General features: G+C 63.0%; 350 protein-coding genes, 2 tRNA genes, 12 pseudogenes and 1 riboswitch (2 of these 365 only partly in view). Of the genes and pseudogenes, 188 read left to right on the forward strand and 176 right to left on the reverse strand.

The annotated features are described in order from the left end of the window. The 4 genes from HCN58_RS22140 to HCN58_RS22155 all read left to right on the forward strand — a co-directional run. Positions 1-547: the 3' portion of a heme/hemin ABC transporter substrate-binding protein gene (locus HCN58_RS22140; RefSeq protein ID WP_171581506.1), read on the forward strand. The gene continues 407 nt to the left of window position 1, outside the view; 547 of the gene's 954 nt are visible here — the last part of the coding sequence; the start codon falls outside the window, past its left edge; its stop codon occupies positions 545-547. After that, a complete protein-coding gene (locus tag HCN58_RS22145; RefSeq protein ID WP_171581507.1) occupies positions 544-1,635 on the forward strand; it encodes a FecCD family ABC transporter permease in 1,092 nt (363 codons plus the stop codon). Before HCN58_RS22140 ends, HCN58_RS22145 begins: the two co-directional genes overlap by 4 nt. Continuing rightward, complete coding sequence (locus HCN58_RS22150; protein WP_171581508.1) at positions 1,632-2,438, forward strand: heme ABC transporter ATP-binding protein; 807 nt, start codon at positions 1,632-1,634, stop codon at positions 2,436-2,438. Before HCN58_RS22145 ends, HCN58_RS22150 begins: the two co-directional genes overlap by 4 nt. 108 nt (positions 2,439-2,546) lie before the next feature. Beyond that, positions 2,547-3,899, forward strand: coding sequence for an esterase-like activity of phytase family protein (locus tag HCN58_RS22155; RefSeq protein WP_171581509.1), 1,353 nt, complete (start codon positions 2,547-2,549; stop codon positions 3,897-3,899). Between the two features lie 169 nt (positions 3,900-4,068). Here the strand turns inward: HCN58_RS22155 and HCN58_RS22160 are convergent, their stop codons facing one another. Continuing rightward, positions 4,069-4,932 carry a hypothetical protein gene (locus tag HCN58_RS22160; RefSeq protein ID WP_171581510.1) on the reverse strand — a complete coding sequence of 288 codons (864 nt, stop codon included), beginning with the start codon at positions 4,930-4,932 and terminating at the stop codon, positions 4,069-4,071. 298 nt (positions 4,933-5,230) lie between these two features. On the opposite strand from HCN58_RS22160, the gene HCN58_RS22165 reads away from it, so the two are divergent. Together HCN58_RS22165 and HCN58_RS22170 are read left to right on the forward strand one after the other, a co-directional pair. Then, positions 5,231-5,800: an alpha-ketoglutarate-dependent dioxygenase AlkB gene (locus HCN58_RS22165; RefSeq protein WP_171581511.1), complete on the forward strand. Its 570-nt coding sequence runs from the start codon at positions 5,231-5,233 to the stop codon at positions 5,798-5,800. Between the two features lie 56 nt (positions 5,801-5,856). After that, positions 5,857-7,095, forward strand: a complete 1,239-nt coding sequence (locus HCN58_RS22170; protein WP_171581512.1) for a DUF763 domain-containing protein — start codon at positions 5,857-5,859, stop codon at positions 7,093-7,095. Positions 7,096-7,241: 146 nt separating this feature from the next. On the opposite strand, the gene HCN58_RS22175 is transcribed toward HCN58_RS22170, so the two are convergent. From HCN58_RS22175 to HCN58_RS22230, 12 genes and pseudogenes are all read right to left on the reverse strand, one after another. Continuing rightward, positions 7,242-8,909, reverse strand: a complete 1,668-nt coding sequence (locus HCN58_RS22175) for a mucoidy inhibitor MuiA family protein (protein WP_171581513.1) — start codon at positions 8,907-8,909, stop codon at positions 7,242-7,244. A gap of 168 nt (positions 8,910-9,077) precedes the next feature. Further along, positions 9,078-9,536: pseudogene (locus HCN58_RS22180) on the reverse strand (methyl-accepting chemotaxis protein); the annotation flags it as partial. 264 nt (positions 9,537-9,800) lie between these two features. Next, on the reverse strand, positions 9,801-11,390 hold the full coding sequence (gene serA, locus HCN58_RS22185) for a phosphoglycerate dehydrogenase (protein WP_171581514.1): 1,590 nt from the start codon (positions 11,388-11,390) through the stop codon (positions 9,801-9,803). Between the two features lie 165 nt (positions 11,391-11,555). Further along, positions 11,556-12,728 (reverse strand): phosphoserine transaminase, encoded by a 1,173-nt coding sequence (locus HCN58_RS22190; RefSeq protein WP_171581515.1) that lies wholly within the window; start codon positions 12,726-12,728, stop codon positions 11,556-11,558. 79 nt (positions 12,729-12,807) lie between these two features. Beyond that, positions 12,808-13,002 carry a hypothetical protein gene (locus HCN58_RS22195; protein WP_171581516.1) on the reverse strand — a complete coding sequence of 65 codons (195 nt, stop codon included), beginning with the start codon at positions 13,000-13,002 and terminating at the stop codon, positions 12,808-12,810. Between the two features lie 230 nt (positions 13,003-13,232). Then, positions 13,233-13,703, reverse strand: a complete 471-nt coding sequence (locus HCN58_RS22200) for a GNAT family N-acetyltransferase (protein WP_171581517.1) — start codon at positions 13,701-13,703, stop codon at positions 13,233-13,235. 17 nt (positions 13,704-13,720) lie between these two features. Next, complete coding sequence (locus tag HCN58_RS22205) at positions 13,721-14,311, reverse strand: glutathione S-transferase family protein (protein WP_171581518.1); 591 nt, start codon at positions 14,309-14,311, stop codon at positions 13,721-13,723. 84 nt (positions 14,312-14,395) lie between these two features. Next, on the reverse strand, positions 14,396-15,220 hold the full coding sequence (locus HCN58_RS22210; protein ID WP_171581519.1) for an outer membrane protein: 825 nt from the start codon (positions 15,218-15,220) through the stop codon (positions 14,396-14,398). Between the two features lie 202 nt (positions 15,221-15,422). Beyond that, positions 15,423-16,265 carry an outer membrane protein gene (locus tag HCN58_RS22215; RefSeq protein ID WP_171581520.1) on the reverse strand — a complete coding sequence of 281 codons (843 nt, stop codon included), beginning with the start codon at positions 16,263-16,265 and terminating at the stop codon, positions 15,423-15,425. 301 nt (positions 16,266-16,566) lie between these two features. Next, a complete protein-coding gene (locus tag HCN58_RS22220; RefSeq protein WP_171581521.1) occupies positions 16,567-17,826 on the reverse strand; it encodes an MFS transporter in 1,260 nt (419 codons plus the stop codon). Between the two features lie 145 nt (positions 17,827-17,971). Then, a complete protein-coding gene (gene glmM, locus HCN58_RS22225; RefSeq protein WP_171581839.1) occupies positions 17,972-19,318 on the reverse strand; it encodes a phosphoglucosamine mutase in 1,347 nt (448 codons plus the stop codon). A 207-nt stretch (positions 19,319-19,525) separates the two neighbouring features. Further along, positions 19,526-19,705: a hypothetical protein gene (locus HCN58_RS22230; protein ID WP_171581522.1), complete on the reverse strand. Its 180-nt coding sequence runs from the start codon at positions 19,703-19,705 to the stop codon at positions 19,526-19,528. A 110-nt stretch (positions 19,706-19,815) separates the two neighbouring features. Here HCN58_RS22230 and HCN58_RS22235 point away from each other — a divergent pair, with 110 nt between their 5' ends. Next, a complete protein-coding gene (locus HCN58_RS22235; protein ID WP_171581523.1) occupies positions 19,816-20,952 on the forward strand; it encodes an alpha-hydroxy acid oxidase in 1,137 nt (378 codons plus the stop codon). A gap of 170 nt (positions 20,953-21,122) precedes the next feature. Here the strand turns inward: HCN58_RS22235 and HCN58_RS22240 are convergent, their stop codons facing one another. The 9 genes from HCN58_RS22240 to HCN58_RS22280 all read right to left on the reverse strand — a co-directional run bounded on the left by HCN58_RS22240 (position 21,123) and on the right by HCN58_RS22280 (position 30,115). Continuing rightward, positions 21,123-21,722 (reverse strand): hypothetical protein, encoded by a 600-nt coding sequence (locus tag HCN58_RS22240; protein ID WP_376701207.1) that lies wholly within the window; start codon positions 21,720-21,722, stop codon positions 21,123-21,125. Between the two features lie 191 nt (positions 21,723-21,913). After that, a complete protein-coding gene (locus HCN58_RS22245) occupies positions 21,914-22,492 on the reverse strand; it encodes a hypothetical protein (protein WP_171581840.1) in 579 nt (192 codons plus the stop codon). Positions 22,493-22,625: 133 nt separating this feature from the next. Beyond that, the gene (locus HCN58_RS22250; RefSeq protein ID WP_376701208.1) at positions 22,626-23,465 is read right to left on the reverse strand and encodes a shikimate dehydrogenase; all 840 of its coding nucleotides are present in this window, start codon (positions 23,463-23,465) and stop codon (positions 22,626-22,628) included. Positions 23,466-23,591: 126 nt separating this feature from the next. Then, a complete protein-coding gene (locus tag HCN58_RS22255; RefSeq protein ID WP_171581526.1) occupies positions 23,592-25,640 on the reverse strand; it encodes an elongation factor G in 2,049 nt (682 codons plus the stop codon). 194 nt (positions 25,641-25,834) lie between these two features. Further along, positions 25,835-26,455, reverse strand: coding sequence for a TetR/AcrR family transcriptional regulator (locus HCN58_RS22260; RefSeq protein WP_171581527.1), 621 nt, complete (start codon positions 26,453-26,455; stop codon positions 25,835-25,837). Next, positions 26,448-27,326 (reverse strand): class I SAM-dependent methyltransferase, encoded by an 879-nt coding sequence (locus tag HCN58_RS22265; protein ID WP_171581528.1) that lies wholly within the window; start codon positions 27,324-27,326, stop codon positions 26,448-26,450. The genes HCN58_RS22260 and HCN58_RS22265 overlap by 8 nt, the downstream gene beginning before the upstream one ends. Before the next feature lie 92 nt (positions 27,327-27,418). Beyond that, positions 27,419-27,898 (reverse strand): DUF992 domain-containing protein, encoded by a 480-nt coding sequence (locus HCN58_RS22270; RefSeq protein ID WP_171581529.1) that lies wholly within the window; start codon positions 27,896-27,898, stop codon positions 27,419-27,421. 278 nt (positions 27,899-28,176) lie between these two features. Continuing rightward, complete coding sequence (locus HCN58_RS22275; protein ID WP_171581530.1) at positions 28,177-28,692, reverse strand: DUF992 domain-containing protein; 516 nt, start codon at positions 28,690-28,692, stop codon at positions 28,177-28,179. Positions 28,693-28,912: 220 nt separating this feature from the next. Continuing rightward, positions 28,913-30,115 carry a pyridoxal phosphate-dependent aminotransferase gene (locus tag HCN58_RS22280; protein WP_171581531.1) on the reverse strand — a complete coding sequence of 401 codons (1,203 nt, stop codon included), beginning with the start codon at positions 30,113-30,115 and terminating at the stop codon, positions 28,913-28,915. Between the two features lie 682 nt (positions 30,116-30,797). On the opposite strand from HCN58_RS22280, the gene HCN58_RS22285 reads away from it, so the two are divergent. The 3 genes from HCN58_RS22285 to HCN58_RS22295 all read left to right on the forward strand — a co-directional run bounded on the left by HCN58_RS22285 (position 30,798) and on the right by HCN58_RS22295 (position 33,049). Beyond that, positions 30,798-31,451, forward strand: coding sequence for a glutathione S-transferase family protein (locus HCN58_RS22285; protein WP_171581532.1), 654 nt, complete (start codon positions 30,798-30,800; stop codon positions 31,449-31,451). A gap of 192 nt (positions 31,452-31,643) precedes the next feature. Then, entirely contained in the window at positions 31,644-31,817 is a 174-nt protein-coding gene (locus HCN58_RS22290; protein WP_171581533.1) for a hypothetical protein, read from the forward strand. A gap of 71 nt (positions 31,818-31,888) precedes the next feature. Next, positions 31,889-33,049 (forward strand): PQQ-dependent sugar dehydrogenase, encoded by a 1,161-nt coding sequence (locus tag HCN58_RS22295; protein WP_171581534.1) that lies wholly within the window; start codon positions 31,889-31,891, stop codon positions 33,047-33,049. A gap of 31 nt (positions 33,050-33,080) precedes the next feature. Here the strand turns inward: HCN58_RS22295 and HCN58_RS22300 are convergent, their stop codons facing one another. Both HCN58_RS22300 and HCN58_RS22305 read right to left on the reverse strand, forming a co-directional pair. Beyond that, complete coding sequence (locus HCN58_RS22300) at positions 33,081-34,331, reverse strand: M20/M25/M40 family metallo-hydrolase (RefSeq protein WP_235983793.1); 1,251 nt, start codon at positions 34,329-34,331, stop codon at positions 33,081-33,083. A gap of 154 nt (positions 34,332-34,485) precedes the next feature. Then, a complete protein-coding gene (locus HCN58_RS22305; RefSeq protein WP_171581536.1) occupies positions 34,486-34,839 on the reverse strand; it encodes a DMT family protein in 354 nt (117 codons plus the stop codon). A gap of 200 nt (positions 34,840-35,039) precedes the next feature. Here HCN58_RS22305 and HCN58_RS22310 point away from each other — a divergent pair, with 200 nt between their 5' ends. The 3 genes from HCN58_RS22310 (at position 35,040) to HCN58_RS22320 (ending at position 37,910) form a co-directional block, all read left to right on the forward strand. Then, positions 35,040-35,852, forward strand: coding sequence for a PAS-domain containing protein (locus HCN58_RS22310; protein WP_171581537.1), 813 nt, complete (start codon positions 35,040-35,042; stop codon positions 35,850-35,852). Positions 35,853-35,968: 116 nt separating this feature from the next. Beyond that, on the forward strand, positions 35,969-36,430 hold the full coding sequence (locus tag HCN58_RS22315) for a GNAT family N-acetyltransferase (protein WP_171581538.1): 462 nt from the start codon (positions 35,969-35,971) through the stop codon (positions 36,428-36,430). Positions 36,431-36,971: 541 nt separating this feature from the next. Then, positions 36,972-37,910: an aldo/keto reductase gene (locus tag HCN58_RS22320; RefSeq protein WP_171581539.1), complete on the forward strand. Its 939-nt coding sequence runs from the start codon at positions 36,972-36,974 to the stop codon at positions 37,908-37,910. Positions 37,911-37,928: 18 nt separating this feature from the next. On the opposite strand, the pseudogene HCN58_RS22325 reads toward HCN58_RS22320, so the two are convergent. Further along, a pseudogene (locus HCN58_RS22325) lies at positions 37,929-39,143 on the reverse strand (DUF1501 domain-containing protein); the annotation flags it as partial. A gap of 17 nt (positions 39,144-39,160) precedes the next feature. After that, the gene (locus HCN58_RS22330; protein ID WP_171581540.1) at positions 39,161-40,717 is read right to left on the reverse strand and encodes a DUF1800 domain-containing protein; all 1,557 of its coding nucleotides are present in this window, start codon (positions 40,715-40,717) and stop codon (positions 39,161-39,163) included. Positions 40,718-40,816: 99 nt separating this feature from the next. Here HCN58_RS22330 and HCN58_RS22335 point away from each other — a divergent pair, with 99 nt between their 5' ends. Then, positions 40,817-41,020 carry a cysteine-rich CWC family protein gene (locus HCN58_RS22335; protein WP_171581541.1) on the forward strand — a complete coding sequence of 68 codons (204 nt, stop codon included), beginning with the start codon at positions 40,817-40,819 and terminating at the stop codon, positions 41,018-41,020. Beyond that, positions 41,017-41,706, forward strand: coding sequence for an HAD family hydrolase (locus HCN58_RS22340; RefSeq protein WP_171581542.1), 690 nt, complete (start codon positions 41,017-41,019; stop codon positions 41,704-41,706). The genes HCN58_RS22335 and HCN58_RS22340 overlap by 4 nt, the downstream gene beginning before the upstream one ends. 232 nt (positions 41,707-41,938) lie before the next feature. On the opposite strand, the gene HCN58_RS22345 is transcribed toward HCN58_RS22340, so the two are convergent. Both HCN58_RS22345 and HCN58_RS22350 read right to left on the reverse strand, forming a co-directional pair. Continuing rightward, positions 41,939-42,580, reverse strand: coding sequence for a VOC family protein (locus tag HCN58_RS22345; protein ID WP_171581543.1), 642 nt, complete (start codon positions 42,578-42,580; stop codon positions 41,939-41,941). Between the two features lie 116 nt (positions 42,581-42,696). After that, positions 42,697-43,290: a TetR/AcrR family transcriptional regulator gene (locus HCN58_RS22350; RefSeq protein ID WP_171581544.1), complete on the reverse strand. Its 594-nt coding sequence runs from the start codon at positions 43,288-43,290 to the stop codon at positions 42,697-42,699. Between the two features lie 88 nt (positions 43,291-43,378). On the opposite strand from HCN58_RS22350, the gene HCN58_RS22355 reads away from it, so the two are divergent. Then, positions 43,379-44,170, forward strand: a complete 792-nt coding sequence (locus tag HCN58_RS22355; RefSeq protein WP_171581545.1) for a crotonase/enoyl-CoA hydratase family protein — start codon at positions 43,379-43,381, stop codon at positions 44,168-44,170. Here the strand turns inward: HCN58_RS22355 and HCN58_RS22360 are convergent. Both HCN58_RS22360 and HCN58_RS22365 read right to left on the reverse strand, forming a co-directional pair. After that, complete coding sequence (locus HCN58_RS22360; protein WP_171581216.1) at positions 44,155-44,382, reverse strand: hypothetical protein; 228 nt, start codon at positions 44,380-44,382, stop codon at positions 44,155-44,157. The genes HCN58_RS22355 and HCN58_RS22360 overlap by 16 nt on opposite strands. A 176-nt stretch (positions 44,383-44,558) precedes the next feature. Continuing rightward, positions 44,559-45,251, reverse strand: coding sequence for a glutathione S-transferase family protein (locus tag HCN58_RS22365; RefSeq protein ID WP_171581546.1), 693 nt, complete (start codon positions 45,249-45,251; stop codon positions 44,559-44,561). A 105-nt stretch (positions 45,252-45,356) separates the two neighbouring features. Here HCN58_RS22365 and HCN58_RS22370 point away from each other — a divergent pair, with 105 nt between their 5' ends. Further along, positions 45,357-45,500, forward strand: a complete 144-nt coding sequence (locus HCN58_RS22370; protein ID WP_171581547.1) for a hypothetical protein — start codon at positions 45,357-45,359, stop codon at positions 45,498-45,500. A gap of 327 nt (positions 45,501-45,827) precedes the next feature. On the opposite strand, the gene HCN58_RS22375 is transcribed toward HCN58_RS22370, so the two are convergent. From HCN58_RS22375 to HCN58_RS22385, 3 genes are all read right to left on the reverse strand, one after another. After that, positions 45,828-46,535, reverse strand: a complete 708-nt coding sequence (locus HCN58_RS22375) for a glutathione binding-like protein (protein ID WP_171581548.1) — start codon at positions 46,533-46,535, stop codon at positions 45,828-45,830. A gap of 129 nt (positions 46,536-46,664) precedes the next feature. Beyond that, complete coding sequence (locus HCN58_RS22380; RefSeq protein ID WP_171581549.1) at positions 46,665-46,913, reverse strand: hypothetical protein; 249 nt, start codon at positions 46,911-46,913, stop codon at positions 46,665-46,667. Between the two features lie 12 nt (positions 46,914-46,925). Further along, entirely contained in the window at positions 46,926-47,687 is a 762-nt protein-coding gene (locus HCN58_RS22385; protein ID WP_171581550.1) for a TSUP family transporter, read from the reverse strand. A 499-nt stretch (positions 47,688-48,186) separates the two neighbouring features. Here HCN58_RS22385 and HCN58_RS22390 point away from each other — a divergent pair, with 499 nt between their 5' ends. The 17 genes and pseudogenes from HCN58_RS22390 (at position 48,187) to HCN58_RS22465 (ending at position 61,634) form a co-directional block, all read left to right on the forward strand. Continuing rightward, positions 48,187-48,633, forward strand: coding sequence for a YybH family protein (locus HCN58_RS22390; RefSeq protein WP_171581551.1), 447 nt, complete (start codon positions 48,187-48,189; stop codon positions 48,631-48,633). 121 nt (positions 48,634-48,754) lie between these two features. Further along, positions 48,755-49,660 (forward strand): LysR substrate-binding domain-containing protein, encoded by a 906-nt coding sequence (locus HCN58_RS22395; protein WP_171581552.1) that lies wholly within the window; start codon positions 48,755-48,757, stop codon positions 49,658-49,660. Further along, on the forward strand, positions 49,650-50,870 hold the full coding sequence (locus HCN58_RS22400) for an NAD(P)-binding domain-containing protein (RefSeq protein WP_171581553.1): 1,221 nt from the start codon (positions 49,650-49,652) through the stop codon (positions 50,868-50,870). The genes HCN58_RS22395 and HCN58_RS22400 overlap by 11 nt, the downstream gene beginning before the upstream one ends. A gap of 242 nt (positions 50,871-51,112) precedes the next feature. Then, positions 51,113-51,325, forward strand: coding sequence for a hypothetical protein (locus HCN58_RS22405; protein ID WP_171581554.1), 213 nt, complete (start codon positions 51,113-51,115; stop codon positions 51,323-51,325). 71 nt (positions 51,326-51,396) lie between these two features. Further along, a complete protein-coding gene (locus HCN58_RS22410; protein ID WP_235983794.1) occupies positions 51,397-51,561 on the forward strand; it encodes a hypothetical protein in 165 nt (54 codons plus the stop codon). A gap of 116 nt (positions 51,562-51,677) precedes the next feature. Beyond that, positions 51,678-54,749 (forward strand): excinuclease ABC subunit UvrB, encoded by a 3,072-nt coding sequence (gene uvrB, locus HCN58_RS22415; protein ID WP_171581555.1) that lies wholly within the window; start codon positions 51,678-51,680, stop codon positions 54,747-54,749. Between the two features lie 330 nt (positions 54,750-55,079). Then, positions 55,080-55,133, forward strand: a pseudogene (locus tag HCN58_RS37160) (hypothetical protein); the annotation flags it as partial. A gap of 55 nt (positions 55,134-55,188) precedes the next feature. Next, complete coding sequence (locus HCN58_RS36795) at positions 55,189-55,728, forward strand: DpnI domain-containing protein (protein ID WP_283814614.1); 540 nt, start codon at positions 55,189-55,191, stop codon at positions 55,726-55,728. Positions 55,729-55,737: 9 nt separating this feature from the next. After that, positions 55,738-56,013 carry a hypothetical protein gene (locus HCN58_RS22425; protein WP_171581556.1) on the forward strand — a complete coding sequence of 92 codons (276 nt, stop codon included), beginning with the start codon at positions 55,738-55,740 and terminating at the stop codon, positions 56,011-56,013. 777 nt (positions 56,014-56,790) lie between these two features. After that, entirely contained in the window at positions 56,791-57,276 is a 486-nt protein-coding gene (locus tag HCN58_RS37165; RefSeq protein ID WP_171581557.1) for a GreA/GreB family elongation factor, read from the forward strand. A gap of 16 nt (positions 57,277-57,292) precedes the next feature. Beyond that, a complete protein-coding gene (gene rnk, locus HCN58_RS22435) occupies positions 57,293-57,706 on the forward strand; it encodes a nucleoside diphosphate kinase regulator (protein ID WP_171581558.1) in 414 nt (137 codons plus the stop codon). 515 nt (positions 57,707-58,221) lie between these two features. Next, complete coding sequence (locus HCN58_RS22440; RefSeq protein ID WP_171581559.1) at positions 58,222-58,671, forward strand: nuclear transport factor 2 family protein; 450 nt, start codon at positions 58,222-58,224, stop codon at positions 58,669-58,671. Between the two features lie 214 nt (positions 58,672-58,885). After that, positions 58,886-59,152 (forward strand): hypothetical protein, encoded by a 267-nt coding sequence (locus HCN58_RS22445; RefSeq protein ID WP_171581842.1) that lies wholly within the window; start codon positions 58,886-58,888, stop codon positions 59,150-59,152. A 173-nt stretch (positions 59,153-59,325) separates the two neighbouring features. Next, positions 59,326-59,748: pseudogene (locus HCN58_RS22450) on the forward strand (nuclear transport factor 2 family protein). Between the two features lie 76 nt (positions 59,749-59,824). Next, positions 59,825-60,739 carry a hypothetical protein gene (locus tag HCN58_RS22455; protein WP_235983795.1) on the forward strand — a complete coding sequence of 305 codons (915 nt, stop codon included), beginning with the start codon at positions 59,825-59,827 and terminating at the stop codon, positions 60,737-60,739. 183 nt (positions 60,740-60,922) lie between these two features. After that, positions 60,923-61,339, forward strand: coding sequence for a hypothetical protein (locus tag HCN58_RS22460; RefSeq protein WP_171581560.1), 417 nt, complete (start codon positions 60,923-60,925; stop codon positions 61,337-61,339). A 157-nt stretch (positions 61,340-61,496) separates the two neighbouring features. Beyond that, the gene (locus HCN58_RS22465; RefSeq protein ID WP_171581561.1) at positions 61,497-61,634 is read left to right on the forward strand and encodes a hypothetical protein; all 138 of its coding nucleotides are present in this window, start codon (positions 61,497-61,499) and stop codon (positions 61,632-61,634) included. A gap of 34 nt (positions 61,635-61,668) precedes the next feature. On the opposite strand, the gene HCN58_RS22470 is transcribed toward HCN58_RS22465, so the two are convergent. The 3 genes from HCN58_RS22470 to HCN58_RS22480 form a co-directional block, all read right to left on the reverse strand. After that, complete coding sequence (locus tag HCN58_RS22470) at positions 61,669-61,812, reverse strand: hypothetical protein (RefSeq protein WP_171581562.1); 144 nt, start codon at positions 61,810-61,812, stop codon at positions 61,669-61,671. A gap of 182 nt (positions 61,813-61,994) precedes the next feature. Further along, the gene (locus tag HCN58_RS22475; RefSeq protein WP_171581563.1) at positions 61,995-62,474 is read right to left on the reverse strand and encodes a MaoC family dehydratase; all 480 of its coding nucleotides are present in this window, start codon (positions 62,472-62,474) and stop codon (positions 61,995-61,997) included. A gap of 2 nt (positions 62,475-62,476) precedes the next feature. Beyond that, positions 62,477-62,938, reverse strand: coding sequence for a MaoC family dehydratase (locus tag HCN58_RS22480; protein ID WP_171581844.1), 462 nt, complete (start codon positions 62,936-62,938; stop codon positions 62,477-62,479). 207 nt (positions 62,939-63,145) lie between these two features. Here HCN58_RS22480 and HCN58_RS22485 point away from each other — a divergent pair, with 207 nt between their 5' ends. Further along, positions 63,146-63,439 carry a DUF4282 domain-containing protein gene (locus HCN58_RS22485; RefSeq protein ID WP_025590606.1) on the forward strand — a complete coding sequence of 98 codons (294 nt, stop codon included), beginning with the start codon at positions 63,146-63,148 and terminating at the stop codon, positions 63,437-63,439. Between the two features lie 138 nt (positions 63,440-63,577). On the opposite strand, the gene ychF is transcribed toward HCN58_RS22485, so the two are convergent. From ychF to HCN58_RS22505, 4 genes are all read right to left on the reverse strand, one after another. Further along, the gene (gene ychF / locus HCN58_RS22490; protein ID WP_171581845.1) at positions 63,578-64,675 is read right to left on the reverse strand and encodes a redox-regulated ATPase YchF; all 1,098 of its coding nucleotides are present in this window, start codon (positions 64,673-64,675) and stop codon (positions 63,578-63,580) included. 108 nt (positions 64,676-64,783) lie between these two features. Beyond that, positions 64,784-65,398, reverse strand: a complete 615-nt coding sequence (gene pth / locus HCN58_RS22495; RefSeq protein ID WP_171581564.1) for an aminoacyl-tRNA hydrolase — start codon at positions 65,396-65,398, stop codon at positions 64,784-64,786. A 21-nt stretch (positions 65,399-65,419) separates the two neighbouring features. Beyond that, positions 65,420-66,142, reverse strand: coding sequence for a 50S ribosomal protein L25/general stress protein Ctc (locus tag HCN58_RS22500; protein ID WP_171581565.1), 723 nt, complete (start codon positions 66,140-66,142; stop codon positions 65,420-65,422). A 342-nt stretch (positions 66,143-66,484) separates the two neighbouring features. Further along, complete coding sequence (locus HCN58_RS22505; protein ID WP_171581566.1) at positions 66,485-66,778, reverse strand: accessory factor UbiK family protein; 294 nt, start codon at positions 66,776-66,778, stop codon at positions 66,485-66,487. Between the two features lie 185 nt (positions 66,779-66,963). Here HCN58_RS22505 and HCN58_RS22510 point away from each other — a divergent pair, with 185 nt between their 5' ends. The 6 genes from HCN58_RS22510 to HCN58_RS22535 all read left to right on the forward strand — a co-directional run bounded on the left by HCN58_RS22510 (position 66,964) and on the right by HCN58_RS22535 (position 72,471). After that, on the forward strand, positions 66,964-67,698 hold the full coding sequence (locus HCN58_RS22510; RefSeq protein WP_171581567.1) for a dienelactone hydrolase family protein: 735 nt from the start codon (positions 66,964-66,966) through the stop codon (positions 67,696-67,698). 15 nt (positions 67,699-67,713) lie between these two features. Then, complete coding sequence (gene lgt, locus HCN58_RS22515; protein ID WP_171581568.1) at positions 67,714-68,556, forward strand: prolipoprotein diacylglyceryl transferase; 843 nt, start codon at positions 67,714-67,716, stop codon at positions 68,554-68,556. An 8-nt stretch (positions 68,557-68,564) separates the two neighbouring features. Then, positions 68,565-69,692, forward strand: a complete 1,128-nt coding sequence (locus HCN58_RS22520) for a class I SAM-dependent methyltransferase (protein ID WP_171581569.1) — start codon at positions 68,565-68,567, stop codon at positions 69,690-69,692. Further along, entirely contained in the window at positions 69,689-70,456 is a 768-nt protein-coding gene (gene pgeF / locus HCN58_RS22525) for a peptidoglycan editing factor PgeF (protein WP_171581570.1), read from the forward strand. The genes HCN58_RS22520 and pgeF overlap by 4 nt, the downstream gene beginning before the upstream one ends. Before the next feature lie 275 nt (positions 70,457-70,731). Continuing rightward, positions 70,732-71,346: a hypothetical protein gene (locus HCN58_RS22530; protein WP_376701202.1), complete on the forward strand. Its 615-nt coding sequence runs from the start codon at positions 70,732-70,734 to the stop codon at positions 71,344-71,346. A 171-nt stretch (positions 71,347-71,517) separates the two neighbouring features. Further along, entirely contained in the window at positions 71,518-72,471 is a 954-nt protein-coding gene (locus HCN58_RS22535) for a ribose-phosphate pyrophosphokinase (protein ID WP_171581572.1), read from the forward strand. A 170-nt stretch (positions 72,472-72,641) separates the two neighbouring features. Here HCN58_RS22535 and HCN58_RS22540 read toward each other — a convergent pair whose 3' ends face one another. Continuing rightward, on the reverse strand, positions 72,642-73,451 hold the full coding sequence (locus HCN58_RS22540) for an SDR family NAD(P)-dependent oxidoreductase (RefSeq protein WP_171581573.1): 810 nt from the start codon (positions 73,449-73,451) through the stop codon (positions 72,642-72,644). 133 nt (positions 73,452-73,584) lie between these two features. Then, positions 73,585-74,163, reverse strand: a complete 579-nt coding sequence (locus tag HCN58_RS22545) for a 6,7-dimethyl-8-ribityllumazine synthase (protein WP_171581574.1) — start codon at positions 74,161-74,163, stop codon at positions 73,585-73,587. 76 nt (positions 74,164-74,239) lie between these two features. After that, a riboswitch (FMN riboswitch) is annotated at positions 74,240-74,392 on the reverse strand. Positions 74,393-74,402: 10 nt separating this feature from the next. Between HCN58_RS22545 and HCN58_RS22550 the strand changes: the two genes are divergently transcribed. The 3 genes from HCN58_RS22550 to HCN58_RS22560 all read left to right on the forward strand — a co-directional run bounded on the left by HCN58_RS22550 (position 74,403) and on the right by HCN58_RS22560 (position 77,313). Continuing rightward, positions 74,403-74,555, forward strand: coding sequence for a hypothetical protein (locus HCN58_RS22550; protein ID WP_171581575.1), 153 nt, complete (start codon positions 74,403-74,405; stop codon positions 74,553-74,555). A gap of 19 nt (positions 74,556-74,574) precedes the next feature. After that, positions 74,575-75,552, forward strand: a complete 978-nt coding sequence (locus HCN58_RS22555; RefSeq protein ID WP_171581576.1) for a Bug family tripartite tricarboxylate transporter substrate binding protein — start codon at positions 74,575-74,577, stop codon at positions 75,550-75,552. 132 nt (positions 75,553-75,684) lie between these two features. Beyond that, positions 75,685-77,313: a glycosyltransferase 87 family protein gene (locus HCN58_RS22560; protein WP_311966852.1), complete on the forward strand. Its 1,629-nt coding sequence runs from the start codon at positions 75,685-75,687 to the stop codon at positions 77,311-77,313. 21 nt (positions 77,314-77,334) lie between these two features. Here HCN58_RS22560 and HCN58_RS22565 read toward each other — a convergent pair whose 3' ends face one another. Next, positions 77,335-77,670, reverse strand: coding sequence for an LON peptidase substrate-binding domain-containing protein (locus tag HCN58_RS22565; RefSeq protein WP_171581577.1), 336 nt, complete (start codon positions 77,668-77,670; stop codon positions 77,335-77,337). A gap of 329 nt (positions 77,671-77,999) precedes the next feature. On the opposite strand from HCN58_RS22565, the gene HCN58_RS22570 reads away from it, so the two are divergent. Then, positions 78,000-78,500 (forward strand): type III secretion system chaperone family protein, encoded by a 501-nt coding sequence (locus tag HCN58_RS22570; RefSeq protein ID WP_171581578.1) that lies wholly within the window; start codon positions 78,000-78,002, stop codon positions 78,498-78,500. Positions 78,501-78,649: 149 nt separating this feature from the next. Next, the gene (gene proC / locus HCN58_RS22575; protein ID WP_171581847.1) at positions 78,650-79,516 is read left to right on the forward strand and encodes a pyrroline-5-carboxylate reductase; all 867 of its coding nucleotides are present in this window, start codon (positions 78,650-78,652) and stop codon (positions 79,514-79,516) included. A gap of 110 nt (positions 79,517-79,626) precedes the next feature. Here the strand turns inward: proC and HCN58_RS22580 are convergent, their stop codons facing one another. The 5 genes from HCN58_RS22580 to HCN58_RS22600 form a co-directional block, all read right to left on the reverse strand. Next, a complete protein-coding gene (locus tag HCN58_RS22580) occupies positions 79,627-80,022 on the reverse strand; it encodes a thioesterase family protein (RefSeq protein ID WP_171581579.1) in 396 nt (131 codons plus the stop codon). 152 nt (positions 80,023-80,174) lie between these two features. Then, entirely contained in the window at positions 80,175-80,381 is a 207-nt protein-coding gene (locus HCN58_RS22585; RefSeq protein ID WP_171581580.1) for a tautomerase family protein, read from the reverse strand. A 116-nt stretch (positions 80,382-80,497) separates the two neighbouring features. Continuing rightward, positions 80,498-82,042 carry a histidine--tRNA ligase gene (hisS, locus tag HCN58_RS22590; protein ID WP_171581848.1) on the reverse strand — a complete coding sequence of 515 codons (1,545 nt, stop codon included), beginning with the start codon at positions 82,040-82,042 and terminating at the stop codon, positions 80,498-80,500. A gap of 198 nt (positions 82,043-82,240) precedes the next feature. Continuing rightward, positions 82,241-83,131, reverse strand: coding sequence for a branched-chain amino acid aminotransferase (locus tag HCN58_RS22595; RefSeq protein ID WP_171581581.1), 891 nt, complete (start codon positions 83,129-83,131; stop codon positions 82,241-82,243). A gap of 126 nt (positions 83,132-83,257) precedes the next feature. Continuing rightward, positions 83,258-84,334, reverse strand: a complete 1,077-nt coding sequence (locus HCN58_RS22600) for a branched-chain amino acid aminotransferase (protein WP_171581582.1) — start codon at positions 84,332-84,334, stop codon at positions 83,258-83,260. A 343-nt stretch (positions 84,335-84,677) separates the two neighbouring features. Here HCN58_RS22600 and HCN58_RS22605 point away from each other — a divergent pair, with 343 nt between their 5' ends. From HCN58_RS22605 to HCN58_RS22615, 3 genes are read left to right on the forward strand one after another with little or no spacing between them, the layout of a single operon-like run. After that, positions 84,678-85,226 carry a MarR family winged helix-turn-helix transcriptional regulator gene (locus HCN58_RS22605; protein WP_171581583.1) on the forward strand — a complete coding sequence of 183 codons (549 nt, stop codon included), beginning with the start codon at positions 84,678-84,680 and terminating at the stop codon, positions 85,224-85,226. Then, complete coding sequence (locus HCN58_RS22610) at positions 85,223-85,963, forward strand: response regulator (RefSeq protein WP_171581584.1); 741 nt, start codon at positions 85,223-85,225, stop codon at positions 85,961-85,963. Before HCN58_RS22605 ends, HCN58_RS22610 begins: the two co-directional genes overlap by 4 nt. Before the next feature lie 8 nt (positions 85,964-85,971). Then, on the forward strand, positions 85,972-87,357 hold the full coding sequence (locus HCN58_RS22615; RefSeq protein ID WP_171581585.1) for an ATP-binding protein: 1,386 nt from the start codon (positions 85,972-85,974) through the stop codon (positions 87,355-87,357). Positions 87,358-87,505: 148 nt separating this feature from the next. Here the strand turns inward: HCN58_RS22615 and HCN58_RS22620 are convergent, their stop codons facing one another. Both HCN58_RS22620 and HCN58_RS22625 read right to left on the reverse strand, forming a co-directional pair. Continuing rightward, entirely contained in the window at positions 87,506-88,039 is a 534-nt protein-coding gene (locus HCN58_RS22620; RefSeq protein ID WP_171581586.1) for a DUF3617 domain-containing protein, read from the reverse strand. A 106-nt stretch (positions 88,040-88,145) separates the two neighbouring features. Further along, positions 88,146-88,451, reverse strand: a complete 306-nt coding sequence (locus HCN58_RS22625; RefSeq protein WP_171581587.1) for a hypothetical protein — start codon at positions 88,449-88,451, stop codon at positions 88,146-88,148. 165 nt (positions 88,452-88,616) lie between these two features. On the opposite strand from HCN58_RS22625, the gene HCN58_RS22630 reads away from it, so the two are divergent. From HCN58_RS22630 to HCN58_RS22645, 4 genes are all read left to right on the forward strand, one after another. Then, positions 88,617-89,078 carry a hypothetical protein gene (locus HCN58_RS22630; RefSeq protein WP_171581588.1) on the forward strand — a complete coding sequence of 154 codons (462 nt, stop codon included), beginning with the start codon at positions 88,617-88,619 and terminating at the stop codon, positions 89,076-89,078. A 120-nt stretch (positions 89,079-89,198) separates the two neighbouring features. Then, positions 89,199-89,879: a ribonuclease T2 family protein gene (locus HCN58_RS22635; RefSeq protein ID WP_171581589.1), complete on the forward strand. Its 681-nt coding sequence runs from the start codon at positions 89,199-89,201 to the stop codon at positions 89,877-89,879. 243 nt (positions 89,880-90,122) lie between these two features. Then, the gene (locus HCN58_RS22640; protein WP_171581590.1) at positions 90,123-90,983 is read left to right on the forward strand and encodes a 23S rRNA (adenine(2030)-N(6))-methyltransferase RlmJ; all 861 of its coding nucleotides are present in this window, start codon (positions 90,123-90,125) and stop codon (positions 90,981-90,983) included. A gap of 265 nt (positions 90,984-91,248) precedes the next feature. Then, a complete protein-coding gene (locus HCN58_RS22645) occupies positions 91,249-91,464 on the forward strand; it encodes a cold-shock protein (protein WP_028350729.1) in 216 nt (71 codons plus the stop codon). A gap of 60 nt (positions 91,465-91,524) precedes the next feature. Here the strand turns inward: HCN58_RS22645 and HCN58_RS22650 are convergent, their stop codons facing one another. Together HCN58_RS22650 and HCN58_RS22655 are read right to left on the reverse strand one after the other, a co-directional pair. Next, positions 91,525-92,361 (reverse strand): class I SAM-dependent methyltransferase, encoded by an 837-nt coding sequence (locus HCN58_RS22650; RefSeq protein WP_171581591.1) that lies wholly within the window; start codon positions 92,359-92,361, stop codon positions 91,525-91,527. Between the two features lie 102 nt (positions 92,362-92,463). After that, positions 92,464-93,083, reverse strand: a pseudogene (locus HCN58_RS22655) (outer membrane protein). 223 nt (positions 93,084-93,306) lie between these two features. On the opposite strand from HCN58_RS22655, the gene uvrC reads away from it, so the two are divergent. The 8 genes from uvrC to HCN58_RS22695 all read left to right on the forward strand — a co-directional run bounded on the left by uvrC (position 93,307) and on the right by HCN58_RS22695 (position 101,865). Continuing rightward, on the forward strand, positions 93,307-95,373 hold the full coding sequence (gene uvrC, locus HCN58_RS22660; protein WP_171581592.1) for an excinuclease ABC subunit UvrC: 2,067 nt from the start codon (positions 93,307-93,309) through the stop codon (positions 95,371-95,373). Between the two features lie 110 nt (positions 95,374-95,483). Further along, positions 95,484-96,098, forward strand: a complete 615-nt coding sequence (gene pgsA, locus HCN58_RS22665; RefSeq protein WP_171581593.1) for a CDP-diacylglycerol--glycerol-3-phosphate 3-phosphatidyltransferase — start codon at positions 95,484-95,486, stop codon at positions 96,096-96,098. After that, positions 96,095-96,346 (forward strand): molybdopterin converting factor subunit 1, encoded by a 252-nt coding sequence (gene moaD / locus HCN58_RS22670; RefSeq protein ID WP_171581594.1) that lies wholly within the window; start codon positions 96,095-96,097, stop codon positions 96,344-96,346. Before pgsA ends, moaD begins: the two co-directional genes overlap by 4 nt. Positions 96,347-96,354: 8 nt before the next feature. Further along, entirely contained in the window at positions 96,355-96,822 is a 468-nt protein-coding gene (locus HCN58_RS22675) for a molybdenum cofactor biosynthesis protein MoaE (RefSeq protein ID WP_171581595.1), read from the forward strand. Then, positions 96,822-97,784 (forward strand): 50S ribosomal protein L3 N(5)-glutamine methyltransferase, encoded by a 963-nt coding sequence (gene prmB / locus HCN58_RS22680; RefSeq protein ID WP_171581596.1) that lies wholly within the window; start codon positions 96,822-96,824, stop codon positions 97,782-97,784. The genes HCN58_RS22675 and prmB overlap by 1 nt, the downstream gene beginning before the upstream one ends. Positions 97,785-97,889: 105 nt before the next feature. Continuing rightward, positions 97,890-99,236, forward strand: a complete 1,347-nt coding sequence (aptA, locus tag HCN58_RS22685; protein WP_171581597.1) for an omega-aminotransferase AptA — start codon at positions 97,890-97,892, stop codon at positions 99,234-99,236. Between the two features lie 307 nt (positions 99,237-99,543). Further along, positions 99,544-100,995 (forward strand): EAL domain-containing protein, encoded by a 1,452-nt coding sequence (locus HCN58_RS22690; RefSeq protein ID WP_171581598.1) that lies wholly within the window; start codon positions 99,544-99,546, stop codon positions 100,993-100,995. A gap of 15 nt (positions 100,996-101,010) precedes the next feature. After that, positions 101,011-101,865 (forward strand): TIGR01459 family HAD-type hydrolase, encoded by an 855-nt coding sequence (locus HCN58_RS22695; protein WP_171581599.1) that lies wholly within the window; start codon positions 101,011-101,013, stop codon positions 101,863-101,865. Positions 101,866-102,016: 151 nt separating this feature from the next. On the opposite strand, the gene HCN58_RS22700 is transcribed toward HCN58_RS22695, so the two are convergent. Beyond that, the gene (locus tag HCN58_RS22700; RefSeq protein ID WP_057835874.1) at positions 102,017-102,412 is read right to left on the reverse strand and encodes a response regulator; all 396 of its coding nucleotides are present in this window, start codon (positions 102,410-102,412) and stop codon (positions 102,017-102,019) included. A gap of 206 nt (positions 102,413-102,618) precedes the next feature. On the opposite strand from HCN58_RS22700, the gene HCN58_RS22705 reads away from it, so the two are divergent. From HCN58_RS22705 to arfB, 8 genes and pseudogenes are all read left to right on the forward strand, one after another. Next, positions 102,619-103,590: a bifunctional riboflavin kinase/FAD synthetase gene (locus HCN58_RS22705; protein WP_171581600.1), complete on the forward strand. Its 972-nt coding sequence runs from the start codon at positions 102,619-102,621 to the stop codon at positions 103,588-103,590. After that, entirely contained in the window at positions 103,587-104,141 is a 555-nt protein-coding gene (locus tag HCN58_RS22710) for a sugar O-acetyltransferase (protein WP_171581601.1), read from the forward strand. The genes HCN58_RS22705 and HCN58_RS22710 overlap by 4 nt, the downstream gene beginning before the upstream one ends. Positions 104,142-104,336: 195 nt before the next feature. After that, positions 104,337-107,387: pseudogene (gene ileS / locus HCN58_RS22715) on the forward strand (isoleucine--tRNA ligase); the annotation flags it as partial. A 570-nt stretch (positions 107,388-107,957) separates the two neighbouring features. Beyond that, positions 107,958-108,428 (forward strand): signal peptidase II, encoded by a 471-nt coding sequence (gene lspA / locus HCN58_RS22720; protein WP_171581849.1) that lies wholly within the window; start codon positions 107,958-107,960, stop codon positions 108,426-108,428. Between the two features lie 93 nt (positions 108,429-108,521). Next, positions 108,522-109,238, forward strand: coding sequence for a hypothetical protein (locus tag HCN58_RS22725; protein ID WP_171581602.1), 717 nt, complete (start codon positions 108,522-108,524; stop codon positions 109,236-109,238). A 158-nt stretch (positions 109,239-109,396) separates the two neighbouring features. Next, complete coding sequence (locus HCN58_RS22730; protein ID WP_376701203.1) at positions 109,397-110,788, forward strand: M16 family metallopeptidase; 1,392 nt, start codon at positions 109,397-109,399, stop codon at positions 110,786-110,788. Then, the gene (locus tag HCN58_RS22735) at positions 110,710-112,155 is read left to right on the forward strand and encodes a M16 family metallopeptidase (protein ID WP_171581603.1); all 1,446 of its coding nucleotides are present in this window, start codon (positions 110,710-110,712) and stop codon (positions 112,153-112,155) included. The genes HCN58_RS22730 and HCN58_RS22735 overlap by 79 nt, the downstream gene beginning before the upstream one ends. 193 nt (positions 112,156-112,348) lie before the next feature. Continuing rightward, positions 112,349-112,765, forward strand: coding sequence for an alternative ribosome rescue aminoacyl-tRNA hydrolase ArfB (arfB, locus tag HCN58_RS22740; protein WP_171581604.1), 417 nt, complete (start codon positions 112,349-112,351; stop codon positions 112,763-112,765). 17 nt (positions 112,766-112,782) lie between these two features. On the opposite strand, the gene HCN58_RS22745 is transcribed toward arfB, so the two are convergent. The 3 genes from HCN58_RS22745 to HCN58_RS22755 all read right to left on the reverse strand — a co-directional run bounded on the left by HCN58_RS22745 (position 112,783) and on the right by HCN58_RS22755 (position 113,987). Then, the gene (locus HCN58_RS22745; RefSeq protein WP_171581605.1) at positions 112,783-113,316 is read right to left on the reverse strand and encodes an RNA polymerase sigma factor; all 534 of its coding nucleotides are present in this window, start codon (positions 113,314-113,316) and stop codon (positions 112,783-112,785) included. Further along, positions 113,313-113,519, reverse strand: a complete 207-nt coding sequence (locus tag HCN58_RS22750; RefSeq protein ID WP_171581606.1) for a YgaP family membrane protein — start codon at positions 113,517-113,519, stop codon at positions 113,313-113,315. The genes HCN58_RS22745 and HCN58_RS22750 overlap by 4 nt, the downstream gene beginning before the upstream one ends. 180 nt (positions 113,520-113,699) lie before the next feature. Continuing rightward, positions 113,700-113,987 (reverse strand): hypothetical protein, encoded by a 288-nt coding sequence (locus tag HCN58_RS22755; RefSeq protein ID WP_171581607.1) that lies wholly within the window; start codon positions 113,985-113,987, stop codon positions 113,700-113,702. Positions 113,988-114,291: 304 nt separating this feature from the next. On the opposite strand from HCN58_RS22755, the gene mutL reads away from it, so the two are divergent. Continuing rightward, positions 114,292-116,103, forward strand: coding sequence for a DNA mismatch repair endonuclease MutL (gene mutL, locus HCN58_RS22760; protein ID WP_171581608.1), 1,812 nt, complete (start codon positions 114,292-114,294; stop codon positions 116,101-116,103). Positions 116,104-116,233: 130 nt separating this feature from the next. Here the strand turns inward: mutL and rsmD are convergent, their stop codons facing one another. Both rsmD and HCN58_RS22770 read right to left on the reverse strand, forming a co-directional pair. Then, entirely contained in the window at positions 116,234-116,797 is a 564-nt protein-coding gene (gene rsmD, locus HCN58_RS22765) for a 16S rRNA (guanine(966)-N(2))-methyltransferase RsmD (protein ID WP_171581609.1), read from the reverse strand. A 220-nt stretch (positions 116,798-117,017) separates the two neighbouring features. Beyond that, positions 117,018-119,069: a pseudouridine synthase gene (locus HCN58_RS22770; RefSeq protein WP_171581610.1), complete on the reverse strand. Its 2,052-nt coding sequence runs from the start codon at positions 119,067-119,069 to the stop codon at positions 117,018-117,020. 153 nt (positions 119,070-119,222) lie between these two features. On the opposite strand from HCN58_RS22770, the gene HCN58_RS22775 reads away from it, so the two are divergent. After that, positions 119,223-119,681, forward strand: a complete 459-nt coding sequence (locus HCN58_RS22775) for a nucleoside deaminase (RefSeq protein ID WP_065731443.1) — start codon at positions 119,223-119,225, stop codon at positions 119,679-119,681. Positions 119,682-119,771: 90 nt separating this feature from the next. On the opposite strand, the gene HCN58_RS22780 is transcribed toward HCN58_RS22775, so the two are convergent. Continuing rightward, complete coding sequence (locus HCN58_RS22780) at positions 119,772-120,677, reverse strand: alpha/beta fold hydrolase (protein ID WP_171581611.1); 906 nt, start codon at positions 120,675-120,677, stop codon at positions 119,772-119,774. A 218-nt stretch (positions 120,678-120,895) separates the two neighbouring features. On the opposite strand from HCN58_RS22780, the gene HCN58_RS22785 reads away from it, so the two are divergent. After that, a complete protein-coding gene (locus HCN58_RS22785) occupies positions 120,896-122,128 on the forward strand; it encodes an acyl-CoA dehydrogenase family protein (RefSeq protein ID WP_171581612.1) in 1,233 nt (410 codons plus the stop codon). A gap of 124 nt (positions 122,129-122,252) precedes the next feature. Here HCN58_RS22785 and purD read toward each other — a convergent pair whose 3' ends face one another. Beyond that, entirely contained in the window at positions 122,253-123,533 is a 1,281-nt protein-coding gene (gene purD / locus HCN58_RS22790) for a phosphoribosylamine--glycine ligase (protein ID WP_171581613.1), read from the reverse strand. 168 nt (positions 123,534-123,701) lie between these two features. Between purD and xseA the strand changes: the two genes are divergently transcribed. Continuing rightward, the gene (xseA, locus tag HCN58_RS22795; protein WP_171581851.1) at positions 123,702-125,318 is read left to right on the forward strand and encodes an exodeoxyribonuclease VII large subunit; all 1,617 of its coding nucleotides are present in this window, start codon (positions 123,702-123,704) and stop codon (positions 125,316-125,318) included. Between the two features lie 107 nt (positions 125,319-125,425). Here the strand turns inward: xseA and HCN58_RS22800 are convergent, their stop codons facing one another. Then, positions 125,426-126,259: a dienelactone hydrolase family protein gene (locus HCN58_RS22800; protein WP_171581614.1), complete on the reverse strand. Its 834-nt coding sequence runs from the start codon at positions 126,257-126,259 to the stop codon at positions 125,426-125,428. A gap of 187 nt (positions 126,260-126,446) precedes the next feature. Here HCN58_RS22800 and HCN58_RS22805 point away from each other — a divergent pair, with 187 nt between their 5' ends. Continuing rightward, positions 126,447-126,674 (forward strand): DUF2093 domain-containing protein, encoded by a 228-nt coding sequence (locus HCN58_RS22805; protein ID WP_171581615.1) that lies wholly within the window; start codon positions 126,447-126,449, stop codon positions 126,672-126,674. Between the two features lie 95 nt (positions 126,675-126,769). On the opposite strand, the gene lpxK is transcribed toward HCN58_RS22805, so the two are convergent. The 6 genes from lpxK to HCN58_RS22835 all read right to left on the reverse strand — a co-directional run bounded on the left by lpxK (position 126,770) and on the right by HCN58_RS22835 (position 132,327). Next, positions 126,770-127,789 carry a tetraacyldisaccharide 4'-kinase gene (lpxK, locus tag HCN58_RS22810; RefSeq protein WP_171581616.1) on the reverse strand — a complete coding sequence of 340 codons (1,020 nt, stop codon included), beginning with the start codon at positions 127,787-127,789 and terminating at the stop codon, positions 126,770-126,772. Next, on the reverse strand, positions 127,782-129,068 hold the full coding sequence (locus HCN58_RS22815; protein WP_171581852.1) for a 3-deoxy-D-manno-octulosonic acid transferase: 1,287 nt from the start codon (positions 129,066-129,068) through the stop codon (positions 127,782-127,784). Before HCN58_RS22815 ends, lpxK begins: the two co-directional genes overlap by 8 nt. 10 nt (positions 129,069-129,078) lie before the next feature. Beyond that, a complete protein-coding gene (locus HCN58_RS22820; protein ID WP_171581617.1) occupies positions 129,079-129,792 on the reverse strand; it encodes a lysophospholipid acyltransferase family protein in 714 nt (237 codons plus the stop codon). Continuing rightward, positions 129,789-130,037, reverse strand: coding sequence for a DUF4170 domain-containing protein (locus tag HCN58_RS22825; RefSeq protein ID WP_171581618.1), 249 nt, complete (start codon positions 130,035-130,037; stop codon positions 129,789-129,791). The genes HCN58_RS22820 and HCN58_RS22825 overlap by 4 nt, the downstream gene beginning before the upstream one ends. A 93-nt stretch (positions 130,038-130,130) precedes the next feature. Continuing rightward, complete coding sequence (locus HCN58_RS22830; protein ID WP_171581619.1) at positions 130,131-130,940, reverse strand: inositol monophosphatase family protein; 810 nt, start codon at positions 130,938-130,940, stop codon at positions 130,131-130,133. Continuing rightward, a complete protein-coding gene (locus HCN58_RS22835) occupies positions 130,927-132,327 on the reverse strand; it encodes a TldD/PmbA family protein (RefSeq protein WP_171581620.1) in 1,401 nt (466 codons plus the stop codon). Before HCN58_RS22835 ends, HCN58_RS22830 begins: the two co-directional genes overlap by 14 nt. A gap of 274 nt (positions 132,328-132,601) precedes the next feature. On the opposite strand from HCN58_RS22835, the gene HCN58_RS22840 reads away from it, so the two are divergent. Next, a complete protein-coding gene (locus tag HCN58_RS22840) occupies positions 132,602-133,129 on the forward strand; it encodes a DUF6101 family protein (protein ID WP_171581621.1) in 528 nt (175 codons plus the stop codon). Between the two features lie 803 nt (positions 133,130-133,932). Here HCN58_RS22840 and ubiA read toward each other — a convergent pair. Both ubiA and HCN58_RS22850 read right to left on the reverse strand, forming a co-directional pair. Continuing rightward, on the reverse strand, positions 133,933-134,862 hold the full coding sequence (gene ubiA / locus HCN58_RS22845; protein ID WP_171581622.1) for a 4-hydroxybenzoate octaprenyltransferase: 930 nt from the start codon (positions 134,860-134,862) through the stop codon (positions 133,933-133,935). Between the two features lie 10 nt (positions 134,863-134,872). Continuing rightward, positions 134,873-135,526: a hypothetical protein gene (locus tag HCN58_RS22850; protein ID WP_171581623.1), complete on the reverse strand. Its 654-nt coding sequence runs from the start codon at positions 135,524-135,526 to the stop codon at positions 134,873-134,875. Positions 135,527-135,732: 206 nt separating this feature from the next. Here HCN58_RS22850 and HCN58_RS22855 point away from each other — a divergent pair, with 206 nt between their 5' ends. From HCN58_RS22855 to HCN58_RS22880, 6 genes are all read left to right on the forward strand, one after another. Beyond that, complete coding sequence (locus HCN58_RS22855; RefSeq protein ID WP_171581624.1) at positions 135,733-136,479, forward strand: 16S rRNA (uracil(1498)-N(3))-methyltransferase; 747 nt, start codon at positions 135,733-135,735, stop codon at positions 136,477-136,479. A 414-nt stretch (positions 136,480-136,893) separates the two neighbouring features. Beyond that, a complete protein-coding gene (locus HCN58_RS22860) occupies positions 136,894-138,060 on the forward strand; it encodes an ATP phosphoribosyltransferase regulatory subunit (RefSeq protein ID WP_171581625.1) in 1,167 nt (388 codons plus the stop codon). Next, positions 138,057-139,034, forward strand: a complete 978-nt coding sequence (gene hisG / locus HCN58_RS22865) for an ATP phosphoribosyltransferase (protein ID WP_171581626.1) — start codon at positions 138,057-138,059, stop codon at positions 139,032-139,034. The genes HCN58_RS22860 and hisG overlap by 4 nt, the downstream gene beginning before the upstream one ends. A gap of 75 nt (positions 139,035-139,109) precedes the next feature. After that, positions 139,110-140,156 (forward strand): glycosyltransferase family 2 protein, encoded by a 1,047-nt coding sequence (locus tag HCN58_RS22870; protein ID WP_171581627.1) that lies wholly within the window; start codon positions 139,110-139,112, stop codon positions 140,154-140,156. Next, positions 140,153-140,998, forward strand: a complete 846-nt coding sequence (locus HCN58_RS22875; RefSeq protein ID WP_171581628.1) for a ChbG/HpnK family deacetylase — start codon at positions 140,153-140,155, stop codon at positions 140,996-140,998. The genes HCN58_RS22870 and HCN58_RS22875 overlap by 4 nt, the downstream gene beginning before the upstream one ends. A 131-nt stretch (positions 140,999-141,129) precedes the next feature. Then, positions 141,130-141,939, forward strand: coding sequence for a DUF2076 domain-containing protein (locus HCN58_RS22880; RefSeq protein WP_171581629.1), 810 nt, complete (start codon positions 141,130-141,132; stop codon positions 141,937-141,939). A 153-nt stretch (positions 141,940-142,092) separates the two neighbouring features. Here HCN58_RS22880 and HCN58_RS22885 read toward each other — a convergent pair whose 3' ends face one another. Beyond that, positions 142,093-142,896 carry a L,D-transpeptidase gene (locus HCN58_RS22885; protein ID WP_171581630.1) on the reverse strand — a complete coding sequence of 268 codons (804 nt, stop codon included), beginning with the start codon at positions 142,894-142,896 and terminating at the stop codon, positions 142,093-142,095. A gap of 307 nt (positions 142,897-143,203) precedes the next feature. Between HCN58_RS22885 and HCN58_RS22890 the strand changes: the two genes are divergently transcribed. Next, positions 143,204-143,974, forward strand: coding sequence for a protein phosphatase CheZ (locus HCN58_RS22890; RefSeq protein WP_171581631.1), 771 nt, complete (start codon positions 143,204-143,206; stop codon positions 143,972-143,974). Between the two features lie 183 nt (positions 143,975-144,157). Here HCN58_RS22890 and HCN58_RS22895 read toward each other — a convergent pair whose 3' ends face one another. Continuing rightward, the gene (locus tag HCN58_RS22895; RefSeq protein ID WP_171581632.1) at positions 144,158-144,673 is read right to left on the reverse strand and encodes a hypothetical protein; all 516 of its coding nucleotides are present in this window, start codon (positions 144,671-144,673) and stop codon (positions 144,158-144,160) included. A gap of 341 nt (positions 144,674-145,014) precedes the next feature. On the opposite strand from HCN58_RS22895, the gene HCN58_RS22900 reads away from it, so the two are divergent. The 4 genes from HCN58_RS22900 (at position 145,015) to HCN58_RS22915 (ending at position 149,621) form a co-directional block, all read left to right on the forward strand. Beyond that, positions 145,015-145,311, forward strand: a complete 297-nt coding sequence (locus HCN58_RS22900) for a co-chaperone GroES (protein WP_171581633.1) — start codon at positions 145,015-145,017, stop codon at positions 145,309-145,311. A 133-nt stretch (positions 145,312-145,444) separates the two neighbouring features. Next, positions 145,445-147,091 (forward strand): chaperonin GroEL, encoded by a 1,647-nt coding sequence (gene groL / locus HCN58_RS22905; protein ID WP_171581634.1) that lies wholly within the window; start codon positions 145,445-145,447, stop codon positions 147,089-147,091. A 518-nt stretch (positions 147,092-147,609) separates the two neighbouring features. Further along, positions 147,610-148,809 (forward strand): hypothetical protein, encoded by a 1,200-nt coding sequence (locus HCN58_RS22910; protein WP_171581635.1) that lies wholly within the window; start codon positions 147,610-147,612, stop codon positions 148,807-148,809. Between the two features lie 167 nt (positions 148,810-148,976). Further along, positions 148,977-149,621, forward strand: coding sequence for a hypothetical protein (locus HCN58_RS22915; protein ID WP_171581636.1), 645 nt, complete (start codon positions 148,977-148,979; stop codon positions 149,619-149,621). A 9-nt stretch (positions 149,622-149,630) separates the two neighbouring features. Here the strand turns inward: HCN58_RS22915 and HCN58_RS22920 are convergent, their stop codons facing one another. Both HCN58_RS22920 and HCN58_RS22925 read right to left on the reverse strand, forming a co-directional pair. Next, positions 149,631-150,041 carry an META domain-containing protein gene (locus tag HCN58_RS22920; RefSeq protein WP_171581637.1) on the reverse strand — a complete coding sequence of 137 codons (411 nt, stop codon included), beginning with the start codon at positions 150,039-150,041 and terminating at the stop codon, positions 149,631-149,633. A 265-nt stretch (positions 150,042-150,306) separates the two neighbouring features. After that, on the reverse strand, positions 150,307-151,971 hold the full coding sequence (locus HCN58_RS22925) for an L-lactate permease (protein WP_171581638.1): 1,665 nt from the start codon (positions 151,969-151,971) through the stop codon (positions 150,307-150,309). Positions 151,972-152,256: 285 nt separating this feature from the next. Between HCN58_RS22925 and HCN58_RS22930 the strand changes: the two genes are divergently transcribed. Next, positions 152,257-153,999: an ABC transporter ATP-binding protein/permease gene (locus HCN58_RS22930; protein WP_171581639.1), complete on the forward strand. Its 1,743-nt coding sequence runs from the start codon at positions 152,257-152,259 to the stop codon at positions 153,997-153,999. A gap of 13 nt (positions 154,000-154,012) precedes the next feature. Here the strand turns inward: HCN58_RS22930 and HCN58_RS22935 are convergent, their stop codons facing one another. The 6 genes from HCN58_RS22935 to HCN58_RS22960 form a co-directional block, all read right to left on the reverse strand. Further along, positions 154,013-154,525: an HPP family protein gene (locus HCN58_RS22935; RefSeq protein ID WP_171581640.1), complete on the reverse strand. Its 513-nt coding sequence runs from the start codon at positions 154,523-154,525 to the stop codon at positions 154,013-154,015. A 67-nt stretch (positions 154,526-154,592) separates the two neighbouring features. Further along, on the reverse strand, positions 154,593-155,606 hold the full coding sequence (locus tag HCN58_RS22940; protein ID WP_171581641.1) for a TorF family putative porin: 1,014 nt from the start codon (positions 155,604-155,606) through the stop codon (positions 154,593-154,595). A gap of 405 nt (positions 155,607-156,011) precedes the next feature. Next, entirely contained in the window at positions 156,012-156,380 is a 369-nt protein-coding gene (locus HCN58_RS22945; protein WP_171581642.1) for a histone, read from the reverse strand. A 215-nt stretch (positions 156,381-156,595) separates the two neighbouring features. After that, positions 156,596-157,906, reverse strand: coding sequence for a glycolate oxidase subunit GlcF (gene glcF, locus HCN58_RS22950; RefSeq protein ID WP_171581643.1), 1,311 nt, complete (start codon positions 157,904-157,906; stop codon positions 156,596-156,598). Next, positions 157,903-159,141, reverse strand: coding sequence for an FAD-binding protein (locus HCN58_RS22955; RefSeq protein WP_171581644.1), 1,239 nt, complete (start codon positions 159,139-159,141; stop codon positions 157,903-157,905). Before HCN58_RS22955 ends, glcF begins: the two co-directional genes overlap by 4 nt. Before the next feature lie 355 nt (positions 159,142-159,496). After that, complete coding sequence (locus tag HCN58_RS22960; protein ID WP_171581645.1) at positions 159,497-160,990, reverse strand: FAD-linked oxidase C-terminal domain-containing protein; 1,494 nt, start codon at positions 160,988-160,990, stop codon at positions 159,497-159,499. 232 nt (positions 160,991-161,222) lie between these two features. On the opposite strand from HCN58_RS22960, the gene cycA reads away from it, so the two are divergent. Further along, positions 161,223-161,615, forward strand: a complete 393-nt coding sequence (gene cycA / locus HCN58_RS22965; RefSeq protein WP_171581646.1) for a cytochrome c-550 CycA — start codon at positions 161,223-161,225, stop codon at positions 161,613-161,615. A gap of 300 nt (positions 161,616-161,915) precedes the next feature. Here the strand turns inward: cycA and HCN58_RS22970 are convergent, their stop codons facing one another. Both HCN58_RS22970 and HCN58_RS22975 read right to left on the reverse strand, forming a co-directional pair. Then, on the reverse strand, positions 161,916-162,209 hold the full coding sequence (locus HCN58_RS22970) for an antibiotic biosynthesis monooxygenase (protein WP_057841446.1): 294 nt from the start codon (positions 162,207-162,209) through the stop codon (positions 161,916-161,918). 186 nt (positions 162,210-162,395) lie between these two features. Then, complete coding sequence (locus HCN58_RS22975; protein ID WP_171581647.1) at positions 162,396-163,358, reverse strand: alpha/beta fold hydrolase; 963 nt, start codon at positions 163,356-163,358, stop codon at positions 162,396-162,398. A gap of 263 nt (positions 163,359-163,621) precedes the next feature. Between HCN58_RS22975 and HCN58_RS22980 the strand changes: the two genes are divergently transcribed. Next, entirely contained in the window at positions 163,622-163,801 is a 180-nt protein-coding gene (locus HCN58_RS22980) for a hypothetical protein (protein ID WP_065731481.1), read from the forward strand. A gap of 49 nt (positions 163,802-163,850) precedes the next feature. On the opposite strand, the gene HCN58_RS22985 is transcribed toward HCN58_RS22980, so the two are convergent. The 5 genes from HCN58_RS22985 to HCN58_RS23005 form a co-directional block, all read right to left on the reverse strand. Then, on the reverse strand, positions 163,851-164,117 hold the full coding sequence (locus tag HCN58_RS22985) for a hypothetical protein (RefSeq protein ID WP_311966853.1): 267 nt from the start codon (positions 164,115-164,117) through the stop codon (positions 163,851-163,853). A 100-nt stretch (positions 164,118-164,217) separates the two neighbouring features. Next, on the reverse strand, positions 164,218-164,817 hold the full coding sequence (locus tag HCN58_RS22990; RefSeq protein WP_376701210.1) for a tetratricopeptide repeat protein: 600 nt from the start codon (positions 164,815-164,817) through the stop codon (positions 164,218-164,220). A 147-nt stretch (positions 164,818-164,964) separates the two neighbouring features. Beyond that, positions 164,965-165,090, reverse strand: coding sequence for a type B 50S ribosomal protein L36 (gene ykgO, locus HCN58_RS22995; RefSeq protein WP_002718645.1), 126 nt, complete (start codon positions 165,088-165,090; stop codon positions 164,965-164,967). Positions 165,091-165,431: 341 nt separating this feature from the next. Continuing rightward, the gene (locus tag HCN58_RS23000; RefSeq protein ID WP_171581649.1) at positions 165,432-165,881 is read right to left on the reverse strand and encodes a MaoC family dehydratase; all 450 of its coding nucleotides are present in this window, start codon (positions 165,879-165,881) and stop codon (positions 165,432-165,434) included. A gap of 14 nt (positions 165,882-165,895) precedes the next feature. After that, positions 165,896-166,372: a MaoC family dehydratase gene (locus HCN58_RS23005; RefSeq protein WP_171581650.1), complete on the reverse strand. Its 477-nt coding sequence runs from the start codon at positions 166,370-166,372 to the stop codon at positions 165,896-165,898. 107 nt (positions 166,373-166,479) lie between these two features. Here HCN58_RS23005 and HCN58_RS23010 point away from each other — a divergent pair, with 107 nt between their 5' ends. The 4 genes from HCN58_RS23010 to HCN58_RS23025 are packed head-to-tail and all read left to right on the forward strand — an operon-like array spanning position 166,480 to position 169,471. Next, positions 166,480-167,364 carry an amidohydrolase family protein gene (locus tag HCN58_RS23010; RefSeq protein WP_057841450.1) on the forward strand — a complete coding sequence of 295 codons (885 nt, stop codon included), beginning with the start codon at positions 166,480-166,482 and terminating at the stop codon, positions 167,362-167,364. A 36-nt stretch (positions 167,365-167,400) separates the two neighbouring features. Further along, complete coding sequence (locus HCN58_RS23015) at positions 167,401-168,237, forward strand: dienelactone hydrolase family protein (protein ID WP_171581651.1); 837 nt, start codon at positions 167,401-167,403, stop codon at positions 168,235-168,237. Continuing rightward, positions 168,234-168,980 carry a haloacid dehalogenase type II gene (locus HCN58_RS23020; protein WP_171581652.1) on the forward strand — a complete coding sequence of 249 codons (747 nt, stop codon included), beginning with the start codon at positions 168,234-168,236 and terminating at the stop codon, positions 168,978-168,980. Before HCN58_RS23015 ends, HCN58_RS23020 begins: the two co-directional genes overlap by 4 nt. Before the next feature lie 5 nt (positions 168,981-168,985). Then, the gene (locus HCN58_RS23025; protein WP_171581653.1) at positions 168,986-169,471 is read left to right on the forward strand and encodes a YbaK/EbsC family protein; all 486 of its coding nucleotides are present in this window, start codon (positions 168,986-168,988) and stop codon (positions 169,469-169,471) included. Here HCN58_RS23025 and HCN58_RS23030 read toward each other — a convergent pair. The 3 genes from HCN58_RS23030 to HCN58_RS23040 form a co-directional block, all read right to left on the reverse strand. Further along, positions 169,468-169,827 carry a hypothetical protein gene (locus tag HCN58_RS23030; RefSeq protein ID WP_171581654.1) on the reverse strand — a complete coding sequence of 120 codons (360 nt, stop codon included), beginning with the start codon at positions 169,825-169,827 and terminating at the stop codon, positions 169,468-169,470. The genes HCN58_RS23025 and HCN58_RS23030 overlap by 4 nt on opposite strands. A 135-nt stretch (positions 169,828-169,962) precedes the next feature. Next, positions 169,963-170,952 (reverse strand): tripartite tricarboxylate transporter substrate binding protein, encoded by a 990-nt coding sequence (locus HCN58_RS23035; protein WP_171581655.1) that lies wholly within the window; start codon positions 170,950-170,952, stop codon positions 169,963-169,965. Between the two features lie 182 nt (positions 170,953-171,134). Then, complete coding sequence (locus tag HCN58_RS23040; RefSeq protein ID WP_171581656.1) at positions 171,135-172,043, reverse strand: LysR family transcriptional regulator; 909 nt, start codon at positions 172,041-172,043, stop codon at positions 171,135-171,137. A gap of 115 nt (positions 172,044-172,158) precedes the next feature. Here HCN58_RS23040 and HCN58_RS23045 point away from each other — a divergent pair, with 115 nt between their 5' ends. The 4 genes from HCN58_RS23045 (at position 172,159) to HCN58_RS23055 (ending at position 174,809) form a co-directional block, all read left to right on the forward strand. Then, positions 172,159-172,857 (forward strand): pirin family protein, encoded by a 699-nt coding sequence (locus tag HCN58_RS23045; protein ID WP_171581657.1) that lies wholly within the window; start codon positions 172,159-172,161, stop codon positions 172,855-172,857. A gap of 130 nt (positions 172,858-172,987) precedes the next feature. Then, entirely contained in the window at positions 172,988-173,587 is a 600-nt protein-coding gene (gene wrbA / locus HCN58_RS23050) for an NAD(P)H:quinone oxidoreductase (protein ID WP_171581658.1), read from the forward strand. Between the two features lie 70 nt (positions 173,588-173,657). After that, a complete protein-coding gene (locus HCN58_RS36805; protein WP_283814615.1) occupies positions 173,658-173,789 on the forward strand; it encodes a hypothetical protein in 132 nt (43 codons plus the stop codon). Positions 173,790-173,861: 72 nt separating this feature from the next. Further along, entirely contained in the window at positions 173,862-174,809 is a 948-nt protein-coding gene (locus HCN58_RS23055) for a DUF5996 family protein (protein ID WP_171581659.1), read from the forward strand. Positions 174,810-174,919: 110 nt separating this feature from the next. Here HCN58_RS23055 and HCN58_RS23060 read toward each other — a convergent pair whose 3' ends face one another. The 3 genes from HCN58_RS23060 to HCN58_RS23070 form a co-directional block, all read right to left on the reverse strand. Beyond that, entirely contained in the window at positions 174,920-175,111 is a 192-nt protein-coding gene (locus HCN58_RS23060) for a hypothetical protein (RefSeq protein ID WP_171581660.1), read from the reverse strand. Positions 175,112-175,280: 169 nt separating this feature from the next. Further along, the gene (locus HCN58_RS23065; protein ID WP_171581661.1) at positions 175,281-176,465 is read right to left on the reverse strand and encodes a GNAT family N-acetyltransferase; all 1,185 of its coding nucleotides are present in this window, start codon (positions 176,463-176,465) and stop codon (positions 175,281-175,283) included. 12 nt (positions 176,466-176,477) lie between these two features. Beyond that, the gene (locus HCN58_RS23070) at positions 176,478-177,410 is read right to left on the reverse strand and encodes a cupin-like domain-containing protein (protein WP_171581662.1); all 933 of its coding nucleotides are present in this window, start codon (positions 177,408-177,410) and stop codon (positions 176,478-176,480) included. A gap of 231 nt (positions 177,411-177,641) precedes the next feature. Here HCN58_RS23070 and HCN58_RS23075 point away from each other — a divergent pair, with 231 nt between their 5' ends. Beyond that, complete coding sequence (locus HCN58_RS23075; protein ID WP_171581663.1) at positions 177,642-178,757, forward strand: glycosyltransferase family protein; 1,116 nt, start codon at positions 177,642-177,644, stop codon at positions 178,755-178,757. Between the two features lie 74 nt (positions 178,758-178,831). Here the strand turns inward: HCN58_RS23075 and HCN58_RS23080 are convergent, their stop codons facing one another. From HCN58_RS23080 to HCN58_RS23095, 4 genes are all read right to left on the reverse strand, one after another. After that, the gene (locus HCN58_RS23080) at positions 178,832-180,145 is read right to left on the reverse strand and encodes an O-antigen ligase family protein (protein ID WP_171581664.1); all 1,314 of its coding nucleotides are present in this window, start codon (positions 180,143-180,145) and stop codon (positions 178,832-178,834) included. Next, positions 180,142-181,191, reverse strand: a complete 1,050-nt coding sequence (locus HCN58_RS23085; protein WP_311966854.1) for a glycosyltransferase family 2 protein — start codon at positions 181,189-181,191, stop codon at positions 180,142-180,144. Before HCN58_RS23085 ends, HCN58_RS23080 begins: the two co-directional genes overlap by 4 nt. Positions 181,192-181,405: 214 nt before the next feature. Continuing rightward, positions 181,406-182,392, reverse strand: a complete 987-nt coding sequence (locus HCN58_RS23090; protein WP_171581665.1) for a glycoside hydrolase family 26 protein — start codon at positions 182,390-182,392, stop codon at positions 181,406-181,408. Further along, positions 182,350-182,898 carry a hypothetical protein gene (locus HCN58_RS23095; RefSeq protein ID WP_171581666.1) on the reverse strand — a complete coding sequence of 183 codons (549 nt, stop codon included), beginning with the start codon at positions 182,896-182,898 and terminating at the stop codon, positions 182,350-182,352. Before HCN58_RS23095 ends, HCN58_RS23090 begins: the two co-directional genes overlap by 43 nt. Before the next feature lie 70 nt (positions 182,899-182,968). On the opposite strand from HCN58_RS23095, the gene HCN58_RS23100 reads away from it, so the two are divergent. From HCN58_RS23100 to galE, 7 genes are all read left to right on the forward strand, one after another. After that, entirely contained in the window at positions 182,969-184,477 is a 1,509-nt protein-coding gene (locus HCN58_RS23100) for an oligosaccharide flippase family protein (RefSeq protein ID WP_171581667.1), read from the forward strand. Then, positions 184,477-185,685 (forward strand): hypothetical protein, encoded by a 1,209-nt coding sequence (locus HCN58_RS23105; RefSeq protein ID WP_171581668.1) that lies wholly within the window; start codon positions 184,477-184,479, stop codon positions 185,683-185,685. Before HCN58_RS23100 ends, HCN58_RS23105 begins: the two co-directional genes overlap by 1 nt. Before the next feature lie 40 nt (positions 185,686-185,725). Continuing rightward, positions 185,726-186,520 carry a class I SAM-dependent methyltransferase gene (locus HCN58_RS23110; RefSeq protein ID WP_171581854.1) on the forward strand — a complete coding sequence of 265 codons (795 nt, stop codon included), beginning with the start codon at positions 185,726-185,728 and terminating at the stop codon, positions 186,518-186,520. A gap of 4 nt (positions 186,521-186,524) precedes the next feature. Next, a complete protein-coding gene (locus tag HCN58_RS23115; protein WP_235983797.1) occupies positions 186,525-187,277 on the forward strand; it encodes a polysaccharide deacetylase family protein in 753 nt (250 codons plus the stop codon). Positions 187,278-187,433: 156 nt separating this feature from the next. Further along, positions 187,434-189,725: a GumC family protein gene (locus HCN58_RS23120; protein WP_171581669.1), complete on the forward strand. Its 2,292-nt coding sequence runs from the start codon at positions 187,434-187,436 to the stop codon at positions 189,723-189,725. Then, on the forward strand, positions 189,718-190,542 hold the full coding sequence (locus HCN58_RS23125) for a WecB/TagA/CpsF family glycosyltransferase (RefSeq protein WP_171581670.1): 825 nt from the start codon (positions 189,718-189,720) through the stop codon (positions 190,540-190,542). The genes HCN58_RS23120 and HCN58_RS23125 overlap by 8 nt, the downstream gene beginning before the upstream one ends. Then, the gene (galE, locus tag HCN58_RS23130) at positions 190,539-191,549 is read left to right on the forward strand and encodes a UDP-glucose 4-epimerase GalE (protein ID WP_171581671.1); all 1,011 of its coding nucleotides are present in this window, start codon (positions 190,539-190,541) and stop codon (positions 191,547-191,549) included. Before HCN58_RS23125 ends, galE begins: the two co-directional genes overlap by 4 nt. 102 nt (positions 191,550-191,651) lie before the next feature. On the opposite strand, the gene HCN58_RS23135 is transcribed toward galE, so the two are convergent. Further along, on the reverse strand, positions 191,652-192,254 hold the full coding sequence (locus HCN58_RS23135; RefSeq protein WP_171581672.1) for a 3-keto-disaccharide hydrolase: 603 nt from the start codon (positions 192,252-192,254) through the stop codon (positions 191,652-191,654). 442 nt (positions 192,255-192,696) lie between these two features. Here HCN58_RS23135 and HCN58_RS35345 point away from each other — a divergent pair, with 442 nt between their 5' ends. The 3 genes from HCN58_RS35345 to HCN58_RS23150 all read left to right on the forward strand — a co-directional run bounded on the left by HCN58_RS35345 (position 192,697) and on the right by HCN58_RS23150 (position 193,679). Continuing rightward, positions 192,697-192,942, forward strand: a complete 246-nt coding sequence (locus HCN58_RS35345) for a cupin domain-containing protein (protein ID WP_210266104.1) — start codon at positions 192,697-192,699, stop codon at positions 192,940-192,942. Positions 192,943-193,034: 92 nt separating this feature from the next. Continuing rightward, positions 193,035-193,274: a DUF2171 domain-containing protein gene (locus HCN58_RS23145; RefSeq protein ID WP_171581673.1), complete on the forward strand. Its 240-nt coding sequence runs from the start codon at positions 193,035-193,037 to the stop codon at positions 193,272-193,274. A gap of 60 nt (positions 193,275-193,334) precedes the next feature. Beyond that, the gene (locus tag HCN58_RS23150; protein ID WP_171581674.1) at positions 193,335-193,679 is read left to right on the forward strand and encodes a hypothetical protein; all 345 of its coding nucleotides are present in this window, start codon (positions 193,335-193,337) and stop codon (positions 193,677-193,679) included. On the opposite strand, the gene HCN58_RS23155 is transcribed toward HCN58_RS23150, so the two are convergent. Continuing rightward, entirely contained in the window at positions 193,653-197,741 is a 4,089-nt protein-coding gene (locus HCN58_RS23155) for a bifunctional diguanylate cyclase/phosphodiesterase (protein ID WP_171581675.1), read from the reverse strand. The genes HCN58_RS23150 and HCN58_RS23155 overlap by 27 nt on opposite strands. A 378-nt stretch (positions 197,742-198,119) precedes the next feature. Here HCN58_RS23155 and HCN58_RS23160 point away from each other — a divergent pair, with 378 nt between their 5' ends. From HCN58_RS23160 to iaaH, 4 genes and pseudogenes are all read left to right on the forward strand, one after another. Beyond that, positions 198,120-199,172, forward strand: coding sequence for an Ldh family oxidoreductase (locus tag HCN58_RS23160; RefSeq protein WP_171581676.1), 1,053 nt, complete (start codon positions 198,120-198,122; stop codon positions 199,170-199,172). A gap of 31 nt (positions 199,173-199,203) precedes the next feature. After that, a pseudogene (locus HCN58_RS23165) lies at positions 199,204-200,566 on the forward strand (LLM class flavin-dependent oxidoreductase). A 14-nt stretch (positions 200,567-200,580) separates the two neighbouring features. Next, complete coding sequence (locus HCN58_RS23170; RefSeq protein WP_171581677.1) at positions 200,581-201,366, forward strand: fumarylacetoacetate hydrolase family protein; 786 nt, start codon at positions 200,581-200,583, stop codon at positions 201,364-201,366. Positions 201,367-201,654: 288 nt separating this feature from the next. After that, positions 201,655-203,082 carry an indoleacetamide hydrolase gene (iaaH, locus tag HCN58_RS23175; RefSeq protein ID WP_171581856.1) on the forward strand — a complete coding sequence of 476 codons (1,428 nt, stop codon included), beginning with the start codon at positions 201,655-201,657 and terminating at the stop codon, positions 203,080-203,082. 188 nt (positions 203,083-203,270) lie between these two features. On the opposite strand, the gene HCN58_RS23180 is transcribed toward iaaH, so the two are convergent. Then, positions 203,271-204,302, reverse strand: coding sequence for a tripartite tricarboxylate transporter substrate binding protein (locus HCN58_RS23180; RefSeq protein WP_171581678.1), 1,032 nt, complete (start codon positions 204,300-204,302; stop codon positions 203,271-203,273). Positions 204,303-204,432: 130 nt separating this feature from the next. On the opposite strand from HCN58_RS23180, the pseudogene HCN58_RS23185 reads away from it, so the two are divergent. After that, positions 204,433-204,884, forward strand: a pseudogene (locus HCN58_RS23185) (carboxymuconolactone decarboxylase family protein). Between the two features lie 127 nt (positions 204,885-205,011). Here the strand turns inward: HCN58_RS23185 and HCN58_RS23190 are convergent. The 5 genes from HCN58_RS23190 to HCN58_RS23210 all read right to left on the reverse strand — a co-directional run bounded on the left by HCN58_RS23190 (position 205,012) and on the right by HCN58_RS23210 (position 209,284). Further along, positions 205,012-205,869, reverse strand: a complete 858-nt coding sequence (locus tag HCN58_RS23190; protein WP_171581679.1) for a D-amino-acid transaminase — start codon at positions 205,867-205,869, stop codon at positions 205,012-205,014. 185 nt (positions 205,870-206,054) lie between these two features. Continuing rightward, a complete protein-coding gene (locus HCN58_RS23195; RefSeq protein WP_171581680.1) occupies positions 206,055-206,786 on the reverse strand; it encodes an amino acid ABC transporter ATP-binding protein in 732 nt (243 codons plus the stop codon). 6 nt (positions 206,787-206,792) lie between these two features. Continuing rightward, positions 206,793-207,485: an amino acid ABC transporter permease gene (locus HCN58_RS23200; RefSeq protein WP_171581681.1), complete on the reverse strand. Its 693-nt coding sequence runs from the start codon at positions 207,483-207,485 to the stop codon at positions 206,793-206,795. Between the two features lie 2 nt (positions 207,486-207,487). Continuing rightward, positions 207,488-208,219, reverse strand: a complete 732-nt coding sequence (locus HCN58_RS23205) for an amino acid ABC transporter permease (protein ID WP_171581682.1) — start codon at positions 208,217-208,219, stop codon at positions 207,488-207,490. A gap of 213 nt (positions 208,220-208,432) precedes the next feature. Further along, positions 208,433-209,284 (reverse strand): amino acid ABC transporter substrate-binding protein, encoded by an 852-nt coding sequence (locus HCN58_RS23210; protein ID WP_171581857.1) that lies wholly within the window; start codon positions 209,282-209,284, stop codon positions 208,433-208,435. Positions 209,285-209,778: 494 nt separating this feature from the next. Here HCN58_RS23210 and HCN58_RS23215 point away from each other — a divergent pair, with 494 nt between their 5' ends. From HCN58_RS23215 to HCN58_RS23230, 4 genes are all read left to right on the forward strand, one after another. Further along, positions 209,779-209,937 (forward strand): hypothetical protein, encoded by a 159-nt coding sequence (locus tag HCN58_RS23215; RefSeq protein WP_171581683.1) that lies wholly within the window; start codon positions 209,779-209,781, stop codon positions 209,935-209,937. Between the two features lie 346 nt (positions 209,938-210,283). Continuing rightward, positions 210,284-211,255 carry a Bug family tripartite tricarboxylate transporter substrate binding protein gene (locus HCN58_RS23220; protein ID WP_171581684.1) on the forward strand — a complete coding sequence of 324 codons (972 nt, stop codon included), beginning with the start codon at positions 210,284-210,286 and terminating at the stop codon, positions 211,253-211,255. A 146-nt stretch (positions 211,256-211,401) separates the two neighbouring features. Continuing rightward, entirely contained in the window at positions 211,402-211,887 is a 486-nt protein-coding gene (locus HCN58_RS23225) for a tripartite tricarboxylate transporter TctB family protein (RefSeq protein WP_171581685.1), read from the forward strand. Between the two features lie 7 nt (positions 211,888-211,894). Beyond that, positions 211,895-213,403, forward strand: coding sequence for a tripartite tricarboxylate transporter permease (locus HCN58_RS23230; RefSeq protein WP_171581686.1), 1,509 nt, complete (start codon positions 211,895-211,897; stop codon positions 213,401-213,403). 173 nt (positions 213,404-213,576) lie between these two features. Here the strand turns inward: HCN58_RS23230 and HCN58_RS23235 are convergent, their stop codons facing one another. Continuing rightward, on the reverse strand, positions 213,577-214,962 hold the full coding sequence (locus tag HCN58_RS23235) for a M20 family metallopeptidase (RefSeq protein WP_171581687.1): 1,386 nt from the start codon (positions 214,960-214,962) through the stop codon (positions 213,577-213,579). Between the two features lie 186 nt (positions 214,963-215,148). On the opposite strand from HCN58_RS23235, the gene HCN58_RS23240 reads away from it, so the two are divergent. After that, complete coding sequence (locus HCN58_RS23240) at positions 215,149-216,537, forward strand: LLM class flavin-dependent oxidoreductase (protein ID WP_171581688.1); 1,389 nt, start codon at positions 215,149-215,151, stop codon at positions 216,535-216,537. A 138-nt stretch (positions 216,538-216,675) separates the two neighbouring features. Here the strand turns inward: HCN58_RS23240 and HCN58_RS23245 are convergent, their stop codons facing one another. Beyond that, entirely contained in the window at positions 216,676-218,340 is a 1,665-nt protein-coding gene (locus tag HCN58_RS23245; RefSeq protein WP_171581689.1) for a thiamine pyrophosphate-binding protein, read from the reverse strand. A gap of 987 nt (positions 218,341-219,327) precedes the next feature. On the opposite strand from HCN58_RS23245, the gene HCN58_RS23250 reads away from it, so the two are divergent. Beyond that, complete coding sequence (locus HCN58_RS23250; protein WP_171581690.1) at positions 219,328-220,095, forward strand: SDR family NAD(P)-dependent oxidoreductase; 768 nt, start codon at positions 219,328-219,330, stop codon at positions 220,093-220,095. 241 nt (positions 220,096-220,336) lie between these two features. Here HCN58_RS23250 and HCN58_RS23255 read toward each other — a convergent pair whose 3' ends face one another. The 3 genes from HCN58_RS23255 to HCN58_RS23265 all read right to left on the reverse strand — a co-directional run bounded on the left by HCN58_RS23255 (position 220,337) and on the right by HCN58_RS23265 (position 223,929). After that, complete coding sequence (locus tag HCN58_RS23255) at positions 220,337-220,849, reverse strand: GFA family protein (protein WP_171581691.1); 513 nt, start codon at positions 220,847-220,849, stop codon at positions 220,337-220,339. A 196-nt stretch (positions 220,850-221,045) separates the two neighbouring features. After that, positions 221,046-222,170: an alkene reductase gene (locus HCN58_RS23260; RefSeq protein ID WP_171581692.1), complete on the reverse strand. Its 1,125-nt coding sequence runs from the start codon at positions 222,168-222,170 to the stop codon at positions 221,046-221,048. 262 nt (positions 222,171-222,432) lie between these two features. Further along, positions 222,433-223,929 (reverse strand): aldehyde dehydrogenase family protein, encoded by a 1,497-nt coding sequence (locus HCN58_RS23265; RefSeq protein WP_171581693.1) that lies wholly within the window; start codon positions 223,927-223,929, stop codon positions 222,433-222,435. A 191-nt stretch (positions 223,930-224,120) separates the two neighbouring features. Here HCN58_RS23265 and HCN58_RS23270 point away from each other — a divergent pair, with 191 nt between their 5' ends. After that, positions 224,121-224,972 carry an SDR family NAD(P)-dependent oxidoreductase gene (locus HCN58_RS23270; protein WP_171581694.1) on the forward strand — a complete coding sequence of 284 codons (852 nt, stop codon included), beginning with the start codon at positions 224,121-224,123 and terminating at the stop codon, positions 224,970-224,972. Positions 224,973-225,139: 167 nt separating this feature from the next. Here HCN58_RS23270 and HCN58_RS23275 read toward each other — a convergent pair whose 3' ends face one another. The 7 genes and pseudogenes from HCN58_RS23275 to HCN58_RS23305 all read right to left on the reverse strand — a co-directional run bounded on the left by HCN58_RS23275 (position 225,140) and on the right by HCN58_RS23305 (position 229,933). After that, the gene (locus HCN58_RS23275) at positions 225,140-225,346 is read right to left on the reverse strand and encodes a hypothetical protein (protein ID WP_171581695.1); all 207 of its coding nucleotides are present in this window, start codon (positions 225,344-225,346) and stop codon (positions 225,140-225,142) included. A 94-nt stretch (positions 225,347-225,440) separates the two neighbouring features. Beyond that, positions 225,441-226,640, reverse strand: coding sequence for a hypothetical protein (locus HCN58_RS23280; RefSeq protein ID WP_171581696.1), 1,200 nt, complete (start codon positions 226,638-226,640; stop codon positions 225,441-225,443). Beyond that, positions 226,637-227,677 (reverse strand): hypothetical protein, encoded by a 1,041-nt coding sequence (locus HCN58_RS23285; RefSeq protein ID WP_171581697.1) that lies wholly within the window; start codon positions 227,675-227,677, stop codon positions 226,637-226,639. The genes HCN58_RS23280 and HCN58_RS23285 overlap by 4 nt, the downstream gene beginning before the upstream one ends. A gap of 209 nt (positions 227,678-227,886) precedes the next feature. After that, positions 227,887-228,163 (reverse strand): annotated as a pseudogene (locus HCN58_RS23290) (YiaA/YiaB family inner membrane protein). Between the two features lie 219 nt (positions 228,164-228,382). Beyond that, entirely contained in the window at positions 228,383-228,826 is a 444-nt protein-coding gene (locus tag HCN58_RS23295) for a hypothetical protein (RefSeq protein WP_171581698.1), read from the reverse strand. Between the two features lie 92 nt (positions 228,827-228,918). Beyond that, a complete protein-coding gene (locus tag HCN58_RS23300; RefSeq protein ID WP_171581699.1) occupies positions 228,919-229,194 on the reverse strand; it encodes a YiaA/YiaB family inner membrane protein in 276 nt (91 codons plus the stop codon). A gap of 43 nt (positions 229,195-229,237) precedes the next feature. Further along, positions 229,238-229,933: a PspA/IM30 family protein gene (locus tag HCN58_RS23305; RefSeq protein WP_171581700.1), complete on the reverse strand. Its 696-nt coding sequence runs from the start codon at positions 229,931-229,933 to the stop codon at positions 229,238-229,240. A 102-nt stretch (positions 229,934-230,035) separates the two neighbouring features. Between HCN58_RS23305 and HCN58_RS23310 the strand changes: the two genes are divergently transcribed. Then, positions 230,036-230,644: a TetR/AcrR family transcriptional regulator gene (locus HCN58_RS23310; protein ID WP_171581858.1), complete on the forward strand. Its 609-nt coding sequence runs from the start codon at positions 230,036-230,038 to the stop codon at positions 230,642-230,644. Between the two features lie 117 nt (positions 230,645-230,761). Here HCN58_RS23310 and HCN58_RS23315 read toward each other — a convergent pair whose 3' ends face one another. From HCN58_RS23315 to HCN58_RS23325, 3 genes are read right to left on the reverse strand one after another with little or no spacing between them, the layout of a single operon-like run. Then, entirely contained in the window at positions 230,762-231,175 is a 414-nt protein-coding gene (locus tag HCN58_RS23315; RefSeq protein WP_171581701.1) for a Rieske (2Fe-2S) protein, read from the reverse strand. A 17-nt stretch (positions 231,176-231,192) separates the two neighbouring features. Further along, the gene (locus HCN58_RS23320; RefSeq protein WP_171581702.1) at positions 231,193-232,305 is read right to left on the reverse strand and encodes an amidohydrolase family protein; all 1,113 of its coding nucleotides are present in this window, start codon (positions 232,303-232,305) and stop codon (positions 231,193-231,195) included. 17 nt (positions 232,306-232,322) lie between these two features. Beyond that, the gene (locus HCN58_RS23325) at positions 232,323-233,384 is read right to left on the reverse strand and encodes an amidohydrolase family protein (protein ID WP_171581703.1); all 1,062 of its coding nucleotides are present in this window, start codon (positions 233,382-233,384) and stop codon (positions 232,323-232,325) included. Positions 233,385-233,622: 238 nt separating this feature from the next. Here HCN58_RS23325 and HCN58_RS23330 point away from each other — a divergent pair, with 238 nt between their 5' ends. From HCN58_RS23330 to HCN58_RS23350, 5 genes are all read left to right on the forward strand, one after another. Next, a complete protein-coding gene (locus HCN58_RS23330) occupies positions 233,623-235,332 on the forward strand; it encodes an FAD-dependent oxidoreductase (protein WP_171581704.1) in 1,710 nt (569 codons plus the stop codon). 65 nt (positions 235,333-235,397) lie between these two features. Continuing rightward, positions 235,398-235,862 carry a hypothetical protein gene (locus tag HCN58_RS23335; RefSeq protein WP_171581705.1) on the forward strand — a complete coding sequence of 155 codons (465 nt, stop codon included), beginning with the start codon at positions 235,398-235,400 and terminating at the stop codon, positions 235,860-235,862. A 122-nt stretch (positions 235,863-235,984) separates the two neighbouring features. Beyond that, positions 235,985-237,493: a glucan biosynthesis protein G gene (locus HCN58_RS23340; protein ID WP_171581706.1), complete on the forward strand. Its 1,509-nt coding sequence runs from the start codon at positions 235,985-235,987 to the stop codon at positions 237,491-237,493. Next, positions 237,481-239,625: a glucans biosynthesis glucosyltransferase MdoH gene (gene mdoH, locus HCN58_RS23345; protein ID WP_171581707.1), complete on the forward strand. Its 2,145-nt coding sequence runs from the start codon at positions 237,481-237,483 to the stop codon at positions 239,623-239,625. The genes HCN58_RS23340 and mdoH overlap by 13 nt, the downstream gene beginning before the upstream one ends. Positions 239,626-239,751: 126 nt before the next feature. Next, the gene (locus tag HCN58_RS23350) at positions 239,752-241,518 is read left to right on the forward strand and encodes an adenylate/guanylate cyclase domain-containing protein (protein ID WP_171581708.1); all 1,767 of its coding nucleotides are present in this window, start codon (positions 239,752-239,754) and stop codon (positions 241,516-241,518) included. Between the two features lie 189 nt (positions 241,519-241,707). Here the strand turns inward: HCN58_RS23350 and HCN58_RS23355 are convergent. Then, positions 241,708-241,782 (reverse strand) — tRNA-Val (locus tag HCN58_RS23355). Between the two features lie 135 nt (positions 241,783-241,917). Then, a complete protein-coding gene (gene cpdR / locus HCN58_RS23360; protein WP_027539837.1) occupies positions 241,918-242,277 on the reverse strand; it encodes a cell cycle two-component system response regulator CpdR in 360 nt (119 codons plus the stop codon). Between the two features lie 321 nt (positions 242,278-242,598). Here cpdR and HCN58_RS23365 point away from each other — a divergent pair, with 321 nt between their 5' ends. From HCN58_RS23365 to HCN58_RS23385, 5 genes are all read left to right on the forward strand, one after another. Further along, positions 242,599-243,486 carry an N-formylglutamate amidohydrolase gene (locus tag HCN58_RS23365; protein WP_171581709.1) on the forward strand — a complete coding sequence of 296 codons (888 nt, stop codon included), beginning with the start codon at positions 242,599-242,601 and terminating at the stop codon, positions 243,484-243,486. A gap of 591 nt (positions 243,487-244,077) precedes the next feature. Further along, positions 244,078-244,857 (forward strand): histidinol-phosphatase, encoded by a 780-nt coding sequence (gene hisN, locus HCN58_RS23370; RefSeq protein WP_171581710.1) that lies wholly within the window; start codon positions 244,078-244,080, stop codon positions 244,855-244,857. Between the two features lie 22 nt (positions 244,858-244,879). After that, a complete protein-coding gene (locus HCN58_RS23375) occupies positions 244,880-245,407 on the forward strand; it encodes an isochorismatase family protein (protein WP_171581711.1) in 528 nt (175 codons plus the stop codon). 97 nt (positions 245,408-245,504) lie between these two features. After that, entirely contained in the window at positions 245,505-246,473 is a 969-nt protein-coding gene (locus HCN58_RS23380; RefSeq protein WP_171581712.1) for a Bug family tripartite tricarboxylate transporter substrate binding protein, read from the forward strand. A gap of 132 nt (positions 246,474-246,605) precedes the next feature. Continuing rightward, entirely contained in the window at positions 246,606-247,571 is a 966-nt protein-coding gene (locus HCN58_RS23385; RefSeq protein ID WP_171581713.1) for a Bug family tripartite tricarboxylate transporter substrate binding protein, read from the forward strand. Between the two features lie 44 nt (positions 247,572-247,615). On the opposite strand, the gene HCN58_RS23390 is transcribed toward HCN58_RS23385, so the two are convergent. After that, entirely contained in the window at positions 247,616-248,509 is an 894-nt protein-coding gene (locus HCN58_RS23390; protein ID WP_171581714.1) for a LysR family transcriptional regulator, read from the reverse strand. A 187-nt stretch (positions 248,510-248,696) separates the two neighbouring features. Here HCN58_RS23390 and HCN58_RS23395 point away from each other — a divergent pair, with 187 nt between their 5' ends. Beyond that, entirely contained in the window at positions 248,697-249,449 is a 753-nt protein-coding gene (locus HCN58_RS23395) for a sulfite exporter TauE/SafE family protein (protein WP_171581715.1), read from the forward strand. A gap of 4 nt (positions 249,450-249,453) precedes the next feature. Here HCN58_RS23395 and HCN58_RS23400 read toward each other — a convergent pair whose 3' ends face one another. Continuing rightward, the gene (locus HCN58_RS23400) at positions 249,454-250,098 is read right to left on the reverse strand and encodes a LysE family translocator (protein ID WP_171581716.1); all 645 of its coding nucleotides are present in this window, start codon (positions 250,096-250,098) and stop codon (positions 249,454-249,456) included. A 187-nt stretch (positions 250,099-250,285) separates the two neighbouring features. Between HCN58_RS23400 and HCN58_RS23405 the strand changes: the two genes are divergently transcribed. Beyond that, the gene (locus tag HCN58_RS23405) at positions 250,286-252,097 is read left to right on the forward strand and encodes an adenylate/guanylate cyclase domain-containing protein (RefSeq protein WP_171581717.1); all 1,812 of its coding nucleotides are present in this window, start codon (positions 250,286-250,288) and stop codon (positions 252,095-252,097) included. Positions 252,098-252,253: 156 nt separating this feature from the next. Next, positions 252,254-252,886 (forward strand): annotated as a pseudogene (locus HCN58_RS23410) (di-heme-cytochrome C peroxidase); the annotation flags it as partial. A gap of 174 nt (positions 252,887-253,060) precedes the next feature. On the opposite strand, the gene HCN58_RS23415 reads toward HCN58_RS23410, so the two are convergent. Next, entirely contained in the window at positions 253,061-254,008 is a 948-nt protein-coding gene (locus HCN58_RS23415; RefSeq protein WP_171581719.1) for an alpha/beta fold hydrolase, read from the reverse strand. A gap of 218 nt (positions 254,009-254,226) precedes the next feature. On the opposite strand from HCN58_RS23415, the gene HCN58_RS23420 reads away from it, so the two are divergent. Both HCN58_RS23420 and HCN58_RS23425 read left to right on the forward strand, forming a co-directional pair. After that, positions 254,227-254,694 (forward strand): Hsp20 family protein, encoded by a 468-nt coding sequence (locus HCN58_RS23420; RefSeq protein WP_171581720.1) that lies wholly within the window; start codon positions 254,227-254,229, stop codon positions 254,692-254,694. A gap of 194 nt (positions 254,695-254,888) precedes the next feature. Beyond that, entirely contained in the window at positions 254,889-255,656 is a 768-nt protein-coding gene (locus tag HCN58_RS23425; protein WP_171581721.1) for an alpha/beta fold hydrolase, read from the forward strand. Positions 255,657-255,795: 139 nt separating this feature from the next. Here HCN58_RS23425 and HCN58_RS23430 read toward each other — a convergent pair whose 3' ends face one another. After that, positions 255,796-256,536, reverse strand: a complete 741-nt coding sequence (locus HCN58_RS23430; RefSeq protein ID WP_171581722.1) for a hypothetical protein — start codon at positions 256,534-256,536, stop codon at positions 255,796-255,798. 484 nt (positions 256,537-257,020) lie between these two features. On the opposite strand from HCN58_RS23430, the gene gltB reads away from it, so the two are divergent. Both gltB and HCN58_RS23440 read left to right on the forward strand, forming a co-directional pair. Beyond that, on the forward strand, positions 257,021-261,754 hold the full coding sequence (gene gltB / locus HCN58_RS23435) for a glutamate synthase large subunit (protein ID WP_171581723.1): 4,734 nt from the start codon (positions 257,021-257,023) through the stop codon (positions 261,752-261,754). 142 nt (positions 261,755-261,896) lie between these two features. Next, positions 261,897-263,354, forward strand: coding sequence for a glutamate synthase subunit beta (locus tag HCN58_RS23440; RefSeq protein WP_171581724.1), 1,458 nt, complete (start codon positions 261,897-261,899; stop codon positions 263,352-263,354). A 137-nt stretch (positions 263,355-263,491) separates the two neighbouring features. Here HCN58_RS23440 and HCN58_RS23445 read toward each other — a convergent pair whose 3' ends face one another. Beyond that, a complete protein-coding gene (locus HCN58_RS23445) occupies positions 263,492-265,195 on the reverse strand; it encodes an outer membrane beta-barrel protein (RefSeq protein WP_171581725.1) in 1,704 nt (567 codons plus the stop codon). Positions 265,196-265,385: 190 nt separating this feature from the next. Here HCN58_RS23445 and HCN58_RS23450 point away from each other — a divergent pair, with 190 nt between their 5' ends. Then, complete coding sequence (locus HCN58_RS23450) at positions 265,386-266,399, forward strand: KpsF/GutQ family sugar-phosphate isomerase (RefSeq protein ID WP_171581726.1); 1,014 nt, start codon at positions 265,386-265,388, stop codon at positions 266,397-266,399. Between the two features lie 107 nt (positions 266,400-266,506). Here HCN58_RS23450 and HCN58_RS23455 read toward each other — a convergent pair whose 3' ends face one another. The 4 genes from HCN58_RS23455 to hemH all read right to left on the reverse strand — a co-directional run bounded on the left by HCN58_RS23455 (position 266,507) and on the right by hemH (position 269,855). After that, complete coding sequence (locus HCN58_RS23455) at positions 266,507-267,064, reverse strand: carboxymuconolactone decarboxylase family protein (protein ID WP_171581727.1); 558 nt, start codon at positions 267,062-267,064, stop codon at positions 266,507-266,509. Positions 267,065-267,162: 98 nt separating this feature from the next. Next, positions 267,163-267,609, reverse strand: a complete 447-nt coding sequence (locus HCN58_RS23460) for an NfeD family protein (protein WP_171581728.1) — start codon at positions 267,607-267,609, stop codon at positions 267,163-267,165. Positions 267,610-267,643: 34 nt separating this feature from the next. Next, positions 267,644-268,645, reverse strand: coding sequence for an SPFH domain-containing protein (locus tag HCN58_RS23465; protein WP_171581729.1), 1,002 nt, complete (start codon positions 268,643-268,645; stop codon positions 267,644-267,646). A gap of 172 nt (positions 268,646-268,817) precedes the next feature. Beyond that, a complete protein-coding gene (gene hemH / locus HCN58_RS23470; protein ID WP_171581730.1) occupies positions 268,818-269,855 on the reverse strand; it encodes a ferrochelatase in 1,038 nt (345 codons plus the stop codon). Between the two features lie 92 nt (positions 269,856-269,947). On the opposite strand from hemH, the gene HCN58_RS23475 reads away from it, so the two are divergent. Next, positions 269,948-270,346, forward strand: a complete 399-nt coding sequence (locus HCN58_RS23475; RefSeq protein ID WP_171581731.1) for an MAPEG family protein — start codon at positions 269,948-269,950, stop codon at positions 270,344-270,346. 865 nt (positions 270,347-271,211) lie between these two features. Here the strand turns inward: HCN58_RS23475 and HCN58_RS23480 are convergent. From HCN58_RS23480 to HCN58_RS23495, 4 genes are all read right to left on the reverse strand, one after another. Next, entirely contained in the window at positions 271,212-271,649 is a 438-nt protein-coding gene (locus tag HCN58_RS23480; RefSeq protein WP_171581732.1) for an acyl-CoA thioesterase, read from the reverse strand. A gap of 116 nt (positions 271,650-271,765) precedes the next feature. Next, positions 271,766-272,827, reverse strand: coding sequence for a nickel/cobalt transporter (locus HCN58_RS23485; RefSeq protein ID WP_171581733.1), 1,062 nt, complete (start codon positions 272,825-272,827; stop codon positions 271,766-271,768). Positions 272,828-272,865: 38 nt separating this feature from the next. Beyond that, positions 272,866-273,531, reverse strand: a complete 666-nt coding sequence (locus HCN58_RS23490) for a DUF1007 family protein (protein WP_171581734.1) — start codon at positions 273,529-273,531, stop codon at positions 272,866-272,868. 107 nt (positions 273,532-273,638) lie between these two features. Continuing rightward, positions 273,639-275,729 (reverse strand): M3 family metallopeptidase, encoded by a 2,091-nt coding sequence (locus HCN58_RS23495; RefSeq protein ID WP_171581735.1) that lies wholly within the window; start codon positions 275,727-275,729, stop codon positions 273,639-273,641. Between the two features lie 174 nt (positions 275,730-275,903). Here HCN58_RS23495 and HCN58_RS23500 point away from each other — a divergent pair, with 174 nt between their 5' ends. The 7 genes from HCN58_RS23500 (at position 275,904) to HCN58_RS23530 (ending at position 281,263) form a co-directional block, all read left to right on the forward strand. After that, a complete protein-coding gene (locus HCN58_RS23500) occupies positions 275,904-276,164 on the forward strand; it encodes a hypothetical protein (RefSeq protein WP_171581736.1) in 261 nt (86 codons plus the stop codon). A 654-nt stretch (positions 276,165-276,818) separates the two neighbouring features. Continuing rightward, on the forward strand, positions 276,819-277,961 hold the full coding sequence (locus tag HCN58_RS23505) for a type III PLP-dependent enzyme (protein ID WP_171581737.1): 1,143 nt from the start codon (positions 276,819-276,821) through the stop codon (positions 277,959-277,961). A 139-nt stretch (positions 277,962-278,100) separates the two neighbouring features. Beyond that, complete coding sequence (locus HCN58_RS23510) at positions 278,101-278,700, forward strand: GNAT family N-acetyltransferase (protein WP_171581738.1); 600 nt, start codon at positions 278,101-278,103, stop codon at positions 278,698-278,700. A 5-nt stretch (positions 278,701-278,705) separates the two neighbouring features. Then, positions 278,706-278,867, forward strand: coding sequence for a hypothetical protein (locus HCN58_RS23515; RefSeq protein WP_171581739.1), 162 nt, complete (start codon positions 278,706-278,708; stop codon positions 278,865-278,867). Positions 278,868-278,965: 98 nt separating this feature from the next. After that, complete coding sequence (locus tag HCN58_RS23520; protein WP_171581740.1) at positions 278,966-279,355, forward strand: RidA family protein; 390 nt, start codon at positions 278,966-278,968, stop codon at positions 279,353-279,355. A 42-nt stretch (positions 279,356-279,397) separates the two neighbouring features. Beyond that, positions 279,398-280,828 (forward strand): homospermidine synthase, encoded by a 1,431-nt coding sequence (locus HCN58_RS23525; RefSeq protein ID WP_171581741.1) that lies wholly within the window; start codon positions 279,398-279,400, stop codon positions 280,826-280,828. Between the two features lie 207 nt (positions 280,829-281,035). Next, complete coding sequence (locus tag HCN58_RS23530) at positions 281,036-281,263, forward strand: hypothetical protein (protein ID WP_171581217.1); 228 nt, start codon at positions 281,036-281,038, stop codon at positions 281,261-281,263. 24 nt (positions 281,264-281,287) lie between these two features. Here the strand turns inward: HCN58_RS23530 and HCN58_RS23535 are convergent, their stop codons facing one another. The 18 genes and pseudogenes from HCN58_RS23535 to HCN58_RS23620 all read right to left on the reverse strand — a co-directional run bounded on the left by HCN58_RS23535 (position 281,288) and on the right by HCN58_RS23620 (position 295,651). Further along, positions 281,288-282,025 (reverse strand): ABC transporter ATP-binding protein, encoded by a 738-nt coding sequence (locus tag HCN58_RS23535; protein ID WP_171581742.1) that lies wholly within the window; start codon positions 282,023-282,025, stop codon positions 281,288-281,290. Next, positions 282,015-282,752 (reverse strand): ABC transporter ATP-binding protein, encoded by a 738-nt coding sequence (locus HCN58_RS23540; RefSeq protein WP_171581743.1) that lies wholly within the window; start codon positions 282,750-282,752, stop codon positions 282,015-282,017. The genes HCN58_RS23535 and HCN58_RS23540 overlap by 11 nt, the downstream gene beginning before the upstream one ends. After that, positions 282,749-283,714, reverse strand: coding sequence for a branched-chain amino acid ABC transporter permease (locus tag HCN58_RS23545; protein WP_171581744.1), 966 nt, complete (start codon positions 283,712-283,714; stop codon positions 282,749-282,751). Before HCN58_RS23545 ends, HCN58_RS23540 begins: the two co-directional genes overlap by 4 nt. Continuing rightward, positions 283,711-284,577 carry a branched-chain amino acid ABC transporter permease gene (locus tag HCN58_RS23550; protein ID WP_235983835.1) on the reverse strand — a complete coding sequence of 289 codons (867 nt, stop codon included), beginning with the start codon at positions 284,575-284,577 and terminating at the stop codon, positions 283,711-283,713. Before HCN58_RS23550 ends, HCN58_RS23545 begins: the two co-directional genes overlap by 4 nt. A gap of 51 nt (positions 284,578-284,628) precedes the next feature. Continuing rightward, positions 284,629-285,873 (reverse strand): amino acid ABC transporter substrate-binding protein, encoded by a 1,245-nt coding sequence (locus tag HCN58_RS23555; RefSeq protein WP_171581746.1) that lies wholly within the window; start codon positions 285,871-285,873, stop codon positions 284,629-284,631. An 82-nt stretch (positions 285,874-285,955) separates the two neighbouring features. Then, on the reverse strand, positions 285,956-286,897 hold the full coding sequence (locus tag HCN58_RS23560; protein WP_171581747.1) for a dioxygenase family protein: 942 nt from the start codon (positions 286,895-286,897) through the stop codon (positions 285,956-285,958). Positions 286,898-287,131: 234 nt separating this feature from the next. Beyond that, complete coding sequence (locus HCN58_RS23565; protein ID WP_171581748.1) at positions 287,132-287,470, reverse strand: hypothetical protein; 339 nt, start codon at positions 287,468-287,470, stop codon at positions 287,132-287,134. Between the two features lie 90 nt (positions 287,471-287,560). Next, positions 287,561-288,565, reverse strand: coding sequence for a WD40 repeat domain-containing protein (locus HCN58_RS23570; protein WP_171581749.1), 1,005 nt, complete (start codon positions 288,563-288,565; stop codon positions 287,561-287,563). A 10-nt stretch (positions 288,566-288,575) separates the two neighbouring features. Beyond that, entirely contained in the window at positions 288,576-289,646 is a 1,071-nt protein-coding gene (locus HCN58_RS23575) for a CobW family GTP-binding protein (RefSeq protein ID WP_171581750.1), read from the reverse strand. Positions 289,647-289,756: 110 nt separating this feature from the next. Further along, positions 289,757-290,626, reverse strand: coding sequence for a metal ABC transporter solute-binding protein, Zn/Mn family (locus HCN58_RS23580; protein WP_171581751.1), 870 nt, complete (start codon positions 290,624-290,626; stop codon positions 289,757-289,759). A 2-nt stretch (positions 290,627-290,628) separates the two neighbouring features. Beyond that, a complete protein-coding gene (locus HCN58_RS23585) occupies positions 290,629-291,498 on the reverse strand; it encodes a metal ABC transporter permease (RefSeq protein WP_171581752.1) in 870 nt (289 codons plus the stop codon). Next, positions 291,498-292,253, reverse strand: coding sequence for a metal ABC transporter ATP-binding protein (locus HCN58_RS23590; protein ID WP_171581753.1), 756 nt, complete (start codon positions 292,251-292,253; stop codon positions 291,498-291,500). Before HCN58_RS23590 ends, HCN58_RS23585 begins: the two co-directional genes overlap by 1 nt. A gap of 2 nt (positions 292,254-292,255) precedes the next feature. After that, positions 292,256-292,435: a hypothetical protein gene (locus HCN58_RS23595; RefSeq protein ID WP_171581754.1), complete on the reverse strand. Its 180-nt coding sequence runs from the start codon at positions 292,433-292,435 to the stop codon at positions 292,256-292,258. 383 nt (positions 292,436-292,818) lie between these two features. Beyond that, positions 292,819-292,998 carry a hypothetical protein gene (locus HCN58_RS23600; protein ID WP_171581755.1) on the reverse strand — a complete coding sequence of 60 codons (180 nt, stop codon included), beginning with the start codon at positions 292,996-292,998 and terminating at the stop codon, positions 292,819-292,821. A 222-nt stretch (positions 292,999-293,220) separates the two neighbouring features. Further along, positions 293,221-293,661: a hypothetical protein gene (locus tag HCN58_RS23605; protein ID WP_171581859.1), complete on the reverse strand. Its 441-nt coding sequence runs from the start codon at positions 293,659-293,661 to the stop codon at positions 293,221-293,223. Between the two features lie 59 nt (positions 293,662-293,720). Next, positions 293,721-294,314 (reverse strand): permease, encoded by a 594-nt coding sequence (locus HCN58_RS23610; protein ID WP_171581756.1) that lies wholly within the window; start codon positions 294,312-294,314, stop codon positions 293,721-293,723. A 144-nt stretch (positions 294,315-294,458) separates the two neighbouring features. Continuing rightward, positions 294,459-294,832 (reverse strand): annotated as a pseudogene (gene crcB / locus HCN58_RS23615) (fluoride efflux transporter CrcB). A gap of 216 nt (positions 294,833-295,048) precedes the next feature. Next, positions 295,049-295,651: a superoxide dismutase gene (locus HCN58_RS23620; protein ID WP_171581757.1), complete on the reverse strand. Its 603-nt coding sequence runs from the start codon at positions 295,649-295,651 to the stop codon at positions 295,049-295,051. Positions 295,652-295,826: 175 nt separating this feature from the next. On the opposite strand from HCN58_RS23620, the gene HCN58_RS23625 reads away from it, so the two are divergent. The 3 genes from HCN58_RS23625 (at position 295,827) to HCN58_RS23635 (ending at position 298,360) form a co-directional block, all read left to right on the forward strand. Next, positions 295,827-296,366, forward strand: a complete 540-nt coding sequence (locus tag HCN58_RS23625) for a GNAT family N-acetyltransferase (protein WP_171581758.1) — start codon at positions 295,827-295,829, stop codon at positions 296,364-296,366. An 86-nt stretch (positions 296,367-296,452) separates the two neighbouring features. Next, complete coding sequence (locus tag HCN58_RS23630) at positions 296,453-297,835, forward strand: MATE family efflux transporter (RefSeq protein ID WP_171581759.1); 1,383 nt, start codon at positions 296,453-296,455, stop codon at positions 297,833-297,835. An 81-nt stretch (positions 297,836-297,916) separates the two neighbouring features. Then, entirely contained in the window at positions 297,917-298,360 is a 444-nt protein-coding gene (locus HCN58_RS23635) for a DUF2147 domain-containing protein (RefSeq protein ID WP_171581760.1), read from the forward strand. 217 nt (positions 298,361-298,577) lie between these two features. On the opposite strand, the gene HCN58_RS23640 is transcribed toward HCN58_RS23635, so the two are convergent. The 4 genes from HCN58_RS23640 to HCN58_RS23655 all read right to left on the reverse strand — a co-directional run bounded on the left by HCN58_RS23640 (position 298,578) and on the right by HCN58_RS23655 (position 305,454). Continuing rightward, the gene (locus HCN58_RS23640) at positions 298,578-299,732 is read right to left on the reverse strand and encodes a DUF3095 domain-containing protein (RefSeq protein ID WP_171581761.1); all 1,155 of its coding nucleotides are present in this window, start codon (positions 299,730-299,732) and stop codon (positions 298,578-298,580) included. Between the two features lie 74 nt (positions 299,733-299,806). Then, the gene (gene htpG, locus HCN58_RS23645) at positions 299,807-301,675 is read right to left on the reverse strand and encodes a molecular chaperone HtpG (protein WP_171581762.1); all 1,869 of its coding nucleotides are present in this window, start codon (positions 301,673-301,675) and stop codon (positions 299,807-299,809) included. A 90-nt stretch (positions 301,676-301,765) separates the two neighbouring features. After that, positions 301,766-303,745: an HlyD family type I secretion periplasmic adaptor subunit gene (locus HCN58_RS23650; protein WP_171581763.1), complete on the reverse strand. Its 1,980-nt coding sequence runs from the start codon at positions 303,743-303,745 to the stop codon at positions 301,766-301,768. Continuing rightward, entirely contained in the window at positions 303,742-305,454 is a 1,713-nt protein-coding gene (locus HCN58_RS23655) for a type I secretion system permease/ATPase (RefSeq protein WP_171581860.1), read from the reverse strand. The genes HCN58_RS23650 and HCN58_RS23655 overlap by 4 nt, the downstream gene beginning before the upstream one ends. Positions 305,455-305,632: 178 nt before the next feature. Between HCN58_RS23655 and HCN58_RS23660 the strand changes: the two genes are divergently transcribed. The 4 genes from HCN58_RS23660 to HCN58_RS23675 all read left to right on the forward strand — a co-directional run bounded on the left by HCN58_RS23660 (position 305,633) and on the right by HCN58_RS23675 (position 310,885). Further along, positions 305,633-305,989: a hypothetical protein gene (locus HCN58_RS23660; RefSeq protein ID WP_171581764.1), complete on the forward strand. Its 357-nt coding sequence runs from the start codon at positions 305,633-305,635 to the stop codon at positions 305,987-305,989. Positions 305,990-306,036: 47 nt separating this feature from the next. Further along, positions 306,037-307,647 carry a hypothetical protein gene (locus tag HCN58_RS23665; RefSeq protein ID WP_171581765.1) on the forward strand — a complete coding sequence of 537 codons (1,611 nt, stop codon included), beginning with the start codon at positions 306,037-306,039 and terminating at the stop codon, positions 307,645-307,647. 265 nt (positions 307,648-307,912) lie between these two features. Further along, entirely contained in the window at positions 307,913-309,796 is a 1,884-nt protein-coding gene (locus tag HCN58_RS37170) for an ethylbenzene dehydrogenase-related protein (RefSeq protein WP_171581766.1), read from the forward strand. After that, positions 309,797-310,885: a 2Fe-2S iron-sulfur cluster-binding protein gene (locus tag HCN58_RS23675; protein WP_171581767.1), complete on the forward strand. Its 1,089-nt coding sequence runs from the start codon at positions 309,797-309,799 to the stop codon at positions 310,883-310,885. It abuts the gene before it with no gap. 40 nt (positions 310,886-310,925) lie between these two features. Here HCN58_RS23675 and HCN58_RS23680 read toward each other — a convergent pair whose 3' ends face one another. The 4 genes from HCN58_RS23680 to HCN58_RS23695 all read right to left on the reverse strand — a co-directional run bounded on the left by HCN58_RS23680 (position 310,926) and on the right by HCN58_RS23695 (position 316,559). Continuing rightward, the gene (locus HCN58_RS23680; protein ID WP_171581768.1) at positions 310,926-311,732 is read right to left on the reverse strand and encodes an MBL fold metallo-hydrolase; all 807 of its coding nucleotides are present in this window, start codon (positions 311,730-311,732) and stop codon (positions 310,926-310,928) included. A 69-nt stretch (positions 311,733-311,801) separates the two neighbouring features. Further along, positions 311,802-313,424: a gamma-glutamyltransferase gene (ggt, locus tag HCN58_RS23685; protein ID WP_171581769.1), complete on the reverse strand. Its 1,623-nt coding sequence runs from the start codon at positions 313,422-313,424 to the stop codon at positions 311,802-311,804. Positions 313,425-313,450: 26 nt separating this feature from the next. Next, positions 313,451-314,536, reverse strand: coding sequence for a TRAP transporter substrate-binding protein (locus HCN58_RS23690; protein WP_171581770.1), 1,086 nt, complete (start codon positions 314,534-314,536; stop codon positions 313,451-313,453). 46 nt (positions 314,537-314,582) lie between these two features. Further along, on the reverse strand, positions 314,583-316,559 hold the full coding sequence (locus HCN58_RS23695; RefSeq protein ID WP_171581771.1) for a primary-amine oxidase: 1,977 nt from the start codon (positions 316,557-316,559) through the stop codon (positions 314,583-314,585). 143 nt (positions 316,560-316,702) lie between these two features. Here HCN58_RS23695 and HCN58_RS23700 point away from each other — a divergent pair, with 143 nt between their 5' ends. Continuing rightward, positions 316,703-317,668: a helix-turn-helix domain-containing protein gene (locus tag HCN58_RS23700; protein WP_171581772.1), complete on the forward strand. Its 966-nt coding sequence runs from the start codon at positions 316,703-316,705 to the stop codon at positions 317,666-317,668. Here the strand turns inward: HCN58_RS23700 and HCN58_RS23705 are convergent. From HCN58_RS23705 to HCN58_RS23725, 5 genes are all read right to left on the reverse strand, one after another. Further along, positions 317,665-318,681, reverse strand: a complete 1,017-nt coding sequence (locus HCN58_RS23705) for an NAD-dependent epimerase (RefSeq protein ID WP_171581773.1) — start codon at positions 318,679-318,681, stop codon at positions 317,665-317,667. The two genes, HCN58_RS23700 and HCN58_RS23705, sit on opposite strands and share 4 nt — an antisense overlap. Positions 318,682-318,724: 43 nt before the next feature. Further along, a complete protein-coding gene (locus HCN58_RS23710) occupies positions 318,725-320,044 on the reverse strand; it encodes a UDP-glucose dehydrogenase family protein (protein WP_171581774.1) in 1,320 nt (439 codons plus the stop codon). 63 nt (positions 320,045-320,107) lie between these two features. Continuing rightward, on the reverse strand, positions 320,108-320,896 hold the full coding sequence (locus HCN58_RS23715; RefSeq protein WP_171581775.1) for an FkbM family methyltransferase: 789 nt from the start codon (positions 320,894-320,896) through the stop codon (positions 320,108-320,110). A gap of 88 nt (positions 320,897-320,984) precedes the next feature. Next, positions 320,985-322,418, reverse strand: coding sequence for a mannose-1-phosphate guanylyltransferase/mannose-6-phosphate isomerase (locus HCN58_RS23720; protein WP_171581861.1), 1,434 nt, complete (start codon positions 322,416-322,418; stop codon positions 320,985-320,987). 39 nt (positions 322,419-322,457) lie between these two features. Further along, positions 322,458-323,153: a sugar transferase gene (locus HCN58_RS23725; protein WP_376701211.1), complete on the reverse strand. Its 696-nt coding sequence runs from the start codon at positions 323,151-323,153 to the stop codon at positions 322,458-322,460. A gap of 600 nt (positions 323,154-323,753) precedes the next feature. Here HCN58_RS23725 and HCN58_RS23730 point away from each other — a divergent pair. The 10 genes from HCN58_RS23730 to HCN58_RS23775 all read left to right on the forward strand — a co-directional run bounded on the left by HCN58_RS23730 (position 323,754) and on the right by HCN58_RS23775 (position 335,534). After that, positions 323,754-323,897 (forward strand): hypothetical protein, encoded by a 144-nt coding sequence (locus HCN58_RS23730; RefSeq protein WP_171581777.1) that lies wholly within the window; start codon positions 323,754-323,756, stop codon positions 323,895-323,897. A 79-nt stretch (positions 323,898-323,976) separates the two neighbouring features. Then, on the forward strand, positions 323,977-324,711 hold the full coding sequence (locus HCN58_RS23735; protein WP_171581778.1) for a metallophosphoesterase family protein: 735 nt from the start codon (positions 323,977-323,979) through the stop codon (positions 324,709-324,711). A 143-nt stretch (positions 324,712-324,854) separates the two neighbouring features. After that, positions 324,855-325,442, forward strand: a complete 588-nt coding sequence (locus HCN58_RS23740) for a polysaccharide biosynthesis/export family protein (RefSeq protein ID WP_171581779.1) — start codon at positions 324,855-324,857, stop codon at positions 325,440-325,442. 299 nt (positions 325,443-325,741) lie between these two features. Continuing rightward, on the forward strand, positions 325,742-327,163 hold the full coding sequence (locus HCN58_RS23745) for an outer membrane beta-barrel protein (protein ID WP_171581780.1): 1,422 nt from the start codon (positions 325,742-325,744) through the stop codon (positions 327,161-327,163). Further along, positions 327,144-329,456, forward strand: a complete 2,313-nt coding sequence (locus HCN58_RS23750) for an AAA family ATPase (protein ID WP_171581781.1) — start codon at positions 327,144-327,146, stop codon at positions 329,454-329,456. The genes HCN58_RS23745 and HCN58_RS23750 overlap by 20 nt, the downstream gene beginning before the upstream one ends. Next, a complete protein-coding gene (locus HCN58_RS23755) occupies positions 329,453-330,847 on the forward strand; it encodes a VpsF family polysaccharide biosynthesis protein (RefSeq protein WP_311966855.1) in 1,395 nt (464 codons plus the stop codon). The genes HCN58_RS23750 and HCN58_RS23755 overlap by 4 nt, the downstream gene beginning before the upstream one ends. A gap of 19 nt (positions 330,848-330,866) precedes the next feature. Further along, positions 330,867-331,940, forward strand: coding sequence for a glycosyltransferase (locus HCN58_RS23760; protein WP_171581782.1), 1,074 nt, complete (start codon positions 330,867-330,869; stop codon positions 331,938-331,940). Next, entirely contained in the window at positions 331,933-333,039 is a 1,107-nt protein-coding gene (locus HCN58_RS23765) for an acyltransferase family protein (RefSeq protein WP_171581783.1), read from the forward strand. Before HCN58_RS23760 ends, HCN58_RS23765 begins: the two co-directional genes overlap by 8 nt. Next, complete coding sequence (locus HCN58_RS23770; RefSeq protein ID WP_235983801.1) at positions 333,039-334,091, forward strand: acyltransferase family protein; 1,053 nt, start codon at positions 333,039-333,041, stop codon at positions 334,089-334,091. The genes HCN58_RS23765 and HCN58_RS23770 overlap by 1 nt, the downstream gene beginning before the upstream one ends. A gap of 3 nt (positions 334,092-334,094) precedes the next feature. Beyond that, complete coding sequence (locus tag HCN58_RS23775; RefSeq protein ID WP_171581784.1) at positions 334,095-335,534, forward strand: lipopolysaccharide biosynthesis protein; 1,440 nt, start codon at positions 334,095-334,097, stop codon at positions 335,532-335,534. Positions 335,535-335,556: 22 nt separating this feature from the next. Here HCN58_RS23775 and HCN58_RS23780 read toward each other — a convergent pair whose 3' ends face one another. Then, a complete protein-coding gene (locus HCN58_RS23780; protein ID WP_311966856.1) occupies positions 335,557-336,585 on the reverse strand; it encodes an endo-1,4-beta-xylanase in 1,029 nt (342 codons plus the stop codon). Positions 336,586-336,754: 169 nt separating this feature from the next. Here HCN58_RS23780 and HCN58_RS23785 point away from each other — a divergent pair, with 169 nt between their 5' ends. From HCN58_RS23785 to HCN58_RS23800, 4 genes are read left to right on the forward strand one after another with little or no spacing between them, the layout of a single operon-like run. After that, positions 336,755-337,657, forward strand: a complete 903-nt coding sequence (locus tag HCN58_RS23785) for a WecB/TagA/CpsF family glycosyltransferase (protein WP_235983803.1) — start codon at positions 336,755-336,757, stop codon at positions 337,655-337,657. Next, positions 337,654-338,931: a glycosyltransferase gene (locus tag HCN58_RS23790; RefSeq protein ID WP_171581786.1), complete on the forward strand. Its 1,278-nt coding sequence runs from the start codon at positions 337,654-337,656 to the stop codon at positions 338,929-338,931. The genes HCN58_RS23785 and HCN58_RS23790 overlap by 4 nt, the downstream gene beginning before the upstream one ends. A gap of 10 nt (positions 338,932-338,941) precedes the next feature. Continuing rightward, on the forward strand, positions 338,942-340,123 hold the full coding sequence (locus HCN58_RS23795; RefSeq protein ID WP_171581787.1) for a glycosyltransferase family 4 protein: 1,182 nt from the start codon (positions 338,942-338,944) through the stop codon (positions 340,121-340,123). Beyond that, on the forward strand, positions 340,120-340,530 hold the full coding sequence (locus HCN58_RS23800) for a hypothetical protein (protein WP_171581788.1): 411 nt from the start codon (positions 340,120-340,122) through the stop codon (positions 340,528-340,530). Before HCN58_RS23795 ends, HCN58_RS23800 begins: the two co-directional genes overlap by 4 nt. A gap of 23 nt (positions 340,531-340,553) precedes the next feature. Here the strand turns inward: HCN58_RS23800 and HCN58_RS23805 are convergent, their stop codons facing one another. Further along, complete coding sequence (locus HCN58_RS23805) at positions 340,554-341,375, reverse strand: class I SAM-dependent methyltransferase (protein WP_171581789.1); 822 nt, start codon at positions 341,373-341,375, stop codon at positions 340,554-340,556. Between the two features lie 558 nt (positions 341,376-341,933). On the opposite strand from HCN58_RS23805, the gene HCN58_RS23810 reads away from it, so the two are divergent. After that, positions 341,934-342,284, forward strand: a complete 351-nt coding sequence (locus tag HCN58_RS23810; protein ID WP_171581790.1) for a hypothetical protein — start codon at positions 341,934-341,936, stop codon at positions 342,282-342,284. A 19-nt stretch (positions 342,285-342,303) separates the two neighbouring features. Here the strand turns inward: HCN58_RS23810 and HCN58_RS37175 are convergent, their stop codons facing one another. Further along, positions 342,304-344,625, reverse strand: coding sequence for a glycoside hydrolase family 113 (locus HCN58_RS37175; RefSeq protein ID WP_171581791.1), 2,322 nt, complete (start codon positions 344,623-344,625; stop codon positions 342,304-342,306). Between HCN58_RS37175 and HCN58_RS23820 the strand changes: the two genes are divergently transcribed. After that, on the forward strand, positions 344,619-344,912 hold the full coding sequence (locus tag HCN58_RS23820; protein WP_171581792.1) for a hypothetical protein: 294 nt from the start codon (positions 344,619-344,621) through the stop codon (positions 344,910-344,912). The genes HCN58_RS37175 and HCN58_RS23820 overlap by 7 nt on opposite strands. 64 nt (positions 344,913-344,976) lie before the next feature. On the opposite strand, the gene HCN58_RS36815 is transcribed toward HCN58_RS23820, so the two are convergent. The 3 genes from HCN58_RS36815 to HCN58_RS37490 all read right to left on the reverse strand — a co-directional run bounded on the left by HCN58_RS36815 (position 344,977) and on the right by HCN58_RS37490 (position 346,899). Continuing rightward, positions 344,977-345,237: a DUF4167 domain-containing protein gene (locus HCN58_RS36815; RefSeq protein ID WP_171581793.1), complete on the reverse strand. Its 261-nt coding sequence runs from the start codon at positions 345,235-345,237 to the stop codon at positions 344,977-344,979. Positions 345,238-346,313: 1,076 nt separating this feature from the next. Further along, positions 346,314-346,390, reverse strand: a tRNA-Met gene (locus HCN58_RS23830). A gap of 290 nt (positions 346,391-346,680) precedes the next feature. Continuing rightward, entirely contained in the window at positions 346,681-346,899 is a 219-nt protein-coding gene (locus HCN58_RS37490; RefSeq protein ID WP_376701212.1) for a hypothetical protein, read from the reverse strand. On the opposite strand from HCN58_RS37490, the pseudogene HCN58_RS37495 reads away from it, so the two are divergent. The 4 genes and pseudogenes from HCN58_RS37495 to HCN58_RS23845 form a co-directional block, all read left to right on the forward strand. Next, positions 346,843-347,013, forward strand: a pseudogene (locus HCN58_RS37495) (GMC family oxidoreductase N-terminal domain-containing protein); the annotation flags it as partial. The gene HCN58_RS37490 and the pseudogene HCN58_RS37495 sit on opposite strands and share 57 nt — an antisense overlap. A 20-nt stretch (positions 347,014-347,033) precedes the next feature. Further along, complete coding sequence (locus tag HCN58_RS37500) at positions 347,034-347,369, forward strand: GMC oxidoreductase (protein ID WP_376701204.1); 336 nt, start codon at positions 347,034-347,036, stop codon at positions 347,367-347,369. A 235-nt stretch (positions 347,370-347,604) separates the two neighbouring features. Continuing rightward, positions 347,605-348,387: an SDR family oxidoreductase gene (locus tag HCN58_RS23840; protein WP_171581794.1), complete on the forward strand. Its 783-nt coding sequence runs from the start codon at positions 347,605-347,607 to the stop codon at positions 348,385-348,387. After that, complete coding sequence (locus tag HCN58_RS23845) at positions 348,384-349,388, forward strand: NADPH:quinone reductase (RefSeq protein WP_171581795.1); 1,005 nt, start codon at positions 348,384-348,386, stop codon at positions 349,386-349,388. Before HCN58_RS23840 ends, HCN58_RS23845 begins: the two co-directional genes overlap by 4 nt. On the opposite strand, the gene HCN58_RS23850 is transcribed toward HCN58_RS23845, so the two are convergent. Beyond that, entirely contained in the window at positions 349,351-349,806 is a 456-nt protein-coding gene (locus HCN58_RS23850) for a DUF3775 domain-containing protein (protein ID WP_171581796.1), read from the reverse strand. The two genes, HCN58_RS23845 and HCN58_RS23850, sit on opposite strands and share 38 nt — an antisense overlap. A gap of 117 nt (positions 349,807-349,923) precedes the next feature. On the opposite strand from HCN58_RS23850, the gene HCN58_RS23855 reads away from it, so the two are divergent. From HCN58_RS23855 to HCN58_RS23880, 6 genes are all read left to right on the forward strand, one after another. Continuing rightward, positions 349,924-350,772, forward strand: coding sequence for an MBL fold metallo-hydrolase (locus tag HCN58_RS23855; RefSeq protein ID WP_171581797.1), 849 nt, complete (start codon positions 349,924-349,926; stop codon positions 350,770-350,772). Positions 350,773-351,009: 237 nt separating this feature from the next. After that, the gene (locus HCN58_RS23860) at positions 351,010-351,852 is read left to right on the forward strand and encodes a fumarylacetoacetate hydrolase family protein (RefSeq protein ID WP_171581798.1); all 843 of its coding nucleotides are present in this window, start codon (positions 351,010-351,012) and stop codon (positions 351,850-351,852) included. Between the two features lie 145 nt (positions 351,853-351,997). After that, entirely contained in the window at positions 351,998-352,612 is a 615-nt protein-coding gene (locus HCN58_RS23865; RefSeq protein WP_171581799.1) for a glutathione S-transferase family protein, read from the forward strand. Positions 352,613-352,633: 21 nt separating this feature from the next. After that, positions 352,634-353,821 carry a serine hydrolase domain-containing protein gene (locus tag HCN58_RS23870; protein WP_171581800.1) on the forward strand — a complete coding sequence of 396 codons (1,188 nt, stop codon included), beginning with the start codon at positions 352,634-352,636 and terminating at the stop codon, positions 353,819-353,821. A 30-nt stretch (positions 353,822-353,851) separates the two neighbouring features. Then, positions 353,852-354,721 carry an MBL fold metallo-hydrolase gene (locus tag HCN58_RS23875; RefSeq protein WP_171581801.1) on the forward strand — a complete coding sequence of 290 codons (870 nt, stop codon included), beginning with the start codon at positions 353,852-353,854 and terminating at the stop codon, positions 354,719-354,721. Continuing rightward, on the forward strand, positions 354,718-355,521 hold the full coding sequence (locus HCN58_RS23880; protein WP_171581802.1) for an enoyl-CoA hydratase/isomerase family protein: 804 nt from the start codon (positions 354,718-354,720) through the stop codon (positions 355,519-355,521). The genes HCN58_RS23875 and HCN58_RS23880 overlap by 4 nt, the downstream gene beginning before the upstream one ends. A 6-nt stretch (positions 355,522-355,527) precedes the next feature. Here HCN58_RS23880 and HCN58_RS23885 read toward each other — a convergent pair whose 3' ends face one another. Next, positions 355,528-356,070: a methylated-DNA--[protein]-cysteine S-methyltransferase gene (locus tag HCN58_RS23885; protein ID WP_171581803.1), complete on the reverse strand. Its 543-nt coding sequence runs from the start codon at positions 356,068-356,070 to the stop codon at positions 355,528-355,530. A 189-nt stretch (positions 356,071-356,259) separates the two neighbouring features. Between HCN58_RS23885 and HCN58_RS23890 the strand changes: the two genes are divergently transcribed. Both HCN58_RS23890 and HCN58_RS23895 read left to right on the forward strand, forming a co-directional pair. After that, complete coding sequence (locus tag HCN58_RS23890; protein WP_171581804.1) at positions 356,260-357,084, forward strand: alpha/beta fold hydrolase; 825 nt, start codon at positions 356,260-356,262, stop codon at positions 357,082-357,084. 5 nt (positions 357,085-357,089) lie between these two features. Next, positions 357,090-357,914, forward strand: a complete 825-nt coding sequence (locus HCN58_RS23895; protein ID WP_171581805.1) for an alpha/beta fold hydrolase — start codon at positions 357,090-357,092, stop codon at positions 357,912-357,914. Between the two features lie 16 nt (positions 357,915-357,930). On the opposite strand, the gene HCN58_RS23900 is transcribed toward HCN58_RS23895, so the two are convergent. Both HCN58_RS23900 and HCN58_RS23905 read right to left on the reverse strand, forming a co-directional pair. Beyond that, positions 357,931-359,664, reverse strand: a complete 1,734-nt coding sequence (locus tag HCN58_RS23900) for an adenylate/guanylate cyclase domain-containing protein (RefSeq protein ID WP_171581806.1) — start codon at positions 359,662-359,664, stop codon at positions 357,931-357,933. Between the two features lie 164 nt (positions 359,665-359,828). Beyond that, positions 359,829-360,284: a carboxymuconolactone decarboxylase family protein gene (locus HCN58_RS23905; protein ID WP_171581807.1), complete on the reverse strand. Its 456-nt coding sequence runs from the start codon at positions 360,282-360,284 to the stop codon at positions 359,829-359,831. Positions 360,285-360,402: 118 nt separating this feature from the next. On the opposite strand from HCN58_RS23905, the gene HCN58_RS23910 reads away from it, so the two are divergent. After that, positions 360,403-361,263, forward strand: a complete 861-nt coding sequence (locus tag HCN58_RS23910; protein ID WP_171581808.1) for a sigma-70 family RNA polymerase sigma factor — start codon at positions 360,403-360,405, stop codon at positions 361,261-361,263. A 9-nt stretch (positions 361,264-361,272) separates the two neighbouring features. Here the strand turns inward: HCN58_RS23910 and HCN58_RS23915 are convergent, their stop codons facing one another. Next, complete coding sequence (locus HCN58_RS23915; protein ID WP_171581809.1) at positions 361,273-362,085, reverse strand: class I SAM-dependent methyltransferase; 813 nt, start codon at positions 362,083-362,085, stop codon at positions 361,273-361,275. A gap of 145 nt (positions 362,086-362,230) precedes the next feature. Between HCN58_RS23915 and HCN58_RS23920 the strand changes: the two genes are divergently transcribed. From HCN58_RS23920 to HCN58_RS23935, 4 genes are all read left to right on the forward strand, one after another. After that, the gene (locus HCN58_RS23920; protein WP_171581810.1) at positions 362,231-362,905 is read left to right on the forward strand and encodes a GntR family transcriptional regulator; all 675 of its coding nucleotides are present in this window, start codon (positions 362,231-362,233) and stop codon (positions 362,903-362,905) included. A gap of 113 nt (positions 362,906-363,018) precedes the next feature. Then, positions 363,019-363,819 (forward strand): phytanoyl-CoA dioxygenase family protein, encoded by an 801-nt coding sequence (locus HCN58_RS23925; RefSeq protein ID WP_171581811.1) that lies wholly within the window; start codon positions 363,019-363,021, stop codon positions 363,817-363,819. A gap of 148 nt (positions 363,820-363,967) precedes the next feature. Further along, complete coding sequence (locus HCN58_RS23930) at positions 363,968-365,281, forward strand: NAD(P)H-dependent oxidoreductase (RefSeq protein ID WP_171581812.1); 1,314 nt, start codon at positions 363,968-363,970, stop codon at positions 365,279-365,281. Between the two features lie 439 nt (positions 365,282-365,720). Next, on the forward strand, positions 365,721-366,083 hold the 5' end (the start) of the coding sequence (locus tag HCN58_RS23935; protein ID WP_171581813.1) for a TRAP transporter substrate-binding protein. 726 nt of this gene lie beyond the right edge of the window; only the first 363 of its 1,089 coding nucleotides appear in the window; it begins with the start codon at positions 365,721-365,723; its stop codon lies off the right edge, out of view.

The following is a 366,083-nucleotide window of genomic DNA, read 5'->3' on the forward strand; positions in this document are numbered from 1 at the left end:
AGGCCTGCTCGACAAGATCAGGTTGGTCGGGCATGCCATGGGCGCGGACAAGCGCGGCGAATGCCTGACCGCTGCGGTGTCGGACGATCTGGCGCAACTGCGCGAGCTGCGCGCCAAGGTCACGAAGCCGCTGCGCGTGATGTTCGTGATGTCGCTGCTGAACGGCCGGGCGATGGCCGCCGGAAAGAACACCGCGGCGAACGAGATCATTGCGCTTGCCGGCGGCGTCAACGCCATCGACGGCTACGAAGGCTACAAGATCATCAACGACGAGGCGATTGTCGCCGCAAAGCCCGATGTGGTGCTCTCGATCCAGCGCAGCAAGGATTCGCTGGATGCGGAGACGGTATATCTTCACCCAGCCTTTGCCCTGACCCCTGTCGCAGCCAACAAGACCTTCGTCTCCATGGAAGGTCTCTATCTGCTCGGCTTCGGGCCACGCACGGCGGCCGCCGCCCGCGATCTCTCGATCAAGCTTTATCCGGCGCTGGCACCGCAGGCCGAGAAATTCAAGCCTGCGGCACTCACCGCCGATTGCCGGACATGACCGTCCTGACCGATGGCAGCGCCAAGCGCCGCAGCGGATACGCGTTGCGCCCTCCCGCCTCGCTGACCCTCATCTGCCTGTTCGCGGCGCTGGCCGGCGCTGCGCTGATCGCATTGACGGTGGGCGCCGCCGGAATTCCGCTGGCACGGCTGCCGGCCGCGCTCGGCCTGTCGGGCGACGCCGCGGCCGGTCCTAGCCTCGCGCGCGACCAGCTTGTGCTGTGGTCGATCCGTATTCCGCGGATCGGCGCGGCGGCGATGGTCGGCGCACTGCTCGCGGCATCGGGCGCCATCATGCAGGGGCTGTTTCGCAATCCACTCGCCGACCCCGCACTGGTGGGCGTTTCCTCCGGCGGCGCGCTGGCGGCAGCGGCTGCTATTGTCTTCACCGACAGCCAGATCGGCCAGAACCTCCGCTTCATGCAGCATCAATTGCTGCCGATCGCGGCCTTCCTCGGTTCGCTGGCGACCACCGTCATCCTTTATTCGATCGCGAGCCGCTCGGGGCGAACATCAATCGCGATTTTCCTGCTGGCCGGCATTGCCATCGCCGCAATCGCCAATGCCGGTATCGGGCTCCTCGTGTTCATCGCCGACGATCGCCAGTTGCGCGACATCACGTTTTGGATGCTGGGGTCGCTGAGCGGCGCGACCTGGCCCAAGCTCGCCACGCTGGCGCCGGTGCTCGCGATCGCTGCGATCGCCTGCCTCTCGATCGCGCGTGGGCTCGACGTGCTGGTGCTCGGCGAGGCCGAGGCGTTCCATAGCGGCGTCGATGTCGAACGCTTAAAGCGGATTTCGATCGTGCTGGTGTCGGCGATGACGGGCGTGGCGGTCTCGGTCTGTGGCGTCGTCGGCTTTATCGGCATCGTGGTGCCGCATTTGCTACGGCTGGTGATCGGGCCGGCGCACCGGTTGCTGCTGCCCGCTTCCATGCTGCTGGGCGCGGTGCTGCTGGTGGGTGCCGATACGCTGGCCCGCACCATCGTGGCGCCCGCGGAAATGCCGATCGGTATCCTGACCGCGGCGATCGGCGCGCCGTTCTTCTTAGGCATGCTGTTGCGCCAGCGCGGGCTCGTTTCGCAATGACTGCCATTCTCGAAGCGCAGTCGGTCTCGATGGTCGTTGGCGGCGCCACGCTGGTCGACGGCATTGATCTGCGTGTCGCCCCCAGCGAAATGGTCGCGATCGTCGGCCCCAACGGCGCCGGCAAATCGACGCTGCTGCGCATATTGTCCGGTGATCTCCGCCCGACGCGCGGCCAGATCAAACTGAAGCAGCGCAACATTCGCACCTATCCGCCGCGCCAACTCGCGTTTCACCGGGCGATGCTGTCGCAGCATGTCAACGTCACCTTCCCCTTCACGGTCGAAGAAATCGTCCATATGGGTGCGGGCGATGCCGGCCGCGCCGCCGCGCAGCGGCTGGTCGATGCGGCACTCGGCGAGGTCGATCTGGCGCATTTCAGTCACCGGCAACTGCCGACGCTTTCGGGCGGCGAACAGCAGCGCGCGCATTTCGCCCGCGTGCTGGTGCAGCTCGCCTGCGGCGAGGCGCAGCATGGGCCGGGCCTCTTGCTGCTGGACGAGCCGACCTCGAGCCTCGACATGCGCCACCAGATCGACCTTGTAGAAACGGCGAAGCGGCGCGGGCAGAACGGCACGGCTGTCATCGCCGTGCTGCACGACCTCAATCTCGCCATGCGGTTCGCCGACCGCATCGTGCTCTTGCATCGCGGCCGGCTCGCCGTCGATGGCGGCCGCAGCGAGGCGATCACGGCCGAGACCATCCGCCGGATTTTTGAGGTAGATGTGAAGATCGACTACACCGATCAGGGAGTCCCGTTCCTGTTGCCGCAAACCATGCGGCCCGCCGGCGCGCCCACGGCATAACGCCGCAACTATTATCCAACGGCGTTACATGTTCTTCACGGAACTGTCAGCTAACTGTAACAGCCGCTGCGCAAGACACTCCGCATCATCATCTACAGGAGATCCGCCATGCGCGTGTCATTGCTCTGCGCCGTCGCGTCCATGTTTCTGGCCGGCGCTGCCTTCGCCCAAGGTGAAGGCGAGTTTCCCGCCACACTGAAGGGTCACGCCGTGCTGCCGGCGCAGACCTTCATCGACGCGCCCGCTGATGCGCCTGACGATCTCAAAACATCGGGCAAATACACCACCGGCCGCCGCGTCGACGCTGTGGGCACCGTGATGGGCAAATCCTACGAACGGCCGACCGGCGTGTCGCTGCCGTTCAAGGGCCAGCCGCTGCAGGGCCATTCCGGCATCAAGGTGATGCCGGACGGTTCGTTCTGGGTTCTCACCGACAACGGCATGGGCTCGCGTTACAACTCGGCCGATTCGATGCTCTACCTCAACCGGCACAAGATCGACTGGGCGAGCGGCAAGATCGAGCGGCAGGAAACGCTGTTCCTGCACGATCCCGACAAAAAAGTGCCGTTCCGCATCCTGCATGAGGACACCGCAAAACGCTATCTCACCGGCGCCGACTTCGACACCGAAGGCTTTCAGATCATCGGCGACACCTTCTGGATCGGCGACGAGTTCGGGCCCTATGTGCTGAAGGCCGACAGGATGGGCAAGATCCTGGCCGTGTTCGAAACCACCGCCGACGGCAAGCCGGTGCGCTCGCCCGATCATTGGTCGGTGCAGTCGCCGGCAGCGCCGGGCGCGACCTACACCACGGTCAATCTGCGCCGCTCCAAGGGATATGAAGGATTTGCCGCCTCGAAGGACGGCAAATTCCTCTACGGCCTGCTCGAGGGCCCGCTGTGGGACGCCGAGAAGAAGGATTTTGAAAAGGTTGACGGCAAGGAAGCCTCGCGGATTCTCGAATTCGACGTTGCCGCGGAGAAGTTTACCGGCCGTTACTGGCAATATGTGTTCGAGCAGAACGGCAACGCCATCGGTGACTTCAATATGATCGACGCCACTAGCGGCCTGATCATTGAGCGCGACAATAGCGAAGGCACCGCGGACAAGGCCTGTCCGGCCGGCCAGCGCGGCGAGAACTGTTTTGCGGACCTCGCAAAATTCAAGCGCGTCTACAAGGTCGAACTCTCCGACGCCAATGTCGGCAAGCCGGTGCGCAAGATCGCCTATATCGACCTGATGAAGATCAAGGATCCCGACAACAAGGCGCGCAAGCCGCTCAACGACGGCGTGCTGACCTTTCCGTTCTTCACCATCGAGAACGTCGACCGCGTCGATGAAGCGCATATCGTCGTCGGCAACGACAACAATTTGCCGTTCTCGTCGAGCCGCGATCCCAACAAGGCTGACGACAACGAGTTCGTGCTGCTGGAGGTGGCCGAGTTTCTGAAGGCGAAGTAGGTCATCTCCCTCTCCCGCCTTTCGCGGGGAGAGGGTCTGGGTGAGGGCTGCTTCCGCGTAATCACTGCCTTTTCCCGTTCTTGGAGATAGCCCCTCACCCCCTGCCCTCTCCCCGTAAGAACGGGGAGAGGGAGAAGAGACCCGCGAAGAGCGAGGATTGAGGGAGAAATCAGCGCTGCCGCATCACCGTCTCGCGCCGCCCGATCGCATCGGATCGTGACATCCACTCCGGCAGCGGCGCACCATCGCGATGCCGTCCGCCGGCGCAAGCTGCGGCCCAGGCGGCCACGGCGCCGAGCAGGATGGCGGTCGCGACCGAGAAGGCCAGAATGATGCTGCTTCGCCGTGATTTCGTAATTGCGCTCTTGGCGCTGGCGACGACGCTATCGACCCGCCGCTCGGCGTCGGCTGCGGAAAGGCCCGTGAGCGTCCCGACTTGCTGAATCAGATAGGTGCGGTCGTCTGCGCTGAGGCCGCTGTGGCTCGACGTGGTGAGCAGGATGCGCCCGGCTTCGGCCCGCTCCGCGCTAATATCGACATTTGCTGCGCGGCGGCCGGCGCGAAACAGCCGGTCCAGCTCATAGCTCAACAGTGGCTCCGCCGTACTGGCCTGCGCAGAACTGCGCATCGAGGGCGTCCGGCTGATCGTGGCCACGCTGACCAGGGCGGCGAGCAGCACTCCCAGGATAACGGCGAGCGACCAGACGCCCAGACCATGGACGCCGTCTGCCCGTTCGGTGTCCTCCACGGCTGCCGCACCGGTCGCGGTGCGAACGCGGCCGGCGACATAGCCGCCAAGGCCGAAGCTCACGATGGCCTGCAGGATGAGGTAGATACCCGACAGGATCGCAAGCGCCGCGGACGCATCGCGCCAGGTCGGCGCGGTCGATGTTACGCCGAGACCAATCGTGGCGCCAAACGTCAGCAGCACGGACGATAGCGCCGTCGCCGCAAACGCGCCGAGCACGATTGGCGACCACTGCAGGAGACGCGGCGCGATATCGCTACGCACCGCGGGAGAGACGTTTTCCATCGACCCCTCCATGCGCTAGCGAAGGCCGAAGAAGGACAGGATCGCCAGGATCACGACGATGAGGCCGACGAGATAGATGAGACCATGCATGGTTTCCTCCATGTGCCCCGCCGCCATTTCTCAACCGACAATCGGTCGGCATTGGCAAAGTTCCTCCCGTTGACAGGAAAAAGATGCAATCGACGCGGCGCAGCAGAGATCCTTTGCTCGCTGAAAGCGCAATGCCCACCCGTCGACACTTTGCCCGCCGCGCTCGCCTCCCCATATTCGGTGCAAACCCAAAGCACTGGAAGCAAGGTTGACCGGACAGCTCGCACTATTTCCCGAAGATCGGCCCGGTGGCCTGCAATACGCGGCCGAATTCATCTCGCCCGTGCTTGAGCACGAGCTCATTGGACAGGTCTCGGCGTTACCGCTGCAGCCGTTCCAGTTCGGCGCGTTTGAAGGCAAGCGCCGGGTGGCGTCGTTCGGGCTCCGCTACGATTACACGCTGCAGCGATTGCGGCCGGCGGAGCCGATTCCGCGATGGCTCGATCCACTGATCGAAAAGGTGGAGGCATATGGCGGGCCGTCGACGCAAATCGCGCAGGTTCTCTGCACCGAATACGAAGTCGGCGTCGGAATCGGCTGGCACCGGGACAAGCCGCACTTTGACCGGATTTTCGGCCTCTCGCTGGGATCGCCGTGCAAGTTCCGCTTCCGGCGCGAGGTCGGCGAAAAATGGCAGCGCTATACGCTCAAGACCGCACCGCGCTCGCTTTATATGATGTCGGGCGAATCCCGACGGATTTGGGAACACAGCATTCCCGCCGTTGAGGCGCCGCGTTACTCGATCACCTTCCGTACGATGGCTGACAGAAAGAGCTAGCGGCGCCGGTTTTCAGCTCTGCTAGACTGGAATTCCGTTCAGAATCGCAGGAGCCAATGGCAAGACGTACCGGCAGTGCCGACTTACCCCTGCATGGCGGGCGCGTACCCGCCTGGCTCGGGGTACGCATGTCCTCGCTCGGCGCGATCATCACCGAGGCGATCGTGCATCATTACGGCCGCGACGAATTCCTAAGGCGGCTGTCGCATCCGTTCTGGTTTCAGTCGTTCGGCGCCGTGATGGGAATGGACTGGCATTCGTCCGGCATCACCACCAGCGTCATCGGCGCGCTGAAGCGCGGGCTCAAGCCACTGGAGACTGAGCTTGGCATTCACGTCTGCGGCGGCCGCGGCCAGCACTCGCGAAAGACGCCCGACGAGCTTCGCCTCCTCGGCGAACGCACCGGCTTCGACGCGCCCCAATTGGTCCGCGCCAGCCGTCTCGTTGCCAAGGTCGACAGCGCCGCCGTGCAGGACGGTTTTGATCTCTATCTTCACGGCTTTTTCGTTACCGATGACGGTAAATGGACCGTCGTGCAGCAGGGCATGAACGGCGATAAGCGGCAGGCGCGGCGTTATCACTGGCACTCCGAACAGCTCGCCAGTTTTGTCGACGAACCGCATAGCGCGATCGACGGCCCGGCGCAGGGCGAGATCGTCAACCTCACCGATCACCGCGCCGGGCGGTCGCGCACGGCGCAGCTGGAACTGCTGAGCGAGCTGGGGCCGGATCGCATCGTCAATGAACTGGCGGTCATCGAGCGGAAGGAGCCGGCCCAAGCCTTGTTGCCGCATCTGGTGATGCCGGCGCATCACGATGTCAGATCGAGCGATGTGTTCAGCCGGCGCCTGCACGGCACGCTCGCGGCCGCCGCCGAACGCGGGCCGGTCGATTTTCCGGAATTGCTGCTGACGCCTGGCGTCGGCCTGCGAACGGTGCGTTCACTGGCGATGGTCGCGGAAGTCGTCCACGGCGCGCCGTACCGGTTCAGCGACCCGGCGCGCTTCTCGCTGGCACATGGCGGCAAGGACCGCCATCCCTATCCCGTCCCGATCAAGGTCTATGACGAGACCATTCGCGTGCTGAAATCGGCGGTGCAGAATGCAAAACTCGGACGCGACGAGGAAATGCAGGCGTTGAAGCGGCTCGATGACCAGTCGCGCCGGCTCGAAGGTTCTGCGGAGGGGCCGTCGCTCGGCACGTTCATCGCCGGTGAACGCGCGGCTTCGCCGGGTCTCGACGGCCGCTCGGTATTTGGATGGGAAGCGGAGCTGAAGGCTGGCGAGGCCAAGTAGATCGCCTTCCAGTTCAGCCGTCATCGCCCGCGAAGGCGGGCGATCCAGTACGCCGCGGCGCTATCGTGCATACATTCTGACGCCGCGGGTTACTGGATGCCCGCCTTCGCGGGGCATGACGAGAAAATGCGAGCTACTTTCTAACCTCACCCCGCCGGGACCATCACCACGCCCTTGTCCTTGGGCCAGCGCATCCGCCAGGTGAAGTTGATGTCCCTCACCTCGCCCGGCTTGGCCTCGAACGCCCATTCCAGCACGCCGCGCCTGTCGCGGACGTTGCTTGCGGTCGGTGGCGTCGTCGACGACAGCATTTCGACCTGGATTTCCTCGTTCTCGCTGACCGGCAACTGATCCTCGATCGCGATCCGAAGCGGGAAATCGTGGCCGTTGCGCACGGTCGTCTTGAACGCGCGCTCGTCGGTCTTCGACGTCGTCACGATCAGGCCGGCCGATCCCTCGTTGCGCTTGAGAACCGCGCGTTCGATCTTGATCTTGTCGTCGGCGCCGAAGCCGAGCCGCACGGTCTCGTCCTTGGCCGCAGCGGCCATCTGCCCGCGGCCGACGAATACGCCGTCGCGGTAGATCGAGGCCCGGCCAGGCAGCAGCGGCGCGTCCTCGTTCTGCTTGAAGCTCGCTTCGAGAAATGCGGTCGGGTCCTTCACCGGCACGGCGCGTACCGCAAGATCGGGCGCAATGGTCGCGCTAGAGACACGCAGGCTCTTGGCGCCTTCGCTGGCACCCAGGCTGACGCGGCCGGGAATCTTGAACACCACCTGGAAGCCGCTGACATCAGCCATGGCCTGCTGCTCCTCGGCGCGCTCGGCGACCGATTCCGCCATCTTGGATGCCGGAGCCGGTGCCGCGCGCAATAGCATCCTGTTGCTGTCCATCGCGCCGCTGACGGACGCCTGAGGCCGCGGCAGTTGCGGATATTGCACGATCAGCGAATTGAGTTCGGGCGCGCTGCCGCCGCGCGCCGTGCGCACGGTCGAGACGCTGAGCGCGACGTTGGACCAGTCCTCGCCGGTGGCCTGCGTGATTTCGGCGCGGCGCACCAGTTCGAGCGCGGGTTTGCGATCTTTCGCGCCGGTATCGAGCCTGATGTCATAGAGCGGCGTCCAGCGCGCACTGCGCACCGCATAGGTCACCCGCAGCGTCGCCTTGGTCGCCGCCGCCGCAGCGAGCTCAATCCGGACTTCCAGCTTGCTCGGCGGCTTCTGCGCCTTGTCCTGTTCGAGCCGCGCGATTTCGCGGTCGAGGTCGCGCTGCTTGCGCTCGGCATCGCGGATAGCGGCTTCAGTGCTAGCGACTTCCTCGCCGACCGCGGCAAAGGCCGCACGCCATTCGGATATCGGCCGCGCCTCGCCCTTACCGCCGATCCCTGCGGGGGCGGTATCCGCAAATCGCTCGGCGAATTTGCGCCGCGCGGTAGCCGCATCGATCGCGCCCTGCAGGTTGACCCGCTCGTCCTTCAGCGCCTCGATCCGCTTGTCGAGTTCGGGCAGATTGACCGGCGGGGCCGCACGCGGCGGCTTAGCGTCGATCGCGCCGATCGTGAGCTTTGCGCCGGCCTCACCCTCGACCCGCAGCGAGGTTGGGTCGAGCGTGAGCGGAAAATCCTTGAGCACAGCGGAATTCTCGCCGGCCGGCAGATCGAGCGTGACGAGGCGCGTCACGCTGGCGCCATCGGGATAGACGATGACGGTATCCACCGCCGAGCTCGCGTCCATGTCGGCGGCCCGCGCCGGCATAGCGGCCATCGTCGTCAGAACGATGAGGCTTGTCGTCAAAAAACTGTTCGCAATCAATCGCATGGATACCCTCCTGAACCGTTCGCCGGATAGCGACGCGGAAAAGCCGCCCACCACTCCCGGTCATGAGACGCGGCGAGAGGGGAACCGGTTCGATGCAGGAATGACGCGGCTACGGCGCGATGGGACCGTAGCAACGGCAAGCGGAGGCAGTCCCAGTACCCGTGGCCGTCAGGCGGCCCACACTGAATTCAGCAATTTGCCGACCTCGAGCTTGAGGCGATTGCTGTCGCCGGACAGCGACTGCGCCGCCGAGAGCACCTGGGTCGAGGCCGACCCGGTTTCGCAGGCGCCCTGCCGGACGTCAGCAATATGGGCGCTGATCTCCGTTGTGCCGAGCGCGGCCTGCTGGACGTTGGGGGAAGTTTCCTGCCTCGCCGCGCCCTGTTCTTTCACCGCGGCGGCAATGGTCGAGGAAATCTCCGAGAGCTTCTCGATCGTGCCGCTGATCTCCTTGATGGCGGTCACGGAACGGTCGGTGGCAATCTGAATGCCCGCGATCTGCCGGCCGATATCACCCGTCGCCTTCGCCATCTGTTCGGCCAGCGCCTTGACTTCGGACGCCACCACCGCAATCTGCTCCAGTTCGGCGTTGGCGGCATCCGCAATGACGGCTTTTTCGATGCCAGCGACGACTCTGCATTCCGCTTTTTCATCTCGTCGTGGGTCAAACGCAATGAGAGAAGCCGCATGATGGATGGTCTAAACGGTCAAAATACACCGTTCCGGGTAGACCACCGGCTTGCAAGTTTTGGCTAAAATCCTAACAACGTAAAACTACGGGAATATGCACGTTAGCAGAACAGTGCGGCATCATACGCGCGCGAGCTTGACGCGCCGGGGCGATCCTCGACTTGACCGTCGAGGTTCGCTCAGGCGTCTGCGCGATGCTTTTTAGAACGCCAGCGCCTTGGCCTGCTTCACCTGCGGCAGCGCCTGCACCTTGGCAAGCACTTCGGCCGGCACGGGGCCGTCGATCTCGACCAGCGCAATGGCGTCGCCGCCCTGCTTGACGCGGCCGAGATGGAAGGTGGCGATGTTGATCTTGGCGTCGCCGAGCAGGCTGGCGAAGCTGCCGATGAAGCCGGGCTTGTCCTCGTTGGTGACATAGATCATCGACTTGCCGAACTCGGCATCGACCCGAATGCCCTTGATGTCGACCAGCCGCGGCTTGCCGTCGTGATAGACGGTGCCGGACACCGAGCGTTCCTGCCGTTCGGTGACGACGGTCACCGTGATCAGGCTCTCATAGTCGCTCTGCGCCGCGCGCACGATCTCGTCGACCACCATGCCGCGCTCTTTGGCGACGACGGGCGCCGAGACCACGTTGACCTCGCCCAGCATCGGCCGCAGTAGGCCCGACAGCACCGCTGAGGTGATCGCCTTGATCTTCATCTCGGCGACATTGCCCTCATAAGTGATCTGGACTTTCAGGATGCCGCTCTCGGTGAGCTGGCCCGCAAACGAGCCGAGCTTTTCGGCGAGCTCGATGAAGGGCTTCAGCTTCGGGGCCTCTTCCGCGGTGATCGACGGAAAATTCACCGCGTTCGAGATCGCGCCGGTCAGAAGATAGTCCGACATCTGCTCGGCGACCTGCAGGGCGACGTTCTCCTGCGCTTCCGTGGTGGAGGCACCGAGATGCGGCGTGCAGATCACGTTGGGATGGCCGAACAGAACGTTCTTGGTGGCGGGCTCCTCGACGAAGACGTCGAAGGCTGCGCCGGCGACATGCTTGGAATTCAGCGCGTCGAGCAACGCCTGCTCGTCGACCAAGCCGCCGCGCGCGCAGTTGATGATGCGCACGCCCTTCTTCATTTTCGCAATCGCCGCCGCGTCGATGATGTTCCTGGTCTTCTCCGTCAGCGGCGTGTGCAGCGTGATGAAATCTGCGCGCTTGAGCAGCTCATCGAGTTCGACCTTCTCGACTCCGATGTCCTTGGCGCGCTCCGGCGACAGGAAGGGATCGAACGCGACCACCTTCATTTTCAGGCCGAGGGCGCGGTCGGCGGCGATCGAGCCGATATTGCCGCAGCCGATCACCCCTAACGTCTTGCCGGTGATCTCGACGCCCATGAAGCGGTTCTTCTCCCACTTGCCGGCCTGGGTCGAGGCGTCGGCCTGGGGAATTTCGCGCGCCAGCGCCAGCATCAGCGTGATCGCGTGTTCGGCGGTGGTGATCGAATTGCCAAACGGCGTGTTCATCACGATGATGCCCTTGGCGGTGGCCGCGGGAATCTCGACATTATCGACGCCAATGCCGGCGCGGCCGATCACCTTCAGATTCTTGGCCTTGTCGATGATCTTGGCGGTAGCCTTGGTCGCGGAGCGGATCGCAAGTCCATCGTAATTGCCGATGATCTCGGCGAGCTTGTCCTTGTCCTTGCCGAGATTGGGCTGGAAGTCGACCTCGACGCCGCGGTCTTTGAAGATCTGCACGGCAGCGGGAGATAGCGCGTCGGAAATGAGAACTCTGGGTTTGGTCATTTGAATGTTCCTTCACCCTCCCCTGGAGGGGGAGGGTCGGCGCGTGGCGCCGGGGTGGGGTGAAGCTGTCGATTTGAAATTCGCTGTGCGCCGGATTGAGGGACTTTCACCCCACCCGCCGCACCTACGGTGCGTCGACCCTCCCCCTCAGGGGAGGATCAAGCATCAAGCCGCCTTCGGCAACGCCGCCTTGGCCTCGGCAAAGGCCCAGTCAATCCACTGCGTCAGCAGCGCGACGTCGGAGGCTTCTACCGTGGCGCCGCACCAGACCCTCAGGCCCGCGGGCGCATCGCGGTAATAGGCGAAGTCGTAACCGGCGGCTTCCTTCTCGACCAGCGCAACCAGCTTCTTCGAGAACTCGGCCTGCGCATCCACTGTCAGCGAGGTGATCGCGGGATCGATGAACTTCAGGCATACCGAGGTGTTGGAACGGATCGACGGATCCTTGGCCAGGAAGTCGATCCACGGCGTCTTCGCCTTCCAGTCCGACAGCACCTTGGTGTTGGCGTCGGCGCGTGCGATCAGGGCTTTCAGGCCGCCGATCGATTTCGCCCAGTTCAACGCATCGAGATAGTCCTCGACGCACAGCATCGACGGCGTGTTGATAGTCTCGCCCTCGAAGATGCCCTGGTTGAGCTTGCCGCTCTTGGTGAGGCGGAAAATCTTCGGCAGCGGCCAGGCCGGCTTGTAGGTCTCGAGCCGCTCCACCGCGCGCGGTGAGAGGATCAGCATGCCGTGCGCGGCCTCGCCGCCCAGCGCCTTCTGCCAGGAGAACGTGACCACATCGAGTTTTGCGAAATCGAGCGGCTGCGCGAATGCGGCCGACGTCGCGTCGCAGATCGTGAGGCCTTCACGCGTCGCGCTGATCCAGTCGGCATTGGGCACGCGGACGCCCGAGGTGGTGCCGTTCCAGGTGAAGACAATATCGGACGCCGGATCGGCCTTCCTCAAATCAGGAAGATCGCCATAGCCGGCGTGCAGCTTGGTGACGTCCTTCAGCTTTAATTCCTTGACGATGTCGCTGACCCAGCCCTCGCCGAAGGATTCCCAGGCGATCGTGGTGACGGGGCGCGCGCCGAGCAGCGACCACAGCGCCATTTCGACCGCGCCGGTATCGGACGCCGGCACGATGCCGATCTTGTAGTCGGCGGGAACTTCAAGCACCTCGCGCGTCAGCTCGATCGCGAGCTTGAGCTTGTTCTTGCCGATCTTCGCGCGATGCGAACGGCCGAGGGCAGCGTCCTTGAGATTTTGGGGATTCCAGCCGGGGCGCTTGGCACAGGGGCCGGAGGAAAAATGCGGCACGTTCGGCCGCGAAGCGGGCTTCGCTACGGTCATGATCTATCCTTCCAGATAGTAAGCCTCCCGTTGGGGGGAGGTGTCCCGCCGCGGTCATTAGGGGAATCGGGCCCGATCGTCAAGGAACTTCGGGCGCCTCACGCTCGGTTGATGTGGGCTCGTCCGCGCAGGGAGCCAGCTCCTGCTGCAGAAGTTCGGCTGCATCGGTGACCAGCTTGGCCGCCTCCCGCCGGCTTGAGACCTTCAAAATGCTGGTCTTCCCGGCCTGCACGACATATTCACTTCCGATCCGGACGATCGAATATTTTTTCATTGGAAATCCCCAAGCTCTACCCAAGCCCCTTGGGAGACGCCGGCATAGCGGAGACGTTCCTGTCCGTAAAATCACGGACGCACGCGTAGTTTACCGGTTGTTAACCGGATCGCACAGTGACGACTACCTCAGGCATTCGTCGCAAACGCGCTTCAACCGCAGTTGGCTGACTTTTTACGCGTTTTCTTTACGCGAACCGGATTCCACTTCGCTTGAAAACGCTATAGCGATCAAAATCGCACGGTCATGCCGACATGGCTGCGCGCAAAGCCGAGCCGCTCGTAGAACCGCTGCGCATCGACGCGGGTGTGATGCGTCAGCAGTTCGACCAACTTGCAGCCCCTGGCGCGCGCTTCCGCAACCGCCCACTGCACCATCTGCTCGCCGATGCCCCGGCTGCGACGGTGTTTGGCGACGCGAACATCCTCAATCAGGCCGCGCGAAGCGCCCTGCGAGCTCAGCCCCGGCAGAATGCATAACTGCAGGCAACCGACCACAGTGCCCTCGCCGTCCTCGGCGACGACGAGAAGGACGTTCGGATCGTGCTGCAGCCTTTCAAAGGCCGTGAAATAGGATTGCGGCAGCGGATCTTCGATCCGCTCACGCGCGCCGCCGAGTGGATCGTCCGCCAGCATGGCGATGATGGTGCCGACGTCCTCGCGGCGCGCGGCGCGGATGGTGACCTTCGCAATCTCAGTCATGATGCATTCCGGTGAAGTCAGCGCGCCGGCGGGAGGGCGAGGAATTTTTCGATCTCGCTGATCCAGCGGCGCACCGCGGCGTAGCCGTCGAGATGGAAGCCGCCTTCGTGCGCCACGCGGGTATAGCCCAATAGCGATATGTCGGCGAGCGTGACGGTATTGCCGACCAGGAACGGCGTCAGCGCAAGCTGGTGCTCCATCCGCGCCAGCGCCGCATAGCCGCGCTTGACCTTGTCGGGGTCGAGATCAGAGGCCGACTTCTTCAGGTAGAACATCTGGAAGCGGCAAACGGCGATGTAGGGCTCGTGACTGTATTGTTCCCAGAACAGCCATTCGTCCATCTTCGCTGCCGCGAACGCATCGCTTGGAATGAGATGCGAACCGCGGGCGAGATAGCGGATGATGGCGTTGGATTGCGCCAGCGTGCGGCCGTCGTCGAGTTCGATCGTCGGCACCTGGCCAGCACCATTGAGCTTCAGGAATTCCGCCGTCCGCGTCTCGCCCTTGAGCGTATCGACCGCTATCCAGGTGTAGGGCAGCGCGAGTTGATCGCATACCCACTTCACCTTCAGGCAGTTGCCGGAATTGGTATCGCCGTAGACCTTCATGCGCCGTCCTCGTGACGGCGCCACTGCAACAGGCGGCGGCAATTCTGTCAACGGCGCCGGATCGGCGCTGCCGCCGTGGCGGGATCAGAATTTGTAGCCGAGGCCGGCGCGGACCGTGTTGATGCTGGTGTCAACCGAAGAGGTAAAGCGCACGTATTCCCATTCCGCGCGCATGAACAGATTCGAGATCAGCATTATTTCGGTGCCGAGACCGAACGAATAGCCGTAGATCAAGTGGCTATACTGGCCGTCGGTTGCGCTGATGTCGAATGGCACATTATTGAAAGGCGGCGCGACGGCCGTATTGACCTGAGTTCCGAAAACACGGGCGGTGCGAATGATGTCGGCCTGCCCGAGTGCGATGCCGGCAAACATATAAGGGAGGAACGAGCCATACGCATAGCCGCCGCGGACCCGAAGCGTTCCCATGTCGGAAATATTCATCCGCGCAGTCCCTTCATAGGTGGCGCCAACCGTGTACCCGGAAGGAAGCGAGAAGAACCGCGACATGCTGCCGGTCTGCGAGCCGCCGAACTTGCCGTGCGTGTAATTCAGTTCAACGCCTACCACGACGTCGGTCCACTGGAAGTTGTAGCCGACGAATCCGCCGAACCCCTCTCCGTGGGCCGAAACTTTTCCCATGATCGGCCACTCCGATATTCGCTGGACGCTCTCCATCTCCGTGCCGTCCAAGAGGCGCGCCGCGATGGTCCTCGTCGAATTCGCAAAATTCATGTTGGAAGTGCCATAGGCGGCATGTCCACCGATGTAGCCGCCTTGCCAGTTCACTGTGCTGGTGCTCAGCCCGTCGGTGAAGCCGCCGCGGAGAAACGGCAGGTCCGGCATATCGGCGGCTCGCGCGCCCGTCACCGCTCCACACATCACAGCCACCAGCAACAATCGACGCATCGCAACGCTCCATTCCGAAACTCTGAACTTGGCGCCGATCATCGCCTGTTAACCTTAACCAATGGTTGTCGCGCCTTCCGATTGGCGCAATCTTGCCGAAAAGCGGACGAACATTTTTCTTCGGCCAATCGCCGACGCCAAAAGCAAACGGCGCGGGAATGCCCCGCGCCGTTCGGCAATTGTTAGCGAATGGAAGTCGCGATTAACCTTTGCGGATCAGCGGCGGCGGCGCGTAGACTTGTGGGTTGTCCAGATTCCAACGCACGCCGAGCTTCAGGTCATGCGAGGTGATGTCCTTGAACCTGAAAACATTGTTGGTCGTCGCCCCGGTGAAGTCCGAGAGAATGCCGGTCTGTCCTTCACCCAGATTGACATAACTGTAGGCAAGTTCGAGCACGAGATTCGGATTGACGTTATAGGCAAGGCCAGCGTGTGCTGCCCACGCGAAATTCCACTTCGAGCCGGTCGGCGCGCTCGCGAAACTCGTGGCTGTGAATGGCAGGTTGTTCGTACCCGTATCCGTAAAATTCGAGATCGTCACGCGCGCGCCCCCGACGCCGGCACCGATGAACGGGGTAATGCACCACCAGGTGCCGAGATCGACATAGGCATTGGCCATCACCAGCCACTCGGATTTGCTGCCACCGTAGTTGTCAATCCCATTATAAGCGACGCCCCCGGCAGTTCCGGTGAAGCGGTCGGTCGCTTTAAAATTGGCGTTGCCGCGATACTGCCCGGTCAGGTCAGCCCGGAACCAATTGTTGAGCCGGTACCCGACACCGACTCCATAGATGCCAGCAGTGTCGAATGCAGACTGCTGCTCGAACGAGGTGAGCTGCGAGTAGGCGGATTCGCGGCCATAGTGAACGTCCTTCACTCTCTGATTGCTGAAGCCGATGTCGCCGCGCAGATACCAGCCGCCGAAATCCTCGACCACCGGGGCCGGAGCATAAGGAGGCGGCGCAATCGCCATGTCGGCAGCAAACGCCGCCTGGGACAACAAAGTGGCCGCACCGGCGGCAATGAAAGACTTAACGCTACGCATGGGTTCGTCCTTTTGTCCGGTGAGGCTGACTGCGAAAAAGGCCCCACTTCAAAAACTCACGGGTGGACGATGCCATTAAATGCTTAAGCGGCGCTTAACCCTAATTTTTAAGGTTGACAAACTCTGAGTTATTTTTTTGTGCAGGTGTTCGCGACGCAAGAGCTGATGCATCCGCAGCACAGAAACGGCGAAAGCTGCCACACGTTCTAACGATGTGTTGACGAAAATTCCCTCGCCACCGTGTCGTTAAGATTTTGTTGACGCAGCGCCGCTCGCCCGCGGCACGTGTTAGCGCGCGTGCTCAACGCACGACTTTGGGCATCTTCGGCAGGAACACCGCGAGCAATCCGAGCGCCGGCAGGAAGGCGCAGAGGTGATAGACGAAGGCGATCCCGGTGTGGTCGGCTAGCCTGCCGAGCACCGCGGCGCCAAGTCCGCCGATGCCGAAGGCGACGCCGAAGAACACGCCGGAGATCATGCCGAAGCGGTGCGGCATCAGCTCCTGCGCGAACACGATGATCGACGACGTCGCCGACGAGATGATCAGGCCGATGAACACCGTCAGCACGGCGCTCGCGTAGAGGCCGGCATAGGGCAGCGCCAGCGTGAACGGCAGCGCGCCGAGGATCGAGAACCAGATGACGTATTTGCGCCCGAAGCGATCCCCGAGCGGTCCGCCGAAGAACGCACCCACCGCATTGGCAGCAAGAAACAGGAACAGATAAAGCTGGGCCGCCTGCGTCGACACACCAAACCTGTCGATCAAATAGAAGATGTAATAGCTCGACAGGCTCGACACGTAGAGCTGTTTCGAGAACAACAGCGCGACCAGCACCGCGAGTGCGATTCTGACCCGCCGGGAATCCGGCAGGTCGGGATGACGTTCGACCGCAGCCGATTTCTTTATCGTGATCTGCGGCTTGTACCAGACGCCGATTCGCCACAGGATCACGATCGCCAGAAACGCGATCGACGAAAACCAGGCGATCGAGGGCTGGCCGAACGGCACCACGATCAGCGCCGCCAGCACCGGTCCCATCGACGTGCCGAAACTGCCGCCGAGCTGAAACACCGATTGCGCGAAGCCGTAGCGTCCACCGGAAGCCAGGCGCGCGATCCGCGCCGACTCCGGATGAAACACCGCCGAGCCAAGCCCGACCAGTGCTGCCGCGATCAGGATGATCGGATAGAGATGCGCGACGCTGAGCAGCAGCAAGCCGAAAAATGTAAAGCCCATCCCGATCGCAAGCGAGAACGGCTGCGCCTTCTTGTCGGTGAAGTGCCCGACGACCGGCTGCAGCAGCGACGCGGTGAACTGGAACGCCAGCGTGATCATGCCGATCTGCGCATAGTCGAGTGCGTAGGCGTCCTTCAGGATCGGATAGACCGAGGCGATCAACGACTGCATGGTGTCGTTGAGGAAATGCGAGAAGCTGATGCCAGCGAGCACGATATAGGCCGGCCCCGCCACGGCCGCTTTCGCCGCGAGGCGCGGCGCAGCGTCCGACACGACAACCGGCGCGTTCAGCGTTTCCTCTGAGACGATGACGGGCTTGTTCAACGGCGCCTTCCCGAAAAGATTCGTTTGCGGCAATGCTGGTTTTTACGGCGCAAGTACGGTGACGACCAGCAGCAATAGCCGATGGCTGCGATGCGCTGCTGCGCACCGTCGATCAGCAATCATTCGTCCTTCGGATAAAGCGTGCTTATGCCGCTGCAGCGTGACCGAGCGCGTTGACGATCTGGTCGACCACTTCCTCGACCAGCACGCGGTCGTCGCCCTCGCCCATCACGCGGATCACAGGCTCGGTGCCGGACGAACGGACCAAGAGCCGGCCGTGGCCGTTGAGGCGATTCTCGCCGTCCATGATCGCCGATTTCACCTCGGCGTGGTCGAGCGGCTTGCCGGAGCGATAGCGCACGTTCTTCAGGATCTGCGGCAGCGGATCGAAGCGATGGCACACTTCCGACACCGGACGGCGAAGTTTTTGCACCACGGCCAGCACCTGCAGCGCGGCGACGAAGCCATCGCCTGTCGTGGCGTAGTCGGAGAGGATGATGTGGCCCGAGGGCTCCCCGCCGAGATTGTAGCCCTGCGTCAGCATCTGCTCGAGCACATAACGGTCGCCGACTGGCGTGCGCACCATGCCGAGGCCCTGCCCTTCGAGGAAGCGCTCGAGCCCGAGATTCGACATCACGGTGGTCACGATGCCGGGCTTGGCGAGCCGGCCCTCTTCCTTCCAGCTTTGCGCGATCACCGCCAGCAACTGGTCGCCGTCGACAATGTGGCCGCGCTCGTCGACCAGGATGACGCGATCGGCGTCGCCGTCGAGCGCAATGCCGATATCGGCGCGCATTTCACGCACCTTCTTGCTCAAGGCTTCCGGCGAGGTCGAGCCGCATTCCTTGTTGATGTTGAATCCGTCCGGGTCGACGCCGATCGCGATGACGTCGGCGCCCAGTTCCCACAGCGCTTCCGGCACCACCTTGTAGGCTGCGCCGTGCGCGCAATCGATCACGACGCGCAGGCCGTCGAGCGAGAGCTCGCGCGGCAGGGTGCGCTTGGCGAATTCGATGTAGCGGTCATGGACGCCGTCGATGCGGCGAGCGCGCCCTAAGCTGGCGCTCTGCGCCAGGCGTCGATCGATCGGCTCGTCGAGCAATTGCTCGATCTGCTTTTCGACGTCGTCGGAGAGCTTGAAGCCCTGCGGGCCGAACAGCTTGATGCCGTTGTCCTCGAACAGATTGTGCGATGCTGAAATCATCACGCCGAGATCGGCGCGCATCGACTTGGTCAGCATCGCGACCGCCGGCGTCGGCATCGGGCCGAGCAGCAGCACGTCCATGCCGACCGAGGTAAATCCGGCCACCATGGCATATTCGATCATGTAGCCTGAGAGCCGCGTGTCCTTGCCGATCACGACGCGGTGGCGGTGATCGCCGCGCTGAAACACCAGGCCGGCCGCCTGCCCCACCTTGAGCGCGAGCTCCGGCGTGATCAAACCATTGGCGCGGCCCCGAATTCCGTCGGTACCGAAATATTTGCGGCTCATGTGACCCCCAGCCATTCCGGGTCTTCAGGCCTTGCGGCAAGAATCCCGAACGCCTCCATCGTAGCGTGCTGGGGGTTATAATCCTTCGCCCGCTAAAATGGCTTCAAAAAATATGATGAATCATTACGGCCATCAGTGCTAGCACTAACGCATAAGCCTTTGTAATAACTTGATATTATTGTAGGAACACCGGGCCGGGTCAAGGCGCTAGCCGCCCCTCTTGACGTGACGGTCGCCCTTCGAGGGCGCCGGCTGGGTGACATTGACCGGGTCGGATGCCGGAAAGGTCTCCTCCAGCCCTTCCTCCAGGGCGTCATCGAGCCTGCGCTTTTCCTCGTGATCGGCCGAGCCGGTGTCGGTTCGAGTGGTCGTGCGCAGTCGGGCCATGGCATGTCCTTAGCGTGGGGAATGGCGCCCAAGAGAGGCGATTTGGCTCGCCATCCAACCATGCTAGATGACGACACCACCGCGACATTCAAGAAGGGGCCGGGACGTCCATGAAGCATATCACCTGCATTGAGGATCTGCGCCAGTTGCACAAGCGCAGGGTTCCCAAGGCGTTTTTCGACTACGCCGACCGCGGCTCCTACACCGAGGACACACTGCGCGCCAATTCCGAGGATCTGCGGCAGATCAAATTCCGCCAGCGCATCCTGGTCGATGTCTCCAAGCGCGATCTCTCCACCACGATCCTCGGCGAACCCGCCGCGATGCCGCTGATCCTGGCGCCGGTCGGCCTGCTCGGCATGCAGCATGGCGACGGCGAGATCCATGCCTGCCGTGCCGCGCAGGCCGCCGGCATCCCCTTCACCCAGAGCACGATGTCGATCTGCTCGATCGAGGATATTGCGGCCAGCGTCGACAAGCCGTTCTGGTTCCAGCTCTATGTCATGAAGGACCGCGGCTTCATCAAATCGCTGATTGAGCGCGCCATTGCGGCGAAATGCTCGGCGCTGGTGTTGACGGTGGATTTGCAGGTGATCGGCCAGCGCCATCAAGACATCAAGAACGGCATGACGGTGCCGCCGGAATGGTCGCTGTCGAAGCTGCTCGACTTCGCCAGCAAACCTTCATGGGTCGCGGGCGTGCTGCGCGGCAAGCGTCGTACCTTCGGCAACATCGTCGGTCACGTCAAAGGCACCGAGGATCTCACCAAGCTCTCGGAATGGACCGCGTCGCAGTTCGATACCTCGCTGAACTGGAAGGATCTCGATTGGATCCGCTCGATCTGGCCGGGCAAGCTGATCCTCAAAGGCATTCTCGACGTCGAAGACGCCGAGGAAGCGGTCAAGACCGGCGCGCAGGCGATCGTGGTTTCCAACCATGGCGGCCGCCAGCTCGACGGCGCCCCGTCGTCGATCGAGGTGCTGCCCGGAATCGTCGATACTGTCGGCTCGAGAATGGAGATCATGTTCGACGGCGGCATCCGCTCCGGCCAGGACGTGGTGCGCGCCCTCGCGCTCGGCGCCAAATCCTGCATGATCGGCCGCGCCTATGCCTATGGTTTAGGGGCCGGCGGCGAGGCCGGCGTCGCCAAGGCGCTCGACATCATCGGCAAGGAAATGCTCACGACGATGGGGCTGTGCGGCGTCAACACGATTGCCGAAATCGACGATCGCGTGCTGGCGGTTTGATCCGCTGTTAGTGCGAATACCTCCATATGTCGTCCCTGCGAACGCAGGGACCCATGACCACCGATGTTTGTGATGCGCGACGCTGGAGCCCCCAGCTTTCCTCCAACAACTAGCATTAGTGGTTATGGGTCCCGGCGTTCGCGGGGACGACGTGTGGAGCGACGCAAAACTCACATCGGCGGCATGATTCCGTCGCGGCCGACATTAATGCGCGATGCTTCCAGCGTGCCATCGTCCTTCTTCACGGCGCTAAAGATGATCACCTTGGCGCCCGGCTTCAGTTCGGACTTGTCACCGGCGACGAAGGTGACGATCGGCGTATCCGGCGGCACGACGACTTTCTTTTCGCCGTCCTTGTATTTGACCAAAATATTCTGGCCGTCGGTGCCCTTCACGGTCTGGGCGACGGTGGCATTGGTCATGGTCGAATTCGGCCGCTGGTCCCAGGGCCGAAAGCCTTCGGCCGCGCCGCGCTGGTTCTCCGGGAAGATATGCACCGCGACCGCTTTCTGCGTACCATCAGGCTCCGGCATGCCGGTGACGCCGATATAGGAGCCTTCCTTGATCTCGGACAGTTCGGTCTTGGCCACACCGAACACGGCAACATTGTCGGTCATTCGCACTTTCATGTCGGTACCCTCGCGCGATTTGATCGACAGCATGGGCCCATCGACGGCTTCGATGGTGCCGCGAATTCGGACCATCGGTGGCTGTTGTGCCGAGGTTTCCGTTGCAAACAGAGCGACAAGGCCCAGCGAGGCCACGAGCATCCGCGGCCATGAAGAAGATTTCAGCATGGTATTCCTCCCGAGATGTATTTGGCGCCCAACTCAATGCAAACACCGCACGGGAGTAGCTATTCCGTAGCGCCAACTCTTCTCTTCCCTTCTCCCCTTGTGGGAGAAGGTGGCCATAGGCGGCCTTTGGCCGCCTATGCCTCTCAAGGGGAGAGGGAAGAAGGTCACATCGGCGGGGTCAGCCCATCGCGGCCGACGCTGACGCGGCTGGTCTCGAGCGAGCCGTCCGGCAGCTTCTTCATGAAGGCGATCACCTTGGCGCCGGGCTTGAGGTCGGACTTGCCGGCGGGAACATAGGTCACGACCGGCGTCTCCGGGGAGACCACGACTTTCTTCTCGCCGTCTTTATATTTGATCGTGAGGGTATGACCGTCATTGCCGACCACGGACTCCGCCACCGTCGCGTTGGTCATGGTGGAGTTGGGACGGAGGTCATAGGGCCGCGAGCCCTCGCCGGTGCCGCGCATCGCTTCCGGAAACACGTGTACTTCCACCGCGTTCTGGCTGCCGTCGGGTCCCGGCACCGTGGTGGTGCCAATGAAGGATCCGACCTTGATGTCGGATAGGGAGATCTTGCTGATCCCGACGACATTGACGTCGCCGGTCATGTGCAGCTTGACGTCCTCGCCGCCGCGGGACTTCACGGCGAGCACGTCACCATCGACGGCTTCGATGGTTCCGCGAACGCGCGTCGGCGTCGGTGGCTGCTGGGCGATCGCGTAAAGCGTGGAGCCGGCCACCATCGCGACGGCGGCAAGCGGGCGAACGAGCTGAAAATGGCGGACGGGCATGCTGGGGTCTCCGGTGGCGGCACTGACGTAGCCATTGACACCGGCTTTTCAAAAAAATTCCGGCTCAAAATCCGCGATCAGCCGATCATGTCTTCGTGAGATCGGCTTCGACAAGCGCGCGAAGCTCTGGCGTCACCTCGGGGCGCCGTCCGAACCACAGTTCGAACCCCCGCACCGCCTGATGCAGCAGCATTCCGAGTCCGTCGGCGGTCTTCAGCCCGCGGGCGCGCGACGCGGTCAGCAATGGCGTGTCGAGCGGCACATAAACGAGATCCGCGACGACGGCCTGCGACGGCAACAGCCCGATATCGATTTCGAGCGGCGGCTGACCTTTCATGCCGAGCGAGGTCGTATTCACCAGAAGGCCGGCGCGCGGCAGGAGATCGCCGAGTGCACCCCACGCCACGGGCAAAACGCTCGCGCCGAACTGATCCGCCAGCGCGCTCGCGCGCGCCATGGTGCGATTGACAAGATGAATACGCTTGATGCCGCGTTCGCGTAGTCCGAACACGACGGCGCGCGACGAACCGCCGGCGCCCAGCACCAGTGCATCCTCGCAGTTATCCCAGCCGCTGGCGCAGGCCTCGAGATTGTTGATAAAGCCTTCAACGTCGGTGTTGGTCGAGCACAGTTCGCCATCCGCGAACCACAGCGTATTGGCGGCGCCGACCGCGCGGGCGCGCTCGTCCGGCTTCGACAGCGCAAGCGCGCGCTCCTTATGCGGAATGGTGACGTTGGCGCCGACAAAGCCCCGCAACGACAGCCGGAAGACGAAATCCTGAAACTCATCGGGCGGCACCGCCTCGATCACGTAACCGCCCTCGATGCCCAGCGTCCGCAGCCAGTAATGATGGATCAACGGCGAACGCGAATGCGCGGCCGGCCATCCGATCAGGCAGGCGGCGGGGGGTTTAGGCACGGCAATAGCCTCCTCCAAAGACGTCGATGGCCGGTATAAACCCGGCCACGACCATCAATTTATCTTCCGCTGAAATGAGTCAAGCCGCGCGCCTGCCGCCGCAGACGGAGCCACGACGGCCAGGCCGGCCAGCTACGCCGCGACGCGATGCGCGGCGATGATCTGGTCGGCGGCGCGGCCGGTAACTTCGGCCATGCGGTCGAACTGGCGGGTGAACCCGCCGGCGCCGGCGGTGGCCGAGCGCAACTCAACGATCAAATCGCCGATCTCCGCCTCCGGCATGGTGGCGCGGACGCAGTCCCATCCCGGCCAGCCCTCGCGGGTGTCGAAGCCGAGGATCTGGCCGCGCCGCGCAGACAGGATGGCATTGATCTTCGCCGTCGCTTCCGTCGGGCAGACGATCTCCACCATGTGGATCGGCTCCAGCAGCACCGGCTGGCACTCCGGCAGCGCCTCGCTCATGCCGATTCGGGCCGCGGTGCGGAACGCGAGATCGGATGAATCGACGCTGTGATAGGAGCCGTCGATCAGCGTGACCTCAACGTCAATGACGGGAAAACCGAGCGGGCCCTTGGCAAGGCCATCGACCACGCCCTCTTCCACCGCGCCGATATAATTTTTCGGCACCGCGCCGCCGACCACCTTTTCGTGGAACTCGAAGCCCGAGCCGCGCGGCATCGGCTTGATTTCCAGCACCACGTCGCCGAATTGGCCGTGGCCGCCGGATTGCTTCTTGTGGCGGCCGCGCTGGGTGATCGATTTGCGGATGGTCTCCTGATAGCCGATCGCGGGCGGCTGCGATTTGACGTTGACGCCGAAACGATCGCGCAAGCGCTCGAGCGCGACGCGCAGGTGCATTTCGCCCTGCCCCCACAACACGATGTCATGGGTGCGCTGGTTCTGGATCATCGTCAGCGACGGGTCCTCCTCGTTCAGCCGCAACAGCGCCTGGCCGAGCTTGACGTCATCCTTGCGATCGGCGGCCGACAGCGACATCGCCAGCACCGGCGGTGCCGGCGCGATCTGCACCAGCGCCGCCGGCGCGGTCTTGCCGCCGGACAGCGTGTCGCCGGTCTTGATCGCGTCGAGCTTGCCGAGCGCGATCGTCTCGCCGGCTTCAGCCGCGGCGCGCTTGGTATCGTGCGCGCCGTTGACCGCGAGAATGCCGGATACCCGCCCGGCTTCGCCGGAGGAGGATTGCAGCGTCGCGCCGTCATCGAGATGGCCGGCGAGCAGCCGTACCAGCGAGAGCTTGCCGCCGTGCTGCAGATGCAGCGTCTTGAACACATAGGCCAGCGCTTCCTTTTGCGACGGCGCGCCGAGGCGTTTCGCCGTTTCGACGACGCCGGGCGATTCATGGCGCAGCGCCTTCATCAGGCGCAGCACACCGTTCTCGCGCGCAGCAGCACCCAGCAGCACCGGGCAGATCAGGCCTTCGCGGAGTTCGCGGGCGAGATCATCGAACACCGCGTCGCGCGGCGGCTGGATGTCCTCCAGCAACTGCTCCATCAGCGCGTCGTCATGGTCGGCGAGCTTTTCAAGCATCGAAAAGCGCGCTTCCTTCTCGCGGTCGAGATCGCCGCCTTCCAGCGTGATCACTTCGGAAGGCTTGTGCTCGCGGTAGACGAAGGCGCGTTCGAGTGCGAGATCGACAAAGCCTTCGATCAACTCGTCGTTCCAGATCGGAATCTGCCGCAGCACCAGCGGCACGCGCGAGGCCGGCTGCAGGGTCGCCAGCGTTTCGCGGATGCGCTTGTTGGCGCGATCGATCTTGTTCAAAAACAGAAAACGCGGAATACCGAGATCTTCCAGCTCGCGCAGGATGATCTGCAGTTGCGGCAGCTTCTTCTCGTCCGCCTCGCAGACCACGACCGCGGCATCGACTGCGGGCAACGCGGCGCGCATGTCATGCGCGAACTCGACCGAGCCGGGACAATCGATAAAGGTGTAACTATCGCCCATGAAGGTGGTGGTGGCAGCGCTTAAGCCCACGCCCATCTTGTGATGGCGCGCCTCGGGGCTGGCATCGCCGACGGAAGTTCCGGCATCGACGCTGCCGGCATTTTTAATGGCGCCCGTTCGCGCCAGTATGGCTTCTAGAAGTGTGGTTTTACCGCTCTGGAAAGGGCCCACCAGCGCAATGCACCGTGGACCTTGGGGACTTCTGACGTCTTGTCCCATTGCCGCCTCCTTGTTTGGAGCTCGGCCCGTGATTGGGTCGGCGACCTCTGATGCTCCGCCTGTCGTGACGATTTGGCAAGCGGGAAAACGTCGCTGCGGTGCATCCAGTCGAAATGTTGACGTCGACCTCAGCCACGCCGGCTCTTGGGTCCGCTCACCCTCTCCCAATTTGGAACTCAAGAGTTAATTCCCGCTCAGCCGGTCGCGGCAATCGATCCGTCCGAACGCGGATCGAGCATGATCCGCAGCGCGAAGGCGAAGCGCTCGATATCGACGCGCTCGTCCCAGGCAAGCTGTAGCGAAATGCCTTGCAGGACCGCGACCATGACGCGGGCGGCCGAAGGTGGATCGAGATGCCGCGGCCAACGCCCCTGTCGTTTCGCCTGCGCGATCATCGGCGTCAACACGTCCACGGCCTGGGAAACCCCCGCAAGCGCTTCGCGCTTCAATCGTGGATTGGAGAGGCTCTCCGCCCAAAGCTGCACCGCCAGGTGGCGCCATCGCCTTTCCTTGGGATTGCGCAATTCGAGCACGAATCCTTCGACGAGGCGCCGCAGGCCGGTGTCGATATCCGGCGCGGCCAGCGCAAATTCCATGCGCCGACGTTCCATCGCGTGGCGTTCGGAAGCGATCGCCGTCGCGATCTCCATCTTGCCTTTGAAATATCCGTAGATCGCGCCGGGACTGAGCCCCGACTCCTCGACAATGTCCTGCACGGTTGCCGCATGAAAACCTTCCCGCGCAAAGCATGTCAGCGCGGCATCGAGGATGCGCCCGCGCTGCTCGTTCGCGCGTGCCGCGGTGATCCTAGGCATCGCCGACTTCCGCTAGCACTGTGTGATAGAAGCTGTAGCCCTGCATGTGCCGGCCGGGTTGCCCCATCACCCGTTCCCGGTATTGATCGGCGCCGAGATCGCTCACCAGCCTCAGCCCGCGCTCGCGCAGGAAGTCCGGCAATTCGTTGGGCAGCAGACCGAACCGCCAAGGTTCGCCCGAGCCGTCGACCTTGGCGATGACCTTGTCTGCGCCATCAAACGCGACGCTACCGTCGATCGCGCCCTCATGAACATAGGTGAAGATGAACCGGCTGCGTGGCGCAAGCCGGCCCGCCCAGCGCATTACGCCGCACACCGCGTCGCCCGTCAGATACTGGCTGACGCCTTCCCACACAACAATCGTTCGCCGCCCCGGATCGAAGCCGGCATCGCGCAGATGCTGTTCGAAATCATCAATCTCGAAATCGACCGCGACAAAGGTCACCCGATTCAGGTCGGCTCCGGCAGCCTGCAGTCGCTCCCGTTTCACCTTTGCTGTTGCAGGGTGATCCACTTCAAAAACCTTTACGGAATCGAGCGCGGCCAGCCGCCAGGCCCGCGTGTCGAAACCCGCACCGAGCAACACAACCTGCTCGGCCTGTCCGATCGATTCCTCGATCCAGTCGTCGATCAGCCGCGTGCGCGCGATGCCGGAGGTTCGCGCGCCCGGCCATCGCCGGTCGATATAGCGAGTAAGCATTTTGCCGAACGGACGTACCGCGAGCAGTTTAGCGGGTAGCCGCAAGCTTCCCGGCAATAGCGCAACGGCCAATGGGTCGGTAAACACGCGTCGTCCGGCCCCTTTCGCATGCTCGTACGCCCGGAACATTGCCATGTATTCGGCGGTCCGGCTTGGCTGATGCTGCAGCAATTCGCGGCCTCCTCAAAAAGAACGCTTATTCTTTTTAAGGCCAGCCACCGTCGCGGGTCAAGAGCCCGCGGCGAAAATGGAATGCGGTTAGCTCAGCGCCCCGGGCGGAGCTCCAGGCTTTCCAATCCGGCAGCAATGCTGACCCCTACCTGGCCCTGCACGCTCAGAGGCTGCAGCGCGATCGAATTCGCGGAGCCACCGACCAATACGTTGCCGCCGACACCGACGCCTAGCGTCGCGCTGCCCTGCGCGCCGACATAGTCGCCAGACAGACCGCCCGGCCCGATCCGCGCCACCGGTGCGAACACGCCCCACGCCAGCGCCGATTCCTGCGTGATGCCGAGATCGAGTCCGACCTTGCGGATGGTGGCGATGTAACGATCCTCCGGCATCCCTTCGGCGCGCAGCACGCAGCCGAGATTGGTAACGGATCCGACGACAAATCCGACGCTGGCGCCGCCGCGGCACTCCAGCACGCCGACCTGCACCCGCTGCACCTGCTGCGCATTGGCATCGCCGATGGATGAAGCCAGCATGGCGCAAGCGGCGGCGGCAAGGATGAGGAAACGCATGAAGAAATCTCCGGCTGAAAAACTGTGATGCGAGCAGAGAATGGAAATCAGCGCCGTGCCCGCGGCGCCTGGTGGTCTATGCCATAACATCCCAGATTTCACCACTACCGTCATTCCGGGGCGCGCAAAGCGCGACTATGGCGCGGAATTGCGCACCTGAGAATCTCGAGATTCCCACGTGCGCAATTGCGCACCGTAGTTCGATGCTGCGCATCGCCCCGGAATGACATTAACAAAAAAGGCCCGCTTGCGCGGGCCCTTTCCTCAACATGTCATCCTCAGCCGCGGTGACGATGGCGCCGCACGTGCCGGCGCGGACCGTTGCCGTAGAATGGCTGCAGTTCGAGGCCGGCGATGCCGGCCGCGACATTCAGCCCGGTCTGGCCCTGCAGGCTGATCGGCTGCAGCGCGTAGGCGTTGGCGGGACCGCCCACCAGGAAGTTGCCGCCGCCGCCGACGCCGATCGATGCATTGGCGCCGACGCCGCCATAGCTGCCGGCGAGCTCGCCGCGCCCGAGCCGGCTGTTCGGCGCGTTGACGGCCCACGACAACTGGGTCTGCTCGGTGACGCCGAGATCGAGACCGATGCGCTGCACCTTGGCGATGTAGGGTTCAGGCCGGCGGCCTTCGCTACGGAACACGCATTCGAGGCTCGTCACCGAGCCGACCACGAAGCCAACATTCTGGCCGCCCTGGCATTGCAGGATACCGGCGCGAACCGGCGGCGCCGCGTCAGCGCTTGCGATCGGCGCGATCAGTGCCGCCGTGGCGAGTGTCAATGTCAGGAGTCGCATGTGTCCCAGTCTCCGCATGATGATGAACAAATTTAGCGGAGCGGACAGGATGGAAGCGCAGTGTCGAAAACATGGCGCTTCATCGAGAAGCCGTCAAAACATTGCGTGTTCGTTCAAGCGCGATGTGATTTGACAGCCGTCCTTTTGACGCGATTGCTCGTGCGAACCGCAACCCGCCCCGCATCAAGTACGGAACGGGCCTGTGCCGCGAAAGCGTGTCTTATCTCAAATTGCCGCAAAAGCGCTGGATGCGCTTGCAGGCGTCTTCGAGGTCGGAGGTTTTGGTCGCGTAGGAAATGCGGAATGCCGGGCCGAGGCCGAACGCGGAACCCTGCACGACGGCAACGCCTTCGCTCTCGAGGAGTTCGGTGACGAAATCCTCATCATTGGCAATCACCTTGCCTGACGGCGAGGTCTTGCCGATGGTGCCGGCACAGGACGGATAGACGTAGAACGCGCCCTCGGGCCGCGGGCATTCGATGCCCTTGGCCTGGTTCAGCATCGACACCACGAGGTCGCGCCGCTCCTTGAACACCTTGTTGTGTACGGGGATGAAGTCCTGCGGACCGTTCAGCGCCTCAACCGACGCCCACTGCGCAATCGACGACGGGTTTGAGGTCGACTGCGACTGGATCGTCGCCATCGCCTTGATCAAGTCGGCGGGACCGCCGGCATAGCCGATGCGCCAGCCGGTCATGCAATAGGCTTTCGACACGCCGTTCACTGTCAGCGTGCGCTCGTAGAGTTTCGGCTCGACCTGCGCGGGCGTTGCGAACTGGAAGTCGTCATAGACCAGGTGCTCGTACATGTCGTCGGTCATCACCCAGACATGCGGATGCTTCACCAACACGTCGGTGATCGCCTTCAGCTCGCTGCGCGTATACGCAGCGCCGGTCGGGTTCGATGGCGAGCACAGGATGATCCATTTGGTCTTCGGCGTGATCGCCTTTTCCAGATCCTCGGGCCGCAGCTTGAAACCGCTCGACGCCGGGCAGACCACCGGCACCGACTCGCCGCCGGCCAGCGCCACCATCTCGGGATAGCTGACCCAGTACGGCGCGGGGATGATGACCTCGTCGCCGGGATTGAGGGTCGCCATCAGCGCATTGTAGAGCACCTGTTTGCCGCCGGTGCCGACGATGATCTGGTTCGGCTTATAGGTGAGCCCGTTCTCGCGCTGGAACTTGGCGATGATGGCTTCCTTCAGTTCGGGAATGCCGCCGACGTCGGTGTACTTGGTCTTGCCGGCCTCGATGGCGCGGATTGCCGCGAGCTTGATGTTGGCGGGCGTGTCGAAGTCCGGCTCGCCGGCGCCGAGGCCGATGACGTTGCGGCCCGCCGCTTTCAGCGCGCGCGCTTTATCCGTGACCGCGATCGTCGCGGACGGCTTCACACGGGCGAGCGAGGCGGACAGGAAGGGCATCATGATCTCCTGGCAAACGTCGTGAGCTCAAGAATTCACGACTCTTTTTGATGGGAACGCCGCACCCTAAGGCGCTGCGCGCTGCATCGCAAGAAGCTTGGCCGGATACCGGTTAAACTTTGGGAATGCCGAGCAGGCTCGGTACGATCGGAGCAATGCCCGCGCAATATTTGCAAAGTTCCGCGGGCCGAATGACTCATATCTGACAAGCCGCGGGTCGGGCAGAGGGGGCACAACTCCGGAGCGGCTAACGGCCGAGCGCCACCGCCGCTAGAGGGCCATAGCGAAGCCGCACGATTCAACGTCAAGCTGTCTCGCCGCGATCTGCATCCGCCGTCGATCATGGCCCGCGAAGTCGCTTTCGGACGTATGATGGACACCGTCCCCGATCCTGGGTCCCGGCTCTGCGCCGGGTCCACAGTTGTCACCCCGAGGCGGGAGGCCGTCAGCTTCGTCGCGCAGGATTGAATCGATCCGCTCATTCGCTCTCGACCACGTGATCTCTGCGCCGTGGCATGGCATGCTGCGCGCGTGCAGCGCAGTAGAGGTTTTCGACTTTTTCCATTCTGCGGGTCTTGCGACGCATTCGTATCGGCATCATTGTTTAGCCGCGTTGCGGCGCGAAGGCTTTCCGCAGTTCTTGCCCCGCGTGCGCCTCTCGACCCCTGTGAAGCCAACGACGATGTACAAGCTCTATTCGATGCAGCGCTCCGGCAACAGCTACAAGGTCCGCCTTGCGCTGGCGCTGCTCAACGCGCCCTATGAGGCGATCGAGGTCGACATTCTCCGCGGCGAAAGCCGCACGCCGGAGTTTCTGGAGAAGAACCCCAGTGGCCAGGTGCCGCTGCTGGAAGTCGCCGAAGGACGCTATCTCGCCGAGTCCAACGCCATCCTCTGGTATGTCTGCGGCGGCACTTCGCTCGCGCCGGAGTCGCGTGTCGAGCGCGCCGAAGCGCTGCAATGGATGTTCTTCGAACAGCATGCGCTGGAGCCCAATATCGGCGCCGCCTATTTCTGGCTGTCGCTGGTCAAGGGCGGACGGGACCTGCAGACGCATGCGCTGGAGGACTGGATGGAGCGCGGCTATGCCGCGCTTCAGGTGATGGAAAATCACCTCAAGACCCGCGCCTATTTCGCCGCGGGGCAACTGACGGTCGCCGACATCGCGCTGTACGGCTACACCCATGTCGCCGACCGCTGCGACTACGACCTCGCGACCTTCCCGGCCATCCGCGCCTGGCTGCGGCGGGTCGAACAGACCCCCGGTTTCGTCACCATGGACTGGCAGCCGGAGACCGAGGTCGACGACCAGGCCGGCATCGCCGCCGGCGTATAGCCACCCGTTGTCCTTCTCACTTTCGCGCGAGCACGCCGCCAAAAGTTAATAATAGCGGGTATAACGTTAACCTTTGCCGCGATTCCGCCATTTTCAACGCCTGATCGCCGCAATGTTGCCGGTGATCGTTGCAAGATTTTCCTGACGTCGTGAGTCGCGGGTGATTCGTCCCGCGTTGCAAGGATTCAGACCATGATGCGGTCACCCGGCGCGGTCGGCTTCGAAAGCAGCCGCACGCCCGTCGCTTCTTCCCGATTGCTTGGTGCCATCGCCACCTCGCTTGCGATCGGCACGCTATCGCTTTGCCTCGTGGTCACCCTGACGGTGCTGTCGATCACGGCCACCGTCGCGATGCCCATTCCGTGACAGGTCCAGCCTTTTTGTTTGCATCATTGGACTAGCGAACGCGCGATGATCGGCATCGCGATTGGACTGGAATGAAGACACCCGTCGGCCTTGTGACCGTCGCCTTGACGGTAGCGATCCTGCTCGCCGTCTCCTTCCTGATCGCCACCGGCACGCGCGGCGAAGAGCCGGCGTTCGACTCGTCGGCGGGCGAACTCGAGGTGCGAACCATCGCGAGGGGCCTCGCCAATCCGTGGGCGCTGGCGTTCCTGCCCGATGGGAAGATGCTGGTGACCGAGCGTCCCGGCCGCATGCGTATCGTCACGGCAGAAGGGCAAGTCTCTCCGCCGCTCAAGGGCGTGCCTGACGTGTGGGCCTCAGGCCAGGGCGGCCTGCTTGACGTTGTCACCGACAAATCCTTTGCGCAGAACCGGACCATCTACTTCTGCTTCGCCGAACGGGCCGACGGCGGCGGCCGCACCACGGCCGCGCGCGCGAAACTGAGCGACGACAATGGCCGTCTCGACGAGGTCAAGATCATCTTCCGCCAGCAGGGGCCGCTGTCGTCAGGCAATCATTATGGCTGCCGCATCGCGCAAGCCGACGACGGCAATCTGTTCGTGGCGCTCGGCGATCATTTCACCTATCGGGACCAGGCGCAGAATCTCGGCAATCATCTCGGCAAGCTGATCCGGATCGCGCCCGACGGATCGGTACCCCCAGGCAATCCGTTCGCCGGCCGCGCCGACGCCAAGCCGGAAATCTGGAGTTACGGGCACCGCAACGTGCAGGCGCTCGCGATCAATCCGGCGAGCGGCGAACCCTGGGAAATCGAGCACGGGCCGCGCGGCGGGGACGAGGTCAACCTCGTCGGCAAGGGCAAGAATTATGGATGGCCGGTGATCGGCTACGGCATCGATTATTCCGGCGCGAAAATCCACGAGAGCACGGCCAAGGACGGCATGGAGCAGCCGCTCAAATACTGGGTGCCGTCGATCGCGCCGTCAGGCATGGCCTTCTACACCGGAAAGCTGTTTCCGAAATGGAACGGCAGCCTGTTCACCGGGGCGCTGCGCGGCGCAATGCTGGTGCGGCTGACGCTGAACGGCAGCGCGGTGACATCAGAGGAACGCCTGCTGCAAAACCTGCACGAACGTATCCGCGATGTCCGCCAGGGCCCGGACGGCGCGCTGTGGCTCTTGACCGACAGTTCGGCAGGACGCGTGTTGCGGGTGACGCCCGCTGCGAAATGATGCCGCGTCTGCGCGCCAAGCGCCGGCCGGCTTACTTCAGCTTGCCGGTGGACAGGTCCATGATCAGGCGCGTGGCGAGATACAGGCGCGGCACGATGGTGTCGATCTTCACGTACTCGGCATCGTTGGAGTGCGCGCCGTAGCTCGACAGGCCCATGCCTTCCACCACGGCCCCTTTCGCCTTGAGACCGGCGAACGCAGCGTCGGTGCCGCCGCCCGTGGCCTTTTCGGCCACATTGAGCGACATGCCCAGTTCCTGATAGATCGTCTTGCCGTGGGCGGCCACGCGGCGCGATGCGTCGTTGGCCTCTAATGGCGGGCGGCGCAGCTCGAATTTCACCTCAACCTTGGAGTCGGGCAGCAGCCTCGTCTTGATCTTGTCCTGCAGGGCCGTCTCGATCCCGTCGAAATCCGCAACTTTAAGCGCGCGCGCATCGGCCTGCGCTGTGGCTTCGGCGGGGATCACGTTGCGGTTGGTACCGGCTTTGGCGACGGTCCAGTTCAGCTTCAGGCCCTGCTCGGGCCTGGACAGGTCCTTCATCTGCAAGAGCTGGTGCGATAGCTCGTAAAGCGCGTTCACGCCGTCTTCGGGCCTGGCGCCCGCATGCGACGCCTTGCCCTTGACCGCAAGATAGGCCGAGCCGATGCCGCTGGTGGCGAGGCGCAGCGTACCGTCGGTGCCGCCGCCTTCGAACGAGAACACCGCATCCTGCTCTGCGGCGACGCGCGTGATGGTGCTGCGCCAGCCGGGCGAGGAGATCTCCTCGTCGCCATTGATGAGCACCGTGAGCTCGCCGTACTCCCGAAAATTCAGCTTCTGCAGCAGGGCTACGGTGTGGATGATGGTGGCGATGCCCTGCTTGTCGTCGGCAATGCCGAGGCCATAGGCCTTGTCGGCATCGACGCGCAAGGGTTGATCTTTCAGCATGCCCTTGAGGTACACCGTGTCCATATGCGCGATCAGCATGATCTTCATGCTGCCCGTCCCCTTGAAGACGGCCTGCACGGCCGGGCCGACCTTCTCCGGCGTGTCGTCCAGGCGATAGACGTCGCTCGGCTGCAGCACTTCCACGGCGCCGCCGAGCTGCGTGAGCTGGCCGGCAATGCGGTCGGCAATCTGGCTCAGGCCTTCGATGTCCTTGCTGCCGGATTCGATCTGCACGAGGTCGCGCAGCGTATCGAGCAGCGGCTTTCGCTCCTGCTCCGCCTGCGCGTGAACATCGGCCACCGGCGCGGCGTGCGCCACGGCAGCAGCCAACGCCAGCGTGAGCAATGCGATCAAGGGGCGAACGAAGGAGGCAGTAACCTGCGGATGGGGCATAGCGCGGCAGCCTGCGAGTTGTAAGAAAGACGCGATGATGGAGCACTGAAGCATCGTGGCAGGCAGGCCACAACCCCGTTCAGCATCCTTTTCCGAATGCGAAGCAAAGCGGCACTCACGCCCATTTGTGGAAGATCAGAAACGCGCCGATCGCGATGAAAAGAAAGCCGAGCGCGTGATTCCACCCTAGCGGCTCCTTCAGGTAGAGCACCGAGAAGCAGGCAAACACCACCAGCGTGATCACTTCCTGCATGGTCTTGAGTTGCGCCGCCGAATACACCACGCTGCCCCAGCGGTTGGCCGGCACCGCCAGCCAGTACTCGACGAAGGCGATCCCCCAGCTCGCCAGCACCACCATTGGCAGCGAGATTTCCTTGAATTTCAGATGGCCGTACCAGGCAAAGGTCATGAAGATGTTGGAGGCAAACAGCATCAGGATCGGCAGCAGCGTCGGCGAAACAGTGGGCATCGATGTCCTCTTGAAAAATGGCGTGCGCCAATCGTCGGGTGCGGTACGGCGTTCCTTAACTCGATATCACTTGATTTCAAAAGTGCGAAAGTCTTACGCGTGCAGGCAACGCTCTCTTAAGACTGGTGGCAGAAAGGCGTGCACAATCGCAACAATCAGGCATGCTTGGGTCTTATTCCCGGCAAGCGGCGAGAACGGGCATGCAGTTAGACTGGCGCGTAATTTCCGGTCCGGCTCTCACGACAGCGACGGCGTTGATCGCCTTCCTCGTCGACCGACAATTCGTTCCCGTTCCCAATCCCGCGCCGCTGTTCGTCTGCATCGTCGCCTTTGCCGCGTCCGTCAGCGGCATCACCTCCGGCATGGTCAGCGCCGTCATTGCGGTGGCGTCGTCAGCGCTGTTCTTCCTCAACCATCGCGCTACCCCGGGTTACGACATGTCGGACCTGGCGCGCATGCTGCTGCTTGCGGCTACCGCCGGCGGCACCGCGCTGATCACCGGCCTGTTGCGGAAGAAATGGATCGATGCATTCGCGTGGGAGAAGAAGCATCATGCCACGGCCGAACGGCTATCGGCCGCGCTCGATCAGGTCGACATCGGCATCGTGCTGCTCGATTCCGACACCCGCGCGGAATTCATCAACCGCGCGTTCCGCGATTATTTCAAGCTGTCCGACGAGCAGGCCGACAGCAAGCCGCCCTTCATTGCGCTGATGTATCACGGCCGCGATACCGGCGCCTGGCAATTGCCCGAGGAGGAGTTGAGTGCCTTCATCGCCAAGCGCACCGAGATGATCCGAACCGGCGATTCCACGCCGATCAACCTCGACCTCGCCGACGGCCAGGTGCTGCGCTTCACCTGCACGGCGCTGCCCGATGGCGGACGCATGCTGAGCTATACGCCGGTCACCGACCTCGTCCGCCACAGCGACGATCCCGGCAGCGCGGCGTATTATCGTGCGCTGCGTGGCAGCCATCGCAGCCTTGCGAGGCACCTCGGCGCGGCGGAGTAGAAGCGGTAGCGCAATTCCCTAGCGATATTGATCGCCGGCTCTCGTGTCTGTAGTAATGACAGATACCCTCATTCGCGCCTCCAGCGCGTCACCTCCCAGCAACACGGAATCGCTTAATGTCCGGCGACCTCACCATCCGCTTCGTCACCCGTCAGGACTACGCGCAATGGCTGCCGCTGTGGGACGGCTATAACGCCTTCTACGGCCGCTCGGGCCCGACCGCGCTGGCGCCTGAGATCACGGCGATGACGTGGGCGCGCTTCTTCGATGCCTATGAGCCGGTGCATGCGCTGGTCGCAGAGAGCGGCGGCGAACTGCTCGGGCTGACGCATTATTTGTTTCACCGCAGCACGACCCTGATCGAGCCGAACTGCTATCTGCAGGATTTGTTCACGAGCGCCGCCGCACGCTGCAAGGGCGTCGGCCGTGCGCTCATCAATGGCGTGTACGAACAGGCAAAGCTCGCCGGATGCTCCCGTGTCTACTGGCAGACGCACGAGACCAACCACACCGCGATGCAGCTTTACGACAAGGTGGCGGAGCGTTCGGGGTTCGTGGTGTATCGCAAGATGTTCTGACGCGCGGTTTCAGCAGGGCGATCACATCGCTCCTCGTTGTAGCCCCGCACGTCAGCGGCATGCACCGCTGCGTTCCCTTCCACTTGCGGGGAGGGCTAGGGAGAGGGGTGGCGGCATCGGCGGTGCTTGTTGTTCAACCAAAATCCTGTTGGCAGACTGTCGGCACTCTGGCTCGTCTGTGCTCCCGGAGAGAATCCCTCTCCCCAACCCTCCCCCCGCAAGGGGGGAGGGAGCTCACCGCCCGTGTCATGAGATATTCCGTTCAAAGGCGCTGTGGAAACTCGCTGTGGAATTCTCTTCCCTTACCGCTGCCGTCACGCAGACGTAACAAAGCGCAGCTAGCCTGCCCCTGCGTCTGATCAGGCCCCCTGTCTCAGATCACGCGCCCCAGCGGTCCCCGTCAGTCGCCGCGTCTGACCGGGGCCGCATTTTTTTGTGCCGCATGGCTGCCAAGCGCGGGCGCCGGTCCCCCTTTCCTTGCGGGCCAGAACCGCGCGCGCCACAATGCGCCCTGCTCCCGCTCGTCCCACAGGATCGATCCATGCAAATTCGCAACTTAGGCGGCTCCGGCCTGCGGGTTTCCGCCGTCGGCCTCGGCTGCAACAATTTTGGCCAGCGCACCGACCTGGAGACTTCGCGCAAGGTGATCCACAAGGCGATCGACCTCGGCATCACCCTGTTCGATACCGCCGACATCTACGCGGGCATGGGCGGCTCCGAGACCGTTCTCGGCACCGTCCTCGGCGACCGCCGCAAGGACATCGTGCTGGCGACGAAATATGCCAAACCCATGAGCAATGACGGCACCAAGCAGGGTGCCTCACGCCGCTACATCATGTCCGCGGTCGAGGCCAGCCTGAAGCGGCTGAAGACCGATTACATCGATCTATACCAGCAGCATGAGTTCGATCCCCTGACGCCGATGGAAGAGACGCTGCGCGCGCTCGACGATCTCACCCGCCAGGGCAAGGTCCGCTACATCGGCAATTCGAACTTTCCGGCCTGGCGCATCGCGGAGGCGGAAGTGATGGCGCGGCAGATGAACGTCAACCGCTTCGTCTCCTGCCAGGACGAATACAGCCTCGTGGTGCGGGGCATCGAGAAGGATTTGCTGCCGGCCGCAACAGAATACAGGCTCGGGCTATTGCCGTTCTTCCCGCTGGCGAGCGGCCTTCTCACCGGCAAATACAAACGCGGCAGTGATGCCCCTGCCGATACCCGCTTCGCCAAGGCGCCGGTGCTGAAGGATCGCTACGTCACGGCACGCAATGAGGACATCGTCGAAAAACTCCAGGCGTTCGCGCAAGCGCGCGGCCACACCATGCTCGAACTCGCCTTCTCCTGGCTGGCCTCCCGCCCGCAAGTCGCCAGCGTCATCGCCGGCGCCACCCGCGTCGAACAGGTCGAGCAGAACGTGAGGGCGATCGGCTGGATGCTGAATGCGGAGGAACTGGCGGAGGTGGATCAGATTACGAAGTAGATTTCGGTTGCCGTCGTCCAATCCCTGCATCGGCTTCACCGCCGCGCTGTCCGGAAACACGCTCTCCGCCAACACCCGTTCCGCCAGCCCGAACTGATCCTTCAGCACGCCTTTCATCGCTGCGCGCAGATCGGTGGTCGGCGCGAGATCGCGGCCTTGATAGAGACTCGCCGGCTTCAGCCCCGGCCAGTCCGCGATAACCCGGCCGCCGTTCACTGCGCCGCCGGCGAGCAGCGCCACCGTGCCGGTGCCGTGATCCGTTCCCTGCGTGCCGTTGACGCGCGCGGTGCGGCCGAATTCGGTGGCGACGACGATCACGGTGTCGCGCCAGCGCTCACCCAGTCCTGTTTCGAACTCCGCCAGCGCGCCGTCGAGGCCGCCGAGCAGTTGCGCCAGCCGGCCGACCGGACCGCCTTCATTGGCATGCGTGTCCCAGCCGTCGAAGGCGAGCGCACCGATCCGCGGGCCGTTATCGGCCGCCATCAGCCGGGCCGCGCCGCGCGCCGCCAGCCGCATCGCCGCCACGCCGCCAGCGCCTGTTTTTGGTTTCATGTCGTCGCCCTGCGCGGCCTTGTCGAGCGCGAGGCCCTGCTTCAGGGCCGAGCCCAGCGCGGCATCGCGGTGTTGGTAGAGTTCGAGAAGCCGCATCGCGGTGTCCTCGCTGGCTTGCGGCAGCACGAGCGGCGCCCAGCCGACAGTCGGCGCCGCGCCGCGCAGCACCAGCGGCGTGGTCGGGCCGACCGCGAGCGCGCTCGTCACCCGCTCGCCCTTCGGCAGGCCTTCCAGCGCGCGGTTGAGCCAGCCGGATTGCACCCGGCCGGGGCCGGCAAAGCCGCTTTCGAGCACGTCCTGCCCGTCGAAATGTGAACGGTCGCGGTAGGGCGTCGCCACCGCATGGATCACTGCGGCCTTCTTCTCGCGATACATCCGCGAAAATTCCGGCATCGCCGGATGCAGCGAAAAGAAATTGTCAAGCGGCAGCGCGGCATTCGGCCCGCTCGATGACAACGCGATCGAACCGTGCAGGCCGGCATAATCAGGATCGCCTGTTGGCGCGACGGTGGCGAGCCCATCCAGCGCGCCGCGCAGGATCACGACCACCAGCCGCGGATCCCGGCCGTCAGCGGCGCGCGCGAACTTCGGCAAGTATGCCCATGCCGCAAAGGAGGCGCCGCCGAGCAGCACGGCACGCCGCGACGTCGACAATGATCGGATTTCCTCGCAGCAACCCATTGTCGTTTCCATTGCTGTCATCTCCTCTGGAATTCCGGCGACATCAACAACAGCGCCAGCGCCTGCTGCCGCGATTCCGCGCGCTCGACGGTCCGCCGCGTCTCGGCCGAAGCAGTGTCGGCAGCTGCGAGCTCAAGCAGGTCGCGCGGATCGACGCTCTCGGCAAGCTTCGATGCAATCTGGGTGGCGATATCGAGGCGCAGCTTCATGCCCTCCGGCGCCAGCCATGCGGCGTTGCTATCGGGAAAACCGTTCGGCCCGGCCGGCGACCATAGTGGCTGGCCAAGCGTCTTTAAGCCGCCAAGATAGAGGCTCGGATTGTTCGGAATCTGCGCCAGCAGCCGGCCGGCCGCGATCAGGAATTCGTAAGGCGAGCGGATCTTGGTGAGTGGCGTCTTCCAGGCCTCGTCGGAATCGACCAGCGCCAGCGCGAGCGCCTTCAGATCGCCGTTGGTTTTCGTGAAGACATCCGCGAGCCGCGCCACCAGCGCCGGTGGCGGATCGTCTGATACGAAATGGCGCGCGAATTTGATCGCGATGAATTTCCCGGTGGAAGGGTGACGCGCGAGATCCGCCAGCACCGCTTCGCCCTGCGCTACGGTTTCGGCGTCGTAGATCTTGCCCATCACCCGCTGCGCGCCCGGCTGGTGCGCATTGGCGTTGAACACGAAGCTGCCGGGCGCGCCGAGCTGGCCCAGCCTTCCGGCATAGGTCCAGCCCGTGATGATGTTCGCGAGCGCGGTGACGTCGTCCTGCGAATAGCCGCCGCCGACGCCGAGCGTATGCAGTTCGAGAATCTCGCGGGCGAGATTTTCATTCAGCCCGCGATTACGATTCTTGCCGGCGCGCGAATCCGGGCCCAGCGATTGCTGGTTGTCGAGGAAGAACAACATCGCCGGATGTTGCTCGACCGCCTTCAGCATATCGCCGAAGCGCCCGAGCACATGCGGCCGAATCGCCTCGCGCTCGAACGAGCCCGCCCACATCCGCGCCGGCCCGCCCTTGTTGGCGGAGATGCAGAAATGATTGGACCAGAACAGCACAAGCCGCTCGACGAATCCGCAATCGGTGATGACGGCGCGTTGCAGCCGCGCCAGCGCCTCGGCGCGAAAGGTTTTCTGGATGATGTTGAGCGGTTGCGGCGGCAGCTTTTGCGCATTGGGCTGCATCGCTTCCGCCGGTGTCATCGTGCCGGGATTTTCCGCAGGCTTGGCCTGCGGCTCCTTGGGCGCCATCTCCATGGCGATGCCGTTGAGTGACAGGTTTCGCCGCTGGCCCTTGGCCGCCGGCCGCGGCGACGCGCCTTCGCCTGTAGCCGACGGCGCGGCCGATCTGGCGGCGGCATCGCGAGCCTGCTGGATTTCGAACTGATAGTCGAACACTGCCTTGCCGAGCGCGGGCGTCGACTGCAACCCCGGCACTTCAAGCAGCGCGCCATTGGGACGGCCGAGTTCCGTCTTGACGAAGCCGCGCGGATCGGACGCGGCATTGAGAAAATCGCCCGAGGCCCCGCCGCGCGCGCCGAAACCGAAGCGATTGAGCGCAACGAGGGCGGCTTGCGGATCGCGGGCCATCGGATTTCCCTTAGGTTTTCGCGGGGCGTATAGTGGCGAACTATAACGCGCTTCGGCGTGAACCCGGGATTAATTCCGCGTCAGGATTCAGCCTCGTTGATGACAAATCGTTTGGAAAATGCGCCCACGCGGCGCCTCGCCTGCGCAGGCTGCGGCACCGAATTCGGCTGCAACCTGTCCGGCCCCTGCTGGTGCAACGACGAGGCGTTCCGGCTGCCGATGCCGATGGACGGCAGCGATTGTCTCTGCCCGGACTGCCTGCGCAAACTGGCTAACCAGCGCGCCGGTGCGGGTGCGGCGTGACCGGGAAATGGAATGTCAGCGCCGTCCTGCTCGACATGGACGGCACACTGCTCGACACCGAGCGGGTCTATTTCGACAGCCTGGTCGCAGCGCTCACCGCGCATGGCTTCACCGACGACACCGTAACGCTGTGCCAGGCGATGGTCGGCCTGCCCGGTCCGGAGTGCGAGGCCCTGCTGCATGCCCGCTACGGGGCAAACTTTCCGCTTGCGGAGGTCAGCCGTGCGTTCGTCAGCAACCGCGATGAGATTCTCGGCGCAGGCCTTCCGCTGAAGAGCGGCGCGATCGAACTCTTGGATGCGCTGCGGGCGGCTGAATGTCCGATGGCAATCGTCACCTCCTCGTCGCTGCGCACGGCGGACGAGCATCTAAAGCTCGCGGGTATCCGTCACCGTTTCGAAACGCTGCTGACCTGCGACGACGTCGCGCGCGGCAAGCCGAGTCCCGACCTCTATCTGCTCGCGGCATCGCGGTTCGGCCTGAAGCCGGAGGCTTGCGTGGCGGTGGAGGATTCCAACCACGGCGTGACCGCCGCACATGCCGCGGGCGCGATTACCATTATGGTCCCCGACATGGTGACGCCGACGGAAGAGTCGCGCGCGCGATGCGCGGCTGTGGTGCCGGATTTGAATGCCGTGCTCGAGATACTGCACGAGCGTGGGGCTTTTGGGCACCGCTCTCTCTAGCCGCCATTGCGAGGAGCAGAGATTCGTAGGGCGGGCAAAGGCGCCCTTGCGCCGTGCCCACCGAAATACGATAACGAAGATGATGGTCGGCACGCTTCGCTTTGCCCACCATCGTGTCAACGTGAGACGCTTGGCACCGTCATTGCAAGGAGCGCTTGCGATGAACCAATCCATCTATCCCCGCGCGGCGAGGTGATTGCTTCGCTGGCGCTCGTAACGATGCCGGAGAGTGTTACTCCGCGGGACCGGCAAATAGCAGCAGATTTCCGTCGGGATCTTTCACGATGAAATTGCGCGCACCCCAGGGCTCGCGCCTCAGCGTCTGGAAGAAGGTGACGCCCGCCGATTGATACGCGAGGAAGAGTTGCTTGATCTCTTCCGCTGTCGCGACCGTGAGCGAAGCGGCGAGCAACTCTTCGCGGTCCCGCAGATCGGGATCCATCGGCGGTTTGGCGACGCAGCGCAGGTTGATCCGCGCCGCGTCGCGCGCGACCTGCGCGTAGAATGGCGGCTCGCCGTATGTGAAGACGATGGTAAAGCCGAGCTTGCCTCTGAAGAAATTGCAGGACGCTTCGATATCGCCGACGAAGAGCTGCGGCTCGGCAGCGGTGATGACGGCTGAAGTGGAGTCTGCATGGTCCGACATGGTGGACAATCCTGTCTTGAGCGCCTGCCAACTTTCCAAACCATGCTGCCGCGCGACCAACTCCTGCGCATCGCTCAGGCGAAAACTGTGCGTGAGGATCTCAGGATCAGTCATCTGGCTGAAGCGGGGCAAGCCCGACCTGATCTGGGCCGCGACCGGATAGTATCGGTCACGATGCCAGCGCAGGATCAGCTTGGCCTGTTTGCGAAGGTTTTCGAAATTGCGCATGGGGGCAGCTACGGTTGACGTCGCATAGGTGGGCACTGCCCCTTCGGCCCACGGCCGATGCGCCCTACATGCAGCGGGTTCAGGATGCCGGGCCGTTTCATGGCTGTCAATCGGTGCTAGCGCCGGCTGCGCCGCTGCGCCATTGCCGCGCCAATCAGCGAAGACGCCGCCTCGCCTGCCGTTTCCATATAGCTGGGATCGCGATGCAGCAGGACGACGGCGAACGAGCCGTCGAGCAGCAGCAGGATTTGCCGCGAGAGCTGCGCGGCTTGCGCGATGCCGGCCTCCGCAAAAGTCGCGCGCAGCCATTCCTCGAACTTCTTCTTGTGCGCGGCGCCGATCCTGATCGCGGGATGTCCGGGCAGGTTGGCAAGTTCGGCGGAAGTGCGCAGGAAGCCACATCCCTTCCACTTCGGATGCCGCGCCGAGCGGGCGAGATTGCGAAAGATCGCTTCGACCTTGGCAGGCAGACCGCCCCGGGCTTCCGAAAACCATTTTCGGAACAACGCAAGATTTGGCTGATCGCGCCCGGCCAGATAGGCCGCGACCAGATCGTCCTTGCTCCTGAAATGATAGTACAGCGTGCGCTTGGTGACGCCGGCCTTCTCGGCCACGGCGTCAACGCTGACGCCTCGGATGCCGTCATTATAGAACAGCGCATTGGCCGCTGAGATGATGCGTTCGCGCGTCGGAATATCGGGTCGTGCCATCGCGCCTATGTATACTAACCAGTGAATATACACAACACAGCCGGACTTCTAGGCTATCCGCAATCAAGAACTTTGCGGAGTCTTTAAAATGTCTGATCCCATCATGCTCGAAATCAACGACGGCATCGCGCTGATCACGCTAAACCGCCCGGACAAGCTGAACGCACTGAACTACGCATTGATCGACCGTCTGATGGCGGCGCTGGATGCAATCGAGACGGATGACAGCGTGCGCGCCGTGATCCTCACCGGCGCGGGGGAGCGCGCCTTTTCCGCCGGCGCCGACATCCACGAATTTGCAGGCAGTGTCCGCCGCGGCCGCGATACCGCCGTCCGCGACTTCGTCCGGCGCGGACAGACCATGACCGCCCGGCTGGAGGCGTTCAGGAAACCGGTGATCGCAGCGGTCAACGGGCTGGCGTTCGGCGGCGGGTGCGAGATCACGGAAGCCGTGCATCTCGCCGTCGCCAGCGAGCGCGCGCGTTTCGCCAAGCCGGAAATCAATTTGGGCATGCCGCCGACCTTCGGCGGAACGCAGCGGCTGCCGCGCCTGGCCGGGCGCAAGCGCGCGCTCGAACTGTTGCTGACGGGCGATCCTTTCTCGCCGCAGCGGGCGCTGGAAATTGGCCTCATCAACATGATCGTGCCGCATTATGAATTGCTGCCCGCGGCACGCCAGCTCGCAAACCGTATCATACGGCATTCGCAGCTTGCGGTCGGCAGCATCATCACCGCGGTCACCCGCGGACTGAACACGGCCATTGCCGAAGGGCTGCAGGTCGAGAGCGAGCAGTTTGCCGCGCTGGTGCCGAGCCAAGATCTCGGCGAAAGCATCAATGCATGGATCGAACGCCGGCCGCCGCTCTATCGCGGCGGCTGACCCAAGGCCAGGATCCTGCTGCCGGCTCCCTCCGGCCGGCTAAGCGGCGTCCTTGCGATCACCGTCCGGATGTCGTCGGCCAGTTCGCGGTAATGCAAGCCGAGCCGCAGATATAGCTCGCGCTTCGCCCCATCCGCGGTCAACTTGCCGATCAATTCGCATTCGGCAGCGAGAGTCTCAAACCGCTCCAATTTGGCTTCAAGATCGGTCATGACGCGTCTCCCCTAACGGCCACCAGGGGGATCAGCTTACGCCTGCATTTTACGTCACGACTAACATCGTTATCGGATAGAACTAATTTACAGCCTCTGCGATAGCGCGGGCAGGCGCGCAATCATTGCCTGCTCATTTTGGCCAAGCGAAGCTCATCACTCGCCGGCCGCTGATGTCAGGCGTGATAGCTCTGCGATTTCCGCGCCAGGCCATCGAAGGCGTCGAGCAGCCGCTCGCGCCAGGCATAAACCGGATCGTCTTCCATCAGCAGCCTGAACGGGCTGACCACGCGCGCCCACTGGAACGCGCCGAACACGATGTAGTCCGCATAGTTTGCTGCCGCGCCGCCGAGGAACGGCTGTGTCTTCAGCGTCAGCCGCAGCGGGTCAAGCGATTTGCGAAAACCTTCGACGGCCTTGTCGCGGCCCGCCATGATCTCTTCCAGTGTCTTGCCGAAGCGCGCCTCGCGCGAGGTGCGGAAATAGGCGGCGTCCTCCGGCTTCAGGTTGAGCGGGATGTCGGCGATGATCAGCGGAAACATGCCGCCGATCACGCCGTCGCCCCACCAGTTCAGCATCCGCCCCGTGGCGCGGCCGCCCTCGCCGCCGAACAGTGACGGCCGGTCCGGATATTTGTCCTCGAGATAATTGGCGATGGTCCAGGAATCGACGACCGCGGTATCGGCGTCGAGCAGCACCGGCACTTTTTCCGATCCGTGCGGCGCGATCGCGCTCTTCTCGGTGAAGCACCACGGGATCGTCTCCGCCGACAGGCCCTTGTGCGCCAGCGCCATCCGCGTCCGCCAGCAGAACGGACTGAACGGGCGGGATGGATCGGTACCGACGAGTTCGTAGAGTTTGAGGGGCATGCCGCTATTGTGTGCGAACAGCAGCCAGCGCGCAAGCTCCCATCATTGCGAGGAGCGCAAGCGACGAAGCAATCCATCTCGCCGCAAGCGGAGGCATGGATTGCTTTGCTGTCGCTCGCAATGACGGTGGAAGCGGAATTCGCCGGCGAAAACCTCTCTGAAACGTCTGCGGTTGCGCAGCTCGGCGCCGCGCAAGCGCAGGCGGTGCCGAAACGCCTGGACCGTCGAGACGCCGTCGATCGGGGCTGATATCACCGACAAACCGCAGCAGATCGGCCATGGTGAAATCGCCAGGAGTCTGGGACGGCAGCGTCGGCTTCCAGTTCTTGCCCTTCAGCCAAAGATACGACTGGTGGTCGCCGTGGACGAGGCCGACGAACACTTCCGCCACGATCGTAGCGCCCACCGGCCCCAGCTTCTCCCCGCCGCGTTGCTCCGCCTCCTTGAGGATGTAGTATCATTGCGTCTTTGGGATGGATGTCCGGGATATGGCGGAATCCCATCTATCCGCCGGAAAGGTGGACACGCGGGCCAAGCCCGCGTCTCCACGGGTGCGTTCGCCACCCGACCTTGACCCTACCGCACCACAGCCGCGGTTTGCCCGAACAGGATTCTCCGCTCCTCCTCGGTGCGATTCACCGGCTGGCCGAAATTCGGATTGACCTCCTTCGCCTTGGCATAGGCCCGCTCGGTGGCGGGGCGGGCGCGGATGGTTTCCAGCCAGCGCTTCAGATGCGGGAAGTCGTCGATGTTCTGACTCTGGTTCTTGTAAGGCACCACCCAGGGATAGCTCGCCATGTCGGCGATCGAATAATCACCCGCGATGAATTCGCGGTCCGCGAGGCGCTTGTTGAGCACGCCGTAGAGGCGGTTGGTCTCGTTCACATAGCGATCGATGGCGTATTTGATCTTCTCCTGGGCGTAGTTGGAGAAGTGATGGTTCTGCCCGGCCATCGGGCCGAGATTGCCCATCTGCCAGAACGTCCACTGGATCGCGTCGTAGCGGCCGTAGAGATCTGCGGGGAGAAATTTTCCGGTCTTCTCGGCGAGATACAGCAGCATCGCACCCGACTCAAAGATCGAGATCGGCTTGCCCCCGCTCTTTGGCTCGTGATCGACCATCGCCGGAATCCGGTTGTTCGGCGCGATCGCCAGAAACTCCGGCTTGAACTGCTCGCCCTTGCCGATGTTGACCGGAAAAATCTTGTAAGGCAGCCCGGTCTCTTCGAGGAACATCGTGATCTTGTGGCCGTTCGGCGTGGTCCAGTAATGGAGATCGATCATGAGACGATCCTTGCTGTGCGTGATTTGTTGTTTTTCGCCAAGAAAGATGCGACTGCATGAATTTGATCGGACCAGTATCCCAAGTCAATGCAGGCCGACGGCGTAGCGCGGAAATGTGATGGCGCGGGACTAGCGTTGCGGCACGCCGATGCGGCCGTGTTCCCGCAGCAATTTTTCGCCTGATGCGGTGACGGTCACCATCAGTCCGGTTCCGGCGATGGTTTCGCGTACGACATAGCCTCGGTCGGAAGCGTCTTCCCAGATCGTCAGGCGCGGACAGGAGGTCCGCCAGGTCGCAACCACTTCCGCGTAATTCCGCGGCTCCCGGGCGATCCATTCGACGAAGTCGAGCACCAGTGGATCCGCAGCATCCGACATCAGCCCTCTCCTTCAGAACGAAGCCGCCGAGCCGCGAACCAGCAGCAGCCAGCTTCCATAGAGGATGTAATAGCCCGCCACCGTCGTGATCAGCCGATTCGCCCAGGTACGAAACTGCGCATCGCTCATCGCTTCCAGAATGCGCCGCGCCAGTGTGGTGCCGAGCATCGAGGCCACGATCGCGACCGCAGCCAGCGCCGGATCGAGCGTCGCCGCCTGGTCGATGATGCCGCCGAAATAGATCAACTTGGTGAGATGGCTGGCGACCTGGCAGGTCGCTTTGGTGGCGACCACCTCGCGGCGACCGAAATTGCCGCCGAGAAAGAACGTATCCATTAAGGGACCGGAGACGCCGGTCATCAGCATCAGGCCCATGCAGATGAAGCCGTAGGACGAGCCCTGCCAGATGCTGTCCGGATCAGGCTTGAGGTTCTTCGGCATCAGCCGCGCCATGAACGGCGTCACCCCAAGCAACAGCAAGGCAGTGGGCTTGTCTGGCACGTAGCGGGTGAGCGACCAGAGGCCGAGCGCGAGTCCGCAGCCGATCAGATAGACGAACACCGGCCGCCAGCGGATATGCGCCCGCCACAGAAAGGCGCGCCAGCCGTTGGACGCCATCTGCGTGATCGCGTGCAGCACCATCGCGGTGGGCAGCGGCATCAGCATCAACAGCACGCCGATCAGGATCATTCCGCCGGCCATGCCGAACAGGCCCGACAGGAACGCCGTCGCGACCATTAGGGCACCGAGGGCTGCAATCATCAGCGGCGTCACGCGAGGTCTCCTGCATCGGCGGTTGAAGCGCGGGGCACTGCCTCTGCTCCCTCTCCCCCTTCGCGGGGAGAGGTCGGGGTGAGGGACTGCTTCCGCGAATTCGACCGTCACCGTACCCGCGGAAGCAGCCCCTCACCCGGCGCTTCGCGCCGACCTCTCCCGCCAAAAGCGGGCGAGGTCAGAAAGAGACTGCCGGGCGATTCAACCTGAAGCTACGACGGCATCTTGTGCCCTGCTTGCGACGCTCACGCAAACCGAGTTATCTTGCCCTGGCATCAGTTTTCCTGATGGTCATGTGCGGCGGCTCTTCCCTCGACGAAGGCGTCCCGGGGGCCGCGGCGTGCCCAATTGCCTCAAGCGACTTCCACTTACTATATCGTGAGCAGGAAGGGAGCGCCGACAGTGAAATTCGCACTTGGAGCTCGCACTCGTCACGGCTTGCTTGCGCCGGCCCGATGAAGCGAATGTCTGCAATACAACCCTAAGCGCGAGGAAAACTATGACCATCGAAGAAAACAGAAACAAAAACGAAGCCGTAATCCGAGAGCTGATAGAAGGTTTTGCAAGGGCGCTAGGCGCCAAAGACGTCGACGGATGCATGTCTGTTTTTGCCCCGGAAATCGTTTCGTTCGACATCCTTCCCCCGCTGCAAGCGGTCGGTGCCGAGACGTTTGTGAAACACTGGCAGGAGTTTTTCGAATCCTATCAAGGTCCACTCTACGTCGAGTTTCCCGATGTAAGCGTCACTGCAGGCGACAACGTGGCATTCAGCTATTGCCTCCACCGGATAGTTGGAACGCTGAAGAATGGTCATCAAACTGATTTTTGGCTGCGCTGGACCGCTGGTTGGCGTAAGACCAATGGCAAATGGCTGATTGTCCACGAACAGGTTTCAGTTCCTGTTGACTTGGCAAGCGGCAGGGCCCTGCTGGATCTAAAGCCGTAACGTTCGATCATGCTGTGTGACGGCCGAGCGCGCCGCCTGTGCACCGATCATGGCGAGCCTTGCTTGTGAATGCCCAGCAAATCAAGCTATCTTGCATGACATCAGTTTTCCTGAGGGTCATGTGCGGCGGCTGCTCTTTCTCAACGGCATCAAGGCGTTCGAAGCGGCGGCGCGCACCGGCAGCTTCGCTGCGGCCGGCGCCGAGCTCAACGTTTCGGCCGCCGCTGTCAGCCGGATGGTACATCTCTTGGAAGAGCGGCTGGGGGTGGCGCTGTTCGAGCGCAAGGCCAACCGCCTCGTCACCACCGCGGCGGGCCGCGCCTACCAGAACGGGCTGACGCCGATCTTCGACGCGCTGGCGAGCCTGACCGCGCAGGTGACCGCGTCCTCAAGCGTGCGCGTGCTGACCATCGGCGTCGGTCCGACCTTTGCGATGAAGTGGCTGATTCCGCGGCTGGCGGATTTCCGGAAGGAAGAACCGGATATCGACGTCCGCATCACCACCGGCGGCGCCGCGGTGCCGTTCGGCGAGGATTGGAGCTGCGGCATCAAGCTCGGCCATGGCGAATGGCCCGGCCTGACCGCCGAGCCGTTGTTTGCCGCCGATCTGCTGCCGGTCTGCGCGCCGCGCCTTGCGAACGCGCTCAAACGTCCCGGCGATCTGAAGGGGCTGACGCTTCTCCGCGTCGCGCATTCGCCCGACGATTGGCCGTCATGGCTCGAGGCCGCCGGCACCGCCCGCATCAGCGCCCGCGGCCCGGAGTTCGAGTTTTACGGCCAGGCGCTACAGGCAGCCGTCGACGGCCTCGGCATCGCCATGGGCATCCGGCCCTATATCGACGACGACCTCGCCGCCGGCCGGCTGGTCGCGCCGTTTGCGTTAAGTGTGCCGAAAGGCATGCGCTGGTATCTGGTCTATCGCGGCTTCAGCACCGCCCAGCGCGATTTCGCCGCGTTCCGGCGCTGGATCATTCGCGCGGCAGCCGAGCCCGCCGCACGCCGCAGGGGCCACAGACATGCCGGATGAGAAGATCGAAACACTGGTGATCGGCGGCGGCCAGGCCGGCCTCGTGATGAGCCACCGCCTCAAACAGCGCGGGCTGTCGCATCTGGTGCTCGAGCGCAACCGGATCGCCGAACGCTGGCGCAGCGAACGCTGGGACGGTTTGAAATTCCAGTTTCCGAACTGGTCGGTGCGGCTGCCGGAATTTCCGTTTCCGCACAGCGACCCGGACGGATTTTCCGATACCGCCACCATCATCAAATTTATCGAGGCCTATGCTGATTTCGTCGCGCCGCCGATCCGCTGCGGTGTCACCGTAACGCGGTTGTCGCAGCGCGAGGGCGGGGGCTTTATCGCTGACACCACCGACGGCACGATCGAAGCCGCCAATGTCGTCGTCGCCACCGGTCCCTACCAGCGCAGCGCCATCCCGGACCTGTTGCGCGAACTTCCCGTGTTTCAGGTTCATGCCTCGGCTTACAGGAATCCCGAACAGCTTCCGCCCGGCGCGGTGCTGGTGGCCGGCGCCGGCGCTTCCGGCGCGCAGATCGCGGAAGAACTGCTTTACGCCGGCCGGCGCGTCTATCTCTCGGTCGGACGGCACCGCCGCCTACCGCGTCGCTACCGCAGCCGCGACCTGATCTGGTGGCTCGCCGAGATGCAGCTCGACCAGATCACGCCGGAGGAGCGCGGGCCCGCGCGCCTCGGCCCGGTCATTTCGGGCGCCTATGGCGGCCGCAGCATCGATTTCCGCGACTTCGCCGCCCGCGGCATGATTTTGCTCGGTCGTCTCAATGCCGCGGATGGCGGCGTGCTCGACATCGCGCCGGGCCTCGACAAGAGCCTTGGCGACGGCGACATGGCCTTCACCACCTTCCTCGACACCGTTGATGAATATGTGAAGCGGCGGCGCCTGGACCTGCCGGAAGAACCCGGCGCCCGCGTGACGCTTCCGGACCCTGCTTGCGTCTCCACGCCGCTCACGCGTCTCGACCTCGCCGCAGAAGGCATCTCGTCGATCATCTGGGCCACCGGCTACGGCGTCGATTTCGGCTGGATCGATATCCCGGTCCTGGACGCCCGCGGCGAAGCGGTCCACCGCAACGGCATCTCGGCCGTATCAGGCCTGTATTTCCTCGGCCTGCAATGGCTGTCGAAGATGAACTCCTCGTTCCTGTCAGGCGTCGGCGACGACGCCGTGGTGCTCGCGGATCATATTCTGGGACGGCGCTGAGAACTCTCGTGTCCCGGACGCGGCGCAGTGTGCAACACTGCGCCGCAGAGCCGGGACCTACGCCTCGCACCACACAGATGGACCCCGGAACAGCAGCGCACCGCTGGCGCACTGCGCAGCATCCGGGGAACGCCGGCCCGGGGCAACGCTCTCCAAAAAATGCCTCAGATGTGAACCCCTTCACATCCGCCTTCCCCGCGCCGTGCTCTGCTCGCGCCATGCGCAATTCCGGGGGACACGCCATGATCTATAGCGGCTTTGAAATTCAGTCGTTCGAAGCAGGGAGAGGGCTATGGCACGCCAGGATTCAGCGGGCCGACCAGGCGCCGGTGGTGATCGATGGCCTGGTGTTTCCGACACTCGAAGTCGGCTTCGCCTGGTCGGATCCGGAAGCTGCGATCGCGGATGCGAAAGCTCATATCGATCGCTTCATGCCACGGTTCACGAATCCGTAAGTGCCGTCGGCGCGCTGGCCGGCCGAATCTCGTTACCCCTCCCGAACAGACCCCCGCAGGCGACGCTGGTATTGTCGACCTGCCCGGATTGCTCGGCCGCACTCGCGGTCCTGCGCATCATCCCCGGCCGCGCCGACACCGAATACTGGACCATGCGCTGCACACGCTGCGGCGGGATTCATCTGATCGTCAAGTCAGCGCCGGTCAGAGCTGATAATGGCGACCTTCGCCTCTGAAGCGCGCGACGGTTCCGAATCCTGGTCTTGCTGACATCTGCTGACAGGCGGCACCGCGCGCTTTCGCGCGGCCATTTGCCCTTTTCTCACCGGCTGACTCGTCCCATATTCGCCGGATGGCGAAGAAACCAGACGCTCCCAAAAAATCAGGCAAAACCCCGAAATCCAAGGCGCACCGGCCCGACGTGCAACCAATCGGGCCTGCGCTGGCGGAACTGCTCAATCCCGCAATTAACCGCGGCGATGCCGGCATGGGCTCGGGCACCGGCCTGCAGCCGCCGCCGGACAATTCCTGGGACCGCCGGGCCGGCGGCGAGGCGGCAGCGCATCGCGCGCGGGCTTCGACCAAGGGAGTGAGCAGCGATGTGGCGAGGCGGGATACGTCTGGCAGCGCATCGCGGGGCTTTCCCCCACCCAACCTCGAGAGCGAGCTTCGCTCGCCTCGAGGTTGGGATGGGGGTGCCTCCACGAGTCCCAGCCTCGACGAGGCCCGCAACGCCGGCCTCAACGAATCCCCCCAAGCCAACTACGGCACCGCGGCCACGATCCCAACCCTCGACCCCGAGCTCGCGCGCCAGCTCGGCCTGCCGACCGCGGAAGACGACGAGGAAGCCCTCGCCCGCCCGCCGCGCAACAAGATGGAAGCGCTCGGCGTCAAAGCCACGGCCGACGCGCTGGAGAATCTGATCCGCGACGGCCGCCCCGAATTCCGCGGCGCCGACGGCGCGCTGAAAGTCTGGACCCCGCACCGGCCGCCGCGCCCGGAAAAATCCGAAGGCGGCGTGCGCTTCGAGATCAAGTCCGAATACGAGCCGAAGGGCGACCAGCCGACCGCGATCGCCGAACTGGTCGAAGGCATCAACCGCAACGACCGCACGCAGGTGCTGCTCGGCGTCACCGGCTCTGGCAAGACCTACACCATGGCCAAGGTGATCGAGGCAACGCAGCGTCCTGCCCTGATCCTGGCGCCGAACAAGACGCTGGCCGCCCAGCTCTATGGCGAGTTCAAGAACTTCTTCCCCGACAACGCGGTGGAGTATTTCGTTTCCTACTACGATTACTACCAGCCCGAAGCCTATGTGCCGCGCACCGACACCTACATAGAAAAGGATTCTTCGATCAACGAGCAGATCGACCGCATGCGCCATTCGGCGACGCGCGCGCTCTTGGAGCGCGACGACGTCATCATCGTCGCCTCCGTCTCCTGCATCTACGGTATCGGCTCGGTCGAGACCTACACCGCGATGACCTTTGCGCTGAAGAAGGGCGAGCGCATCGACCAGCGCCAGTTAATCGCCGATCTCGTGGCGCTGCAGTACAAGCGCACGCAGGCTGATTTCACCCGCGGCACCTTCCGCGTCCGCGGCGACGTCATCGACATCTTCCCGGCGCACTATGAAGACCGCGCCTGGCGCGTGAACCTGTTCGGCGACACCGTGGAAAATATCGAGGAGTTCGATCCGCTCACCGGCCACAAGCAGGACGATCTCGAGTTCATCAAGATCTACGCCAACTCGCACTATGTGACACCGCGGCCGACGCTGGTGCAGGCGATCAAGTCGATCAAGAGCGAGTTGAAGCTGCGACTCGACGAGCTCAACAACCAGGGTCGCCTGTTGGAAGCGCAGCGGCTGGAGCAGCGCACCACCTTCGATCTCGAAATGATGGAGGCGACCGGAAGCTGCGCCGGCATCGAGAACTATTCGCGCTATCTCACCGGCCGCCGCCCCGGCGAGCCGCCGCCGACGCTGTTTGAATACGTGCCCGATAACGCGCTCGTCTTTGCCGACGAAAGCCACGTCACCGTGCCGCAGATCGGCGGCATGTTCCGCGGCGATTTTCGGCGTAAGGCGACGCTCGCCGAATACGGTTTTAGGCTGCCCTCCTGCATGGACAACCGTCCGCTGCGGTTCGAGGAATGGGACATGATGCGCCCGCAGACGGTCGCGGTCTCCGCGACGCCGAGCGGCTGGGAGCTGAACGAAAGCGGCGGCGTGTTCGTCGAGCAGGTGATCCGGCCCACCGGCCTGATCGATCCGCCGGTCGACATCCGTCCGGCGCGCACACAAGTAGACGATCTCGTCGGCGAAGTCCGCGCGACGGCTGCCGCCGGCTATCGCTCGCTGATCACGGTGCTGACAAAACGCATGGCGGAAGACCTCACCGAATATCTGCACGAACAGGGCATCCGCGTGCGCTATATGCACAGCGATATCGATACCATTGAGCGCATCGAAATCATCCGCGACCTTCGCCTCGGCGCATTCGACGCGCTGGTCGGCATCAACCTGTTGCGCGAGGGCCTCGACATTCCCGAATGCGCGCTGGTCGCGATCCTCGACGCCGACAAGGAAGGCTTTTTGCGCAGCGAGACCTCGCTGATCCAGACCATCGGCCGCGCCGCGCGCAACGTCGACGGCAAGGTGATCCTTTACGCCGACCAGATGACTGGCTCGATGGAGCGGGCCATCGCCGAAACCAACCGCCGCCGCGAAAAGCAGGTCGAGTACAACACGGCCAACGGCATCACGCCGGAGAGCGTGAAGAAATCGATCGGCGACATTCTCAACTCCGTCTACGAACGCGACCACGTGCTGGTCGAAATCGGCGACGGCGGCATGGCCGACGACGTGATCAGCATCGGCCACAATTTCGAAGCCGTCCTGAACGACCTCGAAACAAGAATGCGCGAAGCCGCCGCCGACCTGAACTTCGAGGAAGCCGCCAGACTCCGCGACGAGGTCAAGCGCCTCCGCGCGACGGAAATGGCCGTGGTCGACGACCCCACCGCCAAACAGCGCGCCGTGCAAGGCAAGGCGGGGGCTTATGCCGGGACAAAGAAATACGGCGAGGCAGCGAACCTGCCGACATCAGCGATGAAGAAGCGCGGCGCCTCTTCACCCTCCCCTGGAGGGGGAGGGTCGACCGCCGCAGGCGGTCGGGGTGGGGTGAGCCGCAGTGGCGGTCCTTCCACCTCCAAAATCCACAAGCCCCATCTCGACGAAATGCACGGCCCCGAGTCCCTGCCCTACCGCCCCGCCAGCGCCAAACCGCGCAAGCCCGAGATCGCCAGCGGCAGCAAAATCTTCCAGCCCACCGACTCGCGGCAGTCAGGGCCGGAATTCGGGCCGGCGCCGCGATCCAGCGGCGGTGCGCCGGGGCACCGGGGCGGGTGGAAGAAGAGATAGAAAGTTCCGGCGTCAACGGCCGTCGTTGAGAGCGCAGCGACTCGTCCGCCGTAGCTCGAAAAGCGAAGGCGGAAGCAAGCCCTCTCACCGGAACCGGGCGCATGGATTGCTTGGTCGTTAGGTTCCTCGCAATAGCACAACATCCGCCTCCTGATACAAGGCAAGAGACGCGCACTGGCAATCCGGACTGATTGCGTTACGCTGGCGTCATGAAACTCGGCTTCGAAGAATCCCAATTGTCCTACACCAGCGGCTCACAAAGTGCCCGCGCATGGACCGAAGCCTGGGTAACGGCTTGGGCCTGTTGCCCGCACTGCGGCAACACCAAAAATTTCATACTTCCCCAACAACTCGCCATTAGCAGACTTCTTCTGTCCTTTCTGCAACGAGGAATTCGAACCCAAGAGCCAGCAGGGAAAATTCGGAACGCGCGTCGTCGATGGCGTCCTTCAAGACCAGGTGCGAACGCCTCGCCGCCAGCAACAATCCGAATCTGCTGCTGATGAACTACGAGCTCAAATCGCTTGCGGTCGTGAACCTGTTCATCGTGCCCAAGCACTTCTTCGTTCGCGAGATCATCGAGGAGCGAAAGCCGCTGTCGCCCACCGCGCGACGGGCCGGCTGGATCGGCTCCAACATCCTGCTCGGTCGAATTGCGGACTCCGGAAAGATGCATATCGTCCAGAACAGCGTCGTTCGTGCGAACGAACTCGTCCTCACCAATTGGCAGAAGACACTCTTCCTCAGAAACGAATCTCCGGAAACCCGCGGCTGGTTGCTGGACGTGATGAAGTGTGTGGAGTCGCTCGGCAAGCGGGACTTCACGCTCGACGAAGTCTACGCTTTCGAACGGCACCTCGGCGATCTCTATCCCGGCAACCAGAACGTCAGGCCGAAGATTCGGCAACAGCTTCAGCACTTGCGGGATCGCGGATTTGTTGAATTCGTCTCTCGTGGAAATTACCGTTTGCGATCGTAGGAGAATCCCATGGCATGGTTTCTCAATCTCTACAAATGCGATCGTTGCAGGCGCCGATGGGCCGATGAATGGTCCTGCATGTGCGACGACGAGTGCCCTCATTGCGGCGCACGCGACATGACTCCATACGCGAGCGAAGAACTGACTACGTTGATTGAGGAAGAACGCGGCGAGTTCGTGGTGCTTTGGTCACCGGAGACCGCCGAGCACGATCCTGACTACCGGGAGCTCGGGCGTTTTCCGACCCGCGAAAAGGCGCTGGAGTTTTTGGCCGCGGACGGCTGATCGGAATTCCCGCCATTCCGTGATCACTGCTTCGGCGCGCCGGAATGACCGTTCGTTACCGCCAACCAGCTACTCCCTAAAAATAGTAATGTCGGCTGGACCCGTCGTAGGCTCCAGACTGCATGCTCGACATGGGTTTCCGAAGGGAAGAACTTCCGCCGCTTACGCGTTGTGCTGAAAGCTGGGGAGGTTTTCGAGATCGAGATGCTTACGCATGACACTCCTACATTGTTTCTGGCCACGGCCTGTTGCCGCGTGGCGTAGCTAAGATAGTTATTGAGATGGCAAACTCGTTCATCCCGGGCCGCCGAGCAGCGGCTGTCCTGAATCCATACTCCCGATCGTGGTTAGCGATTCCTTGATGCGCATTGCGCATCAAAGCTCGCCGCTTTCGCGTCTTCCCGGGATGACGTGCGGAGTATCAACTCCCGCTCACTTCAAAGGGGTCCGCAGTCCTGCTGGACGCCTAGGCCGGTAGAACGCTCTCCCTGCGTTGGACGGGCCCCTCGGCGATCATCGGGAGTCTAGGACGTCCTGAGGGGATGTGTGCTCTTTGGTCGCGTTACAGGGCACGGCGGGAGGTCCTATGATAGCCGTGACATGATCCTCGTCCTCCAAATCGATCCGCGCATTGCGCGGCGTTGCTTGCACGCCGGACGCCTCCAAGCAGGAGCTTAGCCGGACGGTCGTTGGTGCCGTCCGGATACCCCTTCCTTCATCAAACGGATTTGGTGTGTGGCTCTCCCGCGAGGGAAGCCCCAAAAAAGGAGGCATGTCGTGAACGACCCCTCTATCCCGGAAATCACTCTTCCGGCGTCTGACCATCGCCGCTTGGAACGGCTCGCGCAGGTGGGCGCAGATCAAGGCGACGTGGACGCACGTTTTCTGTTGCGTGAGATCAACCGTGCCGAAGTCGTCCCTGATCGCGCAGCCAGATTGGACAGCATCGTCACCATGGGTTCGTGGGTGACGTTCTGGATCAACTGGGGCTTCCCTCGCGAGACGAGACAACTCGTGTACCCCGACGACTACACATCCGAGCGAACCCAAATTCCCGTGATGTCACCGTTGGGCGCAGCGTTGGTGGGACTGAAGGTCGGAAGCGAAATCCCCTTCTTCACCGCTGGGCGCACCAATGTCGTCAGGATCGAACGCGTCAGTCGAGGTGATCCGAATGATGTTGTCAGGGCTCTGTTTTGCAATCCGGTGGTCAAGGGCAAGGAGCTCTTTGATGACGATGATCCGGGACCATCGGCCGCTTAGAAAAGGAGAGAAGGTAATGAGCAAGACTGATCGCAAGAGCAAGCCTGAAATCGTGCTGCCGCCAATCATGGTAATGGAGGATGAGGCTAGGCGTCTAAACGCCCTGGCCAGTTCGTGCGCGATGCTTTTCCCGCGCGTGGCCCATTTCCTTGCACGGGAGATGGAGCGTGCAAGCGTCGTGGCGGACAACTCCGATTTGGGCGGCGTGGTCCGAATGGGCTCGCAGGTCCGGTACTGCGATGACAAGACCGGTGAAGTCCGGGACGTGGTGTTGGTGTATCCGCACGAAGCGGACATAACGCTAAAGCGCGTCTCGGTTCTTACGCCGGTCGGAGCTGCGTTGATCGGCCTGTCGGTTGGCCAGGCAATCGAGTTTCAAACGCCGGGCCACAACAAGCGATCCTTGACGGTACTAGGCGTGTCGAACTGAAGGAGGCTTTGATATGCGCGACGTTTCAACTAAACAGGCCGCCTTAACGGTGATCGGTATCACCGTCGTTTTGGCTGCCGTGTTCTATCGTGCGAGCGTCTTCAAGGCTTGAAGGCCCAACTCTAAGGGGCCCTCTCGGTTTATGATCGAGCTGGGCCCCCTCAACTGCCACCTCAGCTGTTTCAGGCGCACCATAGGGAACTATTCAGGTCACCTCCAAGGCAGCCTATAGGGTAATCGCTGGCGTCTCTGGAATACTGTGTCACCCGCCGGAGCCTGTCATCGGGCGCGCATTCGCGCGACCCGGTGGAGGGTGACGACACCCGATGTGCTGTTTGACATTCAAATCCGAAAAGCGCCGCCACGCAGCGCGTCGCCGCCGTATCGCAGGCTGCAATGAACCTTTTGGAAACTACCGCGTCACATAGTGTAGGTCCTTTTGCTGATTGATCCCGCCGCCGTTCCCTTCACAATGAATCGGGCCGTGCGGGTCGAACACAGGCGGGGAGCGACGGATGACCGAGGAATCAAATCGTCAGCGCGTGCTGGATTTCCTCGATGTCCTGTATTCCGGCGACGTCGAAGGTGCGCTGGAGCGCTGCACCGACGACATCGAATCCCTCGCCAATGCCCCGATCGACATCTTGCCGCATATGGGCCATCGCCGCGGCAAGGCCGAAATGCGCGAGATGTGGAACGCGGTGCGCGCCCGCTATTCCGAACTGCGCTGCGAGGTGCCGATCCTGGTCGTCGAGGGCGACAGGGCGGCCGCGTTCATCCGCGTGTTCTTCCGCAAGAGCATCAATCAGCGCATGGTGCAGTTCGATATCGCCGGCTTCTACACGCTGCGCGACGGCAAGATCAGCCAGATCAGGGAAATCATCGACACCTTCGATCTGGTCCAGCAGCTGCTCGAACGCGACGTTGCCGCAATCCTGACCGGCCGGCGGCCGGAGCCGATCTAGCGTTTGCTGGCCGTCATCCGGGGCGCGTCGAATGCGCGAACCCGGAATCTCGAGATTCTCGGGTGCGCAATTGCGCACCATAGTTCGATGCTTACGCATCGCCCCGGAATGACAGAAGAAATGCGGAACGCTTCGCCGCCTGTTTCCCCGCGCTATGAACCTGATCGCGCCGGCCGCGACACACTACGAGGCTATTTGCGGACCAGAAGATTATATGAAGATCGCGTTGCTGGCTTTGCTTGGTTTGGCGTTGGGAGCGCTCGGAGGCGCGGCACTGGGCATCGGGGCGGGTCTCGCCTGGGTAGAAATCTTCAAAACCACGAGTTTTGAAGGCTATAGCGGCATGCTGGTATTCTTCACCTTCATGCCGCTCGGGGCCGCGATCGGCGGTATCGGCTGTGCCCTGCTGTTCGCCATCATCGCCATTCGCGACGCCGAGATCGCCATCGAACGCGAGCCGGTGCGCCGCCACGATCCGTAGTTCGGCCGAAACAGCCGCATTTGTGCAATGCAAAAACGGCAATTGTGTTTCGGCCAAACTCCTCTATTTCTGGCTGCAACAGTGAAGGTCAGCATTTCGGCCCGGCGTCGATGAAGGCGCCCATTTGGGCGCGATTGCTGTTCTGAAAATCCAGTTTCGAGGACCAAATCAAAATGACAGAGCATAGTCTCTGGCGTTTTCGCGCTCGTTGCATCGCGCGCTCAATGAACGCCAGCCCGCCGATCTCGAAGCCTTGCTCGACGAGGACGTCGACTGGGCGATCTTTTGGCCGATCGACCTGTATCCGTTCTTCGGCCAGCGCCGCGGTAAGGCAGCCGTGGTCGAGGTGATCAGGCAGATCGCGGACAATTTTCGCGTCCACCGCTTCGACCGCGAATCGATCATGCTGGGGGTGGATTCGGCCGCCTCGATGATGCGCTATTCGCTGACTGCGCTGGATTCGAACAGGCCGATCAGCCCATTTCGCCCAGTTCAGGGCCCGCCGCTTGACCAATCTCCGCGTGCTGGTCGATAACTTCGATCTGGTCGAGCAGACCGTGGGCTATCCGATTCACCTGCCGCGGATGGCGGTGTAGCGATCGTCATTGTACCCGCCATAATTTCGCAACAGAGCGAACGCATTCTTGGCGCGACTTGGAATGCGGGCGGGCGATGATTCCCAAAATTCGATTTGGCTGGGCGCGGCTGCCAATGCTGGCGGCCGGCGCAAGTTTGGCTTCGATGCTGGCTGTGGCGGCACAAACACCGCCGCCAAGCGACGAGCCGGAGATACAGGAGCCTGAAGAAGCCGAGGTGACGCCCAGCGTCAACGACGCCGATATCATGAAGGACATCGACGTCGAAAAGCTCGACTGGAGTCAGCTCAATGTCGACGTATCGACCCTCACCGGTCCGCCGCCGAAGGGAAGCGCCGCGTCGAAAGGCGCTGCCAGCGCGGAGGCGTCCTGGTCCGCCAAGGAGAGACCGAACGGCACCTCCGCGGTGTCGGTCAAGCAATCCATCTCGCCGTTCTGGGATACGCGCATCGGCGCCGACATGACCGTCGCCCGGCAAGGCACGGCGACGACGTCCGAACTGCTCTCGGAAAAACTCGCCAATGGCGGCAGCCTGCCGCAATCGTCCGGCACCGCATGGGCGGCGATCACGGCCCCCGGCGTTGCTTCGATTTGGGACAAGACCGCGGTCGAGGCCCGCGTCGATCCCGGATCAGAGCAGAGCAAGCTCGGCACCTCCTTGAGCAAATCGCTGCCGCTGGACGAGCAATATTCGTTGACGCTGAGGAACGACTACAACCTGATCCAGCAGGGCATCATGCCGGTCCCGGGCTTCGTCAACCATCCCTCGCGCAGCTACGAGACCGATCAGTCGGCAAGGCTGAGCATCCTCGATACCGGCACCAGTCTGATCGCGGGCCAGACGCTATCGACTTCCGATGACAAGTGGCTGCGCAAGGTCGGCGCCGAGCAGAAGCTGTTCGACGGCGTCACCATCTCCGGCTCGATCGGCGAAACGCCCTCGGGCGCCGCCAACAAGAGCCTCAGCGCAGGCTTCAAGCGTAGCTGGTGAGAGCCGAAGTCGTCCCAATTTGACGCGCTTTCCGGCCTCAAGTGCGCCGCCCCCGAGAAAGAACGACCATTGCCGCAGATTGGCCCAGATGCGGCCAAAATCGGTGGGACAGATGGGACCCGCTCCACTTCGTCGTGCGGGGGACGTCCGCGCTCGCCTGAAAGCGAAACAGAGGAATAGCCGATGAACGCCACTATTCGTTCCGAACAAGTTGATTCCAACCCGGAGGTCGACAGCGATCTCGCCGCCGTATCCGAAGTCGAGGCCGGCATCCGCGATTTCGTTCGCAACGACATCGCCTATCTGCGCCGGCCCGCAGTGGCCCCGGATACTGTGCCGCTCGACACCAACGCGGAAGCCACCGTCAACAACGTCAATTCGCTGATCCAGCGTGTCGCGGGTACTTCGCTTGCGGAAATCGAGAAGCTGATTTCCGAACTCGAAAGCCTCCGCGACCTCCTGCATGCCGAAGGCCAGCGGGTTCAGCGCGAGATCTCGGGCTATGCGCAGCTCAGCCAGGCTGCGATGAAGTCGACGCGCATGATCGCCGACAACGTCACGCAATGGAAGCGCGCCGCCGACGGTCTGCGCAACAGCTGATCCCGATCGTTGCAAAAATCTGACACTCCGCCGCGTTCCGTACGGGAGCGCGGCGGTTTTGTTTGGCAGGGTTCGATCTGAACTTTATAAGCACGGTCGCGTCCAAGGACGGATGTCGTCACGTGACGGCAGGCACCTTTTTAAGGACACACCGGCGATGCAAAACGTTCAGCCAGACAACATGGATTCAATGCCGTTGCGGCAATCCTCGCATGGCGTGGGCACGATCGTGATCCGCTTCGTCGGACTGCTGACGCTTGCGGTCGTTGCAATGACGCTGATCTGGAGCCGCTGAACTTCTTCAGCGCTAATTGCTGCGCGATCCGCAACTACTGGCGGACGAACGCTGTGTCCTCGATCGTGTAGACGCCGTCGGCATAGGATTTCACCACCATGGTGGCGGTCAACATCACCGCCAGCGTGATAGTTGCAAAGACAAAGCCGACGAATTTCAGGCCGCTGCGATCTGCCATTTTCATCCCCTCGGTACTTCCCCTGAGACGCATTTGGCAGGCAGAAAGTTCAAATTGCGTTAGCAAAAATTCGGTTTCGCGGAGTCATGGATTACGAAGCGCTAACGAAACAATTGGCTAACCATGTTGCCACGGACAGGGGCACGTAGCAGGCGGCTCAGATGAGCCGCCGGGACTCTGAATTAATCTTTGTTCCGCCGCGGCACGAACGCTGTGGCGAGGAATGAGAACACGACTTCGCCACGCTGGTTGATTCCGGTATTGCGGGCCTGGAGGATGCCCCATTCGGGACGCTTCTCGGACGTCCGCTTGGTCTCGACCTGATTGGAAAAGCGGATGGTATCGCCCGCCAACACCGGCCTGATCCAGCGCAATTCACGAAACCCCGGCGACGGCCCCCAAACCGCGACCTTCTCACCGCGCGCCGCGGCCTCTGTCGACAGACGCTTGCCATCAGCAACCAAGAGCTTCATGCACACTGCGGCGACGTGCCAGCCCGATGCGGCCAACCCCCCGAACAGGGATTTGCGGCCCTCCTCCTCATCGAGGTGAAAGCGCTGCGGATCGAACTGCGCGGCAAACCTCTTGATGTCTTCAGCGGTGAAGGTGAACGAGCCGAACTCGCGCCGCGCGCCGATCTCGATGTCCTCGAAGAAATGCATCGCTACTCCGCTCCCGATTCAAGGCGCCGGCGCACGATGATCGGGGACTCCATCTCGCACAGAACAATCCCGGCCGCGTTGCGGATCGTACCCTTGAAGGTCACGATGCCGGTCTCGGGCCGGCTCTTCGAAATCCTGGCCTGCGCAACGCTGACATCCAGCATCAGGTCGTCGCCTGGACGCAGCGGCGCCAGCCAGCGCATTTCGTTGACGCCGGGCGAGCCGAGCGAGGCGGTGCGGCCGATAAAGCTGTCGAACAGCATCCGCATCATGAGCGAGCCGAGGTGCCAGCCCGAACCGGACAGACCTTTGAGCATCGATGCGTTAGCCGCGGCCTCGTCGAGATGCATCGGTTGCGGGTCGTATTCGGCGGCGAAGGCCAAAATCTCATCACGCGTGACGTGGCGCGGTCCGAACGTGCCGAAATGGCCGGGCGTGAAGTCTTCGAAGGTTAGCGTTGTCATCGATTGAGGATTTGGATTTGAGGATAAGCTGTGGAGAAGCCTGAATGTGGCCGTTATTTGCGGCAATCTCAACCCGCCCACCCGCATGGCTCGTTCGCCGACGGCGAGTACCGCGCCCGGCACTCGCCCCTGACTTGCCCGAAGCAATTTTCGGGGCTAGCCCTGTGCCATCTGGGACCAGGTTTTTGACTCGCCGGAGAACCATCGATGTTAGATTTTCAGGATCTGTTTCAGTGGGATCGCTTCATTACGCCCACGATCATCAAGACTTTCTACTGGCTGGTCATCGGCTTGATCGTTCTGTTCGGCCTATCCGGAATTTTTTCGGCACTCGCCGCGATGGCGATCAGCCCGTTCGGCGGATTCATTCTGCTGTTGTCCTCGATCGCCGGCGTCGTGGTCGGCGTGGTGTTTTCGCGCATCGCCGCGGAATTCATCCTGATCGTCTTCCGCATCAACGAGCATCTCGGCGCAATCCGGGATCAGGGACAGATGCGGTGAAATCTCGCCTCTACGCGTCGTAGTCGAGTCCGTCATTCCGGGATGGTGCGCACGCACCAGACCCGGAATCTCGAGATTCTCAGGTGCGCGCGCACCATAGTTCGACGCTGCGCGCCGTCCCGGAATGACGTCGGCAGTTTACGTATTAAACCTGAAATGCATCACGTCGCCGTCGGCGACGACATATTCCTTACCTTCCAGCCTGAGCTTGCCGGCGTCGCGGGCGCCGGCTTCGCCGTTCAGCGCGACATAATCGGCATAGGCGATGGTCTCGGCCCGGATAAAGCCCTTTTCGAAATCGGTATGGATCACGCCGGCCGCCGCGGGCGCCTTGGTGCCGCGGTGGATCGTCCAGGCACGGGCCTCTTTCGGGCCCACGGTGAAATAGGTGATGAGGTCGAGCAGCTGGTAGCCGGCGCGGATCAGGCGGTCGAGGCCGGCCTCTTCCAGGCCGAGCGTCTCCAAAAACTCGGCGCGCTCCTCGCGTGACAGGGTCGCGATCTCGGATTCGATCTTGGCCGAGATCACCACCGCGACCGTCCCTTCCTTCTTGGCGTGCTCGAACACCTGTTTTGAGAAGCTGTTGCCCTCCTTGGCCGAACCTTCCTCGACATTGCAGACATAGAGCACCGGCTTGGAGGTCAAGAGGCCGAGCATGCCGAAGGTGCGCTCTTCCTCCGGCTTGCGCTCCAGTGCCCGCGCCGGTTTGCCCTCGCGCAGCAGCACCAGGGCGCGATTGACAAGATCGAGCTGCTCCTTGGCATCCTTGTCGTTGCCTTTGGCCTTTTTCGCGAGATTGTCGACCCGCTTCTCGAGGCTGTCGAGATCGGCGAGCATCAGTTCGGTTTCGATGGTCTCGATATCCGCCAAGGGCGCGATCTTGCCCTCGACATGAGTGATGTCGGAATCCTCAAAGCACCGCACGACATGCGCAACCGCATCGACCTCGCGGATGGTGGCGAGGAACTGGTTGCCGAGGCCCTCGCCCTTCGATGCGCCGCGCACCAGCCCTGCGATATCGACGAACGTCAGCCGCGTCGGGATAATCTGCGCCGAGCCTGCGATCGCCGTCAGCTTGTCGAGTCTCGGATCAGGCACAGCGACCTCGCCGACATTCGGCTCGATCGTGCAGAACGGATAATTCGCCGCCTGCGCCGCTGCCGTCTCGGTCAGCGCGTTGAACAGCGTCGACTTGCCGACATTGGGCAGGCCAACGATACCGCATTTGAATCCCATTTCGTCCTCAATCTCAGTGTTCGTCATGCCCGGCCTTGTGCCGGGCATCCACGTCCTTTTCAGCAGCAAGGACGTGGATGGCCGGGACGAGCCCGGCCATGGGAGAGGTCATGCCGGCTTTTCGCCGTTGTCCTCATTTGACGGAAAGATTCCCTTGGCCTGCAGCGCCAGATGCACCTTGTTCTGGAACGAGGAGTTGTGCCCTGCCGCCAGCAAGCCCGCATTCTCGGCCACCGCGGCGCACAGGGCTTCCACCCAGGCGCGGTCGCTCTTTGCGAAATCAGAAAGCACGTGGCCGTGCACCAACTCCTTGATGCCGGGATGGCCGATCCCGAGCCGCACCCGGCGATATTCGTTGCCGATATGCGAGGAGATCGAACGCAGCCCGTTGTGGCCGGCGATACCGCCGCCGACCTTGACGCGAACTTTCGCCGGCGGCAGTTCGAGTTCGTCCTGAAACACGGTGATGTCGGAGGCTACGAGCTTGAAAAAGTTCGCCGCTTCCTGAACCGCGCGCCCGGACTCGTTCATGTAGGTGGTCGGCCGAAGCAGAACGACCTTCTCGCGATCGAGCGTGCCTTCGGATGTCTCGCCCTGAAAACGGCGGCGCCACGGTGTAAAACCGTGACGCCGCGCAATTTCATCGACGGCCATGAACCCGATGTTGTGCCGGTTGTTCGCGTATTTCGAACCGGGGTTACCTAGACCGACAAACAGGCGCATGACGCGGCATCCTGCCGCTGCTTACTTCTTCTTGTCGCCACCAGCCGGCGCCTTCGCGCCAGCCGCCGGAGCCGCAGCGCCCGCCGCAGGCGCGGCAGCAGCAGCCGGAGCGGCACCCGCCGCCGGCGCGGCCGTCCCTGCAGCCGCGGCAGCCGCCGCAGCCTTCTGTTCTTCGGCGTAGCCGGACGGCGGCACGATGGTCACAAGCGTCGGATCCTCACGCAACAACGATTTCACGCCGGTCGGCAGCTTGATGTCAGACAGATGCAGCGAGTGGCTGATTTCCAGCCCGCCGACATCGGCCTCGACATACTGCGGAATGTTGTCGACCGAGCATTCGAGTTCGATGGTGTGGGTAACGATGTTGACGGTGCCGCCGCGCTTGACGCCCGGCGAGGTTTCGCCGTTCACGACGTGCAGCGGTACGCTGACGCGGATGGTGGCGCCTTCGCCGAGGCGCAGGAAGTCGACATGAAGCGGGAAGTCCTTCACCGGATCGAGGTGGAAGTCGCGCGGAATCACGCGGTGCTTCTTGCCCTCGAGATCGATGTCGTAAATCGTGGTCAGGAAACGGCCGGCCAGGATGCGCTGGCGCAGTTCCTTGTCGTCGACCGAGATGGTCACGGGGGGCTGGTTGTTGCCGTAGATCACTCCGGGCACTCTCCCGGCGCGACGCTCTGCCCGGGCGGCCCCCTTGCCGCTCTGCGGACGCGCGGTCGCCTTCAATTCCTTGACGGTCGCCATCGTGTTAAGTCCTTGTTTTCTAAAAAGTTAAAGGCCGCATCGCGGCCCGTTGGCGTCCCACAGCAAGCCTCCAGGGGTGCGGGGGCTGCAGACGTGCCGGGCTTTTAGCCCCAAAGGGGCGAAATGACAAGGAAATGAAGGGATTTTTCTTAGGTTAGCACCCTCCCCTGGAGGGGGAGGTCGGCACGGATCGAGCGAAGCGAGGTGCGTGACGGGGTGGGGTGATCTCTCTCAACTCGGGCACTGTTCGGGAGGAAAGACCGTCACCCCGCCCGCCGCGCGGCGTCGACCCACGAGCGAGCTTCGCTCGTCTCGGCCCCCTCCAGGGGAGGGTAAGGGGCCCTACCCATCCGCCCTCATGCTGCCGGCATCCGGTGCCGCCGGCGCAATGCCCAGCTTGGCTTCCAGCGCAGCAATCCGGCTCTTGAGCGCCTCATTCTCCTCGCGCGCCAGGCGGGCCATGTCCTTGACCACGTCGAACTCCTCACGCTTGACGACATCAAGATCGCGCAGGATGCGCTCGGCCTGGTTGCGCATGACCGTATCGACCTCGCGCTTGACGCCCTGGGCGGCGCCGGCGGCGTCGTTCATCAGACGGCCGATCTCGTCGAAAAACCGATTGCTGGTCTGGGTCATCTAGAACGCTCCGGTCGCTGCAAATTGATCGTGACGGCAAGACAATGGCAATCCCAAGGGAAACGTTCAAGAGCGCCGTTCAAGGCCAACGCGACAGCCGCTCGTCTTGTCATGCTGCGGTTTCCTTGCAATCGTATCGAACATCCAGCCGGACACCAGAATCACAAAGCAAAAAAGCAACGCCCATGATCGACCAGCAGATCGATATTGCGACCAAGGACGGCAAGACCACGACCTTCATTACCCACCCCGAGCGCGGCGGCCCCTTTCCGGTCATCATCTTTTACATGGACGCGCCGGCGATCCGCGAGGAACTGCGCGACATGGCGCGGCGGCTCGGTACATCGGGTTACTACGTGATGCTGCCCAACCTGTATTACCGCTCCGGCGTCATGGAGCTGGGGCCAGTCCCGCCGGATCCCGAGGCGCCCGAGCGCAAGCGGATGTTCGGCTTCATGAACTCCATCGATATTCCCATGGTGATGGAGGATACCAAGGCGCTGCTGGCTTATGCAGAGACTCAGCCTGCTGCAAATACGAAAGCCGTCGGCACCGTCGGCTACTGCATGAGCGGCCGATACGCTGTCAACGCGGCGACGCATTTCCCGGATCGTGTGAAGGCGGCGGCGTCCATTTACGGGACACATCTCGCGACCGACCAACCCGACAGCCCGCATCTTGCCGCGTCGAAAACCAAGGCCGAACTCTACTTTGCCTGCGCCGAGACCGACATCTATGCACCGCAGGAGATCATCGACAAGGTGAAGAAGGCAATGGAAGGCACGAAGAACGAGGTCGAGATCTATCCCGGCACACATCACGGATTCGCCTTTCCGAAGCGCCCGGTCTATCGCCGCGACGCCGCCGAGCGGCATTGGGAGCGGCTATTGGCGCTCTATCGCCGCAACCTCGCGGCCTAGGAGGCATCGCACCTGATGCCCTTCCTCACCATCGCTTTTCCGGTATTCGACCCGATCGCCATCTCGATTGGGCCGATTGCGATCCGCTGGTATGCGCTGGCCTATATCGGCGGCATTGTGCTGGGGTGGATTTACGCCCGCTCGTTGCTCAAGAGCGAAAAACTCTGGGGCGGGCCGGCGCCGATCACGCTGGCGCAGCTCGACGACTTTATCCTGTGGGTCACGATCGGCATCATCGTCGGGGGCCGCACCGGTTACGTGCTGTTCTACAATCCCGCCTTCTTCATCCAGCATCCGGCCGAGATCTTCCAGTTGTGGAATGGCGGCATGTCATTTCACGGCGGCTTCCTCGGCTGTGTCGCTGCGGTGATGCTGTTCGCCCGCCTGAACAACATCCCAATCCTGTCGCTTGGCGACATCACGACCGCGGTTGCGCCGATCGGGCTGTTCCTCGGGCGGCTGGCAAACTTCATCAACAGTGAACTCTGGGGCCGGGAGACGGACTCCAGCGTGCCTTGGGCGATGGTGTTTCCCAACGGCGGGCCGGAGCCGCGCCACCCCAGCCAACTCTACGAAGCCGGGCTCGAGGGCATCCTGCTATTCGTTCTCCTGGCGGTAATGATCCGAATGGGCGCATTGAGGCGACCGGGCCTGATCCTCGGCAGCTTCATCACGATCTACGGCCTTGCCCGCATTACCAGCGAATTCTTCCGCGAACCTGATCCCCAGCTCGGCTTTTTGTGGGGCGGACTGACCATGGGCATGCTGTTGTCGGTACCGATGATCATTGCGGGAGGCATCCTTATTGTGATGGCATGGCGCCGCAAGACGCCGCAGCATATAGAGAGGTCGATTTAAGGCAGGCCGTGACCGAATTTTCGCCGTTAGAGTCGGAGATCCACAAGCTGATCAGATCGTCAGGACCGATGCCGGTCTGGCGGTACATGGAGCTGTGCCTGATGCATCCCGAGCACGGCTACTACGTGTCGCGCGATCCGTTGGGCCGCGAGGGTGATTTCACCACCGCGCCCGAGGTTAGCCAGATGTTCGGCGAGCTGCTCGGCCTATGGACGGCCTCGATCTGGAAAGCGATCGGTTCGCCGCCGACGCTGCGGCTGGTCGAGCTCGGCCCCGGCCGCGGCACCATGATGGCGGACGCGCTCCGCGCGGTTCGGGTGCTGCCGCCGCTTTATCAATCGCTCCACATCGATCTCGTCGAGATCAATCCGGTGCTGCGCGAGAAGCAGCGGTCGACGCTATCCGGCGCGCGCAACATCACCTGGCACGACAGCATCGACGACGTGCCCGAAGGCCCCGCGGTCATTCTCGCCAACGAATATTTCGACGTGCTGCCGATCCATCAGGTGGTCAAGCGCGAAACCGGCTGGCACGAGCGCGTCGTCAACCTCGATGCCAATGGCAACCTGGTATTCGCGGCCTCCGATGACCCGATGCCCCGCTTTGAAGTGCTGCTGCCGCCGCTGGTGCGCGCGGCCCCCATCGGCGCCGTGTTCGAATGGCGGCCGGATACCGAGATCATGAAGATCGCCGCGCGGGTGCGCGACCAGGACGGCGCGGCGCTGATCATCGATTACGGCCATCTGCGCAGCGACGCCGGCGATACCTTCCAGGCCATCGCCCGCCACAGCTTTGCCGATCCCCTGAAAAATCCGGGACAGGCCGACGTCACCGCCCACGTCGATTTCCAGGCGCTGGCCCGCGCGGCGGAAGACGTCGGCGCGCGCGTTCACGGTCCGGTGACGCAGGGTGAATTCCTCAAGCGGCTCGGCATCGAGACCCGGGCCGTCACGCTGATGGGAAAAGCCACCGCGGAAGTTTCCGCGGATATTTCCGCCGCGCTCAAGCGCCTCACCGACAGCGGCCGCGGCGGCATGGGATCGATGTTCAAGGTGCTTGCGGTTACCGAGCCAAACCTCACCTCGGTCGCAGGCCTCAGCGACGAACCGCCGGCGCGGAGAGACGAAACAGCATGACCTTCGGATCGTCGCTGCTGTCAGCCATTCCCGGCCTGCGCCACGCGTTCTTCACCCGCGAGGGCGGGGTATCGGGTGGAATTTATGAGGGCCTCAATGGCGGATTAGGCTCGAATGACGATCCGGCCAGTGTCGCCGAAAACCGCCGCCGGATGGCCGAGCGGATGGGCGTTGCGCCCGAGCACTTGCTCAGCGCGCACCAGATCCATTCGCCCGACGCCGTGGTGGCGACCCGACCTTGGCAAGGCGACAAGCCGCGCGCGGACGCGCTCGTCACCCGCACGGAAGGCATTGCCATAGGCGTCACCGCCGCCGATTGCGGCCCGATCCTGTTCGCCGATCCGGCCGCCCGCGTGATCGGCGCCGCGCACGCCGGCTGGAAGGGTGCGCTGACCGGCGTGCTGGAATCCACTATCGAGGCGATGGAAAATCTCGGCGCGGACCGTGGCGGCATCGTCGCCGCCATCGGTCCGCTGATCCGCCAGCACTCCTACGAAGTCGGCAGCGAATTCGTCGAACGCTTCCTGGATGCCGACGCCGAAAATGGCGTGTTCTTTATTCCTTCGGTTCGGTCAGGCCATGCCATGTTCGACCTCGCCGGCTTCATCCGTATGCGGCTGGAGAATGCCGGCGTGCTGATGATCGACGATATCGGCGTCGATACCTATTCCGACGAGCGCTTCTACAGCTACCGCCGCTCGGTGCACCGCAAAGAGCCGGACTACGGCCGCCACATTCACGCGATCGCGTTGGTGAGCGAGTAATTCCTTACCTGACATCACCTTACCCGGCGCCGCGATCGACCAGGCCGGCGATCTCGTGCAGTTGATCACCACTCGGCTCGGTGAGAAACCAGGAACAGGTCGCGCCGGCCTCGGCGCTCACGGCACTGACCTAGGATGGCACGGACCATCCTGCGCCGTTGGAGAATTCTGTCAACAACAAGGAGAAACGGGACGAGCTGGACGCGATCTTTTTGGCGAGCCTATCCACTCGCTGCCCTAGACCTTAACACATTTTAACGATATCGCAGGGAGCAATGAGGAACACCTTGATTGCTTCGTGCCAAGCCCCGCGCGCCATGATTGCCGCGGCGCTGTTTGTCGTTTCTTGCGCGCTCGGTGGCTGTGCCGGCGGCGGCGCGGGCAGCGGCTCGTATGCGATGGCGAGCGCGGGCGACGGTCCAACCGTGGCGTTCGAATCGATCGACGGTCCGCCGCCGCAGGTGTTCGACCGGATGGTAAGCGTGCTCGATAGCGAATCGAAGCTGCGCAACCTGTCGATCGTCTCCCGCGAGGGCGGCGCTTCCTACCGCGTGCGCAGCTATCTCTCGGCGCAGGTGGTTCGCGGCAAAAGCGTGATCGCCTGGGTCTGGGACGTCTATGACAACAACCAGCAGCGTGCGTTGCGGATTTCCGGCGAAGAGCCCGCCGGCAAGGCCGGACGCGACGCCTGGGCGGCGGCCGACGACCTCGTGTTGCGGAAAATCGCACAGGCCGGCCTCAGCGGTCTGTCCGGCATGATCAATGGGACCCCGGATGCAGCACCTGCGCCGGGCCCGGAGCGCCGCGGTCCCGCGGTCGCGAGTGCGGAAGAAACAGTACCCGCCCAGGATGCGGCGGGCATCACGGCGCTCGGTTTCAGCGCCCAATAAACAGCCTCGTAAAGTCCCGTATCGGCCGATTTTTGACCGGGAAAACGACATCAACGGGTTGCCAGCCGAGCCGCCCGCCTGATATCTCCTCGCTCACCAAAACGCGCCGGTTCCCGAGGACTTCTCGATATGCTGAACGTCGTATCCAGCAAGGCGCGAGGAGAAGCGTTGATGGCGGCCAAGAACGGCTCAATCAAGCTGGTCGCCGGCAATTCCAACCCCGCGCTGGCCCAGGAAATCGCGAACTGGCTGCATCTGCCGCTGACCAAGGCGGTGGTCCGGCGCTTCGCCGACATGGAAATCTTTGTCGAAATCCAGGAGAACGTCCGCGGATCGGACGTCTACATCATTCAGTCGACCTCGTTTCCGGCCAACGATCACCTGATGGAACTGCTGATCATCACCGATGCGCTGCGCCGGGCCTCCGCGCGCCGCATCACCGCGGTCATCCCCTATTTCGGCTACGCCCGCCAGGACCGCAAGGTCGGCTCGCGCGCACCGATTTCCGCCAAGCTGGTCGCCAACCTGATTACGCACGCCGGCGTCGACCGCGTGATGACGCTCGATCTACACGCCGCTCAGATCCAGGGCTTCTTCGATATTCCGGTCGACAATCTCTTCGCCTCGCCGGTGATGGTGCGCGACATCAAGGAGCGCTTCGACCTCGGCAATGTGATGGTGGTGTCGCCCGACGTCGGCGGCGTGGTGCGCGCCCGCGGACTGGCCAAGCGCATCAACACGCCGCTCGCCATCATCGACAAGCGCCGCGAGCGCGCTGGTGAATCCGAGGTCATGAACGTGATCGGCGACTGCGCCGGCCACACCTGCATCCTGATCGACGACATCGTCGATTCCGGCGGCACGCTGGTGAACGCGGCTGACGCGTTGATCGCGAACGGCGCCAAGGAAGTCTACGCCTATATCAGCCACGGCGTGCTCTCCGGCGGTGCTGCCGCGCGCATCGCCTCGTCGAAGCTGAAAGAGCTCGTGATCACCGACTCGATCCTGCCGACGGAAGCGGTCAACAACGCCGCCAACATCCGCACGCTGTCGATCGCCCCGCTGATCGCCGAAGCGATCAGCCGCACCGCGTCGGAAGAATCGGTGTCGAGCCTGTTCGATTGAAAGGCTTCGTAGGGTGAGCAAAGCGCCGCGTGCCCACCGCGCAAAGTGCGAGACCTCATCCTGAGGAGCACGAAGCGCGTCTCGAAGGATGAATGGCACCAGCGGGGCCTCGTGGTTCGAGACGGCGCTAAAGCGCCTCCTCATCATGAGGGTTTAATAGGCGCCCCTCGCTACTCAAATCCCGGCCGCGGCACCAAATTCATCAGCATGTTGGCGTAGCCGCCATCGACCATGATCTCCTCGCCGTTGATATAGGACGCGCGGTCGCTGGCGAGAAACAATATCGCATCGGCCATGTCCTGCGGCATGCCGACCCGCCGCAACGGCACCACGGCGGAGCGCCGCTCGGTCACGCCAGGCGTATCGTAAAACGACTGGCTCATCGGCGTGATCACCATGCCGGGACTGACGACATTGCTGCGGATGCCATGCGGCCCCCACTCGTTGGCGAGTTGCCGCGACAGCATGATCACGCCGGCCTTGCTGACGCTGTAGGCGCCGCTCTGCCCCTGCGCGTTGCTGCCGGCAATCGACGCCACGTGAACCAGGCTGCCGCGGCCAAGCGCGCGCATCTGCCGGCCGCATACCTGCGCGCAGAGAAAATATCCTGTCAGGTTGACCGACAGAACGGCATTCCATTCGGCGAGCGACAACGTCTCGAGCGCGCCGGGCCGCAGCACCGCGGCCGTATTGACCAGCACCTCGCAGGGCCCGAGCGATTTTTCGATCGTCGCGGATGCGGCGGTGACGCTCTCGAACTCCGTCGTATCACAGCGCGCGATGAAATGGTCAGCGCCGAGCTTGCCGAGCTCCGCGCGCGTCACCTCGAGACCGCGGTCATCGAGATCGATCGCGGCGACGCGCGCGCCGGCCTGAGCAAAACTGAGCGCAACAGCGCGGCCGATCCCGCCTCCGCCACCCGTCACCACGCAGACGCGGCCTGACAGGCCGAGCCAATCGGAAGGTTGTTGTTCGGCCATGATCCGTTGCTCCGATGCCGCAAACGACACCGGCAGCGTAACCGAAAGTCATGGCGCGATCGAACGCTATTCTTCCGCGCGTACGAAGCAATCCTGCATGGCCGGATTGCTTCGCTCGCAATGACGGGACTTATTACCCCACAATCCCCGCCGCGACCTGTCCGCGCAGCCGCTCCAGGCTGTGCAGGGTGTTGGCGCAGGCTTCCGCGACCTCGATGCCCTTGATGACGAAATGCTTGCGGAAGAATTCGTGGTGCACGGCGCTGTCGTGGAATTGTTGCGGCGTCAGTACCGCCGAGAATACCGGCACTTCGGTCCTGAGCTGCACGTCCATCAGCGCCTTGATCACGGTGTCGGCGACGAATTCGTGGCGGTAGATGCCGCCGTCGACCACGAGGCCGGCGGCCACGATCGCGGTGTAGCGCCGCGTCTTCGCGAGCAATTGCGCATGCAAGGGGATCTCGAACGAGCCTGGTACCTCGAACAGATCGACCTGCGCGCGCGTGATATGGCGCGCCTCGATCTCTTCAAGGAAGGCAATGCGGCATTCCTCGACCACGTCGCGGTGCCAGGACGACTGCACGAAGGCGACGCGTTGCGGCTTGACGAAACGCGGATGCACCGGCGCCGGCGGACGCTCGGGGACGTCAGGAACGTGATGGGCTTCGGCTGGTTGGGATTGGACTTCAGGCTCTTGCAACATCTGATTCATGGCTTTCCTCTTTCAGGACCAGAATCAGGGCATACGGACGACGCCGGCCCACGCGCAAACGTGCGAGGCCGCCGCAAACCGTTCTCTTTCATCCGGACTGTAACCGTCGGCTTCGGAGTCACACCGAATCTGCTGACCCTTCTCCTCGGGAGAGAAGAAGGCGCTCGCGGGCTTGGGCTACGTCACCCTTACCGCCGGTGGGGATTTTCACCCCGCCCTGAGAACATCGGCCGCCCGGAATGGACGACCTGCTGAAGAATATGACCAACGCCGGGGCGGCAGCAAGCGCCTTCGGCATGGGGAATCGGCATGTCGCCATGCCGCCGGGACAGGGCATGCGGCCAGCAATCACCGCCTTTACTCAAGCCGCGGCGATTGGGATAGCTTGCTAAAAACAGGGGGACGCGCAGCATGAAACTTCTTCGTCGGAATTTCCTCAAACTTGCCGGCGGACTGATCGCCGCGCCCGCCTTGCCGCGGCAAGCAGCCGCGCTCGATTATCCGACGCGGCCGACGAAAATAATCGCTGGCTTCGCCGCCGGCGGTGGCGTCGACATCACGGCTCGGCTCATCGGCCAGTGGCTGGCGGACCATCTCGGGCAGCCCTTCGTGGTCGAGAACCGGACCGGCGCCGGCGGCAATATCGGCACCGAGGCGGTCGTGAACGCGGCGCCCGACGGCTACACGCTGCTGCTGGCGACCGTCCCGAATGCCGTGAACGCCTCGCTCTACGAAAAGCTCAGTTTCAATTTCGTCCGCGACATCGCGCCGGTCGCCGGCGTCATTCGCGTGCCGATGGTGGTGCTGGTCCACCCCTCGGTGCCGGCGCAGACGTTGGCCGAATTCATCGCCTACGCCAAAGCCAATCCCGGAAAGGTCAACATGGCCTCGGCCGGCAGCGGCAGCGCGCCGCACATGGCGGGCGAGTTGTTCAAGATGATGACCGGCGTCGACATGGTGCACGTGCCCTATCGCGGCCAGGGCCCGGCGCTGACGGATCTGATCGGCGGCCAGGTGCAGATCCTGTTTGCGGCCGCGCCCGGCACCGCCGACCACATCAAGACCGGCAAGCTGCGCGCACTCGCGGTGACGACAGCTGCGCGTATGGCGGAGCTGCCGGAAGTTCCGACGGTAGGCGATGTCGTGGCAGGCTATGAAGCCAGCCAGTGGTACGGCTTTGCGGCGCCGAAAAACACGCCGGCCGAAATCATCGAAAAACTCAACAAGGAAATCAATGCAGCGATCGCCGATCCCGGCATGAAGGCCCGGCTTGCCGCCATCGGCGGCGAGCCGATGCCGGGATCATCAGTCGATTTCGGCAAGCTGATCGCAGACGAGACCGAGAAATGGGGCAAGGTGGTCCGCGCAGCCGGCGTCAAGCCGGAGTAAGACGGCGGCTGCCGAACGGTCCGGGAGGTACCGATGCAGCGCGAAGACATTCACGAATCCTTAAAGCCGGCCTCCTAGAGGTATCTGTCGTGCCCAACTTCAGATCGCCCGGGCGACGCACATGGAACAAGCGTGACAGAGGCCGCTGACGTCGCCGGCGCGGATGCAGGAAGGCCCGCGGATCGGGCCTGGCAAACGCCGATCCTTCAGACCAATGTCCTGGTGCCGATGGCCATCGCGCTCGGCTCGCTGCTGGCCGGCGCGATCTACACCTGGTTTGCCGGCGAGGACGTCAACTGGGATTGGCAAAATTATCACGAGTACAACGTCTGGGCCGTCATCAACGATCGCTACGGCATCGATGCCTTGCCGCCCGGCTTTCAGACCTATTTCAATCCGACCGTCTATTTCCCGGTTTACTATCTGCGCCACCTGCTGCCGCTGCCCTGCGGCCTGATGATCATCGGCGCGGTGCATGGCCTCAATCTGCTGCTGATCTATTTTCTCGTCCGCGTCCTGCTGCGGGAAGCGGCAACGGCAAGCGCGATCGGCGCGGCAATCCTGATTGCGGCCGTCGGGCCGATGACGGTTTCGGAAGTGGGCACGAGCTTCTCCGACATCCTCACCGCGCTTCCGATTCTTGCCGGCTGCATCCTGATCCTGTCGGCGGACGGATCGCGTCATGGCCGTTACGTCCTCGCCGGACTGTTGATCGGCGCCGCCGTCGGGCTGAAGTTGACCAATGTCGTCTATGCGCTGGGTGCCGCCGCCGCCGTGCTGGTTGCGGCCCGGCCGCTGCTGGCAACGCTGTGTCTCGGAGTTGGCGGGCTGATCGGCGCGCTGGCAACCGGCGGCGCGTGGGGGCTGATGCTCTGGCGCGAGATGGGCAATCCGATTTTCCCGCTGTTCAACGCAGTATTCCAGTCCAAAGAACTGGTACCGATGAACATCATGGACTGGCAGTTCATGCCGCGCGGCCTGCTGGACGCGCTGGCCTATCCGTTCTACTGGCTGGTCGGCGACAACAGGAGCTCGGAATATCCGTTCCGCGATGCGCGGTTTGCGGTCGCAACAGTGCTGATCGTGCTCGGCGTCGGCCGCGCGCTCATCATCCGCGCCACGATCTTGACGCGTCGCGACGTTCAGTTCCTGCTGTTCTTCGCCGTCTCCTATGCAACATGGCTCGCGCTGTTTGCGATCCAGCGTTACGCAATCGTGCTGGAGCTGTTATGCGCACCGCTGATCGTCCTGCTGATAGCGCGCTGCATGGCCGCGACACCGGGGGCAGCCTCGGGCCGCTTGTCCGCGCTGCCTGCCAATTCAGTGATGGTCGCGACGGCGTTGTGCGTGGCGTTGTTGTCGCAACCGGGAGACTGGTTCCGCCGCCCCTGGTCCAATCCATTCAACCCTGCCATTCCCAAGCAGCTTCACCAGCCTGCAAACTATCTCATTATCGACAAGCCGATCGCCTATGTCGCTCCGCTGCTGCCGCAGCAGTCGCGGTTCTATCAGATCGCCGACATTGCCTTGCCCATCATGCCCGATGGCAGGTTCGACCGCCGTATTCGCGCCGGGCTGAAATCTCCGTTGCCGGGCGGCATATGGGAATTGCATATGCGGGGGAAGCCGATCCGCGAACAGTTGCTGGAGCGGTATGGTCTCCGGGTAGATGCCGCAAAGTCATGCGTCGAAATCGAGGGCGCGCAGCTCGGGACTGCGATCGAGGCGTGCCCGCTAGCTGCGCGTGAGAGATCGGACTAAAGCGTTCCCGCCGCCGGTCCTTCAAGCCGCCTGTTGGCGGACTTTCAGCAACTCGAGAATCTTCTCGAGCCGTGTAACCACATCGCAGGCTTCCAGGAGATGCTGCCGCTGTTCGATTCCGGTCGACAGCAACGGAGCAACTGAAGCGGCCAGCATGCCGGGGTCTTCAATGTTTGGCAGGCGCAGACGCACCTGAAGCCGTTTTGGCATCGCGGCGTAATCGAGATTCGCATAGATCCGGTAGGCATCGATTGTGGCGCCGGACAGGGCAGCGGCCTCCGCCGTCTGGCCACGGCTCTCCTCGCATGGCCAATCTCCGCTGCCAAAAATTCTTCCTGCCTGCAGGCACCACGACATGAGGTCGCCCCGAGATATTAACCACAAATTAACCATTGTGGCAGACCCGCCCGATTTCGCCGGCGCGACGGACTCTGCGGTGCTCGAATCCGATTCCGGTTTGTTCTCAAATTAATAGCTTTGGCCGCGATCAACTGTGGACGACGCGGCTTTGGCCTGTGGACGGACTCAGGGGTCAGTTGCGCGGATTCCGCAAATCACATCACTTGAGCTCGGCAGGCCCCGGGATGATCCGCGAACGGGGGATTGCAGCCGGGGGCGCATCAGTTCAACGCGCGCCGTGCTCCGCGTGCGTATCAGAAGAATTCAAGGAACAGGGTCGAGACGGCATGTCCCTCCTCGAAAGCATTATTGATTCCCGGAATAACCCGCTCGCGGTGGTCGAGGACATTGCCGCCGATAACAATTGGGCGTTCGAGCGCTCCGGCGAAGACGAAGTCACGATCGTCTCCAGGGGGAACTGGACCGACTATCAGCTCTCCTTCACCTGGATGGCGGAGATCGAGGCGCTGCATCTCGCCTCCGCCTTCGACATGAAGATTCCGCCGGCGCGACGTGCGGAAGTGCAGCGGCTGATCGCCGCGGTCAACGAACAATTATGGATCGGTCATTTCGACATCTGGACCCACACCGGCATGATCATGTACCGGCAGGCGCTGGTGCTGCCGGGCGGGCTGACCGCCTCGACGGCACAATGTGAAGTGATGCTGGCCGGCGCCATCCACGCCTGTGAGCGCTACTACCCCGCGTTCCAGTTCGTGGTCTGGGCCGGAAAGAGCGCCGCGGAAGCCATGAGCGCGGCGATGTTCGACACCGAGGGCGAGGCGTAAGGTTCTTCTGTTCGTCATGCCCGGGCTTGACCCGGACAATCCATCAGAAAAGAACTCTTTGAAGGGATGGATTGCCGGGTCAGGCGCCCGGCAATAACAGCCTAGGTGCTTGTGGCCCCTTCTGAGCTTTACTAGAACCGCCAGTGGTTATGGGACCCTGCGTTCGCAGGGACGACAGCAGAATCCATGGTGACACCGTGAACACCGACACACTCCAAAATCTCCAGGGCACCATTGCGCTGGCCGGAGCCGGCAAGATGGGGGGCGCGATGCTGACTGGATGGCTGGCGGGCGGCCTCAATGCCAAGCGCGTCGTGGTGATCGACCCGCAGCCGTCCGCTGAGATCAGCGCGCTGCCAGCGCAAGGCATCCGCCTCAATCCGAAGAACGCGGGCACAGTCGATACGCTGGTCGTGGCGGTGAAGCCGCAGACGTTCCGGGAAGCAGGGCCGGCGCTGAACTCCTTCGTCGGAGCGAACACGCTCGTCGTCTCGATCATGGCGGGCACGACGATTGCGGCGCTTGAAGAAGTCTGCGGCGGCATGGTGGTTCGCGCGATGCCGAACACACCGGCCGCGATCGGCCGCGGCATCACGGTTGCAGTGCCTGCAAAGAATGTCAGCGCCGCGCAGCGCGCCACGGCCGATGCCCTGCTGCGGGCCACCGGCTCGGTCGAATGGGTCGAGGACGAAGGCCTGATGGACGCGGTGACCGCTGTGTCCGGCTCCGGTCCGGCCTACGTCTTCCTGCTCGCCGAGGAACTCGCGCGCGCCGGCGTCGAGGCCGGCCTGCCGGCGGAGCTTGCCACCAAGCTCGCACGCGAAACCGTCGCCGGCTCCGGCGAATTGCTGCACCGCTCCGAGCTTGCGTCGGCCACGCTGCGCCAGAATGTCACCTCGCCCGGCGGCACCACGGCCGCCGCGCTGGAAGTGCTGATGGGGAAGGACGGCCTGCAGCCGCTGATGATCCGCGCGATCGCCGCGGCAACGAAGCGTTCGAAGGAGTTGGCGAAGTAGTTCGTAGTTGCCGAGGGCGGGCAAAGCGAAGCGTGCTCACAATTGCAACATGATAGATGGTGGGCACGGCGCAAGCGCGCCTTTGCCCACCTACGGTTCGGCGCGTTCAGCTACTTCCCTGCAAGTCTTTTGGTGAACGTCTCCGCATTGACGAGGCCACGGGCGTGGCGGCCGTCGCCGATCTTTCGTTCACCCTCGAAGGCTTCGACCTCGAAGCGGATCACGCGGCGCTCGACGGCCGCGACCTTTCCCGTGACGCGCACCGTCGCGCCGACCAGCGAGGCGCCGAGATGGCGGATATCGACCTCGGTGCCGACCGTGATCCAGCCCGGCTGAAGATGGCTGCGGATGGCATCGCTTGACGCCATCTCCATTTCGAGGATCATCATCGGTGTCGCATAGACCATCGGCATGCTTGGCACGAAATACCCGACCGTGCGCTCGGCCGGCACCACGAGGATCCGTTCCGCGCTCATGCCGATTTTGATGAAGTCGCGTGCGTCCATGGATTATTTCCGCAAAACCGGTGTCGTCCCGGCCTTGCGCCGGGACCCATAACCACACATGTCCATAGCTACGGCAAGCTGGAGCTTCAGCTTCGCTCACCAATTAACTCTGGTGGTTATGGGTCCCTGCGTTCGCAGGGACGACGGGAGAGCTACTTCTTCGCAGCCGCCGCCGCGCGCTCCACAAAAGTCTTGCCGCCCTTCATCTTGTGGGCGAGCGGCGCTTCGTTGATCTGGATCACGACCGCATCGGCATCGACGCCGAGGTTTTTGACCAGCGCTTGGGTGATGTCGCGCATCATGCCGGCCTTCTGTTCGTCGGTGCGGCCGGCGGCCATGCTCACGGTGATCTCAGGCATTGGTAGTGCTCCCTTTGTTTTTGCTTACTCGCCAAACCGTAATTGCCGGGTGACCCGGCAATCCATCATTTTGAAAAGATGGATACGCGGGTCAAGCCCGCATATGACAAAATCAACTATGCCCACCTCACGTCATGGCGCGCGAGCACCTCGCGCACCTTCGCAACGATCTCGCCTTCGGCGCAGGAAAACTGTGCCGGGCGAGTCTCGCGCCATTCCTGATTGGATGCGATGGCGGCAGCCGCCTTCGCGCCCTCGATCAGATCCTTGATCTGGATTTCACCGCGCGCTTTTTCATCCGAGCCCTGGATGATCACGCAGGGCGAGTTGCGACGGTCAGCATATTTGAGCTGATTGCCCATATTTTTTGGATTTCCGAGATAGAGCTCGGCGCGGATGTTGGCGTGACGTAACTGCGCGACCATCTTCTGGTAGTCGGCAACACGATCGCGATCGAACACGGTGACGACCACGGGCCCGAACTCCGGCCGCGTGTCGAGCTTGCCGATCATGGTCAGCGCCGCCTGCAGCCGCGACACGCCGATCGAAAATCCCGTCGCCGGCACCGGCTCGCCGCGGAAGCGCGAGACGAGACCATCGTAACGCCCGCCGCCGCCAACGGAGCCGAAGCGGACGGAACGGCCTTTTTCGTCCCTGGTTTCGAGCGTCAGTTCGACCTCGTAGACCGGGCCGGTGTAATATTCGAGGCCGCGGACGACGGACGGATCGATGACGATGCGGCTCTCATCATAACCTGCCGCTGCAATAAGCTCTTTAATCGTTGCAAGTTCTGCAACACCTTCTTTTCCTAAAGCATTGTCTTCAACGACACTTTCGAAATTCGCCAGCGTCACAGCATTCGAACCCGCTTCACTTTTTGATCCGGACGAATCGCCTTTGTAACCCGTGAAGTTGATCACGCGCGATATTCCAACGGCGTCCAGTCCCGCCCCTTTGGTAAAATCGCCTTTGCCTTCTTCGCCGCCATCCCATCTGCCGGGACCAAGCAACTTTTCGATTTCCTCGACCGGAAATTTATCGAGCTTATCAATCGCTCTCAGGACAGTGAGCCGAGTACCTGCATGCTCCCCACCATCTAATCCTATGCTCTGCATCACCCCATCGAGCACCTTGCGGTTGTTCACCTTCACCACATAGCTGCCGCGGGGAATGCCGATCGCTTCCATCGTGTCGGCCGCCATCATGCACATCTCGGCGTCCGCCGCGGGCGAGGCGGACCCCACCGTATCGGCATCGAACTGCATGAACTGGCGGAAACGGCCGGGACCCGGTTTTTCGTTGCGATAGACGTAGCCCGCGCGGTAGCTGCGATACGGTTTCGGCAGCGCGTCGAAATTTTCCGCGACATAGCGCGCCAGCGGCGCGGTCAAATCGTAGCGCAGCGAAATCCACTGTTCGTCGTCGTCCTGGAACGAGAACACACCCTCGTTCGGCCGGTCCTGGTCGGGCAGGAATTTGCCGAGCGCGTCGGTGAACTCCATCGCCGGGGTTTCCACCGGCTCAAAACCGTAGCGCTCGTAGACCTCGCGGATTTTCTCGACCATCTGGCGCGTAGCCGCAATCGCAGCCGGGCCACGATCCTCCAGCCCGCGCGGCAGCCGCGCCTTCAGTTTCTGCGGTTTTTTGGGTTTTTCAGCCATGGCGGCTAGGTACCAGCCGAGGCGCGGCAGGGCAACCCGGGCCAATGCACCCTCTCTCCCCTTGTGGGTGGCTTCGCGCAGCGAAGCCGGATGAGGGGTTCTCACCGCGAAGGCATTTCTCTCAGCTCATTCGCGGAGAGGACCCCTCATCCGGCGCTTCGCGTCACCTTCTCCCACAAGGGAAGAAGGGAAGGAGATTCACGCCGCCACGGCCGTGCCCTTGGGCTGCACTTCGGCACTGTAGTCCGCCATCAACTGCTCGGAGATCTTGCCGGGCATGAACTTCCAGTTCGCGATCTCGGAGACCGGCGTGACTTCGGCGGCGGTGCCGGTGATGAAGCACTCGGTGAAGCCATCAAGTTCTTCGGGCATGATGCGGCGCTCGATCACCTCGATGCCACGGCGCCGGGCGAGGTCGATCGCGGTGGCGCGGGTGATGCCGGCGAGGAAACAGTCGGCGATCGGCGTGTGGATCTTGCCGTCCTTGATGAAGAAAATGTTGGCGCCGGTGCATTCGGCGATGCGGCCCTGCCAGTCCAGCATCATGGCATCCGCATAGCCGGCACGCTCCGCCCTGTGCTTAGAGATGGTGCAGATCATGTAGAGACCGGACGCCTTCGCCATCGCCGGGATCGTCGCCGGATCGGGCCGCCGGTATTCGGCCATGCACATCCGGATGCCCTTCAGCTTCTCGGTCGGATCGAAATAGCTCGGCCAGTCCCACGCGGCGATGGCGAGATGGATGGTATTGGCCGGCGCCGAGACGCCCATCATCTCCGAACCGCGCCAGGCGATCGGGCGCAGATAGGCGTCCGGCAGATTGTTCTTGTCGATCACGAGCTGCTTGGCGGCGTCGATCTCGGCGACCGAATAGGAAATCTCGAAATCGAGGATATTGGCCGAGGCCTTCAGCCGCTCGGAATGCTCGGTGCTCTTGAAAACCTTGCCGCCATAGGCGCGCTCGCCCTCGAACACGCAGCTCGCATAGTGCAGGCCATGGGTGAGGATGTGGACGTTGGCATCGGCCCACGGCACCAGCCTGGCATCGTACCAGATGACGCCATCGATCTTGTCGAACGAAACTCCCATGGCTTCTCTCCCGATTTGGCGCTGTTTCAATTAGCCGCGCGTCAGCCTCGCGCGACTCGACGAGACGCGTGCTACCGAGCGCCTAAAGTGATCTATCGTTTGAGCGGCGGATTAATCCGCCGCCGGTCACAGGACCTTTCTGATCCAGTCGTGCGGATCCGCCGCGCGACCGTACTGAATATCAACGAGCTTCTTGCGCAGCCCCATGGCAACGGGCCCGGCTACGCCGCCGCTGATCTGAAAATCGCCGCTGGCGGAGCACACCTTGCCGATCGGCGAGATGACGGCCGCGGTGCCGCAGGCGAACGCCTCTTTCAGCCTTCCGCTGGCAGCATCCGCACGCCACTGCTCGATGGTGTAGGCCTCCTCGCGCACGCGGGTGCCGGAATCCTTCGCCAGCGCGATGATCGAATCGCGGGTGATGCCGGGCAGGATCGTGCCGAGCGGCGGCGTCGAGAGCGATCCGTCGTCGAACACGAAGAAGACATTCATGCCGCCGAGTTCCTCGATGTAGCGGCGCTCGACCGCATCGAGGAAAACGACCTGATCGCAGCCATGCTCCATAGCCTCGGCCTGCGCGCGCAGGCTCGCAGCATAATTGCCGCCGCACTTGACGGCCCCGGTGCCGCCAATCGCGGCGCGCGTGTAGTTCTCCGACACCCAGATCGACACCGGCGCAGGTCCGCCCTTGAAATAGGAGCCGACCGGCGAGGCGATGACGGCGAAAATGTACTCCGCTGATGGCTTCACGCCGAGGAAGATCTCGCTCGCGATCATGAAGGGCCGCAAATAGAGGCTGCCCTCGCCGCCAGGTATCCAGGCGCTGTCGATGCGCACGAGCTGTTCGACCGCTTCGATGAAGATAGACTCGGGCAGCGGCGCCATGGCCATGCGCTCGGCCGAACTGTTAAAGCGCCTTGCATTGGCGTCGGGACGGAACAGGTTCACGCCGTTGTCGCGCTTGTAGGCCTTGAGGCCTTCAAAAATCTCCTGGGCGTAGTGCAGGACGGCTGTGGCCGGATCGAGCGGAAAATTCGCGCGGGATTCGACACGCGCGTCATGCCAGCCGTTCGCCTGATTGTTGCGGACGATGGCCATGTGATCGGTGAAAATCCGGCCGAAGCCCGGGTCCACGAGCTTGGCCGCGCGCTCCCTCTCAGGGGTTGGATTCGCCGCAGGCCGGATTTCGAATTTCAAACTCATTCCCTTGCTTCCCGCTATCGGAAATCGACGCCTACCGGCGCCTGCATGCCTCTCCAGGCCTGCCGGCTCAATAGGTCTGGACTTTACAGGTCTGGACTTCACCATCATCAGCCTTGCGGCCGGTTGCCGTCGCCTTCATGTCGGTCGAGGACATGCTTTTGCGGGATGCCGAAGTCCAGTATGTTTGCCGAAATGCCGCTCGACAATCGCACGGTAGTCCATTTGCGGCCGTTGCCGCCATCGCTGGCTTTTTCCGGCTGCCCGATACGTCACTTGGTTGGAAACGACCTAAAGTTTCGTCGTGATCTGCAGTTTTGTAACATTGAACCCAAGATATGTCAACATGACTGACGTAAATTTCTCGAAGAGCCCCACAGCCCCCGATTCGCAGGGGGCCGCCGGCCCTGTGCCGCGGGCCGGCGAGATGCGCTGGGACATTATCGAGCTGCTGTTCTTCGCCTACCGCGACTTTGTCGGCGATGCCGACCAAGAGCTCGAGGCTTTCGGGTTCGGCCGCGCCCATCACCGCGTGATGCATTTCGTCTACCGCTACCCCGGCCTCAAGGTCGCCGACCTCCTGGACGTGTTGCGGATCACCAAACAGTCGCTTGGCCGGGTGCTCAAGCAGTTGCTCGACGAGGGCTACATCATCCAGAAGACCGGCAATAACGACCGCCGGCAGCGCCTTCTTTACGCCACCCCGAAGGGCGAAGCGTTGGTGGCAAAGCTCGCAGGGCTCCAGACCGATCGCATCACCCGCGCGCTTCGGGACATCAATCCCGAAGGCGCCGCGGCGATCAGCCAATTCCTGCGCGCGATGATCGATCGCGACGACCCCGACAAGGTGTTAGAGGCGATCTTCGGGATCGGCAGCAAGAAGGTAAGGGAGTGATCGTGCCGCAAGGAGCAACCATCGCTGCAGCTACCACACGCACGCCGCGGCAATTGGCCGATGACGCCCCGCATCTGCTGTTGGTCGACGACGACCGCCGTATCCGCGATCTGTTGTCGCGGTTTCTGACTGGCGAGGGTTATCGTGTCACGACCGCCTCGAGCGCGACCGACGCGCGCGCAAAACTGCTCGGCCTGCATTTCGATCTGTTGATCCTCGACGTCATGATGCCCGGCGAAACCGGGTTCGACCTGGCGCGGTTCATTCGCACCTCTTCCTCGGTGCCGATCATCATGCTGACGGCGCGCCACGAGGCGGAGGCGCGGATCGAGGGCCTGCAGATCGGCGCCGATGATTATGTTGCGAAGCCGTTCGAGCCGCGCGAACTGATCCTAAGGATCGGCAATATCCTCAAGCGCTCCGCGCCGCCGCCGGTGGAGGCGCTGGAGCAGATCGCGTTCGGCCCTTATATTTTCCATCTCGATCGTGGCGAACTGCGCCAGGGCGACGAGATCATTCACCTGACCGACCGCGAACGAGAAATGCTGCGCATCCTGGCCGCAAGTCCCGGCGAAACGGTGCCGCGCGCGGCGCTGACCGGCGGCGGCACAGTGAACGAGCGCGCAGTCGACGTGCAGATCAACCGCTTGCGGCGCAAGATCGAGCGCGATCCCGCCAATCCGCTGTTCCTGCAGGCGGCGCGCGGCATCGGCTACCGCCTGGTCGCGTCGCCCTGAGCCAGCTCATGAGCACGCTCGACACCGGCCTGACGTTCATCCGCAACGCGTCGCAACGCGTCTCCAGGGCCAATGGCTGGATGGGCAATGCGTTCAAGAGCTGGATGCCGACCGGCCTCTACGCCCGCGCACTCCTGATCATGATCGTTCCGATGGTGATCCTGCAAACGGTCGTGGCGTTCGTGTTCATGGAGCGGCACTGGAACACGGTGACGCGGCGCCTGTCGGCCGCCGTCGTGCAGGACATCGCCAGCCTGATCGATGTCTACAAATTCTATCCGCAGGATAAGGACCGCGGGCAATTGCGCCGCATCGGACAGCGGCTGCAACTGGTCGTCGATTTTCTTCCCGTCGGAGACATGCCGCAACCCGGGCCAAAACCGTTCTTCTCGCTGCTCGACCAGACGCTTTCGGTGCAGCTCGGCCGCCAGATCGGCCGTCCGTTCTGGATCGACACCGTCGGCAAATCCAATCTGGTCGAAATTCGCATCCAGCTCGACGACGCCGTGATGCGCGTGTTCGCGCAGCGCAGCGCCGCCTATGCTTCCAATTCGGAGATTTTCATCTTCTGGATGCTAGGCACCTCCTCGATCCTGCTAATCGTCGCGGTATTGTTCCTGCGCAACCAGATCAGGCCGATCCTGCGGCTGGCGGACGCTGCCGAAAGTTTTGGCAAGGGGCGCGAGGTGCCGCATTTCCGTCCGCGCGGCGCGCGGGAGGTGCGGCAGGCGGCACAGGCATTCCTGGAGATGAAGGCTCGCGTCGAACGCTCGATCGATCAGCGCACCGCGATGCTGGCCGGTGTCTCGCACGATTTGCGCACCATCCTGACCCGCTTCAAGCTCGAGCTCGCGCTGATCGGCGACAGCCCCGAAGTCGACGGCATGCGCAAGGATGTCGACGAAATGTCCGGCATGCTGGAAGCCTATCTCGCCTTCGCGCGCGGCGACAGCGGCGAGATCGCGCAGCCGACCGACATGACGATGGCGCTGGAGGATTTGCGCAGCGACGCCGAACGCCACGGCCATACCGCAACCGTGACGTTCCACGGCCTGCCGGTGGTGACGGTAAAGCCGGCCTCGTTCAAGCGCTGCATCGCCAACCTCGTGTCCAATGCGGCGCGGCACGCCAACTCGGTCGCCATCACCGGCCACCGCGATCACCGTTACCTGACGGTGACGGTCGACGACGACGGGCCGGGCATTCCGGTCAACATGCGCGAGGAAGTGTTCAAGCCGTTCCTGCGGCTCGACGATGCCCGTAACCAGGACGAAGGCGGCACGGGCCTCGGCCTCGCCATCGCCCGCGACATCGCCCGCTCGCACGGCGGCGACATCACGCTCAGCGACAGTCCGATGGGCGGCTTGCGCGCGGCAGTAAGGGTGCCGGTCTGATCCTCCCTCGCCCCGCTCTTGCGGGGTCGAGACGAGCGAAGCTCGCTCTTAGAGGTCGGGGTGAGGGGCTGCCTCGGCAAATTCAAAAAGATGAGATTGCGCGGAGAGAGCCCCTCACCCGGCGCTTTGTTAGCGAAGCGCTACTTCCCTACTTCTTCGGGATCAGCGCCTTCAGCTTTTCCATATCCTTGATGTTCATCTTCATGCCGCCGGGCATCATGATGTCGCCGGCTTTCTGATCCGCCTTGCAGGCGCCGAGCCACTTGGCCTCGATCGTCGTGCTGTTGTCGCGCGCGGCGCCGGCCAGGCCACCCTCACTATGCGAGGTCGATTTCATGGTGTAGGCCGAATTGAAGTCACCGGTGATCTCGGCATGTGACTTGATCGTCATGCCGGCGACGCCGCAGACGGAATCCGTGACATAGCCGGTTGCTGTCTTCTGGATGTCCTGCTTCGAGCAGATATCCTTGGCCACCGGCGACATTGCGGTGCTCATGTCCTTGTCGGTGGTCTCGTCGGTGCATTGCTGCATGGTCATCTCGGGCGTTGACCCGCCGCTCAGCACCTTCATCTCCCACAGGCCGGCCTTGCGCACTGGAAGCTCGACCGCGACGGCGCGACTTGCCGGCAACAGAGCAAACACACCGACGGCCGAACAAGACACAAGAAGCAGTCGTCTCATGCGTGGGCTCCCGCTGAATTCTTCCAGACATCGTCTCTTCGCGCGAATGAACACACGCTCCGCGTGGCGAAAGCATGTCCCGCCGAAAATCAGGAAGCGGCAGCGCTCAGTAAAGCGTGCGCAGCGGCCGTTCAGCGGCGCCATAGGGCACCCAGCGGCAGGCAAAGGAAACATAACCGCCGTAATTCGGCTGCACGCCGAGGAATTTCACCACCTTGCCGTAGCGGGCGCAGTGATCGACGGCGAGCTGGCGTGCATCAGCCTGCATCGCGAGCGGATAGGCGATGATGCCGCCGGTGTCATTGCCCTTGAACGGCGGCACCGTATCGATATCCCACCACTGCGCCTGCGCCGGCGCCCCCGCCAGCATCCCGCCCATGGCAATCAGGCACGCGGCCAGAATTCTTCGCATCGCAGACTCCATTTCGCTCGAAGCCCACCATAGTGCGCGCCGATGGCCGTGAAAAGAATGGTTGCGGCATTGGGCAGACTTGGCTGTCAGGTGTTGCCGCGCTGCACTTGACCTCGTCAGGGCTTCGCGGCACCGTCCCATGCGTTGACCTACTGGCGGATTCCCATGCGCAACCTGTTCACATCCTTGAGAGCACTCGGCCCGATGGCGGTGGCGCTCGCCCTGTTGGTCTCCAGCCATGCCGCCCAGGCCGCCAATCCCTTGGAATTGAATTTCTGGCTGTCAGGCCCGCGCTATGACGGCCGCGTCGCCGAATGCGAGCGGGCGCTGCCGACGATCACGTCGCAATTCCAGGAGAAGGAGGGCAAGTTCTGGAATTCGGCGCTGACAATCACCGCTTTTGGCAGGATCCACGAAACCGCGTTTCGGCCGTGGCAGTCCGACAACATTCCGCGCCGCTACTGCAGCGGCGAAGTGATGCTGAGCGACGGCAAGATGCGCACCGTGCACTACTCGATCATCGAGGATGGCGGCTTTGCCGGCTTCGGCCAGGGTGTCGAATGGTGCGTGACCGGGCTTGACCGCAACTGGGCCTACAGCCCGGGCTGCAGGGCCGCGCGGCCCTGATCTCTCGATTCTGTCAATTAAACGCCAGTCGACGGCTGGTGTTCGCGATCGTTGAATTTTGTTCTTGAAATGTTCCAGCTCCCTGCTAGGCTCCCGGTAGTGGGGTAGAGGGGGCGTTCGATGCACCGGTCCATCATTATTTCGCGGCTTCTGATTTCGCTGGCTCTTGTGGTCGTCCTGGCCGGAATGGCGTCCGCACAGGACCGCCGGCAGAATGCCCCTGGCGAGTTCGATTTTTACGTCCTGGCTCTTTCCTGGTCGCCTTCGTTCTGCGAGGCGGCCGCCGAACGCGGCAATAGCGGGCGTTCACAGGCCCAGTGCAGCCGGTCCTACTCCTTCGTGGTTCATGGCCTGTGGCCGCAATATGAGCGCGGCTTTCCCGAATATTGCCAGCGGCCGTCGCCGCGGCTCGATCGCAACATCATGACCTCGATGCTGGACCTGATGCCGGCACCTGGCCTGATCTTCAATGAATGGGACAAGCATGGCACTTGCTCCGGCCTCGGCGCGCGGGCCTATTTCGAGAGCATCCGAAAAGCGCGCGCGGCGGTAAAGATTCCCGAGGAATTCCTGCAATTGTCGGAAGAGAAGACAATCGCCCCGGGCGATCTCGAAGAAGCCTTCATCAAGATCAACCCGGGCTTGAGCAGTTCGGCGATTTCGGTGACCTGCTCGAGCCGCCGCCTCAGCGAGGTGCGGGTCTGCCTGAGCAAGGACATGCAATTCCGCGCCTGCGAGGAAATTGACCGCCGCGCCTGCCGGCGTGACGAAGTGGTGATGCCGCCGGTGCGGGGCGGCTGAAGACCATCTTGCCGTCATGCCAGGGCATGGCGGCCCTTCTTGCGCAGACTGCTCGAAGTTGTCTGCGTTCCCGGTCATCCACGGCTTTATCGTCATCTGCAAGACGCGTGGATGGCCGGGATCTATCTGCGCCAATGCACCTTTGCCGTTTCGCCCCGATCCTGAGGCATTTGCGAGCAGGACAAGCCCGGTCCTGACGAGTAGAAGACGGTTTCATCTTCTCCAATTGGTCGGCCGACTACCATGAACTACCGACACGCCTTTCACGCCGGCGGCTTTGCCGATGTCATCAAGCACATCGTGCTGGTGCGCATGCTGACCTATCTGCAGGAAAAGCAGGCCCCGTTTCGCGTCATCGACACGCATGCCGGCGCCGGACGCTACGATCTCACGGCTGAGGAGGCGCGCCGCGGCGGCGAATGGCTGACCGGGATCGCGCGGGTGATGCAGGCACGATTTTCGGAAGAAGCACTGCCGCTGGTAGCCCCGTATCTCGATATCGTCAGGGCATTCAACGCCCCGGGCAAGCTGGAGGCCTATCCCGGATCGCCCCTGATCGCCCGCGCGCTGCTGCGGCCACAGGACCGCCTCACGGCCTGTGAAATCGAGCCCGGCGCCCGCAGGCAACTGATCGATGCGCTGCGCCGCGACAGCCAGGCGCGGGTGGTCGATCTCGACGGCTGGACGGCATTGCCGGCCTTCGTGCCCCCCAATGAGCGGCGCGGTCTGGTGCTGATCGATCCCGCGTTCGAGCAACAGGACGAATTCGAGCGGCTGGCCAACGGATTCGCCGAAGCCTACGCCAAATGGCCGACCGGCAGCTATCTGATCTGGTATCCCGTGAAGAGCCGGCGCGCTACCGACACCCTGGCGCGCCTTGTCGCGGGCGCAGCCGCTGCTGCCAGGCCTGCCGGGAAATGCCTCCGGCTCGAATTCAGCGTTGCGCCGCAGGCGCCGGGTGGCCCCCTCGCCTCCGCCGGCCTCCTGATCGTCAATCCAGCGTGGACGCTGGCGGGCGAGTTGAAGACAATTCTACCCGAGCTCGAAAAACCGCTCGGCCAGGGCGGGGCTGGCCGGTTCAAGCTGGAGACACCCAAGTCCTAAGAAGGCCGGTCACAGCCGGTGAAAAGTGCGAATCGCCGTAGTCAATTTACGCGAAACCGTATTATGCTCAGTCCGTTGGGACTGGCTTTACGTTCCGCTTCCGCGAATGGTTGCGGCGGAGTGATCAAGGCCGAATAAAAAATCCGGGCTGTCGGCGGCGTGAACCCGATCGGCTCAGGTGGCCAAGCTTCCGGCAGCGAATGTCCGGTCGGCCGAAACGCGAGGTGCGCGTAGCGGCGGAGCAATACGGGGGAGGAGTTTCCCGATGGCCATGACTGGAACAGTCAAGTTCTTCAATGGAGAACGCGGCTACGGCTTCATCAAGCCCGATGATGGCGGCCGCGATGTGTTCGTGCACATCACCGCTGTCGAGCGGGCCGGATTGAAGGATTTGACTGAAGGACAGCGCATTACGTTCGAGGTCGAACCGGACAAGAAGGGCAAAGGCCCCAAGGCGGTCAACCTGGTGATTTCTTCGTGAGCTGACGCTCGCGTTTGAATACGGATTGCCTGCGATGCTCGACTGGTGCGGCATCGCCGCTCAAAGCGTTGATGCGTGCATGATATGGCCGCCGCGCGGGGCCGATTGTTCGGCATCCGGAAAGAAACGGTCTGCCAGTTCGGCTGGGCCAATATCTCGAATCTGCCGAAACCCTGTTGCGCGCATTCTTTCACATAGCGGCGCGGTGTCGAAATAGCTCTGGATCCGCTCGCCGATCGCCGCCACGCGCTCGGCCAGCGCCTGGTGCGCGGCGCGTCCGGCGGGCGCGATCGAAGCCGCCGGGTTGACATAGTCGAACACCACCTCGGCTCCGCCTTGCAGTTGCGCAAGATAGCCGAGCGTCGAGAAGATTGCCGGCTCGGTCAGATAAGGCACGACGCCAAGCCAGCTGAAAAGGCTGCGCTTATCGGCATCGAAGCCTGCAGCTTCGAGCTTTTCCGGCAGCCTCTCACGCTCGAAATCCACCGCGACGTAAGCCAGAGATTCCGGCACCATAATCGCTGCAGTGGCCAGCATTTTGCGCTTGCTTGCCTGCGTGGCCGGATGGTCGACCTCGAAAATGCGCAAACGATGCGCCAGCGGCGTCCGGTAGGCCAGCGTATCGAGCCCGGCACCAAGCACTACGAGCTGCGTCGCTCCGGCCTCCACCGCTGTATTCAGGGCATCCTCCGCAATCCGCGACCGTGCCGCTATGAACCATCGTAGGCGCGACCCGGATGCATGGGCCCGCGCATGATCGAGCGATATTTCAATATCGTCTCCAAGAATGCGCAATGCGAGCGGATCGACCAGGATCGAGGCGTTATCCAGCACCTGATGCGCCGCACGTAAGCGGGCAGCACCCAACGCGGTCAGACTTGGCTGTCCCGTCTGCATGACCTGTTTTATCGCAGATTTGAACCAGGCGCCCAGCTGACGATAAAAAAATCCCGGCGACTTGCTGCCGCCGGGAGGTGATAGCCAACGGTTTCTTTGTTCTCAGAAGCGCCAGTTCACGCCGGCCCGTATCAAGCCGAACCGGTAACCGTTCGACGCGCCTGTGATGACGAAGTTGCTGTTGGCCAGATCGACATAAAGATATTCGATCTTGGCGCTCCAGTTCGGGGCAAGGCCCACCTCGGCACCGGCGCCCAGCGTCCAGCCTGCATTGGTATGGGATTCCGTCAGGCCGAAGGTGGTTGCGCGCAGCTCGCCGAAGGCAAGACCGCCGGTGCCGAAGAACAAGATGTTGTTGAGCGCATAGCCGGCGCGGCCTCGAACCGTGCCGAACCAGGGATTGGAAAATTTCCAAGGCGCGAATGTTTCTTCGGCGCCGGTCGCCTGGATGTCTCCTTCGAGGCCGAACACCCACGGTCCGTTCTGCCAATTGTAGCCGGCCTGGATGCCGCCGACGAAACCGGACGGCTTGGTCGGATTGTTTGCGACCATCCCCAGGCATAGCCGAGATTGCCGCCGAGATAGGGGCCGGCCCAGCTGTAGGCGTTGAGCGGCTGGTTGACGGTATATGGTGCGCGCGATCCGTAGAGGTCGGCCGCCCGTGCCGAGGTGGTCCAGCCTGCAGCGATCAGCGCCAGCGCGCCCAACACCACCTTGCTCATTACGCAACTCCACGCATACCGCGCCCCGGCCGGTCGAAGAGGCCGGGCTGGTTACGGAACTCCACTTTTTTCGCTAAGATTTATCGAGAGTTTTAAGTTAAAGGGCTGTTAAGCCGCGTTACCGCCCGCTCGTCATTCTTAAGAATGCGTTACCGGCGCCCCTCCTCGGCGAGCGGCGCCGCGAGCGCTGGCGATGCCGTCTTGCAGCGCTTAATTTAGGCCCATGGATCACGATTCTACCGACCATCCGAAGCCCCCACGCAAGGCGCGGCGCGGTTCCCAGCCGGATTTGCAGCCACAGGACCTGATCGCCGCCGACGTCGATCCCGCGACATCAGCCGCGGAGGAGGACGACGAGGCACGCCTGCCGGAAGCGCCCGAGGAACCCAATGATGCGATTGCCGCGGGCCCGCTGGCGGTCGGCCACGCGGCCATCGAAAACGCGGTGCGGCTGGCGCCGACCTCCCCCGGCGTCTACCGCATGCTCAATGCCACAAGCGACGTGCTCTACGTCGGCAAGGCGAAAAACGTCCGTAAGCGGCTTGCTTCCTACGCCCGCGTCAACGCGCCCTTGCCTGCGCGCATCCTGCGGATGATCGCGGCGACCGTGACAGTCGAGATCGTCTCCACCACGACCGAGACCGAAGCGCTGCTCTTGGAAGCCAACCTGATCAAGCAGTTGCGGCCGCGCTTCAACGTGCAACTGCGCGATGACAAGTCGTTTCCCTACATCCTGATCACCGGCGACCACTGGGCGCCGCAGATCCTCAAGCATCGCGGCGCGCAAACCAGGCCCGGACGATATTTCGGACCGTTCGCATCCGCAGGCGCCGTCAACCGCACCATCACGGCGCTGCAGCGCGCGTTCCTGATCCGCTCCTGCACCGACGGCTTCTTCGAGAGCCGCACGCGACCCTGCTTGCTGTATCAGATCCGTCGCTGTTCAGGTCCCTGCACCCGCGAGATCGACTTTCCCGGCTATTCCGAACTGGTGCGTGAAGCGACCGCATTCCTGTCAGGCCGCAGCCATGCGGTGAAGGAGCTGCTCGCCGCGGAGATGGAGAAGGCATCTAACGAGCTCGAATTCGAGACCGCGGCGCTCTATCGCGATCGTCTCGCGGCGCTGTCGGCGATCCAGTCGCAACAGGGCATCAATCCGCGCACCGTGGAAGAGGCCGATGTGTTCGCCATCCATCAGGAAGGCGGCTATTCCTGCGTCGAAGTGTTCTTCTTCCGCACCGGCCAAAACTGGGGCAACCGCGCCTATTTTCCGCGCGCGGAGAAGTCGTTCACGCCGGAGGAAGTCTTGGCCTCCTTCCTCGCGCAATTCTACGACGACAAGCCGCCACCGAAACTCATCCTGCTGTCGCACGACATCGAGGAATGCCAATTGCTGGCCGACGCCCTTTGCGTGAAGGCTGGCTACAAAGTCGAAATCTCGGTGCCGAAGCGCGGCGAGAAAAAGGAATTGGTCACGCACGCACTGACCAATGCGCGCGAGGCGCTTGGCCGCAAGCTCGCCGATACCGCGACGCAGAGCCGGCTGCTGGAATCGATGGCGGCCACGCTCGGGCTGCCGGAGGCGCCGAAGCGTATTGAGGTCTACGACAACAGCCACATCCAGGGCACCAACGCCGTCGGCGCGATGATCGTGGCGGGACCGGATGGCTTCATCAAAAACCAGTACCGCAAGTTCAACATCAAGTCAGAGGGACTGACGCCGGGCGACGACTACGCGATGATGCGTGAGGTACTGGAACGACGGTTCAAGCGGCTGTTGAAGCCGCCGGAAGCCGACGCGGCCAAAGCCAAGGCTGACGATGATTCGTTTCCGCAATGGCCCGACCTCGTCATCATCGATGGCGGCCGCGGGCAGCTCAACGCGGTCAGGGAAATTTTCCAGGGTCTGGGGCTTACCCAGGTCTCCCTGATGGCCGTGGCAAAAGGCCCGGACCGCGATGCCGGGCGCGAGACCCTGTTCATGCCGGACCGCGAGGCCATCAAGCTCGAGCCACGCGATCCCGTGCTGTATTTCATCCAGCGGCTGCGCGATGAGGCGCATCGCTTCGTGATCGGCTCGCACCGCAAGCTGCGGAAAAAAGACATCAGGGAAGCCGGCTTACAGGAAATCCCGGGCATCGGCCCGTCACGCAAACGTGCCTTGCTGCATCACTTCGGAACGCTGAAGGAGATCGAGCGGGCTTCGATCGCGGACCTCGGCAAGGTTCCGGGCGTTAGCGCCGAAAGCGCCCGAAAGATCTTCGAGTTTTTCCATGCCCAGCCGGGTTAAGGGGACTTCGAGCCGGAAGGCATGTCATTTGGTCCTTTGGGCGTCGCCTGCGACAGATGATCTATGTCCGCACGGTTGACCTTCACGCTCCAGCGGTATTGGTAAGACGGATGAACATCGCGACAACCAGGGGGCAGGCCAAGACCCTGTCCATTCCGAATATCCTGACCTACGCGCGCATAGCCGCCATTCCGGTGGTGGTGGGCTGCGTGTTTGCCCAGTCGATCCTGGACGGCCCGCTGTGGCTGCGCTGGGTAGCGCTGGCGGTCTTCATCGCCGCCGCCGTGACAGATTACCTCGACGGTTACTATGCGCGAATTTGGGATCAGCAGTCCGCCTTTGGCCGGATGCTCGACCCGATCGCCGACAAGCTTCTGGTGGCGTCCTGCCTCTTGATGCTGGCAGCCGATAGCAGCATCCATGGCTGGACCCTGTGGGCCGCCATCGTGATCCTGTGCCGCGAGATCCTGGTCTCGGGCTTAAGGGAATATCTCGCGGCGTTGCGGGTCAGCGTGCCGGTGACCAAGCTGGCAAAATGGAAGACCACGATCCAACTGGTCGCGATCGGCTTCCTGATCGCCGGTGAAGCCGGCGAGCAGCTCCTGCCTGCGACCACTCTTATCGGCATCATCTTATTGTGGATGTCGGCGCTCTTCACGATCTACACCGGCTGGGATTATTTCCGCGCCGGCATTCATCACCTCATCAAGGAGGATGAGGGATGAAGGTCAAATATTTCGCCTGGGTGCGTGAGCGGGTCGGCGTGGCGGAAGAAGCCGTCGAGCCGCCAGCCGACGTGCGCACCGTGAGCGATCTGATCGGCTGGCTCTCCAGCCGCGGCGAGACTTACGCCCATGCCTTCGAAAAGCCGAAAGTGATCCGCGCCGCGATCGACCACGCCCATGTCAAGCAAGATGCCGTGATCGCTGGCGCGCGCGAGATTGCGTTCTTCCCGCCGATGACCGGCGGCTGAGCTTTCAGATGTCCGTCACCGCGACCATTCGCATCCAGGAAGCGGATTTCGACGCTGCGCAGGAGATCGCGGCGCTCACCAGAGGGCGGACCGATATCGGCGCCGTCGTCACCTTCAGCGGCATTTGCCGCGGGAGCGAGAATGGCGAACCGATCGCCGCCCTGACGCTTGAGCATTATCCCGGCATGGCCGAGGCCGAGATCGGGCGCCATGCCGACGAGGCGCTGTCGCGCTGGCCCTTGCAAGGCCTCACCATCATTCACCGGTTCGGCCGCATTGCGCCGGGCGAGAACATCGTGCTGGTGGTGACGGCGTCGCCGCACCGGCAGGCAGCCTTTGAAGCGGCGGAATTCCTGATGGACTATCTGAAGACCAACGCGCCGTTCTGGAAGCGCGAGGAAAGCCAAAAAGGCACGAGCTGGATCGAGGCGCGCGACCATGACGACGCCGCCGCCGCACGCTGGACCAAGTCCTGATGGCCAAGCGCACAAAACCGGCGAAGCGCAGCGCTGGCTCATCGAAATTTCCCAAGGTCGGCGCGGGCGAATTGCTGACACTGCTCGATTTCGTCCGCTATGCCGTCAGCCGCTTCGTCGAGGCTGAACTGGTATTTGCCCACGGCACCACCGATCCGCTTGCCGAAGCCGCCTTCCTGGTCTGTGAGGCGCTGCATCTGCACCCCGACCAGTTCGAGGCGTTCGCCACCGCGCGCGTTACGACGGCCGAAGGCAAGAAGATCCTCGATCTGATCGCGCGCCGCGTCACGACGCGAAAACCCACGGCCTACCTCGTCAACAAGATCTACATGCGCGGCCTGCCGTTCTATGTCGACGAGCGCACTATCGTGCCGCGCTCGTTCATCGGCGAATTGCTGGAGCAGCATTTCGGCGGTGACGGCGACGAGGAGGCCGGCTCGCTGATCTCGGATCCGGGGTTGGTCGAAAGCGTGCTCGACCTCTGCACCGGCTCAGGCTGCCTTGCCATCCTGGCCAGCCGGAATTTTCCGAATGCCGAAATCGACGCGGTGGATATTTCAAAGGATGCGCTCGAGGTCGCCGCGCGCAATGTCCGGGATTACGCCCTGGAGGATCGCCTCACGCTGTACCGCGGCGATCTGTTCAAGCCGCTGGGCGGCAAGCGCTACGACCTCATCATTTCCAATCCGCCCTATGTGGACGCACAGGGCATGGCCGACCTGCCGCGCGAATGCCGCGTCGAGCCGAAGCTCGCTTTCGACGGCGGCTTCGATGGACTCGACGTTGTCCGGCGCATCCTCGACGAGGCGGCCGGGCACCTGACGCCGCAGGGTGGCCTATTATGCGAAATCGGCCGCTGCCGACCGCAACTGGAAGCTGCCTATCCGCAACTGCCGCTGCTCTGGCTCGACACCGAGGATTCCGAGGGCGAAGTATTCTGGGTCGCCGCCTCTGATCTCTGAACAGCCCGATTGCGCGGAAATATCACTGCGTGTTGGCGTTCCCGTGTCGCGGCGAAACTGATACCTTGGGACAAACGCGACGCCCCAACCGAAAGGAGGCCACCCATGCTGGACAAGAGCCCCCGCCCCACCCCCGTCAACGTACCGAATGATCTCGCCGCGCACTGGATGCCGTTCACCGCGAACCGGGCGTTCAAGAAGAACCCGCGGTTGCTCGCCGGCGCGAAAGACATGCATTACTTCACCGTCGACGGCCGCAAGATCATCGACGCCGCCTCGGGCATGTGGTGCACCAATGCCGGACACGGTCGCACCGAGATTTCGTCGGCGATCGCCAAGCAGGCCGAGGCGCTGGACTATGCGCCGCCGTTCCAGTTCGGCATCCCGCAGGCGTTCGAACTTGCGAGCCGCATCGCCGAGCTGGCGCCCGACGGGCTCGACCACGTGTTCTTCTGCAATTCCGGCTCGGAAGCGGCCGACACCGCGCTTAAGATTGCGCTGGCCTATCACCAGATCAACGGCCAGGGCAGCCGCATCCGCCTGATCGGACGCGAGCGCGGCTATCATGGCGTCGGTTTCGGCGGCACCTCTGTCGGCGGCATCGTCGGCAACCGAAAGCTGTTCGGCTCGCTGCTGACCGGCGTCGATCATCTGCCGGCGACCTATGACCGCGAGAAGCAGGCCTTCAGCAAGGGCGAACCGGAATATGGCGCGCATTTCGCCGACGAGCTGGAGCGTCTCGTCAACCTGCACGGCGCCAACACCATCGCCGCAGTGATGGTCGAGCCGATGGCCGGATCGACCGGCGTGCTGCCGGCGCCGAAGGGCTATCTCAACCGGCTGCGCGAGATCACCCAGAAGCACGGCATCCTCTTGATCTTCGACGAAGTCATCACCGGCTACGGCCGGCTTGGCTTCGCCTTTGCCGCCGAACGCTATGGCGTCACGCCCGACATGCTGACCTTTGCCAAGGGCGTCACCAATGGCGCGGCGCCGATGGGCGGTGTGGTGGTGCGCGACACTATCCACGACGCCTTCATGAACGGCCCGGAACATGCCGTGGAACTGACCCATGGCTACACCTATTCGGCGCATCCGCTGGCCTGCGCCGCGGCTCTTGCCACCCTCGACATCTACCGCGACGAGAAGCTGTTCGAGCGTGCGCGTGAGCTCGAGCCTAAATTCGCCGACGCGGTAATGTCGCTGCGCAACGAGCCGGGCGTCGTGGATATCCGCACCGTCGGCCTGACGGCCGGCATCGATCTGGCGCCGGTCGCCGACGCGCCGGGCAAGCGAGGTTTTGCCGGGCTCAACAGCGCCTTTCACGACAACGACCTGATGATCCGGGTAGCCGGCGATACGCTGGCGCTGACCCCGCCCCTGATCGTCACCGAAGACCAGATCGGCGAGATCATGAATAAGGTCGCCAAGGTGATCCGCGCGACGGCGTAGGCCGTTCTTACTTACCTCGTCCCGCTTGCGGAAAGAGGTCGGATTGCATCGCAGATGCAATCCGGGTGAGGGGTACCGGCCCCTCCACATTCACGCTCGCGGTGAGGGCCCTCGCCCCCGCCCTCTCCCCGCAAGAGCGGGGCGAGCGAGTAGACACAGTTCCGACCGGTGTCCAAAGAACACTGCTCTGCGAATCAACATTGGTGCTAAGGTTGCGGCGCTGGGGAAAGTGCAAGTCAGACGATGCCTGGAACTTCCGTGTTTTCCCAGGGGAGCACAGTTTGGACCTGAAGGCGTAGCGCGCGACATGATTCGCATTTCGACGATTTTCATCGCCATCTGCATGGTACTGGTTGCCGCCTCCCTCGGCCTCGTCCTGCATGCGGTGGCGGGCTTCAACGGCACCGAATCCGCGATCGTGGCGCTTACCGCGCTGACCTTCCTGATCCTCTATAACGCCGTGTCGATGCGGCTGCGCGACCGCTCCGACGTCGGCGGCCAGATCGCCGATCTTTCCCGCGGCACCGCTGACCTCGCCCGCCAGGTCGCGGAATTCGGGCGACGGCTCGCTGCCGTCGAGGGCCGGGTGGTATCGGCGAATACTGCAAGCTCCGATCGCATCCAGGCGGTGGTCGGCGAGATCAATGAGCTCGGCGACCTCGTCAAGCAACTGGCCGTCTCGGTGGCGAGCCACGAGGATATGTTGGCCTCGGCGGCCCCTGCCCCGGCGGGCCGGCCGGATCCCGAACCGCAGAACGAACAGGCGGTCGCGGCGGAACAAGCGGTGCCCGCCGCCAAGCGCGCGGCGGCGGCTGCCGCAAAGCCGGCTGCAATTGCCGCGGAAGCCGCTGCGCCCTCGCGCAACCAGCCGCAACTGCTTGCCGCGGTAAAGAATGCCGTCGAGGAAAACCGGCTCGACATCTACCTGCAGCCGATGGTGACGCTGCCGCAGCGCAAGGTGCGCTTCTACGAGGCGGTGACGCGGCTGCGCGACGACAAGGATCAGATTCTCGCCGCTGAGGATTTCATCGCCACTGCCGAAGCCGGCGGGCTGATCGGCAAGATCGATCACATGGTGATGCTGCGCTGTGTCCAGGTGCTGCGCCGCCTGATGGTGCGCAACAAGGACGTCGGCGTGTTCTGCAACGTCTCGGCGGCGACGCTCGGCAATCCCGCCAATTTCGCGCAATGCCTGGATTTCCTCGAGGCCAATCGGGCGCTGGCGCCATCCTTCGTGCTCGAATTCAAGCAGGCGATGTTCCGTCACCTCCGCCCGACTGAAGTCGAGAATCTCGCCGCGCTGTCGCAGCGTGGGTACCGCTTCTCGATCGATCATGTCACCGACTTGCGGATTGAGCCGCGCGACCTCGCCGATCGCGGCGTCCGTTTCATTAAGGTGCCGGCGGCATTGCTGCTCGATCCCAAGCAGAGCTCGATCTCGGACATCCACCCTTCCGACCTTTCCGACCTGCTCGGCCGTTTCGGCATCGACCTGATCGCCGAGAAGATCGAGGGCGAGCGCGCGGTTGTGGACCTGCTCGACTACGACGTGCGGTTTGGCCAGGGTTTTTTGTTTGCGCCGCCGCGGCCGTTGCGGCCCGAGGGAGCATCTGCTACCGGCGGGGCAACAGCGAACAAGGAATCCGGCAGCCCCAATGGCTCCAGCAACACCATTCCCATGGCCAGCCAAACCGCAGAGCCTCCGATGCGCGCGACCGGCAATGCCGCACTGGCGCGCCGCGCCGCGGGACCGGGCTAACAGGCTTCCGAAATCATGACCTCATTGCGCTTCGTCGAGCGGCTGGGGGACCTCGTGGACGGCGTGGAGGTAATTCTCTCAGATATCTGGGGCGTGGTGCATAACGGGCTCGAGGCCTTCCCCGCAGCCTGCAAGGCGCTGCATACCTATCGTCAGCGCGGCGGCATCGTCATCCTGATCACCAACGCACCGCGGCCCGCGGATTCCGTGCAGCGGCAATTGCGCAAGCTCGGCGTCGCCGACGAAACCTACGATGCCATCGTCTCTTCCGGCGACCTGACCCGGCACTTCGTCGCCGATCACCCCGGCAAGAAGATATTCTGGGTCGGCCCGGAACGTGATTCTTCGATCCACCGCGGGCTCGATGCCGTGCTAGGGCCGCTGGAGCAGGCCGACTACATCATTTGCACCGGTCTGTTCGACGACGAAACCGAATCGGCGGAAGACTATCGCGCGATGCTGCTGCAGGCGCGCGAGCGCAAGCTGCCGCTGGTCTGCGCCAACCCCGATATCGTGGTCGAGCGCGGCGACCGGCTGATTTATTGCGCGGGCGCCATTGCCGAACTCTATCGTGAGCTCGGCGGCGAGGTGGTCTTCTACGGCAAGCCGCACCGCCCGATCTATGAGCGCGCGATGGTGCTCGCCGCCGAGCGCCGCGGTCGGCCGACATCGCTCGACCGCGTGCTGGCGATCGGAGATTCAGTGCGCACCGACCTCACGGGCGCCCTGGGCTTCGGGATCGATTGCCTGTTCGTGACCCGCGGCATCCATTCCGAGGAATTCGAGGGCATAGACCAACTCGACCCGGCCTCTGTGAAAGAGCTGTTTGGCCACCCACCCCGCGCACTGATGCGGGAGCTGCGCTGGTAGGGGTGCGTTCCCCGGACGCAGCGCAGCACGCAGTGGTGCGCTGCCTGAGCCGAGGTCCATTCTGTGGGAACAGTAGGTGTGTGGAAGCAGTAGCTCCTGGCTCTGCGGCGCATCGCCAGAGAGCGCCGCACCGCGTCCGGGACACGAAACCTTAGGCCGTCGCCATATCCGGGAAGACCGCCTCGATCTTGGTCTTCAGCGTCGCCGCGTTGAACGGCTTGACGATGTAATTGTTCACACCGGCCTTTTTGGCGGCGATCACGTTCTCGGTTTTGGATTCCGCCGTGATCATGATGAAAGGCGTGGTGGCGAGGTTGGGGTCGGCACGGACTTCTTTGAGCAGGTCGTAACCGGTCATCGGCTCCATGTTCCAGTCCGAAATCACGAGTCCGTATTTCTTGCCGCGCATCTTGTTAAGCGCCGCCGAGCCGTCGCTGGCATCGTCGATGTTGTCGAAGCCGAGCTGCTTCAGAAGATTTCGGATGATGCGGATCATGGTGCTGTAGTCGTCAACCACCAGAACCGGCATGGACAAATCAACCGCCATCTTTTCCCCCACTCAACGCGCCACAAAATATCGACAGGCCTGCGCGGCCCGCAGTCCTCCCCCCACCTCTAGCACCAGCCGTTAAACAGCCCGTTAACCGGGCCGCATCGGATTGCATCCGTTTTAGCCCGACCGGCCCGGCTTGACTTACACGGCGGCGCCGCGTCACCGTCCCGCCGCCTTCACCGAGACCAAGAATCCCTGAGATGACAACTGGTTTTACCGTTATCCGAGACACCACCCCTGCCGCCGATATTCCCCTCGGGGCGGTGGTCGCCATGGGCAATTTCGACGGCGTCCATCTGGGCCACCGGGCCGTGATTGACGCGGCCTTACGAATGGGCCGGGCCCACGGCAAGCCGGCCCTTGCCGTTACTTTCGAGCCGCATCCGCGCAGCTTTTTCAGCCCGAACAGCCCCCAGTTCCGCCTCTCCGACGAGGCCAACAAGCTGCGGCTCTTAGCCGGAACGGGGCTGAACGGCGCGGTCGTGATGACCTTCGACAAGACCCGCGCCGGAACCTCGGCGCAAGATTTCATTCACCATGACCTGATCGAGCGGCTCGGCGTCAGCGGCATCGCGGTCGGCTACGACTTTCATTTCGGCAAGGGCCGGGCCGGCTCGCCGAGCCTTCTGGTCAGCGAGGGGCCGCGGCTCGGCATCGAGGTCGACGTCCAGGCCCATGTCGATATCGAGGAGCGGCCGGTGTCCTCCAGTGCGATTCGCATGGCGCTGGCGGAGGGCCAGATCGACGAAGCCACCGCCATGCTGGGCGGGCCCTGGTTCGTCAGCGGCGCAGTGATCCATGGCGAGAAGCGCGGCCGCGATCTCGGCTACCCCACCGCCAACATCCGCCTCGACAAGAATTGCAGCCTGAAACACGGCATCTATGCGGTGCGGGTCGGCCGCGGCGCCGAACGGGTGGATGGCGTGGCGAGCTTCGGCCGCCGCCCGACCTTCGACAATGGCGCGCCGCTGCTGGAAGTGTTCCTGTTCGACTTCAAGGGCGACCTCTATGGCACGGTGCTCGACGTCGCCTTCATCGGCTTTATCCGCGACGAACTTAAATTCGACTCGATCGACGCGTTGATCCGGCAGATGGACGACGACAGCGCGCGCGCCCGCGCGCGGCTGGCCGCCGCGCCCGATGCGTTTCCGAGGCTCGGAGTAGTCGGTTGAGCAAGACTGAAAAGCAAAAGATGCTGGCCGGCGAACTCTATCGCCCCGGCGATCCGGAACTGCAGGAGGATGCCGCCGCCAACAAGGCCTGGCTCGCACGCTACAATGCGGCGCTGGCTGCGCCTGTATCGGAGCGGCACGCGCTGCTGTCGGCCCATCTCGGCCATGTCGGCACCGGCGCCGTGATCCGTCCGCCGTTCTTTTGCGACTATGGCTACAACATCCGGCTCGGCGACGAGGTGTTTCTGAACTTCAATTGCGTCATCCTCGACGTGGTCGAAGTCGCAATCGGCGATCGCACCCAGATCGGGCCGGCGACGCAAATCTATGCCGCCGATCACCCGCGCGACGCCGAGACGCGGCGGACCGGTCTCGAATTCGGCCGCCCAGTGCGGATCGGCAGTGACGTCTGGATTGGGGGCGGCGCCATCATACTGCCCGGTGTCACCATCGGCGATGGCGCCGTGATCGGCGCCGGCAGTGTGGTGACGCGGGACGTCGCACCGGGCGTAACAGTCGCCGGAAACCCGGCCCGCCCGCGTCCGGGGTAAACCTGTCCTGCGTGCCGCCGCCCTTTGCGATTTCCCCGGTTGGCTGCTATGGAAAGCCCCATGTTTGCGCGGCGCACCATCAGCATTAGCGGCCCGGCTTCCGCCTGAGCTTTGGCTCGGCGCAAGACCGGGATTTCCCTGTTCACCCCGCGATATCCGCTTTTCAGCGCCGTCTTCGAGCCAACCAGAGCATTCATGTCCCAACAGCCGCAAAAGTCCGACGTCACTGACTATTCAAAAACCCTGTTCCTGCCGCAGACGGAATTCCCGATGCGCGCCGGCTTGCCGCAGCGCGAGCCGGAGATCCTCAAATACTGGAACGAGATCGATCTCTATGGAAAGCTGCGCGAGGATGCGCAGGGCCGCGCCAAATTCGTACTGCATGATGGACCGCCCTACGCCAACGGCAACATCCATATCGGCCACGCGCTGAACAAGATCCTCAAGGACGTGGTGACCAAGAGCCAGCAGATGCTCGGCTTCGATTCCAACTACGTGCCGGGCTGGGACTGCCACGGCCTGCCGATCGAGTGGAAAATCGAGGAAGAGAACTACCGCTCCAAGGGCAAGCCGAAGCCGGACTTCCGCGACTCCACCGCGATGGTAGCATTCCGGAAAGAGTGCCGCGCCTATGCGACGCACTGGCTCAACGTGCAGCGCGAGGAGTTCAAGCGGCTCGGCATCATCGGCGACTGGGATCATCCATACGCCACCATGAGCTATCCGGCCGAAGCCCAGATCGCGCGCGAATTGATGAAGTTCGCCGCCAACGGTACGCTCTATCGGGGCTCCAAGCCCGTGATGTGGAGCGTGGTCGAGAAGACCGCGCTGGCCGAAGCCGAGGTCGAGTACGAAGACTACACCTCGGACATGGTGTGGGTGAAGTTTCCGGTCAGCCACGTACCAATGGAGGATGCCGATCCTGGTAAGCAGCCAACGTTTCATCCGCTCCTGCCGCCTAACACTTCAGTTGTTATTTGGACAACGACACCGTGGACACTTCCGGGTAACCGGGCGATCAGCTTTTCTCCCAAGATCGCCTACGGCCTCTATCGCATCACGGACGCACCTGCCGACAATTGGGCCAAGACTAATGACTTATTGATTCTGGCCGACAAGCTAGCTTCCGACGTCTTTAACCAAGCTCGAGTGACAGCATTTTCAAGGGTTGCCGACGTTTCTGCAGAAACCCTAGCTGCTTACGTTTACCGTCATCCGCTGGAACACTTAGCGGGAGGTTACGGATTTGACGTGCCAATGCTGGCAGGCGAACACGTAACCGACGATACTGGTACTGGCTTTGTCCATACCGCTCCCGGTCATGGCCGCGAGGACTTTGATGTCTGGATGGCGAACGCGCGCGAACTCAACGCACGCGGCATCAGTACCGCCATTCCTTACACCGTTGATGAGAACGGCGCATTTACCGTGCAGGCGCCTGGCTTCACCGGCAAACGCGTGATCAACGACAAGGGCGAAAAGGGCGACGCCAACGAAGCTGTCATCAAGGCTTTGATCGAGGCCGACAGGCTGCTCGCGCGGGGTCGACTGAAGCACCAGTACCCACATTCGTGGCGCTCCAAAAAGCCGGTAATATTCCGCAACACGCCGCAATGGTTTATCGCCATGGACAAAGAGATGCCGGAAGAAGGCATCGACATTGGCAGATTGGCGGCCTTGCAGCGCTATGGCGGCAACACGCTGCGCGGACGTGCCTTGCTTGCGATCGACGAGACTCAATGGGTGCCGCCGTCGGGACAGAATCGCATCTACGGCATGATAAAGAGCCGCCCCGACTGGGTGATCTCGCGCCAGCGCGCCTGGGGCGTGCCGATCGCCGTGTTCGTGCGCGAGAAAGGCGACGGCTCAGCCGAAATCCTGCAGGACGAGATCGTCAACCAGCGTATCGTCGAAGCCTTCATGGAGGAAGGCGCCGACGCCTGGTACATGGATGGCGCACGCGAACGTTTCCTCGGGGAGCGCGCCGGCGAAGACTGGAAAAAAGTCGACGACATCCTGGACGTCTGGTTCGATTCCGGCTCGACGCATGCCTTCGTGCTGGAGGATCGCCAGAATTTTCCCAATCTCGGCAACATCGTCCGCAAGGTCGATGGCGGCGAGGATACTGTGATGTATCTCGAAGGCAGCGACCAGCATCGCGGCTGGTTTCATTCCTCCCTGCTGGAAAGCTCCGGCACCCGCGGCCGTGCGCCCTATGACGTCGTGCTGACCCATGGCTTCACGCTGGACGAGAACGGCCGCAAGATGTCGAAGTCGCTCGGCAACACCGTCGAGCCGCAAAAGGTGATGAAAGATTCGGGCGCGGATATCCTCCGCCTCTGGGTCTGCGCCACCGACTATGCCGATGACCAGCGCATCGGCCCCGAAATCCTAAAAAACACCATCGAGACCTACCGCAAACTGCGCAACTCGATCCGTTGGATGCTCGGCACGCTGCATCATTTCAACCCGGCCGACGCCGTCGCCCATGGCGACATGCCCGAGCTGGAGCGCTTGATGCTGCATGAACTGGCAAAACGCGCGACAACCGTGCGCCAGGCCTACGCCGAGTTCGATTACAAGACGGTGGTCGCGACGCTGGCGGCGTTCATGAACAGCGAATTGTCGGCGTTCTATTTCGACATCCGCAAGGACACGCTCTATTGCGATCCGCCGTCCTCGCTCGCGCGCAAGGCCGCGCTGACCACGATCGATATCATCTGCGATGCGATCCTGCGGTGGCTGGCGCCGGTGCTCAGCTTCACGACCGAAGAGGCGTGGCGGATGTCCAAGCCGGTCGCGGAAGCCTCGGTTCACCTGACGCTGTTCCCGGAAGGTTTTGACCAATTCCGCGACGAGACGCTCGCCGCAAAATGGGAGATCATTCGCGACGTCCGCCGTGTCGTCACCGGCGCGCTCGAAGTCGAACGCGCTGCCAAGAACATTGGCTCGTCGCTCGAAGCATCGCCGCTGGTCTATGTGTCGGACAAGAACATCTTCAATACGCTGTTCGACGTCGATCTGGCCGAGGTCTGCATCACCTCGAACGCGATGGTAACCGACGACGACGCGCCGGCCAGTGCGTTCAGGCTCGCCGACGTCCCCGGCGTCGCCGTCGTGGTTGAAAAGGCTGTGGGCACCAAATGTGCGCGGTCGTGGAAGATCCTGCCGACCGTCGGCGAAGACGCCGAGTATCCCGACGTCTCCCCGCGCGACGCGCAGGCCTTGCGGGAATGGAAGGCGCTTGCCGAAGGCCACAAGCCGGCCGGTGCAAAGGCGGCTGGCTTGCCTGTCGCGTTGGTCGAGCAGCAACCTTTGGAGAAACCGCGACGAAAGGAGGAAGCGCCGGAGCAGGCCGGTTCAGGACAGGTGACGGCGGACACGGCTGACAAGAAGGTCAGAGCTAGGAAGACTTTGGAAGCCGCGCAGGCTGAGCAAGCCAAGAGCGAGGCGAAAGCCAAGAGGGCCCCCGAACCCAAGAAGGCCAAAGCAAAGAAGGCCAAGGCCAACAAAGCCAAGGCCAAGAAAACCGCGGTCAAGAAAGCCAAGTCCAACACAGCAAAGACCAAGAAAACAACGGCTAAGAAGACCAAAGCCAAGGCCGGGAAAGCCGCCAAATCCAAAAAAGCTGCTTCAGCAAATAAGCCGGCTAAGAAGGGAGCTAAAAGGAAAGCGGCAAAGAAGGCCACCAAGAAAATGACTGCCAGTAAGGCGGTAAGAAAGTCGTCTGCGACCGGACCGAAAAAGAAGAAAAAGAAGGCGAGATAAGTGTCTGGCCGCGAACGCTCGACAACCCCTCACCTCCGCGCCGGCGCCATGGTCGCGATCGCGACGCTGGCGTTCGACCAGGCCTCGAAACTCTGGCTGCTCTACGTGTTCGACCTCGCCCATCGCGGCGCGGTCCGGGTGACGCCGTTCTTCGACCTCGTGCTGGCCTGGAATGTCGGGATCAGCTTTGGCTGGTTCCAAAGCGATAACCAGCTCGCCCAGCTCGCGCTAATGGCGATCAAGGCGATTGCGGTGATCGTGCTGGGGATCTGGATGGCGCGCTCCAGCACCCTTATGGCGACGCTGGCGCTCGGATTGATCATCGGCGGCGCGGTCGGCAACGGCATCGACCGATTCGTGCACGGCGCGGTGGTCGATTTCGCCCTGTTCCACATCGAGATCGGAGGAAAAACCTTCAATTGGTACGTGTTTAACCTTGCGGATGTGGCCATTGTTGCCGGAGTAGCGGGCCTATTGTATGACTCGTTCCTGGGGGTACCCGCCGCAAAAGCGCCCTGATCCCGGCCGATACGGACCCCTGCGGTATGAAGCCGTTAGGGCCCTCAAGCCCGGCCCCCGCGTGTTGCAGAAATTGTGAATGGGAACAGCGCGATGCGCGAGACCGAAGCCCGCTTCTGGATGGTGCAGACCAACTCGCTGAGCCGGGCGCTGCGGTTCGCCGCGATGGCGCTGGGCATAGGCCTTGTGATGGCCGCCGGACCGGTGCACGCGGCTGACGACGAGGACGAAGACGACGACAAGACCTTCGAGGAAAAGATCATCGAAGGCATCATGCGCGGCATCGGCGGCACCAACATGGAAAATCGCGGCATCGAATACCGCGAGCGATCCCCGCTGGTGGTACCACCCAAGCTCGACTTGCCGCCGCCGGCCGCGACCGCCGCTGAGGCGAAGGCGCCGAACTGGCCAAAGGATCCCGACGAGCAGCGCCGCAAGGCGGCGATTGCGGCACGCAAGAAAGAGAACAAGGACCCGCGCGAAGCGGCCCGCATCCTGACGCCAGCCGAACTCGCGGTGGGCAAGACCGCGGCGCCCGCGCGCAAGGACAACGATCCGGTGCAGCCCGGTACCTCGAACAACAACCCGATCCTGAGCCCGTCGCAACTCGGCTATAGCGGCGGCTTCAGCGGCCTGTTCGGCGGCAACAAGACCGAGACCGCCCCATTCAAGGGCGAGCCGACACGTGAATCGCTGACTCAGCCTCCGCCCGGCTACCAGACGCCGTCGTCCAACTTCGCTTACGGCACAGGGCCGAAGGAATCGCTCAACAAGGAATACAATCCGGCCGCCGGCAAGTATGGCGAATAGTTAAGTTCATCTCTCGCCTTCGTGACGATTGTCGCTACCGGCGCGGTGTACGATGCCGCGGCTTGTTCCCGAACGTTTTGTCGGGTTACTTCTAACATTTGCGCGAATTCGTTTCGCAGGCCGGTAACCAGCTTTGCGGAACAAGCGCCAGATAGGTCATGATGTCCTCACACCGCTTTGCCGTTTCTGTTGTTGCAGCCTTCATCTCGACGTTTGCTTTCTTCGCCGGCAGCGCATTCGCCCAGACCACCGTCACGTCGGAACGTCCCGCCAGTTTCACTCTCGACAACGGCCTGCAAGTAGTGGTGATCCCCGATCACCGCACGCCCGTCGTCACGCAGATGATCTGGTACAAGGTCGGCTCCGCCGACGAGACGCCGGGCAAATCGGGACTGGCCCACTTCCTCGAACATCTGATGTTCAAGGGCACAGAGAAACATCCCGCCGGTGAATTTTCGCAAACCGTGCTGCGGATCGGCGGCAATGAGAACGCCTTCACCTCGCTCGATTACACCGGCTATTTCCAACGCGTGCCGCGCGAGCAACTGGCGAAAATGATGGAGTTCGAGGCCGACCGCATGACCGGCCTCATCCTCAAGGATGAGAACGTACTTCCCGAGCGCGATGTCGTGCTCGAAGAATTCAACATGCGGGTTGCCAACAATCCCGACGCCCGGCTCACCGAACAGATCATGGCGGCGCTGTATCTCAACCATCCCTATGGCCGACCGGTGATCGGCTGGCGCCAGGAAATCGAGAAGCTCGACCGCGAGGATGCGCTGGCGTTCTACAAGCGGTTCTACGCACCGAACAATGCGATCCTGGTGATCGCGGGCGACGTCGACGCCAAGGAAGTCCGCCAGATGGTGGAAAAAGCCTATGGCGGCATCCCGGCGCAGCCGGCCATTGCCGCGCATCGAATCCGCCCGCAGGAGCCGGTGCCCGCGGCACCGCGCACGGTGACACTTTCCGATCCGCGCGTCGAGCAGACCAGCCTTCGGCGCTATTACCTCGTCCCATCCTCCGCGACCGCTGCGGTCGGCGAAGGCCCCGCGCTCGACGTGCTCGCACAACTGATGGGCGGCGGCTCCAACTCCTATCTCTATCGCGCGCTGGTAATCGACCGGCAGCTCGCGATTAGCGCCGGCGCCGGCTACCAAGGCACCTCGCTGGACCCTACGCAGTTCTCGATCTCGGTTTCGCCAAAACCCGGCGTGGAGTTTTCGCAGATCGAGCAGGTGATCGACGGCGTGATCGCGGAGGTCATCCAGAATCCGGCCCGCGCTGAGGATCTCGAGCGGGTCAAGACCCAGTTGATTGCGGAAGCGATCTACGCCCAGGACAACCAGGCCACGCTGGCGCGGTGGTATGGCGGCGCACTGACCACGGGACTATCCATCGACGATATCAGGAGCTGGCCGGACCGGATTCGCGCCGTCACCGCCGAGCAGGTCCGTGATGCCGCGCAGAAATGGCTCGACAAGAAGCGCTCGGTGACCGGCTATCTGATCAAGGATACCGCGCAAAAACGCGAGGAGAAGCGCTCGTGATCCGTTTTTCAATTCCCGCGCAGCGCCTTGCATCCAGCCTGATCACCGGCGCTCTGCTGCTGGCGCTGGCGGCAACGCCATCGCATGCCGCAGCAAAGATACAGCGGCTGGTCTCGCCAGGCGGTATCGAGGCCTGGTTCGTGCAGGACGCCACCGTGCCGCTGATTGCGATGGAATATGCCTTCAGCGGTGGCGCTGCCCAGGATCCGTCAGGCAAGTCCGGCGTCGGCAACATGGTCGCCGGCCTGCTCGATGAAGGCTCCGGCGATCTCGATTCCAAAACCTTCCACGAGCGCCTCGAGCGCCGCGCTATCGAGCTGAGCTTCACGTCGACCCGGGATTCCTTCCGCGGCTCGCTCCGCATGCTCAAGGACAACAAGGACGAGGCTTTCGGCCTTCTCCATCTGGCGCTGACGTCGCCGCATTTCGACGCCGCAGACGTCGAGCGCATTCGCGCGCAGGTGCTCTCCGGGCTGCGCCGTGACACCACCAACCCGACCGCGCTGGCGAGCCGCAAGTTTTTGGAAGTGGCCTTTGGCGATCATCCCTATGGCCGACAGGCTAACGGCACGCTGGACAGCGTGCCGAAGATCGATGTCTCCGACATGAAGGATTACGTTCGCCGCGTGATTGCGAAGGATAATTTGCGGATCGCCGTGGTCGGCGATGTCGATGCCGAAACGCTCGGCAAGCTCCTGGACAAGACGTTCGGCGGATTGCCGGCCAAGGCCAGCCTGACGGCGATCGCCGAGGTCGAGGCCACCAAGCCGCCGCAGCGCGCGTTCGTGCCGCTCGACGTGCCGCAGACGGTAGTGACGTTCGGCGGCCCCGGCATTCGCCGCCACGATCCGAATTTCATGGCCGCCTATGTCGTGAACCACATCCTCGGCGGCGGCGGCTTGTCGTCGCGGCTCTACAAGGAGGTGCGCGAAAAGCGCGGGCTCGCCTATTCGGTCTATGAATCCCTGCTCTGGATGGATCGCTCTGCGCTGTTCATCGGCAATACCGGCACCCGTGCCGACCGTGCCGGCGAGACGGTGGACGCGATCGAGAAGGAAATCCGCCGCATCGCCGAGGAAGGTCCGACCCAGAAGGAACTGGACGAGGCCAAGTCGTACCTCAAGGGCTCGCAGATGCTGGCGCTCGATACCTCTTCGAAGCTCGCGCAGGCTCTGCTGCAATACCAGCTCGACAAGCTCCCGATCGACTACATCGAGAAGCGCAACGCCCTCGTCGACGCCGTCACCCTCGACGACGCAAAAAAAGCCGCGCAGAAGCTGTGGGGCCAGGGCCTCCTCACCGTGATCGTCGGCCGCGCCCCGCAAGCCGCCGCGCAACCAGTGGTGGCGCCGCCGAAGGCGAATTAGCCAAATGGCAAGCTGCGCCCTCTCCCCGCTTGCGGGGTAGAGTTGGAGCGGGGGCCGCCACAGGCACTGCCGTTGCGGCTTCCCCACCCTGGCCCTCCGCCGCAAGCGGGAGGGGGAATGGAAGCGCCACAGGGCAACCTCCCTATAAAACCGCTATGGTGCGTGCTGATTCTGCATCTCTCCGGTGAACGCCATGCTGCGGGTTTCCCGCGACCTCACGATCGACGAGGACGACATCGAGATCGGTTTTGTCCGCGCCTCCGGCCCGGGCGGGCAGAATGTCAATAAGCTCGCGACCGCAGCCCAGCTCCGCTTCGACACGCGCAAGATCGCGCTGCCGGAGGACGCGGCCGCGCGGCTGGTCCGGCTCGCCGGCCAGCGCATGACCAAGGAGGGCGTGATCGTGATCCACGCCCAGCGCTTCCGCACCCAGGAGCGCAACCGGGCCGACGCCATCGACCGCCTGCTCGAAATGCTGCGCGAAGCCATGATCCGCCCGACGCCGCGGCGGCCGACCAAGCCGACCTTCGGATCGAAGCAGCGGCGGCTGGAAGGCAAGAAGCGGCGCAGCGACATCAAGGCGAAACGCACTGGGCGCTTTGACGATTGAACTCCGATCACGACGTCTCAATCGCGGATCAGATATTCCCGGATCATGATCCGCGCGCGGTGGATGCGCGCCTTGACGCTCTCGCGTGTCAGCCCAAGAACGCCTACGATGTCGTCGATCGACAATTCCTCGATATCGCGCAGCAGGATCACCTCGCGGTAATGATCGGGCAGCGACTGGATGGCGCGGGAAAGGTCGATGCGAATGTCTTCCGGCGCCCGATGCGCCAGGCGCGCCTCCGCATCGTCGGCCGGCGCTTCCGCGCCCCCCGCCGCCCGACGCAGCAGGCGAAGGCAGGCACGGCGCGCCACCGCGAACAGCCAGGCCGAGAACGACGTCACAGCGCGCAGCGTACCAACCCGCCGGTACAGCAGCAGCAGCGTTTCCTGAACCGCATCATCGATATCGGCCGCGCGGCAGTTGCGCGCGGCATAGCGGCGGATGTCGGGCTGGGCTATCGCGATCAGCGCGACCAGCGCATCGGCGTCGCCGCTGCGCGCGGCTTCGATCAGCAAGGGGTCGCAGCGCCTCGCGCCGGCCAGCGCGGTCATGGCGAAGGCAGCCTCCGGCCGACCATGACGCACATCGGACAAAAGCCCAAAAACCCGGTTGCGATCGCGATCGCGCCAGTGCCCGCGATCAGATAACCGGCCATGGTGCCGGGCATGCCGAAAAGCCCATAGGCGATCATCACAACGCCCCCGATCGTCCGCATCGCCCGCTCCCAGGCCGGCAAATTCTTGTGATAAAGCATAACAGCTCCCTTTGATTTAACGAGAGAACCTCACCGTGTTCTCGTCAGATAGAGCCGCCCAGCCGGGCTTTCGGTTCGCGGACTCGGGCCAAGGCACAAAAAACTCCGGCCGCGTATCGCGGCCGGAGTTCTGTTTGGAGAACAACCCGGCGGAGGAGACAGGTGTCCTCCGGGTGGTTCTTACCGGCTAGTCGCTGGAGGGGTAGCCGCCCCGCCGGTCGTCTTCGTGCCGCTGCCGGCTCCGACGGTGCCCTTCATCCCGCTCTTCGCGCCAGCCCTCTGGCTGGCGGCGCCCGCCGGTGCGGTGGCATCCTCGTCCATGCTGCCCGACGCGCCGCCCTGCATCTGGGTTGTGCCCTTTGCTCCGCCGCGGATCTGGCTGTCGGATGAGGCGCCTTGCGCCAGTACCGGACCTGCAAGCAGAGCCGAGATTGCAACCGCGATCGCCGAGGTTTTCACTAGCTTCATCCATTTCTCCAAGGTTTTGTTGACGACGAACAGTTCGGCTTCTTTAGGCACCGTTCACAACCCGAACATGTTCATCGCCGGATCAGTCGTTATCCGCGAACGGCGCGTTCGCCATGCAAGCCGCGCGATGTGGTGATCGTGCAGGGATTTCGGGGTCATTTTGCGAATCCTTGGCCACACACAGACCGCATATACGGCGCCCCCCGCAGCTTCCGGAAAGTTCCGTAAAAATATTTTGAACACATGCATTTGACTCGGTAGCCGCGTAAAATCGTCGTCCAGCCTCGAATCGATCCGAGAACGCATGCCCGTCCGCCAACTCCCTGAACAGGTCGTCAACCGCATCGCCGCTGGTGAAGTGGTCGAACGTCCCGCGAGCGTGGTGAAGGAGCTCGTGGAGAACGCGATCGACGCTGGCGCCAGTCGTGTCGATATTTTCACCGACGGCGGCGGCAGGCGGCGGATTGGCATTACGGACGATGGCAGCGGCATGACCCATCGCGATCTTGCGCTCGCCGTCGATCGCCACGCCACTTCCAAACTCGACGACGAGGACTTGCTGCGCATTCGTACGCTCGGCTTTCGCGGCGAGGCCCTGCCCTCGATCGGCGCGGTGGCGAAGCTCGGCATCACCACGCGCCACGCCAGTGAGCCGCATGCCTGGTCGCTGTCGGTCGAAGGCGGGATGAAATCGCAGATCATGCCGGCCGCGCTGTCGCACGGCACCCGCGTCGAGGTCAGCGATCTCTTTTACGCGACGCCGGCGCGACTGAAATTCCTCAAGACCGACCGCACCGAGGCTGAAGCGATCCGCGAAGTGGTGCGGCGGCTGGCGATGGCAAGGCCCGACATCGCTTTCACGCTGGCCGGCGAGGAACGCGCGCCGGTGACCTGGGCCGCGGCGCTGCCGGGTGCTGCGGGCCGGCTGACGCGGCTCGGCGATATTCTGGGCAGCGATTTTCGCTCTTCTGCCATCGAAGTGCGCGCCGAGCGCGAAGGCGTTGTGCTCGAGGGCTTTGCCGCCGCGCCCTCGCTGACCCGCGCCAATGCGCTCGGGCAATATCTGTTCGTCAACGGCCGCCCGGTCCGTGACAAGCTCATCCTCGGCGCGGTGCGCGCGGCCTATTCCGACTATTTGCCGCGCGACCGGCATCCCGTGGTGGCGCTGTTCGTGACACTGGAGCCGCAGGAGGTCGATGCCAACGTGCATCCGGCCAAGACCGAGGTGCGATTTCGCAACGCCGGCCTCGTTCGCGCGCTGATCGTGCATGCGCTCAAAGATGGCCTAGCCCGCGAGGGCAGGCGCACTGCAGCGAATACCGACGGCGCGGCGCTGTCGGCGTTCCGCCCGTCCTTTGCGTCGCGCCCGACCAACTGGGACTGGCGGAGTTCGCCGGCTTACCCCGTCAGGCCCTCGTCCTCGTTCGAAGGCGCGGCGGCAACGGCGCTCGCCGAAGCCGGGCAAGCCGCGTTCGATGTCGGCGCGCCAACCGCTGACGTGCGCTTCGAGGCGCAGCCATCCGCCGATCTGCTCGACCGTCCGCTGGGCGCTGCGCGCACGCAAATTCACGAGACCTACATCGTCTCGCAGACCCGCGACGGCCTCATCGTCGTGGATCAGCACGCTGCGCATGAGCGCATCGTCTACGAGAAGCTCAAGGCATCGCTAGCGAAAAACGGTGTGCAGCGGCAGATTCTTCTGATCCCCGAGATCGTAGAGCTCGATGAAGCCACCGTGGAAAAACTGCTGGTGCGCGCCGACGAACTGGCGTCATTCGGGCTCGCGGTCGAATCCTTCGGCCCCGGTGCGGTCGCAGTGCGCGAGACGCCGTCGCTGCTCGGCAAGGCGAATGCCGCCGGATTGCTTCGTGATCTCGCCGAGCACATGGCCGAATGGGACGAGGCACTGCCGCTGGAGCGCCGCCTGATGCATGTCGCGGCCACCATGGCCTGCCACGGATCGGTCCGCGCCGGGAGACGCCTCAAGCCGGAGGAGATGAACGCGCTGCTTCGCGAGATGGAAGACACGCCGAATTCCGGCCAGTGCAACCACGGCCGCCCGACCTATGTGGAATTGAAGCTCGCCGATATCGAGAAGCTGTTCGGGCGGCGGTAGGTTTTGCGCAGCGCTTGCCCACACTCGATGTCGTCGCCCGTGAAGGCGGGCGATCCAGTATTCCAGAGACGTCAGTAGTTGAGCCGAGAAGCCGCGGCGTACTGGATGCCCCCTCGCGGGGCATGACAAATCAGGGATTGGTAACGGCTCGCAAGAACACAAACTCCGTATCGTCATACGTGCGCCGCTCCAGCTCCTTGAATCCTTCAGGCGCCGCGAACGTCACAGCCTTCGCCTCCTCCACTACGAGCAGCGCACCGGGCGTCAGCCAGCCGCCATCGCGCAGCGAGACCAGCGCCTTCTCCGCGAACCCCTTGCCATAAGGCGGATCGAGGAACACCAGCGAAAACGGCTCGACCGGATGCGCCGGGCCGAGATTGGTGGCATCGCGGCGATAGACTTTTGTCACGCCGCCGAGCCCCAGCGCTTCGACATTGTTCCGCAACAACGCGCGCGCCTCTGCGCCGTTGTCGACAAACAGCGTGAAGTTAGCGCCACGCGACACCGCCTCGATGCCGAGCGCGCCGGTACCGGCGAACAGGTCGAGCACGCGCGCACCCTCGATCGGGTTGTCGTAGGCGTGGATCAGGATGTTGAACACGGACTCGCGCAGGCGATCAGCAGTCGGGCGAATGTCCCGCGAGGATGGTGAGGCCAGATTGCGGCCCTTCAACCGTCCGCCGACGATACGCATTAATGAGCCCAGTTTCTTGATGGAGCCCGGATGCCTGCAGCACCGGTGGTGCGCTCCCCTCCCCCTTGCGGGGAGGGGCGGGGGAAGGGGGTGCCACACGGGCAGACTTCCCGTGGGGCACCCCTCTCCCTGTCCCTCCCCCGCAAGGGGAGAGGGAACGGAGAGAGTGCCCGTGTGAGTGGACGAGATGAAAGCGAAGGCCCGAACCTCATCAGTCGCCCTACTCGTCCCGCGGCTTCAGGTCGCGCTTGCCGTGATAGCCGCGTCGCGGGCGGCGTGGCGGGCCGTAACCGTTGGCCTCTTCCTCGTTGCGCGCGCGGGCTTCCTCACTGCCGGTGCGCTGCACCAGCACGCGGCGGCCCTTGCGGTCGGCGATCAGTGCGCTTTTGCCGGCCGGTTTGAACGTTTTTTTGGCGCGCGGCGCGTCGTCCTCACTATCGGCTTTCTCGCCCGGCATCGGCCGGTTGAAATCGGCGCCGGCGAGCGCCGCGATCTTCTCGCCGAGTTGCTCGCGCAGCACGCGGGTCTTGACCTCCTCGACCTGTCCTTCTTCGAGTTCGCCGAGTTGGAACGGCCCGTAGGAGACGCGGATCAGCCGATTCACCTCGAGCCCGAGATGCGCCATGACGTTGCGCACCTCGCGGTTCTTGCCTTCGCGGATCGCAAACACCAGCCAGACATTGGCGCCCTGGTCGCGCTCCAGCGTCGCATCGATCGAACCGTATTTAACGCCGTCGACCTCGACGCCCTTTTTTAGCTCATCGAGTTGCGCCTGAGTGACCTCGCCGTGAGCGCGGACGCGATAACGCCGCAGCCAGCCGGTGTCGGGCAGTTCGAGCGCGCGCGCGAGCCCGCCGTCATTGGTCAATAGCAACAGCCCCTCGGTGTTGAAGTCGAGCCGGCCGATCGAGATCAGCCGCGGCAGGCCTTCGGGCAGATTGTCGAACACGGTCGGCCGCCCTTCGGGGTCGGCATGCGTCGTCATTAGGCCGCGCGGCTTGTGATACATGAACAGTCGCGTGCGCTCGCGCGGCGGCAACACCTTGCCATCGACAGCGATCACATCATTGGCGGTGACGTCGAGCGCCGGCGAATTGATGACGCGGCCGTTGACGGTCACGCGGCCCTGCGTGATCCACTCCTCGGCATCGCGGCGCGAGGCAAGGCCTGCGCGTGCCACCACCTTCGCAATGCGCTCGCCGGCCTTCTTCGGTTTCGGCTCTGCGCGCGGCGCGCGCTTGTCGAAATCGGTCGGGCGCTCGCGATAAGCCCCGCGGCCGCCGAACGCGGGACGTTTTGCAAAAATCCTGCTGTCGTCTTCATTGTCCCGGCGGGGGCGGTCGTCGCGCGATTCACTACGCGGATGTTCCTGCCAGTCCGTGCGGCCCTCCGATCGCTGGCGGGGGCGGTCGAATTTCGGGCGGTCCTCACGCGAGCGGGAAAACCGCGGACGCTCGTCGCTGCCGCGGTCGTCGCGCGAGCGATCAAAGCGCGGCTTGTCGAAATTGCGTGCACCATCGCGCGGGGGACGGGCGTCGCGTCCTCCACGATCATCACGCTTTTGCCACGGCTTGTCCTCGCCACGCTCGGGACGGTCGCCAAAATCCTTGCGCGGTCCGCGGTCAGGCGCACCGCGAGCGAACTTCCTGTCGCCGCCAAATTTTCTGTCCGGCCGATCACCACGAGGCCGGTCGCTGTCTTTCCGGAAACCTTCACCGCGCGGCGTGTAAGGCCGCTTCTCGCCGCCGCCCTCCCGCGGAGTATAGGGCCGCTTCTCGCCAAACTTCCTATCGGAGGAACGCCCGGCGGGACGCACATCGTCGCGGTCGCGGCGCGGCGGTCGGTCGTCGCGATTGTAATTCGGCCGGTCGCCACGCGGTTTGAACGAACGCTTTTCGCCGTCACGATCCTCGCGGGGACGAAAGTCCTTCCGCGGGCCACGGTCTGGACGGTCATCACGGGGACGGTCGTCCCGGTTGAAGCGCTGCGGCCGATCGCCAAAATCCCGACGCGGCGGTCGGTCATCATCGCGGCGGTACGAAGCACCTTCCGGCTTGCCGGCGTAAGGCTTCTTGCCGAACGATATCGCCCCCTCGGATTTCGCGGCATAGGGACGCCGCTCACCGCCACGTTCATCGCCATCCCGGGCACCGAAGCCGCGTTTGGCAAACTTCTTCTCGGGCCCCCTCGCCGCTCCCGAGCGGCCCTTGCCGCCACCGGGACGGTCCCGCCGGCCGCGGGAATCGTTGTTTTTGTCGTTATCGCGGGGCATGAATGTTCTCTTGGGTCCGAATAAAATGGCCATCAGGCGGATCAGGATGGGCTGTCATAGCGATAACGCGCGCGCACTTCGCTCAAGGCGCATTCTCACGCAAAACCGGCATCCACGTTTGCTGAAGGCGGCCCTCATAGCAGGTTTATTCCAATGATACGAGGCATGACTGCCCCTTCTTTCATGGATTTGGCACTGAAAACGGCCGAAAACGCCGGAAAAGCCGGCGAAGTTCCGATCGGCTGCGTGATCGTGAGGGATTACGAGGTCATCGCCACCGCCGGCAACCGGACGCTGACCGACCGCGATCCGACCGCGCATGCCGAAATCCTGGCGATCCGGCAGGCGGCGGAGGCCATCGGCACCGAACGGCTGGTCGATTGCGACCTCTACGTCACGCTGGAGCCCTGCACGATGTGTGCCGGCGCGATCTCGTTTGCGCGGATCCGGCGGCTCTATTACGGCGCCGCCGATCCCAAGGGTGGCGCGGTGGATTCGGGCGTGCGGTTCTTCGCGCAACCGACCTGCCATCACGTGCCGGAAGTCTATTCGGCCGTCGGCGAGAGCAAGGCCGCGGCGCTGCTGCGGGAGTTTTTCAGGGAGCGGCGGTAATGGGCTCGCAGCCCGGATGGAGCGAAGCGCAATTCGGGGCCAACGCGTGCGGCACCCCGGATTTCGCTGCGCTTCATCCGGGCTACGAAATCACCCCGCCGTAAAAAACTCCCGCAGCAACTTCGCCGTCACGTCCGGATTTTCCTCCGTGAGAAAGTGCCCGCAATCCACTGGTGCTCCCCTGACATTCGTCGCCCATTTCTTCCACGCATCGATCGGCGTCGTCGCAGCAGGCGCGACGCCGGCATCGCCCCACAGCGCCAGCATTGGAATTGTGATCTTCTTGCCGGCGTCGAAATCGGCCTTGTCGATTTCATAGTCGGCATAGGCACCGGCGCGGTAGTCTTCGCACATCGCATGCACGCGGGCGGGATCACGGAACGGCGCCAGATAGTGCTCCAGCGCGCGCGGATCGATCGCATCGAGCGTCTTGCTCTTGGTCTGGCTCGCCATCTTTGCCTTCAGGAAGAACTCTCCATGGCCTGAGATCAGGGTCTCCGGCAGCGGGTAAGGCTGCGCCAGAAACGCCCAGTGGTAAATCTTCAGCGCGGAAAGCCGGTTCAACTTCTCCCAATAGTCATAGGTCGGCGCGATATCGAGCACCGCGAGCTTCGACAGCCGGCCGGGATGATCGAGCGCCAGCCGATACGAGACCCGTCCGCCGCGGTCGTGACCGGCGAGTGCAAAATGCACGTGGCCGAGTTGCTCCATCGCTTCTACCATCGCTTTCGCCATTGCGCGCTTGGTGTAGGGCGCATGATTCTCGTCGCTATCAGGCATATCCGACCAACCATAGCCCGGCAGGTCGGCAATGATCAGCGTGAACTGGTCCGCCAGTTGCGGCGCGACCTGGTGCCACATCACATGAGTCGATGAAAACCCGTGCAGCAGCAACAGCGGCGGCCCCTTGCCGCCGACGCGGGCGAAGATGCGTCCCGACGAAGTATTGATCCATTCGGAAGCGTATCCGGGAAACAAATCGGCAAGATCGGGCATCTTCGTACTCTCCCGTCATCATCCGCGAAGGCGGATGATACAGTAAACACCAGCGCCAGGGGTCAACAACAGGCGCCTCGGCGTACTGGATACCCCCCATGCGCGAGGTATGACAGCCTTGGCTGCTTCAAACTTTGTTTGCCGTTGCCGCTGGCAGACCGCAGGTTTATGCCATCCCTCAAGTCCGACCAAGAGCAACAAGATGCGAGGAACCAGCGATGTCGATCGATTTCGAAATTCCGGCCGAAGCCAAGGCGATCCGCGAGAAGGTCCGCAAATGGGTGCAGGAGGAATGCATTCCCGCGGAGAAGGAACTGGATACCAAGCCGCTCGCCGAGGTGCTCGGCCCGCTCCGCGCCAAGGCCCGCGCGCGTGGGCTGTGGTGCCCATGGGTGCCGAAGGAATATGGCGGCATGGGCCTCGGTCCGCTCGCCAATGCGCTGGTGCAGATGGAGCTTGGCGAAAGCATGCTGGGCGCACTGTCAATGAACACGCAAGGTCCCGACGACGCCTCGATGATGACGATCCTCGCCCACGGCACGGAATACCAGAAGGAGAAGTTCCTTAAGCCGCTGCTCAACGGCGAGAAGCGCATCTGCTTCTCGATGACGGAAAAGGCTGCCGGCGCCGACGCCACCGGAATGCAAACCACGGCAGTCAAGGACGGCAACGAAAATTATATACTCAACGGCGAAAAATGGTTTTCCTCTTCCGCCAGCGTGGCCGACATGGCGCTGGTGATGGCCAAGACCGATCCGAACGCGCCACGGCACAAGCAGTATTCCACCTTCATCGTGGAGTTGCCGAACCCCGGCTACAAGATCAAGCGGAACGTCGCCAACATGGCGATCGAGGGGCCGCACGATGATGTGCTGCACGGCGGCCACTCTGAGATTGAGATCAGGGATCTAAAGGTGCCGGCCGACAATCTGCTCGGCGGCGAAGGCAACGGTTTTGCGATGGGTCAGCACCGCCTCGCCTATGGACGCCTGCGCCACGGCATGCACAACGTCGCCAAGGCGCAGCGCGCGCTCGACATGGCGGCCGCCCATGTCACCAAGCGCTCGACCTTCGGCAAGCTGCTCGCGGACCGGCAGGCGGTGCAGTTCATGCTCGCCGATTGCGCCAGCGAACTCTATATCGGCCGCCTGATGCTGCTGCACATCGCCTACAAGGCGGAAAAGGGCCTAGATATCCGGCAGGAAAACTCGATCGCAAAGATCTTCCATGCGCACATGGTGCACAAGGTGATCGACACTGCGATCCAGCTTCACGGCGCGCTCGGCTTCAGCCAGGATACGCCGCTCGCCAAATGGTACACCCAAGTGCGCTCGCAGCGGCTGGTCGATGGTCCCGACGAAGTGCACAAGTGGAAGATCGGCAAGAACGTCATCAAGGCGTTCCGCGAGCATGGCACGACCGCGAGCGCCGCGGGTGGGGATTTGCTGTGAGCCACATCCGTCATTCCGGGGCGGCGCAACGCGCCGAACCCGGAATCTCGATATGACTTAAAGAGGAGCTCACCACATCGAGATTCCGGATCGACGCGCACGGCGCGTCGTCCGGAATGACCGACTAACCCGCCTTCTCCGCCTCCACCGCCTGCCAGGCGATGTCACGACGGCAGAAACCATCGGACCATTTGATACGGTCGACGGCCTGATAGGCACGCTCTCTCGCCTCGGTGACGGTCTTGCCCATCGCGCAGACGTTCAGCACGCGGCCGCCATTGGCGACAATGCCACCGTCCTTTGCCACCGTACCGGCATGGAAGATTTCGACACCGTCGATCCCAGCCGCGACATCGAGCCCATCGATGCGCGTGCCCTTCTTGTAGTCACCGGGATAGCCCTTCGCCGCCATTACCACCGTCAACGCAGGCTCGGGATACCAGCGTAGATCAAAGTTCTTCAATTGCCCGTCGCAGGCGGCCAGGAACGCCGGCACGATGTCGGACATCATCCGCAACATCAGCACCTGGCATTCAGGGTCGCCGAAGCGGACATTGTATTCGAACAGTTTTGGCCCCTTCTCCGTCAGCATCACGCCGGCATAGAGCACGCCGCGAAACGGCGTGCCGCGCTTCTTCATGCCCGCGACGGTCGGCAGGATGATGCGCGCCATGATCTGATCGTGAATTTCAGCCGTCACGAACGGCGTCGGCGAATAGGCGCCCATGCCGCCGGTGTTCGGTCCCTCGTCATGGTCGAACACGCGCTTGTGGTCCTGCGCCGAGGCCAGCGGGATCGCGGTCTCGCCGTCACACAGCGCGAAGAAGCTGATCTCGCGGCCGGCGAGGAATTCCTCGATCACGACCTCCGCTCCCGCCGCGCCGAACGCGCCGTCGAACATCATGGCGATGGCAGCTTCGGCTTCGGCCAATGTTTTTGCCACCACGACGCCCTTGCCGGCGGCCAGCCCATCGGCCTTGACCACGATCGGTGCGCCCTGCGCGCGCACATAGGCCAGCGCATCATCGGCGGTAGTGAAGCGGCCATAGGCGCCGGTTGGAATATCGAATTCGCTACAGAGCGCTTTGGTGAATCCCTTGGAGCCCTCGAGCTGAGCAGCCTGTTTGCTCGGCCCGAATGCCTTGATGCCGGCGATGGCGAGGTCGTCGACGATGCCGGCGGCGAGCGGCGTCTCCGGCCCGACCACAACGAGATCGACGGCGTTGCTTTTGCAGAAATCGATCACCGCCGGATGGTCTGCGATATCGAGCGCGACGCACTCGGCCTCACGCGCAATACCGGCATTGCCCGGCGCACACCACAACTTGGTGAGCAACGGGGAAGCGGCGATCTTCCATGCGAGAGCGTGTTCGCGGCCGCCGGAACCGAGCAGGAGAATGTTCATTCGGAGTGCAGCCAAGTGGAGGGGTTGCCGGCCATTGTGCGAGGGTTTAGCACGGCAGGAGCCCGCCGCAACAACGTGTCCATTTCCGTGTGGATATGTGCCATGGCTCCCCGCACACGGCCTCGGCACCTTGCGGAAGCGCCGGAAAAGGCCGATTCTATCCCTGATATGCCAGCAGATAACCTGATCAACGCGCCTGAATTTACCGTCTCGGAGCTCTCCTCCGCCCTGAAGCGGACGGTCGAGGACCGGTTTGGTCATGTCCGCGTCCGCGGCGAAATCTCCGGCTTTCGCGGGCCGCACTCCTCCGGCCACTGCTATTTCGCGCTGAAGGACGAGAGCGCCAAGATCGAGGCGGTGATCTGGAAGTTCGCCCATGCCCGGATGCGGTTCAAGCCACAGGAGGGGCTCGAGGTCATCGCCACCGGCAAGCTCACGACTTATCCAAACTCCTCGAAATACCAGATCGTCATCGACTCGCTGGAGCCTGCTGGCATCGGCGCGCTGATGGCGTTGATGGAGGAGCGCAAGCGGAAGCTCGCCGCCGAAGGCCTGTTCGACGAGACGCGCAAGCAGTTGCTGCCCTGGCTGCCGGAAGTGATCGGCGTGGTTACCTCGCCGACCGGCGCGGTTATCAGAGATATCCTGCACCGGCTGCAGGATCGCTTTCCCCGCCGGGTGCTGGTGTGGCCTGTGAAGGTGCAGGGCGACGGCTCGGCCGAACAGGTCGCGGCGGCCATCCGGGGCTTCAACGCGTTGCCGGAAGCGGGACGAATCCCGCGCCCCGATCTGCTGATCGTCGCACGCGGCGGCGGCTCGCTGGAGGATCTGTGGTCGTTCAACGAGGAGATCGTGGTCCGCGCTGCCGCCGACAGCATGATCCCGCTGATCTCGGCCGTGGGCCATGAAACCGATATCACGCTGATCGATTTCGCCGCCGACAAGCGCGCCCCGACGCCGACCGCGGCGGCCGAAATGGCCGTTCCCGTGCGCAGCGAACTGTTCGCCGAGGTGGAAAGCCTGGCGCGCCGCACCATGGTGTGCTGGCAGCGCGGCCAGGAGAGCCGTCGTAATGAATTGCGCGCCGCCGCCCGAGCGCTGCCGAGTTTGAGTGAACTGCTCGCGATTCCAAGGCAGCGGCTGGACCATCTCGGCGCCGCCCTGCCCCGCGCATTGAAGGCCAATACCCACGCCCACCACCGCCGCTTTTCGCATCTCAGCGCCGGCCTGACGCTGAAGGTTTTGCGCGGACAGGTCGCGCAGGCCAACCACCGCCTCACGGTATCGGGCGAACGCATTCGCCTGTCCGCCCGTGCCCTGCTGCGCAACCGGCGCGAACGCTTCGCCGGCTTGGAGATCAGGCTCAAGGCCTCAAAGCTCTCGAATGCCCAGGCGCAGCGCAATACCATTGCGCGCGACCGTGAGCGCACACAACGGCTGGCAGAGCGCGCCCGCCGTGCGATCGAGACCGCGATGCAGCGGCTCGACGCGCGGGTCGCCCATAGCGGACAATTGTTGTCTGCGCTGTCCTATCGCGGCGTGCTCGCCCGCGGCTTTGCCCTGGTGCGCGACGAACACGGCCACGCCGTCCATGCCGCCGCTGCAATAGAGCCGAACGCACGTCTTTCCATCGAATTCGCCGACGGCCGCGTCGGCGCCACCGCGGATGCGGATCGGCCTCAGGCGACGGCTTCGGCCTCAGGCGCGCCGAAAGCGGCGCCGCGCGAGCCCAAGCCGGCGCCGAAGCGCGTGCCAAAGCCGGTCGATCAGGGAAGCCTGTTTTAGCGAACACTTCTCCGCCGTCATGCGCGGGCTTGTGCCGGGCATCCACGTCTTGGTGGCATCAAGATAGAACGTGGATGGCCGGGACCAGCCCGGCCATGACGAACACGTCAGCGCGCCAGCCATTCCGTGACGCGCTGCTGCGAGTCCCTGCGCGCATCCGCGTCGGTGCCGATATGGCCACGTTCGGGCAATTCGGCGTCGGCGCCTGCGATCGCCCGCAGCGGAAGGTTGGCGAGGTCGAAATCGTGAGCCGCGCCGGGATAGACCACGATTCGCGCCAGCGCACTGCGGCCGCGGGCACCCTCCACCACCTGACGGCAGGCCGACGGCGAACTGACGTCGTCCTTGGCGCCGATCAACAGCAGCGTCGGCACGCGCGTGCTCCAGCCAAGGCCGGAGGAGATCCGGCAATCCGGATAGAACGCGATGGCCGAGCGGAAATCCGGATCGGTCCCGCGCGATGACGATTGCGGACGCACCGCCCACAACAGTGCGCTGGCGCCGTTCGCCCATCCGATCAGGCTGATGCGGTCGCGCGCCACCCAAGGCTGCTGCAACAGCCATTGCCGCGATGCGTTGACATCGGCCACCCGCTCGCGGCGGGCCAGCACGCGGCGCTCCTTGACGCGGCATTGCGGGCCGAGTTCGCGCGAACCGTAACTGTCCGGCAAAAGCACGGCATGACCGGACTTCAACAGCTGTTCCGCCCAGTCGCGGTAGCGCGGCAGCACGGCTTCCGAATGCCCACTCAATCCGCCGCAGCCGTGCAGCGCAATTACGGTGGGGAACGGACCGTCACCATCAGGCTTATAGAGCTGCGCGTGCAGGGTCAGACCGGTCGCGGGGATATCGACCCGGTGCGGGGCCGGCAACGGCGCGGCACCGGCCGTACAAGCGGCAGCCAGGAGCGTCAGGGATAGCGTTGCTGACAACAGGCGCATCGGTCTCTGTCGGATCGGTATAACGCTGCGGGCACGATAGAATTCACGCTATCATGCACCTTGGCACAAAATCATCACAAGTCGGTGGGTTTCCAGGGCGGACAGCACGACCTATTTATGATAAATCGAATCCGGAAAATACACTTAAGGCACGCCCGGGCGGGCCGTCCCATCGGAGAGTTTGACGGTGCTCAATAAATTCGGCCCCTCGGGCCATGGCGAAGCGCAGGTGCAATATCTGGACGGCGATTTCCGCGTGATCTCGCCAGGAACCTATGTGCGCTGCGCCGTCACTGACGTGCGGATCCCGCTCGACGAATTGAAGTACTGGAGCGTCGATCTGCAGGAGGCCTATTCGGTTCCGAGCGCCGTGCTGCAGCGGCACTTTCCGGGGGCGTTGAAGACGCAGGGTTAGAATCGCTTCTTGTAGCCCGGATCGAGAGGAGCGAAATCCGCGACCGGCGCGCGTGATTGAACAGGTGTCCCGGATTGTGCTTCGCTTCATCCGGGCTACGGTTCTTTCCTCTCACGCGCCTTGAACAGCCGGTCGGCGACGAACTTCCGCAAGCGCGCAGGATCCTCGAATTCGAGCGTCACGCCGAACGGTACGATCTGTTTCGCCCACTCCGACAAGCCGTCGCCGCGCCGCAGCCGCGCCAGATCCTTCTCCGTCGTCACCAACGCCAGCCCGTCGCGCCGAGCCTCGGTAATCAAGCCTTCGATCTCACTCTGCGAATACGGATGATGATCGGCGAAGGCCTGCTGCCTGACGACATCAATGCCGCTGGCGCGCAGCGTGTTGAAAAAGCGCGCGGGATCGCCGATGCCGGCAAATGCCAGCACGCGCTTGCCTCGAAACGCAGCGACCTGCGCGTTATCCGGCTTCAGATGCGCACGTAGCGCCGGCTTGCCCTGTGCGGCAATCTCGGCGGCCACCGGCTCGGCAGCGGTGCCGCCGCCGACGATGATCAGCGCGTCGGTGCGCGCCAGTTGCGGCCGCAGCGGCGCGCGCAGCGGGCCTGCGGGAAATACCTTCCCGTTGCCGAGCCCGCGTTCGCCGTCGATCACGATCAGGGAAGCGTCCTTGACGATCGAAGGATTCTGGAAGCCGTCGTCCATCAGGATCACGGTCGCGCCTTGCGAGCGCGCCAGCGGCACCCCGTCGGCGCGTTTGCGCGACACCACGACCGGCAGATAGCCTGCCAGCATCAGCGGTTCGTCGCCCACATCGGCCGCCGCGTGCCGCTCCGGGTCGACCCGGACCGGCCCGCGTAATTCGCCGCCATAGCCGCGGCTCAGCACGACCGGCGTCTCGCCGAGCTCGCGCATGAGCTTCGCCAGCGCCAGCACGGTCGGCGTCTTGCCGGCGCCGCCGACGTTGTAATTGCCGACGCAGAGCACCGGAATGCCGGCATTCAATCCCTTGCGACGCAGGCGCTGTGCGGCGACGGCGCCATAGAGCGCGCCGAGCGGTTGCAATAGATGCGAGTTGAGCGAAGCAGGGCCGTGCCAGAAGCCCGGCTCACGCATTTCCGGCTCCCATCTCGATCCGCAATTGCAACAGATACGGCTCGAGCGCCGAGAGCGTTCGCTCCAGCGCACCGCCGAGCTGACCGACGACGCGCTCGGATGCGGTGAGCACGGCTTCACGCGCGTTCGGATCGGCCAGCATCTGCCCGAACTGCTTGACCAGCGCTTCCTGCGTATCGGCGCGTCGCGCGCCGCCCGCCGAATCGAGGGCTTCATAGACGTCGGTGAAGTTGAAAACGTGAGGGCCGTGGACGATGGAGGCACCGAGCTTGATCGCCTCGATCGGATTCTGCCCGCCGTGCTCGACCAGCGATCCGCCCATGAACACGATCGGCGCCAGCCGGTAGAACAGTCCCAGTTCGCCCATGGTGTCGGCGACATAGATGTCGGTCGTGGCGGTCGGCAAGTCCTCGTGCGAGCGCAGGGTCGGATTGAGGCCCGAAGCGGCGATCATACGCGCGATAGCCTCGCCGCGATCGGGGTGCCGCGGCACGATCACGGTCAGCAGCCCCGGGAAGAATCCGGCGAGCGTCCGGTGGGTCGCGGTCACGATTTCTTCTTCGCCGGGATGGGTGGAAGCCGCGACCACCACCGGGCGGCCGCGTGTCATCGACATCAGCATATCCAGCTTGTTGCCGTCGGCCGGTGGCGCGGGAACGTCGAGCTTGAGGTTTCCAGTGACCACGACGTTTCGGCTGCCCAGCGCGGCAAAGCGATCCGCATCGGTCTGCGACTGCGCTAGGCAGACGTCGAACTTGTCGAGCAGCGCCGAAATAGTGCCGGCGACCCGACGCCAGCGCGGAAACGAACGCTGCGACATCCGGCCGTTGATCAGCACCATCGGCAGCCGCCGCGCGGCGCTCGACAGGATCAGGTTCGGCCACAGGTCGGACTCGATGAACAGCGCCAGCGAGGGGCGCCAATGATCGAGGAACCGCGCGACGTAGCGTGGCGAGTCATAAGGCACATATTGGTGGATGACATCGGGCGGAAACCGCTTGGCCACGATCGCAGCCGAGGTCACCGTACCCGAGGTCAGGAGGATGCGCAGGTCCAAGGCCCGCAGCCGCTCGATCAGCGCAGCCGCCGCCAGCACTTCGCCGACGCTGGCCCCGTGAATCCACACCAGCGGACCCGCGGGGCGAACATCGGCGCTCATGCCGCGGCGCTCGCCGACGCGCGCCGGATCTTCCTTGCCAAGTTTCAAGCGCCGGCTGATGAGCGCAGGCGACAGCGGCACCATCGCGGACGACAGTTTCCGGTAGACGCGCAACGTCATCGGCAGCGAATTAGCCAAGGGCGGCCTCCGGACGCCCGACGGCCTTATAGGCGCGACGGGTCGCTTCGTTCAGATATGCTTCTACCTGAAGCCGCAGCTTTTCCATAGTCTCGGTATCGGCATCTGGCGGCACATGAACCGCCTCGATGCCGACCACCGCACCGCGTCCGAACGGCAAATTGATGGTGGTAGAGTCCCAGTTTTTCAACCGGATAAACCGGCTGGTCACCATTGCAAAGGGCATGATCGGCCGGCCGGACTCCCGCGCCAGCATGATCACGCCGAGCCCGCTCACGCGGGCGCGCTTAGGCACGTCGGCAGTGGTCGCAACGTTCCAGCCATCTTCCAGCGCCTGCAGCATCTCGCGGAACGCGCCGACACCGCCCTTGCGGTGAAAGGCGCCGCCGTGGTCGCCGGAACCCCTGATGGTTCCGATACCTAGTCGCTCGGCGGCGATGGCATTGAATTCGCCGTCGCGGTGCCGCGAGATCAGGACCTTGGCGCGGTGGCTCTCCTTGGTCTTGATGAACGGCGTCATGAAATGCTGGCCGTGCCAGAACGCGAAAATCGCCGGCTGCTCCGGCTCGACGATATCGTAGACGTTGGCGGGGTCGTAGCTGAAGCGGTTGGTCAGCCAGACCAGCCGCAAATATTCGGCCGCGAGCACCCCCAGCGCGCGCTGAACCCAGGTGCTGCGCAGCAAATCGCGAAGGAGCCGTTTCAACTGGAGGACTTCGTGTCTTGACCTGGATCGAGCAGCCGGTGGAGGTGAACCACGAAGTAGCGCATGTGGGCGTTGTCCACGGTCTGCTGCGCCTTCGCCTTCCAGGCCGCGTAAGCCGATGCGTAGTTGGGATACACGCCGACGATGTCGACCTGGTCGAGGTCCTTGAACGTGGTGTGTTCGAGATCGGTCAACTCGCCGCCGATGACGAGATGCAGCAATTGCTGCGGGGCACTATCTGGCATGATGGTCTTTCCTAACGAGGTGCCCGGCAAGCAAGAACGATATTGTGAATCGCGGCATGAACGGGATGATTTGGGGCACGGATTTCGACCGATTCAGGGCGACCGACGATGCCGGAAATGCTCGACAATGCGCGCATGCCGATCGTATCCCGCCGCCACCAGCACCCCGTGCACCACCTCGCGGCGATTATACTCAATCGCATCCCCCGAGAGCGCGGTCATTCTACCATTCGCTTCCTGCACGATCAAATTCGCCGCGGCAAGGTCCCAATCGCGGCTTTGGCCGCCTGCAAAAGCGGCATCGAGACTGCCATCGGCAACCCGGCACAGCCGCAGCGCCAGCGATCCGATTCGCGGATGCAGCGTGATGTCGTCCGGTGACGGGCTCAGCCGCTGCACCAGCGGTTTTGGGCCGGCCATGCGGGAAAAATCCAGCTCCGTTCCTGCAGATGCACGGACCGGCTTTTCGTTCAGCGTGGCGCCCTTGCCGCGGACCGCGAAGAAGAATTCGTCGCTGGCGGGCGCGAACACCGCCGCCACTACCGGGGTTGACCCCGCCACCAGCGCCACGCTCACGCACCAGTCTTCGCGATGCGCGAGATAGGCACGGGTGCCGTCGATCGGGTCGACGATCCAGACCAGCTCCTTGCCCAGGCGCGCATCGTCGTCGACGCTCTCTTCCGACAGCCAGCCATAATCTGGCGTCGCCGCGCGCAGCCGCCGCTCGATGAGCTCGTTGACGGCGATATCGGCCTCGGAGACCGGCGACGAGGCGCCCTTGATCCAGTTCTTCAACTCGGTGCGAAACAGCGACAGCGCCAGCGCGCCGGCTTCGCGCACGGTGTCCTTCAGCAGCGCGACATCGCGCGCCCAGATCCTGTCGGCGGTATCAACGTCCGCCAAGCGTCAGGCCCTCGATGCGCACGGTCGGTGCGTTGACACCATAGCGGAATTCCAGATCGTTGGCGGGAACGAGCGATTTGAACATCGCCAGCAGATGGCCGGCGATCGTCACCTCGCTGACGGGGTAGGTGATCTCGCCGTTCTCGATCCAGAAGCCGGAGGCGCCGCGGCTGTAATCGCCGGTCACGCCATTGACGCCGGAGCCGATCAGGTCGGTGACGTAAAAGCCCTGCTTGATGTCGGAGATCAATTCTTTCGGCGTCATCGCGCCGGGTTCGAGATGCAGATTGTACGATCCCGGCGACGGCGACGACGACACGCCGCGATGGGCATGTCCGGTCGTGACCATTCCGAGCTCGCGCGCGGTGGCGCAGTCCAGCAGCCAGGTGGTCAGCACGCCCTCGTCGATGAGCGCGAGCTTCTTTACTCTGACGCCCTCGGCGTCAAAGCTCTGCGAGCGCAGGCCGCGGACACGCAGGGGGTCATCGATGATGCGGATGCTCTTCGAAAACAACTGCTCGCCGAGCCTGTCCTTCAGGAAGCTGGTCTTGCGCGCGATCGAGGCGCCGTTGACGGCGCCGACCAGATGGCCGACCAGCGAGCCCGAGACCCGGGGATCGTACACCACCGGCACCTTGCAGGTTTCGACCTTGCGCGGATTGGCGCGCGCCACGGTACGCTCGCCTGCCCTGCGGCCGACGCGCTCGGGAGGATCGAGGTCGGACGCGTGCGGGGCCGAGGTGAAATCGTAATCGCGCTCCATGCCGGTGCCTTCGCCCGAGATCGCGGTCATCGAGATGCCGTGGCTGGAGCGCAAATACGAGCCGTGGAAACCGGTCGAGGTCACCAGCACCATGCCACCGATGCCGCTCGAAGCGGAGGCACCGCCCGATTTGGTCACGCCCTTGACCGCAAGGCCCGCGGCTTCCGCTTCGCAGGCGCGACGCTCGAGTTCGCTTGTGGTCGGAATATTGCGGTCGAGCAGATCGAGATCGGCGAACTCGCGCGCCAGCAGCGAGGGATCGGCGAGGCCGACATATTTGTCGTCGGGCGCGACACGGGCCATCGCGACGGCCCGCTCGGCAAGCTTGGCAATGCCGTCGCCGGAAATATCGTTGGTCGATACCACCGCCTGGCGCTGGCCGACCAGCACGCGCAATCCGACGTCGTCGCCTTCGGAACGCTCGGATTCCTCAACTCGGCCATCACGCACTTCGACGCCTTGCGAAACCCCGCGCACCGCAACCGCGTCGGCGGCGTCCGCCCCGGCACGCTTGGCGGCCTCGACCAGTCGCTGCGCCAGCGTCGAAAGCGCCGATTGATCGAACAGGTCGGAAGTTGCGGGAGCCTTCGAAAGCGGCGAAGCCGTGGATGGTGAAGAGTTCACAAACAAAATCCCTGACATTGAAGGGGTTCGGACGCCGAGCGGCAAGGCCCTGAGATGTGCCTGATTCACAGCGATTTCAAGCATTTTGCGACGCCAAATGCCAAACATTTTCGGCATTGCGGCAAGGTCTCGTCAATCATGTGAGCCAAGGTCTTGTCAATCATGCTGGCGGGTGACTTCGGGTTAACCAGGCTTTTTAAGGCGAAACGGAAATCGCTCGGCTAAGGTCTCGCCTATCGACCGGGAACATAATCCCGGCGGGGAGATGAGAGCCGTGAGGCGTCAAACAGCAACAAGCGGGATCAATCCCGCCGGGTCGAGCCGTGCACTGCGGCTCGACCCTCTTTCTCTGCCGCTCAGCTTTAATGCGCACGACACCCGCGCAGACGGCGGCGTGCGGAGGATCGAACTTCATCGCGAACGGGTCGTACTGCACCGTGCCGTCAAGGGCATGCGGATGGCGATCAACGTCCGCGTCAGCGATTTTCTCGGCGTGGCGCTGCGCGGCCTCGACGACGACGCACAGATGCTGGTGCTGGCGCATCGCGACCCGTCCTTAAACATTCCCTTGTGTGTGAGCTCCGACCACGAGGAGATCGCTTCCGCCTGGCAGATGTGGAGCGACATCTTCGCGCTGCCGCTGTTGGCGGAAGATGAACACCGCGAACCGGCCGCCCGGCGCCGCCGCCATAACACAATCCGCGCCCGCCGCCCGAAATTCCTGGTACGCCGCCGCCTCGGCAACCTGCTCAACACCCAGACCGTTCACCGGGACGAACCCGAGATCATCGCGCGGGATTGAGTTGGCCGAGTCGATCGCCACACAATGACTGTCGTCCCCCGCGCATGCGGGGGATCCAGTACGCCGCGGCTTCTCGGTTCAATCACTGGCGTCTCTGGGATACTGGGTCACCCGCCTTCGCGGGTGACGACGACTGAATTGGGTTCGCGATCTCGCGACGCACTGCGCCCGAGCTTTGCATCAACTTCCCGCCCTCTCATTCAGAGGGCGCAGGGAAGACCGGGTGCTTGCTGCACCCGCGGTCTCGTGTGCAATTGCGCATAAGGAGAACGCACACGAGCATACAGGTACAGCGGGAGCATCCCGGCCTTCCCTGCGCAATGGCTTTACGGCTTACTTCGAGCTCTTCCCGGTGAACGGCTTTCTTGCCACCGTCGCCTCCGAGAAGCTTCGCTTCTCTCGGACTTAACGCCAGCACCGCGGCGCCAGAACCACACGACTTCGCCCTACACGATTGCCACGCACGTCAGTCATGGCTCTCGTGTCCATCGCATCTCACCGCACGTTCGTGACGATCGCGACCCGCCCCTCAATCGGGTGAGACGGGCGGAGTTATGCCGCTGATTTGCCTCTCGCGTTAAGCGAAATTTTTTTGTTTCCCGGGCTTGACACAATTTCGGAAAATCAGAAGTGAGTTGCCTGTCGTGCCAATTGGTCGCAGCCGCGCATTGAAATTCGCTTGTGCGCGCGAAGTAAATCAGTTCGCAGAACCGTTAGGGTGGGCAAAGCGACAGCGTGCCCACCATCACGAGGCGCGCTCGACGATAGATGGTGGGCACGGCGCAAGGGCGCCTTTGCCCACTCTACGAGCGCATCAGCGCGTCCGCGAGCAATCCCGCAAACAGCAACAGCCCCGCATCGCGGTTGGATTTGAAGAGGCGCAGGCACAGCGCGGGATCGCTGATATTCAATCGCCTGATCTGCCAGACCAGATGCGCGGCGAACGCGGCGAGGCCGATCCAGGCGGGCCAGCGCACACCGCCCAGCGCGAGCGCGGCGCCGATCAGAACCACCGCCAGCGAGTAAAACACCGAAAGCGCCCGATGGGTGCGCGCGCCGAACAGGCGTGCGGTAGACTTGATGCCGATCAGCGCGTCGTCCTCGGCGTCCTGATGCGCGTAGATCGTGTCGTAGCCGATCACCCAATTGATCGAGCCGGCATAGAGCACGAGCGCGGTGAGATCGATCCGCCCGAGCGTGACCGCAAATCCCATCAGTGCGCCCCAGGAGAACGCCAGCCCCAGCACGACCTGCGGCCACCAAGTGATGCGTTTCATGAAGGGATAGACCGCAACGATGACCAGCGAGGCGATGCCGGTCAGAATCGCGAAGCGATTGAATTGCAGCAGCACCGCGAGCCCGATCAGCGCCTGCAACACCAGAAAGGCAAACGCCTGCCTCACGCTGATCTGACCAGCGGGCAGCGGCCGCGAGCGCGTGCGCTCGACCCTGGCGTCGAGGTCGCGGTCGGTGATGTCGTTCCAGGTGCAGCCGGCGCCGCGCATCACGAACGCGCCGATGAAGAACAGCACGATCACGAGCGGCAAGTGCGAGATGTCGCGCGCGATGGCGGCGGCCAGCGCCGCCGACCACCAGCACGGCATCAGCAACAGCCACGAGCCGATCGGCCGGTCGAAACGGGAAAGCCGCAAATAAGGCCGCGACCAGGATGGCGCACGCGTGTCGACCCAGTTGCCGGTCGCGTCGGCAACGCGGGCGGTCGCGTCGCTCATCGGATCGCAGTCATCGCGCGAGAACGTTGCCGTTCAGCGTATCGAAGGTGCTGCCGCCCTTCTTGACCGGCTGCGCCTCGGGAAGCGCCGCCGAAGAGCCGAGCACCTCGCTCAGGCTCGGACCGGCCGGCCCACGGGCCTGCGCCTGCTGCGCAACCGCACAGACCTGCTTCTGCATCTTTTCGGTGTTCTTGTGGCCGTTCCTGAGCTGGTCGGCGATCTGCGGCGGAATTCCGCATTTAGCCGAATTGGTCTCGACGTACTTGATCATCTTCAATTCGGCCTGGCCGAAATTGCCGATCAGCTTGCAGGCCTCGTCCGGCGGCGCCTTGCGGTCGCTCGCGGCCTTGATCAGCTTGCCGCGCCGCTCGGCTTCCTCGCGCAAGGGAACGAACCCCTTCATGCAGGCGTCCGCCGGACCGCTCGCCTGCGGCGGCGGCCCGCTAAATCCGCTGGAAACCGGGGCAGCGCCCTGCGACGGGAACGGCGACGGGGCGCCGACCGAGGCCGATGGCGCTGCGCCATTCACCGGCGGAAACGGCGAATTCGCGGGTGCGGCGCTCTGGTTCGGCAAGGGCGCTGGAAACGCGCCCTGCGCAAACGCGTGGCCCGCATGAACGGTCACGACGGCAGCGGTCAGCGGCACAATCAGGCGGCGCATCATCAAGGGTGTTTCTCCGACAAGTCCAGGCAGCCCAAAAGGCTTCGAACGAAGCAGATTTGAGACAGGGCGTTTTACGATTCCCGCCGGCCCTTAACAACCCGTGGATTAGGGCAGCAGCGCGGCGTGGGCCGACCCCCAAAGTTAAAAATAGCGTCCGGATTCTAGCGCTTTAGGCTAAAAGCGGCGCGGAAACGGAACATTTACGGATGCCTGAACTCGATTTTCGCGCGCCCCGCCTGTTTGTCGATGCCCCGTTGCGGGAGGGCGAACGAATCGCGCTGGAGCGCAACCAAAGCAATTATCTGGGCAACGTGCTGCGGCTCTCCGCCGGCCAAACCATTTTGGTGTTCAACGGCCGCGACGGCGAATGGCAGGCGGCGATCGAAGGCCGCAAGCGGGCCGAAGGGCTGACCGTCGTCGGGCAGACGAGGCCGCAGGACCGCCTGCCCGACATCGTCTATGCGTTTGCGCCGTTGAAACACGCGCGCCTCGACTACATGGTGCAGAAGGCGGTCGAGATGGGGGCCTCAAGCCTGCAGCCGGTGTTGACGCGGCACACCCAGGTCTCGCGTGTCAACGGCGAGCGGATGCGCGCCAACGTCATCGAGGCCGCCGAACAATGCGGGATCCTGAGTCTTGCGCACGTTGCCGAGCCGATCGCGCTGGACCGCTTTCTCGACAAGCGCGAAGCCCACCGCCTGCTGGTGTTCTGCGATGAGGCGAGCGACGCCGCTGGTCCGGTGCAAGCGCTGCAAGCGGCGCAGGCTGCAGGCTCGGGGATCGACGTATTGATCGGTCCCGAGGGCGGGTTTGCCGAAGAGGAGCGTGAGCTCCTGTTGCGCCAGCCGAGTATCCTCAGGCTGTCGTTGGGCCCACGGATTCTGCGGGCCGATACGGCAGCCGTGGCCGCACTGACGCTGGTGCAGGCGGCACTGGGCGATTGGCGGAGTTAGTTAGGGACGCACCGGCGGAAGGAAGGGTTCCCTCCCCCCTTGCGGGGGAGGGTTAGGGAGAGGGGTACCGCTTGCTACGCTGTCAGACGGGAGCGCGACCAGGCTCTCAGCGTGGGCGCGGTGCACCCAATGGTCTGGTACAGGACAGCCTGATTTTTTCGTTCGAGTGCGCGGCTACCCCTCCCCAATCCTGCCCCGCAAAGGGGGAGCCTGAACAGGGTCCTCACCTTACAAGCATCCAGTTCGTTGCCCCCTCCTGGCCAGCCCCAGCCACCGCCCATTAATTCAGTTGGCCATTCCCTGTCGAATCGCCGCCCCGGCCATGCTAAGGCCTGCGCCAGCGAGCCGCCCCGGAACCCCGTGGGAGCCCAAACCGACCTTGGAACCCGGCTTTTCCGGATATTTGGACGTAAGATGACCGCGACCGCTGCCGCCAAAGGTGCTGCCGGGTCCGCCGCCTGGGCGGACGCGCTGCTATTGTCGTTTGCACAAGGTGGCTACGTCCAGGCTCATCCGGCCATCCTGCAGCCGGCGGAGCCGTTTCTCGACCTCTCCGGCGAGGACATCCGCAAGAGCCTTTACCTGACTACCGACGCCTCCGGCGAGGAACTCTGCCTGCGCCCCGACCTCACCATTCCGGTGGCGCGGGACTATCTCGCCTCGGGACGCGCCGGCCAGCCGGCCGGGTTCAGCTATCTCGGGCCGGTGTTCCGCTATCGCGGCGGGCAGCCCAGCGAATTCCTGCAAGCTGGCATCGAGTCGTTCGGCCGGCAGGACCGCGCCGCAGCGGATGCCGAAATGCTGGCGCTGGCGCTGCAAGCGACCGCGGCGTTCGGATTGAAGGATGTCGAAATCCGCACTGGCGACGTCGCGCTGTTCAATGCGCTGATCGATGCGCTCGATCTCTATCCGGTGTGGCGGCGGCGGCTGATCAAGGACTTCAACCGCAAGGTCAGTCTCACCAAGGACATCGAGCGGCTGACGCTTGCGACCGCGCCTGGCCGCAACGAATATGAGGGCGTGCTGGCCGCGCTCGCCGGCTCCGACCGCAAGGCGGCGCTGGCGCTGGTCACCGACCTGATGTCGATAGCCGGCACCACCAATGTCGGCGGACGCACGGTCGAAGAAATCGCCGACCGCTTCCTTGAGCAATCGACGTTGAAGGGCGGCGCGCTGCCGCGCGACGCGCTCGATATCATCAAGCGCTTCCTGGCGATCGCGGGCGACCCCGATGAAGCGGTGGCGCAATTGCGCGCGCTCGCCGCGGACACCAAGCTCGACCTTGCAGCCGCGATCGACCAGTTCGAAAGCCGTGTCGGCTTCATGGCCGCGCGCGGCGTCGACACCAAGCTGACGCGGTTTTCCACCTCGTTCGGCCGCGGGCTCGATTATTACACCGGCTTTGAATTCGAGCTGCACGCCAAGGGCAATGGCGTCGAGCCTCTGATCGCGGGCGGGCGCTATGATGGCCTGATGACCCAACTCGGTTCACCGGCACCGATTCCGGCGGTCGGATTCTCGGTGTGGATCGAAGCGCTGACGCAACACGCTAAGCCTATTTCGGAAGGGAGCGCCGCATGACCGTCCCCTTCGTTCTCGCGGTCCCCTCCAAGGGCCGCCTACAGGAAAACACCGAGGCGTTTTTCACCCGCGCAGGCCTTTCGCTGGCAAAACCGCGCGGCGCGCGCGACTATCGCGGCACCATTGCAGGTCTCGACAATGTGGAGATCGCCTATCTCTCGGCGAGCGAAATCGCTTCCCAACTGGCGCGCGGCATGGTGCATCTCGGCGTCACCGGCGAAGATCTGTTGCGCGAAAGCATTCCCGATGCCGACAATCGCGTGCTGTTGATCGACAGCCTCGGCTTCGGCAGCGCGAATGTCGTGGTCGCGGTGCCGCAGGCCTGGATCGACGTCCGCACCATGGCTGATCTCGACGACGTCACCACCGGCTTCCGCGCCCAGCATAACCGGCGGATGCGGGTCGCGACCAAATACATCAACCTGACGCGCAACTTCTTCGCCGCCCACGGTGTGGTCGACTATCGCATCGTCGAAAGCGCCGGCGCTACCGAAGGCGCGCCCGCCGTCGGCACCGCCGAGATGATCGTCGACATCACGACGACCGGTGCGACCCTCGCCGCCAACGGGCTGAAGGTGCTCGACGACGGCGTGATTTTGCGTAGCCAGGCCAACCTGGTGGCCTCCCGCGATGCCGACTGGTCAGATGAGGCGCGCGAGACCGCGCGCGTGATCCTCGATCATATTGCCGCGCGCGCGCGGGCCAGCAAATATCGCGAGGTCCGCACCCGTTTCGCCGGCTGCAACGAGGCGCTGCTTAACGAGGCGCATAACCGTTTTGGCGTGGTGGCGCCGTTCGGCGGGCCGACCTCCTCGGGCATGCTCACGCTGCACTGCCCACCGCTGCAGCTCTATGCGCTCGGCAGTTTCCTGCGTGAGCATGGCGCCGACACGGTGTCGATCGCCTCGCTCGACTACGTGCTTGACCGGGAAAACCCGCTATTTGCCAGGCTCGAGGCGTTCCTGCGGCAATAAGGCTGCCGTTTCGTTCATCGTTGCGACAGCCTCTCGCAGGTAACATATAGGATTGGATAATCTGGGACCTGATCGATGACGTTCGGCTCTGACGTTTCCCGCCTGTCGACGACCGCAGCCAGTGCGGCGGCAAAGGGGCTATCGATCGTCGTGCCGTTGTACAACGAGGCGGCAGGGCTCGCGTTGCTGCACGAGCGGCTGATCGGCCTCGCCCGGACGCTGAAGTCGCGCTACGGGCTGGCCTGCGAGGTCGTCTATGTCGACGACGGCAGCGCCGACAACACGCTGGCGATCGCGCGCTCCCTTGCCGCCGATGCACTTGACGTGCAGGTCGTCTCGTTGTCGCGCAATTTCGGCAAGGAAGCAGCCCTGATGGCGGGGCTGGATCATGCCCGCCGCGGCGCTATCCTGTTCATGGACGGCGATGGCCAGCATCCGCCTGATCTGGTCGACAAGCTCGTCGCGCATTGGATCGAGGACGGCTACGACGTCGTCTATACGGCGAAGGCGCATCGCGACAATGAATCGTTCCTGCGCCGCCAGGCCGTCCACGGCTTCTACGCGCTGATCAACTGGGGCGCGCGGCAGAAAATCCCCGAGGACGCCGGCGATTTCCGCCTGCTGTCGCCGCGCGCGGCAGCCGCGCTGCGGCAGCTTCCCGAGCGCAACCGCTTCTTCAAGGGCCTGTCGAACTGGATCGGCTTCCGTCAGATCCGCGTCGACTACGAGCCGGCGCCGCGCGCGCATGGTGTCACGACGTTCAGCCCGGGCCGGCTGATCGGTCTCTCGATCGAGGGATTGACGTCATTCTCGGTGGCGCCGCTGCGCTTTGCCAGCCTGCTCGGCGTGTTGCTCGCCATCAGCGCCTTCATATTCGGCTTGACCATTCTCTGGGAGGTCTGGACCACCGGCAAGCAGGTCCCCGGCTATCCGTCGCTGATGATCGGGTTGATGACGATCGGCGGCGTGCAGCTCATCATGATCGGCATCGTCGGCGAATATATCGGCAAGATCCTCTCCGAGCTGAAGGCACGTCCGATCTATTTCGTCGCCGAGCACACCGAGAGGCGTGCCGATGGCGAGACGACGGCCAGCGCCAGCGAACGGACCGCCGCCGAATGAACGATGTCGCGCCGCCGCGCCGGATCTGGCTGTGCGCCGACGATTATGGTCTTAGCGAAGGCGTCAACCGCGGCATTCGCGACTTGATCTCCCGCGGCCGTCTCAACGCCACCTCTGTCATGGTGGTGGGACCTGCGATCGGGCGTGCCGAAGTCGCCGCCTTGCAGGAAGTTGCGGCGAACAGTCCGCGCTGCGCACTCGGGCTGCACGCGACGCTGACTGCGCCGTTTCGTCCGCTGACGATGCATTTTCGTCCCGTTGACGGCGGCCTGTTCCTGCCGTTTCCGAGATTGCTGCGCGCCGGCCTGTTGCGGCGGCTCGATCCCGAAATGATCGAAGACGAACTCGCAGCTCAGCTCGTGGCCTTCAAGGAGTTGTCCGGCCGCGCGCCCGATTTCGTCGACGGCCATCAGCACGCGCAACTCTTCCCTGGAGTGCGCGACGCTTTCCTGCGCGCGGTCAAGGAGGCAGCTCCCAGAGCCTGGGTCCGCCAGGGCGGACGCCTCAAACCATTGAGCCAACTGCTCGACGCGCCCAAGGCCTTGGTGCTCGACATTCTCAGCGCGCAATTTCGCACGCGCGCCGCCCACGCAAAAATCCCGTTCAACCCGGCCTTCGCCGGCGCCTATGATTTTTCGAAAGCGCCCGATTTCGGCGCGCTGATGGCTCAGTTCCTCGAAGGGCTGCCGGAAGGCGGGCTGGTGATGTGCCACCCCGGCTTTGTCGACGAAACGCTGAGGAGTCTCGATCCCCTCACCACCCAGCGCGAGGCGGAACACGCGTTTCTGGCCAGTGATCGATTCCCGACATTGCTGGCGGCGAATAAAGTTACATTGAGTTGATCAAATTCAGGAAATCCGCCCGGCGTTTTGTCGCATACCAAAATTTAATTCGGCCGGCCACTACTTGCGACACAAAGCCCTCCTTACATCCTTCCGCGCGTCGACGACTACCCGACGCGAGGGAGAAGGCCATGACACCGCAAGAACGCCAACTGATTGACGATCTTTTCGACCGGCTCGCCAAGCTGGAAAGCGCCAAGCGCGATCCGGAAGCGATGTCGGCGATCATGCAGGGCCTGCGCAACGCGCCCAATGCGGTGTATGCGCTGGTGCAGACTGCCCTGGTGCAGGACGAAGCGCTGAAGCGGGCCGACATGCGCATCCAGGAATTGGAAGCGGCGGCGGGCCAGCAAAATCAATCCGGCGGCTTCCTGGATTCGATGCGCGACGCGATTTTCGGGCAGAGCCAGCCGCAAGGATCGTCGCAGGGTTCGGTGCCCAACGTTCGCGCGCCCGAGATGGGCAACCGCCCGACCTGGAACAGCGGTCAGGTGCTGCAACAGAACCAGGCGCCCGGGCAGTACAATCAGCCCGGCTACGGCCAGTCCTATGGCGCACAGCAACCGCCGTTCGGCGGCGGTGGCGGCTCATTCCTTGGAACAGCGGCGGCGGCCGCGGCCGGCGTGGTCGGCGGATCGCTGCTGGCCAACAGCATTCGAGGCATGATGGGCGGCGGCAACCATCAGGCATTCGGCGATACGGCGAACCGCAGCGGCGGTGTCGAAGACCGCCGGCCGTGGGGCGATCAGTCCGGCGGCGATCTGGCGCGCGATGCCGGGATCAACGACATTGGTTCGTCGAGCCGGCGTGCCGACAACAATGATGATTCCGGTTCGCGGCAGGGATTTTTCGATTCCGCCTCGAATGACGATGACGATATGGACCACGATTCCGATGGTTTTGACGGTGATGGTGGCGACAGCGACAGCGATTACGCCTGAGCGGGATCGGAGTTAAAAAGAGAAACGGCCGCCCGTTCAGGCGGCCGTTTTGATTTTGTAGCCCGGATGGAGCGAAGCGCAATTCCGGGAATTGGTATCCACGCGTTTTACGGCCCCCGGGTTACGCTGCGCTTCACCCGGGCTACCAGAGCATTAGATCACCACGACCTTCGCGCCGACGCCGACGCGGCCATAAAGATCGATCACGTCCTCGTTGCGCATGCGGATGCAGCCGGACGAGACGTTGGTGCCGATGGTCCAGGGTTCGTTGGAGCCGTGGATGCGATAGAGCGAGGATCCTAGATACATCGCGCGCGCTCCGAGCGGATTTTGCGGGCCGCCTTCCATGTACCGCGGCAGATCGGGGCGGCGCGCCAGCATTTCCGGCGGCGGCGTCCAGGCCGGCCATTCCTTCTTCGCCGAAATCGTCTTGACGCCTGCCCAGGTGAAGCCGGGGCGACCGACGCCGACGCCGTAGCGCAGCGCCTTGCCGTCGCCCTGCACCAGGAACAGGAACTTGTTCGGGGTGTCGATCACGATGGTACCCGGGCTTTCCTTGCCGTAATACTCGACCACCTGCTTTTCGTATTTCGGATCGAGCCGGTGCTGCGCGGGATCGATCGCTTCCTCCTCCTCGCGCCGCATCGACTGCTGCGGATCGATGGGCGGCAGCAACGCACGCCGCCCGCCATAACCGTAATCGGGCTGCGGCTGATAGGCCTGCTCGCGCTGATAACGCCCGCCCTGCGGCGCATCGCCGAACAGGAATTCGATGAAGCCGCCGCCCATATTAGAGCGCTCGGCAGCGGCCATGCGCACCGGCGGCGGCGGCGCGGGCTGGCGGGCGTAGATCACGGTGGGCTCAGTTGATGATGAGGCGTCGATCGCGGCGGCCTCACTGGCAAAGCAAAGGCAAGACACGCTCGCGAGGAGCGCAACAAAGATTTTTCCGGACATCGACGTACTCTGTACTGTTCGTCACTGCGGGTTCGCGGGCGGCGGCGCGACGAACGCCGCTGCACGCGATTAATACAAATCAAAACCTAATCGGTTTGGTAAACAGATCGGGCGTTTCGATTCACCACGTCGGCGAACACGCGCGGATTTGTCAGGTAGCGTTTATTTTGCGTGAACGCCGCCACCTCATGGTTAATCGTTGGTGTGCGACTGCGGACAAACCGCCGCGACGGCGCATTCCGGCGTGAACCTCGCGTTAAATGGCATCGGTTAAAACACACTCGAAGTGAAGGGGTGGGAAAAACTCATGTCGGTCAATCGCAAACGCTTTCGTATCGAACAAGCCATTCTGGGCGACGCGCCAATTGTCATGCCGGAAGGCGGCGAGATCGGCCCGATGCATCGCGAGATCATGGCCGAGCTGCGCGCGATCCGCGCGCAGATGGCCAGCTTCGGCCACGTCCGCACCGCAGGCGCCGAGGTCGCGGACATCACGCGCGAGATTGCCGAATCCCACGCACTGCTGGAAACCTATCGCGCCCAGATCGAGCAGTGCGAGAAACTCAAAGTCGAGCTCGACCTGATTCACGATGCGATCAACCGCACCAAGCGCGAAATCGCAACCCTGCACGGCAAGAGCTTCGACGGCCAGGAGATGGCCAAGGTCAATGGCGAGCTCGGCGCCGTCGTCGGCGGCACCGAACAGGCCACCCAGCAGATCCTCGAGGCGACCGAAGCGATCGACCAGGCGGCGACCGCCTTGTCCAAGAACATCTCGGCCGACCAGCAGAAGCTGCTCAGCGAGGACATCCAGGAACGCGTCGTCTCGATCTTCGAGGCCTGCAATTTCCAGGACCTCACCGGCCAGCGCATCAGCAAGGTGATGAACACGATGAAGTTCATCGAGCAGCACATCAATGCGATGATGGACATCTGGGGCGGCGTCGACGCGATCAAGGCCCATGCCCAGCCGATCGTCGACACCCGCGAAGGCGACGCCAAGCTGCTCAACGGCCCGAAGCTCGACGGCGATGCCGGCCACGCCTCGCAGGACGACATCGACGCGCTGTTCGATTGATAGTGAACAGAGGGGCTAACAACAAAACGCCGGCATGATGCCGGCGTTTTTGTTTTCGCGTCGTTCTCCGCTGTCATCGTCCGCGAAAGCGGACGATCCAGTATTCCACAGACGTCAGCCCTTCAGCGGAGAAGCCGCGGCGTAGTGCATGCCTCGCTTCGCGGGGGCATGACGGCAGTTGCCTCACGCCCGCGGCGCGCAGCGGACATAGACCATGTTGCCGTAGCGGACCCCGGCGTCCTTGTCGATGAAGCGGGTGATCAGCACACGGCCGTCGAACGAGACGATCTCGCGGTCCTGTTCGCCGCCGGCGGGACCGGGCGGACCGATATAGTTCTTGCCGCTCGGGCTGCCCTTGAGGCGCAGTTCCTGTGGGGTGGCCTGGTCGGCCAGATGCATGACAACGCCGCCGCTCGCGCCGGCGCCTATCACATAGGGCTGCTTGCACTGCCCGCGTGCCGCGGCTTCGGTGCGGGCGCGGTCATTGGGGTTCTGGAACGAGGCGAGGCCCCATCGGCCGACGATCTCGTCGGAGCGGATGGTCGCGGGCATCTCGGGCGCAACGCCAGGCTCGGGCTCGGGCGCCGAACTGGACGACAGCGACGGCAGGCTCATGCCGCTGCACGCCGCCAGCAGAATCGAAAGCGCCGACGCGATCGCCAGATTGGCAACCGTACGCGCATTACGTGAGCTGATCATCGCATTCCCCCGAGCAATTACTTGGCCGCTCCCGTCAAGCAGCCAACCGCAAAAAGACTGCCGGAGCAATGACGTCGCTTGAAATTACGCCGCCGCCCCGGTTTGGTTTCCGAAGCACCATCCTATATTGGCTTCACCAAGGCCTTAACCCCCTTGTTTGCTTGACAGGATCGGCGCCAAGCCATATTCCCCGGCTCCACGTTTAGCACTCAAATACGACGATTGCTAAGGGTCGTGCTGTCCCGCCCGGGGCGGCGTCGAATACCCGGCATTCCCAGCCATTTTCGAGTGGCACAGACCCGAAACCTAAGCCTCCCAGAGGAACTTCAAGAGGAGACGTCATGGCTAAAACCAAATTCCGTCCACTGCACGACCGCGTCGTGGTCAAGCGTATCGATGCCGAAGAGAAGACCAAGGGCGGCATCATCATTCCCGACAGCGCCAAGGAAAAGCCGTCGCAGGGCGAAGTGATCGCCGTGGGTCCGGGCGGCCGCGACGAGGCCGGCAAGTTGATTCCGATCGACGTCAAGGTCGGCGACCGCGTGCTGTTCGGCAAATGGTCGGGCACCGAAGTCAAGCTCGAGAACGAGGAACTCCTGATCATGAAGGAGTCCGACATCATGGGCGTGCTGGCTTAACAGCACGCTCCCCCTCACCCTGAAGAGGCAGCGAAGCTGCCGTCTCGAAGGGCCACGCTTCATACATTCATCCTTTGAGACGCTGGCGATGCCCGCTCCTCAGGATGAGGACCATTTGCAAGGAGCAACTCACATGGCTGCCAAAGACGTTAAATTTTCCGGCGACGCCCGCGACCGCATGCTGCGCGGCGTCGACGTTCTCGCCAACGCGGTGAAGGTGACGCTCGGTCCGAAGGGCCGCAACGTCGTGATCGAGAAGAGCTTCGGCGCTCCCCGCATCACCAAGGACGGCGTCACCGTCGCCAAGGAAATCGAGCTCGAGGACAAGTTCGAGAACATGGGCGCGCAGATGCTGCGCGAAGTCGCCTCCAAGACCAACGACACCGCAGGCGACGGCACCACCACCGCGACCGTGCTGGCGCAGGCGATCGTGCGCGAGGGCGGCAAGGCGGTTGCGGCCGGCATGAACCCGATGGACCTGAAGCGCGGCATCGACATCGCGGTCCACGCCGTCGTCAAGGACATCGAGAAGCGCGCCAAGCCGGTCGCCGCCTCCTCCGAAGTCGCCCAGGTCGGCACCATCTCGGCCAACGGCGACACCGCCATCGGCAAGATGATCGCGCAGGCGATGCAGAAGGTCGGCAATGAAGGCGTGATCACGGTCGAGGAAAACAAGTCGCTGGAGACCGAGGTCGACATCGTCGAGGGCATGAAGTTCGATCGCGGCTACCTGTCGCCCTACTTCATCACCAACGCCGAGAAGATGACCGCCGAACTGGAAGACGTCTACGTGCTCTTGCACGAGAAGAAGCTCTCGGGCTTGCAGTCGATGCTGCCGGTGCTGGAAGCCGTGGTGCAGTCCGGCCGTCCGCTCCTGATCATCGCCGAGGACGTCGAGGGCGAGGCACTGGCGACGCTGGTGGTCAACCGACTGCGCGGCGGCCTAAAGGTCGCCGCCGTCAAGGCGCCGGGCTTCGGCGATCGCCGCAAGGCGATGCTGGAAGACATCGCGATCCTGACCGGCGGTCAGCTGATCTCCGATGAACTCGGCATGAAGCTCGAAAGCGTCACCATCAACATGCTCGGCCGCGCCGGCAAGGTGGTGATCGACAAGGAAAACACCACGATCGTCAAGGGCGCCGGCAAGAAGAAGGACATCGAATCCCGCGTCACGCAGATCAAATCGCAGATCGAGGAAACCACCTCGGACTATGACCGCGAGAAGCTGCAGGAGCGCCTGGCCAAGCTCGCCGGCGGCGTCGCGGTGATCCGCGTCGGCGGCGCGACCGAAGTCGAGGTCAAGGAAAAGAAGGACCGCGTCGAGGATGCCCTCAACGCGACCCGCGCGGCCGTCCAGGAAGGCATCGTCCCGGGCGGCGGCGTGGCGCTGCTGCGCGCCAAGAAGGCCGTCGGCCGCATCAACCATGACAATTCCGACGTCCAGGCCGGTATCAATATCGTGCTGAAGGCGCTGGAAGCCCCGGTTCGCCAGATCTCGGAAAACGCCGGTGTCGAAGGCTCGATCGTGGTCGGCAAGATCCTCGAGAACAAGTCGGAGACCTTCGGCTTCGACGCGCAGACCGAGGAATATGTCGATATGGTTGACAAGGGCATTATCGACCCGGCCAAGGTGGTGCGCACCGCGCTGCAGGACGCTTCGTCGGTCGCAGGCCTTCTGGTGACCACCGAAGCCATGGTCGCCGAACTGCCGAAGGAGCCGGCCCCGGCAATGCCCGGCGGTGGCGGCGGCATGGGTGGCATGGGCGGCATGGGGTTCTGAGCCCCCGGTTGTTCCAATCCGATAGATCGAAGGCCGCCTCCGGGCGGCCTTCTTTTTGGGCGATGACAAGTTGCGAGTAATACAGGCCGAGCGGCACGTGCAGGGCACGACCTGATCTCGTGTCATGTGAGCACGCTGTTAGGGCTCCCTCCCCCCTTGCGGGGGGAGGGTCGGTGAGAGGGGTAAGCCGCGCACTCGGACAGAAGATGCCCGGCCAACATCTTCCAAGCCATTGCGCGGTCAAACTGAGAGCCCTGTTCGCGCGTTCGTCAGGCAGCGGAGGAAGCGGCACCCCTCTCCCTAACCCTCCCCCGCAAGGTCCCCCGCAAGGGGGAGGGAACCCTTCCGCCGGCGCGTCCCTCACCGATTAGCCGTAACGCACGTGAGGTGAGCACGCGCGTCAATCTCCCTCCCTCGCGGAATACGAGCAAGCCTCCTCACGGCCTTCTTTTTGGCCAGAAGCTGCTAAGGTTTGCTACGTAGGGCGTCTCCGATACTGTGGTCTCAGGGAATTTCACATGCGCGCGTTTTCTCTTCTCCTGCTCGGTCTGGCGATCGCCTCCACGGACCTCGCCTTCGCCCAGATGAAACTTCCCTCCAAGACGGCGCCGGGCGCCATCGAGACGCGCTATTTCACCGCGATCGACGGCCTGATGGACGGCAATGCCGATGTCATCCTGAAGGAAACCCGCCAGGGCAAGAACGTCACCGCTGCCACCCTCGACGTCTGCTATCCCGCCACCAAGGGCGCCGACCGCAAGGACCGCTTCGTCGCCAACCTCACCGTCAACGGCCAGAACCTGACCGGCACCACGCAGAGCCTCGGTGACAAGCTGCCGGTCACGGTCAAGCTGGTGCGCAAACCTGTCGGCGACACCTTCGAATTCCGTGGCCAGATCAGCATCGGCCAGACCGTGACCGAGGTGACCTCGACCGACAATTCCGATCTCAGCGAGAAGGAGTTTTTGGACAACCAGACCAGCGACGACGGCATCACGCCGGCGCCAAAGGATTTTACCGACGTCTCGCCGGAAGCGATCGGCGTGCGGGTCAAAGTCGACGCCGCGCTGGACTTCCTCAAGAGCCTGAAGGGCGAGGCCGTCGAGGTCGGAGTTTCGAGCCTTTCGATCTCCTGCGACGCGCTGCGCGCCGGCGAGCAGACCATCAATCTCACGGCCGATCCGGAGCGTGCCGCGGCGCTGATTGCGAAAGCGAAGGCGGCGCCAGGCGTCGTCGCCGCGGGATGGACCAGCGGCACCGTCGAAATGGACCGCACCATCCGCTTTGCGGCCGCCGACTGGCGCGATGGCGACAAGATCAACAGGGACAAGATCGCCTCGGCCGTTTCAGGCGTGCTCGCGAAAACGCTGGCCGCCAAGGCCGCAGGCGCCGAATGGGACGCCAACACCGGAAAACTGAAGCTGAGCTTCAAGCGGCCGAGCCCGATCTATCCCGCGCTCGCGCTGACCGAAACTGTCGAGGTCACCGCGCTGGTCTCGCCGGACAAGCCTGGCGGATCGGACAGGCTGATGTTGTGGATTTCAAGCCCGGTGATTACGACCGCGGATGAAGGCACGGGTCCGAAACTGAGTTTGTCGGAAGAATCCACCGGCGATGAGGAAGGCGGCGAACCGAAGGACGACAATGGGTCGCTCGAAGCGCTGGCGAGGGAATTCAAGGGCCAGCGCTGGGATGCGGACAAGAGTATGTGGAAGTAGAATGTGATCCGTCACCTCAGGATGACGGAAATAATAGCTGAGCGCGCTACGGAGCTCGATTGTTAAGATTCGATTCAGTTTAAAGGAACATCATCGGCTAGCTGAACGTGGGCCACGCCATGCAAGACCGCGAGCCGAGTACCTTTGAGAGCATCTGGTCGAGGAATGTGATTGACGGCCGAGGACCGGAGCAGCCGGCGAACTCGTGGAATTTCCTCAGGCCCGATCGCGATGACGTATTGGTGGTACGGGAGTCATTTCGCGACCGGGCGCGCAATGCGTTGCTGGTCGTGGTGGCAGTGGCGGCAAGCTTTGGGTTGGGTTGGGCCGGCGGCCTGAATTGGCCGCAGTTCGCAAGCACGCTCGGCGTTGAAGCAGTGGCGCAGAAAGAAACGCCCTCGCCGCGCATTGCTGAAGCACGGTCGGGCGGCAAGATTGAAGGAACGCGAAAGGCCGCATCCGCGTCCGATTCGCCGGCGGTTGTCGGAAGCATTCCCAAGCCATCCGCTCTGTTGTCGGGCAGTGCACGTCCGCCTGCGGGCCCGGCCTCCCAGGCAAGTGCGAGCCCTTCCGCGGCGATCGCGATGCGGCCGCAGCCTTTGGTGGCGGCGCCGGAAACGAAGCCAACGACCATTTCCGGCTGGACGGTTGTCGATGTTCGGGACGGGACCGCCGTCCTCGAAGGTCCCGACGGCATAAGGATGGCCGCGCGCGGCGATACCATTCCCGGAATCGGACGCGTCGAGTCCATCGTGCGCTGGGGCGGCCGCTGGGTCGTTGCCACCGCCAGCGGCTTGATTGCGACGCCCTGAACTCCCGACCTAATTCGTGTTGATACGAAAGCGCAGCGTCTTCGCGCCGACGAACGACACGAAATCGCCCTGCCGCTTCCAGGTGCCTGCTTCCGCCAGAGCCGCGATCAGTTCGTCATCGGCTTGAGCCCTGTCCGGCGGACAGGGCCGGTTTTCCATCGCGCCGGCAACGAAAATCACGGTGTTGCCCGCGACCGAAAACTGGCCCTTGCCGCCCTTGCACCAGAGTTCGAGGACCACCTCGCCGGCATCGCCGATTTCCAGATTGGGAATCCGCTTGGATCCCGGCTGGCGACCGGTATCGAGCTGCATTTCCGTTCCGAACGGAAAGCCGTCATCGGCGAGCGACGGGCTGAAGGCCGCCCCGACCAGCAGGAGTGAAGCGGCGCCTGCACGGGCCGTACGCACGAATGAAATCATGTACCCTCTCGAAAATACCAATCTACCGCGCCGCGCGCCGTTCTATTGAACGGCGAGACGATTGGCTAGGGTGTGGATGCCGCGACCTGGATAGCCGGAAACTCTGAAATCCCTGGGACAACGGCCCCGGCGAATCTTGGTCAGGTACGCACTGGCGGAAGGGTTCCCTCCCCCTTGCGGGGGAGGGAGATTGACGAGCGTGCTCACCTCACGTTGCCTCACGACCTCGCGTTGCATTGCGTCACGGCCGCCTCGACCGGGGTCGCTATTGAAGTACCAGCATCGTGAAGGGATAGACGTAGGCCTGCAGCGTCACCAGCACGCCGACGAGGCAGGCCAGGACGATCGAATGCAGAAAAACATAGCGAAGGATCGAGCCTTCGTGGCCGTACCAGTTGGTCGCGGTCGAGGCGACGACGATCGACTGCGCGTCGATCATCTTGCCCATGACGCCGCCGGACGAGTTGGCGGCGGCCATCAAGACCGGCGACAGGCCGAGCTGTTCGGAGGTGATCCGTTGCAGATTGCCGAACAGCACGTTGGAGGCGGTATCCGATCCCGTCAGCGCCACGCCGAGCCAGCCGAGCAGCGTACCGAAGAAGGGATAGAGCACGCCGGTGGCGGCAAAGGCGAGGCCGAGCGTGGCATCGACGCCGGAGAGCCGCGTCAGCGTGCCGATGGCGAGCATCGCCGAGATCGTGATCAGCGAGATCGCGCACAGCCTGATGGTGCGGCCGTATTCGGCGATCATCTTGGCGGGCGAGAAGCCCATCAGGAAGCCGGAGATGATGGCGGCGATCAGCATGCCCGTGCCGGTGAACGACAGATAGGTGAAGGCGAACACGGCGGCTTCCGGCGTCGGCTTCGCGGCGACCGGCGGCACCTTGTTGATCATGTTGTGCAGCTCGGGCACCTGGTAATTCCAGGTGAAGATCGAATTCGCCCAGTTCTTGAACGAGCCGTTGCCCCAGACCAGCATCACGATGCAGACGATGATCCACGGCAGCAGCGCGCTCCAGAGCTGGGCCTGGCTGAGCTTGGCCGTATTCAGCGGCTTGGCCGGCGCCATGGTCGCCGCCGATTCATCGCGCCCGCGCAGCGCCGGCGAGGTCCAGAGCTCGCGCGGTTGCCAGACCTTGAGAAACAGGATCAGGCAGCCCATCGAGATCAGCGATGCGCCGATATCGACGATCCATGGGTTGATGTAATTCGAGATCACGAATTGCGGGACCGCGAAGGAGACGCCGGTGACGAGAATGGCCGGCCAGATTGCAATCATGCCGCGCCAGCCGGCAAACGCCCAGATCAGCCAGAACGGGACGATCAGCGAGAAGAACGGCAATTGCCGGCCGACCATGGCGCCGAGGATGTAGGGATCAAGGCCGGTCACCGACGCCAGGCCCTGGATCGGCGTGCCCAGCGCGCCGTAGGCGACCGGCGCGGTGTTGGCGATCAGCGAGAGGCCGGAGGCCGCCAGCGGCGAGAAGCCGAGCCCGATCAGGACGGCGCCGGTGATCGCAACCGGCGTCCCGAAGCCGGACGCGCCTTCGAAGAAGGCGCCGAACGCGAACGCGATCAACAGGAGCTGCAGCCGACGGTCGGTGGTGACGCCGCCGATCGCCCGCTGCAGCAGTTCGAACCGCCCGGTCTCGACCGTAATGCGGTAGAGGAAGATGACGTTGAGCACGATCCAGCCGATGGGAAAGAAGCCAACCACGACGCCCAATAGCGAGGCCCGGATCGACATGCCGGCGGGCATGGTGAAGATGCCGATGGTGATGATGTTGGCTGCGATCAGCGCAACAATGGCCGCGAGATGCGCCTTGACCTTGCCGCTCGCAATCAGCACCAGCAGCGTGACGACAGGTACGGCAGCGGCGATCGTCGACAGCGCGGTATTGCCAAGCGGATTATAGATTTGATTCCACATTTGCGGTTCTCCCCACATTGTTACTGACGTGCCTGCTGGTGGACGGTCAGGCACGTCATGCGCCTCGCGGGAGCACTGCTCGCTATGCAGGATTGGGCCGGTCTAGCATCCGCTCACAACCTCGCGAAGTTTGATGGCTGCCGCCCCTCGCCGCTATGACCATGCTAGGGTCTAGTCGGAGGCCGCGACAAGCCGCCGCAGGCCAGGCAGTCTACAACCTTAGTAGCGGCCAGAAATTCTTCCATTTTTACAGGGTGTTAAGCCCGATCCCGGAGACGGAAATCTGTGAAAAACATTCGTTCGACGCTCGCGACGGTATGGCGCATCTCGGCCCCGTATTTCCGCTCTGAAGACAAATGGGCTGGCCGCGGGCTGCTTGCCGCCGTGATCGCCATTGAGCTCGCCATCGTCGGCATCAACGTCCTGATCAATCAGTGGAACAGCCGTTTCTACAACGCGCTGCAAGAGCGTGACTGGGACTCGTTCGTAAGCGAGATCATCTATTTCAGCGTGCTTGCCGCCATCTTCATCGTGCTGGCGGTCTACCAGCTCTATCTCAATCAATGGCTGCAGATCCGCTGGCGGCGCTGGATGACCGCGCAATATCTCGGTGAATGGCTGCATGATGCCAACCACTACCGGATGCAGCTTCAGGGCGACGCCGCCGATAACCCCGACCAGCGCATGACCGACGACGTCAAGCTGTTCGTCGATCGCACCCTCAACATTGGCGTCGGCCTGTTGAGCTCGATCGTCACGATAGCGTCCTTCGTCACGATCCTGTGGGGGCTTTCCAATGCGGCGCCGCTGCACATGTTCGGGCAGGACATTGCCATCCCCGGTTATCTCGTGTGGGGCGCGCTGATCTATTCGGTGCTCGGCACCATCCTGACCCATCTGATCGGCTGGCCGCTGGTCGGAATCGACTTCCGGCAGCAACAATACGAAGCGGATTTCCGCTTCAACCTGGTGCGGGTGCGGGAAAACTCCGAACAGATCGCGCTATTGAACGGCGAAGCCGCGGAGCGCGAACGCCTGCTGGTTCGCTTCGGACGCGTGGTGGAGAACTGGATCGCCATCATGAACCGGACCAAGAAGGTGACGGCGTTCACGGCCAGCTATAATCAGGCTTCGGTGATCTTTCCCTATGTCCTGGTGGCGCCGGCCTACTTCGCGCAAAAGATCCAGCTCGGCGGCATGATGCAGACCGCATCGGCGTTTTCGAACGTGCAAGGTGCGCTGTCGTTCTTCATCACCATCTATCGCCAATTGGCCGAGTGGCAGGCCGTAGTCAACCGCCTCGACGGGTTCGAGGCGGGGATCGTGGTGGCACGCGAACTCGCCACCCGCGAGAACCGGGTTCACGTCGCCGAGGGAGGCGCCGGCGCCGTCGACCTTAAGGAGCTGGCCCTACTGCTGCCGAACGGAACGCCCCTGGTGAACGCGAATGGACTAAGTTTTCGCAAGGGCGAGCGCACGCTGGTGACCGGGCCCTCGGGCTCCGGCAAATCGACGCTGTTCCGCGCCATTGCCGGCATCTGGCCGTTCGGGACCGGCTCCATCACGATTCCGGCCGGGGCAACAATGATGATGCTGCCGCAGCGACCGTATTTCCCGACCGGCTCGCTGCGAGGCGCGATCGAATACCCCGCCAAGGAAGGGACATTCACCGATGATCAGATCGGCAACGCGTTGGAGCAAGTAGGATTGCCGAGGCTCGCGTCCCAACTCGACGAGCAAGGGCACTGGAACCGGACGCTCTCGCTCGGCGAGCAGCAGCGCCTCGGACTCACCCGCGCGCTGTTGCACGCGCCGCAGTACCTGTTCCTCGACGAAGCTACGGCGTCGCTCGACGAACCTTCAGAGGCAGCACTGTATCGTCTGATAGAAAAGAAGTTGCCGGCAACCACTATCGTCTCGATCGGCCATCGCTCGACGCTGGATGCCTTCCACCAACGGAATATCGTGCTCGCCCGTGACGGCGATCGATTCGCGCTGCAGAAGGGCAAGAGCGCCGCTGCGACGTAGGTTTGCACCTGATCTACAGCCAGCGCCGAGGCCATGACTGGCGGCGCACCCAGCGGTGCCAGAGATAGGAGAAGGCGGTCAGCAGCAGCGCGCCGGCCAGCACCGGCGCGAGCACGAACGTCCAGGGCAGATTGGCTGAAACCACCAGCAGCGGGTTGATGCCCGCCGGCGGGTGAAAGGTCCCGGTGACGTACATCGCCAGAATCGACAGGCCGACGGCGGCCGCCGCCGCCCAGGCCTGCGGTCCCGTCAGCTTCAGCACGGCGAGGCCGACCAGCGCCGACACCACATGACCGCCGATCAGGGCGCGCGGCTGCGCCGGCGCCACATCAGGCGATCCGATCACCAGAACGATCGAGGTCGCGAACGGAATCACCGCGAGCGGATAATGCAGGGCGAGCGAAAACCACTCCATGACGCCGATGGCGATCGCGCCGCCGAGGCCCGCGACCGCGCCCGCCATGACGTTGCGATGATCGTTGCGGGAAATCGCCCGATAGGCCGCGCGCCGCCAAAACCGTTTCATCCGTTCGACCTAAAAGAAAGGGGCGGCAGATCGCTCTGCCGCCCCCTTCGTCTCCGACAGGAAGATCTTACTTCAGGTTGGTCATCGCGGTCAGATCGGCCGACAGCTTGACGATGCCGGCGGCGCCGCACCAGTTCGAACCGACACCCGATGGATTGATCGGGGTGACGAAGGTGCCCGACGTTGGCGTGATGTTGCCGCGAGCCGAGAAGTCGCTGGTGAAGGCGTTGCAATCACCCTTCGACAGGTTGGTGTCGGAGTAACGGAAGTCGAGCGTGAACACCTTGTACGTGAAGCCGATGCCGATGTTCCAGGTGTTGTAGTCGGCATAGTTGATGCCGTTCGGGAAGATCGCGGTGCCATAGAACGAGTCCGATGTGCCGAGCCACTGGCGGCCGAACTCACCCGAGACGTACATGCCGATGCCGCTCGCGCCGAACCAGGCGCTCGGCGCGATCGCCTTGCCGACGATCGAGGCATAGGTGCCTTCGGCGCCGCTGTTCAGGAAGCTCGGCGTATAATAGACATTGCCGCCCAGCGAGAAGTTGTCGTTGAAAGTATAATTCACCTTGCCATAGACCTCGAAGAAGCTGAGGTCCTTTTTGATGACGTTGGCGTTGGTCAGAGCGTTGATTTGGCACTCGTTGCTGAGCGGGACGCCGGCAAAATCAGTGGTCGCGCCGAAGCCGTAATGGCAGGTGCCGCCCGGATAGAGATAGCCCCAGGCGCCGACGTCGAAGGCGAACTGCCCAACCGTCAGGCGGGCGCCGCCGTAGGCGTCGACTTCAGCCGCGGCACGATTCGGGAAGGAGATGCTGGCGCCGCCCAGGCCGACATAGAGCTGGAAGTCCTTGGTGACGTTGTAGCGCGGCTCGAAATAGACGCTGACCGAGGGCTTGTGGTTGGACTGGGTGATGCCGCGGAAGAGGTAGTCGTTGGCGATCGAGCTGCCGAAGGCGAAATCCCAGGGCTCGAACGGGGCCGGCGGCGGAGCCTTCACGGCCTTGACGGCCATATCCGCAGCGAGAGCCGAGCCCGATACCATTGCCAGCGCCGTTGCTAACAAAGCCAGTTTCTTCATGACGATCCCCATCACCCTTCTTAACAGTCCCGTCCCGGCGCCCCCCAGGGCAAGCGATAACCGACTGCGGCCAAATGTCTTAACGCGGTCACAGAGTGGGCTGCGGCGACATCGTCGTGAAGCAAAAAAGTCAAGCATGCGCCGCCTTTTTAGGCATTCGGCCGGTTTCGATAAATCTTCTCGGCGTGTGTTGCATTCTCACAACAATCTTAAGAGTTCCCGGCTCGTCCGGCGGGCGTACGAAATCGGGAACGGCGGCACGGGCGACACACTGGAGACGCCTTTTGCGAATCAACCTGCCCGTGAAAATGGCGCTCTTGGCGCTTCGCCAGTGTTTCCTGCGGTCCCAACGAAAAGGCCGCAGCGGATGGCTGCGGCCTCTCGAAGCACTGGTCGGCAAGCGATCTAATGCTGATCGCCGCCGTTGGAAGAGCTCGATCCCCATGACGGGTTGGACGGCTCCGGAGAAGCCCAGCTCGGAGCGGACGCTGCTTCGGTTTCCGGCTCTGGAGCTGCCGCCGGGGCTGGCGCGGGCTTCGGAGTAGCCGCCTTCTTTTTCTTCGCCGTGCTCTTCTTTGCGGCCTTTTTCGGTGCGGCCTTTGACTTCTTGGCCGCCGTCTTGGCGGATTTCTTCACCGCCTTCTTGGCGGATTTCTTGGCGCCCTTCTTCGCCGATTTCTTCGACGTCTTGGCGGACTTCTTCTTTGCCGCTACGGCCTTCTTGGCCTTCTTGGCCTTTTTAGCCTTCTTCGCCTTCTTGCTCTTCTTCGCCATCGTGGTCCTCCTGTTGCGCCTGTCCATGTCGAGCGCTTCGATAATCCGCAGGCTAGACCGGGACGACACTTCTTCGAAGTGCCCTCCCGCTCCATCCTTGTCTGGGCATGATCTCGGGCGAGACGCTTAGCGCGCCTGTCCCGAGGAAAACCGGATGCCGATCCGCCATCGAGGGGCGGAGCAGGCTTTCCGGATCATGCCCAAGGGCCGATCGATCAATTCAATCCTGGCCTGGGACCTCCCGTCGCCCAATCGAGAAGCTCAATCGTGTGCACCACAGGAACTGACGTACCGCCGGCAATTTGCACCATGCATCCAATATTGCCTGCAGCGATCATGTCCGGTTTGACTGTCGCAATGCTGGCGACCTTCCGATCGCGCAACTTGCTAGCAATGTCGGGCTGGAGAATGTTGTAGGTCCCCGCCGAACCGCAACACAAATGGCTCTCAGGCACATCTTTCACCACGAATCCATTCTTGGAAAGCAATTCTTTCGGAAGGGCTGTGATTTTCTGTCCATGCTGTAGCGAACAAGCCGAGTGATAGGCCACCGTTACGTCGCCTTTCTGGCTCGATGACATGAGCGAGATGCCGGCGAGATACTCCGTGATATCCTTTGCCAGCGCAGAGATTTGCGCTGCGGGGCTAGCGAAATCGCGGTCCTCGCGCAGCATGTAACCATAATCCTTGATGACCGTGCCGCAGCCGGATGCCGTGATCAGGATGGCGTCGAGGCCGCCTTGTTCCGCCTCTTTTATCCACACATTGATGTTGGCACGCGCTCGCGCCAGCGCATCGCCGTCCTGCCCCAGGTGATGGGTGAGCGCGCCGCAGCATTGCTCGTCCTTGACCAGCACGACCTCGATGCCGTGGCGCGTCAGGAGATTGATGGCGGCCTGGTTGATGCGCGGCGCCAGCACCTGCTGGGCGCAGCCCTGCAGCAGCGCGACCCGCCCGCGCTTCTCGCCCTGGGCCGGAAACACGCTGCCGCCCGAGGGTCCCCGCGCCGGGAGGCTTTTCGGCGCGAGCGCCAGCATCGCCTTGATCCGCCGCATCAGGCCTGGTGTCGCGGCCGCCTTCGCCGGCACCAGGGCCGCAAAGGGGCGGGCGAGTCGCGCCATGATCATGCTGGCGCGAAACAGGCCCGGCCGCGGCAGCACCAGCGCCAGCACCGCGCGCAAGGCCCGCTCGGCCAGCGGCCGCGAATAGTCCTTCTCGATCCGAACCCGCGCCTGATCGACCAGATGCATGTAGTGCACGCCGGACGGACAGGTCGTCATGCAGGCGAGGCAGGAAAGGCAGCGGTCGATATGTTTGACCACCTCCGCTGTCGGCGACTTGTCCTTTTCCAGCATCTCCTTGATCAGGTAGATCCGCCCGCGCGGGCTATCGAGTTCGTCGCCGAGCAGCACATAGGTCGGACAGGTCGCGGTGCAGAAGCCGCAATGAACGCAGGCGCGCAGGATCTTGTCGGCTTCGGCGATATCAGGGTCGGCGAGTTGAGTGAGGGAGAATTCGGTTTTCATGTCGCTGATACCCTCACCATTCGGCCGCGGTTGAGGATGATCTTGGGATCGAAGCTGTGGCGCACCCGCTCGCTCAAGGCGGCGATGCCTTCGGGTTGCGGATGGAAGACGTCGACATTCTGCCTGATCTGCTCGGACGCGCGGATCAGCGATGCGTGGCCGCCGGCCGCCTCGACGCGCTGGCGCACCATCGCCGCCTGCGCGTCCGGCTTGGGCGGTAAGGCCGCCCAGATCAGGCCGCCACCCCAATCATAAATCACGTCGCCCCCGGTCTCGCGCGCCAGCGCCTGTCCGAGCGCGCCACCGGACGCCGGCGGACAGACGATCCGCCACACGGGCCAGGCGCCGAGCGCCCGGTTTGCAGCGAACGGTTCAACGTCGCGGATCGCGTTCCAGAGTGTTGCCGAGGCAGCGTCCTCTAGCATTTCCACCGACCCGAACGGCGCAAGCGTCTTGCCAAGCGAAGTGGCGCGATCCACCACCGAAGCCGCGATGCCTTCGAGCCGCAGCAGGGTGACCGCCCGCCCCGGAGACGCAACATGCGCAAGCGCGCCAGTGGCGGGGCGGAACGCCGAGTTCGGCAGGTGCGCCGCGCCCGAGACGTCGAACGGCGAGCCGAGCGCCGTGGTCATCGCCCGATTCGCAGTCAGATCGTCGAGGTCTGCGAGCCGCAGCGTGCGCTCGCTCTCGGGCTTCGGCATCACCTTCAGCGTCACTTCTGTCATCACGGCCAGCGTGCCCCACGACCCCGTCAGCAGCTTGCAGAGATCGTAGCCGGTGACGTTCTTGACCACCTTACCCCCGGTCTTGAAGCTGTCGCCGAAGCCGGACACCGCATGCGCGCCCAGCAGGTGATCGCGGGCGCCACCGGCCTTGATGCGGCGAGGACCGGCGAGGCCTGAGCCGATCATCCCACCGATCGTGCCGTTGCCGGGCACGCCCGTCAGGGCGGAAGTATCCATCGGCTCGAAAGCGAATTGCTGGTTCTTGGAATCGATCAGTGACTGCACGTCGCCGAGCGGGGCGCCCGTCTGCACCGTTATGATCAGCTCGTTCGGTTCGTAGGAGGTGACGGCGTTCAGCGCCGATACGTCGAGTACGGCATTGGTCACCATCGGATGGCCGATGCCGCGCTTGGTGCCATGGCCGATGATTTCCAGCGGTTGCTCGCCGGCGATTGCCGCGCGCACAACCTCCTCGACGTCCTTGGTGTCACGGACTTTTAGCGTGTCCACGGCGCACCTGAATTGCACACGGCGTCCGCGGCGTGACTGCTGACTATCGCGCCGATTGTCGCCCGAAGTTTGCTGATACGGGATAGCTGCCTCTCTTCTGTCAGCGCCCGCGGCTCACCCCTCTCCCCAACCCTCCCCCGCAAGGGGAAAGGGACCCTGACAAGCGTGCTCACCTCACTTCGATCCACAGCTTCAGCGTATTGCGAACCAACGTGAGGATCACAATTCGTCAGGAATGCACGGGCGGATGGGCTCCCTCCCCCCTTGCGGGGGAGGGTTGGGGAGAGGGGTGAGCCGCACGGGTGGTGCTCTTGAGAGCGTCCTTCCAATGCGCGCGTGATATTGCGGTTCATCACTAAAATCTCGGAATATCCGAAAACGCCAGTCTGCCGGCGTGGACATGCATGCGGCCGAGTTCGGCGCAGCGGTGCAACGTCGGAAACACTTTTCCGGGGTTGAGCAGACCCTGCGCGTCGAAGGCGCATTTCAGGCGCTGCTGCTGGTTGAGGTCGATTTCGGAAAACATCTCGCCCATCAGGTCGCGCTTCTCAATGCCGACGCCATGTTCGCCGGTGAGCACGCCGCCGAATTCGACGCAGGCCCGCAGGATGTCGGCGCCGAAAGCCTCCGCCCGCTCGATCTCGCCGGGCTTGTTGGCGTCGTACAGGATCAAGGGGTGCAAATTGCCGTCGCCGGCGTGGAATACGTTGGCAACACGCAGATCGTATTTCGCCGACAGGTCGCGGATGCGCGCGAGCGCCTTCGGCAGCGCGCCGCGCGGGATGGTGCCGTCCATGCAGAGATAGTCCGGCGAAATCCGCCCTACGGCTGGAAACGCCGCCTTGCGGCCGGCCCAGAACAGATTGCGCTCGGCCTCCGATGTCGAAATCTGGCAGCTCGTCGAGCCGCAGCTTTGCGCGATCGCCTCGACGCGCTTGATCAATTCGTCGACCTCAACGCTCGGACCATCGAGTTCGATGATCAGAAGCGCCTCGACGTCGAGCGGATATCCGGCGTGAACAAAGGCTTCGGCGGCGTGGATCGCCGGCTTGTCCATCATCTCCATGCCGCCCGGAATGATGCCGGCACCGATGATCTCAGCCACGCACTCGCCGGCCGCCTCGACCTCGGCGAAGCCGACCATTAGCGCCCGGGCCGTCTCCGGCTTCTGCAGGATTCGCACCGTGATCTCGGTGATCACGCCGAGCAGCCCTTCCGAACCCGTGATGATGCCCATCAAATCGTAGCCGGCGTTCTCGGCGGCCTTGCCGCCGATGCGCAAAACCTCGCCGGACATCAGCACGATCTCGCAGCCCAGCACGTTGTTCGTGGTCATGCCGTATTTCAGGCAATGCACGCCGCCGGAATTCTCCGCGACATTGCCGCCGATCGAGCAGGCGATTTGCGAGGAGGGATCGGGCGCGTAATAGAATCCGGCATGCGCCACCGCCTGGCTGATGGCGAGGTTGGTGACGCCGGGTTCGGTCACCACCACGCGGTTATCGAAATCGATCTCGCGGATGCGCTTGAACTTGCCGAGCCCCAGCAACACGCCGTCCACGAGCGGCAGCGCTCCGCCTGACAGAGACGTGCCGGAGCCGCGCGGCACCACCTTGATGCCCTGCTCGAAGCAGTATTTGAGAACGCTGGATACCTGCTCCGTGGTGTCGGGCAGCACCACCAGCATCGGCGGCTGCCGGTAGGCGGTGAGACCATCGGACTCATAGGCCAGCATCTCGGCCGCGCTGTCGATCACGCCCTCGCCCGGCACGATGGCGCGCAACGCCGCCACGATTTCGCCGCGACGGCTGAGAACCGCCTGATCGGCAGCCGGCATCATGATGGCCATGCGTGTCCCTCCTGGGCCCGCGAATTAACGATTTGTGTTGGCAAATCAAGCACGTCTACAAAAGTTTGGGTAGGCCATCCGAAGGTCGGATTGCCACGGTTCAAACGATCAGTTCTCTCTGGGACAAGTCGGCAATGGTGAAACCTGTCAAGGTTTCGTGGCTTGTCCTATCCAACCGGGCCTGCCACAAGAAATCCGTCTCTCTGACCTGGGAAGAAACAAAGAGCACCACATGAAAACATCGACTTTGAGCGCGCTGGTTGTCGTTACTTCATTGACCGCAGCATCCAGCGCGCTGGCGCAGGACGCCGCCGCCGGCAAAACCTCGTTCAACAAATGCCTGGCCTGCCATGCGATCGGCGAGGGCGCCAAGAACAAGGTCGGCCCGGTGCTGAACGGGCTCGATGGCCGCAAGTCCGGCTCTGTCGAGGGTTATTCCTATTCGGACGCCAACAAGAATTCCGGGATCACCTGGGGCAAGGATGTGTTCCTCGAATACATCAAGGACCCGAAGGCGAAGATTCCGGGCACCAAGATGATCTTCGCCGGCATTAAGAACGAGAAAGAGGCCAACGACCTCTGGGCCTATGTCTCCTCGTTCGACAAGGACGGGAAGCAGAAGTGAGAGCTGGGCCTTATTCTGTGGCGATTTGAGTCCAGCATCTCGCGTCGCCTCACCCTCCCCTGGAGAGGTCCGAGACGAGCAAAGCTCGCGCGTGGGTCGGCTCAGATGGAGCGCAGTGGAATGTGAGACGGGGTGGGGTATCTCCCCACTCGGTAACTGTTGGCCGCGGAGAGACCGTCACCCCACCGCTACGCGGCGACCCTCCCCCTCCAGGGGAGAAGAAAAACGGCGTCCAGTCGGCCTTCCGCTTTGGCTGAGGAGCCCTGCTCTGATTGAGAGAGAGCTCCAGCACCCGCCCATTCAAGCGAGCGTGTGCACAATCACCGGTCCGGCGGTCGCGGTCGCTGGCCCGGTCAGTAGCGGCGCCAAATCGTGTTCGATCCACGCCAGCGCGCGCTTGTTGGACTCCTCGGCGGCCGCAAAGTTGTTGAACAGGCTAATCGCGATCACCGTATCGTCGGGCGCATAGACCACGTAATAGCCCATGAAGCCTTCGACGCCGCTGATGACGGGAATCGCGCCTTCCTTGATTCTGCGTGTCAGCTCTTCGGCCTTGCCAGCCTTGGCCTTGCCCTGACGAATGGCGGCGTACATGGGGCTCTCCCTCGAAGGTAAGCTGCCCGATATCACGACTCCTAAGGTTCATCCCTGGCGGGACGAGCAGCGGAATCCCGCGCGCACCGATCGTATCCCATCCGGAGCCGCCAGACCACGTGCGGTCTCATCGTCGGTGCCGAGTCGCGCGAGAACGCGTCGATAGGACCCGACGTCCCGCACGCTTCAATTGGCCGCCGCTGTCGCGCTCGATGCCATCGCTGATATCATCGCCTCGAGTTCGGCGATGACGAGATCGGGAACCGCATTCTGGATCATGTGTCCCACACCCGGCAACACGATCAGTTTCGCGCTCGGCGCCGCCGCCGCGAACGGCCGTGAGTGGATGTTGGTCGACACCATCTTGTCGGCGTCGCCGGTGATGATGGTGACGGGCGCCTTGATCTCGCGGTAGCGCGGCGCCTGCTCGGCGACCGCCGCTTTCAGCGTCACCAGATCGCGCGCATTGGCAATGAATTCGCGCGGACGCAGCAATAGCGGCGTAGCGGTGTTTTTGACGAAACCGTCCGGCATCGTCTGCGGCAGGAACACGCCGCGCGCGCCCGAATCCGCCAGCAGTAGCCCGAGCGGCAGCGTGATGGTGTAGGCGAACAGCGGGCCGATTACCGGCGTGGCGATCAGCCTGTTGTAGCGCCCGACGCCGCCGGGCCACGGATAGGCCACCGGCGCGAGCATCACCAGGCCGGCGACGGCCTGCGGGTAATCCAGAGCGATGCGCGCGCCCAGCGCGCCGGCCCAGGAATGTACCACAAAGATCGCACTGCCGACGCCGAGCTTGGCCAGCGCCTCTTCGATCATGCGGGCCTGAATTTCGGGCGTGGAGTCCTCGGGGCGGGCGCGGGTGCTCCAGCCGTGCCCGGGACGGTCGATCAGAATCACGCGGTGCTTTGCGGCAAGCCGCTCCCCGACCGGTTGCCGCATCACTTCCAGATTGGAACTTGCGCCATGCAGCATTACGATCGGTGGGCCGGCCGCCTCGCGCGGGCCGATATCGACGATATGGAGGGCCCCGCCCGCCACCTCGACCATCCCGCCTTGGGCCGGATGGGCCCGCTGGGCCAGAAAAACGCCGGCTTGCGTGACCAGGGCCAGCACCAGCAGCGCCGCCACTAAAATCACCACCACCATCGAGAATTTCCGGCTGATTTTTTGCACCAGCGAGCTACGGCCCGGATCGGTGCGGGTTTCGGAGGTTGTCCACAGGGGGCCGAGCCTGTGGATAGCGGGGTCATACTGACGTCATCAGCAAGTTTGTACAGTGACGTTGCCACTTTCGCCATGTGTGGGCGTGCCTGATTGGGGGGTAGCCGGGCGCCCGCATTGTACCCAACATCCACAGGAACAGGGGCGCTCACTACAAATTGTTCCAGCGTATCATCGGAGGACTATCCATGATTTCCGACGCAAGCGAAGCCGCCATCGATCAGATCGTAGCGAGTTGCAATGGCGACATCCGCGGCGCACTCAAGGCGCTACTGCGGGTCAACGAGCAGCTTGAGACGGAATTGGCGCAAATCTATGCGGCGGTAGGACTCGACAATCTGGCCCGCGGCAGCAACGCCGTACACTGAGGCGTTTGCAGGCCGCCGCGTTCTAAGACGCAAACGGCTCAAGAGCACGCTAGTTCGATTTGTCCTCTTCCGGCATCTCTGCGGCCGGCTCTTCCACCGCCGGGCATTGGCTGATGGTCGAACGGGCTTGTCGAGCGACTTGCAAGCTCCGGTTCCGAACCAGATGTTTCCGCCGACCCGGGCGTCGACGATGGGATTGCTCGTGACAATCTCGCATGTTGCGGTGGCGCGGTTGCCGACCACCCAATACAGCTTGGGCGAAAGCGCAGGTTCCGGTGGCGACCATCATCGCGCCGGCCAGCAGCAATGATTTCATGGCTCGATTCTGTGACGCAGTCAGCCAAACAATAGTGCACACCCGGCGCGACACTCCTGCCTGGTGCAAATCGTCGGAAGTCAGCGTTAAGCGCAAAAGCTCAGATATCGCGACCTTCGACCTTTTCGGTCAACGTCTTGACGAGTTCCGGCACCTTTTCGAGATGCGGATTGACGGCCAGCGCCTTGCGGAACGCTTCCAGCGCGCGCTTTTCGTCGCCAATGTCCTGCATGATCATGCCAAGCCCGGCCAGCGCGCCAAAATGCCGGGGCTCGCGGATCAGCACCTGCCGGATGTCCTCCAGCGAATGGGTATAATCGTTCTTCAGGTAATACAACGTGGCGCGGCGGTTCCATGCCTCGACGTAATCGGGACGCAGCTTGACGACGGCATCCAGCAGTTTCAGGGCGACGTCGATCTTCTGCGCATCCATCGCGGCCTTTGCGCGCAACATCAACAGCGCAGCCGTGTCGCTCGGGGTCTGCATCCACAGCGCCCAGATCCGCGCCTCGACGTGCTTGGCGCTGGCTTCATCGGGAGCCGCTTTCAGGGCACCGAACAAGAAATCCAGCCCGCGGGTGCGATCGGCGCCGACTTTGGGAAGCTTGCTCGGCGCTTCCGGCAATTTCTTCTCGGCTTTCGGCGGTGGAATGACCCTGGGGTCATTCTGGGCAAAAGCAGCGGCCGGCACGGCTGTCATGACAGCGGCGAGGACCACAATCCGGCAGTTACGGGCGCCCAGGAATCTCGAAATCATGGGGCAAGTCTAGACGCGCAAAATCGCGCCGCAAGCAGCAGATCGTCAAAGACCCGTGAAGCGAACATAAAAGCCGGCTCAGCGCCAAGCTCAGCCTTGGCGGGCCTTGAAGCGGCGCTGTACCTTGTTGATCACGTAAACCCGGCCCTTGCGACGGACCAGACGGTTGTTGCGGTGGCGGCCGCGCAGCGATTTCAATGAGTTACGGACCTTCATGGGACAATCCTGATGCTTTGAAAGGCCGTGCTGGAGGCCCGAACCTGAGCTACCCGAGAGTGGCAAAATGGGATTAATCCCGAAAGCGGCCAGCCGCCCGGGACGGGGCGGTTTCTAAGGCAAGGTGGCACCGGATGTCAATGCGGATAGGGCCGTTTCGGGGCCTCTTGCGCCGCTGGCTCCCCGGAAAATAGCCGTCATTCCGGGGCGATGCGCAGCATCGAACTAAGGTGCGCAACTGCGCATCTGAGAATCTCGAGATTCCCCGGTGCGCAATTGCGCACCTGAGGTCTGGTCCTTCGGACCATTCCGGAATGACGCTGTGGAAGCGGCCACCCGCCTCACTGGCAAAACAGATCGCGCGGGAATTCGACCAACGCCTCGCCGGTCGCGACCTTTTCGCCCGTCTGGTTCTTCACCACCACGTCGATCAATACCCAGCGGGATTTTTCAGTCACCTGCTTGGCCTTGATGATTCCCGTGGGCTGGATGGTGTCGCCCGGTCGGACCGGCTTGACCCATCGCGTCTCCAGCCGGCGGTGGATTGCGCCTGCAGGGTATGCCCAGTCGGTGATCATGCGCGAGATCAGGCCAAAATTGTTCATGCCGTGCATAATGATGCCGCCGAAATTGGTCTTGCCGAAACTGCCCTTCATGTACTCGTCATCGAGATGCAGCGGGTTGTAGTCGAGCGAGGCGTCGCAAAACAGTCGGATGGATTCGCGGCTCACCGCGAAGGCGGGACCGTCGATGGCATCGCCGGCTCTGAGCTTTTCGAACGTCGTGGCCATTGCAACCTCCCCGCTCACATCGGCCGAATCGTCCAGCCGCGGCCGGAACAGATTACGTCGCCCTTCTGATTAAAGAACACGTTGTCGTGCACCACGAACAACCGCTCGCGCTTGATGAACTTGTCGAGCGCGCGGGCCTGCAAGGTGACGACATCGTTCGGCCGCGCCGGAATGTTGTAGCTCCAGGATTGCCCGGCATTGACGGTGCCGGGCGAGCGCATCCAGTCATCCGCCGGCGTGCAGGAGAACATCAGGAGGATATGGATCGAAGGAGGCGCGATCAGCCCGCCATAGCGCGTGGTCTTCGCATAGGCCTCATCGAAATAGATCGGGTGATCCTCGCCGACCGATTTGCAGTACAGCTCGATCGCCTCTTTCGTCAGCGTGTAGGGAATGGTCTTGCGCGGCTCGCCGGGAACGATGTCGTCCCAGACCTTTCGCAGATTGGCGTCTTTCCAGAAATCGGTCTCGAAGGCCTGCGTTTGGGCCATGCCGCGCTCCCATATTTTCCGCCTTTTGTTTCTGCCGCCTTGCGGAATTTGTTATATAGTATAATCAATTTTTCAGACCCAAAAATCAAGCCGGTGGGAAACCCAGAATGACCAAGCTCAAGCTGCCCGATATCGAGAAAGTTGTCGCGATCGACATCCACACCCATGCGGAAGAGCCCTGCGGCCTGCATGGCGACGACGGCTATGACGATTTCCAGGAGCGCATGGCGGAGTACTTCAAATCGCCGCACAAGCATCCACCGACCGTGCCGGAGACCGCGGCGTATTACCGCTCGAAGAACATCGCGGCCGTGATCTTCCCGGTCGATGCCGAGCGCGAGACCGGCTTCCGCCGGTACAACAATTACGAGATGCTGGAAGTCGCCTCCGACCATCTCGACGTTTTGATCCCGTTCGTCTCGATCGATCCGCACAAGGGCAAGTTAGGGGTGCGCGAAGCGCGCAAGCTGATCGAGGAATATGGCGTTCGCGGCTTCAAATTCCATCCGACTATGCAAGGCTTTTATGCCAACGACCGCATGGCCTATCCGCTCTATGAAGCGATCAATGACGGCGGCGCGATCGCGCTGTTTCATACCGGCCAGACCGGCGTCGGCTCAGGCATGCCCGGCGGCATGGGGATGCGCTTAAAATATTCCAACCCGATGTACATGGACGACGTCGCAGCGGATTTCCCGGACCTCAAGATCATCCTCGCGCATCCCTCCTTCCCCTGGCAGGAAGAGGCATTGTCGGTCGCGACCCACAAGCCGAACGTCTATATCGACCTCTCCGGCTGGTCGCCGAAATATTTCCCGCCGATCCTGGTGCGCTACATCAACTCGATCCTGCAGGACAAGATGCTGTTCGGCTCGGACTGGCCGGTGATCACGCCGGACCGCTGGCTGGCCGATTTTGCAAAACTCGAGATCCGCGAGGAGATCCGGCCCAAGGTGATGAAGGCCAACGCAAGGAAGATTTTGGGCATATAAAGGGGTATCATCGCCGGCACACTTGCGAGGTAGTCCATGACGAACTTCGCCAGAATTGCCGCCCTCCTCGCTGTGCTTTCCTTCGGAAGCGCGAGCGCTATACTGGCAGCCGACAACCCTCCACGCCTCATCGAATTCGAAAGCCCGCTGGCAGGCCCGCAGGCGCTGCAGGGTTACTTGCGATTACCCGATGGCCCCGGCCCCTCGCCCGCGGTCGTGTTGCTGCATGGCTGCGGCGGAGCTTGGCGGGGGATCGACGAGCGCTGGGGTAAGCGGCTGGCGGATTGGGGCTATGTCACACTGACCATCGACCGGTTCGGGACACGCGGCATAACGAGCGCCTGCACCAGCGGAATGCCGCCTGCAACCCTGCATGATGCCTATCGCGCGCTGAACTTCCTTGCCGGACAGTCGTCGGTTGACCCGACCCGTGTTGCCGTGGCGGGATTTTCGCAAGGAGCCATGCTGGCGCTGCTCTCGGTCGAGCGCGGCGAGATCGAACGCAGCGCAAAAGAAAAATTTCGCGCGGCAATCGCCTTCTATCCGCCCTGCCTTGGCCTCAAGGGCAACATGACGGTGCCGACGCTGATCCTGATCGGCGAACTCGACGACTGGACTCCGGCGCAGGAGTGCCGCAATCTCGCCGAAGGCCGCGACGATTGGGGAGTTTCGCGCGAGAAGGGCAAAGGGTTTCCCATCGAAATCACCGTCTATCCCGGCGCCTATCACGATTTCGACGTGCCGAATTTCGCGACGCCCGTCAAAATGCACGGCCATCACCTCGAATTCAACGAGCAGGCGCGGGATCGATCCATCGACGCGCTCAGGAAATTCCTGTATGCGAACATCGGCGGAAAAGAGAAACCACCGTGACCATCAAAACCGTTGTCTTCGATGCCTATGGCACGCTTTACGACGTCCAGTCGGTGGCTGATGTTACCGAGGACGCGTTCCCGGGCTATGGCGGGATCATCACCCAAGTCTGGCGCATCAAGCAGCTCGAATACACCTGGCTGCGTTCGCTGATGGGACGCTACCAGGATTTCTCGGTCGCCACGCGCGACTCGCTGATCTACACGCTGCGCAGCCTCGGTCTGCAATACGATGATGATGCTTTCGCGCGCATTATTGAGAAATATCTGCACCTCGATCTCTATCCGGATGCGCTTACGGCACTATCGGCGATGAAGGATCGCAAGCTCGCAATCCTGTCCAACGGCAGCCCCGGCATGCTCAACGCGCTGGTGAAGAACAGCGGGCTTGATCGCGTGCTCGATGCGACCATCAGCGTCGATGCAAAAAAGATCTTCAAGCCAAGCCCCAAGGCATATGCGTTGATCGAGGAGGTGCTGAACGTGCCGCCTGCCGAGGTGCTGTTCATCTCCTCCAATCCCTGGGACGCCTGCGGTGCCAAGGCGTTCGGGCTGAACGTCGCCTGGATCGAGCGGGTGACGCCGGAAGCGATGGCGCTGGCCTGCCTCGAAAGCGAGACGCTGCCGCCCTTGACGATGTTCAAGATATTGCGCACCCAGATGGATGAGCTGGGATTTGAGCCCGATCATCGCATCCACAGCCTCTCCGAACTTCCCGCACTGGTATCTGCCCAAAGGTCCTGAACAAGATGAGTCTAGAGTCCGTGCGCGCCTTCTTTGCAGAAAAGGCGCCCGAAATTTCCGTGATGGAATCCCAGATGAGTTCGGCGACCGTCGCGCTGGCGGCAGAGGCTTACGGCGTTGAGACGGCGCGGATTGCGAAGACGCTGAGCTTGCGGATCGGCGAGCGCGTCGTGCTGATCGTCGCGGCCGGCACGTCGCGAATGGACAACAAAAAGGTGAAGGCGCTGTTCGGGGGAAAGCCGAAGATGCTCGGCCTCGAGGAGGTCGCCGAGATCACCGGCCACGAGGTCGGCGGTGTCTGCCCATTCGGATTGAAGACCCCGCTGCCGGTCTATTGCGACATGTCGCTGAAGGCGTTCGACATCGTGGTGCCGGCCGCGGGCTCGACCCACAGCGCGGTGAAGATCACGCCTGCGCGGATGGCGGAACTGACCGGGGCCGAATGGGTCGACGTCTGCGAGATCAGGGCCGAGCGCGAAGCTGTGGCCTAATCGTCGTTCTCATAATAGGGCGGAGGCTGTATCGGCCGCGGTCTTACCGCCTGCGGCTGCTGGCCTGGCTGCGGGGCGCGGGCACGGGGTGCGTTCTGCTGCAGTCCACGTGGCGGCTGCTGCGCGTCAGCCTGCGATTCGAATACCGCACGGCAATTGGTGGAGAGCTGCGGCGTGTTCTGCCGCAAACATGCCACGATCCGGCTGACATCCGGGATCTGGTCGCCGCAGAGCCGCCAGACGTCGGGTGTGCAGGCCATCTGCTGTTCCCAGGTTCCGCGATATTCCTGCGAGCATGCTGGAGCGATGCCGCCGATCGCGAGGGCAAGGCCGAGGACAATCCGTTGCGTTCGCATGCACGGGTCCTTTCTTTGTATTTTCTCTTCGTATTTTCGGTAGGCGCGGATTTCCGCGCGGCGAAGGCATTGAGCCTGCCGAATGAATGCGGCCACGCGACGTTAGTGCGAACAAAAAAATGTGAAGTGGGTTCCCTACTCCACCTTGCCGATCTTCTTCACCGCCGCGACCAGCCGCGCGCTGTCTTCGGCGACGAATTTTGCAAAGTCCGGCGCGTCCAAATAGGCGACGGGGCTGCCGGCGGTCTCATAGGTCCTGACCACCTCCGGCGCCTTCACCGCGTCCGCCATCGCTTCGCGCAAGCGCGTCGTGATCGGCGCCGGCAATGCGCTCTGGGCGAACAGTCCTGCCCAGATGTAGAACTCGACATCCTTGTAGCCGAGCTCGCGGAAGGTCGGCAGATCAGGAAAACTCTTGACGCGCTCGGCGCCCCAATTCGCGAGCACGCGCATCTTGCCGTCATCGACCTGCTGCTTCAGCGTGCCCGGCGCCGAGGCCACCGCCTGCACGGTGCCGCCGAGCAGCGCGGTCAACGCAGGGCCGGCGCCACGGAACGGTACATGCAGTAATTTGATGCCGGCGCTCGCAGCAAACATCTCCATCGCCACGTGCAGCGTGCCGTAGGGACCGGACGAGCCGTAGGGAATCTGCCCGGGACGCTTCTTGGCGTCGTCGACGAATTCCTGCAGCGTCTTCCACGGCGCGGACGCCGGCACCGCGAGCAGCGTCGGATCGGCGAGCACGCGCGCGATCGGCGCGAATTGCGAGACTTCATACGCCACCGGACGGTCGAACAGCCGGTCGGCTTCCGGCAGCACCGCGAGCGAGGACAGTGTCATCAATAGCGTATGGCCGTCAGGCTCGGCGCGCGCCGCCGCGGCGTTGCCGACCGATCCGCCACCGCCGCCGGCGCGGTTGTCGACGATCACGGGCTTGCCGAGGATCCGCTCCAGCGCCTGCGCGATCGGCCGCGCCGCCAAATCGGCCTGCCCGCCCGGCGGAAATGGCACGATCATGGTGATGTTGCGCGAGGGGTATGGGCCTTGCGCGAAGGCGGGGCTGGAGAGCGCGGCGTGCGCGAGCGGCAGTGCGGCGGCGGCCTTCAGGAGTTCGCGGCGATTCATGGGTAGCTTCTCCCTGTGATCTTGTTTTGATTATGGGAGGAAGCTAGCCGGAAATCGTAGGGTGGCAAAGCGAAGCCTGCCCACCCCTTGATGGAGTTCGCTGCCAGCGTCGGCCCAAATTTAAGGGCATCACACGAAGTGACAATGGTGGGCACGCTGCGCTTTGCCCACCCTACAGCACCTCACCGCTTCTTCGCTTTCGCAAAATGCTTCGTCAGAAACTCCGCCAGCACTTCGACGCGCGCAGGCCTTGGGCCGCCGGGCGGGGTTACCAGATGCACCGCGCCTTCGGGCTGGTGCCAGCCTTTCAGGATCACTTCGACTTCGCCCAATGCAATGGCGTCGCCAACGATGAAGTCCGGCAGGTCGGCAATGCCGAGACCTGCGATAATCGACGGCAACAGCGCCTCGCCATTATTGACGCGGAGCTGGCCCGCGGGACGCACGCTGGCCTGTTCGCCTGACGCATTGGTGTAGTGCCAGACGCCGGGTGTGGAGAGATAGGCGTAGCCGAAGCATTTATGCTCCGCCAAATGCATCGGATGCGTGGGCCTTCCGTGGCGCTTGAGATAGGATGGCGCCGCCACCGTGTAGCGCGGCATCGCGCAGAGCCGCCGCGCGATCAGCGACGAGTCCGGCAGGCGCGCGATGCGCAGCCCGGCATCGAAACCTTCGCCGATCAGATCAACGGTCGCGTCGCTCAAATGAAGATCGATCGAGACTTCCGGATAGGCTTCGAGAAACTCCGGCAAGATCGGCGCCACGGCTTTCACGCCGAACGTCATCGGCACCGCGAGCCGCACCAGCCCGCGCGGCGATATCGATTGCGACAAGGCTTCGTTCTCGGCGTCCTCGCCATCGGCCAACAGCCGCGCGGCGCGCTCGGCCAGTCTCTGCCCGGCATCGGTCAGCGCGAGCCGCCGTGAGGTGCGATTAAACAGCCGCGCGCCGAGCCGCTGCTCCAGCCGGCTGACCGCCTTGGACACGGTGGCCTTGGACAGCGCGAGCTCGGTCGCGGCTGACGCAAACGACCGCAGTTCCACGACTTTTGCGAAAATCGCCAGCGCCTCAAAATCCGGGAGTTTGGACATCGGTCCGGCTCCTGAGTCAATTCTAGAAACAATGAGTTTCAATAGTTTCTATTTCTATACCACGGTGCAAGGCATATCCAAGGGGCATCAAATCGAACCGATGAGGACCACTCCGATGATTGAACTCAGACCCTTTGCAAAACTCGGCAGCGCGGATCACGGCTGGCTGAAAGCAAAACATCACTTCTCGTTCGGCAGCCACTACGACCCCAACAATATGGGCCACGGCGCTTTGCGGGTGTGGAACGACGACGAGATCGCGCCGAATACCGGCTTTCCCGCCCATCCCCATGCCAATATGGAAATCATCACCTATGTCCGCGAAGGCGCGATCACGCACCAGGACTCGCTCGGCAACAAGGGCCGCACCGAGGCCGGCGACGTGCAGGTGATGAGCGCCGGAAGCGGCATCCGTCACTCCGAGTACAATCTGGAGCCTTCGAAGACCAAGATCTTCCAGATCTGGATCGAGCCGACGATCAGAGGCGGCCAGCCGACCTGGGGCGCAAAACCGTTTCCGAAGTCGGATCGCTCCGGCAAGCTCGTGACGATCGCGAGCGGCATTGAAGGCGACAAGGATGCGCTGCCGATCCGCGCCGATGCGCGGGTGCTCGCCACCACGCTCAAGGCCGGCGAGCGCGCGGCGTACGAGGCGACGAACGCGCGTCACCTCTATCTGGTGCCGGCGGCCGGCAGCGTCGAGGTCAACGGCGTGCGCGTCAACGCCCGTGACGGCGCTGCGATCCGCAACGAGGCGAAGCTGACGATTACCGCGCTGGAAGATTCCGAACTGGTGCTGGTCGACGCGGCGTAGTGCTCACCGGGTCTGACCCGGGCATCCATCCCTTCGCGAAGAGTCTTACGAAGTGCGATGGATTCCCGGGTCGAGCCCGGCAATGACACTTCCCCAAAACAACAATCTGCAAACTCGAAGGAAAAACATCATGACCAAAGTACTCGTGCTCTATTATTCCGCCTACGGTCACATCGAGGCGATGGCGAATGCCGTAGCCGAAGGTGCGCGCAAAGCCGGCGCCACCGTCGACGTCAAACGCGTGCCCGAGCTGGTGCCGGACGACATCGCGAAGGCTTCGCACTACAAGCTCGACCAGGTAGCGCCGATCGCAAAGATCGAAGACCTCGCCAATTACGACGCGATCGTCATCGGCACCGGCACCCGTTTCGGCCGAATGGCGTCGCAGATGGCGAACTTCCTTGACCAGGCCGGCGGGCTCTGGGCCAAGGGCGCTCTGCACGGCAAGGTCGGCGGCGCGTTCACCGCGTCGGCGACCCAGCACGGCGGGCAGGAAACCACGCTGTTCTCCATCATCACGAACCTGCTGCATTTCGGCATGACCGTGGTCGGCCTGAACTACGGCTTCGTCGGACAGATGAAGCTCGACGAGGTCACCGGCGGCGCGCCCTATGGCGCGACCACGATCACCGGCGGCGACGGCAGCCGCCAGCCGAGCGAAAATGAACTCGCCGGCGCGCGCTATCAAGGACGAGTGATCGCGGAGACCGCGAACAAGCTGCATGGCTGATACGATATGGGCGGCGTTCTCTTTGTTGAATGCCGCCCTATCTCGTCCTTCGGGGATGATGGATTGAACCATGGTCGAACTTCTCTTTATCGCTCAACTGGCGCGCCGGCCGCTGCAGGCCATGGCGCGGCGCTGGTGGTGCAAGAGCCTCTACCGCGCCTCACGTGGGCAGCGGCGTTGCCGGGAATGCACGAAATCGTGAGCCGCGGTTTTCAAGGGGCCTGGTGAATTCGTGATACCGCTTCTGCCTCACGGCTGGGCACAAGGTTCTGACATGAGCACCCATTCGCAAGCCCCATGGCCGGAATTGCCGACCGCGGCGTGGCGTGACACCTGTGCGACGCTGCATCTCTGGACGCAGGTCGTCGGCAAGATCCGGTTGACCAAATCGCCCTGGCTCAACCATTCCTGGCATGTGACGCTGTATGTCACGCCGCGCGGATTGACGACGTCGCCGGTCCCCGACGGCGCGCGAACCTTTCAGATCGATCTTGATTTGATCGACCACGCTCTGCACATCACAACAAGTGACGGGGCGCAGCGGCAGTTTGCGTTGCCAGGGCAATCCGTCGCCAGCTTCTACACTGTCATCATGGCCACACTTGCCGAGCTCGGCATTGCCGTTGCAATCGACGACATGCCGAACGAGCTGCCTGATCCGGTGCGGTTCTCGCTGGACACCGAGCACGCGTCCTATGATCGCGATGCTGTCGGGCGCTTCCTGCAAATCCTCGTCAATAGCGATCGCGTCTTCAAGCAATTCCGCACCGGCTTTCTCGGCAAGGCAAGTCCAGTGCATTTCTTCTGGGGCAGTTTCGATCTCGCGGTGACGCGCTTCTCGGGACGCCGCGCGCCGCGCCATCCTGGCGGCGTGCCGCATTTGCCCGACGCGGTGGCACATGAAGCCTATTCACACGAGGTCAGCAGCGCCGGCTTCTGGCCAGGCGGCGGCGCGATCGATTATCCTGCGTTCTATTGCTATGCCTATCCCGAGCCGGCAGGCTTCCGCGCGGCGAAGGTGCAACCGGATGCGGCGTTCTTCAGCGAAGCGCTCGGCGAATTCATTCTGCCCTATGACGCCGTGCGCACGGCTGCCGATCCGGACAAGACACTGCTTAATTTCCTGCACGGCACCTATAAGGCCGCGGCAATCGCGGCAAATTGGGATCGCGACGCGCTGGAATGCGATACCGGGCAGCCCGGCGTGGTGCGACAGGTTTGATGCAATGTAGGGTGGGCAAAAGCGCTTTAGCGCGGTGCCCACCATTACACGTACAGATGTCGGGAATGGTGGGCACGCTTCGCTTTGCTCACCCTACGAATTTCGCGCCCTCAATGCCGCAATTCCGGCTTTACAATGGTCTGCCGGACTTCGGCGCCGCAATCGGCGCATTCATAGGTGAAGTCAATCTTTGCCTGGTTCCAGTGCGGTTCGACGTCCCGCACGAACATCGGAAGCCCGACACAGCTCGGACAAATGACGAAACCCGGCTCAATGCCATCATGATGGATATAGGCTGGCATGTTGGCTCTCCCCACGGCAGCAATTCACGAGTAGCCCTTTCACCCGAAGCGCAGCATACGCGCGTGCGGCGAAGCCGATCATCAACTCTCGCGAACACAGGAAGAACGGCTGCACAATCCTGACATGTGTTGCAGATTTGCACGGCTGTTCCCGTGCGGCAACAATGTGTCAATTCTCTTGCGACAGTGGCTTGCCGAGCAGGCGCTTCACCTGGAAGTCGAGCCCCGGATAGTTGCGCAATTCGCGCACCGCGCGATCGCGCAATGCGGGGGGCCATCCGCGCCAGCTCAAGGCGGCGCTGATGTCGATCAGCGGCAGTCGCATGACGCCAAAGCGGCGCTTGTAGGCGTAATTGCCGACAGAGAAGTCGAACTCGCGTACGCCGTCTTTGTGCAGGGCGGCCATGGTGCGCTCGATGATCAGCCGGCCGGGCGAACAGTTCGACCATTTCTCGCCGGCATTGCTGATGCGGATCATCACATAACGTGAGCCGGTCCTGATGCCGAGCAGCGTCGCCACGACCTCGTCGCCGACGGTGAGTGCCGAGACAAGCGCATAGCCGTTGCCGACGCCGTCGCGTACCAGGTTGCGGTAGAACGCGGCGCAGGTCTCGTCATTGAGAATGTAGTTCAGCCCGAGGCTTAGCATCCGCGTGCCCTGCTGAACCTCGGTGGTCGAGAGAATCCGTAGCGCCTCATCGGTATCGGTGACGATCGCAAAGCACGCGGCCGGATCGCGTGTGAACACGCGCCAGCTCCGTTCCAGCTCCTTGCGCACGGTCTTTTCCAGCGTGTAGCGCCAGGCATCGTAATTCTCGCCGGTGGTGACGAGATTGCCGTTGAGCGAGCAGGCTCCGGCAGCGTCGAGCAAGGTCAACGGATTCGGCTTGCCGTCCAGATCGACCGGCACTTTGCGAAGGCGGATGAGATCGGCCGCGTCAGGCATCCGGCGCAGCGCCGACAACAGACTGCGCCAGAGCGCGCGCGCCGCCCTGGCATCGGGCGGCGCGGCGCTGCCGAGGATCGGTGCGTTGTAATCGGTCAGATCGAGATCGGCGAACTCGACGATGGCGATCCTGCCTTGCTGGCGGCGAATCAGCGGCAGCAGCAGCGCCGGTTCGCCAGTCGATGCATCCGTGACAATTGCGATCAATGGCGTCACGCCGTCGGCCCCGGCGAAGGCGCCATACCAGGCATCATACCATTGCGGATGCTGGAACGGTGTCGGCGGACTGATGTCATGCCAGCGCGTGAGTGCCTGGCGCCAGTCGCGCGCCAGTTCGACGCGGAATCCGGCCGCCTGGCTTGTTGAGCGCGCCGCCACTTGCTCCGCACTGGTCGTCAGCACCGTCATCGGCGTGGCGATTTATGCCGCCTTCGGCAGATCGACGATCTTGCCGGGTTCGTTTGCATCGAGGCGGAAATCGATCGCGCGGCGAGCGCTCCGCTCGCGCTTGACCCACTTGCTGTCGCGCGCCAGTTTCTGCAGCACCTTCTTGGCGAAGAACGACGGTCCGTGCAGATTGCTGGTCTTTGGCGTGTAGCCGAAGCGATGGCGCAGCAGGCCATTGGCGAGATGGATGATCTGGGCGCGGCGGATGTCGTAGTTGCCGTAGGACACCGTCATCGAGATGTTGACCGTGCCGAGATTCTCGACGCGGTGCGGCGCGTTGAGCGGCCAGTTCAGCATCTGGCCAGGCTCGAGATCGAACACCTGGGCATGCGCGTCGTACCAGGGCGCATAGGGCAGATCGACCTCCACATCGAACAGCGCGATGTCCTCAAGATGCTCCGGCTTGAGGAACGGCGGTGTATTTGGATAGACGTAGACCCGCTTGCGGCCTGCGATCTGGACCAGCCCCTGCCCCGGCAGATCGGCATGATAATAGACCTGCGCGTCCGGCGAGGAGACCAGAATGCCGGCCTGGTGATTCGGCACCACGAAGCCCGGAACCTTCGTCGCGATCTCCTCGAACATCCGGTCGATCAGCTTGCGATAGCGGCTGTCGACCGCGCCGACGTCGCGCATGTTGAGCCAGAGCCCGCCCCGGGAAATCGCTTCGATGACCTGCCGGCCGGAGAGGTTACCGATATCGCCCTCGCGCCACATCCGGCTGGAGCCCTTCGCGCCCGTCTTCACCAGGCTGTATTGCTCGCGCGGATAACTCTCGATCAGTCGCGCGAGTTCGTCCATCGAGAACGCGGGCGATTTGTGCATCTCGTGTTGCAGCCGGATCGGCTGATGGCTCCAAAGCTCGGAATGGGTGTCATCCCATGCGCTGAAGATCCTGCCCGTCATCGCCGCGCTCCTGCTGATTTCCCATTACTTCGGCCGCTGCCCATCCGGTTGTCCCGAAATTGCGCTGCCGCCATTGCCGTGACCGCCCGATGTCCCGTTATGAGACGGCCGGACGATTCTCATGGTTGGATTGGCAAGAACGGTGCCGGGCAGACGCTGCCGCTTACCGGAAGCTAATGTCTGGGATGTATGGCTAACGCCGATAGTCCCTGGAAACCCCGCCGCCGCACGATGACTGGAGAAACCCGATATCGGGCGCTGTTTCTCGGCGCGGGACCGCAGATGCATTGCGGCATCGGCCAGTTCACCCGGCTATTGCAGGAGACGATCGAAAAGCTCGAGCCTGGAGCTAGCGCCACGTTAACCCTGACGCGCAGCGAGAGTTCGCTCGCAGATATCTGGGGCGCGGTCGGCACGGCGCAAAGCGTGGTCTGTAATTTCCCCATCGTGGCCTGGAAACGCGTGATCTTCGCGCCGCTCGTGGCGCTGGCGATCGGCCGGCTGCGCCGGCGAAAAATTGTACTTATTCAGCACGAATGGGGCGGGCTGCATTGGCTGCGCCGCATCACCTACATTCCGGCGCTGCTGCTGGCCGACACCATTGTCATGTTCTCGTCGCTGGTCCGGCGCGAGCTGGCCGACGATCTCCTGCTCGGCTGGACCGCGAGAAAAAGCGTGCTGGCGCCACTACCGCCGAACATCGAAGCCCCGGCAGGCATTGAAGACTCGAAATTGCGCCATCGGCTCATCGCGGCGAAAGGGGACGGCCGGCTCTTGATTGGTCATTTCGGATCGATCTATCCGAGCAAGCAACCCAATGCGCTGCTCGAGATCGGCGCCATCCTGAAGCAACGCGGGCTCAAGCCGCTGATCGTCTATATCGGCTCCTTCATCCGCGGCGTCGACAAGGTCGAGGAGGAGTTTCATGCCCGCGCCCGAGAACTCGACATCGCTGAGGACGTGATCGTCTCCGGCTTCGTCGCCTCCGATCACGCGGTATTCGGCCTGTTCAGCGAGATCGACGTATTCTGCTATCCGCTCGATGAGGGGATCACCGCGCGGCGCTCGAGCATTCTCACCTGCGTGCAATCCGGCCGTCCGCTGATCGTCGCCGGACCGGCGCTGCCCGAGGAATTCGACCACCATCCGCGCTTCAAGGAATTGATCAGCCGCGGCGCCGTCGTGCTGGTCGCGCGCGGCTCGGATAACGAGGCCTATGCCGACCGGCTCGCCTCAGTTGTCAAACGGCCGCCGGTGTCGTTGCCGTTCGATTTCGACGGCTGGTGGAAGGACGTCGCCGAAGCGGTGCGGGCGGTCATTCCTGGGCGATGCGAAGCATCGAACTAAGGTGCGCGATTGCGCACCTGAGAATCTCGAGATTCCGGGTCTGGTCCTTCGGACCATCCCGGAAATGACGGCTACTATTTTGCCGCCCGGAACCGCGCGAGATAATGCAGGCCGAATACCGCCAACAGGAACGTGAACCACAGCGGATCGGAACGGTCGAGGAAGAAGCTTTCCATCGCCGACAGATAGAGGCCGAACAGCCAGATCCGCAGCAGCATCATGGCCAATGGACCGTTGTTGCCGCCCTCGTCGGCCTGCTGAAAATTCCGCAGGGGCAGGATCACAAGCACCAGCATGAGCAGGACAAGCCCGGGAACGCCCATGCCCAGCGCGGTGTCGAGATAGCCATTGTGGCTATGCGCGGCGAAGCCGGCCCACTCCTTGCCCTCGGGAAGATTTTGAATGGCGCTGCTGCCCCAGAAGGACGCAAAGCCATAGCCGGTGAGCAGCCGTGCACGGAGCGACTGCAGGGCAAACGCCCAGATGTCGGTGCGGCCGGTGAATGTCGAATCGAACGGCAGCAGCTTGGAAATTCCGGCGAGGCCTTCAAACATCACCGTGCCGATGCTCAAAAGGTTCAGCAACACGAGCGGCGTGAGCATGATGATCGCGCGAAGCCAAAACGAGCTGATGACTGAGGTGACCGATGTCAAGAGCAGCACTGCAAAGCACAAGGTCAGCGAACTTTTTCCGGCCGAATACAGCAGGAACAGCGAGGCAAGCGCGATAATGGCGGCGCCGGATATCCGTAGGCCGGAGCGGACAATGTAAACGCCGAGAAACAACACCATCACCATGATGGCCGCGGCCTGATTCTTATGACCGAACGCGCCGCGCCAATTGCCGGCCAGTCCCGGCTCCTGCGGATCGCTCGCCAGGTGAATCGAAAGATCCGGGGCCAGCAATATTCCGAGGTAACAGATAGCCAGCAATGCGAGCGCTGCGATCGTAAACCAATGCATCAATTGCTGCTGTGACCGTGGCAGCAGCATCAGCGAGGCGGCCACCGCGACAACGCAGATCGTCAGCGAAAGACGCTTGATCGACATTGTCGGATCGAACGACAACACGACGGTCACCAGCACCCAGGCGCCGAACACGACAAACGCCGGCGACAACAATGTCGCCAACCCCCTCGCGTCATTTCGCAAGGCGAGCGCGACCGTCAGCACGCTGAGCGCGCCGAATACCGCATAGGTCGCGAGCTCGTTGCCCGTGCCGACGTCGCCAATCTGCATGTCGCCGAGGCTGACGAACGGATGCAGTGAGATCCAGCCGAGCAGCAGCGTACCGACAAACGTCGCGCCGCGAACGATATCCATCACCTGCTGGCGCTCTATCCCGGCGGCAACGTTGCGGATTTCAGATGCGTCGATGAGCTGGCTCATGAGACGATCTTTGACGCCTTGTAGGGTTGGGGTTCGAGGCCGAACGCGGCCAGCAAGCTGCCGATCGCAACCGTGACGGGATGCATGGCAATGGTCCGCTCACGTTCAGTGAGCACCGCGTGCACGGCATAGCCAAGCGAAAGCGGCAAGGCTGCCAGCAGTTTGGCGGTCAACTTTGCCCGCAGCCAGACCGTCGGCGTCGCCTTGCGCTGGACGTGGTAATTGATTGCGCCGATCCGCAGGCCCCGCATCGCCAACCATTTCAGGCTGGTCCGGCTTTGCGGCACGGTCTCGCTGATCGCAGCTTCAGCCGCCCAGTGAAACCGCATGCCGAGCCTTCGACAACGGTAGAAGAAATCGGTGTCCCCGCCGCCCAGAAAATTGAAACGGAGGTCGAACGCCGGCATGCCCAACTGATCGAACACCGCGCGCCGGATCAGGCAATTGCCGCAGCCATAGATCACCGGCACCGGACCTGAGGCGTCGTAGGCCGGCGCAAACGCGGGGTGACGATGCAGTCCGCGCTTCCGTTCGTCATCGAATTCAGGGAATACCGGACCGCCGACGATGTCGGCGCCGGTCGCTTCCGCAGTCCCGATCATCTGCTCCAGCCAGTCCGGCGAAGCGATTTCGTCATCGTCGATCATCAGGAAGTTGTTAGCCAGCGGGAACATCTGCAGCGCCGTCTCGAAGGCCGCGTTGATCGCATAACAGTTTCCCTGCCGCGGCTCTATCACGCACAGCCCTGCAAACTTCCCCGACGCCAAGTATTCTGCGGCAACCGGCACGCTCTCGCTCTTCGACGCATCGTTCTCTACCATCACGACGGCGAAGCGACGGCTGGTGCGCTGAGCGGTAAGCGACTGCAGCGTCCGGCGCAGGTATTGAGGACGGCGAAAACAGGGAATGCAAACCACCGCTTCGATTCCCGGATCGAGCGCCGGCGAAGCCGCCACCAGCGCGCGCAGTGCCCTGACCGGCGGATCAGGCCTGTCGATCCTTATGTCGGCGGTCGAAATCTCTGCCATGAAAGTCTGGTTGTTCACGAATATTGTCTCATCGTCCCGAAACGGGATTGCCGGATTAATTCCGGCACACTTCCGTCTCGATAAGCCGCTCGCTCCGGGATTTATCCGGCCGTCGCGAACGTAATGCGCACGGTGGTGCAAAATTCGATCCGGCAGCGAAACGTGAGGCACCAAACTCCGACCACGGTTAATGGACGGGGTTAATCCGCGCTGAACGAACGCTGAGTGCAGATCAGCGGCTGAACAGTTTTCGGAACAGAAACTGCGATTTCGGAAACTGGCCGTTGTCGATCTGGGTGGGCCATGCCCCGTCGACGTCGAAATAGGCGGCGTAGGCAATCCTGTCTTCGTTCTTCATGAACCAGTCATGCATCTGCTGAACGAAGAAGGGATTGTCACCGGCATTGCCCACACCCCATTCGGGATAGCTCATGCGCTTGCCGTGCAGATGCGCAAACTCGCGGTGCCATTCGAGGCCGAACGGCGCCTTAATGTAAAAAGTGTTCCAGCGATCCTCGTCGGAGCCTTCATGCTTGAAGTCGTATACGTCGATACCGATGTAGTCGACGACATCGTCGCCGGGATAGCTCGCATCCGCCGGCGTGTCCTGCGGACCCCATCCCGGACACCAATCAAACTTGAAGCCGGTGGAGTGACGGCGGAATATCTCCACAACCCGGCGGAACGCCTCGATGTAATCGGCTTCATGCCCCTTCGCGAACCACGCCATTTCAGCCAAGTTCATTTCCCAGCCGAGCCGGATGATCGCCTGGGGATGCGCCTCTGAAATCGCCCGTGCCGCCGCTTCGAATTCGGCATCGTGCAAGCCTTCGGCAACGTCGGCGAGAGGCGTGCCCTTCATGGTGAGCGGGATCGACCAGACCACATTGCGCGCAGGGTTGAGCTTCTTCCAAACGCCGGGAACCCAACTCACTTTGGAGAAGTCCTCCCAGGTCGTTTGTCCATAGAAGTCGACGCCGAGCACCGAGGATGGCTTTTGCTTCAGCCATTTTTCCCACGCTTGCAGCGTATGCTCGCGTCCCGCGGGCCCCCAATTGACGAAGGCGCCCGCGAACTTCGACGGAGTGGACGTGGCGCGCGAGGCGGCATTGCTGTCGACGTGCGCCAACAGCAGCACGGTCAGGACGAAGGCCGCCAGGAACAGCATCAGCCGCTTCAGGCCGTGTTTCTTGCGCCGGCTCGGATCAATTCGAAACATCGCCCGTCCTCGCGTGCTTTCTGGCAAAGACCGCCGACACGGCGGTAACGCACCATAGGAAACGGTTGCGATGTTGAGCTCCCGCCGTCGCAAAAGGAGACGGGCCGGACAAGGCGGCTGTCCCAAAAGGAACAGGAGCCTCGCAGTGCCCACTTTGCGGAAACAGATGTTGTCGAAAAAAATATAGCCAAACGGTCATCAGCAATCCATTCGCCGAGAAGGCCGGCGATCTCGCTGACGAGCTTTGCAATATCCAGTCCACTGCGGCCACACGGGCGAACAGCGCGTCTGAAATGGTTACTGCGCAGCGAAAGCCGCAGCGGCGTGTCACAAATGCGGACAGCGCGGACAGGACGGATGTGCCGAAAATTGCCGGCCGCGCCGTTTATCCGCAAGAGACGGCTGAAAACCATCGGGTTAACCACGCTGGTGCGCCGCAAGACACGCCGCGACGGTTCGGCACCGATCTTGCTCCATGGGATGCGAAGGAGGTTTGCGCCGGACAACGGCGGGCCTCCGGCGGATTGTTGAGATGAATTGTGCCGTGTCGTTAACCCTGGACCTATTGCCGCAGTAATGCTCAGCCAGACCTTCCACTATTCGGTTGCGAGCGTCGTATCGGCCGCTATCGGCTTGCTGAACGCGGTCGTGTTCACGCGGCTGCTCGCTCCGGACGAGTATGGAGTCTATGTCGTCGGTCTCAGCACTGCGGGCATCGTCTCGGCGCTGCTGTTCACCTGGGTTCGCGTCGCCGCGCTGCGGTTTCAGTCGGAGGGCGGTGCGGTCGACGTCAGAAAGACCATTTTTCTCGCCTATCTCATCTCCGCGTTCGCCGCGCCCGTCGCACTCCTTGTTGCCACGCTGACGACGTCGGTATCGCTGGAACGAAATATCGCCGCCATCTTCTTTGCGCTGGGGCTCGGCCTGTTTGAACTCGGGCAGGAACTGCTCAAGGCACGGCTGCGATCGCTTGCATTCATGACAGCGTCGATCATCCGCGCCTGCCTGGCGTTCACGCTGTGTCTCGTCGCGGCGCTTCTGGGAGGCGGCGGACTGTGCCAGCTCGCGATGGTGGCCATCACCTATTTCGTCACGACGACGCTGTTTGCGAGCACGATCCTGCGCTCGCCGGTCGCGGGCCCAAGAATTTCCGATCTGCGGACGTTTGCAGCCTTCGGCATACCGATCACGCTGTCCGGCATCGTCTTCGCGATCCATGCCGCGCTCGACCGCATGCTGGTGTTTCACTTCATGGGCGACCACGCGGCAGGCCAGTATGGTGCTTCCGCCGATCTCGTCCGGCAGATCATCCTGATTCCGGCGGTAAGCATCGCATCGGCGACGATCCCGCTGGCGGTGCGCGCCTACGCCAACGACGGCGCCCGCGAGGCGCGGCGGCATCTGGAATTCAGCCTTGAAATCCTCTTGGCCGCCGTCCTGCCGGCCGTCGCCGGCGTAGCGCTGACCAGCAGCTATATCGCCGGCGTGATCCTCGGCAGCGAGTTCAGGGAGACCGCGGCACGGATCATGCCGATCCTGGCATTCGCCTGGTTGTTCCAGTCATTTTCCCAGTCCTATATTCACGCTAGCTTTCATCTCGCCAAGACGCCGTTCATGATGACGACGCAGAGCATCGCGATGCTGATCGCGAACCTCGCTGTCATGCCGGTTCTGCTCGCCCGATTTGGCCTGGTCGGCGCGGCATCGAGCCTTGTCATCGTCGAAGCATTCGGCGCGGGGTTCGGCTGGTATCTCACCCGGAAGGCGTTTCCACTTCCCTTCGACGCATTCCGGCTCATGCGCATCGTCGCGGCAACGGCGATCATGGCGGTGGTGCTGATGGTGCTCAAACCGCTGCTTCCGATCAGTGTGGTCTCGTTTGGCGTGCTGGCGGCAATCGGCTGCCTCGTATACGTCGCCGCGGCCTTCGCATTCGACATCGCCTACCTGCGGACGGCAGTGATCGCCTATGGCGCGCGGCGCAAGCTCTGGCCGGCCAGCCAATCGAAGCACGAAAGACTCGGCACCCCGTCCATCACCGCCCCGTCCACGGGATTACCCAACATGTCGATCAGAAAGCCATGATGCGGCTCGTCAGCAAGAATCCGGTCGTTACAGCCGACAATCGACATGTCATCCGGCGGACCAATCCGGTGTCGCTGTCGGACTTTACCGGCAAGCGGCGCGAGGCGACGCGCCCCATCGAGTTTCGCGGCGACAATTTCGACCGCGACTTCGACAGCAATACGCTGTTCTACGATGCGGTGCAGGTCAGCAACTCAAAGGTTGCGCTGTTTGCACCGCCGTTTTTCAACCTCGCCCGCGACGTGGCAGCGACAACCTTCATCAGCGGCGCCGGGACCTGCAAGGCGCGGATAAGGCACCTCGATCGCCACGCCCAGTTGTGGCTGGACATTCCCGAGAATGCTGGCCCGGTCCAGGCCTTGGGCGAACTGGGCAGCTTCGCGTTCTCGGTGTCGCCCAACGTGTCGGAAATGTTCCGGGATTGCCGTGTCATCTTCACGATGTCGAAGGACAATCCGATCGAATGGATTCTCGATTGGGTGCGGTTCAATCGGGACATTCACGGCGCGGATGCCGTCCTCATCTATGATAACGGCTCCAGCGCGTACGACAGCGCCACCTTGAGCGCGGCGCTTCGATCGATCGCGGGCATCAGATGCTCGGTCGTGATGGAGTGGCCTTTCAAATACGGCCCGCAGGGAGCGAATAGCTGGGACCACTGGGATTCCGATTTCTGCCAGTTGGGCGCCTGGGAGCACGCAAGGTGGCGATTCCTGCAGCATGCCCGAAGCGCCATGAACTCCGACATCGACGAGCTGGTGCTGTCGAATATTGGAAAATCGGTCTTTGAAGCCGCCGAACAATCGTGGACCGGGCTTGTTCGATATCGGGGACGATGGATCATCGGTATCGACGACGATCTCCGCGACGACCACGGCGGTCCTCATCGCCACGCCGACTTCTCGATCTTCATGCCGCCGAAATACCAGTTCTCAAGGCTCGTGACGCGGCGCGACGCCAACGCGTGTCTGCCGAAATGGACGGTGGTGCCCAGCCGGTGCCCGACGCATGCGCAATGGCACGTCCATTCGATCTTCTCCTGGTGGGCCTCGTATTTCTGCACCAAGGACTTTTCGTTCCGGCACTTCCGCGAGATCGGCAGCAACTGGAAATATCAACGCACCAATCGGGTGCCGTTCGATCCGTTGATTCACAAACAAGACCGGGCGTTAGTACAAGCGTTTCAGCGCGTCGATTGGGAAAACTAGAATGAACAAGGCAACCTCCACGTCGGAATGGATGAACTCGATGAACGAGGCAGTCACGATCGGCCACGCGCCGGCAGCCAATTCTCCGGAAGCCGTGCAGCATCCGCAGGCGCTGCTCGAGCTGGCCCATGGCGAGGCGCGGCACAGCCTCTTGACCGTTCATGCCATCCTCGAAGCGACTCTGCCTGAAGGCGAACTCTCGATTTACGAAGCCGGCGGCGGTTCGACCAGCTTCCTGCCGCTCAAGGTGCTGCACCGTGCCCACGTCACCGTGGTCGACATCGACGAGGATCAGATCCGCAACAACGATTATGCGCAGCAGGCGATTCTCGGCGACATCCAGACCTATCGCTTCCGGCCCAACAGCTTCGATCTGGTGATCTGCTACAACGTGATCGAGCACGTACCCGATGTCGAAGCCGCATTGCTGCACTTCTGCGAAGCGCTGAAGCCGAACGGCCTAATCCTGATCGGCGCGCCCAATCCGCGCTCGCTGTCCGGCTTCGTTACAAAGTACTCGCCGCATTGGTTCCATGTCTGGTTCTACCGCTACGTCCGCGGCGACAACAAAGCCGGCTTGCCCGGTCACGCACCATTCCCGACGCTATTCCATCCGCTGGTCACACTTTGCAATCTGGAGGCATTCGCCGAACAGCACGGCCTGCAGATGATCTATCGCAAGCAGTATGAGAGCCCGCGCTATCCGGAGATGCGGCTGCGCATGCCCGTGGTCGCAGCCCTGGTCGATGCCGCCGCGCGCGTGATGAACTTCTTCCTGCCGGGCAAGGCCGACGTTCGGCATGGCGACTACCACGTGATCCTGCGGAAGCGTTGAGACCATGAACGCGATGTTCTCAGAAGCAAGGGCGAAGGTCGGCCATCGGCTGGCGATGCACCTGCGCGTCGATCTGTTCCGGCTGCGCAACAGCACGCCGATGGTCAGCTTCACCTTCGACGATTTGCCAAAGAGCGCGGTGACGACCGGCGCTGCGATGCTGGAAGCGCATGGCGCGCGCGGCACGTTCTATGTCTCGGGCAGCCTGGTCGGCGCCGACGCACCGGACTGGGTCGCGGGCGATGCGGACGACGTGATTGCGCTTCACCGTCGAGGCCACGAGATCGGCTGCCACACGTTCTCTCATCTGCGCGCCTGCGACCTCGACGAGACCGCGATGCGACAGGAGATCATGCGGAACCGCGCTTACCTCCGCGCGCTCGATCCTTCGATCTGGGTCGATAGTTTTGCCTATCCGTTCGGCTACGGCTCCTACGCCCGGAAGTATCAGCTCAGGAAGGAGTTCCAGACCTGCCGCAGCATTGTCCAGGGCGTCAACAGCGGCGGCGTGGATCTGCAGTTCCTGCGCGCCGTGCCGCTGATCGATCGCGAGATGGATCGCGACGGCATCGACCGCGCGTTCGACGAAGCGCAAACCAATAATGGATGGTTAATTTTCTATGGCCACGACGTCATCGACCGGCCAAGCCCCTATGGCTGCTCGCCTGCCCTGCTCGCTCACGCGCTCGCGGCGGCATCGCGGCGGAAAATCCCGGTCCTGACAATGGCGGAGGCGATGCGATGCGCGCGCGGTTAAACGCTTTGTTTGCCATTTCGGTGAATAGTCCCTCCGTGAGTATGGTTAATTTTCCCTGTTGCGTTTTTTCAGCGCTTTTTTCCGGCGCGCCTGGCGTGACCCGAAGAGTAACCCCTCAGCCGATGCGTGCGGCAGTTCGAATGGAAGCTGGGGACGATGCTTATCTATGACCAGCCGATAAAGCCTGACGCCAGACCCGCCGCGGTGACCGCGCCGGCCGGCTTCAGCGTGCTCGATCTGGCCCAACTGCTTTGGCAACGGAAGGTCGCAATCGCATTAGTGGCGCTGATCTTCGCCTGTATTGCCGTTGCGGTCGGCAAGAGCCTGACGCCGAAATACACCGCCTCCGCCCAGCTCTACGTCGATCCCCGCGAATTGCAGCTGGTCGACCGCGAACTGACGCCCCGCGCCCAGGATATTTCCGGCCTTGCCATGGTGGTGGAGAGCCAGGCACGCGTCATCACCTCGAACAACGTACTGCTGCAGGTGATCCGCGATACAAATCTGGAAAAGGATCCGGAGTTCGGCGGCGGCGACGCCAAGGGCCTCCTCGGATCACTGCTCGGCCTGTTCGGAATCGAGCGGCGCCCGACCGCCGAGCAGCAGAAGCAAATTCAGATGGGCGCACTGGAAGCGCTCAATCGCCACATCAACGTCAAGAAGACCGACCGCACCTTCATTGTCGATATCGACGTCTGGTCGTACGAGCCGGACAAGGCGGCGATGCTCGCCAATGCGATCTCGAAAGCCTATTTGGCCGAATCCAAGCAGTCGCAGGCCGCCGCCGCGCGGCGCGCGACCACCGATCTTTCCGGCCGGCTGAAGGAACTGCAGGAGCGGCTTCGTAACGCCGAGAACACGCTTGCGGTCTACAAGGCGCAGAACAATTTCGTTGGCACCCAGGACACGCTGATCAGCGACCAGCAGCTCTCCGCCAGCAACCAACGGCTCGCCGCGGCACGTGCGCTGATGCTAGACGCGCAGGCCAAATACGATCAGATCGTAGCCAGCCGCAAGGCATCGTCCGACGCTGGCGCCATTCCGGAGGCGCTGCAGTCGCCGACCATCGCCAATCTGCGCGCGCAATATGCTGAGGCGCGCAAGCGCCAGGCGGAACTGCAGAGCGAGCTGGGACCGCGTCACCCGGCGCTGCGCCAGATGGAGCAGCAGGTGCAGGACCTGCGCCGCGCAATCAATGAAGAGGTCGATCGCTTCGCGCAGGCCGCGAAGAACGACCTGATCCGCGCCCGCGACTACGAAGCCTCGCTCAACAAGGCGCTGGAGAGCCAGAAGCGCCAGAGCGTGCAGATGAGCCAGGCCTCGGTGCGCCTGCGCGAGCTCGAACGGGAAGTGGAGGCGAGCCGCGACGTCTATCAGTCATTCCTGAAGCGCTCGCGCGAAACCGAAGAGCAGGAGAGCCTGAACACCTCGAACGCACGGATCATCGGCGAGGCCACCGTGCCGCAGCGGCGCACCTTCCCGCCAGCCATGAGCCTGCTCGCGATGATCGGCTTTGTTCTGGGCGGGCTTGCAGCCGCCGGCTGGACCGTCGCGGCCAATCAGTTGATGCCGGGCACGAACCCGCTTCAGCCCCGGGACAAGACGCCGTCGGAAATTTCGAAGGAGCCGGCCGCGCCTGAGGCTGCGACGGAGCCGCCCGTCTCTGAACTGCGGGCGCAACCCGCGGTCAGCCTGATCCAAAAGCCGTTGATCGCGCGCCTGCAGGAAGCCGACGTGATGCGCACGCTCAGTGGCATCCTTGCGACTGATGGCACCGCCGACGTCACTCGATTCGGTTGGCCGACGCTGCGCGCGGGCTTTCCGCTGATGACCGTCCTCAATGCCATGCGCGAGATGCGCACGGCGCTGGCCAAGCGCGCCGGGCAAACGCTGCCCGTGATGGCCGTGATCGGCGCCGGCCCGGATCAAGACTGCAGCATCGCCGCGCTGAACATCGCGCTCGCCGCAGCGCGCGACGGCGCCAAGGTGCTATTGATCGATGCCGACCTCAAGGGACGCGCCCTGTCGGGCAAGGTGGGCCATCTGGACAAGAGCGAGCCCAGCCGATTCGGCTGGCTCAACATCGTCGCCAAGGCACCCCGCGCGATTCAGACCGCCAACGGAATTTCGATCCTGCCGGCCATCAAGGCTACGGACGCAAAGGCGGGCGACGCCATTCGAAAGGCAATTGCACAGGCCCGTTCCACCGGCGGCCATGACCTCGTAATCCTCGACGGACCGGCGATGCCGTGGTGCCAGACCGACCGGAAATTGCTCGACTTGGCCGAGGGACTAGTTGCGATCCTCCCGGTACACCTCGATATCAACGATAGCATGGAAGACATCATCGCAGCCCTCGGCGGGGCCGAGCGCAAGCTGGTCGGTGTCGTCCTCAGCGAAGTCAACCCGGCGGCCGTCGGACAGCAGAGAGACAAGCAATATGCTTGAGCGCCGCGCAAATCCCGTCGGGCGAGCGGCCACGGCCGGCATACCACGCGTCACGCTCGGCGGGCTGCGGCTTGCTGTGCTGGATCTCGAGCAGACGGCGAACTTCATGATCGACGTGGTGTTCCCGCAGCGCCGCATCAATCGTCCGCTCTATCTGACCTCGGCCAATGGCGAGGTGCTGGCGCGCTGCTCGACCGAACCGATGACGGACCGGCTGTTCCGGACCGCCGATCTGATCAATGCCGACGGCCAGCCGCTGGTGACCGTGTCACGGTTCAAATCAAGGACACCGCTGCCCGAACGCGTCGCGACTACCGACCTGTTCCACGTGGTCGCACGCAAGGCGCAGGCGGCCGGCCTGACCTTCTACCTGTTCGGCGCGGACGAGACCGAGAATGCCGCCGCGGTCGCCAGCGTTCGCAGGCAGTATCCCGATCTCAAGATCGTCGGCCGTTGCCACGGCTATGTTCGGGGCGAGGCGTTGCGCGCCAAGGTCGCCGAAATCAACGCGCTGGCGCCGGACTATCTCTGGGTTGCGCTCGGCGTTCCCCATGAACAGGTCTTCGTCGAGGAATTCGCGCCCGCCCTCTCCAATGTCGGCGTCATCAAGACGTCGGGCGGGCTGTTCAACTTCCTGTCGGGCAGCCGCGCCCGCGCGCCGCTGTGGATGCAGCATGCGGGTCTCGAATGGGCCTGGCGCATCTGGCTGGAGCCGCGCCGCCTGTTCTGGCGCTATTTGACCACCAATCCGCGCGCGCTCTATCTGTTGCTGAACAGGAACCGATCGAAGCACATCAACGGGATACGGAACCGATGAGCAGCCGTCCAGCCATTCTCGTCACCGGCGGCGCGGGCTATATCGGCTCGCATTGCTGCCGGGCATTGGATGCGGCGGGTTATCAGCCCGTCGTCTACGACAATCTTTCGACCGGCCACCGCAGTTTTGCCGCGGGCACGCTGGTCGTCGGCGACATCGCCGACAAGGCCCTGCTGGCGCGGACGTTTGCCGAGCACAAAATCGAGGCGGTCATGCACTTCGCCGCGTCGAGCCTGGTCGGCGAATCCGTTGCCGATCCGCAGAAATACTACGTCAACAATCTCGCCGGCACGCTGTCGCTGCTCGAGACCATGCGCGCGGCCGACTGCAACCGCCTGGTTTTTTCATCGACCGGTGCGGTCTACGGCAACGCCGACAGCAAGGCGCTTCGCGAAGACTACCCCTGCGCCCCGATCAACCCCTACGGCGCCTCGAAATGGATGATCGAGCGTGTGCTGACAGATTATCGCACGGCCTATGACTTCGGCTCATTCGCGCTGCGCTACTTCAATGCCGCTGGCGCCGATCCTGTCGGCGGCATCGGTGAGTTGCGCGAGGTGGAAACCCATCTCATTCCCCGCGCCATGATGGCGCTGCAGGGACATGTGCCCGACTTTGCCGTGTTTGGCGACGACTACGAGACGCCTGACGGGACGGCGATCCGCGACTACATCCATGTCACCGATCTCGCGGCTGCCCATGTGCTTGCCCTCAAGCTATTGTTCGAGGGGCACACCGGCGGCGCCTTCAATCTTGGTACCGGTAACGGTTTTTCGGTGCGCGAAATCCTCGCGGCGATCGCGGCCGAGACCGGTCGCGAAGTGCCGCATGTGATCAAGCCGCGCCGCGCGGGTGACCCGACCTATCTGGTCGCCGATCCCTCCGCCGCACGCGCGACACTGAACTTCCGTCCCGCCCATTCGGATCTGGCGACGATCATCCGCACCGCCTGGGCGTGGCACAGGAAGGCTCACCCGCTGAAGACGGGTGCGCCTGGTCGGGATTGAGGCGCGGCAATCTTCCAACCACACGGACTATCCCGATGCGGCGGCACCCCCACCCGCCCTTCCCCGCAAGCGGGAGAGGGCGTCCACGATCACTCGACGGCCTTACAGCGGCTTGATCTGCACCTTGCGGAACTTGATCACCCCCGAACCGTATTGCAGCGCGAATGGGCCGCTGGCGTGTTTTGAATCCTGGACGTCGACGGTTTTCTGTCCGTTCAGCACGACGACGAGATGCGGCCCCTTGGCCGTGATTTCGTAGGTATTCCACTTGCCGCCCGCCTTCGGCATCGGGTCGACCTTGGCGACATCGACGATTGCGCCGGTGCCGTAGGTCGGATCGGGCCGTTTGTCGAAAATGTTGACCTCGTAGCAGATCTTGGCGTCGATCTTGGCCGACTGGTCGCAGCGAATGAAAATTCCGCTGTTGGCGTCATCGTCGGCCCAGAACTCCACCTTCATCTCAAAATCCTTGTAGGAGGCCTTGCTGACGAGATAGGAGGGATCCTTGCCCTCGGTGATCTTGTCTGCGACCAGCGCGCCGTCTTTCATCGCCCAATTGGCTTTGCCGACCTCGGTCCAGTCGCCCATCTTGTTGCCGTCGACGAGCGTCACCCAACCATCGCTCTGGCCGGACGCCACGCTGGAAATTTGAAGGGCGGCCGCGCCCATCAACAGGCCGGCCGCAAGTATCGACAAACGCTTCATGAAACTAGTCCTCCCATGGCTGTTTTCAGTTGGGCGGCAACCTAGCATCACAATGGCGGGCGTAAATCCGTTTTTCATGCTGCAGCTGCGTTGTAGGCATCATGCGTATCGCAGCCGCCGGTCACCATGCATATGCGCACCTTGCTTCCCGAGAACGGGACCAGTTGGGTGGACAGGCAGCAAAGATGAGCCGACTTAAACTGACGAGCCGATCGAGGGACGACTCCATGAAGCTGGCAAGGCGAGCTTGGCGACACCTCACGACGCTGCTGGCGCTCGCCGCGATGGCAGGCATCGGAGCCGCTGCGGAGCTCAATCCGGCCGCGGTCATCTACAAACTGCCGGACCAAATCCCCTGGGGTCCGGTCAATGCGACCGGCGCGCAAAGCGCGGTCGTGGTCGGCGATCCCGCAAAGCCCGGCTTCTACATGGTCTACAACAAGTGGGCCAAGGGCAATCATTTCTCCGCCCGCACTTCCATCCCAACGATCGCTACATCGTCGTGCTGCGGGCACGTGGTGGGTCGGTACGTGGTCAAAATTCGACGGCCAACACGACACCGATGCCGGCCGGCAGTTTCGTCACGCATTTCGGCAAGCAGGTGCATTGGGACGGCGCCAAGGATGAAGACACCGTGCTGATCATGGGCGAAGGTCCGGCGACCTCGACGGCGGCAGAAGAGAAGTGACCCCCGGCCTCGCCGGGTTCTATTCCCGCAGGCAACTATTTTGGGTGCGGCGCGTTTTTATGTGTCCTCCAACCATCTTAGGGATATAGGACATGGCTGTTACCGCGCAGATCAAGGAACATATGGACGTCATCTCGTCGGACAGGAAGACGGTCGGAAAAGTCGACCATCTCGAAGGAACCGACAAGATCAAGCTGACCAAACAGAGCTCGCCTGATGGTGAGCATCACCACTTCATTCCGGTGTCATGGGTCGATCACGTCGATCAGCACGTGCATCTCAATAAATCGGGCGCAGATGTGACCGCGCACTGGCAGCACGGCCGGCAATGACCGGCTGACACGCATTGCGCCGCGTGCGGATGCAGATATCATCTGATGACAGGAGATGGCATGCATCCGGCGGCGCGATTGCAGTTCGAACGCTTGATCGGCGAATACGCGCGCTGGCGGGCTGTTCCCGAAGCCGAACGATCGCCTGCCCCGGCATGGTGGTGGGGGCCGGCGATGGAGTTGCGCAAGGCGCCGCAATCGCTGCCGGCGGAATGGTGTGCCGAGCTTGGCCTGCCCAATCAGGCGACGTATGCCACCGCGGCAGAACTCCTCCTCAAAGCCTTCGCAGGGCAGACGTCCCTGCCCTGGCCGGACGACTTTCCCCGCAAGGCTGACGCTCCGGACGCAAAGCTCGCGCGTGAGCTGCACCCGCAGCCGTCAGCCGACGGTGCGTTTCAACCCTGACCCGGCTTCCGGTTGCAGCGGCGGCGAGGAGAGCCGCGGTTCGGCCCGAAGCAGATCAGCCATCTGCTTTGCGGGCAGCGGCTTCGAGAACAAGAAACCTTGCATCTCGTCGCAGGCGTGGTTGCGCAGGAAGACTTCCTGCTCGATAGTCTCGACCCCCTCCGCAATGACGGTCATGCCAAGCGCCTTGCCCATGCTGATGATCGCCTGCGCAATGGCCTGGTCTTCGGAATCGACAGGCAGGTCGCGGACGAACGAGCGATCGATCTTGATGGTATCGATCGGGAACTGCTTCATTAGTGACATCGACGAATAGCCGGTTCCGAAATCGTCGATTGCAAGGCGAATGCCGCGACTCTGAATCGCATCGAGAATCTTGATCGCGCGCGATACATTCCGCATCACCATGCTTTCGGTGACTTCGAGCTGCAGCAGCACCGGCGACATGCCGCTTGCCAACAGCGCCTCGTCGACGTCGTGCAGCAGATGCGGATCGGCGAATTGCCGCGGCGACAGATTGACCGCCATCGTCACCGGCCGCAGGCCGCGGCGCTGCCAGGCCATGTTCTGCGCGCAGGCTTCCTTGAGCACCCAGCGGCCGATTGGAACGATCGATCCTGTTTCCTCGGCGAGCGGGATGAATTGCCCTGGCGAGACCGTGCCGAGCTCGGGATGATTCCAGCGCAACAGAGCTTCGACGCCGGTGATCTGACGGCTCTCCATGTCGATCTTGGGCTGGTAGTGCAGCGAAAATTGGTCGCGCTCCAGTGCGCGGCGAAGCGCGCTCTCCAGCGTCAGGCGCTCGATCGACTGCGTCTTGATCTCTTTGGTGAAGAAGCGGAAGCCGTTCTTGCCGTCCTCCTTGGCGAGATACATTGCCATGTCGGCGTTCTTGGTCAGCGTCTGCATGTCGGCGCCGTCGGACGGGTACATCGCGATCCCGATCGAGGCGGTGGTTTGGCATTCGTGACCGCTGAGCTGCAGCGGCTGGCTCAGTATGGAGAGAAGTTCGCCGGCGATGCGCTCCACCTCGTGGCGCTCGGCTGTCTCCTCCAGAATGACCACGAACTCGTCGCCGCCGAGCCGCGCCACGATGTCGCTCGAACGCAGTGCGCGCCGCAGCCTGCCGCCGATCTCCACCAGCAGCATGTCGCCCGCGTCGTGTCCGAGCGAGTCGTTGATGACCTTGAACCTGTCGAGGTCGATGAACAGCAGCGCAAACTGCCGCTGGTAGCGCGCGGCGGTGTCGATCGCGCGGCGAAGCATGCTGCTGAACATTTCCCGGTTCGGCAGGTTGGTCAGGCTGTCGTGCGACGCCAGATATTCGATCCGCTCGTCCGCCCGGGTCCTCTCATCCGCGCGCTCGAAATTCTCCAGCGCAAAGGATACGTTATCAACGAGCCGCTGCAACAACTCGGCAAATTCGGTCGTGAAGGTATCCTTCTCGAGCGACATGAAAGACATCACGCCGACGGCCTTCCCATGCACCAGCAGGGGGAATGCCGCGCCGGAATTGGTACCATCAAGACGCGCTCTATGGTGAAACGCCTCGGCATTGGGATCAGCGAGGTAATCGTTGATGATGCAAGGCCGCTGCGAACGGATCGCCTGACCGCACAGCCCACGTCCCTCCGGGTGCGCTTCACTGGCCGATATCCTTGCCAGACGCGCGCTGAGGGCAGTCGGACCGGCGGCAGCGACCACGTCGAGATAATCGCTCTCGGGTTTCGCCAACACGATGGAGGTCAGGGTGAACTTGCCGCCGTTGGCCGCCGCCTCGCATACCAACTCGAAGAGTTCCGCCCGCGATGTCGCGCGGATGATCGCTTCATTGGTCGCGCTCAGCGCCGCCAACATGCGCGTCAAGCGCTCCTTCTGGATTTCGGTCCTCGCCTTGTCGTCGGCGCGGTCGAAATTCTCCAGCGCGAACGAGACATTGTCGGCCAATCGCTGCAGCAATTCGACGAATTCGGGGGTGAAGGTATCCTTGTCCAAGGACATGTAAATCATGATGCCAACGGGCTCGTCGCGCACCAAGAGGGGAAAGGCGGCGCCTGACTGGGCGCCATAGCTACCTACGACGGCCTGGAAGGCGGCAACGCGCTGGTCGCCACCATAATCATTGGTGATACACGGACGCCTGGTTCGGAACGCCGTTCCGCTGAGCCCCCGTCCCTCCGGACGGCTTTCATCCGTGGACAACCTGACGTGCCGCGTCGTCTCGGCTGCCGGGCCCGAGGCGGCCACGATTCTGAGAAGGTCGCTGCCCGCAGTAGCCAGCGCAATGGTAGTCGACGTGAATCTGCCGCCCTCTGCTGCAGCTTCGCACACGAGATCAAAGAGCTCGGTGCGGGACTTGGCCCGCATGATGGCTTCGTTGGTCCTGCTCAAAGCAGCGAACATCCGCGTCAGGCGCTTTTTCTGGCTTTCGGTCCTCGCCTTCTCGTCGGCACGGTCGAAATTTTCCAGCGCGAACGATACGTTCTCCGTGAGCCGCTGCAGCAGTTCGGCAAATTCGGGTGTGAACGTGTCCTTCTCGGACGAGATGAAGAACATCACGCCGACGGCTTGACCAGAAATGAGCAGCGGAAATGCAGCGCCCGACATAGCGCCATCGCTGTGAATGAACTGACGAAATGCAGATCCTCGCGGATCGGCTCGCAAGTCATTGGCGATGCAAGCGCGCCTGGAGCGGAACGCATTGCCGCAGAGACCGCGCCCTTCGGGTAGATCCGCGTTGGTCGAGACCTTGACCCGCCGCATGTTGTTTGCCGTCGGTCCCGCAACGGCCACCAGATCGACATCGTAGCTGTCAGGGCGGGCCAACAGGATACTGGTGGAGTTAAACCGGCCGCCCTTCGCCGAGGCCTCGCATACCAGATCGAACAGCTCCGCCCGTGAAGTTGCACGAACGATAGCTTCGTTGGTGGCGCTGAGCGCCGCCAGCATACGCGCCAGACGTTCCTTCTGGGCGTCGGCCCGCGCCTTCTCGCTGGCGCGCTCGAAGTTCTCCAGCGCGAACGAAACGTTCTCCGCGATTTGCGCCATTAGCGCGACGATCTCTTCGTCCTCCGCCCACAGCTTTCCGACGAAAAACAGCAGCACACCGATGCTCTCGTCCGCCTTGATCAGGGGAACGGCGACGCAGGCGGTAACGCCCGTCTCGCGGGCAGCCTGATGCCAGGGCTGCCCCTGCGTTGAACTGAGGATGTCGTTATTGACGGCCGGCTGCTGCGTCCGGAATGCCTTGCCGCAGACGCCGGTTCCATACGGATTGCCCGCGTCGATCGAGAACGGCGCGCGCATGATCTGTTCGACGATTGCGCCTGTCCCGGCGGCCGGCTTCAACCAGATCGAGTCCGGCTCTGCAAGCAGGACCACCGTGGCCGCGGATTTTCCGCTATGTACGGCGGCATCGCAGACGCGCTGATAGAGGTCCTGTTCAGTCTTGGCGCGAAGAATGGCTTCGTTGGTCGCGCTGATCGCGCCGAACATCCGGTTCAACCGCCGCATCGCGCGCTCGCCGTTCTTGCGCGCGGCCTCATGGTCGAAATTGTCAAGCGCAAACGAAACGTTCGCCGACACGCGCTCCAGCATCGAGACAAGTTGTCCGTCGATCGAGTGGGCCTGGGGCCGCGAAACGAGCAACACACCGACGCTCTCGCCATTGCAGAGCAGCGGCAGGGCGGCCGCCGCACCGACCTGGCCGGCCTTGGCGCCGTCGCGCCATGCCAGCGATCGCGGGTCGTTCAGGAAATCATTACTGACGCATACACGCCCGTCGCGGAAAGCCTGTCCGGCAACCCCGGATCCCTCAGGCGTACCGGCCGCGATCGAAATGTCGATGCTGCGCAGGCGAGGCACGTCATCGCCGCAGCCGGCGGCGAAGCGCAGGAGATTGCCTTCCCTCTCCAGCAGGAAGACCGCCACAGCCAGGAAGTCGCCGACCGAGAACGCGGCTTCGCAAACCTTCGCATACAGTTCTTCGGGCGACTTGGCGTACAGAATCGCTTCGTTGGTCGCATTCAACGCCGCGAGTGTGCGCGCGATATCGGTCTTCACCGTCCCCAAGCTCCCTTCCGGCAGCGCCGGGCTGCCCCCGCCGATTTATGCGTGTGGGAGGCCTAAATGCTCGTTATTGGCGGCCAGGAGTTGCGATTCAGAGTAAATGTCAGACCAACGACGAACGACGCCGCTCCGGAGAACTACGGCCCATTTACGATTTGTCAGCCATACCGCTGGCGCGCGCCGGCCGGGATGCGGGGCCCGCCGCAGCAATTTTCGAATTTTGCAGGATGAAATTCCTGATACGCGAGGGCCGTGCCGACAGCATGGCTAACAGGATATTTCCACGCTTGCCCTGTCGCCGCCGCTTTGAGAGCATGCCGGTACCAAGCAAGACCCGCGGTTCGCGTGGGCGTTCAAGGTGAGGAAATTCCGATGCCGATCGTCCATGCCGACCGTCTCACGCGAATCGGCGCGGCGCTGCTCAAGGCCGCCGGCGCGACTGAAGAGGAAGCCAGTGCGGTCGCCGTCGGCTGCGTCAACGCCAATCTCGCCGGCCACGACTCGCACGGCGTGATCGCGATCCCGACCTATATCGACCGCATCAAGGCCGGCCATATCGTACCCGGCGCCAAATGGACCATCGTCCGGGAATCGCCGACCACGACGGTGATCGACGGCCATTGGGGATTCGGCTTTCACGTTAACGCAAAGGCGATGGCGCTGACGATCGAGAAGGCGAAGACCGCCAACGTCGCCGCCTGTACCGTGTTCCGGCAAAGCCATGTCGGGCGGCTCGCGGCGTATCCGTTGATGGCGATGCGGGCGGGCATGATAGGAATTGCCGCTGCCGATTCCGGCCGTTCGCCAAAGCATGTCGCGCCGTTCGGCGGACGCGAGGCGAGGCTCGGCACCAACCCGATCTCGATTGCGGTGCCGTCCGACCTCGAGGCGCCGTTCTATCTGGACATGGCGACCTCAGCGGTGGCGGCCGGCAAGATTGCGCTGTCGGTCGCGCGCGGCGAACCGATTCCGCAAGGCTGGATCATAGACGCCGAGGGACGGCACACTACAGACCCCACGCAGTATCGCAAGGGCGGCGCACTGCTGCCGCTCGGTGGCAGCGAGGGCTACAAGGGTTCAGGCTTGGCTGCGATGGTGGAAGTGCTGTGCGGCCTGCTCACGGGCTTAGGCTTTGGCGTCGAGCCGACCGGCCGTCACAATGACGGATGCTTCATGGCGGTGTTTAACGTGGCGGCCTTCCGCCCCCTGAAGGATTTCGAGAAAGAGGTCGGCGAGTTCGCGCGCTATCTCAAGTCAACGCCGCCGTCGGAAGGCTCGCCCGGCGTGTTCTATCCCGGCGAGATCGAGCATATCCGCGAGCAACAGCGCAGGCGCGACGGCATCGAGGTCGAGCACGCCACCTGGGACAGATTGAAGGCGCTGGCGACGGACTACAAACTGCTCGCCGAACTCGACCTGAAATGAAATCCAATCCCGCCAGCACAAGGAGAACGGCATGACACGGCAAATGGCGCTGGTGGGATTTTTGCAGGCGCAGAACTGCACCAATCTGCCGAGCTCATGGCGGCACTCGGAATCGCGCGACGATTCGATGTCGGCCAATTACTACCAGGAGATCGCCCGGATTCTCGAAGCCGGCAAGTTCCACATGGCGTTCTTCGACGACCGCCTGGCGATGCCGGATCGTTACGGCAACGACCACGCCCATACCGTCGAATACGGCATCCGCTGCGTGAAGATGGACCCGCTGATCGTGCTGACCACGATGGGCATGGTCACGACGAAGCTCGGGCTGGGATCGACCTGCTCGACCACCTATTACGAGCCGTTCGACGTCGCCCGCCGTTTCGCCACCCTCGATCTGATGTCCGGCGGACGCGCGGGGTGGAACGTCGTCACTTCGCTCAATGACGGCGAGGCCCAGAATATGGGCAAGGATGCCCATCTCGAACATGACTTCCGTTACGATCGCGCCGACGAGTTTATGGAGGTCGTGCTCGGCCACTGGGACACCTGGGAAGACGGCTCGCTGATCATGGACAAGAAAAGCGGCCGCTTCGCCGATCCGGCCAAGGTGAAGCGGCTCGACCACAATGGACGATTCTTCAAGTCGCGCGGTCCGTTCACTGTGCCACGCTCGGCGCAGGGCCATCCCGTCATCATCCAGGCCGGCGCGTCCGGCCGTGGCCAGCGCTTTGCGGGGCGATGGGGCGAGGTGATCTTCACCGCCGCGCGCAATGTGGCCGCCGCCAAGGAAGGCTATGCGGCGGTCCGCAACGAAGCGGCGAAAGCCGGCCGCGATCCCGACCAGATGTTCCTCTGCAACCTCACCACGCCGGTCTGCGGCGCGACCAAAGCGGAGGCCGAGGACAAGATGGCGCTGATCAACAAGCTGCCGCTGGAAATCGATGCGCTGTCGCTGCTCGCGGAAGCGCTGAACTACGACTTTGCCGCCAAGCCGCTCGACGAGCCGCTGACGTTGGACGAGCTCAAGAGCATGCAGGGAATCCTGGGCATTCGCGACGGCGTGCTGAAGAATTCAGGCAAGACCAATCCCAGCGCGCGCGACTTCGTCACCTTGCCGCGGCCAGGTGCAGGACGCGATCGTCGGCGGTCCGAAGGAGATCGCGGACAAGCTCGAGGAGATGTTCGTCGAACGCGGCTGCGACGGCTTTGTCATCGCGGCGACCATCGTGCCCGGCTCCTACGCCGATTTCGTCAGGCATGTGGTGCCGGAATTGCAGCGCCGCGGCCTGTTCCACAAGGACTACGCCGGCAAGACGCTGCGCGAAAATCTCGGCTTGCCACGTCCTGCCGCCGGTGCCTGGAAAACCAATCCGCGGGCTGCGGCCGAATAACACGAGGACATTTCATGCGTTGGCTCAAATTCACCGCCGCAGGCAAGACATCCTGGGGCATCATCGAGGGCGAGCACGTGATCGCCGTCGAGGGCGATCCCTTCGGCGAATGGCGGCGCGGAACGCAGTCGCATGCGCTGAAGGACGTCAAGATCGAGCTGCCGCTGATCCCGCGCACCTTCTATTGCGTCGGGCTGAATTATCTCAAGCATCTCAAGGAAGCCGCCGATAGGGCCGGCACGGTGCCGAATGTGCCTGACCGGCCCGAGATCGGCTACCGCGCGCAAAACGCGCTGATTGCCCACGACGAGGACGTGGTGATCCCGGCGAGCGCGACCGAGAAGATTCATTACGAGGGCGAACTGGTGGTTGTCATCGGCAAGAAGGCAAAACACCTCACCGAGGCCAATGCGATGGATTGCGTGTTCGGCTACACGATCGGCAACGACGTCAGCGAGCGCACCTGGCAGAAGGCCGACCGCAGCCTGTGGCGTTCCAAGAATGCCGATACCTTCAAGCCGATGGGGCCGTGGATCGAAACATCAGTCGATCTCGAAAGGATGGAAACGGTGATCCGGGTCAACGGCCAGGAGACCGGCCGCTTCCGCACCAACGACATGATCTTCGGCATCGTGCCGTTTCTCGTCGAGCTCTCCAAGTATTTCGCGCTGTCGCCGGGCGATGTGATCTGGATGGGCACCGACGGCGCCTCGCCTGATTTGAAGTCCGGCGATGTGGTCGAGATCGACATTACGGGGATCGGCACGTTACGGAACAGGTTTGTGAAGGAGGAGGTCTGAGGCCTCCTCTCGTCCTTGAGGAACGCGGAACGCGCGTCTCGAAGGATGTGGGCCCGGCCGGTGGCCTCGCCCTTCGAGACGGCCGCTCCGCGGCCTGCTCAGGGTGAGAGGCTCGGAGGATTGGCGTCCTCAGAAATAAGGACAGGCGCGGGTGCCCGTAGCGGTTAAGGTTCGTCCTGCGGGGTACTAATCCAAGAAGGGATCATCATGGCTCGCAGCTCCATCCTGCTCGGCTCGGCGTTCATGGGCCTCGTTCTCGCGACGTCTCCCGCAACAGCCCAACCGGCGATCGATCTGGACCAACTCACGGCCACCCAGGCCGCCGCCGATCTCTGCGCCGGAAAAATCACCAGCAAGGCGCTGACCGCGGCGGCGCTGGCGCGCGCCAAGGCGCAGCCGGACCTCAACGCCTTCGTCACGCTGGATGAGGCCGGTGCGATGAAGGCCGCCGAAGCCTTTGACGCCGGGCGCAAAAAGGGCCCGTGCAAGCCGCTCGGCGGCGTGCCCATCGTCATTAAGGACAATATCGAGGTGGCCGGGCTCCCCAGCACGGCTGGAACGCCGGCGCTGAAAAATTTCGTGCCGAAGAAGGATGCACCGGTCGCGGCAAAACTGCGCGCGGCAGGCGCCATTATCATCGGCAAGACCAATATGCATGAGCTTGCCTTCGGCATCTCCGGCTTCAATGCTGGATTCAAGACCGGCTCGGAGCCAGGCGTGCGCAACGCCTACGATTCGACGAAGATTGCCGGCGGTTCGTCATCTGGAACGGGCGCGGCGATCGGTGCTCGGATCGTTACCGCGGGCCTCGGCACCGATACCGGCGGCTCAGTGAGAGTCCCCTGCGCACTGAACGGCTGCGTCTCGCTGCGTCCGACCGTCGGCAGGTATCCGCAAGGTGGGATCGCTCCGATTTCACATACCCGCGACACCGCCGGCCCGATGGCTTCCACCGTCGCCGACGTGGCGATCCTTGATCGTGTCGTCGCCGGCGGCGGCACGATTGCGCCCGCCGAGCTGAAGCAGGTGCGCATTGGGATCGACAACGCCATGTTGGCCAATCTCGACGGCGACACCGAAGCCGCATTCAAGGCCGCGCTGGAAAAGCTCAAGTCTAACGGCGTGACGGTGGTCGATGTTGAAATGCCAAAGCTCGCCGAGCTCAACGGCCAGGTCGGATTTCCGCTCGCGCTTTATGAAGCCTATGACGACATGGTGGCCTATCTCAAGAAGACAGGCAGCGGCGTCAGCATCGAGAATCTCGCCAAGGAGATCGCAAGCCCCGACGTAAAAGGCACCTATGACGGGCTGGTCATTCCGCGCAAGCTGCCGGGACCGGACAATACTGTCGCCGATGCCAAGCCGGCCTATGACGCTGCGATGAAAACCGCCCGGCCCGCACTGCAGGCGCTCTATCGCGATACGTTCGCAAAGAACAAGCTCGACGCCATCGCCTTCCCGACCGTGCCGAAGGTCGCGATTGCCTCAAATCCCGACTCGTCGAGCCTCGCCAACTTCCTGCTGTTCATCCAAAACACCGATCCCGGCAGCAATGCGGGCATCCCCGGTCTTCAGCTTCCGATCGCGCTGGGCGCTTCGAGCAAATTGCCTGTCGGTCTCGAGCTCGACGGCCCCGCGGGAAGCGATCGCCGGCTGCTGGCGGTCGGCATAGCGATGGAGAAGATATTCGGCCGGCTTCCGCCGCCGTCGCGTTAGGCTAGGGCTCGCGCGGCTAATGCCGTGCAAACAGGCTCGCGACGTCGCTGCGGCGGCAGACGCCGAGCTTGGCAAAAATGCGCTCGATGTGGGTATGGACGGTCGAGACCTCGACCTGCAGCGGTGCGCGATCTCCTTGTCGCTGAGATCGTCCGATATCAGGGAAATCGGGTTCGCGCCCCCCGCCGCTACTCGGCCTTGATGCCCGCCTCCTCGACGACCTTGCGCCAGCGCTCCACCTCGCTGCGATAGTAGCGGCCGAATTCCTCCGGCGACGCTGCGATCAGAACGAGGCCCTCATTGACGCTGAGCTTTTCAAAGGCGTCGGCTTGCACGGCCTTCGCCGCCGATTTGTTGAGGCGGTCGATGATATCAGGCGGCGTTTTTGCCGGCGCAAACACGCCGTACCAGGTTTCCGCTTCAAAGCCGGGAAAACCGGTCTCGGCGACCGTTGGTAGTTGCGGAAAGGCAGGCGAGCGTTCGGCTGATGTCACCGCCAGCGCGCGCAACTGACCGCCCTCGATCAGCGATGCTGCGCTTGCCACAGTCGTGAACATCACCTGAGTCCGCCCGCCGATCAGATCGGTGATGGCGGGCGCGGAGCCCTTGTAGGGGACCATCGTCATCTTGACGCCGGCCATGCGCTTGAACATTTCGCCTGCAAGATGCGCCGACGTTCCGATACCGAAGGTCCCGTAGGAGATTTTTTCGGGCTCGGCTTTCGCCGCTGCGATCAGATCGGCGATGGAGCGAAACGATGATTTCGGATTGACGACCACGATATTGGGAGAACGCGCCACCAGCGCGACCGGCGCGAAGCCCCTGTGCGGGTCGAACGGTAATTTGGCGTACAGACTCGGATTTGCCGCGTGGGCAAATGTTCCCATAAGCAGCGTGTAGCCATCGGCTTCGGCAGATGCGACCGCCTGCGCCCCAATAATGGTGCCGGCGCCCGGCTTGTTTTCGATGATGATGCTGCCGCCGAGCTCCTTTGCCATCTCCTGCGCCAGCACGCGCGCGATGGCGTCCGTGCCGCCGCGCGGCGCAAAAGGAACGATGATCTTGATGACGCGGTCCGGATAGGCGGCGAAAGCCATATGGCCCGAAAGCAGGGAGAGCAATACGGAGGCGAGCGCGAAGAGAAAGGCGATGCCATGTCGATCGATAGCGGTCAACGGAATCGCAAGGCGTTCTGTCGACACCCAATAGCCCGCAAACATCCGCAGCCCTCCCTGGTCTACTTCCGGTCACTTTATTGCACCGAACTGGATCGATCCAGATGGTGGCTATGCTCCGATCGGGATACACTTTGGACATTCGTTCAAATTGAAGGCGTCCAGAGAGGAGAACGTGCATGAAGCCCCGGATGAACTATTATCAGGCCCCGAAACCATCAAAGCGCTTGTCGCGGTGGAAGCCCAGATCGTCGCCTCGGGCCTCGAGAAATCGCTGATCGAACTGGTCAAGACACGCGCTTCGCAGATCAATGGCTGCGCCTACTGCATCAACATGCGCACCCAGGACGCCCGCAAGCTCGGCGAGACCGAGCAGCGGCTCTATTTGCTAAGCGCCTGGTGGGAGTCGCCGCTCTACACCGACCGCGAACGTGCCGCGCTGGCATGGACCGATGCGGTGATGCTGATCGCCGCCCCGACGAGCTCTACGAAGAGCTCCGCGCGCATTTCTCGGAAACGGAGATGGTCAATCTGACCATGCTGATTGGGGCCATCAACGCCTGGAACAGGATCGCGATCTCTTTCCGCGCGGTTCACCCGGTGAAGGCCAAGGCGGCGGTGGCTTAGTGACTTCACAGTGCATCAGCACTCGTCATGCGCGGGCTTGACCCGCGCATCCATCAAATAGGAAGATCTTTCAAGCGCGATGGATTGCCGGGTCAAGCCCGGCAATGACAACGCGAGAACTACCGCGCTACACCGCCGTAGCCTTGGCGAATTCCACATAGATCTCGCGCAGGCGGTTGGTCATCGGGCCGGGCTTGCCGTCGGCGACCTGCTTGCCGTCGATCGACACCACGGCCTGCACGAACACACTGGCGCTGGTGACGAAGGCTTCCTTGGCGGCCAATGCCTCCTCGACGGAAAATGCGCGCTCCTCGACGCGGAGCTGGCGCTCTTCGGCCAGCGCGACGACGGCTTTTCGGGTGCAGCCGGGCAGGATCTCGCTGCCGTTCTGCCGCGTCACGATCACGTCATCCTGGGTCAGGATGAAACACGACGACGAGCCGCCCTCGGTCACCTTGCCGTCCTCGATCATCCAGGCCTCGCCGGCGCCGGCCACCGCGGCGGCCTCCTTGGCCAGCACCTGCGCCAGCAGCGCGACGCTCTTGATATCGCGGCGGGCCCAACGCAGGTCGGGCACAGTGATCACGTTGATGCCGGTCTTGGCGGAGGGCGCGTTGATGATGTCCTTGGTTGAGGTGAACATGATCAACGTGGGCTTGACGCCCTTGGGAAACGCGAAGTCGCGTCCGGTGTCGGCGCCGCGCGTCACTTCCAGATAGACCATGCCATTGACGAGATTGTTGCGCGCCACCAGCTCTTTCTGAATCTCCTGGATGCGTGCTGTCGTCTCCGGCAGCGCCAGCTCGATCTCGCCGACCGAGCGCTCCAGCCGCGCCAGATGCGAGGCGTTGTCGATCAGCTTGCCGTCGAGCACGGCGGCGACTTCATAGATGCCGTCGGCAAACAGGAATCCGCGATCGAGGATCGAGACCTTCGCCTCTGAAAGGGGGACGAACGAGCCGTTGACGTAAGCGATCTGTTCCAAAGTAGAGTCTCCTGGAGGCGCTAAAGAGCTTGTGGCGGACGTTACATGCAATTTGTCAATGGCGAGGAACTCTCGCCGTCATTCCGGGGCGATGCACAGCATCGAACTACGATGCGCAATTGCGCACCTGAGAATCTCGAGATTCCGGGTTCGCCTCTGCGAGGCGCCCGGAACGACGGTGCTTGTTAATGCGACAGAATCTTCGACAAGAATTTCTGCGCGCGTTCGCTGCGCGGGCTGCCGAAGAAATCGGTCTTCAGCGCGTCCTCGACGATTTCGCCCTTATCCATGAAGATCACGCGATTGGCGACCTTGCTGGCAAAGCCCATTTCGTGGGTGACGACCATCATGGTCATGCCCTCATGGGCGAGATCGACCATGACATCGAGGACTTCGCTGATCATTTCGGGATCGAGTGCGGAAGTCGGCTCATCGAACAGCATTGCAATCGGATCCATGGCGAGCGCGCGGGCGATCGCGACACGCTGCTGCTGGCCGCCGGACAATTCGGCCGGATACTTGGTTGCATGCGCCTTCAGGCCAACGCGGTCGAGCAGCTTGTCGCCCTTGGCCATGGCCTCGTCATGCGAACGGCCCAGCACCTTCTCCTGCGCCAGACACAGGTTCTCGATGATCCGCAAATGCGGAAACAGCTCAAAATGCTGGAACACCATGCCGACGCGGGCGCGCAGTTTTGGCAGGTCGGTCTTGGGATCGTTGACCTTGATGCCGTCGAGAATGATCTGACCTTCCTGAAACGGCTCCAGCGCGTTGACGCATTTGATTAGCGTCGACTTTCCCGAACCCGACGGGCCGCACACCACCACCACTTCCCCCTTGGCAACGTTAGTGGTGCAGTCCTTCAGCACCTGGAAGGTCGGCCCGTACCATTTATTGACGTGGCTGATGTCGATCATGTGTCCTCACCGAACAATAGCAATGCGCGCCTGCAGGCGCCGGACGCCCCAGGACGCGAAACAGGAAATCGCGAAATAGACCGCGGCCGCGAAAAGATACATTTCGACCAGCCGGCCGTCGCGCTGCGCCACCTTGCTGGCCGCGCCGAGGAAATCCGGGATCGACAGCACATAGACCAGCGAGGTGTCCTGGAACAGCACGATGGTTTGTGTCAGCAGCACCGGCAGCATGTTACGAAACGCCTGCGGCAGCACGATGTAGCGCATGGACTGCGCGTAGGTCAGGCCGAGCGCGCTGGCGGCCGCCGGCTGGCCCCTGGAGATCGACTGGATGCCGGCGCGCATGATCTCGGAAAAATACGCTGCCTCGAACATGATGAAGGTGACGAGAGAGGAGGTGAACGCGCCGACGCGAATGGGGCGCGACGCTCCGGTTAGCCACTGGCCGATATAAGGCACCAGGAAATAGAACCAGAAAATCACCAGCACCAGCGGCAGCGAGCGCATGAAGTCGACATAGAGGCCGGCGATGCGGCCGAGCAGCCTATAGCTGGACAGCCGCATCAGCGCGATCAGCGTGCCGAAGATCAGGCCGCCCAGCGCCGACAACCCGGTCAGCATCAGCGTAAAACTCATGCCGTCCAGGAACAGGTAGGGCAGCGAGCGGCGGATGACATCGAAATCGAGAGTGTCGAACATCACTATTTCCCCGTGATGTAGCCGGGGATCGCCAGGCTGCGTTCGAGGAAGCGCATGCCGGTGACGACGACGATGTTGATTGCGAGATACATCGCGGTCGCGGCGGTGAAGGCCTCGAACACCTGGAACGAGAACTCCTGCATCGCCCGCGCCTGACCGGTCAGTTCGATCAGGCCGATGGTGATCGCGACGGAAGTATTCTTCACGGTATTGAGAAATTCGGACGTAAGCGGCGGCATGATGATGCGGAACGCCATCGGCAGCAGTATGTAGCGATAGCCTTGCGCCGTGGTCAGGCCGAGCGCGGTCGCGGCATTCTTCTGTCCACGCGGCAGCGAAGCGATGCCGGCCGCGAGTTGCACGGCAACGCGCGCCGACATGAACAGGCCGACCCCGATCGCCGCCGTCCAGAACGGCGCATTGGGAAGCTGCTTCAGCCACAGGCCGGCACTGCGCGGCAGTAGTTCGGGCAGCACGAAGAACCAGAGGAATAGCTGCACCAGCAGCGGCATGTTGCGGAAGAATTCGACGTAGCCAAAGCCGATCCAGGACGCGGTCTTCGACGGCAGCGAGCGCAGAATACCGACGATCGTGCCGAAGATCAGCGCGATGACCCATGCCAGCAACGCGGTCTTGATGGTCAGCAGCAGTCCCGACATCAACATGTCGAGATAAGTGCCGGCCCCGGTCGGGTTCGGCTCGAAGAAGATGTGCCAGTTCCAGTTGTAGTTCACGCTGCACCCTGCCCGAAAGTGCCGGTCAAGCTCTTGGTTACTGCTGCCTATGCAAATGTCCGGCCATTTTATTGCAAAATGGCCGGACTTGCTATCGCCTCTCATCCCTGCATAACGGCTTCGCCGTTATTGCTGGAGTCTCGAAGGATGAAGGCCCTTATCGTGGGCCTCATGGTTCAAGACGGCGCTGGCGCGCCTCCTCAGGTTTGATACTTACTTATACGAATCCGGATCCGGCGAGTCGGACGGCTTGGCGAATTCGTTCTTCAGCTCGCTGCTGATCGGCACGTTGAGGTTCAGTCCCTTGGGCGGGATCTTCTGCGTGAACCACTTGTCGTAAATCTTCTGGCCCTCGCCGCCCGTATAGAGCGCCGCAGTGGCCGCATCGACCACCTTCTTGAAGGCCGGATCATCCTTGCGCAGCATGATGCCGTAGGGCTCCGGCTTGGAAAACGCATCCTTGGAGATGACGTAATCGCCCGGCGCCTTTGAGCCGGCAACCAGGCTCGCGAGCAGGATGTCGTCCATCACGAAGGCCACGGCGCGATCGGTCTCGACCATCAGGAACGCTTCCGCATGATCCTTGGCCGGGATGATGTTGATGTTGAGGCCGCGTGCCGCATTGGCTTCGGTGAGCTGCTTGATGTTGGTGGTGCCGGCGGTGGAAACCACCGACTTGCCCTTGAGGTCGTCGATCGAATTGATCTTGCTCGCCTTCTTGGTGACGTAGCGGCTCGCGGTCAGGAAGTGGGTGTTGGTGTAGGAAATCTGCTTCTGGCGCTCGGTGTTGTTGGTGGTCGAGCCGCATTCGAGATCGATGGTGCCGTTGGCGAGCAGCGGGATGCGGGTCGATGACGTCACCGGGTTGAGCTTGACCTCGAGCTTGTCGAGCTTGAGCTCCTTTTTCACGGCATCGACGATCTTGTAGCAGATGTCCATGGCGTAGCCGATCGGCTTCTGATTGTCGTCGAGATAGGAGAACGGAATCGACGAGTCGCGGTAGCCGAGCGTGATGGCGCCGGTCTCCTTGATGTTCTTCAGCGTCCCGGTGAGCTCCTGGGCCATTGCCGGCCCGGCGCACAACGCACCCGCGATCAGACAGCCGATAATATGACGGTGTTTCACGTAACTTCTCCCTCCAAAGGTTTCAGATGATTGCTCATCCACCCTAACTCAGCAACTTGCCGGGCCGTTTGGCCGGCGGTCTCGAGCCTGTCCTGGCAAGACCGCCCCCGGCGTGCCCGGCACTATGCCTGCACAATTCGGACCAAAACAGATTTAGCGCCCCTTGACCATCATGCATTCGACCCCTGAATGCGACTAAAGACAAAGGCAACGCCCATTTGTCGCCGCCGATCGGGATCAGCCGTTTCCGGCCGGAAGCCGCCACGGTGCCCTCTGTTAACCAAGCCGCGCCGCGTCCGCTGAGCGTCATCCCGCACAGCACATCGGACATGTCGCTTTCGATGACCCGCACGCCAAAAATCTGGGGGTGCTCCAGGATGAGATCGACCAGCCGGGCGAGAAGACGCCGGGCGAATACGTAAAAGGAGGACTGGATGCGACGCCCGTCCCGGCAGCGAGGCGCCTCCCTTCGCGATCAGCGCCTCGCTGGCATAAGGCCGCAGAAATTCGGTGCCGAGCGTGACGCGTTCGTAGCGATCCGGATCGAGGTGGATCGGCTGCTGGGCGTGGTGGTAGCAGTCCATCAGGACTGACCGCGGACATGATCGATCGCAGACGATCGACGAGCGAGGCAGGTGCGTTTGCCCGGCGCCGCGCGGGCTAACTGTCGATTGTTGCAAACGAACCGAACCGACAGTCCGGTTCGGGTGCGTGGTTGCCCGAACATCCCATGGCGCGGCAGCAACCAAATTCCGTCATCCGGGATGCCGCGGCAGACCAATTGTCGCATGCGTCATTTTCCAGCTTGTTGCGGCGCGGATGGCACGAGCCGCCGCGGTCAACAAGCTTTTCTTCCAAGGCGATTTCAGGGAAGATCAAGCCCGGGAAAGAAAAACAAGCGGCTCCGGTATCAAGGGAAACCGCAGGGGAGTGTTGCATATGTTTCGACGTAGCCAGTTGACAATCGCCGTCGCTGCTTTCGCAGTGCTGATATCTTCAGCCGCCGGCGCACAGGAATATCCCACGAAACCGATTACGCTGATCGTACCCTGGCCTGCCGGCGGCTCGACCGACATCTCGATGCGCGCGATCGCCGAAAGCGCGTCCAAGGTGCTCGGACAGCCGATCGCCATCGACAACAAGGCCGGCGGCGGCGGCACCGTCGGCCCGGCCACCATGGCGGCCGCGGCCAAGCCTGACGGCTACACCATCGCGCAGATTCCGATCACCGTGTTCCGTCTGCCGCTGATGCAGGAAGTCTCGTGGAATCCCGACAAGGATTTCACCTACATCGTTCACCTCACCGGCTACACGTTCGGCGTCACCACCAGCGCCGAGTCGCCATTCAAGACCTGGCAGGACGTGATCGACTACGCCAAGCAGAATCCCGGCAAGGTGACCTATGCGACGCCGGGCGCCGGCACGTCGCTGCATATCGGAATGGAGCAGATCGCCTCCATGGCCGGCATCAAGCTGACGCAGGTGCCGTTCAAGGGCGGCGCGGAAACCAATGCCGCGGTGCTGGGGCAGCACACCATGCTGCAGGCGGATTCAACCGGTTGGCGCCCCTTGGTCGACGCCGGCAAGCTGCGGCTTCTGATGGTGTGGACCTCGGCGCGTTCGCCGAACTATCCCAATGTGCCGACGCTAAAGGAGCTCGGCTATCCCATGGTCTATGACTCCCCATTCGGCATCGCCGGACCGAAGGGCATGGACCCCAAGATCGTCGCCAAGCTGCACGATGCCTTCAAGAAGGCGCTGGAAGATCCGGCCGTGATCGCCACACTCGCCAAATTCGACATGGTGCCGAACTACAAGAATACGGAAGATTACAAGAAGTTCGTCGCCGAAGTGACCGAATCCGAGCGCAAGGTGATCGACAGGCTCGGGCTGGCGAAGAAGACGAACTGACCTCCGCCGTGTACCGGCGCGATGCAGCGCGCAAGCGCTGCTTCGCAGAACCGGGAACCATCGCGACCGCGGATGAATGGACCCCGGCCCCGCAACGCACCGCTTCACGCTGCGCCGCATCCGGGGAACGGCTGAGAGAGAAATCAATGAGTAATGACAGCAACGTCAAAATCCGCCTCAACAATTCCGAACTTTGGGGCGGGCTGATCGGGCTCGCGCTCGGCGGCTTCGTGATCTGGTCCGGGCTCAAGCTCAAGCTCGGCACCATCAACGACCCGGGGTCGGGTTACGTCTTGTTCTATACCGGCATCCTGATGTGCCTGTTCGCGGGCTCGATCATTATCGCCGCGCTCAGCGAGGGCGGGCCGACCTTTGGTTCGCGCTGGCAGAACACGCGCTGGACCAAGCCGGTGATCGTCATCGCCTGCCTCATCGCGTTTGCCTTTTCGCTTGATACGTTCGGCTTTCTGCTGTCGTCGATACCGCTGATGGTGCTGCTGTTGCGCCTGGTCGACCCGGTACGCTGGCCGCTTGCCATCCCGATCGCAGTGCTGGTTCCGCTCGGTATGTGGTGGATTCTCAAACGCCTGCTCCTGATCCAACTGCCCTCGGGCATCTTCGAAATCGGCTGACCGCTCCATGGAAACCCTTATCAACGTAGCCCATGGTTTTGGCGTCGCGCTTTTGCCGATCAACCTGCTCTATTGTTTCATCGGCGTCTTCATTGGCACGCTGGTCGGCGTGCTCCCCGGCATCGGCCCGATCTCGGCGATGTCGCTCCTGCTTCCGATTACGCTGTCAGGGACGCCGGAGTCCGGCATCATCATGATGGCCGGCATCTATTACGGCTCGATGTATGGCGGCTCCACCACCTCGATCCTGGTCAACATTCCCGGCGAGGCCGCTTCCGTCGTCACATGCATCGACGGGCATCAGATGGCGAAACAGGGCCGCGCGGGACCTGCGCTCGGCATCGCCGCATTCGGCTCGTTCATTGCCGGCACCTTCGCGCTGATCGCGCTGATGCTGGTGGCGCCGAAGCTCGCCAGCGTCGCGATCGCTTTCGGGCCTGCGGAATATTTCAGCCTGATGGTGCTAGGACTCGTGGTGCTGACCTTCCTGACGCAGGGCTCAATGGCGAAAGCGCTGCTGATGGCCTGCACCGGCGTTGTGCTCGGCTTGATCGGGCTAGACAGCATCACCGCGCAACCCCGCCTGACCTTCGGCCGGGTCGAACTGATCGACGGCATCGGGCTGGTCCCGGTCGTTATGGGTCTGTTCGGCATCGCCGAGGTGCTGCTCAACACCGAACAGGTCATCAAACGCGACATCATGAACACCCGGATCACGCATCTGCTGCCAAGCAGAGCGGACTGGAAGGCCAGCGCTGGCCCGATATCGCGCGGAACGATCATGGGATTCCTGCTCGGCATCCTGCCGGGCGGGGGCGCGGTGGTCGCCTCCTTTGGGTCGTATGCGCTGGAGAAGCGGCTGTCCAAGACACCGGAGCGCTTTGGCACCGGCGCAATCGAGGGCGTCGCGGGACCCGAAGCCGCCAACAACGCGGCCGCCGGCGGCGCCTTCATTCCGCTGATGACGCTCGGCATTCCGCCGAATGTGGTGATGGCGCTGCTGCTCGGCGCCTTCGTCATTCACGGGCTGCAGCCGGGTCCGCTGATGATCACGCAAAACCCGGGCCTGTTCTGGGGCATCGTCGCCAGCATGTATATCGGCAATCTGATGCTGCTGGTGCTCAATCTGCCGATGATCGGCATGTGGGTGCAACTTCTCAAGCTGCCCTACAACATCCTGTTCCCGCTGATCATCCTGTTCACCATCATCGGCGTCTATTGCAGCAGCAATAATGTTTTCGACGTCTATGTGATGATCGCGTTCGGCGTTATCGGCTATTTCATGCGCAAGCTCGGCTACGAGCCGGCGCCGTTGGTGCTGGCCTTCGTGCTGGGGCCGATGCTGGAGAACAATTTGCGCAAGTCGTTGATCCTCTCCCAGGGCGATTTGATGACCTTCGTCGAGCGGCCGATTTCGGCCGCGTGTCTTCTGTTCGCGGTCGCGCTGCTGATTGGCCCGTTGCTGCCGGCGCTGCGCAAGAAGCGCGAACTGGTCGCGCTGGATGAGGGGGCATGAACTCTCCCTCCCTCTCCCCACTTTCGCGGGGGGAGGGTCGGGGTGAGGGGCTCTATCCACGAGCGCTGCACACGGTGAACCTGTACCCCCTCACCCGGAGCGCTTCGTGCTCCGACCTCTCGCCGCAAGCGGAGCGAGGCTAGGTCCGATCCGATCTCTTATCTACGCAACAGCTAAAGTACCTTCTTCATCTCGCCGAGGTCCCAGAAGATCCCTGCCATGATCGCCAGCGCCTCTTCCGTCACCGGCAGCAGGATGTGCTCGTCCGGCGCATGCTGCGAACAACCGGGATAGGAATGCGGCACCCAGATCGTCGGTAGCCCCAGCCCTTCGGCGAACACGTCGTTGGGCAGCGAGCCGCCGAAATTCGGCAGGATCGCCGGCGCCTTGCCGGTGGTCTGCCGGATCGAGTTCGCGGTCCAGTTCACCCAGGGGCTGTCGACATCGGTGCGCGAGGCGGCGAAGCGCTGCGCGCCGCTGACTTCCACCATTGGAAAGCCGTTGGCATGCAGATGAGCGCGCACGGCGTCGATGACCTCTTCATACTTGGTGCCGACGACGAAACGGAGCTGCAGCACGGCATTGGCGCGCCCGGGAATGGCGTTGGCCGGTTTCTCGATACTGCCGGACGACATCGCCAGAACTTCCAGCGTATTCCAGGCAAACAGGCGCTCCGCCGGCGACAGCCCTTCCTCGCCCCAGTCTTGCGCCAGCGCCGGCTCGTCGGCGGTTGGCTCGACCTTCACATCCGCAAGTGCCGCGCGGACGGCGTTTGAGATCCGCGGCGGCTTGAGCGCGTCGAGCCTTATGCGTCCCTTGCCGTCGACAAGGCTTGCGATCGCGTTGCAAAGGATCGTCGCGGGATTGACGAGGACGCCGCCCCAATTGCCGGAATGGTGGCCGCCTTCGCGCAAATTGACATCGAGGTGAATGCGATTGCCGCCGCGGCAGCCGAGAAAGATCGTCGGCCGATCGGCCGAGAGCCGCGGCCCGTCCGACGCCAGGAACAGATCGGCCTTCAGCTCCTCGCGATGGGCTTCGCATACCTGCCGCAGATCGGGCGAACCGATCTCCTCGCCGGTCTCGATGATGAATTTGGCGTTGAAGCCGAGCCTGCCGCCGCGGGTCTCGCGTACGGCGCGCAACGCGGCGAGATTGATGCTGTGCTGCCCCTTGTTGTCGGCGGTGCCGCGGCCATAGACGCGCTCGCCCTTGGTCGTGACCTGCCACGGATCGAGATTGTCGCGCCATTCGCCTTCCATGCCGTCGACGACGTCGCCATGGCCATAGGTGAGCACGGTCGGCAGCGAGGCGTCCTCGCGATAGTCCGCCAGCAGATACGGGCCCTTGCCGGTCGGCGATTCAATCAGGCGGGTGGAGAAGTCGAGCGCGGCGAACGCCGGCTGAAGGTCATCGACGAGATAGGCGCGCAACGCCTCGCCGCTGCCGGGATTCTGGCTCTCGGTCCGATATCCAACCCTGCGGCCGAGCTCGGCGAGAAACGCGCCGGAATGAAGATGCTCACGTGCCCGCGCAATCGCGTCGGCTCTATCAGCCATATTTCTTTCCTTTGTTCGCTAACGTGTGGGGCGCAACCTATCGGGATAAGCCGCCCGCTGGAAGTGGCAGGGGCCCGCCGAATGGGCCTTGCTAAACGCAGCGAGGATGCAACAATTTCAGGCAACAGCCCGGCGCTTAACCGGGCAAATGCGCGAGGGAACTCTGCGCGCTTCGAGGTACGCGTCATGACAAAACAAATCCGGCTCAACGCCTTCGCCATGAATTGCGTGGCGCATCAATCGCCGGGACTCTGGACCCATCCGCGCGACCGCACCCTCGACTATAACCGCCTGCCTTATTGGCTCGATCTGGCGAAGACGCTGGAGCGCGGCCGGTTCGACGGGCTGTTTCTCGCCGACGTGCTCGGTGTGTACGACGTGTTCGGTAACAGCCCGGACGCCGCCCTGCGCAATGCCGCGCAGACGCCGGCCAACGAACCCCTGATGCTGATCCCGGCGATGGCGGCGGTCACGCAGAATCTCGGCTTCGGCGTCACCAGCAATCTTTCCTTCGAGCCGCCCTACCCGTTTGCACGGAGAATGTCGACGCTCGATCATCTCACGGAGGGACGCGTCGGCTGGAACGTAGTGACCGGCTATCTCGACAGCGCCGCCCGCGGCGCCGGCAAGGATAAGCAGACTGCGCATGACGACCGCTACGACATTGCGCATGAATACATGGAACTGGTCTACAAGCTCTGGGAAGGAAGCTGGGAAGACGACGCCGTGCTACGTGACCGCGCGCGCGGCATTTTTGCCGATCCGTCGAAAGTGCATCGGATTGAGCATGAAGGCGCCAACTACAAGCTCAACGCCATTCATTTGAGCGAGCCGTCGCCGCAGCGGACGCCGGTGCTCTACCAGGCCGGCACCTCGCCGCGCGGACGAAAGTTCGCAGCCCAGCATGCCGAATGCGTGTTCATGTCGGGCCCGTCGGCCAAGATCATCGGGCCGCGGGTTGCCGCGATCCGTACCCTGGCGCAGGAGATTGGGCGCAACCCCGCCGAAATCCTGATGTTCTCCATGATGACCATCATTCTCGGCCGCACCGAGGCAGAGGCAAAAGCGAAATATGCCGACTACCGCAAGCACATTGCCCCCGAAGGCGCGCTGGCGCTGATGTCGGGCTGGACCGGAGTGGATTTCTCGACCTACGACCTCGACCAGGAAGTGCGCCATGTCCAGAACGATGCCGGCCGCACCGCGCTGGACAACGTCACCCGCGCCGATCCTGATAGGGTCTGGACCGTGCGCGAAGTCGTCGAGCATGTCGGCATCGGCGGCGCCGGACCAGTCGTGGTCGGCACGCCCGAAAAGGTTGCCGACGACATCGAGGCCTGGTTTGAGCAGACCGATGTCGACGGCCTCAACGTCGCGTTCGCTACCTCGCCCGGCGATTTTGAGGATATCGCCGACATGCTGGTGCCTGAACTGACAAGGCGCGGCCGGTACAAGAGCGAATATGCGAAGGGAACGCTGCGCGAGAAGCTGTTCGGCACAGGCCGCGCACGGCTGACAGAGCAGCATCCGGCCGCGAGATTTCGCCCGCATGGAGCGGCGAAAGCGGCGGAGTAACTCGTAGAGTGGGAAGGCGCACTTGCGCCGTGCCCACCATCTACATCGTTTCTGAATGGTGGGCACGCTTCCGCCTTCGCTCGTTGAGCTACGGCGGACGGGGTCGCTTTGCCCACTCTACGATTTCGCAATAACGGCTCAGTTCACCGCATTGCTCACGACGATCTCGATCAGCTTTGCGCCGGGGCGGCTGAAGGCCGACGACAACACCGACTTCAACTGACCGGGATCAGTCACCTTCGTCGCTTCCAACCCCAGCGACTTCGCCACGCCCGTAAAATCCACCGGGGGATCGACAAAATCCATGCCGACATAATGATCATCGCCGTGAAAGGCGAGCAGCCGCTGCTTGATGATGCGGTAACCGCCATTGTTGACGATGACGAATGTCAGCGGCAGCTTGTGGTTCGCCGCGGTCCACAGCGACTGGATCGAATACATCGCGCTGCCGTCGCCGGAGTAACACACGACGGGCCGCTGCGGATGGGCGAGGCTGACGCCGACGGACGCCGGCAGTCCCCAGCCGATGCCGCCCGAGGCGAGCGCATGATAGCCATAGCGTTCGCGGTGCGGGCGTAGCGCGATCATCTGCCGCGACGACGTCAATCCTTCGTCGACCAGGATCGCGTTGTCGGGCATCGCCTCGACCACTTGCAGCGCCAGCCAGTCCGGATCGATCGGCGAGGTGTCGGCATGTTTCGCAATCTGTTCGACCAGCGGCTTGCGCCGGGCCGTCCAGTTCTTGGAGGCGAGTGCGTCCAATCCCTGCTTCGCGCGCGCCTGAAGCGCGCTGCCGCCCGAAGCCTTCAGTGCCGGCACCAGGACGCGCAAAGTTTCCCGCACATCGGCCTTGAGCGCGATGTCTGCGCCGTAGTTCCTGGCGAGGTCGTGATCGACGAGGCCAACCTGCACGATCGAAAGCCCGTCCGGCAACGGATCGACTTCGCTGTAGACGGACATCCGCAAGGGATCGCCGCCGAGCGCAATGAGGAGATCGTAGGGCGCGAGTGTATCGCGGGCGATCTTCTGGATGCGCGCCAGCGCGCCCATGAAGCACGGACTTTCGGACAAGAAATGCGCGCCATAGGGCGTCGACGACTGGTACGCCGGGCAGCCCAGCGTTTCCGCCAGTTGCGCTGCCTCCTGCAACGCATCGCTCTTGACGATCTCGTCACCGACGATGATCACGGGCCGCTCTGCTTTCAGGATGCGGCCGGTGAGCGTCTGCAGCGACTCTTCCGACGGCTTGACGCGGGTATCGACGCGGGTGGAGCGGCCAAGCTCGATGCCGGCTTCGGAATTAAGAATATCGCCCGGCAGCGAGATGAACACCGGCCCCGTCGGTGGCGTGGTCGCGATCTTGGCGGCGCGGCGCACAATCCGCGGCAGATCCTCCAGCCGCGTCACCTCCACCGCCCATTTCACCAGCGGCGCGGCCATCTGCACCAGCGGACCATAGAGCACCGGCTCCGTCAGGCCGTGGCCCTGCTCCTGCTGGCCGGCGGTCAGGATCAGCGGCGTGCCGGTAAAGCTGGCGTTGTAGAGCGAGCCCATGGCGTTGCCGAGCCCGGGCGCGACATGGACGTTGCAGGCAACGAGTTTTCCGGAGGCGCGGCTGAAACCGTCGGCCATGGCGACGACGAGGCTCTCCTGCATCGCCATCACATAGGTGAGGTCGGGATGGTCCTTCAGCGCGTGCATGATCGGCAGTTCAGTCGTGCCGGGATTGCCGAACAGATGCGTAACGCCCTCGTCTTTCAGCAATGCCAGGAATGCCGAACGGCCGGTGATCTTGTTCTTCATTTTTCCTCCCGCCCGCCGCTTCGATGACGTGCGGGGCGGAAGCAGAAGACCAAACTTGGCACGTGTAAGCAATGGAGGGCGGTCATGGCTGCTCTGCACAGACATTTTCCGTGTCGCGGGCGCCGTGTAGCGCGGCAGTGGTACACTGCGGGACTCAGACACAAATCGCGAAAACAACCCCATGCAAAGTAGAATGGGACCCGGCTCGCAGCACTCAGGCCGCTTGCGTCCGACGCACGAGATGGTCCGTCGTCACGGCCTCGTGCCGCTCTAGGCCGTGTACTCATTAAGCGACTGACTGATGTCCGCTCAACCTCAACAGCGGCGGAATAGCGGACACAGCCCGATGTCGCAGGAGGGCCAAAAGCAGTCCTGGTCAGTTGAGTTGCGCTATCGCGTTGTTTCCCGTTAAATCACAGGGCGTCAGTGCGACCGGAGTGCGGGCTGTGACAGACTACCTAAAAATTTCACTCATAATCGGTGCAATCGGATTGCTCGGACCGTCGATTGTGTTTTCGGTCGCTAGTGTGCATTGGCCGTTGCATAAAGCCGCCAACGCGACATTCCTGTTCAGTGGGGTAGTTCTGTGCGGCTGGCTCGCCTTTCTTGGCTTGGGCTTATATCAGGAGGGCGTCGGCGTGTTTCGATTTTTCATTCCATGCCTTCCGGTAATTTTGATCGGAGCCTATGGCGGGCTGGTGTACGTCTGTTCGTATCTTAATCCGTGCATGTAGTAATCTAGCCAGCGTCTGATTTGGGTCATGAGCGCCGTTTTGCCGGCCAAGCGGTCACTTCCGGTCTACCCTGAGTAGCAGACGTTGTGACCGGCTGTTTGCACGTCCCTGAAGGGCCAATAAGGGACGGCGGCGCCATCTCAATCGTGCTAAATTCACCTTTGTCCATCTGATGGCGGACGGGCCGAGCGTTGCAGCATCTTTTGACTATGGAGGAAACGTGGCAAATAGCCTTCGCGATCGAGCTTCCGCGATGCCGGCCTATCCAGATATGCAGGGGAAGGTTGTGCTTATCACCGGGGGTAGTAGTGGTATCGGTCTCGCCACAGCCGGCGCGTTTGCACGTCAGGGGGCAAAAGTTGTGATCGCAAGCCGGAGGGAAGCCACGGCCAAAACTGCGCTCAAGCAGCTTGCAGCGCTGGGCGATGCACACTGGTTTCCGGTTGATACGACTGATGGCAAGGCTGTCGGGCGTCTGATGGATGCGATCATGAAAATGCATGGTTGCCTCGACTACGCATTCAACAATGGCGGAAGTAGTGGACGATCGGCTCCGGTTGCTAAGATGTCGGAGGACGCCTGGCGCAAGACGATCGATGGATTCCTGACATCGGTGTTTTTGTGCATGAATGCCGAAATCGCAGCAATGATGGACCCGAGCAAATCCGTGATCGTCAACAATGCGTCGGTCGACGGATTGCGGGGCTATCCGTTTCCTGGCGGAGCAGCCTACTCAGCGGCAAAGCACGGCGTGATTGGCCTCACCCGCAGTGCTGCGCTGGAGCATGCCGCCCAAGGTCCTCGCATCTGCGCTGTTGCGCCCGGGTGGATAAACACCCCGCCCGTCGCGAATTGGATGAAGCGAGACGAGGACGTTGCCAAGGCGATCACGAAGCAAACGCCTCGTGGAAGCATAGGAACAGCGGATGAAGTAGCCGCGGCCGTGCTTTGGCTCTGTTCCGAGGCCAGCTCATTTGCTGTAGGAACGGTCTTAGCAATCGACGGCGGTTATCTTGCGTAAGCCAGGCCCAAGCCTGGCGGCTGCGGCGCGATGGTTCAGGCTATCTCACGTCCGTTGCGGGTCAAGAACGACAAAGCTCAGGGTGAGCATAATAGGTCCGCTTTCGGGTGCATAGCGTCCGACCCGCTCCTTGGCGGGCCACGTTGAGCCGGACTGTCTTGCCGTGATTCAAGCCCCTTATCGCCTTCGTCCAGTTCGCATCCATCCGGCTATGGCTGGCTGCGCGTAGTGGGTCCACGCTCTAGACCATCCCTTCACGATCCGCCCGCTTCTTCTTTTTCGAGCGCTGCCAGACCACGCCGGGATATCCCTTCAGCGGCACCAGCGGTTCGCCGGTATAGGCCCATTCCTGCAATTCCTCGATCGCGATGTGATAGAGCGGCTGGCGGCCAGTGCGGCCGGAGAACAGCGCGCGGGGGATGTTGACCATGTGCGGCGAGCGCGGACGCTCATAGACGATCGGCGTGCCGCAATTGGAGCAAAAACTGCGCACGGTCTTGGTGGCGTCGTCTTCGTACCGTGTGAGACTGGCCTTGCCCCTGGTGATGCGGAAGCGCTTGCGCCAGCTTCCGACATAGGTTGCGTAGGCCGCACCATGCGCGCGGCGGCTCGCGGGCGAATGATCGTGCCAGGCCCAGCGCGCCGGCACGTCGATCTCGATGGCGATCTTACCGCACAGGCATTGGCCGGCGGCAGGCTTGCCGAGTGATACGGCTTTGCTTTTCTTCTTTTCTGGTTCTTCTTCCGGAAACATTTTGTCCCTCTCGGCGAACATGTCGCCCGGATGAAGCGAAGCGACGAATATACCGTTATTCCGGGATGGTGCGTTAGCACCAGACCCGGACTCTCGAGATTCTCAGGTGCGCAATTGCGCACCATAGTTCGATGCTTCGCATCGCCCCGGAATGACGGTTTACTCTTCGCCTACGCTCATCCGGACTACGATCTTCTCACGCCTGCTCCAGTTCGCTGTGCTCCGGATAATCCGTATAGCCCGCCACGTCGCCGCCGTAGAAGGTGGCGCGGTTGTAGGGCGTCAACGGGAAGCCGTGCTGCAGCCTGCGCGGCAGGTCCGGATTCGAAATGAAGATGCGGCCGAACGCGACCGCGTCGGCGTGGCCATCCCGGATCGCCGCATCCGCGGTCTCGCCGGTAAATCCGCCGGCCGTAATCAGCACGCCCTTCCAGATCGGGCGGAACAGCACCATCGCCGACGGCACATTCTGGTGGTTGACCTCGGCGCGGCCGGCGCCGGAGGAGCGTGGCTCGATGAAATGCAGATAAGCGAGGCAAAGCGGGTTGAGCTGTTCGACCGCATACGTGTAGAGCGGCATCGGGTCCGGCTCGCCGCTGCCATTAGCGACACCATAGGGCGACAGCCGCACGCCGACGCGGTCGGCGCCCCAGACCTCGACCACGGCGTGCGTCACTTCCATCAGGAAGCGCACGCGGTTCGGAATCGAGCCGCCATATTGATCGGTGCGCAGGTTGGTGTGCGACTGCAGGAATTGCTCGATCAAATAGCCATTGGCGCCGTGCACTTCGACGCCATCGAAGCCAGCGGCAAGCGCGTTCTTCGCGGCCTCTCGATAGGCGTCGACCACGCCTGGAATTTCCGATGTTTCAAGCGCGCGCGGTGTCTCGTAAGGCACCGCCTTGCCGTCGGCGGTCCCGGTCTTCAAGTCCGCAATCGGTACTGCCGACGGCGCGACCGGCAGCACACCACCGGGCTGGAACGACGAATGCGAGACGCGCCCGACATGCCAGAGCTGCAGGAAAATGATTCCGCCTTTGGCGTGAACCGCATCGACCACCTCGCGCCAGCCCGCGATCTGCGCTTCCGTATAGATGCCGGGCACGCCGGGGCTGCCGAACCCCGTCGCCATCACGGGCGAGGCTTCGGCGATGAGCAATCCGCCCGGCGTCGCGCGCTGCGCGTAATACTCGGCGTTCAACGGGTGCGGCGCGAGCGATGGCTTGGCCGCCCGCATCCGCGTCAGCGGCGCCATCACGAGGCGATGCTGAAGTTGATAGGGACCAACCTTGAGCGGCGAAAACAACGATGGATAATTCATGTCTCTTCCAGAACCCCGTGTTGATACGGATATGTAACCGCTTCAGCTTGTTCGTAAAAGGTTTGGGACGCAACGCCGTTCGGGCTCTCGCTGGTCGCGCGCTACCGCAAGATCGAATGCACCGCCGCAAGGGCCGCGCGCACGGAATTGCAGGCGTTGCGCAAGGATAGGCGGCCAAGGAAAACCGCCAGCCAATAAGAAGCGCGATCACCGGACAACGGCGGCCGAAGCCGCCGTCATCGCATCCGCCGATCGAAGTATCTCAGGCCGTTTTGATCCAGACCGCCTTGACGTTGAGATATTCCTCGACGTGCTGCTTGCCGGACTCGCGGCCATAGCCGCTCATCTTGTAACCGCCGAACGGCACGGCCGGGTCCATCGCCTGATAGCAGTTCACCCAGACCGAGCCGGCGCGCAGCGCCTTCGCGACCTGGTGCGCCTTGCTGACATTGGTGGTCCAGACGCCGCTGCCCAAGCCGAATGTTGTGGCATTGGCGCGCTGGACCAGTTCGTCGGTATCCTCAAAGGAAATCGCCGAGATCACCGGACCGAAGATTTCCTCCTGCGCGATCCGCATATTGTCCTGCACATTGGCGAACACGGTCGGCTGCACGAAGAACCCCTTCGAGAGCGCGCCTTCGGTCAGGCGGCCGCCGCCGGCCACCGCCTTGGCGCCTTCCTTCTGGCCGATATCGAGATAATCAGAGACGCGATCCATCTGCTGCTGCGAGACCAATGGCCCGATCTGCGTGCTCGGATCGAGGCCGTTGCCGACCTGCAGCTTCTTGCCGAATTCGGCGACGCGGCCGACGAATTCGTCATAGACTTTCTGCTCGACGAACAGCCGCGTACCCGCGCTGCAGATCTGCCCGGAATTGGCGAACACCGCCATCGCAGCGCCCGGCACCGCCGCATCGAGATCGGCATCGGCGAAAACGATGTCCGGCGACTTGCCGCCGAGTTCGAGCGACACACGCTTGAGGTTGCCGGCGGAGGCGCGAATGATCGACTGTCCCGTGATGTGCGACCCCGTGAAGGCGATCTTGTCAACATCAGGATGCGAGGCGAGCGCCGCACCTGCCGTCTCGCCATAGCCGGGCACGACATTGACGACGCCAGGCGGGATGCCGGCTTCCATGCAGAGCTCGGCGAGCCGCAGCGAAGTCAACGGCGCTTCCTCGGCAGGTTTCAATACCACTGTGCAGCCGGTTGCGATCGCGGGACCGATTTTCCAGACGGTCGCAGCGAGCGGCCCGTTCCAGGGGATGATCGCTCCGACCACCCCGACGGGCTCCTTCAGCGTGTACGAGAAGATCTCGCCAGGCAACGAGTTCTCGATGGTTTCGCCGTGCAGCGCCGTCGCCTGCCCGGCGTAATAGCGGAGCATGCCGAGCACGCGCAGCCTGTTGCCGCGGGTACGGCTGATCGGCGCGCCCATGTCCATCGTATCAAGCTGCGAAAGCTCCTCGAAATGCTTCTCGACGAGATCGGCGAGCTTCAACAACAGGCCTTGCCGCTCATACGGCTTGACCTTGCTCCACGGCCCCTCGAAGGCGCGGCGGGCCGCCGCCACCGCGCGGTTGATGTCCTCCGCGTCACCCTCGGCGACGGTCGCGAGCAATTCGCCGGTCGCCGGATTGTGGGTCTCGAACCGCTTGCCGGAGGCGGCATCGATCCACTGACCGTCGATCAGCATCCTCTTATAGGAACCATCTGCGTAAGGATGGCGCGTGATCGGAATCGCCTGCGTGACAGCCATGTTTATACTCCTTGAAGCTGGTTGAAATCCTATGCCGCTATGTTTGTCTATCTATAACGGTGGCATGAAACCGCAATGCGGCCGAACCATTGCGGAAAGCAGCCGATACGAAAACCTCCCATACCGATTGGTACATGGTAGTCTAAGGTGTCGGCCTGCAAATACGTGCCTCATCTGTCCGGAGAACGACGATGCCCCATCCTGCGATGTCGCCAAATCATGTTGCAGTGATCACCGGGGGCGCCTCCGGCATCGGGCTCGCCGCGGCGATCCGTTTCGCCGGCTTCGGCATGAAGGTGTGCATCGCCGACATCGGCGCCGAGCGCCTCGCCGATGCCGCGGCACAACTGGCGTCTGTCGCGAAGGGCGGCGTCGCGGATGTCATGACCGCGTCCGTCGACGTCAGCCGGTTCGAGGATGTCGCAGGGCTGGAAGCCGCAGTGCAAAAACGGTTCGGCGGTACCGACATCCTGATGAACAATGCCGGCATTGGCCCCGACAGCAACAGTTTTGGTCCGCTGGAGAACTGGCAGCGCATTCTCGCGGTGAACCTGTGGGGCGTCATTCACGGCACGCAGGCTTTCGTGCCTTACATGACCGAACGCGGGCGCCACGGCCTCGTGATCAACACCGGCTCCAAGCAAGGCGTTACGACGCCGCCCGGCAATCCCGCCTACAACGTCTCAAAGGCCGGCGTCAAAGCGCAGACGGAGGCGCTGCAGCACGAATTGCGGAACCTGCCGGGCTGCAAGATCAGTGCGCATCTGATGATCCCCGGCCACGTCTTCACGCCCCTTACCGCGCGCGGCCGCACCGAGAAGCCACCGGGCGCATGGACGCCGGAGCAGACGGTGGATTTCATGATCGAACGCATCGACGCCGGCGACTTTTACATCCTCTGTCCGGACAATGACGTGCCCCGGCAGCTCGATGAGCGTCGGATGTTGTGGGCCATCGGCGACATCGTGGAAAACCGCCCCGCACTGTCGCGCTGGCATCCGGATTACGCGGAGGCGTTTGCGAAGTTTGTGAAGGGCTTATAGGCAGCCGTCATACCCCGCGAATGCGGGGTATCCAGTACGCCGCGGCCTTTCGAGTCCATGGCTGGCGTCTCTGGAATACTGGATTGCCCGCCGGAGCCTGTCATCGGGCGCGCATTCGCGCGACCCGTTGGCGGGCAATGACAGCTTTGATTAAGCTCACAGGAACCCTACAGCGTTTCCTGTTTGTGGCCGCATTGCTTGCAGGCGAACTTGACGCGCCTCGCACCCTTCTCGGCCTGGACGCGGTTCGGCGCGCCGCATTTGCCGCAGACCGCCTCGATCCTGGTATTTCCCTGTTTGACGACGATGGTCTTCCTTTCCATCGTCTCGCGGATCAGGCGCTCGGCCTCCTCACGCATCGCTTGCTTCGACATCGGCCGACCCCGTCATGAACCCGCTACGGCGGCGGTCTTATCACAGTCACGATGCATTTCGTACGTCGCGCGTGAAAAATCTCATGACCGAAACTCACGTCGTCTCCGGCGTCAACGCCAGCAGACGCCGCACCAGGGCCAGCGCCGTTTCCGTGGCCGGATCGGCCGAAGTCACGGGAACCGCAAGCGCGATGACGTCGATCGGGTCGTGCGATAGCACGATAAGATGCGTAGCGCTGTTGGCTGCCAGTAGCGACACCACGCGTTCGACGGCCGGATCGAACGATGTCAGCCCCCACGGCGCATCGGGCCGGCGCAGCACCCGCCGGGTCGAGAGAAAATCGCGCAGCAAGTGCGGATCGTAGGTCGAGAGTTCGCTCTCCCGATAACGCCGGGCGCTCTCGAAGATCGGATGACGCGCGAGTTCCGCGATCAGCGCGTCGCGCGTTCTGGCAGGCGAGGCCGCGACGGAATTGAGAACACCGGGAACGTGCGATTCGAAGTGGGCGCGCAGTGCATCCACCATCAGCCCGATGGTGAGAACGCCTGCGATGGCAATGGCGCCAAATCGCATTACTTGCGCCGCATCGACATCCGGCGCAACGAACGCCGCGGCAATACCGAGAAGCGCCGAGCTCGACAGCCGCAGTGCCGTCATCATCAACGCCTGACGCTGCGTTTCCGCGCCGTGGTCCGCGATCAGGATCGCGGTCACGACGAGCAGCGCCCCCAACGCCCCGAGCCTGACCGGAATATCCGGAATCAGCACCCTGAAACCTGTGATGATGAAGGGAATCACAAGGATGGCGCCGACGGCGAGACGGCCGACGATGCGATTCTCGGACGCCATCAGTGTGGCCCGGTCGCGCGTCGCCAGCAGCCAAGCGCAGATGGCGAAGCCGCCAAGCTGGAACAGCGCGAGCAGGATGGCGGCGGGCGTGGCCAGGGTCTCCGATCCTGCGGCGCCGGTGAGGCCGAGCGCGATCCCACCGCTCAGAATTGCGATCTTGGCTGGGCGCGGGGCATGACACCGCAGGATGCCTTCGGTGACGATCAATGCGCCGAGCGGGATCAGTGCGGCCGGAATTGCCGAGAGGTTGTTGAGCATCGCGCTGCCGCTCCACCACGCGGTGCCACGCACCAGGAACAGCAAGGCGATGATGCCAAGCGCCACCAAAAGACGCCGCGTCAGCGGGCCCTTCGGATCGCGCCGATGCAGCGAGACCATGGCGACGCCAAGCCCGATCGCGCCGCAGAGATTGACGATTGAATCGGCGATCATGCCCGGCGTCATCGGCCGTTCCCTCGCCAAGGCCGCAAGCTGCCGAACGGACGCGTGTCGTCGAACCAGTAAACCACCGGCAGTATTAGCCGCTGCAACGCCAGCACGGCGGAAGCGGCGAGCAGTGCCGGCAATGAACCGGTCGGCACATCCCGCTGAATGTAACGGCGCGCACCGGCGAGATCGATGCGGCCGAGCTGCAGCACGTCGTCGCCCCTGGCGTAATCGAGCACGCGCGCACACCAGGCGTTATATTGCTCATCGCGATGTTTGGGCGCGGCTTCGAAGGTTTTCTTCAGCGCCTCCGATCCGCCGGTATAGGCATTGGTGATGACAAACCGGGCCTCGTCGAAGCCGGCTTCCTCACCCACGCCGAACACGGCGCGGTGACAGGACATGATGCCGCGCGCCAATTGTAGATGGGCAAAACTCTGCCGTGAGTCCGGATGGGGCGAGGGAAAGACATCAGAAAAGGTCTGGCTGACCATGCCGACGACCGACGGCACCTGGGTGACGTTCGAGATCCATTTCGGACGCAGGCCGTCACGGGCAAACAGAACGAGCGCCGTCAGACCATAAAGCACCCAGGAAAGCCCCTGCCCCCGCTCGTCGGGGTCGACCATGACCAGCCCGAGATGCGTGACCTCCACCGGCTCGCCATCGAGCTCGACCTTCATGACCGACAGCGCGTTGAACGCGATCGGCCGCCCGGTCGCTTCCTCAGAGATCAGCGTGACGATGGCGCGCGACAGCCGTTCGCGCCCGCCGGAGAATATTCCGTAGGTGAGGCTCTCCTTCGGCAGCGTCTTCTCCGCCACGGTGCGCAGTTGGGAAACCAGTTCGTCGAGTTCGGTTTCGGAAAGCGACAGACCGGGGGATTCGATGATTCGCGTGATCAGCTCGGCGTGGGTGCGCAGGGTGAGATCGATGGTGGGCTGGCGCAACGCCTTCAGCCAGAAGAGGCCATATCCGCCCAGACGCGTAGCCGCGGAGCGGAGCTGCCCCAAGGCGTGACGGATCGCCGAATTATCGCTCCAGACAGACGCCATGCCGCTTTCCCACTCGGGGGCGGATTTATGCGCGCGGCCGTTAAGGAGCCATGAGCGCGACATGTTGCGGTCGCCGCAGGGTAAACGATGTGTTGGTGCAGTCAGACATTCCGAAGGAACAGGCAAACGGCGGATGCTGAAACATCCGCCGCCCGCCTTCCCCCAGCGCCGCGTCACAGGTTACGGGGTCTTGGAAATCAAGCAGATTTCTAAGCGGCTTTGGAAACTTCCATCAACAGCCGTTCGGGCTTGGCGTCTTCGATGCGGTTCACCAGCCGTTCGCTCTCGTGCATGTCGCGCACGGTCTTGGTCAGAGTGACGCAGGATTGGATCAGCATCACGATGCCGATATCGCAAGGTAACATTTGATCCAGAGATCGACGGGAAGAAAGTACAGGCCGACCGCGACCAGGACGCCCGAGATTGCGAAGAAGTGTAGGGGAAGGTGAGCCAGGCGTTGCTGTGATGCTGGACATTCTGATTCATGGCGCCATTGCTGGTGATGAAATTTCGACGAGGGACCGTTCGAACGGTTGCGCGTTTCGCTGCTGGTTCCGCTACCGCGTCCGTTACGGGTTTTTGCGCCCGCGCAATTAATAAGCAGTGACCTGAGCACCTTTAGGTTGCGGCAGAGTAAACGATACATTGAGCGGAGGCATCAAATGATTCATGACAAGCAACGGTGGGCGCTGGATGCTGGCCGGATCAAGCCTTCCTGCGGTAATAATAGTACGCGAGCAGCGAGCACGTGCCGGTATTGAGCGCTCCGATGACTGCTATCGGAATCAGCATGTGCAGCGGCGGCATCATCTTGCTCCCCAGCAGGATTCCCAGAAAGAGGCAGAGACCGACGGCAACGGCCGCCCCGACGATCATGGTCAAGGGCGCCCTCATGGAAATGGGCACAGCATAAGCCAAGACGCCATCAACAGGAGCGGTGATCGCGCATACAATCAGGCTGAAGAAAAACGCTATCGGAATGCCGTAAGAGTCGACGTGATATCCGCCGATCATGACGGTCACCACTGATAATGCAGCGAGAACTCCGAGTACCGGACCCAGCAGCATGAACACGAGCGCGCTTTGCAGCCCAGGCGAAATCGAAGGCCTGCTGCCGTTTTTATTTTCAGGAGGATTCTCAGGAGACATGAGCATTCCCTTGGACAAGCGAACGGCGGATGCGGAAACATCCGCCGCTCGACCTCGCCAGCACCGCGTCACAGGCTACGCGGCCTTGGAAATTAAGCAGCCTTGGAAACTTCCATCAGCAGCCGTTCGGCCTTGGCGTCCTCGATGCGGTTCACTAGTTTGCCGCTCTCGTGCATGTCGCGCACGGTCTTGGTCAGGGTGACGCAGGACTGCACCAGCATGACGATGCCCATCGCGAGATAGCCCTTGATCCAGAGATCGAGCGGCAGAAAGAACACGCCGATGGCGACCATGATGGCCGAGGCGGAAAACGAAGCATAGGTGAAGGTAACCCAGGCACCGCTGTGGGGTTGGACATTCTGGTTCACGATAATCTCCTGTTGATATGGGTTTAATCGAGCAAGTTGAGTGTCAGGCGGCTTGCGTGCGTTTGACGTTCAACCGCGCGAGCACGTCGTCCGCGGTTGATTTCAGGCGTGGCCCAAAGCCCTGTTCGGCGAGCTTTTCGGCGGTTGCCAGCGGACCGCTGGCAACATCGAGTTCGATCAGGGCGTCGGCGGCGGCCTGGGCCTCGATCTGCCGTTCACGCAGCCGCTTCAGCGTGTTCTCCGCTTCCGGCAGCGTGGATTCGTAAGGACGCGCGGCCTCGATGTCGCCTCGGCGAAGCGCGCGGACCGCTTCAGACGCACGAGCGATGCGACGGCCGCGGTCGAGTTCGGTGATCCGCGCCTCGGCATTGGAAACCTGGCGCTTCATGCGGGCGATTTCGGTCGCGAACAGGGTCCGCGCGGTCATCGCGGCATCGCGGTCGGCTTCGAGATTGGCGATCGCCTGCGCAGCCTCGCGGGCGAGATCTTCGCGACCGCCGTCGAGCGCGGCAGTGGCGCGGACTTCGAGATCGGCGATACGGGCATTGGTGGCGTCGAGACGGCGGCCCTCCTGCTGGTCGCCTGCGATTGCCAGCGCCAGCGAGCGCTTGGAACGTTCGACCGCCGCGGCGGCATCGCGCATCTGCTGGTCGAGAATCAGCAGCGCTGCGCGGTCTTCCAATTCTTCCCCCGCGGCAGCCACGCTGCCCCGGAAAAGCGTCAAAACAGTTTTGAACATTGGTAGCTCCCTGTGCTATGAGCATTGCTCACGAATTGGTTGTAGCAGGAGCGTGAGCATTGCTCAAGAATTGTTTTGAGCGGCGCTCAAGACTGAAAAATGATCTCTAAAGCATTGGAAAGACGGGATAAACTCCGGGAAGCCCTGATCGAAGCTGCGGAGCGACGGATTGCCGCAGGGGGGCTGGTTAGCCTGAAAACACGTGATCTGGCGCGGGACATCAGCATCGCCAACGGCGCGGTCTATAACCTCGTCGAAGACGTGGACGAACTGATCCTGCGCGTGGGGTCGCGCACGCTCGCGCGGCTCGACGCCGCGCTCACGACTGCCGAAGGCGATGGGCTGGCCTCTCCTCGTGAGACGCTGGTCCGCATAGCGGTCGCCTATTGCGATTTCGCCGCCGAAAATCTCGAACTGTGGCGCGCGCTGTTCGAGCATCGCATGGCGCCTGGCAAGCCGGTGCCGGAATGGGCGATCGATGAACAGATGAATCTGTTCCGACATATCTATCACCCGCTCGCCACGCTATTTCCAGAACGATCGCAGGGCGAATTGGGCGTGACGGCGCGCAGTCTCTTTTCGGCCGTGCACGGCATGGTGCTGCTCGGGCTCGAGCAGAAGCTGATCGCGGTGCCGGTCGGGGCGTTGCGCGAGGAAATAGCTGCGATTGTGCGCGCGATGGTCGACGGGCTTGTGGAGAAGGCTGGCTAGACCCTCATGGTGAGGAGCGCGACTTCGCGCGTCCTCGAACCATGAGCCACAGACGGGCCTTCATCCTTCGAGACGCCGCGCAAAGCGCGGCTCCTCTGGATGAGATCGAAAGCACAGCTACGTCTCAATGATGACGTAACTGTCTTCGACACGCACCGGAAACGTCTCGGCCACGTAAGGCCCCTTCTGCAATTCCTCGCCGCTCTCAATCGCGACCGGATAGGAGCGCACCTTCACGCGCTTGGGGTCGAACCAGGACTGCCCGTTGCGCATGTCGAATTCCCAGCCGTGCCACGGGCAGCGCAGGAGTTCGCCGACGCGGGAGCGATGATAGACGCCGGGCTCCGGCGAGGTCAGGCGCGCGACGCAGGCGGCCTTCTCCAGCGGCGCGCCCTCGTGCGGGCAGCGATTGAGCAGTGCGAAGAACTCGCCATTGACGTGGAACACGACGATGTCGCGGCCCTCGATGCCGAACACCTTGTTGCCGCCTGGTGGGATGTCCGAGGTGCGGGCGACGATGTGACGGGCCATGTTGTCCTTGTCGTAACTCAGAGCTTGTAGAGCGCACGCGCGTTGCCATTGAAGATTTTCCGGCGCTCGGTTTCCGTCAGCGGCGTTTTGAACGCGTAGCGCGGGTCGTCGAAATCCCAGTGCGGATAATCCGACGAGAACAGCAGGCGATCGGCGCCGACCCATTCGATCAGCGAGCGCAGATGCCTGGCTTCATCGGGCTCGTCGATCGGCTGCGTCGTGAACCAGAAATGCTCCTTCACATATTCCGAAGGCCTGCGCTTGAGATGCGGCACCTCGCTGCGGAAACTTGCAAAGTGCCGGTCCATGCGCCAGGTGGCGGACGGGATCCAGCCAAACCCGCCTTCGATGAACACGATCTTCAGGTTCGGGAATCGCTCAGGCACGCCTTCGAGCACGAGACTGGTGAGCTGCGCAGCCATAGTGTGCGCGTTCGACTGGTGCTCCTCGACATAATAAGACGGCCAGCCGCCGCCGGTCGGCGCGTGCCCGCCATAACCGCCGACGTGAATGCCGAGCGGCAGGCCGAGTTCCTGCGCGCGGGCATAGATCGGCCAGTAGCGACGGCGGCCGAGCGGCTCGTTGGCTCGCGGGCAGACGTTGATCTGCACATAGCGGCCGATTTTCGCGCAACGCTCGATCTCGGCAATGGCGAACTCTGTGTCGTCCTGGCCGGCGAGAATCGAGGCCTTCAGCCGCGGATCGCGGTCGGACCAGAACGCAAGCTGCCAGTCGTTGATGGCGCGCTGGATCGCAGCGCCGAATTCCAGGTTCTGCTGCGAGAAGATGAAGAGATCGAGCACCTGCAAAATACCGTACTCGATATCGAGCGGATCGAGGTGCTGCTTGCGCATGAAATCGAGATCGGAGCCCGGAGGCCCGCCGGTCGGCGGCCAGGCGTCGCGGCGCGCGATCAGCGGCGAGGAGCGCGGGTATGGCGTGGTGCCGATATAGGGCGTGCGCAGATGGCTGCCGTAGGTGCGCAAATGCTCCTGCCAGCGCTTCGGCAGGAACTGCTCGATGTCTGAATGCGCGTGAATGCTCGGATGCACGTCGCAATCGATGATGCGCAGCCGGCTTTGGGCGGCGACTTCCTCGCCGAGGATGGGGCGGTCGATGACATCACTCATGCGATCCTCCTTGGAAACTATGCAGCGAGCTTCAGCCGCGGAAACGTTTCAAGCGGATTGTCGGCGCACATTCGCGAGACAATGCTGGCCGGCAGATGCGGCGGCATCGGATCATCGCCGTCGAACTGCCAGTGCGGATAGTCGGATGCGAACAGGAACATCTTGTCGGAGCCGATCTGCTCGATGACGTCTGCAACGCCGGCCGCATCCGGCGGCCCGTCGAATGGCTGCATGGTGACGCGAATATGGTCGCGGATGATCGCGGCCGGCTCGCGCTCGACCCAGGGCACCTCGACGCGCACGCCGCGCCAGGTTTTGTTGGCGCGCCACATGAAGGCCGGCAGCCAGCTCACGCCTGATTCCATCAGCACGACCTTGAGATCGGGGAACTTGCCGAACACGCCCTCATAGATCAGGCTCAGCACCTGGGCCTGAAATGCCTGCGCTTCGGCCAGATAATATTCGTAGCGATAGGACGGCCAGCCGATCGAGCTCGGCGCCGTGCGATAGGCGCTGCCGGCATGGATCGCGACCGGCAGCTTGTGTTTCGCAGCCGCCTGCCACACCGGCCAGAAATGCCGGCGTCCGAGCAGCGTCTCGCCCTGCGCCAGCACCAGCACGGAGACGAAGCGGTTGTCGCCGGCTCTGCGCTCGATTTCCTCCACCGCGAGATCCGGCGCCTGCAGGGGCAGCACGATCGAGGCGCTCAGCCGTGAATCCTTCGATAGCCATTCGGCCGCAATCCAGTCGTTGATCGCCTTGCAGAAACCGGCCGCCATATAAGAATCGAACACGGCCTGTGCGCCGTACACCACGTTGCAGATCGCGTGGCTCGAACCGAGTTGATCGAACGCGCCGCGCTGCGCCAGCTTGAGATCGCTGCCCGGCTTGCCATTGGCCGGCCGCCAGTCGGCCCGGCCGGAGAACGGCATGTTGGGGGGATAAGAATTGAGATCGAGGCCGTCGATGGCCCGGCTGACGACCTGCTCTTTCCAATGATCGTCGAGATAGGGCAAGAGCGTGGTGCGGGTGCCGCCCACCGCGGGGTGGATGTCGCAGTCGATCCGCGTGGTCGCCATCAGGGTTCCTCGGATATTCGTTATTGGCGATCTTGATGTCGCGCTTGCAAATCTGCCGCCGATACCTGAGCGGCGCAAGCGCTTAACTGCGCAGCCGCTCTGCCTTGGATGCACGGCGGAGCTACGAGGCATCCCTCCCACAAGGGGAGAGGGAAGCAGGCACCATCGCCGCGATTGACAGACAAATCGATCCCCATCCAAATGTCCGCCCAAATCCGAAACAGCAGGCGGACGCGTAGTGCGCAACGAACAAGAGACTTACGAATGCGACGTGCTGGTGGTGGGCTCAGGCTGCGCCGGCCTGTCGGCGGCGGTCACCGCGGGCCACCACGGCCTCAACGTCCTCGTCGTCGAGAAGGAGCCGCGCTTCGGCGGCACCACCGCCCGTTCCGGCGGCTGGCTCTGGATTCCCGGTACCTCGCTGGCGAAAGCGTGGGGCATCGAGGAAAGCCCGGAGCAGGCGAAGACCTATCTGCGGCACGAGGCCGGCAACAGTTTTGACGCCGCGCGGGTCGATGCGTTCCTGAGCGAAGGGCCGAAGGCCGTCGATTTTTTCACCAACAACACCGCTGTTCGCTTCGACATGCCGCTGACCTTTCCGGATTATCACGCCGAAGCGCCAGGCGGGGCGCAGGGCGGCCGCTCGATGGTGACGCGGCCGTTCGATGGCCGCGAAGTCGGCGAGCATATCAGGGATCTCGGCAGCCCCCTGCCGGAGCTCACGGTATTCGGCATGATGCTGGGCTCCGGCAAGGAGATCATCCATTTTATGCGCGCGACCAAATCGCTGGCTTCGGCGATTTACGTGGCGAAGCGCCTGTCGAAGCACGCGATCGACGTGGTGCGCCACGGCCGCGGCATGACGCTGACCAACGGCAATGCGCTGGCCGGGCGTCTGGCGAAGTCCGCGTTTGACCTAAAAATTCCGCTGTGGCTGTCCTCGCCGGTGCATGAACTGATCGTCGAGAATGGCGCGGTGCGCGGCGCGATCGTCGAGCGCCACGGCAAGCTGGTGCGCATCACCGCGAGGCGCGGCGTGGTGCTCGCCTGCGGCGGCTTTCCGCATGATGCGGCGAGGCGCAAGGCGATGTTTCCGCATGCGCCCACGGGCGCAGAACATTTTTCGCCGGGCCCCGTCGGCAACACCGGCGACGGCCTGCGGCTGGCGGAAACCGCCGGCGGCCGCGTCGAGGATACGTTGCCGAACGCGGCGGCCTGGGTGCCCGTCTCCATCACCGAGCGCAAGGACGGCTCCAAGGGCGTGATGCCGCATTTCATCGATCGCGCCAAACCTGGCGTCATCGCGGTGATGCGCGACGGCGGGCGTTTTGCCAATGAAGGCAATTCCTATCATGATTTCGTGCAGGCGATGGTGAAGGCGGCAAAGCCCGGCGAGGAAATCACCGCGTTCCTGCTGTGCGATCACCGCGCGTTGCGAAAATACGGCCTCGGCTGCGTGCCGCCTTTTCCGATGCCGCTGCGCCATCATCTCGCCACCGGCTACCTCAAGCGCGGCGCCACGCTGGCTGAACTGGCTGATAGAACCGGCATCGATCGAAAAGGGCTCGAAGCGACGGTTGCCGAGTTCAACGCCTCGGCCGTGGAAGGTCGCGATCCTGCGTTTGGCAAGGGATCGCGCGCCTATAACCGCTATCAGGGCGATGCGCTGCACGGGCCGAATCCCTGCGTCGCGCCAATCAAGGACGGACCGTTCTATGCGATAAAACTGGTGGTCGGCGATCTCGGCACCTATGCCGGCATCAAGACCGACGCGCATGCGCGGGCGCTGGACGAACGCGGCCAGCCGATTACCGGCCTTTATGCCGTCGGCAACGACATGGCGAGCATCATGGGCGGCAACTATCCCGGCGCCGGTATCACGTTGGGCCCCGCGCTGACGTTTGGATACATCGCAGGCAAGCATCTCGCGGACGAAAATCCGCGATAGCCAACGCTCCCGCTGGAACGAACGTCGCTCGATTCGATTGTTTTGAGCGAACCGGAGAGCGTTCCATGCGTGCGCACAGATTGCTCGCCATCCTCGCCGTCGTCTTTGCTCCGGCGCTGGCCTTGGCCGATACGGAATGGCGCCGGTACGTGATCGCGAGCACCGGGGCCAGCGTCGACATGCCGGTCTCGATCTTCAGCGTCGACGCCGGGCCGCCGGAAGGCGGCACAGGACGGCGCTTCTTCACCGACGACCGCCGCGCCGACCTGACCGTGCAGTCCGTTCCCAATCCCCAAAACGATTCCCCGGCCACCTTCCTGGCCAAGAAGCGGCCGCCGGCCGGCATTATCTACAAACGGATCACGCCGAACTTCTTTGTGGTGTCGAGCATTCGCAAGGACCGGATTTGGTACAACCGATGCAACCGGGCGAGCGGCGCCATGAATTGCGTGCTGATCAACTATCCCGTCGCGGAAAAGCGCCAGTGGGACGATGTCGTCACAAGGATAAGCCATAGCTTGGCTAATTAGGCGGCCATCGCGCGGCCGGATTTTGGGCAGCCGGGAAAACGCAGCAATTCAGTTCCAAGGCGGAACCTCACGGTGTGCGCTGCGTTGCCCAACGTCGCCGTTAGTAACCGCGAGGTTGTTTCGTGAACCGCAGAGATTTCCTCGCTGCTTCCGCATTGCCATGGGTATCGGGTGCGGCATCCGGGTTTTTGTCCCGAGCACACGCGCAAGCCATACCTTTCGACAGAGCGATTGTGCGGCAAATGGCCCGCGAAATTGCCGGCAAGCCGTACAAGGCGCCAAGCGAGAAGCTGCCCGACAATCTCGCAAATCTCGACTACGATCATTATCGGGCAATCCGGTTCTTGCCGGAGCGCGCGCTCTGGCGCAGTGAAAAACTGCCGTTCGAGGTGCAGTTTTTTCATCGGGGATTTTTCTACAAGAACCGGGTCGACATCTTCGAGGTGAAGAATGGCCAGGCAGCACCGATCGCCTACCGGCCCGACCTGTTCTCATTCGGCGACCTGACGCCGCCCGGCCCGGCCGTGGATCTCGGCTTTGCCGGCTTCCGGCTTCACGCGCCGATCAACAAGCCCGATTATTATGACGAGGTCTGCGTGTTTCTTGGCGCCAGCTATTTCCGCGCGGTGGCGAAGGGCCAACTATACGGCCTTTCGGCACGCGGCCTGTCGATCAATACCGGCGAAGCCAAGGGCGAAGAATTCCCGTTCTTCAAGACGTTTTGGATCGAGAAGCCGGCAGCAGGCGCCAATTCCATCGTGGTGCACGCGCTGCTCGACAGCGAGAGCGCGGCCGCGGCCTACCGTTTCACCATCCGCCCCGGCGACACCACCGTGTTCGACGTCGAAATGGCAATCTATCCCCGCGTCGATCTGCAACAGGCCGGTCTCGCGCCGATGACCAGCATGTTCTTCTTCGGACCGAATGACCGCAAGGACGTCGAGGACTTCCGCCCCTCGGTCCATGATTCGGACGGGCTCGCGATATTCAACGGCCGTGGCGAGGAGCTTTGGCGGCCGCTGCATAATCCAAAAGATCTGCAGGTCTCCTCGTTTACCGATCTCAACCCGCGCGGTTTCGGCCTGATGCAGCGCCAAAAGGATTTTTTCGCCTACCAGGACCTGGAATCGAATTTCGAGCGCCGGCCAAGCCTTTGGGCGGAGCCGATCGGGGATTGGGGCGAAGGCGAGGTGAAGCTGCTCGAAATCCCGACGAAGGAAGAGATTCACGACAACATCGCCTTGTTCTGGCACCCCAAAGCGGCACTGGCCGCCAAAGGCGAGCACACCTATACCTATCGTTTGCACTGGGGACCTGACGCCCCCAAGCCGGCATCGCTGGCGCGATTTTCCCGGACCGGCATCGGCGCAAGAGGCGACAACGCTGCGCTCTTCGTGCTGGAGGTGACCGGCGAGAGGCTGAAGTCGGTTGATCCGAAATTCCTGCGCGGCGTCGTCACGGCCGAGAAGGCCAAAATCCAAAACATCGTCACCCGGCCAAATCCGGCGACGGGCGGCTGGCGACTGAGTTTCGAGTTGTTGAAGGAAAAGACCCCGGTCGAGCTCCGCGCATCGCTCGTGCAGAACGAAGAGGCGGTATCGGAGGTCTGGGTTTATCGATGGACACCTTAGCGAATACCCGCGGCTCGCGTGCGGCCCGCGCTATTCCATTGAACGAATTTCTTCCACCGGCATCGCCGATGGACATGGCGGCCCAGCCGTTGCGGCGGTTTGAGCCGCCGCCTGCTCCGCGCTTTGCGTCGATGTGGGCTCGGCGTGCATTCATCCTGGCGGGCGCCGCCGTTCTGACGTCGGCGGGCTGCTACGAGATGTATCGGGTTCTTCAGGTCGGCGGCATCACGGTCCTGGAATCGATCATCCTGGTGCTGTTCGTGCTGCTGTTCGCATGGATCGCCTTTTCCTTCATGTCCGCCCTTGCCGGCTTCGCCGTGCTGCTGACGCGAAAGAAGAACGAACTCGGCATTGACCCGGCAGCGCCCCTGCCCGCGATCCAAAGCCGAACCGCGATGCTGCTGCCGACCTATAACGAGGACCCCTACCGCGTGCTGGCGCGACTGCGCGCGATCTACGAATCGGTCGAGGAGACCGGATACGGTTCCGCGTTCGACTGGTTCGTCCTAAGCGACACCACCGACCCCGCGATCTGGATCGCCGAGGAGAAATGCTTTCTCAGGCTTCGACAGGACGTCGGCAGCACGGCTGCGATTTTCTATCGCCACCGCCCCGAAAACATCGCGCGCAAGTCCGGCAATATCGAGGAGTGGGTCAGAAGGTTCGGCTCCGCCTACGAGTGCATGCTTATCCTGGATGCCGACAGTCTGATGAGCGGCGATACGATCGTGCGCATCGTTGCCGCCATGCAAGAGCATCCGAAGGCGGCACTGATCCAGACGCTGCCGATTGTCGTCAACGCGAGATCTCTGTTCGCGCGGTGGCAGCAATTTGCAGGTCGCCTGTACGGTCCGATGCTGGCCGCAGGGATCGCATGGTGGCACGGTTCGGAAGGTAATTACTGGGGACACAACGCCATCATCCGCGTGCGCGCCTTTGCGCAGTGTGCAGGTCTCCCCAAACTCAGGGGCCGCAAACCGTTCGGCGGCCATATTCTGAGCCACGACTTCATCGAGGCCGCGTTGATGCGGCGGGGCGGCTGGGCCATCCACATGGCGCCGACGCTTCGAGGCAGCTATGAGGAATGCCCACCGTCACTTTCGGATTTTGTTGCCCGCGACAGGCGGTGGTGTCAGGGCAACCTGCAACACCTAGCATTGCTTCCCGCGCGCGGCTTTCACTGGGTGTCGCGGCTTCATCTGCTGACAGGAATTGGATCGTATCTCACCGCGCCGCTTTGGCTGATTTTTCTGATGTTTGGAATCCTGGTGTCGCTGCAGGCGCAATTCGTCAGGCCCGAGTATTTTCCAAAGGGGTATTCGCTGTTTCCGACCTGGCCGGCGCAGGATCCGATCCTGGCGGCGTGGGTGTTCGTTGGCACGATGGGAATGCTGATCGCGCCAAAACTGCTCGCCTTCATCGTGCTTCTCACTGATCGCAACACGCGAAACATGTTCGGCGGCGGTTTTCGGGTGCTGGCCGGCATCGTCACCGAGACGATCCTTTCGGGCCTGACTGCGCCGGTCATGATGATCTTTCAATCCTCTGCCGTTGCCGAAATCCTGCTTGGGCGCGACGCAGGGTGGCAGGTTCAGCGCCGGGAGGACGGCATGGTCTCACGCCGGGACACCGTCAACACCTATGCGGTGCCGACTTTATTCGGGATCGCAATGGCCGTCAGTGCCTACGCGGTATCGCTGCCGCTATTGCTCTGGATGATGCCGGTGATCCTCGGCCTGTTGCTTTCGATTCCGCTTGCCGTCCTGTCGTCATCGGCTGACCCGAACCGGGCGCCCAGATTGTTCAGAACGCCCGAGCAGACCGCGTCGCCGAGAGTACTGACGAGAGCCAATGAGCTGGCCAACGTGCCGCACTCGCCCCTGTCCTGCCCCCTGCGCGCGTTGCGCGGCGACGTCGATTTGCGCGAGGCGCATCTGAACAATCTTTCCGGCCAGCGGCCGCGAAACCGCGGCGACGTCGATCCCCATCTCGCGATCGCGCGCGCCAAGATCGAGGATGCTGAAAGTTTCGAGGAAGCAGCCGGATATCTGAGCCGTCGCGAGAAATTCGCGGTGCTCAATGCGCCGAGAATTCTTGCCGGTTTATTGGCGCTGCCCGACCATCGAGCGTGAAACGAACTACCTTCGAAATTTCACCTCATCGCAATCTAAAGTGGGTGATCGATTAGGATGAGGTTGGCAGCCGTCAGTCTTGGCCGGCGCGGCAAATCTGCTAGACTGCCTGTCAGCGAGGCGAAAATGGAAGCGCCCGGACCCGAGCGAAGACTCGCAGCGGTCCTTGCCGCCGACATGGTCGGCTACAGCCGGCTGATGGAGGTCGACGAGGCGGGGACACTCGCGCGTCTCAAGACGCATCGGCTCGAGCTGATCGATCCCTCGATTGCCAAGAACCGCGGCCGCATCATTAAGACCACCGGCGACGGCATGCTGGTGGAATTCCACAGCGTCGTCGACGCGGTGTCGTGCGCCGCAGAGATCCAGCGCCGGATGGCGCGGCGCAATGCCGACGTGTCGCCGGCGCGGTGGATCGAGTTCCGCATCGGTATCAATCTGGGCGACATGATCATTGAGGAGAACGATATTTTCGGCGACGGCGTCAACGTCGCGGCGCGCCTCGAGGTGCTCGCCGAGCCGGGCGGGATCTGCGTCTCAGGCGCCGTGCGCGATCAGGTCGGCGATCGGCTTGAGGACATCGCCTTTGAGGATCTCGGCAACCAGAACCTCAAGAACATCACCCGCCCGATCCACGTCTTTCGGGTGCGCCTCGAGCCGGATGCAGCCGAGGCGCATGCGAGCGGCAAGGACGGCACGGCAGCGATGATCACGACGCGAAAACCGTCCATCGCCGTGCTGCCGCTGGTCAACATGAGCGGCGATCCCGAACAGGAATTCTTTGCCGACGGCCTCACCGAGGACATCATCACCGAGTTGTCGCGCTTCCGCGACCTTCTCGTTATCTCGCGCAACTCGACCTTTGTGCACAAGGGCAAGGCGGTGAAGGTGCAGGAGGTCGCGCGCGAACTCGACGTGGAATATGTGCTCGAGGGTAGCGTGCGCAAGGTCGGCGATCGCGTTCGCGTCACCGTGCAGCTCATCGACGCGCAAACCGACCGGCACGTCTGGGCGGAACGATATGACCGCAAGCTCGAGGACATCTTCGCCATTCAGGACGAAGTGACCGGAGCAATCGTGGCCACCCTTCCCGGCCGCGTCGAGGCCGCCACGCACGAACGTGCAAAGCGCAAGCGGACCGACAATATGGCGGCCTACGAGTGCGTGCTCGCTGCCAAGGTGCTGCACCACCGCTCACAGCGCGAGGCCAACGCCGAGGCGCAGGCCCTGCTCGACCGCGCCATCGCGCTCGATCCGGACTATGCGCACGCCCATGCCTGGAAGGCGTGCGTGCTGGGCCAGACCTGGATCTATGGATGGTGCGAAGATCGCGACGCCACCTTCCAGGAGGTGGCTGCCGAGTTGCAGATCGCGCTGGCGCTCGATGACAATGACAGCGACGTTCACCGCATCCTGGCCGCGGTGAACCTGACGCGCGACGATCATGACAGGGCCGCCTACCATCAGGAGCGGGCGCTCGCACTCAATCCCAACTACGATCTGGTCGTGGTGCAGCAGGGCGAATTTCTGACCTGGCTAGGGCGGCCGGAAGAAGGGATCGACTGGATCAAAAAGGCGATGCGCCTCAACCCGTTCCACCCTGAACGCTTCTGGAACCACCTCGGTCGCGCGTATTATTGCGCGGAGAAATTTGCCGAAGCCGCCGAGGCGTTCGCGCGGATCACGCGGCCCGACTTCACCCATCACGCCTTCCTCGCCGCCATCTTCGCGCAGATGGGCGACACCGTTGCGGCCGCCGCCCATGCCGCAGAGGTCGTGAAGCTCGAGCCGGGTTTCTCGGTGGCCGGCTATCTCGCGACCCAGCACTACAAGCACGAGGCCGATCGGGCGCGTCATGAGGCCGGCCTGCTCAAGGCGGGGTTACCGGTCTGAGTTTGGCGGGATCAGACCGCAGACAAAGGAATTAATGCTTCGGAAGAAGTCAAAGGGTCTAGCGCCGAGCCGCAGCTCGCGGCACGAGCCGGCCTTCGCCAAGTGGCTTCGGCGCGGCACCCTCCGCTTGCTCGCTACGATGGGCTGAGTGCGGCTTGCCGAGCCGTAGCTTGCGAAGCAAGCGAAGGCTGGTGGGCGCGACAGGGATCGAACCTGTGACCCCTACCATGTCAAGGTAGTGCTCTCCCGCTGAGCTACGCGCCCCAGAATGGGATGACCTGTCATCCCGCTCCAGCCTTATTCGTATCGGGTGGGGTCCGTATATCGGCTCCAAAGCGCCCGGGCAAGGACGCTTGGCAGGAATTTCTGGCGTGATTTCGGACCAAAAAGGCCGCCGAATCAGGCCGCCAGCATCTTGTTCACTTCGCTGACCAGTTCGCGCAGGTGGACCGGCTTAGCCAGCACCTTGGCATTCTTGGGCGCCTCCGAATCGGAATTCAGGGCGACAGCGGCAAAGCCGGTGATGAACATGATCTTGATATCGGGGTCGAGTTCCGAGGCGCGGCGCGCCAGCTCGATGCCATCCATTTCGGGCATCACGATATCGGTCAGCAGCATCTCGAACGGCTCCTCGCGCAGCCGCTGATAGGCCGACATGCCGTTATCGTGAGGCGAGACCTGAAACCCGGCGTTTTCCAGCGCCTTGACCAGGAAGCGTCGCATGTCGTTGTCGTCTTCGGCGAGGAGGATTTTATGCATGGCGGTCAGTCGTCGAACCCAACTTGGAGGATCATTGCACCCACTAAGCCCGACAGAGGGTAAATTTCGGGTGAAAGGTAACGTCTTCTTGGCGGTGGCGGACGGCGCTATTTTTGTAGCGCCGCGCATCAGGATCGATCAACGCGGCGCTTTTCAGGCGTTTACGACACCTTCCAGGAGAACGGCGGCTTTTTTCGCTTGGCAGAATGATTACGATTACGGACAATGCATCCCTACAAAGCCCTGCCCCTTCCGGCAGAATCGGTCGCATGATCGGCCAGCCGAAGGGAAATGCGGACATTCAAGGGACGGCGCCCGACGATGACCCAGCTTGATGGCGAACTGTCGCCTCCGTTCGAGATCGTTGAGCCGGCCCACTGGCGGGCGCCGATCATCTTCAACTCGCCCCATTCCGGCTCCGTCTACCCGTCCGAATTCCTCAACGCCTCCCGGATTGACCTCGCCGCGCTGCGCCGATCCGAGGATTCGTTCATGGACGAATTGATCGGTGGCCTGAGCGAGCAGGGTTTTCCGACGGTGCGGGTCAATTTCCCGCGCTCCTATGTCGACGTGAACCGCGAGCCCTATGAACTCGACCCGCGGATGTTCACCGGCCGCCTGCCGAGCTTTGCCAATACCCGCTCGATGCGGGTTGCCGGCGGTCTCGGCACCATCCCGCGCGTGGTCGGGGACGGGCAGGAAATCTATCGCGAGCGGCTTTCCGTCGATGACGCACTGGGGCGGATCGAGGCGCTCTACAAGCCGTATCACCGCGCGCTGCGGCGGCTGATCAACAAGGCCCATCAGGCGTTCGGAACGGTGATCCTCGTCGATTGCCACTCGATGCCGTCGGTCGGCGTGTCCAGAGAGGAGCCGAGGCGGCCCGATATCGTGATCGGCGACCGCTACGGCACCAGTTGCGCGAGCCTGTTGCCCGATGTCGTCGAGCAAATCATGAGCGGGCTCGGCTATTCGATCGGCCGCAACAAGCCCTATGCCGGCGGCTTCATCACCGAGCATTACGGCAACCCGGCCAGCGGATTGCACACCGTGCAGCTCGAACTCAACCGCGCGATCTACATGGATGAGCGGCGGCGCGAGCGCAGCCCGCGCTTCGCACAGGTGGTCGCCGATTTCTCGGTGCTCGCGGACGCGCTGGCGCAGGTGCCGCTCGGGCATCTCGGGCCGTTCCAGGCGGCGGCGGAGTAGAGCGCACTTCTCCATCCGTCGTTCCGGGGCGATGCAAAGCATCGAACTATGGTGCGCAATTGCGCACCTGAGAATTTCGAGATTCCGGGTTCACGCGAAGACGTGCCCCGGAATGACGACTCAAAATTAAACATGACCAATAAGAAAAAAGGGCCGCTTGAATGAACAAGCGGCCCAAGTCTAGGGAGGAAACGCCCAAGGAGGGCAGCGATAGCGCGAGGCGCTACCGCACCGCAACAATATGCGACCGCGCTGCACAAAACGCAAGTGTTTTCGGATCTCTTCCGGTGCAAACCGAGTCAGTCTGGTGAATCGGCAGCACCGCCGAGACGGGACATTTACATCAGCAATATCAGAGACTTACGTAACGAGCTCAACTAGTTCCGTGCTCACTGCAGTGCTGGTATGCCAAAACTCGCGACTTCGTGATGGCCGGACTAACCAAAAATCCACGCCTCAAACGAAGCCTTTTCGAAAGCCGATTCGAAAGTCCGTTCGCAAGACGAACGGGAATAACGTGCCGTTGGCGGTGCGCGGCAGCCCGGATTGGGATAGGCAAGAGGCGACGTTTCTAGTCGGTAAGGGACAGCCGTGACGGTCATCGATTTCACAGCGTTTATCGGGCGCCTTGCGACTGCTTCGGGCGAGACCATCCTGCCGTTCTTCCGGACCTCCCTTTCGATCGACAACAAAAGCGCCAGCGATTTCGATCCGGTCACCGAGGCCGATCGCGCCGCCGAGGCGGTGATGCGCCGCCTGATCAAGGCCAATTTCCCCCAGCACGGCATCGTCGGCGAGGAATTCGGCAACGAGCGCGAGAATGCCGAATATGTCTGGGTGCTCGATCCGATCGACGGCACTAAATCCTTCATCGCGGGATTTCCGATCTGGGGCACCCTGATCGCGCTCCTGCACAAGGGCACGCCGGTGTTCGGCATGATGCACCAGCCCTATATCGGCGAGCGCTTTTCCGGCGATAGCGGTTCGGCGCATTATTCCGGGCCGTCCGGGGAGCGCAGGCTGACGGTGCGCCGCTGCGCGTCGCTGAAGGAAGCGACTTCCTTTACCACCAGTCCGCTGCTGATGAATGCCACCGATCGCGAGATCTTCGGCCGGGTCGAAAATGCAGTGAAGCTGTCCCGCTATGGCGGCGACTGCTATTCCTACTGCATGCTGGCAGCCGGCCATCTCGACCTCGTGGTCGAGACCGAGCTCAAGCCCTATGACATCGCGGCATTGATCCCGATCGTCACCGGCGCCGGCGGCGTCGTCACCAATTGGGAGGGTGCGCCCGCCCAGAGCGGTGGCCGCATCGTCGCCGCCGGCGACGCCCGTGTGCACGAGGCCACCCTCAAGCTGCTCAACGGCTAGAACCACAGCCACTCAGGCCCCGATGGATGCATTGATCGTCGTCGATATGCAGGTCGGGCTTCTTAACGGGAAGCCGAAGCACGATCTGGCCGGTGTCATCGAGCGCATCAACCGGCTCGCCGCCAGCGTCCGCGAACGGTCAGGCCTGGTGATCCTTGTGCAGCATTGCAGCGGCGCGGAAGACGATTTCGTGCCGGGCACGCCGGGCTGGGCGCTTCTCCCCGAACTGGACCGCGACGCTACCGACATCGTCATTCGCAAGACCCTGAACGATCCCTTCACCGAGACCGATCTCGCGACGCGCCTGAAGGAAATTGCGCCCGACCGGATCCTCATCACGGGATGGGCAACCGACCTTTGCGTCGATGCAACCGTTCGATCCGCTGTTTCGAACGATTACGACGTCGTGGTGGTGACCGACGGCCACACTCTGAACGACCGCCCTCACCTCGATGCGCCAAGCGTCATTCGTCACCATCACTGGGTCTGGAGCAATTTGATCACGCAGCGATCGGTCACGGTCGCGCGGACGGACGAACTCCTGAATTGACGGGGCCCCTGTCGCAACCGACAGGACCTTGCATCAAGCGGTTCATCGCGTACGATGTCGCCAACGCGCACAATAGATGCGCCATCGGGGAGTATTCATGAAGCTTCTGAGCAAGCTGGTTGCCGGACTGACGCTCCTGCTGTCACCGGCGTTAGCCTCGGCGCAGGATTTCCCCGCAAAGCCCATCAAGCTGATCGTGCCGTTCCCGGCCGGCGGCCCCAACGACATCATCGCGCGGGTGATCGGCCAGCGCATGTCCGAAATTATCAAGCAGCCGGTACTGATCGACAACCGCGGCGGCCAGGGCGGCGTGCTCGGCACCGACGCCGTCGCCAAGGCTCCGCCCGACGGCTACACCATCGCGATCTCAAGCGCGGGCGCGCTGGCCATCAGCCCGAGCATGGAAAAGGTCGCCTACGACACGCTGAAGGATTTTGCGCCGGTGACGCTGGTCGCCACCGTCCCCGAGATGCTGGTGGTTGCGACCAACGTCCCGGCCAAGGACATGAAAGAATTAATCGCGCTCGCGAAGGCGCAGCCGGGAAAACTGAATTTCGCCTCGTCCGGCCCCGGCAGCCTGCCGCATTTGGCGGGCGAACTGTTCAAGCTCACGGCCAACATCGATATCGTGCACGTTCCCTATCGCGGCGCGGCGCCGGCAGTGAACGATCTGCTCGGCCAGCAGGTGCAGATGACGTTCCTCGATTTACCGGTGCTGCTGCCGCAGATCAAGGCCGGCAGCTTGCGGCCGATCGCGATTGGCACGCTTGAGCGGGCGCAGACGGCGATAGAGGTGCCGACCACCGCGGAAGCCGGAATGCCCGGCATGATCGTCGAGAACTGGTACGGCATGGTGGCGCCCGCCGCCACTCCGCCGGCAATCGTCGCCGCCCTGCACAAGATAACGACCGAAGCGATGGCCGATCCGACCGTGAAGGAAAAGCTCGCAGCCCAGGGCGCGACGCTGGTCGGCGACAGCCCCGAGCATTTCCGCGGCTTCATCGACGGCGAAATCAAGAAATGGGCGAAGGTGATCAAGGACGCAGGAGTCGTGACGACGAGGTGAGTATCACGGCGTGGACAGCGCATCCCTGCTTATGGCTGCGCTAAAGACTGAATAACCGGAACATTGGCGCGATACTGCGCGTCGTGCAGGCCCGGCCAAGAGAAGTTACCTGACAAGTGACCGGAGGCTTTCATGAAGGCTCTTCGCGTGCTTCTCACCGGATTATCCGTGCTGCTTCCAGCCGTCGCGGCAGCGCAGGATTTCCCGAGCAAACCGATCAAGCTGATCGTGCCGTTCCCGGCCGGCGGCCCCAACGACATCATCGCGCGCGTGGTCGGCCAGCGAATGTCGGAAACCACAAAGCAGCCGGTCATCATCGACAATCGCGGCGGCCAGGCCGGCGTGCTCGGCACCGACGCGATCGCGAAGTCAGCACCCGACGGCTACACGATCGGAATCGTGAGTGCGAGCGCACTGGTCATCAACCCGACGATGGAAAAAGTGCCATACGACGTGGCGACGGATTTCGCGCCCGTCACGCTGGTGACGACGGTGCCGGAAATGCTGGTCGTCGCCAGCAACGTCCCTGCCGGCGACATGAAGGAGTTGATCGCGCTCGCCAAGGCGCAGCCTGGGAAACTCAATTTCGCATCCGCCGGCGTCGGCGGCATGCCGCATCTTGCCGGTGAACTGCTCAAGCTGACGGCGGGAATCGACGTCGTGCACGTGCCCTACCGGGGCGCTGCGCCCGCTATCAACGATCTGCTCGGCCAGCAGGTGGAGATGGCGTTCCTCGATCTGCCGGTGCTGCTGCCGCATATCAAGGCGGGCAGCCTGCGCCCGATTGCCCTCGGCGCTCCAAAACGCGCGCCCGCCTCACCCGACGTGCCGACCACCGCGGAGGTCGGCATGCCCGATCTCCTGACCGAAAACTGGTACGGCATGATTGCGCCGGCCGGAACGCCCGAGGCGATTGTCGCCACCCTGAACCGGGTCGCCAACGAGGCAATGAACGATCCGCAGGTGAAGCAGAAGCTTGCAAATCAAGGCCTGACGGTCGCCGGCAACACGCCGGCGCATTTTCGCGACTACATCGGAACCGAGGCGCGAAAATGGGCGCGCGTCATCAAGGCTGCCGGCCTCGCCACCGGCAAGTAACGTCGGGCTTCCCCAGACCTTCAGCATTCGCTCTCCTCGCATGTTCAACGTGGCGCAGATTTGCGGAGGTGCTCGGCCAGTTGTTGCGCGGGCTTGGGCAGCGCGCGAAAGCTCCGTGCACAGATCACGAGCCGCCGGTTGGCCCAGGAATCCCTGATCTTGATCACATTGATCTTCATCGATCGCGCGCATCGCTTTGCTGCGACTTCAGGCATCACGCCAATCCCGATGCCGGCGGCGACCATCTGGCCAATTGCATCGAAATTGTTCAGCCGCGCACGAAAACGCAGCCGCGCGCCAAGACGCGCCGCGTGTCCGCTGACATGGGTGTGCAGCGCAATCGAGCTGATCAGGCCGACGAAATCGCGCTCCACCACTTCGCCGAAATCAACCTGCCGCCGACTAGCCAATTCGTCGTTTCGCGCGGCAACCAGCACCAGTCGATCTTCGCTGAACGGCATCCGCTCGATATTGTCTGCAAGCGCGTGTTCGGCGGCAAGCCCGAGATCGGCGGCACCGACGACGATGGCGCGTGCAATGTCGCTGCTTTCGCGTTCCTCGACGTCGATTGAAATGTGAGGATGTGCAGCCAGAAAAGCCGCCAATGTCTTCGGCAGATATTCCGAAAGTCCCGATGTGTTGGCGAGGAAGCGGACGGTGGCCTTCATGCCGCGCGCAAATTGAGCGAGATCGCCGCGCATGGTCTCGATATTGTGGATCACGATCCTGGCATGGTCGAGCAGGCTTTCGCCGGCCGGTGTCAGTTCGACACCGCGGCGGCCGCGCGCCAGCAGTGAAACGCCAAGCGCCTCTTCCAGGCCCTTGATCCGCTCGCTCGCTGAGGCCAGCGCGAGATGGACCCGCTGCGCGCCGTTGGTGATGCTGCGGGCCTCGGCCACCGCAATGAAGAGCTGAAGATCGACCAGATCAAAGCGCATCGAGATTTCCTGCGAATCCATCATTGCGAGCGAAGCGAAACCATCCATCTCGTCGCAACGGGAAGAGTGGCTTGCTTCGTCGCTTCCGCTCCTCGCAATGACGGGGGAGGCAGCCTTCGCCTCCAGCGAAGGCTATCTCCGTAATCTCCAGATTGTGCCTGATACGCCGATAGGTCAATGTCCGCCCATGTTCGATTCCATGCTCATTCTGATCGCGTTCGCGTTCCTGCTGGCCGGCTTCATCAAGGGCGTGATCGGGCTCGGCCTGCCGACGGTATCGATGGGCCTGCTCGCGGTGACGATGCCGCCGGGGCAAGCGATTGCGATCGTGATCGTGCCGGCGATCGTCACCAATATCTGGCAAACCTTCGGCGGCCCGTATTTGCGCGACATCATGCGGCGGCTGTGGCCGCTGATGGTCGGCACCGTCGCCGGGATCTGGCTGAACGCGGGACTATTGACCGGACCCTATGCGCCCTACGGCACTGTCGTTCTCGGCACGCTGCTGGTGATCTACGCGATCCTGGGTCTCAGCAAGCTGAACTTCAAGGTCACGCGTCGCGACGAGAAATGGATCGGCGGCATCGTCGGCCTGATCACCGGCGTGGTGTCGGCCGCGACCGGCGTTCAGGTGATCCCGTCGATGCCTTATCTGCAGGCGATCGGCATGGAGAAGGACGAACTGGTACAGGCGCTCGGCGTGTTCTTTACCGTCGCCACGGTGGCGCTCGCCTTCAATCTCACCACCGCGGGCTTGCTAACGGTGGCGACCGCGCTGCCCGGCGCGATCGCGATGGTGGCGTCCTTTACCGGCATGTTCATCGGACAGGCGGTGCGCAATCGCATGCAGCCTGAAGTGTTCCGCCGCTGGTTCCTGATCGCGATGATCTTTCTGGGGCTCTATCTCACCGGCAGCGCTTTCGTGAAAATCCACGGTTGAAGCATCAGCGCGCCTCCAGCATCGCAACGCGGATGCCGAGATAGACGAACAGCCCGCCGAGCGCGCGGTTGATCCAGGCCACCGCGCCGGCCGATTGCCGGATCCGGCCGGCGGCCCGGGATGCGAAGGCGGCGATGCAAAAGCACCACAACGTGCCGCTGGTGATGAAGATCAGGCCGAGCATCAGGAAGGCCAGCGTCTTGTGGGTAGATTCCGCCGCCACGAATTGCGGCAGGAACGCCAGGAAGAACAGCGCCACCTTCGGATTGAGCACGTTGGTCAGGGCGCCCTGCCAGAACACGCGGGCAAGTGACGTCTCGTTGCCTGCCACGGCCGCCTCCACCAGCGGGCGCGAACGCGATAGCAGCATCTGGACACCGGTAAACAACAGATAGGCGGCGCCGACCCATTTCAGCACCGCAAAGGCTGCGGATGAGGCCATCAACAGCGCCGACAGGCCGATGGCGGCGCCGAACACGTGAACGAGACAGCCGACGCTGATCCCGGTCGCCGCCGCCGCCCCGCCGCGCCATCCGAACTGGATGCTGCGGCCGATAATATAGGCCGTGTCCGGCCCCGGGGTGATGTTGAGCAGCAGCCCCGAGAGGATGAACAGCCAGAGTTGGTGAATGCCGAGCGTCTCTGTCATTTTTTGGCGGTTCCCTTCGCCCCCTCAGTCCTATGGCGCGCATGCCAATCCCTGAGGGATTGCAGTACTATCATGAGCAAATCAGGCTTCCTCCAGATTGCGCATACCTTATAAACATTGGAATTGGTTGGCCGACCGCGTAGTGGTTATCCTGCCTATTCCGGTGCCATTGGGGATATAGTGGGAAATGGAGAGACGCCTGGCAGCCATTGTCTGCGCTGACGTCGCCGGCTATTCCCGAATGATGGGGGCCGACGAGGCGGGGACGCACGCCACGTTCAAGGCCCATCGAAGCGCGATCTATCCGCTCATCCTCAATCATGGCGGCCGCCTGGTGAAGAACACCGGCGACGGCTTCCTCCTGGAATTTCCGTCTATCGTCGGCGCCATCGAGGCCGCGGTCGCGATGCAGATGGTGATGGCGGAACGCAACGAACACCTGCCCGCCGATCGCGCCATGCAGTTTCGCATGGGAATCCACATGGGTGACGTGATGGCCGACGAGGACGAGGTGTTCGGTGACGACGTCAACATCGCGGTCCGCCTCGAATCGGTTGCCGCTCCCGGCGGGGTGGCGGTTTCGGGCAAGGCCTGTCATGAGGCCGGCAAGCGCCTCAGCGTCACGTTCGTCGATGCCGGCCCCTACCGGTTCAAGAACATCGAGGAGCCGATCCATGTCTGGACCTGGCAGCCCGAGGGTGCCGGCAGCGGCCCGGCACGGAAAACCGTATCCGAGACAGCGGTTACCAACCTGCCTGCCCAATATCGCACCGCCATCGTGGGCGTGCTCCCATTCGCGAATTTGAGCGAGAGTGCTGACGAGTATTTTTCCGACGGGCTGACCGAGGACCTGATCCACGCGCTCTCGCTGCAATCATTCTACCGGGTGCTGGGCCGGAACTCGACGTTCTCGTTCAAGGGCAAGAACGTGAGCACGCGCCTGATCGCGCGCGAGATCGATGCCACCTACCTGATCCAGGGCTCGGTGCGGCGTGCCGCCCACAAGATTCGCGTCACCGCCGAGTTGATCGCTCCCGAAACCGGCGAACAATTGTGGACCGGCCGGTTCGATCGCGACATGGGCGACCTGTTCGCGATGCAGGACGAGCTCACCACCAGCCTGTCCGCGGCGATCGCGGCCGAAATCTATCGGGCGGAAGCGTCCGCGCCGCCCCGCTCGACTTCGAACGACCTCACCGCATGGGATCGGTTCCTGAAGGGGCTGTCCTACTATTACCTGCAGACCAAGACAGATTTCGAAACCGCGATAGGCCTGTTCAGGGAAGCCATCGCGCTCGATCCGACGCTGTCGATCGCGCGCGCTTATCTCGCGACCATCCAGACCCAGGCCATCCATTTCGGTTGGATCAAGGGCACACGCGAAGTGTGGGACGGCGCGATGAGTCTTGCGGAGAGTAGCGTTCGGCTCGACCCTCGTTCGTCCTTTGCGTTTCAGATTCTCGCCTATCTGCACGCGCTTGAAGGGCATTACGAAGCTGCGATGGATGCCGCCAAGCGTGCGGTCGGCCTCAACCCCTACGACATGGGCGCCCGCGGCGTGCTGGGCGTGTGTCATCTCTACAGCGGCGAACACCGGCCCGCCGTCGAATTGTTTACGATGGCCGCGCAGCGCGGCAACAGCGACCCCCGATACCAATTTGCGGCGTTCAACGCGTTCAGCCATTACCTGCTCGGTCAATACGATGCCTCGCTGTCATGGGCCCGCGAGGCTCTATACGCCAATCCCAATCATCTGCAGGCGCTCGCGATACGGGCGGCGGCGCTTGCCCAGTTGGGACGAGCCGCCGAAGCAGCCAACGCTACTGAGATCCTGCTCGGCAACTATCCGACACTGACCGTCGAGCGGTTTTTGCGGAATTTTAACTGGAAGGTCCCGGCCGACATCGCTCATTTCCGCGACGGACTTTTGAAGGCCGGCATCCCCTTCAGCAAATTGACGCTGGTGGAATCCTCGCCAAAGCTCGCCGCGGATTCCTGAGCGTGTGTAAGCTGGTCGATTGACACGGCGTCGAATTCCGCCAAGACTGGCGTACACCCTGAAGTAGCGCGCCGCCAACTTCTTTTTCAAGATCGTCATCCGCATCGCATTGAAGGCGGACCGTTTCCATACTTTGCGCCTTTGAGGATTGAAGCCATGTCCGATAGCCCCATTGCGGGGATTCCCGTTTCACCCAATAATCCGTGCCCGTTCCTGCGTGCCTTGGTCGCCAACGGCTATGTCGAGGGCCACGTCGTGCCGCTTTCGCAACTGTCCGAAATGATCGGTTTCGCAAGCGGCGAAACCGGCTTACAGCAAAAGAAGGTGCGGATAGAAGCCTGGATGGTGGCCGTCATTGCGAACGGCCTCGGGCCGGCGCGCGTATTGAAGAGCGCGACCTCCGGCGCCGTGCTCGACGAACTGCGCAACGGCCCGCTCGACAAGCGTGGCGGCGGTTCGCGCATTCTCGATGCCGATGCGAAGGTTCACGAAGACCAAATCGAACGGCTCGCCAGCTTCGGCAAGCACTGCAAGGACCCGGCACGGGGCATCGAGATCGGGCTGACGGCGAAGGAGATCGAAACCTTCATGGCAGCCAATATCAAGCGCGACGGCGACGCGGCGCGCTGGTACTTCCCGATCCTGATGAAGGGCGAATGGCCGATCCTGCTGAAAATCCTCGGCAAGGGCGAAGGCGAGGCGCGCTACCTCAGCGTAGCCGAGGTCAGGACGCTGTTCGTCGAGCGGCGTTTGCCCGAGCGGATCACGGCACGGCTGCCGAAGCCGGCGGCTGCCTGAAGCCCAGAAGCTCCGCTGTGTCCCGGACACGGCGCAGCGCATAGCGGTGCGCCGCAGAGCCGGGACCAACTGCGGCACGGTATGACCCCGGATCAGCAGCGCACCACGCCGCTAGCGCGGCACGCTGCGCAGCATCCGGGGAACGCGAGCGGATACAAAAAGCAATCACTTGAACAACGGCGTGCCCGGCACAAAAGCATCGAACGCCGCCCAGAATTGCGCGCGGTAGCGGTCCTGCTCCTGCAGGATCTCGTGCTTGGAGCCTGCGATCACCAGATGCGAGCCGGCGCGCAGGTGATAGGCGAATTCCTCGATCGCCGCCGTTGAAACGATGGTGTCGTTGCTGGCGGCCAGCATCAGGATCGGCTGACGGATCTCGGACGGGTAGTTCACGCCGCGAAAGGTATGCATTGCCCTGAACGCGGTATCGGCCCAGGCGACCGTCGGCGAGCCGATGCCGAGCGTCGGGTCTTCTTCCAGAATCGCCGCGTTGCGGGCGTAGCGTACGGGGTCGCTGGTGAAGGGATTGTTGATAAAGGATTCCGTTCCGGTCAGCGCATCGCCGCCGCCGGGCACGTAGCGGCCGCCCTGCCCCATCAGCCGCATGATCCGAAGCAGCGCCCGCGTCGGCAACGACGTCGTGCGCCCCGGCAGGTCGATCATCGGCGCCGACAGCACCATGCGGTCGAACCAGCGTTTTCCCGCATGCGCCACCCGCAGCATGACCGCGCCGCCCATCGAATGCGCCAGCGCGAAATGGGGCGGCGGACAATCCGGCAGCACCACCTGCTGCACGAAGGTCTCGACGTCGATCTCGAAGTCGGAGAAGTCGCGGACATAGCCCTTGCGCGGATCGCGCAGGCGGCGCGACGAATGCCCCTGACCGCGCCAGTCGATCATCGCCACCGCAAATCCGCGATCGCGCAAGTCGCGCACCGTCTCGAAATATTTTTCGATCTGCTCGCTGCGCCCGGTGAAGACGCAGACGGTGCCCTTGCGCCCCGCCGGCGCCGCCCAGCGCGCGAACCTTAGTTCCGCGCCATCCGGGGTCTTGATGGTGCCCGAGACGACGTCCTCCGGAACCGGATTGGCAGGGATCGAGACGAGCGTCATGAGGGGAACCGGCTAGTAAGGAGGGACTGGAAATCAAGTCGGGAGGCGTCAAAAATGGCTCTATTTGGCCCCTCTTGAACGCCGTTTCACCCCTCCCATATCATCTCCGTGCAGGCCGCTACCAGTGTTTCGGAACCGAAACCTGAGGCTGCACAAGACTAAGCCCGGCCCGATGGCGGGCGGGTAATTGCAACAGTCGCTCAATGGAGGACTATCCTATGCGTACCTACGATCTCACCCCGTTTTATCGTTCCACCGTCGGCTTCGACCGCTTCTTCAACCTGCTCGATCAGGTGACGTCTGACGGCAGCCCCGGTTATCCGCCCTACAACATCGAGCGCACCGGCGAGAACGCCTACCGCATCAGCGTTGCGGTCTCCGGCTTCTCGCAAGGTGAGCTTTCGATCGTCGCGAAAGAAAACACGCTGACGATCAAGGGCGAGAAAACCGCCAACGAGAATGGCAAGGACAAATCCGAAGTGCTCTACCGCGGCATCGCCGCGCGCGCCTTCGAGCGCGTCTTCCAGCTTGCCGATTTCGTGCAGGTGAAGAACGCTTCGCTCGAGAACGGTCTGCTGCACGTCGATCTCGTGCGCGAGATCCCCGAGGCCAAGAAGCCGCGCAGCATTCCGATCAACTCGAGCGCGCAGGCTCCGCAGGTGGTCGACGCTTCCGTCGCCGCGTAACGCAGCGAGGCTTTCGGCCGATATTGGCTGACGCGAAAACGCCCCGGGAAACCGGGGCGTTTTTTGTGCGCGCAACCCAGATCCGCATTTTCGCGAGGCCTCGCGCGGGTCACGTCGGCGTGACAGCGGTAACGATGCCACCGCCTTCGTCGAAATTCGAAGCGGGCCGGGACACATGAATGTGGAGCAGATCGATGAAGATGTTGCGAACACTGACAATCATTGCCGGTGTCCTTGCCGGATCGCTCGGCGCACAAGCGGCGCAGGCCGCGGCACCGGTCAAAGTGAAAAATGTCGTGCTGGTGCACGGCGCGTGGGCCGACGGCTCGAGTTGGTCGGAAGTCATTCCGCGGCTGCAGGCCGCGGGGCTTCACGTCACCGCAGTTCAGAATCCGCTGACCTCGCTGAACGATTCCGTGGCTGCAACGCGCCGGGCGTTGGCGCAGCAGGACGGTCCGACCGTGCTGGTGGCGCATTCCTGGGGCGGCACCGTGATCAGCGAAGTAGGCACCGACCCGAAGGTCACGGGGCTGGTCTATATCGCGGCGCGCGCGCCCGATGCGGGCGAGGATTTCGTCGCGCTTTCGCAGAAGTTTCCGGCCGGTCCGGCGCGCGCCGGCGTCCAGGAACATAATGGTTTCACTACGTTGTCCGAGGACGCGTTCCTGAAATATTTTGCAAATGGGGTCGACCCCAAGACCGCGAAAGTTCTCTACGCCGTGCAGTGGCCGACCGCGACTTCCATCTTCGCCGGCCTCACCACCGCAGCCGCCTGGCGCAGCAAGCCGAGCTGGTACGCCGTGTCGAAGCAGGACTACACCATCAATCCCGATCTCGAGCGATTTCTGGCCAAGCGGATGAATGCCACGACGGTCGAACTGGAGGCCGGCCACCTGTCGCTCGTCTCACAGCCGGACAAGGTCGCCGATCTCATCCTGGCCGCCGCCCGCCAGCACGAATAATCCGCCAAAAGCGCCCCGGGGGTGTTTTTATTGGTGCGTAGCCCGGATGGAGCGAAGCGCACTCCGGTGTCTTTCGCGAGCGGATAAGGTCATCCCGGATTGCGCTGCGCGCCATCCGGGCTACGGCGCTACCCGCATCTCACTCCAGCCCCTGCACGTCAGGCATGTCCTGCGTCGGCGCAATCTGCGGGGCGGGCTTGGCCGGGACCGAACCCGTCACCGCCGGTGAAGCCGCAGCCTGAACCTCGGTCGGCTTCGGCGCAGGTGCCGCAGCCTGCTGGGCCGGCGCCGGCGCAGGCTTTGTGGCGATCGGACTGGCCTTCGGCACCGGCACGGTGCGACTAGCCAAACGGGAGGCCGGCCGCTGCGGCCGCGCCGCGGCCTGGACATTGGCCGGCGGGGCCGGCGCATGGGCCTGCGACGGCGGAGCCGCAGAGGGCCCGTGGAGAGCGCTCTGGTCTTCGTAGAAATTGTCACCCATGCGATAGGACGGCACGAAGCGAATAATCCGGCCGTTGCGTGCGTCGATCACGAGCCGGCCGTCCTCGCCGCCGCGGTCGATCGCCGCGATCGTGTAAACGAAGCCGCGCAACCTCGGGATACCGAGCGGCGAGAACCCATTGTCGCGCAGCACCGAATAGACTTCCGTCGACGGCAACAGTCCCGGACCGTATCCGTACTGCGGCGCGGCTCCGTAGCGCGGCCCGGGCTCGTCGTACGGCCCGGGGGCCGGCTGCGGCACCGCCGCATAGGGGGCGTCGAAATCCGATGCCGCCGCGTATGGCGAGCGCCCGATCTCATAGGGCCCGGGCACCTGCGCCTGCGCGCCGCCCGCCAGAAGGACCAGTCCCGCCGCCAAAGATCCCGTGAACAACTTCATTGTCGAAAGCTCCTGTAAGCCCCGCAGCCGCCAGACCGTAGCGGAAGCATTTTTGCTCGCTCGTCTGCCGGCCCAGGATCGAATTTCATTGGGAAATCCGGCGGTCCTTGGGCCGGATCGGGGCGCCGCTGCCGCAAACCCCGCGCGCGGTTATTTCCCCCGGGCCGCCAAGCGCCGATGCGCATGCGGGCGAGGACTTTCACGCGCTTGTGTGATAAAGAAAAATTTGGCATGGTCGAAGTTAGGACAGCATCGCTGTCTCAATTGCGGGGCGGTCCCGGCACAGGGATTGCAACGAAACCGTGGCGCTACGAGCTCCAGGGCAGTGCAGGCAAGGCCGTTCATCAGGGACGTTGAACGGGAAGGCCTGAATTTAAGAAATTGCGGCTCGCGGCGGACGAGCGGTGGCCCGGTGGGTGCCGCAAGCGTCCAAGGTGCGCCGACGATGCGGTGAGGCCCTTAGCCTTTTATTGAGAGGAATGAGATGAGCGGGTCGGAATTCGAGCGCGAAAATATCGTGACAGACACCCTGTCGGCGACCGCGGCTTCGAAACCGGCCGACACTGCGCGCGAACATGACTGGCGCCCGCCGGCCGAGGGTCTGTACGACCTTGGCATGGAGAAGGATTCCTGCGGCGTCGGCTTCATCGCCAATATCAAGGGCAGGAAGTCGCACCAGATCGTTTCCGACGCGATCAACATTCTCTGCAACCTCGAACATCGCGGCGCCGTCGGCGCCGACCCGCGCGCCGGTGACGGCGCTGGCATCCTGGTGCAGATCCCGCACGCGTTCTTTTCGCGCAAGGCGGCCGAGATCGGCTTCAAGCTGCCGGAGCCCGGCCACTACGCGATCGGCTCGCTCTTCATGCCGAAGGAGACGGCGTGGCGAAAGGTGATTCAGAGCATCATCGCCGAACAGATCAAGGAAGAAGGTCTCGTGCTGCTCGGCTGGCGCGACGTGCCGTCCGACAACGCTTCACTCGGCGAAACCGTCAAGCCGACCGAACCCTACCATATGCAGGTGTTCATCGGCCGCAACGGCACGGCGAAGTCCGAGGAAGAGTTCGAGCGCAGGCTCTACATCCTGCGCAAATCGATCTCGCAGGCGATCTACCAGCGCCGCGACCGCGGGCTCGCCGGCTATTACCCGGTCTCGCTGTCGTGCCGCACCGTGATCTACAAGGGCATGTTCCTCGCCGATCAGCTCGGCAAGTACTATCCCGATCTGCATGAACAAGATTTCGAGAGCGCGCTGGCGCTGGTGCATCAGCGCTTCTCGACCAACACCTTCCCGACCTGGTCGCTGGCGCACCCCTACCGCATGATCGCCCACAACGGCGAAATCAACACGCTGCGCGGCAACGTCAACTGGATGGCGGCCCGCCAGGCGTCCGTTCACTCGGAGCTTTACGGCAAGGACATCAACCGGCTCTGGCCAATCTCCTATGAAGGCCAGAGCGACACGGCCTGCTTCGATAACGCGCTCGAATTCCTGGTGCAGGGCGGCTACTCGCTGCCGCACGCGGTGATGATGATGATTCCGGAAGCCTGGGCCGGCAATCCCTTGATGGATGAGCAGCGCCGCGCCTTCTACGAATATCACGCCGCGCTGATGGAGCCGTGGGACGGCCCCGCCGCGATCGCCTTTACCGACGGCCGCCAGATCGGCGCTACCCTCGACCGCAACGGACTGCGCCCGGCGCGCTATCTCGTCACCAAGGACGACCGCATTGTGATGGCGTCCGAAATGGGCGTGCTGCAGATCCCGGAGGACCAGATCGTCACCAAGTGGCGGCTACAGCCCGGCAAGATGCTTTTGGTCGACCTCGAACAGGGACGGCTCATTCCCGACGACGAGATCAAGGCGAGGCTGGCCAAGAGCCATCCCTACAGCGACTGGCTGCATCGCACTCAGCTCGTGCTGGAAGAACTGCCCGACGCGCCCACCAAGGGCCTGCGCTCCAACCTGCCGCTGCTCGACCGGCAGCAAGCGTTCGGCTATTCGCAGGAAGACATCAACATCCTGATGACGCCGATGGCGGCCACCGGCGAAGAGGCCGCCGGCTCGATGGGCAACGACACGCCGATCTCGGCGCTGTCGGACCGACCGAAGCCACTCTTTACTTACTTCAAGCAGAATTTTGCCCAGGTCACCAACCCGCCGATCGATCCGATCCGCGAGGAGCTCGTCATGAGCCTCGTCTCGATCATCGGGCCGCGGCCGAACCTGTTCGACCTGCAGGGCATGGCCTCGACCAAGCGGCTCGAGGTGCGCCAGCCGATCCTGACCGATGCGGATTTGGAAAAGATCCGCTCGATCTCCGATGTCGCAGATACGCATTTCAAGTCGCGCACGCTCGACACCACCTTCCATGCCGGCTTCGGCGCGGCCGGGATGGAGCAGGTACTCGACGAACTCTGCGCGCGCGCCGAAGGCGCGGTGCGCGAAGGCGTCAACATCATCATCCTGTCGGATCGCATGGCGGGCACGGACCGGATTCCGATCCCCTCGCTGCTCGCCTGCGCCGCCGTGCATCATCATTTGATCCGCACCGGCTTGCGCACCTCGGTCGGCATCGTGGTCGAATCCGGCGAACCGCGCGAAGTGCATCACTTTGCGTGCCTCGCCGGCTACGGTGCCGAGGCGATCAATCCATATCTGGCGTTCGAAACCATCATCGCGATGAAGGACCGCCTGCCGGGCGCGCTCGACGACTACGAGATCGTCAAGCGCTACATCAAGTCGATCGGCAAGGGCCTGTTGAAGGTGATGTCCAAGATGGGCATCTCGACTTACCAGTCCTATTGCGGCGCGCAGATTTTTGACGCCGTCGGGCTGAAGGCCGATTTCGTCGCGAAGTATTTTGCCGGCACCCACACCCGCATCGAAGGCGTCGGCCTCGCCGAAATCGCCGAGGAAACCGCGCGACGCCATACGGACGCGTTCGGCGACGCGCAGGTTTACAAGACCGCGCTCGATGTCGGCGGCGAATACGCCTATCGCACCCGCGGCGAGGATCACGCCTGGACCGCGGAATCCGTTTCCACGCTGCAGCATGCCGTGCGCGGCAACTCGCAGGAGCGCTACCGCGCGTTCGCAAAGATCCTCAACGAACAGTCGGAGCGGCTGCTGACGCTGCGCGGCCTGTTCCGGATCAAGACCGCCGAGGACGAGAAGCGCAAGCCGGTGAAGATCGAGCAGGTCGAGCCGGCCTCCGAAATCGTCAAGCGCTTCGCCACGGGTGCCATGAGCTTCGGCTCGATCTCGCGCGAGGCGCACACCACGCTCGCAATTGCGATGAACCGGATCGGCGGCAAGTCGAACACCGGCGAAGGCGGCGAAGAGGCCGATCGCTTCAAGCCGATGCCGAACGGCGATTCCATGCGCTCGGCGATCAAGCAGGTCGCCTCAGGCCGCTTCGGCGTGACGACGGAATACCTCGTCAACTCCGACATGATGCAGATCAAGATGGCGCAGGGCGCCAAGCCCGGCGAAGGCGGACAACTGCCCGGTCATAAGGTCGACGCGACGATTGCGCGGGTGCGGCATTCGACGCCCGGCGTCGGCCTGATCTCGCCGCCGCCGCACCACGACATCTATTCGATCGAGGATCTGGCACAGCTCATCTACGACCTCAAGAACGTCAATCCGGATGGCCAAGTCTCGGTCAAGCTGGTGTCCGAAATCGGCGTCGGCACGGTGGCCGCGGGCGTTGCGAAAGCGCGTGCCGACCATGTCACCATCGCAGGCTTCGAGGGCGGCACCGGTGCCTCTCCCCTCACCTCGATCAAGCACGCGGGCAGCCCCTGGGAAATCGGCCTTGCCGAAACCCACCAGACGCTGGTGCGCGAGCGGCTGCGCAGCCGCATCGTGGTGCAGGTCGACGGCGGCTTCCGCACCGGGCGCGACGTCGTGATCGGGGCGCTGCTCGGCGCCGATGAATTCGGCTTCGCCACCGCACCGCTGATTGCGGCCGGCTGCATCATGATGCGCAAGTGTCATCTCAACACCTGCCCGGTCGGCGTCGCGACGCAGGACCCGGTGCTACGCAAGCGCTTCACCGGCCAGCCCGAGCACGTCATCAACTACTTCTTCTTCGTTGCGGAAGAAGTGCGCGAGATCATGGCGCAGCTCGGCTACATGAAGTTCGACGAAATGGTCGGTCAGACCCAGATGCTCGACCAATCCACGCTGGTGGCGCACTGGAAGGCCAAGGGGCTGGACTTCTCGAAGCTCTTCGTCCGTCAGAAGGAGGAGAAGGGTCAGAAGATCTATCACGCCGAAGCCCAGAACCATCATCTGGAGAAGGTGCTGGACCGCCGCCTGATCGAGAAGGCGCAGGCCGCGCTCGACCGTGGCGCGCCCGTGAAGATCGAGGAAGAGATCAACAATACCGACCGCTCCGCCGGCGCGATGCTGTCGGGTCAGGTCGCCAGGATCTACGGCCATGCCGGACTGCCGCATGACACCATTCATGTCAGCCTGAAGGGCACCGCCGGCCAGGCATTCGGCGCGTGGCTTGCCAAGGGTGTCACCTTCGATCTCGAAGGCGAAGGCAACGATTATGTCGGCAAGGGCCTTTCGGGCGGTCGCATCATCGTCAAGCCGCCGCGGAATTCCGGCATCGTGCCGGAAGAATCCATCATCGTCGGCAACACGGTGATGTATGGCGCGATCGAGGGTGAATGCTATTTCCGCGGCATCGCCGGCGAGCGCTTTGCGGTGCGCAATTCCGGCGCCATCGCGGTCGTCGAGGGCGCCGGCGATCACTGCTGCGAGTACATGACCGGCGGCATCGTCGTGGTGCTCGGCAAGACCGGGCGCAACTTCGCGGCCGGCATGTCGGGCGGCATCGCCTATGTGCTGGACGAGGCCGGCGACTTCGAAAAGCTCTGCAACCTCTCGATGGTCGAACTCGAGCCGGTGCTGTCGGAAGAGCTGATCAACGCCGGCACCTACAATCACTCCGGCGATCTCGAGGCACATGGCCGGGTCGATGTGTTCGCCAATCTGCTGGAGTCCGATATCGAGCGGCTGCACATCCTGATCACGCGCCACGCCAAGCTGACCGGCTCGAAGAAAGCGGCCGAGATCCTCGCTGACTGGAAGACGTGGCTTCAAAAATTCCGCAAGGTGATGCCGGTGGAATACCGCCGCGCGCTGAAGGAATTGAAGGCGAATGCCGACGCCGAGCCGAAAATCGCGATCGGGGCTTAGTTACACGAGCCCGTCATTGCGAGCGCAGCGAAGCAACCCATAGCGCCACAAGCAGAACCGTGGATTGCTTCGTCGCTCCGCTCCTCGCAATGACGGCGCGAACAGACATGAACGAACGAGAGATGCAGGGGCATCAGGTTTAATGGGCAAGATCACAGGTTTTCTCGAGATCGACCGCAACGAACGCAAGTATGCGCCCGTCGCCGAGCGGTTGAAGCACTATCGCGAGTTCGTCATTCCCTTAAGCGAGAAGGACACCCGCGACCAGGCCGCGCGTTGCATGAATTGCGGCATCCCCTATTGCCACGGCACCGGTTCGGTAGCGCCGGGCACGCCGGGCTGCCCGGTCAACAACCAGATCCCCGATTTCAACGATCTCGTCTATCAGGGCAACTGGGAAGAGGCTTCGCGCAACCTGCACTCGACCAACAATTTCCCGGAGTTCACCGGCCGCATCTGTCCCGCCCCGTGCGAGGCGTCCTGCACGCTCAACATCGACGACAACCCGGTCACCATCAAGACCATCGAATGCGCCATCGTCGACCGCGCCTGGGACAATGGTTGGCTGAAGCCTGAGATTGCGCCCGCCAAGACCGGCAAGAAGGTCGCGATCGTCGGCTCCGGCCCTGCGGGCCTCGCAGCCGCGCAGCAGCTCGCGCGTGCTGGCCATGACGTCCACGTCTACGAGAAGTTCGCCAAGGCGGGCGGGTTGCTTCGTTACGGCATTCCCGACTTCAAGATGGAAAAGCACATCATCGACCGTCGCGTGGCGCAGATGGAGGCCGAAGGCGTGACGTTCCATTACGGCGTCCATATCGGCGGCACCTCGCAAGGCGCGATCGATCCGCGCGAGTTGCTCAACCAGTATGACGCGGTGGCGCTGACCGGCGGCGCCGAAGCCGGCCGCGATCTGCCGATCCCCGGCCGCGATCTCGACGGCATCCATTTCGCGATGGACTTCCTGCCTCAGCAAAACCGCCGCGTCTCCTCCGAGCCGCTCGGCGACGCGAAGGAGATTCTCGCCGGCGGCAAGCATGTCGTCGTGATCGGCGGTGGCGACACCGGTTCCGACTGTATCGGGACGTCGTTCCGGCAGGGCGCAAAGTCCGTTACACAACTCGAAATCATGCCGGCGCCGCCCGAGCATGAGAACAAGGGCGTGACCTGGCCGAACTGGCCGTTGAAGATGCGCACCTCATCGAGCCAGGCCGAAGGCGCGAGCCGCGAATACGCGGTGCTGACGCAAAAATTCTCGGGCGTCGACGGCAAGGTGCAAAAGCTGCACTGCGTCAAAGTCGACGACAAGTTCAAGCCGATCGCGGGCACCGAATTCGAGCTCGAAGCTCAGCTCGTGCTGCTCGCCATGGGCTTCGTGCATCCGGTGCACGAGGGCATGCTGAAGACGCTCGGCGTCGACCTCGACCAGCGCGGCAACGTCCGCGCCAACATGGCCGACTACAAGACCTCACTGCCGAACGTCTTCTCCGCCGGCGACATGCGGCGCGGACAATCGCTGGTGGTGTGGGCAATCCGCGAAGGGCGGCTGTGCGCGCGGGCGATCGATCAGTATCTGATGGGGTCGACGACGCTGCCGCGGTAATTAGACGTGGAACGGGCCATGTTTGCAACTGTCATGCCCGGACTTGATCCGGGCACCCATCAATCTTCATGAGACGCTTTCGAAGGGATGGATTGCTGGGTCGAGCCCGGCAATGACGAGTTCGAACGACGGCTGCCTCAATGCTGCAGCCTCACCCCCAGCATCACTACCGTCGATGCCGTGCTGTTCCCCGGCAGGTTCGAATCCAGCCAGTCCCGCCGCAGCGTACCCCTGAGCCAGACGTTGCGGTTCATCTTGTAGATGGCCTCGCCCGAAACCGTGTAGATCTTGTCGCGCCTGGGATTCCCTTGATAGTCGAGTGAGCCCCAGGTGAACTTGCCGATCGCTGTCAGCCAGCGGCGAAAGTCGTGGTCGACTTCGACGGTATAGATGTGCGTTAGCACGCCCGACGTCCCGGGCAGCGTGGTCTCCGTGATCGTGGTGTCGGAATAGAACTTTGCCGTCGTCAGTGGCGTTGCGGTCCAGACCAGCGAGGACGACACGAGCAGGCCTTCCAGGCGGTCGAGCCTCGGATCGACATAGTCGCGCGCGGCGTAGCCGACGGCGATTTCGCCGGTCAACAGCCGCGAGAGCTCGAAACTGGTGCCGCCCTTTACGTAGCCGCCCGAGGAATCGCGCGCAAATCCGCTGCGGTCGATTCTGACATCATGCACGCGGCTGTCGCCTTGCACTTCCACGAACGGCTTTATGCCCGGCCTCAAATCATAGCTGACGCGGCCAACGCCGCCGTACTGGCTGAAATTGCGGTCGTCGTTGGCGGTCGACGTGCCGTCGGTGAGTTTCGAGTTGGTGTAGTCGGTGCGGTCGACGGTGGCGCCGGCGGAAACCTGCAGCCGGTTGAAGCTTTGGTCGACGCCGAGGGTGGTGCCCACCGTGGTGTAGATCGGATATCTGGCGAGGCCGGCCTGTACGTTCGGGCTGCCGGGATTGTCGGTCGAGACGAACAACCGGCCCTGCGCGGTCAGCCTCGTGTCGCGGCTGACATCGAGCCGCCCGTCGACATGGCCGATGAAATTGGGTCGATCGACATCCAGCGGCGCCGATAGCGGCGTGCCGTCGGGGTTCGGCGTGAGATTGCTGCCGTAGCCGGTGAACGAGCCGCGGAGATCGGCCACCAGCGCATGCCGTTCCCAGTCGGAGACCGCCAAAAATTCGGGCGCGATCACATAGAACGGCTTGCCTTGCGCGGCTGCGAGCCGACCGGGATTGGTGTCGTAGCCGCCCGAGAATTCGACCGCGGATTTGATCAGGAAGCTGCCGGCGTAATCGCCGACCGCGCCGAACGGATCATCGTCGATCCTGAGACGCTTGCGCGCTGGCTGACCCAGCACCGTGCCCGCCATTGCCGGCGGGATCGGGGTTTTGTGCGCCGACTCCGACGGGGGAATCGACAGCCGCAGCCGCGTATTCGACGCAATCGGCGGCGGACTGCCGGGACCGACCGGCGGCTTCGGCTTCGCCTGCGCCGGATAGTATTTCGGTTTCCTGCGCTTGCGGTTGAGCGAGTCATAGCCGAAATCGGCTGCGCCGCTCGCAGCCGGCAGGCCATATTTCGGGATCTGTCCGATCCGCGATGGCGCCTGCTTATCGCTCTCCTGCAGTTTCGGACTATTGAGGGAATCGTTCACCTCTGCCGCGGTCCGCCGCAGCGGCGAATCCGGCGGCGTCATCTGGCTGGTGCGCCTTGAGCTGAACAGGTCCGGCGTGACGGTTTGCGCTCGGGCGGTGGTTCCGGTCAGGGCGATCAACGCAAGGCACGGCAAGGCGGCGCGGAAGAGGCGCGCGCGGCTGTTCCGGCCCGTTGCTGGCCCCGCCCTCACGATAAAATATACTCCAACAAAAACAGATACTTGGTGGACGCACACCAAACAGCTCGCGGAACACGTCGTTAATGGAGTTAAAACAATTATGGTTAATGAGCCGTTGAAGGCCTCGCCGCCCGCGTCGCATCGCCCGACAGGCCATGCTATGGAGGGCTTCGGGCGAAACGCCCTCCTCCCTGGGACAGACATGGCCAATCCGAATCCGCTGATGGCACAATCATCCGGCTCCGATCCCGCGGATGCCGCCGTTCAATCGGCGCTGCGCACGCTCGACGCCGAGGGCAGCGGGATCGCTGCGATCACGGCGGCGCTGCAGTCCGATCTCCGCGCACCATTTGCCGCCGCCGCCGATCTGATCCGGAACGCCAACGGGCGGCTGATCGTCACCGGGCTCGGCAAATCGGGCCATATCGGCCGCAAGATCGCCGCAACCTTTGCCTCCACCGGCACGCCGGCGTTTTTCGTCCATGCCGCCGAAGCGAGCCATGGCGACCTCGGCATGATCACGCCGGACGATGTCATCCTGGCGCTGTCCTGGTCCGGCGAGCAGCCGGAGATGAAGAATCTGATCACCTATGCCAAGCGCTTCCGCATTCCCGTGATCGCCATGACCGCGGAGCGCGAATCTTCGCTCGCCAAGGCCGCCGACGTCGCGCTGACGTTGCCGAAGGCGCGCGAGGCCTGCCCGCACAACCTCGCGCCGACCACCTCCTCGCTGATGATGCTGGCGCTTGGCGACGCGCTCGCGATCGCATTGCTGGAAGGCCGCGGCTTTAGCTCGGTCGATTTCAGCGTGCTGCATCCCGGCGGCAAGCTCGGCGCACTCCTGAAATACACCCGCGATCTCATGCATACCGGCGACGCGGTGCCGCTGAAGCCGCTCGGCGCCAGCATGTCCGAGGCGCTGGTCGAGATGACGTCCAAGGGCTTTGGCTGCGTCGGTATCATCGATGCACGCGGCCACATCGTCGGCATTGTCACCGACGGCGATCTGCGCCGCCACATGGGGCCCGGCTTGATGTCGGCAACTGTCGACGAGGTGATGACGAGGAATCCGAAGACGATCGACCGCGACGTGCTGGCCGGCGAGGCACTGGAGATCCTCAATTCCTCGAAGATCACGACGCTGATCGTGACCGACACCAACAAGCCGATCGGCATCGTGCATCTGCACGATTTTTTACGGGCGGGCGTGGCTTAGGCCGGCGCCCAAACTCTCGACGTCATTGCGAGGAGCGCAGGGACGAAGCAATCCACCTATCGTTATGCCGCGACATGGATTGCTTCGCTTCGCTCGCAATGACGGGGTTAGGCCTGTGCTGGAAACCGCGCCGTGTTCTCCTCCAGCGGCAGCGCCAGTCCGTTCGCGAGATACGACACAGTGCGATAGAATCCGCACAGCAGGATGATCTCGAATATTTTCGCATTGTCGAAATATACCGACAACGCCGCGAATTCGGCGTCGCTGAGCGTGGCACGCTCGTGCAGCGCATCGACCGCGGCGATCAGGGCCTGCTCTGCCGGCGACCAGCATGTGTCGGTGGCCGCGCCCAGCACGGTGGCGCGGACCTGCTGCTCCGTCAAATGCGCGGCTTCCGCGAATGTCGTGACATGCACGCCCCATTCGTACTCGCAGCCGGTTCGCGCACAGGTGCGGTCGATGACGATCTCGCGCTCCCGCAAGCTGAGCGGCCCGCGATCCAGCAGACTGCCGGCGCGGAATTTCTCCCAGGCGCGGGCATTGCCCGCCATGACGCGAAACAGCACCAGCGGCGGCGCGCCGCGCATGATGCGGTCGAACTGCTCGGCAATGTCCGGCGCATAAGGCGGTTCAAGCGGCGCGATGCGCGGCGTGGTCTGTGCCACGGACAGCCCCTTTGCTACGAATACCGTAGCAGCATGCTACATTTTTCGTAGCGAAATGCAAGGAATCGAGGGAAAGTTTTCTGGGACGAGGAAGTCCCCTAAGCCGCCGCCACCGTCAGGCTGGCACCATCGACCTGTACCACCTTGACCCGGCTGCCGGCCGGCGCGTCGGGGCCGGCGACGCGCCAGATCGTATCGTCGATCCGGACGGTGCCGGTGCCGTCGACGATGGGCTTTTCCAGCGTGAATTCCCGGCCGACCAGCGCCTTGGTCCGGTTGTTGAGGAACGGATTGCTGACGCTGCTGCTGGAAGCGCTGCGTGCAAAATGCCGCCACGCCGGTACCGCGGCAACCGCGAACACCGCAAACATCAGGAGTTGCGTCTGCCAAGAGGGATTGATCGCAAACGACACGAGCCCGACCAGGAGCGCCGCGAGCCCGAGCCAGAACAAGAAGACGCCCGGCGCGAGCAATTCGAGCGCCATCAGGACGAAGCCGAAGATAAGCCAATTCCAGGTCCCTAACGTCGAAAACATCTCGGCCATGACGAACCTCTAATCAATCTTCCAGACCAAGCTCTCACCGCTGCGGCGTGACCGGCGGCGGGGTCGGGCCGGCGTTCGGCACCGAGCCTGTCCGCCGGGCGACAGCCGCAGCGGACGTCGCGGCTTCGCCGAAGGTCGCCTTGGCGATCTCGCCGATGCCGGCGAGCGAGGACAGCACGGAAGTTGCTTCCAGCGGAATCATCAGGATCTTCTGGTTCGGCGAATCCGCAAACTGTCCGAATGCCTTGATGTACTTGTCGGCGATAAAATAGTTCAGCGCGGCAACGTCGCCCTTGGCGATCGATTCAGAGACCATCTGCGTCGCCTTGGCTTCCGCTTCCGCCAGGCGCTCGCGCGCTTCGGCGTCGCGGAATGCGGCTTCGCGGCGGCCTTCGGCCTGCAAAATCTGCCCCTGTTTGGCGCCTTCGGCGCGCAAGATTTCCGACTGGCGCTGGCCCTCGGCCTGCAGGATGTCGGCGCGCTTGACGCGCTCGGCCTTCATCTGCCGCCCCATCGCTTCGACCAGATCGGCCGGCGGCACGATGTCCTTGATCTCGATGCGGTTGACCTTGAGCCCCCACGGCGACACCGCGGCGTCAACCACGCGGAGCAGCCGTTCGTTGATCTCGTCGCGGTGCGACAGCACCTGGTCGAGGTCCATCGAGCCCATCACCGAGCGGATGTTGGTCATGGTCAGCACGATGATCGCCTGCTCGAGATTGGCGACCTCGTAGCTTGCCTTCGCGGCGTCGAACACCTGGAAGAACGCGACCCCGTCCACCGTCACGGTGGCATTGTCCTTGGTGATTACCTCCTGCTCTGGGATGTTGATCACCTGCTCCATCATGTTCATCTTGCGGCCGACGCGGTCGAAATAGGGAATGATGAGATTCAACCCTGGCGCGAGCGTGCGGGTGTATTTTCCGAACCGCTCGATGGTCCAGTCATAGCCCTGCGGCACCGTCTTGACGCCCGCGAACAAAGTGACAATGACAAGCAGTACAAAGGCGATCGCGAAAACGTCGAAGCCACTCATAAAGTCCCTCCAAAGCCGGCAAGGTGCGTTGCCGGGCGCGGTCTCTCATTTGTCGGCAAAGGCGCGGCGCCGGTTCAGCCGGCTGTTCTCAAGTGATGTTATATAGCTAGGGAACGTTCTGCGGGCCACCAGATGTTCTTGGCTCCGAACGGCGAGTGGGTTGCTGAGGTGGTTAAATCCAGCCCTGCAACTCGCGCAAAACGAGCTGGCGGATGACGTCCATGCCGGGCTCGCTGTCGTTGAGGCAGGGAATCGCGGAAAACTGCTCGCCGCCATTGTGCCTGAAGATCTCGGCGTTTTCCTGCGCGATCTCCTCCAGCGTCTCCAGGCAATCGGCGGAGAAACCGGGGGTCACGACGGCAATGCGCTTCACACCATCTTTCGCCAGTTTTTCGATGGTCTTGTCGGTATAGGGCTGCAGCCACTCGTCGAAGCCGAAGCGCGATTGAAATGTAAGGATCAGCTTTGAGGCATCAAGGCCCAACCGCTTGCGCAAGCTTTCCGTCGTTGCGACGCACTGGGTATAATAGGGATCGCCCTTGTCGACATATTTCTGCGGCATGCCGTGAAACGACGCCACGATCAGCTCGGGCTGAAACGGCAGGGCCGCGAGATGTTCTGACATCGAGACGGCGAGCGCTTCGATGTAATCGGGATCGTCGTAATAAGGCGGGCTCACCCGCAGCGTTGGCTGCGCACGCATGTCGGCGAGCGCGCGAAACACCTCGTCGCAGACGGTCGCCGAGGTCGCCGCGGAATATTGCGGATAGAGCGGCACCACCAGCAGGCGATCGCAGCCTTGCGCAGCCAGGGCATCGATGCGCGAGCGGATCGACGGATTGCCATAGCGCATCGCCCAATCGACCACGACATGCTCGCGATCGGCGATCGCCTCCGCGAGCTTTTCGGCCTGCGAGCGGGTGATGGTCTTGAGCGGAGATTCGCCTCTCTCGGCGTTCCAGATCTTCTGGTAGTCGCGCGCCCTCCTGGCCGGGCGCACGCGCAAGATGATGCCGTTGAGGATCAGTTTCCAGACGAGGCCCTGGTCCTCGATTACCCGCGGGTCGGAGAGGAATTCCTTCAGATAAACCCGTACCCCCTGTGCATCGGCGGTATCGGGCGTGCCGAGATTGACCAGCAGCACGCCGATGCGTTGCGGCTGGGTTGCCGGCACAGGCTTCGCATTGCCGATGGGAACGACCACGGTCATGATTTCGATGGCTTCGCGCGTTGCACCATCCTTGTCAAGATAACCGCCGGTTCGCTACGCTTCTCAAATTGCCGCGGGGCGCGGGAGGAACCATGACGATCGCCGAATGGTGTGTTTTCGGAACGGTGCTGCTCTATCTGCTGACGATCGCATCGGTCAAATGGGCGGCCTACGGCCGTTTCGACAATGCCAAGCCGCGCGATCCTGCCTTCTACCAGGACCCGATCCGCACCCGTGCGCTCGGCGCGCATCAAAACGGCATCGAGGCGTTTCCGTTCTTTGCAGTTGCCGTGCTGCTGGCGGAGTTTCGGCTGGGACCGCAGCGCTTGATCGACGAACTCGCCATTCTCTTCGTGATCGTGCGGATCGCCTACGTTTTCACCTATCTCGGCAACCGCCCGACGCTGCGCTCGATTCTCTGGAGCCTCGGGTTCGCGATCAACATCGCGATTTTCTTTCTGCCGGCGATCAAGGGATATTTGGCGGTGTGAGTCGGCTTATCGCCTGATGACTTGCTGTCGTCCCTGCGAAAGCAGGGACCCATAACCACCTCGAAGGAAAGTCGTCAACCATCTTGCCAAGATAACGTCCGCCGCGGCGTATGGGTCCCGGATCGCGCTCGCTTCGCTCGCTTGTCCGGGACGACGGAGATGGGAGTAGCCGCGATACATAGCATGAATCCGCGTTCTCGCGGCGCGTTGCGCCCGAGGTTTGCTTTGAACCTCCCGCCCTCTCAAACAGAGGGCGCAGGGAAGACCGGGTGCTGGCTGCACCCGCGGTCTCGTGTGCCATTGCGCATAAAGAGAACGCACACGAGTATACAGGTACAGCGGGAGCATCCCGGCCTTCCCTGCGCAATGGCTTTACGGCTTACTTCGAGCTCTCCCCGGTGAACGGCTCTTTTGCCACCGTCGCCGACAGAAGCTTGCTTCCGCCGACTTAATGCCAGCACCGCGGCATCAGGACCACACGACTTCGCCGTACGCTTCCTGCGCGTACGTCTCGCGCATTCAGCGTCCACCGCATCTCACCGCACGTTCGTGACGATCGCGATCCGCCCCTCAATCGGATGAGACGGGCGGAGTCATGCCGCTGATTTGCCCGACATGTTAAGCGAAAAATTTTTGATTTCCGGGCTTGACACGATTTCTGAAAATCAGAATTGATTTGCCCGTCGCGTTATCTTGTCGCAGGCCGCTGCATGAGTGCACTTGCGCGCGCCGCAAATAGGTCGCAGTTCGTAGGTTGGGCAAAGCGACAGCGCGCCCACCATCAAGCAGCGCGGTGATAAATGGTGGGCACGGCGCTATTGCGCCTTTGCCCACCCTATGAGATCCTCGCGAGCGGACGAAGATCTCAAGCAGCCAGATGCTTCTCCCGCGTCGCGATCAGGTCGCGGATGGCCTTCGATATCGCGACCGGGCGATGGGTTTGCTGATCGGTGTTGACCCAGACGATCTCGCCGGTCACGAGCGCCTCATTGCCGCCTTTGAGGAAGATCGCAAGTTCGAAGGTCAGGCTCGAATTGCCGATCCGCGCCACCCGCGCGCCGACGTCCAATTCCCAGTCGAATCGGACCGCCGCCTTGTATTCGATGACGGATTTGACGACGTGGAAATCGACGCCGCTCTTTTTGGCGTCGGCGTACTGGTCATAGCCGAGCGCGCGAAAATATTCGGTGATAGTAGTGTCGAAATAGGTCAGGTAGTGCGCGTTGAAGACAACGCCCTGGCCGTCGATTTCGGAGTAGCGCACCCGGAACGGGTGAAAGAACCAGAATTGCTCGCGTGACATGGGATTCCCCGGCTATGCGTGTCCGATTTTCTGTAGCCTGGATGGAGCCTAGCGCAATCCGGGGGCCGTGGATCGACCATCCCGGGTTACGCTCCGCTTCACCCGGGCTACTGCGATCACAAGCACGTCGCGCGTTCGGCGGCGAGATAGCCGAACAACAGGCCCAAGCCGAACAAGAGCACCAGGCCGGCGGCGCCGAACTCGATGCCGCGCATGATCAGCGTGCCGCCGCCTTCGCGCCCGGCGCTCAGCCGTTTTGCCAAGCCTTTCGCCGATACGGCGATGATGGCGATGGTTGCGACAGTGATGGCGGTTCCGAGGCCCATCACGAAGGTCGCGGCGATGCCGGCCAGGAACAGGCCCTGCGCCAGCGAGAATACCAGCACCAGGATGGCGCCCGAGCAGGGCCGCATGCCGACGGCGAAGATCGTACCCAAACCGCGCCGCCAGCCGCCCGGACCGGCGAGCTGGTCCGGCGTCGGCCCGTGCGAATGTCCGCAATGCTCGTCATGCACATGGGCATGGCCGTGATCATGGTCATATCGATGGTCGTGATGAGAGCCATGGTCGTGATGATGGTGATGCCCGTGGCCATCATCATGATCGTGCTGATGGTGGGCTGTGGCCGCTGCCATCACCAGCGCCGGCTTCGCCTGCAGCGCGCGCATAAAACCGCCACCCTTGGTCCAGACCAGCCGGGCGCCAAAGGCCGCGATCAGGGCATAGCTGACGACCTCGATTGCCTTTTCCGCCGAGCACATCGTCTTGGCGGTGGAGGAGAGCAACCAGGCGAAGACGGCCACGATCGCAACCGCGACCAGCGCCTGCAGCAGCGCCGAGGCGAACGACAGCACCATGCCGCGCCGCGCGGTCTCCTCGTTAGCGACCAGATAGGACGAAATCACCGCCTTGCCGTGGCCGGGACCGGCGGCGTGGAAGATGCCATACGCAAACGAGATCCCAAGCAGCGTCCAGACTGCGCTGCCGTCCGATTTCGCTGCGCGAATGGTTGCCGACATTTCGCGGTAAAATTCAGACTGCCTGGCCAAAATCCATCCGATCACCCCGCCGACCTGCGGCTCGGCCGCGGGACGTGGACCGCCGAACGGATTTTGCGCCATCACCACGTGCAAGGCGGCATCGAAAATCACAACGGCCGCGATCGCCGCGGCCGTCATTGTGATACCTCGCGCGAGGCTTGTGCAGAGCGGCCGCCTCACGGGCAGTTCACCGTGATCTTGTTGGCGAACATCGCGCCATAATTGGAATTGTCGCCGTTCATGAAATTCTGCTCGTTCAGGCGCTGGGTGTTGGCGGTCTCGTCGTTCGGCCGCTGGAATTGCGTCTGGCAGGCGGCAGGCGCACCGATCAGCTTGATCGGGTCCTTGTCGTCGAATTTGAAGTCGATGAAGTAAGAGGGATCGAATACTTCCAGCGCCAATTGCTTCGACGTCGCCGGTGTCTTCAGCGGCAGCACGAAATGCAGTGTCAGCGCACTATCCTTGTATTCAAGGTAATAATCGATCGGCTCGTTGAATTTCGCCTTCTTGCCGTCGCTCTTGGCAAAGGTGAAGTAGGCGAACTCCTTCAGCGATTCGACATTGGTCTGAGCCAGCGGCGCCAGTTCCTCGCGGGTGTAGACGCCCTTGGTCTTGGTCGCGATGCCCTGCAGCGCGTAGGTCGAGAACATATCGTCGAACGTCCAGGCGTGGCGTACCCCCGTCATTGAGCCGTCGGCCGCGTAGACCACCTCGCTCTTTGCGGTGATCCAGACATGCGGATGGGCCTCGGCCGCCGCCGTGCCGAACAGCAACGCGACGATCAAGCCCAACAATCCGAACAGTACACGCAACACGTCGTCCCCGCGAACGCGGGGACCCATGCGCCGTGTCTTCTCCTTTAGGCAGTGTGGCAAAGACTTTTCCTTCACAACGAACACCGGGGTTATGGGTCCCTGCGTTCGCAGGGACGACACTTGGCGCCGGCTAATCAGGCCGCCGGCGTTGCTTCGAGCAGGCCGCGCCGGCGTAATAGCGCATCCGCCTCCGGCTCGCGGCCGCGGAATGCGACATAGGCGTCCTCGGGGTCGCGCGAGCCGCCCGACGAATAGATGTCGTCGTGCAGGCGTTTTGCCACCGCGGGATCGAAGATGTCGCCGGCCTCCTCGAACGCGCCGAAGGCATCCGCATCCATCACCTCCGACCACATGTAGCTGTAATAACCGGCCGCATAATGATCGCCGGAGAAGATATGGCCGAATTGCGTGGGCCGGTGCCGTAGCGCGATTTCCGCCGGCATGCCGATCTTCTCCAGCTCCGTCTTTTCGAACGCCGCGACGTCGCGGCTGGCGGTGGCCGGCTGGGTATGGAATTCCAGATCGATCAGCGCCGAGGAGACGAATTCAACGGTGGCAAAGCCCTGGTTGAATTTTCGCGCGGCGAGGAAGCGCTGCAGCAGGTCGTCCGGCAGCGGCTCGCCGGTCTGATAGTGCTTGGCAAACTGCCGGAGCACCTGCGGCTGCTCCTGCCAGTGCTCGTAGAGCTGCGAGGGCAGCTCGACGAAATCGGTGAACACGGATGTGCCCGACAGCGAGGGATAGGTGACATTGGACAGCATGCCGTGCAGGCCGTGGCCGAACTCGTGGAAAAGGGTGCGCGCGTCATCCGGCGACAGCAGCGACGGCTGGCCGTCTGCGCCCTTGGCGAAGTTGCAGACATTGATGATCAGCGGGGCGACCTCGACGTCGAGCTTCTGCTGGTCGCGTAGCGAGGTCATCCAGGCGCCGGAGCGCTTTGAGGGCCGGGCGAAGTAATCGCCGTAGAACAGCGCCTTGTGCTTGCCGGCGGAGTCCTTGACCTCCCAGACCCGGACGTCCGGATGCCAGACCGGGATGTCCTTGCGCTCCGAGAAGGTGATCCCGAACAGGCGGGTGGCGCAGTCAAAGGCGGCCTCGATCATGTGGTCGAGCACCAGATAGGGCTTTATCGCCGCGTCATCGAAATCGGCTTTCCGCTGCCGCAGCTTTTCGGCGTAGTAGCGCCAGTCCCAAGGGGCGAGGCTGAAATTGCCGCCTTCCTCCGCGATGAGCGCCTGCAGGGCGTCGCGGTCGGCGAGCGCCCGCTCCCGGGCCGGCTTCCAGACCCGCTCCAGGAGCCCGCGCACCGCCTCCGGCGTCTTGGCCATGGAATCCTCCAGCCGGTAGGCGGCATAGGTCGGAAAGCCCATGATCTTCGCGGCCTCCTCGCGGAGCGCGAGGATCTCGACAATGGTGGCGTTGTTGTCGTTGGCATTGCCATTGTCGCCGCGCGCGGTGAAGGCCTTGAAGACCTTCTCGCGCAAGTCGCGGCGGGAGGAGCTTTTCAGGAACGGCTCGACCGAGGAGCGCGACAGCGTCACGATCGCCTTTCCTGCCATGCCCCGCTCTTCGGCCGCCGCCTTGGCCGCAGCGACGAAGGCCTCGGGGAGGCCGGCACGGTCGTCCTCGCCGAGCTCCATGAACCAGTCCTGCTCGTCGCCGAGCAGATGATGGCTGAACGAGGTGCCGAGCTGCGCCAGCCGCTCGTTGATCTCAGCTCGGCGCTTCTTGGCGACCTCGTCGAGGCCGGCGCCGGCGCGGTAGAAGTTGGTGTAGGTGCGCTCCAGCAGCCGCATCTGTTCAGACGTCAGGCCGAGCGTGGCGCGGTTCTCGTGCAGCAGCGCGATGCGGCCGAACAGCACCGCGTTCATCATGATCGGGTTCCAGTGCCGCGCCATCCGCAAGGAGACCTCCTTGTCGATCTCCAGGATCGCGGGATTGGAGTGCGCCGAGACCAGGTCGTAGAACACGGCAGAGACCTTCGCGAGCAGCTTGCCCGAGCGCTCCAGCGCTGTGATGGTGTTGGCGAAGTCCGGCACTGAGGGATCATGGGTAATCGCCGCGATCTCGGCGGCATGGTCGGCAAAGGCCTGTTCGAAGGCCGGCAGGAAATGTTCCGGCTGGATCTCGCTGAACGGCGGCGTCTCGAACGGCGTCTGCCACGGCCGGAGCAGCGGGTTCTCGCCAGCTTCCGAAGGGGCCGCCGTCTGCAGGGTTTCCGACATCACAATTCCCGTTTTTGCCTCGTTTTCTTGGGCGGAAACCGGTACCGGTTTCGCTCGAAAACGCTCCAGAAGATGCGGCAATCTATAGCACGCGATGCGGCATTTTTGGGCCTTTTGCGCTTGATAGAGAGGGCCTTTTCGGAGAGATTGCGCCCCTTGAAAAGGACCTTTTCCATGAGCCCACAGCCCGCCTCCACCTCCTCCCGCAGGATCGTATGGCCGAGCGTCATCACCGTCATCTCGGCGGCGATCCTGATCGGCGCTGAAGTGTTCGGCGCGGCGTTTGCCGGCGGCTGGGCACTCGCAATCCTGTTCGGCCTCAACGACACCAGCGCGCACATCCTCCAGGCGGTGCTGTTCGGCGTCGGCGTGCTGATCATGGTGGCGTTCATCCGCGCCGCGCAACGCATCGAGCCGTTCTTCAAGCGCGCGTGACGCGCGTTCAATAAAGCGCTGCGGCACAGGTGCTGAAGCGTTCAACGCCGCCCAAGAAATCTTAACGTCCATTCATGTTTGTCGTGAGCCGTGCGCGCTTCGAACGCTTTCGTAAGCACACGTCGGGGAAATTTGTCCCCAGCCTAAAAAATTTCTTGCGAAGCAGAATCAAAAGTCTTATTTCCAGCCTTGCCCAATTTCGCACGTGCCTGTGGTCGTGTGTCAGTCGGTAGGTATCCGGACAAGAGGCCGGACAGCCGCCAAGGGATGAAGAACCGAGGGTCGCTCCTGTTCGAGTGGCCAGCATCTCTCTCAAGAGATGCCGTTGAAGGTCCCTTCCTCCTTTGCAACCGTGACTGGCAGCCGGAGGCGAACCGGTGCACCCCGCTCTCAACGGGGGACGCGACTTAAAGCAACGACGGATCGGGCTTTTTTGGTCTCTACCGGCATTCCACCGCCGGCGCGGGCTACTGAAAAGGCTTGTCCTTCATTGCCAGGTGTGCGGGCGGGAAAATTCCCAACCAATCCACGGCAGCACAATTCGGTTCTTGAGTTCGAGGCTTCGTCGCGTCTCCATCGTGCGGCAACGCCAAAGCACTCACGTCCGAGATCAAATTTGAACGGGACCCGTCGCTGGGCCGTTTGGAGGGTGCTATGACCGAACGTATTCAGGAATTCCTGCGTAACCGCCGCAGCGAGGGCCAGGACACCGAGCCGTGCCTCGTCGTCGACCTCGAAGTCGTGCGCGACAATTACCAGACCTTTGCCAAGGCGCTGCCGGACAGCCGTGTGTTCTACGCGGTGAAGGCCAATCCAGCGCCTGAAGTGCTGTCGCTGCTCGCCTCCATGGGCTCCTGCTTCGACACCGCGACCGTCGCCGAAATCGAAATGGCGCTGGCTGCGGGTGCGACGCCGGATCGCATCTCCTATGGCAATACGATCAAGAAGGAGCGCGATATTGCGCGCGCCTTTGCGCTCGGCATTCGCCTGTTCGCGGTCGACTGCGCCGCCGAGGTCGAGAAGATCGCCCGTGCCGCGCCCGGCGCCAAGGTGTTCTGCCGCATCCTCTATGACTGCGCCGGCGCCGAGTGGCCGCTGTCGCGCAAGTTCGGCTGCGACCCGGAGATGGCCGTCGAGGTGCTCGACCTCGCCAAGCGCGTGGGCCTGGAGCCGGTCGGCATCTCGTTCCATGTCGGTTCGCAGCAGCGCAAGGTGAAGGCGTGGGACCGCGCGCTGGCGATGGCCTCGACAGTGTTCCGGGACTGCGCCGAGCGCGGGATCAACCTGTCCATGGTCAACATGGGCGGCGGCTTCCCGACCAAGTACCTGAAGGATGTTCCTCCGGTCGTGCAGTACGGCCGGTCGATCTTCCGTGCGCTGCGCAAGCACTTCGGCAACCAGATCCCGGAGACCATCATCGAGCCGGGCCGCGGCATGGTCGGCAACGCCGGCATCATCGAGACCGAAGTCGTCCTGATCTCCAGGAAGAGCGACGAGGACGAGGTACGCTGGGTGTATCTCGACATCGGCAAGTTCGGCGGTCTCGCCGAGACGATGGACGAGTCGATCCGTTACGCCATCCGCACGCCGCATGACGGCGCGGAGATGACGCCGTGCGTGCTCGCAGGGCCTACTTGCGACAGCGCCGACGTGCTGTACGAGAAGCTGCCGTACCCGCTCCCGGTGACGCTCGAGATCGGTGACAAGCTGCTGATCGAAGGCACCGGGGCGTACACGTCGACCTACTCGTCGGTCGCGTTCAACGGCATCCCGCCGCTCAGGACCTACCACATCTGAGCCTTCTTACCTCTCCCGCTTGCGGGAGAGGAGCAAGAGAACCGGGAGCCGGTCCGCCGGCTCCCTCCCCTGCACAAGCGAATTCGAACACAACGCGTCGCGCGGCTCCCCTGCCGTGGCGAGCGGGGACTGACGTGCCATGGCTGCTTTGCGGAAGACCACCGTTGCCCTCACCCCCGATGCCGCTCCGTTCGCGATCCGCAGCGAGAGGGCCTCGGACCTCGTTGCGCGCGAGGCGCTGCTGGATGCCTGCTTTGGCGGCAACCGCCATGCCCGCACCTGCCAGCGCCTGCGCGACGGACGCGCGCCTGCCGAAGGCCTCAGCCTGTCGGCGGTGGCGCAGGGCCGCCTGGTCGGGACCGTGCGGTTGTGGCACGTCAGCGCCGGGGGTATCCCGGCGCTCATGCTCGGCCCGCTGGCGGTGGAGGTTTCCTCCCGTCAGCTCGGGGTCGGGGCTGCGCTGATGGACCACGCGCTCGCGGCGGCGAAGGCGCGTGGCCATCGCGCGGTAATCCTGCTCGGCGACGCGCCGTACTACGCCCGCTTCGGCTTCTCGGCCGCGAAGACCGGCGAGCTGTCGCTGCCGGGCGCCTTCGAGCGCGACCGGCTGCTCGGCCTGGAGTTTTGTGACGGCGCGCTCGACGGCGCCTGGGGGATGATCGTTCCAACCGGCGCGAAATTGCCGAAAACAAAGGCAGGGCGGGCCAGGAAGACGGCGCTCGTGCCGCGGGTGGCCTGAAGACCATGCCGGCGATCCTCCCCCGAGATGCGCGTCCGCGCCTGCGCAGTGCCATCACGACGGTGTTGTTGATCATGATTTCGGTCATGATCGTCCGGGACATCTTCGTGCGCCGCTGGGGCGGACCCACGACGCCTGCCCCCGACATCACCCGGCATTCCCGGTGACGCCGCCAGGGGTTGCGTGCGCCGGGGAAAAGCCCTTAAACCGCGCCCATCCCGCCGCCGGATCATTCCCCAGGATCGTTCCCAAGATCGAGGTTCCGATGCCCCGCCGCCTGATATCCACCGGCTCGCCGTTCGAGAAGACCGCCGGCTACAGCCGCGCCGTCATCGACGGCGATTTCGCCTTCGTCGCCGGCACCACCGGCTACGACTACACGACCATGGTCATTCCGGCCGATATCACGAGCCAGGCTCGCAACTGCTTTGGGAACATCGAAGCTGCGCTGAAGGACGGTGGGTTTGCGATGGCCGACATCGTCCGCGCCACCTACTACATCACCGACATCGCCGATGCCGACGCTTTCTTTGCGGTCTGCGGCGAAGTCTTCGGCGAGATCCGCCCGGCCACAACCCTTCTCGTCGTCGCCGGGCTCTACAAGCCGGAGATGAAGATCGAGATCGAAGTGACCGCGAAGCGCCGGACCGCCTGATTTCCCCTTCAACACAGATCGTACTTTTCCGGAGACGTACCTATGAGCCCGCCCTCGCAGATCCACGCCAAAATTTCCGGCCCCATTGTCATGATCGGCTTCGGCTCGATCGGCAAAGGCACGCTGCCTTTGATCGAGCGTCATTTCGACTATGACAAATCGCGCTTCGTCATCATCGATCCGCATGAGGACGGCGAGCTGGCCAAACAGCACGGCGTGCGTTTCATCAAGCAGGCGGTGACCCGCGACAATTACCGCGAGGTGCTGGTACCGCTCCTGACCGCCGGCGGCGGCCAGGGCTTTTGCGTCAACCTCTCGGTCGACACCTCGTCCGTCGACATCATGACGCTGTGCCGCGAGATCGGCGCGCTCTACATCGATACCGTCGTGGAGCCGTGGCACGGCTTCTATTTCGACAAGGCGATCGGCCCGGAGAAGCGCTCCAACTATGCGCTGCGCGAGACGTTGCTGGCGGCCAAGCACAAGAGCCCCGGCGGCACCACCGCGGTCTCCACCTGCGGCGCCAATCCCGGCATGGTGTCGTGGTTCGTCAAGCAGGCGCTGCTCGACATTGCCCGCGACACCGGCGTTGAGCTCAACGAGCCGAAGAGCAGGGAAGGCTGGGGCCAGCTCGCGCAGAAACTCGGCGTCAAGGGCATCCACATCGCCGAGCGCGACACCCAGCGCTCCAAGAAGCCAAAGCCGATGAACAAATTCGTCAACACCTGGTCGGTCGAAGGTTTCGTCTCCGAAGGCATGCAGCCGGCCGAGCTCGGCTGGGGCACGCACGAGAAATGGATGCCGGAGAACGGCCGCGAGCATACCGAGGGCTGTGGCGCCGCGATCTATCTCCTGCAGCCCGGCGCCAACACCCGCGTGCGCTCCTGGTGCCCGACGCCCGGCGCGCAATACGGCTTCCTCGTCACCCACAACGAGTCGATCTCGATCGCGGACTATTTTACGGTCCGCGACGGGGCGAAGGTGGTGTACCGCCCGACCTGCCATTACGCCTACCATCCGGCTAATGACGCCGTGCTGTCGCTGCACGAGATGTTCGGCGCCACCGGCCAGATGCAGCCCTCGTGGCACATCCTCGACGAGAACGAGATCGAGGACGGCATCGACGAACTCGGCGTGCTGCTCTATGGGCACGGCAAGAACGCCTATTGGTACGGCTCGCAGCTCTCGATCGAGGAAACCCGTCGCATCGCGCCCTACCAGAACGCCACCGGCATGCAGGTGTCCTCGGCCGTGCTGGCCGGCATGGTGTGGGCGCTGGAAAACCCCGATGCCGGCATCGTCGAGGCCGACGAGATGGACTTCCGCCGCTGCCTGGAAATCCAGATGCCCTATCTCGGCCCTGTGAAGGGCTTTTACACCGACTGGACGCCGCTGTCGGACCGGCCTGGCCTGTTCCCGGAAGACATCGACACCTCGGATCCCTGGCAGTTCAGGAACGTGCTGGTGCGGTAACGGCATAACACAGGCGCTGCAGCTCCTCCGCTGCAGCGCACAACATTCTCCCCACGGCCGCGAACGGCGTAGAACTACGCAGGAGAACCCGGTCCCTCGTAACAGTCGATTAATGCAATCGCGCCATCCTGAGGGGTGATTTTCTGCGAGGGCCCTGGGCCGTCGCCAAGCTTTTTGAGCGACGGCTCCCTCGGTGGAGCGAGCAACATGCGCAGCATCATTGCCATCGTGCTGTCGGCAGCGGCACTGGCGTCGTGCACGCCCGAGAGCAGCAGCAATGCTGACGTGACGGGCTCGATCGACAATTGCGTGCGCAAGCTCTACAGCCAGTACAATCCCAAGGACATGAAGCAGTGCGTCGCGGTGTGCATCACCTGCGAGCGCGGGGTCATGACGACCTGCTCGACCGCCTGCACGCTCAGGGGCGCACAATAGTCGCACGTCTACGGTGCGGCGCCGTCAGGCGACCCCACCGAGATAGAGCCGCTTGACGATGTCGTTGGCCTTCAACTCGTCGACCGACCTTGCAGCCACCGCGATCTCGCCGTGAACGATGATGTAGCCGCGGTCGGCGATCCTGATCGCCTGGTTGAAGTTTTGCTCCGCCATCAACACGGTCAACCCCACGCGCTGTTTGAGTTCGCCGATCTTGGAAATGGTCTGCGATACCAATAGCGGCGACAGCCCCACGGAAGGCTCGTCGATCAGCAATAGCCGTGGCGACGACATCAGCGCGCGGGCGATTGCGAGCATCTGCTGCTGTCCGCCGGACATGGTGCCGGCGAGTTGGCCGCGCCGCTCCTTCAGCACCGGAAACGTGTCGAAGACGAGCGCGAGATTCTGCTGGATGGCGCTGCGGGCCATTTTCCTGAACGCGCCGAGCATCAGGTTTTCCGTCACCGTCAGCTTGGGAAACAGCCGCCGCCCCTCCGGCACCAGCGCGACGCCGAGATCGACGATCGCCTCGGGCGAGAGTTTTGTCAGATCATGCGACACGCCGTCGATCGAAAGCGCAAGCCGGCCGCTGTCTGGGCGAACCAGGCCCATGACGCACTTCATCAGCGTGCTCTTGCCGTTGCCATTGGTGCCGAGCAAGGCCACGGTCTCACCGGCCTCGACATGCAGCGTGACGCCGCGCAGCGCCTTGACGGCGCCGTAGCCGGCATCGAGGCCCTCGATGGCAAGGCTAAGTGCCAAGATAGGCCTCCTGCACCCGCTTGTTGGCCATCACCTCGCTAGGCGCGCCGAGCGCGATGATCTTTCCGGCGTCGAGGCACATCACCCGTTCCGAAAAGCGCATCACCGCCTGCATGATATGCTCGATCATGATGATGGTGATGTCTTCCTCGCCAAGGCTGATCAGGAGATCCAGCACCTCGTCGACTTCGGAAGACGACAGCCCGGCCATCGCCTCGTCCGAAATCAGAAGCTTCGGACGCACCGCCATGGCGCGGGCAAGCTCCATCTTGCGCAGTTCGACCTGGCTCAACGTATCGCTCGGGGCTGCGGCCTTCGCGGCGAGCCCCATCCGCGTCAGGATCGACATCGCGATTTCTTCCTCCGCCGCGGCTGAACCGGCGGCGGCAAAGTCGAGCCCGACCATAAGGTTCTCCAGCACGGTCATGCTCCTGAACGGCCGCGGAATCTGGAAGCTGCGGGCGATGCCACGGCGCGCGCGCAAGTGGGGCGGCAATTGCGTGATGTTCTCGCCGCAGAACACCACGCTGCCCACCTGCGGCTTCAACGCGCCGGAGATACAGTTGATCAGCGTGGTCTTGCCCGAGCCGTTCGGGCCGATCAGGCCGAAGCGTTCGCCCTTCCTGATCTCGACACTGATATTGTCGAGTGCGGTGAAGCCGCCGAAGGTCTTTGTCAAAGTCCCTACCTGCAGCAGGGGTGCATCGGCTGCGGCCAACGTCGTCATTGCTTGCCTCCCGCGCGCAGACGATAGCGTGGCCGCAATAGGCCGATGATGCCTTTGGGCGCGCCGACTACGAACAGCACCAGCATGATGCCGAGCACCAGCACGTTGACCTCCGAGGAGATGGTCACGGCAAGAAGCTGCTGCGTCGAGCCGAGCAGGATGGCGCCGAGCACCGGGCCGATCCAGTGCGCGGTGCCGCCGATCAGCGCCATGGCCAACGCCGAGACCGAGTAGCTCAGGTTGAAGGCCGAGGAGGGATCGGCATATTGGAGATACATGGCGGCGGGCGCGCCGGCCGCGGAAATCAGCGCGCCTGAGATCATGCAGGCGATCAGTTTCAGCTTCAGCGTCGGCACGCCCGTGCATTCAGCCGCGAGTTCGTCGTCCCGGAGCGCCTGCAGGCCGCGGCCGATCCGGGAATTCTGGATGTAGCGTGCGGTCGCAACGGCGATGACCGCCAGCATGGCCTGTACGAAGAACAGCATCTTCACGTAGCTGTCGAACGGCGCCATCACCGGCGGCCGCTGGATCTGGATGCCGGCCGCGCCGCCGACGAACCGCCAGTTCATCACAAAGGTCTCGATGATGATCGCAAGCGCGATCGTCGCGATCGAGAAAAAGATGCCGCGCATCCGCAAGGTCAGGAGACCCACGCCAAAGCCGAGCGTCATGCCGACGACGGCGGCGGCTGCGATCTGCACCACGAGCGGCGCGCCTGTCGCCTTGAACAGGGCGACCGCCGTGTAGACGCCGACGCCGAAAAAGGCATTGGTGCCGAAATTGACGTAACCGGCATAGCCGCCGAGGATGCTCCAGGCAACGGCGAGCGCGATGAACTGCAGGATCACGTAGCCGGCAAAAAACGGATATTCGTTGCGGACGATTTGCGTCATCGTCAGCACGGCGACGAGGAAGACGGCGACGGCGGCCCAGAATGCGATGCTGTGGCTGCGCTTGTTCATCGGCCGAGCAGACCCTGCGGCCGGACGGCAAGCACGCCGAGCAGCATCGCGAACGAGATCGCCGGCGCCCAGGAGGCACCGAACAACGTCAGCACGATGGATTCGGCGACGCCGAGGATGATGGCGGCGATCAGCGTACCGCTGATGCTGCCGAGCCCGGCCATGACAACAACGCAGAATGTCCGCCCGATATAGGCGCGGTCCAGTGTCGGCTCGACCGGGGCTACGATGATCAATAGCGCGCCGGCGATGCCGAGCACGGCAGTGGCGATGCCGAAGGCAAATTGCTTGATGCGGACCGGATTGGCGCCCATCAGCCGCAGCGCCTCCTCATCCTGCGCCACCGCGCGGATCGCGCGGCCCATGAAGGTTTTCGACAGGTAGACCGCAAGCAGCACCGTCAGCGCCAGCGCCACTGCGAACGCCACCAGTTGCCGGATCGGTATCCGAAACTCGCCGAACCGCCACGCCTTGCCGATATAGGTCGCGGAAACCGAGCGCTGGTCGACGCCGAATTGCAGGATGATCAGCACCTCAATGATGAAGGCGATGCCGAAGAAGAAGGCGATCCCGCGGACGGCGGCGTCGCTGCCACGCCGCTCGAAGGTTTCGTGATAGACGCGGTAGGCGAGCAGACCGAACACGAAAAACAGCGGAGTGATAATGAGGCCCGCCAGCAGCGGATCGATATCGTAGCTCTCGTTGAGCTGGAACACGCCGTAGGAGGCGAGCACCAGGAATGCCGGATGCGCGACGTGGGGAACGTCGAGCAGTCCGAACGAGACAGACAATCCGACGCTGACGGCCGCATAGAAGCAGCCGAGCAGCACCCCAAGCACCACTGCGCCGAGCAGCAGGTCCATCGAAAACAATTCAGGTTCCCCCTTGGCCCTGAGCCGGAAAAGCCACGAGGCCTAGTTTCGGGCAGCCTCGAAGGGACTGATGAGCTCTCCGGTTTTCAATTTATCCGGGAATAGAATCACCTGCTTGCCGGAGGAGCGGAACTGCTCGATGTCCTTATCCTTCACACCGCGGAACTGGGCCTGCAGGGTTGCCGTTTCCTTGCGCTCGCCATCCGCCGAAAACGCGATCGGCCCGACGATGGTCTTGTGCTCGTTCTCGCGCAGGTATTTCGCGATGCCCTTCTGGTCGAGCGACTTGGTCGCAGCCACCGCCGCCTCGATCATCTGGCCCATCGCATAGCCGAACGGCGCCAGATAATAGCCGAGCGGATCAACCTTGGCCTCGACGGCGCGCTTGGTGTACTTGTCGAAAAATTCCTTGGTGCCGTCGAAATACATGCTCTTTTCCGGCAGCCAGGTATTGTAGTTCACGACGCCGTTGAGCAGCGAGCCGAGGTTCGACATGACGGCAGCAAATTGCAGGCCGACCATGCCGCCACCGAAAATCTTGACGCTATCGCCGATCCCGATCTCGTTCACGGCACGCAGGATGCCGGCCGAGTCCGGCGGATAGGATGCGACATAAACGATGTCGGGCTTGGCCGCTTTCAGCGCGCGGATGATGGACGAAAATTCGACCGTATTCGGCGGGTAGACCTGGTCGAAAACGATCGGAATGTTGCGCTTCTTGGCAACGTCCCGCGCGGTCACCGCCAAATTCTGCGCGAATTCCTGATCCGCGGTCAGCAGCGCCATGTTCTTGCCGCCGGCCTTCTGCGCCAGGTCGAGGAACGAGGCAGCCCAACTGTCGGCCGGTCCCCATGGCGCGTTGTTGAACCACATGTCGTGACCGACCTTGCTGTTCACCTGGAATGAGAAATTGCCCATCAGCAAGAGGCCGCGCTGCTTGACGAACGGCATGATCGGCGCGGTCGGCACCGTCGCGTAGGGCGCGAACAGGAGATCGACCTTATCGACGTCGACCAGCTTGGCGTAGATCGCGGGCGTCTCCGAGGCGCTCGACTTGTCGTCATAGACGACCAGTTCGACCTTGCGGCCGAGTAGCCCACCCTTGGCATTGACGTCGTCGCGCCAGATCTCGATGCCGAGCAGCGAAGCCTTGCCGCCGCCAGCGAGTCCGCCGGTCTGCGGCATCGACATGCCAATCTTGATCGGCGGCTGCTGCGCCAGCGCGCGCGAACCGTGCCCAACCACCGCGACGGCCATTGCGCCGCCCAGGAATGTTCTGCGTTCCATCGATTCCCCCTTGTGCCATTGTCGTTCTGCGTCCGCCGGATCTTCGCCCGGCTGCGGTGAAGTGCATCGTGTCAGGCTCGGGTTAGCCGCCGGCGCCCGCCGGGGCAGGTTCGCTTTTGGCCTGTTTCATGATTGCCGATGGATCGGCGCCGACGCGCCCGCTGGTCTTGTCGGCGGCGCTTTCGCGCGACAGCCGCATGTCGAAGCGGATGCTCGGCATGCCCTTGATCGGGCAGTCCGGATCGTTGGCCACCACATCGACGGCGAGATCGCCCGACGAGCCGAACACGACATCATCAGCCAGATGGGGATCGTCGCGCAGATAGAGCGCGGTCACCAGCTCACGATAGCCCGCAGCCCCAACCAGGAAGTGAATATGCGCCGGCCGCATGCCGTGCCGCGCCTGCGCTTTCACCATGGCGCCAACGGGTCCATCCATCGGGATCGAGTAGCCGAGCGGCTTTACGGTGCGGAGTACATAGAGGCCATCGGCATCGGTGGCGAACACACCGCGGTAGTCGACCGAAGTCGCGCTGGACTGGATGTCGTAGAGGCCGTCGGCTCCGGTTTGCCAGATCGAGACGGTGGCGTTGGCGACCGGCTTGCCGCCGGCATCGGTAACGCGGCCATACAGCACGCACTCGCTGCCCGGCTTCGGGTTTTTGGCGATCGAACTGCCGGCTGAAAGCGTCGGCGTGGCCTCGCGGTAGAACGGGCCGAGCAGGCTGGTGTGGGTGGCTTCCTCGAGCGCGGTCGCGTCGTGCAGTCCGTTGACGAGCGCCGAGAGGCCGAGCGTATCCGAGAGCAGGATGAATTCCTGCCGTTCCGGCGAGCACATCTTGCCGGCGGCAGTCATGAATTCGATGCCCTTGATCCATTCCGCCGGCGTCAGGTTGACCTCGCGGGCGAAGGCATGGAGGTGTTTTACCGCCGACGCCATGATCTCCTTCAGGCGAGGGTCCGGCGTCGTCGCCATCTGGTCGAGCACGGCGTCCGTGATCGTTTCCGGCGTTAGCTCACGCATGCGTCACTCCCTGAGCTGCCGGCTGTTACTCGACCTGCCGGCTGTTTTGCAGCAAGCCTAACCGCTTGTTGGGGATCAACACAAGGCGTTCGAAGGCAATGCCTGCGCCCTCTCATCCGAATTGATACGAGCGGATGGGGGTCACATGACTGCACAATGGTGCGTCAGACGCGCGCCATCAGGTCTCGCCAGCCCGCCAATTTTGCGATTGCACAATTTGCGACGGAAGTGGGATCATTTCTCGCGGATTGGCGGCGCAACCTTCTCCGCCGGCGCCGGCGGCAGCGCGGGCTGAGCGCCTGACTTCTGCGCATCCGGGTCGGGACGGGCCGGCTGCGGCGGAACGTCCGATGGCCTTTGACCAGTCGTAGGCGGTTCGGAGGGCGGTCCGGCCGGCTTCGTTTCCGCACCCGGCGTCGATTGTGTTGGCGGCGTCGCCTGTGCGATTCGTTGGGTATCGCCAGCCATAATCTCGGTCAGCGACAGCGCCGAAATGACCAGCCCGGCCGCGATCAGCATGGAGGCGAGCAGCATATCCGTTCGGTATTCGCGTTGGCGGTGATCGGCAGGCATTTGTTCGACCCACGAAATGGTTCGTGGGTTCAACGGCCGGCAAGGCGCATGGTTCCGCGGGGAACCTGCTGCGTAATCTGTCCGAGACGCCTAGAATTCCAGCATCCCGGCGTCGCCATCCTCGGTGCCGAACGCCAGCAGCGTGCCCTTCGCGTTCCAGGCCAGCGCCGAGATCGGCTCGCTGCCATTGCGGCGCACCAGAATTTCCGCGCCATCCTCGAGCCGCACGATCAGCACCGTGCCGTCGCTATAGCCCGCGGCCATGATGTCCTGCTTCGGATGACAGGCGACAATGGAGACGCGCGCCTGCAGCGGCGCCAGCATCGCCGGCTCCTTGCCCATCGGACCATCCTTGCTGTTGAACGGCCAGATGATTACGGTGTCGGCGCCCGACGTGGCGAGCCCCTTGCCGCCCGCGCTCCACGACATCGAGCGCACACGGCCCGGATAGCCGCTCATCCGCATGTGCCTGTTATCGGCAAGCCGCCAGCCGTGCAGCGCCGGCTCGTGCATGGCGGTGACTAGGAATTTGTTGTCGGGACTGAAGGTGACGGCGAGATGCGAGCCGGCCCATTCCAAAAATTCCGGCTTCGCCGCCATGTTGGGAAACCACAGCGTCACACCGTTGTAGTGGGCAACTGCCACGCGCAGGCCTTTTGGCGCAAACGCCAGGCCGCCGACGGTAGACGGCGCGTCAAAAGTCTTCTCCTCGCCCTTGCCGCTGCGGACGAATGCTGTCTTGCCTGCCGACCAGGCAAACGCGCCATCGGGATGCAGCGCGACATTATCGATCCAGCGCCGCTTTGCATCGGTCGCGAGCACCGACGTCTCGCCCTTTGCGTTCAATGAAACGAGCTTGCCGTCGTCGCCTCCGGTGACGACGCGCTTGCCATCCGACGCCGTACAGAGGATGGCGCCACCATGCACGTCTACACGGGAGACTTCGCCGGCTGCATCGGCCATGGCGACCTTTTCCTCGGCACAGACGAAGGCGGCGCGCTCGCCGAGAAAATGCACGGCGGAGACCTGTGCGCCCACCGCGACGGGTTTCACGCGATCGGTCAGAGATGCAATGGTCAGCTGATCGGAGGACATGGTTTCCGTCTCAGGCCGCAATGCAGCTTTCAAAACCCTCGCGGATTGCCTGCTCAGGCAATTCGCGGCCGATGAAGACGACGCGGCTTTCGCGCGGCTCGCCTTCCTTCCATTGCCGCTGATGATCGCCTTCCAGCATCATGTGCACGCCCTGGAACACGTAACGATCATCGTCATCGGTGAAGGAGAGGATGCCCTTCGAGCGCAGGATTTTTTGGCCCTCGGTAGCGACGAGGTTTTGCAGCCACGGCATGAATTTTGTGGGATCGAGCGGCTTGTCCGACCGCAGCGACAGCGATTGCATGTCCTCGTCGTGATAGTGCTTCAATCCGCCATGGCTATGACTGTGATCGTGGTGATTATGCTTATGGTTATGGTTATGGTCATGGCCGTGATCATGATCGTGGTGGTGATGATCGTCACCGGCGTCGAGGAATTCCGGCTCGATTTCCAGAATGCGATCGAGATCGAACGCGCCGCGTTCGAGCACGTCGGAAAGCGCCACCTTGCATCGCTCGGTGCGGTGCAGCTTTGCATATGGGTTGATGCCACGAATTCGGGCCTCGACTTCGGCGAGCTCCGGCTTGGAGACGAGATCGGTCTTGTTGAGCACGATGACGTCGGCAAACGCGATCTGGTTCTTGGCTTCGGGAGCGTCCTTCAGCCGGTCGCTCAGCCATTTCGCGTCGGCGACGGTGACGACCGCATCGAGTCGCGCGTTCTTTTGCACGTCCTCGTCGACGAAGAAGGTCTGCGCCACCGGAGCCGGATCGGCAAGGCCCGTGGTCTCGACGATGATGGCGTCGAACTTGCCCTTGCGCTTCATCAGGCCGTCCATGATGCGGACGAGGTCGCCGCGCACGGTGCAGCAAACGCAGCCATTGTTCATCTCGAACACTTCCTCGTCGGCGCCGATGATGAGGTCGTTGTCGATGCCGATCTCGCCGAATTCGTTGACGATGACGGCGTATTTCTTGCCGTGGTTTTCCGACAGGATGCGGTTGAGCAGCGTGGTCTTGCCGGCGCCGAGATAGCCCGTCAGCACGGTCACTGGAATTTTTTGGGACGAAAGTTCAGACATAATGGCTCCGGAACATCACTTTAGTTCAGCATGATCTTATCGGAAAACCGGTATCCACTTTTCCGGATCATGCTGTGGTCTGCCGCACCGGCAGCAGGGAGGCCCCTGCCCTATGGGCTCAGCGCGCTGGTCAGGGCCTTTATATTGTGCCTGACCATCGCAATGTAAGTGGGAGAATCGCCATTTTCGCCGGTCAGACTGTCGGAATAGAGCGTTCCGCCGACCTTGGCGCCGGTCTCGGCCGATATCCGGCCCATCAGCCGGGGATCGCTGATATTTTCGAGAAAGACTGCCGGTATTTTGGCCGCCCTGATCTGGGTGATGATCTTGGCGACATCGCGGGCACTGGCCTCGGATTCGGTCGAGACGCCGACTGGTGCGATGAATTCGATGCCATAGGCGGCGGCGAAATAACCGAACGCGCCGTGGGTCGAGATCACCTTGCGACGGCCTTCCGGAATTCTGGCGACCGCCTCGCGCACTTCGCGGTCCAGTGCGTCGAGCTCAGCCAGATAGGCGTTCGCATTGGATTTGAAGGCTGCGGCGTCAGCGGGAGCCGCTGCCACCAGCGCATCGCGGATATTGGTGACATAGATTTTCGCATTGGCGACGGATTGCCAGGCATGCGGATCGGCTTCCGAGCCGAGCTTGAGCGGCGTAATGCCGGTAGTCGTGGTAACGACGGTCGCCTTTCCGCCGGCGGACTTGACGAGCCGCGGCAACCAGCCCTCGAATCCCAGACCGTTAACGAACACAAGCTTTGCATCTGCAACCCGTTTGGCGTCCGAGGGCGCCGGCACATAAACATGCGCATCGCCGTCGGGCCCGACCAGCGTTGTGACCTCGACGTGATCGCCGCCGACTTGGCGGACGAAATCACTGAGGATCGAGAAGCTGGCGACGACGTTGAGGCGATCCGCGGCGCAGGCCGGGCTGACGACCGCGAGCATGGCGAGAGCGATAAGCCAATACCGGATCATGACTATGCCTCGAGGTGTCGGCCGGGAAACATCTGCCGGACCAGGCCGCTGACAGGGCCGAACAATAGCGAGGCGACATACAGCACCGCCGCGATCAGGATGATCGCGGGGCCCGAGGGAATTTTGGTCTGGAACGACAGCACCAGCCCGGCATAGCCCGAGGCAATCGCGCTTGCGACCGCGATGCAGATCATGCCGGTGATATCCCGCGACCAGAACCGGGCGATGCCGGCGGGCAGGATCATCAAGCCGACTCCGAGCAGCGTGCCGAGCGCGTGAAAGCCGTTGACGAGGTTGATCACGACCAGCGCCAGGAACGCCAGATGCGCGGGCGCGCCGGCGCGAGAGACGGTGCGCAGGAACACCGGATCGACGCATTCGATCACCAGCGGACGGTAGATCACCGCCATCACCAGCAGTGTGACGGTGGCATTGAAGGCGATCACCAGCAGCGTCTGGTCGTCCATTGCCAGGATGTTGCCGAACAGCACGTGCAGCAGGTCGATATTGGTGCCCTTGATCGAGACGATGGTGACGCCGACCGCCAGCGACACCAGATAGAAGGTCGCAAGCGAAGCGTCTTCCTTCAGCTCGGTATTGCGCGCGACGAGGCCCGCGAGCAGCGCGACGGTAAAGCCTGCGATTAACCCGCCGGTCGTCATCGCAAACAGATTGAGCCCCGAGACCAGGAAGCCGATCGCAGCCCCCGGCAGGATCGCGTGCGCCATCGCGTCGCCGACAAGGCTCATCCGCCGCAGCATCAGGAATACGCCGATCGGCGCCGCGCCGAGGGCGAGCGCGATGACGGCGGCGAGCGCGCGGCGCATGAATTCGAATTCGGTGAAGGGCGCGATCAGCGCGTCGTAAATCATCAGGCAGCCCGCGGCGGCCTATCGGCGGCGCAAGCCGCGGCGCTGTCGTCAAAGGCTTCGCACATCTTCATCGCCACCAGCAGGTTTTCCGGTGTCAGCACGTCGCCGGTCGGCCCCCACGCGACCGGCCCGCGCGCCAGCAGCAGGGTTTCGGGGAAATGGTTTCGCACCATCTCTAGATCGTGCAGCGCCGCCAGCACGGTGCGTCCCTCGCCATGCCAGCGCCTGACCAGCGCGATCAGGTCCGCCGAAGTCTTGGCGTCGATGGCGTTGAACGGCTCATCCAAGACGATCAGCCGCGCATCCTGCAGCAGCACCCGCGCAAACAGCATGCGCTGCATCTGCCCGCCGGACAGCGTGCCGATCGCGCGGTTTTCAAAACCGTTGAGTCCGACCGCGGCGAGCGCCGCCAGGATCTTGTCGCGCGCGGCCTTGCCGATGCCGCCGAACGGGCCCGTCGAACGCCACAGGCCGCTGCCGACGAAATCGAACACCGAGATCGGGAAGCTGCGGTCGATGTCGACGCTCTGCGGCAGATAGGCGATGTCCCTGCTATCGAGCCCGCCGAGATCGATCGCGCCGGACAGCGGCTTGAGGATGCCGGCGAGTCCCCGGAACAGCGTCGACTTGCCGGCGCCGTTCGGCCCGATCACCGCCACCAACGCGCCTGGCGCGACCTCGCCATTGAGGTGATGCACCGCCGGATGCCGGTCGTAGCCGAGCGTGACGTTTCGGAATTTGATCTGCGCGGCCATGCTCACCTCATCGCCACCAGGACAACGGCCCACAGAGCGGCTGAGACCGCGAGCGCTGCGGCAAGGCGGGCTGATACGGTCATCCGCAGGATCGACCAGGCCGCGGCCTGCGCCGGATGCGGGGTTGCCGGGCCGTGGCTGTGGGTGTGATGGGCGTGGTCGTGGGAATGGATGTGAGACATGGATCGACGTTATAATATAACATAACGGGAGTCCACGCGTCCGCATGAGCGCGAGTCGGTATTCTCCAAGCCCCCGACCGTCATGCCCCGCGAAAGCTGGGCATCCAGTACACCGCGGCTCATCGGTTCAATCACTGGCGTCTCTGGAATACTGGGGCACCCGCCTTCGCGGGTGACGACAACTGAATGTGAGGCGACGTTCTCGCGACACACTGTGCCCGAGCTTTGCTCTCGAACTGCCTGCCCTCTCCCATTGAGGGCGCAGGGAGGACCGGGTGCACGCCGCACCCGCGGTCTCGTGTGCCGCTGCGACAAAGAAAATGCACACGAGCATACAGGTTGGGCGGAGACATCCGGCCTTCCCTGCGCAATGGCTTTACGGCCTATTTCATGCTCTTCCCGGTGAACGGCTTTCTTGCCACCGTAGCTCCCCGTTCATCGCCGGGCTCATCGTCTTCATCGGCGCTGACACCATCATCACCAGTCTTCTGCAGGGCCTGAACTGGAAATCGCTCGCTGGACTTTGCGAAATCCTGCTCGCCTGGCTCGGCGTCGTAATCCACCTAGCCACACTTATAACGGCCCCGGCGAGCTTCACCGGGCTGGTATTTACGTTCTTGCTGCCCGGAATAGCTCAAGCCTACTGGATTTGGGGATTGGCCTGCGACGGGTGCTCTGCCTTACCAGCTGACGGTGATGTGTGGGGCGTGGCTCGCCCTGCTCGGGATCTGGATCGTTGCGAAGACGATGTTCGCCGGCGGGCGTGCGCCCCAGGCGAACTGACCTCACGGCTTCCCGATCACCATCGCAATCGCCGCCGCGAGAAACGGAAATGGCACCGATACCGCGGCGCGAAACCAGACGAAGCGGGCCGGCATGAACGGGATTTCCCAGAGAATCATGCGCTGAAAGGCGAACAGCGCCCAGGCGACGACGTAGGCGATCACCTGCGGGGTGCCGCCGCCGACCTTCAATGCGACCGCGCCGATCGAAAAACCGACCACTGGGCCGCCGGGCGTCGCCGCACCGGCGATCACGGCAGTCAGCACGCCGAGCCAGCCGCTGTCAGGCCCGAGCCAGCCGGTGATGACTTCGGGCGGGATGACGGCGGCGATGTAGCCCGATCCGACCACGCCGAGCGCGATGCGCGGTACGATGTTGAGAAAGTCCATGCTGCCTTCGCGCACCGACGATACCAGCACGACGCGCCCGCGCTGCCAGGCCATGAAGCCGAGAATGGCGACCGAGCCCCACAGGGTGATGTCGATGATCAGCGCAGACGCCGTCACGAAGGCTCGCCCTTCGGATAGATCCGCACGAAAACGATGCGGCCAAGCCAGCCGGCCAGCACCGGGATCGGCAGCGAGATCGCGATCCGCCAAAGCGTGAAGTCGGTGCCGAGAATCGGCAGCTCCCAGGCGACCGCGCGGCCGTAGCCGATCAGGGTCCAGCTCACGACCATGGCGATGGTGGCGCCGAAATCGGCGCCGACCGTCAGCAATGCCGCCGCCACTGGATAGGCGGTGAAGGGACCGCCGGGCAGGATCGCCCCGAACGCCGTTCCGATCAAAAGTCCCTTCAGGCCTGATTTCGGGCCGAGCGAGCGCGAGACTTTTTCGTGCGGCAGGATTTCCGCGATGAACGCGCCGAGCAGGCAGCCGGCCAGCACGCGCGGGATGATTTCACCGAACAGCCACAGGTCGTGCGTGAGGATGTTGAGCACGCCGTCGATGCCGTCGCGCCGCCACACCAGCGCGGCGCAGATCGCGACGAGCGCGCCGATCACGATCATCGACCAGCCGACCGGCTTGCGGGCACGCCGGGGTTTTGGCTCGGCATCGTCGGCTGGCGTCGGGTCTTTTAGGGGAGGTTCTGACAAGGCTGTGGGGTTTGGCGGTGAAGCGAATCCATCCTGCTTAGTCCCGCCCTTGTGGCGAAGCAAACGGAAGCTGGGCGACACCCCATGCACATCTCAAGGAGGCCCATGCGAGGGCATCAGGCGGCCCGTGTTCGGGCGCTTGGTTCAGGTGAACTGCCGCACCAGCGCGAGACCGCCGAACAGCCCGGCGATCGAGAGCATGACGGAGCCAGCCACGTAAAGCGCCGCCAGCCCGAGCTCGCCGCGCTCGTAGAGCAGCGCCGCATCGAGCGAGTAGGCCGAGAACGTCGTGTAGCCGCCGAGCACGCCGGTCATCAAAAACAGCCGCCAGGGCTGCGACGCCTCGCCCTTGAAGGCGAGATAACCCGCGATCAGCCCCCTCACGGTCGAGCCCGTGATGTTGATGATGAAAGTGCCCAGGGAAAGCCGATGCCAAGGCAGCGGGCGCAGGTGAGATTGATAAGATGGCGCAGCCTCGCGCCGAGGCCGCCACCGAAAAAGACCAGCAAATAGCTCATCGCAGCATTTTTCCAAGTCAGCGAAGTCACTCCGGCAAGCCGCTTGTGCCGCAAGCAGGCGATGGCGGCAAGGATCGGAAGGCACACATGCGAACGAAAGGGCGGCAGCCGCAGCTACCGCCCTCGAAACTATTTCGCTGTCATTCAGGGGCGAGAAGTGAACCCGGAATCTCGAGATTCCGGGTTCGCGCTACGCGAGCCCCGGAACGACCGGGCTTAAGCTCCAGCCTTACCGAACAGCTCGTCGACGTAGTCCCAGTTGATCAGGTTATCGCAGAACGCCTTCAGATAGTCGGGACGACGGTTGCGATAGTCGATGTAGTAAGAGTGCTCCCAGACATCGCAGCCGAGTATCGGCGTCGCGCCGTAAACCAGTGGGCTCTCGCCGTTCGCGGTCTTGGAGATTTCGAGCTTGCCGTTCTTGACCGACAGCCAGCACCAGCCGGAGCCGAACTGGCCGACGCCGGCGGCGGCGAAATCGGCCTTGAACTTTTCGAGACCGCCGAGGTCTTCGGTGATCTTCTTTTCCAGACGGCCGGGCAGCTTGGTGCCGCCGCCATTTGGCTTCATCCAGTTCCAGAAATGCAGATGGTTGTAATGCTGGCCGGCATTGTTAAACACGGCCGGATTCTTGCCGAACGAACCCTTGACGATCTCCTCCAGGGACTTGCCTTCGAATTCAGTCCCCTTGATCGCGTTGTTTCCGTTGGTCACGTAAGCCTGGTGATGCTTGTCGTGGTGGTATTCCAGCGTTTCCTTGGACATGTGGGGCGCAAGGGCGTCGTGGGAATAGGGGAGATTGGGCAGCGTGAAGGTCATGGGGTGATGTCCGAACTGATGGGAGACGTGGTCTAACGGGAACTCTTATAGAAGGTTCCATTGCGCATAAACACAGCAATTTGGCAAGAACGGGAAGGCTCCCGGTAATGCCGCTCCGCGTCCAGCGTATGATGGGGTATGGCAACCACAAGCATTGGCGCGACATGGTAATCAAATGAGCATCGAGATCGACGTCCTGAACGGGGATTCCTCATGGCCGCGGGCCGAACCGCTGATGCAGGCGGTCTGGCCGCGCCATGTCGTGGAAAAATTGTCCTGGGGGCACGTCAAATGGGCCCATGCGGATCTGCGCGTGCTGATTGACGCACCGGAGGATGCAGAGAGGCCGGGTCTTGCCTGCCATGTCGGCATCTATTTCCGCACCGCCATTTGGGACGGGCGCAAGGTTCAGATCGGCGGCATTGGCGGCGTCTCGACCCGCGAGGATTGCCGGGGACGCGGATATGCCACACTGGCGCTCAATGCTGCGATCAGGACTCTGCGCGACCACGAAGCGGTGCGGTTTGCGATGTTGTTCTGCGAGCCGCACAACGAAACGTTCTATCAGGCGCGCGACTGGCATGCGTTCAACGGCGAGGTCTATGCCGAGCAGCCGGAGGGAAGAATTCGCTTCGAGGCCATGGCGCCATACGTGTTCGATTTCACGCGCAAGCCGCGCGATGGAATAATTGACCTATGCGGCTTGCCGTGGTGACCCCTGCACTAGCGCGGGTAGCGTGCACAGGGCCGGCCGGATAATATGTCGTGCGTAATCTATTCGATTTGGATCACCGGTGACGCATGACCATTGATGCCCGGCTCGACATGCGTCCCACCGCGCTACCATCAGCTCCGACCATCGCGCTCCTCACCTCGCCGATTCTGCCGACGCTGTTGAAGCTAGCGCTTCCCAATGCGATTGCCATGGTCGGCACGACGCTGGTTGCGGTCGCCGAGACCTCCTATATCGGCCGGCTCGGCACCGAGCCGCTCGCAGGGATAGCGCTGGTGTTTCCTTTCGTCATGCTGACGCAGATGATGTCGGCCGGCGCGATGGGCGGCGGCGTTTCGTCAGCCGTCAGCCGTGCGTTGGGCGCTGGTGACCGCGACCGTGCGGCGACATTGGCGCTGCACGCGGCGATGATCGGCGCCTGCGCCGGGCTATTTTTCACGGTAATGATGCTGGCCTTCGGCCGCGATTTTTACTCGCTGCTCGGCGGACGCGGCGGCGTGCTCCAAGAGGCGATGCAGTACTCGCACGTGCTGTTCGCCGGCGCGATCGCGATCTGGCTGGTCAATACGCTGGCTTCGGTCGTGCGCGGCACCGGCGACATGCGGATTCCATCGGTGACATTGATCGGCACCGCGCTGGTGCAGATTGCGGTCGGCGGCGCGCTGGGCCTCGGGCTGTTCGGCCTGCCGAAATTCGGCATGGGCGGCGTCGCCGCGGGCCAGTTCACCGCTTTCACGCTGGGCGCGATGTTTCTCGCCTGGTATCTCGTCAGCGGCCGCAGTCGGCTGACGCTGAACTTCGCGGGCTTCAAATTCCAGCGCGACATGTTCTTTGACATTCTCAAGGTCGGCGCGGTGTCCTGCCTGGCGCCGCTGCAAACCGTGCTGACGGTGCTGATCTTCACCAAAATCCTGGCCGGCTACGGTGCCGAGACGTTGGCCGGTTACGGCATGGGCTCGCGGCTGGAGTTCTTGCTCACGCCGATCGCATTCGCCTTCGGCGTCGCCTCGGTACCGATGGTCGGCATGGCCATGGGCGCGGGCCTTGTGACGCGCGCGCGCCAGGTGGCCTGGATCGCCGGCGCTGCAGCCGGTATCACCGTGGGCGCCATTGGATTGATCGTCGCGGCAAAACCGTCGCTCTGGATTTCGATGTTCACCAGCGATCCCGGCGTCACCGCCGCGGCTCACGCCTATTTCACCTGGGCAGGCCCGGCGTTCGTCTTCTTCGGCATTGGCGTGTGCCTCTATTTCTCTTCGCAGGGTGCCGCAAAGGTCGGCGGTCCCGTGATGGCCGGCACCGCAAGATTGCTGATGGTCGGAGGCGGCGGCTGGTGGCTGGCCTCCACGGGATCACCGGCATGGACCTTGTTTGCGCTGGTGGGCGCGGCGATGGCCGTTTACGGCCTCGGCACGGCGCTGTCAATTCGATTGACCCGCTGGAGCAAATGACAACGGAAAGTTGCACTCGATCCGACGTTGCACAAATCTGATTTGTTGCTATGCAGGCCTGCTTTTTCGAAGGAATGATTCATGGCTTGCAGAACGGCTCTCTTCATCGCGATCTCGGCGGCATTGCTGGCCTCGCCATCCGCTTCTGCGCAAGGCACAGGCGAGCCGGCCGGCGTCTGGCTGACCCAGGCGGGCGATGCCAGGGTGAAGGTCAGCAAATGCGGCGGCGGTCTCTGCGGCGTGATCGTCGGACTGAAGGAGCCGGTCGATCCCGCTACCGGCAAGCCCCAGGTCGATGACAAGAATCCGAACCCGGCCCTGAAGCGGCGGCCGATGATCGGACTGCCGCTGTTCAGCGGCATGACCCCCAGCGGTCCCAACAAATGGTCGGGCCAGATCTACAACGCCGATGACGGCGGCACTTACGCCAGCAGCGTCTCGGTGACGGGTCCGGACACGCTAAAGGTCGAAGGCTGCGTCGGCGCGCTCTGCGGCGGCGAAACCTGGACACGCGTGGGGCGGTAAGCGGGTTCGAGCTACTCCTTGATGCTGCCGATGCGGCGGCGCGAGCCCACCCTAGCCCTCCCCGCAAGCGGGAGAGGGAATTCAGCTCGTTTGCGGCAGCAGCCTCTATCCACGCAGCGCACTGGAGCTCCCTCTCCCGCTTGCGGGGGAGGGCTGGGGTGGGGGTGTCCCCGCATATTCAATCGGCAGATGTATCCGCAAATTCTCGCGCCGCGCTTCACGCCGCCATCGCCTTCAGCGCTGAGGCCGCCGACGCGTAACCGCCGCGGGCGCCGTCGATAAAGTGGACGTGATCGCTGCGCATCACCGAGGGCGCGAAGCAGGTCATCATCGCGGCGTCCTGCCGGTGCAGGCCGTAGCGCACGATCTTGCTGGAAGCGGCCTGTGCGAGAAGCTCCGTCAGCGCGCGTTCGAGCTCGACCGTGCAATCGAGGATCATCCGCAGGCCGTCGTCATACTTGCGGAAGTCGGAATTCTCCACCACCTGCTGCACGTAGTTCTTCGGCACGAAATTGCCGACCTTGATGCCGAACCGCATCACCACATAGGCCCAGAGCGTGACGGCGAGCACGACGGTGCGCCGCTTCAGCAGCGGCCCGCCGCGTGCGGCGCGCGCCTCATATTCGACGCCGGCCGGCGGCCAGCGCAGTGGCGGTCCATCCGGCGGCACCGGCCGGCCCGCATCCGGGCTCTGCTCGACCAGCTTGATGACGTCCTCGATCACCTTGCGGAAGGCGTGCGGATCGGCGCCCTTGGCCGGCACCACCAGCACCGACAGGATGAGCCCGCGGGAAGAAGGAATTTCCTCGAACCGGCACGACAGCCCCGACAAATCGGGCTGCGTTCCCGGTTCCGCCGGCGGGACCGCGAATTCGCCCCGCTTCATCGCGGCATCCGCCCATCCCAGCCCGCCGCCGGAAAACATCGCATAGGACAGATTGGACGACGGCCCGAACCGGGCAACTCTGATATCGAGGCCGTGCGCGCGGATCTCCCTTACCGACACCAGCGCCACCCGCATCGTCAGATCGAGATCAGCCCTGACCCAAGCCGCGGTCGCCGCCAGCGCCTCGCGCGCGTGCGAAAGATCGGCCGGCGCCACCGCAAAGCTCGCACCATCGCCGCCGAACACGAACGGAAATTCGCGCCCGCCCAGCGCATTGGTCACGGCCGCGATCACGGCGGCGCCGGCCATGTTGACCGCCTTATAGCGCTGATTGGCGATCGCCTTGGTCGACTCGACGATGTCGGCGACACCGATGGTCCAGTCGTCCGGCAATGGCGTATACAGCGCCGGGTCCATCAGGCTGCCGAAGCCGCGAAAGACCGGGATCGAGCCGTAGAAAATGTCGGTGCCGTCAGACGTCGTCATGGCGGTATCCCGATTCACCTCTCTAGCAGATACGGCCGGTCTTGCTATCCGGTTCACGCAGGCGACCGAATGTCCTACACCTTCGCGATCCCCCGCAGCACCAACTGGTTCAGCCGGCTGGCAAACGCCGCCGGATCTTCCGGCAATTCACCATCGAGGATCTGCGCCTGCTCCAATAGCAGGAACGACAGGTCCCTGGCCGCGTCCTTGTCGCCGGCAATGGCCACGACCAGCGGATGGCGCATGTTGACCTCGAGGATCGGCTTGGTGGTCGGGCCCTTGTTCTGCATCGCGAGCAGCCGCTCGAGCATGCGGTCCTGCGCGCCGCCGCCAGCGACGAGGCACGACGCGCTCGAGGTCAGCCGCTGCGAGGCGCGCACGTCGGAGACGCGCTCTCCGAGCGCGTCCTTGATCAGCGCGATCGTCGTGGCTTCATCCGCGCCGGCTTCGTCCTTCTTGTCCTCGGCCTTTTCGTCCAGGAGCGGGATCAGCCCGAAATCGATATCGCCCTGGCTCAACGACTTCAGCGGCTTGCCGCCGAAATCGAGCGATGCGGAGGTCCAGAATGCGTCGACCGGATCGGTCAGCAGCAGCACCTCGATGCCGCGGGCGGTTGCGGATTCGAGCTTCGGATTCGACTTCAGCCGTTCGACGCTCTCGCCGGTAAGATAATAGACGTCGGTTTGGTTCGGCCTGAGGTCCTCGACATATTGCTTGAGCGAACGCTTCTCGCCCTTCGTCGTCGTGAAGCGCGACAATGCGAGCAGCTTTTCGCGGCGCTCAAAGTCCTCCCAGATACCTTCCTTGATCACAGGGCCGAACGCGTCCCAGATTTTTGCGAACGCTTCCGGCTCCTTTTCGCCGAGGCTTTCCAGCTCCGATATCACGCGGCCGGTTACCGCTTTACGGATTTGCGCGAGCTGCGGATTGTTCTGCAGCATCTCGCGCGAGATGTTGAGCGGCAGGTCCTCGCTGTCGATCACGCCGCGGACGAAGCGCAAATAGGCCGGCAACAGATCAGCGTCGTCGGCGATGAAGACGCGGCGTACATAAAGCTTCACCTTGCCCTTACGCGCCTGATCGAACAGGTCGAACGGCTTTGTCGATGGCGCAAACAGCAGCACCGCGTAAGACTGCCGGCCCTCGGCGCGATAATGCAGCGTCATCGCCGGCTCGTCGAAGGCGCCTGCGACCTGCCGATAGGCCTGCTTGTAGTCCTCGGGCTTGAGCTCCGATTTCGGCCGCTGCCACAGCGCGCTGGCCGAATTGATCTGGCGCGGCTCGCCCTCCTCCTGCACCAGTTCGATCGGAAACTGGATGTTGTCGGACCAGGCGCGGACGATACGTTCGATCTCGTACGTCTCGAGATATTTTGATGCGTCTTTCTTCAGGTGCAGGACGATCTCGGTGCCGCGCGTGACGCGCTTGGCATCCTCGTCGCTGGCTTGGGCGATTTCAAATCCGCTGCCGCCGGAAGCCGACCAGACGAAGACCTGATCGGAACCGGCGCGGCGACTGGTGACGACGATGCGCTCGGCGACCATGAACGCTGCATAAAAGCCGACGCCGAACTGGCCGATCAGATTGGCGCCGTCCTTGGCCTCGGTGAGGCGCGAGAGAAACGATTTTGTGCCGGAGCGCGCGATGGTGCCGAGATTGTCGATCAGTTCCTGCCGGTCCATGCCGATGCCGCTGTCGACGACGCTGAGCGTATTGGCCTTCTTGTTCGGCGCGATCCAGATCTTGGGCGGCGCACCGTCGGCGATCAGCTCGGGCGCTGATATCGCCTCATAGCGCAGCTTGTCGCAAGCATCAGAGGCGTTCGAAATCAATTCGCGCAGAAAAATATCGGTCTCGGAGTAGACCGAGTGCACCATCAGGTTCAGAAGTTCGGCAACCTCGGCCTGGAACGGCTGGGATTCGGGGGCGGTGGTCGTGGTCATAGGGGGCTCACAAGACAAACCGGGAGGGAAAGCCCTGATATAGCGTGACCATCTGAGGTGGCAAGGCCGGCCGGGGCGCCCGGAACGCCCTCACCGCTCGACGAAGGCGCGCTGGAACTGATCCAGAATCGGCTTGAACAAATAGCTGAGCATGGTCCGGCTGCCGGTCTGCATGAACACTTCCGCGGGCATGCCCGAGCTGAGCTGCAGCCCGGCGAGCCGGCGGCGTTCTTCTTCCGGCAGCATGATCCGGACCGTGAAATAGGACGTGCCGGTCTGCTGGTCGCGGGTGGTATCGGGCGAGACATACGACACCTGACCGATCAATTGCGGCGTCACCCGCTGGTTGAAGGCCGAGAAGCGAACAAAGGCCTGCTGGCCCTTGCGTACCTGATCGATATCGTTCGGCTGCAACCGCGCCTCGATCTGCAGATCATCGGAATCGGGGACCACTTCCATGACGGTGTCGCCCCCGCGAATGACACCGCCGATGGTGTGCACGGTGAGCTGATGAATCACGCCCGACGTCGGCGCGCGCATCTCGATGCGCTCGAGCACGTCGCGTGCCGCGATGCTTCGTTCGCTGAGTTCGGCTTCCTTGCCCTGCGCCTCGCCGAGCTCCTTGACGACTTCCGTCCGTACGTCCTGGTCGAGCCTGACCATCTGAAGCTTCGCCTCGTCGACCTTGGTTTTGGTCTCTGCGATCGTGGAGAGCAACTGGCCGCGTTCGCCTTCGATTCTCGCGCTCTCGCGCTGCAAGGTCGTGAGCCGCGCCAGCGGGACCAGACGCTTGTCGAAGAGGTCCTGGACGCCGGTGAGTTCGCCGGTGATCAGTTCCAGTTGCTTGGCCTTGGACGCAACCTGCGCGTCGAGACCAACGATCTCGTCGCCAAGCTGCGACACCTTGCTCTGCAACAGCTCCTTCTGGCTCTCGCGCGCCGTCACTCGCGCCCTGAATAGCGAGGCCTCGGAAGCGAGCAGCGTCTTGACACTGGGATCGTCAAGCCGCGCCGACATCTCGGCCGGTATCGCAGGCCGGGGCAGACCGTCGCGCTCGGCGGCCAGCCGCGCGATCTTCGCCCGCACTTCATCGAGCTGCTTGCTCACCACCTGCAGACTGGCCTGCGCCTGCGTCGAATCCAGCCGCAGCAACAGATCGCCGGCATTGACCCGCATGCCGTTGTGGACCGGGATCTGCGCGACCACGCCGCCGGTCGGATGCTGGATGGTCTTGACGTTGGACTGAACCACCAGATTACCCGGCACCACGACGGCGCCCGACAGCGGCACCAGCGCCATCCAGCTACCGGCCAGCCCGCCGACGACGAGCAGCGCCCGCAAGCCCGTCCGCAATTCGCGCTCGAAGGCGCGCGCCGCCCGCAGCACGATACTTTCGCCGGGCGCGCCCGCCACATCCGCCGCGGCATCGCGATTGGCAAGGAATGCGACGCCTGCGGTCAGGCCATTGCGGACGACCCGCGTCACGGAACGCTCGCGCGGCACCGGCCCCGCCGGGCTCGGCGGCGCCAGTTGGGGCGCCTCGATGCGAGGCGGTTCTCGCGTATCGTCGATCTGCAAAAGCTCCGGTCTCGACCTCGGCATGTTGATGAGCGAGGGATCATCGGGCGCGAGGATTGGACCGCGCGCATGCCGTTCATTCAGCCATGAATTGCCTGCCGGGCCGCGGGCGCTGCCCGCCGGTGGCGGCGTGAACTGCGGCTCACGCGCGACGCGGCCACGGCGCGGCGGCGGCGGCTCGCCGTCAACATCGTCGGACTGTGATCCAAAGGGGCCGAGCCAATCCAGCACCCTGCCCATCTTGCTCTTTTTTTTCGACCGCTTCGGCCGGGCGGGACGCGAACGCCGTGCGCCCGGAGGTGCTTCGTCATTCGCCGGTCGACGAAGCGGCGGCCGCTGGTCTTGCAGATTGTCCTGCTCGAAAGCCTGCCGCAATCGCTGCAATTCGAGGATCAGCGCTTGGCCCTGCGGCGCCACGACGCCTTCATCCGTTCCACCGACCCGGCGTCGCGCTACTCTTTCATCGGCACGCAAGTGATCGAAATTCTTCATGATGAAACACTCTCGGCAAGTGATGCGCGCTGATCTGCCTTTGCCTGCGGTGGGGGCGGCGATCCCGGCGCCGCTTTGCCACCAGCGTTGCGGACGCGCGCGAAGACTTCTTCGCGCGGGCCGAACGCGATCGCCTTGCCCTCATAGAGCACCATCGTCATATCAAGCGCGGAGAGTGCGCTCGGGCGGTGCGAGATGACGACGACGATGGATTTGTTCTGGCGCATGATGGCGATGGCGCGGGTCAGGGCATTCTCACCGTCGGCATCCAAATTGGCGTTTGGCTCGTCGAGAACGATTAGAAACGGATCGCCGAATACCGCCCGCGCCAGGCCAACCCGCTGCTTCTGGCCTGCCGAGAGCGAGATGCCGCCCGCCCCTATTCGCGTCGCATAACCTTCCGGCAGGCGCAGGATGATGTCATGGACGCCGGCGATCTGGGCGGCCTTGAGGATGGCATCCGAGCTCGCGTTCTCGTCGAAACGGCAAATGTTCTCCGCCACAGTGCCGTCGAACAGGCCGACATCCTGCGGCAGATAACCGATGTGCCGGCCGAGATCCTCGTTGCGCCATTGATCGAGAGCGGCGCCGTCAAGCCGCACGGCGCCCCGATGCGCCGGCCAGATTCCAACCAGCGCCTTGGAAAGCGAGGTCTTGCCCGACGCGCTTGCGCCGAGCAGCGCCAGCCCCGCGCCGGCCTTGAGCGAAAACGTCACACCAGATACGATCGGCATGTCGAAGCCGGGCGCGGCCACCGCGAGGTTCTGCACCGACAATTCGCGGCAGGGACGCGGTAGCAAGACCGGCGGCGCCGGCGGCGGCGCGGTCGCCTTGCAGATGTCGCGCAGGCGCGTGAGCCCCTGGCGGGCAGCGGCCAGTTGCTTCCAGGTGCCGAGCGCGATTTCGACGGGTGCGAGCGCGCGCCCCATCAGGATCGACGACGCGATCATGACGCCGCCCGACGCCTTGTCAGCCACGACGAGATAGGCGCCGATACCGAGCATTCCCGATTGCAGAATGTAGCGCAGCACCTTCGCCGCCGAGCCGAGATTGGCATACACGTCGGTGGCGCGGATGTTTTCCTGCAGGTAACGCTCATTGGCCTGCGACCAGCGTGCCGTCAACCGATCCGTCATGCCGAGCGCGCGGACGATTTCCGCGTTGCGCTGCGTCGCGTCCGCCAGCACCTGCCGTTGCGCATTCATGTCCATCGCCGTCTTGGACGCGCCGCGCGATATCCGTTCGGTCAGCAACGTCATGGCGATGATCGCTGCAGTACCGAGCAGCGCCGTGAAGCCGATGGCGGGGTGAAACAGAAACAGCCCGATCAGAAAGACCGGAATCCAGGGCATGTCCAGGAACGCCGTCGGCCCCATGCCCGACATGAAAGTGCGCACCTGGTCGAGATCGCGCAACGGCTGCTGCATCAGCACCGGTTTCACGCCGCGCAGCGGCAAGGTGGCGAGCGCCGAATGGATCGAGCCCTGCAGGCCGGCATCGAACAGCGTTGCGATCCGGCACAGCATCCGCGCCCGCATCGCGTCGAAATATCCCTGCACCAGATAGGCGAACAGCACCATCAGGGATAGGCCGAACAGGGTCGCGAGGTTGCGGCTCGGAATCACCCGATCGTACACCTGCAACATATAGAGTGAGCCCGACAGCATCAGGACGTTGATGACGCCGCTGAATACGGCGACGCCGATCATGCGGCGCGCGCTGGCGCGCAGCGCGTTCGTGACCGGATCGTCAGCGGCCAGCGTCGAAAGCAAGCCCGAAACTGCGCGGGGCGTCGGCGCTGCCCGCGCTCGGTCCTGTGCCTGGCCCTGAGCGATACTCATTGAACTGCCCTTCGACCCGCTTGATCGGGTTTCCCTGCAGGTCTCCTTGACGGGCGATGCGGACCATTTTTCGGCAACAATGCGACGAATGCCGATTGTTCAAGTTCGCTCGTGGGTAGAACGGTGGCAAAGAGTTTTTTCAACGGACAATCTCCGCGCGTGCCGCCGGATAAGATCCGTCTCGGCAGAGTTGCCGCCCTTCGAATTCCTGCAATGCCCGAAAAAACGCCAGCGGATTGCTCTTTCACGCGCGCCTTATTGGCCGTTTTTCAGCAACGCACGCGTCACGGATTCGTCCGTCTATCACCTTGCTTCTGCGCTCAATGGTCGCGGTATCGGCCGAATGACGCCACGAACCTCGCTGATCCTTCATCGTGCGCACATCCTGCTCCCCGGCGAATGACTGCGCCCACACGTCAATAAATTCGGCTAAATAACAGGGGACGAACAATGGCCCATTTCGCTCACCGCGGACATCACCAGCACCACGTCAATCTCGATCCGCCAATCGATGAGGCCCCCAGCCCGCCGGTCGTGCCGGCTCCGCCGTCCACGACGCCGCCGGAGGAAATCCCTTCACCCGCCGAGACGCCATCACCTACGACCGCTCCGACCTTCTCCGACCTCGGCGCCACCTTCAATGACGCGACCCGGGCGCTGGTTGGCGGGCTGTGGCAAAACGTTGTCGAAGAAGGCGGCCAGGGGCTTGGCAGCGTCGGTCGCTATACGAGCGATCTCACCACAGTGCAGAACGGCCTGCTGGCCGAGGTCAATGCCGGGCAGTTTACCGGCGCGACACTCGGACATGTTCAGGCGATCCTGTCCGACATCAACACCGCGATTTCGGCGGCCAACGCCTCGGTGAACGGCGGCGGCACGTTCGGCAGCGTGGCTGCCGCAGAACAGGCGCTCCGCGCCAGCCATCTCGACATTATCAATAACGTCAAGACCGACCCTACCCTGACCGATTTGGCGACGCAGAACGGCGCAAACGGATTTGCGGAAGTGCCCAGGGCCCTTCCCGACGGGACCACGGCGGCCACCGCGCCACACGCCAATCTCGCGGAGATCGGCGCGATCTTCAATGATGCGGCCAATCAGATCCTTGGCGGCGTCAATGAGGGCAACAAGGCGCAGATCACCGATGACATCAATGCCGTTATCACCGACATGCAGGCGTTGATGACCACCAACCCGAACTTGTTCGGTGGGCTCACCGGAGTCCATGCCGACGCGATCGTGCGCCAGCTCCAGCTCGAACTCACCTACATCAACGAAGCCGGCATCAGCCCCGATGCCGGACGGGCCAGCAACGACAACATCCTCGACATCATCGACATCGTCCAGGGCGACACCAACCTTGCGAACATGGCGACGCAAGGCGGCATCAGCGGCTTCTCGCCATTCCCGGATGCCGCAAATCCGACACCGAAATACATTGATAACGAGGCGCAGACGGCGTTCTGGGCCAATTTCATTGCCCAGTCCAATTCGCTCGGGCAGCAGGCGATCAACCTCGTGGGCAGCCACGACACCCAGGCCATCGGCACGCTGATCACCGATCTCAGGACATTCGAGAAGAACGTCACCGACTTCGACGCGGCCCAGGGCGGCATCTTCGAGGCGAGATTCGACAATGAATTGCTCGGCGCGACTAGCACGCTCGGCGCGGAGGTCGACGCGATGATCAAGGGATTGCAGAGCGGCAATGCGGCGCTGGTCGCCGCCGCTGCGGACCAGATGCACGCCAACTCCGCCGATGTCGGCGGCAACAACATCCCCGTCACCGGCGGCACCTACAACCCGGATGGCTTGACGGTGGCCGAGGTGCTGGGGACGCCGGTTGCGGCGGCACCCGCAGCCGAAACGCCGGCCCCCACGGCCGCTACCGCAACCCCGGTCGTTCCGCAAGCGGACGCCGCCGCACAAGCGGCGGCAGCGCCTGTCGTCCATGATGCGCCGGCCGTGCTTGCTGCTCACGATGTCGTCACACCCACCGCAGATCATGACCATTCGGGCATGCCGGAACTGGCACATCACTTACATCACACCTGGGGATAGCGGCGCGCGGCGCGACCTCCGGCGCTCCCGATGTTCCGGGGACGCTGGAGGCTGATACATCAAAGCAAAAAGCGCGTTTGCCGGTGCGGCAGACGCGGCGGGCACAAAAGAGCTCTTCACCGGCCAGTGCCCGCAAAGAACAATCTTGGACGATGGCCTCAGCATCGGCTTTGGGGATCATCATTGGTACGGCAGCAACATCGGCGGCTAGCGGGAATCGGCGCCAACGGTTGCTGTTCGGGAAGTGAAGTAGCGGGGCGTATGCGTGAGGCAGCGTAAGACGGACTATGGGACCATCATTCTACACTGGACGTTCGTCGCAGCATTCGCCGTTGCGCTCGTCACGGGCTTGCGCATTGCGACGGAAACGCCCGACCGGACCTGGATTAACTGGTTCGATGCCGTATTGCCGCGCGACAGCGTATGGATCGCCCATATGCAGGCCGCGATCGTCCTGGTCGCCGTGGCGATCGGCTACGTCGTCTACATGCTCCGTTCCGGTCTCGGGCGCCGCGTTCAGCTCGACAAGGTTCGGCTGCGCGGATTGTTCGGCCGCGGACAGGCCAGGTTGAGCGCCGTAATCGCCCTGATGTATTGGGTTTTCTTCGTCACGATGTTCGGTTTGCTGGTCAGCGGCGGCGCCCTCTATTTCGGCTTCTACTCCGGTTACGACGTGGCGATGCTGCATTGGGTGGGGAGCTGGGTGATCCTCGCCTTTGTCGCCCTTCATGTTCTGACCCAATACAAAAACGGCGGCGTCTCGCAATTGCTGCGCATCTTTCGTCCCGGTCCGCTGCCGGCGCCGCCGCCGCGGCTCGATGCCGTCGAGCTCCTGGGGCTATTGGCCGAGCACTCGGCGCGCTTGCCGGATCCCGAAGGCCCGACCGTGCCGCCCGCGGTCTCATCGCATCCGCTGCAGCCGCGCACAGAGGCGCGCCGCGATCGGACGCATGAGCCGGATCCTGCGCCGCGATCCCATGCCGGGCCTTCGAGATCGCGAAACCCGACTCTGCAGGCCAATCCGTTCCTCGTGGCGGCCGCCGCTGCGATCACCGGCGCTTCGCTCCTCGTGGCGACCGATCGGCTGGCGGTGGATGGTGTTCAGATTCGCCGCATCAATCCCGCCGACGCGCCGATGCTCGACGGCGACACGTCCGATCGAGCCTGGCGCGGCATCAGGCCGTTCTCGCTATTGACGGGAGAAGGCGGAAATTTCGACGGCAAGGGCGAAGCCAGAATCGAGGTCCGCGCGGTGCATGACGGCGTCTATGCGTATTTCCTCTTCACCTGGGAGGATTCAACGCGCTCGCTGAAGCAGCTCCCACTCGTCAAGGAGACCGATGGGTGGCACCTGCTTCATTCCGGCTTTCAGGCTGGCGATGAGCATCAGTACAATGAAGACAAGTTTTCGGTGCTGCTGACCACGTCGGATGTCACGCTGGCCGGCGGCCGAACCTTTCATCCCGGGCCGCAGCCGGTCGCCGGCGCGCCCGCCACCATGAGCGGCCGCGGGCTGCATTACACGGCATCCGGCTATGCCGATGTCTGGCAGTGGAAAGCCACGAGCAGCGCGACCGGATGGATGGACGACGCCCATTTCGGTCCGCCGCTGGATCCGACCCCGATGCAGGCGGCAAACATCGTGCCGTACAAAGGCGGCTTCGCGCCCGATCCGGGAACGGCAAACCACCGCGACAATTTCAACGTCGAGGCCGACACGTCAGGCGGTCCGCGCCGCAGCCGGCTGATCGCTCCGCTGCGCCTGCCCAAAGTCGTCGCCGCGACGACGGACGCGATGGGGGATATCGACCTCGATCCCAACCATGGCGAAAGCGACGGCGCGCGCTGGTTCATGACCGAGCAGGATTCGGTGCCCTATTCGACCGATGTCGACGCCCGCATCCCGACGGGGACCGTGATCCCGGGCGTCATCGTGGGCGGCGAATTTTCAGGCGACCGCGCCGACATCAGATGTGCAGCCCGCTGGGCTTCCGGTCACTGGGCGCTCGAGGTGAAGCGCCGGCTCGACACCACGAGCCAGTTCGACGTGCCGATCAAAACCGGCATCTTCATGCGGGTCGCCGCTTTCGACCACAGCCAGATCAGACATACACGGCACGTCCGTCCTATTCGTATCGAGGTGGAATAAATGTCAAGTATTTGCAAAGTCACTGTTAACAACGAGCCGTATCTCGCCAATCGCGGCGAGCTTCTGCTCGACTGGGCGTTGATGAACGGGGTCGATCTTCCGCACGATTGCCGCTCCGGGATTTGCGGCGCCTGCCGCGTGCGGCTCGTCAACGGCCAGGTATTCGGCGGCCATAGCCACGGCGACGACATGATCCATGCCTGCCAGGCCCGAATCGTCTCCGATCTCGAAATTGCGATCGAGGCGGCGCCCGAGCCGGTGGCGCTGTCGGCGGAAGTTGCGCAGACCGTTCAGCTCGCACCGGATGTGGTCGGCGTCGACATCGAGCTGCCGAAGCCGCTCGATTACCTTCCCGGCCAGTACTGCAAGCTGCAGTTTCAGGGATTCCCGGCACGACCCTACAGCCCGACCTATCCGCTGGAAGGCCGTCCCCACGATCACATCCTGCACTTTCATATCCGAAAGGTCGCGGACGGGCTGGTATCCTCGGCACTCGGCCGCGACATTCGCGCCGGGCACCGCGTCAAGCTGTTGGGACCGTACGGCCGCGCCTTTTTCAGGCAAGGACATGCCGGGCGCGTCGTTCTCGTCGCGAGCGGCACCGGTTTTGCCCCGATGTGGTCGGTTGCGGTCGCCGCGATCATGGAGCAGCCGCAGCGCGAAATGGTCTTCGTGGTGGCGGCACGGAGCATCCGCTCGCTCTACATGCACGCGGCGCTGTGCCGACTGGCACTGTTTCCCAACGTCACGCTGATTCCGATGGTGTCGGAGCCACAAAATATCTCGCACGCCGTTCGCAGCGGCCGACCGACCGATCATCTGCCAAAGCTCACGCCGGACGACGTGGTCTATACCGCGGGCGCGCCGGCGATGACCGATGCCGTGGCGCGGATTGCGAAGGCTGCGGGCGCCCGATGCTACACCGACCCGTTCGTGCAGGAGGCGCGCACGGTGGAACAGGCAGGCCTGATGTCGCGCCTCACCGGCTGGCTCAGTGAGCCCAAAAGCGGATCCATCGTGCCGCAGCCGGCGCCCAAGGCGGCGTCGATGCCGCGAGGCGTAGCCGCGGTTGGCGCCGGCAACCGCTAGCCGGCCGAAACCAGGCACGGTCATGGATTGACCGGCCGTTTCAATCGGAGATCGCTGCGATATACCGCCGGACAGACATTTCGAACGCCGCCTTTGCGTTTTCGCTGATGTTGCGGCCCCACCACGCGCCAAAGATGCGGTCGAACGCCAGCGGCTCGACCGCGCGCGCAATCCGGCGCACCGATGTCGCGCTTTGTGGAATGTAGTTCGGATAGCTGTACATGAAGCTGAGCGAACGGCGATCGGCCGCCACCATGGCAACGTCGCCGGTAAGCAGCGCGCCCCGGCCGTTCGCGCCGGCGCGCCAGTGCATGATCGCGGCGCCTGGAAAATGCCCGCCGGCGCGCACCAGAACAATGTCATCGGAGAGCCGATGGCCGTCGCCGGTCCACGGCACGATGGCGGGATGCGGCCGCGTGACAAAATCGCGGTCGTCGCCGTGCAGATAGATCGGTATGCCCCCGAACGCCTCGCTCCAGTCGGCAACTGAGCCGTAGAAGTGTGGATGCGAGACAGCAATCGCCTTGAGGCCGCCAAGTGACCTGACGTGCTCCACCGCCTCATGCGTCACCAGCGGGATGCAATCCCACATCACGCAGCCATCGGCCTCGGGCACTAACACTGCGCGTTGTCCAATCGCATAAGTCGGCTCGACGCCTATTCCGGAAATGCCGAGATCATCGCGCCAGACAACCTTGTGGCGATTCACCAGCTCTTCGCGGGTGATCCATGTCTGACCCTTCCAGTTCACAAATTGCCGCTCGTCTTCGCAGATCAGGCACGCCGCCGGCGGCGCATCGCTGTCGGGAAACTGGGCACCACATTGCTCGCAGGTCCATAAGGGCATCGGCGTCACTCCAATCCGATGCAAGGATAGCGCAAGGCGAAAACGCCCGCCAATGGTCAGCGAGTTGCTCTAGTAACCGATCGCCGCGCCGTCGCTGCGCGGGTCGGAACCGCCGCTCAGCATGCCGTTGCGTCGGTCGATCGTGATGCCGTGCGCATGGCCGGCCATTTCGTTCCAGGCGCCCCAGCGGTTAATGGTATGGCCGCGCCGCGCGAGCGCGTCGATGGTATCTGCTCTAAACCGTCCCTCCATATGTAGCGTGTCGCGCGCCTCGCCGAGCGCGAAGCGGCCGGACAGGAATCGCGGCATCTCGATCGCTTCCTGGATGTCGAGACCGAAATCTATCATCGCCGCATAGAGCTGGTGCTGGATTTGCGGCTGGCCGTCCGCGCCCATGCAGCCGAGCACGCTCCAGAGCTTGCCATCGCGCTTGGCCATCGAGGCGATCAGCGTATGCAGCGGGATCTTGCCGGGTTCGAGGCGGTTGGGATGATTGCGATCCAGCGAGAAATACGCGCCGCGATTTTGCAGGATGACGCCAGTGTTTCCCGCAACCACGCAGGATCCGAATGCGCCATACAGGCTTTGAATCAGCGACGCCGAGTTGCCGTCGCGATCGACGGCAGCGACATAGACCGTGTCGCCGGACAGGGTGCCATAGGACGGCACCATGTCCCATTTCAATGCCGATCTCCCGTCGATCAGCCGGCCGCGCAGGTCCGCATATTCCTTCGATATCAGCCGCTCGACCGGCACGTCGGCAAACGAGGGATCGGCGAGCATCTGATCGCGGTCGTGATAGGCGATCTGCTTGGCCTGCACCAGCAGATGGACGTGGTCAGGCCCGAGGAAATCCTTCCGGTGCAGTTCGTGCGGCTCGACGAGGTTGAGCATTTCGAGCACGGTAAAACCCTGCGTCGGCGGGGGCGTATTGAAGAGGGTGACGTCGCGGTAGCGGCCGACAAGCGGCGCGCCCCAGATGGCTTTTTGCCGGTCGAAATCGCCGAGCCGAAACAGGCCGCCGTTTTCTTCCGAAAAGCGCGCCATTTCGGCAGCGATATTCCCTTGATAGAAGCTGGACCATCCATTATCCGCAATCGACTGCAGCGTGCGGGCAAGGTTTTCGTTGGTCAGCTTCGCTCCCGGCCGCGCTGCCGCCCCTTCCGGAAAGAACAGCGTAGCAGCTTCGCGATCCCCAAGCAGATCATCGCGCATCATCTCGATGAAGCTGGCGAGGCGGCCGGTGACAGGAAAGCCGTCACGGGCATAGCCGATGGCGCTCTCGAGAACGCGCCGCAGGGGCAATCGCCCATGGACATCGTGCGCCTCGATCCAGCTCGCCACCGCGCCGGGCACCGTGAGCGTCGCCGGCAAAATTCCCTGCAGCGGGATTTCCTTCCATCCTCGCTGCTCGATCGACGAAATCGTGGCAGCGGCAGCCGCCTTGCCGCCGCCATTAAGGTGGCGGATCTCGCCACTGGCGCCGTCGTGAATGAGCCAGAAGGCGTCGCCGCCGAGACCTGTCATGTGCGGATAGACGACCGCGAGCACGGCACTCGTCGCAATCGCGGCATCGATGGCGGAGCCGCCCGCGCGGAGCACGTCGAGGCCGGCCGCTGAGGCGAGCGAATGCGGCGACGTCACCATGCCCTTTGACGCCAGCGTGACCGGCCGGCCGGTGCGGATGTCCAATTCAAGCTCCCGAAGCTACCGAGCCGTCAGGCGCGGATCCGCCTGATCATGTAGTTGTCGTAGGTAGCCTCGCAGACCTGATGCCACTGATACTGTTCGTTGCGGAACGCGATCGTCGATTCGTACAATGCCTTGAACTTCAGGTTCTTGGCCGAGACCTCGGCAAAGAGCTCGTTCGTCGCCTTGAAAGACGCATCCAGGATGTCGTTGGAGAACGGCCTCAATTGCGCCCCGGCCGCAACCAGGCGCTTGATAGCGGACGCGTTGCGCGCGTCATATTTGGCCGTGAGGTCGGCCGCAACGTGCCCCGCTGCAATCGTCACCATGTTCTGATAGACCTTGGGCAGCTCGGCCCATTTCGCGCTGTTGACGTAGAGGAAGCCGTTCGCGCATCCTTCCCACCAGCCGGGGTAGTAATAATACGGCGCGACCTTGAGGAAGCCGAGCTTTTCGTCGTCATACGGACCGATCCACTCGGCGGCGTCGATCGTGCCTTTTTCCAGCGCCGGATAGATATCGCCCGGCGGAATCTGCTGTGGCACGACGCCGAGCCGGCTCAACACCTGCCCCGCCACGCCGCCGACGCGGAATTTGAGGCCCTTGAGATCGTCGAGCGTCTTGATCTCCTTTCGGAACCAACCGCCCATCTGCGCGGTGGTATTGCCGAACGGGAAGCCCAGGATGCCGAACGTTCCGTAGAGCTCGTTGAGCATTTCGAGGCCGCCGCCATAGGTGAGCCAGGCGTTCATCTGGCGCGTATTGAGGCCGAACGGAACGGCGGTACCGAAGGCGAACGCCAGGTCCTTGCCGATATAGTAGTAGGAGGCGCTATTTCCCATCTCGACCGTGTTGTTCGCCACCGCATCGAACACCTGAAACGCCGGCACGATCTCGCCAGGGCCGAACACGCCGATCTGGAATTTCTGGTCAGAAAGATCGGCAACCGCTTTCGCGAACATCTCGCAAGCGCCATAGAGGGTATCGAGACTCTTGGGAAATGAGGTGGCGAGGCGCCAGCGCAAGGCGGGCGTGGATTGGGCGATGGCGGGCGCGGCGACGGCGGTGGAGGCAACAGCGGCGCCGGCGGCCTTGAGGAGCTTCCTGCGATTCATGGTCAGTCTCCTTGCTTAATGAAAGAAAAAGCGAACGCGCGGATCGTCAGCCGCAGCACGTGTCCTTGTCGCGGTTATCGCGGCTGGCCACGTTGCGGTCGGGCGGCAGATCCATCGCCGGGTTCTCCGCAAAGAAGCCGTTCGGCTTCAGTGTGAAGCCGACATATTCGACCGGCATCACCGGAAAATCCTCGGGCCGGCAGACATGCGTCGCCCCAAAACTGTGCCAGACCACGATATCCTGGTTTTCGATCCCGCGGTTCTGGGCAACATATTTCGGCAGGCCATCGCCACCGGCATGCTGGTTCGGAAACTCGCCGCTCGCGTAACGCTCGTCGGGCGCATAGCGCGTCACCCAGATATGCTTGGTGGCAAATCCGCCGCGCGAGGTCATGTAGCAGCCCTCCTGCGCCAGCATCGCTGGCGCACTGTGCGCTATCAGCTTATACGCTGTCGGATCGCCGACGCTATTCTTTCTGTTGGGATTGCTGATCTTCCAGTAGCGCCCGGTCCGGCCGTCGGCCTCACGGGCCGCGTCGCGCTCGCGCGAGAGCGTTCGGGCCGTAACATCGAACACGTTGCCGTATGGATTGTCCGTTCCCCACGGCCGTGGGCGGAACTCGTGTTCGGTAACCGTGTTGCCTTCGCCGTCGAGCATCATGTGCAGGCGCGCGTTGAAGAAGTGCTGATGGGTCGGGCCACCCAAATTTTCGGCGACCATGCCGCCCCACGGGTATTCCTTGCCCGCAGCAATCGCGGCGGTCTGGATGATCCCGGTCAGCTTGACTTCGAGCTGGATCGTGCCGCCCTGGTAGAAGTACCAGAAGAAACCGTAGTCGTAGTTTCCGACGGTCGTGAAGAACGAGATCACGAGGCGGCGCGATCGGCGCACCTCGAACGTCTCGTTTCGGAATTCATAATGCTTCCAGAGGATCCCGTAATCCTCTTCATGCAGGCAGATCGCGTTCTTCATGATGCTGGGCTGGCCGTAATCGTCGGCGACCGGCACGTCGAAATAATGAATGTGGCCGAGGCAATCGCAGCCAAGTTCGAGCGCGTTGGCAAGCTTGCCCAGTCCATACTCGCCGGCATCGAAGGCGCATTTCCAGAAATGGTTGGCGGTCGGATCGGCATAGGGCACGATCATGTCGGTGACGCTGGCGCGGTAGATGATCGGCCGCTCCTGCGCACCGTCGCGAAATGAGATCTGGTGCAGCACGAGACCCTCGCGCGCGGTCCAGCCGACGCGGAACGACCAGTTCTGCCAACCGACCTTCCAGCCCTCGACCGTAAAGCTCGGGCCGTCCTTCTGCACGACATCGAGCGGCTTTAAGTCCTTGCGCGTGTGCGGGATCGATGCCCGGTCGTAGTTGCGTGACTTCTTCGGAATCGGGATAACGTCAGGCTCGTCGACCAGATGGACGATCCGGTTCTCGATCAGGTCGACCAGCGCGACCACGCCTTCGATCGGGTGCGCATAACCATTGTCCTTGAGATCCCGACGCCAATAGGACACCGCGCTGACGAGCCGTCGGCCCTTCTCCACCTCGCGGTCGAAATAGCCGGCCGAGAACGGGTCGACCTGAACCAGCTCGATGTGCTTATCATCAAGGCCGCGCCGCTTCAGCGCACGCCGCCAGTCCGCATCGGCCTTGACGATATCGCCGACCTTGAACACCTCCTCGATGGTGATCGGCGGCTGGCCGTAAGGATGGGCCTTGGTCGAATACTCCCGCCACGCGGTCACCGACTTCGATGCGAGGTCCACGGTGGCGACATGCGTCGCGCCGGTTTTGCAGTCGAACAGGGTGGCGGCGGCCCGCCGTGGCAGCTCAACGCCCGGCTCCCAGCCGAGGACGTCGGACTTGGCCGGCTCTTCGAGCTGCACATGGGTAAATCGCGTATCGGGGCCGAGCTTCTTGACGCTCTGCAATATTTCGGACGCCAGCGCGACCTCAGCCTCGCTGAGAGGATCGAGCGGATGACCGGCATGCGCCAGGACGGAAGGTTTTGTGCGTGTCATATCGGACCGAATGGATGGGGTTCAGATCTAGGCTAGGCGGGCCTGACCCGGGCGTCTTGAATGAGACTGCCATGTCTGCCCTTGCCAGACCCACCGGTCATGAGCGACGCTGCGGCGCCACACACCGGAACCCAGCTTGCGCGATGCCGATCAGCGTCTCCACCGACCCGATCCGTCCGACCGAACGCCGGGCCTATTGGACAGAAGCGATCTGCCGGTCTTTCGCCAATATCGAGACCAAGCCGCTCGGCTCCGCAACCGTCAGCGGTCATTTCGAATTTGTCGAGATCGGCGGGGCGAAGCTCGTTCGCTTCGACAGCAGCCCGCAATGCTACACCCGCGACGCCAGGCTGGTGAGCCGGGCCGGTTCGGACGAATTCATGTTCGATTTTCAGCAGCGCGGGCGCAGCGCGATGGTGCAGGCCGGCAACGAAGGCACGATCGATCCCGGATATGGCGTGCTCTATGATGCACGGCGTCCGTTCGAGGATCGGCTGTTTGGCCCCGAACAGCGCGCGGAACTGCTGATCGCGACCGTCCCCGCCGCGTCGCTGTTGCGGTCCGTTCCTGGCGCAGAGCGATTGTGCGCAAAGCCTGTGCCGCTGTCCGGGACGGTTGCGCGTTCGATTGCCGCGAAGGTTCGCAACACGATTTCCGCGTCCGATGCGCCAGGGCAACAAGATGAGCCCGACATCGTCGCCTATTTGTCGGCCCTGCTGCGTCTCGCCGCAGGCGCCAGCCATGAACTGTCCCGGCCCGACCTGTTCCGCCTGATCGACACTTATCTGAGAGCCAATATCGCCGCTGTCCGGCCGGTGCCGTCGCTCGCCGCCGAATTCGGCATTTCGGAGCGGACGTTTCATCGCATCTTCGCCGATCGCAACACCACGTTCGAGCGTCATGTCCTGCATCTGCGTGTCGAGCTGTTCAAAGACCTGCTGCGGCAGCCTTCGCTGGCAAACGTTTCGATCGCCAGCGTCGCGCACCAGTGCGGCTTCGCCGACGCCGCCCATGCCACGCGAACGTTCAAGGACAGGTTCGGCGCCACGCCACGAGACTTTCGCGCAAGCGCGCCAGCGCGGCCGGAGCCGAGAACAGCGCGCGACTAAGCCGCGCAATAGCTGCGATACCAGGCTGCGAACCTTTGAATGCCATCCTCGATCGGGGTTGCCGGGCGAAAGCCCACATCGCGCACGAGGTCATCGACGTCGGCATAGGTGGTCGGCACGTCGCCCGGCTGCATCGGCAACAGTTCCTTGTTGGCCTTGCGCCCCAGCTCACGCTCAAGGATATCAAGCACCAGCAGCAGCTCCTGCGGCTTGTTGTTGCCGACATTGTAGATCCGCCAGGGAGCGACGCTCGATCCCGGGTCCGGAGCGCCGCCCAACCCATGCTGCCCACCTTGCGGCGCACGATCGATCAGGCGAACCAGCGCTTCGGTCACGTCGTCGATATAGGTGAAGTCGCGAAGCATCCGCCCGGCGTTGAACAACTTGACCGGATTGCCGCGGACAATCGCGTCCGCAAATACGAACAGCGCCATGTCGGGCCGATACCACGGGCCGTACACCGTGAAGAACCGCAAACCCGTGCAGGGGATACCGTAAAGATGGCTGTAGGAATGAGCCATCAATTCGTTGGCCTTCTTGCTCGCGGCATAGAGACTGATCGGATGATCGACATTGTCATGTACCGAGAACGGCAACTTCCTGTTGGCCCCGTAGACAGACGACGAGGATGCGAACAACAAATGACGACAGCCATTGTGCCGGCATCCCTCCAGAACATTGGTGAAGCCGACCAGATTGGCATCGACATAGGCGTGCGGATCCTGAAGCGAGTACCGCACGCCTGCTTGCGCGGCCAGATGGATGACGACGGGAAACCGATGGCGCTCAAACAGCGCCGGTATCGCGACGCGATCCGCCACGTTCAGTTCTTCAAACTGAAAACGCGGATCGTTGCGCAAGATGGCGAGCCGGGCCGCCTTCAGTTGCGGATCGTAATATGAATTGAGGTTGTCGAGCCCGACCACGTGATGGCCCAACTGCAGCAACCGCTGCGCCACGTGAAATCCGATGAAGCCCGCGGCTCCCGTTACCAGAATTGATTGATCCGGCATCATGCGTGCATCCTCCAGCCGATGTTATGAAGGCTCATACTTGTCAGTACGCCACCGATTTCGGCCGCCCCACGCCGCAGTACAGAAAGCCGTTCCGCTCCACCTCCTCCGAAGAGTAGACGTTGCGCAGATCGACGATGACGGGGCAGGCCATGATGGTGGACAATTCCTTGAGATCGAGTGCCCGGAACTGCTCCCATTCCGTGACGATGACGAGCGCGTGGCATCCCTTGGCGCATCGGTAGGCGTTGTCGCAGAAGGTGACGTTTTCGAACACTTTTTTCGCCTGCTCCATGCCGACGGGATCGAAGACGCGGACCTCGGCTCCCATGTCCTGCAGCGCCGTGATCAGCGGAATCGACGGCGCGTCGCGCATATCGTCGGTGTCGGGCTTGAACGTCACGCCAAGCACCGCAATGGATTTGCCCCTGATATTGCCGCCGAACGCGTTCGCCACCTTGCGCGCCATCGCCCGCTTGCGCTGGTCGTTGACGGCGACCACCGTTTCCACGATCCGCACCGGCGCTTCATAATCCTGGCCCGTCTTGATCAGGGCCATCGCGTCCTTTGGAAAGCAGGAGCCGCCGAAGCCCGGCCCGGCGTGCAGGAATTTCTGGCCGATCCGGTTGTCGAGTCCGATTCCGCGCGCGACTTCCTGCACATTGGCACCGACCTTTTCTGCAAGATCCGCGATCTCGTTAATGAAGGCGATCTTGGTGGCGAGAAAGGAGTTGGCGGCATATTTCGTCAGTTCGGCGGTGCGGCGGTCGGTATAGAGGATCGGCGATGCGTTGAGGTGAAGCGGCCGGTACACCTCGGCCATGACGCTGCGGGCGCGCGCGTCGTCCGTTCCGATGACGATCCGGTCGGGATGCTTGAAGTCGCGGATCGCCGCCCCTTCGCGCAGGAATTCGGGATTGGAGACGACGGCAACTTTGGCGTCGGGATTCTCTTCGCGGATGATGCGCTCGACCTCGTCGCCGGTCCCGACCGGAACCGTCGATTTGGTGACCACCACCGCCTGCTCGGGCAGCACGCCCGCGATCTCGCGCGCCGCCGCATAGACATAGGAGAGATCGGCATGGCCATCGCCGCGGCGCGATGGCGTGCCTACCGCGATGAACACCACTTCCGCTTCGCCGACCGCTGATTTCAGGTCACTCGCAAAGGAAAGACGGCCCTGGCCAACATTTCGCGCCACCAATTCGGCCAGTCCGGGCTCGTGAATCGGCATCTCTCCCTTGTTGAGGCTCGCAACTTTCTCCGCATTGCTGTCCATACAGACGACCTGATGCCCAAAATCGGAAAAGCACGCCCCTGACACCAGCCCGACATAGCCGGCGCCAATCATTGTAATATGCATTACGGTTCCTGTCTGAAAGCCGCGCGAAGGCCGCGCCGGCGCGATTGGCGGTGAAACGACGAGCTAGCTGCTCAATATCGATTCACCGTCGAGATGACGGGGAAAGAAAAAGAAGTTGTTGACGTAGAACTGTCCGTCCTTGCGGCCGCCGTCCGGCCGCAGCGCATCGGCGTCCTGAAGCCTGCGGGAATCGAACTGTTCCACTCCGATCACGTCGTTGTCCTTCAGGAAGAACCCCCGATAGGATTTATTCCGGAAGAATTCGAACACCAGGCGCGTCGCCTCGGCGCGGTGACGATCCTCCGCCTCTACCAGGAATATCGGCTGGCAGCGCTCCAGAAGCTCGACGGCGCCGTTCAGCACGTTCAGCTCGTGGCCTTCGACATCGATCTTCACGAACGCCACGTCCTGGTCGATGACCGCGTCGAGCCGCGCGATCGGCACATGGGCGGAAACGAGTCTCGCCGATGAATCGTTTCGCGCCTCCAGCGAGGCAAGGCCATATACTAATCCATCATCGCCTTGCGGAATGAACAGCTCGGCGTCGCCGTCATGATCCGACAGTGCGACCTCGTGGACACTCACATTGCGCGCCGAAGTTCGGCGCAACAGTCTGGCCATCTGCTGCGACGGCTCGAAGGCATGAACCTGCCGGGAAAGGCGCGCCAGCCGCCGCGTGTAGAGGCCGCAGTTTGCGCCGACGTCGACCGTCACCGCGTCATCGGGAATGACCTTGTCGAGATAAGATAGTTCCCGCTCCGCCGATTTGGGCCGCTTCATGAAATGCCAGTGCAGCCATATCGAGGGAAACGCATCCTTCACCAGCTCCTTGACGTGTTGCTTTGCGTTCATTGCCGCTTCCCTTCGTGTCGCGCGCGCACGCCTCGCTGCGGCGTGCGTTGTCCCCGATGCGGATGTTGCCCTCCCATCCGGCCGCGCCTCAAACGCGGTCATAGATATCCTGCACACGAACGATATCGTCTTCCCCGAGATACGTTCCCGACTGGACCTCGATCAGGTTAAGAGGAACCTTTCCGGGATTCTCCAAACGATGCATGCATCCCAAGGGGACGAAAATCGACTCGTTCTCTCGCAGCAGGATTTCCTCGTCATCGCGCGTGACTATCGCGGTGCCGTTCACCACGACCCAATGTTCAGCGCGATGATAATGCTTTTGCAAAGATAGCTTGGCGCCGGGATTAACGGTGATGCGCTTGACCTGGAACCGCTCCCCGGCATGGATCGACTGATAATAGCCCCAGGGACGATGGACGCTGTGGGTCTGGGTCGCGGAGCGATGGCCGTTTGCCTTCAGGCGCTCGACCAGTTTTCCGACATCCTGGTCGCGCTTGCGGCTGGTCACCAGCACGACATCCGGCGACGTAGCGATGACGAGGTCCTCGACCCCGAGCGCCGCGACCAGTTGCCCGTCGCCCCGCACGTAGCAACCCGAAGCGTCTTCCACTACCGCATCGCCAATCACGACATTGCCCGACGAATCCTTCTCCGCCATCGACCACAAGGCCGACCAGCTCCCGACATCGCTCCAGTCGAACGTGGCGGGAACGACCACCGCATTGTCGGTCTTCTCCATGATCGCGTAGTCCATCGAGATCGATGGGCATGTTTCGAACGCGCCTTCCTCGAGGCGAAGAAAATCGAGATCGCGGGTTGCGCCCATCAGCGCCTTGCGACAGGCGGCGAGCACCTCCGGCGCGCGGTGTGCTAATTCATCAATTAACTGGCGCGCCGGCAGCAGAAATATCCCGCTGTTCCAGACATGCTCGTCGCAGGCCAAAAGGCGCTCGACCGTCACCAGGTCCGGCTTCTCGACGAAGCTGGCAACGTTGCGAATGGGAGAAGCGGCATCCAGCTCATCGCCCATCCGGATATAGCCGAATCCGGTCGCTGCCGACGAAGGCCGCACGCCGAACAGGACGAATCGGCCGTAGCGCGCGGCCGTGATGCCCGTCGATATGGCGGCACGAAATGCGGCGTGGTCGCGCACCCAGTGATCGACCGGCATTGCCAGCATCACGGCATCGGGATCGGCTTCGCTGGCGAGCAGCGCCGCAACCGCAATTGCGGGAGCTGTGTTTCTTCCGAACGGCTCGAGCACGATGTGCGGACTGTTGACGCCGACCGCGCGCAACTGCTCGCCGATCGCAAAGCGATGCTCGGCGTTTGCGATCACCATCGGATCGGTGAACAGCGAGCGATCGCCGACCCGCAGCGCCGTTTGCTGCAGCAAGGTGTTCTCGCCGAGCAGCGAGAGCAATTGTTTGGGGTAGGTTTCGCGGGAAAGCGGCCACAGCCGCGAGCCGGCGCCGCCGGACAGGAGAACGGGTACGATACGGCCGCGCGGCTCGATCATCGACATTGCATGTCCTTGGATGTTGCGACGTTGAGTCGGTCAGAATCCGCTTCCCGACAGGAATTCTTTGCGGATCGTGCGGATGATGATCATGATGTCCATCCGCAGCGACCACTTCTCGATGTAATCGAGATCGTAATCGATCCGCGAAACGGCGGGACCGAACTCGGCCGTGCTCCCCCTGCAGCCGCTGACTTGCGCGAGCCCGGTAATGCCCGGCCGCGCCGTATGCCGCTGAAAATAATATGGCACGAGGTCTTCGTAAGGCAGATCCGCTGCCAACATTCCCGGCACATGCGGCCGGGGCCCGACCAGCGACATGTCGCCCTTGATCACATTGATCAGTTGCGGAATTTCGTCGAGGCTGGTCTTGCGCAGAATTCTTCCGACCGACGTCACGCGCGCGTCGCCCTGGATTGTCTGCCTTACGCCACGCACATCGCCTGCATCCGCGCGCATGGTGCGGAACTTGTAAATCTTGAAGCGGCGATTTCGGTAGCCGTAGCGGTATTGAAAGAACAGCACCGGGCCGGGCGACGTCGCCTTTATCGCGATTGCAATCACGATCAGGAGAGGCGTGAAGAACAGCAACGCGCAGCTGGCCGCCATGACGTCAAAGATGCGCTTTGCGATCGATGCGGACGGTTCGTTTCGCGCCCTTCGTCGCGACCGCCGGCGGGCCCGATACGCGCTGTGCGTACCGCCGCCGGCAAATTCGACAGGACGGACTGATATCTCAGTTCGCTCCCTCCGAATCGGAGCAACGTTGTTCCGATCGAAGTTGGCTGTCACGATGGAGGCCATGACTCTCCTCTCTGCGGGAACCGGATTGTGATCAAGCATTCGAGTTGCTCGACAACGAGCGTGACGCTTTCGCAGCAGCGAGCGTCCGCACTTCGCAGTCGCTAACACTTTCCAGAATTTTGAGCGAAATTTGGCGCGATTGCGAAACTGTGCCGCACTACGACGGAACTGAATCGTTAACGAGATTTGTGCGGCGCGATATTCCGGTTTGTTCGGAGATGCTTAGCCTCGACTTGCCTGGTTAATGGGCTGCGCGTGACTCGACGCTGCTATGCATAATGGAAAATCGCGGAACAAATTCCATCGTCCGATTCTCGACGCATGCAGCGTCGCTGCACGGGCAACAAATGGCCGTCACGCCGTTGTTCTGAACGAGGTTGCTATCGAAAGCCAAGCGATCCGCTATAGCCCGACGAATGACAGTGATTGAGACACACGGGCTGGTGCGACGGTCGCAACGCTTCGGACGAAAATAGAGACGGCAGCGATTCGCGAGCCGTCCACTTAGCGGAACGCTTCCAGGAGGCGCTCATGATGGCCGAACGTCTGGAAAGCCGTGCGTTGGTGCCGCACGATACATTGTCGCCCGATCGCAGGTTGAGGAACCGCATCATCATCGCGAATGCGATCGCGTGGATTGCGATCGGGATCCTGATCCGTCTGCTCCTTTACTAGTCGTCTACTAGTGGCTGCATCTTGGCCCGTTGCGTCATGGATTGACCGCCGCGCGGTTCCATGATCGACATCTTATATCATGCACCGATCGCCCGCGGCATCTTCGCGCTCCGTTAACGCTTCAGCGCCTGCCGATACACGCATCTATGCGGTCGGCGACATCCACGGCCGGGCCGACCTGCTGAGCGAGATCATTGCACGCATTGACGACGATATTCGGCGCAGGCCGATCGCCCACGCTATCGAAATCTATCTCGGCGACTACGTTGATCGCGGACCGCACTCCAAGACAGTGATCGATCTGCTCACGGTCAGACTCGTTGCCAATCGCGCAGTGTGTCTGCGCGGCAACCACGAAGCCGTGATGGAAGGCTTCCTTCAGGATCCCGCCATCCTGCAATACTGGCTGCAATTGGGCGGCATGCAGACGCTTGCATCGTATGGAGTCGAACTGCACAACGGAACCGAGACGGCAAACGATCTGCATCGCCGCTTTCTCGACGCGTTTCCGCGTACTCACGAACTGTTCATGCAATGTTTGCGCACTCAGTTCAGTTGCGGCGACTTCCTGTTCGTGCACGCCGGCATTCGTCCGGATGTCCCGATCGAGCATCAGGATGCCAACGATCTGATCTGGATTCGCGATGCATTCCTCAACTCCACGCGGAACCACGGACGATTTGTCGTGCACGGTCACACGCCCGTTGCGCATTCGGATATCCGACACAACCGAATCAACATCGATACTGCTGCGTGGCGGACGGGAACGCTGACCTGCATTGCCATCGAAGGATCGACGATTCTCTTCCTGTGACTCGCATGTCCTGTGACTCGCGTGCAACGACTCGTTAACGCATGCGCGCATATTGGGCACATGGAACTTCGTCATCACATTCTTTCGCCGTTTTTACTTCCATATGATCCGCGGCTGTTACGTGCATTCATGGAGATGCAGCTATGCAGCAACGGTCGTCCAGCGCCGGCCCGACGCTTCCCTCTCTTCTCTTCGTCCTTGTAATAGCCGGCATCAGTGCCGGATTTTCGATTCGCGCTTCCGCGCAGACGCCGCCGTCGGCATCGTCTGCGGAGCGCTACATTCTCGGCCCGAACGATCGAATCAGGCTGAAGGTCTACGGCGAACCCGACATTACCGGCGAGTATGAAATCGACAATGGCGGTCAAGTTTCGATTCCGCTCGCCGGCCACATCAAGGCTGCGGGCGCGACGACGCGGCAGCTTGAAAAAGCGATCGCATCCGCGCTTGCAAAGGGAATCGTGCGCGATCCGCGTGTTAACGTCGAGATCGCGCAGTATCGCCCGTATTACATTCTCGGCGAAGTGAAGAAGAGCGGCGAATATCCATACCGCAATGGATTGACGGTGATGGATGCGATCGCAAGCGCGGGCGGCTTCACGTATCGTGCCAACGAGAACAAGGTCTTTCTCCGCCGTGCAGGTGCCGGTGCGGAAGAGACCTATCCTCTCGATGCTCCCGTTCCGGTCTACCCCGGCGACAACATTCGGATTCCGGAACGCTACTTCTAGCGTCTCGGAATTGCAGATGGGGTGCATGCCGCTCATGAGCGGATGATGGCGCGTGTGTTGCGCTGTTGTCACAGTTCGCATTTTGCACATGCGAAATATTTTGCGACGCGAGGAAAACTTTTTTCGGCGAGGCGCGTTGCAAGCGAGCGCATCACTTCAATCTCACAACTCAAAAACCTTGCGCCCGCGTACCGAGTATGAGGCCTGCCGTTCTTATGCGCAGTCGACGATCATTATTTGAGCGATGGGCTTCGCCCGATAAGTGTTCGCCGCCTTCGCGTTCCCGCAAGGGATGGGTGATGGGATTCGAGTCTGCATCGCTGAATTCGTCTGAAGGAAGCGGAGAGCGATCCCGCTCCATAGGCGCGCCCGGCCGATGCCGCTTCAACCTGTTGCCCGCGCCGGCGGCGGCCATCCTGCTCGGTCTCGGATCGTCCGCGAATGCGCAAGCCATTCCGTGGACCAACGGAGAGTTCGCTTCACCCTGGAACGCGCAGAAAATCTTTGAACCTTCATCGCTGCCGGACAGGACCGATCCGGACAACCGCGAAGAGATACCGCCCGAGGACATGCCGGTGAAAAAGCGACAGCAGCCTGGCTATGAACCCGTCGGTATTCGCGCCGGCTCCTGGATGTTCAACCCGTCGCTGACCGCCGGCACTTTTTATGACAGCAACGTCTTTGCCTCGAACACCACCCAGCGTTCCGACATCGCGGCGGTGATTGAGCCGACCCTGCGCGCGCACTCGCTATGGGGAAGGCACGGTGTTGATCTGAAGCTGGATGCGCAGCAGACCGTCTATAACCAGAATTCAAGCCTGAACCAGACCAATGCCAGCCTGAAGGGCAACGGCTGGATCGACATTACGAAAGACACCATGCTGCTGGGCAGCTTTCAGATCGCGCATCTGAACGAAGGCGTCGGCACGCTCAGTTCGCCCAGCAATGCCATCTCGCCAACGCCGTACAACCTGATGTCCGGCGACGTCACGCTGCGCAGGGAGTTCAACCGGCTGACGACGTCGGTCGGCTTCCGCACCGATTCCTACGACTACCAATCGACGCGCGCACAGGACGGCAGCGTCATCAACCAGGATGCCCGCGACGGGCAGATCTATGCACTCCACAGCCGGATCGACTACGCGATCTCTTCCACGCTCGGCTGGTTCGGCGGCGTCGAAGGCAATCAGCGCGACATCAAGGGAACGCCGGGCCACACCCTGGACTCGCAAGGCTATCGCGCGCTGTCCGGAATCACTGTCGGGCTGAGCAACCTTATCACCGGCGAATTCGGCGCCGGTTACGTCCAGCAGCGTTTCGACGATCCCTCGATCGGCATGATCGAGGGCCCTTCCTATCGCGCGCGGCTGACGTGGCGGCCCACCCGCCTGCTCGACGTGCATTTCAATGCCGAACAGCTCGTGACGCAGACCACCGATACCAGTGCCACCGGCGTGCTTGCGAACGCGGTTCAACTCGGCCTCGACTACGAACTGCGGCGCAACGTCATCTTGTCACTCGCAGGCGGCTACGAGAACGACCGGTTCTTCGGCCAGATCCGCAAGGACCACGTGCTGACGTCCGACACGCGCGTCAAATATCTCGTCAACCGCTTCGGCGCCGTTTCCGCCTACTACCGCTACACCAAGCGCGACAGCGACATTCCCGTCTTCACCTTCGACAAACACCTGGTAGGAATGAATGTTACAGCGCAATTCTGACCTGCCCTATGTGGTCCCCGACGAGCCTCCGGTTCGCCAAGCAGAAGGCTGGCAGTATCCGAGCGTCGATCTGCGCGAGATGGGCCGCATTCTGCGCCGTCGCTACAGGCTGGTGGTACTGCCGGTCGCCGTCCTGCTCGGGCTGGCGCTGACCTACCTGATGCTCGCGACCACTTTATATACGGCAACATCGACCGTGCTGGTCGATCCGCGCCGCGCCAATGTCGTCGAGACCAACCAGTCCGTGCTGTCGAATTTTGGCACGGACGACGCCACCATCGAAAGCCAGACGCTGCTGATCCAGTCGGTGGCAATATTGATGCGCGTCGTCGGCAAGTTGAAGCTGACGGAAGATACGGAATTCACGCCCAAACCCGGCCTCCTCGATCCGATCAAGCGGCTGTTCAGCAGCAGCGGACCGAGTGACGGTGCAAGCCCCGAAGACGCCGCGAGAGCGCGATCGGTCGAGATCCTTCAGAAGCGGATGAAGGTGACGAGGCAGGGCACCACCTTCCTGGTCGACATCGCCGTCAGCTCGGAATCGCCGCAGAAGGCCGCAACCATCGCAAACGCGGTTGCGGACGCGTATTTCGACGAACAGGTTCGCGCCAAATACGATGCCACGCGCATTGCGGCGAACTGGCTCAACGGTCAGATCGACGAGTTGAAGTCGCGAGTCGTTGCATCCGAGAAGGCGGTCGAGGATTTTCGTTCGGCCAACAACCTGACGGTTTCGCAGGGCGTAACGCTCAACGACCAGCAGATCACCGACCTCAACAGCAAGCTGATCGCCGGGCGCGCGCAAACGGCGGAGGCGCGAGCAAAATACGAGCAGGTTCAGGACATCGCAAAATCCGGTGGTGATCCCGGCGGCATCAACGCGGCCATTTCCTCGGAAATGATCACCAAGCTGCGCACCCAGTACGCCGACATCGCCAAGAACGAGGCCGACCTATCGAGCAAATATGGCGCGCGTCATCCCCTCGTCGCGAATGTCCGCGCCCAGCGGCGCGACACGCAAAAGCTCATCAACGAGGAAATCCGCCGCATACTGGAGAGCACGAAGCACGACTATGACGTGGCGCGTTCGCGCGAAGCGTCACTGCAGCAGAGCCTCGACCAGCTCCAGGGTGTGTCCACTTCATCGGGCCAGGCTCAGGTGCGCTTACGCGAACTGCAACGCGAGGCCGAGGCCAACCGCACGCAGTATGAGTCCTATCTCGCACGTTCCAAGGAAACGACGGCGCAAGAGAGCCTGGAGATGCCCGACTCTCGAATTGTGACCAAGGCCAGCATTCCGATCAGGCCGTCATCGCCGAAGACGATGTTGATCCTGGGCCTTGCCGTGATGCTCGGGCTCGGGGCGGGCAGCGTGCTGGCTTTCCTCGCCGATTATCTCGACGGCCGCATCAAGACGCTCGAACAGGCCGAAGCCATTGCGGGCGTGCCGGCCCTTGCCGCGGTTCCGCTGATCGGTGCGCGAGAGTTGGCCCGGCTCGCCCGGCGCGGACGCAGCGAACTCGACAGTTACGATCCGAAGACCACGAAACTGCTGCCGCCGGCGCTGCAGCCGCCCTTGACGCGCTACGCGATCGACGAGCCCGGCACGTTCTTCGCGGAGGCCATCCGCGCGGTCCGCCTGTCGCTGCAACGGACGATGCGGTCGCAGCCGGTGAAGGTCGTGCAGGTCACCTCGGCACTCGACAGCGAGGGCAAAACCACGCTTGCCATCAACCTGGCGCAGTCGCTGGCAACCCTCGGCATCCGAACGCTGCTCATCGATGGCGACCTCCGCAATCCACAAGTGACCCGCTCACTGTGTCCGCGCGCCGACGCCGGACTGCTGGAAGTCGCGATCGGACACGCCGCCCCGGAGCGCGCCATTCTCGTCGATCAAAGCACGGGGCTTTCCATTCTGCCGTCGACCAGGATCAAGCAGGTCGAATACATCACGGAGCTGATGTTCTCCGACCGCATCGTCGACGTTCTCGATCACTTCCGTCACCGCTACGAATTGATCGTGATCGACTCACCGCCGCTGGTGCCCTTGGTCGATGGCCGCGCGCTCGCCGAACTGGCCGACCGCATCATTCTGGCGCTGGCCTGGGACCAGACGCCCGGCGAAGTACTGTCCCATGCCATGGACCTGCTGTACCCCGTCAGCGACCGGATCATGGGAACGGTGCTGACCCGCGTCGATCTCAGCCGCCTGCAGTTCTATGACTATTACCGCAGTTCGGCTTACCTGAAGCCGTATGGCACCGCGGGCCTGAATGCCGGAGCCGCGCGGTGAGAGCGCGCGGACCGTTGAACGGATCGGCCAGTATCGCACGGGTGCATCGCCGCCCCCTTGCCCCATCACGGCCGGCTTCCCATGCGCACAGGCGCATCGCGAATGCCGACGCCTTCATCGAACGGATCGCGACCGGCTTGATGCTGCTGGCCGTCATGGCAACATTCACGCTCTCGTCCTCCGTCCTGACCAACTGGAAGATCCACTATTTGACGGCGGGCGGAAACTTTTACGAAAAGCTGCACCCGACGACCTATTTCACATTGCTGGCATTCTCTCTTCTACTAATGCGTAGCCGCGGCCCGGTCGGCGAGATCAACCGGATGTTTTCCGAATCCAAATTGCTGCTGGCCTATCTGCTTTGCTGGCTGTTTCTGCTGGTCCAGGTGATCGTGCTCGAACGCCCGTTCACGGTCATCATTGACACGTTTCTGCTGCCGATCCTGATCGCGCTGGTGATGTGGCAGTTGTCGGCTGCGCAAAAGCGACCGCTGGTCTGGGCCATTCACCTGACGATCCTGCTGAACGTCGTGCTCGGATACTATGAGTATTTCTCGGGGCATCGGCTGATCCCGCTGACGCTCGGCGATGTCGTGGTGGTGGGAGAATGGCGCTCCGCGGCGCTGCTGGGTCACCCGCTCACGGCATCCGGCATCGTCGGCGCCTACGTGCTCGCGCTGGTGCTCCGTCCGGCAATCTGCCCGCCGCTCCTGATACGGCTGCCGCTGATCGCATTCTGCCTGGCATCGCTGATGGCCTTTGGCGGCCGGACGTCGCTGGTCACGGTGCTGGCGATGATCGGGCTGGTCGGGGGCTTTGAAGCGATCCGCCTGATGCGCGGAAAGCGAACGCCGCTTCCCGCGGCCATTCTCGCCATCTGCGTGCTGTTTGCCGCCGGCGCCATCATCTTCGCCGCATTCGACCTCGGCATTTTCGACAAGATGCTGCTGCGCTTCTCTTCCGACAAGGGCAGCACGCTGGCACGCTTCGCCACCTTCAGCCTGCTCTCGCATTTCGATTGGAACGAACTGATCCTCGGCCCCAATCCGGTCCGGGTGAATGCGCTGCAGTCGCAGCTCGGCCTCAATTACGGCATCGAGAACTTCTGGATCTCCTCCATCGTGCAGTTCGGCCTCATCCATACCGTCCTGCTGACGGTCGGGCTGGTCTGCTTCTTCGTCGAATTACTGCGCCGTTCGAGCGCTGCGGTATGGGCGATCGTGCTGCTGATCGTCGTCATCGCGGCGAGTTCAGTGAGCTTCTCGTCGAAGAACATTCAGCTCGCGCAGTTCGTGATCCTCATTTCGGTCCTGCTGCCGCGCGAGCAGCGGCGCGTTGCCGCGTCCCCGCAAGTCCGCACGCCTGTCACCTACCGGTCCGTTCCGGCATAACTTTAGGATGCCCTTTCGTATGGCCATCTACGTCGACAACACCCACCTCGGACGCCACGTCACCGGTCTGGAACGCATCACGCTGGAGCTGTTCTCCGCTGCAGCGCTTGCGCCGCTCGACATCGTGCCGGTGACGGCGCGGGGTCTTCGCCAAATGCTGACGACGCAAACCCTGGGTTTGCCGATGCGGCTCGCCGCTTCGTCTTCCATCCTGCTATGTCCCGGCTTTCCGCCGAGTCCGTTGCTGCGGCCGTTTGCCTCGCGGGTGCTGCCCTATATCCATGATGATTTCCTGATCACGCGGCGCGCTGAGCTCAATATGCGGGCGCGGCTTTACATGGCCGGCCCCTTCAAGCTCGCGTTGCGCCACTACCCGCGCTTTCTGGCCAATTCCGGCGATACCAGGCGCAAGCTTGCCGCGCATTGCCGGTCCGATGCCGAGGTGACGCTCTATCGGCCCGCGGTGCGCAACGTGTTCGGCCTCGACCCCGGACAGCGCGGCGAACGGAGCGCGCAGCCCCGGCCGCTTCGGCTGATCGCGCTGGGCACGGTCGAACCGCGCAAGAATTTTGCAGCGGCGGCGAAAATTCTCGGCGCGTTGCGCATGCAGGGATTTCCGGAAGCGACGCTGGATATCGTCGGGAGGCCGGGGTGGGGCAACGACTGGCAAGCCCTCGAGAAGCAGCCGGGCGTTACGCTGTACGGATATCAGTCGGCCGACCGCGTCAATCAGTTGCTTGACGCCGCCGATCTGTTCATCTGCACCTCCCATGACGAAGGCCTGGGATTGCCGCTGCTGGAGGCGCAATACGCCGGCCTGCCGATCGTCGCCCCCGATGCCTCCATCTTCCGCGAGGTGCTCGGCGAGTCCGGCATCTTCATCGGTACCGCAGATCCCGCTTCGGCGGCCGCGAGGATCGCGGCTGCGCTCTCGAACGAGGATTGGCGCGCCCGGTACGTGGCGCAGGCAGTACGGAATCTGGCGCGCTGGAACGATCTGGCCCGCGGCGACCGCGAAAATGTCATCAGCCTGATCGCCCGCCTTGCTCACCTCGAGGGAAGCGCAAGTCCGGAGTACCGCCGCCTTGCATGACACCAGCGCCACAAGGCATCAGGATGGATTGCGGATCATTGCGGCCGGCGCCGTGGTGATCCTTCATTATTCGGATTACTTCAAGGACCTGCCTGTCGGCCGGTTCATGGTCGCGCACACCTGGCATTTCAATCTGTTCGTGGACCTGTTCTTTGTGGTCTCCGGCTTTGTCATCGCGCGTCAATATTTCGGCCGCCTCGACGACGCCGCATCGATCGGCCGCTTTCTCTGGCGTCGCCTCGCTCGCATCTATCCGCTGCATCTCGCCACGCTTGCCTTCTATGTGGCGCTTGCCGGCGCGCTCCATTTCGGCGCCGCCCGAACGGACAATCCGGCGCGTTACCCGCTCTCCGATCTGCCCGCGCAATTCCTGCTGCTTCACGCATTTGTCGGCGAGCGCCTGACGTTCAACTTCCCGAGCTGGTCTCTCTCGGCGGAGATGTTCTGCTATCTGCTTTTTCCGCTCGTCGCGCTGATCGCGCAACGCCGCAAAGAGGCGGTCGTTGCGCTCGTGGTCCTTGCCGCGATCGCCAATTCGCTTTGGGCATCGGCCGCCGGAACGGCGCCGTGGGCCGACTGGATCAACCAGGGCGGCGCCTTCCGGGCGCTGCCCGCCTTCAACCTTGGCATGGCCTGCTATCTGTTTCGCGGCCGGATCGCACAGTGGCCCAAGATTCCCGGCGCGCTGGCGGCAGCGCTGACGGCGTTTATCGTGTTCGGCTCCCTGCTGCCGACGATGACGGCACTGCTTGCGATCTACGCCATCGCAATCCTCGCCATTCAGGCGGACAGCGCCGGCCGCAACACGCTGCTGTCGCGGTTCGGCTTCGATCGCTGGTCGCCGCTGACCTATTCCTGTTACATGCTGCACATCCCGGTTGCGACCGTCGTCATCACCCTCGGATCGCGCCTGCTTTCCTTGTCGTCGCATGAAAGGCTGCTTCTGGCGCCGATGGCGCTACTCATTCTTGCATTCGCGAGCGTCGTCTCGCTGCGTACGTTCGAAACGCCGCTGCGGCGGTATCTGACCGAGGCTTACGACCGCCGCGCTATCAGGCGCGGGCCGCCTCCTGCGGTCTCGCAGCAGGAGAGCGCATGATGACCGTCGTCGAACGCGTATCAGCAAACCCGCCATCCCTGAGCGTCGCGCATTCGCCGGCCCAAGCCCGCGACGGCGTCCTCGACACCATGCGCGGCATCGCCATTCTGATGGTGATCGGCATCCATTCGTTGCCGCAGCCGCTCGATGCCATCTGGGTAAAATCACTCGACGCGGCACTGCGGCCCTGTGTGCCGGTGTTCCTGTTCGCCTCCGGGTATCTCACGGCACTCTCCGGCCGCGTGCCGCTCGCAAAGCGGCTGAAAGCGGCCTTGATTCCTTACGCGATCGCGTTCGCCGCCGCCTACAGCTACATGGCCGTGCATAATCCGGCGATGGATCATCGTATCGGCACGACGCTCGCCCGGTTCGGACTGGGATATGTGTTCGTCTACTACTACGTTTTCGTCTATGTCTGCTGCACGCTCGGTCTGTGGCTCGTCTTTGCGGCCGGCGGTGATGGCCAGCCGGCTTCAAGACAACGGATCGCCACTGTGCTGCTGCTCTCGATCGGCTGCGGTTTGCTTGCCGGCAGTTATCTCGACCCGGCCATGTCCAGGGTCGGAGCGTCGGACGCACTGCTCGACGAAATCCGCATGCGCGACATTCCGTTCTGGTTCTCGTTCGTCGCGCTCGGCGCGCTGACCGCAATATTCAAAGACCTGCTCGAACAGGATATGCGTCGCGCGCTCCTTGGTGCCATGCTGGCCGCCTATTTGTTCTACGCAGCCGTACGCATTTTCAATCTTGGCGACGCCGCTACTTACGACTCGACCGCCTTTCTCCTCTATGCAGCTCTGTTTTGCGCTGCAGTGTTCGCGATCCAGCCGAGATCGCCGCTACTCGGGTGGATTGGCTCGGGCAGCTACTTCATCTATCTCTGGCACATCTTCATCGTCATGGCGCTGCGCGATCATACCGGGCTGCGCCAACTCGGCGGCGTCGCCAATTTCGCTATTTCCTGCGGCCTGACCGCCCTCATCAGCACGGCCGCACTGCTGGCCGTCCGGCAATTCGCCTCGCCCCGAATCTGCCGCTGGCTGGGAGCGTAGACCATGCTCCTGAAGCACACCCTGCTCTATCTGCCCGCGCAGTTCGTCGGACCGCTGTTCCAGCTTCTGGCGATGATCGTATGGACGCATGTTGTTGACGAGCACACGCTTGGCGTCATCACGCTGATTACGGCCACCCACGAATTGCTGCAGATCGGCTTCCTCGCCTGGTGGTCGCAATTTGCCTTGCGTTTTCTCGGACGTTACCAGGACGTCAACGACGCGCCTCGCTTCTATCGTACCGAAAACGCGGTCTTGCTGGCGTCCCTTGCGTTGCAAAGCGCCGCCGTCGTCGGAATTCTGCATCTCGTCATCGCGCCCGGCGCCGGAACGGGACTTCTGCTGGCCACCGTCGCCTATGTGATAACCCGATCGCTCAACCTCTACATCGGCGAACGCGCCCGCGCGCGGCAGCAGATCCGGGTCTACACGATCCAGCAGGTGTTTGGGCCATCCGTCGGATTCGTCTTGGGCCTAGTGTTGATCAAACTGCTTGGCCAATCGCCAGATTGGCCACTTGCAGGTTACGCCGCCGCGCAACTGGCGGCCGCGGTCATCGTCCTGCCCTGGATCGGCTGGAGCCACCGACTGTGGCCAATCGACCGGGAGATCGTGGTTCACGCCCTGCGCTACGGCCTTCCACTGATTGTCGGCGGCGCGCTTGGCTGGGTCGGCCTCAATGCGTCGCGCTTCATTGTCAACGAAATGTCCGGCGTGGCCGCCGCCGGACTGTTCGCCGTCGGCTACGGCCTCGGCCAGCGGGCCGCGGCAGTTGCGGCCATGCTGGTGACGGCAGCGGCGTTCCCGCTGGCAGTGAAAAGCATGGAGCAGCACGGCGATCAGGCCGGGATGCGCCAGCTCGCCAACAACAGCGCCCTCCTTGTGGCAATCCTGGCGCCGAGCCTCGCCGGCATCATCATGCTGAGAACAGAGATCGTCCATCTCCTGATCGCGGCGCCATTCCAGGCGGTGACGCTCGCGATCCTGCCGCTCTCCACGCTCGCCGGCGCAATCCGCAACCTGCGCGCCCATTTCGGCGACCAGGTCTTTCTCCTGCAAAACCGTACGCGCTGGATGATGGCGATTGCCGCAATCGACGCGTCGATGACCGTGGCGTTGAGTGCCTTGTTCCTGCCGCGATGGGGACTGCCCGGCGTCGCCGGCGCCACGGTGCTGGCCGCACTGGCTGCCGCCATCGTCAGTTTTTCAATCGGGTTTACACGGTTTGGCCTGCGCCTTCCGGTCGGCCATCTCGTACGCATCGTAGTGGCCACCATCGCCATGGCGGCCCTGCTGCGGATATTCCCGGAGGCCCGAACGATGCCGGTTCTGGCGGCGCACATTGCGGCAGGCTCCGCCACCTATTTCGCAGCGCTTGCCCTGCTCTATGCACCGTCGCTGGTGCGTATGCTGCGGCCACGCCCCCAGCATTCAGGGGCGTGAGCGCATTCGACGCGATCAGCGCCTACGACTTCCTGGCATTCTCGAACGCGCGTGCCATCGCGAACCAGAGCGGCTTCTTCTGCATCGACGAATCGAACGGAAGCGGCCGAGGCAGCCGTTGCGCGAGGGGATCCTTCTTCTTCGCCGCATCGGTGTAGAACGAGTAATTATCGGCAAGTTCCCACGCGATCACCACCTTGACGGCAGGAACGCGCAGCACGTTGTTCAGGTACTTCTCGGCCGTGTCGGCGATCATGGCATCGCGCGCTGCGATATCGTCCGGAAAGGTATCGTCGCGCACGTCGAACTCGGTCAGATAGATCTCGACACCACGTCCGGCAAGCGCGTGAAGGAATTCGGCAAAGCGCCCGGGGTCGTGCGGGTAGCGAGGCTGCAGGTGACTTTGCAATCCGACGGCATGCAGCGGCACTCCGGCCTGCTTCAATTCGTCGACCAACTGCAGCAGGCCGCGGCGAACAGTGAGGCCCACGTCGTCGTCGCGCTCGCTCTGCGCCTCGTTGAGAACCAGTTTTGTCTTTCGGTCGACCATCGCCACGCGCTCGAAGGCGCGACGCACGTAGCCGGTGCCGAACGTGTCGTACCACGGACCGAGCCTGTAACCTCCCGGCGCCTTGTGCCCCGGCCAGAACGGTTCGTTGACGACATCCCATGAATGCAGCTTGCCTACATAGCGGGCAGCAACTTCCTCGATATAGGAATCGAAAAATCTCTCACGCTCGGCGCCGCTCATGCTCTTGATCCATTGCGGAACCCATTCGTTCCAGATCAGGCAATGACCGCGCATTGGAATGTTGTGGCTTGCACAGAATTGCAGCAGACGATCTGCGCTCTCGAACCGCTTCGGCCCCGGCTGCGGTGCAATGGTTCCCATCTTCATCGCAACGTCTGTTGTGACGATGCGCGCCTGCGTCTGATACAGCTCGCGATACGCAAGATCCTTCTCGATCACCGGGCCTGCAGCCGCGCCGAACACGATCCCGTTACGAGCCGCAATGGTGCCGAGACTTTGCGCAGGCTGCGCGGCGAACACTTCCTTCTCGCACGAAACAACACTTGCTCCTGCGATGAGAGCGAGCGCATCTCGCCTCGACCACTCCTGCATAGCTGATCTCCATGATGTGAATGATTCGCCGCGACGTCTCGTCATTCGTAGCGCGGCATCGCCATCGTTGCGTCGCATTAGTTCGATTTCGTGACGAATGTCGGTCAAGAAAATTTTCGACACGCAGTTCCCATCGCGAAGCAACGCGCCTGTCGATGGTCCCCCACGAATGCGTCCCTCGATTACATCATCAGCAGGAGTCGACATGTTGGAACCACCAGCGCAGTTGCAGCCCAATCTCACTGTCGATGGGATAACGATCAATGTTCCCTCGCTTCCGGAGGCTGTGTCGTCGATCGTGTCAGCCGCGCAAGATGGCGACAACTTCAGTGTCTGCACGCTCAATCTAGATCACGTTGTCCAGCTTCAACACCACGCCAACTTTCGCGCGGCCTATCGCCGTGCCCGATTTGTCACCGCCGACGGGTTCCCGATCGTCGTGCTGAGCCGCCTCATGGGTACACGAATCGAGCGCACGACCGGTGCCGATCTTGTCGAACCGGTTTGCGCGGAAGCCCGCAAGAAAGGACTCCCGGTCTTTCTGCTGGGCGCAAACGATCTCACGTTGAACGTGACGGCGCGCCGTTTGTCAGAACGATTCCAGGGATTGCAAATCGCGGGATGCTTCGCGCCGGGACCGGGGTTCGATCCCTATTCCAGCGAAGCCGATGCTGCGATCGAGCGCATTCGCGCCTCGGGCGCAAGACTATGCTTCGTCGCGCTCGGCGCGCCACGACAGGAGCTGTTCGCGGCGCGATGCCTCGACGAGCTGAATGGAACCGGCGTGTTGTGCATCGGGGCCGCACTCGATTTCATTGCCGGCACACAGAACCGCGCGCCCTCCATCGCGCGCAGAACCGGGCTGGAATGGGCGTGGCGCATGCTGCGCGAGCCGCGCCGGCTCGGCCCTCGCTATATCAAATGCATGAAAGTTGTTCCGCGTCTTGTTGCGCGAACCATTCCGCAAATCGTCCAGGCACGCATGAGGAAAGCGGCATGACTTCAACATTGACCTTGGCGCTACGGGCGCGAAATGCCAACCGGATCAAGCCACGTTACCAGATCTGCCTGATTCACCCGTTCGATCCGCGCGGCCAAAAGGTCGGCGGCCTCGAAACATACATTCGCGACTTCATTACCTTTCATCCTGTTGACACCGATATCCTCTTCATTGGCGTCGACTCGACGGGCGAGCTGGAGCTCGGCCGGCTTCATCGGATGACGTTCCGAGGCCGCGGCTTCGACTTCCTGCCGATCCTGCACTACTCGGACCAGCAGGCGCGCGAAGCGGCTCGCAGCATCCGCACGTCTCTGACCGGACAATTCTTCATGGCACTGCTCCGCCACTTCGGCCCGATCGCAAGGCTGATCCGCGCCAGACGATGCTCGGTCGATCTGCGGCGGGTGGAATTTTCCTGGCTGCCGGCGATCCTGCGGCTTCCGTTCGTGCAGATGCTTCACGGCGAGGGCGCGCCGAAATTGCAGATGGATTCGCTGCTCCGGAAATACGCCTTCGTTCACAACACCGGCGAGCGGTTTGCCGTGGCCATGAGCGAGAAATTTCTCTGCGTCAACCCGTTCATCACCGAGCGATTGCAGCGAACTTATCCGCGCCGCAAGGACAAGATCGACACGCTCTGGACGTGGGTCAACACGGACATCTTCAAGCCGCAACTCTGGCCGCTGAAATCGTCGCCGTTCCAGATCGTGTTCGCTGGCAGGCTCGACGAATTCAAGGATCCGCCGCTGATGTTTCGCACGATCGACCGCTTGCGGCAGCGTTTGAACGGCGGTGTGCGGTTTCACTATATCGGCACCAGCGACCCGCATCGCTTCGAGGAATTCGCGGCTATCGAAGACATCACTGTCCGCCACGGCTTCAAGGACGCCGCCGGCATGGCGGAGACGCTGGCAAGTGCCCATGCCGGCATCCTGACCTCTGAATTCGAAGGCATGCCACGTTGCGTGCTTGAGACCCTGGCGGTGGGCCGTCCTGTCGTCGCCATGCACCTGCCGCAACTCGAATCCGTGATCCACTCCGGCGTCAGTGGCTATCTGGTGCCGCGGAGCGGCAGTCGCGACGACGTGGTGGACGCGCTGGTGCAGCGGTTCGTCGACATCAGGAATGCCATCGAAGCGGGCACGATCAATCCGGTGCAAATCGCCGACTCCATCAAGGCGTTCACGCCAGGCACCCAGCTCGCGCGGGTCTTCCGCTATCATCATGAAATTCAGGATGCCCGCGGACTTGCCGCCGCGGCGCCCACCTACTGAGGGCGCCGGGTTGAACATTCTTTTGTTGACCAGCGAGTTCGCCCCCGCGATGGGCGGGATTGGGACCTACGCCCGCGAAATCGCGGCGGCCGCCAGCCGGCTCGGCGCGAAGGTCACGGTGGTCGCGCCCGATTACGCGCGGCAGACTGCGGACGACGACCGCACCCTGCCCTTCGAGGTGGTTCGCTACAGCGGCGGTCTCCACTCGATGCGCGACATGCCGCGCAAGATCATGCTGGCACGCCGCAACGTCGGCGGCCATCAATACGACGTGATTCATGCCGCCGATTGGCCGTTCTTCATTCCGGTCGCGCTTTCGAGATGGCGAACGCCGGCGCGGGTCTTGATGACGGTGCATGGTACCGAGATCAATGAAACGCAGACGCCGCTGAAGCGCATGGCGATCCGTGGCGCCGGGGTGTTCGGGCCGCGGACCGAGGTCGTCGCCAACAGCCGCTTTACCGAGACGCTGTTCCGCGAACGGTTTGCCGTCGACCCGCGCCGGATCAGCGCAATCAATCTCGGCGTATCGGAATTCTGGTTCGGCGGGCGACGGACGCGCCGGGAGATTCGCCTGGCCCATCGTCTGCCGGAAAACCGGCTGGTGATGATCACGGTGGCGCGGATCACGCGCCGCAAGGGGCATCATCTGACGCTTGCTGCGCTATCACAGCTTCCTGACGATCTGCGCGATCGCATCACGTGGCTCGTGATCGGACCGGACGGCGAAGCCGATTATGTCAGCGATTTGCGGCGGGATGCCCGCCATGCGGAATGCGACATTCGTTTCCTCGGCCCGCAATCGAACGAAGACATCCGCGATCTCTATGCGGCATCGGATTTCTTTTGCTTGACGGGTCTCCCCGACACGACCGGCCGGGTGGAGGGATTTGGGTTGGTCTATCTCGAAGCCGGAGCCGCCGGCCTGCCGAGCGTTGCGACCGAAGTCGGCGGCGTGCCTGACGCCGTGCTCGCCGACGAGACCGGAATTCTCGTGCCGCCGTCCGCGGAAAGCATATCGCAGGCGATTGCGGAGCTGACTTCAGATCGGGGCTTGCGAGCGATTCTCGCAGCAGGCGCCTCGGCCCATGCCCGCGCCCTTTCGTGGGAACGATGCGCGGCGACAACGTATGGCCTTTCCTATGCGGGCAAGCGGGCCTCCGCGGATCGCGCTCTGGGAATAACGGCATGAAGCTCGCGGTCGCGACCGCGATACTGCTGACGCTCGCGACCGGCGCAGCGCGAGCGGATAACGAGAACTGCCGCAAGAGCCGCGAGTTCCTCCTGGGAACGCCCGGCGACCTGTCCCTGACGCCCCAGGCCTATAACGACCTGTTCAAGATCTGCCTCGCAACCGCTGCCATGCCCAATGTGAAGGATGCGTACATCCTGCGGGACGGCGGCATCGCGGTGATCCCCAAGCAGGACAGCGTTTCGGCGACCGCCGCCACGCTGGCGCAGTTCTGCGACGCCTATCCTCGCGGCGTGCTGCGCTTCATCACCCGCAAGGAACAGCCGTCCATGCGCTCCGTAACCGACGTCGCACGAATGTCATCGACCTCGTCGACGCCGTGCAAAAAGATTAAAGGCGTTTTGTAGAATCGCGCGCCATCCGTCGAAACTCACTTCTGCCGGTTGTAATAGTCCGGCATGGCGTGCGGATCCATCGCCTGTTCGGCCCGTCGCCCGAGAAAGAAGAAGCCGCTGGCGGCGTCCGCTGCGGCTCGGCCGCGGCCGAACGCATCGAGATATCTGATCCAGAAGAACGGCAGCACGATCAGGCGCGACAGCTTGTTGCCCGCGCCGAGCGCACGCGCGAAATAGCGGATCGACCATTCCAGCGCCACGCCGGCGCCGCCGACCGGTCCGGCGCTGATTTCGGAAAATCGCCTGAACAGCCAGCGGTGACCGCTCTGCGTGAAACGCGAGAAGTCATAGGCCCGCTCGTGGACCTGCTGCATGAACGGCGTCTCCGCGTAGACCACGCCCTCCAGCCGGAGCACCCGATGCAGTTCGGCAACGACGGTTGTCGGCTCCAGCACGTGTTCCAGCACCGCCTGCACCCAGACGCCATCGAACACGCCGTCTTCGAAGGGCAATCTGTGGGCATCGGCGACCAGCACCGTGTGCGGCGATGCATAGACGTCGGTGCCGACGAGTTCGATGGAATCGTCGCGATAGAGCTCGTCGGCGCCCAAACCGATGGTCCCGCCTCCGACTACGAGCACGGCAGGCCGCTTCGACTCCCGCTTCAACAGATCGATAAATTTCATGCTGTTGGCGACCGCGACCGGATTGCCCCCGAAGGTAAAGCGATGCAGACGCGATCCGATGGAACGTCGGCTGACGTCCCGCTGCAGCGCCGAGCCGTTCTCGGCGCCATACATTTTTCGATCGAAAATGCTGGCTGCAAAGTCGATCAAAACCGGCTGGGCGCCGATCATCGGAAACCCGGCCCTGCTATAATCACAGGCACGGTTCGAACAAGACGGCTGTGACCACACGTTCCGCAGCGACGACGAACAGCGGGGACAGCGAAGACGCTTTTTCCAGTGCGCGGGTTCCGTATTCGCTAACGAATGGTCGACGGCAGAAAGCTGCAAAGAAGGACCTCATATGTCATTTCTTCTGCCCTGCCCCGCTTGTGGCTCGCAATCGAGGCTATTTCGAATGCGATGACAGCGCAACAACGCGTGGACCGGGAACAACTCGGATGGTTGCAATTTGGATGTCGCGGGAAGCTGCAGCCAGATGCCACCGTTGGGCTTGCGGAAACGCAACGCACGAACCCGCCCTGCCGTTTCGAGCAAATTTTAGGATTTATCGAAATACCTTCCAGCCGGCTCGTTCCGCGTAACCCGCTGTTTTGGCGACATCGGCCTCAGCCGACGTAACCCGGCATTGACGAGGCGATCGATTGGAGATTTGACAATTCCCGCCCCCAGAGGAACCTTGATCTACTGGGCCGGCTTGTCATCTGATGGATCGAGGAGTTCTTCTGCGTGTCTGCCCGCGAACCATCGCAGCGACCGGAGGGATCCGGTTCGCTTCAGGTTTTCGTCCTCGACATCGATCGGCGGCCGACGCTGGCGTTCGAAGCGACCAGCCTTGCGGACGCGCAGGAAATCTGCCGCGATGCCGACCTGCTAACCGATCTGGCCGCACTTACCTCGGACGGTGTCCCGGTCTGCACGCCAAGTTCAACGCTCAGCCTCCGGGCGGCAGCGCAAGAGGAGATCGCAGCGTTCCGCCATGCGGTCGATCGGGCCCCGGCATCCGATCAGCCCACAATGACATTTCTGGTCAAGATCGACGGTGTCATGGTCGTAACGATCGGCCCGGAACAGGCCTGAACCCAGCGCATCCGCCCGATCAGGCGAAGAGCAGATGATCCGCCATCAGAAACGCCGCGCCGGCGAGCGTGACGGATGGGTCATGACCGGGATCGATGACAGCACCGAAGCCGGAGAGATGCGCGACGTCGGCGGCAATCGTGGATTCGATCTGGACGACCTCGCGACCGATCGGCCCCTCCGCCTTGAAGGCGCTTACCTCATGGTGTCTGACGGTCTCGCTGAAAACGAACGTACCATGGCCTACACTGCTTGGGATGTCGCCGGCAGCAGTCGAGGTCAGAGTGACACCAGCCGGATGGGCCTTCACGCCTCGCCCGCCGTCATGATTGTCGAAGGCTGTCGCGGCCCTCCGTGCGGTCCCCTCGAATTCCAATTGAGAATGCGATGCGTCGAGGATGAACTGATCGCGGAAGCTGCCGGCGAAGTGCTGCACAAAGTCCAGCAGATGACGCGCGGCATGAGGGCGGACACTTTCGACCGCATCATCGCCGTCGACCGGTGGCGAAGAGGCGGAGTTGCCGTCTGTCGCCAGCATTTTCAGCATGCTGCCGGAGCTCCGCGCCATGCTGGCGAACAGCCCGCTGGTGTCGATCACGTCGTCGGCGAACTGCAGGAATTCAAGATGTGTGAGATGATCGGTGCCGTCGCGGCCCGCGATGCGGTCGTTCACCACCAGTTGGCCGTCGACGACCGAGATGTCGTAGTCGCGTGCGTTGCCGGAAAATTTTGCCGTATCGATGCCTTCTCCACCCTCGATGGTGTCGTCACCGGCGCCGCCCGTGAAGAGATCATTGCCTGCGCCGCCATCAATCACGTCGTTGTCCGTCGCCGCGCCGGAAAGCCAATCCTGGTGGCTGGCCATATCGACATGGAGATTGTGGACGTAGAGATCGAACGTGCCCGGCGAGCTTGCATTGGCGGCATCAGCCGGCGTCAGCGCGACGCCGTTGATCAGGAAATCCTTGATATGCAGCGCCCGCCCTGGTGTGGCGTTCGCCAGGTTGATGTCGATGGAGGCAATTGCACCGAAATCGACGAAGCTTATCGTGAAGGTCTGGTATTCAGATGGGTCCGCGGCCGGCTTGAACTCCATCAATCCGGATACCGGCTGACCGTCGAACTTGATTTGGGCTTGGGCGCCGACACCGCCGACCACCGAGCCGTAGCCAACGAGGGTAATTGTCGTTACCGCCAGTTTGCCGCTGGTCGCGGGACCGCCGACAATGATGTCCGCACCGGCACCGCCGTGAATGATGTCATCGCCCAGCCCGGCATTGATCGTGTCATCACCCCGGCCGAGGTCGATGAGGTCGGCGACGGCCGATCCTCTTGTAGCAAGATCGGGCACGGCTCCGTCGCCATGAAAATACTGCGAGACGATCGCCTCGGCCGGCTTTCCCATCACGGAATAGCCCGTGCTGGAATACTGGTTGTTGAGATCCCATTGCCAGAGCTCGACTCCCTTGAACCAGCCGCCGCCATGCGCCGTCCAGACCTGGAAGAGAGCGTTGAAGGCGTCCGCCTGCTCCAGCAGGTCAGGCGTGCCATTGCTGGTCCACGATCCCGGAGAAATGGCGGTGCCATCGATGCTGCGATAGCCGACCTCCGTCATCAGTAACGGCTTGTCGTATTTGGTCGCGAGCGAATGGAGAAAGTCGACCGGCGATTTGTAGTCGAACGCCGCTGCGTAATAGGCATTGACCGGAACGGCAGTCCAGGCGTCGACCAGATCCTGCACGGTCGGCGCAGTGCTGGCCGTCAATGGCGGATAGGTGTTGACGCCGATCGTGTCGAGCTGATCCCAGAAGCTGACATGGGAAGCTTCATCGGTCGCCGCTGCATAGGTCAGTTCGCCATGATAGACCTCGCGGACCGCCGCAATGAGATCGATCCAGTAGCCGCGATACTGCGCGCCGGACAGGCTGTTCATCTCGTTGCCGATCGCGAACATCTCCACGCCGCCGGCCTGCGCGACGCCAGCGAGATGCACGATCTCAGCCTTGTAGGACGCGAAGAAGCCCGCGACATCCGCCGGCGCCAGGCTCGATACCCTGGTTCCGTTCAAGGTCGAGAGCGAGGCCTTGAACAGCACCGACAGGCCGGCGTCATGCGCGGCCTGAAAGCCTGTCAGCAGGCTGGCGTCGCTTTCGGTCTTGGTTGGTTCGGCAAAGACCGAATTGGACGTTCCGGTCTGTGTCCAGATCCTGGCCGTGAGCTCGATCGAATTCGATCCGAGCGACGCAATCTTTTGAAATGCCTGCTTGGCCGAGGCGCTCGAGAATTGCCCATTCCATTCGGACAATGCGCCAAAACCCTGAACCTCGAAAATGCTTGCCACGCCTGCGTCCCACCAATGTGCGACGGATAGCGCGAGGAATTTACGTTCAGCTTAAGATCACTTGGTGTTTCTACGCAGGAGCCGTCGATTTTTTCAGCGAGCTTCACAGCGCTGAACGATTGTCCTGGCAAGTTCCGGCGCGGGAACTTCGCCGCTCAATCCGTGCTCAATGCCTTGCCGAACCAGCCCACGAATTTCCCGCCCAGAGCAAGGCGTTCTTTCTGCCATTGATGAAGGAATTCATTGCTCGCCGCACCGGCGCGCGCGGCGCCAACCGCTGGCGCTAAATCGACACGTCGTCCGCAACGAGGTTTCCGTCCTAAGGTTCGCGATTGGAGAACGATTGCTTCATCATCCGCTGTGTCTCAGCCGCTGCTTGGGCCGAATTGCCGGCGGCGGCGACAGCCGCCCGCCGTGCGCCTCATCGTGCATCGACCGCAAATAGTGCTCGGCGTGCTGAAGATAATTTTCCGCTGCGATCAGATCGCCCTTCAGCGCTTCGGCGCGAGCCAACTCGACGTAGCGCTCATAATTCCTCTGTGCATGCTGAGGCTGCCTCGGCAGGCGGGTGCCGACGATTTTGCTTTTCCGTGACCGTGTTCTTCTCGGCATTGTGGCAGCTGTAAAATTGATCTGCGGCGCAAGGTTGCGGCCTTCAGGAAGAGCCGCGGCGATTGCGAATTTGACTGCAAGGCACCGAAGCGAACGATGTCCGCCGCGAGCTCGAACTTGCCGCGCTATCGCCGACGACGCGCTCTGGTCCGGGCTGCCTTTTTGGCTGCCGCAGAGCGCCGCGCCGGGCCTTTGGTCTTTGCGGCCTTGCGAGCCGCCGCTGAGCGGGCCGAGGCGGAGCGACGCGAGGCGGCGCTTCGTGCTTGTTTCGACAGTGCTGCACGCGACGCCGTGCCACGTGGTTCACGCTTGAGGGTCTGCGATACAGCACGTGAAACGCGCGGCTGGCGTCGGGTCTTTCGCTTGCCCTGGCCCGCCTCATAGGCGTATTCGGCGCTTCTGCGGGTCGTTGCCTTGGCCTTGCCTTTTGCTGGCGGACGGAGGGGAACGCCAGCACGCCGTGCCTTGGACAGGCCGATTGCAATCGCCTGCTGTGGCGATCTCGCTCCATGTTGGCCGCGGCGGACTTTGCGAATCTCCTCATGCACAAACTCGCCCGCCTGGGTAGTTGGCGATTTGCCCGCGCGTTTGTCCCGCTTGGCCTTCTGCACTGTTTTTCGCTCTGGCATGATCGTCTCCAGTTGGTCGTGCGTCGCCCCGCGAAACGGCGTTGCCAGTGGCCGTTCTCTCAAGACACTAACGTTCGACCACGGGAAATGGTCCCGCCGGCGCGCTAGGCGAGTTCCTCGCGAGCACCAATGATGCCCCGATCTGCCGGAGGGAGTCAGATCGGCCGCAGGGCCAGCACCCCTCCAGTCGTCCAGCAGATCGTCGGACCCGATTCATCAAGCGCACGAGTCCGGCGTGGCGGCACGGCCCGCCGATGCAGGTATTTGCGCCAGTCGGTAAGCATCTTGAAAAGCTGTATCGCAAACCTCTGACCGAAGCGCTCAACCGGCCGGCACGCGACGCTGGTACGGCGAATTGGGCACGATCTTGGGATGGCCCGCCGGGACCATGGAAAGTCCACCAAACGAAAACTCCCGCAGCATCAGCTACGGGAGTGTCGGTATCATTGGTTGCGGGGGCAAGATTTGAACTTGCGACCTTCAGGTTATGAGCCTGACGAGCTACCGGGCTGCTCCACCCCGCGTTAAACCGTTGCATTGCCTTTAAAAAACCGGACCCGACGTGAAAGCCGGCCAACGCGTGTTTGCGCCGATCGATCCCGTCCGGAGGCTTCCTGAGAAGGCGACCCGGGCAAGGCCATCGGGTGCGAGGGGTATGTATCAACGTCGCCCTGCTTTGGAAAGGGGCAAGAAGGAGCTTTTGCAGATTTTATGACAGCAAAAACGAGGGGTTGGAGCCTCAAAACCGGCTTCCGGAACCACTCTTGCCATAAACGCCGCAAAAGCGGAGTTTTGCGCCCCAAGGCGCGGCCCGTCAGGTCGCCAGAACAAAAAATTCGGGGGGATGGGGCGTGACCAATATCTTCGATTTCGTCGTGGTGGGCGGCGGCTCCGGCGGTTGCACGGTGGCGGGACGGCTATCGGAGGATCCGAACACGTCAGTGGCGCTACTCGATGCCCGCGGCAGGAACGACAATTGGGTGGTCACGACGCCGTTCGCACTCGTGCTGATGGTCGCCGGCAACGTCAACACTGGGCTTTCAGCCCGTGCCGCAAAAAAGGCCTCAACGGCCGCATCGGCTATCAGCCGCGCGGAAAGGGGCTCGGCGGCTCGTCGGCAATCAACGCGATGGTCTATACCCGCAGCCACCGCGCCGACTACGATCAATGGGCCTCGCTCGGCAATACCGGCTGGTCGTTCGCCGACGGGCGTTGCAGAAGAAGGAGATGTTCATGGAAGGCGTGCATAGCGATGATGACATCCGCGACCTCCTGTGCGCCCGCGTCGACACCGTCTATCACCCGGTCGGCACTGCCAAGATGGGCGTCAACAATCCGCTCGCCGTGGTCGATCCGAAGCTGAAGGTGTACGGCCTCGATGGATTGCGTGTGGTCGATGCCTCGATCATGCCGACGCTGATCGGCGGCAACACCAACGCGCCGGCCATCATGATCGGGGAAAAGGCCGCCGATATGATTAGAGCGGAGATGCGGGCGAATTGATTGGCGCCATGTCCTCCGTCATTGCGAGGAGCAGAAGCGACGAAGCAATCCATCTATCCGTCATGCCGCGGCATGGATTGCTTCGCTTCGCTCGCAATGACGTTGAGAGAGCCGATTTCCGGGATCGCAATATGCAATATCCGCACGCCTCGGCGGCTTATCAGCAGCATCCGACTTGGCTAGAGTGGCCGCATCGGACTACAAGAACATCACCTGACATAACGGGAGAGAAAAAGTGGATCTTGGGATCAAAGGCCGCCGTGCTATCGTCTGCGCATCGAGCAAGGGCCTGGGGCGCGCCTGCGCCATGGCGCTGGCCAATGAGGGCGTGCATGTCACGCTCACTGCGCGCGGTGCGGAGGCGCTGAAAAAGGCGGCCGACGATATCCGCAAGGCCAGTCCCGGCGTCACGGTAACCGAGATTGTCGGCGACATCACGACGCCCGCCGGCCGCGAAGCCGTGCTGAAGGCCTGCCCCGAACCGGACATCCTGATCAACAATGCCGGCGGCCCGCCGCCCGGCGATTTCCGCAACTGGACCCGCGACGACTGGATCAAGGCGATCGACGCCAACATGCTGACGCCGATCGAACTGATCAAGGCGACGGTGGACGGCATGATGGCACGGAAATTCGGCCGCATCGTCAACATCACCTCGGCCGCGGTGAAGGCGCCGATCGACATATTGGGGCTTTCCAACGGCGCGCGCGCCGGACTCACCGGCTTCATCGCGGGACTGTCGCGCAAGACCGTGATCAGTAACGTCACCATTAATGCGCTGCTGCCGGGTCCCTTCGACACCGACCGCCTGCGCGGTGTGGGGAAAGCGGAAGCCGAGAAGCGCGGCATCACGCCGGACCAGGTGTTTGCCGAGCGCGCCAAGCAAAATCCAGCCGGGCGGTTCGGCGATCCCGACGAGTTCGGCTATGCCTGCGCCTTCCTGTGCGGCGCCAAGGCCGGCTTCATCACCGGCCAAAATATCCTGCTGGACGGCGGCGCATTTCCGGGCACTCTGTGAGAGCGGTCTGGTACGAGCGAACGGGCCCGGCATCCGAGGTGCTGTCCTATGGCGAGATGCCGACGCCGGTCGCCGGCCCGGGCGAAGTTCGGGTGCGGTTGGAGGCGTCCGGCGTCAATCCGGCCGATGTCGGCCGCCGCGGCGGCGGCTATCGGCCGATGGAATATCCGCGCGTCATTCCGAATAGCGACGGCGCTGGGATCATCGACCAGCTCGGCGACGGCGTCACGCGGTTCAAGATCGGCCAGCGGGTCTGGCTGTTCAACGGCCAGCGCAATGGCCGCGCGTTCGGCACCGCGGCTGAATATATTTCGCTCGCCGAACATCTGGTGACGCCGCTGCCGGACAGTCTGTCGTTTGCCGAAGGCGCTACGCTCGGCATTCCCGGCATGACGGCGTGGTGCTGCCTCTATTGCGACGGGGCGATCGCGGGACAGACCGTGCTCGTCACCGGCGGCGCCGGCGCGGTCGGGCACTATGCCGTGCAGCTCGCCAAATGGGGCGGTGCGCGAGTGATTGCGACCGTCAGTTCGGCGGCCAAGGCCGAGCAGGCACGTCTCGCCGGCGCCGACCTCGTCGTCAACTACAAGACGGATGATGTCGTCGCGAAGGCGATGGCGTTTACCGGACAGCGCGGCGTCGACCGCGTCGTCGACGTCGATTTCGGCGGCAATATCGAGACCACGCTGAAGCTGATGGGCACCAATTCGACGATTGCGGTCTACGCCAGCAATGGCAACCGCACGCCGGTCGTACCAATGCGTGAGCTGATGGAAAAATGCATCTCGTTGCGTGCGCTCGCGCTGTTTGCGCTGCCGCCGCCGCTGCTCGCGGCAGCGCAAGCGGACATCACGAAATGGCTGGCGGCGGGCCCGCGCATCCACAATGTCGCTGCGCAGTTCGCGCTAGCCGACACGGCGCACGCGCATCTGGCGGTGGAGAAAGGCGACAAGCTGGGCACCGTTATCGTCGATTGCGCTCGTCTTCTTCCCGCTGGCTGACACCAGAGGAGTCCGCCGTCGTTCGCTCCTCACCCCATGTAAGGCCGAACTCATCGAGACCTTGCGCCAGAAAATCCCCCAGCATCGGCTGGCCGAGCAGATAGCGCGCCGTGTGACGGTGCCGCTGGCCAGCGGCTTCCTTGCGCAAGTCTTCCCATTCTTCGAGTGCGGCGTCGCCACGGCCAAGCCGCATCAGCGCAACCAGATCGATCCGTTCGTCTTCGGAGAGCGCATTGATGAAGCCGGTGATCTCGCTGATGACCGGATCCTGCCCATTGTCCTGCAGCACATCGACCATGTCGTCATCGACGGCGTTCGACCCGGAATCCGGATCGGAGGTAGCCTCCTTCACGTCGAATTGCCGGGCTTTCTCAATCAGAAAGCCGACCTTTTCGGGCGAAATCGTGAGTTCTGGCATCGCATGTTCCTCATACGGGCTATGCGATAACGCCGAACGCCGTCGGATGATCCATTGCACCGGAAGATGGAAAGCCGCATCCTTGCCCGAACAATCAGAAACGAGAGGACTCGCCGGATGCACTGGAACGTGGGGAGGGTCAGGATCACGAGGGTGGTCGAAATGGAGACTGTCGGCAGCACCCGTTTCATCCTGCCGCTCGCGACCAACGAGGAGAACAAGAAACTGCCTTGGCTGATCCCGCAGTTTGCAACCGAGGAAGGCCGGCTGAAAATGTCGATCCATTCGTTGCTGGTCGAGACGCCCACCCGCCGGATCATCGTCGATACCGGGCTCGGTAACGACAAGCAGGGCCGCAACGTGCCGACCTGGAACAACCGCAATGATCCGTTCCTGGACAGGCTGACGGCGGCAGGATTCCCACCCGACAGCATCGACACGGTGTTGTGTACACACCTGCATGTCGACCATGTCGGCTGGAACACCAAACTCGTCGACGGCAAATGGGTGCCGACCTTCGCCAATGCCCGATATGTGTTCGGCAGAGGCGAATACGAGCACTGGCGCGACCACAGCGATGCGCCGGACAAGCTCGCGGTATTCAGCGATTCCGTGAAGCCGATCGCCGATGCCGATAAGGCCGATCTGGTCGCCAGCGACGCCAGGCTTACCGATGAGATCACGCTGATGCCGACGCCCGGCCACAGCCCCGGCCATATGAGCATCCATATCAGGTCCGACGGCGTGGAAGCCCTGCTGACGGGAGACGTCGCCCACCATCCTTGCCAGATGGGCCATCTCGACTGGTCATCGACCGCCGATTCCGATCCCCGGCAGGCGGCCGAAACCCGACGCGAACTGTTTTCGCGCTTCGCCGATACGCCCACGCTGGTGATCGGCGGGCACTTCAGTGCCGGTCGCATCCAGCACGATAGGGACGCGTTCAGGTTCATTGCGGTGGTGTGACAGGAGCACCCTCTCTCCCCACATGGTAAGGAGGCTCGCTTGCGCCGTCTCGCACCATGAGGCCCGCGGCCCATCCCTCGAGACGGCCCGCGATGCAGCCTCCTCGGGATGAGGGGGTGGTATGTGGCGAGCAGCCCCAGTCCGCAGTTGAATTTCCTGCGCCGCTGTTCCAAGAAGCGTCTGAAGTCTACGGAATTCCCCCGAAATCCTCAAGAAAACCCTGCAGGGAGCGATAAAATGAAGCTTGTTCGTTACGGCGCCAAGGGTGCGGAAAAGCCCGGCCTGATCGATAAATCCGGCCAGTTGCGCGACCTTTCCGCCCATGTCAGGGATCTCGATGGGGACGCCTACGCGCCGGCCTCGCTGGCCAAGCTGGCGGCGCTGGATACCTCCAAGCTTCCCGCTGTCGACGGCAAGCAGCGCTTGGGCGCGCCGGTCACCGGCATCTCCAAATTCGTCGCGATCGGGTTGAACTACAGCGACCATGCCAAGGAGACCGGCAACCCCATCCCCTCGGAACCGATCTTCTTCCTGAAGGCCAACACCGCGCTCTCTGGCCCGAGCGATCCGGTCGAAAAGCCGCGCGGCTCGACCAAGCTCGACTGGGAAGTCGAAATCGCGGCTATCATCGGCACCCGCGCCAAATACGTCTCGGAAGCCGACGCGCTCAATCATGTCGCCGGCTACTGCATCTGCAATGACGTCTCCGAGCGCAACTTCCAGATCGAGCGGCTCGGTCAGTGGACCAAGGGCAAATCGCACGACACGTTCGGCCCCGTCGGCCCCTGGCTGGTCACCAAGGACGAAATTCCTGACGTGCAGAAGCTGTCGATGTGGCTCGACGTCAACGGCAAGCGCTGCCAGACCGGATCGACCTCGACCATGATCTTCTCGATGGCGAAGTGCATTTCCTATGTCTCGCAGTTCATGACGCTGTTGCCTGGCGATATCGTCACGACCGGCACGCCGCCCGGCGTCGGCACCGGCATGAAGCCGCCGCAGTATCTCAATGTCGGAGACGTCGTCACCCTCGGCATCGAAGGCCTTGGCGAGCAGCGCCAGGAAATCATCGCGGCGTGAGGCTGGCGCCCGTACTCACCGCCGTCATTGCGAGGAGCGATAGCGACGAAGCAATCCATCTTTCCGCACGTTCGGAGACAATGGATTGCTTCGCTTCGCTCGCAAGGACGGAGGATCCAGTTCCATTGCGTAAGGGCTTCTTTCCATGAAACTCACCTTCTCTCCCGCCTCGCCGTTCGCCCGAAAAGTCCGCATCGCCGCCATAGAGACCGGCCTGATCGACGGAATCGAGCTTACGCCGGCGACGGTTGCTCCGGGTCAACCCAATGAAGAGTATTCGAAGATCACGCCGCTGAAGAAACTGCCGGTGCTGATCCTCGACAATGGCGACGTCATTCTCGATTCCTATGTCATCGTCGAATATCTCGACGAGCTCGCCGGCGGCGGAAAACTGATCCCCGCATCCGGCCCCGAGCGGTGGAAGGTGAAGAGCGACCATTCCTTGCTGCAGGGCATGCTCGATTCCATGCTGCTGTGCCGCTACGAAAAGATGGTGCGGCCGGAAGGGCTGCGCTGGAATGCCTGGCACGATGACCACTGGAACAGGGCTTGGGCCGGCATGGCGCGGTTCGAGAACAGGCCCGACGTGCTGTCGGGGCCGTTCAACATCGCGCAGATTGGCCTTGTTTGCGTCCTCGGCTATGCCGATTTCCGCTTTGCCGATTGCGGTTGGCGCAAGGCCCATCCGAAGCTCGACGCCTTCCATCAGAAGATGTTGGAACGGCCCTCGGTAAAAATCTCGGTCCCGCCGCCGGCGTAACCAAACAACGGAGACGGCAGCATGCGCGAGGTTGGCAAAGAATTGCGGCACCTCGGCTTCGCTGCCGTTTTCATGCTCGCCGCATCCGGCGCATCTGCCCAGCTACAGGAATTCTCCACCGGCCAGCGCAATCTCGCCTGCGGAAGTCCGGCCGCGATTGGCGACGGCTGGCCGACCGCAACGCCGGAAAGTGTCGGCCTCGAGAGCCCGCGCCTGTGCGGCATCGCCGCGCGGCTCGTGGCCACTAATGCCAACGTTCATGCCGTGGTGATCGTCCGGCACGGCACTCTGGTGTTCGAGCAATATTTTCCGGGCTATGACGAGCCGTGGGGACTGGGCAGCGGACCGCACGATTTCGACGCCACTACCAAGCAAGACATGCGGTCTGTTTCGAAAAGCGTGATCTCTTTGCTGGTCGGGATCGCGATCGATCGCGAGCTGATCAAGAGCGCTGACGAGCCCGTCGTCAAATTCTTCCCGGATTATGCCACGCTGAAATCGCCGGGTTGGGACAACATCACCCTTCGCCATCTGCTGACGATGTCGTCGGGCATTCAGTGGGACGAGAACCGCGCCTGGAACGACCCGCAGAACGACGAACCGCGTTTGAGCAGCGAGGCCGATCCGTTCCGCTATATCCTGTCCAAGCCAATTGCGGCGCCGCCGGACGCCGCGTGGACCTACAATGGTGGCGGAACGGACTTGCTCGGCAACATCATTGAGCGGGTGTCGGGCAAGTCGCTGGACGGATTTGCGCGCGAGGCGCTGTTTGCACCGCTAGGCATTTCAGACTGGGAATGGATGAAATACAGGAACGAGCGGATCGCCTCGGCCGTCGGCCTTCGTCTTCGCCCGCGCGATGCCGCAAAGATAGGCCAACTCGTGCTCAACAGAGGTGCGTGGAACGGCCGGCAGATCGTCTCGCCGAAATGGATCGAGCAATCGGTCACGCCGCGCTTTCAGGCGATCGGCTATTTCGGCGGCCTGTTCTATTACGGGCAGCAATGGTGGATGGGCCGCACGCTGTCCGGCGACAAGGACGTGAAATGGATCGCCGCGATGGGCCTCGGTGGGCAGCGCATCTTCATCGTCCCCGACCTCGATCTTGTGGTGATGACTACGTCCGGGCTCTATGGTAGAGCGCGACAAGGAAATGCTGCGCTCGATATACTCACTAATCTCATCGTTCCCTCCGTTCGGGACAAGTAACGACGCGCGTTAATTTAGCTGAGAAAGAACATGAGCCTGAAATTCACCGTCGGCGATCTTACCATTCACCGCATTATCGAGCAGGAGACCACCTTTCTACCCGCGCTGGAGCTGCTGCCGGGCCTGACGCCGGAAGTTCTCGCGGAGAACCGCGCCTGGATGCAAAAGGCCGGCGCGCTCGACGACAGGGACGTGCTGATCCTGTGTTTTCAGTCCTATGTGGTGAAGACGCCGCACCACACCATCCTGATCGATAGCTGCATCGGCAACGACAAGCCGCGGCCGCAGCGTCCGAAATGGAACATGAAGACCGACGACACCTATATGCGCGGTCTTGCCGCCGCCGGCTTTTCCGTCGACGACATCGACTACGTCATGTGCACGCATCTGCATGTCGATCATGTCGGCTGGAACACGCGGCTCGACAATGGCCGCTGGGTGCCGACCTTCCCCAACGCGCGTTACGTGTTCGACAAGACCGAATTCGACTACTGGACCGAAACGCACGCGAAAACGCCCGTGCCGCCGTTTGGCGACAGCGTGCTGCCAGTCGTCGAGGCGAAACAGGCCAAAATAGTCCGCAGCGATTTTGCGATCGGCGATCACACCCGCATCCTGCCGACGCCAGGCCATACGCCGGGCCATGTCGCCTTCACCTTCGGTCGCGGCAAGGATGAGGCCGTATTCTCGGGCGACCTGATGCATTCGCCGCTGCAGACGCATTATCCGGAATTATCCGTGAAATTCGACGTCGATCAGGCGCAGGCGGCAGCTACTCGGCGCGGTTTTCTGGAGCGCTATTGCGACACCGACACGTTGTGCTGCACGGCGCATTTCCCCTCGCCTTCGGTCGGCAAGATCCGGCGCAAGGGCGACGGATTCTCCTGCGAGCCGATATGAGCTCTAACCCATCCGCTCTCGAGACGCTGTCGATCGAGCCGGTCGATGAGTATGTCACGATCGTCCGCCTCAACCGGCCGGATGTCTCCAACGCGCTCAATACGCAAATGGGCCGCGATCTCGTGCGCTATTTCGAGGACGTCGCGCTCGATCCGAAGAGCCTGCGCTGCATCGTCCTGACGGGCACCGGCGAAAAGGCATTCTGTGCCGGCGGCGATTTGAAGGAACGCCGCGGCATGACCGACGAGGCATGGACGCGCCAGCACGTCATTTTCGAGCGGATGGTGCGGGCGCTGATCGACTGCCCCGTCCCGATCATCGGCGCCGTTAATGGTGCGGCCTACGGCGGCGGCTGCGAGATCGCGGGTGCTTGCGATTTCCTCTACGCCGCGGAAAGCGCCCGCTTCGCGCTGACCGAGGTGACGCTCGGCATCATGCCGGGTGGCGGCGGCACGCAGACCCTGCCGCGTGCCGTCGGCGAGCGCCGTGCCAAGGAGCTGATCCTCACCGGCAAACCGTTTATGGCAGCGGAAGCCCGTGACTGGGGTTTCGTGAACGAGGTCTTTCCGCTGTCTGAACTTTTGCCGGCGGCGCTGGCGACCGCCTCACGGATCGCCCGCAACGCGCCGATCTCCATCCGCCAGGCAAAACTGTCGATCCACCGCGGCCTGCAACTGTCGCTGCGGGACGGCCTCGCGCTGGAGATCGAGGCCTATAACCGCATGGTCCCGACCGAGGACCGCCGCGAGGGCGTGCTGGCCTTCAACGAGAAGCGGCCGCCCAATTTCAAGGGCCGGTGAGCACCTTCAATCGAACAGGCTCGGCGTGTGGTTCACCGCCGCGCCTTCGATCGCCAGCATCTTCAGCTTCGTCACCACCCCGCCATTGGCGGAGAAGCCGCCGGGCTTGTTGCCCGCCGCCAGCACGCGGTGGCACGGCACCACGATCGGACAGGGGTTTCGACCCAGCGCCTGGCCGACGTCGCGCGACAGCTCGACGCCTCCGAGTTTTTTGGCAATGTCGCCATAGGTCATGGTCTTGCCCGGCGGGATCGTGCGCGCGATGTCGTAGACGCCGCGGTTGAATTCGGGAACGCCGTCGAGGTCAAGCACGACATCAGCGAGGTCGTTCGGCTTTCCTTCAAGCAGCTCGACCATCCCGTCGATCGCAGTCTGCACGTTTGCCGGCGGCGGCGCCTCGACGAGATCGCCATGGCGCTGCTGCAGGCGGGTGCGGGTCTTCTTCTCGTCGCCCATCGGCAATTGCACCGAGATGATGCCGCGCTCGCTCCAGACGATGCCGCAACGGCCGATCGCCGTGTCGAATATCGCAAAATGGTGCCCGGTCATGGCTGGCTCCATATTCTCCTGTTCAGCGCCACCCAGCTTTCCTCTCAGGCTCAAATCTAGGCTTGGAGATTATTGCTATCCACCCGAATCCCGGGGGAACTTGACGGCATGAACAACTTCCGCTGATCTGGGGCTCCCGCCGACGCCCTTCAATGGCCCCTTGCCTGCTGCCAATTCCACGAGCTTCGTATGCAATCCCTTCACGTCAACGGCTATGACATGGCCTATCTCGATGTCGGCCAAGGCGCCGGCAATGGCCCGCCGCTGGTGTGCGTGCATGGCTCGCTGTGCGACTTCCGGATTTGGTCGTCGGTGCTGGGACCGCTGACACGCAAGCACCGCGTGATCGCCCCTTCGTTGCGGCATTTCTTTCCCGACCATTGGGACGGCGTCGGCGAAACCTATTCGATCGCGCAGCATGTCGACGACGTCATCGGTTTCATCGAAAAGCTGGACACCCGGCCGGTCGACCTGATGGGCCATTCCCGCGGCGGGCATATCTGCTTTCGCGTCGCGCAGCGCCGGCCCGACCTGCTGCGCAAGCTGATCCTGGCGGAACCCGGCGGCGAACTCGACGCCACGCTCGATCCAGCCTACAAGCCCGGCCCCTCGCCGCTGTCCGGAATGATCGCGGCTTCCGCCGAGGTGATCACCAACGGCGATATCGACGGCGGCCTGCAGATTTTCATAGATGCCCTGGAAGGTCCCGGCGCCTGGAAGCGCTTGCCGGCAACGCCGAAACAATTGCTGCGCGACAACGCCACGACGCTGATCGGCCAGATGCGCGACCACCGTCCGCCCTTCTCCAAAGCGGATGCTGAGGCGATCAAGACGCCGACATTGTTCATCGGCGGCGCCAACACCAAGGGTACGCTGCCAAAGGTGCTCAATGCCTTGGCCGCCAATGTAAGGGGATCGCGCGTCGAGATGATCCCCGGCACGACGCATCCGATGTTCGAACAGGCGCCGCAGAGATATTGCGAGATCGTGCTGTCGTATCTCGCGGAGGATTGATCGCGATGCAAACCTTGAACGTGAACGGCTACGACATGGCCTATCTCGATGTCGGCAGGGCCACTGACCACAGCCCGCCGCTGGTTCTCGTGCACGGCACGCTCGGCGATTTCCGCACCTGGAATGCAGTGCTCGGACCGCTCTCGAAACAGCACCGCGTGATCTCGCTGAGCCTGCGGCGATTCTTTCCGGAGCATTGGGACGGTATCGGCGACGACTATCTGATGGCGCAGCATGTCGCCGACGTCATCGGCTTCATCGAGAAGCTCAATGCCGGACCGGTCGATCTGATCGGCCATTCCCGCGGCGGGCATATTGGATTCCGGGTGGCGCAGGCGCGGGCTGATTTGTTGCGCAAGGCCATCCTTGCCGAACCGGGCGGCGATCTCGAGGCTTCGCTGCAGCCGAGCAGTCCGCCTCCTGGCCCCGTGCCGCTCGGCCCGCGCGTTCCGGTTGCGGCCGAGATGGTGCGAAACGGCGACATTGACGGCGCGCTGGCGCTGTTCGTCGACGGCATCGATGGCGAAGGAGCATGGGCGCGGTGGCCTGCGTCGGCGCGGCAGCAATTGCGCGACAACATTCATACGCTGCTCGGCCAGGTCGGCGAGAATCGCCAGCCATTCTTGAAGAGCGAAGCGGAGGCGATCAAGACTCCGATGCTGTTGATCGGCGGCGGCGACACCAAGGGCGCGCTGGCGGTGATCTGGCGCGTGCTGGCCGAGCATATTCCGGGCGCACGGACGGTGGTGATCCCGGGCACGCGTCACTGGATGTTCGAACAGGCGCCGCAGGCGTTTTGCAACATCGTCGTGGAATTTCTGACGGTGTAGATTCGCCGTCGACTTCTCATTTTTGGTCGAGCCGCCACGCACCATCCCAATCGGCAGCCGGCGGGGTGACCTGAAAATTCTCGACGCGCTTGGCCAGCGCCTTGGCCGGTCCGTCGTTGGGAACCGCCTCCAGCGCCGCATGAAATGCCTGCCGTGCATCGTCCCAGCGGCGCTCCCGATAGGCGGCGAGCCCTTCGGCATATCGCTCACGCAGCGCCAATTGCTTCTCGGTGAGCTCGCCCTTGCGCCCCAGGATATCGAACACCGCCTGGGGAAGGGTCTGGCCGGCAACCACCAGCCGATCGATCTCGCGGGATTCGACCGCATCGCCGGCCGCCGTGATCGTTAGCTGCGAAACCAGCGAATGGCTGCCATAGATCTTGTTGGCATTCTCCAGACGCGACGCGAGATTAACCGCATCACCCATCACCGTGTAGCTCATCATGAATTCCGATCCGATACTGCCGACCAGCACTTCGCCGCTGGCAACCCCAATGCGAACGTCGCAGTCGCTCGGCACGGTGCGTATGCCGAGCAATTCGGGCAACTCTTTGCGCAGCGCCGTACCGCGATCGGCCATCTCGACGGCAGCGAGGCAGGCCAGCCGCGCCTGCTCGCTATGCTCGGTAAAGGGAGGCCCCCAATAGGCCATGATCGCGTCGCCGATATACTTGTCGATGATGCCGCGATGACTGCGGATCGGCCCCGACATCGTCGACAGATAGTGGTTCATAACCTTGACGAGGCCTTGCGGCGTCATGCCCTCGCTGAGGCTGGTAAAGCCCTGCATGTCGCAGAACAGCACGGTCATCACCCGCCGCTCGCCGTCGCTGGCGGTCGGCCCCTGCCGGGCGATCAACCCCTCCACCACGCGCGGATCGACGTAGCGGCCGAAAGTTTCGCGCAGCCGCTCCTTATGGCGCAGTTGCTCGACCATGTTGTTGAAGGCGGCCGTGAGCTGGCCGATTTCGTCACGCGTGGTGACGTCGATCGATCCGTCGAGCCGGCCGGCCTCGACGGCGCGGGTGCCATCCAGCAGCCGCCGCACCGGGCGAGTAATACCGGTGCTGACAAAGAACGCGAACGTCAGTCCGAGGATGGCCGCAAGCATCGTCACGATCGCAGAGATGACAATCGCGCGCTGCTGATCCCGCATTGTCACGGCCGCATCGCTGCGGACCTGCTCCAGCATGTCGTGTCGGATTTCCTCAATCTTGCGATTGAAGTCGTCGCGGAGCGCATCGGTCCGGGCAAGGCTGGCCCGGACTTCCGGCATGTTGCCGGCTTCGAGCTGCGGCCACATCCGCCTGTTCTCTTCGTCCAGATAACGGCGAAGGTCGCTAGTTACGGTTTCGATTCGATTGTCGATCCGTCCGAGCTTGGCGTCGTCGGAGACGGTGGTCGGGTCGTTGATGATGGCATTGATGAGAACGCGCGCAGCTTGCGCCTCCTGGTCAAGTTCGCGGCCTTTTGTCTCATAGATGGTTTGCTGATCTGCAAAGGCCCTCTCATCCGGCGGCGTCTGTATCTTGATAAACACCATCCGGCGAACCACCACCGCCTGCTCCAGCGAGCGGACGTTCATCCGCGCCAGATGCCCATAGGCTTCGAAATATTTTGTCGTCAGCTCATCGAGCTGATGTGCAATTCTTCGCGTCATCACCGTCGACAGCGCCGAGATGATCACCATCAGAAAGATCAGCCCGATGGCGATGCCCAGGATTCGCTTGCGGATGGTCGGTCGCAGCATCGAGGTATATTCTAAAGCCAGGGACATGTTGGGAAACGGGACGATAGCAACAAGAGCGAAAGCCCGGCCGATCTGGCCGGGCTTGTTGTTTAGCGCGCGCCGGTGAATTAAGCACGGCCCCGCTGCGTTAAAATTGACCATAGTTTTGGAGCTACCTCCCCTGACTACAGCTTCCAGACGCCCACAGGCTGACGCACGGCGACGTTGAGCCTGTTCCAGACATTGATATTGGCTATCGCCAGAATCAACGCCGCGAGCTCCGCCTCGTCGAAATGCTTGTCGGCCTCGCCCCAGACCTCGTCCGATACCGGATCGGCGCGGTCGCTGAGCCGGGTCAGCGCTTCCGTCAACGCCAACGCCGCGCGCTCGGCTTCGGTGAAATAGGGCGTATCGCGCCAGGCCGCCACCGCGAACAGGCGCTCGTCGGTTTCGCCGGCCTTCCTGGCGAGTTTCGGGTGCATGTCGACGCAGACGCTGCAGCCGTTGATCTGGCTGGCGCGCAGATGCACTAGTTCGAGCAGTTTTTCCGGCAGGCTGTTCTTGGTCAGTTCGCCCAGCGCCTGTAGCGCCTTCATGGCATCGGGAACGACCATGACGGGGTGATTCATTCGAGCTTGCATCAGTGTGCACTCCATATGGTTGGTTCTGTTTTTGACGCGGACGTGCCGATTTGCTGTCACATCGGCGCGCTTTCGTTCGTCATCACCATGACGTAAGGCGACATGGGAATGTGACCGAATGGACGAGAAAAGATTTCTGGCTGAAAAATTCGAGGCCAACCGGGCTCATCTGCGGGCGGTGGCCTACCGCATGCTGGGCTCGACCAGCGAGGTCGATGATGCCGTGCAGGAAACCTGGCTGCGGCTGAGCCGCTCCGATACCAGCGCAGTCGAAAACCTCGGCGGCTGGCTGACCACTGTCGTCGCCCGCGTCTGCCTCGACATGCTGCGCTCGCGCAAATCGCGGCGCGAGGAGCCGATGGGTCCGCATGTGCCGGAACCTGTCGCCGACGATACGCATGGACGCGACGCGGAGATGGCCGATTCCGTCGGCGCGGCGCTGCTGGTCGTGCTCGAAACCCTGGCGCCGGCCGAACGGCTTGCCTTCGTGCTGCACGACATGTTCGCCGTGCCGTTCGAGGAGATCGCGCCGATCGTCGGCCGCACACCTGCCGCGGCGAGGCAATTGGCCAGCCGCGCCCGCCGCCGGGTGCAGGGCACGCCGCCGCCGGATACCGACTTCGGCCGGCAGAAAAACATCGTCGATGCTTTCCTCAAGGCCTCCCGCGAGGGCGACTTCGACGGGCTGCTCGCGCTACTCGATCCCGACGTGGTGTTCCGCGCCGATTCCGCAGCACAGCGACTGGGCTCGCTTGCGGAAATCCGCGGCGCTGCAGCGGTGGCCGAGACTTTCAAGGGACGCGCGCAATCGGCCAAGCCGGCGCTGGTCGACGGTGCATTGGCGATTGCCGTCATTCTCGGTGGAGAACCGCGCATCGTGGTGTGGCTGACCATGAAGGCGGACAGGATCGCAGGCATCGAAGCGATGGCCGACGCCGAGCGGCTCTCGGGGTTTGATCTGGAGCTGCTCGACAAATAAGCGAAGCGATCAGCGTTTGGTGGCGGAAAAGACGATCACCTGAAGCAGCACGTGGGCGGGATCGGAGCCGAACTCACCACGAAGCCCTTTCAGTATGGTGTCGACGATCGGTTCCGGATCGACACCGCCCCGCGCCCTGATCTGGTCTATCAGCGGATTACCGTAGACCAGCGCCCGCGCGAAACTCGCGGTGTCCGGAATGACTTTCTCCAATCGGAGCACGGCAATGCCGAGGTCTTCGAACCCGGCGGCGATCAATAGCTCCTTGATCGGATCGATCTGGTGGCAGGAGAACGGCACGTTGTAGAACTGCGGCGGATCGGCAGGGAAGAAACTGCCGACGACCTCATGCGCGAGCCGGCCGAAGGAATTGTAGCGATGGGAGTCCCAGACGCTGAACACGTAGCGGCCGCCGGGGGCGAGAACGCGATAAGCCTCGGAAAAGGATTTTGGCCTGTCCGGATAGAACATGATTCCGAACTGGCAGACGACGGCGTCGAAGCTTCGGTCAGCGAAGGGCAGCGCCACGGCGTCAGCGGGCTGGAAGGTGACCTGCTCGCCGAGGCGGAATTTGGCGCGCGCGAGATCGAGCATCGGCGGATTGAGGTCGGTCGCCGTCAGTTGCGCATCGGCGGGTAATGCATCGCGCAATTTGCGTGTGACGATGCCGGTGCCGGCTGCCGTTTCCAATACCCGCGCCGGCCGGTTGGCCGCAACACGTTGCGCAATATCGGCGGCGAAATCAACGAAGATGATCGGCCCAAGGCCCTGATCGTAGTGCTGCGGAATGTCGCCGACGAAACCTGCCGAGGTGTTACTCATGAACGACCTCCCAATGGGGCTGCTGTCCTTTGCAGCATAGCTTGGCCGCAGCATTCGGATGAAGTGAACGGAGCCCTTGACGCGGCCGGGCGTCGGGGATTAGCCTCCGAATACGGAATTCCGTATTCCAAAGTGGACCACCGGCATGATCCCGTTAGATCCGCTCCCCAACCTGATCGACCAGGTCTATGCCCGGATCCTCGAGGCGATCACCGATCGTTCGCTGCCGCCCGGGCATCGCATCCGGCAGAACGAGTTGGCGGAAAACCTCGGCGTATCGCGCCAGCCGGTGTCGCATGCGCTGCATTTGCTGCATCGGCAGGGGCTCGTCGCCGAAAGCGGCCGCCGCGGCTTTGAAGTCACCCGGCTCGATCCCGAACGCATTCGCCAACTCTACGAAGTGCGCGGCGCCATTGACGCGCTGGCGGCAAAGCTCGCGGCAGGGCGGGCGAAGGCCGATACTTCAGCGCGCGCGCAGCTCGAAGCGGCGCTGCAGGCCGGGCGGAGCATCGGCAAGGACACGCCGCTTTCGCGGCTGATCGCCCTCGACGTCGATTTTCACAGCGCCGTCTATCGCCTTGCGGGCAATCCGGCGATCGAAGAAATGATCGCGCCGCAATGGCCGCATATGCGCCGCTCGATGGCGACCGTGCTGGCGGAGCTCGATTACCGCGAACGCGCGTGGGAAGAGCATGAGACGATTGCCGCTGAGATTCTCGCCGGCAAAGCCAAGGCAGCGGAAGCCGCGGCGCTGGCGCATGCGCAGATGGCAGGACGAATGACCGAGGAGAGACTGAGGGCAACCGATAGGGCGGCGTAACGATGCGCCGTCATTCCGGGATAGTGCGTCAGCACCAGAACCCGGAACCTCGAGATTCCGGTCCACGCTGCACGTGTCCCGGAATGACAATAAAAACAACAGGAGGAAACGGCATGAAACTGACGCCACAGCAGATCGAATTCTTCAACCGCGAAGGCTGGCTATTCCTGCCGGAATTGTTCAGCCAGGAGGAAGTGGACTATCTCGCCCGCGAGGCCGTCAGCATCTACGACGCCAACCGCCCGGAGGTATGGCGCGAGAAGAGCGGCGCCCCGCGCACCGCCTTTGCCGCACATCTCTATAACGAGGCGTTCGGCGTTCTCGGCGCGCATCCGCGCATGATTGAGCCCGTCGAGCAGATCTTCGGCGAGAAGGTCTACATGCATCAATTCAAGATTAACGCCAAAGCCGCCTTCACCGGTGATGTCTGGCAGTGGCATCAGGATTACGGCACCTGGAAGCGCGACGACGGCATGCCGGAGCCGCGTGCGATGAACATCGCGATCTTCCTGGACGAGGTGATGCCGATCAACGGCCCCTTGATGCTGGTGCCGAAGAGCCAGCACGCCGGCGACCTCAAGGCGTCGCATGACCTCGAGACCACATCCTATCCGCTGTGGACCCTGGATGAGGAGACTGTCACCCGGCTGGTGAAGGAAGGCGGCATCGTCGCGCCGACCGGCAAGGCCGGCGGCATGCTGATGTTCCACGGCAATCTGGTGCATGGATCAAGCGGCAACATCACGCCCTATCCGCGCAAGGTCGTCTATCTGACGCTGAACGCGGTGTCGAACTACATCCGTACCCCCACGCGGCCGGACTATATTGCGCATCGCGACTTTACGCCGATCCAGACGGTGGATGATGACGCGCTGCTGCGGCTCGCGCGAGCCCATCGCCAAGCGGCGGAGTAAGGCTCTCGTGCCCCTGAAGCAGCGCAACGTGCAACGTTGCGCTGCTGAGCCGGGGCCCACTCTATCCGCGCCTCTCCCATGGTCCCGGCTCTGCGGAGCAGCGTTACACGCTGCACCGCGTCCGGGACACGGATAACTGGATACTTCCATGAACCTTCACCACCTCCTCAACGCCCGCCTTGCGGCCGGCAAGCCGGTTCGCGTCGCGCTGATCGGCGCCGGAAAATTCGGCTCCATGTTCCTGTCGCAGGTGCCGCATACGCCGGGACTCGAAGTGTCCGTCATCATCGACATCGATCGCGATCGCGCCCGCGAAGCCTGCCACACCGTCGGCTGGGATCAGGCGCGGATCGCGCGAACGGTCTTCACCGACGACGGCGCGCGAGCGATCGCGGATAGCGCAGTTGACGTCGTGGTGGAAGCCACCGGTAATCCCGCCGTCGGCATCCGTCATGCCCGCGCGGCAATTACCGCGGGCAAGCACGTTGTGATGGTCAATGTCGAGGCCGACGTGCTGGCCGGCCCACTGTTGGCGCAGGAAGCGCGGACAGCAGGCGTCGTCTACTCGCTGGCCTATGGCGACCAGCCGGCGCTCACTGCGGAAATGGTGGACTGGGCGCGCGCGACGGGCTTTCGCGTGGTTGCCGCCGGCAAAGGCACAAAATATCTCCCCGCCTATCACGACGTGACGCCGGACGGCGTCTGGCAGCATTACGGGCTGACGGCAGGTGAAGCACAATCGGCCGGCATGAATCCGCAGATGTTCAACTCGTTTCTGGACGGCACCAAATCCGCGATCGAAATGGCGGCCATCGCCAATGCGACCGGACTGGACGTGCCGTCGGATGGTTTGCTGTTTCCACCTTGCGGCGTCGACGATCTGCCGCATGTAATGCGGCCACGTGAGGCGGGCGGCGTGCTGGAGAAGGCTGGCCTTGCGGAAGTCGTGTCTTCGCTGGAGCGCGACGGCCGTCCCGTATTCAGGGATCTGCGCTGGGGCGTCTATGTCGTGCTGGAAGCACCGAACGATTATGCCGCCGATTGCTTCAGGCAATACGGGCTGAAGACCGACGCCTCAGGCAGATATGCGGCGATGTACAAGCCGTATCATCTGATCGGGCTCGAGCTGAATATCTCCATCCTGTCAGCCGCGCTGCGCAACGAGCCGACCGGTCAGCCGCATGATTTTCGTGGCGACGTTGCGGCGGTAGCAAAACGCGATCTGTGTGCCGGCGAGATGCTTGATGGCGAAGGCGGCTACACGGTGTGGGGCAAGCTGATGCCCGCGTCGAAAAGCCTCGCCGCCGGCGCGCTGCCGATCGGATTGGCTCATCGCGTCAAGCTGAAGAACGACGTGGCTCATGGCGCGGTGGTGCGCTGGAGCGATGTCGAGATCGATGAAGGCAGCGACACGATCAAGACGCGCAAAGCGATGGAAGCGGCATTCTCGACGAGACGATGATCACGCGGCGCGTGTCGGAAACGAGCTGCAGCCGGAAATTCCACTGCGCTGCGCATGCACGTTTAGGTCAAATGACGGGCGCTGTCGTGGGCGCCTGCGCGACGAAAATGCCGCAACGCGGCATGTCGATTAATCAGTGGCGTATCCACGCGTCGCCCGTCATCTTAGCCTTTCGTCGGTGAAAGCGGCTGGGCCGCTCGATATTGAGGCAGGTCTTCGCACCTGCGGTGAACGCCAGAACGCTTGATTATCAATCACCAATTCGTCATCCTGCCCCTTAGGTCCATAAAGCCGGGAAAATTGATTGCATCACCAAACGCCTTGGTTTCAGGGCCCACATTCCTAAACAACAGTCCAGCACCGGTCATCGGCAAACCAGAGAAGACGACGTTAGATGGTTATCCCTTGGTCGGTCTTGATGATAACAGAGGGGAAACAAATGAAACGTCGCGATTTGTTGAAAGTGGGCGGCGTCGGTCTCGCCGCGAGTGCGGTTGCCGCGCCAGCGATTGCGCAAACGAATCCAGAAATAAAGTGGCGCTACACGGCAAGCTGGCCGAAGGCACTCGATACACTGTACGGCGGCTGCGAATATTTCGCCAAGCGCGTCGCTGAAATCACCGACAACAAATTCCAGATTCAGGCATTCGCGGCCGGCGAAATCGTTCCCGGTCTGCAGGTGCTCGACGCCGTCTCGAACGGCACCGTCGAAATGGGCAACACCGCGCTTTATTACTATTGGGGCAAGAACCCCGCCTTCACCTTCGGCACGTCTCTGCCGTTCGGCCTCAACACACGCTCG

This window comes from Bradyrhizobium australiense (assembly GCF_013114825.1).
Classification (GTDB): domain Bacteria; phylum Pseudomonadota; class Alphaproteobacteria; order Rhizobiales; family Xanthobacteraceae; genus Bradyrhizobium; species Bradyrhizobium australiense.

Bases quoted from the DNA above. Each gene is read 5' to 3' on its own strand.
- HCN58_RS23395 (WP_171581715.1), top strand. From the start codon at position 248,697: ATGTTCGATTCCATGCTCATTCTGATCGCGTTCGCGTTCCTGCTGGCC.
- HCN58_RS23735 (WP_171581778.1), top strand. From the start codon at position 323,977: ATGCACCGATCGCCCGCGGCATCTTCGCGCTCCGTTAACGCTTCAGCG.
- HCN58_RS22400 (WP_171581553.1), top strand. From the start codon at position 49,650: ATGCCGGATGAGAAGATCGAAACACTGGTGATCGGCGGCGGCCAGGCC.
- HCN58_RS22350 (WP_171581544.1), bottom strand. From the start codon at position 43,290: ATGGCACGACCCGATATTCCGACGCGCGAACGCATCATCTCAGCGGCC.
- HCN58_RS23110 (WP_171581854.1), top strand. From the start codon at position 185,726: ATGAACGAGGCAGTCACGATCGGCCACGCGCCGGCAGCCAATTCTCCG.
- HCN58_RS23925 (WP_171581811.1), top strand. From the start codon at position 363,019: ATGAAACTGACGCCACAGCAGATCGAATTCTTCAACCGCGAAGGCTGG.
- HCN58_RS23305 (WP_171581700.1), bottom strand. From the start codon at position 229,933: ATGTTCAAAACTGTTTTGACGCTTTTCCGGGGCAGCGTGGCTGCCGCG.
- HCN58_RS23135 (WP_171581672.1), bottom strand. From the start codon at position 192,254: ATGAAGCGTTTGTCGATACTTGCGGCCGGCCTGTTGATGGGCGCGGCC.
- HCN58_RS23120 (WP_171581669.1), top strand. From the start codon at position 187,434: ATGCTTATCTATGACCAGCCGATAAAGCCTGACGCCAGACCCGCCGCG.
- lgt (WP_171581568.1), top strand. From the start codon at position 67,714: ATGCCCTTCCTCACCATCGCTTTTCCGGTATTCGACCCGATCGCCATC.
- proC (WP_171581847.1), top strand. From the start codon at position 78,650: ATGGGACCCTGCGTTCGCAGGGACGACAGCAGAATCCATGGTGACACC.
- HCN58_RS23500 (WP_171581736.1), top strand. From the start codon at position 275,904: ATGAGCCCACAGCCCGCCTCCACCTCCTCCCGCAGGATCGTATGGCCG.
- HCN58_RS23210 (WP_171581857.1), bottom strand. From the start codon at position 209,284: ATGGCCCAGGAGCTCACCGGGACGCTGAAGAACATCAAGGAGACCGGC.
- HCN58_RS23450 (WP_171581726.1), top strand. From the start codon at position 265,386: ATGGCCAATCCGAATCCGCTGATGGCACAATCATCCGGCTCCGATCCC.
- HCN58_RS22155 (WP_171581509.1), top strand. From the start codon at position 2,547: ATGCGCGTGTCATTGCTCTGCGCCGTCGCGTCCATGTTTCTGGCCGGC.
- HCN58_RS23430 (WP_171581722.1), bottom strand. From the start codon at position 256,536: ATGAAGTTGTTCACGGGATCTTTGGCGGCGGGACTGGTCCTTCTGGCG.
- HCN58_RS22920 (WP_171581637.1), bottom strand. From the start codon at position 150,041: ATGATTTCATTCGTGCGTACGGCCCGTGCAGGCGCCGCTTCACTCCTG.
- uvrC (WP_171581592.1), top strand. From the start codon at position 93,307: ATGGATCACGATTCTACCGACCATCCGAAGCCCCCACGCAAGGCGCGG.
- HCN58_RS23680 (WP_171581768.1), bottom strand. From the start codon at position 311,732: ATGCCCTTATGGACCTGCGAGCAATGTGGTGCCCAGTTTCCCGACAGC.
- HCN58_RS22870 (WP_171581627.1), top strand. From the start codon at position 139,110: ATGACGTTCGGCTCTGACGTTTCCCGCCTGTCGACGACCGCAGCCAGT.
- HCN58_RS22455 (WP_235983795.1), top strand. From the start codon at position 59,825: ATGATTCCCAAAATTCGATTTGGCTGGGCGCGGCTGCCAATGCTGGCG.
- HCN58_RS22785 (WP_171581612.1), top strand. From the start codon at position 120,896: ATGTCGATCGATTTCGAAATTCCGGCCGAAGCCAAGGCGATCCGCGAG.
- HCN58_RS22230 (WP_171581522.1), bottom strand. From the start codon at position 19,705: ATGGCCCGACTGCGCACGACCACTCGAACCGACACCGGCTCGGCCGAT.
- hemH (WP_171581730.1), bottom strand. From the start codon at position 269,855: ATGACCGTGGTCGTTCCCATCGGCAATGCGAAGCCTGTGCCGGCAACC.
- HCN58_RS22505 (WP_171581566.1), bottom strand. From the start codon at position 66,778: ATGACCCAGACCAGCAATCGGTTTTTCGACGAGATCGGCCGTCTGATG.
- HCN58_RS22825 (WP_171581618.1), bottom strand. From the start codon at position 130,037: ATGCCAGATAGTGCCCCGCAGCAATTGCTGCATCTCGTCATCGGCGGC.
- HCN58_RS22210 (WP_171581519.1), bottom strand. From the start codon at position 15,220: ATGCGTCGATTGTTGCTGGTGGCTGTGATGTGTGGAGCGGTGACGGGC.
- HCN58_RS23750 (WP_171581781.1), top strand. From the start codon at position 327,144: ATGTTACAGCGCAATTCTGACCTGCCCTATGTGGTCCCCGACGAGCCT.
- cycA (WP_171581646.1), top strand. From the start codon at position 161,223: ATGAAAACATCGACTTTGAGCGCGCTGGTTGTCGTTACTTCATTGACC.
- HCN58_RS23045 (WP_171581657.1), top strand. From the start codon at position 172,159: ATGATTGAACTCAGACCCTTTGCAAAACTCGGCAGCGCGGATCACGGC.
- HCN58_RS22625 (WP_171581587.1), bottom strand. From the start codon at position 88,451: ATGCGAAGAATTCTGGCCGCGTGCCTGATTGCCATGGGCGGGATGCTG.
- HCN58_RS23910 (WP_171581808.1), top strand. From the start codon at position 360,403: ATGGACGAGAAAAGATTTCTGGCTGAAAAATTCGAGGCCAACCGGGCT.
- HCN58_RS22650 (WP_171581591.1), bottom strand. From the start codon at position 92,361: ATGCAGACGGGACAGCCAAGTCTGACCGCGTTGGGTGCTGCCCGCTTA.
- HCN58_RS22690 (WP_171581598.1), top strand. From the start codon at position 99,544: ATGATTCGCATTTCGACGATTTTCATCGCCATCTGCATGGTACTGGTT.
- HCN58_RS22755 (WP_171581607.1), bottom strand. From the start codon at position 113,987: ATGAAGCTAGTGAAAACCTCGGCGATCGCGGTTGCAATCTCGGCTCTG.
- HCN58_RS22380 (WP_171581549.1), bottom strand. From the start codon at position 46,913: ATGTCGGATGCTGCGGATCCACTGGTGCTCGACTTCGTCGAATGGATC.
- HCN58_RS22200 (WP_171581517.1), bottom strand. From the start codon at position 13,703: ATGACTGAGATTGCGAAGGTCACCATCCGCGCCGCGCGCCGCGAGGAC.
- HCN58_RS23730 (WP_171581777.1), top strand. From the start codon at position 323,754: ATGATGGCCGAACGTCTGGAAAGCCGTGCGTTGGTGCCGCACGATACA.
- HCN58_RS23785 (WP_235983803.1), top strand. From the start codon at position 336,755: ATGTCGGTCAAGAAAATTTTCGACACGCAGTTCCCATCGCGAAGCAAC.
- HCN58_RS23015 (WP_171581651.1), top strand. From the start codon at position 167,401: ATGACGAACTTCGCCAGAATTGCCGCCCTCCTCGCTGTGCTTTCCTTC.
- HCN58_RS23040 (WP_171581656.1), bottom strand. From the start codon at position 172,043: ATGTCCAAACTCCCGGATTTTGAGGCGCTGGCGATTTTCGCAAAAGTC.
- HCN58_RS22565 (WP_171581577.1), bottom strand. From the start codon at position 77,670: ATGTCGTGGTGCCTGCAGGCAGGAAGAATTTTTGGCAGCGGAGATTGG.
- HCN58_RS23025 (WP_171581653.1), top strand. From the start codon at position 168,986: ATGAGTCTAGAGTCCGTGCGCGCCTTCTTTGCAGAAAAGGCGCCCGAA.
- HCN58_RS23220 (WP_171581684.1), top strand. From the start codon at position 210,284: ATGTTTCGACGTAGCCAGTTGACAATCGCCGTCGCTGCTTTCGCAGTG.
- HCN58_RS23270 (WP_171581694.1), top strand. From the start codon at position 224,121: ATGCCCCATCCTGCGATGTCGCCAAATCATGTTGCAGTGATCACCGGG.
- HCN58_RS23770 (WP_235983801.1), top strand. From the start codon at position 333,039: ATGACCGTCGTCGAACGCGTATCAGCAAACCCGCCATCCCTGAGCGTC.
- HCN58_RS22595 (WP_171581581.1), bottom strand. From the start codon at position 83,131: ATGGGAGTTTCGTTCGACAAGATCGATGGCGTCATCTGGTACGATGCC.
- ubiA (WP_171581622.1), bottom strand. From the start codon at position 134,862: ATGAGCGACGCGACCGCCCGCGTTGCCGACGCGACCGGCAACTGGGTC.
- HCN58_RS23285 (WP_171581697.1), bottom strand. From the start codon at position 227,677: ATGGCGTCTGTCTGGAGCGATAATTCGGCGATCCGTCACGCCTTGGGG.
- HCN58_RS23180 (WP_171581678.1), bottom strand. From the start codon at position 204,302: ATGTTTGCGGGCTATTGGGTGTCGACAGAACGCCTTGCGATTCCGTTG.
- HCN58_RS23710 (WP_171581774.1), bottom strand. From the start codon at position 320,044: ATGCATATTACAATGATTGGCGCCGGCTATGTCGGGCTGGTGTCAGGG.
- hisG (WP_171581626.1), top strand. From the start codon at position 138,057: ATGACCGTCCCCTTCGTTCTCGCGGTCCCCTCCAAGGGCCGCCTACAG.
- HCN58_RS22585 (WP_171581580.1), bottom strand. From the start codon at position 80,381: ATGCCTGAGATCACCGTGAGCATGGCCGCCGGCCGCACCGACGAACAG.
- HCN58_RS23480 (WP_171581732.1), bottom strand. From the start codon at position 271,649: ATGTCACGCGAGCAATTCTGGTTCTTTCACCCGTTCCGGGTGCGCTAC.
- HCN58_RS22355 (WP_171581545.1), top strand. From the start codon at position 43,379: ATGTCTGATCCCATCATGCTCGAAATCAACGACGGCATCGCGCTGATC.
- cpdR (WP_027539837.1), bottom strand. From the start codon at position 242,277: ATGCATAAAATCCTCCTCGCCGAAGACGACAACGACATGCGACGCTTC.
- HCN58_RS23745 (WP_171581780.1), top strand. From the start codon at position 325,742: ATGGGATTCGAGTCTGCATCGCTGAATTCGTCTGAAGGAAGCGGAGAG.
- ychF (WP_171581845.1), bottom strand. From the start codon at position 64,675: ATGGGATTCAAATGCGGTATCGTTGGCCTGCCCAATGTCGGCAAGTCG.
- HCN58_RS22570 (WP_171581578.1), top strand. From the start codon at position 78,000: ATGTCCCTCCTCGAAAGCATTATTGATTCCCGGAATAACCCGCTCGCG.
- HCN58_RS23335 (WP_171581705.1), top strand. From the start codon at position 235,398: ATGCGTGCGCACAGATTGCTCGCCATCCTCGCCGTCGTCTTTGCTCCG.
- HCN58_RS23570 (WP_171581749.1), bottom strand. From the start codon at position 288,565: ATGTCCTCCGATCAGCTGACCATTGCATCTCTGACCGATCGCGTGAAA.
- lpxK (WP_171581616.1), bottom strand. From the start codon at position 127,789: ATGCGTGAGCCGGGCTTCTGGCACGGCCCTGCTTCGCTCAACTCGCAT.
- HCN58_RS23545 (WP_171581744.1), bottom strand. From the start codon at position 283,714: ATGAACAAGCGCAGCCACAGCATCGCATTCTGGGCCGCCGTCGCCGTC.
- HCN58_RS23150 (WP_171581674.1), top strand. From the start codon at position 193,335: ATGCATCCGGCGGCGCGATTGCAGTTCGAACGCTTGATCGGCGAATAC.
- HCN58_RS22240 (WP_376701207.1), bottom strand. From the start codon at position 21,722: ATGCTCGTGGCCTCGCTGGGCCTTGTCGCTCTGTTTGCAACGGAAACC.
- HCN58_RS23415 (WP_171581719.1), bottom strand. From the start codon at position 254,008: ATGACGCTCGTCTCGATCCCTGCCAATCCGGTTCCGGAGGACGTCGTC.
- HCN58_RS23365 (WP_171581709.1), top strand. From the start codon at position 242,599: ATGACCCAGCTTGATGGCGAACTGTCGCCTCCGTTCGAGATCGTTGAG.
- HCN58_RS23375 (WP_171581711.1), top strand. From the start codon at position 244,880: ATGGATGCATTGATCGTCGTCGATATGCAGGTCGGGCTTCTTAACGGG.
- HCN58_RS23675 (WP_171581767.1), top strand. From the start codon at position 309,797: ATGTCAAGTATTTGCAAAGTCACTGTTAACAACGAGCCGTATCTCGCC.
- HCN58_RS22985 (WP_311966853.1), bottom strand. From the start codon at position 164,117: ATGAAATCATTGCTGCTGGCCGGCGCGATGATGGTCGCCACCGGAACC.
- HCN58_RS23060 (WP_171581660.1), bottom strand. From the start codon at position 175,111: ATGCCAGCCTATATCCATCATGATGGCATTGAGCCGGGTTTCGTCATT.
- HCN58_RS22260 (WP_171581527.1), bottom strand. From the start codon at position 26,455: ATGCCTAGGATCACCGCGGCACGCGCGAACGAGCAGCGCGGGCGCATC.
- HCN58_RS23595 (WP_171581754.1), bottom strand. From the start codon at position 292,435: ATGTCTCACATCCATTCCCACGACCACGCCCATCACACCCACAGCCAC.
- HCN58_RS23170 (WP_171581677.1), top strand. From the start codon at position 200,581: ATGCGTTGGCTCAAATTCACCGCCGCAGGCAAGACATCCTGGGGCATC.
- HCN58_RS23280 (WP_171581696.1), bottom strand. From the start codon at position 226,640: ATGACGCCGGGCATGATCGCCGATTCAATCGTCAATCTCTGCGGCGCG.
- HCN58_RS22895 (WP_171581632.1), bottom strand. From the start codon at position 144,673: ATGATCAGCTCACGTAATGCGCGTACGGTTGCCAATCTGGCGATCGCG.
- HCN58_RS22750 (WP_171581606.1), bottom strand. From the start codon at position 113,519: ATGCTTTATCACAAGAATTTGCCGGCCTGGGAGCGGGCGATGCGGACG.
- HCN58_RS22470 (WP_171581562.1), bottom strand. From the start codon at position 61,812: ATGGCAGATCGCAGCGGCCTGAAATTCGTCGGCTTTGTCTTTGCAACT.
- HCN58_RS23240 (WP_171581688.1), top strand. From the start codon at position 215,149: ATGACAAAACAAATCCGGCTCAACGCCTTCGCCATGAATTGCGTGGCG.
- HCN58_RS23620 (WP_171581757.1), bottom strand. From the start codon at position 295,651: ATGACCTTCACGCTGCCCAATCTCCCCTATTCCCACGACGCCCTTGCG.
- HCN58_RS23540 (WP_171581743.1), bottom strand. From the start codon at position 282,752: ATGACGACGTTGGCCGCAGCCGATGCACCCCTGCTGCAGGTAGGGACT.
- serA (WP_171581514.1), bottom strand. From the start codon at position 11,390: ATGACCAAACCCAGAGTTCTCATTTCCGACGCGCTATCTCCCGCTGCC.
- HCN58_RS23515 (WP_171581739.1), top strand. From the start codon at position 278,706: ATGCCGGCGATCCTCCCCCGAGATGCGCGTCCGCGCCTGCGCAGTGCC.
- HCN58_RS23890 (WP_171581804.1), top strand. From the start codon at position 356,260: ATGCAATCCCTTCACGTCAACGGCTATGACATGGCCTATCTCGATGTC.
- HCN58_RS22605 (WP_171581583.1), top strand. From the start codon at position 84,678: ATGACTGACGTAAATTTCTCGAAGAGCCCCACAGCCCCCGATTCGCAG.
- glmM (WP_171581839.1), bottom strand. From the start codon at position 19,318: ATGAGCCGCAAATATTTCGGTACCGACGGAATTCGGGGCCGCGCCAAT.
- rnk (WP_171581558.1), top strand. From the start codon at position 57,293: ATGAGCAAGACTGATCGCAAGAGCAAGCCTGAAATCGTGCTGCCGCCA.
- HCN58_RS23225 (WP_171581685.1), top strand. From the start codon at position 211,402: ATGAGTAATGACAGCAACGTCAAAATCCGCCTCAACAATTCCGAACTT.
- HCN58_RS22980 (WP_065731481.1), top strand. From the start codon at position 163,622: ATGATTTCCGACGCAAGCGAAGCCGCCATCGATCAGATCGTAGCGAGT.
- HCN58_RS22880 (WP_171581629.1), top strand. From the start codon at position 141,130: ATGACACCGCAAGAACGCCAACTGATTGACGATCTTTTCGACCGGCTC.
- HCN58_RS23930 (WP_171581812.1), top strand. From the start codon at position 363,968: ATGAACCTTCACCACCTCCTCAACGCCCGCCTTGCGGCCGGCAAGCCG.
- HCN58_RS23530 (WP_171581217.1), top strand. From the start codon at position 281,036: ATGCGCAGCATCATTGCCATCGTGCTGTCGGCAGCGGCACTGGCGTCG.
- HCN58_RS23705 (WP_171581773.1), bottom strand. From the start codon at position 318,681: ATGCCGGATCAATCAATTCTGGTAACGGGAGCCGCGGGCTTCATCGGA.
- HCN58_RS23145 (WP_171581673.1), top strand. From the start codon at position 193,035: ATGGCTGTTACCGCGCAGATCAAGGAACATATGGACGTCATCTCGTCG.
- HCN58_RS23200 (WP_171581681.1), bottom strand. From the start codon at position 207,485: ATGTTCGACACTCTCGATTTCGATGTCATCCGCCGCTCGCTGCCCTAC.
- galE (WP_171581671.1), top strand. From the start codon at position 190,539: ATGAGCAGCCGTCCAGCCATTCTCGTCACCGGCGGCGCGGGCTATATC.
- HCN58_RS22600 (WP_171581582.1), bottom strand. From the start codon at position 84,334: ATGAGTTTGAAATTCGAAATCCGGCCTGCGGCGAATCCAACCCCTGAG.
- HCN58_RS22530 (WP_376701202.1), top strand. From the start codon at position 70,732: ATGAGGAACACCTTGATTGCTTCGTGCCAAGCCCCGCGCGCCATGATT.
- HCN58_RS22285 (WP_171581532.1), top strand. From the start codon at position 30,798: ATGTACAAGCTCTATTCGATGCAGCGCTCCGGCAACAGCTACAAGGTC.
- HCN58_RS22900 (WP_171581633.1), top strand. From the start codon at position 145,015: ATGGCTAAAACCAAATTCCGTCCACTGCACGACCGCGTCGTGGTCAAG.
- HCN58_RS22545 (WP_171581574.1), bottom strand. From the start codon at position 74,163: ATGAATCAGATGTTGCAAGAGCCTGAAGTCCAATCCCAACCAGCCGAA.
- ykgO (WP_002718645.1), bottom strand. From the start codon at position 165,090: ATGAAGGTCCGTAACTCATTGAAATCGCTGCGCGGCCGCCACCGCAAC.
- HCN58_RS23070 (WP_171581662.1), bottom strand. From the start codon at position 177,410: ATGACGGGCAGGATCTTCAGCGCATGGGATGACACCCATTCCGAGCTT.
- HCN58_RS23865 (WP_171581799.1), top strand. From the start codon at position 351,998: ATGAAACTCACCTTCTCTCCCGCCTCGCCGTTCGCCCGAAAAGTCCGC.
- HCN58_RS23860 (WP_171581798.1), top strand. From the start codon at position 351,010: ATGAAGCTTGTTCGTTACGGCGCCAAGGGTGCGGAAAAGCCCGGCCTG.
- HCN58_RS23405 (WP_171581717.1), top strand. From the start codon at position 250,286: ATGGAGAGACGCCTGGCAGCCATTGTCTGCGCTGACGTCGCCGGCTAT.
- HCN58_RS23320 (WP_171581702.1), bottom strand. From the start codon at position 232,305: ATGAGTGATGTCATCGACCGCCCCATCCTCGGCGAGGAAGTCGCCGCC.
- xseA (WP_171581851.1), top strand. From the start codon at position 123,702: ATGCCAGCAGATAACCTGATCAACGCGCCTGAATTTACCGTCTCGGAG.
- HCN58_RS23090 (WP_171581665.1), bottom strand. From the start codon at position 182,392: ATGTTTCGAATTGATCCGAGCCGGCGCAAGAAACACGGCCTGAAGCGG.
- HCN58_RS23895 (WP_171581805.1), top strand. From the start codon at position 357,090: ATGCAAACCTTGAACGTGAACGGCTACGACATGGCCTATCTCGATGTC.
- HCN58_RS23900 (WP_171581806.1), bottom strand. From the start codon at position 359,664: ATGCTGCGACCGACCATCCGCAAGCGAATCCTGGGCATCGCCATCGGG.
- HCN58_RS23475 (WP_171581731.1), top strand. From the start codon at position 269,948: ATGACGATCGCCGAATGGTGTGTTTTCGGAACGGTGCTGCTCTATCTG.
- HCN58_RS23075 (WP_171581663.1), top strand. From the start codon at position 177,642: ATGACTGGAGAAACCCGATATCGGGCGCTGTTTCTCGGCGCGGGACCG.
- aptA (WP_171581597.1), top strand. From the start codon at position 97,890: ATGCTGGACAAGAGCCCCCGCCCCACCCCCGTCAACGTACCGAATGAT.
- HCN58_RS23510 (WP_171581738.1), top strand. From the start codon at position 278,101: ATGGCTGCTTTGCGGAAGACCACCGTTGCCCTCACCCCCGATGCCGCT.
- HCN58_RS23490 (WP_171581734.1), bottom strand. From the start codon at position 273,531: ATGGGTCCCCGCGTTCGCGGGGACGACGTGTTGCGTGTACTGTTCGGA.
- HCN58_RS22700 (WP_057835874.1), bottom strand. From the start codon at position 102,412: ATGGCGGTTGATTTGTCCATGCCGGTTCTGGTGGTTGACGACTACAGC.
- HCN58_RS23585 (WP_171581752.1), bottom strand. From the start codon at position 291,498: ATGATTTACGACGCGCTGATCGCGCCCTTCACCGAATTCGAATTCATG.
- HCN58_RS23425 (WP_171581721.1), top strand. From the start codon at position 254,889: ATGAAGATGTTGCGAACACTGACAATCATTGCCGGTGTCCTTGCCGGA.
- HCN58_RS22970 (WP_057841446.1), bottom strand. From the start codon at position 162,209: ATGTACGCCGCCATTCGTCAGGGCAAGGCCAAGGCTGGCAAGGCCGAA.
- HCN58_RS23805 (WP_171581789.1), bottom strand. From the start codon at position 341,375: ATGATCGGCGCCCAGCCGGTTTTGATCGACTTTGCAGCCAGCATTTTC.
- HCN58_RS22815 (WP_171581852.1), bottom strand. From the start codon at position 129,068: ATGACGTTGCGCGTCTACCGGAAACTGTCGTCCGCGATGGTGCCGCTG.
- HCN58_RS22635 (WP_171581589.1), top strand. From the start codon at position 89,199: ATGCACCGGTCCATCATTATTTCGCGGCTTCTGATTTCGCTGGCTCTT.
- groL (WP_171581634.1), top strand. From the start codon at position 145,445: ATGGCTGCCAAAGACGTTAAATTTTCCGGCGACGCCCGCGACCGCATG.
- HCN58_RS22270 (WP_171581529.1), bottom strand. From the start codon at position 27,898: ATGCGTTTCCTCATCCTTGCCGCCGCCGCTTGCGCCATGCTGGCTTCA.
- gltB (WP_171581723.1), top strand. From the start codon at position 257,021: ATGAGCGGGTCGGAATTCGAGCGCGAAAATATCGTGACAGACACCCTG.
- HCN58_RS23525 (WP_171581741.1), top strand. From the start codon at position 279,398: ATGAGCCCGCCCTCGCAGATCCACGCCAAAATTTCCGGCCCCATTGTC.
- HCN58_RS22310 (WP_171581537.1), top strand. From the start codon at position 35,040: ATGCAGTTAGACTGGCGCGTAATTTCCGGTCCGGCTCTCACGACAGCG.
- wrbA (WP_171581658.1), top strand. From the start codon at position 172,988: ATGACCAAAGTACTCGTGCTCTATTATTCCGCCTACGGTCACATCGAG.
- HCN58_RS23700 (WP_171581772.1), top strand. From the start codon at position 316,703: ATGCCGATCAGCGTCTCCACCGACCCGATCCGTCCGACCGAACGCCGG.
- HCN58_RS23775 (WP_171581784.1), top strand. From the start codon at position 334,095: ATGCTCCTGAAGCACACCCTGCTCTATCTGCCCGCGCAGTTCGTCGGA.
- HCN58_RS22675 (WP_171581595.1), top strand. From the start codon at position 96,355: ATGTCCGTCACCGCGACCATTCGCATCCAGGAAGCGGATTTCGACGCT.
- HCN58_RS23520 (WP_171581740.1), top strand. From the start codon at position 278,966: ATGCCCCGCCGCCTGATATCCACCGGCTCGCCGTTCGAGAAGACCGCC.
- HCN58_RS23245 (WP_171581689.1), bottom strand. From the start codon at position 218,340: ATGAAGAACAAGATCACCGGCCGTTCGGCATTCCTGGCATTGCTGAAA.
- HCN58_RS23420 (WP_171581720.1), top strand. From the start codon at position 254,227: ATGCGTACCTACGATCTCACCCCGTTTTATCGTTCCACCGTCGGCTTC.
- HCN58_RS23590 (WP_171581753.1), bottom strand. From the start codon at position 292,253: ATGGCCGCGCAGATCAAATTCCGAAACGTCACGCTCGGCTACGACCGG.
- HCN58_RS22195 (WP_171581516.1), bottom strand. From the start codon at position 13,002: ATGAAAAAATATTCGATCGTCCGGATCGGAAGTGAATATGTCGTGCAG.
- HCN58_RS23800 (WP_171581788.1), top strand. From the start codon at position 340,120: ATGAAGCTCGCGGTCGCGACCGCGATACTGCTGACGCTCGCGACCGGC.
- HCN58_RS23575 (WP_171581750.1), bottom strand. From the start codon at position 289,646: ATGTCTGAACTTTCGTCCCAAAAAATTCCAGTGACCGTGCTGACGGGC.
- HCN58_RS22275 (WP_171581530.1), bottom strand. From the start codon at position 28,692: ATGCGACTCCTGACATTGACACTCGCCACGGCGGCACTGATCGCGCCG.
- HCN58_RS22555 (WP_171581576.1), top strand. From the start codon at position 74,575: ATGAAACTTCTTCGTCGGAATTTCCTCAAACTTGCCGGCGGACTGATC.
- HCN58_RS22295 (WP_171581534.1), top strand. From the start codon at position 31,889: ATGAAGACACCCGTCGGCCTTGTGACCGTCGCCTTGACGGTAGCGATC.
- rsmD (WP_171581609.1), bottom strand. From the start codon at position 116,797: ATGCGTATCGTCGGCGGACGGTTGAAGGGCCGCAATCTGGCCTCACCA.
- HCN58_RS22945 (WP_171581642.1), bottom strand. From the start codon at position 156,380: ATGGCGAAGAAGAGCAAGAAGGCGAAGAAGGCTAAAAAGGCCAAGAAG.
- HCN58_RS23195 (WP_171581680.1), bottom strand. From the start codon at position 206,786: ATGATCGACATCAGCCACGTCAATAAATGGTACGGGCCGACCTTCCAG.
- HCN58_RS22150 (WP_171581508.1), top strand. From the start codon at position 1,632: ATGACTGCCATTCTCGAAGCGCAGTCGGTCTCGATGGTCGTTGGCGGC.
- HCN58_RS23855 (WP_171581797.1), top strand. From the start codon at position 349,924: ATGCACTGGAACGTGGGGAGGGTCAGGATCACGAGGGTGGTCGAAATG.
- lspA (WP_171581849.1), top strand. From the start codon at position 107,958: ATGGTCGCGATCGCGACGCTGGCGTTCGACCAGGCCTCGAAACTCTGG.
- HCN58_RS22175 (WP_171581513.1), bottom strand. From the start codon at position 8,909: ATGCGATTGATTGCGAACAGTTTTTTGACGACAAGCCTCATCGTTCTG.
- glcF (WP_171581643.1), bottom strand. From the start codon at position 157,906: ATGAAAACCGAATTCTCCCTCACTCAACTCGCCGACCCTGATATCGCC.
- pgeF (WP_171581570.1), top strand. From the start codon at position 69,689: ATGACCTTCGGATCGTCGCTGCTGTCAGCCATTCCCGGCCTGCGCCAC.
- HCN58_RS23235 (WP_171581687.1), bottom strand. From the start codon at position 214,962: ATGGCTGATAGAGCCGACGCGATTGCGCGGGCACGTGAGCATCTTCAT.
- HCN58_RS22445 (WP_171581842.1), top strand. From the start codon at position 58,886: ATGAAGATCGCGTTGCTGGCTTTGCTTGGTTTGGCGTTGGGAGCGCTC.
- HCN58_RS23875 (WP_171581801.1), top strand. From the start codon at position 353,852: ATGAGCCTGAAATTCACCGTCGGCGATCTTACCATTCACCGCATTATC.
- HCN58_RS22460 (WP_171581560.1), top strand. From the start codon at position 60,923: ATGAACGCCACTATTCGTTCCGAACAAGTTGATTCCAACCCGGAGGTC.
- HCN58_RS22245 (WP_171581840.1), bottom strand. From the start codon at position 22,492: ATGGTGGCCGGCTCCACGCTTTACGCGATCGCCCAGCAGCCACCGACG.
- HCN58_RS23850 (WP_171581796.1), bottom strand. From the start codon at position 349,806: ATGCCAGAACTCACGATTTCGCCCGAAAAGGTCGGCTTTCTGATTGAG.
- HCN58_RS23720 (WP_171581861.1), bottom strand. From the start codon at position 322,418: ATGATCGAGCCGCGCGGCCGTATCGTACCCGTTCTCCTGTCCGGCGGC.
- HCN58_RS22500 (WP_171581565.1), bottom strand. From the start codon at position 66,142: ATGGCGACCGTCAAGGAATTGAAGGCGACCGCGCGTCCGCAGAGCGGC.
- HCN58_RS22620 (WP_171581586.1), bottom strand. From the start codon at position 88,039: ATGAGACGACTGCTTCTTGTGTCTTGTTCGGCCGTCGGTGTGTTTGCT.
- HCN58_RS22440 (WP_171581559.1), top strand. From the start codon at position 58,222: ATGACCGAGGAATCAAATCGTCAGCGCGTGCTGGATTTCCTCGATGTC.
- HCN58_RS22145 (WP_171581507.1), top strand. From the start codon at position 544: ATGACCGTCCTGACCGATGGCAGCGCCAAGCGCCGCAGCGGATACGCG.
- HCN58_RS23215 (WP_171581683.1), top strand. From the start codon at position 209,779: ATGCGACGCCCGTCCCGGCAGCGAGGCGCCTCCCTTCGCGATCAGCGC.
- HCN58_RS23160 (WP_171581676.1), top strand. From the start codon at position 198,120: ATGCCGATCGTCCATGCCGACCGTCTCACGCGAATCGGCGCGGCGCTG.
- HCN58_RS22850 (WP_171581623.1), bottom strand. From the start codon at position 135,526: ATGATGCGCCGCCTGATTGTGCCGCTGACCGCTGCCGTCGTGACCGTT.
- uvrB (WP_171581555.1), top strand. From the start codon at position 51,678: ATGGCGAAGAAACCAGACGCTCCCAAAAAATCAGGCAAAACCCCGAAA.
- HCN58_RS23920 (WP_171581810.1), top strand. From the start codon at position 362,231: ATGATCCCGTTAGATCCGCTCCCCAACCTGATCGACCAGGTCTATGCC.
- HCN58_RS22390 (WP_171581551.1), top strand. From the start codon at position 48,187: ATGACCATCGAAGAAAACAGAAACAAAAACGAAGCCGTAATCCGAGAG.
- HCN58_RS23440 (WP_171581724.1), top strand. From the start codon at position 261,897: ATGGGCAAGATCACAGGTTTTCTCGAGATCGACCGCAACGAACGCAAG.
- HCN58_RS22475 (WP_171581563.1), bottom strand. From the start codon at position 62,474: ATGCATTTCTTCGAGGACATCGAGATCGGCGCGCGGCGCGAGTTCGGC.
- HCN58_RS23460 (WP_171581728.1), bottom strand. From the start codon at position 267,609: ATGGCCGAGATGTTTTCGACGTTAGGGACCTGGAATTGGCTTATCTTC.
- HCN58_RS22695 (WP_171581599.1), top strand. From the start codon at position 101,011: ATGACCTCATTGCGCTTCGTCGAGCGGCTGGGGGACCTCGTGGACGGC.
- HCN58_RS23080 (WP_171581664.1), bottom strand. From the start codon at position 180,145: ATGAGCCAGCTCATCGACGCATCTGAAATCCGCAACGTTGCCGCCGGG.
- HCN58_RS22775 (WP_065731443.1), top strand. From the start codon at position 119,223: ATGATACGAGGCATGACTGCCCCTTCTTTCATGGATTTGGCACTGAAA.
- HCN58_RS22425 (WP_171581556.1), top strand. From the start codon at position 55,738: ATGGCATGGTTTCTCAATCTCTACAAATGCGATCGTTGCAGGCGCCGA.
- HCN58_RS23630 (WP_171581759.1), top strand. From the start codon at position 296,453: ATGACCATTGATGCCCGGCTCGACATGCGTCCCACCGCGCTACCATCA.
- pgsA (WP_171581593.1), top strand. From the start codon at position 95,484: ATGAACATCGCGACAACCAGGGGGCAGGCCAAGACCCTGTCCATTCCG.
- HCN58_RS23295 (WP_171581698.1), bottom strand. From the start codon at position 228,826: ATGTCTCCTGAGAATCCTCCTGAAAATAAAAACGGCAGCAGGCCTTCG.
- HCN58_RS23905 (WP_171581807.1), bottom strand. From the start codon at position 360,284: ATGCAAGCTCGAATGAATCACCCCGTCATGGTCGTTCCCGATGCCATG.
- HCN58_RS23715 (WP_171581775.1), bottom strand. From the start codon at position 320,896: ATGAACGCAAAGCAACACGTCAAGGAGCTGGTGAAGGATGCGTTTCCC.
- HCN58_RS22725 (WP_171581602.1), top strand. From the start codon at position 108,522: ATGCGCGAGACCGAAGCCCGCTTCTGGATGGTGCAGACCAACTCGCTG.
- htpG (WP_171581762.1), bottom strand. From the start codon at position 301,675: ATGACCACGACCACCGCCCCCGAATCCCAGCCGTTCCAGGCCGAGGTT.
- HCN58_RS23100 (WP_171581667.1), top strand. From the start codon at position 182,969: ATGCTCAGCCAGACCTTCCACTATTCGGTTGCGAGCGTCGTATCGGCC.
- HCN58_RS23555 (WP_171581746.1), bottom strand. From the start codon at position 285,873: ATGGAACGCAGAACATTCCTGGGCGGCGCAATGGCCGTCGCGGTGGTT.
- HCN58_RS23690 (WP_171581770.1), bottom strand. From the start codon at position 314,536: ATGAATCGCAGGAAGCTCCTCAAGGCCGCCGGCGCCGCTGTTGCCTCC.
- moaD (WP_171581594.1), top strand. From the start codon at position 96,095: ATGAAGGTCAAATATTTCGCCTGGGTGCGTGAGCGGGTCGGCGTGGCG.
- HCN58_RS22990 (WP_376701210.1), bottom strand. From the start codon at position 164,817: ATGACAGCCGTGCCGGCCGCTGCTTTTGCCCAGAATGACCCCAGGGTC.
- HCN58_RS23635 (WP_171581760.1), top strand. From the start codon at position 297,917: ATGGCTTGCAGAACGGCTCTCTTCATCGCGATCTCGGCGGCATTGCTG.
- HCN58_RS22485 (WP_025590606.1), top strand. From the start codon at position 63,146: ATGTTAGATTTTCAGGATCTGTTTCAGTGGGATCGCTTCATTACGCCC.
- HCN58_RS22365 (WP_171581546.1), bottom strand. From the start codon at position 45,251: ATGCCCCTCAAACTCTACGAACTCGTCGGTACCGATCCATCCCGCCCG.
- HCN58_RS22205 (WP_171581518.1), bottom strand. From the start codon at position 14,311: ATGAAGGTCTACGGCGATACCAATTCCGGCAACTGCCTGAAGGTGAAG.
- HCN58_RS22360 (WP_171581216.1), bottom strand. From the start codon at position 44,382: ATGACCGATCTTGAAGCCAAATTGGAGCGGTTTGAGACTCTCGCTGCC.
- HCN58_RS23495 (WP_171581735.1), bottom strand. From the start codon at position 275,729: ATGTCGGAAACCCTGCAGACGGCGGCCCCTTCGGAAGCTGGCGAGAAC.
- HCN58_RS23005 (WP_171581650.1), bottom strand. From the start codon at position 166,372: ATGGCCCAAACGCAGGCCTTCGAGACCGATTTCTGGAAAGACGCCAAT.
- HCN58_RS23390 (WP_171581714.1), bottom strand. From the start codon at position 248,509: ATGCGCTTTGATCTGGTCGATCTTCAGCTCTTCATTGCGGTGGCCGAG.
- HCN58_RS36805 (WP_283814615.1), top strand. From the start codon at position 173,658: ATGGTCGAACTTCTCTTTATCGCTCAACTGGCGCGCCGGCCGCTGCAG.
- HCN58_RS22465 (WP_171581561.1), top strand. From the start codon at position 61,497: ATGCAAAACGTTCAGCCAGACAACATGGATTCAATGCCGTTGCGGCAA.
- HCN58_RS22510 (WP_171581567.1), top strand. From the start codon at position 66,964: ATGATCGACCAGCAGATCGATATTGCGACCAAGGACGGCAAGACCACG.
- HCN58_RS22255 (WP_171581526.1), bottom strand. From the start codon at position 25,640: ATGGGACAAGACGTCAGAAGTCCCCAAGGTCCACGGTGCATTGCGCTG.
- HCN58_RS23695 (WP_171581771.1), bottom strand. From the start codon at position 316,559: ATGACACGCACAAAACCTTCCGTCCTGGCGCATGCCGGTCATCCGCTC.
- HCN58_RS23000 (WP_171581649.1), bottom strand. From the start codon at position 165,881: ATGGCCACGACGTTCGAAAAGCTCAGAGCCGGCGATGCCATCGACGGT.
- HCN58_RS22730 (WP_376701203.1), top strand. From the start codon at position 109,397: ATGATGTCCTCACACCGCTTTGCCGTTTCTGTTGTTGCAGCCTTCATC.
- HCN58_RS23740 (WP_171581779.1), top strand. From the start codon at position 324,855: ATGCAGCAACGGTCGTCCAGCGCCGGCCCGACGCTTCCCTCTCTTCTC.
- HCN58_RS22885 (WP_171581630.1), bottom strand. From the start codon at position 142,896: ATGTCCGGAAAAATCTTTGTTGCGCTCCTCGCGAGCGTGTCTTGCCTT.
- HCN58_RS23760 (WP_171581782.1), top strand. From the start codon at position 330,867: ATGGCCATCTACGTCGACAACACCCACCTCGGACGCCACGTCACCGGT.
- HCN58_RS23325 (WP_171581703.1), bottom strand. From the start codon at position 233,384: ATGGCGACCACGCGGATCGACTGCGACATCCACCCCGCGGTGGGCGGC.
- HCN58_RS22735 (WP_171581603.1), top strand. From the start codon at position 110,710: ATGGCTCGACAAGAAGCGCTCGGTGACCGGCTATCTGATCAAGGATAC.
- HCN58_RS22875 (WP_171581628.1), top strand. From the start codon at position 140,153: ATGAACGATGTCGCGCCGCCGCGCCGGATCTGGCTGTGCGCCGACGAT.
- HCN58_RS23035 (WP_171581655.1), bottom strand. From the start codon at position 170,952: ATGAATCGCCGCGAACTCCTGAAGGCCGCCGCCGCACTGCCGCTCGCG.
- HCN58_RS22160 (WP_171581510.1), bottom strand. From the start codon at position 4,932: ATGGAAAACGTCTCTCCCGCGGTGCGTAGCGATATCGCGCCGCGTCTC.
- HCN58_RS23105 (WP_171581668.1), top strand. From the start codon at position 184,477: ATGCGGCTCGTCAGCAAGAATCCGGTCGTTACAGCCGACAATCGACAT.
- HCN58_RS23505 (WP_171581737.1), top strand. From the start codon at position 276,819: ATGACCGAACGTATTCAGGAATTCCTGCGTAACCGCCGCAGCGAGGGC.
- HCN58_RS23885 (WP_171581803.1), bottom strand. From the start codon at position 356,070: ATGACCGGGCACCATTTTGCGATATTCGACACGGCGATCGGCCGTTGC.
- HCN58_RS22190 (WP_171581515.1), bottom strand. From the start codon at position 12,728: ATGACCGTAGCGAAGCCCGCTTCGCGGCCGAACGTGCCGCATTTTTCC.
- HCN58_RS23260 (WP_171581692.1), bottom strand. From the start codon at position 222,170: ATGAATTATCCATCGTTGTTTTCGCCGCTCAAGGTTGGTCCCTATCAA.
- HCN58_RS23870 (WP_171581800.1), top strand. From the start codon at position 352,634: ATGCGCGAGGTTGGCAAAGAATTGCGGCACCTCGGCTTCGCTGCCGTT.
- HCN58_RS22335 (WP_171581541.1), top strand. From the start codon at position 40,817: ATGACAAATCGTTTGGAAAATGCGCCCACGCGGCGCCTCGCCTGCGCA.
- HCN58_RS23880 (WP_171581802.1), top strand. From the start codon at position 354,718: ATGAGCTCTAACCCATCCGCTCTCGAGACGCTGTCGATCGAGCCGGTC.
- HCN58_RS22535 (WP_171581572.1), top strand. From the start codon at position 71,518: ATGGCGGCCAAGAACGGCTCAATCAAGCTGGTCGCCGGCAATTCCAAC.
- HCN58_RS23350 (WP_171581708.1), top strand. From the start codon at position 239,752: ATGGAAGCGCCCGGACCCGAGCGAAGACTCGCAGCGGTCCTTGCCGCC.
- HCN58_RS23125 (WP_171581670.1), top strand. From the start codon at position 189,718: ATGCTTGAGCGCCGCGCAAATCCCGTCGGGCGAGCGGCCACGGCCGGC.
- HCN58_RS22305 (WP_171581536.1), bottom strand. From the start codon at position 34,839: ATGCCCACTGTTTCGCCGACGCTGCTGCCGATCCTGATGCTGTTTGCC.
- arfB (WP_171581604.1), top strand. From the start codon at position 112,349: ATGCTGCGGGTTTCCCGCGACCTCACGATCGACGAGGACGACATCGAG.
- HCN58_RS23790 (WP_171581786.1), top strand. From the start codon at position 337,654: ATGACTTCAACATTGACCTTGGCGCTACGGGCGCGAAATGCCAACCGG.
- HCN58_RS23030 (WP_171581654.1), bottom strand. From the start codon at position 169,827: ATGCGAACGCAACGGATTGTCCTCGGCCTTGCCCTCGCGATCGGCGGC.
- HCN58_RS23400 (WP_171581716.1), bottom strand. From the start codon at position 250,098: ATGACAGAGACGCTCGGCATTCACCAACTCTGGCTGTTCATCCTCTCG.
- HCN58_RS22770 (WP_171581610.1), bottom strand. From the start codon at position 119,069: ATGCCCCGCGATAACGACAAAAACAACGATTCCCGCGGCCGGCGGGAC.
- HCN58_RS22745 (WP_171581605.1), bottom strand. From the start codon at position 113,316: ATGACCGCGCTGGCCGGCGCGAGGCGCTGCGACCCCTTGCTGATCGAA.
- mutL (WP_171581608.1), top strand. From the start codon at position 114,292: ATGCCCGTCCGCCAACTCCCTGAACAGGTCGTCAACCGCATCGCCGCT.
- HCN58_RS22320 (WP_171581539.1), top strand. From the start codon at position 36,972: ATGCAAATTCGCAACTTAGGCGGCTCCGGCCTGCGGGTTTCCGCCGTC.
- HCN58_RS22345 (WP_171581543.1), bottom strand. From the start codon at position 42,580: ATGCGCAATTTCGAAAACCTTCGCAAACAGGCCAAGCTGATCCTGCGC.
- HCN58_RS22705 (WP_171581600.1), top strand. From the start codon at position 102,619: ATGACAACTGGTTTTACCGTTATCCGAGACACCACCCCTGCCGCCGAT.
- HCN58_RS22975 (WP_171581647.1), bottom strand. From the start codon at position 163,358: ATGGTGGTGGTGATTTTAGTGGCGGCGCTGCTGGTGCTGGCCCTGGTC.
- HCN58_RS23385 (WP_171581713.1), top strand. From the start codon at position 246,606: ATGAAGGCTCTTCGCGTGCTTCTCACCGGATTATCCGTGCTGCTTCCA.
- pth (WP_171581564.1), bottom strand. From the start codon at position 65,398: ATGCGCCTGTTTGTCGGTCTAGGTAACCCCGGTTCGAAATACGCGAAC.
- HCN58_RS22960 (WP_171581645.1), bottom strand. From the start codon at position 160,990: ATGGCCATCATGATGCCGGCTGCCGATCAGGCGGTTCTCAGCCGTCGC.
- HCN58_RS22935 (WP_171581640.1), bottom strand. From the start codon at position 154,525: ATGAAACGGTTTTGGCGGCGCGCGGCCTATCGGGCGATTTCCCGCAAC.
- HCN58_RS22615 (WP_171581585.1), top strand. From the start codon at position 85,972: ATGAGCACGCTCGACACCGGCCTGACGTTCATCCGCAACGCGTCGCAA.
- HCN58_RS22550 (WP_171581575.1), top strand. From the start codon at position 74,403: ATGGACGACCTGCTGAAGAATATGACCAACGCCGGGGCGGCAGCAAGC.
- HCN58_RS23650 (WP_171581763.1), bottom strand. From the start codon at position 303,745: ATGAAGAATTTCGATCACTTGCGTGCCGATGAAAGAGTAGCGCGACGC.
- HCN58_RS23265 (WP_171581693.1), bottom strand. From the start codon at position 223,929: ATGGCTGTCACGCAGGCGATTCCGATCACGCGCCATCCTTACGCAGAT.
- HCN58_RS22630 (WP_171581588.1), top strand. From the start codon at position 88,617: ATGCGCAACCTGTTCACATCCTTGAGAGCACTCGGCCCGATGGCGGTG.
- HCN58_RS23255 (WP_171581691.1), bottom strand. From the start codon at position 220,849: ATGTTTCCGGAAGAAGAACCAGAAAAGAAGAAAAGCAAAGCCGTATCA.
- HCN58_RS36815 (WP_171581793.1), bottom strand. From the start codon at position 345,237: ATGCCGAGAAGAACACGGTCACGGAAAAGCAAAATCGTCGGCACCCGC.
- HCN58_RS23230 (WP_171581686.1), top strand. From the start codon at position 211,895: ATGGAAACCCTTATCAACGTAGCCCATGGTTTTGGCGTCGCGCTTTTG.
- HCN58_RS22235 (WP_171581523.1), top strand. From the start codon at position 19,816: ATGAAGCATATCACCTGCATTGAGGATCTGCGCCAGTTGCACAAGCGC.
- HCN58_RS23665 (WP_171581765.1), top strand. From the start codon at position 306,037: ATGGCCCATTTCGCTCACCGCGGACATCACCAGCACCACGTCAATCTC.
- HCN58_RS23580 (WP_171581751.1), bottom strand. From the start codon at position 290,626: ATGATCCGGTATTGGCTTATCGCTCTCGCCATGCTCGCGGTCGTCAGC.
- HCN58_RS22580 (WP_171581579.1), bottom strand. From the start codon at position 80,022: ATGGACGCACGCGACTTCATCAAAATCGGCATGAGCGCGGAACGGATC.
- HCN58_RS23605 (WP_171581859.1), bottom strand. From the start codon at position 293,661: ATGGCCTGGCAGCGCGGGCGCGTCGTGCTGGTATCGTCGGTGCGCGAA.
- HCN58_RS22890 (WP_171581631.1), top strand. From the start codon at position 143,204: ATGTCGGTCAATCGCAAACGCTTTCGTATCGAACAAGCCATTCTGGGC.
- prmB (WP_171581596.1), top strand. From the start codon at position 96,822: ATGGCCAAGCGCACAAAACCGGCGAAGCGCAGCGCTGGCTCATCGAAA.
- HCN58_RS23065 (WP_171581661.1), bottom strand. From the start codon at position 176,465: ATGACGGTGCTGACGACCAGTGCGGAGCAAGTGGCGGCGCGCTCAACA.
- HCN58_RS22375 (WP_171581548.1), bottom strand. From the start codon at position 46,535: ATGATCGATCTCCATTACTGGACCACGCCGAACGGCCACAAGATCACG.
- HCN58_RS22405 (WP_171581554.1), top strand. From the start codon at position 51,113: ATGATCTATAGCGGCTTTGAAATTCAGTCGTTCGAAGCAGGGAGAGGG.
- HCN58_RS22910 (WP_171581635.1), top strand. From the start codon at position 147,610: ATGCGCGCGTTTTCTCTTCTCCTGCTCGGTCTGGCGATCGCCTCCACG.
- HCN58_RS22215 (WP_171581520.1), bottom strand. From the start codon at position 16,265: ATGCGTAGCGTTAAGTCTTTCATTGCCGCCGGTGCGGCCACTTTGTTG.
- HCN58_RS23655 (WP_171581860.1), bottom strand. From the start codon at position 305,454: ATGATCGGCGTCGCCGTATTCAGCGGCGTCATCAACGTCCTGATGCTG.
- HCN58_RS22640 (WP_171581590.1), top strand. From the start codon at position 90,123: ATGAACTACCGACACGCCTTTCACGCCGGCGGCTTTGCCGATGTCATC.
- HCN58_RS23485 (WP_171581733.1), bottom strand. From the start codon at position 272,827: ATGACGGCCGCGGCGATCGCGGCCGTTGTGATTTTCGATGCCGCCTTG.
- HCN58_RS23915 (WP_171581809.1), bottom strand. From the start codon at position 362,085: ATGAGTAACACCTCGGCAGGTTTCGTCGGCGACATTCCGCAGCACTAC.
- HCN58_RS23380 (WP_171581712.1), top strand. From the start codon at position 245,505: ATGAAGCTTCTGAGCAAGCTGGTTGCCGGACTGACGCTCCTGCTGTCA.
- HCN58_RS23055 (WP_171581659.1), top strand. From the start codon at position 173,862: ATGAGCACCCATTCGCAAGCCCCATGGCCGGAATTGCCGACCGCGGCG.
- HCN58_RS22540 (WP_171581573.1), bottom strand. From the start codon at position 73,451: ATGGCCGAACAACAACCTTCCGATTGGCTCGGCCTGTCAGGCCGCGTC.
- mdoH (WP_171581707.1), top strand. From the start codon at position 237,481: ATGGACACCTTAGCGAATACCCGCGGCTCGCGTGCGGCCCGCGCTATT.
- HCN58_RS22860 (WP_171581625.1), top strand. From the start codon at position 136,894: ATGACCGCGACCGCTGCCGCCAAAGGTGCTGCCGGGTCCGCCGCCTGG.
- HCN58_RS22855 (WP_171581624.1), top strand. From the start codon at position 135,733: ATGCCTGAACTCGATTTTCGCGCGCCCCGCCTGTTTGTCGATGCCCCG.
- HCN58_RS22925 (WP_171581638.1), bottom strand. From the start codon at position 151,971: ATGTGGAATCAAATCTATAATCCGCTTGGCAATACCGCGCTGTCGACG.
- HCN58_RS23625 (WP_171581758.1), top strand. From the start codon at position 295,827: ATGAGCATCGAGATCGACGTCCTGAACGGGGATTCCTCATGGCCGCGG.
- HCN58_RS22480 (WP_171581844.1), bottom strand. From the start codon at position 62,938: ATGACAACGCTAACCTTCGAAGACTTCACGCCCGGCCATTTCGGCACG.
- HCN58_RS23640 (WP_171581761.1), bottom strand. From the start codon at position 299,732: ATGACGACGTCTGACGGCACCGACATTTTCTACGGCTCGATCCCGGTC.
- HCN58_RS22315 (WP_171581538.1), top strand. From the start codon at position 35,969: ATGTCCGGCGACCTCACCATCCGCTTCGTCACCCGTCAGGACTACGCG.
- HCN58_RS23560 (WP_171581747.1), bottom strand. From the start codon at position 286,897: ATGCGTGAGCTAACGCCGGAAACGATCACGGACGCCGTGCTCGACCAG.
- HCN58_RS22940 (WP_171581641.1), bottom strand. From the start codon at position 155,606: ATGAAGAAACTGGCTTTGTTAGCAACGGCGCTGGCAATGGTATCGGGC.
- HCN58_RS23115 (WP_235983797.1), top strand. From the start codon at position 186,525: ATGAACGCGATGTTCTCAGAAGCAAGGGCGAAGGTCGGCCATCGGCTG.
- HCN58_RS22280 (WP_171581531.1), bottom strand. From the start codon at position 30,115: ATGCCCTTCCTGTCCGCCTCGCTCGCCCGTGTGAAGCCGTCCGCGACG.
- HCN58_RS22800 (WP_171581614.1), bottom strand. From the start codon at position 126,259: ATGCGCCTGTTGTCAGCAACGCTATCCCTGACGCTCCTGGCTGCCGCT.
- HCN58_RS22645 (WP_028350729.1), top strand. From the start codon at position 91,249: ATGGCCATGACTGGAACAGTCAAGTTCTTCAATGGAGAACGCGGCTAC.
- HCN58_RS23010 (WP_057841450.1), top strand. From the start codon at position 166,480: ATGACCAAGCTCAAGCTGCCCGATATCGAGAAAGTTGTCGCGATCGAC.
- HCN58_RS23275 (WP_171581695.1), bottom strand. From the start codon at position 225,346: ATGTCGAAGCAAGCGATGCGTGAGGAGGCCGAGCGCCTGATCCGCGAG.
- HCN58_RS23250 (WP_171581690.1), top strand. From the start codon at position 219,328: ATGCCGGCCTATCCAGATATGCAGGGGAAGGTTGTGCTTATCACCGGG.
- HCN58_RS22330 (WP_171581540.1), bottom strand. From the start codon at position 40,717: ATGGCCCGCGATCCGCAAGCCGCCCTCGTTGCGCTCAATCGCTTCGGT.
- HCN58_RS23315 (WP_171581701.1), bottom strand. From the start codon at position 231,175: ATGGCCCGTCACATCGTCGCCCGCACCTCGGACATCCCACCAGGCGGC.
- purD (WP_171581613.1), bottom strand. From the start codon at position 123,533: ATGAACATTCTCCTGCTCGGTTCCGGCGGCCGCGAACACGCTCTCGCA.
- HCN58_RS36795 (WP_283814614.1), top strand. From the start codon at position 55,189: ATGGCGTCCTTCAAGACCAGGTGCGAACGCCTCGCCGCCAGCAACAAT.
- HCN58_RS22170 (WP_171581512.1), top strand. From the start codon at position 5,857: ATGGCAAGACGTACCGGCAGTGCCGACTTACCCCTGCATGGCGGGCGC.
- HCN58_RS22780 (WP_171581611.1), bottom strand. From the start codon at position 120,677: ATGCCCGATCTTGCCGATTTGTTTCCCGGATACGCTTCCGAATGGATC.
- hisS (WP_171581848.1), bottom strand. From the start codon at position 82,042: ATGGCTGAAAAACCCAAAAAACCGCAGAAACTGAAGGCGCGGCTGCCG.
- HCN58_RS23565 (WP_171581748.1), bottom strand. From the start codon at position 287,470: ATGCCTGCCGATCACCGCCAACGCGAATACCGAACGGATATGCTGCTC.
- HCN58_RS22290 (WP_171581533.1), top strand. From the start codon at position 31,644: ATGATGCGGTCACCCGGCGCGGTCGGCTTCGAAAGCAGCCGCACGCCC.
- HCN58_RS37500 (WP_376701204.1), top strand. From the start codon at position 347,034: ATGGGCCTCGCTCGGCAATACCGGCTGGTCGTTCGCCGACGGGCGTTG.
- HCN58_RS23465 (WP_171581729.1), bottom strand. From the start codon at position 268,645: ATGAGTGGCTTCGACGTTTTCGCGATCGCCTTTGTACTGCTTGTCATT.
- HCN58_RS23550 (WP_235983835.1), bottom strand. From the start codon at position 284,577: ATGGACCTGCTGCTCGGCGCAGTGGTGCTTGGGGTGCTGCTCGGCTGC.